Below are 459,571 nucleotides of genomic sequence, written 5' to 3'. Positions count from 1 at the left end.
GACGCATTTCATGAAGCAGTCTGCTGCCAAGACCCTCGGTGTCGCCGCGCTCGGTGCCGCCTTCGCCGCCGCCGGTGCGGGCGCCGCGAACGCCGCGCCCATCGCCCCGGACGTCGCCGGTGCGGCGCTGGGCGCCGTCCAGACCCTCCCGGCCGGGGACCTCGCCCAGGCGGCGCCGGGTGCCGGTGCCGGGCTGGCCAGCGGGCCCGAGGCGGTCACCACCGGGCTGTCCGCCGCGCAGACCGGCGTGACGTCCGGTGTGCAGCCGGCTGCCGAGCAGGCGCTGGCCGGTGGCCCGACCGGCGTGGCCGGCGGGCTGCTCGGCGGTATGCCGGTGCAGGGCCTGGCCGCCGAGGGTCTCACCCAGGGGGTGCCCACGGGTCTGCCCACCGAGGGTCTGCCCGTGAACGGTGTTCCGCTCGGCTGAGACCGCTCACTCTGAGCGCGCCGCTGGGGCGCACCCTTGGACACCGGGTGCGCCCCAGCGGCGTATCCGTGTACGCCTGTGCGTCGAGCGGTTCACCAGGCCGTGCGCGTCTTGTTCGCCTTGTCTTCCGAGGGGAGCAGGAGCCACAGGGCTATGTAGAGCAGGAACTGCGGGCCCGGGAGCAGGCAGGAGACCAGGAAGATCACGCGCATCGTCGTCGCGGAGGTGCCGAAGCGCTGGGCCAGCGCGGCGCACACTCCGCCGATCATGCGGCCGTGGGTGGGGCGGGCAAGCGCGGTCATGGTGCGACTCCTTCGCGAACGTCGGTCGAAGGCCTGCTGTGGGGCCTCCCGAGGCGGTGCCTCATCTGACATCAACGCTAGAGCGACGAAGCGGGCAAAGCGTCACTCTACGGAGCTATGCCGACCCTGGGAATCGTCGGGGTCCGACCCTGAGAGGGCTCCTCCTGGGGGACCGTCGCCCGGTGTGCGCGCTCGGACCTGCGGCGGAGCCAGGCGCGGGCGGCCGGGACCACCGTCGTGTGCGCCAGCGCCACGCCCACCGTGTTCAGCAGCAGTGAGTCGACATCGACGATCTGGCCGGGTACGCCGGTCTGCAGCAGCTCGATGCCCAGCGAGATCAGGGCGCCGGCGGCGATCGTGCGGACCAGGGAGCCGAGGGGGGAGGCGGTGAGTCTGCCGTGTGCCATCGGGATCAGGACGCCGAGTGGTGCGAGCAGTGCGAGGCCCTCGGCGATGCGGCGGGCGGCCTCCTGCCAGCCCAGCGCCAGATCCGCTCTGATCCCGGCGAACGGGCGCAGGTTGGCGGGCATCACCCAGGGGACGTCCAGGGGGCGCAGCGTGAGCCAGGCGACGAACGCGAGGTGCGCGACCAGGAGGACACCCCCCGTCGCACGGATGCGGATCGCGGCGCTGCCGCCGATGGAGCCTTGACGCTGCACGCCCCCCAAGACGCGCCCCCCGGCGGGATCGGTTCCGGGACGTGGCGCTCCGGGGTGAGGCGTCCGCCACAACGTGCCTCCGGCGGTGGGGCCGGGGGTGCCTGCGGCGGCCCGTTGCTGTCCGGTGGGGGTGCGGGTAGCGCCTGCGGGTGGGTTGTGGGTCGGGGCCGTGCCGGGGGGTGTCCGTCCTCGGTCGGGCGGTGGGCGTTGGGAGAGGTGCTGTTTCTTGACGCCCGACCCTGCGGGCGGACACCCCCGGCACGTCCCCTTGCCGCCGTACGCGGGTGCGGCGCCGTGGGGGTGCGTCATGGTTCAGCCGTCTGTGACCTCGGTCGACGGGGGCTCGTTGCTGCCGGGGCGGGTGCGGACCTCGTCCGTGCACTCGTAGCGGCGTAGGGGGTCTTCGTCGGGGCCGCCGAGGATTACCGAGCCGTCGCCCTCGGCTGCCGTCGAGTCCGAGAATGTGCAGACGATCTGGGCGAGCGCGTATGAGGTGAGGTCGTTGGGGGGTGTGCTCAGGCGCAGTGCCTCGTCGGGGTCGTCGGCGCGTGGGCTGCTCACGCTCATGGCGCCGCGGACGTCCGTGGTGTAGCCGGCCTCCTTCTCGTCGGCCGACGGCGTTGCCTCCAGTTCGTCCAGGAGGCCCTGGGCCACGAGGACGCGTCGCTCCGAGTCCGCGGTGCCTTCCGGTACGCGTACGGTCCGGTCGACGGCCACCAGCTGGGACCCGCAGAGCAGGAACACCTGGACCGGGAGTCCTCGGGTGGCCTGCGTCGACACGTCCGGTTCGGAGAGTGAGCAGTGCACGCGGGAGGGGCCGGGGCCGAAGTCGGTCGGGACCTCCGTGGACCGTATGCCGCATCCGGTCAGCAGGGCGGCGGTGAGTGTGGAGAGAGCCAGAAGGCGGCGTACGTTCCTCACGCGTCCCCCTTCTCCGTGGCGTCGGTGCCCTCGCCGTTGTTCTCGTCGCCGTCCTGTTCCGCCGGCTTCGACGTGCCCTGGGGCAGGTGCAGGGTGAACACCGCGCCGCCTTCGGGGGAGTTGGCGGCGGTGATGTCGCCGCCGTGGATGTGAGCGTTCTCCAGGGCGATGGACAGGCCGAGGCCGCTGCCCTCGGAGCGGGGGCGGGAGGCGCTGGCCTTGTAGAAGCGGTCGAAGACGTGGGGGAGGACGTCTTCGGGGATGCCGGGGCCGTGGTCGCGTACCTGGATGACGACCGAGTCGTCCGCCTCGCCGACCGAGACGCGGACCGGCGAGCCGCCGTGCTTGAGGGCGTTGCCGATGAGGTTGGCCATGATGACGTCGAGGCGGCGGGGGTCCAGGCGGGCCATGAGGCCGCGCTCGGCGTCCAGGTCCACCGCGTCCAGCCAGGCCCGGGCGTCGATGCAGGCCGTGATCTGGTCGGCGACGTCGACGTCGTCCAGGACCAGGCGGGCGGTGCCCGCGTCGAAGCGGGTGACCTCCATGAGGTTCTCGACGAGGTCGTTCAGGCGGCGTGTCTCGCTGACGACCAGGCGAACGGCGGGCTCGATCATCGGGTCCATGGAGCCGGTCTCCGCCTCCAGTTCCTCCTCCAGCACCTCCGTCACGGCGGTGATCGCGGTGAGGGGGGTGCGCAGTTCGTGCGACATGTCGGCCACGAAGCGGCGGGACGCCTCGTCGCGCCCGGCCATGTCGGCGACCCGCTTCTCCAGAGCTTCCGCGGCGTTGTTGAACGTCCGGGAGAGGTCGGCCAGTTCGTCCGTCCCCGAGACTCGGAGGCGGGTGTCCAGCCTGCCCTCGCCGAGCCGGCGGGCGGCGGCGCCCAGGCGCTGCACGGGCTTCAGTACGGTCGTGGCGGCGGCCTGCGCCAGCAGCGCGGAGCCGATCAGCGCCAGGCCCGTGGCGATGCCGAGCGACCAGGCCAGGGAGTTGAGGTCCTTGGCCTCCTGCTCCAGGGACTTGAGCATGTAGCCGGTCGGGCCGCCACCGTTCACCTTGGTGCCGGCGATCAGATACGGCTGGTCGTCCTCCACGATCCGCTGCCAGTACAGGTGGTACTGCGACTTGTTGGTGGAGTCGACCGGCTGCTTCTCGTTCACCGCCTTGCGCAGTGACGCGGGCACGTCCGCGAGCGTGAAGCCGTCCAGGCCGCCGGAGGAGCCGTACGCGGGAGTGCCGTCGGCGTCGTCGGCGACCAGCAGCACGCTGAAGCGCTGGCTGCTGTTGGCCATCTGCCCGGCGGTGTGCTGCAGTTCGTCCTGCGTCGGCGCCTCGGGCAGCAGGCCCGCGCGGTTCTGCATCTCCTGCTCGAAGTCGCGCAGCACCGCGTCCTGGGTGCGCGTGAGCACCGCCTCGCGGTTGAGCCAGTAGGCGATCCCGGAGGCCGATACGGCGGCCGTGAGCGCCACCAGGCCGAAAACGACCACCAGGCGCAGTCGCAGGCTCGTGAAACGCAGCCTCGACCACACTCCCTTGCGAGCCGCGACCCAGCCGCGGAACCCCCCTTGCGCGTTGGTCACTGAGGCGCGTCCAGGCGGTAGCCGACACCACGCACGGTACGGATCAGGGTGGGGGAGGAGGGGACGTCCTCGACCTTGGCGCGCAGGCGCTGGACGCACGCGTCGACCAGGCGTGAGTCGCCCAGGTAGTCGTGCTCCCAGACCAGGCGCAGCAGTTGCTGGCGGGACAGGGCCTGGCCCGGCCGGCGGCTCAGTTCGAGCAGCAGGCGCAGCTCGGTCGGGGTCAGCTGGAGGTCCTCGCCGTTCTTCGTCACGGTCATCGCCGCACGGTCGATGACGAGGCTGCCGTAGGTCGCCGCGTCGTTGGACTCCCGCTCCCCGCGCCGCAGCACGGCCCGGATCCGGGCGTCGAGGACGCGGCCCTGCACGGGTTTGACGACATAGTCGTCCGCGCCGGACTCCAGTCCGACCACGACGTCGATGTCGTCGCTGCGCGCGGTCAGCAGGATGATCGGCAGCTGGTCGGTGCGCCGGATGCGGCGGCACACCTCGAAGCCGTCGATGCCGGGCAGCATCACGTCCAGCACGATCAGGTCCGGCCGCTGCTCACGCAGCAGCTTCAGGCCGTCCTCACCGGTGGCAGCCGTGGCCACACGGTGTCCCTGGCGCGTCAGTGAGAGCTCCAGGGCCGTGCGGATGGCGTCGTCGTCCTCGATCAGCAACAGGGAAGGCACGGGGGTCATTCTGGCCCATGCGGGGCGGTCTTTCGACACCTGTACGAGCTGTACGGCTACGCGCACGTAGCGCGTTTGTCTGTGCCCGGACTGTCCCGCGCCTGGGGGCGACCTCTGACACAGGCCCCTGTGACAGGTCTGTGACAGTCGGCGGACACGGCCATGAAGGTGCCCGGGCAAGCTTTTCGGCACAGGCAAGACAGCAAGTCGCACGACAGCAAGACGAACGAGAACACCGGAAGTCCACGACGGGGGGCGCGAGATGAACACGCTGCACGGCACCAGCACCAGCGCAGTGGTCACGCGCCTGCACGACGTGCACGGGGGCCGGGGTTCCGAGAAGTCCGGTGCCGTGAGCGGGCGGGGGTGCGCTCGCGGCACCGGGCGTCAGCACACCGCGTACATGACGGTGGTTGACGGTTTCACGGGGGAAACGCACGGGGGAGCCGCGTACAGGGAGGACTCGGGGGAGCGTCGGAGCTCGCTGTCGGAGGCGGAGTTCACCGCCTACGTCCAGGAGCGCCGCGCCTCCCTGTACGCCACCGCCTACCACCTGACCGGTGACCGTTTCGAGGCCGAGGATCTGCTGCAGAGCGCCCTCTTCTCGACGTACAGGGCCTGGGACCGGATCAGCGACAAGGCCGCGGTCGGCGGATACCTCCGCCGCACCATGACCAACCTGCACATCAGCGCGTGGCGCCGCCGCAAGCTGAACGAATACCCGACCGAGGAGCTGCCGGAGACGCCCGGCGACACGGACGCGATGCGCGGCACCGAGCTGCGCGCGGTCCTGTGGCAGGCGCTCGCCCGGCTGCCCGAACTCCAGCGCACGATGCTGGTCCTCCGCTACTACGAGGGCCGCACCGACCCGGAGATCGCGGAGATCCTCGACATCAGTGTCGGCACGGTGAAGTCCAGCATCTGGCGGTCGCTCCGCCGGCTGCGCGAGGACGAGGTCCTCAGCTTCGGCCGTGACGAGGAGGACGCCTTCGGGGAGCTCGTCGCCTGAAGGTCTTGGGGGGCCGCTCGGGGGAGCGGTGGCAAGTGGGGGGGACCCACGGGGGCCGGGGGGCCCGCGGGGGACCAACGGGGGAAACGGGGGGTGCTCCGCCACGGGGGAAGCGGCGGAGCACAACGGCAGCGGGGCTGGAGGGCCGGGGGGTCCGTCCAGTCCCGCTTCGCTGTGCGGTCAGCGGACCTGCATGAGGATCGCTTCGGCAGCCGTGTCGCCTACAGCGATGGTGACGGCCGGGTCCATCCCCTCGACCTCGTACGCGGTGATCGTGCGCTCCGGGACGGTGTCCCCGGGGGTGTTCGGGGTGTCGTCGCACTCCGGGATCGTGGCCGTGCCCAGCTTCTCCCCGACGGTGAAGTCGACGTTCGCGACATCCAGGTAGGTGCGGCTGTCGTAGGTGACCAGGTACGCGCACGACGCCTCGGACGCGCCTCCCGACCCCGCACAGCCGACGGCCGCCGCGATGAGCAGGGACGCCATGACCAGCCGTCGGCCGGTCCGCAGAGCAGTCGTCATCGGCTTCCTTCCCACGGGGACCGTTGTTCCGCTCCTACGACGGAGAAGGCGCCGGCTTCGTTCAGGTGGCCGGAGCCGCCGCCGGGCGGCGGCCCGCGGCGGCCGAGGTGAGGCGGCCGAGGGCCTCGTCCCGGTCGCAGGCGTGGGCGCCCAGCGCGGTCTGGTGGGCGATGATCGAGCGTTCCAGGCGCATCAGGCGCCAGCCGCGGCGCAGGAGGAACGGGACCGACTTGCGGCCCTCCTTCAGATCGCGCACGAAGCGGCGGCGGAAGGTCTTCACCGGGCCGCGGCTCAGGCACAGCGCGTCGGCCAGCACACCGAGTTCCCGGCAGCGGGTCACGATCTCGGCCGCGAAGATGCCCTCCGCGATGAACAGCGGGGTACGGCCGATCTCGACGGCCTCCTCGCCGGTGCGGGCGCTGAGCGAGATGTCGTACAGCGGCACGTTCGTACGGCCCGTGCGGCACAGCTCCGTGATCGCCGCCACGGCCGTGTCGGCGTCCCACGAGCCGGGGTGGTCCCAGTCGATGTCGGAGCTCCCGGGGACCTGCGGCAGGGTCGGGTCGTCGCCCTCTTTGTAGAAGTCGTCGAGCCGCAGCACCGGAAGACCGGAGCGGGCGGCGAGAAGGGACTTGCCGGAGCCGGAGGGGCCGCAGAGCAGCACGACTCGCGTCGGTATGGGCGGATGGGAACTCACGGGACACCAGTGTGAGGCATCGCCGGGCCGCAGAACGACCCCGCGGGTCGGCTTTGCAGCGCGCGTCACATCCCAACTGCCCTTCGTGGTGGAGTGATTGCTCTACGTGACGGGCTTGGCGTGGCAGAGAGCCGCGCTTCCCCTGGACGGAGGGGAAACGCGGCTCTCCGGTCTCAGCGCCCGGCAGGCCTCAGCGGCCTCAGTACGACGAGCCGGACGCGCCCAGCGACCCCGTCGGGTGCCAGACCGTCTTGGTCTCCAGGAACGCCGTCATGCGGTCGATACCGGGAGTGGCCGCCCAGTCGACCTCGTCCACAGGCTGTGGACGCAGGACGCGCTTCAGGTTGTCCGCCGCCGCGATCTCCAGCTCCTTCGCCAGCACCTCGTCGGCGCCCGCGAGGTCGATCGCGTTGACGTCCTGGTGCGCGGCCAGCGGCGTCGCGATCTCCGCCGTACGGCCGGAGAGGACGTTGACCACGCCGCCGGGGAGGTCGGAGGTGGCCAGGACCTCGCCGAGGGAGAGGGCGGGGAGCGGGGACTTCTCGGAGGCCACCACGATCGCCGTGTTGCCGGTGGCGATCACCGGGGCGACGACCGAGACCAGGCCCAGGAAGGACGACTCCTGAGGGGCCAGGACCGCCACCACGCCCGTCGGCTCCGGGGAGGAGAGGTTGAAGAACGGGCCCGCGACCGGGTTCCCGCCGCCGACCACCTGGGCGATCTTGTCGGTCCAGCCCGCGTACCAGACCCACCGGTCGATCGCCGCGTCGACCTGCGCCGCCGCCTTCGACTTCGACAGGCCCTCGGCGTCGGCGACTTCGCGTACGAACTGCTCGCGGCGGCCCTCCAGCATCTCGGCGATGCGGTAGAGGATCTGGCCGCGGTTGTACGCCGTCGCGCCGGACCACGCCCCGAACGCCTTGCGGGCGGCGACCACCGCGTCACGGGCGTCCTTGCGGGAGGAGAGCGGCGCGTTTGCCAGCCAGTTGCCCTTCGAGTCCGTCACCTCGTACACCCGGCCGCTCTCGGAACGCGGGAACTTCCCGCCGACGTACAGCTTGTAGGTCTTGAACACGCTGAGCCGCGCTTCGGACTTCTCAGACATCGAGGTACGCCTCCAGGCCGTGGCGGCCGCCCTCGCGGCCGAAGCCCGACTCCTTGTAGCCGCCGAACGGCGAGGTCGGGTCGAACTTGTTGAACGTGTTGGACCAGACGACGCCTGCGCGGAGCTTGTTGGCCACGGCCAGGATCCGCGAACCCTTCTCCGTCCAGATGCCCGCCGACAGGCCGTACGGGGTGTTGTTGGCCTTGGCGACGGCCTCGTCCGGCGTGCGGAAGGTGAGGACCGACAGGACCGGGCCGAAGATCTCGTCGCGGGCGATCCGGTGCGCCTGGGTGACGTTCGTGAAGAGCGTCGGCGCGAACCAGTAGCCGCTCTCGGGCAGCTCGCACGCCGGGGACCAGCGCTCGGCGCCCTCCGCCTCGCCCTGCTCGACGAGCGAGGTGATGCGGGTGAGCTGCTCCTCGGAGTTGATCGCGCCGATGTCGGTGTTCTTGTCGAGGGGGTCGCCCAGGCGCAGGGTCGACAGGCGGCGTTTCAGGGCATCCAGCAGCTCGTCCTGGATCGACTCCTGGACCAGCAGGCGGCTGCCCGCGCAGCAGACCTGGCCCTGGTTGAAGAAGATCCCGTTGACGATGCCTTCGACGGCCTGGTCGATGGGGGCGTCGTCGAAGACGATGTTGGCGCCCTTGCCGCCCAGTTCCAGGGTGAGCTTCTTGCGGCTGCCGGCGACCGTGCGGGCGATCTCCTTGCCGACGGCCGTGGAGCCGGTGAAGGCGACCTTGTTGACGTCCGGGTGCGCGACGAGCGCGGCGCCCGTCCTTCCGTCGCCGGTCACGATGTTGACAACACCCTTGGGCAGGCCCGCCTGGCGGCAGATGTCCGCGAAGAAGAGGGCGCTCAACGGGGTCGTCTCGGCCGGCTTCAGTACCACCGTGTTGCCGGTTGCCAGCGCCGGAGCGATCTTCCATGCCAGCATCAACAGCGGGAAGTTCCAGGGGATGACCTGGCCCGCGACGCCGAGCGGGCGCGGGTTCGCGCCGAAGCCCGCGTGGTCGAGCTTGTCCGCCCAGCCTGCGTAGTAGAAGAAGTGCGCGGCTACGAGGGGCAGGTCGGCGTCCCTCGTCTCCTTGATGGGCTTTCCGTTGTCCAGCGTCTCCAGGACCGCCAGCTCACGGCTTCGCTCCTGGATGATCCGGGCGATACGGAACAGGTACTTCGCGCGCTCGGAGCCGGGCAGCGCCGACCACTCCTCGAAGGCCTTGCGGGCGGCCTTCACCGCGCGGTCCACGTCCGCCTCGCCGGCCTGGGCGATCTCGGAGAGGACCTCCTCGGTGGACGGCGAGACGGTCTTGAAGACCTTGCCGTCGGCCGCCTCGGTGAACTCGCCGTCGATGAACAGGCCGTAGGAGGGCGCGATGTCGACGATCGCGCGGGACTCGGGGGCCGGTGCGTATTCGAATGCCGATGCCATGGTGATCAGTCCACCGTCACGTAGTCGGGGCCGGAGTAGCGGCCGGTGGCCAGCTTCTGACGCTGCATCAGCAGGTCGTTCAGGAGCGAGGAGGCGCCGAAGCGGAACCAGTGGTTGTCCAGCCAGTCCTCGCCCGCGGTCTCGTTGACCAGGACGAGGAACTTGATGGCGTCCTTGGTCGTCCTGATGCCGCCGGCCGGCTTCACGCCGACCTGGATGCCGGTCTGGGTACGGAAGTCGCGTACCGCTTCCAGCATAAGGAGGGTGTTCGCGGGCGTGGCGTTCACGGCGACCTTGCCGGTGGACGTCTTGATGAAGTCGGCGCCCGCCAGCATGCCGAGCCAGCTCGCCCGCCGGATGTTGTCGTACGTCGACAGCTCGCCGGTCTCGAAGATGACCTTGAGGCGGGCGCTGGTCCCGCAGGCCTCCTTCACGGCGACGATCTCGTCGTACACCTTCCTGTAGTGGCCCGCGAGGAACGCCCCGCGGTCGATGACCATGTCGATCTCGTCGGCACCGGCGGCGACGGCCTCGCGCACGTCCGCCAGCTTCACGGCGAGCGGGGCGCGGCCCGCCGGGAAGGCGGTGGCGACCGAGGCGACCTTGACGGTCGAGCCGGCGACGGCCTCCTTCGCGGTGGCCACCATGTCCGGATAGACGCAGACGGCCGCGGTCGCCGGAGTCGTACGGTCGGTGGGGTCGGGGTGGACCGCCTTGGCGCCGAGCGCCCGGACCTTGCCCGGGGTATCCGCGCCTTCCAGCGTCGTCAGGTCGACCATCGAGATGGCGAGGTCGATGGCGTACGCCTTCGCGGTCGTCTTGATGGAACGGGTGCCGAGGGACGCGGCACGCCCCTCCAGGCCGACCGCGTCGACGCCGGGCAGCCCGTGGAGGAAGCGGCGCAGCATGCTGTCGGACGCGGTCACGTCCGTGAGGGCGTGAGCTGCGGTCAGTGCATTGGTGGGCATGGTCACCAGACGAGCATATCTACGCGCGTAGCGGCTGTACAGGCCGGATGCTCATCTTGTGTGGGGGGTGGTGCGTATGAGCGCTGTCCGAGGCGTCGGGCAGAATCGGCCTCATGACGACCCCGGAGCATCAGTCACCCACGCCGGACCCCGCGCCGAAGGACCGCGTCTTCCGCTCGCCCATGGGCATCGTCGGCGGTGTCGCGCTGCTGGCCATCGTGCTCTGGCTGGGCGGCGACGCGCTGGTGCGGGGCGAGGGGCGCACGCAGTGGCTGGCGCTCGCGGCGCTGATCCTGATCGTGCCGCTGGTGTCCGCGTTCACCCTGCGACCCGCCGTCTACGCCAACGAGGACCGACTGCGCATCCGCAACCCGCTCCGCGTGATCGTCCTGCCCTGGGGCCAGGTCGCCGCACTCCGGTCCGGTTACTCGAACGAGGTCGTCACCAAGTCCGGCACCAAGTTCCAGCTCTGGGCGGTCCCGGTCTCGCTGCGGGCCCGCAAGAAGGCGGCGCGGCGCTCGGCCCGTGCGGCCGCGGAGCGGAGCGCTGCCGCGCGGGGTGAGCGGGGTGGCCGCGCGGGCGGGGCGATGGGGTTCGGAGGGCTCGGGTTCGGGGCGCCGCGAGGCGATGTCGACGCGGAGGGGCCCACGCGGGCCGAGACCGACAAGGTCATCGACGACCTGCGCGAACTGCTGGAGCAGCGGGAGACGGCGGAGTCCGCGCAGGGTGAGGTGACCGTGCGGTGGGCTTATGAGGTGGCGGGGCCGGTGGTTGCGGGGGCTTTGTTGCTGGTGATTTTGCTGGTGGTGGGGTAGGGGCCGGGTGTTGCCGGTCGCCGGGCGCTCGGCGTTGCAGGTTCTTCGACCGGAGACCGGCCCTCCTCAGGGCGCGCCCGGATACACCAGTGCCATGTACGCGCCGCAGTACGCCGACCCCGTGACCGCCGCCGCGAGGGCCAGCGTGCGGTAGCGGCGGGAGGCACGGGACAGGTGCAGGGCGAGGGGGAGCAGGAGCGGGAAGGCGGGGAGGAGGAAGCGGGCGCGGGGGAAGTAGACGCCGCCGCTGCCCAGGACGATCGCCAGCAGTACGGCCGTGAAGGCCAGCAGCGGCAGGGGCTGCCGGTCCCACACCGACAGCCCGAACAACACCACCGACGCGATCAGTGTGAGCGTCACCATCACCAGGAACAGCCCGGGGCTGGGGTCGTACACCAGCAGCCGCCGCATCACACGCAGGGTCTCGCGGCCGCCGTCGAGCTCGTTGCGCCACAGCCGCTGTACGGCGAAGTAACCGTCCCAGCGGCCCAGCCGCAGGCCCACCCAGCCGACGTATCCGCACCAGCCGAGCGGCGCGATCGCGGCGGCCGCGAGGGTACGGAGACGGAAGCGGCGGCGCAGGGCGAACAGGGCCGTCACCGTGACCGCCGCCGCCACCGCGATGCCGGTCGGGCGGGTCAGGCCGGCGAGTGCCGCGAGCCAGGCCGCGGTGAGGAGGCGGCCGGTGAGCACGCCGTACAGCGACCAGGCCGCGAGCGCCGTGAACAGGGACTCGGTGTAGCCCATCCACTGGACCAGGCCGACCGGGAGCGCGGCCCACAGGACCGTGAGGAGGATGCCGACCCGGCGGCCGTGCAGCCGGTCGCCGACCGCGAAGACGCCCCACGCGGCGACGACGGAGGCGATGACGGCGATGGCGAGGCCCGTGCCGGCGCGGGTGCCCGGCGTGACGGCCGCGACCGCCTTGACCAGGACCGGGTAGAGCGGGAAGAAGGCGAGGTTGTTGGCGCTGTACGCGGTGCCGAGTTCGCGCGCGTAGCCGTGGTCGGCGATGCCGAGGTACCAGTCGGCGTCCCATTGCGTCGCCAGGATCGGCCAGACGCCGTGCCGTTGGCGGTGGGCCCAGACGGTGAGGAGCAGCAGGCCCGTGGCGCGTACGGCGAGGTAGGCGAGGAGGGCGGGGGCCGCGTGGCGCAGGGCGTGCAGCAGGGTGGGCAGCGCGCGCGGAGGTGACGGGGGCGGGGAGCCGGAGTGGGGGGCGGCGCCGAGGGCGGTGGTCGCTCGGGGTGTCGGCCGGAATGCGGTCGTGGACACGGCGGCGGCTCCAGGCAACTCGGTGGTGCGTTTCCGTTCCACCGTTGCCCGGGGGGTGGGGCGGGGCGTGGAGCCCGCGTCAACCGCCCTGCGGAAATCGCCCGAAGGGGTGCCTCCGGATGGAGGCACCCCTTCGAGGACGGCCCGAGGTTCGCGTACGGCTCAGATGCCTGCCGCCGACGACAGGTCCCGCTTGATCGTCTCCAGCAGCTCCGTCGCCCTGGCACGGGCGGCCGGGAGGTCGGCGTGGGTCGCGACCGGGACGACGACCTCCAGGTAGCACTTCAGCTTGGGCTCCGTGCCACTGGGGCGCACGATGACGCGGGCGCCCTCGAGGGTGTAGCGCAGGCCGTCGGTGGGCGGGAGCGTCTCGGTGCCCTGGGTGAGGTCCTCGGCGCGGGTGATGGCCAGGCCGGCGAGCTCGGTCGGCGGCTGCTCGCGCAGTCGGCGCATGGCGTTCGCGATGACCGACAGGTCCTGGACGCGGACCGAGAGCTGGTCGGTGGCGTGCAGGCCGTGCTCCACTGCGAGGTCGTCGAGCAGGTCGAGGAGCGTGCGGCCCTCGGCCTTGAGCACGGAGGCGAGTTCGGTGATCAGCAGGGCGGCGGTGATGCCGTCCTTGTCGCGTACGCCCTCGGGGTCGACGCAGTAGCCGAGGGCCTCCTCGTAGCCGTAGCGCAGGCCGTCGACCCGGGCGATCCACTTGAAGCCGGTGAGGGTCTCCTCGTACGCCAGCCCCGCCTTCTCGGCGATACGGCCGAGGAGGGAGGAGGAGACGATCGACTCGGCGAAGGTGCCCTGTGCTCCGCGGTTCACCAGGTTGGCGGCGAGCAGGGCGCCCACCTCGTCGCCGCGCAGCATCCGCCACGCATCCCCGTCCCTGACGGCCGCGGCGCAGCGGTCGGCGTCGGGGTCGTTGGCGATGACGAGGTCGGGGTCGGTCTCGCGGGCCTTGGCGAAGGCGAGGTCCATCGCGCCGGGCTCTTCCGGGTTGGGGAAGGCGACGGTGGGGAAGTCCGGGTCGGGGTCGGCCTGCTCGGCGACCAGGGCCGGGGGCGGGAAGCCGGCGCGTGCGAAGGCGGCGAGGAGGACGTCCTTGCCGACGCCGTGCATCGCCGTGTAGACGGTGCGGGCGGTGCGGGGGGAGTCGGGGGCGAGGACCGCGTCGGTGCGGGCGAGGTAGGCGTCGAGGACGCTGTCGTCGAGGGTCTCCCAGCCTTCGGTGGGGCGGGGGACGACGGTGAGGGACGGGACGGCGGCGATCTCCTCCGCGATGTCGATGTCCGCGGGCGGGACGATCTGGGAGCCGTCGCCGAGGTAGACCTTGTAGCCGTTGTCGCGGGGCGGGTTGTGGCTGGCGGTGACCTCGACTCCGGCGACCGCGCCCAGGTGCCTTATGGCGTAGGCCAGGACGGGGGTGGGGAGGGGGCGGGGGAGTACGGCGGCGCGCAGGCCCGCTCCCGTCATCACGGCGGCCGTGTCGCGGGCGAAGTCCTCCGACTTGTGGCGGGCGTCGTAGCCGATGACGACGAGGCCGTTCTCGTGGCCGTTCTTCTTGAGGTACGCGGCGAGGCCGGCTGCGGCGCGGATGACGACGGTGCGGTTCATGCGCATGGGGCCGGCGCCGAGCTCTCCGCGGAGGCCCGCGGTGCCGAACTGGAGCGTGCCGCTGAAGCGTGCGGCGAGCTCTTCGACGTCCGCGGCCTCGATGAGCTTGGCGAGCTCGTCGCGGGTCTCCGGGTCCGGGTCCTCGGCAAGCCATGCCTGGGCCCGGGCGATGAGATCGTCGTGCACGTCGGTCAACCTCTCGTTCGTGTCGTTCGGAGCGGGTCGGGTGGGGAGGGGTGTTTTCGCCCCCGCCGCCCCTGCCCGTCCCATCCTGAAGGGGCGCCGCCCTTTCGACCCCGCCAGGGGGCTCCGCCCCCCGGACCCCCGCTCCTCAAACGCCGGAGGGGCCGTCTTAGCGGGGTCTGGGGGCCGCAGGCCCCCAGGGACGGGACGGGTAGGGGCGGCGGGGGCGAGGGAACGCCCTACAGCCGCCCCAGCACCTGCGCCAGCAGCGACCCCATCCGCGTCGCCGAGTCGCGCCCGGCCTGCAGAACCTCCTCGTGGTTGAGGGGCTCGCCCGTCATGCCCGCCGCGAGGTTCGTCACCAGCGAGATGCCCAGCACCTCCGCGCCCGCCTCACGCGCCGCGATGGCCTCCAGCACCGTCGACATGCCCACCAGGTCCGCGCCGATCACGCGGGCCATGCGGATCTCGGCCGGAGTCTCGTAGTGCGGGCCGGGGAACTGGGCGTAGACACCCTCCTCCAGCGTGGGGTCGATCTCCTTGCACAGGGCACGCAGGCGCGGCGAGTACAGGTCCGTCAGGTCGACGAAGTTCGCGCCGACGATCGGCGACGTCGCCGTGAGGTTGATGTGGTCGCTGATCAGGACCGGCTGGCCGGGGCGCATACCCTCACGCAGGCCGCCGCAGCCGTTGGTGAGGACGAGCGTCTTGCAGCCCGCCGCCACGGCGGTGCGGACACCGTGGGCCACCGCCGCCACCCCGCGGCCCTCGTAGTAGTGGGTGCGGCCCAGGAAGACGAGGGTGCGCTTGTTGCCGATCCGGTAGGAGCGGATCTTGCCGCCGTGCCCTTCCACCGCCGGCGGGGGGAACCCGGGCAGCTCGGTGACCTGGAACTCGGCCTCGGGGGCGCCGAGGGCGCCCACGGCCGGCGCCCAGCCGGAGCCCATCACGAGGGCGACGTCGTGGGTCTCGGCGCCGGTGAGTTCGCGCAGGCGCGCGGCGGCGGCGTCGGCGGCGGCGTGGGGGTCGCCCTGGATGTCGTCCGGAAGAAGAGATGCGTTCACGCGACTGAGGGTAGCCGGTTTGGGCCTACGCGCGTAGATGACGGAGCTCACGGGATGGCGATCGTTGTCTTGTCGTTTCCAACGAAGGGCTGTGACCGGTGGGGCGGGAGGGGCCGGAGGGGGTGGGGAGGCCGGGGATGCTCAGCAGGGGCGCTTCCGCAGCTCCATCACGTAGTCGTGCGGTGCGCCCGCCGACTCCGCCGCGTCCGCGAGCTCGCCCAGGTAGCGGGCCGACGGCAGCCCGCCCTCGTAGGCGTTCAGCACGTAGACCCACGCCGGCTCCTCGCCCTCCAGCGTGTCCACCCGTACCCGGAGCCGCCGGTAGATGCCCAGGCCGACGCCCTCCCAGCGGTCCAGGGACTCCTCGTCCATCGGGGCGATGTCGTACAGCGCGACGAAGACCTGCTCCTTCGGCTCCTCGACGAGCGTCACCAGCGCGCCGTCCCAGCCCAGTTGCTCGCCCCCGAACGTCAGTCGCCACCCGTTCAGCCAGCCGGTGGCGCGCAGCGGCGAGTGCGGGGCGCGGCGGGTCATCAGCCGCGCGTCGAGATTGCCGGCGTACGCGGCGTAGAGCGACATGCACAGAGGGTACGGCAGGTGAATCGTCCTCCCCTCCCGTAACAGTGGTGTCTCGGGCGGCCCCCCAGGCAGTGGCACGGTGAGGCGTGCGGGACAATGGAGTACGTGACTCGGATCGTGATCATCGGTGGCGGACCCGGCGGATACGAGGCGGCCCTGGTGGCCGCCCAGCTCGGCGCGGAGGTGACCGTCGTCGACTGCGACGGCCTGGGCGGGGCGTCGGTGCTCACCGACTGCGTGCCCTCGAAGACCCTCATCGCCACGGCCGAGGTGATGACGACCTTCGATTCCTCGTACGAGGAGCTGGGGATCATCGTCGCCGACGACACCCCGCACATCGACACGCCCGCGCGTGTCGTGGGCGTCGACCTGGGCAAGGTCAACCGGCGTGTGAAGCGGCTCGCGCTCGCGCAGTCCCACGACATCACCGCCTCCGTCACGCGGGCCGGTGCGCGCGTGCTGCGCGGGCGCGGTCGGCTGGAGGGCATGCAGGCCCTCGACGGCTCGCGCAAGGTCGTGGTGCGGGCCGCGGACGGCACCGAGGAGACCCTCGTCGCCGATGCCGTACTCATCGCCACCGGCGGTCACCCGCGCGAGCTGCCCGACGCCCAGCCCGACGGCGAGCGCATCCTCAACTGGACCCAGGTCTACGACCTCACCGAGCTGCCCGAGGAGCTCATCGTGGTCGGGTCGGGTGTCACCGGTGCCGAGTTCGCCGGCGCCTACCAGGCGCTCGGGTCGCGGGTCACCCTCGTGTCGTCCCGGGACCGGGTGCTGCCGGGTGAGGACCCGGACGCCGCCGCCGTCCTCGAAGACGTCTTCCGGCGCCGTGGCATGAACGTCATGGCCCGCTCGCGCGCCGCCGCCGCCAAGCGCGTCGGCGACCGGGTGGAGGTCACCCTCGCCGACGGGCGTGTCATCAGCGGCAGCCACTGCCTCATGGCCGTCGGCGCCATCCCGAACTCCGAGGGCATGGGCCTGGAGGAGGCCGGCGTCAAGCTGCGCGAGTCCGGTCACATCTGGACCGACAAGGTGTCCAGGACGACCGCGCCGGGTGTGTACGCCGCCGGTGACGTGACCGGTGTCTTCGCCCTCGCGTCGGTGGCGGCGATGCAGGGACGTATCGCCATGTACCACTTCCTCGGCGACGCGGTGGCCCCGCTCAACCTGAAGACCGTCTCCTCCAACGTCTTCACCGACCCCGAGATCGCCACCGTCGGCTACACCCAGGCGGACGTGGACGCGGGCAAGATCGACGCCCGGGTCGTCAAGCTGCCGCTGCTGCGCAACCCGCGCGCCAAGATGCAGGGCATCCGGGACGGCTTCGTCAAGATCTTCTGCCGTCCGGGTACGGGCATCGTGGTCGGCGGTGTGGTCGTGGCGCCGCGCGCCTCGGAACTGATCCACCCGATCTCGATCGCGGTCGACAACAATCTGACGGTCGAACAGATCGCGAACGCCTTCACCGTGTACCCCTCCCTTTCGGGGTCGATCGCCGAGGTGGCACGGCAGCTGCACACACGGAAGTCCGGCGACGAGATCTGACGGCCGAAACCAACTCCCCGCTGGTCACGGGAAGTTGTCGAGCATGCGTACGGCATAGGCGGCGGGACTAGGCCCTATACCACTTCTCGCCCTTGCGTACGAACAACTTCTGTTATTCGCCGCAAACTGCTGAAACCAGACGGTCGTTGGGGTTACTGTCAGTTTCGTGTTCGCTGCAGAACGTCGCCAATTGATCCTCGAAATGGTGCGAGCGAACGGGGCCGTGTCGCTCCGTGAGCTCGCCCGCGTCGTCCAGACCTCCGAAGTGACCGTACGGCGGGACGTGCGCGCACTGGAGGCAGAAGGACTCCTCGACCGCCGGCATGGCGGTGCGGTATTGCCGGGCGGGTTCACGCGGGAGTCCGGCTTTCCGCAGAAATCACATCTCGCGACCGCCGAGAAGACGGCCATCGCCGACCTCGCCGCGAACTTCGTGGAGGAGGGCGAGGCGATCGTCGTCGGGGCGGGGACCACCACGCAGGAGCTGGCACGCCGGCTCGCTCGCGTCCCCGGACTGACCGTCGTCACCAACTCCCTTCTGGTGGCGCAGGCGTTGGCCCATGCCAACCGGGTCGAGGTCGTGATGACCGGCGGCACGCTGCGTGGTTCGAACTACGCCCTGGTGGGCAGTGGCGCCGAGCAGTCCCTGCAGGGGCTGCGGGTGTCGCGGGCCTTCATCTCCGGGAGCGGGCTCACCGCCGAGCGCGGGCTGTCGACGTCCAACATGCTCTCGGCGTCCGTCGACCGGGCGCTGGTGCAGGCGGCCGCGGAGGTCGTCGTCCTTGCCGACCATACGAAGCTCGGTACGGACACCATGTTCCAGACGGTGCCCACGGAGGTCATCACCCGGCTCGTCACCGATGATCCGCCGGCGCACGACGACCGCGCCCACGCCGAGTTGCAGGCCCTGGCCGACCAGGGGGTGCAGATCGCCGTGGCCGGGGCGACCGGGAACCCGGGGGGTGACGAGGTCCCGGCGCGGCGGCGTGCCCTGCCGGGGCCGAGGCGGGGTCAGGCGCCGGGTGCGCCCGGGCTGCGGTCCGCTGCGGCGGTGCTCGGGGAGCAGGGGCCGGAGAGGGAACGGGAGCGGGCCCGGGTTGCGGATTTGCGGCGGCGTTAGGTTCGCCTATTCGCCGTAGGGGTTCGTGGTGATGTGCGGGTGCGGGTTGTTTGTGGCTTGTCGCGCCCGCGCGGCGGAGCCGCATATCGATACAGCCCCGCGCCCCTTTAGGTCGGCTGCCGCTCAGTCTGCTTTCAGGCCCCGCAGCGTCAGCATCAGCAACCGGTCGGCCAACTCCGGATCTCCCGGCGTCTCCTCCGCCGCCAGTGCGATCGCGTGGGTCAGTTGCAGTAGGTCGCCGATCGCCACGTCCTCCCGGACCCTGCCCGCCTCCTGTGCGCGTGCCAGTAGTGCGCCGCCCGCTTCTCTGATCGGGCCGCTGCACCGGGCCAGGGCCGAGGTGTTGTCGTACGACACGGACATCAGGGACCTGGCCAGGCCCCGGTACTCCCCGGCGTGGGTGACCATCTCGCGCAGCCATGTCACCAGGGCCGCGCACGGCTCCGGGGCGTGCAGGAGTTCACGGGAGCGGGTCAGGAGGTCGCCGACCGCGTCCTCGAAGACCGCGCTCAGCAGGGCGTCGCGGTTGGGGAAGTGGCGGTACAGCGTGCCGATTCCGACGCCCGCGCGGCGGGCCACGTCCTCCAAGGACGCGTCCGTGCCGCGTTCGGCGAAGGCGGAGCGGGCCTCGGTGACCAGGCGCTCGTAGTTGCGGCGGGCATCGGCTCGCATGCCTGCCGGCGGCCGGGCCATGGGGGTCACCTGCCCTTCCTTCACTTGTTCCGTGGGTTCAGCATGCCATCGGCGGCCGGACACCAAGAAAGAGGCGCCCGGTGGACTGATCGCTCAGTCCGCCGGGCGCCTCGGGACGTCGTACGTCTCAGTCCTTGATCTCGCAGATGGGGGCGCCGGAGGTGAGGGAGGCGCCGACCTCGGCGGACAGGCCCTTGATGGTGCCGGACTTGTGCGCGTTCAGGGGCTGTTCCATCTTCATCGCCTCAAGGACGACGATCAGGTCGCCTTCCTTGACCTCCTGGCCCTCCTCGACGGCCACCTTGACGATGGTGCCCTGCATCGGGGAGGCGAGGGTGTCGCCGGAGGCCGCGGGGCCGGACTTCTTGGCCGCGCGGCGCTTGGGCTTGGCCCCTGCCGCGAGGCCGGTGCGGGCCAGGGTCATGCCGAGCGAGGCCGGCAGGGAGACCTCAAGGCGCTTGCCGCCGACCTCGACCACGACCGTCTCACGGCCGGCTTCCTCGTCCGCCTCGGTGTCGGCGGGAGCGGCGAAGGGCTTGATGTCGTTGACGAACTCGGTCTCGATCCAGCGGGTGTGGACCGTGAACGGCTCGCTGGAGCCGGTCAGTTCCGGCGCGAACGCCGGGTCGGTGACCACCGCGCGGTGGAACGGGATGGCGGTGGCCATGCCCTCCACCTGGAACTCGGCCAGCGCACGGGCGGCGCGCTGCAGCGCCTGCTCGCGGGTGGCGCCGGTGACGATCAGCTTGGCCAGCAGGGAGTCCCAGGCCGGGCCGATCACGGAACCGGACTCCACGCCCGCGTCCAGACGCACACCCGGACCCGACGGCGCGGTGAACGTCGTGACCGTGCCGGGGGCGGGCAGGAAGTTGCGGCCCGGGTCCTCGCCGTTGATGCGGAACTCGAAGGAATGGCCGCGCAGCGGCGGGTCGTCGTAGCCGAGTTCCTCACCGTCGGCGATGCGGAACATCTCCCGCACCAGGTCGATGCCGGCGACCTCCTCGGTGACCGGGTGCTCCACCTGCAGACGCGTGTTGACCTCCAGGAAGGAGATCGTGCCGTCCAGGCCGACGAGGAACTCCACCGTGCCGGCGCCGACGTAGCCGGCCTCCTTCAGGATCGCCTTGGAGGAGGAGTACAGCTCGGCGACCTGCTCGTCGGAGAGGAACGGCGCGGGGGCCTCCTCGACCAGCTTCTGGTGGCGGCGCTGCAGCGAGCAGTCACGCGTCGACACGACGACCACGTTGCCGTGGGAGTCGGCCAGGCACTGGGTCTCCACGTGCCGCGGCTTGTCGAGGTAGCGCTCGACGAAGCACTCACCGCGGCCGAAGGCGGCTACGGCCTCGCGGACGGCGGAGTCGTACAGCTCGGGTACCTCTTCGAGCGTGCGGGCGACCTTCAGACCGCGTCCGCCACCACCGAAGGCGGCCTTGATGGCGATCGGCAGGCCGTGCTCCTCGGCGAAGGCGACGACTTCCTCGGCCCCGCTCACGGGGTCGGGCGTGCCGGCCACGAGAGGGGCGCCGGCGCGCTGGGCGATGTGCCGGGCGGCCACCTTGTCGCCGAGGTCGCGGATGGCCTGCGGGGGCGGGCCGATCCAGATCAGACCGGCGTCCAGGACCGCCTGGGCGAAGTCGGCGTTCTCGGAGAGGAAGCCGTAGCCCGGGTGGATCGCGTCCGCCCCGGACTCACGCGCGGCCTTGAGGACCTTGTCGATGTCCAGGTAGCTGGTGGCCGGAGTGTCACCGCCCAGGGCGAACGCCTCATCCGCGACGCGGACATGCAGAGCGTCCCGGTCCGGGTCGGCATAGACGGCCACGCTCGCGATCCCGGCGTCCCGGCAGGCCCGGGCCACGCGGACAGCGATTTCGCCACGGTTGGCGATGAGCACCTTGCGCACGATTGAGGCTCCCTCCTTGAAACAAGCCGAGTTTAGGGACTGCCGACACGCCACATCGACCCGTCCCCAGTGGTGAGCTTGCCCACACGGAGCGTGATTCCAGGCTCGCTCGACCTGCGAAATCCCATGTCGCGCCTCGGTACGCAGGTCTCTCCCGGCAAACCCTAGCCCTCCGCTGTGGTCAAGGTCTCTGTCATCACGTGCTGCGGGCCACTCTGTTTCTTTGTGGAATCCCTACGAATGGCCCAATGATTCTTTGCTGTCGCCCGAACTCTTGTCCCGGGGTTTACCCGTTAGTAGCGTTCGCGATGTCTCGTACGTACTTGGGGTAACAGCGCGGCTCGGAAGTGGGTGGGGACCGGTGGTACGCAGGCCGGTGGCGTGGGTGGTGGCGCTCGTGCTCTTCGTCGAGGGGCTCGGCGTCGCGGCGCTGCAGTGGTTCCTCGGCGTGGTGGTCGACCGGCAGGACATGTCCCTGGCCGGCCTGGACCCTGACGTGATGTCGACGTCCTCGAAGGCCGGCGGCCTGGTCTTCGGCGGCTACTTCGCGCTGTGCGGGCTGGTGGCCCTGCTCGTGGCCGTGCGCGACCGCGCCCCGGCCGGCTTCGGGCGCATCCTGCTGATCAGCGCGGCCGTGGTGCACGGGCTGCTGGGCGCGTTCGCCTGGGGGCTGGTGGGCTGGACGGCGTTCCTGTTCATGGTCGTCGTACTCGGCCTGATCGTGCTGCTGCTGATGACGTACGACGCCCAGGGCATGCCCACCTCCGACGAGCCCGCCGACGCCGCTCCCGACGGGGGCAAGGGCGGCGACGGGTCCCCGGTCACCCCTCAGCCGGCGCCCACAACTCCGTGATGCCGATCCCCAGTTGGCTCAGCAGTCGCCGTACCAGCGGCAGGCTGATGCCGATCACATTGCCGTGGTCGCCGTCGATGCCGTCGATGAACGGGGCCGAGCGGCCGTCGAGGGTGAACGCCCCGGCGACGTAGAGGGGTTCGCCCGAGGCGACGTACGCGGCGATCTCCTCGTCGGTCGGCTCGCCGAAGCGGACGACCGTGGAGGCGGTCGCGGAGGTGTACCGGCCGGTGGCGGTGTCGTAGACGCAGTGGCCGGTCTGGAGGGTGCCCGCCCGGCCGCGCATCGACTTCCAGCGGGCCGTGGCCTCCTCGGCGTCGGCCGGCTTGCCCAGGGCCTCGCCGTCCAGGTCGAGGACCGAGTCGCAGCCGATCACGATCGCGCCCTTGACCTCCGGCTTCGCCGCCACGACGGAGGCCTTCGCCTCGGCCAGGGCCAGCGCCAGCTCGGCGGGGGTGGGTGCGGTGACGGCGTCCTCGTCGACGCCGCTCACGATGACCTCGGGGTCCAGACCGGCCTGGCGGAGCAGATTGAGCCGGGCGGGGGACTGGGAGGCGAGGACGAGTCGGCGGCGCGGCTGATCAGTCATGCGGTCAGCGTATCGGCGCGCCCGGCCGGGCTCACCTCAGCCCGAGCACGATCATCGTGAGCACCATGGCCAGCGCCATGAGAACGCCCAGCCGCCGCAACATCTCCTGCATGTCGCGCAGTTCCTTGGGCGGCTCGTTCTCCGGGTCGGACCACAGCATGCCTTCCATCGTCGATCGGGGGTCCGGGGCGGCGCCTGAGTACGCATACTCAACTTCCCTGCAAACAGTGCTACGGTTCTATTAGTTAAAGGGACCTCAGTTCTGTTTGGAGGATGTGCTGCCATGTTCACGACTTCCTGGACCGCGTCACCCCAGCTGCCCAGCGAGGGCTTCACCCCCAACTGGTCCCGTGAGGGCTTCTGGCGCCAGTCGCTGCGGCAGGTCGTACGGATGTCGGCGGGGGGTGGCCGGGTGCGGGTGCGGCTCTCGCACGTCTACGGCGCCTCGCCCGTGCGCGTCGCGAGCGCGAGCGTGGGGCGTACGGCCGCGGGGGCGTCCGTGGAGCCGGGGTCGCTCGTGCGGCTCACCTTCGGGGGTGCCGAGGACACCGAAATACCAGTACACGGGGAGCTGGTCAGCGATGACGTCCCGTTCGCCGTCGCCGCCGGGGAGTCGGTGACCGTCACGCTGTACTTCGACACCACCACCGGGCCCGCGACCTTCCACGCCCAGGCCTTCACGACCAGCTATCGGGGCGAGGGCGACCTGGTGGCCGACAGCGGCGGCGAGGGCTTCGACGCGGTGACCGAGTCCTGGTACTTCCTGTCGGCGGTGGAGGTCGACGCCGGGCGCGGGGACGCCGTCGCGCTCTTCGGGGACTCGATCACGGACGGGTTCGGCTCCACGCCGGGGGCGAACCGCCGCTGGTCCGATGCCCTTGCCGCGCGCACGGGGCGGCCCGTTCTCAACGCGGGCATCGGCGGGAATCTGCTGCTCAACGACTCCGCGTGGTACGGCGACGGCGGCATCCGCCGGTTGCGCCGGGATGTTCTCGACCGGCCCGGAGTGGACACGCTCGTCGTCCTGCTCGGGCTGAACGACATCGGCTTCAGCGAGACGGACGAGCAGCCGACCTACAAGCCGGCGCCGGTGGTGGAGGCGGAGGAACTCATCGCCGGGCACCGGGAGTTGATACGGCAGGGCAGGGCGGCGGGACTGAGGGTCGTCGGGGCGACGCTGCTGCCGTTCGGGGGCTCGGACCACTGGGGTGAGCACGCGGCCAAGGTGAGCCACGAGCTCAACGAGTGGATCCGCGGCTCCGGGGAGTACGACGCGGTGGTGGACGTGAACCGGGCGCTGGCCGACCCCGCGGACCCCGACCGCCTGCACCCGTCGTACGACTTCGGCGACCACCTGCACCCGAACGATGCCGGGTACGAGGTGATGGCCGAAGTCGTGTCAACGCTCCTCTAAGCGGGCCAGTACGTACGCGCCCACGTTGTCGGGCCCGGCTGCGGCACCCTCTGCGCCGCGATGCGGGACGGGTCGGACCAGGAGTCGCGCGGGGTGGGTGCGCCGGGCGGGAGGGTGCTCGCCGCCGCGGCGCGGGCGCGGACCACCGCCAGTGCGGCGGCCAGCTCCTCCGGTGTCGGGTTGCCCCGTAGGACCTTGATGTTCATGACGGCTCCCAGCAGGCCTAGAGGGGGATGTTGCCGTGCTTCTTCGGAGGCAGGGATTCCCGCTTGGTGCGCAGCTGACGCAGGCCGCGTACGACCTGCAGGCGGGTGTCGGACGGCATGATCACCGCGTCGATGTAACCGCGCTCGGCCGCGACGTAGGGGTTGAGGAGGGTGTCCTCGTACTCCTGGATCAGCCGGGCGCGCACCGCCTCCAGGTCCTCGCCGTTCGCCTCCGCTTCAGCGATGGTGCGGCGGTGCAGGATGTTGACCGCGCCCTGGGCGCCCATGACGGCGATCTGGGCGGTCGGCCAGGCGAGGTTGAGGTCGGCGCCGAGGTGCTTGGAGCCCATGACGTCGTAGGCGCCGCCGAAGGCCTTGCGGGTGATCACCGTGATGAGCGGGACCGTCGCCTCGGCGTAGGCGTAGATCAGCTTGGCGCCGCGGCGGATGATGCCGTCGTGCTCCTGGTCGACACCCGGGAGGAAGCCGGGGACGTCGACGAAGGTGATGACCGGGACGTTGAAGGCGTCGCAGGTGCGGACGAAGCGGGCGGCCTTCTCGCTGGCCTGGATGTCGAGGCAGCCGGCGAACTGCATCGGCTGGTTGGCGACGATGCCGACCGGGCGGCCCTCGACCCGGCCGAAGCCGGTGAGGATGTTCGGCGCGAACAGCGGCTGCGTCTCGAAGAACTCGGCGTCGTCCAGGACGTGCTCGATCACCGTGTGCATGTCGTACGGCTGGTTCGCGCTGTCCGGCACGATCGTGTCCAGCTCGCGGTCCTCGTCCGTGACGGAGAGGTCCGCCTCCTCCGGGAACGCCGGAGCCTCGGAGAGGTTGTTGGACGGCAGGTACGACAGCAGCTGCTTGACGTACTCGATGGCGTCCTTCTCGTCGCCGGCCATGTGGTGGGCCACGCCGGAGGCGGAGTTGTGGGTGCGGGCGCCGCCCAGCTCCTCGAAGCCGACGTCCTCGCCGGTGACGGTCTTGATGACGTCCGGGCCGGTGATGAACATGTGCGAGGTCTGGTCGACCATGATCGTGAAGTCGGTGATGGCGGGGGAGTACACCGCACCGCCCGCACACGGACCGACGACCAGGCTGATCTGCGGAATGACACCGCTCGCGTGCGTGTTGCGGCGGAAGATCTCGCCGTACGCGCCCAGCGAGGCCACACCCTCCTGGATGCGGGCGCCGCCGGAGTCGTTGATGCCGATGACCGGACAGCCGGTCTTCAGCGCGAAGTCCATGACCTTGACGATCTTCTGGCCGTAGACCTCGCCCAGCGCACCGCCGAACACGGTGAAGTCCTGCGAGAACACGGCGACGGGGCGGCCGTCGACGGTCCCGTACCCGGTGACGACGCCGTCGCCGTACGGGCGGTTCTTCTCCAGGCCGAAGTTGGTGGAGCGGTGCCGGGCGAACTCGTCGAGCTCGACGAAGGAGTCCTCGTCCAGGAGGAGCTCGATGCGCTCACGGGCGGTCAACTTGCCCTTGGCGTGCTGCTTTTCGACGGCGCGAGCGGAGCCGGCGTGCGTCGCTTCCTCGATACGGCGCTGGAGATCCGCGAGCTTGCCCGCGGTGGTGTGGATGTCGATCCCTTGGGTCTCTTGGATCTCGTGACGCTCTTCCGGCTCGGACATCGGGATGGCGCTCCCTGCCTGCTCAAAAGGGGGGACGGTTACTCATCCGTAGCGTAGTGGGGTGCCTACGAATCAGCAGTGCGGCGTTTGCCACACCTAGGGTGGCTTGCATGACGCCGCGAGATGCATCAGACGACAGCCGCTGGTCCAACCTGGAACGTCCGCCGCTCAACGTCGCCGCGCTGCGACGCGGTCTCGTGCGAGAAGGCGGGTTGTGGCGGGAGGTGGAGGTGGTGCAGCGCACCGGCTCCACCAACACCGACCTGGTGGACCTGGCCACCGAGGGCGAGGCGAGCGAGGGCAGCGTCCTGGTCGCCGAGGAGCAGACGGCCGGCAAGGGCCGCCTTGACCGGCAGTGGACGGCCCCGCCCCGCTCGGGGCTGTTCTTCTCCGTGCTGCTGAACCCCGCCGAGGTGCCGGCGGCCCGCTGGGGATGGCTGCCGCTGCTCACCGGGGTCGCCGTGGCGACGGGACTGTCGCGGGCCGCGGGCATCGACACGGCACTCAAGTGGCCGAACGACCTGCTGGTGACCGTGGGCGGTGAGGAACGCAAGGCCGGCGGGATCCTGGCGGAGCGGGCCGGAGACGAAGGGGTGGTCGTCGGCGTCGGCATCAATGTCACGCTGCGTGAGGACGAACTGCCGGTGCCGCAGGCGGGCTCGCTGGCGCTCGCCGGGGCCGTGAGCACGGACCGGGATCCGCTGCTGCGGGGCGTGTTGCGGTCGTTGGAGGAGTGGTACGGGCGTTGGCGGGCCGCTGCGGGGGACCCGGTGGTGAGTGGGCTGCAGGAGACGTATGCGGCGGGGTGCGCGACCCTGGGAAGGGTCGTGCGGGCCGAGCTGCCGGGGGAACGGACGATCACGGGGGAGGCGGTCGCCATCGACGGGGACGGGCGGCTGGTACTGGCGACGGGGGAAGGGGTGCAGGAGCCCGTGGGAGCGGGGGACATCGTGCATCTGAGGCCGGCGTAGGTGCGGGTGGGGCTGTACGCCTCTCGGGAGTGAGGTGGCCCACACCTGCCGTAAAGTGAAGGCCGGTCGATTACTGACCGCGGCAGATCGGAAGGGCAGCAGGCGTGACCGTCGACGACACGGGCTCCGGCACGGGCGCGGACGGCCGGGTGGATCCCCACGCCGCCGAACCCGGCGAGGATCCGCTCGCCCTGCGCCTCGAACAGCTCATCCTCGGCGCCGAGCGGCGCTACACCCCGTTTCAGGCGGCCCGTAGCGCCGGTGTCTCCATGGAGCTGGCGTCCCGGTTCTGGCGGGCCATGGGGTTCGCCGACATCGGGCAGGCCAAGGCGCTGACCGAGGCCGACGTACTGGCGCTCAGGCGTCTCGCCGGTCTCGTCGAGGCCGGGCTGCTCAGCGAGGCCATGGCCGTGCAGGTGGCCAGGTCCACCGGGCAGACCACGGCGCGGCTCGCCGACTGGCAGATCGACTCGTTCCTGGAGGGCCTGACCGAGCCGCCGGAGCCGGGCATGACCCGCACCGAGGTGACGTACCCCCTGGTCGAGCTGCTCCTGCCCGAGCTGGAGGAGTTCATCGTCTACGTCTGGCGCCGCCAGCTCGCCGCCGCGACCGGCCGGGTCGTGCAGGCCGCCGACGACGAGGAGATGGTCGACCGGCGCCTGTGCGTCGGCTTCGCGGACCTGGTCGGCTTCACCCGGCTGACCCGCCGTATGGAGGAGGAGGAGCTCGGCGAACTCGTCGAGGCCTTCGAGACCACGGCCGCCGACCTGGTGGCCGCACGCGGTGGCCGGCTGGTCAAGACCCTCGGCGACGAGGTCCTGTACTCCGCCGACGACGCGGCCGTCTCCGCCGAGATCGCCCTGCGGCTCATCGAGACGATGGCCAACGACGAGACGATGCCCGAGCTGCGCGTCGGCATCGCCTTCGGCACGGTGACCACCCGTATGGGCGATGTCTTCGGTACGACCGTGAACCTCGCCTCCCGGCTCACGTCCATAGCTCCACGCGACGCCGTCCTCGTCGACAGCGCGTTCGCGGAAGAACTCATCCGAACGGGCGAAGCCCCTGCGTCGGAGGCGGAGGCCGCGGAGGCCGCTGCCGCGGCGGAGAAGGAGGGGGAGGAGGCGCCGGTGTATCGGTTTGCGCTGCAGCCGATGTGGCAGCGGCCGGTGCGGGGGCTTGGTGTGGTCGAGCCTTGGCTTTTGACGCGGAGGGCCTCCGGCGGGGGCGAGTGAGCGCCGTCGGGGTGCGGTTGTTTCGTCGGGTGCGGGTTCGTTGTGGCTGGTCGCGCCCACGCGGCGGAGCCGCATATGAATACAGCCCCGCGCCCCTTGGGGGGTTGCAGTGAGCGATCTTGTCAGGTGCCGTTGGTCAGGGGATCTACGCACAGGCCGATGACCGGGACGCAGACGGTGTTGTCGTCGGGGTGATCCGGCTGTTCGGTCGGGGGATTCGTCGTCGGCTTGCCCGGTGTGGGAGTCGGGGCCGCTTCGGGTGCGTGGGTGGGCGCCGCTGGTGGGCGGCGTGTGGGCGTGAGCGGCGGGGCGTCGGTCGTCGTCGTGCCGGGGCCGGCCGGCCGGGGCGTCGCTGTGGTGTTCGTCGTCGGTACGACGATCGTGGTGGGCGTCGATTTCGTGTCCAGGGCGCCCATGACGGAGGTCGCCGACGGGCTTGCCTTCGGGGCAGGTGTCGGGACGGTGGCTGCGGCGTTGGTCGAGCGGTCCTTGTCCGTGACCGTGCCGGAGTCCGGGGTGGGCTCCGTCTCCGTTGCGCTGAGGCCGGTGACGTCGGAGTCGGGGGTCAGTCGTACGAGGCTCAGTGCGCCCGCGGCCAGGGCGAGGCCGCCGGCCGCGAGGAGAACCTTGCGGGGGCGTGGGCGGCGGTGGCGGCCGCGGGGGCCGAAGAGGCGGGTGGTGGCCTGTTCCGCCTCACTCGTCGTCCCGGTTTCTGCTGATGTCTCCGCCGTCACGCCCATCACGCCCCCTCCCAACGCACTCGCGCCCCCAATGCGCCGTGGTCTCGCGCACGTTATGCGTTGTCGTGGGCGGTGAGGCGGGAGTTGGGCGGATGTCACTCGAACGGGGTGTCGGCACTCGATTCGGGAACCGCTCGTCGGGCCTTTCCCCGGCGTGGTCCGGCTGCGATGATCGAGGCGATGCTGTTAACCCGCGTTAACCGGAGGGTGTCATGAGTGAGGAGCGGTACGGGGAGTTCGTGCTGGTGCGGCGACACGGCGACGGGGGTGCCGGGGGCGCCGGGCATGTCGCGGAGCTCGTCCTCGACCGGCCCAAGGCCATGAACGCCGTGTCGACGGAGATGGCCGGTTCGATCGCGGGGGCGTGTGCGGCGCTGGGCGCGGACAAGGGCGTACGGGTGGTGGTGCTGACCTCGACGCATGCGCGGGCGTTCTGTGTCGGGGCGGACCTGAAGGAGCGGAATTCGTTCAGTGACGCCGATCTGATGCGGCAGCGGCCCGTGACGCGGGGGGCGTACGCGGGGGTGCTGGAGTTGCCGGTGCCGACGATCGCGGCGGTGCACGGGTTCGCGCTGGGGGGTGGCTTCGAGCTGGCGTTGTCCTGCGATGTGATCGTGGCCGACCGGACGGCCGTGGTGGGGCTGCCGGAGGTGTCGGTCGGCGTGATTCCGGGGGGCGGGGGCACGCAGTTGCTGCCGCGGCGGGTCGGGGCCGCTCGGGCGGCGGAGCTGATCTTCACGGCGCGGCGGGTCGAGGCGGGTGAGGCTCGGGAGCTGGGGCTCGTGGATGTGCTGGTGGAGGAGGGGCGGGACCGGGAGGAGGCTCTGGCGATGGCGGGTCGGATCGCCGCGAACTCGCCGGTGGGGTTGCGGGCGGCCAAGCGGGCGCTGCGGGTGGGGCACGGGCTGGATCTGCGGGCCGGGCTGGAGATCGAGGACGCGGCTTGGCGGGCGACGGCGTTTTCGGGGGACCGGGCGGAGGGGGTGGCGGCGTTCAACGAGAAGCGGCGGCCTGAGTGGCCGGGGGAGTGACGGCTGCCCTTCTGGTGGAGGAGTGGGGAAGGGGAAAGGGGAGGGGAAGGGGAAGGGGGCAGGGAGGGGAAGGGGGCAGGCGGAATTCGGTGGTGAGCTCCCCGTTCGCCACGCCAACGTCCCAAATCGGCGCAAAACTACCTAGCCTGGAGGGATGGGTGAGGACAGACGGCTCGCGGCCGTAGTGGCGTTGGCGCAGGGGATGGCGGCGGCGCACACCCCGCGTGAGTCCTGGCGGGCGGCGGCGCTCGGAGCGTGTCGGGCGTTGGACGGGAGCTTTGCGGCGCTGTCGGTGTGGGAACGGGAGCTCGGGCGGTTGCGGGTGCTCGTGAATGTGGGGGACCGGGCCCGGGGGGAGGAGGAGTTCCCGAGCGACGAGGCCTATCCGGTGCATCAGTTCCCGGAGATCACCGAGTTCCTGCACGAGCGGTGGGCCGCCGGGGGTGAGCCCAACGCGTGGGTGGAGACGGCCGACGGTCCTTCCACCGGTCATCCCGGGTACTGCCATCAGCGGGTGGCGGCCCTGCGGCGGCGTGGGCGGGGGTGCTGTGTCGTGGCGCCGATCGTGCTGAACGGGCGTGCCTGGGGGGAGCTGTATGTCGCTCGTTCCGCCGGTGTGCCTGTCTTCGACCGTGCGGACGCCGACTTCGCGACCGTGCTGGCCTCCGTCGTGGCCGCCGGGATGGCGCAGATCGAGCGGCTGGAGGAGGCTCGGCGGTTGGCGTTCACCGATGCGTTGACCGGGCTTGCGAATCGGCGTGCTGTCGATGTGCGGTTGGAGGAGGCCATTGAGCGGCATCGCAGCCACGGTGTTGTCGTGAGTCTCGTCGTCTGCGATCTCAATGGGCTCAAGCGGGTCAACGACACGCGGGGGCATGCCGTGGGTGACCGGCTTCTGGAGCGGTTCGGGTCGGTGTTGTCGCTGTGTGGCGCGATGCTGCCCGGGGCTCTTGCCGCGCGGCTCGGGGGTGACGAGTTCTGTCTGCTTGCCGTCGGGTCGCCCGTCGGCGATGTGGTGAAGGCTGCCGAGGAATTGTGCCGTCGTGCCGCTGAGTTGGAGCTGGGGGAGGGGGTCGCGTGTGGGGTGGCGTCCACCGAGGACGCCATCGGGCCGGTTCGTTCTGCGCGGCGGTTGTTTCGGCTTGCTGATGCGGCTCAGTACCAGGCGAAGGCGGTTCGGGCCGGTCAGCCTGTCGTCGCGGGGCGGGAGGGGCCGGACGATCCTGTGGTGCGGCTCGCTGACGCGGAGCCGTCGGGGGAAGGGGTTGTGGAGCGGCGGCGGTTCCGTGGTCGGTTGCCGTGACGCGCCGCGGCGGGTCACGCGGGGTGTTCGCCCCCGCCGCCCCTACCCGTCCCATCCCCCAGGGGCTGCTGCCCCTTCGACCCCGCCCTCCTGGGGGCCTGCGGCCCCCAGACCCCCGCTTCGGCCCTGAACGGGCCTCGTCCTCAAACGCCGGACGGGCTGGAATGCCTGGGCCGGCGCTGAGGAGCGACAGCCGGCTGCGCAAGGCCTGGCCCCCCAGCGGGTGGGTGGGGGGCTAGGGATGGTGTGGCCTCGTCCTCGAAGGCCGGACGGGCTGGATGGTGTCAGCTGGTGCTGGGGGGGCGACGGTCGGCTTCGCAAGGTCTGGCCCTCGGCGGGTGGGTGGGGGCTTGGGGTGGTGTGGCTTCGTCCTTGAGGGTCGGGCGGGCTGGATGGTGTCAGCTGGTGCTGAGGGGCGACGGTCGGCTTCGCAAGGTCTGGCCCTCAGCGGGTGGGTGGATCTAGGGGCGGCGCGGTCTCGTCCTCGAAGGCGGGACGGGCTGGATGATGCCGGCCGGCGTTGTAAGGGGTGTACCGGGTGCCCGCTAGTGACATCTTCGTCTTCACTGCGTACGCTCCTGAATATGGATATGCACACTGTGGTGGTGGGGACGTCCGGGGTCACCGCGTCCGACGTCCTTGCCGTGGCGCGTGGTGGGGCGAGGGTCGAGTTGTCGGCGGAGGCGGTTGCGGCGCTGGCCGCGGCGCGGGAGATCGTGGACGCGTTGGCGGCCAAGCCCGATCCGGTCTACGGCGTCTCCACCGGCTTCGGGGCCCTTGCGACCCGGCACATCAGCCAGGAGCTGCGAGGGCGGCTGCAGCGCAACATCGTCCGCTCGCACGCCGCCGGGATGGGGCCGCGGGTGGAGCGGGAGGTCGTACGGGCGCTGATGTTTCTGCGGCTCAAGACCGTCTGTTCGGGGCATACGGGTGTGCGGCCCGAGGTCGCGCAGACCATGGCCGACCTTCTCAACGCCGGTATCACGCCCGTCGTCCACGAGTACGGCTCCCTCGGCTGCTCCGGTGATCTCGCTCCCCTTTCGCACTGCGCCCTCGCGCTCATGGGGGAGGGGGAAGCGGAAGGTCCGGACGGGAGCGTGCGGCCTGCCGGTGAACTTCTCGCCGCCCACGGCATCGCGCCCGTCGAACTGCGGGAGAAGGAAGGCCTCGCCCTCCTCAACGGCACCGACGGCATGCTCGGGATGCTCGTCATGGCTCTCGCCGATCTTGACCTTCTTTACAAGTCCGCCGACGTCACCGCCGCGCTGAGCCTCGAAGGGCTCCTCGGGACCGACAAGGTGCTCGCACCCGAGCTGCATGCCATTCGGCCGCATCCGGGGCAGGGCGCCTCCGCCGCCAACATGCTGGCCGTGCTGAAGGGTTCGGGGCTGACCGGGCATCACCAGGACGACGCGCCCCGCGTTCAGGACGCGTACTCGGTGCGGTGTGCTCCGCAGGTAGCCGGTGCCGGGCGGGACACCATGGCGCACGCGCGGCTCGTCGCCGAGCGGGAGTTGGCGTCGGCGGTGGACAACCCCGTCGTCCTGCCGGACGGGCGGGTCGAGTCCAACGGGAACTTCCATGGGGCGCCCGTCGCCTACGTGCTCGACTTCCTCGCCATCGCCGTCGCCGACCTCGCCTCCATCGCCGAGCGGCGTACCGACCGGCTGCTGGACAAGAACCGCAGTCACGGGCTGCCGCCGTTCCTGGCCGACGACGCGGGTGTCGACTCGGGGCTGATGATCGCCCAGTACACGCAGGCCGCCCTGGTGAGCGAGTTGAAGCGGCTGGCCGTTCCGGCGTCCGCCGACTCCATTCCCTCCTCCGCCATGCAGGAGGACCACGTCTCCATGGGCTGGTCCGCCGCCCGCAAGCTGCGTACGGCGATCGACAACCTCACCCGTGTGCTGGCGGTCGAGCTGTACGCCGCCACCCGTGCCATCGAGCTGCGGGAGGGGCTCGCCCCGGCACCGGCCTCGCAGGCGGTCATCGACGCCGTACGGGCCGCCGGTGTTCAGGGTCCGGGGCCGGACCGGTTCCTGGCGCCCGACCTCGCCGCGGCCGACGCGTTCGTGCGTGGTGGGGAGCTGGTCGTGGCGGTGGAGAAGGTGACCGGGCCGCTTCAGTAATTCCGGTAATTCCCGAAAGGGGGCCCTGTCGTACGAGCGGCAGGGCCCCGGTGCGGCAAGGGCGGGTTACTTCAGCTTCGCGGCCTGCGCGTCGATGAGGGCGGCCGGGACGTCGTACGCCTTGTCCGTCATCATCAGACCGAGGTTCATCGTGTAGTACGTGGCGATGGTGCTGCCGTGCCGCACCACCTCGACGTGCGTGGTGCCCACGTCGCCGTCCTCCATGTCGCTCACCGCGGTGAACGCCACCGACTCGTCACCGGCCCCGGACGCCTTCTCCGAGGTGATCTTGGTGAGCTTCTGGTCCGTGCCCTGCATGGTCAGGGGGAAGCCCCCGGAGCAGCTCTCCACCGCGTCCGACACGGACTTGAAGGTCTTCTCGGCGCCGTCACCGTCGTACGAGGAGAGTCCCACGACGGTCATGTCGAGGCTCAGCGCGTTGGTGAAGGAGTCCTCGAACTCGCCCTCTGTCAGGTCCTCCAGGGACTTGGAGGCGGTGTCGGTGGGCTTCTTCTTGTCCTCGGTGGCCATGACGGCCGCGTTCGAGGCCGAGTCGCCCGGCGCCAGGCCGGCCATGGCGTAGGCCAGCGGGACGCACTTCTCCTCGCTGCTCTTGATGTCGTCCTTGGACTTCGGCAACTGCTTGCCGGAGGCGTCCACCTTGTACCCGTTGACATCGCTCGCGGCGATGATCGCCTTCTTCAACTCCGCGGAGCTCAGCGCCTTCGCGTCCGAACCGCCGGAGTCACCCCCGCAACCCGTGACAAGGGCGAGCGTCAGCGCGCTCACGGCAACCGTGGCGGCTACACGCACGCCCGATGATCTCTTCATGGGCGGACTATGAAGCCCATGTCAAGGAAGCGTCAAGCGAATTCAAAATCCGAGATGTTCCCGGCGCACCGAATAGGCGACGAAGCCCGCGCCCAGACCGAGGAAGACGGTCCCGCCGACGATGTACGGCGTGGTGTCGAAGCTTCCCGTGTCGGCGAGCCGCGTTGTGTCCGCGGCGGCGTCGTCCGTGCTCTCGGAGGCGGCCCGGGCCTGCTGGGTGACCTGCGTCGACGGGGTCGCCGAAGGCTCCGTTCTCGCTGGCTCGTCCCCCGTCGCGTTGGCGGAGGGTACGAACCACAGGGCGCCCAGCAGGGCCCCCGCGGCGGTGGCGGTCAGCAGCGATCGGCGTGCGGTGGACGACGATCGGTGAGCGGCGGACACGGAATATCGATCCCCTTGTGGCGCTGGCGAATTGGCCGTGTGGGGCGATGTTAGTGAAAGTCGCGGGTCACGGGAAAGTCACGGGGGAAATCAGTCGTACGCTCCGGGCATGAGTGCACCAGAAACATCACGTTTTGTACGGCTTCGCGTGGAACTCGTCCTCGAAGTGGAGGACGAGAACGCCCTGACCAAGGCCGCGCTGCGGCGCATCGCCGGCGACGAAACCATGCCGACCGACGAACGGGCCCACGCCGAAAGCGCTGTGACGGAAGACACGGCGGAAGCCCTCGCTTATCTCGTCGACCCGTTCGACCTGGTCAGCGAGGTACCGGGGGTCGAGCTCGCGCAAGCCTCCTGGTCCAGCGAGCGCATCGGCTACGACCCGGATTCGCCGGAGTGGGACCTTGACGACGATGATGTCGACGAGGACTTCGACGATGAAGGCGTTGACGGCGACGAAGGCGCTGAAGGGGCCGGAGGGGCCGAAGGGGCCAAGAGGGTCGGCTGACGCGGCTTGGGGAAATCGTGACCCCGGGCGGCAACCGCCGTCCGGGGTTTCGTCGTCTCATGGGGCGCACTGACCGACACCGGCACCACCCGCCCCGGCGGACGTGGTGTGCCCCACACATACAAGGAATGTGGAACGGGACGAACCGGTCGTAGCGTTGAAGGTTCTTGACGGGGACTCTCGGGCGTTTTGGGGATTCGGGAACAATGGAGAAGCGTGTGATGACGAACAGTAAGCGGCGCAAGGGCCTGGCGGTCGCGTCCGCACTGCTCGGCGGTGTCCTGGTGCTCTCCGCCTGCTCCGGCGGCGACGACAACGCCTCCGGAAGCGACGGCGGCGACTCCTCGCAGGCCAAGGTCGACGAGGCGGCCGCCAAGGAGACCTCCGAGGCCCAGATCAAGATCACGCCCGAGGACGGCACCGACAACGCCTCCATCAACAAGTCCGCCGCCGTCACCGTGAGCAAGGGCACGCTCACCGAGGTGACGATGACGACCGCCGACGGCGCCGCGGTCGAGGGCGAGATATCCGCCGACAAGACCAGCTGGAAGCCCAGCGCCCAGCTGGAGCGCTCCACGACCTACAAGGTCGCGGTGACCGCGAAGGACTCCAAGGGCCTGGAGGCCCACGAGAACGCCTCCTTCACCACCGTCTCCCCGAGCAACAGCTTCCTCGGCTACTTCACGCCGGAGGACGGCTCCACCGTCGGCGTCGGCATGCCCGTGTCGATCAACTTCGACAAGTCGATCACCAACAAGGCGGCCGTCCAGAAGGGCGTCACCGTCTCCACCACCAGCGGCCAGGAAGTCGTCTGCCACTGGTTCAACGACATCCGCATGGACTGCCGGCCCGACGAGTACTGGCAGGAAGGCTCCACCGTCACCCTGAAGATGGCCCTGGACGGGGTCGAGGGTGCCGACGGTGTCTACGGCGTCCAGGAGAAGACGGTCACCTTCAAGATCGGCCGCAACCAGATCTCGTACGTCGACGCGAAGACCAAGCAGATGAAGGTCACGCAGGACGGCAAGACCATCAAGACCATCCCGATCTCCGCCGGTTCGCCGGAGAACAAGACCTACGAAGGCATCATGGTGATGTCCGAGAAGTTCAAGGAGACGCGCATGAACGGCGCGACCGTGGGCTTCACGGACGACGACGGCAAGGGCGAGTACGACATCAAGGACGTGCCGCACGCCATCCGCCTGTCCACCTCCGGCACCTTCGTGCACGGCAACTACTGGGGCGCCAAGTCCATCTTCGGCAGCGTGAACACCAGCCACGGCTGCGTGGGCCTGTCCGACACCAAGGGTGCCAACGACAAGGGCACGGCGGGCTACTGGTTCTACAACAACTCGATCGTCGGTGACGTCGTGGTCGTCCAGAACACCGGCGACAAGACCATCGCGCCGGACAACGGCCTCAACGGCTGGAACATGGACTGGGCGCAGTGGAAGGCCGGTTCGGCCGTCTGACGGCCCCGCGGGTTCCCTCGCGCGTAGCCGCCGTACAGCTCCCGCACAGCCGACCGATGCCGCCCTCAGGGGCGGCATCGGTGTTTCCGGGCGCGGTCTCAGGCGTCTCATCCGTCTCTTATTTCGGCCTTATCCAGTCATCACGCGCCGTACCTAGCTTGCGGCGCATGTTCCTCACCTACCTGAGGCGCGAGCTGCGCCGCCGCAGAAAGGCGGCCCTCGTCGTCGCCTCCGGACTCGCGCTGGGCATCGCGCTGGTCATCGTGGTCAACTCCGTGTCCTCCGGCATGAGCAAGGCCCAGGACAAGGTCCTGCAGTCCCTCTACGGCCTGGGCACGGACATGACCGTCACCAAGGCCGCCGAGCCCACCGGGAACAGCTCCGAGCGGCCGCGCTTCCAGTTCGACGCCCAGGACGACGGCTCCGACGAGGAGCAGTCCACCGACCGCGTCATGGTCCAGGGCTTCCAGACGCTGTCGAGCTCGACCGTCACCAAGGTCGGCGACCAGAGCGGTGTCTCGGACGCGGTCGGCGGGCTGAGCCTGCAGGTCATCAAGGTCAGCGGGCAGTTCACGCGGGGTCAGTTCCAGCAGGACCAGAGCAGCGGTGGCCAGCAGGGCGGCGGTCCCGGGCAGCAGGGCGGTGGCGGCGGCAGCCAGCCGCAGGGCGAAGTGCCCGGCGGTGGCGCCGACTTCGACGTCAACAACCACTCCGTCTACGGCACCGACGTCACCAAGCCGGCGCTCGGCCCGCTGACCTCGTCGAAGATCACCAGCGGCCGTACGTTCAAGACGTCGGAGACCGACGCCCAGGTCGTCGTCGCCGACACGTCGTACGCCAAGGAGAAGAAGCTCAAGGTCGGCTCCACCGTCACCGTCAAGGGCACCAAGTTCAAGGTGATCGGCATCGCCACGCCCGACAGCGGGGACGCGGCCGCCAACCTCTACATCCCGCTGAAGCAGGCGCAGACGCTCGCCGACGCGAAGAACAAGGTCACCACCATCTACGTCAAGGCGACCGACTCCCAGCAGATCGACTCCGTCAAGTCGACGATCCAGAAGAACATCTCCGGTACGACGGTGACGACCTCCGCCGACCTCGCGGACACGGTGTCCGGCTCGCTGTCCACGGCGTCCTCGCTGGCTGCCGGCGTCGGCAAGTGGCTGTCCATCGCGGTGCTGGTGGCGGCGTTCCTGGTGGCCGGGCTGCTGACCTCCTCGGCGGTGTCGCGCCGGGTGCGGGAGTTCGGCACGCTCAAGGCGCTGGGGTGGAAGTCGGGGCGGGTGACCCGGCAGGTGGTCGGCGAGGCGATCGTCAACGGGCTGCTCGGTGGTGCGCTGGGTATCGCGATCGGGCTCGCGGGGGCGTACGTCGTGACGGCGATCAGTCCGACGCTGCAGGCGCAGTTGGGCGGTGGCGGTGGCGGTGGCGGAACGGGGGGCGGCCCGGGGGGCGGTGGCTTCGGGGGCGGCGGTCCCGGACGGCAGACGGCGAGCACGACGCTCGACGTCGCGCTGACCGCGCCCGTCAGTCTTACGACGGTTGCCCTTGCGGTCGGGCTCGCGGTGACGGGCGGGTTGATCGCGGGCGCGTTCGGCGGCTGGCGCGCCTCTCGGCTCCGTCCGGCCGATGCACTGCGCCGTGTCGAGTAGCTGACGTCGGCTGCGGCTGCGGCTGGGCGGGGGTGGGTCGCGCAACCCGGCGACGACGGGGTGCCGCTCTCTTTGGGACGGGCGCCGCCCCAGCGGCACGACTGCCCGCAAGCTGGGCAGGTTGCGGCGGCTGGTGGCTGCGCAGGGGCTGCCGTGGCCGGTGGCTGGGCAGGCAATGGCGCTGGTGGCTGTGCAGGCTGTGGGCGGGCCGGTGGCGGCGCAGGTTGCGGTGCCGGTGGCTGGGCAGGTTGCGGCGGCTGGTGGCTGCGCAGGGGCTGCCGTGGCCGGTGGCTGGGCAGGCAATGGCGCTGGTGGCTATGCAGGCTGTGGGCGGGCCGGCGGCGGCGCAGGTTGCGGTGCCGGCGGCTGGGCAGGTTGCGGCGGCTGGTGGCTGGGCAGGCAATGGCGCTGGTGGCTGTGCAGGCTGTGGGCGGGCCGGTGGCGGCGCAGGTTGCGGTGCCGGTGGCTGGGCAGGTTGCGGCGGCTGGTGGCTGTGCAGGCAATGGCGCTGGTGGCTGTGCAGGCTGTGGGCGGGCCGGTGGCGGCGCAGGTTGCGGTGCCGGTGGCTGGGCAGGTTGCGGCGGCTGGTGGCTGTGCAGGCCACGGCGGCTGGCGGCTGCGCAGGCGCTGCGGCGGCTGGTGGCTATGCGGGGCTGCGGTGCCGACGGCTACGCAGGACCTGGCGGCCGGTCGCTGTGCAGGCTGCGGCGGCTCCGCGTTGCGACGAGTCGAGCAGCGGTCCATTGCAGCCGGCGGGACTGCACCCACCCAAGGGGCGCGGGGAACTGCGCGACCAGCCCCCACGCACCCGCAGCCAAGAAACGATCCGCACCACCCCCGAACCTCACCCCACCCCACCCGAACCGACCCCCCAGGAGCCACCCACCATGTACGAACTCAGAAACGTCACCAAGCGCTACACCCGAGGCAAGGAAACCGTCGACGCCCTCGACGGAGTCGACCTCACCATCGCCGACGGCGACCGGCTCGTCATCCAGGGCCCCACCGGCGGCGGCAAGTCCACCCTCCTTCAGATGCTCGGCGGCCTGGACCGGCCCACCGCAGGTGAAGTCGTCCTCGACGGCACCGACTTGGCCAAGCTCTCCGAGACCCGGCTGACAGAGATCCGCAGCGAGAACATCGGCTTCGTGTTCCAGTCCTTCAACCTCATCCCCACCCTCACCGCACAGGAGAACGTCGAGACCGCCCTCGTCCCCCTCGGCATCAAGACGAAGGAGCGGCGCGAACGGGCCGCCGAGGCACTGAAGTCGGTCGGGCTCGGAGAGCGTCTCGGGCATCTGCCGAGCGAGATGTCCGGCGGTCAGCAGCAGCGCGTCGCCATCGCCCGCGCGCTGGTCAAGGAGCCGAAGGTGCTGCTGGCCGACGAACCCACCGGCAATCTCGACGAGTCGATGCGCGACGAGATCATGGACGTACTCGAACGCATGTGGAAGGAACTCGGGTTGACCTTCACCATGGTCACCCACGACTCGGCGATCGCGAAAAAGGCCCCGCGAGTGGCGACCATCCGCAAGGGACAGATCATTGTCAAGGAGAACGCGGGGGCGTAACACGACAACTCTGTAACGGAGTTCGGGCTGGCACGTAACAGTCGGCAGGGCGTGCTTCTTACCTTCCTCTCATCTATTGAGGTGCCTGATCGCCCCTCGGCATACTGCGTATTCCGGGGGGCGAAGCGCGCATGCGCGGGATCTCCTCCGGCCGGGTGAACAGAGAATTCGCCCGGACCTTCTGCAAGGGGGAAACTTGCGCAGAAAAGTCAGAAGAACATGCGCGGCCTCTGTCGCCACGGCGGCCGCCGTCGCCCTCGCCGCGGGCATGACCAGCCCGGCGTCGGCAGAACCGGAGCAGCGCTCGTCCGGCGCCAAGGACCGCGCCGCTGCCTCGCTCACGGCCCCCCACCGCATCACCCTGATCACGGGTGACCGGGTCTCCGTCGACTCCAAGGGCCGCGTGGTCGGCCTGGAGCGGGCGAAGGGGCGCGAGCACATACCGGTACAGATACGCAAGACCGACGGGCACACGCTCGTCACCCCGGCCGACGCGGCCCAGTTGGTCGCCGCCGGCAAGCTCGACCAGCGGCTGTTCGACGTCACCGAGCTCAACAAGTCCGCGACCCGCACCTCCCAGGCCAAGGGCCTGAAGGTCATCGTCGGCTACAAGGGCGCCGCCGCCGGCACCAAGGCGGACGTCCGTGACGCGGGCAAGCTCCGCCGGACCCTGAAGTCCCTCAACGCGGACGCGGTCCAGACCCCGCACCAGGACGCGCCCGAACTGTGGGACGCGCTCACCAACGGCGACAAGGCCGCCTCCGGCATCGCGCACATCTGGCTCGACGGCGTCCGCGAGGCCAGCCTCGACAAGTCCGTGCCGCAGATCGGCGCCCCCAAGGCGTGGGAGGCCGGCTACGACGGCAAGGGCGTCAAGATCGCCGTACTGGACACCGGCGTCGACGCGACCCACCCGGACCTCAAGGACCAGGTGATCGCGGCCAAGAACTTCACGCCGTCCGCCACCGCGGAGGACAAGGTCGGCCACGGCACGCACGTCGCGTCCATCGCGGCCGGCACCGGCGCGAAGTCCGGCGGCAAGTTCAAGGGCGTCGCACCAGGCGCCGACGTCCTCAACGGCAAGGTCCTCGACGACCAGGGCTTCGGCGACGACTCCGGCATCCTCGCCGGCATGGAGTGGGCCGCCGAGCAGGGCGCCCAGGTCGTCAACATGAGCCTGGGCGGCGGCGACACCCCGGCGGTCGACCCGCTGGAGGCGGCGGTCAACAAGCTGTCCGCCGAGAAGGGCATCCTCTTCGCGATCGCGGCGGGCAACTCCGGCCCGGAGTCGGTCAATTCGCCGGGCAGCGCGGACGCCGCGCTCACCGTCGGCGCCGTCGACGACAAGGACAAGCTCGCCGAGTTCTCCAGCACCGGCCCGCGGCTCGGCGACGGCGCCGTCAAGCCGGACGTCACCGCGCCCGGCGTGGACATCACGGCGGCGTCCGCCAAGGGCAGCCTCATCGAGCAGGAGGTCGGCGAGAACCCGGCCGGCTACCTGACGATCTCCGGTACGTCGATGGCGACCCCGCATGTCGCGGGCGCCGCGGCGATCCTCAAGCAGCAGCACCCGGACTGGACGTACGCCGAGCTGAAGGGCGCGCTGACCGGTTCCACCAAGGGCGGCAAGTACACGCCGTTCGAGCAGGGTTCGGGCCGTATCCAGGTCGACAAGGCCATCAAGCAGACCGTGATCGCCGACCCGGTGTCGGTGAGCTTCGGTGTGCAGCAGTGGCCGCACACCGACGACAAGCCGGTCACCGAGGCGCTGACGTACCGCAACCTCGGTACGCAGGACGTCACCCTCACCCTGTCCGCGACCGCCACCGACCCCAAGGGCCAGGCGGCCCCCGCGGGCTTCTTCACGCTCGGTGCGACGAAGGTGACGGTCCCGGCGGGCGGCAAGGCCTCCGTCGACCTGACCGTCAACACCAAGCTGGGCGGCACGCTCGACGGCGCCTACTCCGCGTATGTGACGGCGACGGGCGGCGGGCAGAGCGTCCGTACGGCCGCCGCGGTGCAGCGTGAGATGGAGTCGTACGACGTCACCGTCAAGCACCTCGACAAGGACGGCAAGCCGGCCCCCGACTACAACACCGTCCTGCTCGGCTACTCGGGTCTGGCGACCGACCGGTCCTACCAGGTGCCGCTTGCCGAGTCCGGCACGACCAAGATGCGGCTGCCCAAGGGCACGTATCTGCTGGACGCCTGGATCGCCAAGGACTGGGTGAACCTGGAGGGCGGCCTCGACTGGGTGGTCCAGCCGAAGCTGACCGTCACCAAGAACACCTCCGTGACGATCGACGGCCGCGCGACCAGGTCCGCCGACATCACCGTGCCGGACGCGCAGGCCAAGCAGGTGCTCGCGAGCACCGGCTACTACTACGAGCCGGCGGGCATCGGCATCGCCGTCGGCCTCGGCTCCTTCGCCGACCTGCGCATGGCACACCTGGGCCCGGAGATCGCGAGCGGTCTGAGCCAGACCTGGAACGGCCAGTGGACCAAGGGTGCCGCCACCGAGTACGACGTCGCCACCACCGCCAAGGTCAAGAAGATCCAGGGCAAGAAGGTCCGCCACTTCAAGGCGGGCGAGCTCGCCAAGGTGAAGAACAACCTGGGTGCCGCGGCCCCCGGCAAGACCGGCGCACTGGTCCCCGTGGGCCTCTTCCCCGACGACGTCGCGATCGGCACGCCGGTCGAGCAGAAGCTGCCCGGCTCGCGGACGGTGTACCTGTCGACGTCCGACAAGATCCAGTGGACGTTCGACTTCGCGCAGTACGCGGGCAAGGACGCGGACGGCTTCCCGGTCAGCGACGCCTTCTACACACTGGGCGCCGCACAGACCTTCAAGGCGGGCCAGAGCTACTCGAAGACCTTCAACACGGCGGTCTTCGGCCCGCACATCAACGCGGACTACGGGCTGTTCCGTGACGGCAACGACATCTACGGGTTCCTGCCGCTGTTCGCCGACGCCAACAAGCACGCCGGCTCGTCGGACTTCACCGCGGTGACCACGAGCCTGTACCGCAACGGCACCAAGGTCGGCACCAACGACGACCCGCTGTTCGGCGGGAAGGCGTTCACGGTTCCGGCCGCGGAGGCCGAGTACAAGCTGACGACCTCGGTCAAGCGGAGCGCCAAGGTCGCGGCCGCCTCCACGCGGATCGACGCGAGCTGGACCTTCCGCTCCAAGAAGCCGTCCGGCGACCAGGCCAAGCTGCCGGCCTCCACGGTCCGCTTCAACGCCAAGACGGGCCTGGACAGCCGGGTCGACGCCGACAAGAAGGTGACGTTCCCGGTCACCGTCGTGGGCTCGGCCGCGGGCAGCAACCTCAAGTCGCTGCACGTCTACGTGTCGTACGACTACGGGCAGACCTGGAAGAAGCTCGAGGTCAAGAACGGCAAGATCACCGTGAAGAACCCGGCGAAGGGGAAGGCCATTTCCTTCCACGCCAAGATCGCCGACAAGAAGGGCAACAAGTCGACGATCTCGATCTACAACGCGTATTACGGCAAGTGATGCGGTGGCAGCCATGTGAGCCATGAGCGAACCGCCCGCCGGAAGTACAGCTTCCGGCGGGCGGTTCGTGTTTCGTTGAGGTCATGACGGCTCACACGGTGGAATACATCCGGTACCGCATTCCCGAGCAGAAATCGGCAGAGTTCCTGGCCGCCTACACCCTCGCCGCGGCCCAGCTGGCCGCGTCCCCGCACTGCGTCGACTACGAACTCGCCCGCTGCGAGGAGGACTTCGAGCACTACGTCCTGCGCATCACCTGGACCTCGACGCAGGACCACCTGGAGGGCTTTCGCGAGTCGGAGCTCTTCCCCGACTTCCTCGCCGAGATCCGCCCGTACCTCCCGTACATCGAGGAGATGCGCCACTACAAGCCGACGACGGTCCGCGGCACGGGCGCGTCCGTGCCGACGCTGTACGCCTGGGCGGGCGGCGCCGAGGCCTTCGCCCGCCTGACGTCCGTCTTCTACGACAAGGTCCGCAAGGACGACCTGCTGGCCCCGCTGTTCGCGGGCCTGGACCCGGCCCACGCGGAACATGTGGCCCTCTGGCTCGGCGAGGTCTTCGGCGGCCCGCCCGCCTACTCCGAGACCCAGGGCGGCCACGGCCACATGGTCGCGGGGCACATGGGCCGGGGGATCACCGAGCCCCAGCGCCGCCGTTGGGTCGACCTCGTCCAGGACGCGGCCGACGAGGCGGGCCTGCCGACGGACGCGGAGTTCCGTTCGGCGTTCCTGGCGTACGTGGAGTGGGGGACGAGGCTGGCGGTGCACTTCTCGGGGCCGGACGCGGTGCCGCCGGCGGAGCAGCCGGTGCCGAGGTGGAACTGGGGGGCCGCGCCGCCGTATCGGGGATGACGGCTCTGCCCGGTCACCGGGGCGACATGACCTCGTACGGGTTCCCCGCCTCGTGGGTGAAGTAGAGCCGTCGGGCGCAGAGGGGGTGGTCGACGTGGCCGTTGTTTTCGAGCAGTGGTGACGGCGGCGCCGTGCTCGGCGACGAGGGGCAGGGCAGCGGCGAGGATCATCGAGCGCCGCTGCTCGGGGGTCATGCCGGGGGCGCGGCAAGTTGCCCTGGTCGGCTGCGAACCACCGTTCCGCTCCGCCATCATGCTGGCAGTGGACCGGCATGCCGGCAGGGGGAGAGCGTGCGACACAGACGCCGGGCGAGGCTGGGTGCAGCGGCGGCCGGGGCCTTGGCCATGGTCACGGTCCTGCTGGGGCCGGTGACCAACTACGCCAGCGAGTCCGTGCCCGGCTGGGTGCGCAACCCCTGGGTCGCCTGGTCGATCTTCGCCTCGCTCGCGCTCTCGGCGGTCGCCCTGGGGCTGTTGAGCAGGTATCTCGACGGGGAGGCGGCGCCGTCCGGTCCCCTGACCCACGTGGCGGCGGCGACCACCGCCGGACTGAGCTCCCTGCGCGCGCCGCATGTCGTGCCGGCCCTCGTGCGCGGACGTGAGCCGGAACTGACGCACCTCGCACAGCTGTTACGGGCCCCGGCGGACCGGTTCGCGGTGCTCAGCGGCGTGGGCGGCATCGGCAAGACCACGGTGGCGGCGACCCTGTGCGCGGAGGCGAGGAGCGCCGGTTACACCGTCTTCTGGGTCCACTGGCGCGACCAGGCCGACCTGGCCAAGCACCTCACCCAGGTCGCGCTCGCCTGCGGTCTGCCGGTGAGCGCGCTGGAGCGGGCCAACGCCGGTCACGAGAACCTGCCGGACGTCGTGTGGCGGCAGCTGGTCGTGGCGCGCAAATGGCTGCTGGTCATCGACGACGCCGACGAGACCGCCAGGATCGGCCCGGGTACGGAGAAGGTGCGCGACTATCGCGGCTGGATCCGTCCCGAGGGCGGCGGCCTCCTGCTCGTCACGAGCCGGGACACCAGTACGGACACCTGGGGGCCGTGTGCCGAGGTCGTACGCCTCGGGCCGCTGACCGTGCGCGCGGCCGCGCAGGTTCTGCTGGACACCGCGCCCGGAGCGGGGACCCTGCGCGAGGCCGAGGCCCTGGCCGCCCGGCTCGGCGGCCTGCCGCTGGCCCTGCGCTCGACCAGCGCCTACCTCGCCAAACCCACCAGCCGCTTCCAGACGTTCATGGCCTACCGCAGCGCCCTGCTGGAGGACATGCGGTCCCTGCTGGGGTCGGCCGACCCCAACGCGGCCGACCCGGAGGTGGCACGCCGGACGGTCCGCCACACGTGGGAACTCTCACTCGACCAGCTGGGCAGCGAGGGATACACCCTGGCCCGCCCGCTGCTGCGGCTGCTGGCCCTCTTCGGCGAGGCGCCGATACCCCTGTCGCTCATCACGACGGACCTGCTGCGGACGGCCGTACGGCAACCGGTCGACCAGGGCGCCCTGGACGCCGTGCTCGCGGGCCTGAACCGGTACGGACTCCTCGGCGTGCCGGACGCCCTGGCCCCGCACAACGGCGCCCGGACGATCACCCTGGATCCGCTGGTCCGGCAGATCAACCTCATCGCGCTGGCCGAGGAGGCGGCCGATCCCGTGCGCTGGCACTCGGCCGTCGCGCAGTCCATCACGCAAGCCGTGGCCGACGTACGCGCGACCGGCAGACCCGGGTGGGCGATGGCCCGTGTCCTCGCCCCCCACGCCCCGCTCCTGCTGGGCGGTCAGGACCCTCCGCTGCCGATGCGCGACGCCCGCCGTACCGTGGAAGACCTCGGGGAGGTGCTCAAGGAGGCCGGTCTGAGCGCCGAGCGGCTCGCCCTGTGCCAGATCCAACTCACCATCGACAACCGCCTGTTGGGGCCCGAGCATCCCGACACCCTCCGCAGCCGCGACCACCTGGCCGGTGTACTGCTGGAACTCGGGGACTACCGCCAGGCCGTGGAACTCCACCGCGAGTCCCTGGCCGTCCGGGAGCGCACCCTGGGCGCCGACCACCCCGACACCCGCGCCGGCCGCGGAAACCTGGAGTCGGCCGTCGCGGCCCTGCGACAGCGTCAGCCTCCGCTGCCGTAGGGCCTGGTCAGGATCTCCAGGTGGTGGCCGTTCGGGTCTTCGAAGTAGGTGCCGCGGCCGCCGTCGTTGTGGTTGATCTCGCCGGGGCGGCGGTGGTGAGGGTCGGCCCAGTGCGTCAGTCCGGACTCGCGTATCCGGCCGAAGATCGTGTCGAAGTCGTCCTCCGACACCAGGAACGCGTAGTGCTGCGGCGTGATGCTGCCGGGCGAGTCCAGGTAGTCCAGGGTCACACCGTTGGGGATCTCGACCGGGATGAACGGACCGTACTGCGGGCTCACCTCCAGGCCCAGGAGGTCGGCGAGGAACTGGGCCGACGCCTTCTTGTCGTGCGCGGCGACGATGGTGTGGTCGAGCCGGACGGTCATCGGGGCTGCCTCCTCGTGTGCACGGTTCGGACGGGCTCCTGGTTTCACGCTAGCCAGGGCGGCCGCACGGCACATCGGTCGTAGGGCGGGGGTGCCTCTACTCCTGCGGTGCTCCGCCTCTCGTAAGCTGGCGCTGGCGGGGACCGCGCTGTCGGCGATGACGGCCGGGGCCACGACCGTCGTCCTGACCTCCAGCTTCCGCCACGCTCGACCAGTTCCGGTTCTGGCAGGTGGGCGCGCTGAGCGGACGGGACGCGGGAACGGTCGTACGGATGCTGCCGTTCCTGGTCGGCGGGGCGGTGCTGGTGCCGGCCTGCGCACGGGGGCTGGACGCGTTGGCGCTGGGGGACGAGACGGCTCGGGCGCTGGGGCATCGGGTGCGGTTGGTGCGGGGGGCCGCGGCGACCGTGCTCGCGCTCTCGACCGGTGCGGTGAGCTCGCCGGGTGCCCTGCCCGTCGTATCCGTCCTCGGCGGACTCGTCGCGGCCGCCCTCGTCTACGTGCTGGCCTGGCGGCACGGCATGCAGCCGAGCCGTTTCGTGCTCACCGGCGTCGGTATCGGTGTCGCGCTCTCCGCCGTGGTGCAGCTCTACCTCACCGACAGCGAGCTGGAAGCCGCCGAGCAGGTCAAGCTGTGGCTGACCGGGAGCCTCAACGGGCGGGGCTGGGTGCAGGCGGGGCCCCTGGCTGCCGTACTGGCCCTTTCCCTGCCCGCTCTGGTGTGGGCGAGCCGCGCGCTGCGGCCGCTCGGGCTCGATCCCGAGACCGCGGCCGGACTCGGCGTACGGGTCGACCGGACGCGGCTCGGCCTCACCGTGCTCGGCGTCGACCTCGCCGCCACGGCGACCGGCGCCGCGGGGCCGATCGGGTTCGTGGCGCTGACCGCGCCGCAGCTCGCCCGGCGCCTCACCCGTACGCCACAACTCCCGCTCCTCAACGCCGCGTTGACGGGCGCGGTCGTCCTGGTCGCCGCCGATCTGGCCGCCCGTACCCTGCTGCCCCCGCTGGAGATCCCGGTCGGCGCGCTCACCGCGCTGGTCGGCGGGCCGTATCCGCTGTGGCTGCTGGGGCGTCGTACGGCGACACGCTGAAGGCCCCGGAGCAGTGCGGCTCCGGGGCCCTCGGTCAGGGGATCGGCGTGGGCGTCAGATCGTCGCCGTGTCGATCACGAACCGGTACCGCACATCGCTGTTCAGCACCCGCTCGTACGCCTCGTTGATCTGGTCCGCGTCGATCAGCTCGATCTCGGCGCCGAGGCCGTGCTCGGCGCAGAAGTCCAGCATCTCCTGGGTCTCGGCGATGCCGCCGATCATCGAACCGGCGAGGGTCTTGTTGCCGCCGATGAGCGAGAACAGGTTCAGGGCGACGGGCTCCTCCGGGGCGCCGACGTTCACCAGGGCGCCGCCCGTCTTGATCAGGCTGAGGTAGGCGCCGAAGTCCAGCGGCGCCGACACCGTGGAGATGATCAGGTCGAAGGAGCCGGCGAGCTCCTCGAACGTCTTCGGGTCGCTGGTGGCGTAGTAGTGGTCGGCGCCCAGCTTCAGGCCGTCGTCCCTCTTGCGCAGCGACTGCGACAGGACGGTGACCTCCGCGCCGAGCGCGTGCGCGATCTTGACGCCCATGTGGCCGAGGCCGCCCAGACCGACGATCGCGACCTTCTTGCCGGGGCCGGCGCCCCAGTGCTTCAGCGGGGAGTACAGGGTGATGCCGGCGCACAGCAGCGGGGCGGCGACGTCGAGGGACAGGCCGTCGGGGATGCGGACGACGTAGTTCTCGTCGACGACGACCTTCTGCGAGTAGCCGCCGTAGTTGGGCGTGCCGTCCCGGCCGATCGCGTTGTACGTGGGGCCGATGCTCCCGTTCAGGCAGTGCTGCTCCACACCGGCCTTGCAGTTCTCGCACTCACGGCAGGAGTCGACCAGGCAGCCGACGCCCACGCGGTCGCCGACCCGGTACTTGGTGACCCCGGAGCCGACCTCGGAGACGATGCCCGCGATCTCGTGGCCGGGGACCATCGGGAAGAGGGCCTCGCCCCAGCCCTCGCGGGCCTGGTGGATGTCGGAGTGGCAGATACCGGCGAACTTGATGTCGATCAGGACGTCGAACTCGCCGACCTCGCGGCGCTCGATGGTGGTGCGCTCCAGCGGAGCCTTGGCGGCGGGTGCTGCGTATGCGGCAACGGTGGTCATGCCGGGGTTCTCCTAGAGGGGGTTCGCGCCCGGCTGCCTTCTGACGTGCTGCTTGTTCGTCCGGGCACGGCACCCAGCCTGCGGGAACGCGCCGGAGTCACCCAGCCCTCCGTTGTACGTACGTCCGCCGGTCCTACCACTGGCGGGGACAGGATCGTGTGCGTACGACCGGGAATACTTGAGGCATGGACGATAAGCCCGAATCCACGGCGGGACCCGCCGCCGGCCCCGGTACCGGCCTCGGTGCCGGCCTGGACCGGCGCGCCGAGATCAGCGAGTTTCTGCGCACCCGGCGTGCCCGGCTGAAGCCGGAGGACGTCGGGCTGCCGGACTTCGGGCGGCACCGCAGGGTGCCGGGGCTGCGGCGCGAGGAGCTGGCCCAGCTGGCCGGGGTGTCCGTGGCGTACTACACACGCCTGGAGCAGGGCAACGGGCGGAACGTCTCGGCGGAGGTCCTCGACGCGATCGCGCGAGCGCTGCGGCTGAGCGACGCCGAGCACGCGCACCTCACCCACCTCGCCAAGCCCAAGCAGCACAAGAAGAAGCAGGTCGCGCGCACGGAGCAGGTGCGGCCGGCGCTGCGGCAGCTGCTGGAGTCGATCGACGGCGTGCCCGCGTACATCTCGGGCCGGCGCTCGGACATCCTCGCCTGGAACCGGATGGCGGCGGCGGTCTTCGGCGACTGGTCGGAGCTGCCGGCGCAGGAGCGGAACTGGGCCCGGCTGGTGTTCCTGCGGCCCGAGTACCGCGACCTGTTCGTGGAGTGGGACCAGAAGGCGTACGACATGGTCAGCTACCTCCGCATGGACGCGGGCTGCCACTCGGACGACCCGCTCCTGTCCGCCCTGGTCGGCGAACTCTCTGTCAAGAGCGAGGAGTTCCGCCGGCTGTGGGCCACTCATGACGTCAAGGAGAAGAGCTACGGCGTCAAGCACCTCCGGCATCCGCTGGTGGGCGGGCTGACCCTGAACTTCGAGTCGTTCCGCCTGTCCGACGGCACGGAACAGAGCCTGATCACGTGCCACGCGGAGCCGGGGTCGCCGTCGGCGGAGGCGTTGCGCCTGCTGGCGAGCTGGGGCGCCGACGCGACGAAGGCGGGGGTGGCGGGTACGTCCGGTACGTCGGGTACGGGGACGTCGGCGCCGTCGGTGTGACGGGCGGCCGGGTCCCCGACCCCGCCCCGAAAAGCGGGCGCTCGCGGGCGGGCGACGGGGGGAGGGCGCGCGATTCACACCAGTTCGGGTTGAGGTTCCGGTTGCGGCACTGCTGCGGCCTTCGGTTCCCACAGTTTGGTGGTCCGCACGTAGCCGTAGATCACGGAAACCATGGCCAGAACAAGAAGTGGCCCGAACACCCGCGGATGCGTGGCCATTTCCACCGACAGATAGCGATACGACACCAAGAGCGCGGCGAAGACCATCACGCCGTAAGCGACCAGCTGGATTCCTGGCCGATCCCAACCGCGATCGTACGAACGCAGAGCTGCCTCGACCGTGAACACGAACACCACACCGGCAATGAGATCCACGCCGTAGTGGTAGCCGAATCCCAGCGTCGCGCCGAGCGTGGCTATCAGCCAGAACGTGCCCGCGAAACGCAGAATTCTCGGACCCTTGCGGGAATGGATGAAGATCGCCGTGGCCCAGGCGGTGTGCAGGCTGGGCATGCAATTGCGAGGGGTGATCTGGTCGTACGGCATCGCGTGCGGAGTGGTGAGCGGTGGCGGCACGTCCGGCCACAGGTTGGCCAGCGCCCAGTGACCGCCGCCGGTACCGAAGGCGCCGGTGCCGTAGGCGAAGATCGGTCCGACCACCGGGAAGATCATGTAGATGCCCGGCCCGAGGAGGCCGATCAGCAGGAACGTGCGCACCAGGTGATGGCTCGGGAAGCGGCGCTCGGCCGCCACGTTGCGCAGCTGGTACAGCGCGATGACGACCGCGGCCACCGCCAGCTGGACGTAGACGAAGTCGAGAACATGGGCGCCGACCGGACCGGTGGCCCTGACCGCCCGGCCCACCAGCCACGACGGGTCGCCCAGCGCGTGATCGGCGGTGGCCAGGTACGGGTCGAGCACTGCCGGGCGGGTCTTCGACGTGATGAGCAGCCAGGTGTCGCCCGTCTTGCGGCCGGCCACCAGCAGCAGGCCCAGCCCGACGCCCTTCAGCAGTAGGAGACGTTCCTGGCCGGTGCGGTGTGTGACGGCGATGACCGCACAGCCCAGGATCACCCACAGCGCGCCGTTGCCGAAGGGGTGCCCGTCGGTCGTCCTGATGTCGAACACCCAGCGCACCAGCACGAGGGCGAGATCGATGCCGATCGCGGCGGCCATCGCGATGAACCGTTGCCGCCAGGTGAGCACCACCATCATCAACGCCATACTGGCGTACAACAGAAACCCCGATTTAGGGGCGAATATCACCTCTCGCGCCTGGCTGGCGATCGGCCCCGGCAGGCCGTATCGGCGCGCGGTGACCTCCAGCGCGATGAGGAATCCGAGTGCCGCCGCGGCTGCGGTGGCCCACAGAATCGCCTGTGGCCGAGGCCGCGAGGCGAGAGTAATTCTGCGTCTTATTCGGGAAAATGCCCGTGGTGATATAGGTATCAATTGTTTGGTCGATTTGTTAGGTATTGGCTGAATGGATGGGTTTTCATGCCGAATGGCATGGCTTTTTGGTCATGGGTGGGCGATGGGTGTGATCGTCATAAGTTCGATCATGCTATCGGTTTACTGTCAATAGTTCGGTGCCTTGGTTCGAACATGAAGAGGTCCGTCGAAGTCGCGAGGTTCCAACGGGGAAATCCCGTGCCGTCCTCGATCGGCCCGCGATTCCGTTCGAGATGCCGCGGCTCCTCGGCCAGGTTCGGCTCCCGAGGCTCCAGGATGAGGGGACGCGAACTGGGTACCTGTGTGTTGTCTGGAGGGCCTGGGCTGTGGAACTCACCGATTGGCTGCTGGCCTCGGGCGAACGCGGCAACAGCGCCACGCGTCTGGACAGCCGCCGATCGGATCGAGCCGCGTGGTCGTACGGAAACCTGGTGCGGCCCCTCATCCACGGCGCGACGTACTTCCCGGAACTCCTCCGCGCGATCCGAGCGCAGCGCGCCGGAGACCTGCTCCTGTTCACCGACTGGCGGGGAGACCCCGACGAGCGCCTCGATGGGCCCGGCAGCGAAATCGGCACCGTCCTGTGCGAGGCGGCCGAGCGGGGTGTGATCGTCAAAGGGCTGGTCTGGCGCTCCCACCTGGACCGATTCCAGTTCAGTGAGGCCGAGAACCGCCACCTCGGTGAGGAGATCGAAGCGGCGGGCGGCGAGTGCCTGCTCGATATGAGGGTGCGCCCCGGCGGTTCGCACCACCAGAAGAGCGTCGTGCTCCGGCACTGCGACCGCCCCGAGCTCGACATCGCGTTCGTCGGCGGCATCGACCTGTGCCACAACCGCCACGACGACGCGACTCACCTTGGCGACCCGCAGTCACTGCCCATCGCCGCCGCGTACGGACCGCACCCACCGTGGCACGACATCCAGCTCGCGATACGCGGACCGGCCGTCGGTGACATCGAGGCAGGCTTCCGCGAACGCTGGGACGACCCGGCGCCGCTCAGTCGCAGCCCGCTCGTGCGCCTGCGGGAGCTCGCTCACGCCGAGGACACACATGCGGACCCACTGCCGCCGCAGTCACCCGACCCCTCGCCCTGCGGTACACACACCCTCCAGGTCCTGCGCACCTATCCCAACCGGCTGCTGCGCGGCTACGACTTCGCCCCCGACGGCGAGCGCAGTATCGCCCGCGGCTACCGCAAGGCGCTGCGCCGGGCCCGCGCACTGATCTACCTGGAGGACCAGTACCTGTGGTCGCCGCACGTGGTGGAATGCTTCGCCGAGGCGCTGATCGCCAACTCCGGCCTGCGCCTGATCGCGGTCATCCCCACCGTTCCCGAGCAGGACGGCCGACTCACACTGCCGATGAATCTGATCGGCCGGATCACAGCCCTGGACAGGCTGCGCCGCGCCGGTGGTGGGCGCGTCGCGGTGTACGGGCTGGAGAACCACGCCGGGACACCGGTGTACGTGCACGCCAAGGCGTGCGTGATCGACGACGTGTGGGCCTCGGTCGGATCCGACAACATCAACCTCCGCTCCTGGACCCACGACTCCGAACTCACCTGTGCCCTCCTCGACGAGAGCACGGACCCACGCGAGCCGCGCGACCCCGGCGGTCTCGGAGACGGCGCGCGCACCTTCGCCAGGAATCTGCGCCTGGAACTCGCGCGCGAGCACCTGGACCTGGAAGCACCCCGGACCCCGTACGCGCCCGACCCGCTCTGCGATCCCCTGAGCGCCTTCGACGCCTTCGAGGCGAGCGCTGCCGCACTGGACTCCTGGCACGACAACGGCCGCCGCGGCCCCAGGCCACCCGGGCGCCTACGCGCCTATCGCCCGCCCGGCCTTTCGCGCACGGCCAAGGCACTCTGCCCGCCTCTGCATCGCCTTCTCGTCGACCCGGACGGCCGCCCCTTCAGGCTGCGCCGCCGCAACGAGTACTGACGATCGAGCCGTCCTGGCCAGTCGCGCATCATCAGGGCGGCGTCGCGTTCCTCCTGATTCAGGCTGCCGCGGAGGCGGTGCGCGGCTGTGTCCGGTTGTGTCCGGTTGTGTCGCAGTGCTCAGCTCTCTGCGGGGGCAACGCCGATCGGGCAGGACACGCCGGTCCCGCCGATCCCGCAGTAGCCCGCCGGGTTCTTGTCCAAGTACTGCTGGTGATACCCCTCCGCCGGATAGAACGTCCGACCCTCCGCCGGAAGGATCTCCGTCGTGATCGTGCCGTAGCCGGAGCCCGTCAGGACCTTCTGGTACGACTCGCGGGAGGCCTCGGCCGTCTTCGACTGTTCCGGGGTGTGCGGGTAGATCGCGGAGCGGTACTGGGTGCCGACGTCGTTGCCCTGGCGGAAGCCCTGGGTGGGGTCGTGGGACTCCCAGAAGGTCTTCAGGAGGCGTTCGTACGAGATCACGCTCGGGTCGAAGACCACGCGTACGACCTCGGTGTGGCCGGTCAGACCCGAGCAGACCTCTTCGTAGGTGGGGTTCTCGGTGTGGCCGCCCTGATAGCCGACCAGAGTCGTCCACACGCCCGCCGGAAGCTGCCAGAACTTGCGCTCGGCGCCCCAGAAGCACCCCAGACCGAAGTCGGCGATCTCAAGACCCTCGGGGTAGGGGCCGAGCAGCGGGTTGCCGAGGACCGTGTGACGGGCGGGGACCGTGAAGGCCGGCTCGGGGCGCCCCTGCAGCGCCTGCTCGGGGGTGGGCAGGGTGGGCGTACGGCCGAACAACATGTCGGGGTCTCCTTCGTCCTCTCGCCATCTCTCCGGGGATCTCTCCCGGGCGGCACTGTCTCAACGATTTCCTGCCGCCCCGAATTCCAGCCGGACAGACTCAGGCCTGCCCAGTCAGCCGGAGGCCACGCCCTCAGCCGGCAGCCGCACGCTGTCATTCGGTGCGGTGGGGAATCTTCGAAGCGGGGAGTGAGGCTGCCGAGTGAGCGGGAAGTTCCGGCCGCGGCCCGGCTGTGTGGTGCAGGGCTACAAGTTCGCCCTCGATCCGAACACCAGGCCCGGCCGTAATACCGGCTGAGGTAGGCGGGCAGGTGGCGCAAGCCTGCCGCGCCCGACCCGAACCCGCCCGCCGCGCGCGGGTCAGCACGGCGATGTCGGGCCCGCCGCACGACCCGTGTGCGCTCAGTGCGGCAGTGTCGCCGGGCTGCCGCCGTTCGCCTCGTAGCCCGCCACCGCGAGCGCGCGGTAGACCGCGAACTCCGCGGCGGGGTCGGGGGAGAGGGTCCAGGGGAGCGCGCCCACGTGGCCGTCGACCGCTATCAGCTCGTTCATCGCCTCCGCCCAGCGTTCGCCGCGGACCAGGAAGAAGACCAGCAGATGGCGTACGTGCGCCAGCATCGGGTCGTCGGGGCGGGCCGCGTGCACCGTGTACAGCGCGCCGTGGATCGCCTTCGTCACGACCTCGCTCTGGTAGAAGCCGCTGACCAGGTTCACCTCGGGCAGATGCTCGAAGACCGCGAAGAGCGGCATGGCGGCGAGGAGGGAGCCCTGGGGGGCGCGGGCCGCGGCCGCCTCCGCGAAGTCGTACGCCAGCTTGCGCGAGCCGTGCCACTTCTCGCACCAGTAGTGCAGGGCGGCCAGGTGCGCGCCCATGTGGGCCGGGGCGCGGTCCAGGATCTTCAGCCAGAGCTGCTCGAACTCCGGCTGGGAGTAGGCGAGTCCGCGCGCGACCGACAGCTCGATGATGTACGGGATCGGGTCACCGGGGGCGAGCAGCGCCGCGTCGCCGCATGCCGACTTCGCCTCCTCCATGATGATCCGGAACTCGTCCGTGCCCGGCGTCGCCGTGCGCCACGCCTGCTGCACCAGGAACTCCGCGTGTACGGCCGCCCCGCCCGCGTCCTTGGGCTGCTCGGCCCGCCACACCCGCAGCCACTGGCCGCCCGGCGACTCGCTGACCCCGCCCGGACGCTGCTGGAGCTCCAGGGACGCGGCGCCGGCGAAGGCCTGCACCCGCTGCCAGCGGACCTCGCCCTCCGCCTCCGTGCCGGCCAGCAGCTGCGCGGCCGCGCGGTAGTCCTGGGTGCGCTGCACCAGGTCCAGGACGTCCAGCAGGTCCTGGTCGGGGCCGGGCATGCGGACGTCCAGCTCCTCCTGCCGTACGAAGCCGTAGTTCGCCGGGTCCGCGGCGTCGGGGTGGCCCGGCGGGACCTGCTCGATCATGCCCCGGCGGCGCCTCATGAACGGCACCAGCACAAAGCCGATCATGACGAGCGCGATCAGGACCCAGAGAATCTCCATGCCTCCAGCGTTCCAGACGCCACTGACAATTGGCCAACGTGTTGCCTCCGGCGGTTGGGCGGGGGTGCCTGCGGCGGCCTGTTGCTGTCGGGTGGGGGTGCGGGTAGCGCCTGCGGTTCGGTGGGTGGGTCGGGGCCGTGCCGGGGGGTGTCCGTCCTCGGTCGGGCGGTGGGCGTTGGGCTAGAGGTGCCGTGTCTTGACGCCCGACTCTGCGGGCGGACACCCCCCCGGCACGTCCCCTTGCCGCCGTACGCGGGTGCGGGCCGTCCCGCCCTGGCCGGGGGGCCGTCGCGCGCCGCAGCCGGGAGCCGTCCCGCCCCGGCCGGGGGGCCGTCGCGCGCCCCAGCCGCGGGCCGTCCCGCCCCGGCCGGGGGGCCGTCGCGCGCCTTAGCTGCGGGCCGTCCCCTCCTAGCCGCGGGCTGTTCCGTCCTAGCCGGAGGCCCGTCCCACGCCTCAGCCGGAGGCCGTCCCGGCCTGGCCGGGGGGCCGTCGCGCGCCTTAGCCGCGGGCCGTCCCCTCCTAGCCGCGGGCTGTCCCGTCCTAGCCGGAGGCCCGTCCCACGCCTCAGCCGGAGGCCGTCCCGCCCTGGCCGGGGGGCCGTCGCGCGCCTTAGCCGCGGGCCGTCCCCTCCTAGCCGCGGGTCGTTCCGTCCTAGCCGGAGGCCCGTCCCACGCCTCAGCCGGAGGCCGTCCCGCCCTGGCCGGGGGGCCGTCGCGCGCCTTAGCCGCGGGCCGTCCCCTCCTAGCCGCGGGTCGTTCCGTCCTAGCCGGAGGCCCGTCCCACGCCTCAGCCGGAGGCCGTCCCGCCCTGGCCGGAGGCCCGTCCCACGCCCCAGCCGCGGGCCGTCCCGCCCCAGCCGCGGGCCGTCCCGCCCAATCCGTGGGCAGTCGTGCCGCTGGGGCGGCTCCCGACCCACAGAGGGGCGGCGCCCCGTCAGCGCCGGGCCGCGCGACCTGCCCGCGCCCAGCCCGGACGCCGGGTGCCCCAGTAAGCGGGCTGTGCCCCTGACTCGGCCCGGCCGACGGAGTCACCCCGCGCCGGGTTTCGCGACCCACCCCCGCCCAGTCTCGACGCCGGGCACCCGGCAGTCGGTGTCGGTTTCCGGTCCTGGGTGTCTGCCCGGAAACCACGCCGTCCGGCATCCGCCCCGTTCGCGCATTACGCTCGGTGCCCATGAGTGACAGGCACATCAGTCAGCACTTCGAGACCCTGGCGATCCACGCGGGCAACACCGCCGATCCCCTGACCGGCGCCGTCGTCCCGCCGATCTACCAGGTCTCGACCTACAAGCAGGACGGCGTGGGCGGCCTGCGTGGCGGCTACGAGTACAGCCGTAGCGCCAACCCGACCAGGACGGCCCTGGAGGAGAACCTCGCCGCCTTGGAGGGCGGGCGCCGGGGGCTCGCGTTCGCTTCCGGACTGGCGGCCGAGGACTGCCTGTTGCGTACGCTGCTCAGCCCCGGCGACCACGTGGTCATCCCCAACGACGCGTACGGCGGCACGTTCCGCCTCTTCGCGAAGGTCGTCGCCCGGTGGGGCGTGGAGTGGTCGGTCGCCGACACCAGCGACCCGTCCGCCGTACGGGCCGCCATCACCCCGAAGACCAAGGTCGTGTGGGTGGAGACACCCTCCAACCCGCTGCTCGGCATCACCGACATCGCCGCCGTCGCCCAGATCGCCCGCGACGCGGGCGCGAGGCTCGTCGTCGACAACACCTTCGCCACGCCGTATCTGCAGCAGCCGCTGTCGTTGGGCGCGGATGTCGTGGTGCACTCCCTGACCAAGTACATGGGCGGCCACTCGGACGTCGTCGGGGGCGCGCTGATCGTCAGCGACTCGGACCTGGGCGACGAACTGGCCTTCCACCAGAACGCGATGGGCGCGGTCGCCGGGCCCTTCGACTCCTGGCTGGTGCTGCGGGGCACCAAGACGCTGTCGGTGCGCATGGACCGGCACAGCGAGAACGCCACCAAGATCGCCGACATGCTCAGCCGGCACGCGCGCGTGACGCGCGTTCTGTACCCGGGGCTGCCCGAGCACCCCGGTCACGAGGTCGCCGCCAAGCAGATGCGGGCGTTCGGTGGCATGGTCTCCTTCCAGGTCGCCGGCGGTGAGGAGGCGGCCGTCGAGGTCTGCAACCGGGCCAAGGTGTTCACGCTCGGCGAGTCCCTGGGCGGTGTGGAGTCCCTCATCGAGCACCCGGGACGCATGACGCACGCCTCCGCGGCCGGCTCGGCCCTGGAGGTACCGGCCGACCTCGTCCGCCTCTCCGTGGGCATCGAGAACGTCGACGATCTCCTGGAAGACCTCCAGCAGGCGCTCGGCTAGGCGGGGGCCTGCAGGAAGGGCTCACCAGCCCGTCAGCGGTGGGGTCGTCTCCGACGGCGGCTCCACCCACGGGCGGGCCATCAGCGCCCACACCACGAACGCCACCGCCGCGGCGAACAGCAGCAGCCACATCAGGCGTACTGCGGCCGTCCTGCGGCGCAGCATGCGGCCACCGCGCCGCACGGCCTCCGGGTACAGCTCCGGCGGCACCGGCGGCGGCGTGCGCTCCATGATCCGCCGTGCCGCCGCCTCACGTTCGGTGCGATTCATGGCGACGCCGCCTTCGCTTCGAGCACGGCCGGTGCCGGCTCCCGCGGCGGATGCAGCAGGGTCGCCGTCGCCCGGTCGCAGATCGCGTGGACACGCTCCCGGGGCAGGCCGAGCAGGGCCGCCGCCTGTTCCTCGGCGACACCCTCGTACAGGCGCAGGACCAGGATCAGGCGTTCCTGCGGGGAGAGCCGGGCGAGCGGGCTGTCGGGGTGCGGGCGGGAGCGGCCGAGGGCGCCCAGACCGCCGTACTCATGCCAGGCGGCTCGGGAGAAGCGGGTGGCCAGGTACTGGCGGGCGCGGTCGTACGGGTCCTCGCCGCGCAGCCGGTCCCAGCAGGCGTACGTGTGCGCGAGGGACAGCGTCAGCAGGCGCCGCGCGCGCGGGTTGTCGTCCGGCGGCTCCGCGGTGAGCAGCGTGGCGGCATGCAGCAGCCGCCCTGCCGCGCCCGCGACGAACGCCTCGAACTCCCGGGCCCGGCGGGCGTCCTGGGCCGCACGCCGTCGTCCCACCGCCCCTCCCGCCTTGAGCGCCCACCAGTTTTCATATGAGGCCAGCGGCGGCCCAGGGTCAAGAGCCGGGAACGGATCACATGAGCACGCGCGCGTACGCTTTCAAATCACCTCACGGCGCGGGATAAGTTGCCCGCCATGACTGAGCTCGGAGCTGTCGCCTGGCCACCTGCCCCGATACGGACCGAACGGCTCGTGCTCCGCGAGTCCGAGGCCCGGGACCGTGCGGCGTTCATCGAGCTGTTCGCATCGCCGGAGGTGGGCACCTACATCGGTGGCCCTCGACCGCGTGACGAGCTCCAACACGCGGTGCCTGAGGTGCCCGGGCGGCGCCCCGGCCTTTTCGTGATCGATCTCGACGGAACGATGATCGGCATGGTCACGCTCGATCGGCGCGACGCGGAGCGTCCGGGGCACGTCCGTCCGGATGCCGGGGAGGCCGAGCTCGGCTACATGTTCCTGCCGCAGGCGTGGGGACGCGGGTACGCCGCCGAGGCGTGCGCGGCGGCACTGGACTGGTTCGCCGACGCGCTTCCCGGCGAGCCGGTGGTGCTCTGCACCCGGACCGCCAACGACCGCGCGATGCGCCTCGCGGCGAAGCTGGGGTTCACCGAGGTGGAGCGGTTCGAGGAGTACGGCGCCGAGCAGTGGTTCGGCGTGTGGCCGGCAACGTAGCCCTCGTACGCTGTTCCCCGTGCCCTCCACCCGCCTCCATCGCGTTGCCGTGCTTGTGCTCGAGGGTGCGAAGCCGCTCGATGTCGGCATTCCCGCGCAGGTGTTCACGACCCGGGCGAGCATGCCGTACGAGGTGCGGGTCTGCGGTGCGGAGACCGGTCTCGTGACCGGCGGCGACGGCCTGTCGTACCACGTCGCCCACGGCCTCGACGCGCTGGCGTGGGCCGATGTCGTCTTCATCCCCGGTTACCGGTCTCCGGACCGCGACGATCCGCCGTCGGCCGTCGTCGACGCGCTGCTCGCCGCCCACGATCGGGGCGCGCGGCTCGCCGCCATCTCCACGGGCGCCTTCGCGCTCGCCGCCACGGGTCTGCTCGACGGCAAGCGCGCCACGACGCACTGGCATTACTCACAGGCGCTCAGGGCGAAGCATCCCCTCGTCCGAGTCGACGAGAACGTCCTGTTCGTCGACGAGGGCAGCGTGCTGACGTCGGCCGGCGCCGCTTCCGGCATCGACCTGTGCCTGCATGTTCTGCGCGGAGACCTCGGGGTGGCCGCGTCGAATCACGCGGCCCGGCGGCTGGTCGCGGCCCCCTACCGCAGCGGCGGTCAGGCACAGTACGTGCCGCGCAGCCTGCCCGAGCCGCTCGGCGAGCGGTTCGCCACCACCCGCGAATGGGCCCTGCACCGGCTCGGCGAGCCGCTCACCCTCGATGTGCTCGCCCGGCACGCGGCGGTCTCGCCGCGCACCTTCTCGAGGCGCTTCGTCGAGGACACCGGGTACACGCCGATGCAGTGGGTCATGCGCGCCCGCATCGACATGGCCCGTGAGCTGCTGGAGCGCTCGGAGCGGAGCGTCGAACAGATCGCCGCCGACGTCGGTCTGGGCACCGGCACGAATCTGCGGCTGCACTTCCACCGCATCCTCGGCACCACCCCGAGCGAGTACCGGCGCACGTTCGCCCAGGGCGAGTAGCCGGCCTGGCGAGATCCTTACGAACCGTGGCGCTTACGCCGCGGTCACGGGCGAAGGCTGTCCGCGAGGCTGGTGGCGAACCGAAGGGAGAGCTCTCATGACTCGTATCGCCATCAACGGATTCGGCCGCATCGGACGCAATGTGCTGCGCGCGCTGCTCGAACGCACCAGCGACCTCGAGGTCGTCGCCGTCAACGACCTCACGGAGCCCGCCACCCTCGCGCGGCTGCTCGCCTACGACTCGACGGCCGGTCGGCTCGGTCGCCCGGTGACCGTCGACGGGGACGCGCTCGTCGTCGACGGACGCCGCATCACGGTGCTCGCCGAGCGCGAACCGGCGCAGCTGCCGTGGGCCGAACTCGGCGTGGACATCGTGCTGGAGGCGACCGGCCGCTTCACCTCGGCCAAGGCCGCCCGTGCCCACCTCGACGCGGGCGCGAAGAAGGTGCTCGTCAGCGCGCCGTCGGACGGCGCCGACGTCACGCTCGCGTTCGGGGTCAACACCGCCGCGTACGACCCGGACGTGCACACGATCGTCTCGAACGCCTCCTGCACGACCAACGCGCTCGCGCCGCTGGCCGCGGTGCTGGACGAGCTCGCCGGTATCGAGCACGGCTTCATGACGACGGTGCACGCCTACACGCAGGAGCAGAACCTGCAGGACGGTCCGCACCGCGACGCCCGCCGCGCGCGTGCGGCGGGCGTCAACATCGTGCCGACCACGACGGGCGCCGCCAAGGCGATCGGCCTCGTGCTGCCGAACCTCGACGGCAAGCTGTCGGGCGACTCGATCCGCGTGCCGGTTCCGGTGGGCTCGATCGTCGAACTCAACACGACCGTCGCCCGCGACGTGACGCGCGACGACGTGCTGGCGGCGTATCGCGCCGCGGCGCAGGGGCCGCTCGCCGGCATCCTCGAGTACGCGGACGACCCGCTCGTGTCGTCCGACATCGTGGGCAATCCGGCCTCGTCCATCTTCGACTCGGCCCTCACCCGCGTCGACGGACGTCACGTCAAGGTGGTCGCCTGGTACGACAACGAGTGGGGCTTCTCGAACCGCGTGATCGACACGCTCGAACTCCTCGCCACCGCTTGATCGGATGCCGCGGCGACGCCGCGGCGTCCACGAGTGCAGGGCAGTGCGGACTCGCGGTGGTGGGTCCGCGACCGGAGTGAGCGGTGAGGTGGCCGGGCCGTCGTAGCCCGATCACGCACCCTCGGTCCGCATCGTCAGTTGCGGCCGCCCGCCGCCCCTGCGGTTGGACTTCTCAGCGCCGGCCGGCATCACTCAGCCCGTCCCGCGTTCGAGGACGAGGCCCGTTCAGGGCCGACGTGGGGGCCGGGAGCGCCCCGCCGAACTGCCCCTCAGGACGCCGTGGGCGACTCCGCGCCCGTGATCCCCTGCGCCGCCATCCGCGAGGACAGCGCGGTGTTGAAGCGAGTGAGGAGCGTGCAGAACGCCTCGCGCTCCTCCGGGGCCCAGTCGTGTGTCAGCTCGGCCATCAACTGACGCCGGGACGAGCGCACTTCCTCCAGCCGCGACTGCCCGCGCGGGGAAAGCTGGAGCACCACCGCGCGCCCGTCCTCGGGGTGCGAGGTGCGCTTGACGAGTCCGGTGTCGACGAGCGGCGCCACCTGCCGGGTGACCGTCGACGAGTCGATCCCCATGCTCGCGGCGAGCGCCTTGACGCCCATGGGGCCTTCCTTGTCGAGGCGGTTGAGCAGCAGGTATGCGGCGCGGTCCATGGAGTTGCGCACCTGCCCGACCCCACCGAGCCGGGTCTGTTCGGCACGACGGGCGAACAGCGCCACCTCGTGCTGCAGCGTGTCGAGGAGACCGCTGTCAGCGACGGTCGTCATGTCCATCGACATTTCAGGTGTTGTGGGCATGGCCGGGGGCTCACTTCATGAAGGGGGTGCTGGGTTGGGGGACAGGGTACGCGGCCCGGACGCGGGGTGTACCGGCGCTGCGCAAACACATCTCGGTGCTTGGTCACACCAGGGCGCCGCGCCTGTGAACTGCGAGACTTGAGTCATGAGCTACAGCACGGCTGACTCCTTGCCGCCCGTCACCCTCGACGACGTGCGTGGCGCCCAGAAGATGCTGACGGGCGTGGCGCGGGTGACGGCGATGGAGGGCAGCAGGCACCTGTCCCAGCTGGTGGGCGCGCCGGTGCACTTCAAGTGCGAGAACCTCCAGCGGACGGGATCGTTCAAGCTGCGCGGCGCGTATGTGCGGATCGCCGGGCTGCTGCCGGAGGAGCGGGCGGCGGGGGTCGTGGCCGCGAGCGCCGGCAACCACGCGCAGGGCGTCGCCCTGGCGTCGTCGCTGCTCGGCGTGCGCTCCACGGTGTTCATGCCGAAGGGCGCCCCGCTGCCGAAGATCAGCGCCACCCGGGACTACGGCGCCGAGGTGCGCCTGCACGGCCAGGTGGTCGACGAGACGCTGGCCGCCGCGCAGGAGTACGCGGCCGAGACGGGCGCGGTGTTCATCCACCCCTTCGACCACCCCGACATCATCGCGGGCCAGGGCACGGTCGGCCTGGAGATCCTGGAGCAGTGCCCGGAGGTGCGGACGATCGTCGTCGGCATCGGCGGCGGCGGGCTCGCGGCGGGTATCGCGACGGCGGTGAAGGTGCTGCGGCCCGACGTGCGCATCGTGGGCGTCCAGGCGGCGGGCGCGGCGGCGTACCCGCCCTCGCTCGCGGCCGGCCACCCGGTCGCGGTCGACAACCCGGCGACCATGGCCGACGGCATCAAGGTCGGACGGCCCGGTGACGTGCCGTTCCGGATCATCGGCGACCTGGTGGACGAGGTCCGCACGGTCACCGAGGACGAGCTGGCCACCGCCCTGCTGCTCTGCCTGGAGCGGGCCAAGCTGGTCGTCGAACCGGCCGGGGCCAGCCCGGTCGCGGCGCTGCTGAGCGACCCCGGCGCCTTCGAGGGCCCGGTCGTCGCGGTGCTGTCCGGCGGCAACGTCGACCCGGTGCTGCTCCAGCGCGTCCTGCGGCACGGCATGGCCGCGCAGGGCCGCTACCTGGCCGTACGGCTGCGGCTGACGGACCGGCCGGGCGCGCTCGCCACGCTTCTCGGGGTGTTGTCAGTGGTGGACGCTAACGTCCTCGATGTGAGTCACGTACGGACCGACCCACGGCTCGGGCTCACGGAGGCGGAGGTCGAGCTGCACCTGGAGACGAAGGGCACCGCGCACTGCGTCGAGGTCGGCCAGGCCCTGCGCGAGGCGGGCTACACGGTCATCGGCTGAGGTCAGGCCACTCTTCGTCACTCGTTCGAGTAAGTCCATTGAGAGACGCGATACATCGCGTTATGGTGTGTCTGTGTTGCATGGCCAGTAATCCCCAACGACGTGGAGACTCATATGCCAGGCGCCATCTATGCCGAAGGCCTGGTGAAGACCTTCGGTGACGTAAGGGCTCTGGACGGCGTCGACCTCGATGTCCCCGAGGGCACGGTCCTCGGCCTGCTCGGGCCGAACGGCGCGGGCAAGACGACGACCGTCCGTTGTCTGACCACCCTGTTGCGTCCCGACAGCGGCTCGGCGGTCGTCGCGGGCATCGACGTCCTCAAGCATCCCGACGCCGTGCGCCGCTCCATCGGCCTGTCCGGCCAGTTCGCGGCGGTCGACGAGTACCTCACCGGCCGCGAGAACCTGCAGATGGTCGGCCAGCTCTACCAGATGAAGGCGAAGGCGGCGAAGGCCCGCGCGGCCGAACTGCTGGAACAGTTCGACCTCGCCGACGCCGCCGACCGTCCCACGAAGACCTACTCCGGCGGCATGCGCCGCCGCCTCGACCTCGCGGCCGCCCTGGTGGTCTCACCGCCCGTGATGTTCATGGACGAGCCGACGACCGGACTCGACCCGCGCAACCGTCAGCTGCTGTGGGAGGTCATCAAGCGACTGGTCTCGGGCGGTACGACGTTGCTGCTGACCACCCAGTACCTCGAAGAGGCCGATCACCTCGCGCACGAGATCGCGGTGGTCGACCACGGCCATGTCATCGCCACGGGCACCTCCGACCAGCTCAAGGCCCGCACCGGCGGCGAGCGCGTCGAGGTCGTGGTGCACGAGCGCGAGGACATCCCGTCCGCCTCCGCCCTCTTGGACAAATACAGCCTGCGCGGCTTCGGCAAGGGCGACACGACGGTCGAGGAGCACACGCGCAAGATCACCACGCCCGTGACCGGAGGCGCCAAGCTTCTCGCCGAGGTCATCCGCGAGCTCGACACCCGCGGCATCGAGATCGACGACATCGGGCTGCGCCGCCCGACCCTCGACGACGTCTTCCTGTCCCTGACAGGACACCTCGCCGAGGTGAAGGACGAGGAGAACGGCAAGGAGGCCGTCAAGTGAGTGCTCTCGACGCCGTGCGGGTCGCGCCGGCCACGAACCCGGTCAGCCAGTCCGTCCGGGACTCGATGGTCGTCGCGAAGCGCAACCTGATCCGGATGTCCCGGATCCCCGAGATGATCATCTATGGGCTGATCCAGCCGATCATGTTCGTGGTCCTGTTCACCTACGTCTTCGGCGGCTCCATGCAGATCGGCGGCAGCACCAGTGCCGTCGACTACAAGAACTTCCTGATGGCGGGCATCTTCGCGCAGACCGTCACCTTCGCCACCGCCAGCTCCGGCGCGGGCATCGCCGACGACATGCACAAGGGGCTCATCGACCGCTTCCGCTCCCTGCCCATGGCCAGGGGTGCGGTGCTCACCGGGCGAACCTTCGCCGACCTCGTCCAGACCGCCCTGACCCTGGTCGTCCTGGCCGTGGTCGCCCTGCTGGTCGGCTGGCGCATCGGGTCGGACGGTGACACCAACGCCGCCAGGGTGCTGGCGGCCTTCGGGCTGCTGCTCCTGCTCGGGTACGCGTTCACCTGGATCGGCGCCCTGATCGGCATGTCCGTCCGCACCCCCGAGGCGGCCACGTCCAGCGGACTGATCTGGCTCTTCCCGGTCACCTTCATCTCGAACGCGTTCGTGGACACCAGCCATATGACCCCGTGGCTGCGTCACGTCGCCGACTGGAACCCCTTCAGCGCCACGGTCCAGGCCTGCCGCGAGCTCTTCGCCAACCCGGGGGTCTCACCCTCGGACGCCTGGCCCATGCAGCACCCGGTCTGGGCCTCGCTGATCTACTCGGTCCTGATCATCGTGGTGTTCCGCACCCTCGCGGTACGGAAGTACCGCTCGGCGACGGCGTGACGAAACACCTTGTGTGACGAAACCCCTGGTATGACGAAACCCCTGGCATGACGAAACCCCCGGCGCCACGTGGGTGCCGGGGGGCTCGTCAAGGACATGCCGGGCGGGATCGACCGCCGCGCGGTCCGGGTCAGCCGCTGTAGGGCTCGGCCTTCAGGATCGTCACCGAGGCCTTCTTGCCGTTCGGCAGCTCGTACTCCGCGTCCTCGCCGACCTTGTGGCCCATCACGCCGGAACCCAGCGGGGACTGCGGGGAGTACGTCTCGATGTCGGCGCTCGCGTACTCGCGCGAGGCGAGCAGGAAGGTGAGCGTGTCGTCCTCGTCACCGTCGAAGGCGATCGTCACGACCATGCCGGGGGCCACCGCACCGTCCGCCGAGGCCGGCGCCTCGCCGACCTTGGCGTTCTCCAGGAGCTGGGTCAGCTGGCGCACGCGGAGCTCCTGCTTGCCCTGCTCCTCCTTGGCCGCGTGGTACCCGCCGTTCTCACGCAGGTCGCCCTCCTCGCGCGCGGCCGCGATCTTGGCGGCGATCTCCGTACGCGCAGGACCAGACAGGTACTCCAGCTCGGCCTTGAGCTGGTTGTACGCCTCCTGGGTCAGCCAGGTGACGTTCTCGCTGGTCTGGGTCACAGGTGCTCCTCGTAGGTACTGGGAATACAAAGCATCGCCCTACCCAGAAGGATGTTCCTCCACGGATGGGCGAAACCACGAGCCTAACAATTCAATGCCCGAAGGGGGAGGACATAAGCCATCAGAATCACGTCAACGCAGGTCAGCGCCTATGGATTCCGGGCGAATCCGGTCGGTGTCGACCAGGGACGGTCGGTTCCGGTCGCGGTTCGGTCGTGGGGCGGTCGCGGATCCGTCGGGGTCCGTCGCGGGTCCGACCGCAGGGTCAGTCGGCGTGGCAGCCGAGCAACTCGGCCGTCGTCCCCTGGGACGTCGTACGGAGCGTGACGACCTTGTCGATCCGGGTGGCGTCGCCGTCGAAGCGGAAGTCGGCCCGGCCGACCTCGGCGCCGCTCTCCGCCTGGGAGCGCAGCGTGCAGTAGCCGGAGGCACCGGCGTCCTTGCGGACCTCCAGGTGGACCTTCACCGCGTCCTTGCCGGCGTCGAACTCGATCACCTCGGCGCTGATCTTGTTCTGGCCGACGTAGTGGTAGCCGAAGTAGCCGACCAGCGCCAGCAGGGCCACCCCGAGGGCAGCGCCGACGACCTTGAGCGTGCGGTCGGAGCGCGCGTCCGAGGAGCGGCCGTAGCGGCCCTCGGGCAGCCGCGTGCTCGCCGTGCTCATGATCGTCCTCTCGGCAGGGGCGGGACGGATCTCCCAAAAGGGGCCTGCGGGCCGTACCCCGGAATTATCCGCCCCCCGATTCGGTCACTATAGAAGCCGCCGATCGCACCGGTTCACACCGGGCGCCGACTTATGAGGATTGAGTCTTGACTGACCAGTTGCGACTGATGGCCGTCCACGCCCACCCCGACGACGAGTCGAGCAAGGGCGCGGCCACCATGGCGAAGTACGTGTCCGAGGGGGTGGACGTGCTGGTCGTGACCTGCACGGGCGGGGAGCGCGGCTCCATCCTCAATCCGAAGCTCCAGGGCGACAAGTACATCGAGGAGCACATCCACGAGGTACGCAAGAAGGAGATGGACGAGGCCCGCGAGATCCTCGGGGTCAGGCAGGAGTGGCTCGGCTTCGTCGACTCCGGCCTGCCCGAGGGCGACCCGCTGCCCCCACTCCCCGAGGGCTGCTTCGCCCTGGAGGACGTCGACAAGGCGGCCGGTGAGCTGGTGAAGCAGATCCGCTCGTTCCGTCCCCAGGTGATCACCACCTATGACGAGAACGGCGGCTACCCGCACCCCGACCACATCATGACCCACAAGATCTCGATGGTGGCGTTCGAGGGCGCGGCGGACACCGAGAAGTACCCGGAGGCGGAGTTCGGGCCCGCGTACCAGCCGCTCAAGCTCTACTACAACCAGGGCTTCAACCGCCCGCGCACCCAGGCGCTGCACGACGCGATGATCGCGCGCGGCCTGGAGTCGCCGTACGGGGACTGGCTCAAGCGCTGGGACGAGTTCCAGCGCGCCGAGCGCACCCTCACCACGCATGTCCCGTGCGCCGACTTCTACGAGATCCGCGACAAGGCCCTGATCGCGCACGCCACCCAGATCGACCCGGACGGCGGTTGGTTCCGCGTGCCGATGGAGCTCCAGAAGGAGGTCTGGCCTACGGAGGAGTACGAGCTGGCGAAGTCCCTCGTCGATACCTCCCTCCCCGAGGACGACCTCTTTGCGGGCATCCGCGACAATGCCTGACATGAGCGCAAGCGCAAGCCTGGCAATGACACAGCTCGCCACCCTCGCCAAGGAGGTCGACGAGGACAAGGTCACCCCCGGCGTCCTCGGCTTCATCGTCTTCGCGGTGATGGCGTTGGCGGTGTGGGGCCTGATGAAGTCCATGAACCGCCACATGAGCAGGGTCGACTTCAAAGAGGCCCCGGACCCGAAGGCGGACGCCGGGGAGGCCGGGAAGGCCCAGGACACCACGGCCTCCGGCACGGCGAAGCCGCGGCAGGGCTGACCGGCCTTCGCCGGTACGGTGCGTCACCCACAGGTGTGACGGACCGTACAGTCCGACTGTGAGCGGGCCCGCGCCCGACGCCGACGGTCCGCGCGTCTACGCCCCGGCCGCGACGCCCACCCCCATCACCTCCCGCGCATGGCGGCCCGGCACCATGCCGAGCCGCCAGGCCTGCCACCCCTCCTCCAGGTTCACCCCGCGCTCCAGCAGGAGCAGATACGCCTCGACGTAGTCGCCGAGCTTGCCGTCCCGCAGCGCATGCCCGTCGCGCCCCAGCTGGGCCAGCTCCTCCTGCGCCACGGCCGTCCCGACCTCGACACCCCCCGGCGCCGCGTACGGCAGCAGCGTGCAACGCAGGAAGCGGGCCCAGTCCTCGCCCCTGCGGTCGCCGTACGACACGAACAGACCGACCGCGTCGTCGCACAGGGTCAGCGCCTGCTGCGTACGGGCGTTCCCGGCGTCCACCACCGCCAGCTCCAGGCACGTCCACGCCTCGCCGTGTGCCACGCCGATGCGCTGGAAGTCGGCGCGGGCGTCGACCAGAAGCTGGCGCGCGAAACCGGAGTTGCGCAGGGAGCCCGTCTGGGCCGCCCGCTGGTCCCGTGTCACCCGCGCCGAGTGGTGCCGGGCGCACGCCAGGCCGTACACGTCCCGCATACGGGAGAACATCGTGCGCGAACGTTCCAGCTCCCGTACCGCGAGGTCCAGGTTGCCCGTCTCCTCCAGGGCCTGGCCCAGGTAGTAGACGGACCACGCCTCGCCGCGCGCGTCCTCGTTGTCGCGGTGGTGCGAGGCCGCCTGGCGCAGGCCGTCCACCGCCGCGGACGGGTCGCGGTCGCCGGCGACCAGGCGGGCGCGGGCGAGCTGGGTCATCGCCCAGGCCTCGCCGCGGGCGTCGCGGGTGCGGCCGTACAGGTCCAGGGCCGTCCGCAGCTCCGACTCCGCGCGCGGTACGTCGCCCATGCGCAGGCCCAGTTGGCCGAGCTGGAAGTGGGCCCAGGCCTCGCCGTGGATCGACTCGCCTTCGCGGTGCAGGGCGAGGGAGCCGGTCAGGAGGTCCAGGGACTCGGAGACGCGGCCGCGATCCCGTTGCACCGCCGCGAGCGCGTGCATCGTCCAGGCGCGGTCCGTCGCCAGGGCGGGGACCGACTGCAGGTCCAGGGCCTCGCGGAGCTTGGCCGCCGCCTCGGTCAGGTTGCCCTGGTGGTGGAGGGTGATGCCGAGGGAGCACAGGGCCCGGGCCGCGCCCGCGTCGTGGTGGGCCTCCATGTAGAGGTCGACCACCGAGGTCAGGGTCGTGCGGGCCTTGTCGAGTTCGCCGAGCTGGCGGGCCGCGATGCCCGTACGCCACTGCACCGAGCGCACCAGCAGGCCCTGGTCCACGGCCTGCGCCAGTTCGTTGATCTCGCCCAGCCGGTAGAGGTCGCCGCGCAGCAGGCAGTAGTCGCACAGCGCGCCCAGCAGGTTCAGGACCGCCGCCTGGTTCACGTCCTCCGCGTGCCGCAGCGCCGCCGTGATGAAGCTCGACTCGTCGTCCAGCCAGCGCAGCGCGTCGTCCAGCGAGGTGAAGCCGTGCGGGCTGAAGCGGTCCGAGCGGGTCGACATGTTGCCGTCGACCAGGCGCAGGACGGAGTCGGCGAGGTCGGCGTAGTTCACGATCAGCCGCTCCTGCGCCGCCGTACGCTCCGACGGCTCCTCCTCGTCGAGGAGGCGGGCGTGGGCGAAGGCGCGGACCAGGTCGTGCAGGCGGTAGCGGTTGCCGCGGACGTGGTCGATCAGGCCCGACTCGGACAGGGCCACCAGGTGGCGGGTCGCCTCCGCCTCGTCCGTCGCCAGCAGCGCCGCCGCCGCTGCCGCGCCCAGCGAGGCCCGGCCCGCCAGCGCGAGCCGGCGCAGCAGGCGTCTCGCCGACTCCGACTGGTCGGTGTAGCGCAGCCACAGCACCCGCTCGATCGGCTCCACCGGGCCGTACGCCCCCAGGTCCGTCGCCAGCGTGCGCGGTGAACGCGGCCCCAGCGCCGAGCCCGCGATGCGCAGCGCCAGCGGCAGCCCGCCGCACAACTCCCGTATCCGGTCGGCCGATTCGGCGTCGTAGGGACTCGACGAATCCTGCGCCGCCGCGCTCAGCAGCTCCTCCGCGCCGGCCGCGTCCAGCGACTCCACCGGCAGGTGGTGCACCCGGGCGGCGAGATCCGCGGGCAGGTCGAGGGGCTCGCGTGCGGTGACCAGGACCAGGCTGTCGCAGCGCTCGGGAACGAGGGTGCGGACCTGCTGCGGGTCCGAGGCGTCGTCCAGTACGACGGTGACCGGGAGGCCCGTGAGGTGCTGGTGGTAGAGCTCGCTCAGCCGCTTGACCTGCTGCTCCGCCGAGGACCGCTCGCGGAACAGCAGCTGCTCGCGCGGGGCGCCCAGACGGTTCAGCAGATGCAGCAGCGCGTCCCTGGTGGGCAGCGGTGGCTCCTCCGGGGTGTCGCCACGCAGGTCCACCACGCACGCGCCGCGGAACTGGTCCTTCAGGTCGTGGGCCGCGCGGACCGCCAATGCCGTACGACCACTGCCGGGCGCCCCGTGCAGGACCACGACCGTCGGCTTCGTCTCCGTACTGGCCCGCGCCGCCTGCACCCACTGCCGGATGCGGGCCATCTCCTGCCTGCGGCCCGCGAACGGGCCCGTCGGCTCGGGGAGTTGACCGAACGACTGCTCCAACAGGTTCCGCCCCCGGGCCGCCGCGCTCTTGTCCGCGCCCTTCAGCCGCGGCCCCGTCTTCTTCGGACCGGTGGACGCGCTCAGCACCCGCTGCTGGTCGAGGAAGGGACGGATGCCCCGTACCTCCAGCGCCGTCAGCCACTGCAGCCGCAGCTGTTCCGGCCCGCCGGGCTGGCCCACGGCGCCCGCGCGATGATGCGCGGCCGGCAGATGCGTGCCGGCCACCTTCACGACCGTCGCCGCCGCGCCCACGACACCGACGGTCACGCCCGCGCCCACCGCGGTGCCCGTGCCCGTGCCGAGCGCCAGGTCGGTGACGGCGGCCGCGAGCGCCGCGACGCCCGCCACCATCAGCGGCGTACCGCCGCCCTCCCGCGCGAACCGCTGCCCGAACGTCAGCCGGCCGGCCTCCGCCTCGTCCAGCGCGCGCGTATACGCCTCGTACTCCTCGGCCGCCGACTGCGCCATGGCGTCCAGCGCCCCGCGCGCCCGTGACAGCAGCACCTGCCCGTCGACCCGCCCGCCCGAGCGCCGCACTTCCTCCTCCACGGCCCGGACCAACAGCCGCTCGGCCTCCGTCCGATGGCTGTCCCGCATAGTCACGTCCCCCTCCGGCGGCAACGGCGTTCTTGGTCAAGTGTGCTGCGGATGGGGCACGGGGGCGAGAGGGCGGGCGGGGGCCGGCCGTCTGCATGTCCTGAGGCTTCGCTTGTCCGGCGCATGGAGAACGAAGATTCCTGCGTCGAGCGCGTGACCTTGAGCATGGGTTCTGGCAACAGTGCTCACCCCTGCTCAGTCTCCAGGGACGGTCCATCCTGCCGCAGCCAGGGCTGAAGGAGATCGAGTCGTACGGCTTCGAGACCGTCGAGGGAAGCGGTAGCACGTAAGACGGTCTTTCCCGAACGGTGGGCGGGGCCTTGGCGGGCCTCGTCCGCGCATGAGGCCCGCGTCCTGTTGCCCGGTGCCGCGCACCGTGAGCGAGGATGGACCCATGCCGAACCGACTGGCGCACGAGACGTCCCCGTACCTCCTTCAGCACGCTGACAACCCCGTCGACTGGTGGCCCTGGGTCGGCGAGGCCTTCGAGGAGGCGCGGAAACGGAACGTGCCCGTGCTGCTCAGCGTCGGGTACAGCAGCTGTCACTGGTGTCACGTGATGGCCCACGAGTCCTTCGAGGACCAGGAGACCGCCGACTACCTCAACGCCCACTTCGTCAGCGTCAAGGTCGACCGCGAGGAACGCCCCGACGTGGACGCCGTCTACATGGAGGCCGTCCAGGCGGCCACCGGCCAGGGCGGCTGGCCCATGACCGTCTTCCTCACGCCCGACGCCGAGCCCTTCTACTTCGGCACCTACTTCCCACCCGCCCCCCGGCACGGCATGCCGTCCTTCCGGCAGGTCCTGGAGGGCGTGCGCAGCGCCTGGGCCGACCGCAGGGACGAGGTCGCCGACGTCGCGGGGAAGATCGTGCGGGATCTCGCCGGGCGGGAGATCTCCTACGGCGGCACCGAGGCACCCGGTGAGGAGGAGCTCGCCCAGGCGCTGCTCGGGCTCACCCGGGAGTACGACCCGCAGCGGGGCGGGTTCGGGGGCGCGCCCAAGTTCCCGCCGTCCATGGTGATCGAGTTCCTGCTGCGGCACCATGCGCGGACGGGCGCCGAGGGCGCGCTGCAGATGGCCCAGGACACCTGCGAGCGGATGGCCCGCGGCGGGATCTACGACCAGCTCGGCGGCGGGTTCGCGCGGTACTCCGTCGACCGTGACTGGGTCGTGCCGCACTTCGAGAAGATGCTGTACGACAACGCCCTGCTGTGCCGCGTGTACGCCCACCTGTGGCGGGCCACAGGGTCCGAGCTCGCCCGCCGCGTAGCCCTGGAGACCGCCGACTTCATGGTGCGCGAACTGCGTACCGACGAGGGCGGGTTCGCCTCCGCGCTCGACGCGGACAGCGACGACGGGACCGGCAAGCACGTCGAGGGCGCGTACTACGTGTGGACGCCGGAGCAGCTGCGCGAGGTGCTCGGCGACGACGACGCCGAGCTCGCCGTTCACTACTTCGGCGTCACCGAGGAAGGCACCTTCGAGCACGGCTCCTCGGTGCTCCAACTCCCGCAGCAGGAGGGCGTGTTCGACGCCGAGAGGGTCGCCTCCGTCAAGGAGCGCCTGCTCGCCTCGCGGGCCGACCGCCCCGCCCCCGGCCGCGACGACAAGATCGTCGCCGCCTGGAACGGCCTCGCGATCGCCGCCCTCGCCGAGACCGGCGCGTACTTCGACCGCCCCGATCTCGTGGACGCCGCCCTCGGCGCCGCCGACCTCCTGGTACGGCTGCACCTCGACGACCACGCCCGCCTCGCCCGCACCAGCAAGGACGGCCAGGTCGGCGCCAACGCGGGCGTACTGGAGGACTACGGCGACGTCGCCGAGGGCTTCCTCGCGCTCGCCTCCGTCACCGGTGAGGGCGTCTGGCTGGACTTCGCCGGGTTCCTGCTCGACCACGTCCTGGCCCGTTTCGTCGACGAGGAGTCCGGTGCCCTCTACGACACCGCCGCCGACGCCGAGCAGCTGATCCGCCGCCCCCAGGACCCCACCGACAACGCCGCCCCCTCCGGGTGGAGCGCGGCGGCCGGCGCCCTGCTGAGCTATGCCGCGCAGACCGGTGCCGAGCCCCACCGCGTCGCCGCCGAGAAGGCGCTGGGTGTCGTCAAGGCCCTCGGCCCGCGTGTCCCCCGCTTCATCGGCTGGGGTCTCGCCGTCGCCGAGGCCGCCCTCGACGGTCCCCGCGAGGTCGCGATCGTCGGGCCGAGCCTCGACGACGAGGCCACAAGGGCCTTGCACCGTACGGCACTCATGGGCACCGCCCCCGGTGCGGTCGTGGCCGTCGGGACTCCGGAGAGTGACGAACTCCCGCTCCTCGCCGACCGTCCCCTCGTCGGCGGTGAACCGGCCGCGTATGTCTGCCGTAACTTCACCTGTGACGCCCCGACGACCGATCCTGAACGGCTGCGCACGGCACTGACGAGCTGAAGGCGAGCCGAAACGGAAGCGGAGAGCGCCGTTTCGGCTGCCCAAATTGGGCGTATGTTCGGATAGATCGCGCTTTCCACCGCACGATTCCGAAACAAGCTATTTATCGGAACAGCCCTCACGCTTCACAGTTCCCCCCTAATCTCTCCACAGTGATCGCAACGGCTGGAACTCGCCGTTCGCGACAGGGGGCATTGGGGATCTGGGGGGATCTGTTGCTGACGTCTGTCTTCATAGCCGTCGTCTCGCTGGGCTTGTTCTGGATGGCGGCTTTCACCTTGTGGTGGCAGATGCACGCGTGGCGTACGCCCGAGGTGCTCGCCTCCACCCGGTTCAGCAGACCGGACGGCGGCGAGCACGTGTCGTTCTCGCTGCTGTTGCCGGCCCGGCACGAACAGGCCGTGCTGGACCACACCATCCAGCGGCTGCTGGAGTCCACACACACCGACTTCGAGATCATCGTCATCGTCGGGCACGACGACCCGGAGACCACGGAGGTCGCCGAGCGGGCCGCCGCTCGCGACCCACGGGTCCGGGTCGTCGTCGACACCCACGAGAAGAAGAACAAGCCGAAGGCCATGAACACGGCGCTGCCGCACTGTCGCGGCGACGTCGTCGGGGTCTTCGACGCCGAGGACCAGGTCCACCCGGAGCTCCTCGCCCATGTCGACCACGCGTTCCGGACGACGAAGGCGGACGTGGTCCAGGGCGGCGTCCAGCTGATCAACTTCCACTCCAGCTGGTACAGCCTGCGCAACTGCCTGGAGTACTTCTTCTGGTTCCGGTCGCGACTGCACCTGCACGCGCAGAAGGGGTTCATCCCGCTCGGCGGCAACACCGTCTTCGTACGGACGGACGTGCTCAGGGAAGCCGACGGCTGGGACCCGAACTGCCTCGCGGAGGACTGCGACCTGGGCGTCCGGCTCTCCAGCGTCGGCAAGAAGGTCGTCGTCGCCTACGACTCCGACATGGTGACCAAGGAGGAGACGCCCGGCAGCCTGATGTCGCTGCTCAAGCAGCGCACCCGCTGGAACCAGGGCTTCCTGCAGGTCTACCGGAAGAAGGACTGGAAGCAACTGCCCACCTTCGGGCAGCGGTTGCTGGCCCGGTACACGCTCATGACGCCGTTCATGCAGGCCTTCACCGGGCTCATCATCCCGCTCAACATCGCGATCGCGGTGTTCCTCGACGTGTCCGTGACCATCGCCTTCATCACCTTCCTGCCGGCCGTCACCGCGCTCGTCACCTTCGTCTTCGAGGTCGTCGGACTGCACGACTTCGGCAAGCAGTACGGGCTGCGCGTCCGCTTCGTCCACTACCTGAAGCTCATCGTGGGCGGCCCCTTCTACCAGGTGCTCCTCGCCGGGGCCGCCGTCCGCGCCGTATGGCGCGAGCAGCGCGGCCGGAACGACTGGGAGTTGACCACCCACGTCGGCGCGCATCTCGCCACCGCCGAAGTGACCCGTGACCTCCGAGAGGACGTCCCTGCGTGACCTCCACCCTTCCCGCGGTGACCACTGCGAAGGTCCCCGCGCAGCGGCAGCCTGCGCCTGAAACGCGTCCGATCAGTCGAACGACCCCGCCGCAACGGTTGCGTTCGTCCCGGCCCGACCTCGTCCTGTGCGGCGTACTCCTCGTCGCGATCCTCCTCGTGCAGGGCTGGAACATCGCCGACTACCCCACCCTCAGCGACGACGAGGGCACCTACCTCGCCCAGGCCTGGGCGGTCCAGGAGGGCCGGGGCCTCGCCCACTACACCTACTGGTACGACCATCCGCCCCTCGGCTGGATCCAGATAGCCCTGCTGACCTGGATACCGGCCGCGCTCAACCCCGAGTCGATGACCGTCGGCACCATGCGCGCCGCGATGCTCGTCATCAGCGCGGTCAGCGCGGTCCTGGTGTACGTGCTCGGGCGGCGCCTGTCCCTGCCGCGCTGGGCGGCCGGGCTCGGCATGGTCCTGTTCGGGCTGTCACCCCTGTCGGTCGTACTCCAGCGGGAGATCTTCCTCGACAACCTCGCGGTGATGTGGACGCTCCTCGCGTTCGCTCTCGCCGCCTCCCCGAGCCGCCACCTCTGGCACCACTTCGGCGCCGGGATCGCGGCCGCGACGGCCGTGCTGACCAAGGAGACGATGCTCTTCGTCCTCCCGGCGGTCTTCGTCACCATGTGGCGGCACAGCCACCGCGACACCCGCAAGTTCGCCCTCACCGGCGCCGTCACGGCCTGCGCGTTGATCGGCCTCTCGTACCCCCTGTTCGCCCTGCTGAAGGGCGAGCTGTTCCCGGGCAGCGGGCACGTCTCACTCTGGGACGGCATCAAGTACCAGATGACCAGACCCGGTTCGGGCTTCATCCTCGACCAGGGCTCCGGCTCCTACGGCGTCCTGCAGTCCTGGCTCTACTACGACCGCGTCCTCATCTTCGGCGGCCTCGCGGGCGGCCTGCTGCTCCTGGCCACCTGGCGCTGGTCGGTCACGGCTCGGTCGCTGGCCGGACCGTCGTTCGCGGTGGTGATCCTCGCCCTGGTGGCCATGCGCCCCAGCGGCTACCTGCCCGCCATGTACGTCATCCAGGCGCTGCCCTTCCTCGCACTCGTCCTCGCCGGAGGAACGGCCTCCGTCGCCCACGCCGTCCTGCGGCGATGGCGGTCCGAGGCCGAGACGCGGTACGTCACGGGCGGGCGGTACGCCCTCGCGGCCGTGCTCGCGATCGCCGCCGGCGCCTATGTCGTACCCCGCTGGTACGACGGCGACCGCACCGCCGTCACCGCCGACGCCAACGCGCCCTACCAGGCCGCCTCGAAGTGGCTGGCGACGGAGGTGGAGGACCCCGAGGACACCCGGGTCCTCGTCGACGACGCGCTGTGGCTGGACCTGGTGCACGCCGGGTACCGGCCCGGGCTCGGCGCCATCTGGTTCTACAAGGCCGACCTCGACCCGGCCGTGACGAAGACGATGCCGCGCGGCTGGAAGGACCTCGACTACGTCGTCGCCTCGCCGACGGTACGGCGGGACGCGGTCGACCTGCCCAACGTCAAGGCGGCGATGGAGCACTCGACGGCGGTCGCCGTGTTCGGCCGCGGCGAGGACCGCATCGAGATCCGGCAGATCCAGGCAGCCTCGGGAGGCGTTCGATGAGCCAGGATTACACCGCCCCCGAGGAGCTGGGCGATCCGATCGTGGAGGCCGCCGAGGTGGCCGAGGTGGCCGAGCCGGGCGCCGTCACCATCGTCGTACCGACCTTCAACGAGTCCGCGAACGTACGGCAGTTGCTGCACCGGATCACCGAATCGGTGCCGTCCCGGCTGCCCTGCGAGGTCGTCTTCGTGGACGACTCCACCGACGACACCCCGCAGGTCATCAAGGAGGCCGCGCAGGACTGCCCGTTCCCCGTCACCGTCATCCACCGCGACGAACCCGTCGGCGGGCTCGGCGGGGCGGTCGTCGAGGGGATGAAGGCGGCCGGGTCGGACTGGATCGTCGTCATGGACGGCGACTGCCAGCATCCGCCCTCCCTGGTCCCGGAGTTGGTGGCCACCGGCGAGCGCGCGAACGCCGGGCTCGTCGTCGCCTCCCGGTACGTCAAGGGCGGCAGCCGGGCCGGGCTCGCCGGCAGCTACCGCGTGGCCGTGTCACGTGGAGCGACCTGGCTGACCAAGTCCCTCTTCCCGCGCCGGCTGCACGGCATCAGCGACCCGATGAGCGGCTTCTTCGCCATCCGCCGCAGCGACATCACCGCGGAGGCGCTGAAGCCCCTCGGCTACAAGATCCTGCTGGAGCTGGCTGTGCGGAGCCGCCCGCGCGCGGTCACCGAAGTGCCGTTCGTCTTCCAGGAGCGGTTCGCGGGCGAGTCCAAGTCCACGGCGGCGGAGGGGCGCCGCTTCCTGCGGCACCTCGCGGGGCTGCGCACGGCGGATCCGCTGGCCCGGATGGTCGTGTTCGGGCTGATCGGACTGACGGGCTTCGTGCCGAACCTGACCGCGCTGTGGGCGTTGACGCAGGCGGGGCTGCACTACCTCCCCGCGGAGATCGTCGCCAACCAGTTCGGCGTGGCCTGGAACTTCCTGCTCATCGAGAAGCTGCTGTTCCGCGACCGCCGCCGGCACCGCCACTGGGCCGACCGCACCGCACGGTTCGCGCTGCTCGCCAACGCCGACCTGGTGCTGCGCATCCCGCTGATCGCGCTGCTCGTCGGCCAGTTCGGGCTGGCCGTACTGCCGGCCACCGCGCTGGCCCTGGTCATCACGTTCGTCCTGCGCTTCGCCGGTACCGAGGCGCTGGTCTATCTGCCACGCAGGAGCCGCACAGCAAGGAGTACAGCGTGAGATCCAGCCGTATGAGATCAGGACGGAGAACGGCTCTGCTGGCCGTGATGGGCCTCACCGGGAGCCTGCTCCTCACCTCGCCCCAGCCCGCCTCCGCCGCCAACCTCATCAAGAACCCCGGGTTCGAGACCGCCGGCACCGACGACATGCCCTACTGCTGGAAGAAGTCCGGCTGGGGCGACAACGACTTCACCTTCGAGACGGTGGCCGACGCCCACTCGGGCGGCAAGGCCATGAAGGTCAGCCTGACCCGCCGCGTCGACGGCGACCGCAAGGCGCTGATCACCGAGTCCGCCGCGTGCGCGCCCGTCGTCACCGTGGGCAAGCAGTACGACCTGGGGCTCTGGTACAAGTCGACCACCCCGGACACCTCCATCACCCTGTTCCGGCACGACGTCACGGGGGGCTGGCAGTACTGGACCGACCTCAAGACGCTGGAGATGGCGGCCGGTTGGAGCGAGGCCACGGTCCGTACGCCCGAGGTCCCGGCCGGCACCGACCGGATCGCCTGGGGCGTCTCCGTCTACGGCACCGGCTCCGTCACCACCGACGACTACACGATGGACCAGGTCGCCGACCCGGTCCCGGACCCGGTGTGCACGGGCACGGCGGAGGAGTGCGCGAACGGCCGCTGGGACGTCCTGCCCACGAAGAACCCCGTGCGCTCCATGCACTCCGTCGTCCTGAACAACGGCAAGGTGCTGCTGATCGCGGGCTCCGGCAACGACCCGGAGAAGTTCGCGGCGGGCACGTTCACCAGCGCGGTCTACGACCCGCGCAACGGCACGTACAAGCAGATCCCCACGCCGAAGGACATGTTCTGCGCGGGCCACGTCCAGCTGGACGACGGGCGTGTGCTGGTGATGAGCGGCAACAAGGGCTATCCGTCGGCCGACGGCACGATCGGCTACCAGGGTTACAAGGACTCGTACCTCTTCGACCCGGTCACCGAGACGTACGCCAAGACGAACGACATGAACGACGGCCACTGGTACCCGTCGGCGACGATCCTCGGCAACGGTGACGTGATCTCGTTCGGCGGGCTGAAGGAGGACTCCACCGGCTCGGTGACCGCCGAGCGGTGGTCGGACGCGCAGCAGCGGTGGCTGCCGACGTGGCAGGTCAACCAGACCTGGTCCTTCTGGGGCCTGTACCCGTCGATGATCCTGATGCAGGACGGCCGCCTCTTCTACTCGGGCAGCCATGTCTTCGGCAACAACATCCCGGGCACCGGATCGGCGATCTACGACTACGACGCCAACACGATCACCCAGGTCCCGGGCCTGCAGAACAAGGACGAGCGCGACCAGTCGGCGAGCGTGCTGCTGCCCCCGGCCCAGGACCAGAAGGTCCTCACCATCGGCGGCGGCAACATCGACTCCAACCCGGAGGCCAACCGCCTCACCGACGTCATCGACCTCAAGCAGCCCAACCCGTCCTACGTCGCCGGCCCGCCGCTCCCGCAGGGCACCGTCGACCTCGGAGGCGGCAAGGTCCCGCAGACCGGCAACCAGGGCAAGATGTACGCCTCCGCCGTACTCCTGCCGGACGGCAAGGTCCTGGAGACGGGCGGCGCGCTGCACAACCGGGCCAACCCGGTGTACGAGTCGTCGCTCTACGACCCGGCGACCAACACCTTCGACCCGGTGGCCACGGACCCGGAGGAGCGCGGCTACCACTCCTCCGCCTTCCTGCTGCCCGACGGCCGGGTGATGACGACGGGCGACAACCCGGGCAACGGCACCTGGAACCACGACGTGTCGGTCTACACCCCGCCCTATCTCCTCAAGGGCGAGCGCCCGACGATCACTTCGGTCATCGACACCGAGTGGACGTACGGCGACACCCAGCGGATCACCGTCGACCGTCCCATCGCCAAGGCCGAGCTGATCCGCCCGGCCGCCGTCACCCACTCCTCCGACCCGAACCAGCGGTTCGTGGATCTTCCCCTGTCGGTGGACGGCGACAACGTCGACCTGAACGTGACGAGCAACCCCAACCTGGCCCCGCCCGGCTGGTACATGCTCTTCGCGGTCGACGCGAACGGCGTCCCGTCGGTCGCCAAGTGGGTGCACCTCCAGGGCCCGCAGGCCCTCACCGCCACGGATGCGTCAGCGCACGTCCACGACTTCGCCGACGACCTCAAGGGCAAGGTCACGGGCCCCGGCAAGAAGCGCACCTCGCAGAAGGTCAGCCCGACCGTCTCCGGCTGCGACCGGCACTACGGCTCCGCCAACGTCTGCGTGCCGACGGACTTCCCGCCGACCGTGAAGGCGACGACGAAGTCCCGCTGCGACTGGCTGAAGGCGAACGACTACGGCCGCCTGAAGGTCAACGGCAAGGACGACCCGCTGCGGCTGGACCGGAACAAGGACGGGATCGCCTGCGGGAAGGGTGATGTGACCCGCCGTTAACTCGGGTCGGCGTACTCGGCGAGGGCGCGTTGCACGATGGCCACCAGCTGTTCGTGATGCGCGCCCTTCCAGTACGCCCGCCCGCACCGGGTGCACTGCGCGAAGACGTCGTACGACCGCTGCGTCCCGCCCTCCAGCTGGTCGGCCACCTCTTCCTTGGTGGCCTCCTTGAGCAGTCCGTTGCAGGCGGTGCAGCGGGTCCAGGGACGCAGTTCGGGCCGGAACCGGTCCAGGACATCCTGGAGCTGTTCCTCGGGCCGGGTGCTGTAGACGAAGGCGCCGGCCCACAGCTCACGCCGGCGCAGCAGCCCCCGGTCCCGGCTCAGCATGACCCGCTGCTCGGCGGCCGAGCGGGCGGCGAGGGCCGGGTCGCCGATGTCCGTCGACTCGTACGCCGTGTCCACGCCGAGCAGGCGCAGGCGGCGGGCGAGGGTGCCGAGGTGGACGTCGAGCAGGAAGCGCAGGGGAGCGCCGGGCACCCGCTGGGGACGCTGGACGGGCCGTACGGTCACGGACTCGCCCGCCGCCGGGACGTGCGCCACGGGCACCTCGCGGCCGTCGACGACCAGGGTGCCGACCTCGGTCAGCGGGACGCCGAGGGACTCCACGACATGGCCGAGGGTCGAGACGCCGTCGGTGGTGACGGCGCCCGCGCCGGCACGCCGTCCGTTGGGGAGGAACAGGCGCAGCTCGGGGGCGAGCTCGACGTGGATCTCGGGACCGTTCACCTGGTCAGGATGTCACGGCGCTACGCGCCGGGCCGATGCTTTTCTCACCGCCTGGGCAGGTCCTTGAACGTGTCGAGGGTGCGGTCGATCACCTCGATCAGGTCGTCCTGGTAGTCGTGCTCGGCCCAGTAGATGACGGCCTCCAGGAGCGCGCCCATCAGACCCATCGCGTAGACCCGCACTTCGAGGTCGTTCTCGTCGCGCCCGGTGCGCTCCGCCAGCGCGCGGCACATCAAGCGGCCGGTGACGGACATGCTCTCCATGGCGCGCGAGCGCACGGCCGGGACGTTGACCATCAGCCCCATCCGCAGCTTCATCTCGCGTTCCGCGAACGTCGGATCGTCCGCGATCGCCATGGCCAGCGACTGCCGGATCACGTACCGCAGCGACTGAAGGACCGACTCGTCGGCCGGGCGGTCCCGCAGCAGGTCCTCCACCAGGGGGTCGTACTCGTCCGTCAGGACGATGTCCTCCTTGGTGGGGAAGTAGCGGAAGACGGTGCTCGGCGAGACCTCGGCGCGCTCCGCGATCTGCTCGACGGTCGTGGCGTCGTACCCCTGCTCCTCGATCAGCGCGTACGTGGCGTCCCTGATCGCGATGCGCGTCTTGATCTTCTTCCGCTCCCGCAGGCTCAGATGGCGCGCGGCCTCGGGGACAGGTGTACGTGCCGTGGTCATGTCGTTCATTGTCGGTCATCGGCCTCCTGGGGGACCATGGCCGGAGCCGGGGGCCCCGCCTTCTCGGCCGGTTCGGCATCGGCCTGGTCCGTGGGCCGCCCGTTCGGCAGCAGCAGTGCCGTCAGCGCCGCCGTCACCAGCGCCGCGATGCCGCAGACGACGAGGACCGCGGCCATGCCGTCCACGTACGCGGCGTCGGCGGAACGGGCGAGGGCGGGCAGGGCGAGCCGCTCGGCGACGGCGTGGGCGCCGCTCAGCGAGTCGCGCGCCGCGTCCGCGGCCGCCTCCGGCAGGCCCCCGGTGTCGATCCGGTCGCCGTAGGCGCCCGCGACCAGGCTGCCCAGCAGCGCGATACCGATGGCGCCGCCCACCTGGCGCAGCGTCATCAGCAGCCCGGAGCCGCTGCCCGCCTCCTCGGCGGGGATGCCGCCGAGCGCCGCGTCCATCGCCGGCACCATCGCCAGGCCGAAGCCCAGGCCCGCGATGGTCAGCCACAGTGCGGTGAAGCCGTAGCCGCCGCCGGGCTCGGTCCGCGAGCCGAGCAGCGCGGCGAAGCACAGCACCACCAGGCCCGTGGTGACCACCGGGCGCGGGCCCATGCGGTGGACGAGAGACGTGCTCAGCCGAGCGGACACCATGAGCCCGCCCATCATCGGCAGCAGCCTGAGCCCGGCGCCGAACGCGTCGCTGCCGCCGACCTCCTGCAGATACGTCGGCAGCAGGAACAGCAGCCCGGAGAAGACGAAGGTGCCGAGCGTCGCGGCCAGGCTGTTGAACAGGAACCCGCGGTGCGCGAGCAGCTTCAGGTCGAGCATGGGGCGTACGGCCCGCCGCTCCCGCAGGACCAGACCGGCGAGCAGCACGGCGGACACCGCGAACGAGCCGAGCACCTCGGCGCTGCCCCAGCCGCGCTCGGGCGCCTCGATGATGCCGAAGACCAGGGCGCCGAGCCCCAGCGCGCTGCACGCGGTGGAGAGGGCGTCGACCCGGGGCGAGGAGGGGTCGCGGGACTCGGGCAGCAGGAAGAAACAGGCGGTGATGCCGACCGCGGCCATCGGGATGTTGATCAGGAAGATCGAGCCCCACCAGTAGTGGTCGAGCAGCAGCCCGCCGACGAGTGGTCCGAGCGGCATCCCCGCGGCCATGGAGGCGGTGACCGCGGCGACGGCCTTGCCGCGTTCCTCCTCGCCGAACATCGACGGCAGCACGGACAGGCCGAGCGGGATCACCAGCGCGGCCCCGAGGCCCATGACGGAGCGGGCGGCGATGACCAGTCCGGGGGTGTCGACGAGGGCGCCGAACACGGAGCCGGCGAGGAAGACGACGAGCCCGGCGATCAGCATCCGGCGCCGCCCGAAGCGGTCGCCGAGCAGTCCGGCGGGGAGCATCAGCGCCGCGAACACGACGACGTACGAGTCGACGATCCACTGCAGTTCCCCGCTGCTCGCCCGAAGCTGCGCCGCCATCGTCGGCAGCGCGACGTTGAGGATCGTCAGGTCGAAACCGAGCGTGAGCATGCTCGCGACCAGGGCGCCGAGTGCCCACCAGCGGCGTACGTCTTTAGTGACAGCATCCATGAAATGAGAGTAGCTCTCAAAAGAGTGTTGCTGTCAATGTCCTGGGGAACGCGAGAGGGCGCGAGAAAGGGCCACGGCTCGGAAGCCATGGCCCTTGCTGAGCGGGAGCAGCCGCTATGCGTGCTGGTACGCCACCAGCGAGATCCCCACGTAGTGCGTGATGAACGCCGCCAGCGTGAAGGAGTGGAACACCTCGTGGAAGCCGAACCAGCGCGGTGACGGGTTCGGGCGCTTGATGCCGTAGATCACGCCGCCCGCGCTGTAGAGGACGCCGCCGACGATCACCAGGACCAGCACCGCGATGCCGCCGGTGCGCATGAAGTCCGGCAGGAAGAAGACGGCCGCCCAGCCCATCGCGATGTAGCAGGGCGTGTAGAGCCAGCGCGGGGCGCCGACCCAGAAAACCCGGAAGACGATGCCCGCCGCGGCGGCGGCCCAGATGCCCCACAACAGCCACTGGCCCTTGGCTCCCGGCAGGAGCAGCATCGTCAGTGGTGTGTAGGTGCCCGCGATGATCAGGAAGATGTTGGCGTGATCCAGTCGGCGCAGGATGCCGTCCATGCGCGGACTCCAGTTGCCCCGGTGGTACAGCGCGCTCACGCCGAACAGCAGGCAGGCGGTGAGGGCGAAGATCCCGCAGGCGAGCCGGCCTCTGGGGGAGTCCGCGAGGGCGGTGAGCACCAGGCCCGCGACGAGCACGGCCGGGAACATGCCGAGGTGCAGCCAGCCGCGCAGCTTGGGCTTGATCTCGTCCGAGAGCTGCTGGGCGTGGTGCGCGATCTGATGTGGCAGGGAGGGCGCGTCGGAGCCGCGGCCGGCGGCCGCCGTGTCCGGTTGTGCGTCGGGGACGGGCGCAGTCATGGGGGGCATCGTACCTACGGAACCGTAAGTTACGTATCAGGGCGGCGAGATGGATGCCCGGAAGTGGCCATCGTCTCATGGGGTACCCGGAATGGGCGCACCCGGGGTGAAGCCGTGGTGACGCATCGAAAACATCTGAATGAGTGGTGATGCTCACGCCGCTCACCTGTGACGCCCTCTGGACATATGGGCGGACGCGTCGGATGATCAAATGAGTGCGGTCGGCACCGGATGAGCGCGGAAGATCGGGACGGTGGATCCAGTCCAGTCCCGGTCCGCGAAGCATCCGGGTCGCGGCCCCCACGGGGCATACAAGGGCATATTCAGGACAAAATCCCTCACTTAGGAGCAACCGTGGCGCGCGACATCGCGGCTCCCCCCGTCGTCCCCACAAACCACCAGGCACTGGTCTCGTGGGTGAACGAGATCGCTGAACTGACGCAGCCGGACAGCGTGGTCTGGTGTGACGGATCCGAGGCCGAGTACGACCGTCTGTGCGAGGAGCTCGTCGCGAAGGGCACCTTCAAGAGGCTCGACCCGATCAAGCGCCCCAACTCGTACTACGCCGCCTCCGACCCGACCGACGTCGCGCGCGTCGAGGACCGGACCTTCATCTGCTCCGAGAGGGAGCAGGACGCGGGGCCGACGAACCACTGGATGGACCCCGCCGAGATGCGTGAGGTCTTCGCCGGCGAGAAGGGCGTCTTCCGCGGCTCGATGCGCGGCCGGACCATGTACGTCGTCCCGTTCTGCATGGGCCCGCTCGGCTCGAAACTCTCCGCGATCGGCGTCGAGATCACCGACTCGGCCTACGTCGCCGTCTCCATGCGCACCATGACCCGCATGGGTCAGGCCGTCCTCGACGAGCTCGGTGAGGACGGCTTCTTCGTGAAGGCCGTGCACTCCGTCGGCGCCCCGCTGGAGGAAGGCCAGGAGGACGTCCCCTGGCCCTGCAACCAGACCAAGTACATCTCCCACTTCCCGGAGAGCCGCGAGATCTGGTCCTACGGCTCCGGCTACGGCGGCAACGCCCTGCTCGGCAAGAAGTGCTACGCCCTGCGCATCGCCTCCGTCATGGCCCGCGACGAGGGCTGGCTCGCCGAGCACATGCTGATCCTCAAGCTCACCCCGCCGCAGGGCGAGTCCAAGTACGTGGCGGCGGCCTTCCCCTCCGCCTGCGGCAAGACCAACCTCGCCATGCTGGAGCCCACGATCTCCGGCTGGACGGTCGAGACGATCGGCGACGACATCGCCTGGATGCGCTTCGGCGAGGACGGCCGCCTGTACGCCATCAACCCCGAGGCCGGCTTCTTCGGCGTCGCGCCCGGCACCGGTGAGCACACCAACGCCAACGCGATGAAGACGCTCTGGGGCAACTCGGTCTTCACCAACGTGGCGCTGACGGACGACAACGACATCTGGTGGGAGGGCATGACGGAGGAGACTCCGGCCCACCTCACCGACTGGAAGGGCAACGACTGGACGCCCCGGTCCGAGACCCCGGCCGCCCACCCCAACGCCCGCTTCACCGTTCCGGCCTCCCAGTGCCCGATCATCGCGCCCGAGTGGGAGGACCCCAAGGGCGTGCCGATCTCGGCGATCCTCTTCGGTGGGCGCCGCGCCACCGCCGTACCGCTGGTGACGGAGTCCTTCGACTGGAACCACGGCGTGTTCCTCGGCGCCAACGTGGCCTCCGAGAAGACCGCCGCCGCCGAGGGCAAGGTCGGCGAGCTGCGCCGCGACCCGTTCGCGATGCTGCCCTTCTGCGGCTACAACATGGGCGACTACATGGCCCACTGGGTCGACGTGGCCAAGGGCAAGGAGCAGTCCAAGCTGCCGAAGATCTACTACGTCAACTGGTTCCGCAAGAACGACGAGGGCAAGTTCGTCTGGCCTGGCTTCGGCGAGAACAGCCGCGTCCTGAAGTGGATCGTCGAGCGCCTGGAGGGCAAGGCCGAGGGCGTCGAGACCCCGATCGGGATCCTGCCGGCCAAGGGTGCGCTGGACACCAACGGTCTCGAACTGGCCGACTCCGACCTGGAGTTCCTCCTCACGGTCGACAAGGAAGTCTGGCGCGAGGAGGCCGCGCTCGTCCCCGACCACCTCAACACCTTCGGCGACCACACGCCGAAGGAGCTGTGGGACGAGTACCACGCGCTGGTGCAGCGCCTGGGCTGAAGCCCGCCCCGAAAGACTCCGCGGCCGGCACGGATGCCCTGACCAGTGATCGTCACGGCCGGCCGCGGTGCATACCGGCGAGGTTCCGTACAACGGCGTACGGAGCCCTGGGCCTGTCGTCGCGCCCCGTCCGCCCCGACGGGAAGGCGGCGGCAGGCCTTCGCCTGTGCTCGCGCCCCCTTGAACAAGGATCTTCACGGCTGTTTCATGTTCGTCACAGGTGCCTCACTTCACTCGGTGGGCACCCAACACAGCCTGGGGGGCACAGTTGAATACAGCACGCCTTGACGGCGCACACCGTCCCAGACGTCTCGCGGCCACGCTGCTCGCCGCCGCACTCGCCGGGACCGGCCTGACCGTCGCCGCCGCACCCGCGGCCCACGCGGCGGCCTCCGACGCGGTGGCCAAGCTGCCGATCTCGTCGTACTCGGCGCTGGCGGTGGACTCCGCGCACGAACGCGTCTACGTGGCCGACAGCAACATGGGCAGCTACTCCAACAGCGGCCTCATCGTCGTCTACAACTTCCAGGGCGAGCGGATCACCACGATCAGCACCCAGCAGCACATCTCCGGACTGGCGCTGAACGCCGACGGCTCCACGCTCTACGTCGGCGGACGCGAGGTGATCTGGCGCTACGACACCAGCACCTACACCTCGAACGGCCTGTACGTCTCCACCGACACCTGCGGCCGCAGCCTCGCCTTCTCCGGCGGCACCGCGTACTACACCACGCCGTACTCCTACTACACCTCGCAGTGCGACACGACGCTGACCTACCTGGACTCCTACGTCCCCGCCACCAACACGGCGCCGCGCACCAACTGGCAGGACCACGGCAAACTCCAGCTGGAGGCCGGACCTGGTGACCGGATGCTGATGGGCCAGCCGCTCAACGCGCAGGCCGGCAACCCGTTCCTGACGGTGTACGACACCAGCGGCGGCACCCTCGTGCGGGGCGCGGCCCGCCGGTTCGCCGACGCCGACGGCAAGGGCGCCCTGAACCTGAAGGACATGGCGTTCTCCGCGGACGGCAGCAAGGTCGCCGTCGCCGACGCCGCCTACGGCACCCGGCTGCTGAACACGACCGACCTGTCCGACGCCGCCGACGGCTACCAGGCCCTGCCCGCCGGTGCCACCGCCAGCGCGGTCGCCTTCGGCGGCGACGGCAAGTACCTCGCGCGCGGCGCCTCGGCCACCGGCTCCACGCCGGACCTGCTGGTGCAGCCCGCCGACCCGGCCGACGCCACCGCCCCGCTGGAGTTCGTCTTCGAGGGCAGCCTCGACGGCGACCGGGTCGCCCCGCGCGGCCTGGAGTGGTCGGCGGACGGCTCCCGCCTGTTCGCGGTGACCACCAACGCGGCCGGCAACCAGTTCTGGCTGCACGTCATCCAGCCCCCGGCCGTCCAGTACGACGCCCGCTTCACCGGCGGCCTCACCCACAGCCCCGCCCAGGCCGTGGCAGGCGAGCCGCTGGCCGTGCGCGGCAAGCTGGAGCAGGACGGCCCGGCGCCCACCGAGCCCCTGAAGGTCAAGGCGACCCGCACCGACGCCGACGGCACCCATGACGTGGGCACCTTCACCGTCAAGGCCGACGGCACGTTCACGGTCCTCGACGAGCCCGACCTCGTCGGCGACGCCACCTACACCGTCTCCTACCTCGGCGACCTGACCCACCGCCCCGCCGGGGACGTCACCACCACGGTGTCCGTCGGCAAGGCGCCCACCTCGATCGCGCTCACCGCACCCGAGGAGGGCTCGCTGAGCACGGGCGTCGAGATCACCGGCACCTTCACCGCCCAGGGCAAGGCGCTGCCCGACCGGGCGGTCCTCAAGGTCACCCGGACCGACCGGCTCGGCACCGGCACGCTGTCGTCGGTGACGGTCGCCGCCGACGGCACGTTCACGATCAACGACCTGCCGCGCACCCGGGGCGACGCCGACTACACGGTCAGCTGGCCGGGCGACGACCTGCACGAGGCGTCGACGGCCTCGGCGACGGTCTACGTCAGGCGCTGATGCCACCCGTCCCGCCCCGGTCCTCCAGATACCGGGTGTGGGACTCCTGGCGGCGGGCCTCCACCTCGCGCAGGCCCGCCGCCAGCCGCTCGGCGTCCTTCTTCAGCAGACCGAGCTGGCGCTCCAGATGGAGTTCGGGCGACTCGGTTCCGGGCGTCATCCGCGTCCACCACCGCGTCCGTACGAAGCTGTCGACGGCCTCGGGAAGATCGCGCCGCACGATCCGGGAGAGCACATGCACGCCTTCCGGATCGTGCGCGAGCAGCTCGGCGATCCAGCCCCGGTCGAGCAAAGCGCCCAGCAGCTCGGTGAGTTCGCGCAGCCGCGTGGCCGCCGTGACCGACAGCTCGACTTCCGTCAGATAGCCGCGCAGCTTCTCGAAGTCGCCCCGCACCTCGTCGAGCTGGGCCGACGGGTCCGGGAAGTCGGGCAGCGCGGGCCGCTCCGGCGGGGCGATCAGCGCGCCCGCGCCGTACAGCCCCGCGACCACGACGGGCCAGTACGGCCCCGCCACCCCCGCGAAGGTCAGCACGAGCCCGACGACCCCGCACGTGCTTCCGGCGATGTTCTTGCGGGACTCCAGGTACGCCAACGCCCTACTGGTAGCCACGGATCTCCTCGAAGGCGCCGTCCAGCGAGCCCTCCTGGGCGTCGAAGAGGCGGCCGCCGGTCAGCTCGGCGATGTGCTCCAGTTCGGACCGGTCGGAGTCGCCGAAGAGGATGGGGAAGACGGGCGTGTCCCGCCGGTCGCGGTCGAGCCCGGCGTAGAAGGCGTCGAAGTCCGCCGCCTCGGCGCCGGTGGTGTTCTCGCCGTCCGTCATCAGCACGATCGACGTGAACGTGTCCCGGGACTGGCCGGCGCCCAGATGGTCGTACGCCTTCTCCAGCGAGGTGTAGATCGCCGTGTCGCCCTCGGCGGTGAGCGCGTCGGTGTCCTCGCGGATGGCGTCGAGCCCGGTCTTCGGGCGGGCCGGCTCCACGACATGCGTGCGCACGCTCTTCACGTCCGACCCGAAGGGCATCAGCGTGACCTCCTCGCGTTCGCGGAAGTCTCCGGTGAGATCGGCGAGCGCCCGCTTCAGCTGAGTCAGGCGGTCGCCCTCCATCGAGCCCGAGGTGTCGAGGACGTAGACGGTCCTGGACGGGCGGCGCAGCTCGTTCTCGTACGAGTCGAGCAGGCCGTCGGCGACGGAACGGCTGCCCGGGAAGGGCAGTTCGCGCCGTCGGCTGCTGTCGAGGCCGGACGCGGGCGGGACGGAGGCGACGACCGGGCGGCGATGGGTGCGCTCGGTGATCAGCCGCTGGACGTCCTCGGCGCGCAGGGCCTCGGTGAGGCGGCGGACGTCCTCGCGGGTCGCGCTGTCGGTCGAGGCGAGGGAGGAGAGCGGGTAGTCGGCGGTGACGACGCCGTCCTGGGGGCGGATCACGGTCAGGCCCGGGATGCCCTTGAGGACGGACTCGTAGTTGAGCAGGGCGTCGACGTTCCCGCGCCGCTGGTACGCCTCCGCCAGCCAGCCCGACGAACCCGATGTCAGCTTCTGCCCCTGGAAGAACTCCTTCAGCCGGGGCGTGGCCTCGGTGACGTCCGTGTCGGTGAGCGCGGACTGGGCGCCGGACAGGGCCGAGGCGACGGAGACGAGAGTGGCGAAACCGGAGTTGGAACGCGCCGGGTCGGTCATGCCGTACGTCAGTTTCCCGTCCCGGACGGCCTGCTCGATCTGCGTCCAGGTGACCGCATCCGGCTGCCAGCCGAGCCTGCCGAGGGCCGTGGACCTGACCCCGACGGCCACCGGGCTCGACATGACCGGCGTCTCGGACACGACCTTCTTCGCCGCGTCGGGACGCAGGCGCAGATAGTCGTTGGAGGACAGCCACAGGGCGTCGTACTCTCCGTCCGCCTTGCCCTTCGCCAGCAGTTCCACGGCGTCGAGGGTGCCCATGTAGGTGGGCCGCACCTTGACGCCGGTGTCATCGGCGATCCGGTCGAGCACCGGGGTCATGTCACTGAGCTCGCTGGAGGCGAGGACGCGGAGGGTGCCGGGCTGCGGGGCGTTCGGGCTCGGGTCGTCGTCGGCCTGCTGCGAGGTGCAGGCGGTCAGCAGAGCCAGCGCGGCGAGCGCGGACGCGAGGAGTCGTCTCATCCGAGCCCACCCTCCAGCGCGCCCTGCGAGCGGCTGCGCTCCAAGTAGACGCTCGCGTGCTGCAGTTCGGCGGTGAGGTTCTCCACCGTCGTCGCCATCGCCTCGGTCGCCTGGACCTTGTAGGTGTCGATGGCGTCGAGCGTGCGGTAGATCTGCTGGAAGGCGCTTCGGAGGGTCTCCGCTCCCACCGCCGGGTCGGCGGCGATGCGCTGGATCTCGCCGCCCTGCGTGGCGAGCATCTCGGCATTGCCCCGAATGAGATCCTCCGTGGTCCCGCGCAGGGCGTTGACCTGCTCGATGACCTTCTTCTGGTTGTCGAGCGCGGACGCCAGCATCACGGAGATCCGCAGCGCCGAGACGGTGGTCGTGGCCGCCCGGTCGACGCCCTTGATCAGCTCCTCGTTGTTGCGTCGTACGACATCCATGGCGAGGTAGCCCTGCGCGCACACCGCGAGCTGGGTGAGCAGGTCCTGGTGCTTCTGCCGGACGGGGAAGAGCACGTCCGCGCGCAGGGAGTCCGCCTGCTGCGGATCACTCCCCCCGACCCCCGCGATGTGCTGCTCGACGGCGGCGTCCAGGGCCTGCGTCAGAACGACGTACTCCTGGAGCTTGCCCATGGTCTCCCACAGGCGCACCCGCTCGGTCTGCAGCGCGGCGTTGTCCCGGCGCAGCTCGTCCTGTCCGCCCCGCAGGGACCCCACGATCTTGTTCAGGGTCCCCTGCGCGGAGGCGTACTTGGCGACGTGGTCGCGCAGCTTGTTGCCGCCCGGGAGCCTGGAGAGGAACTTGCGCCCCTTGGCGGCGGGCAGATCCCTCGGATCCAGGTCCTCGACCACCCGCCGCAGTTCCACGAGCGAGCCCGCGACCTGCGACTGGGCGTCCCCGCCCTGGTCCGGCAGGCTCCGGATGGTCCGCTCCAGCATCCGGTTGGACTGCGCGGCGGCGGTGCGCATCTCGCCGGCGCCGAGGGCGGTGATCTCGCCGACCTTGCCGGCGAACTCGGGGGAGCGGGCGTCGAGCGCCGCGAGCCCCTCGACGTAGGCGGAGGCCTTCTTGGCCATGTCGGTACGGACGGCGTCGTCCACGGGGACGAGCCCGCCGGCCTTCTCGCGCGGCACGGTGGCCACGGGCTCGGGCGGGGTGAGGACGAAGGTGTCGTCGTTGCTGGTCATGTGGTGCTGTCCCCCTTATCCGCGCGCCCGTCGCGCCAGCTCGTGCAGCACCTTGGAGGTGGGCACGGGCGCCTGGCGGACGCCGGTCAGCTCCTGCTTGAGGTAGGTGGTGTCCGAGGCGAACTCGGCGGCGGCGCCCTGCGGCCGGAAACCGTGCCGCGCCTCCAGCTCGCGCAACTTCGGGTCCGAGGAGAGGAGTTCGGCGACTGCCTTGCCGTCCTCGGTGAGCGGTACGACGGTGTGGTCGCTGTTGACCGTGGTGTCCGGGTAGAGGACGACCAGGTCGTCGGGCTTCTGCCCGTCCGCCAGCAGCGAGGCGACCTGCGACTCGTAGACCACGACGAGCGGATTGCCGGCACCGCTGACGAAGTCCCGGAAGGCGGCGTCGCTGCCCGCCTGCTGGGCGCCCTGCACACTGACCAGCTTGTGCAGCAGCGGTGCGGTGCGGTCCACCTCGGCGTCGGTGGCGACGACCTTGCCGCCGTTGGCGACGTAGGAGGCGGCCGCGAGGTAGAGGGCGCCGGAGTTGGAGGTCTCGGGGTCGGTGCTGGACAGGTAGAGCGTGCCCGTCAACTCCCCGTACTTCTGGGCCCCCTTGAGCTGCTGCCAGGTGCGGTCGGCGCGGGCGGCGTCCAGATAGGCGGTCATGCTCAGGGTGCCCCGGTGGGCCTCGTCCAGCGTGGCGAGGCCGTTCGCCGCGAGCACCTCGGCGGCGTTCTTGTGCGCCACGACGACGAGGGGCGAGTAGAAGGGGCGGGGGAGTGCCCCCGTCACCTTGTACTTCGCGGCGAGTTCGGCGGCCGGCGCCTGGCTCGACGGCAGCGCCAGGTCGTACCCCTTGAGGTCCAGCCCCTCCATGGCCCACGACCCGGAGGTCTCGGCCTTCACGGTGTAGCCCTTGGCGGCGAGGGCCTTCACCACGTCGGGAGCGGCGAAGAACTCCGCCTTCTCCGATCCGATCACTGCGCGCACGGTCTTCGTTGCCGTGCCCTTGTCCTCATTGCTACGGCCTGCGACGACGGCAACCACCACGCCACCGATCAGCAGCACCGCGAGGACGATCCCTGCGATACGTCTCACGCCTGGAGAGTGCTCGCGGAATCCAACGTTCCCCGCCGAAAGGAATGAACGGGAAGTGTCATCCCGGTCCCGTTACAACACGGCGGACTGCAACGCCCTGCTTTTTAGGGGCGCGGGGCTGCATCGATATGCGGCTCCGCCGCGTGGGCGCGACGAGCCACAGATACCCGTCAGCCGCGAAACAACAAACTGAGGCAACCCGGTCCGCGCGTCGCTGCGGGTGCACGCGGACCGGGGCCGTTCAGGGGGGCGTCAGCCGACGCCGGTCAGTTCCTGCGGCTCGGCCAGCGCAGCGCCGTGCGCGTCCATTCGCTCGGCGGCGAGGATCGCGGCAGCGGTATCCGCACGCGACGCGGCGACGACCAGCGCGCGGCCCGCGAGGGCGTGTGCCCGCTGGTGCAGGGCGGCGAGGTCGGTGCCGGAGGGCGCCGCTGACATGCGGGCCGGCGTCATCCCACCCCGCAACCGGCTCACCTGGGCGGCGAGCCGCTCGGCCGCCTCGTCCAGGTCGGCGGAGGGAGCCGTCGCGCGCAGCTCGTCCGTGACGGCGAGCAGTGCCGCGAGATGGCCCGCCAGCTGGATGTCCAGCTCCTCCTCGCGGGAGCGGTGCGGAAAGTCGGAGGTCGTGCCGGCCATCGTGCTGTGGACCGACTTGGTGCGGATCGGTTCGTACATGGATGGCCTCCTGTGCTGTCAGGAAACCATCCTAGCTTGGATTCCGTCTAAAGTTGAGCGAGCGTAAAAGATCTAGGGCTGGCTGTATCCGTCCAGGAACCGCCCGATCCGCCCGACCGCGTCCCGCAGATCCGTGACCGTCGGCAGGGTCACCACCCGGAAGTGATCCGACTCCGGCCAGTTGAAGCCGCTGCCCTGGACGACCATGATCTTCTCGCGGCGCAGCAGGTCCAGGACCATCCGCCGGTCGTCCTTGATCTTGAAGACCTTGGGGTCGAGGCGCGGGAAGAGATACAGCGCCCCCTTCGGCCGTACGCACGTCACCCCGGGGATCTGTGTCAGCAGCTCGTACGCGACATCCAGCTGTTCCTTCAGCCGCCCCCCGGGCAGTACCAGGTCGTTGATGGTCTGCCGCCCGCTGAGCGCGGCCACGACCCCGTGCTGACCGGGCATGTTCGCGCACAGCCGCATGTTCGCGAGGATGGTGAGGCCCTCGATGTAGGAGTCGGCGTGGGCGCGGGGGCCCGAGATCGACATCCATCCCACCCGGTACCCGGCGACCCGGTAGGCCTTCGACATGCCGTTGAACGTGAGGGTGAGCAGGTCGGGGGCGACGGCGGCGGTCGGGGTGTGCGTGGCGCCGTCGTACAGGATCTTGTCGTAGATCTCGTCGGAGCAGACGAGGAGGTTGTGCCGGCGGGCGATGTCCGTCAGCCCCCGCAGCATGGCCTCGTCGTACACGGCCCCCGTCGGGTTGTTGGGGTTGATGATGACGATGGCCTTGGTGCGGTCGGTGACCTTGCGCTCGATGTCGGCGAGGTCGGGCATCCAGTCGGACTGCTCGTCGCACCGGTAGTGGACGGCGGTGCCGCCGGACAGGGACACGGCGGCGGTCCACAGGGGGTAGTCGGGCGCGGGCACGAGCACCTCGTCCCCGTCGTCGAGCAGCCCCTGCATCGCCATGACGATGAGCTCGGAGACGCCGTTGCCGATGAAGACGTGCTCGACGTCGGTCTCGATGCCGAGGGTCTGGTTGTGCATGACGACGGCCCGGCGCGCCGCGAGCAGCCCCTTCGCGTCGCCGTACCCATGTGCCGTCGAGACGTTCCGGAGGATGTCCTCCAGGATCTCGGGCGGGCACTCGAAGCCGAACGCGGCCGGGTTTCCGGTGTTCAGCTTGAGGATCCGATGCCCCGCCGACTCGAGCCGCATCGCCTCCTCGAGCACCGGGCCCCGGATCTCGTAACAGACGTTGGCGAGCTTGGTCGACTGGATCACCTGCATGTCAAGGAGCTTACGGCCCGGTAAAGCCCCCTGGGCCGTGTTTTCCGACACGTGAGACGCGCGGGTTTGGGCTGTTATCACCGGTAGCTGTTCCACGGCTCGCTCCCCTCCCTACAATGCGCGGTCATGTCCAGGCCACCCGAGCGCGAAAACGAGCCACCCCAGGCGCCGCCGAACGTGTACCTCCCGCAGCCGACGGCATCCCCCGCGTACGAGCGGTACACGGACCCGGCGGCCGCGCACGGCTGGCAGAACGCGTACGACGCGACGGCACAGCTGCCTCGGGTGAGTGATGCCGGGACGGCCGAGGGGCCGGGCCACGGCTCCGGCGAGAGTGCGAGCGCGGGTGCCGGTGCCGGCGCGGGTGAGCGGCACGGGCGTCGGGCGGGCGGCGCGGGCCAGGGTGTGCGCCGCAAGGGGCGGACCTGGGGCGCGCGGCGCGCGGTCGTCGTGGTCGGCGCGGCGGGGGTGGTGTCGGCGGCTGCGCTGATCGCCGGGTTCTCGCTGTCCGGCTCGGCGCCGGAGGGCGGCTCGCGGGGCAAGCAGGACCGTACGAGCCCGACGGTGGACGACTCGGCGGACCCGACCGACCCCACGGACGGCGACCCGGCCACGCCCGGCTCGTCCGACGGCGGCGGGTCGTCGCACACGCAGGTCCCGGACGCCTCGCCGAGCGCCTCCGCGTCCACCGCCGAGGGCGACAAGGCCGGCAGCCCCTCGCCGACCCCCTCCACCACGAGCGCGGCCCCCACGACCCCGACCGCCACGGCGAGCACGGCGAGCACGGCGAGCACGACGGCACCGGGCGGCGGGCGTGCGAGCAACCCGGGGCGGGGGCTGGGGAACACGAAGGGTCCCAAGTAGGGCGCGCCGCACTCGGGACCGGGTGGGGAACCCTGGCGGTGGCCTGCGCGCGGGCGCCGGAAGGGCGACGTCCCATGGAGGCCTCCCAGCGCGCGTGAGCCCCGGGTGTGCCGGGTGTGGCGATGTCATCGCTCTCTCGTGAACGTCCTGCGCCGCTCTCCCAACGCCCCTGGCACGCCGTGATAGGGAAAGCCCTACGGCTTGAACTCACCGGTAAGTAACTCCTTGTTCACACCCCCCTCGTGCGTGACAATGCGCATGACAAAAGTGCGGGTGACCGGAGGTTTTCCGGCCACTCTCTTCGTATGAGGGGACCCCCACATGAGAAAACCGCTCGGCGCCGCCCTCCTCGCCCTGGCGATAGCCGGGGCCGGCGCCGCACCCGCGGTCGCGGCTCCCGTGGACTCTGCCGCTTCCTTCGGCAAGAGCGTTGACACGGGCTCGGTCACGTCGGTGGTCAATGACACCGTCGCCTCCACCGCGGACACCCTCGACCAGGTCCTGAACGGCCCCAAGGCTCAGGCCGTCAACTTCGCGGGCACCGTCGCGCTCAGCAACTGCTCCGGCTCCGTCGTCCGCTTCTCGGACTCGGAGGACAACGACCCGGCGCTGGTGATGACCAACGGCCACTGTCTGGAGACCGGCATGCCCGGGCCCGGCCAGGTCGTGGTCGACCGGGCCTCCAGCCGTACCTTCAGTCTGCTCAACTCCTCGGGCAGCCGGGTCGCCACCCTGCGGGCCAGCAAGATCGCCTACGGGACGATGACCGACACGGACGTCGCCTTCTACCAACTCACCACCACGTACGGGCAGATCAAGAGCTCGTACAGCATCAACGCGCTCACCGTGGCCGACACCCACCCGGTCGCCGGTACCGCCATCACCGTCGCCTCCGGCTACTGGAAGCGGCTGTACAACTGCAACATCGACGGGTTCGCGTACCGCCTCAAGGAAGGCGACTGGACCTTCAAGGACTCGGTCCGCTACACCTCCGCCTGCAACACCATCGGCGGCACGTCCGGCTCGCCCGTCATCGACCAGGCCACCAACCAGGTCGTCGCCGTCAACAACACCGGCAACGAGGACGGCGAGCGCTGCACGGTCAACAACCCGTGCGAGGTCGACGAGAGCGGCAACGTCACCGTCCGCCAGGGCATCAACTACGCCCAGCAGATCTACACGATCCCCGCCTGCTTCGGCGTCGACAACAAGCTTGACCTGAGTGCGAGCGGGTGCGTGCTGCCCAAGCCGTAGCCCCACATCGTGCGGCGGGCGGACCTCAGGTCACCGAGGTGGATCACTGGTGGATCACTTTGGTGTCCTGCGGACCGCCCGCCCCGCGAGTACGTCCGTCCTGCGGCCGTCCTCGATCACGAAACGGCCGTCGACGAGGACGTACGGAATACCCGTCGGCAGCCTCCGCGGCTCCTCGAACGTCGAACCCGCCGCCACCGTCCCCGGGTCGAACAGCACCAGGTCCGCCCGGTAGCCCTCGCGGACCAGCCCCCGGTCCGGCAGCCGCAGCCGCGCGGCCGGGCGCGAGGTCAGATGGGCCACGCACTCCTCCAGGGACAGGATCCCCAACTCCCGTACGTACCGCCCGAGATAGTGCGGGAACGTGCCGTACGCCCGCGGATGCGGCTTCGTGCCGCGCAGGATGCCGTCCGAGCCGCCCGTGTGCACGCGGTGCCGCATGATCGTCCGTACGTTCTCCTCGTGGCCCACGTGCTGGAGGATCGTCGAGCCCAGCCGGTCCGCCAGGAGCAGCCGGCGAGCGGTCACCCAGGGGGCCTCGCCGCGAGCGACCGCCGACTGGTGGACCGTACGGCCGACGAAGTCCCCGAGCGCCGGGTCGCTCACGCCCGAGATCTCGATCGTGTCCCACTCGATCGGCACGCCGTGGCAGCCGTCCGCGCCGACGACCTCCATGTGGTGGCGGATGCGCTCGGCCGTCGCGTCGTCCGACAGCCGGTCCAGGATCGCCTCGGGACCGCCCTCGCTCGCCCAACTCGGCAGCATGGCGACCAGGGTGGTGCAGCCGGGGGTGTAGGGGTAGGTGTCGAGGGTGATGTCGGCCCCGGACTCCAGCGCCTTGTCCAGGAGGGAGAGCAGCTCCGGCGCCCGGCCCTTGTTCACGCCGAAGTTCATCGTGGCGTGGGCCAGGTGGAGTGAGCAGCCCGCCTCCCTCGTCAGGGCCACCATCTCCTCGTACGCCTCCAGGGCCCCGGCCCCGTACGAGCGGTGGTGCGGGCAGTAGTAGCCGCCGTACGACGCCACCACCCGGCACAGCTCCGTCAGCTCGGCGTCCTTGGCGTACATGCCGGGCGTGTACGTCAGCCCGGACGACATGCCGACCGCGCCCTGCTCCATGCCCTCCGCGACCAACTGCCGCATCCGGTCCAGCTCGTCCGGCGTCGCCTCCCGGTCCTCCCAGCCGACGGCCAGCGCGCGGACCGTGCCCTGGGGGATGAGGTATGCCGCGTTCACGGCGATGCCCCGGCCTTCGAAACCGGCGTCGAGGCGGTCCAGGTACTCGCCGACCGTCCGCCAGTCGAAGTCGATGTCGTCGCCGGAGCCGTTCCAGCCGGTGATCGCGCGGCGGACCTCGGCGAGGGTGCGGTCGTCGACGGGGGCGTACGACAGGCCGTCCTGGCCGATGACTTCGAGAGTGACCCCCTGTGCGGCCTTGGCGCTGTGGTCGGGGTCCCGGAGCAGCGCCAGGTCGCTGTGGGCGTGCATGTCGATGAAGCCGGGGGAGAGGACGAGGCCCTCCGCGTCCAGTTCCCGGCGTGCCTTGGGCCGTTGGCAGCCGGCCGCGGCCGCCTCCTTGACGATCGAGACGATCCGGCCGCCGTCCACGACCACATCGGCGCGGTAGGACGGACCGCCGCTGCCGTCCACGACCTCCGCGTCCCGAATGACGAGCTCTTCCACGACCGCCACCCCCTAGAAGAACGTGCGGATGTAGTCGACGACCGTCCCGTCCGCCTGCGCGACCGGGATCAGCTGCCACTTGTCGAAGGACGTGCACGGGTGCGACAGCCCCATGCCGAGCCAGTCCCCGACCTCCAGGTCCGCCTCCTCGGTCGTCCGCAGCCACGCGTGCTGGTCGGACAGGCCGGTCACCGAGATGCCGGTGGCCGGGCGCTCGGCGCCGTCCCGGCGGACCACCTGCGCGAACGGCAGGTGGAGGTCGTACGCCGCGTCCCGCTTGCCCGCGTTGACGAAGGCCTGGTCGGGGGTGGGACGGGAGACCACCTGGGCCCAGAGGCGGAAGGCGGGTTCGAGGGCGCCCTCGGCCGGGACCCGGTTGAACGGGGTCAGCTTGCGGTAGTGGCCGTCGTCGTGCGAGACGTACGCGCCCGAGCGCAGCAACTTCAGTACGGGGAGGGAGAGTTCGGGGATCTCGGCGAACACGTCCGCCACCGCGTCGAACCACGCGCTGCCGCCCGCGCTGACGACGATCTCGTCCAGCCCCGCGAACCGCCCCGCCTTGTCGAACTCGACGGCGAGGGCGACGAGCCGACGCAGCCACGCCCGCACCCGCTCCGGATCCGCCTGTGGGACCTCGCCCTCGTACCCCGCGACGCCGACCAGCCGCAGCGTCGACACGGCCGCCACCGCGTCCGCGACCGCCGCGCACTCGGCTTCCGTACGCGCGCCGGTACGGGCGCCGTCACCGGCCGCCAGCTCGACGACGACATGCAGCGGGCGGGTGGACCCGGCGTCGCGCAACGCGGCGTCCATCTGCTCCACGCCGCGCACGGAGTCGACGTAACAGATGAGGCGGAAGGCGGGGTCGGCCGCCAGCTCGCCGGCGATCCAGCGCAGGGCGGCCGGGTCCACCAGCTCGTTCGCGAGGAAGATCCGCTCGGTGCCGTACGCCCGCGCCACCCGTACCTGGTGCGGCACCGCGAGCGTGATGCCCCACGCCCCGTGCTCGATCTGCCGCTGGAACAGCTGGGGGGCCATGGAGGTCTTGCCGTGCGGGGCGAAGGCGAGGCCGTGGCGGGCGGCGTACGTCTCCATGAGGTCGAGGTTGTGCTCCAGGCGCTCGGCGGAGAGCGCGAGGACGGGGGTGGCGAAGCCGCCGGTGAAGAGGTTGCGGCGCTGGGCGGCCAGCTCGGCCACGGTCAGGCCGTCGGCGTCCGGGGGAGGCCCTTGAAGCGGTGATCGACGCGTTCCTCTGCGAGGCGGGCGAGGGAATCTGCGGTGCTGGTGGTGATCACAAAGGCCTCCCAAGTGGCATGTTGCGCGATATGCATTTCTTGCTGCGAACAGTGCAGCGCTCTGTCTAGTATCTGAGATCGGAGGTACGTACGCCGTCACTCGCTCCCCGGCCTCAGGGTCGAGAGTGACCAGCCCGAGTCGTCACGATGCCTTCAGGCTCAGAAGGATCAGAGGGGGGTGCATTACTTCGATGACTACGTTGCCCGTAGGTGAGCAGACCCACCCCGGCGTGCTTCCTCAGCGCCGGGCTCTGGAATCCGTGGGAGCAGACAACCCTGGGAGCAGGGACGAAACGGCTCACGGACTCCCGGCCGCGCGACGGCCGGACACTGGCGGGGGACATGGGCGAGGGGAGATCCGCTCCGGCAGCACCCGCCGGGGCGGGCGTCACGCCCGAACCGTGGCCACGGTCACGGAGAGGGCAGAGACCGGGAGCGGTAACGCTTCCTCCGCGGGCTGCGATCCGCGAGTTTTCGTTCTCGATGCGAACGGCAGGCCGTTGATGCCGTGTCATCCGGCCTGGGCAAGGGAACTGCTGTCCAAGAAGCGCGCTGTCGTGGTCAGGCGCGTGCCGTTCGTGATCCGTTTGAAGGACCGTGTTCGTGCGGATTCCGTGGTTCAGGGAGTGCAGGTGCGCATCGATCCCGGCAGTCGGTGTACCGGGATCGCGGTCACGGACGAGAAGCCGGAGGGAGGTCAGAGCCGAGAAGTAAGCACCGTACGCCGTGGCCTGGTGGCCTTCGAGCTTCAGCACCGGGGCAACCAGATCAGGGACAGGCTCGAACGACGCTCCCGCTACCGGCGCCGCAGGCGTGGTGCACGGTTGCGCTACCGCGCGCGCAGGTTTGACAACCGCGTCCGCCCAAAGGGCTGGTTGGCTCCGTCTCTGCGGCACCGGGTGGATACCACCGTGGCTCAGGCCGAACGACTCGTGCGCTGGGCGCCCGTCACCGAGATCCATGTGGAGCGGGTGGCGTTCGACGTCCACGCCCTCAGCGTCGGCAGGGATCTGTCCGGGGTGGAGTACCAGCGCGGCACCCTGCTGGGCACGGAGGTCCGCGAGTACCTTCTGGCGAAGTGGCGGCGTTCCTGTGCCTATTGCGGTGCGACTGGCGTGCCTCTGAACATCGACCACATCGTGCCCAAGGCCCGGGGAGGGTCGGATCGCGTCAGTAATCTGGTGCTCGCCTGCGTCCCCTGCAATCAGGACAAAGCCGCTCGCCCCGTGGAGGAGTTCCTCGCGCGGAGGCCGGAGCGGCTCCGGAAGATCCGTACGCAGGTGAAGGCCCCACTGCGCGATGCGGCGGTCATGAATGCCGTGCGGTGGCGACTCGCCGACGCACTGGATGGAGTCGGCCTGCCCGTGCGGCACAGCTCTGGCGGTCGTACAAAGTGGAACCGCACCGCGATGGGGCTGGCCAAGAGCCACACCCTTGATGCCCTGGCCATTGGTGACCTCTTCCATGAGGAGGGTGACATGATCGTCCGTCACCCGGCCAGAGTGACCGTGATCAGTGCGACCGGGCGGGGATCCTACGCGCGGACACGCACCGACCGTCATGGATTCCCGCGTCTGCGTCTGACACGTACCAAGGTTCACCACGGCTACCAGACAGGCGACCTTGTACGCGCAACGGTTCCCAGGGGGAAGCGGGCTGGCACGTACACCGGCCGGGTCGCGGTGCGGGCCAGCGGAAGCTTCAACATCACCACTGCCGTCGGTACCGTTCAGGGCATTCATCACAGTCACTTCCGCATGCTCCAGCGAGCAGACGGTTATGCGTACACCACGAAGAGGGAGGAAGGCGCTTCCCGCTCCGAGCCGAAGGCACGGGCGCGCGCCTCAGATCACCCATGAGTCAGAGCGTCGACCGCGCGTTGTCTATTCTGCCGCTGCTCGCACAAGGGCCCGCCAATCTGGGAGAGGTCGCCGGTCACCTCAGCGTCCATAAGACGACGGCTCTACGCCTTCTGCGCACCCTGCATCAGCACGGCATGGTCTACCGCCAGTCCGACCAGCGCTACCGCCTCGGCGCCCGCCTGATCGCCCTCGCCCAGGAGGCGATGGAGAACCTCGACATCCGCGAGATCGCCCATCCCCACCTCGTACGGCTGAACGAGCATTGCGGGCACACCGTGCACCTCGCTGTGTACGAGGAGGACGAGGTGCTGTACATCGACAAGGTGGAGAGCCGGTACCCGGTGCGGATGTACTCGCGGATCGGGAAGCCCGTCGCCATCACCGTCGCCGCTGCGGCCAAGCTGCTGCTCGCCGACCTGCCTGAGGCTGAGCGCCGTATCCTCGCCGAGAGGCTCGACTACCCCATGTACACGGCCCGTTCCACCCCCAACGCCCCGGCCTTCCTGCGGGAGTTGGACAAGGTGCGCGAACAGGGCTGGGCCACCGACCTCGGTGGCCACGAGGAGTCCATCAACTGTGTCGCCGCGCCGATCCGCGGCGCCGACGGCCGGGTCGTCGCCGCGATGTCGGTCTCCGCGCCCAACGTCGTCGTCACCGCCGACGAACTCCTCACCCTGCTCCCGCTGGTGCGCCGTACGGCGGACGACATCAGCGGCGAGTACTCCGGCAGGACCTCAGCGAAAGGCACCGCATGACCGAGAAGATCGCGCTCACCCCGAAGACCCACACCGCCCCGCCCGCGAAGTTCTCGCACGGCGTGAAGAAGGGGAACATCCTCCAGGTCGCGGGCCAGGTCGGCTTCCTCCCCGCGGTCGAGGGCCAGTCCCCGACGCCCGCCGGCCCCACCCTGCGCGAGCAGACCCTCCAGACCCTCGCCAACGTCAAGGCGATCCTGGAGGAGGGCGGCGCCTCCTGGGACGACGTCATGATGATCCGCGTCTATCTGACGGACGTCGCCCACTTCGCCGAGATGAACGAGGTCTACGACCAGTACTTCCGGGAGCAGGGTCTTACGCAGGCTCCTCCTGCTCGGACGACGGTGTACGTCAGTCTCCCGAAGCGCCTGCTGATCGAGATTGACGCCCTGGCAGTACTCGGCTGATTGATCGACTCTCGAACCCGTGACCTTTTCGCGTTGGTTCCGTTGATCAGACCAGCGGAACCAGCAGAGGAGGGGGCGTGGGTGAGAAGGCGATGCGCCATCGGGGTTGCCGTGCGCGTCTCGCTCTGACGCCTGCTCAAGAGGAACGCCTCGATCGGCAGGCCCATGCCGCGAGAGCGGAACGGCAACGCCGACTTCAACGCGAGTCGCAATATTGATCGGGCAGGTCTCGCACTTGCCTCGGCTGCCGGGAGGGCAGTCGTCAGGCAGACCTGAGTGCTGTCGAACTACCCGGAGCGATCCAGGGGAGAATCTCTCGCTCTTCATGTGGGAGAGAGCTCCCAAACGCCTACTTCGAGGTTCGATCTTCGCCTCGCACGTCAACGACGGCGCCCGCGCGCGGAGCGCGCTGATGGATGCAGTTGGATCGTCGCCAAGTACTTCGGCATCAGTGAGCGGGACACGTTGAAGACGTGGACCGTGCTGGAGAGTGTGCTGTCGGTGGCCGGGTTCGTGGTGGCGGCGGTGTTGAGCGTGTTCGTGTAACGAGGTTTTCGTATAACGATGCGGGGGCTGGTTGTGCGGGACACAGGGTCGTCGACCATACTGCTCCGCTGTGGAGCAGCGCATAGGTTCAGGCAGCCAGCCCCTGGAAGGCGCCGGGTTCGACCCGGCCTTCATCCCCGGGCTCACCTCGCCCGTGTCCGCCGAGCCGGAGGACGTGAAGGACGAGGACGTGGCCGAGGAGTCCGCCCCGGAGGAGAGAGATTCCGAGAGGGCGGCCTCCGGGAAGACGGACTTCAGGAAGCCGGACTCCGGGGATGCGGATCTCGAAGGCGCCGACGAGGCCGCCGACGAGGCGGACGGCGAAGCCGGTGAAGAGGCCCCCGCCGACGGCCCCGTCTTCGAGGCCGCCGACCGCCGGGCCCGTATCGTCGCCGACCACAAGGGCGTCCGGCTGTCCCTGGACGACCAGGAGTGCGAGTTCCGTTGGGACGAGATCGGCGCGATCGAGACGGAGGCCCCGCGCTTCGGGAAGCGTTTCACCGTCACGGTGCACACTCCTGACCGCCGCTGGTACCCGATCGAGATCGAGGCGACGGCCAGGAGCCGCTTCAAGGAGTGGGACGAGCAGTTGGACGCGGTTCTTGATGCCTACTTCGAGGACAGTGAGTCCTAGGCGGACGACGGGAACTTGACGACAGGGCCTAGCCGCAGTACTGGGCTTCCTTGCCGATCGACCGGTACATGCAGTCCGCGTTCTCCAGCAGCTGCAACACCGCATCCCGGTTCCGGGACGTCTCCCGCTCGATCACCTCGTCGGGCGGGTAGAAGCCCCCACCCGCACTGGACGACGGGTACATCTCGAAGGTGTACCCGAAGATCTTCTGGCTGCCCCACAGCCAGTCGTCGATCGACCCGTCGGTGATGTACAGGTCACTGGACTGCTCCGCCGTGTAGCCGTTGCTCGCGGCCATCTTCTGCCCGACCGTGGCGAACGCGTTGCGGTCGTCGGCGGTCATGCCGGTCGTCGTGTCGGAGTAGGTGTACCCGAAGGGCCACAACACCAGCTCGCTGTAGGTGTGGAAGTCGACCCCGGCCTTGATCTGCTGGACCCCGCCGACCACGCGGCTGCGCACGAAGTCGGCGACCACCTTGACCTCCGGCGCCGACTCGGCGGACGCGCCCCGGTACGTGTCCGAGGACGGCGATCCCGACGAACCGCCGCAGCAGCCCCACCGGTAGTTCCAGTTCCGGTTGAGGTCGGTCCCGACGTACGACGAACCGGGGTTGGGCTGCCGGTTCTTGCGCCACGACCGGTACGAGCCGGTGGCGATGTCGTACTCGCCGCCGTCCGGGTTGAGGTCGGGCACGATCCAGATCTCGCGGTTGTTCACCATGCTGGTGACCCGGGAGTCGGTGCCGTAGTCGGAGGTCAGCTCGCGCAGCAGATAGAGCGCCATCTCGACGGTGAGGTGCTCACGGGCGTGCTGGTGGTGGGTGAAGAGGACCTCCGGCTCGGACTCGTCGGTCCCCACGTTGTCGCTGATCTTGATGGCGACGATGTTCCGGCCCTGGTACGACGTGCCGATCACGCGCCGGCTCGCGATGGAGGAGTTGGCCGAGACGAGCGAGTTGATCTCGCTCGTCATCTCCGCGTAGTTGTGATAGCGCGAGTCGCCGGACGGGAAGTCGTAGAGGCGGACGTCGTCCTCGCCGGAGGAGCGGTCGGGGACCGCGCCGAGCGGGGCGACGTCGTAACCGAGGTCGCGCAGCTTCTTGATCTGGTCCGCGCGGCCGGAGACCACGACACCGTGACCGTGGACCTCGTCCACGGTCACACCCGTCCGCTGAAGTGCGGTGCGGTCCTTGGCGGTCGAGTGCATGTGCACCTCGTACTGCCGGGCGTCATCGGTCGACGAGGCCGCCTTGGTGGCGCTGTCGGCGTTCGCGGACACGTTGGCGGACAGGGGCGCCGCGAGGGCGAGGGCGAGCAGCGTGGCGAGCGCGGCGGTCCGTCTGCCGCTGCGGCCGCCTGAGCCGCGTGTGCGAAGTCGCATGAATTCTCCTTGTGGGAGTGGGGGGTGGGGTTCACTGCGACGTACTGCGTGATGGGGGTTCCCCCGCTCGAGCGAAGCCGAGAGCGGGGGAGGGTGTGGCGCTCATCGTGGGCCGGTGGCATGGACAGGTCAAGAGTGCCACGGTGATTGATGGCGTGAACCATTCGAAAATCAGCCGCGCAGTGTACGCGCGCGCACCGCGCACGGGGCGTTCCCGGGCGAAGTCCCCCCGGGGGTGTGAGCCGGGCGTGCGGGTGGGCGTGGGGGCGGGGGAGGGTGAGGATCCGCGCAAGGGGGGAGCGGTGGGAGCGGCGGCAATGGCGGGGACCGGCGCACCCTCCGGCTCCCTTGCTCCTCGGCTCCCTTCGACACCACCCCGGAAGAACGGCTGATCATGGGCGGATCAGCGCCACGACGGGATCACCAACTGCCGGTCGAGACGACCAGCTTCGTCGACCGGCGCGACGAACTCGCCGCCGGGCGCGAGCTGTTGGCCAGGGCCCGGCTGGTCACGCTGACCGGCCCCGGCGGCGTCGGCAAGACCCGCCTCGCCACACGCATCGCGGCCGGCGTCCGGCGCGCCTTCCCGGACGGGGTACGCATCGTGCACCTCTCCGGCCTCCATGACCCCGCGCTCGTCCCGCTCGCCGCCGCCGACGCGCTCGACCTGCACGACCACACCGCGCAGCCGCCGCTTCAGGCGCTGGTGGAGCGGGCCCGGGACCGTCGGCTGCTCCTGCTCGTCGACAACTGCGAACACCTGCTGCCGGCCTGCGCCGAACTCGCCGCGGCCCTGCTGCACGGCACCCCCGGCGTACGGATCCTCGCCACCAGCCGGCACCGCCTGGGCCTCACCGAGGAACACCTCCTGGAGGTACGGCCCCTGCCGGTCCCCGACCCGGACGGCGACCTCTCCGGCCCCGAGGGCTGTCCGGCCCTGGCCCTCTTCGCCGACCGAGCCGCCGCGGTGGTCCCCGGCTTCCGCCTGACCGCCGCGAACCGGGCGGCCGTCGCCCGCCTGTGCCGCCGCCTGGACGGCCTCCCCCTGGCCATCGAACTCGCCGCCGTCCGTATGCGCGTGCTCGACGTCGACCAGCTCCTCGACCGCCTCGACGACCGCTACCGCCTCCTCACCGGCGGCAGCCCCGCCGCCCTGCCACGCCACCGGACCCTGCGCGCGGCGGTCGACTGGAGCCACGAACTGTGCACCGAGCGCGAGCAGTTGGTGTGGGCGCGACTGTCGGTGCTGGCGGGTAGCTTCGACCTGGAGACGGCGGAGGCGGTGTGCGGGGACGGGGAAGGTGTGCCGCCCAGCGCCGGTCCGGGCATCTCAGCCCGTCCGGCGTCTGAGGACGAGGCCGCGCCGTCCCTAGCCCCCACCCACCCCCCGGGGGCTTCACCTCGCAACGCTGGCCCGCGTCATCCAGCCCGTCCGGCGCTCGAGGACGAGGCCCGTCCAGGGCCGACGGGGGGCCAAGCGGCGGAGCCCCCTGGCGGGGTCGAAGGGGCGGAGCCCCTTGAGGATGGGACGGGTAGGGGCGGCGGGGGCGAGAAACTCACGGCCACCACCCCCCACATCCACCCCTACGGCGTCCTCGACGCCGTCACCGGCCTCGTCGACAAGTCCGTACTGTCCCGGGAGTCCGGCCCCGACGGCATCCGCTACCGCCTCCTCGACACCCTCCGCCACTACGGCCTGGACCGCCTGCGCCGCCTGCCCGGCGAGGAGCCCGCGGCCCGCCGCCGCCAGCGCGACTGGATGCTGCGGCGCGCCACGGCCTGCGAGAGCGCCTGGTTCGGCCCGGGCCAGCGCGAGATCGTCGCCCGCCTGCGCGCCGACCAGGACAACCTCCGCACCGCACTCGACTTCAGCCTCGCCACCCCCGGCGAACGCCTCGCCGGACTGCGCCTGGCCGGCACCCTGTGGTTCTACTGGCACGCCTGCGGCGCCCCCCGCGAGGGCCGCTACTGGCTCGACCGCGCCCTGGCCGCCAACCCGGAGCCGACCCGGGAACGGGCCCGCGGCCTGTGGATCGCCGGACTCCTCGCCGCCGCCACCCATGACCTCACCGCGGGACTCGCCCGCGCCCGGGAATCCCGCACCCTGGCCCATGACCTCGACGACGAGGCCGAGGCCGCCCACGCCGAGTACGTCATCGGCGTCATCACCCTCTTCATGGACGACCTGCCGACCGCGCTGAAGCACTTCGAGGCCAGCGTCGCCCGCGGCCCCGTCCCCGGCCAGCACCTCAGCCTGCACGGCCTCGACCAGGTCGAACTCGCCTGCGCCCTGGGCTTCCTGGGCGAGGCCGAGCGCGCCGTCGAGGTCTGCGAGCGGGCCCGCCGGATGTGCGAACGGCACGGCGAGGAGTGGGTGCACTCGTACGTCCTGCGGATGCTCGCCCTCGCCCACACGGTGCAGCGCGACTGGCGCCGGGCCGAACACCACGCCCGGCACGCCCTGCGCCTCAAACTCGCCGTCCACGACGTCACTGGCATCGCCCTCACCCTCGACCTCCTGGCCCACATCGCCACCCAGGCGGGCGCCCCCGAGCGTGCGGCCGTCCTGCTCGGCGCCGCCGACCGCATCTGGGCCGGCATCGACCGCGGCCGCTGGGGATCGGCGGCCCTGAACTCGACCCGCCGCGACAGCGAGACCCGGGCCGGCGAGGCCCTGGGCCGGCCCGCCTTCCAGCGGGCGTACGAACGCGGCGCCGCACTCGACCTGGCGGAAGCCGTCGAGTACGCCGTCCATGACCGCGGTCAGCCCCGACGGCCCGCAGCCGCACGGAAAACGAACGTCCGACCCCGTGCCCACCACCCCGCTACCGGCGTCCGCCTCACGCACCCCGCTACCGGCGTCCGCCTCACCCGCCGCGAGACCGAGGTCGCCGAACTCGTCGCCCAGGGACTCGCCAACCAGCAGATCGCCGACCGCCTGGTCATCGCCCGCCGCACCGCCGAAGGCCATGTCGAACGCATCCTCGGCAAGCTCGGCTTCAGCAACCGCAGCCAGATCGCGGCCTGGATGGCGGCGCAACGCTGAGACTCCCAACCATCGGAACCAACGCACCCCAGAGGGAGCCCGGACCGTGACCACTCGACCCGCCCCGGACCAGCCCGGATTCGACCACCGCATGACCGTCTTCGAGTCCGACGACGAGTTCCTCGCCGCCGCCCTGCCCTTCCTCACCGAAGCCCTCGCCGCCCCCGGCGAACCCCCGCCCGTGGCCATCGCCGCCCCCGGCAACCTGGACCTCCTGCGCGACGCCCTCGGCACCGACGCCAAGAGCGTCGGCCTCGTCCCGCACACCGAGTGGTACACCGGCTCCGCCGCCAACGCGGTCGCCCAGGGCGCCGGTCACCTCGCCGCGCACGCCGGCCCGGGCGGCCGTATGCATCTGCTCATGGAACCCGTCTGGGGCGGCCGGGCGGGCCGTTCACCGCGCGAGACCGCCGAGTGGATCCGCTACGAGGCCCTCGCCAACCTTCTCTTCGCCCCGCTCGCGACGACGGCCCTGTGCGCCTACGACGCCCGCGTCGCGGGCTCCGCGATCGTCGCCGCCGCCCGCCGCGCCCACCCCGGCACCGGGGTGTACGAGGACCCCGTACGGCTCGCCGCCGAACTGGACGCCGTACCGCTGCCACCGCCCGCCGTCGACGCCGAGCGCCTGACCGGCCCGGCCCTCACCGGCGACGCCGTACGCGGCTGGGCGAGCGCGCGAGGGCTGTCCGCCGCGGACGTGGAGTTGTTCGCCACGGCCGTCACCGAGGCGGCCGCCGCCCTCGGCCCGGTCGACGGCGCCGTGCTGTGGGGGGAGGCTCCGGCCTGCGTCTGTGAACTGCGTACCGCGCGCCGCGTCGACGACCCGTTGGCGGGCTTCGTACCGCCGCCGAGCGCGGAACTGGAACCGGGGCAGGGGCTGTGGTTCGCCCGGCAGGTGTGCGCGTACGTCGACGTCCGGGACGACCGGGACGGGGCGAGCGTACGGCTGCAGTACGGGTAGCGGAGTCCCGGTGCAGGGATCGATGCCGGGGATGGCGCAGGGATCGGCGCAGGGATCGGCGCAGGTATCGGCGCAGGTATGGAATCAGGTATTCCTCCCCGTGCGCCGTACCCCCGTGCGCGCCACCCTGTACCCATGCTGTACCTCGACGGGGCGCGCTTCCCGGATCCTGGTCCTCAGTACGGTTCGTATCCCCAACCGCCCATGGGGGCCGGCCATCTGAGCGTCGACTACGACCCCCGTCCCTCCGCGGTCCGCGAGGCCCGCGCGGAGGTCCGCCGCCAGTTGGAGGGATGGGGGCTCGCGGACCTGGACGACCTGGTGGACGTGGCCGAGCTGCTGGTGAGCGAGCTGGCCACCAACGCCCTGCTGCACTCCGCGAGCCGCTTCGGGCTCACCCTGTTCGCCGCGCACGGGATCCTGCGCTGCGAGGTCCGGGACGGCGGCCGGCGCGTACCGATGGTGCTGGAAGCCGGCGCCTCGGAGAGCGGCCGGGGGATGTTCCTGGTGGACGCGCTCGCCCGGCGCTGGGGCTGCCATCAGGACGGGTCGGGCAAGACGGTGTGGTTCGAGCTCGCGACGTGTGGGGCCGACGGCTGTGGTCGGCGACAGCCGTAGCGCCCGCCCGAACACCCATGAGCACATCGGGTGGAGATCGCGCACGCCCTCTTGTCCGACCGGCTCCTTTGAGCTTTCTTGACCACCATGGCGGAAACCACGGGAAACACAGAGTCGTCCCAGGCCGGTGAGGCGGACTCCCGGCCCCGTAAGTCCAGTTGGCGGTACATCGGCCCCGGCATCGTCGTCGCCGCGACCGGCGTCGGCGCCGGCGACCTCGTCGCCACCCTCATCGCGGGCAGCAACTTCGGCTACACCCTCCTCTGGGCGGCGATCATCGGCTGCCTGGTCAAGATCTCGCTGGCCGAGGCGGCGGGCCGCTGGCACCTGTCCACCGGCCGCACCCTCTTCGACGGCTGGGCGAGCCTCGGCCGCTGGACCACCTGGTTCTTCGCCGTCTACACCGTGATCTGGGGCTTCGTCTACGGCGCGGCGGCGATGTCGTCGAGCGCGCTGCCGCTCCAGGCGCTGTTCCCGGACGTGATGGACCTGGAGTGGTGGGCCATCGCCTGCGGCCTGGTCGGCCTGGTCTTCGTCTGGTTCAACAAGTACGCCGTCTTCGAGAAGGTCATGACGGTCCTGGTGGGCGTCATGTTCGTGGTCACGGTGTACCTGGCGATCCGCGTCACGCCCAACCTCGGGGACGCCTTCGCGGGCCTGCTGCCCGTCCTGCCCGACGAGAAGGACTCGATCCTCAACACCCTCGGCCTGATCGGCGGCGTCGGCGGCACCATCACCCTTGCCGCGTACGGCTATTGGGTCAACGCCAAGGGCTGGACGAACACCGGCTGGATGAAGGTCATGCGGCTCGACAACCGCGTCGCGTACGCCACGACCGGCATCTTCGTCGTCGCGATGCTCTTCGTCGGCGCCGAGCTGCTGCACTCCGCGAACATCGCCATCGCCGGCGGCGACAAGGGCCTGATCCAGCTCGGCGACATCCTGGAGGACGAATACGGCACGGCGACGGCCAAGTTCTTCCTGATCGGCTTCTTCGCCACCTCCTTCACCTCCCTCATCGGCGTCTGGCACGGTGTGAGCCTGATGTTCGCGGACTTCGTGACCCGCTACCGGGGGCGGGAGGAGCTGAAGGGCGAGAAGGTCGCCTCGGGAGAGCGGGAGCGCTCCTGGCCCTTCCGCGCCTACCTGCTCTGGCTGACCTTCCCGCCCATGGTCCTGCTCTTCCAGGGCCAGCCCTTCCGCCTGATCATCATCTACGGCGTCCTGGGCGCGGCCTTCCTGCCCTTCCTCGCCGGCACCCTGATCTGGCTCCTCAACTCCTCCCGCACCCCGAGCCAGTGGCGCAACGGCCCGCTGAGCAACGCCATGCTGGCGATCGCCGGCCTGCTGTTCCTGGTGCTGTGCGTGAAGCAGATCTGGGACCAGCCGTGGTCGGAGTTCTTCTGACGGCCTAGCGGTACTGGTCCCACTGCGGGCTGAGGGCGATCTCCCGGAGCTGCTTCATGGTCAGGGCGGGGGTCTCGCGGGACGGGGCGTCGTGCTGGGTGCCGGAGTTGAAGGCACTGATGACGACCCGGAAGCCGTCCGTACCCGCGCGGAGGGTGTCGACGGTCCACATCACGGCGCCGTCGACGCCCTTGTCGCCGCCGCTCTGCCGAGAGGCGACCTTCGTGCCGTCGGGCAGCGTCTCGGCGTCGTCGCCGAAGAGCTGGTCGACGGTCTCCTTGTCCCCCATGCCGTGCTGGACGTCGATCTGGACGTAGCTCCTGCCCTTGCCGTCGTCGAGGACGAGGTACGTGTAGTCGTTGCCCTTCTCGACGACCTCGACGCCCTTGGGGAGGAGCGGGACGAGCGTGGCCAGGACCGAGTCCACGCTCGGTTCGACGGCGGTGCTCGGCGCGGCCGACGGCTTCGGCCTCTTGGGGTCCTCGGGAATGGAGTCGACGTACCCGCGCCACACCTGGGCCGTCACCAGCTCCTTCAACTGAGTGGTGGACAGGGGTGGTTCGCTTCTGCTGATCGGCGCGTCCTTCTCGGCGGCGGCGTTCCACTCGCTGACCGAGACGTGCTGTCCCGTCGGGGTGATCAGGTCGGCCGACCACCACTTGGTGTCGACGCGCCGGTCGGGATACTCGTACCCCTGGAACAGCTTGAGCAGGGAGCCGTCGGGCAGCCGGGTGGAGACGCAACTGTCGTGCGGGATCAGCGCCTTGTCCGGGCAGTCGGCCGTCTGTTGGGCCTGCTCGCTGCCCGGCTCGACCCGGTCCAGGCTGACGCCGATGGCCCCGGGGCCCTTGCCGTCGTCGTACACGAGGCGTGCGTACGGCGACCGCAGTGGCGCCTCGGCACCCCGTGACTCCTGTTCGCTGACCTTGCCGTCGGGGAGCAGTTCTTCGAGCGTCTCGATGAGTTCGCGGCCCGTCACGGGAGCGACCGACGGCGTCGGTGTGCCGGACGGCTGCTCGGCCACGCTGGAACTGGACGGCAGCGGGGCAGGCGAACCGCCCCAGGGCACCAGCAGCGCCCCGCCCACCGCGACCGCCGCGATCCCGGCCGCGCCGCCCACCACCGCGGCCCGCCGCCGCAGCCGCAGCCGCCGCCCCCGCGCCCGTCCGGCGGCGACCAGCGCGGTCCGGTCGGCGTCGAAGCGCTCACCGGCGTCGTGCAGGGCGTGACTGAGCCGCCCCTCGAAGCGGTCCTCGTCGTGTTCCACAGGCATGGCAAAACCACCGTTTCTCGGGAGTGGGTCGGGGAGGTCGTAGGAGGAACCGGGAGGTCGTGGGGGAGGGCGCGTGGGTCAGGAAGCCGCGTACTCGCCGAGGTCCTCGCCCAGCAGCTCGCGCAGCCGTCCGAGCGCCCGGGTGCACCGTGTCCGCACCGCGGCGGAACTGGCGTTCAGCGCGTCGGCGGTCTCCTCGACGGACCGGTCCTCCCAGTACCGCAGGACGACCACGGCCCGGTCCTTGGCGGGCAGCCGGGCGAGTGCCTGGAGCAGGGTCAGCCGCAGCGACACATCCCCGTGTCCGCCGTCGGCCGCCGCCCGGTCGGGAATCGCGTCCGTGGCCCGCTCGGTGCTGCTGCGTCGCCGCTGATGGGTGAGGAAGGCGCGGGTGAGGACGGTCTGCGCGTACCCGGCGGGGTTGTCCACCCCGGAGACCCGGCCCCAGCGGACGTAGATCCGGCCGAGGGCCTCCTGGACGAGGTCCTCGGCGAGGTGGGTGTCCCCGGCGGTCAGCAGACAGGCCGACCGGTACAGATGCCCGGCCCTGGCCGCCGCGAACTCCGCGTACTCGTCCGCGCGGGCCTGTCTCATGCGTTCCCCCTGTTGCTGTGCGCCGGCTGCCGATGAGGTCCTCACCTCACTGATGCGGCGGGGCTGGGAGAATGTTTCACCGCAGCACGAATCAGTTCCAGCGAGTACCCAGCGAGTACGAGGACCGAGGACCCCACGGATGATCGAGCAGCCACCCCCACCCGGCCCCGGCTTCGGCCCGCCCCCACCGCAGTTCGCGCCCGCACAGCCCCCGTACGCACCTGGCCAGCCTTCCTGTGCGCCCGCACAGCCTCCCTTCTCCCCGGTCCCGCCCCAACCGTCGGCTCCGGCCGGCCCGGAGTTCCTGGCGATCGACAAGCGCAACGCGGTCGTGATCGACGCGTCCGGCGTCGCCTTCGAGATGGCCGGTCTCACGATCGAGTTCTACTGGCCCGAGGTCCGCAGCGTCCACTACAAGGCGAGCCCCGACGGCAAGGCCCTGATGGTCGCCGTGATCCACGTGGACGGCAGGTTCTACGAGTGCGTGGTGGAGGCCAAGCCCCGGACGCGGCTGCAGGAGTGGTTCCCGCAGCTGGCCTGGGTGCTCGGCCACTACCGGCCCACGGGGTGAGGGCTCCTACGGCAGCCCGTGCACATGCGGTCCGACGGCGCTGGACCAGGCGTTGCCCGCCGTCGCGTCCCAGTTCGTCGACCAGGTCATCGCGCCCCGCAGGTCGGGATAGGTCCGCGAGGGCTTGAACGAGCCGCAGTTCGTGCCTTTCGTCAGGCAGTCCAGGGCGTTGTTCACGATCGACGGTGACACGTACCCGCTGCCCGCGCCCCGCGTGGAGGCCGGCAGCCCCAGCCCCACCTGGGACGGGGCCAGGCCGCCCTCCAGCTGGATGCAGGCCAGGGCGGTCAGGAAGTCCACCGAGCCCTGGCTGTGGACCTTGCCGTCGCAGCCCAGCATCGAACCGCTGTTGTAGTACTGCATGTTGACGACCGTGAGGATGTCCTTGATGTTCAGCGCGGTCTGGAAGTACGAGTTCGACGTCGACTGCATGTCGAGGGTCTGCGGCGCCATCGTGATGATCAGCGACGAGCCCGCCTTCGCCGAGAGCGAGCGCAGCGCCTGTGTCATGTAGGTCGCGTTGAGGCCGTTCTCCAGGTCGATGTCGACGCCGTCGAAGCTGTACGTCTGCATCAGGGAGTACACCGAGTTCGCGAAGTTCGCCGCCGACGCCGCGTCGTTCACCGCCACCGTGCCGCGCTCGCCGCCGACCGAGACGATGACCTTCTTCCCGGCGGCCTGCTTCGCCCTGATGTCCGCCTTGAACTGGTCGACCGTGTAGCCGCCAAGCCCGGCCGAGTCCAGGTTGAAGGTCACCGCGCCCGGCGTCGAGGTCGCGTCCGCGAAGGCGACGGCGATGACGTCGTACTGGGACTGGACGTCGGCGAGCTTCTGGACCGTCGCCCCGTTGTCGAAGTTCTGCCAGTAGCCGGTCACCGCGTGCTTGGGGAGAGCGGGGCCGGGGCCGGTCGGCGTGTTCGTCGTCGCCGTCACCGCCGCCGACTTCGGCGACTCACCGGTCGCGTTGGCCGCCGTGACCTGGAAGGAGTACGACGTCGAGGCCGCGAGCCCGGTCACGGTCGCCGAGGTGCCGGTCACCGCGGTCACCTTCGTGCCGTTGCGGTGGACGTGGTAGCCGGTCGCGCCCGGGACGGTGTTCCAGGCCAGGGAGACCGACGAGGAGGTCGTACGCGACACGGTGAGGCCGCTCGGGGCTCCCGGGATCGTGGGGGAGGGGTCGGTGCCGCCGCCTCCGGCGGGGCCGTACACCGACACGTCGTCCGCGTGGTAGGCCGCCTGTCCGTACCAGCCGTGCGTGTACACCGTCACCGAGGTCGTCGAGGCGCCGGTGGTGAAGGTGGTCGACAGCTGCTTCCAGGTCGTCGTGTCCGGCGTCCAGGTCGAGACGTCGGTCGTGCCGGTGCCCGTCACGCCCAGGTAGGTGTAGCCGCCCTGTGCCCACGCGCTCAGCGTGTACGTCGAGTTGGGCTGCACCGCCACTGCCTGGGTGCAGCGGGCGTTGTCCTGCCCGGCCGGTGTGGCCTTCAGCGCGGTCGAGCCGCCGTGCACCGGTGCGGAGACGGTCGTGCCGCTGTTCGCGGAACAGGTCCAGTCGCTCAGGCCGGACTCGAAGCCGGCGTTCTTGGCGTTGTTGACGTCCGCGGCCGAGGCGTGGCCCGCGGGGAGGAAGGTGAGGGCGAGGGCGGCGGTGACCGCGGCCACCCGGAATCTGCTGCGTATGGACATGACAAGAGGCATGCTGACAACTTGGTCCAGACCAATTCACGCGTCAAGGGATTCCGATGGTGGAGAATTCGTGTGCGTAACCTGCCCCGTTTTGGCGTGACTTGTGCGAGAGGAGTTCCTTCCCGGCTCAGAGAAGCTGTTCTCCGGCCACAGAGCCGTGGATACAGTGCTCAGATAGTCACGCAATGAAGTCACCGGGGAGCTGCGCGTGCCAACTGCCATTGCCGTGACCAGCGCCGACATGGCGCTGCCGGCGCAGGACGAGCGAACCGTGCCCGCCGTCGTGCTCGGAGACCTCGGCCGGGAGCCGCTGGAACTGTCGTTGGCGGATCTGCAGACCCTGATCGAGCAGCACGGTCATGTGGTCGTCGTCTGCTCACAGGCCGCCCCGCGTGAGGTGGTGCAGCGGCTGCGCACCGTGCGGTCCCTGTTGGAGAGCGACCGTATCGCCCTGTTCCGTCCGGAACTGCCCCCGCTCGGACTCGCCGTCCTGGCCCGCCAGTTGCGGCAGCTGGCCTCCTGCGACCTCAGCCCCGGCGTCCTCGCCTCGGCCGGCCGGCTGCTCACCCACTACATCCACGCCGGGGCCCTCCTCGGCTCCGTCGCCAAGCTGGACCGCATCCCCGTCGACCTCAAGTCGCACGCCAAGTCCTGGGTGCCCGGCAGCCAGTTCGGCGTGCTCGCCCACCCGACCCCGCAACTGGTCCGGATCGCCCCCGGAGCCACCCTCGGCGGCCCGGAGTTCCGCACGTCGATGCTGGTCGCCCAGGGGCAGCTCCAGTCCGACTGGGTCACCTCCAACCTGGTCAAGGTCTGGAACGCGCAGGGCCTGCGCGAGGCGGCGCTGCCCGCCGAGTCGGCCACCTGGTGGGGGACGCCCAAGCTGATCGAGTTCTGCGCGTATCTGCCCGACCTGCCGGTGCTTTACCAACTGGTCACCTCGGTACGGCAGAACTCCTGTCACTGGTGCGGCATCGACGTCATCGGCGACCGCTGCGTCTTCTGCTCCGCCGTCCCGCCCGCCCACGAGCAACCGGTCCGCGCCGGCTGACCGGCCCGGCCCCGCAAGGCCGCCCCGACCCCACCCGACCGCTCCCGACCGATTCCCCCAATGAGGTTGTCCGGTTCATGAACTCCCGTCAGCGCCGTGGCGTGATACTCCTGCTCCTGTCGATCGTGTGCGCCCTCGGCGCCTTCGCCGGCGTCCTGTCCGTCATCAACGACGTGAAGTCCAAGGTCGGTCCCGAGGTCACCGCCTACCGGGTCAAGGCGAGCGTCGCCCCGTACACGCAGCTCAGCGCCGGCCAGTTCGAGAAGATCGAGATGCCCGAGCGGTGGCTGTCGGAGAACGCGGTCACCAACCTCCGCGAGATCCAGGGCAAGATCGCCGTCACGACCCTGCAGAAGGGCTCCCTGCTCCAGAGCGACATGATCGTCGACCAGCCCGCCCTGAAGTCGGGTGAGCAGGAGGTCGCCATCATGATCGACGCGGCGACCGGCGTGGCCGGCAAGATCACCCCGGGCGCCACGGTCAACGTCTACGCCACCTTCGAGGGGCAGCGCGACGGCGACCCCGACCAGTCCAAGCTCATCGTGGAGAACGCCAGGGTCATCAACGTGGGCGAGCAGACCGCGCTCAAGCCCGACGCCGACGACCGCGACCGCGAGCCCACCGACGCCGTCCCGATCACCTTCGCGCTCCAGACCATCGACATCCAGCGCATCACCTACGCCGAGTCGTTCGCCGACGAGGTCCGGCTCGCCCTGGTGGCACCCGGTACGGGCTCCGACGTCGACGCGACGGACCGCACCTACGAACTCGCCAAGGACAAGTGAGAGGCCCCCATGCCCACGAGGATCCTCCCGGCCGTCGGCGACGCGGACGCGGTCCGGTCCCTCACGACGCTGCTCAGCCAGCTCCCCGACGCCGAGCCGGTGGCCCCGGTGGCCGACTCCACCCAGCTCGTCGACACCCTCGCCCGCCTGGCCGCCGAGTCCATCGACGAGCTGCCCGAGGTCGTCGTCGTCCACGAACGCATCGGACCCGTCCCGGCCCTGGAACTCATCCGCGACGTCGCCCTGCGCTTCCCGGCGGTGGGCGTCATCCTCGTGACCTCCGACGCGAGCCCCGGCCTCTTCCAGGCCGCCATGGACTACGGGGCGCGGGGTCTGGTCGCCCTGCCCCTGCACTACGAGGAGCTGGCCAGCCGCGTCAACGCGGTGGCCCAGTGGTCGGTGGGCGTACGGCGGCATCTGGGCGCCGGCGGCGATGTGTTCAGCGGCGTCGGCGGCACGGTCGTGACGGTGAGCGGCGCGAAGGGCGGGGTCGGGACCACCCTCACCGCCGTCCAACTGGCCCTCGCCGCCCAGACGTCCGGCCGTAGCACCGCCCTGCTCGACATGGACCTGCAGACCGGCGACATCGCCGCCTACCTGGACATCCAGTTCCGCCGCTCGGTCGTCGACCTGGCCACCATCAACGACATCACGCCGCGCGTGCTGGCGGACGCGGTGTTCCGGCACGACACCGGCGTCGCCCTGCTCCTCGCCCCCGGCGACGGCGAACGCGGCGAGGAGGTCACCGACCGCGCCGCCCGCCACATCGTCGGCGCCCTGCGCTCCCGCTACGAGGTCGTCGTCATCGACTGCGGCGCCCAGCTGACCGGCGCGAGCGCGGCCGCCGTGGAGATGGCCGACACGGCGCTCCTCGTCACCACCCCGGACGTGGTCGCGGTGCGCGGCGCCAAGCGCACGGTACGGATGTGGGACCGCCTGCAGATCCGCAAGGCGGAGGAGACCACGACCGTCGTCAACCGCTACTCGCGCGGTACGGAGATCCAGCCCGCCCTGATCCAGCGGATCACCGGCACGGCCATCGCGAGCACCGTGATCCCCGCCAACTTCAAGGAACTCCAGGGCGCGGTCGACGCCGGCCGGGTGCACGAGCTGGACAGCAAGGGCTCGGTCAAGCAGGCCCTGTGGGCGCTCGCGGGCGAGCTGGGGCTGGTCAAGGGCACCGAGGGCGCCGCCCAGCAGCGCCGCAACGGCCGGGCGCGGGGCGGGGACCGGGCGGCACTGACGTTCCGGCGGCGCAAGGAGCTCGGGCGGTGAGGCGGCGGCTGAGAGCCTGTGCGCAGGCCCTCAGGGACGACCGGGGCCAGGTGACCGTCGAGTTCCTCGGCATGACCCCGCTGATCATCCTGACGCTGGTGCTGCTGTGGCAGTTCGTGCTGCTGGGATACACGTTCACGCTCGCGGGGAACGCCGCGGACGAGGCGGCACGGGCGGCGACGGCGTCCGAGGGGCAGGCGGGCTGCGAGGAGGCGGGGCTGCAGCATCTGCCGGGCGCGTGGCAGGGCGGCGCGAGCGTGCAGTGCGGTGCGGGCGGCGGTTACGTCACGGCCGATGTGCACCTGGAGGTGCCCGTCCTCTTCCCCGGCTCGATCGGCTTCCCGTTCACCGTCGAGGGCCACGCGGGGGCCGTGCAGGAGGAGAAGGACTGAGATGTCGTACGACGCCGAAGTCCGCGGAGCCGGCAGAGGCCGCAAGGCCCGTGACCGCGGCCAGGTGGCCATCGAGTACCTCGGGTTCATCCCGATCCTGATCCTCGTCGCCATGGCCGGCGTACAGATCGGCCTGATCGCCTACACCGCCCAGCAGGCGGGCACGGCGGCCCGGGCCGGGGCGCGCGCCGCCTCGCTGGAGCCCGGTACCGCCCAGGAGGGGTGCCAGAACGCGGTCAGCGACTGGTTGTCCGTCACCTGTGAACCCGCGGAAGGCGGCGACGAGGTCACCGTCACCGCCACCGTCCAGATCCCGTCGATCGTCCCCGGCTGGGACTTCGGCGACGCCCGGAAGACCGCAACCATGCCGCTCGACTTCGACCCGACCACCGACTGACGCAGGAACGAGGAGCACCGACTATGAGCCTGCGCGCACGTATCAACACCCCCGAGGAGAACACCGGCCGGGGCGAGGACGGCCACCTGGTCGCCTCCTACCGGGCCAAGCTCCTGGAGGAGATCGACCTCGCGGAGATGAGCTCGCTGGCCGCGGCCGAGCGCAGGGCCCGCCTGGAACGAGTCCTCGGCCACATCATCAGCCGTGAGGGCCCGGTGCTGTCGACGGTCGAGCGCTCGCAGCTGATCCGCAGGGTCGTCGACGAGGCACTCGGCCTCGGCATCCTCGAACCACTCCTGGAGGACGCGTCGATCACCGAGATCATGGTGAACGGCCCGGACGCGATCTTCGTCGAACGCGCGGGCCGGGTCGAGCAGTTGCCGCTCCGCTTCCCGTCCCACGACCAGCTGATGCAGACGATCGAGCGCATCGTCTCGACGGTGAACCGGCGGGTGGACGAGTCGAACCCGATGGTGGACGCCCGTCTGCCGTCCGGCGAGCGAGTGAACGTCATCATCCCGCCCCTGTCGCTCACGGGCGCGACCCTGACGATCCGCCGCTTCCCCCGCTCCTTCACCCTGCACGAGATGACCGGCCTCGGCTCGCTCGACGAGCCCATGGTGTATCTGCTGGCCGGGCTGGTGCAGGCGAAGTTCAACATCATCGTCTCGGGCGCGACGGGCACGGGAAAGACCACGCTGCTCAACGCGTTGTCCGGGCTGATCCCCGAGCGCGAGCGCATCATCACCATCGAGGACTCCGCCGAACTCCAGCTCCAGCAGTCCCATGTGATCCGCCTGGAGTCCAGGCCCCCCAACGTCGAGGGCAAGGGCCAGGTGACGATCCGCGACCTGGTCCGCAACTCCCTCCGTATGCGCCCCGACCGCATCGTCGTCGGTGAGGTCCGCGGCGGCGAGTCCCTGGACATGCTCCAGGCGATGTCGACCGGCCACGACGGCTCCCTCGCCACCGTGCACGCCAACAGCACCGAGGACGCCCTGATGCGCCTGAAGACCCTCGCGTCCATGGCCGACGTGACGGTCCCCTTCGAGGCGCTGCACGACCAGATCAACAGCGCGGTGGACGTGATCATCCAGCTGACCCGTTTCCCGGACGGCGCCCGCAGGATCACCGAGATCGCGATCCTGGACAGCCATGGCGCGGAGCCGTACCGCGTGGTGACGGCGGCCCGCTTCCACGCCCAGCCCATGACGCCGGACGGCCGCGTCCACGGCGCCTTCGCGTACCACCCCCTCCCGCGCCGCACCGCGGACCGCCTCTACATGGCGAGCCAGCCGATACCCCAGGCCTTCGGCGTCGCCCAGTCACCGCTCGAGCTCGCCACCCGAGAAGCCAGGTAGGACCCCCCATGGACCTGCAGACCCGCATCACCCTCACGACCGGCGTCGCCCTGCTGACCTGCGCCCTGGCCGTGGTGGGCGTCCACGCGTACGCCGCCGGCCGGGCCCAGCGTCAGGCCCTGGTCGACCGCCTGACGGCCACCGGCCAGATCGCCGGAGCCGGCGGCCGCCGACGCCGCTTCACGGACCTGGACCGCCGTCTGCGCCGTACGAAACCGGGAAAGCGGCTGGAACTCCGCCTGGCGGCGACCGGCCTGGACGTGACCCCCGGCGAGTTCTTCGTCTACATGCTGGCGACGGTCGCGGGTCTGTGGCTGGTCGGCCAGGCGACCCTGGCGCCGTTCTTCGGCCCGATCGCGGGCCTGCTGGGCGTGTGGGCGGCGGTGCAGTTCCTCAACTGGCAACGCCAGAAGCGCATCGAGAGGTTCATCAACCAACTCCCGGAAATGGCCCGCATCCTGGCGAACGCCGCTCACGCGGGACTCGCCCTGCGTACGGCCATCGGCCTGGCCGCGGAGGAGCTGGAGGCCCCGGCGGGCGAGGAACTGGCCAAGGTCTCCAACCAGCTGGCGCTGGGCGCCTCCATGGACGACGCCCTGGGCGAGCTGGCGGAACGCCTGCCGTCCCGCGAGCTGGTCGTCCTGGTCACGACGCTGGTGCTGTCGAACCGGGCCGGCGGCCAGGTGGTCAGCGCACTGCGCAACCTCACGGAGACGCTGGAGGAGCGCAAGGAGACGCGACGCGAGGTCCGTACCCAGCTGTCCCAGGTGAGCATGACGTCGTACGCGGTCCCGGCCCTGGGCGTGGGCTCGCTGTTCCTGATGAACGGCGTGCAGGACGGCGCCCTGGACCGTATGACGGGTTCGCCGTTCGGCCAGGCGGCGGTGCTGATCGCGTTCGGGCTGTACGCGGTCGGCTTCATCCTGATCCGCCGCCTGTCGCGGATCGACGTCTGAGCCGCGGCAAGGGAGGCGAACGAGACAATGGGACTCGGACAACTGGGACTTCTCCTGGCGCTGGTGATGGCCCTGAGCGTGGGGGGGATCTTCGCCGGCATCCGCATGTACCGCGCGGAGGCGAAACTCCCCGCCGACCTGGCGCTGGCCCTGGAGATCGGCGCGACCCGCACCGGCGCCGTGGACTCGCTCGTCGACCGCATGGGCATGCGCTACGCCCCCGCCGTACTGCGCCTGATGGGCCCGAAGCTGGTGGCCAAGTACCGCCGCAAGATCGACCTCGCCGGCAACCCCGGCGGCCTGACCATCGACCGCTATGCGGCCAGGCGTGCGGTGTACGGCTTCCTGGGCGCGGTCGGCTTCCTGGTCTTCCTGCTCAGGGGCCAGGTGTTGGTGGCGTTGTTGTTGCTGGCCTTCGGCGCCTTCTGGACGGAGGTCGGCATCTGGTCGGCGATCCGGATCAGGAAGGACGAGATCGAGCGCACCCTGCCGGACTTCCTGGACGTACTGGCGGTCGTGGTGAGCGCGGGACTGGGCTTCCGCCAGGCACTGGACCGGGTCGCCTCGAAGTACGAGGGTCCCTGGGCCGACGAACTCCGCATCACCCTGCGCCAGATGGACCTCGGCATGAGCCGCCGTCAGGCCTTCGCGGAGCTGAGGCGGCGCAACGACTCGGAACAAGTGGCGATGTTCGTGACGGCGCTCCAGCAGGGGGAGGAACTGGGCGCGCCGATCGTCGACACGCTGGTCGCACTGGCGAAGGACATGCGCCGCACGGATGCGCAGAACGCCCGACGGAAGGCGGCGCGGGCGGTGCCCAAGGCCACGATGATGATCACGACCTTCATGGTTCCGGCGACGATGATCCTGCTGGGGGCGGGGCTGTTGCTGGGGTCGGGGACGGACTTCGGCTCGTTGACGGGGGAGTAGGGGGCGGGTGAGGTCTGTGTCGATGACGAGGGCGCTGTGGGTGCCGACGACTTGGGCGAAGGCGGCTGCATGAACGAGCAGGAGCCGCCCCCCGCTGCCACGCCTGTCCGGCTCGTGGTCGCTGCCGAGAAACCTGCCGTCCGAGTGGGCCTGGCGGCCCTCCTCACCACTCAGGCGGACGCAACAGTGGTGGCAGAGGCGACGAACGGCCACGAGGCCCACGAGGCGGCAGCCCGCCACCGCCCCGACATGATCCTCCTGGACGTCCGCCTACCGGGCATGGACGACATCACGGCGCTTCCCCAACTCGTCCGCATCGCGCCGGTGATGATGCTGACGTACAGCGGAGAGTCGGAGTCCGAGTCGGAGTCCGAGTCGGAGTCGGAGTCGGTCCGGGAGGCGCTGCGCCGAGGGGCCGTCGGCCACCTGGTCCACGGTGAGTTCACGGCGGACGAACTGGTGGACGCCGTACGGGACATCAGGGAGGGCACGCAACGGAGCGACAGGATGCCGCGTCTGCCACGTCCCACTCCCACGGCAACTGGATCACTAGCGCAAGCAAACGCCCAACTGCCAACTACCGCAAGCAATTCCCCGGAACGCCTTTCGCGAATGCAACCAGATGTGGGACAGTCGTCGTCGGACCGGTCGCGGTTCCGGCTGAGCAGGAGGGAGACGGAGATCATGGGCCTCATCGCATCGGGCATGAACAACCAGCAGATCGCCGCCACCTGCTTCATCAGCGAGAAGACGGTCAAGAACCACATCAACCGCATCTTCGCCAAACTCCATAGCACCAGCCGTGCGGATGCCACCGCCAAGTGGCTGGGCAAGGGCCCGGGTTCACCCCCAGGACGGAGCTGACGGCGATGACACAGCGATGGTTTTCGGCCTGGGTCCGGAATCGGCCCCAGGTGCCCTCTGGTGTTTCGGGTATTTCCGCTTACTTTTCTCGCAAGACTTCTCTCAAGACTTGCGAGCTCAGCGCTCAGCGATCGCTGAACACCAGAGGGGAACACCATGAGCAACTGGATCAACACCACCGTCGAGCACCTGCGCTCCCGTGCCGCTCGCGACGACAGGGGGCAGACGGCGGTGGAGTATCTGGGGATCATCGCGGTGGTCGTGGCGATTGTGCTGGCCATTGTGGGTACGGACATCGGCCAGACGATCTTCGACGCGATCACGGACAAGATCACCGAAGTGACCGGCGGTTGATGCGGCCATCCAGGTACGGCGGCGACGCAGGGCAGGCTTTCCCCATCTACATCATGGTGGTGGCGGGCCTGCTCTTTCTCGCGTTCGCGTACCTTGCGGTCGGCCAGGCCGCGGCGAACCGGAACGGCGCCCAGACCGCGGCGGACGCGGCGGCTCTGGCGGCGGCGCAGGAAACCCGAGACCAACTCGCGGGCATGTGGGTGGAGGACGTACTCGATCCGACGAAGTGGCAGGACATCTTCGACGGGATCGGGGTGGGGTCCGACGGCTGCTGGCGGGCGTACGAGCTGGCGGCGCAGAACGATGCGGATGTCAGGGGCTGTGATCCGGTGGAGCCCCTCGGCTACACGGTCGCCGTCGAATCCACGAAGCCCGTCGGCGACTCGATCGTCCCCGGCACGGAGGACATGAAGTCGCAGGCCTCCGCCACCGCCGTGATCGAGCCCCGCTGCACGTTCGAACTCCCTGGCGAGGACGCCGGGGGCGAGGCCGAGCCGGGCGACGGAAACGACGTACTGCCGCTCCCGCAACTCACGTGCGAGGACAGGAACTGGGATCCGGACCCGGAGGATCCGACCACCCTTCCGGACCCCGAGGACCTCTTCGACGTCCATCTGGCCGACTCAGCAGCGATCGACGAGTGACTAAGGAAGCAGAGGCATGAGCATGCGGTTCACGGCGAAGGCCCACAGGGGGATGGTCGCGCTGACCGTTGCGGCTGGACTGGCCCTCGGCGTGGGCGGCTGCGGCAGCGGCGGGGACGACGGCAAGAAGCCGAAGACGTCGGCGCCCGCCACCACGGGGCGTGGATCCAACCCGAGTGCTCAGGAGGGACAGACGGACGAGCTCTTGGCGGAGTTGAAGGGTTCGGACGGACTGCTCCTGCAGATCACCTCGGCCCAGCGGGACTCCGGTGGCTTCATCACCGTGAACGGCAACCTGAAGAACGACGGGGACAAGAGCACGTCGGTCCCCTCTGCGTTGAGCGGAAACGAGACCGAGATCACCAGAAACGGCCGGTCCCTCGGCGGCGCCACGCTCGTCGACTCGAAGAGCAAGAAGCGGTACTACGTCCTACGGGACACGGACGGCCGTCCGCTGACGACCACGGGCTTCTCGAGCCTCAAGGCCGGCGAGAGCCTGTCCGTGTTCATGCAGTTCCCCTCTCCGCCCACCGACACGAGCGAAGTCACCTTCCAGCTGCCGACCTTCGCCGCCGCCACCATCCAGATCTCCGGGTGAGGCAAACATGACCCGCACCCCGCGCCTCACCCTGACCCTCACCGCGGCCACGGTCATGGTCGCCGCGAACCTGCTCGGCGCCACAACGGCCGACGCGGCCGACGACCCCAGCGTCCCGCCCGGCACGGAGGCGACCGCCACCGCGCCCGTTGAAGTGGACGCCAACGACCCCGACCTCAAACTCCCCGAAGGCGCGACGCTGGCCCAGGCCAAGGTCCTGGACATCAAACAGGTGGTCGAAGACCAGGCCGGCGAGGAACGCCGCGAAGACACCAACGCGGACGTGAAGTTCGCCCTCCAGGCCGAGGTCCTCTTCCCCAAGGACAGCGCCAAGCTCACCGGCGAGGCAAAGGCCCGTATCTCGGAGATCGCCGAGGAGATCAAGACCCAGAACGCCACCCGCATCCGCGTCTTCGGCTTCACCGACAACCTGGGCTCGTCCGCCCACGGCGACGTCCTGTCCAGGAAGCGCGCGAACGCCGTACAGGGGATCCTGGAAGCGGAGCTGAACGACTCGACGGTGACGTACGAAGTACGGGGGTACGGCGAGCAGTACCCGATCTCTTCGAATGCGACGGAGGCGGGGCGCAAGAAGAACCGGCGGGTGGAGGTGTCGTTTCCGCGCTCGGAGAACTGACCGCGACGAGAAGCACGAGGCGTATACGTCACGTATACTTGCGCTATGCCTGACGTCATGATCCGCGTGCCCGCCGAAGTCCGTGACCAGCTCGCCGCCGTGGCGGAGGCCCGTGGGACCAGTCTTCGTGCCCTCATGCAGGAAATAGCGGCTCAGACCCTGACCCCCGAGCAGATCAAGGAACGGGCCGAGCGCACCCGGGCCCTTCTCGCCGAGCGGTTCGGGCATTACGTGACGGACGAGGAATCCGCGGAGATGCGGCGCCAGATGCGGGAGGCCACGGCCGCACACCGGGCCGCTCTCGGGGATGCCGAGTCGCCCCGTTGAACCAGATCGAGCACTACGTTCTCGACAGTCACACCCTGCTGGTGATGGGGGGCAACAAGCAGGTCTCCGGCCTCATCCACGCCGCGGCGTCCAGCGAGGATGTGCGCCTGTGGGTGCCAGTCCTGTCCCTCGTGGAGGCTGAGCGTGAGCGTGCGGGGATCGTGGCTCACGCGGGGGTACTGCTGGACGTGCTGCGCGTCATCGACGACGACTACGCGATGGCCGTGACCGTCGCCGCATTGTTCCGCACCGGTGTTGCCACCGGTGTCGCCGCCGCCGTACATGTGGCGCGACCGAACCCGATGCTTCCCGACGGAGCACTGGTGGCCACTGTCTCACCGGAGGCCTACGACGGACTGGGGGTCGGGGTCATGGACCTGAACCACTGACAAGCCCGACCCGGTCGCGGGCAGGAGCGGCCTCGCTCCTGCCCGAGCCCTGCATCCCACGCCGCGCGTCTACGGCGCGGCCCGGAGACCACCGACCGATAGCCGCCGGTCCGGCGCGCGTGCATGCAAGCCGCGTCTGCGCTGCCGACCGGGGACGACGCAGCCAACTGCCGACCGTCCTCAGCAACAACTCCGACGACGACTCCGGCGGCGGTGGCGGCATGTCCGCCGTCGCCGGCCTCCCGCACGTCGGCGGGGCCGCCTCCCGCCTGGACCCCGAGCGGGTACGCCGCACGGTCGCCGAGGTGTACGGCATCCTGACGCGCCGTGAGGAGTTCTTCCGCAGCGCCGGCATCGATTCCATAGCCACCTTCCGCAAGATGCGGGCACGCGGCGACATCTCGGTCGCGGACCAGCCGTGGGGTGACGTCTTCCTGGCCATCGACGGCTGGGGGAACTTCCGCACCGAGTACGAAGGCTTGGAAGCGGCTGTTCTCGACATCGCCGCGAGAGGCCTCGGCTACGGCATCCACCTCATCCTCACCGCGTCCCGCGCCATGGAAGTCCGCGCCAACCTCAAGGACCTGCTGATGAACCGCCTCGAGCTGCGGCTCGGCGACCCCATGGACTCCGAGCTGGACCGCAAGGCGGCCGAAAACGTGCCGGCGGGCGTGCCCGGCCGGGGGCTCACTCCGGAAGCGCTGCACTTCATGGCAGCGGTTCCCCGCATCGACGGTGCCAAGTCCGACGAAGAACTCTCCGAGGCGACGGCTGCCATGGGCCGGGACGTGGCCCGCCACTGGACGGCGCCCAAGGCGCCGGCAGTCCGTCTCCTGCCGCTCCGACTGCCCCTCGGGGAGCTGCCCGCAGCCGCTGCGGAGCCGGACCGCGGGGTCGCCTTCGCGCTCGACGAGAACAACCTGGAACCCGTCTTCGCCAACTTCGAACAGGACCCCTTCTTCCTCGTCTTCGGCGAAAGCGAGTCCGGCAAGTCCAACCTTCTGCGGCTCCTCATCAAGCAGCTGACCGATCTGCACGACGGGAACTCCTGCAAGCTCTTCGTCATCGACAACCGCCGCTCGCTGCTGGACGCGGCCCCCGCATCCCACCTGGCCGAGTACGTGCCCATGTCCAACGCCATGGACCACCACGTGGAGGCCCTGGCCGACCTCATGCGGCGCCGTACGCCTTCACCCGACGTGACCGCCGAGCAGTTGCGGGAACGCAGCTGGTGGAGCGGTCCGACGGTGTACGTGATCGTCGACGACTACGACCTGGTGTCGACCTCCGGCGGCAACCCCCTCGCCCCCCTCACGGAACTCCTCCCGTTCGCCCGCGACGTCGGCATCCGCTTCATCGTCGCCCGGAACACCGCGGGCGCCGGCCGGTCCTCGTACGAACCCTTCATGCAGCGCATCAAGGAGCTGGGCGCACAGGGCGTCGTACTGTCCGGTGACCCGAACGAGGGCGACATCCTCGGCAACGTACGTCCGCGTTCGATGCCGACGGGCCGGGGCGTCTTCGTCTCGCGGAGGCGGGGGAGCCTGTTGGTGCAGACGGGCCTCATGGAAGGGGAAGGCCGGCGCTGACGACCGACACCCGCACCCCCACCCCCAGCCCCCACCCCGCCATGGCCCCGGCCTCCGCCTCCAGCACATGCCGCGAACGAAGCCGGGGCAGGCCCAAGCGCCCCGGCCGCATGGTGCCCACGGCGATGACGTTCAGCTTGCGGTCGAGATGGGCGACGTCGATGGGGATCCGCATACGGAAGGTGTGCACGCCACTGGCGGGCGTCAGCAGCATCGCCCCGTCGACGGAATCACGCCCCAGGAGCCCCTTCGAACGGGCCCGGTACGACGACGCGAACTCCAGGGGGACCGAGACGTCGCCCCGCTCCCCGTGCACGACCAGCGTCCCCCGCCCGTCCCGCCACCGTCGTCCCATGCTCGGACACCTCCTGGGGGCCGTTTCAAACTCTGTTGTCCGCCGAGTGCCGGCCGGGTAGGAAAGACCCCATGACCGGACTCGGCGCAATCTTCCGCCCCCAACTCGCCCCTGAGCGACTCCGATCCGTCGCTCGCCTCGCCGACGAGACGGGCCTCGACGAACTCTGGCTCTGGGAGGACTGTTTCCGGGAGGGAGGGATCTCCACGGCCGCCGCCGCACTCGCGTGGACCGAGCGCGTGCGGGTCGGCATCGGACTCCTCCCCGTCCCGTTGCGGAACGTCGCCATCACCGCCATGGAGGCCGCCTCCCTCCACCGTATGTTCCCGGGCCGTCCGATCCTCGCCGTCGGGCACGGGGTGCAGGACTGGATGGGGCAGGTCGGGGCCCGGGTCGAGTCGCCGGTGACCCTGCTGCGGGAGCACCTCGATGTGCTGCGGGCCCTGTTGCGCGGAGAGCGGGTGACCGTCGAGGGCCGGTACGTGAACCTCGACGACGTCGCCCTCGACTGGCCGCCCGCCGAGCCGGTGCCCGTCATCGCCGGGGTCACCGGGCCCCGCTCGCTGCGGCTCGCCGGTGAGTCGGCCGACGGGACGTTGCTCACCGCCTCGACTTCACCGGAGGGCGTACGGCGGGCGCGCCAACTCATCGACGAGGGGAGGGAGTCGGCGGGACGTACCGATGGCGCGTCGCACCAGGTCGTCGTCTACCTCCTGACCGCCACCGGGCCCGACGGGCCCGCCCGGCTCAAGGCCGAACTCGAAGCCGAAGGGCTCGGCTCCGTGCCCGACCTCGGTGTCGCCGGGGACGCCGGCGCCGTCGCGAAGGCCGTGCAGCGGCTCGCTGATGCCGGTGCGGACACCGTGGTGCTGCAGCCGACGGGGGACGAGCCCGACCCGGAGGGGTTCGTGCGGTTCGTGGCCGAGGAAGTGCGGCCCTTGGTGCCGTAGAGCGTTCGGACCGTTCGTCGGCCCAGGGGCGTTGTCAGTGGCTCCTGCCACACTCCTGGACATGCGCGAAGAACTGAGCGACGACGACTACGCGGACGTACGGCTCCGGGACGTGCGGGACGCCGACCTCGAGGCCTTCCTCGCCTACGAGCACGACCCGGAAGCCGTCCGGCGGTCGAGATTCACCCCTCGGCCGCGCGACGCCTTCCTGAAGCACTGGAGGAAGAGCGTCCTCGGGGACAAGACCTGCCTGGTGCAGACGGTCACGGTGGGGGACGACGTGGCCGGAAGCGTCGTCTCCTGGTGGGACGGCGACCGCCGCTTCCTCGGCTACTGGCTGGGGCGGCCGTACTGGGGGCGGGGCATCGGCACCAAGGCGCTCGCCCTCTTCCTCGGAATCGAGCGGACCCGTCCGCTGTACGCCGACCCCTTCCACGGCAACACCGCCTCCGTACGACTCCTCGAACGACACGGCTTCCAGCGCGCGGGCACCCTCCACCACGGCGACGACGAACACGTGCTTCTCGTTCTGTCCGCCCTGGAAAAATGAGCGGTGGCCACGGACGACCCCCTGACACGATCACCGTATGAAGGAGCCGCACCCGCAGCACACCCGTACCTTCGAAGACCTCGTCGCCGAAGGCGCCGCCGTGCCCACCGAAGGCTGGGACTTCTCGTGGTTCGAGGGGCGGGCCACCGAGGCACGGCCGTCTTGGGGGTACGCCTCGTCCCTGGCCGAGCGGCTCTCCCTCTCCACCGCCGCTCTCGACATCCAGACGGGGGGAGGGGAGGTACTCGACTTCGCGCTCCGTCGCGCCCCCAAGGCACCCGCCCTCACCGTCGCCACCGAGGGCTGGCCGCCGAACATCGCCAAGGCCACCGCCCTCCTCCGCCCGCACGGCGTCGCCGTAGTCGCCTCACCCGAGGACGCCCCTCCGCCCTTCGCCGACGGCGCTTTCGACCTAGGCCCTGTCGTCAAATTCCCGCCTGCCGCGCGACGCCATGCACGCTCCCCCAGAGGGGGCACCCCCACTCGCCGCACCGCGCGAAAGCCCAAGTAGCTCCGCTACGAGGGCTTCCACGCGGCACGCCGAGAGCACGCACCTGACGCCGCGCGGCCCGCCCTTCGGGCGGACGACGGGAATTTGACGACAGGGCCTAGTCAGCAGCCGGCACCCGGTCAGTCCGCACTGGGCCGAGATCGCCTGCGTCCTCGAGCCCGGCGGCACGTACTTCGCCCAACACGTCGGCCCCCGCAGCGCCTTCGAGCTGGTCGAGTACTTCCTCGGCCCCCTCCCACAGGAGCAGAGCGCCGCCCGCCACCCGGACCGCGAGCGCGCCGACGCCGAGGCAGCCGGTCTGGAGATCGTCGACGTGCGGGCCGAGCGGCTGCGCATGGAGTTCCACGACATCGCGGCCGTCGTCCATTTCCTGCGCAAGGTGGTGTGGATGGTCCCCGGCTTCACCGTCGAGGCGTACCGACCCCGACTGCGCGCCCTGCACGAGCAGATCCAGGCCGACGGCCCCTTCGTCGCGCACAGCACCCGCCACCTCTTCGAGGCACGCAAGCCGTCCGCCTGAGCGCGCTCGCCGCGTCCCTCACGCATGCGGGCCGACCCTGCCGCGCCGTCAGGCCTCGTCCGGTCGGCTCCACCGTCACCTTCGTACGACGTGCCCTGGCGCCGCTCGTCATGCAAACCGTGTATCCGTGCGCAAAGACCTGCCGCCCCCTGCACATCAAAGGAAGCCCCACCTTTTCCACATTGTTATAGCGGCCGACTCGCTTTCCCTCCGGCCCTCACGTAGGTTCAGACCAAGGTAATTCGCGTAAGCAAAGTCGCGCGGCGGCACCGCGCGGCGGAGGGGGCTGCGCGGTGCCGTGCACCCGTACGCACCCCAGATGGACGCGCATCGCATCGAACCCGCGTCCGTCACGCGGAATCGCGTGCGTCGTCAAGTGAGCGTTCGCGGTCGGGGTCACCCAGGGGAGGGAAGCGCGGACAAGTCGCCGAGCGCGGCCCAAGAGGCGGCAAACCCTCCGGATCCGTCCGCATCCCACGCGTTTCCCCTGGGAATCGGCTTCGATCCCGTCGCGAATCCGCCACGAAAAGGCCCCGTCATGGCCACCGGGCCGTCGCCGAGTGACTTCGGAGAGTGATTGTGGCACGCCGATGCGCGCAGCATCCCTCACGAAGGGTTATGGTGGAAACCCCCCCTCGGGCCGGTCCGTCTCCCCCCACGGACCGGCCCGTTTTTCTTGCCCGGATCCGGGGTGCGTGCGGGCGCCGGGCGCTGCCCCCACCCCAAACCCAGACACCTCCCAGGCGCCCGCCCCCACCCACCGCCCCATAAACCCGGCCCAAGCCCCGCAGGGGTAGGCTTCGCCTCCGGGGACCGCCATAGGGACAGGAACCACCCTCGCCTGCGCCGCGCGCAGCGCCACGCGCCTGTCCGACCCGTACGGAGGGGCTGACAATCACGTGAACCTGCGCGACAAGCTGCGCGGCCTGCTGGTCAGGCTGTACGCACGCCGGGTGGAGGGTCACCTGGACCACGCTCAGGTGCCCAAGCACATCGGCGTCATCATGGACGGCAACCGGCGCTGGGCGAAGGCCGCGGGCTCCTCCACTGTGCACGGTCACCGGGCGGGTGCCGAGAAGATCGAGGAGTTCCTCGGCTGGTGCTCCGAGACGGACGTCGAGGTCGTCACCCTCTGGCTGCTGTCGACCGACAACTTCGACCGGCCGCAGGACGAGCTCGTCCCGCTCCTCGGCATCATCGAGGACGTCGTGCGCACCCTCGCCGCCGACGGCCGCTGGCGGGTGCACCACGTCGGCACGCCCGACCTGCTGCCGTCCGGGATGCAGACCACCCTCAAGGAGGCCGAGGAGGCCACCGCGCACGTCGACGGGATACTGGTCAACGTCGCCATCGGCTACGGCGGCCGCCAGGAGATCGCCGACGCCGTGCGGTCGATGATCGTCGACGCCCAGGACAAGGGCACCTCGATGGAGGACCTCGCCGAGTCCGTCAGCGTCGACCTGATCGGCCGCCACCTCTACACCGGCGACCAGCCCGACCCGGACCTCGTGATCCGTACCAGCGGCGAGCAGCGGCTGTCCGGATTCATGCTGTGGCAGACGGCCCACTCCGAGTACTACTTCTGCGAGGTCTTCTGGCCGGCCTTCCGCAAGGTCGACTTCCTGCGCGCCCTGCGCGACTACGCGGCCCGGCACCGGCGTTACGGCGGCTGATCCCCCTGCGGCGCTCTCACCGCCGTATCCGGACGCGACGAAAGTCACCCTCTCCGGGACAGAAGTAACAAGGAGTTCACCAGCGCGCCGTCATATGCGCTGGCATGGCACCGCATGTTCGAGGGCATAAGCCAAGCAGGTCGACGCCCGAACCACGGGTGTCGTATCTCAGCGGGCGGCGCCGGAGCCGTCCGCCCGGGAGGCCCTTTGCACCAGCCCTACCGTGCGGTCACGGCACGGGAGAAGCAGTGGAGGGCCGGTTTTCGGCCCATGCCAGGCGTGCAGGGCGGCCGACGACCGGTCCAGCTCCACTCCGTCGCTCCCCGACCTCATCCGAGGGGGTACGTCCTTCCGTGGTGACCAGCACAAAGCGCCACAAGCCAGACCGGCGCACTTACGTTCTCGACACCAGCGTCCTGCTGGCCGACCCGAACGCCCTGAACCGCTTCGACGAGCACGAGGTCGTGCTCCCCATCGTCGTGGTGACGGAACTGGAGGCCAAGCGGCACCATCCCGAACTGGGTTACTTCGCCCGGCAGGCACTGCGCCTGCTCGACGAGTTCCGGGTGAAGTACGGCCGTCTCGACGCCCCCATCCCGACCGGGGACCTCGGCGGGACCATCCGTGTCGAGCTCAACCACTCGGACCCCAGCGTTCTGCCGACCGGCTACCGTCTGGGGGACAACGACTCCCGCATCCTCGCGGTCGCCCGCAATCTGCAGGCCGAGGGGTTCGACGTCACCGTCGTGTCGAAGGACCTGCCGCTCAGGATCAAGGCCTCGTCCGTCGGTCTCCTCGCCGAGGAGTATCGCGCCGAGCTCGCCATCACGGACTCCTCCGGCTGGACCGGAATGTCCGAACTGACCCTGTCCGGCGAGCAGGTGGACGTCCTCTTCGAGGAAGGTCACATCTACGTCCCCGAAGCCGCCGCCATGCCGGTGCACACCGGGCTGACGATCCACTCCGAGCGCGGCAAGGCGCTGGGCCGGATCACGCCCGAGGGCAACGTCCGTCTGGTGCGCGGCGATCGGGAGGCCTTCGGTATCAAGGGCCGTAGTGCCGAGCAGCGGATCGCGCTCGACCTGCTGCTCGACCCGGACGTCGGGATCGTGTCCATGGGCGGGCGGGCCGGCACCGGCAAGTCGGCGCTGGCGCTGTGCGCGGGCCTCGAAGCGGTGCTGGAGCGCCGTCAGCACCAGAAGGTGATGGTCTTCCGGCCGCTGTACGCGGTGGGCGGGCAGGAGCTCGGCTATCTGCCCGGCAGCGAGGCCGAGAAGATGAGCCCCTGGGCGCAGGCGGTCTTCGACACGCTGTCCGCGGTCACCAGCCGCGAGGTCATCGAGGAGATCACCGCGCGCGGCATGCTGGAGGTGCTGCCCCTCACCCACATCCGCGGACGCTCGCTGCACGACGCGTTCGTGATCGTGGACGAGGCACAGTCGCTGGAAAGGAATGTCCTGCTGACTGTTCTGTCCCGAATTGGCGCCAATTCGCGGGTGGTTCTCACCCATGACGTGGCCCAGCGGGACAATCTGAGGGTCGGGCGCTACGACGGTGTCGTCGCCGTCGTGGAGAAGCTGAAGGGGCATCCACTTTTCGCCCACGTCACGCTGACGCGGTCCGAGAGGTCCCAGATTGCCGCCCTTGTGACCGAAATGCTGGAGGACGGGCAGATCTGACCCAAGTGCTCAACTTGCGGTAGCTACTCGTTGGTTGGCGCCGTTCGGAAAGGCAGTGAGCCTATCCGGGCGGCGCCTCGGCGTGTGCGGCTTTCCGAAAAACCCCTGGGGCAAACGAGGTGTGAGCTTTCACACTCAACACAGAATTGCCTTGCGGCGTCTGGTTACGGCAGAGTCTCACTCCTGTCAGGCCCCGCATACGACACACCTGTACCCCCAGCGGTACGGCACCACAGCAACACCACCACCAACTCCATACTGCCGTCGTATGCCGCCCGAGTTACCACGCGGCGCTCTCCTACACGGGAGTTGCCCACCGGGTCCGTGCCTCCCGTGACCCCGCAGTTGGGAGGCCAGCGCAAGGGGCACGATTGCGTCCGCCAGGGTCACCGAAGCGGGCGATGCTGGAAGGAAACCGTGTGAGTCCGATTTCGGTCAGGGGATTCGCAGTGGCCTCGGCCACCGCGGTCACCGCTGTCGGAAGCGTCGTCGGTGTTGCCTCGGGCAGCACCGCGCAGAACAACGACGCCGAGGCGACGGCTGCCGATTCGACGCTCCTCGCGGACATACCCGCGGGCCAGCAGGCCCAGGTGCAGAGCGAGTCCCTGACGGCGCAGGCCAACGTACAGGCCATCGCCGCGGACGTGAGCGCCAAGAAGGACGCTGAGGAGTCGGCCCGCAAGGCCGCCGCCCAGACCGCGATCGAGAAGAAGGAAGCCGCCGAGAAGGCGGCGCAGGAAGCCAAGGAGCGCGAAGAGGCCGAGGCGAAGGCCTCCCAGTCCTCCTCCGCGGACTTCCCCATCCAGGGCTCGTACAGCATCGCGGAGATCCAGGCGATGGCGCGCCAGATGGTGCCGAGCGACCAGTTCCAGTGCTTCAGCAACATCGTGGACCACGAGTCCAGCTGGAACTACCAGGCGGTCAACGCCTCCTCGGGTGCTTACGGCCTCTTCCAGGCGCTGCCCGGTTCCAAGATGTCGTCCGTCGGCTCGGACTGGCAGACGAACCCGGCCACCCAGATCAAGTGGGGCCTGAACTACATGAACGAGCGCTACGACAGTCCCTGCGGCGCTTGGTCGTTCTGGCAGGCCAACCGCTGGTACTAGGCGCTCCGCTGAGGGGGCCGCGATAGGCCGTCATTTGGCTGCGGCGCCGTCGTGGCTGGTCGCGCCCGCGCGGCGGAGCCGCATATTCGATGCAGCCCCGCGCCCCTTAGGGCGTGGTTCAACCCTGCGAAGCCTCTCACCGTCTTTGTGGTGAGGGGCTTTCGCTGTTCTCCGGTGACGCATGTACGGTCGGACGGACGACTCCAGGGGGGAGTGGTGGGGAGAGACGGGGAAGAGGGCGGATCATGTCGCGAGTGCCAGGGTGGCTCGGTCGGCTCAGCGCCGGACTGACCGAGATGAGCGAACGGTTGGACGAGCGCCGCGCCGCGGTGGAACGGGAGAGCGACGAGCTCCAGCCGGTGCGGAGGTCCGCCGTCGAGGCCGCGCCTGAGCCCTCCGCCGACGACACCCTCTCGCCGCCCGCCGACCACGTTCCCCGGCCCCCCGACTACGCGCCCTCGGCTCCGCCGCCCCGCCCCGACCCCGCACAGGTCGTGCCGTGGGGCGTCCGGGTCGCGGCGGAGGCCGGCTGGCGGCTGCTGGTGCTGGCCGGCACAGTTTGGGTGCTGATGCGGGTCATCAGCGCCGTACAACTCGTCGTGCTGGCCTTCGTCATCGCGCTGCTCCTCACCGCGCTGATGCAGCCCTCGGTGGCGTGGCTGAGGCGGCGCGGTGTGCCACGCGGGCTCGCCACCGCCCTGACCGCGGTCCTCGGGTTCGTCGTCATCGGGCTGATGGGCTGGTTCGTGACCTGGCAGGTCATGGAGAACATCGACAACCTCTCCGACCAGATCCAGGACGGCATCGACGAGCTGCGCAACTGGCTGCTCAACAGCCCCTTCCACGTCACCGACAAGCAGATCAACGAGATCGCCGAGAACCTCAGGGAGGCGATCGGCGCCAACACCGACGAGATCACCTCCGCCGGTCTGGAAGGCGTCACGGTCGTCGTCGAGGCCCTCACCGGCATTCTGCTGGCCGCCTTCTCGACCCTCTTCCTGCTCTACGACGGCAAGCGCATCTGGGAGTGGACGCTGAAGCTGGTGCCCGCCGCGGCCCGGCCGGGCGTCGCCGGCGCCGGCCCGCGCGCGTGGGAGACGCTCACGGCGTATGTACGCGGCACGGTCCTCGTCGCCCTGATCGACGCCGTCTTCATCGGCATCGGCATCTACTTCCTCGATGTGCCGATGGCCGTCCCGCTGGCCGTCTTCATCTTCTTGTTCTCCTTCATCCCGCTCGTCGGCGCGGTGGCCTCCGGCGCGTTGGCGGTGGTGGTGGCCCTGGTGACGCAGGGCGTGTTCACCGCGGTCATGACGCTCGCCGTCGTCCTCGCCGTGCAGCAGATCGAGGGCCACGTCCTGCAGCCGTTCATCCTCGGGCGCGCGGTCCGCGTCCACCCGCTGGCGGTGGTGCTGTCGGTGGCGGCCGGCGGCATGGTGGCGGGGATCGGCGGGGCGGTGGTGGCCGTACCGCTGGTGGCGGTTTCGAACACGATCGTGGGGTATCTGCGGGCGTATTCGCAGGAGACGGTGCCTCGACAGCCGCGTCCGACGCTTGCGGACAAGGCCGTTCCGGCGGAAGCGGGGTCCGGGCGCGCGGCCTCCGGGGACGCCCAGGACAGCGCGGAGGGCCCCGCCCACCAGCAGTGAGCGAGGCCCTCGACGTGGTTCGGCCTACTCTTCGGCCAACCCTTCGGCCAACCCTTCGGCCTACTCGGAGAGCACGGCCTCGGCATCCAGCGTGACACCGACCGCCTGAACGACGGACGCGATCTTGAACGCCTCCTGGACCGTCTCGCGGTCCACGCCCGCCTTGCGCAGTACCTGCTCGTGCGAGTCGAGGCACAGGCCGCAGCCGTTGATGGCGGACACCGCGAAGGACCACAGCTCGAAGTCGACCTTGTCGACACCGGGGTTGCCGATGACGTTCATACGGAGCCCGGCGCGCAGGCTGCCGTACTCGTGGTCGGACAGCAGGTGCCGGGTCCGGTAGAAGACGTTGTTCATCGCCATCACCGCGGCCGCGGACTTCGCCGCGTTGTACGCCTCCGGCGTGAGGTTCGCCTTCGCCTCCGGCGCCAGCTCGCGCAGCACGATCGGGGAGCGCGAGGCGATCGCGGTGGCGAGGACCGTGCCCCACAGCTGCTGCGCCGGGAGGTCGGAGTTGCCGATGACCGAGCCCAGGTTGAGCTTCAGGTCCTTGGCGTAGTCCGGTATGCGGGACTTCAGGGAGTCGAGGGACATGTCACTCACTCTCCGGCAAGCAGCTTGACCGGGTCCAGGGTGTCCTCGCCCTTGGTCCAGTTGCACGGGCACAGCTCGTCCGTCTGCAGGGCGTCCAGGACCCGCAGGACCTCCTTGGGGTTACGGCCGACGGAGCCGGCGGTCACCATGGAGAACTGGATCTCGTTGTTCTGGTCGACGATGAAGACGGCGCGCTTGGCGAAGCCGTCCTCGCCCTCGATGCCGAGGTCGCGCATCAGCTCGTGCCTGGAGTCGGCCATCATCGGGAACGGCAGGTCGCGCAGGTCGTCGTGGTCCTTGCGCCAGGCGTGGTGGACGAACTCCGAGTCACCGGAGAAGCCGAGGACCTGCGCGTCGCGGTCGGCGAACTCCTCGTTCAGCTTGCCGAAGGCCGCGATCTCGGTCGGGCAGACGAAGGTGAAGTCCTTCGGCCAGGCGAAGACCACCAACCAACCCTTCTTTTCCCGGTTGAGCTTAAGCCATTCGGCGTCGATCCGCTCGAACTCCTTGCCCTTCTCCAGGGAGACGCATGCCATGAGGTCGAAGTCAGGGAACTGGTCACCGACAGTAAGCACGTACAGGCCCTTCAGGTGTTGCTTGGGTTGGACAGGTGTAACCCTGTCAGATGCTCCTGTCGTAGGTGAAATCGATCAATCAGGTCAAAGTGATCAGTGATGCCGATCAGTTCGGCATGCCGAACGGGCGCCTGGCTGCTCACGGCGGGGCACACGGCAGACATGACGAGAGCCCCTGCCAGAGGTATGGCAGAGGCTCTCGCGAATCAGTCCACGGGTTGGCCTGAAGGGCCTTCGATGGCGCTGCGGATGGTGGTCAGAAGGCGCCGAGCTCTCGGGCCTTGACGCCCGCCACGAAGGACGAGAACGCATCGGTGGGGAAGCTCAGAACCGGGCCGCTTGAGTTCTTGGAGTCACGGACGGGTACCACGCCGCGTGAGGCGACGAGGTTTCCGGCGACCTCCACGCAAGCGCCGCCGTTGTCGCTGTACGAGGACTTGAACCAACGAGGGGATTCGGTCGTCACGGGGTGCCCTTTCGCAACTGGTTGATCATGGCCACAGATGCCGCCTGCGAGCAGGCTTCGGCCTGTAGTTGATGGTAGGCCGCCAACAAGGGCAGTACGAACGAGCTTTCCCGCTCAAGATGGCCTCGGTGCGCGGACTCGGCGTACGACATGAGGGAGCGGTCTGGCATCGTCAGGATGTAGAGCGGCAGATTGAACGTCCGACGCGCCCCCATGTCGTACGGGGCGACCTGAAGCACGGTGTTCGGCAGCTCGGCGAACTCGGCCAGACGCTCCAACTGAGCGTCCATGACGGCGGGCTCGCCGATGGGCCGGCGGATACAGCTTTCATCCAGCATCACGAAAACCAGAGGTGAAGACGGGCGGACGAGTGCGGCTTGCCGTTCGGCGACGAGCGTCACCCGCTCGTGCGCCTGCTCGGCGGTGATCGCTCCTCGCTTGACGGCGCTGTCTGCAAGCACCTCTGCGTACTCCGGTGTCTGGAGAAGCCCAGGGATGATCCCGATCTCAAACAGCCGGATTTCCGCTGCTCGGCCCTCGTGCCCGACGTACTCGGGGAAGCCCTCCAGCAAGGAGCCCTGACGAAGTTCACGGAACTGGCGCTCGAACGTGTCTGCACCCTCGATGCCGAAGGCGTGGTCTGCACTACGCGAGAAACGAAGGGTTGGAGACTTCCGCCCAGTTTCAACCGCTGAAATATGCACACTGGAATATTCCATGCGTTCGGCAAGGTCATCTTGGGTCCAGCCGCGCGCTTCTCGCAGACTGCGTAAACGCGCCCCGTAAGCCGCTTGAGGCGAGGCATCAGGGTTCAACTCCTTGCGATTCAAGGGTTGTTACACCAACCTTTCGTTCCTTTCCGGCAAGTTGAAGTGTTCCCAGGTGTGGGCCACGCTGAACCTGCTTGGTAGTGGCGGCACTACGGAGAGGAGCGGTCGTGTCCGATCAGGGAACGGCTCCGCCTTGGGCTGACGACAGGCCGGAGCTGGCAGCGCTCGTAGTAGCCGGCGGTTTCTGGCGGCTCCGCATGGAGCCCGCCGAAACGTGGCTCAACCAGTGGGCGCCGTATCCCGTTGGTGTCCGTAGGGGGCCGTACGCCGTGCCGACGCGCGCCAACTTGAAAGCGACGCTCGCTGGGCTGGAGAGGTTGCTCCCTGTGATCCGAAGCGAAGAGACGACGTCCGCTCCGGCCGTCCCGATGCCTGATCTTGAATCCGTTGCCGTTGCCGTTGGCGGGTGCGTGACCTGCAAGGCGGCGCACAGCGGCCGCACATCCGCGCACGCACGTGGCGCTGACCGAACGGCGCGGGAGTTCAACCGGATCATCGGGCAGCACCCGCACCGACGTACAGGCGAGGGGGTGAAGGAGTGAACGCCGAATTTCCGGAAGGAACAGACCTCGCGCCCGCTTCGCCTGTCGCTTTTCCGTCGTGCCAGTGCGGCTACCCCGAGTGCCCCGAGACCCATGACAGCGTTGCCGACACCCCGCCGAAGTACAGCGGCCCCGACGATCGATCGTTCAGCCCGACCATGCGGCGCCTTCGTCCCCTCGTGGAGAAGGAGAACCGGCGTGCGCTCTGATCTGACAGCAGGGCTCGGCACGAGCGGCAAACCACAGCCAGCGGGCTACCGCGCAGAGGTACGCGCGGAAGGGCCGGTGTACGGCACTGGGGAGAGTGTGCAGTACGTCTTAGGCACGTTTCAGAGCTTTTCCCCTGTGCTGGTGATCCGGTGGCTTCGCGGCGAGGCACTGCGCATGGCTGACCGGCTCGACCCCGATCCGGGACGCTCGCCGTGGTTTCCCACCCCGGCCGAATGCGAAGCGGCACCCGTTCACGACTGCCCCACGGAACTGCGGCGGTGGGCCAACGATCTCAACGAGGAACGCGAAGCACGCGAGCACATCAAGGGCGGGCACCCGCTCTTCGTGACGGCCACTGATCCGGACTGCACATACACCCTGTCCGTCTGGCCGGTGCGGATGTCTGCGGAGCCTGACCGGTGGCCGGGCGAATCACTTACACACCGGATCGGCGGACTGTCACACCCCCTGTACGTAGTCGCCGAAAACCCATGGAGGTAAGGGCATGAAGCGCGGTATGCGGCTACTGCCGACCGCCGCTATGCGTCAGTGCACGGCCACGGCCGAAGTGGCCTTCACCGAACTGTTGATAGCGATACTCGCTGGACAGAAGCGGGTCACTGGCGAGGACTGTGAGGACGCCCCCGCCACGGCCCGATGCGAACTCGGACTCTGGCACGAGGGTGAACACGCCGACTACGTATGGGACTGGCGAGAGCACAAGCCGCACGAAGGACTGTGGGCGCGCTGGACACCGGACGGAACGATGCGGTTTGAGTCGCTGAGGCACTGCGAGATCTCTGACGGATCGGACGACGAAGAAGCGTGCATGCTCTACCGGCATCACCCCCGCGAACACTCGTGGGCCCTGCGTGACCCCAAGACAGATGCCCTGCGCCGCAGGGTCCTAGCCGAAGGTGCCGGAGTGATCGAGCGGCTCAGCAGCAAGCCCAATTAGCCCCCGCCCTGACCGGATGAGCCTTTCCTCCTGCACTTCGGTCAGGGCGGGCACCACGTCTCTGTCGCTCTCCTTCATTGAGTGATCCTCAAGCGGGGGGAACAGCGAATGTGCGACAGAGCGCCCGTGAGACAGCCCAATCGCGAAAATCAACGGCCGCGTGGGCTGACATCCGGTCCGACCCCGGACACGGGCACCACCCCCTTGTAGCTGAGTCAGGAAGAGCCCCCTCTCTCTCCTGGCACGAGGGTGAACACGCACACGACGTACCCCTAGAGGGGGGGCGAGGCACGTTAGCGCACGATCCGACGCGAAGGAGTGCAGCCGTGACAGCCATCATGGAGAGCCCCACGAACGCCCCGGTCCTGGGTATCAGGTCGCTTGAGCTGGAGATCACCGGTAAGTGCCAGCTCACCTGTACGCACTGTCTGTCAGAGTCCAGCCCGCAGGCCACGCACGGCTCCATGACCCCGGCGGACTGGCGCGCGGTCATCACGGACGCTGCCGCGCTCGGCATCCGAACCATTCAGCTCATCGGCGGGGAGCCGACTGTTCACCCGTACTGGCGGGAGTTCACGGAACTCGGACTCTCGCTCGGACTGCACGTGGAGGTGTACTCCAACCTGTTCTATGTGGCGCCGGACTGGTGGGAGGTGTTCGAGCGGGACGGCGTGACGCTGGGCACCAGTTACTACAGCAACGATCCCGAAGAGCACGACAAGATCACCGGTCGGCGAGGGAGCTACGCCCGTACCCGGTGCAACATCCGGGAAGCGGTCATGCGTGGGATCACGGTTCGAGCCGGGATCGTAGATGTCCTGCCGGGGCAGCACGTCACCGAGGCTCGCTCAGAGCTGGAATCCATGGGCGTGAAGCACATCAACACGGATCGAGTGCGCGCGGTCGGACGGGCACAACTTCCCGGAGTCGCCCCGGCGCTGGACGAGATGTGCGGGCGGTGCACTCGTGGCCGCGCGGCGATCCTGCCGAACGGAGACCTCGCCGGCTGTGTGCTGTCGCGCGACTTCCCGGCGGGCAACGTGCGGGAAACTCGGCTCGCCGACCTGCTCAGGGGCCCGAAGTGGGCGGAACTCGCAGCGCGCATCCCCGCCCCGCGCGCTGCCTGCGGCCCAGACGACTCGAACGACTGCGATCCCGCGAACACGACAGCGTGTGACCCCGCGTACTGACCACTGAAAGGCTCGGCAGCATGGAATGGAACCAGCAAGCGGAACGGCTCGCGCACCGGGTGACGGACCCTGACTCCCGATGGCTGGCTCCCGTGGCCCGTGTTCCTCGTCACGAGCTGGTTCCCCGTTGGTGGGAGGTGGACGACTCGGGCGGGTGGGTGCTGCGGGACGGGCCGAGCGACACGCACGCGTGGACCGAAGCTGCTTACGCCGACCGTTCCCTGATCACCAGGGTCGGCACGCTCCATGCCGACCTCGCGAAGCCCGGTGACCAGCCTTCGGGAATGCCCACCTCGTCGGCCACGCTGCCGAGTCTGGTCGTGCGCATGCTCCGGCATGTCCGGCTCTGGGACGGACTGCCTCTCCTGGACTTGGGCACGGGGGCCGGTGGACTCACGGCGTACGCGTCGCACCGCATCGGGGACCGGTGCGTGACGAGTCTGGACGTGGACTCGTACCTGACGAGCGCGGCGGGGGAACGGCTCGCGTCCATGGGCTACCACCCGAAGTTCGTCACAGCGGACGCCACCGAGCATGTGCCCGGCACGTACGAGCGCATCGTGTGCACCGTGGCGCTTCCGCCTGGTCCTGGATTGCGGGCTGTTCTCGCGGCCCTGGTGCCTGGGGGACGCATCGCAACCACCCTTGCGCGAACCTCCCTGATCGTCACCGGGTGGAAGCACGCGAACGGGGACGTGATCGGGCAGGTGGAACGGGACATGGCGGGCTTCATGCTCACCCGGTCCGGTGACGACTACCCGCCCGCCCTTGCACAGCTGTTCTCCCTCGCCCGCGAGGCTGAGGGAGAACAGAGGAGCACCGGGCGCTACCCCGTGGTGGACGTGGCCAACGCATGGGAACTGCGATCCATGCTGGAAGTCACCACACCGGGCGTCGAACTCGGCTACGAGACAACCGGCCGAACTCGAACCGCCTACCTGGTGCACCCGGACGGTTCATGGGCTCGCGCCTCCGCCGAGTGGACAGACCCGCCGGAAGTGCACCAGGGCGGCCCGCAACGACTGTGGGAAGCACTTGAGCGCATCCGCAACAGGCTCAACGCGGAAGGAGCGTTGCCGCTGCTCGGCTCGCAAGTCCGGATCACGCCCGATGGCGTCTGCCACCTGTCACGCGGACGATGGCAGGCATCCATGGGCGCCCTGTAAAGCCCGGCACACAGGAGTCTCTCCACCATCCGTGTGCCAGACGGCGACGCGTTCCCCGAACGTCGCCACACCGCCCCGCCCGTGCGCTTCCCCCTGTGGCGTGCGGGCGGGGCTTCTTTGTTTTCTGCCATCACTTGCTCGACCTCTCCAAACTCATCCGGATAAGTGGTTGACCGGCCTGAGGTGAGTGCCCGATGCTGGCAACTCATCCGGATGAGTGGATGGGCTTCGCGTAGTGCGAAACCGGACCGCTCATGCTGTTTCGAGCGAAAGGGAAGTTGATCATGGGTGGCAAGGTTCTGCGGTCGCTGGTTGTGTCTGGAGCGCTGGTGGCTGGTGTCGGCCTGGTGGGCGCCTCGGTGGCGTCGGCGGCGGTTCCGTCGGGTCCGTCCGGGCCGGCGGTGAGTGCGTCGGCTCCGTCGTCGGTCCACGGTGCGGTGGCCGAGTCCGTCAACTACGCGGTGACGCGTACGGCGACCGTGGATGGGCTCCGGGTGCGTATGGGGCCGGGTACGGATTCACTGATACTGGGTCAGATCTATGCGGGCGAGCAGGTGCAGGTCATCACGTCCACGCGCGTCAGTGGCGGGCAGCAGTGGGACTTGATCATGTTGCAGAGTGATTCGGCGGGTGGGCTGCCGGGCGGCTACGTCGGTTGGGTAACGGACGCGTACTTGTACTAACCCGATTTAGGAAAGGTGACCTTGCGGCCCCTTCTCGGCTTCGGCGGAGAGGGGGCCGTCGCTTGTCCTATGTCGTTGGCATGTGATCGCAGCGTAAGTGCAAAGTGAGGGGGGCGTGTTGATGCGAGCGGTTTCCCGAGTTGACAGACCGTACCCGTGCGTATGCGGGAGGGCTCGAAGTAGACTGCGTGTCCTGTTTTCGATTTGCACAAGCGTTCGGCATGGCGGGGAAGGCCGGTCGTATCTGACCAAGACGGCTGGGGCTGGGGTGAGTTGAGCAATGACAGAGGACGCGTCGCCGGACAGTGGGGGGTACGGCGGCCTCGATGACGCCTTGTTCGTTGCGGGAGTTGACTACGTGTCACCGTGGCGGCAGGCGAAAGAAGTTGCCGAGGAGTTGAACGCGGCCCTGGCGGAGCTGGGTGTAGACGTGCGGCTGGTTCGGGCGGTGGCGCATGTGGGCGCGCATGGTGAACCGGTGGTGTGGCTCCGCCCGGAGGGAGCGCGGCTGGTCGCTCGGCGGTTGCGTGGGGCATCGGCCGGACCAGCGGGCAGGGTGGTCAAGTTTCAGCGGATGGAGGATGAGAGGGAGGGGGAGTTACGGCATGGGGCGGCGTGACGACTGGCGGACGGCGGCGGGCTCGCGTGTGTGGATCGAGACTGACAGGCGCGGGGAGTTCATCCGGTGTGAGGGGTGTCCGCGTCCGATCCTGATCACGGGTATAGGCCCGGCGAGGTTTGCAGCTCAGCGGCATGCGGATACCTGCCGGAGGTAGGGACCCAGCCTCCCTGGGCGCGCGTTGGCCGGCACGCTGCGGGAGGTCGGGACCGGTACCACTCGACGGGGGAAAGCTGCTGGTTACGTGCGTGGTGACCTCACGCGCGCACGGACATGGACCACGACGAAAGCCGCATTCGCGCGTGAGGTTGCCACGCTGGGCGGGGTCCAGGGGCGCGCTATAGCGTCCCTGGTACCACCGGCCCTAGGGAGTGACCTCCCTTGGCTCTGCGGTGGGCATGTGAGTGGATTCCTGAGGTCAGCAAGGGCTTTTCCTGCGCGGGGTGATGAACCGAACTGAAGTGCTTCAACTCGCCCTGTCTGCAAGGCCGTTAGCATGCTTCAATCTGCTGTCATGGTGACCATCGCAAGCGAAGTGAGTCAAACGATCATGACGCTGGTCGGGATCGCGGTGACGTTGGGCGTTGGCCTTCTTACGGTCTGGGCGACATTGAGGGCGCAAAAAAATCCCAAGCTGAGACTTGGCTATCGGTTGCAGTCAAGTGCCGAACTCTTGGCTAACCACGGGAGTAGTGGACTCTCCGTGACCCACAATGGCGTGATTCTCACTTCGCCTCACGTTGCAGCCGTTCAGGTTATTAATCAAGGCCGTCAGGATATTGAAAGTGGAATGTTCAGCGGCAGTATAGAATTTGAATTGGGAGAGCCTATCTTGGCACTGCTCAGTTCCGAGAGTTCGCCGAGCACCACGCAGGTGCCGGCGGCCACTGTGTCCGGTAGTAAGCTACTCCTACCTCCTTCTCATCTGCGGAAACAGCAGGAGGTCACCTACACTCTGCTGCTTGACGGTCCTGTTACGGGCCTAACTGCTACGGAATCGCTAATTAATGTCGACGTGAAGAATGCCGGTTCTGGGGACAACCTAGGGGTCAAGGGGTGGGTGCTTGTCGCCCTTGTGTCTCTAGTGGCATTTTTCTTCATCGGTTCGGTGTCGGCCATGATGCTTCCCAACGATTACGTGGCATGGCTTCAGGAGCTAGATAACAAGTTTGGTGGCTGACCTCATGGCAAGCCTGAGGCCAACTTGCAGTAGTCCGAGGAGGATTGACGCCCTGAGTGAGTGTCGGGCGGCGCCGGAACGGTCGGCATGCTCCTTCTAGCGACTCGGCAACGCAACGAAGCCACTGCGACGAATCCGCGGTGGCTTCTCTGCTTGGTATAGGGCGGCGGTGCTGTCGGGCGGCTGGTCGTCCGGACGGGACCGGCCGGAGGCCGCATGCCCGGGCGAGGCGGCCAGAGCCGCCCGGCGCGCCGAAGGCGCGCCCTTGAACAAGTAAAGAGAAGTTAGTCCGATGCGGGTGGCCGGCAGCGGCACGCTTGGCGGGTCCTTCGGCGGCGTGACGGGATAGGTGAGCTGACGGGTGAACGGCGGGGCCTTCAGCTCCTCAGATGCGGCTTCTCGCCGCGACGGCGGTCAGGCGGTAGGTGATCGAGGCCGTCAGCGGCGATGTCACTGCGGGAAGCGGGCGTTCACATCACCTCTCAGCCCCTGAGCGTTCGCTGACACGCGCCTTATTTCAGAGTGAGGTTAGAGACCCACGGGTCCCACTGCTGGAAGTTTGTACCGTCGGCGTTGAACGTCTTGAAGCCTTCGATCCCCAGCTTTTCTCCGGACTCGGAGGATTGCAGGATGTCGCAGAGGTCGGCCACCGTGGAAACCCGTTGATCCTTTACCTTGGTCACCACATCACCGGCCACAACCGCTTCCGCAGCCGGCGAATTTGTGCGAACAGAAGACACGAATAGGCCTTGGGCGTTCGCCTTCAGGAGAACCTCCTGCGTTTTCGCTATTTCGTTCGCGTAATCCGGATTCGATTCGGGTAGGTCTGGATCGTTGAGATCCATTATTTTCCATCCCGGATCGTTCTTCTTTTCGCCTTTTGCAAGCGCATCGAGCATTGGATGTGCATGGTGTTCGCTGATTGCATAGAACTGGTTTTGGATATCTCCTGAGGAGTACAGGGTGTTGATGCCTACCACTTTTCCTTCCGAGTCGAGCAGCGGCCCTCCCGAGTTACCTGGATTTACGGTAGCTGAATGCTGGACCAGGGAAGGGAAACGAGGGGAGGAGGGAAACGGCGTGGCTGCCACGTCTGGCGACTGGACTTCACCTGACGCATGAACGACATCCTGCGTCTCACTCTCAGCAATCGAACTAGGGTAACCGAGTGTGACCAGGGTATCGCCCGCTTCGAGCTTAGTGCTGTCGCCGAACTCCAACTCCTTCAGGTCCGGTTGCCGCGTGGCCAATTTGAGGACAGCGATGTCCTCACAAGGGTCACTGCCGACAAGCCGTACGGGAACGGGCTTCTGGTCCTGAATCACCACCTTCAAAGATGCTTGACCCTGTATTACATGGGCATTGGTGACGATCAGTCCTTCTTCAGCGTCATAGATGAAGCCAGTTCCGGAACCCAGGTTTCCGAGTACATGCACAGTCGCTGGCGCGGCTCGCTTGTAGATGTCGTTGGGATCGTCAGCCCTCGCAATTGCTGTCCCACTCAAGGCGATCGCAATCGCCGAGCCACCAGCAACAGCCGCTCTCACACCTGCAACCATGAGGGGCGCCCTTCAGGACTCCGGGCGATCCGCCCGACCGCCGGACCCAGCCCGGAAATGATCACTGTTCTCTTCAGTCTACGCTCACCGTTCTGCACCGTCCTGTGCGGGGAGTGGGGTTGGGTGTACGAACGTTGACTTCGGCTTTAGGTTGGTTGTTGAACAAATGAATGGTCAACTTTTAGGGAGGTGAAGTGGGAAGTTGAGAGATCCGGTTGAGTGCATCCTTCCCCAGCGAAGCTGCAGCGGTAAACGAGGCGATCTGAAAGATCGAGATGCAAAGGCACCGCTCGTGGCGCAACATGGCAAGAAAGGCTGCCTTCTATGCTCCGTTAAAGGAGGGGTGATCATTGCAGTACTAGTCGCGGGCTACCAGAAATAATCCTGCATAGTATATGTGCCGCCCTCTTGGGGTTTGCTCTGATCGCCGTCAGTGGCGGGGCCGCATACGGGCAGCCCTTGAAATTCCTGGCAGGCTGATCGGCATTTGGGTCGCTGTAGACAAGACGTCCCAGCTAGAATTCGCAGCAGACGGGACCTACCTATTTATTCAAGCCGGAGAACGCAGCTGGTCCGAACAAGGGACCTTTGCGGTCGAAGAGCATGGAATCGTAATTTCGCAAGACCAGTCACAGAGTCCACCAAGCCCTTACGTTGAGACATGGAGTGTTGAAACCCTCGACTCGGGAACAGATGAGCTCGTCACCAAAGGCGAAGGTGGCTCCTATACGTTTCGTGAGATGAAAATCTGGGAGTGCGCCGTTCCCAGCGAAAAACAGCCAGGCGCTTGAATTGAGTCACGCCCGGCCGGCACACCTCAACCTGGAGCCGCTGCCCCGACGCGGGTCAGCGGCTGGTGCGCTTGGCGGCGGTCTTCGTCGGCGTCAGGGAGAAAGTGAGCTGACAGGTGGCGGCGGGGGCCTTGAGTTCCTCGCACAGCAGGGGGCGGTCCTGGTCGGCGTCGGCGGTCACGCGGTAGGTGATCAGCAGGGGGCTGGCGTCGCTGAGTCCGAGTGCGGTGCGCTCGTCCGGGTAGGGGGTGCGGGCGGTGACGTGCTCGGTGAACGACAGGCTGAGGCCGGCGTCGGCAAGCTGTCGGTACAGGTCGGCTACTTCGGCGTTGGGCTGCTCGGCGAGGGTGGGCACGTCGGCTGCGGTTGCAAGCGGGATCAGGACACGGTGGGCCATGCGGGCGCCGGTTGCCGGGTCGTACAGCATGCGGTCGACGTTGATGGCGTCCTGGTCCTGCTGGTCCAACAGGGCTGCCGGGGGGCCGTCCAGCGCGCTCCTGCTGACGGCGGGCGCCTCGGTCTGCGTCGTCTCCGGCAGGTGCCAACTCCCCTTCGTCGTACGTTGGATGGACCGTTCAACGCGGGTGGCGGGGAGGGCTCCGCCGACGGCAAGGACGATGCTGCCCTTGCCCTGCTGGGACTCGACCAGTCCCATGCGGCGCAGCTCGGCGACGGCGGAGCGCGCGGTGTGCTTGCCGACCCCGTACATCTCCACCATCTGAGTTTCGGACGGCAGGAGTTCGCCGGGCTGGTAGCGGCCTCGGCGGATGTCGTCGGCCATGCGCTGGGCCACCTGCATGTACATGGCTGGTGCGCGTTCGATGTGCTCTCGGGCTGCCATGGCTGCTGTCCTTCTCAGGTCGGCGGTGAGTAGTTCAACGGATGCTCGACGTTCGTGGGGTGGGTCGTCGTGCCGCGTTGCTTGTCAGTGGGTCCTGGTATAGGCGTGCGTGCACTCATGAGGATAAGTGGTTGAGCGTCTGACGTACACCCAAACCCACTCATCCGGATAAGTGTTTGACCTGAATCGGGTGCCGGGTGATGATGATCGCCTCAACTCATCCGGATGAGTGGCCGGATGGGTGTGTTGTGAGATGAGGTGAACTCCGTTGGAAAACAAGCCGATCGACGTGTCCCGGCTGGGCACGATCCGGTGTGAGATCGCGCCGGAGCCGCGTACGACGCAGGAAGGTGATCAGCGTCGGGACCGTGACGGTAACCCGTTGTGGATCACGGGCCTGGCCGTGCGGCAGCCGGAAGGGCGCAGGGTCGATGCAATCGACGTGACGACGGTTGGGCAGCCGCAGGGCCTCACGGAGGGTGCTGAGGTCAGGGTCGCGAACCTGTGGGCGCGTGACTGGGCGTTGGAGGGCCGCACGGGTACGACGTACCGGGCCGACTCGATCACGCCCGTTGCGGGCTCCGGTGGTGGCTCCGCTGCTGCGGCTGCTGGTCCGCGCGGGAAGTCCTCGGGCGGTGATTCCTGATGGACCGTTATTTCTGGAACGTCGGCGGCCCCAAGGGTGACGGCCTGGCCTGCGTGGTGTGCGGCGCGAGCTTCATTGACGCGCGAGTCACGTCTGTCCCGGTGGGCCGCAATCCTGCTGACGAGTCAGAGGTGTTCGCCTGCAAGGAACCGTGCGCGGTGGTGCTTGCCGAGGACGCCGAACGGATGGCCCAGGAGATGCGGGCGGCCGCCGGTCTGGACGACGCGGACGTGCCCGACGGCCACGACGATCCCGTGTTCTGCGTAGACGGTCACTTCGGCTCGCTCCTGCGGGACTTGCGGACGCTCGCCGGTACCGAGGCGCTGCTCACCACGTCCGACGACATCACGACCATCCGGTTCCTCCTCTCCCTGACGGCCCGTCACGCGGAGACGGCGATGATGCGCGCCCGGCTGGTGCTGGCCCGCACCAAGGCGCCGGACACCAAGGAGGGGGACGAGTGATGCCCGCCTCCCTGGTGGTGTGGATCCTGACCGCGCTCCTCATCGTGGGCGTGCTCACCCAGAGGTGGTGGGAACCGCGTCTGGAGGCGCGGGGTGTCCCGGTGCGGCGGTGGCCGTGGCGCTGGTGGCTGCTCGGCTACCCGGGAACCGCGCTGCGGATCGTGGCGACCTGGCGGAGGCTGGCCTACCTCAACGGCCTGTCGGTGAGCATGGCGCCGGACCGTCGGGTGATCGGCCGTGACCTCGTGGTGCAGGGACAGGCACTCAAGCCGAAGCCCCCTCGACTGTCCTGGCCGGTGCCCACGGCAACCGGGCTGACGCTGCGGGTGCTGCTGCATCCAGGGCAGACTCCGGCGCCGTTCTACGCGGCGGCCCGCGCCATGGAACACACCTGGCGCGTGCACAGTGTGCGGGTCACCTCCCCGCGCCGGGGACAGGTGGTCATCGACGTCACGGCCAGGGATCCGCTGGCCGAGGACGCCCCTTCCACCCGTGTGCCGGCTCACGCACTGCTGGCCGCTGACGTGGGCGTTTTCGAGGACGGCGCCCCATGGCTGATCGACCTGCGGCGTGTCCCTCACTGGCTGGTCACCGGGGCCACGCAGTCGGGCAAGTCGTCTTTGCTGGCGGCGCTGGTCCTCGCGCTGGCGCCTCAGCGGGTCGCCCTGGTCGGCATCGACTGCAAAGGCGGCTTGGAGCTCGGCCTGTTCGGCGGGCGGCTCTCCGCGCTGGCCGTCGACCGGACACAGGCGCTCGGCGTGCTGTCCGGTGTGGTCGACGAGATCCAGGCACGGATGAGGTGGTGCCGCTCCTGGGAAAAACGGTCGGTCTGGGAACTGCCCGAGGAACAGCGGCCGGTGCCCCTGGTCGTGATCGTCGATGAACTGGCAGAGCTGTACCTGACCGACGGCTCCCGCGAATCGCGGGACGAGGCAGAGCAGTGCGGAACCCTGCTGCTGCGCATCGCCCAACTCGGCGCGGCGCTCGGCGTCCACTTGGTCATCGCCGGACAGCGGGTCGGCTCCGACCTCGGCCCCCGCGTGACCGCGCTGCGCGCCCAGCTCGGCGGACGCGTCGCCCACCGCGCGCATGACGCCGGGTCGGCCGAGATGACCTTGGGCGACATCAACCCGGACGCCGTGATCACCGCGCAGAACATCACCGAGGACGAACAAGGCGTCGCGGTCGTCGCCATGGGCGGCCGGTGGATGCGCGCCCGCTCCCGCCTGGTCAGCACCGCCGACGCGGCCGAGATCGGACAGATCGATCCGCCACAGGATCCGTTCCTGACCCAACCCGACCCCGTCACCTTCGAGAAAGGAGGAATTACGGCATGACACAGACACATATCTGGGTCATCGACTCATTCCTGTTCCTGTACGTCGTCCTGACGTCGCGGTCACGGGAAATCAGGGCCTATCAGGCAACGCTGATCGCACTGTTCGGATTCCTCCTCGCCGGTACGCCTTTCTCCTATCCGGTGTGGGCGATCGTCCAGGCCATCGGAAGCCTCTTTTTCGGCTGACCCCGGAAAAAGGAACCAAGAGGCGGCAAGAAGCCGCCTTGAAACCCTCCCAGAGGAGAAAATGAAATGCAGATCCGTCAGAACCTCGTCCGTGTTTCCGCTGCTGCTGCGACCACGGCTGTGATCGTGGGCGGCAATGTGCTCACCGCCCCGACCGCTTCGGCGGCATCGCTGCCCAAGTCGTGCACCTGGGAATGGGCTTGGCCGCAGAAGATGGAAGCTACCAGTGCTGTAAACCTGCGGAGCGGCCCCGGAGCTAAGTACGCCTCCCTCGGAATCCTGTACAAGGGCACTCGATTTACCGAGTACTGCGACAAGGATCACGAATGGAGCTACGGCAAGGTCACAAGCGGGCCGAACAACGGAAAAAAGGGCTGGGTCAAGTCTGATTACGTTGGCTGGAACTAAAAGAGACCGTCCGTATGGTCCCATTCGCCTCCTTTTCGGCTGACACCGGAAAAGGAAACCGTGAGGCGGCAAAAGGCTCCCTCGAAACTCTCTCAGAGGAGAAAACGCAATGCAGATCCGTCACACTCTCGTTCGTGCTCTCGCTGCAAGCGCGCTCGGCCTGGCCGTCACGGCAGGCGGTCTCACGGCGACCGCTTCGGCCGTCTCGCTGCCCGCAGGGTGCATAGCGCATTACGCCCAGACCATGAAGACCGATGCAGCCGTAAACCTCCGCAAGAAGCCCACGAGGTCGTCTACATCCCTAGGAATTCTCCAGAAGGGAACCAAGTTCAGGACGTATTGCTCGAAGGATTTCCTCTGGTATTACGGAAAAGTCGGCAGCGGAGCCAACAAGGGTAAGTACGGCTGGGTAGTCGCCGACTATCTCATCCCGTAGTAAGCCGATAGCTCCAATGGGCCGATTCCGGCCGAGTTCGGAGTTCACCGACACTCTTTTCTCGCATTCATAGCTGATGCGAGCCATAGCAGGAGTTGACCCATGACCACCGCGCCTACACCTCGTGAAAGGGGGCCACCCGTGTACCCGATATCGGATGAGGCGCGGCGCTCAGTCCTCAATGAGGCTGAGCGTCTGCGCCTTCTTTCTGCCACCGAACGCGACCTGATCCGGGTCGTCCACGAACCCGGATTCTCGCGCTGGCTCGAACAGATCAAATCCATCGGCGGCTGCGCCCACCCGATCTACTTCGCCGGACACACCACCACCCGCGACGCGGTCACCGGCGAGGTACTGCGGCACTACGACACCAGCGACGAACCCGGCGGCCGGATGCCGGTGCGCTGCCGCAACCGCCGAGAAACACGCTGCGAACCGTGCTCCTACCTGCACGCGGGCGACACCTTCCACCTGGTCCGCTCCGGCCTCCTGGGCGGCAAAGGCGTCACCGACAACGTGCAGCGCCACCCCCGCCTCTTCGTCACCCTCACCGCCCCCTCATTCGGCGCCGTACACCGCGCGAGCGGCCCTGACGGGGCCCTATGCCGCCCCCGACGAGACGGCGGAGTCTGCGAACACGGGCGGCCTCTCGACTGCGGCCACAAGCACGCCGACACCGACTCCCTGGTGGGTCAGCCACTCTGCCCGGACTGCTACGACTACGCCGGACACGCCCTGTGGCACGCGTCCGCCGGCGCCCTGTGGAACCGCTACTGCCGCACGCTTCGGCGGCATCTGGCGACTGCCGCAGGAATCACACAAACCCGCCTGCGCGAACACCTCACGGTGTCCTTCGCCAAAGTCGCCGAATACCAAAAGCGCGGGGCCGTGCACTTCCACGCGGTGATCCGACTCGACGGGCCCGACGGTCCTTCCTCGCCCCCTCCATTGTGGGGCACGACCGAACTCCTTGAAGGCGCCGTACGGTCGGCCGCTGAACACATAGAGGTGCACACGCCCTATTCCCCGGCCACAGGTGAGCGGGTCATCAAGTGGGGAAAACAGATCGATGTCCACCCGATCCGCAGCGATGCATTCACCGAATCCTCGGCCGTGACTGACAACTCCGTTGCGGCCTACGTCGCCAAATACGTCTCAAAGAGCGTTGGCGACGCGGGTGGCATCGACTACCGCATACAAGACTTCGACAGCATCCGCCTCGCCCCCGTGAATGCCCACCTACGGGCGCTTATGGCGGCCTGCTGGCGCCTGGGCGGCCTGCCCGAGCTGGACGCACTGAACCTCCGGGCCTGGGCTCACACTCTCGGCTACCGGGGCCACGTCCTCACCAAATCCCGCCAATACTCCACTACTTACGGGGCGCTGCGCGCCGTGCGGGCTGACTATCAAGGCGGTGGCCGGCTTGCCCTGGAAGACCGAGAGACCGTCACCGACTCCGCATGGCGTTACGTCGGCTCCGGGCACTCCCCGGCGGAAGCGGACTTCGCATGCGGCATAGCCGAAGACATAGCCAGCCTCCGCGAAATCAGAAGAGACATGATCGCCGAGGGGTGGAAATATGCCGCGTGAGGAATGCGCAGGATGCTCACATTCCTGTTGTGGGGAAATGAGAAATGCTGAGATTTTCCAGAGGCTCCGACGCACGGAAGAGAGTTGGGATGCCAGTAATTTCGATTGGGGGAGGAGGCATTGACGAAGGAAGAATGGTTGGCCCGCGAACTCGCTAAGATGCCGAAGCGGGGTGAGGCTTGGCGCGCGCGTGTGATGAAGATGTGGGGTCTGAAGAAGGTCAACAAATGATGAGAGCCCTCCCTTTTCTGGGAGGGCTCTCATCGTTTTAGGCGTCGGCCTTCTCTTCCTCCGGTTCCTCGTGCCATACGATCTCGATGAACTCTGGATCGAACCGTTTGCCCCGGCCTATGGGATGGATGATCACGGATCGGATGCTCTGAGTAAGCCGGGCGCGCTTCTCCTCCATTGCCAGATCTGTCCAGTCCGATAGGGCATCCGCGGAAAGTAGCCTTTTGCGCTTCTTCTGAAGCGCCAGCTTTCCGCGCTTCCCCAAGAGTTCGTCTCGTTCGCGCTCAAGCTCCTCAATCGCATCCAAAGACTCACCCATTGAAATCCGCTTCTCGCTGCGCCGCCTCTTCACGTCGGACATTTCCGCCGCGATCTCCGAAAGTCGATCATCGTGCACTTTCTCGTCGATCTCCTCGGCAGCCTGTTCAATGGCATCTCCGAGCCCTTGGCGAGTCCCCAGCAGGAACGCACTTTCAACAAGGTCATCGCAAGGTGGCCCGCAGCGGGTGACACCCCCGCATCCGCCCTGGCTGACGAGGCACGCGTACCGGAAGCCCCACTTTTCGTATGACGAGGTACCGGGCTCGTAGGGGTTGGACCACATCGGGCTGAGGCACTTGCCACACCGTGCGATGCCTGACAGGAAGTACTTGACGGCTGTGTCGTGGGGCTCTCCCTTGTTGCCGTCGCGTCGATTGTCCTTGCGCCGCTTGATCTCGTTGACGCAGGCCCAATATTCATCAGGAGTACAGGCCGGCTCCCAGTCACCCAGGACCGGGTTGCCCTCAGCGTCGCGGACGATGCAGTCGGGAAGCCACAGGCGCCCCGCGTTGCGCCGTTCGTCCTGGGGGGCGTACATGCGAAAGCCGGCGTTGCGAGGGTTCGTGAGGATCGCTTCCGCAGCCGCGTGGCCGATCTCCCGCTTGCCCTCGCGAGATCGCTTTGTCTTCCTGGGTACGTGCCCGAACTGAACGAGTCGCCTTCGGAAGGTCCCGACTTTGAGGCCGCCAGGGACGGCCCTGATCGCTGCCAGTAGAAACGGGTGCTCTGTCTCGTGGAGCGTCTTCCTGTCCTCGCCCCATCCAAAGGGACGAGGCGCCCCATGCATGGCGCCCTTGTTGGCAACCCGTCGGTTGGTTCGCTTCGTGCGGCGCTTGATGTTGCCAATCTCCATGTTGCCTACGGTGGCCTGCATGACGAACATGCCTCGGCCCTCGACGGTGGAGAGGTCAACGCTTCCCTCGACGGATCGCCCGATGTAGTCGGGGTTCATCTCGAAGATGCGGCAGACCCGCGCCGCGTCGTAGACGAGACGAGCCAACCGGTTGGAGTGAAGGAAGAGGACGCCACGGATCACCCCGGCTTCAAGGTCGCGCAGCAGGGCCTCAAAGTCGTCACGAACGATGAACGGATCCGATGCCGGCGTGTCGTTGTCGCAGTAGTCGCGCACAATGACGGCGCCCCGGCGCGTCAACTCGGGGTCATGCTCAGCAAGGAAGCGGATCGCTTCCTCCTGCTCCTTGACCTGCTCCTGAACCTCCCGCCAGTCAGATTCCAGGCCCTTGAGGGCCTTGTCGATCGAGACGCGGCGGTACATGCCAAGTGGTATGCACGTATCGGAGACGGTGTGTTGCAGCACTTCCACGTGGTGATCCCTTGTCTGCCTGCTGCGTGCTGACGCAGTTGTCCATGCTGGTCAGCGGCCTGCAAGCAGCCTCCCTGAAGACAAGATCACACAGAGGTTCCATCACCTCAAAGTGTTTTTTGCTTGCCTTCGGTCAGGCGAAGACGATCTTCCACTTGCCCTCGTAGGTCTTGTGGTTGATCGTCTCGAACTCCTTGCCCTTCTCCAGCGAGACGCAGGCGGTCAGTTCGAACTCGGGGAACTTGTCACCGACAGTGAGCACGCGCTCTCCTTGCAGCGAAAGAGACACCTGTTCGGTACAGGTGTCTCCCTTGGGTTGGACCTTACCGATCCTGGCACAGGCCGCATTGATACGGGAAATAGCTACACTCGGTCAGGTTGATAGGAGGTGCCTATCTATGATCGTGAGGCGGGATGACCGTGGGTAAGAGCATGCCCCTGGGCAAGAAGCGGCAGCCCAGCCTCGCCCAGCTGCGGGCCTTCGCCGCCGTCGCCGAGCATCTCCACTTCCGGGACGCCGCCGCCGCGATCGGGATGAGTCAGCCCGCGCTCTCGGGCGCCGTGTCCGCGCTGGAGGAGACGCTCGGGGTCACGCTGCTGGAGCGCACGACCCGCAAGGTGCTGCTCTCGCCGGCCGGCGAGCGGCTGGCCGTACGGGCGAAGGCGGTGCTGGTGGAGGTCGGGGCGCTGATGGAGGAGGCCGAGGCGGTCCGGGCGCCGTTCACCGGGGCCCTCCGCCTCGGAGTCATCCCCACCGTCGCGCCGTACCTGCTGCCGACCGTCCTGCGCCTCGTCCACGACCGGTATCCGCACCTCGACCTCCAGGTGCACGAGGAGCAGACGGCCAGCCTCGTCGAGGGGCTCACGACCGGCCGCCTGGACCTGCTGCTCCTCGCCGTGCCGCTCGGTGTGCCCGGCGTCGCCGAACTCCCGCTCTTCGACGAGGACTTCGTGCTCGTCACCCCGCTCGACCACTGGCTCGGCGGCCGCGAGGGCATCCCGCGCGAGGCCCTCAAGGAGCTGAACCTGCTGCTCCTTGACGAAGGGCACTGCCTGCGCGACCAGGCCCTCGACATCTGCCGGGAGGCGGGCCGCGAGGACGCGCCGGTCACCACCACGGCCGCCGGGCTGTCCACGCTCGTGCAACTCGTCGCGGGCGGCCTGGGCTGCACGCTGCTGCCGCGCACCGCCCTCAAGCTGGAGACGACCCGCAGCAGCCAACTCCTCACCGGCTACTTCGCCAACCCGGCACCCACCCGCCGCGTCGCCCTCGCCATGCGGACGGGAGCGGCGCGCGCAGCGGAGTACGAGGAACTGGCCTCCGCCCTGCGCGAGGCGCTGCGTCCGCTGCCGGTGCGGGTGGTGGACGGGGAGGGGTGATCCCTGTGTGGCCTTCGCGGTGTCGGTGAGGGCGGGGGGTGGCGGTGGTCGGCTTGGTGTGCGGGCGGGGTGGGGCGTAGGCCGTCTCGCCGGCTTGTGCCTGGTCCGGGCCTCGGCTGTGTCTGGCGACCGGGGGCGATCGGGCCGGTGGGCCCAATGGCGGGAGAGGGTTGGATGCCGTGCGTGTGCGCGGTCCTGTGCCCGCTGCCGGTGCGGGTGGTGGACGGGGAGGGGTGATCCCTGTGTGGCCTTCGCGGTGTCGGTGAGGGCAGGGGTGGCGGTGGTCGGCTTGGGGAGGGCGGCCCTGGATGCTGTGCGTGGGTGCGGAGTCCTGGGGCCGTTGCCCGTTCGGGTGGTGGACGCGGAGGGGTGAGCTACGCGTGCCTCAGGCGTCCCGACCGGTGGGGTCCGGACGCCTGAGGCCGGGGTGGGGCGGCAGCCGTGGACGGTGTGCCTACTCCGTACGCAAGCCGTCCGGGCGCATCAGTCGCAGCAGCGGCGGCAGGCTCAGCAGTGTCACCGTGAGGACGATGCCGGCGCCGACGCCCAGCATCGACACCACGCTCGTCCAGTCCACGATGACCGGCGTGGCCGTCATCCGCAGCAGGACCGCGCCCAGTGTCAGCCCCACCACCGAGGACAGCAGCAGGCCCAGGGCGATCGGGATCGCCGTCTGCCACAGCACCGACAGGCTCAGGGTGCGGCGCCGGGTGCCGAAGGCGACCAGGGACGACAGCAGCTTCTTGCGGTCGCGCAGCTGCTCCAGCTGGGAGACCAGCAGGCTCGCGCCGATCAGCGCCAGGACACAGACGGCGCCCACGAACAGGCCGGTGCGGATGGTGCGGTAGCGGTCGGCCGTCTGCGTGGAGGACCAGGTCATGGGGTAGGACAGCGGGTCCGCGGCCGTCGCCGTGTTCCGCACCCGGTCGTACGCGACCGGCACCGAGCGGTCGAGCTTGAGGTACACCTGCCCCCGCAGCGCCGGCGTGGCCGCCGCGGGCAGCGCCTTCGGGGTGACGAGGAAGCCACCTCGCTGCATACCCATGAAGTCCTCCTGCGTGCGGGCCGGCTTCAGGCCCTTAGGCACGGCCCAGGCGATCTCCTGCCGCGGCGGCCCGCCCTCGTACGACGGGTCCAGATACAACGTCCGGCCCGGCTGCTTCGCCAGCTTCGGGGTGTCCTCGTCGTACTCGGAGTTCGACACGTAGAAGATGTCGCCGTCCCGGCAGGAGGGAAGCTCGGCCGCCTGGCGCAGTGACGTGCAGTCGCCGACGGTCATCTCGATACCCATGTCCGGGTCCTTGCGCCGTTCGCCCAGGTAGCCCTCGGCGAGCGCGTAGACCTGCTGGACGCCCTTGGTGTCCCGGAACTGCTCGACGGCCGGGCCGAGTCGGGCGTTATGGGACATGGACACCTGCATCTGCGCCCGCTGGGTGTCGTACCGGGACTGCTTCGTGTAGTCGCTCTCCACCCCGGCGAACAGCATCTGCAGCGCGATCGCCCCGGCGACCGCCACCGCGACGCCGTTGACCATGCGGGCCGCCGTGCCGCTGCTCAACTGGAGCCTGCGGACGGCGAGTTGCCAGGCGACGCCGCCCGGGCCGAGCCGGGCGACGACCGCCTCGACGACCCACGGCAGCAGGGTGGTCACGCCGATGAGCAGCAGGAGTACGCCGCCGATGACCAGGTATTCGTTGAAGGCGCCGTTGTCGCGGCCCTGGCCGATCATCGGCCACAGCATCGCGAGGCCGCCCAGCGGCAGCAGCAGCCGCCACCACAGCCGGCGTCGCGAGGGCTTGGCCGTACGCACCACACCGAGCGGCTCGATCACCACGCCGCGCATCGCGAACAGCGTGACCAGCACCGCCGCCGCCGGGACCGCGAGGCCGACCAGCAGCGCCAGCGCGGGGGAGGGGTTGAGGTAGCTCGGGAACACGCTGACGTCGAACACCTCGACCGAGCCCGCGATCTGGCGGCCGATCAGGAAGAAGCCCGCACCGAAGACCAGTCCCAGCACCGCCCCCGCCAGCGCCTCGCCGGCCGCGATGCGCCGGGTCATCCGGCTGTCGGAGCCGACCAGCCGCAGCGCCGCGAGGCGGCGGTCGCGCCGCTCACCGCCGAAGCGCACGGCCGCGGCGATGAAGACGGCGACCGGCATCAGCAGCACCACGAAGACGACGATGACCAGCAGGATCAGCACGGGGTCGGTCCGCGTCTCGGTCGGGCTCGTGTCCCCGAACCGCTCGATACGGGCGACCCGGGCGCCGTCGATGTACGGCGCGAGGCCGTCGCCGCCCCGGAAGAAGGCGAGTTCGTGCGAGCCGATCAGCCCGCTCTCCCCGATGGTCCCGACGATCCGCTCGGGCAGCCGCTCGCGCAGCAGCTTGGCGTCGTCCGACTCCAGCAGCTTCTTCAGCGCGGGGGAGACGACCATCTCGCCCACCGCGGGGAACTTCTCCAGCCCCGGCGGCAACGGTGCCCGGGCTCCCTCGGGCTCCAGCGCCCGGCCGCGGATGTCCTTCTCCCGGAAGTCCGTGTCGACGTCCGCGACGATCAGGGTGCGGTCCGACTTCTTCAGATCCGTGTAGCTGTAGTCGATGTCGGCACGGGCGCTCTCCCGCTCGTGCCGGACCGCCAGCATGTTCGGGACCGCCGTCGTCAGCAGCAGCAGCGCCACCCCGAGCCCGACCCCGACGGCCGTCAGCAGTGCCCGGACCCACCCCTCGCGTCCGCCGGCGAAGGCGAACCGGACCCCCATGCCCAGATCCCGGGCCCTCCCCCAAACTCTCGACTTCGCTCGAGCCCGGGGATGCCCCCATCCCACGCTCATACGACCCGCTCCATGTCCCGCGACTTGCCGTCCCGTACGACGATCTCGCGGTCGGAGTAGGCGGCGACCCGCGCCTCGTGCGTGACGAGGACGACGGCGGCGTTGGTCGACCGGGCGGCGTCCGTCAGCAGCTCCATCACGCGCTCGCCGTTGAGGGAGTCGAGCGCGCCGGTCGGCTCGTCGGCGAACACCACGCGCGGGTTGGTGACCAGGGCGCGGGCCACGGCGACGCGCTGCCCCTGACCGCCGGAGACCTCACCGGGCCGCTTCTTGCGCAGGTCGTCGACCTCCAGCCGCTCCATCCAGGTCAGGGCGGCCTTCTCGGCCTCCTTGCGGGAGGTGCCGTTGAGGCGCAGCGGAAGGGCGACGTTCTCCACGCAGGTGAGCTCCGGCACGAGCTGACCGAACTGGAACACGAACCCGAACTCCGAGCGCCGGAGCGCACTGCGCTGGGCGTCGCTCATGGTGGCCAGCTCGCGGTCGGCGTAGGTGATGGACCCCGAGTCGGGCGGCACGATCCCGGCGAGACAGTGCAGCAGCGTCGACTTGCCGGAGCCGGACGGCCCCATCACGGCGACGACCTCGCCGGGGTGGATGGAGAACTCGGCCCCGTCGAGCGCCATGGTCGGGCCGTAGGCCTTGCGCAGCTCCTGGGCCGCGAGCAGGGAACCGGGAGGCGGTGTCACTTGACCACCACCTCGGCCAGCTTGTCGAGGCGCGCGGCGGTGAGTTCCAGCCAGCGCAGGTCGGCCTCGAGGTGGAAGAGGGCGTGGTCGCAGATGAGCTGATCGGCGAGATTCCCCTTCCGCTTCCGGTCGGTGAGGATCCGCATCATGCGCAGGTGCTCGGCGCGCTGCGTGTCGAGGATGTCGGCCGCGTCGCGCCGGGTGAGCAGGGCGAGGACGACCTTGGTGTAGAGGGTCGACTGAAGGTACGGCTCCGGCTTCTCGGGCGTCGCGAGCCACTGCTGGACGTCGGTGATCCCGGCGTCGGTGATGGCGTACCGCTTGCGCTCGGGCCCGCCGCCGGGCTCGATCCCGTCGACCTCGACGAGCCCGTTCTTCAGCAGCCGGGACATCGTCGAGTAGACCTGGCCGTAGTGCAGCGGCCGGTCGTGACCGAACTTCTCGTCGAAAGCCCGCTTCAGGTCGTAGCCGTGGCGGGGGCCCGATTCCAGGAGGCCCAGAAGGGTGTGACCGATGGACATGGCCATGACTCTACACGGGGTGTATACGCCGCATGTATACGTCGAGTGTGTAGATCATGGCGGTGGGTACGGCGGTGGTACGACGGCCCAGGTGGGGGCCGATTGTCACGGTTCTGCTACTGGGACTCGGGTGGCTTCACGGGAGGACGGCCACGGCGGGCGATCGGCTTGGCCTCGCCCGGCAGTCGACCCGCCTCCGCGAGAGCGCGTCGCAGCAGGAACTCGATCTGCGCATTGGCGGACCAGTTCGTCCCCAGCCCACCCCGCCCGGTGCGCGGGACCGGGAGCAGGGAACCGTCACTGTTGAAGTGCTCTCCCGACTGAGGCTGGGAGATTCCTGCCTACCTTGCGGTGGCGGGCTTGACGCCTCGTGGGCGCCTGACGACTGCCCTTCCGGCAGCCGGGATGAGCGCGTGGCCCATCCGGTACAGGTGCAAGATGTTCCGGGCGGCGTTGTGGTCGGCGTTGCCCGACCAGCCGCAGTCCTGGTTCTTGCACACGAACGTGGACTGGTCCTGTCGGCTGCCCGGCGTGATGAAGCCGCACGCGGAGCAGCGCAGGGAGGTGTTCGGGGCGGGGACCTTGTGCAGGGTGCCACCGTGGCGGGCGGTCTTGTACGTCAGCATCGTCACGGTGCGGCCCCAGGCCTCCTGACTGATGGAGCGGTTCAGGCCGGACTTTTGCGCGACGTTCTTCCCCGGGTTGTCGATGGTGCCCCTGGCGGACTTGACCATGTTCGGGATGTCCAGGTCTTCCACCACGATCACGCCGTAGGCGCGGGCGAGTTCGGTGGTGGTCTGGTGCTGCCAGTCAGTGGCGCGGCGCGTGGCTGTTGCGCGTAGCCGCTTGATCTGGTCGTAGGTGTTCTGAAGTCGGCGAGCGGTCTTCTCGCCGCGTTTGTGGAAGCTCTTGCGGTGCGCGGCTTGCTGCTCCAGGCGCAGCAGCTTGGCCTTCTCGTCGGGGTTCAGCCACTTCTCCCGATCGGCTGTGCCGTTCGGGAGCCGGGGCGGTCGGCCGTGGTCCTGGTGGTTGCCGTCGGACAGGGCGAGCGGGACGTTGACTCCGGTGTCGATGCCGACCTCGGACCCGGTGTGTGGCTCGGGCGCGCTCTGGAGGGTCTGGATGCGGAAGGCGATGTGCCAGCCGAGGGCGTCCTTGACCAGCCGGGCTCCAGTGATCCGGTTGTCCGCGTTTGCGTTCTTGCGCACGGGCAGGTCGCGACTCCAGCGGAAGCGTATGCGGCCGACCTTGGGGATGTTGACCATGCCCCAGCGGCGGTGCACCCGCTTGACGTGCAGGTCGCGCCCTTGGGGGATGTCCACGGACATCATCGTGCGGAAGCGGGCCTTGAAGTTCGGTGCGTCGGCCCTTCCTTCCCAGCAGTTCTTCCATGCTCGGTGGTAGGTCTTCAGGACCACCTGTGCGGCCTGGGCGGGAAGCACGGCGAGCCAGTCGATATCCCGGCGGGCCTGCCGGATCGCCTCGTCCGCGGCCCTGAGGGAGCGGCGGCACTTCGGCGTCATCATCCATAAGTCGTGCAGGAGATTCCACGTCGCCCGTGCGGCGTGGGCCTGGGAGTCGATGAGCCGGACCTGTGCAGGGGTCAGCGCCAGCCGGGCACGATGCCCGAACTGTCGAATCTCCTGCGCACGTTCCGTTGTCACGCGATCACCGTAGCATTTGGTTCATGACACCGCGCTGGAATCCAAACCCCGACGTACGCGCAGGCCGCCATGTCATCCACAACCTTCATGTCCACTTGGTCTTCGTCACCAGATACCGGCGCGAGGCCATGACAGGCGAGATGCTGACGCGCTGCGAAGAGATCATGCGGGAGGTCTGCGAGGACTTCGAAGCCGAGGTGGAGCAGTTCGACGGAGAGGACGACCACGTACACCTGCTCGTGCACTACCCGCCCAAGGTCCAGCTCTCCAAGCTGGTCAACTCCCTCAAGGGCGTCTCCGCCCGGCTCCTGCGCAAGGAATACGACGCCCACGTCCGCAGGTACCTGTGGGATGGCCACTTCTGGTCGGGCTCGTACTTCGCCGGATCATGTGGCGGGGCGCCGCTCACCGCCGTACGCCAGTACATCGAGAACCAGCAGCGCCCCGTGTGACGCCCGTCGTGGGCACGGGCTTGTGCACGAGCCACGTGATGCACATTCCCGCCCGAGCAACCCTGTGCACCCCTCAGTAGTCGGTTCTGATGGAACAGGTGCTGATTGTCACGTCCGCAAAGACCGGATCGGCTGCTCTTTGTCACATCTTCCGGTGTTAGCTTTCTGAGCTGACCTGAGCGGCGAACCTGTGTGGTAGATGCGCACACAAGAGCGAAGCGGAGCGGAGCTGACCCATGGGACGAGCGGAAGAGAGACGAGCGCGGCAGCGCGGCGGCCGCCGCGCGGCGCCCCGGCGTTCGTCCGGGACGCCCTCGCACTCGGGGGCGGGCGACTCGCCCACCGTCATAGGCGCCCCGTCGGCGGCGGTCGGCGGCCGGGCAGCGGCCCGCCGGGCGGCCAAGTCCGGGGGCAAGGGCGGTGACGGCAAGGGCCGAATGCGCCGGCTGTTCACCTGGAAGAAGATCCTCGGCACGTTCCTCGGAGTCTGCCTGCTCGGCATCGGCGCCTTCATCGCGCTGTACATGATGATCGAGATTCCCCAGGGCAACGACGATGCCAAGCTGCAGAGCAACATCTACAAGTACAGCGACGGTTCGGTCCTGGCCCGCACCGGTGATCTCAACCGTGAGATCGTGCCCCTGTCCGAGGTGCCCAAGCCGGTGCAGCGGACATTCGTCGCCGCCGAGAACAAGACCTTCTACAACGACTCCGGCGTCGACCTCAAGGGCACGGCCCGCGGTCTGCTCAACACGCTCAACGGCAAGGGCGCCCAGGGTGGTTCGACGATCACCCAGCAGTACGTCAAGAACTACTACCTGACGCAGGAGCAGACCGTCTCCCGCAAGCTCAGGGAGCTGGTCATCTCGCTGAAGCTGGACCGCGAGAAGTCCAAGGACTACATCCTCGCCGGCTACATCAACACCAGCTACTACGGCCGGGGCGCCTATGGCATCCAGGCCGCCGCGCAGGCCTACTACCGCACCGATGCCAGGCGCCTCACCGTCGAGCAGGGCGCCTACCTCGCGGCGCTCCTGCAGGCGCCGAACCAGTACGACTGGGCCATCGCAAGTGACGACGGCAAGCGCCTGGCCAAGGCGCGCTGGAACTATGTGCTGGACAACATGGTCGAGCAGGGCTGGCTGGACAAGGCCAAGCGCGACGCGATGACGTTCCGAGTGCCCAAGCCGGCCAAGGAGGACCCCGGGATGGGGGGCCAGACCGGCTATCTGGTGAAGGCCGCCGACAGTGCGTTGGAGAAGCGACTGGTCGAGACAGGCACCGCCGAGGACGCCAAGCAGGCCGAGGCGATGGTCGACCAGGGCGGCTGGACCGTCACGCTGAACATAGACAAGAAGAAGCAGGCGGCGCTGGTGAAGGCCACCCGGACTCAGCTGACCGACAAGCTGGACCCCAAGAAGCGCAAGGTCGACGCGGACGTCCAGGCCGGCGCCGTCTCGGTGAACCCGAAGACCGGCGCGGTCGTCGCGATGTACGGCGGCGAGGACTATCTGAAGCACTACCTCAACAACGCGACGCGCAGGGACTACCAGCCCGCTTCGACGTTCAAACCGGTGATCCTCGCCGCGGCCCTGGAGGGGAAGGCCGAGACCCAGGAGGGCAGGCCGATCACCGCGGACACCGTGTACGACGGCACGAGCAAGCGCCAGGTCGTCTCGAACGGCGAGAAGGTCGGGTTCGCCCCTGAGAACGAGGACGACGAGGACTACGGCGACATCACCGTCCAGACGGCGATGAACAAGTCCGTCAACTCCGTCTTCGCGCAGATGGGCGTCGACGTCGGTATGCCCGAGGTGATGAAGCTCGCCGGTGAGCTCGGCATGGACATCGAAGGCCAGCAGGCGGTGCCCGCGCAGACCCTCGGCACCATGGGCGCGAGCCCCCTGGAGATGGCAGGCGTCTACGCGACCCTCGACAACCACGGCAAGAAGGTCACCCCGGCCCTCGTCAAGAGCGTCGAGCACGACGCCCTCAAGGTCACGCTCCCGGCCCCGATCGGCGACCAGGTCGTCAGCCGCGAGACCGCCGACACGGTGACCTCGGTACTGACCGGCGTGGTCGACGACGGTACGGCCCGCAAGGCCGTGGCGCAGAACCCCAAGCATGACGGCCAGGACGTCGCCGGCAAGACGGGTACGTCCGACGACAACAAGTCGGCCTGGTTCACCGGTTACACACCCGACCTGGTCACCTCGGTGGGGCTGTTCGGCGAGGACGACAAGGCTCCGCACCCTCAGGTCAAGATGTACGGCGCCGGCGGCAACGACCGCGTCAACGGTGGTGGCTTCCCGGCGGAGATCTGGTCCGCCTACATGTTCGGCGTGACGAAGACGGACGCCGAGTTCGACCTCGACACCGACCAGGGCGCGGCCGTCCAGCCGACCTGGACGCCGACACCGACGCCGGAGCCGACGACCGAGGAGCCGACGGAGACGCCGACGACCGAGGAGCCGACACCGACACCGACGCCGACGACCGAGGAGCCGACGGAGACGCCGACGACCGAGGAGCCGACGGAGACGCCGACGACGGAGGAACCGACGACACCCCCGACGGGCGAGCCGACGGACGACATCACCGTGGCCCCGGTGAGACCCGGCGGCGACGACTCGTGACAACAGGAAGGCGCCCGGCACCGTACCGGGCGCCTTCCCCGTTGCGTCGACGGCCGGGCAGGCCGTTCGACGTCAGGCGGTGGTGACCCGCCAGATGCCGCAGGCCCAGATCTCGCTGTCCGCGACGCTGCCCTTCCAGTGGCCGCGGCAGGCGGCGACGGCCACCTCGGTGCCTTCGGCGATATCGAGGTCGAGGTGGCGCGTGGTGCCGGCGCCCCCGCTGTTGAACCACCACTGGTCCTTCGAGCCGTACTGTATGTGCGCGACGACCGACTCGCCGTTCGCGACGCTGTCCTCGATGTACAGGTGCTCGCCGTACGGCTTGAAGGTGGACCCGCCCCCCCGCCGTGCCGCTGCTGTCCTGCTGCGTCCAGGCAGTGACGTTGGATCCGTCCGCGTAGGCGGATGTGTTCGTCAAAGCGATTCCCACAGCCGCGACAGCGATGGCGGCGGATTTACCGAGTGTGCGCTTCATTCAGGCGTCCCGTCCTTGAATTTCAGTCATTGAATCCGAGCGAACTCGAACTCGCCTGCGCAGTATAGGCATTGATCTCAGAGCGCAGCCGGAAGCGACTCCTGAGACCGCCTCAGGGTTGTGCTCGAATTCCATTCCATTGAGATCACGGTTGAGTGAAGACTGGGTCCGCTCGGTCCGTGGAGATGTAGATCTCGTCTCATATCGGACTTGACCGCCTCGCGTCGGCGGTCGAAGATCACAATAATTGTGACCAGTGGACGCTAATTCCCGCGCATTTCCAGAAGTTGACCCCAGAGGAAGACGGAGTTTCATGGCTGACGAGATGGTGCTTCGCGCCCAGAGGTTCGTCAACACCACTTACAACAATGGCGCGACGCTCGGCATATCCAAGCTGGAGGAGAACGGCCAGACGGGCTGGCCCGTGATGTACGCCCTGACCCGGGCTCTCCAGTACGAAATGGGCATCACCGCCCTGTCGAACTCCTTCGGGCCGACCACCCTGGCGACGATCGGTGAGAAGTACGGCAAGTTGGATGAGACGACCATCCCCTCGGCGAACTTCTGCCGGATCATCCAGTCAGCGCTGTACTGCAAGGGCTACGACGGCGGCGAGATCGACGGCACCTACAACGATCGCGTCAAGGACTCTGTTGTGAAGCTGCACCAGAACATGGGTGTGGCCGACATCTACCCGGGCAGCTCCTTGTGGCCGAAAGTGGTCAAGGGCCTGTTCAACATGGACGCGTACGTCACCGTCCTCAACGGGTCGGACGCCATCCGTTCCATACAGCAGTGGCTGAACGGCCGGTACATCCTGCGCAAGGACTATTACGTCATCCCTTGCGACGGCCACCACTCCCGCGACGTGGCCAAGTCGATGCTGCTGGCGATCCAGTACGAGCTGGGCATGGCCGACGGTGTGGCGAACGGCGTGTTCGGGCCCGGCACACAGTCCGGCCTGAGGAGCCACACCGTGTCGCTGGGCACCACCGGTGTCTGGGCGCAGCTGTTCACCGCGGCCATGATCCTGAACAAGCGGAACGTTCCCTTCGGGAGCTTCACCTCCACGGTTCAGTCGGGCGTGGAGACCTTCCAGTCCTTCAGCAAGCTCCCGGTGACTGGCGCCGGCGACTTCCAGACCTGGGCCTCGCTGCTGGTCTCCTACGGTGACCAGTCCCGCAAGGGCACGGCCTGCGATGGCGTCACGATGATCACGCCCGCGCGGGCGCAGGCGCTGAAGGACGCCGGCTACAAGTACATCGGCCGCTACCTCTTCAACCCCTCCTCCACGGACCTGCCGGAGAAGCAGATCCAGCCCGGCGAGCTGGCCACCATCAAGGAGTACGGGCTCAGCTGCTTCCCGATCTTCCAGACATGGAGCCGGTCCGCCGACTACTTCAGCCCCAGCCAGGGCGCCGCCGACGCGTTCCGCGCGATCGAGTGGGCCAAGTACCACGGCTTCAGGCCCGGCACCATCATCTACTTCGCCGTCGACTACGACGCCATGGACGGCGAGGTCACGCAATACGTCATCCCACATTTCCGCGGGGTGATGCGGACGATCGGCGAGAACTCCAGCTACGGCGTGGGCGTCTACGGTCCCCGCAACGTCTGCCAGCGCGTCGCGGACGCCGGGTACGCCGCGGCGAGCTTCGTGTCCGACATGTCCAGCGGTTTCTCCGGCAACCTCGGCTACCCGCTGCCGACCAACTGGGCGTTCGACCAGATCTCCACCATCGAGGTCGGCTCCGGAGCCGGGCTGATCGAGATCGACAACAACATCGTCTCCGGCCGCGACTTCGGCCAGAGTGACTTCGACGCCGGCGCCGACCTCGGCGGACTGGACACGAGACTGGACGAGGCCGCGTACCGGAGCCTGATGCTCCAGGACGTGAAGGCCTACCTGGAGTCGATCGGCGTCCCCGAGACCGGCGGCGACGGCTGGACCGACAAGGACTGGGCCAGCCTGGGGGGCATCTCCAACACGGAGGCGTTCAACACGGTGGTGGACGCGGACTGGCTCTTCACCTCACTGGCCCGAACGCTGCGGATGCGCAAGGCTCTCATCCAGGCCCCGGTCCTGTGGGAACTGCGTAAGCTCAACCCTCTCGACTTCGCCTCCGACGCAGCGGTCAAGGCAGGTGAGCTGGACGACTGCAGCACCGGGTGGGGACAGATCTTCGCCGCGACCGCCATCAAGGCGCGCAACTACTGCATCGGCGAAGGCATCATCAACGGTGAGGGACTGGACTACAACTCCAAGACCGACCTCCGGAAGGTCTGGGACCAGCTCCACGACGACGAGGTATACAACGTCCGCACCGTCGCCTACGTGCTGCTCTGGAACTCGGAGCTGCTCGGTATCGACCGGCCGGACCTGAGCGGCAACGTCCACGTCACGGAGGCGGTGCTCGGACAGTACAACGGTACCGGTCCGGATGCCGAGCAGTACGGACGAGAACTGATGGGCCTGTACAACGTCCTGGAGCAGTACAACGCGTTGTCGCGCGCCCAGTAAGACCGGCGAACGAAAGAAGGCTGGACAGATGACCAGACGGTGGCAGATGGCCCTGGGCGCGAATGTGCTTCTCGGAATCCCGGGTGTGATACCCATCTGGCTGCTGTGGTTCCTCGCGGCGAACTGGCTGAGCGGCCCCGAGCCGACGGACAACGACCCCATGGTGCTCTGGCTGCCGATCGCCGCCATCATCGTCGGCCCTTACGCAATGCTCTGGTGGTCGGTCAACCGGTCCATAAGGCGCCGGAGTGTCCTCACACCGCGCACCTACTGGCCGCTCAGTGCCCTGGCCACCTTCCTGCCGAGCATGGCGCTCATCATCTACTCATCGTGAGAAGGGAACAAGACGTGCACACCGAGAGGCGCGGCAGCGTGAACGGCATATCGAGACGAGCCTTGGTCAAGAGCACCGGGCTGATCACCGCCGCGGTCGCCGCGGGGGCCTTCGCACCCGGCACAGCCGCGGCCGGTACCCGGAGCGGTACGACGGCCCGGCCCGCGGACGTGCCGAAGAAGGCGCCCACTTCGGCGAACGGCTGGCCCCTGGAGAAGGAGGCCAACCACGTCTCAACAGTGTGGACACGGTCCGTCCCCGGCACGGGCCTTGAGCTCGACGTCCGGATCGGCGACGTGGAGGCGATCCTGCTCCACGTCATCCGGCGCTTCCACTACGAGGTCGAGCAGCTCACCCGGATCGACCTCGCGGGATGGCGTCGTATCGGCGGTCTGAACAAGAATCGGCCGGAGTCCAACCTTGCCTCCGGCACGGCGGTCCAGATCCGTCCGGGCGCGAGTGCGAGCGGTGGGCTCTTTCCGCTTCAGCTGCTGACGCTGCGCGACATCCTCGCCGACTGCGAGGGCGTGGTCCGCTGGGGCGGCGACGACAGTCCGGTGGACGAGTCGCTCTTCTACATCGACCTCGGCCCGGCGGACAGGCGGGTGCGCGAACTTGCCGACAAGTTCCGCGCGGCGGAGGCCACCCCCGGCCAGGGCGCCGGCGTCGACGTGGATGTCCTCGACAAGTCCCGGCGCAGCCGCGCGAACCACCTTGCCCAGCAGCAGCGGGTGAGCTGAAGGCAGAGCGAAGCGGTGGGCCGTACCGCCGGTCGGCGGCGGTACGGCCCACTGTGATTCGCTCAGCCCCGGTTCAGTTCGAACCACACCACCTTGCCAGTACTCAACCGCGTGGCCCCCCACCGACGGGCCAGCCGGTTCACCAGGTACAGCCCACGCCCGCCCTCGTCCGTGGCCCGGGCCTGGCGCAGGCGCGGCAACTGCGGTACGTCGTCCCCGACCTCGCACCGCAGCACATCGGTCCGCAGCAACCGCAATGTCACCGGCCGCGTGGCATACCGCACCGCGTTGGTCACGACCTCGCTGACCAGCAGCTCGACCGAGTCGGTGAGCTCCTCGAGGCCCCAGCGGGCCAGCGCACGCCGGGCCAGCCGTCGGGCACGACCCGGCGCCGCGTCCTCCGGCTCCAGGAACCAGTACGCCACGTCGCTCGGCGCGATCCCGTCGAAGCGGGCGGCGAGCAGCGCGATGTCGTCGTCCCGGTCGCCCGGGCCGAGCATGTCGAGGACCTCGTCGCAGAGCGCTTCGAGGGGCGGCGGGTGGTCGGGTCCGGTGAGCTGCGCGGTGGCGGCGAGCTTCTCGCGCAGCTGCTCTATGCCGGTCCACACGTCACGCAGGCGCGACTCGACGAGACCGTCGGTGTACAGCAACAGCGTCGCTCCGGCCGGTGCGTCCAGCTCCACGGCCTCGAAGTCGACGCCGCCGACGCCGATCGGCGCCCCTGCCGGTACGCGCAGCACTTCCGCACGGCCGCCCAGGTGCAGCAGGACCGGCGGCGGATGACCGGCGTTGGCGATGGTGATGCGGTGCGAGACCGGGTCGTAGACCGCGTACAGGCAGGTCGCCATGCGGTCGGTGCCCAGGCGCTGGGCCTGCTCGTCGAGGTGGTGCAGGACCTCCTGCGGGGGCAGGTCGAGGCCGGCGAGGGTCTGGGCCGTGGTCCGCAGCTGGCCCATGATCGCGGCCGACGTCATGGAGTGGCCCATGACGTCACCGACGACCAGCGCCACGCGGCTGCCCGGCAGCGGGATCGCGTCGTACCAGTCGCCGCCCACCCGGGCCGTCTCGGCGGCCGGGAGGTAGCGGGAGGCGAGCCGCACGCCCGTCGGACGCGGCAGGGTCTCCGGCAGCATCGTCCGCTGCAACTCGTCGGCGATGTACGCCTCCCGGCCGTACAGCACCGCCTTGTCGATGCCGAGCGCGCTGTGCGTGGCGAGCTGGGCGGCGACGAGGAGGTCGTCGGGCTCGAAGGCGATGCGGTCCGGGCGGCGCAGGAAGACCGCGGCGCCGATGACACGGCGGCGGCCGCGCAGCGGGGCGAGGATCGCACGCTGACCGTCGGGGATGATCAACTCGCCGTCCTCGCCGAGGAGTTCGGGCAGGGCGGCGCGGGCGGCGGGCGCGTCGGCGAAGACGGGACGTACGCCGCGCAGCACCTCGGCGAGCGCACCGCCGGGCCGCACCTCGCAGAGTTCGGCGGTGACGGCCGACAGCTCGGACAGTTCGTTCGGCTCCGGCTGCTGCGCCCCCGGGGACAGGAAGCCGCCCTCGGTGTCCCGCTCCTCCGGGATCCGGTCGGTACGGCGCAGCCGCAGCACGACGGGCCCCGTGGGCCGTTCGTCGCCGACCGGCAGCGGGTCGCGCAGATAGACGAGGATCGCGTCGGAGAAGGTCGGCACGGTCGCCCGGCACAGCCCCATCACGATCTCGTCCAGGTCGATGCCGCGGGCGATCCGCCGGGTGGCGGCGCCCACGAAGCGCAGCCGGTCTCCGTCCCGCCGCATCGGCGTGGGCCGCCCCGGCGGCAGTCCCTGCCCGGAGCGCCGCTCGGCGGAATCCTGCGGCTGCTCGGCGCCGGGCTGGGGCGGTATGGCCTCCGGAACGGGCCGCGGCCGGTGTGTGTCGGGCTCGGCGGCGACGGAGGGCTGCGAGTGCTCGGGGCCGTTGCCGGCGATGTCTGGGGGCTCCTTGCTCGGGCCGGACGGTGCGGTGCTGCCCGGCGTGGAGGGGGTCTCTCCGGTGCGCGCCTGCGCGGGTAAGGCGGTCCCCGCGCGGGAGTCGCCGCCAGGGGAGTGCGGCGGCGTGGAGTGCGCCGTGGACGGTGTCGAGGTACGCACGAGCGCCCCGCGGGGCTCCGCGGGGTCCACGCCCGTCTCGGGGCGTTCGAAGGAGGTCGGCTGCTCCGTCACGCCTTTCGAATCCATCCGTCCGGGGCTGCGCGCCATGCGCGCAGTTCGGCCCGCCGAAACTCCGATACCCGGAATACGTGCCCCAGGAACGGAATTGCCGCGTGACCAGAGGCAGTTCCTGTGCCGTCGGGGCAGCGTCTGCCCGTCCCGACGTTGCCCTGGTAACCCTCGCTCACGTCCTGCCGCCCCTCGGTGACGATCGGTCAAGCCCGGCGCGCACTCCGGTAGTTGTCGCTGCGCGCCCTTGCGGAGGACGATCCTACGTTTGTTGCCCGGGGGCGCATCAAGGGTCTCATGAGGACATGTGCGCGGGTGTGCGATCCCAGTCCTCAGGCAAAGAAGGTACAGCCCAGGCGGGATCGGGGCGCCAGTGCTGCCAGCCGTCCGCGAACGGCGACCCCCAGGCGCGGATCACCTCCACCGCCTCGCGCCCCGCCTCCCGCACCTGCGCGGCGAGCCGGTCGTCCATCAGCCCGTCCCGCTGGGCCTGCGCGAACTCGTCCTCGTCCCGCCAGTGCCAACTGCGGTCCGGGTGCACGGAGATGTCGAGAAAGTGGTCCTCGGAGTCCACCCCGCCCGCCCAACGGGCCATCGGCTCCTCAAGGTTCACGTACCAGTTCTTGAACTGCCACCCGGGTTCCCAGAACAGCCACACCGACCACGGCTCCCGGGGCCGCGCGAGCTTCAGCACCCCGGTCCCGAACCACCGGTCGCGCTGGACGGAACGCGGCTTGGTGTACCGCGTCTCCAGCGGTTCCATGTGCACGGAGGTCCCGTCGGCCAGCACGGGTTTGACGCACTCCGTCCCCGGGGCCAGCCATACGGCGAGGATCTCGGCGTCGTCCCGTACGACGGTGACGGGACGCGCGATGTGGAAGCGACGGCCGGCGTTCTCCCGGTACCGCCACAGGATGTGTGTGCCGGGCGCCCAGAAGCCCGTCGATCCGCCCGCTTCCACTTCCGTCGTCACCGCTCCACCGTCCGCCATGCACAGATATTAGGTGCCACAGGCATACGACGCTGCGGCACGCGTCACGGTTCACGCCGCGGTGATCATTGGTTACGGCCGTGTCATCCGCAGGACATCGAGGGCCTCGTCGAGTTGCTCGACGGTGAGGTCGCCGCGCTCCACGTACCCGCTGTCCAGGACGACTTGACGGATCGTCCTCCGCTCCGCGAGCGCCTTCTTGGCGACCTTGGCGGCTTCCTCGTACCCGATGTACTTGTTGAGCGGCGTGACCACGGAGGGTGACGACTCGGCGTACTCCAGGGCCCGTTCGCGGTGGGCGACGATGCCGTCGACGGTGCGGTCGGCCAGCAGCCGGGAGGCGTTCGCGAGCAGCCGGATCGACTCCAGGACGTTCTTCGCGATGACGGGCAGCATCACGTTCAGCTCGAAGTTGCCGGCGGCTCCGGCGGTGGCCACGGTGGCGTCGTTGCCGACGACTTGAGCGGCGACCATGAGCACGGCCTCGGGGATGACCGGGTTGACCTTGCCGGGCATGATCGACGACCCCGGCTGGAGGTCGGGGAGGCTGATCTCCGCGAGCCCGGTGCGCGGTCCGGACGACATCCACCGCAGGTCGTTGGCGATCTTCGTCAGCCCGACCGCGATGGTCCGCAGTTGCCCGCTGGTCTCCACGATCCCGTCCCGGGCGCCCTGCGCCTCGAAGTGGTCGCGGGCCTCGGTGAGGGGCAGCCCGGTGGTGCGGGCGACCTCCTCGATGACGGCGGCGGAGAACCCGGGCGGGGTGTTGATGCCAGTCCCCACGGCCGTACCGCCGAGGGGAAGTTCGGCGAGGCGGGGCAGGGAGGCGTGGAGCCGCTCGACGCCGTACCGCACTTGGGCCGCGTAACCGCCGAACTCCTGACCCAGCGTCACGGGCGTGGCGTCCATGAGATGGGTCCGCCCCGACTTCACGACGTCGGCGAATTCCTCGGCCTTGCGCTCCAGGGACCCGGCGAGGTGCTCGAGGGCCGGGACGAGGTCGCGGGTGACGGCGGCGGTGGCGGCGATGTGGATGGAGGACGGGAAGACGTCGTTGGAGGACTGCGAGGCGTTGACGTGGTCGTTCGGATGTACGTCCCGCCCGAGCCGCTCGGTTGCGAGGCTGGCGATGACCTCGTTGGTGTTCATGTTGGACGAGGTGCCGGACCCGGTCTGGAACACGTCGATGGGGAAATGCTCGTCCCACCGCCCCTCGGCGACCTCGTGAGCGGCTTCCTGGATGGCCTCGGCGATGTCCTTGTCGAGCACCCCGAGCCGCGCGTTCACCTTTGCGGCGGCCCCCTTGATCCGGGCGAGGGCCTCGATGTGGGCGCGCTCGATGCGCTGGCCGGAGATGGGGAAGTTCTCGACGGCCCGCTGGGTCTGGGCCCGCCACTTGGCGTCCGCGGGGACGCGGACCTCGCCCATGGAGTCGTGCTCGATTCGATACTGCTGGTCGCCGTCGTCGGCCTTGGTCGTCATCGTTGTCGTACCTCCGGGAGTGAGAGCGCATGGGTTTGGGGGTGTATTCCCCACCCGGGATCGTCAGGCGCGGTCTCGTCACTCCTCGTGGGCCCCGCCCTCACCCGTCGTCCACGGGTGAGGGCGGTCCGTACGAACGCGGGCGTCAGACCAGCCCCGGCCCCCGCACCGGAATCGACGTGAACGTCGGCGCCGGCGCCGGGTCCTGGAAGAAGTCGTTGCCCTTGTCGTCGACGACGATGAACGCGGGGAAGTCCTCGACCTCGATCTTCCAGACGGCCTCCATGCCGAGCTCCTCGTACTCGACGACCTCGACCTTCTTGATGCAGTCCTGGGCGAGGCGGGCGGCCGGGCCGCCGATGGAGCCCAGGTAGAAGCCGCCGTGGGTGCCGCACGCGTCCGTGACCTGCTTGCTCCGGTTGCCCTTCGCCAGCATCACCTTGGAGCCGCCCGCCGCCTGGAACTGCTCGACGTAGGAGTCCATACGGCCGGCCGTGGTCGGCCCGAAGGAGCCGGACGCGTAACCCTCGGGCGTCTTCGCCGGACCCGCGTAGTACACCGGGTGGTCCTTCAGGTACTGCGGCATCTCCTCGCCCGCGTCAAGGCGTTCCTTGATCTTGGCGTGCGCGATGTCACGGGCCACGACCAGCGGGCCGGTGAGCGAAAGCCGGGTCTTCACCGGGTACTTGGTGAGCTCCGCGAGGATCGAGTCCATCGGCTGGTTGAGGTCGATCTTGACGACGTCCCCGTCCCCCGCGGCGGAGCCGCTATGGGATTCAGCAAGGTGCTCGTCCGTCGTCTCCGGCAGGAACCGCGCCGGGTCCGTCTCCAACTGCTCCAGGAAGACGCCCTCGGCCGTGATCTTCGCGACGGCCTGACGGTCGGCGGAGCAGGACACGGCGATGGCGACGGGGCACGAAGCGCCGTGCCTGGGAAGCCGCACCACCCGCACGTCGTGGCAGAAGTACTTGCCGCCGAACTGCGCCCCGATCCCGATCTTCTGCGTCAGCTCGAAGACCTTCTCCTCCAGCTCCTTGTCCCGGAAGCCGTGCCCGAGCGGCGAGCCCTCGGCCGGGATCTCGTCCAGGTAGTGCGCGGAGGCGTACTTGGCGGTCTTCAGCGCGTACTCGGCGGACGTACCGCCCACCACGATCGCCAGGTGGTACGGCGGACAGGCGGCCGTACCCAGCGAACGGATCTTCTCCTCCAGGAACTTCATCATGGAGGCCTCGTTCAGGACGGCCTTCGTCTCCTGGTAGAGGAAGGACTTGTTGGCCGAGCCGCCGCCCTTCGCCATGAACAGGAACTTGTAGGCGCCGCCGTCGGTGGCGTACAGCTCGATCTGCGCGGGGAGGTTGGAGCCGGTGTTCTTCTCCTCCCACATGGTGAGCGGAGCCATCTGCGAGTAGCGCAGGTTGAGGTTCAGATACGCGTCGTAGATGCCGCGGGAGAGGGCCTCCTCGTCGCCGCCCTCCGTAAGCACGTTCTGGCCGCGCTTGCCCATCACGATCGCCGTACCGGTGTCCTGGCACATGGGGAGCACGCCGGCGGCCGCGATGTTCGCGTTCTTCAGCAGGTCCAGGGCGACGAACTTGTCGTTGCTGGACGCCTCCGGGTCGTCGATGATGCGCCGCAGCTGAGCCAGGTGCGCGGGCCGCAGATAGTGCTGGATGTCGTGGATGGCCTCCTCGGCCAGCTTGCGCAGCGCCTCGGGCTCGACCTTGAGGAACGTCCGCCCGTCGGCCTCGAAGGTGGAGACACCCTCGGAGGTCACCAGCCGGTACGGGGTGGTGTCCTCTCCCATGGGGAGCAGATCGGTGTACGCGAACTCAGGCATCTCAGCCCATTCCTCACTCGACAGACGACAGCCGCCTCCATTGGCGGCCTCATCAGCGTAGAACCTGTCCGAGGCCGGGAGCTTGTGAGGTAAGGCTCAGTTCGGCATCCCCTTCGTCATCCGCAGGGGTATCGCGATCTATCGTGTTTCGGTACGCTGCTTGTCGTGGACCTTCAGAAGCGCCCTGCGCCCACCGTCTCCGATGTCACCGAGCTCCGCGCCTCCGACGCCGATCGCGACCGGATCGCCGACATCCTGCGCGACGCCCTGGCCGAGGGCCGCCTCACCGCCGATGAGCACGCCGAGCGCGTCGAGGGCGTGCTGGCGGCGAAGACGGTCGGTGAACTGGATGTCTTCATACGGGACCTGCCCGCAGCCCACGTGCGCCGCGCGCCGTATGTGCCCGCCCCCGCCCGCCCCGCCCCCGGCGCGATCCCCGCCGACCCCGACGAGAACGTGGTGGCGGTCTTCAGCAGCGCCGTCCGCAGGGGCCGTTGGCGCGCGGGCCGCCGTATCCATGCGTACGCGATCTTCGGCAGCGTGGAGATAGACCTCAGTGAGGCGCTCTTCGAGTACCAGCAGGTCGTCATCCGCGCGATATCGGTCTTCGGCAGCGTGGAGGTCCGCGTGCCGGAGAACGTCTCGCTGCGCGGCACGGGCGGCGGTGTCCTCGGCAACTTCGAGGTGGACACGCTCGACGCGGAGGATCCCCAGGCGCCGGTCGTCCATGTCGACGGCTGGGCGGTACTCGGCCACATCGAGGGCCGGCCGAAGCGGGGGAAGCTCGTCGCGGACATTCTCGACCGCGTGCAGCGCAAGGTCGACAAGGGTTTGCGCAAGCATCTGGATCGTTGACGATCGCGAATCAGTCCGTCTCCGTCCCGGCTCCACGGCCGTTCCCGTCGCCCTGCGGCGGCGCGCACGACCCCCCGAAATCCAGCGGTTCGGAACTGGCTGCATAGGCGCGCGCACAGCGGGTAGACCTTGCTGCATCGTCTCTCGCTCGCGAAGCCGTCGTCAGGAGTAGACCGTGCTGCAACCGCCGCATTCGTCCCTGCAGGTAGCTGCCGTTCCGGCCCAGCGGGTGCCAGTGCGAGACAGGGACCAAGACGCCCCGTGGCATACAGAGGCCGTGTGCCGCCGCGACGAGGCCGGCCTGTTCTTCGCCCCTTCGAAGGAGCCCACCGCGGCCCGCCTCTCCCGCGAGGAGGCCGCCAAGCGAGTCTGCGCCCGCTGTCCGGTCATGGTCGAGTGCCGCGAACACGCCCTTCTGCAGCCCGAACCGTACGGCGTCTGGGGCGGTCTCACCGCAGCGGAACGCCGAGTGGTCCTGGCGAGGCGCCGCCGCCGCGAGATGGAGTTGAAGAAGGCGACGAGGACGGCGGACCGTATAGCGCAGGCAGGCTGAGAAGCAACAAAGGGCGCCCCCTCCGCACAGGGGGCGCCTTTTTGACCAAGGGGAGTGGGCCAACCCAAGGGGCGCGGGGAACTGCGCGATCAACCACACACAACCGGTAGCCGCCGACGATCCGCAGTCCCGAGCTCTCAGGCGCTACTCACTACTTCGCGCGGTCGAAGTCAATCGCGCTGTAAGCCCGCAGCTTGCTCAACCGGTGCTCGGAGTCGATCCTGCGCACCGTCCCCGACTTCGACCGCATCACGATCGAGTCGGTGGTCGCGGTCTCCGACCGGTACCGCACACCCCGCAGCAACTCACCGTCGGTGATCCCGGTCGCGACGAAGAACACGTTGTCCCCGGCGACCAGGTCATCGGTCATCAGCACCCGGTCCAGGTCGTGCCCGGCGTCGATCGCCCGCTGCCGCTCCTCGTCGTCCTTCGGCCACAGCTTGCCCTGGATGGTTCCACCGAGGCACTTCACGGCACAGGCCGAGATGATCCCCTCCGGCGTACCGCCGATGCCGAGCAGCATGTCGACGCCGGTGCCCTCACGCAGTGCGTAGATGGACCCGGCGACATCGCCGTCGGAGATCAGCTTGATGCGCGCACCGGCGTCCCGGATCTCCTTGATGATGCCCTCGTGGCGAGGCCGGTCGAGGATGACGACGGTGACGTCCTCCGGCGTGGACCGCTTCGCCTTGGCGACCCGGCGGATGTTCACTTCCACGGGCGCGTTGATGTCGACGAAGTCGGCGGCCTCGGGCCCGGTGACCAGCTTGTCCATGTAGAAGACGGCGGACGGGTCGAACATGGACCCCCGGTCGGCCGCGGCGAGCACGGAGATCGCGTTGGGCATGCCCTTCGCGGTCAGCGTGGTCCCGTCGATCGGGTCGACGGCGATGTCGACCTCGGCCCCGGTTCCGTCGCCGACCCGCTCTCCGTTGAAGAGCATCGGTGCTTCGTCCTTCTCGCCCTCACCGATGACGACGACGCCGTTCATCGACACGGTGTGGACGAGGGTCCGCATGGCGCGCACCGCGGCACCGTCGGCGCCGTTCTTGTCGCCGCGCCCGACCCAGCGGCCCGCGGCCATCGCCGCCGCTTCGGTCACGCGGACCAGTTCCAGGGCGAGGTTGCGGTCGGGGGCTTCGCTGGGTACTTCGAGTTCGGACGGCAGATGATGATGATTCTCGGTCATCGGAGCGCACCTTTCTGATACGACGACGGCCGGATGAGGGTGACCGCCCTGACTCTATCCTCGGGCGCGCAGTATGAGCAGGGGGCCCCACGGATGAGCAGCCGGGGCACCTGCGACGATAGGGGGCGTGGCAGGTTCGAACGGCAAGCAGAAGTCGGTCCGCAACATGGTCCTCTCCCTGGGAGTGACCGTGCTCGCGGCGGGAGTCATCTATCTCTTCGTTCCCCATGAGGACGGCGCTCCCGACCTCCCGCGGGTCGACTACCGCGTCGAGCTGCTCACGGCCCGCCGCGCGGCGTCCTACCCCGTGGTCGCGCCGCAGGGCCTGCCCGAGTCCTGGAAGGCGACCTCCGTCCGCTTCAAGGGCGACGACTTCGACGCGTGGCACCTCGGCTTCCACATCCCCGGAGGGGAGTACGTGCAGGTCGAGCAGTCGGCCGAGAAGCCGGCGACCTTCCTGGAGGAGGCCACCCAGGGCGGGCAGGCGACCAAGGTCACCGAGGAGATCGGCGACCGGACGTGGACGCGGTACACGGGCGGCCGGTACGACGCCCTCGTGCACCAGGAGAAGGGCGCGACGACCGTGGTGGCGGGGACGGCGTCGTTCGAGCAGCTGACGCGGATGGCGAAGGCGCTGCAGGCGCACTGACCGTCCGCGCACGACTCGGCTGACGACGAAAGGCCCCCTGGCGACACCGCCGGGGGCCTTTCGTGTGCGCGGGCTCGGTGCCCGCCGGGTGCTCGGGTCGGTCAGACCGTCGTGATGACCTGGTCGTACTCCAGACGGGGGGAGCGCGGGTACCAGGCGTCGGGGCCCGGCTTGCCGATGTTGACGACCATCAGCGGGGTGTGGTCGTCGTCCAGGAACTCCTTGCGGACGCCCTCGAAGTCGAAGCCGGTCATGGGGCCGGCGGCCAGGCCGGCGGCGCGGACGCCGACGATGAAGTACGCGGTCTGGAGGGCGGCGTTCATGCCGGCGGCGTTCTCACGGGCCGCGCGCTCGCTGAAGAAGAGGTCCTTCGCCTGCGGGAAGGCCGGGAAGAGGTGCGGCAGCTCCTCGTGGAACTCGTTGTCCGCGGACAGGATCGCGACCAGCGGGGCGGCGGCGGTCTTGGCCTGGTTGCCCTCGGCCATGTGCTGCACCAGGCGCTCACGGGCCTCGGCGGAGCGGACCAGGGTGATGCGCAGCGGCGTCTGGTTGAAGGCGGTCGGGCCGTACTTGACCAGGTCGTAGATCGCCTGGACCTGCTCCTCGGTCACCGGCTCGTCGGTGAAGGAGTTGGCGGTGCGGGCCTCGCGGAACAGCAGGTCCTGGGCGGCGGAGTCAAGAACGAGAGACATGCGTGAACCTTCTCGGGATGTGCGTGGTGCGCGTAAACGGACCGGGGACCGGTTGTCGGGGTCGACGGTACGCGAGACAAGTTCAAGCTTCAACCAAAGGCGGGGTGTGGTGATCCGCTTCACATCACCGCGATGACGTCACGAGTCGTCCTGGCCGTCTTCCCGCTCGGCCTCGGCCTCCTCGGCGAGTGCCGCGTCCAGCCGCGCCCGCGCCCCCTCCAACCAGCGCCGGCACACCTTGGCCAGCTCCTCGCCCCGCTCCCAGAGCGCGAGGGACTCCTCCAACGTCGTACCGCCCGCCTCCAGGCGCCGTACGACCTCGATCAGCTCGTCCCGGGCCTGCTCGTACCCGAGGGCCTCTTCCACCTTGCTGGTCATTCGCCCACCCTATGCATCGGCCTGTGCGTCGACGCGTGCGTCGACGCGTGCGTCGACCCGTACGGAGAACTCTCCCTCGGCGACCCGCGCCCGCAGCGCCTCGTCCGCCGTCACCTCGCCCGGGTCCCGCACCACATGCCCGTCGGCCTTCTGCAGCACCGCGTACCCGCGCTTCAGGGTCGCCGCGGGGGAGAGGGCCACCACGCGCGCGTGCGTGTGGGTCAGCTCCGACTCGGCGCGGTCGAGGAGGTGGCCGAGGCAGCGGCGGCTCCGGTCCAGGAGCGAGGCCACGTGATCGGCGCGTTCGTCGATCATCCGGTGCGGATCCTCTATCGAGGGCCGCGCGAGGGCATGCGCGAGCCCGCGCTTCTCCCGCTCGACGAACGCCTCGACACACCGCCGGGCCCGGTCGCGCAGCATCCGCATCCGCTCGTACTCCTCACCCACGTCCGGTACGACCTTCTTGGCCGCGTCGGTGGGGGTGGAGGCCCGCAGGTCGGCGACGTGGTCGAGGAGGGGGTTGTCGGGCTCGTGCCCGATGGCGGACACGACCGGCGTACGGCATGAGGCGACGGCCCGGACCAGCTGCTCGTCGGAGAAGGGCAGCAGATCCTCGACGCTCCCGCCGCCCCGGGCGACGATGATCACATCCACGTCGTCGATCTCGTCGAGCTCCTTCACCGCCTGCACGACCTGCGGTACGGCGTGCACGCCCTGCACGGGGACGTTGCGCACCTCGAAGCGGACGGCGGGCCAGCGGTGGCGGGCGTTCTCCAGCACGTCCCGCTCCGCGGCGGAGGCCCGCCCGCAGACCAGGCCGATCAGCTGGGGGAGAAAGGGCAGCGGCTTCTTCCGCTCCGGTGCGAAGAGCCCTTCCGCGGCGAGGGCCTTCTTCAGCATCTCCAGCCGGGCGAGGAGCTCGCCGACGCCGACGGGCTTTATCTCGGTGGCGCGCAGGGAGAGCTGGCCGCGCGGGGCGTACCACTCGGGCTTGGCCAGTACGACGACCCTGGCGCCCTCGCTCACCACGTCGGCGACGTCGTCGAACACCTGCCGGTAGCACGTCACGCTGACGGAGATGTCGTACGACGGATCCCGCAACGTCAGAAACACGACGCCGGCGCCGGGGCGCCGCGACAACTGCGTGATCTGCCCCTCGACCCACACCGCCCCGAGCCGGTCGATCCACCCCCCGATGAGCCGCGACACCTCACCGACGGGCAGGGGCGATTCGGGAGACGTGTTCACAGCCATGCGCCGAGCGTAACGGCCGCCGCTGACAACGTGGCCCAGCCGAACGGGGGCCTGGCGGGGCTGCGGCCGGCCTCGCGGGGTTTCGCCCCCGCCGCCCCTACCCGTCCCATCCCCAGGGGCTGCCGCCCCTTCGACCCCGCCTCTGGGGGCCTGCGGCCCCCAGACCCCCGCTTCGGCCCTGAACGGGCCTCGTCCTCAAACGCCGGACGGGTAATTCCAGCCACTCCGGCGTTTGAGGAGCGGGGGTCCAGGGGGCGGAGCCCCCTGGCCGGGGTCGAAGGGGCGGAGCCCCTTCAGGATGGGACGGGTAGGGGCGGCGGGGGCGAAAAACCCCTCACAGCCCACCGTCAGTCTCCCCACCAACCCGTCACCCACACGACCTTCGACCCCCCGACCGCACCCTTACGATGGGACGCATGACTGCTTCGCCTGGCCGCCGTGTCCTGCTCGCCGCCCCCCGTGGCTACTGCGCGGGTGTGGACCGCGCCGTGATCGCCGTCGAGAAAGCCCTGGAGCAGTACGGCGCTCCGGTGTACGTCCGGCACGAGATCGTCCACAACAAGTACGTCGTCCAGACCCTGGAGAAGAAGGGCGCGATCTTCGTCGAGCGGACGGAGGAGGTCCCGCCGGGCAACATCGTCATGTTCTCGGCACACGGCGTGGCCCCCGTCGTCCACGAGGAGGCCGCGCGCGGCAAGCTGGCCACCATCGACGCGACGTGCCCGCTGGTCACCAAGGTCCACAAGGAAGCCGTCCGCTTCGCCAAGGAGGACTACGACATCCTCCTGATCGGGCACGAGGGTCACGAAGAGGTCATCGGTACGTCCGGCGAGGCCCCCGACCACATCCAGCTCGTCGACGGCCCGGCGGATGTCGCCAAGGTCGAGGTCCGTGACCCGTCGAAGATCGTGTGGCTGTCGCAGACCACCCTCTCCGTCGACGAGACGATGGAGACCGTGGACGCGCTGAAGGAGAAGTTCCCGCAGCTGATCTCCCCGCCCAGCGACGACATCTGCTACGCCACGCAGAACCGCCAGCTCGCGGTGAAGCAGATGGGCGCCGAGGCCGAGCTGGTCATCGTGGTCGGCTCCCGCAACTCCTCCAACTCCAAGCGGCTGGTCGAGGTCGCCAAGCTGGCGGGCTCCCGCGAGGCCTACCTCGTGGACTTCGCGAGCGAGATCGACGAGGCCTGGCTGGAGGGCGTCACGACGGTGGGCGTCACCTCCGGCGCCTCCGTCCCGGAGGTGCTGGTCGAGGAGGTCCTGGAGTGGCTCGCCCAGCGCGGCTACGGCGACGTCGAGCTCGTCAAGGCGGCCGAGGAGTCCATCACCTTCTCCCTGCCGAAGGAGCTGCGCCGCGATCTGCGCGAGGAGGCGGCGGCGCTGGTCGCCGAGCGCACGGGGGCCGGCGAGGGCTCCGCGGACGCGAGGGAGTGACCGTCAGTCCGCCGTCGTAACGTAGGGCCATGCAGATCTTCGGCTTGGACATCGGCGGATCCGGGATCAAGGGCGCCCCGGTGGACCTCGACAGGGGCGATCTCGCTCAGGAGCGCTTCAAGGTGCTCACTCCGCACCCGGCCACACCCGACGGGGTGGCCGACGGTGTGAAGCAGGTCGTCGAGCACTACGGCTGGACGGGGCCGGTCGGGCTGACCTTCCCCGGCGTGGTCACCGACGGATCCACGATCCGTACGGCGGCGAACGTCGACAGAGGCTGGATCGACACGGACGCGCGCGCGTTGTTCAGCGAGCGTCTCGGCGGCCTGCCGGTGACGGTGGTCAACGACGCGGACGCGGCCGGCGTGGCCGAGATGCACTTCGGCGCGGGCCGCGACCGCCGGGGCACCGTGATCCTGCTCACCTTCGGCACCGGCATCGGCAGCGCGCTGTTCGTCGACGGCGCCTTGGTCCCCAACACCGAGCTGGGCCATCTCGAACTCCACGGCCACGACGCCGAGAAGCGCGCCTCCAGCAAGGCCAGGGAGGACGAGGACCTGTCGTGGGAGCACTGGGCCGAGCGCGTCCAGAAGTACCTGGCCCATGTCGAGATGCTGTTCTCCCCGGAACTGTTCATCATCGGCGGCGGGGTGAGCCGGAAGTCCCACAAGTTCCTGCCCCACATCGAGGGCATCAAGGCGGAGATCGTCCCGGCGCGGCTGCAGAACAACGCGGGGATCGTGGGGGCGGCGATGCGGGCGGCGGAGAAGGACAGCTGAAGGACGTCTGCAGGACGTCCAGGGACGTCCGAAGGACAAGCTGGTCGAGGACAAGCTGGTCGACGCTCACCCCGACCGGCGGCGGGCCGCCGCCCTGCGCACCATCAGGCGGACCCTTCGTACGGTCACGATGAGAGCGGTGACCAGCGTCCCCCCGTACAGCCACCCGGCCTCAGTGGCGAGGGCGGTCACGATCCCCATCAGGTGACCGCCGATCCCCCCGCCCTGGTCGGCCACCGGAACCAGCCCCACCGCGAAGGCGATCGGCACGACCACCGGCGCGGTCATCAGGTCGCCCCTGCGCACCCAGACCGCCGTCAGCACGCACACCGGCAGGAACAGCACGCTGTACACCGTGAGCGACGACCCGAACAGCAGCGCGTCGAGGTAGCCGAGCAGGAGCATCACGGCACCGCAGAACAGGCCGCCGCCCAGACCGGTGAGCCGGGGGTTGGGAAACCGGCGCGCGGTCTGCGGCGCGGGGGACGGCCCGGGTCGCCGTACCGCCGCTGCCGCCGGGGCCGTACCCGGGCGGCGCTGGGAGACGGGCCGGGTCGACCGGGCCGGCTGGGCGGATCCGGTGGCGCGGGACGGCCGGGCGGGGCGGGAGGAGCTCGCCGCCGGGGCGGAGCCGGACGACCGGGGCGGCCAGACGGACCGATCCGAACCGCTCACACCCCTCACCCGGCCCGCACCGCCCGCACCGCGCTCACCCCGCGCGAACCCGCCCGCGCCCCGCCTCGTACGACCTTCGCCCCGCTCCACACCGACCCCGTCCGGCGCGCACCCGCGCTCACCCCGCGCGAACCCGCCCGCGCCCCGCCCCGCACCACCCCCGCCCCGCGCCGCCTGCGGCGGCAACGGCGGCGGCGTACCGCGTCGCGAGTCATACCCGGCAGGTCGCGCCCTGTCTGGCTCCACTGCACCAACCTAGGTCGGTTTATGTGGTGAATCGGCCCTCAGACACGCCCGGGGGCGGACCTTGGCCACCTGTTCGATGCGCCGACCCTCGGCCGCCGGGGCCCGGTCCGGTACGCCGTAGACTGGTGGATCGGCCCGTGCGTCTGCATCATCTGCATCGAAGATCGAAGAAGGACCGGGCCCCAGCCCAGCCCAGCCCTGAAGTCCTCTCACGTACGGGAAGTCGCAACGTGTCGCTCACGATCGGAATCGTCGGTCTGCCGAATGTCGGCAAGTCGACCCTGTTCAACGCCCTGACCAAGAACGACGTGCTCGCGGCCAACTACCCGTTCGCCACGATCGAGCCGAACGTCGGCGTGGTCGGTGTCCCCGACGCGCGGCTCACCAAGCTGGCCGAGATCTTCTCCTCCCAGCGGATCCTCCCCGCGACCGTCGACTTCGTCGACATCGCCGGCATCGTGCGCGGCGCCTCCGAGGGTGAGGGCCTGGGCAACAAGTTCCTCGCGAACATCCGTGAGTCCGACGCGATCTGCCAGGTCATCCGCGCCTTCAAGGACGAGAACGTCGTCCACGTCGACGGCAAGGTCTCACCCAAGGACGACATCGAGACGATCAACACCGAGCTGATCCTCGCCGACCTCCAGACCATCGAGAAGGTCCTGCCCCGGCTCCAGAAGGAGTCGCGGATCAAGAAGGACATCGCGCCGAAGGTGAAGGCCGTCGAGGAGGCCAAGGAGATCCTGGAGAAGGGCGACACGCTCTTCGCGCACGGCATCGTCCAGGGCACCGAGCGCAACGAGCTCCTGCACGACCTGCACCTGCTCACCACCAAGCCCTTCCTCTACGTCTTCAACGTCGACGAGGACGAGCTGGTCGACGAGGACTTCAAGAACGAGCAGCGCGCCCTGGTGGCCCCCGCCGAGGCGATCTTCCTCAACGCCAAGCTGGAGGCGGACCTCGCCGAGCTCGACGAGGAGGACGCGATGGAGCTGCTGGAGTCGGTGGGCGCCGAGGAGCCCGGCCTCGCGACCCTCGCCCGCGTCGGCTTCAACACCCTCGGCCTGCAGACCTACCTGACGGCCGGCCCCAAGGAATCCCGCGCCTGGACCATCAAGAAGGGCGCCACCGCTCCCGAGGCCGCAGGCGTCATCCACACCGACTTCCAGAAGGGCTTCATCAAGGCCGAGGTCATCTCCTTCGCCGACCTGGTGGAGACCGGCTCGGTGACCGAGGCCCGTGCCAAGGGGAAGGCGCGGATGGAGGGTAAGGACTACGTGATGCAGGACGGGGACGTGGTGGAGTTCCGCTTCAACGTGTAGCGGGTGACATATCACCACGTCGTTGATCTGGCAAACATGCAGGTCAGAGGGGGTCCGACTCTTCGGGGTCGGGCCCCTTGATTTTTACGGTGCTGGATAGGTGCTGGATTTTCTGACCTCTCGTCACCTGTCATCACCCCTCCTATCCGTACCGTGCTGGATTCGTGCTGGGTGTCTTTGCGGCACGCTGGCACGTAGTGGGACTGCGTACCTGCTCGGCGGTCCACTGACGTGGTCGGCGGATTGTCAGTGCTGACTTCTAGGATCGTCTCGACAGCTGAACCGGCGAGCAGGCACAGCAGTGGAGGGGCGAAATGGGGTCATCTCAGGGCTCTGGGCGCGTCACAGCGCCCGAACCGACGATTGCGCCGATCTCGACGCTCGCGCACCGCGTGCTGTCCGGAGAGATCGTTCTGCCGAAGTACCAGCGGGCGTTCGTCTGGGAGCCAGAACAGGTGCTCTATCTGCTGGACTCGGTCCGCCGGAACTATCCCATCGGCAGTTTGCTGATGTGGCGTACGTCCGACCGGAGGCTGGCCAGCGGTCACGAGATTGCTGGGCTGACCGCCGTTCCGCAGGTGTCCGGGGCTCCGGTGCAGTACGTCATCGATGGACAGCAGCGGCTGGCGAGTCTCGTGGGTGCGATGCACGGCGAGGGGGCACGGTGGAGGATCGGATTCGACCTGGCCCGTGAGGAATTCCTGTATCTCACGGAGGAGACCCCGGCCGGTGCGCACGTCATTCCCGTTCGCGACCTGGACTCGGCGGGCTCGATGATGGCGTGGGTGTTGAGGGATAAACCGACGGACGAGCACGTGCGGCGCGCTCAGGCGCTGAGCGATCAGTTTCGCGGGTACCAGGTACCGGTCGTGACCATGCTCGAGGTCACCGAGGAGGACTCGGCCCGCATCTTCGAGCGGATCAACAGCACGGGCACGAGGATGGACATCGTCGACCTTGTGCGCGCCGGGACCTGGTCGAGCGACTTCGACCTCAAGGAGGAGATCGAACAGCTGCTGCAGGTCCTCGACCGGAAGCGGTACGGCCGAGTCGACACCAAGACGATGCTCCGCACGATTTCCGCAGCCGCCGGCTTGGGGTTCTCCACGAAGTCCATCCAGGACCTGCGGCGTCTCGACCGCGCGGAGTTGCAGGACGCGGTGAGCGAGGCCGGCAAAGCGGCCGCTCGAGCGGTCGACTTCCTCTTCACCCAGATCCGGACCCCCCGCGCCGAGGCTCTGCCGTACTACAACCAGTTCGCGGTCCTGGTGGAGCTGTTCCGGCAGCTCCCCAAACCGTCCGCCGATCAGTACGCGGCGATCGGCCGGTGGTTCTGGCTGACGGCGAGTAGCGAGTACTTCAAGGGCTGGCGCGAGTCACAGATGACGGCCGACCTCGACGCGGTGAGCGCTTTCGCCAACGGCCAGGCGACGGAGATCGAGACGGGGGCGGCTCTGCCGCGCGACGTGCTCTGGCAGCGGACGCAGTTCTCCCGCGCCAACGCGCCAACCAAGCTGCACGTCTTGCTGATGTCGTACGAGAAGCCCGTGGACCTCAACACCGGCCAGGCCATCGACACCGACAAGGCGCTGGCCGGGCAGAACGACAAGCAATTCCACCACTTCTTCCCGCGCGCCTTTCTGAAGCGACGCGGAGTGAGCGCGGCTCGGGCGAACGTGTGCGGAAACCTGATCATGTTGAGCGCGATCACCAACAACAACGTCTCCGACTCTCCGCCCTCCGTGTATCTCAAGGACTTGATCGACTGGCACGGCGAGGACACTCTGAGAGCTCGGCTGCGGACCTGTCTCGTCGAGGAGGACGCCTACCAGGCTGCTCTGCGAGATGACTACGAGGGCTTCCTGAAGGCTCGCTCGCGGACCCTGCACGCGCGTCTGATCGACCTGATCGGATCGGCTGCCGAGGGCGGCGATGGCTCAAGGCCGGACGTCACGTCGATGGGCGCCGAGGAGTCCGAGGAGCCCGACCCCGTACCTGACGACGCGGAGCCGTTCGACCGCGACTCGGTCGACTGAGCCGGGCCTGATCGGCATGCGCATGAGGGAGGTCCCGGCGCAGGATCGGCCACGAGAACGGCTGCTCGACCGGGGTGCGGAGGCCCTGTCCGACCGGGAGCTTCTCGCACTGCTGCTGGGGGCGGGCCTGGCCGGCCAGGACGCCGTGGAACTGGCGGGTCGGTTGATCGCCCGGCACGGCGGGCTGTACGCACTGTCGCGAGTCCCTGCCGATGAGCTCGCCGCCAGCCTGCCGGGTGTAGGCCCGGCGAAGGCGGCGCGGGTCGCGGCGGCGTTCCAGTTGGGACGGCGGGCGGCGGTGCAGCAGGCTCCCGGCCTGCGGCGGGTTTCCGGCTCCGCCGACCTGGCGGCCGCCGCGAGCCCTCTCCTCCGTGGCTTGCGCCACGAACGCGCGGTTCTGGTGACCTGCGACGGGGCTGGCGTGGTCCTCCGCACCTCCGTCCTCACTGACGGCGCGTCCGACCGCACCCTGGTCCCGGTCCGCGACACGCTCGCTCGCGTTCTTGCCCTCGGCGGCACGGCGTTCGGTGTCGCCCATAACCACCCCACCGGCCGCCTGACGCCGAGCGACGCCGACCGCCTGACGACATCCCGCCTTGCGGCGGGGGCGGAGGCGGTCGGTCTGCGCTTCCTCGACCACGTGGTGGTCACGGATTCGGGATGGCGGCGGGTCCCGCCCGACTGACCCGCCTACAGGCGCCCGGAGAAGGCGGCGTCGAGCAGGCCCTTACGCAGCACCTCCAGGTCGACGACTTGCCGGGCGCCGGCCTCGGCGACGCGGCGGGCCAGCGTGAGGCGTTCAGCGATGCGGCGCTGTTCCGGCAGCGGAGGGAGCGGGACCTCCGTGGAGAGCAGGGTGGCCGGGGTGGTGCGCTTGCGTCGCACCATCGAGCCACGAGGCGTCAGCCTGGACCACAGTTCCGGCCACGCGAGGAGGTGGCCGATGTACGCGGGGTGCGCGGTCTCGGTGTTCAGGCTGAAAACCGGGTACTCGGGCGAGACGTAAGTGCCCGAGAAACTCTCGTCGACGACGGCTAGCGCGCCTTCCCATGCGTTCAGCTTGCTCATCACGATTTGGCCCTTACGCAGGCGCGCGAATCGCGGATACGCGGTCTCGGAGCCCTGAATGACGGGACGCTTGATGAGCCCCTTGCCGAAGCTGTAGATACCGGTGACGGCGTACTTCTCGTCTGACGAAACGTCGACAAAGTCCTGGTCGACGCGCAGAGCGGAGCCGAGGGTCGCAACCTGGTCCACAGACCTGAGCAGCGAATCCGCGTGCTGTTGCACTAGCGCGTCCGACTCCTTCTTCAGCTGCGCCACTCGGGTAATACTGCCCATCGCCGCGTCCAGCTTGTCGGCGATGCGGCGCTGTTCATTCAGGTGCGGCAGAGGTACTTGGAGCGCTAGCAAACGCTCTGCACTGACCCGCTCTCGACGGGCGCCGATTCCCTTAGACTCGCCTTTCAGCATATCCCAGAAGGCTGGCCAGCCAAACAAGTGCTTCACGTAACGACTTTCCCCAACTCCCTCCCTCAAAGAGAAGGTAGGGAACTCTGGGGAAGCGAAGTATCCGTCGAATTCGTCCGGCACTAGCGCGATCGCCCCCTCGAACGCCTTTAGGCGGCTCATGACGAACTGTCCACCGGCCATTCGGTGAAGCACCTTGTAGCTGGTCTGCCCACCTGTAATTTGCTCGCGCGCGAACACCCCATTTCCGAATCCACGAACCCCAGCGATGCGATAGACCTCTTCTGAGGTCACGACGTGAGCATCGATATTTACGCGAAGGATGTCACTTAGCGGACGAACGTCAGGCGCTTTCATCGCTCTCCGCCCAGCCCTTCGCGCAACTCCGTCAGCAACCGGAGGATCTCCTCTTCCGTCTTCACCAGCTCGTCCACCAGCTCCTCCGGCGTTCGGTGGGCCAACTCATCCCCGATGTGCGGGTTGGGGCGATCGAGGTTGTAGCCGTCCGCGATGATCTCCGCCGCCGGGACCGACCACGCGCGCTCCCCCGCCTCGCGGCCCTCGCGCGTCTTGCCGCCCCACCAGGCCACGCAGTCGTCGTACTCCTCCAGCTGCTGCGGCTTCGTCTTGGTGTAGCCGCGGCGGCCCTCCGGGAGGGGGATCTCGTAGAACCAGACGTCCCGCGTGGGGCCGGTCTTCTCGAAGAAGAGGATGTTGGACGGGATCTGCGTATAGGGAGCGAAAACCCCCTGGGGAAGGCGAACGACGGTGTGCAGGTTGCACTCCTTCATCAGCTTCTTCTTGATCTTCGCGCCGATCGAGTTCTCGCCGGAGGCGAAGAGCGAGCCGTTCGGCAGGACGATCGCACAGCGGCCGCCCAGCTTCAGCTGGTCCAAGATCGAGTACAGGAAGAGCCAGGCCGTCTCCTGCGTCTGGAAGGCGGACGGGAAGGCCGTGACGACCGACGACTCCTCCTCCCCGCCGAACGGCGGGTTGGTGAGGACCACGTCCACCTTGTCCGCCGCCTGCGCGTTCCGCATAGTGAGGAGTGCGTTCTCGCGCCGGAGGCGGGGGGCGTGAACGCCGTGGAGGAGCAGGTTCATCGAGGCCAGCAGATACGGCAGCGGTTTCTTCTCGATGCCCTTGAGGTTCGCGTGGAGCTCGCGCTGCTGCGTCTCGGTCTTGACCCTCCCCTCCAGTTCCTCGTACGCCTGCACCAGGAATCCGCCGGTCCCACAGGCCGGGTCGAGGATCGTCTCGCCGAGTTCGAGGAACGACTGCCGCACCATGAAGCGGTTGACGGGGCGCGGTGTGTAGAACTCGCCGGAGTCGCCGGCCGCGTCGCGCATCTCCCGCAGGATCGACTCGTAGACGAACGCCATGGTGTGGATGTCGTCGTGCGAGATGAAGTGAATCTTGTTGACGATGTTCACGAGGTCACGCAGCAGCGTTCCCGACTGCATGCGGTTGACGACGTCCTTGAAGATCAGCGAGATGACGTTGCGCGGGTCCTCCGCCCCCCGGTCGGCCTCCCTGCCCAGGCCCGCCAGGTAGGGGATCAGCTCGTCGTTAACGAAGGCCTTCAGCTCGTTGCCGCTGAGGTCCTCGTCCGTCGCCCAGTCCGTCCAACGGTATGGCTTCTCGATCGCCCGGCGGTATCCGCCCGGGTCCAGCGCCTCGCCCTCCTCCTCGACGCGCTCCTCGAATGCTTTGAGGAACAGGAGCCAGGACAGCTGCGGCAACCGGTCCAGGTCGCCGTTCATGCCGGCGTCCTTGCGCATGGTGTCGCGCGCGGACTTGATCAGGGACGCCAGGCGAGCCTGAGTGGTGACGGGTGCCTTTTCCGCCGCTTTCCTTCTGGTCGCTGCCATGTCAGTTCAGTTGGTCCTTCTGCTCGTTCCGTCCCGGAAATGCGGTGTCTCCGTCGCCCGTCCCTGCGTCCTCAGCAAGCGTCCGGGCCCACAGCTCGCGGACCAAGGCCATCGCGGCGTCGAGGGTCGGTGGAATGCTGGTCGCCAACTCCCTGGCGATCTCCGGATAGTCGTCCCGCCACCGCGGCGGCGGGTCAGGAAGCACGAGGGGAACCTCGTGCGTGGCCCGTACCGCGAACACGTGTCGCACGGCCTTCAACAGGTCCATGTCGCCGGAGAGCCCGCTCTCGATCAGGAGCACGAGGTCCACCAGGTCCTTGACCCGGGTATTGGGCCGATCGCCGTAGTCGCGGGTGAGCGCGTGGAGTTTCTCCGCGAAGTGTTGACGCCGGTCGACCGCCTCGATCGCACGCGCTGGCGCACCGGCGAACTCCAGCGTGTTGGGGAGGGGCAGGCGCTCGGTGAGTGTGATCTCCTCGCCACGGTCGACCACGTCCACCCTGACACCGGCGAAGACCTTCCCCGCCAGGTGCGCCTCGACGGAGAAGCGCCACCCACCCCGCCCGGCGACGTCCGCCTTCAGGGCCACCGGCGCCGCGACACGGAACCGGAATCCGTCGGCGTCGAGGTCGCGGTCCAGAGCCTCGATGAGCAGGTCGCGGACCGCATCCCCGTCAAGACCTCCGCCGACCGGATCAGGCCGTACGGCCAGGTCGAGGTCCTTGGTGGTGCGCGCGCGCCCGGTGAAGCGGAACTCCATGACGGCACCGCCCTTCAGTACCCAGCCGCCGGCGCGGTCCTCGGCCAGCCGCGCCGCGAGGCGGTCGAAGACGACCAGCCGCCGTCGTCGAGCCAGGTCCGCACCGGTCTCGGCGGCCTCCTGCTTGAGTCGCGCCTCCAGCGCCCTCCTCAGGTCCGCCGCATTCCGGTACCGCCCGGTCACGACAGAGCTCCGAGCGCGCGCTCGATTCCCAGCTCGGACCGTGGTCCGCAAAGCTGGGCTGCGTGCAGCAGCTTCCGACGGGTGATCATTCCGCGCTCCAGGGCCTCGGACACCGCGGATTCGAGCACGTCCTGGTCCTCCCCGTCGGCAGCACTCTCCGCCAGCGCCCTCAGCGGCGTCGTCACCCGGTATCCGGCACGCCCCTCACTGTCTCCGTCGGCGAGATCGGCATGGTGCAGGATCACCGCGTCCGTGGTCTGTCGGAAGGCGCGCGGCACGGTGAGATGGATGCGGGAGGGGTTGGCCACCCCCAGATCATGGGCCGCCAGAGCGCTGGCATGTGAGATCACCGCGCGCCCCCTGCTCCACAGCGACCAGCGGACGAACTGCTCGTCGCCTTCGCTCGGCAGGTCCGCGAACTCACGGAAGCGGTAGATGGCCCGGTCGACCGCAAGCCAGTTGCCGTGCTGCGCGTGGTAGCGCTGGGCCTGGTACGAGTACCCCGCCTTCCGGGCCTGTGCGGCGGTGAAATACCCCCGCTGTCCGGCGGCGATCCGCCAGAGCGTGGCGCGGGTGTCCGTACGATCTCTGAGCACCTCCCCAGCGTAACAGCACTGAAAACACAAAGACGCCTTTACTTCAATGTAACGTGCCAACATCGAAGTAAAGTCAGCTTATACTTTTACGCCTCGGTGCAGGTCAGACCGCGGTGAGTAGCCGGGCCGCCAGATCGTCGATGGCCTGATGTGCCTTGCCTGGCTCTCCGAACCGGCTGGTCAGCTCCGCCACCCGCCCCATTTCGGTGAACGGCGGCACCCTGAGCGTCTCCACCTTCAGTTGCGGCGACCCCGACTCCTCGAACTTCAGGAGCATCGCTTCGAGCACCTCCCTGGCCCGGGGCTCGAAGGAGGCCAGGAACTCCGCGTGCTCCCGGCGGAACCACGTCAGCCGTTCGTCCCGGCTCACGACGGCGAGCCCCTCCCAGGCCACGGACACCAGCAGGTCCACGGGGTCCACCTCGCGCATGCCCAACTCCTCGGGCAGACGCTCCACATCGATCTGTGCCGACTTCAGCGCCTCCATCAGAACGGCACGGCTCTTCGCCTGCGCCCACTGAGTGCGCAACTGGGCCGGGTCGAGATCGAGTTCCAGCACCCGGTCGTGCACCCACTGTTGCACGGTGACCAGTTGGAGTCGTTTTCCGTCGTCCTTGAGGATGTACCGCAGCTCACCCACCTTGTAGACGTCGACATCCTTGACCGTGAACCGGTTCCTGGAGCGGGAAAGAATCCTGTCGATCTCCTCGTCGTCGGTGATGTCGCCGTCCTGCGCTCCTGCCACGGAGTCGCCATCAGCGTCAAAAACACCGCCGTCCTGCTGGGTGTACTCCGCCTGCGGCTCAGCGGCGGACTCGGCGTCCATATCCGGCCCGGACTCAGGCGCAGGGGTCAGATCCTCCGAGTCCACCACCTCACCCTGATCGTCGGTCCAGTCCCGGACCACCTTGAGCGGCGGCCCGTCGAAGGCCGGATCGTCGAAGAGCCGCGACGCCTCGACGAAGTCGATGATGTCGAACGACTCCTTGCCGATCTCTGGGCAGAGTCGAGTGCCCCTGCCGATGACCTGCTTGAACTCCGGCATGGAGGCCATGCGCCGGAACAGCACCACATTCCGCACCGGTGGTATGTCCACTCCCGTCGACAGCAGCTTCGACGTCACCGCGATGACTGGCTCGTTGCTGTCTGCCTTGCGGAACTCCTCCAGCGCTTCGCCACCGTGCGAACCGTCGTCTCCGACGATGCGCCGCACGAAGTCCGGGAGCGCGGCCACCTCCTCGGGGGCGCCGTTGAACAACGCGGTCCGCATACGGGCCGCGTGGTCGTTGTTCTCGCAGAAGACGAGGGTCTTGCCGAGCCGCCCCTCCTCGGCCGTGGCGCGCAGATGGTCAAGGAGGTACCGCGCCGCCAACTCGGTCCGCTCGAGGATCACCATGACCCGTTCGTAGTCCTTGGGGCCGTAGAGATCGTCAGGGATCTCCCGGCCGTAGATGTCCTTCTCACCCGGCTGCGGCCGGTAACCCTCCACGTCCACGTTCAGCCGGACCCTGCGCAGTCGGTACGGCGAGAGGAATCCGTCCTCGATGCCGTCCTTGAGCGAGTACGTGAAGACGGGGTTGCCGAAGTACTCGTACGTGTCGGTCTTCCGCCTGTCATCGGCGACCGGCGTGGCGGTCAGGCCGATCTGTACGGCCGGCGAGAAGTGCTGAAGGATCCTCCGCCAGCGACCGTCACTGGCGGCGCTCCCTCGGTGGCACTCGTCCACGATGACGACGTCGAAGTAGTCCTTCGGGTACTGCCGGTACAGCTCCTCTCCCGGCGCACCCTGCTCCAGGGTCTGGTACAGGGCGAAGTAGACCTTCCGTCCGCGCTTGGCCTGACCTCCCGTGATCTTGTGGACGTCGTCCTTCCCGAACACTTCCTGAAAGTAGCGGTCCTTGGGATCATCGACGAGCATGTTGCGGTCCGCGAGGTACAGCACACGTGGCTTCCGGCCGCCGAAAGCCTCGGGGGCGTTCATCAGCCGAGCCACCAGTTGGAGTGCGAGCATGGTCTTGCCCGTGCCCGTCGCCAGGACGAGTAGGATGCGCCGCTCGTCGCGGGCCAGAGCGGCCAAGGCCCTTGTCACGGCCACCCGCTGGTAGTAGCGCGGCCGCTGGGAGGTGCTGTCGGAGTTGCGCAGCGTGTAGTCGTACGGGGTCGAGAGAAGTCGCTCGCCGAGCGGCGTGTCACTCACACCCTGGTCCTGAAGGAACCGCCCCCAGAGCTCCTGCGGGGAGGGGAACTCCTGGATGTCCCGGATCACCGGCCGCTTCGGGTCGCTGAAGTCGATCTCCACGATCTCACGGCCGTTGGTGGCGTAGGCGAATCTCAGCCCCAACTTGCGCGCGTACCGCCGCGCCTGCTCGACCCCGTTCTCCGCGCTGAGCCGGTATCGCTTGGCCTCCACCACGGCGATCGGCACGTCCGCGACGTACTCGAGGACGTAGTCGGCGACCAGCGGCCTTCCCTTGCGGTGACGCCTCTTGGTCGGCACGAGTTGTCCGTTGTTGATCCCGTACTGGGACCTGATCTGCTGAGTGGCCCACCCGGAGGCCGCGAGTGCCGGGAGGACGAACCGCTTGCACGTCTCGTCCTCGGTCATCTGATACGAACCGAAGGTCATGGGACCAGATTTACTGCATGTCTCTGACAGTTGGGCCGGGAGAGCGGAATCAGTCACCGCTCCGGCCGGTTTTTCCTTTGGAACCCAGTTCGGCAGTATCACGGGAGCCCGTGACCGGGCTGACCGGCGGTGGTCATCCGCGCTCGCCGTCTGCGACGCGGACGACCTCCACGTCAGTCCGGGTGTGGCCATGTGACCGTCAGTTCACCGACGAATCTCTCCTCAGCGCGAGCTGACGATCCCTCTGCAGGCCGGTGCGAGCCTTGGTATCAGCGACGCGCTTGCTTCCCACGTCGCTGCCTACGTGATGACTTCATCCGTGTCCGTTGGCAGATCAGTGCGAAGGCCAACCGCGAGGACTGCAAGAAGAGGCTCGTCCCGCTCGAACACCGGCAAGAGGGTGCGTGCCGTGAGGTGTCGGTAGCGCCCTTCAAAGTCGACGAACGTCATGAGCATGGGGTGATGTGACGGTCGACCCCTCTTGAGTTCGAGGACAACGCCGATCGCCCGTGGGTGGTCGAGGTTCTACGCGCCGAGAGAGCGCGGGAAGGGGGTCATGCCTACGGCTATGACCTACTCCTATAACTTCCGAAAGGCGCAGATCGCGGTCGGCATCGCCAAGCCCGACGGCACCGCGAAGGCCCCCCGTGCTCGTTGCGGCACTTCTTCGCTTCTTCTGCGTTGGCAAACGGTGTCCTGATCCACGAGGTCTCTCGTTGGCTCGGCCACAAGCCGATCAAGGCGACCGTGGACATCTACAGCCACCTGATCCCCGAGGCGTGGGATCGTTGCGCCCGATCGTGGCAGACTCGGAGTGACTTCGTCCGCAGCGTGACGGACTGGATGTGCTGGGATAAGTTTCGACGGTGCTGGATCGGTGCTGGATGCCCGCGCATTTCCGCAGGTCAAAGCCTTATCGTGGAGTTCCGCTTCAACGTCTAGGCGCGATTCCACCACCTCGCTTCCTTCAAAGGCAGAGGTCAGGACGGGTCCGACGTATCCCGGTCGGGCCCCTTGCGCCGGTCACCCCTGGACGTACGACCCGAGTGCGTGCTCGGGCTGACGGCTGAGAAGGTCATCGACGGTGTCCCGGGTACGTGCCAGGAAGGACCGTCCGCCGAGGAGTACGACCTCGGCGGGGTAGCCGTGGCTGAGGAAGAAGACGGGTGAGGCGGTCGGGCCGTACGCTCCCGATCTGTGCACTCCGAGCAGGTCTCCGCGGTGCAACGGCGGAAGCTGGGCGTTCTTGGCGACCGTGTCGTTCGGTGTGCACAGCGGTCCGGTGACGTTCCAGGGACCGGGTGTCTCCGAGTCGCTTTCGCCGGCCAGCAGTTCGATGGGGAAGTTCCGTTTCACGAACGAGCCGATACCGACCGCGGCCATGTGATGGTGCGTGCCGCCGTCCGTCACGGCGAATCGCTCCCCCATGGACTCCTTCGTGTAGCGAACCCGCATGAGGTAGGTGCCGAAGCGAGCCGTCAGATACCGGCCGGACTCCATGATCATCCTGGTGTCGGGGTGTGTTGATGCGAACGTGTCGAGCAGGGGATTGAGTTGCTTCGCCAGCTCGGTCACATCGAGGTCGTGCTCACCGTCGAAGTAGGCCACCCCCATGCCCCCGCCGATGTCCACGACCTCCAGGGGAACGCCGGTGGCCGCGGCCACCCGGTCGGCCAGATCGAGGACGTAGGCGGTGTTCTTCACGATGATCTCTTCGTCCAGGATGCGCGTACCCATGTACACCTGGATTCCGGCGATATGGGCGTGCTGATACCTGGAGCCGAGGTCGTGCGCGGCCGACAGCGCGGCCTCGTCGATGCCGAACTGGCGGGGGCGGCCCCCCATGGTGAGTCGCGAACCGGTCACCGAGTACGCGGGATTGATGCGCAGGAGCACCCGCTGGCGTACTCCGCGTTCGCGCGCGCACCGCTCGATGAGGTCCAGTTCGCCGAAGGACTCACAGACGATGCCGTATATGCGGGCGTCGACGGCCGCGGCGATTTCCTCGGTGCTCTTGCCGGGGCCGAGGAACAGGATGTCCCGGGGCGAGGTGCCGACGGCCAACGCTGTCCGCAGCTCGGCCAGGGAGGACACCTCGGCACCGGCTCCGGCAGCGCGCAGCAGCTCGTACACGCTTCGATTGGGGTTCGCCTTCAGGGAGTAGAAGATCTCCAGTCCCGGATGCAGGGCGGCCCGCAGCTCCCGGAAGTTCTCGACCAGGCCGTCACCGTCGTAGACGTAGGCAGGAGTCCCGTACTGGTCGGCTATGCCGGACCAGTTGACGTTCCTGTCGTTCCTGTCGTTCTCCGTGTTCATCACTGATTCACCATTTCGAGGAGTGCCTGCTCGGCGGCGCTCCGTAGTTCCTCGGCGTCGGCGGGGGTGTCCGCGACGCAGATGGCATAGAGCCGCCCGGCGGACCTCTTTCCCGGGGTGACAGCCGCGTTCAGGGTCGCGTAGTTGTTGATCAGTACGCCGGTTCCTCCGGGGCTCCGGTACAGCAGTGTGCCGAGAGCCCGGCTGACCTCGCTGAACGCATACGTGCGGGTCGGGCGCAGATGGATGACCGTGGCCAGCGCATGTTGCGCGGGGCCGAACAGCGTCTCGGCGACGCGGTTCTGATAGGTCGCCATGTTGAAGCGGGCATTGATCTCGAGGCACGGGTAGAGCGTGCCGTCGGTGCCGAGCATGGCGTCCACCCCGACCAGACCGTAGTAGCCCTCGTCGGCAAGCCGCTTTCCGATGACCGCGGAGGCCGAGCGGAGGTCTTCCACCTCGTCAGGCCGCAGGTCCGGTGGGAAGCGGTGGCCGCGGTGGACGCCGTCTTGCGTCAGCGCCGTCTTGACCGTCTCGAACCGGGTCGCGCCGTCGCGGTCCACGGTGAACTGGTAGTTGAGATCCGACCGCTTGTCGATCCACTCCTCCACGACCAGCGAGACCGGAGCCTGCCTCCCCCGGCGAGCCAGCATCCGCAGCAGTTGGTCCGCGCGGCGACGGCCGTCCAGCACGACCATGCCTCGGCCCGACACTCCGAGGGACTCCTTGACCACCACCCGTGACCCTTCGCCGAGATGGGCGGCGATCGCCTCTTCCAGTTCCTCGTACGTGCGGCACACCGCGCCCGGCACCCTGGTCAAGCCGGTGTCGTCCACCAGCTCACGGCTGAAGATCTTGCCGTTGACGTGCCTGCACACCGCTGCCGACGGCCCGGACAGCGGGAGTCCGGTGACTTCGGAGAGCCGCTCTTCGTCGGGCGAGATGCCGAGCGGTGCCAGAAACGTGTGACCGTCATCGAGACCGCGCAGATGTTCCAGCAGCCGCGGGGAGGCCAGGGCGTCCTGGGTGACGGAGCGGTTCGGCACGTTGTTCTCGACGGTCAGCCGCTGCCCCCGCGCGGCGTCGAGCGACTGGAGGTAGGCCAGATACTCCTCGTCCACGGGCGCTTTGAGTACGACCATGTCGTTCACGTCGGCGTGGAGGACTCCGACTTCCTCCATCCGGTTGACGGTGGCACCGGAGAAACTGAACCCCGACCCCGGAAGTCCGGGCTCGCTCTGCCCCCAGACGCGTTCGACCTCGAAGTTGTTGAGGTAGACGAATCGCGCTTCGGGGTCGCCCGTCAACGCCCGCTTGAGCCTTCGGGTGAACGTCATGCTGTCCTTCCTCGTAGAAACGCGCGCCGCCGGGCTGCTCAGACGTCGAGGTCGCGGCAGATCGCCTGCAGGGCTTCCGCTGTGGTCGCACTGCGCAGTGTCGGCACCGGCAGCTCTCCGGTCGTTGCCGTGACAGCCGCCCTTGGCCCGACCCACGCCGTCCGGCAGCCGGCGCGGTTGCCCGCCTCGACGTCAGTGGCGAAGTCGCCGATCATCCACGACCGGGAGAGGTCCAGGCGCAGCTCCGCCGCGGCACGGAGCAGCAGCCCGGGCTCCGGTTTGCGGCAGGAGCAGCTCCGCGCCAGCCCGGTCACCACGCCGTCGACGTGGTGCGGGCAGGTGTAGATCGCGTCCAGCTCCACGTCGACGGCCGTGAGCTCCGTCCGCAGGTGGCGGTGCATCGCCGCCAGGTCCAGGCCGGTGAACATGCCGCGGGCGAGCCCGGACTGGTTGGTGACGACCACCAGAGCCGCACCGTGGTGTTCCCTCAGGGCCCGCAGCCAAGGACCGATTCCCGGCTGCAGGACGAGATCCGACGGCCGGCTCGGATAGTGCCGTGGTTCTGTGAGTGTTCCGTCGCGATCGAGGAAGACCGCCGGCTTGCGCGCACGCGGTGTGCGGCTCCCGCGGTCGGCCCGCACCATGCGGACGGAGGTCATGAGCACTCCACTTCCGGTCGGTGACCGCCTTCCGGTCGGAAACGATCACGTGGTGCCAAAAGAAGTAGCCCGGGTCCTGCCGCCGCCACAACCGGGCCAGTCGGGTATGACAACACGTCCGGCGCCATGTCCGCGCCGATGACGCCTCCGGCGCCGTCCCCGCCCGCCTAGGTTCGACCGCATATGGCACGTCTGGGCAGGGGGACGCCCGGTTCACCGGAGGAACGGGTTCATGGAGATCGTGGGAAGAGGATCGGTCGCCACCGCCTTGCGGACGATCTCACACCGTCATTCCGGGGTCGTCGCGCTGGCGGCCGGGGTGTCCCGGATCAGCGCTGAGTACGCGCAGCATGAACTGGCGAGAGAGGCCGCCGTGGTGATCGGCCAGGCGCGCCGCTGCGCGTCCCGGGGAGAGAAGCTGCTCTATTTCTCCACGGCTTCCGCGGCGTTGTACGGCACCCGGGGCTGCTCGGGCAGGGAAAGCTGCGGACACACTCCCCGCACCGCGTACGGCCGGCACAAGCTCGCCATGGAGAACCTGGTGAAGCAGTCGGGCTGTTCCTGGCTGATCCTGCGTCTCACCCATCTCGTCGGCCCACGGCAGCGGCCCCACCAGCTGGTCCCGGCCCTGGTGGCGCAGGCCCTCGACGGCCGGGTGCGGATCTTCCGTCGGGCGAGCCGCGACCTGCTCGACGTCGACGACTTCGTCGCGATGACGGACATGGTGTTGGGCACCGGGATCGAGAGGGAAACGATCAATCTGGCATCCGGCCGGTCCACGGAAGTGGACGCGATCGTCGACCACGTCACCGCGCTGACCGCGACGAATCCGGTGCGTCAGTACGTCGAGGAAACAAGCAGGCACTCGGTCTCGATCGAAAAGCTGCGGTCCCTGTCACCCCGGAGCGGGATGTGGACGTTACTACAAGACCGTTCTGGACAAAGCCGTTTCCGAACTGCTCCGTGCCCCTCTGAGCGGCGCGGCCGGGGCGTGAGGCCCGACCCGGTTCGAAGGACCGGGTCGGCACCCGCTCCTCAGCGCTGTTCCATGGCCTGCCGTTCCTCGGCGCCTTCGGTGCCGCCCGTGCTCGCCGCCACTTGGCGGGTCAGCGTCCTCATCCCGGCCAGGACGGCCACCAGCGCCAGGACGGCGGCACCGCAGGGAATCCAGTAACCCGTCTCGGCGCCCTGCCACTCGACGACACGACCGGCCACGGCCGACCCCAGGGCGTTACCGCCCAGCAAGCCCGTCACGGCCAGCGCCATGCCCTCGTTGATCTGCGCCGCCGGCACCAGCTGCTGGACCAATGTCATGCCCGTGATCATCGTGGGTGCCGTCGCCATGCCGGCGACGAACATCAGTATCGCGAGCGACGGCAGTCCGTCGGCCAGCAGCAGCGGCAGCATCAGTGCCGCCATCGCGGCCACTCCGATCAGGAACTGCGTGGTCTGCCGGACCGTGACGGTGAGCGCGCCGAAGGCGAGCCCGGCGACGGCCGAGCCGAGGGCCAGCAGGGCGAGCGCCCACCCCGACGACGAGGCGTGGCCGAGAGCCTCGGTGTACGCGACCGTGACGAGTTCGGCGGACCCGAAGATCGCTCCGGTGAGGAGGAAGGTGAGGATCATGATCTGAAGCCCTCGGTTGCGCAGCGGCGAGGACGCCTGACCGGCGTCCGGCTCGTGGACCGGCGGCTCCGTCCTGCGCTGCGCGGTGAGCAGCAGTGTGCCGCCCAGAGTCAGGGCGCTCGCCCCCAGGACTCCCGCTTCGGGAAAGAGCGTCGTGCACAGGGCGACGGACAGGATCGGGCCGGCGATGAAACCCACCTCGTCGAGGACCTGTTCCAGCGCGTTCGCCGTGTGCATGGCGTCGGGTTCGTCCTTGAGGGCTTCCGCCCAGCGCGCCCGGACCATACCTCCCACGTTGGGCGCGGTCGCCGACAGGACAGCGGTGGCGAAGAGCGTCCAGTCCGGAGCTCCGTACCGCACACAGGCCACCTGCAGCACGGAGAAGACCACCGAGAACACGGTGGCCGGAACGGCCACGCGACTTTGTCCATGACGGTCGATCAGACGGCTGATCCTCGGCACGACCAGCACGGCGGCGAGGAGACTGGTCCCTGCGACCAGTCCGGCGAGCGCGTACGAGTCGCGCACGGTCGCGATCATCACCACGGTGCTGATGCCGTACATGGACAGCGGCAACCGGGCCAGGAAGCCGGCTGCGGTGAAGGAGAAACTCCCCTTGCGGGAGAACAAGTTGCGGTATGGGGACAAGAGGGACAACGGAAACGACTCTCCAGGGTTATGAGGGCCGGGAAACGGCCCGGGGATGGCGGAGGATCTGCCGGAGCAGGGCTCAGAGGGTGTGCAGGACGGCTCCGCGTGTGTCGAAGGCGAACGGCTGCTCCCGCATGCCGTGCGCGGTCAGGACTTCGCGCACCGGATGCTGTCGGTCGAGGGGAACGTGCAGGAGCAGAAACCCGCCCCCGCCCGCCCCGAGCAGCTTGCCCCCCGTGGCACCGACGGCGAGGGCGTCCTCGTAAGCACGGTCGACCCGTGGCAGGGACACACGGGCGCCGAGGCCGCGTTTGAGTTCCCAGTGGCGTCCGAGAAGACGCCCCACCTCGGTCAACCGCCCCTGTACAAGGGCGTCTTTGAGGGGAGCGGTGAGCTCCTTGATCTCGTGCAACCGGTGCGTGGTGTCCCTGTCGCCCCTCTCCGTGCCACCGGCCTGGTCGCTGAGGATCTCGCCGGCGTCGCGGCTGGTCCCGGTGTGGAAGAGCAGAAGCTCTTCGCCGAGTCGGTGCTTGAACCCGGCCGGCACCGCGACGTCCTCCACTTCCACGGTGCCGTCCCGGTGGAAGTGCAGCAGCCGGAATCCGCCCAGGGCCGAGAGATAGTGGTCCTGTCGGCCCACGGGCCGTCCAAGGCCGTCGATCTCGATGTCGCTGGCCGCCCTCGCGAGCGAGCACGCGTCCAGCGGTTTTGTGGACAGCCCGGCGACCAGGGAGACGCAGAACGCGGCCGAGCTGCCCATGCCGGTGGCTCCCGGCACGTCCCCCGTGGAGAAGAGATCCAGGGGAGTACCGTCCCAGTGGCGGAGCATCGCCTCCCGGGCGAAGGGATTGGCCAGCTCCTGAGCCGACTCCGCGTGGCCGCAGGAGTCCAGGCACACCCGGATCCCGGTCGATCTGCGGGCCCGCCTGCCCATGACCGTGACCCGCAGATCCGTGCCGGCCCCGAGTACCGTCCCCCCGAAGCGGAGGGCGTAGCCGGGCAGGTCGGTGCCTCCGCCGGCGAGCGATATGCGCAGGGGGGCGCTGCTCACCCACATGCCCGTGTCCGCGCTCATGCCGTCACCGGTGCCCGCCTGAGCGCCTCAGCCGCTCGCTCGGGGTCCGTCTCGCTCACGAAGGCTCCCGCTCCCAGCTCACCGGCGGCCATCCGTTTGACCGACCCGGAGTCCCAGTGGTCGGAGAACACCTGTGCCCGCAGATGGGCCAGCTCACGGTCGTGGCGGGCCGGTGCCTGAACCCACACCGCCATGTACGGCAACGGCCGGTCGGCCACCGTCTCGAAGCGTCGCAGCACGGAGCGGTAGATGTCGCAGAGGTCGTCGCGTTCTTCCTCCTGGAGCGCGGAGAGGTCCGGTACGTGCCGTCGTGCGTAGAGGTGCACCTCGAACGGCCACCGGGCCGCGAACGGCACGAACGCCGTCCATCGGGCAGAGCGCGCCACGACGCGGCTTCCCTCGTGTTCCTCGGCTTCCAGGACCCTGCAGAACACACAGCCCTCTCCGCGCGCACGCTCCTGCCGCGCCGTCTCCTGCATGCGCCGGAACCGGTCGGGAACCCACGGGTAGGCGTATATCTGCCCGTGGGGATGGTCCAGACTGGCCCCGACCTGCGCGCCCCTGTTCTCGAAGCACACGACCTGCTCCACCCCGTCGACCCGGTTGAGCTCCCGCGTGCGGTCCGCCCACGCGTCCACCACGGTGCGGACCCGGGACAGCGGCAGCCGGGCCAGTGGGGTGGCGTGGTCACTGCTGTACGAGATCACCTCGCAGCGTCCCGGTGCCGGGGCACTGGCGAGCAGCCCGGAGCCGTCCGCCGGCCCGGTCGGGTGCGGGCCGCCGAGAGCGGGGAAACGGTTGTCGAAAACCGCCACGTCGTAAGCGCCTCCCGGTACTTCCGCCGCCTCGGGGGGCGCGTCGGTGCACAGGGGGCAGTGCGGACCGGCGGCCGACCGTCCGCGTCGGTGCGGCGCCATCAGAATCCACTCGCGCGTCGTCGGATCGCGACGCAGTGACGAGGAGGGGACCGGCGTCGGCACGGGCGCGTGGCGTACGTCCGCTCGGGTACGCCCCGGCTGCTCGTCGTAGTAGTGGATGTGCCGTCCGTCCGTCAGCGTCGCGCTGGTGCGGTGCACGGGGGTCAACGGACTCTTCCCGCGGTGAGGGCGGGCTCGGTGGGGCGCGCCGTGACGAAGTCGCGCATGTGCCGGGTCAGAATGTGCGCGATCATCATGTGGATGTCCTCCTGCTCCTCGATCGAGCCGACGCGGGCCTTCACGTAGCGGTCGCTCAGGGCGACGGCCTTGTCGGCGACCGGGCCGAGCAGTCCCACGGTCCGGACACCGAGTTCACGGGCGAGCCGCAGTGCCTCCAGCACATTGGGGGAGTTGCCGCTGGTGGTGATGCCGACGAGGACATCGCCCTCTTCCGCCAGTCCCGAGAGCTGACCGCTGAAGACCGACTCGTATCCGACGTCGTTGGCCCACGCGGTGATCGCCGGCACGTGGTCGACGAGTGAGTACACGCGCATCGGCGCGGCACCGGGCCGCCGGGTGTTCTTCGCCAGATCGACCGCGAAGTGCGATGCCGTGGCCGCGCTCCCGCCGTTCCCGCAGGTGAAGACGGTCCGTCCGGAGAGGTACACCTCCTCCAACAGCTCTGCCACGCCGAGGAGTTCGGTGAGAGAGAGCTCATCGACCGCCCGCCGTATGCCCGTCAGGTAGCCGTACATGTGGGCGGTGCGCTGATGGGTGCTGTCCATGTTCGTCGTCCGTCCGCGGAGAGAAGGGTGCCGGTGATGGGGTGCGTGGTGCGGTGCAGCCGGTCAGCCACCCGCCACCACGCGTTCGTAGAGTCGCGCGGTCTGCCGGGCCGTACGCTCCCAGGACCAGTCGTGGGACATCGCCCGCCGCCGGGTCCGGGCCACCTCGCCGGGGTGTTCGGCCAGCCACCTCACCGCGTGGTCCACGGTGTGCCCGACCGCGTCCGAGGTGAGCGCCGCGAAGTGGAACCCTGTGCCCTTCGTCGGGTCGTCCCGCAGGTCGGTCACTGTGTCCCGTAGGCCGCCGACCGTGCTGACCAGCGGGATGGTGCCGTAGGCCATGGCGATCAACTGGTTGAGGCCACACGGCTCGACGCGCGACGGCATGAGCGTGAAGTCGGCGCCCGCGTAGACCAGGGAGGCGTGCTCCTGGTCGAAGCGCGGGGTGTGGTGGACGGCCCGCGGAGCGTGATGCTGGAGGTCCGCGAGAACCTTGAGGTACTCGGCGTCGCCTGTTCCGACGACGGCCAACTGCGCGCGCCCGCTGGTGAGGAGCGGGCCGAGGGCGGCGCATACGAGATCGATGCCCTTGTCGGGGACGAGCCGGGCGCAGACCGCGAACAAGGGGATGTGCGGATCGGCGTCCAGGCCCGTACGGCATTGCAGCAGACGCTTGTTGGCCTGCTTGCCCTCCGCCACCTCACGGCCGTCGTACGCAACAGCGAGAGAGCCGGGGGAAGCCGGGTCCCAGACCCTGCGGTCCACGCCGGCCACGATGCCTTCCATGCGCAGCGGCTCCAGCGCGTCACCGAGCGCCGTGCCCGCGAACGCCTCGGCGAGCTCGCGGGCGTAGCCGGGGCTCCCCGTCGTGGCCGCGTCCGCTGCCAGCAGGCCGGCCAGCAACAGGCTCGGACTGCCCTGCGCCTTGTCGAGGAGCCGTGCGGCGAACTCCTCCGGCAGGCCCAGCCGCGCCACCTGCCGCGGGGACACATCGCCCCGGTACTCGCCGTTGTGCACGTTCATCAGCAGAGCGGGCCGTCCTCGCCCGCCCCGCAGATGGCGCAGGTGCGCCAGAGCCGGTCCGGACTGCCAGTCGTTGCCGTGGACCAGATCGTAGGACCGCCCGGATCCGCGTACCCACTGTGCTGCCGCTCTTCCGTAGAAGGCGGCCCGTGCGGCGGCGTCCGGGAACTCCACGTACCGGTCGTCGCGGTAGATGCCTTCCCGGTCGTACCAGCGGTCGGACCGCAGCAGGAAGACCTCGCAGGAACCGTCGTGGCCGACCAGCCGCTCCACCGTTGCCGCGTCGCCGGCCGTCACGGCGGGGAGTCGGGCGACCGTCTCCGTGCGCAGGCCCTGCTCGTCGACGAGCCGCGGATAATAGGGGATCAGCAGAGTGTGGTCCAGGCCGTGGTGGCGGTGCAGGAGTTCCGGCAGCGCCCGCGCGGCCTGGCCGAGACCGCCCTCCACGAAATACGGTGCCAGCTCCTGGCACAGATAGAGGCATCTCACGGTGCGACCTCCCGGTGCTCGGCGAACGACATCCACAGCCCGAAGAGGTGCAGGTCCGGGTTGTACGGCAGTTCCAGCCAGGTGCAGCGGGGCGTGCCCGTGCACCCGACGGTCACCTGCCACAGCCGGGGCACGGCACCGGGAACCGCCTCGCCACCGGAGTCGAGGAAGAACTCCCCCTCGGCGCAGCAGCTTTCGCCGACAGCGGGGTGCCGAGCCAGGACGTCGCTGAACCCGATGACGAGGTCCGTTCCCTCGCCGCCGGGGCCCTGTCGCAGCCGGACCACCTCCTGGACGGAGCCGCCGGATCCGGCACCCACGGCGTGCAGCGCCGTCACGACGCCGGTGTGCGGCAGCCGGATCAGCTGTCCCTCACAGGCCACGTTGTCGGGAGCGCCCTGGCCGTGGTCCTCCGCCAGTCCGAGCGCCGGCGCCAGGTCGTGCAGCATCTTCGCCGGAAGGAAGCGGCCGAAGCCGTCGAATCCCTCACCGCCGGGCTTCTCCGCGGTCGCGCAGCCGACGTTGTTGCGGTGCGGTGCGAGATCGATGGCCACGGCACCGACGGGCACGGTCACGCCTCTCATACGGCGACTCCCACCGCCGACGTCAACTGTGCCGCGACGGCGTGGAGATCGTCGTACGCGCTGTCGAGCCGGACGCCGATCTGGCGGCGGAACTCGCGGGCCCGCGCCGTCGTCCGGGGCATCACCCCGAGACGCATCAGGAGGTTGCGCACCACGAGGATGTCCCGGCAGGCCCGGTCCGCTCCCGCGGCCGGCTCGGGCCCGACCGGCAGCGCCGCGTCGTCCGCCAGCAGCCCGAGGTAGCGGGAGAACCAGCGGAGCACGTGGTGGTACCACCACAGGCCGAGAACGAGCCCCTGACCGATTCCCCAGCTCAGCTCGTTGCCCTCCGCACCCCTGGGACGCTCGGCCACCAGTTCCACGTAGTCGTCCAGCCGGCTCCGCAGGCCGTCCACCAGTTCGGCGCCCCCGAGGTACCCGTCACGCCCCCGGGTCAACTCCTGGGCGGCCACGGCCAGTTCCTGCGCGAGCTGCCCCGGGGCCCATGTCCCCGGCTGCTCCGGCCCCTCGCGCCGCACCTCCATCCAGGACTGTCCCGCGTCCTCCCGGCACATCGCCGCCTCCAGGTCCGCCACCGGCAGCCGGTCGTCGAGGTAGACGGCCTGCCCCGGATCCAGGACGTGCACGGTCCCGTCCACCGGGTCCAGCTCGCTGATGACGATGGCGTGCAGGGCGTGGCTGCGGCCGTATCCCGGCCAGAAGTGCTTGAGGTGGTAGGCATCGGCCGCGATGGCGACGGTGCGGCCCTCGGCCACGGCGTCGAGCGCCGCCCGCCATTCCGTGGTGTCGCGCACACGGTGGTCGAGCAGCCGGTGACCTCGCCGCTCGGCCATCGCCGAGAACTGCACGAACGGTTCGCCGAAGACCGGCCGTCCTTCGGCGTCCCGGACGGCCCCGGTCGAGGCGCTGTTGCCCAGCACCCGGACAGGGTCGGCCTGTGGGTTCACCGAGCGCAGCAGGGCAGCCACCGCCGCGTGGTAGCAACTCGAATCGACAAGCGGGGACACGTGGCTCACCTGTTCCTCTCCACAGCACACAGGGACGGGTGGGGACCGGACGGATCCGGGCGCTCCCACCAGGAGCGGTTCTCGCGGTACCACGACACCGTCTCGGCCAGGCCCTCCGCGAAGGAGCGCCGCGGCGCGTACCCCAGCTCGCACCGGATCTTGGACCAGTCGACGCTGTACCGGGCGTCGTGGCCCTTGCGGTCGGCCACGTGTTCCACGCTGCTCCAGTCGGCGCCGCACAGATCCAGCAGCCGCTGCGTGAGCTTCCTGTTGGACAGTTCGGTGCCGCCGCCGACGTTGTAGACCTCGCCCGGCCTTCCGCGTTCCAGGACGAGGCGGACGGCACGGCAGTGGTCTTCGACGTGCAACCAGTCCCGCACGTGGTGGCCGTCGCCGTAGAGAGGAACCTTGTGTCCGTCGAGGAGACGGGTGACGAAGCGGGGGATCAGCTTCTCCGGGAACTGGTGGGGCCCGTAGTTGTTGGAGCAGCGGGTGATCCGTACGTCCAGGCCGTGTGTCCGGTGGTACGACAGCGCCAGGAGGTCCGCGCCCGCCTTCGACGCCGCGTAGGGGGAGCTGGGCGCGAGGGGCTGCTCCTCCGTCCAGGAGCCGGACGGGATCGTCCCGTACACCTCGTCGGTCGACACGTGCACGAAGGTGCGCGGTCCGTGCCTGACGGCCGCCTGCAGCAAGGTGTGCAGCCCGAGAACGTTGGTGGCGACGAAGGCGTGCCCCGCGGCGATCGAGCGGTCGACGTGTGACTCGGCGGCGAAGTGCACGACGGCGTCGTGGCCGGCCATGAGCTTGTCGACCAGGCCGGCGTCGAGGATGTCTCCCTGGACGAACACAAGCCGTGGATCACCGGCCAACGGTGCGAGGTTGGCGCGATTGCCCGCGTAGGTCAGGGCGTCCAGAACGGTCACCGTGGTCGGCGGCGCGTCCGTGCCTTCGCCCGAGGCGCACAGGGAACGGACGAACTGCGAGCCGATGAAACCGGCTCCTCCCGTGACGAGGATCTTCATGATGTGCCCTCAAAGCCTTCCTGAGGTGGGTCCTTTCGAGGACGGGCACGGTCAGCCGGCGAGCAGGATGCTGCTGTGATCGCCGAGCACCAGCCGCTGTGGACGGGGCCCCGGCCCCGGGCCCGACACGCATGCGTGCCGCCCGAGCAGCGAGCCCTCGACCGGGCCGGCGCCGTCGATGCGTACGCCGTCCAGGAGGATGGACGAGCGCACGGCGCTCCCCGTGATCCGACAACCGTCGGCCACCGAGGTGAAGGGGCCGATGACCGAGTCGCGCACGTGGACGTCCGCACCGATGACGGCGGGGCCCACGACGCGTGACCGGACGATCGACGCGCCCTTCGCGATGCGCACCCGCCCGATGACCTCGCTGTCCTCGTCCACATCGCCGTGCACCGACCTCTCGACGTCCTCCAGTACGGCGTTGTTGGCTTCCAGCAGGTCGTCGACCTTGCCGGTGTCCTTCCAGTAGCCGGTCACCAGCGACCCGCGGACCGTCCTCCCGGAGTCGATCAGCCGCTGCACGGCATCGGTGATCTCCAGCTCGCCGCGTGCCGATACCTCGATGGCCGCCACCGCTTCGTGCACGGCGGGGGTGAAGAGGTAGACGCCCACGACCGCCAGGTCACTGCTGGGCGCCGCCGGCTTCTCCTCCATGCGCGCAACCGTCCCGTTCCCCGCCAGCTCGGCGATGCCGAACCGCGTGGGGTCCGCGACCTTGGCCAGCAGGATCCACGCGTCGGCGGGGCGCAGCGGCGAGCCCGTTCCCCGCCGGACCTGCCGCTCGGCGCGGTACTGCGCCATGAGGTCCGCGATGCCGCTCGACAAGTAGTTGTCCCCGAGGTACATCAGAAAGTCGTCTTCGCCGAGCCAGCCGCGCGCCACCCGCACCGCGTGGGCCAGTCCCAACGGCTCCTCCTGGACCAGGTAGGTGACCCGGGCGCCGAACCGTGATCCGTCACCGATGACGTCCCTCAGCTCACGAGCCGCTCCACCGACCACCACGCCGATCTCGCGGATCCCGGCCGCGACGATCGCCTCGATGCCGTACAGGATCACTGACTTGTTGGCCAGCGGGATCAGCTGCTTGGCCATGGTGTGGGTGAGCGGACGCAGCCGGCTTCCGGTGCCGCCCGCCAGCACGAGTGCCTTCACCGGGAGCCCCCGGTCGAAGCAGCGGGTGCGAGGGCGGCGGCCAGCTCACGGGCCAGGGGCGCGGTGCTCAGCCGGTCGAGTGTGACGGGTCGGCCGTGCGTATCCGAGACCGGCAGTTGCCAGTTCGGGTACGAGCCCGACGTACCGGGGAGGTTCGGGCTCCGCACGTCTCCGACGACGTCCGGCAACCAGGCCGCCAGCAGGACGGACGGCGTGCGCGCCAGGTAGCGGTGCAGGGAGACCAGACGGGCGATGGCGCCGTCCGCGTCCTCGGTGGCACAGCCCGCTCGGGCGACCTCGTCCAGCCAGGTCCGGCGCAGCAGGTCGGCGGCCTGCTGTTCCTCGGCGAGAGGCCCGGACAGCAGGCCGTGCCGGTGGCGCAGCTCCACGTGGTCCCCGCTGAGCCAGGAGGCCGAGCTGGGCAGGTCGTGCGTGGTGAGGGTGGCGAGGCACTGTCGACGCCAGCGGTGTGCGGGCACGATCGCGCCGTGCGGGTCCTCCTCACCGGAGGCCGTGCTCTCACGCGTCAACCAGAGGACCGACGTTCCCAGCACGCCACGTGCGGCGAGTGCGTCACGCACGCCGGACTCGACGGTGCCGAGGTCCTCGCCGATCACGTACACACCCGCCCGGAGGGCCTCCAGAGCCAGCACCCCCAGCATCGCTTCGGGGTCGTAGCGGACGTACGTCCCTTCCCCGACGGCCGAGCCCTCGGGGATCCACCACAGCCGGAAGAGCCCCATGACGTGGTCGAGGCGTACCGCGCCCGCGTGCCGGAAGACTCGGCGGAGCAGCCCGGCGTAGGCCGCATAGCCGGTCCGGGCCAGTGCGTCCGGTCGCCAGGGCGGCAGTCGCCAGTTCTGGCCCTGGGCACTGAACGCGTCCGGCGGAGCGCCCGCGGTGACCCCCGTCGCGAGGCAGTCCTGCAGGGCCCAGGCTTCCGCACCCCCCGGGTGCACCCCTACGGCGAGGTCGTGCACCACGCCCACCGACATCCCGGCCTCTTCCGCGGCCGCCTGGGCGTCCGCCAGCTGACCGTCCACGAGCCAGGCGAGCCAGCGGTGGAACTCCACCTCCCGGGCCAGCCTCTCCCGCTCTGCCCGGACGGCGAGCGACGAGGGGTGGCGCAGCGGACCGGGCCAGGTGCGCCAGTCGGGCCCGTACACCTCGGCCAGTGCGCGCGCGGTCGCGAAGTCCGTCAGCTCCTGGCCCTCCCGGGCGACGTACTCGCGGTAGGAGCGCAGGTGTTCGGAGGTCGGCGGCACCCGATGCAGGAGCTGCAGGGCCGCACGCTTGAGCTGCCACACGACGTCACGGTCGATCAGATCGGCCCCGGACAGCACGCGTTCCCGCACGCGATCGGCTCGTTCGGCCAGTCCGTCCACCGTGGCCTTGTCCTCGCCCGTCAGAGCCGTGTACTCCGGCACGGTGTCGACCCTCAGGTGCACCGGGTCCGCGAAATACCTGCTGGACGGCCAGTAGGGGGAGTGGTCCGAGGACGCGGCCGGGAGCATCGCGTGCAGCGGATTGACCAGGACGAAGTCCGCTCCGAGTGCGCTGCCCGACCAGCGGGCCAGGCTCTTCAGATCGCCCAGGTCTCCCATTCCCCAGGAGCGGTCGGAGAGGACCGAGTACAGCTGCGTGGCGAAGCCCCACCCGCGTCGCTCCGGCGTCGGGATGCTGTCCGGGACCACGATCAGCGGCGTGCTCACCCACCCGTCGGCCGAGGTCGCCCGAAGGGTGTGGTAGCCGAGAGGGAGGTCGCCGGGCAGCGTCCTGGCGCCCGGTTCCCCCGGCTCACCGGCCGGGACTTCGCGGATGCCCCCGTTCTCCAGGTCCACGACGACCCGGCTGTCCGTCCCCACCTCCAGCCGCGCCGGACGGCCGGCGCGAGCGACGACACAAGGGGGCAGCAGGTGTGACGCCTGCTCCCGTCGATGCCGCTCGAGTGACTGCCGGATCCCCTCGGGAGTCGAGGCATCGACTCCCAGGGCGGCCAGCACCCGCGTGAGAGTGGTTCGGGACACGGGCTTGTCCGTACCGTCCGCGGCGCGGTACCAGGTGTCCACACCCTTGGCGCGGGCAAGGTCGACCAGTGCGTCCCGTACGGGCTCCGGTCGGTCGGGTTCTGTCACGGAAGTCTTCTCCTATCGGTCCGATGAGGCAGCGGAGCGCTGAGCGGCTCGCAGGCGCCGGACGGCGCATGGAGGGGGCTCAGTGCTCCGGAACCGGGTGGACCTCGTCCCAGACGAAGCGGCCGTGGGCAACGTGATCAGCAGCACCATGGGGCAGTCGCGGAGCGGGCCTGGAACGCTGCCGCGGAAGGCATCGCCGTCCCGGTTCAGCGGCTGTCCGAAGCCGTCCGCCGGGCTGTCGGCTCCCGGTGTGAACAGCTCGACCCGCTCGGCATGCGGAAAGTGGTAAGCGACCTCGGCACGGCCGCCCCTCTCCCGCACGCGCAGCCTGCGCCCGACCGGGTGTGCTTCCCACGTGCGCCCCGGCATGTCCAGCAGCGCCTCGCACACCTGGAATCGCGCGGCACGGTACGCCGTACGGAAGGCCGCCTCCGCGATGTCAGGACGACCGGTGCAGGCGCGCACACACTCCCGCGGTCTGCCCTGCGCGGCGGCGCTCGAGGCGATCAGCTCGCGGTGCGCCGCCCATGTCTCCTCGTCCAGTCCGTCGTACCAGCCCCGGCGGATCAGGGTCTCGGGATCGTCGGGGACGACGGCACCGGCCAGTACGCGCCGGAACCGCTCCTCGCGGAGCCGGGTGGCGGCGTCCCAGGTGAGTTGCCGGGCGGTCCGGCCCGCGCGGTCGGACAGCCGTGTGCAGGTGTCGGCGTCATGACGGAAGAGGTGGGCAGCCTCTCGAATCCGCTCGGCCAGGCGGTCCCGCAGGAGGTCGTCGTCCGGACGGAACGAGCGAGCCACGGCGAAACCGGTGGCTTCGGCCTGCTCCGCCCAGTCGAAGGCGTGCCCGAAGTGGCGGGTGCCGGACTGCAGGGTGGCGATCGGTACCGCCCCGCACGCCATGGCCTCGCCCTGAGCGATCAGGAAGGTGTCCATTTCGAACTTCGACGGAAAGACGCAGAAGTCGGCCGCCGAGGCGTAATCGAAGAGCGTGGCCTCATCGACCATCTCCCAGTCCGCGCGCAACCGGTTCTTGTGCTTCTCCGTCACTTCGCGAAGGCAGGGCGGCAGCTCTTGCTGGGACATCGTGCCGGGCAGAGCGCACCGGATCAGGAAGTTGGCTTCCAGGCCCTCGTCCAACACCCGACCGACCGCTTGGAAAAGCTCCAACTGTCCTTTGTGGTGGGGTGCGTAACGCGCGCTGTGGTAAAAGGTCGGCAACGACGGATCGAGTCCGAGGCCCGCCAGAAAGTCCCGGCGGTGCCCCTTCGCCACCTCCCGCCGCAACCAGCTGTCGGAGACGGCACAGCCTCCGACGAACGCCTTACCCGCGTTGCGCCGCAGCACCTCAGAAACCGTCAGTCGCCTGAAACGCTCCTCGAACGGGGTGTCCGCGAACGTCGCGCAGTAGTCGTTCTGTCCCTGCGTCAGGAAGTCGACAGCCGAGGCGAATTCGAGGACGAGGGAGTGGTAGTTGACATAGCCGGGCCGTCCGGCCGGATCCAGCAGTGTCGACGGAAGGTACCGGCGGAGGACCTCGTGCAGCGCTCCCGGCTCCTCGGGCGGATCCGCGTAGACGTCGAGGTCGGCTTCCGCTCCCAGGAGCGCCAGCAGCTCCTCCACCTGCGGCCGGTGGACCTTGTGGTTGATCGGCACGTTCGTGGCCACAGTGCTCACGACGGGAATCCCCGGCGCGGAGCGAAGCGCGACCGGCAGCAGGTAATGCTGATGCGGCTCGTACGCCTGGACCAGCTCGGCGGCCCCCAGGACCTGCCGAATGAACCTGACTCCCGCGACCTGGAACACGAGTTCCTTGAAGAACGAGAGGTCATGCCCCTCCGCCTCGGCGTCCGGGACGAACGTCTCGTGAAGCTTGTCGAGGTAGGTGTTGGACAGGAAGTAGAGGTCCACTCCCTGATGCCTCATGTGCAGTGCTCCGGTACGCAGCGGCACGTCGACGCGAGAAGGGAGGCCACGCCAGACCGCGGGATCCAGGACGAAGGGCATCCGGAACTCGTCCGCGAAGGCGGTGGCCCGGGCGCCGTATCGCTCGCGCAGGTACCGGCCGTGGCCGTGCGCCGGCGTGACGATCGAGACGGTGTGTCCGCGTTCCGCGAGTTTGGTCGCGGAATTCCACACCAGGGCAGCGGTGCCGCTCCGCATCAGTCGCGGGTCGAAGGCCCCGCACTCGAAGGCGAAGGTCACCACATGCATCGTTACGCAGCCTTACTTGTCCTGGTACTTCCGGGGCCTGGGGCCAAAAGGAGAAGCGGCCGGCGGCCCTCACATTCTGGGGGGCGTCGGCACGGATGTAGACCTCCCCTTTGGGCTATGCCTGTCCAGTGCACCGATAGCGCGACCATCGAGTCTTGTCGCCCGCTCCGGACTCGGAAATCCTCACTCCTCGGCGCCGCCTGAGAGGCGGAGCCGAGGAGACTTCGAATTCCGGCCGCAGCGGTCGTTGGAGAGGAACGGGCACGATGACGGGCAGGAGCACAGAACACCGGGACATCACCGCAGAGGTGATCGGAACGGTGGCTGGCATGGTGCAGCGCGATCCAGCGGAGTTGTCGCCGGAGACGAGGTTCTTCGACGATCTGTACTTCGACTCGACGAACGTTCTCGAACTTCTGATGCAACTGGAGACGGAACTCGGGGTGGAGTTCGACCCGGAGACGCTGGAACCTTCCGATTTCGAGAAGGTGGGCAGTCTCGTCGACTACGTGCGCCGAGCGCTCGAGGGCGCATAGTGCGGGAATACTCCCGATCCCCGTCGCCACGGGAGGCGGTGAAGGCCCCGGAACTCTGGAAGCGGGGGCATGACGAGGCCGCCTCGAACGGCCTGGTCGTCGCGCTGACGGTGCTTCACGGCGTGCTGGGCCCGGACACCGTGGCCGCCGGCGTCCGCGGCCATGTGATCGCGCCCGTGGAGTTGGCGCGTACCGCCCGTCGGGTCTGGACCGGCGAACGGTACGCGGACCTGACGTCGAGCCGCTCCCCCGAGGCCGGACCCGTCCTGCTGGCCGGGTCCGGCCTGACGACGCTGCGCTGGGAGCCGCCGCGGTCGGCCGAGCACTCGGACGCGGCCGGGCCCCGTGACTGGGACGGATGGTGGGGCACGGCACTGGCCTGGGTCCGGCTGGGGCACTCCCGGCAGCTGTTCGGCCTGGCCGCGGCCCACCTCGGACAGCGAACCTTCTCGGGCTCCCCGTTGTTGCAGCAGCAGATGGTCAAAGGCACCGTGGCCGACGCCGCCGTCGAGCACCTGGAGATCGAGAGCGCCCTCGTCGCGGCCGGCTCGGCCGCCCTGTCCGGCACGGGTCTGCGGCACTGGCACGACCGGCTGACCGCGGTCGATCGCATGCTGCTCCGGCTGCTGGGCGCCCGTGGGTACATGGCGACCGGCCCCGGGCGCGCGGCCTACGCGTCGGAGCTGCTGTGCGATGTGTACGTCGGGCCGTGCGGCGGCTACGCCGCCGTGGGAGGTGAGCGGTGAAGGAAACGCGAGAACGTCTCGCCCTGCTCCGGGGACAGGTGCGGGAGTGGACCGCCGACATCCTGCCGTACGCGGCCGAACTGGAACGGGATCCCGACACGGTGCTGCGCATGGTGGACCTGCCGCTGCTGGCCGGAGCCGCCACTTTGCAGATACCCGCCGAGTACGCCCCCTCCTGCCTGGTCATCGGGCGGGAGCGTTTCGACCTGAGGACCGCGCTGGAGCGAGTGGTCTTCTTCGAGGAAGGAGCGCGTGCCGACGCCGGACTTCTGCTCTCCGTACCCGGACCGGACATGGCCGGTTCCCTGGTCGACGCCCTGGGCGACCGTCCGCAGAAGGACTGGTTCTACGGCCGGCTGCTGGAACGGCCGACCTGGACCTGCTTCGCGATGACGGAATCCGAACGGGGATCGGACGCGACCTCCATGGCGACCTCCCTCACCCCTTCCTCCGATGAGGACTGTCTGGTCCTCAGTGGCGGCAAGCGGTTCGTCGGCAACGCCGTCCGGGCCGGCATCGCCGTGGTCTTCGCCCGCATGTCACCGGGGCCGCTCGGTATCCGGGCCGTGCTCGTGGACACCGCGACACCCGGGTTCTCGGCCGAGCCCATCCCGACCGTGGGCCTGCGCGGCATCCAGCTCGGCGCGATCACACTGGACGCGGTGCGGGTTCCGGGGGAACACCTGCTGGGGCGGCATCTTCCGGCCATCCGACAGGGCATGTGGGGCTGGCTGCGCACCTTCAACTTGTGGCGGACGGTCATCGCCGCCATGGGCGTCGGTGTCGCCGCCGCGGCCCACGCATATGTGGTTGAGGAACGACGGACACCGCCACGGCATGTCCAGGAGCAGCTCGACGCCATGGACCAGCGGATCCTGAGCGTTCGTCAGCTCACCTACCGCGCGGCCCGGGCAGTCGACGCCGATCCCTCGGACGGCGCGCTCGCCTGCGCGGCCAAGCTCGCGGCGGCGCGGCTGGCGGACCGGACGGCGCAGGAGGCGCTGAGTCTCCTGGGCGCCGGCGCACGGCTCGATCATCCTCGGCTGGACAAGATGGCCAGGGACGCGCAGGGGCTGGAGTTCATGGAGGGCACGTCGAACCTGCAGCGCCTGTCCGTCTTCAACGATGTGATGCGAGGCGGTGGTCGGCCGCACGGCATCGCGGCGGCGTCGGGTGAACGGCCCGTCGGGACATGACCGCTCAGCCGCACGGGCCGGACCGGACGAGTGCGCCGGCGCGCCACGAAGTGCACGTCTGGCACTTCTCGCTCGACGTCCCGGTCGACGGGTTCGTCGACGCGCTGAGCCCCGAGGAGGAGGCCCGCCGCAGTCGCCTGGCCTGCGACCTGCACCGGAATCGGTTCGCCGTCGCCCATGGAGTGAAACGCGGGGTCCTGGGTCTGTGTCTGTCCATGCCACCGCGTCAGGTCCCCATCGTGACGGGCCGTTGGGGCAAACCGCGGGTCGCCGGCGACGAGGTGACCTTCAGCCTCAGCCACTCGGAGGGTGCCGCGCTGCTCGCCGTCTCCCGCCACCGGGACGTCGGCGTCGACATCGAGCGCCCCCGGCCGGGGCTGGATCCTCGGGAGTTCGCCGCCCGCTATTTCCGCCCCGAGGAGAGCCGGCAGGTGGCATCGGCTCCGCCCGCACGCCGGTGGGCCTCCTTCCTCGCGCTGTGGACGCGGAAGGAAGCCTGTGTCAAAGCAGTCGGGGCACGTCTCGGCCAGGCACTGTCACTGCCGGTCGGCCTGGGCGCGTGTCACGTCAGCGCGCCTGCAGACCCGACGGCGGTGCATTGGCGCGTCGACGACATCCCGGTGCGGCCCGGCTACGTCGGCGCCGTCGCGCTGGTCGGGTCCGCTCCGTTCCGGGTGGTTGCCCACACATGGGATCCGGGTCACCGACAACGGGGCGCGGCGGTCACAGAAGCCCGGACTTCATTCCGGTGACCACTGCCGAGGTCCTGTTCGAGGCGCCCAGCTTGAGAAGGATGGAGCCGACCAGTCGCTTCGCTCCGTGCACGGATATGCCAAGGCTTCGAGCGATCTGCTTGTTGCTCAGGCCCTTGGCGAGCAGCACGAACGCCTGGTTTTCGCGAGAAGTCAGCGGAATGACGCCGGGTGCGGAAGCCGTGCCGCGACTGCCGGTCAGCAGGCGTTTGGCGAGCGAGGACGGAATCGGCATCTCGCCCACGGTCACCCGCTTCAGCGCGTCGTCGAGAGTTTGCACCGACAGTTCCTTCAGAGAGAGGAAACCGTCCACCGGCAGCGAGGAGAGATCCCCGTTCCACCGTTCGTACAGATCGTCTCCCAGTACCAGGGTCGAGGGCAGGCCGGAGACATCCGTACAGCTTTCCAGCATGCTCCACTGCTCAGCGGCGACGATCAGCACATCGGCAGGCCTGATTCGCTCCGGCAGGACCTCGGCATCGAGCGGGATCACCCGCACTCTGCCGACCGCCGGAAGTCTGCTCAACAAAGCCTCGAGCCCCGCGCACGTGACTTCGCTCGCCACCAGAACGGCAATGTCAAGAGCCGCATCGAGCCCTTCGTCGAGCCCTTCTCGTGCAACGGCTTCCGCCTCAACGGCAACCATGCCTTCCCCCTGTCCGTCAACGACGCTGTCTTCGACCAGTCCATGAGTCAAGCATCGAAAAGATCTGGATGCAAGAACTTGCGGAAACTTGCAGCGGCCCTTGTGATGCGGTCGACATTCTTACGTATAGCTATGGAAAACGGACGCCCGAGTGGCATGAGGCGTCACCTGAAGAACGGAAGAAAGGCAGGCGAAAAAGTGCTTGACAAGCGCGCGCACTCAGGGCGTCCCGTCTCGTTGGCCGATTGGTTCCGGATCGGCTTGGCAGCCAATCCGGACGGCCTTGCCATACGCGACGGCAGGAGTGAATTCTCGTACCGCGCCGTCGATCGACTGGCGTCGTCCCTCGCGGCGGAGATCCGCGTTACGGCACCGGAGGCGGAGCGCGTCGGAATCCTGATGGGACGGGGCGCGCATGCCTACATCGCGGTCCTGGCGGTCAGCTGTGCCGGTGCCACGGCCGTTCCCTTGAATCCGGAATATCCTCCGGCGCGTACGCGGATCATGATGGAATCCGCGAATGTCGGAGCGATTGTCGCGGACGGGGCGAGCCTGGAACAGTTCCGTAGCCGCGGGGTCGCACTTGAAGAATCGGTCAAGGTGATCCGCGCAGAAGCAGAAAACGGGCAGTCTCCGGTGATCGACGCCGTAGTCGAAAAATATGTCGAAAAATATCCGGACGCGCCCGCACGAGAGTATGCGTATGTGGTGTTCACGTCCGGCACCACGGGGAAACCGAAGGGCGTAGCGGTTTCGAGCCGGGGCCTTTCGCATTACCTCGAATCCGTGCACGCGCTCTACGGCTTCTCGAGCAGCGATGTCTTCTCCCAGGTCGCCGATCTGACCTTCGATCTCTCCATGCTCGATCTGTTCTCCGCGTGGGGCGCCGGTGCGACCGTGGTCACGACCAGGCCCCGGGACTTCCTCAGGCTCCCGCGGTTCATCACCGACCACGGCATCTCGGTCTGGCTCTCCGCGCCCAGCATCGTGGCGTTGCTGCGCCGGAACGGCGCCCTGGAGCCGGGCTCCCTGCCGACCTTGCGGTGGACGTTCTTCTGCGGGGAGCCGCTGCTGCGCCAGGACGCGGCGGACTGGCAGACCGCTGCGTCGCATTCCGCGATAGAGAACCTGTACGGCCTGACGGAAACGCCCATCACCTGCTTCTCCCATCGCTGGGACCGCGACACCTCGGCACGTCTCGCGGTCAACGACGCCCTTCCGATCGGCTCACCGCGACACGGCTACGAGGTGGGCGTCATCGCTTCCCCCGGTACGGGGCAGAGCCACTGTCCGGATCTGGGCGAAGGGGAAATCGAAGGCGAGCTGTGCATCACCGGCCCCCACCTCTTCCCCGGCTTCCTGGACCCCGGGGACGACCGGGACCGCTTTCTCTCCGTCGGGGGTCGCCGCTGGTACCGGACGGGTGATCTCGTACGCCGGCTCCCCGGCCGGGAGTTCGCTTTCATCGGCCGCAGGGACCACCAGGTCAAAATCCGCGGCAGGCGGGTCGAGTTGGCCGAGGTCGACGGCGCGCTGCGCAGCTGTGAGGGCGTCAGCGAAGCCGTGACAATACTGGCCGACGAGCAACTGGTGGCCTTCTACGTGGGCGAGCCGAAAAGCGCCGGAGCCATGCTCCGTGAGCTGGCCGAGATTCTTCCGCCATACGCCCTGCCGCGCCGGATCATCCGCCTGCCAGAGTTCCCGCTGACCCACAACCGCAAGATCGACCGGCGAGCCCTGGTCCTGCTCGCCGGTACGCCGTCGGCGTCTCCCGCGCCTGACACGGGGCGCTCAGCCGCCGGGGAGCGGGCTCGGTAGGAGACGGGGCGCGCGCCGCTCCGTCCGTGCCCGTCCCTTGGCGGCGCTTCTGCGGCGGCGGCGTGCCTCGACCGATGCCGCGGTCACCTACCGCAACGGGCATGCGGACACCGCGGCGACGGATCGACCATCTCAAGGACCTGGCGCAGCACCAGCTGATCCACAGATGGACCCCGGAGCGCTGAGCCGACGCCTCCTTCTGGCCAACTCGCCCTGCGGGCGCCGTCTTTGGGATGGGGTTCGTCTGGCACGAGCGCCAGCTCGAAATTGAGCCACTGCCGGCACGAAGCGCTGGAGTGGCAATTCCTCAACCCGGATGGCGCCTGGCATTCACGGTGCTAACGTGAGTGTTACTAACATTGACGTTAGTTACGTGCTGGAGGTTGGCGGGCGTGGTGGACTTCGTGGGCCGTCGGCAGGAGCTGGCGACCTTGGAGCGAGAGCTGCAGAAGGTGGCGGCAGGGGTTGGCGGGGAGCGGCCCGGTTGGTGTGTGATGTTGCGTGGGCGGCGCCGGGTGGGCAAGTCGCGACTGGTCGAGCGGTTTGCGGAGCGCTCCGGAGCCCCGTTCTTGTTCTACGCGGCGACCGGTGCGTCCCCCGGGGATGATCTGGCGCGTCTGGCCCGGGATGCCCAGGCATCGACGCTGCCGTTGGCGGGGCTGGTGGCCGCCGCGCGGCCGGAGAGCTGGGATGCCGCGTTCGATGTGCTGGCCGCGGCGCTGCCCGCCGACCGGACGAGCGTGCTGGTCATCGACGAGGTGCCGTACCTGATGGATGTCGATGGCGCCTTCGAGGGGATGCTGCAACGGGCCTGGGATCGGGTGCTGGAGACCAAGCCGGTGCTGCTGGTCCTCATCGGCTCCGACCTGTCGATGATGGAGGCTCTGAACAGCTACGGGCGCCCCTTTCATCAGCGTGGCCGGGAGATGGTGCTAGGACCGCTGAACCCCGCCGAGGTGGGGAGGATGCTCGGGCTGGAACCGGCGGAGGCCTTCGACGCCGCGCTGGTCACCGGGGGACTGCCGCTGATCTGCGCGGAGTGGCCGCACGGCGCGGGGTTGTGGGACTTCCTCGGCGAGGCCCTGAATGACCCGGTCTCGGCCCTGCTGGTGTCGGCCGAGCGCTCGTTGGCTGCCGAGTTCCCCCGCAGGCTCAGGCGCGTACGGTGCTGGCGGCTCTTGGCAGTGGTGAGCGGACTTTCACCAACATCGCCCGTGCGGCCGGCGGGATCGGGGCCACGCCGCTGCAGCGAGCCCTGGAGCTGCTCGCGAACAAGCGGATCGTCGCCGCGGAGCTGCCCGTGTCGCTGCGTCCGTCGAAGGATCGTCGCTACCGGGTGACAGATCCCTACCTGCGGTTCTGGCTGCACCTGCTGGGCCCGTCCATGGAGGAGATCGAGCGCGGGCGGGGCGATCTGACCTTGGCGCGGATTCGGGACAGTTGGACCAGTTGGCGCGGTCGGGCGATCGAACCGCTCATCCGCGAGGCGCTCGCCCGGATACTGCCCGACGACCTGCTCCCGGCGGCCCCCGCCTTGGGCGGCTACTGGACCCGCACCAACGACGTCGAGATCGACATCGTCGGGGCGGACCGCGCCCCCGTCGCCAAGGAGCTGCTCTTCGTCGGCTCCATCAAGTGGCAGGAGCGGTCGCCCTTCGACCGGCATGACCTGGCAGCTCTCCATCGACACCGGGCCGCCCTCACCGGCGAACCGGTTCCAGTCGTGGCGGTCTCGCGCAGCGGCGTCGACTGTCCGGGGCTCGATGCCGCCTACGGCCCCGGCGATTTGTTGACCGCTTGGCCGCTGTGAGCGGGTGACCCAACACCTCGTCGCTGATCTGGCAAACATGCAGGTCAACGGGGTCGGATCAGAGAGTCGCGGGCGGGTCGCTCACGGTGACGAAGTGATAGCCGTCGGCCGTCAGGGTGCGCAGGATCTGGGGGGACGGGGGCGGCCGAGGGGGGGTGCCCCTATGGGTTTCGTCAAGCTGATGGGGCGGGTTGGGGGTCGTAGAAGGTGCCGTCGCGGAGCATCGCGAAGAGCACGTCGGCTCGTCGTCTCGCGAGGCAGAGGAGGGCTTGGGTGTGGTGTTTTCCCTGGCTGATCTTCTTGTCGTAGTAGGTCCGGGAGGCCGGGTCGGCCAGAGCCGCGAACGCGGACAGGAAGAAGGCCCGTTTGAGCTGCTTGTTTCCGCGGCGGGATGGTTGTTCGCCGCGGATCGAGGAGCCAGAACTGCGGGTTGTGGGGGCGAGGCCGGCGTAGGCGGCGAGGTGGGCGGCGGTCGGGAACGAACGGCCGTCGCCGACGTCGATGAGGATGCGGGCTCCGGTCCTGACGCCGATCCCCGGCATGGACGTCAGGACCTTGGAAAGAGGGTGGTTCTCCAGCAGTTCCTTCGATCCGGGTGGCCAAGAGTTTCCGCTGGTCAAGCACCGCTCGGAGCGAGTTGGCGAGGCTGGGGACGATCAGAGCGGCCGCGTCGGTGCCCGGGACGACGACGGTCTGTTCGTCCAGTGCGGTGAAGATGTCCTCGACGAGCCGCTCGGCCATCCGCGGTGCCTTCGGGCGTATCAACGCAATGAGCCGTCGGCGTCCGGCTTTGCGGATCTGGGCCGGGGAGCCGAACTGGTCGAGGAGCTTGAGCACGGCCGGGTGTTGGACGCGTGGGCCCAGGATCCGTTCCAGCGACGGGTGGATCTGGGTGAGCAGGCCCCGCAGGCGGTTGCTGATGCGGGTTGCTTCGCCGGCCAGGTCGTCGTCGAAGCCGACGATCATCTCCAGCTCGGCGATGGTCTCGTCCTGGAGGTCGACCGAGCGGAGCGTGTGAGGCATGACGCGGGCCGCGTCTGCGATGACGAACGCGTCGCGGGCATCTGTCTTGGCCTCGCCGGGATAGAGGTCGGCGATCCGCCGCATCGTCAGGCCGGGCAGATAGGCGACCGGGCAGCCCATGTCCCGGGCCACCGCCAGCGGCAGAGCCCCGATCGAGGCCGGCTGGTCGACCACCACGAGCACGGTCCCGTGCTTGGCCTGCAGTTTGCCGAACACTTCGCGGAGCTTCGGCTCGCTGTTGGGCAGCCGCTTGTCGAAGGCCTTCTTCCCGGCCGGGGTGACGGCGGTGGCGTGGTGTTCGCCCTTGCCGACGTCCAGGCCGAGGAAAGCGCCGATGTCACTGACGTCGATCACGTGCGTCCTTCGGTCGTCCTCGCCCGGCCGTCCCACGGCACCGATCGCCACATCCACATTACGAAGAGCCTCCCGACCTGCGAAGAAGCCGGTGGTCATGCCCCTAATCAGCGGTCTGTCGATGCCTCCGGAGCCGGTGACACCACCCCCCAAGACATGCGATCGACAGGGGGAGAAAGTCATGCCAACTCCGAAGGCCGGGCGCCCCATTGCGGGGCTACCAAAAAGGTAATGGGGGGGGAGGTCTGCATCAGGATCACATCGTCGCGCTTCACCTTGCTGATGACGGCCTGGGCGACCCCTGGGGCGTCGGGGTGTTTCCGGTCCTCGGTGTCCAGGGTCCACAGCACTGGGAAGAGGGTCCTGGACGCGCTTGCCGAAGGCGGAAGGCCCTCTCCAGCTCGACGGTGTCGCCGTCCAGGGTGAGCAGCCGGGCGGCGGCGAGGCGTTCCAGGACGTCCTGGGCGCCGGGTTCCAGCTCCGCCCGGGACGCCGGGTGACGGCGGCGCCGTCTCCGGGTGCGATCGGCCGCAGCAGGATGCGCCGGGCGGTGCGGGCCTGCTCCGGAGTGAGGTCGCCGTAGACCTGCTCGGCGGTCGTGTCGATCGCGCCGCGTACGCCGCCCGTCTCCGCGATCGGCAGGGCGCCCGGCCGGTCGTCCGGACATGGCACCGACGCGGACGTGCCCGGGCATGGGGACGGCCCCGCGACCGCAGGGGGGCGCGGGGCGCGGGACCGTCCGGGAGGGCCGGCGGCGGGGGGAGCCGTCGGCCGGGACCGACTCTTCCGCAGGAAGGGATTGATCAGTAGACCCTCACCTGCACTGAACAATCCGTCAGGCCGTGATCCACTTCTGGTTGGCGCCGCCCGTGCGGCTCCAGATGATGACGAGTTCGCCGCGCCCGACCCCCTCTGCACTCCCGTGCCGGACCCGTTCCGGCCTCTTCGGCGCTCAGCCGGGGAAGACGTGGTCGTGGGTGACATGGCGGGAGCGCAGGAGCAGTTCGTCGTTCTCGCCTCGGACCAGGACGTCGTGGACGACGCAGCTCGGGCCGAACTCGGGCTCCTTGACGTCGGCGTGGACGGTGAGGACCAGGCAGTAGCTCGTCGCTGTGATCGAGCCGTCGGGGGCCTGGTCCACGGCCACGTGGTTGAACCAGTGCCGGCGCTGGATCTTGCGGGCGTCGAACTTCTGGTGGAAGTCCTCCAGGACGGCGATGATCCCGGCACGGGTGTGGGCTGCGGGCAGGGCCGGGGAGTGCTTGAACTCGCCGTCCTCGGTGAAGGTCGCGGCGTAGCCGGCGAAGTCGGCTCGGTGGCCGGCACGCTGGCCGCGCTCGACCGGCTGGCGGAGCTGGAGCCCGAGGTGGTCGTCGGCGGGCACGGCCCGGTGGCGGGACCCGAGGTGCTCGACGCCAACCGGGACTATCTGCGCTGGGTCCAGCACCTCGCCGCCGAGGCGGCCGACAGCGGGCTGACACCGCTGCAGGCCGCGCGCGAGGCGGACCTCGGCGCCTTCGCCGGCCTGCTGGACGCGGAGCGTCTCGTCGCCAACCTGCACCGGGCTCACGAGGAGCTGCTCGGCAGGCCCGGACGCGACGCCATGGAGATCTTCGCGGAGCTGGTCGCCTACAAGGGTGGGCGGCTGCCCACCTGCCTCGCCTAAGGAGTCGAAGATGGCCGCCGACCAGGGAATGCTCCGGGACGCCATGGCCCGGGTGCCCGCCGGGGTGGCGCTCGTCACCGCCCACGACCGCGGGGGAGTCCCGCACGGTTTCACCGCCAGCTCGTTCGTGTCCGTCTCGATGGAGCCGCCGCTCGCGCTGGTCTGCCTGGCCCGTACGGCCAACTCCTTCCCCGTGTTCGACAGTTGCGGCGAGTTCGCGGTGAGCGTGCTGCGCGACGACCACACCGAGCTGGCCATGCGCTTCGCGCGCAAGTCCGCGGACAAGTTCGCGGGCGGGGAGTTCATCCGCACCGCACGGGGCGGGACCGTGCTCGACGGGGCGCTCGCGGTCGTCGAGTGCACCGTGCACGAGCGCTACCCCGCGGGCGACCAATCATCCTGCTCGGCGAGGTACAGGCCGTGCACGTCGAGGAGAAGGGGGCGCCGGCGGTGTACGTGGACCGAGGGTTCGCCGCCCTGTGCTCGGGGACGGGGGCCTGCGTGGCCGCCGCCGAGCGGGGCGCGCCTGCGCACGCCGGCTGAGGAGACGTGCCGAGGAGACGTAAGGAGGAACCATGTCCGTGACCGACGAGGTGACCGGTGAGCCGGCCGGCGAGGTGACCGGTGAGCACCTGGCCGGACTCGCTCGGATCCGGGCGCGGGCCGAGGCCGGCCCGGGGGAGCAGGCGACCCGGGCGCAGCACGCCAGAGGGAAGCTGACGCCCCGGGAGCGGATCGCGCTGCTGCTGGACCCCGGCTCCTTCCAGGAGGTGGAGCAGCTGCGCCGGCACCGGGCGAGCGGCTTCGGGCTGGAGCACAAGCGGCCGTACACGGACGGTGTGATCACCGGCTGGGGCACGGTCGACGGCCGGACCGTCTTCGTCTACGCGCATGACTTCAGGATCTTCGGCGGCTCGCTCGGCGAGGCGCACGCCGCGAAGATCCACAAGATCATGGACATGGCGCTCTCGGCGGGCGCTCCGCTCGTGAGCCTCAACGACGGGGCCGGCGCGCGGATCCAGGAGGGCGTCTCCGCGCTGGCCGGCTACGGCGGGATCTTCCGCCGCGACACCCGTGCCTCGGGGGTGATCCCGCAGATCTCGGTGATGCTCGGCCCGTGCGCGGGCGGCGCGGCGTACTCGCCGGCGCTGACGGACTTCGTGTTCATGGTGCGCGAGACCGCGCAGATGTTCATCACCGGTCCCGACGTGGTCAGCGCCGTCACCGGCGCGCAGCTCACCCAGAACGCGGTGGGCGGCGCGGACGTGCACGCCACGACGTCCGGGGTGGCGCACTTCGTGTACGAGGACGAGGAGACCTGTCTGGCGGAAGTGCGCTACCTGCTCTCCCTGCTGCCCTCCAACAACCGGCAGAACCCGCCCGTCCACCCCTCGGACGACCCGCCGAACCGGCTCACCTCCACGCTCTACGACCTCGTGCCGCAGGACGGCAACCAGCCGTACGACATGCACAAGGTGATCGAGGAACTCGTCGACGACGGCGACTGGCTGGAGGTCCACGAGCGCTGGGCCCGGAACATCGTCTGCGGCCTCGCCCGGCTGGACGGCCGGGTGGTGGGCATCGTCGCCAACCAGCCGCAGACGCTGGCCGGCGTACTGGACATCGCGGCCTCGGAGAAGGCCGGCCGCTTCGTGACGATGTGCGACGCCTGCAGCATCCCGATCGTGACCCTGCTCGACGTGCCGGGCTTCCTGCCCGGGGCGGACCAGGAGCACGGCGGCATCATCCGCCACGGCGCGAAACTCCTCTACGCCTACTGCAACGCCACCGTCCCCAGGGTCTCGATCGTCCTGCGCAAGGCCTACGGCGGCGCGTACATCGTGCTGGACTCCCAGTCCATCGGCGCCGATCTGACCTTCGCCTGGCCGACCAACGAGATCGCCGTGATGGGCGCGGAAGGCGCGGCGGGCGTCATCTTCCGGCGCGACATGGCCGCGGCCGACGACCCCGACGCCAAGCGCGCCGAGATGGTCAAGCAGTACAAGTCCGAGCTGATGCACCCGTACTACGCGGCCGAGCGGGGCCTGGTCGACGACGTCATCGACCCGGCGGAAACCCGCGAGATCCTGATCCGCTCGCTCGCGATGCTCCGTACGAAGCACGCCGACCTGCCGTCGCGCAAGCACGGCAACCCGCCGCAGTGAGCGCGACGGCCGGCGCGCTCGGCGCCGAACTCCGCGTCGAGAGGGGCCGGGCGAGCGCCGAGGAGATAGCGGCCCTCACCGCGGTCCTCCTCGCCCGGGCCGCCACCCGGCCCGACTCCGCCGCGGCGCACTGCCCCGACAGCCCAGCGGGCTGGCGCCGCCCGGAACGCACACCGGGCTTCCGCGCACCGCACAGCTGGCAGGAGTCCGGTTGACGGCGATCCGAGCGCCCGAGGCGCCCCTAGTACTTGTAGTCGCATGGCCGGGACGTCGGGGGCTTCGGGGTGCATTCCACGATCCCGGATTCGGAGACATCGAAGACCTGCTTCTGCTTCTCCGCGATGCCGCGCACGGCGAAGCCCTCGCCGTTGTTCGTGATGTCCCGGGTGTGTGTTCCGTCGGAGTCGACGTAGGTGACCTCGAAGGCCTTCCAGGTGCAGTCGTGCGTGCCGGACGTGACCTGGATCCGCAGTCCTGCGGGTGCGGCGCCGTTGCCGAGGTCGATCGTCCTGTGCTTGAAGAACGGTTCCCCGTAGTGCTCGTCCTCCGCGTCGGCGATGAGCAGCGTGTCGGGTCGTGCGGTGTCGAAGAGCACTCCGGCGTAGGTGGCGACGCGCTCGTCCGGGTGGATGATCACGGTGGTGGCCTTGGCGGGGACACACTCAAGTCCCTTCATCCGCATGCCGTTGATGATGAGGGTGGCTCTCCTGTCGCTGAAAATGTCCACCATCCATGCCTGGGCGTATCCCCGGGTCCCGACTCCCATGCTCTCGTGCCAGACGTCGGTGAAGAAGACACCTCGTCCGTGGTGGGCGGCCCGGTAGGGGGCAATATCCTTCCGCGGCCCGATGAGCGGCTTTTTCTCCTCGGCGGAGAAGGGCTTGTCGAAGAGCGTCGCCTCAGGGTTGTCCATGTCCGCCCGGGTGCTCGCCGTGAACGCGGGCCCCTGCCGGTCCACCTTGTCGTCGGCCTCGCTGGCGACCTCCGCGTCGTGCTCCGACAAAAGCCACTCGGTGCCCTTCGCCGTCAGGAACAGCACGAGCGAGCTCACGACCACCCAGCACAGCCTGATGAGGATCTTCCGGTTCCGTCTGCGCGGATCCGCGTCCGCCGCCTCCGGAACGACGCCGGCGACCACGTCGTCCATCAGCGGCGAGGTGTCCGAGGACCTGGGCGAGGGGGAAGGCGGAGTCTCGCTGTCTGCCATGGCGGTGGCCTCGCTGGCGTAAGTGAGGTGTACAACGGGAAGTTGATGCTACGTCATGGGGCTCGCCGGCCTCGGCACCGCTCGGCACGCCTCCGCATGCGCCCGCACCAGCGGCCGCCCCGCGTCCTCCTTGCGGCCACGCCGCGCTCGATGCCGAGGAGACCCCGCTGCGGCTGCCGTTGGGCGACGACGGGGTCACGGCCGTACTCGGTCACCTGGACCAGGTGCGGGAGGACGTCGCCGCCTGGGAGAAGCGCACGCGCGCGACCGCCTTCGGCGACTGAGCGGATCACCCGGCGGCGATGAACGCCCTCCAGGCGGCGAGGCCGGCCTGGAGGGCGTCGCCGTCTTCTGTCTGCAGGGCCCTTGTGCAATTCCTGTGGAGGCCTCAATCTTTCGGCTGACACACGGCAACAGCACAGGAAATTGACATGCTCCTGTCCGCTTCGTGTCGCCCCCACAAGCGCACCACCACTCGAGGAGGACCCCTCAGATGGCAGTGATGCGTAACTCCCGAAGAGACACCCGGCGAAGACTGGCCGCCCTCAGTGCCGCGGCCACCGCGGTCCTCACCGCGAGCCTGGTCTCCGCTCTCCCCGCCGCGGCCGCACCCGAGGGCCGCATCCAGTACGCGGGCGCGGTCAACGCCGTGGCCGACAGCTACCTCGTGAACCTCAAGGCGGACCACGCCCGTTCGGGCTCCGAGGCCGGACGCGCCCTGGTCGAGAAGTACGGCGCCGACATCGAGCGGACGTACCGGAAGGCCCTCAACGGCTACGCCATCGAGGCATCCGAGGCCGAGGCCAAGGCACTCGCCGCCGACCCGGCCGTCGCCTCCGTCGTCCAGAACCGCACCTTCAGCATCGACGCGACCCAGACCAACCCGCCCTCCTGGGGCCTGGACCGCGCAGACCAGCGCAACCTCCCCCTGAACAGCTCGTATACATACCCTGACTCGGCCGGCCAGGGCGTGACCGCGTACGTCATCGACACCGGCGTCCGCATCACCCACAGCGACTTCGGCGGCCGTGCCTCCTACGGCTACGACGCCATCGACAACGACAACACCGCCCAGGACGGCAACGGCCACGGCACGCACGTGGCGGGCACCGTCGCCGGATCGTCGTACGGCGTCGCCAAGAAGGCGAAGATCGTCGGCGTCCGCGTACTGAACAACTCCGGCTCCGGTACGACCGCCCAGGTCGTCGCCGGTATCGACTGGGTCGCCCGGAACGCGGTCAAGCCGGCCGTCGCCAACATGTCCCTCGGCGGCGGCGCCGACACCGCCCTCGACACGGCCGTACGCAACGCCATCGCCTCCGGCGTCACCTTCGCCGTCGCGGCCGGCAACGAGTCGACCAACGCCTCCACCAGGTCGCCCGCACGCGTCACCGAGGCCATCACGGTAGGCGCCACCACCAGCACGGACGCCAAGGCGAGCTACTCCAACTACGGCTCGGTCCTGGACCTCTTCGCGCCGGGCTCGTCCATCACGTCGACCTGGAACACCGGCGACTCGGCGACCAACACCATCTCCGGTACGTCGATGGCGACCCCGCACGTAGCGGGCGCGGCCGCGCTCCACCTCGCCGCCAACCCCTCGGCCACCCCGTCCCAGGTCTCCTCGGCCCTGACGTCCGCCGCCACGACCGGCGTAGTCACCAGCCCCGGCACGGGCTCCCCCAACCGACTCCTCTACGTGGGCGGCGGCACCACGACCCCTCCGGGCCCACGTTTCGAGAACACCGCTGACTACACGATCAGCGACAACTCCACGGTCGAGTCCCCGGTGACGGTCTCCGGCGTCTCCGGCAACGCGCCCTCGGCCCTCGCGGTCGAGGTCCACATCGTCCACACGTACATCGGCGACCTCCAGGTCCAGCTGATCGCCCCCGACGGCACGGCGTACACACTCAAGTCGTACGGCACGGGCGGCAGTTCGGACAACATCAACACCACGTACTCGGTGAACGCCTCCTCGGAGGCCGCCAACGGCACGTGGAAACTGCGCGTGAGCGACAACGCGAACGTCGACACCGGACGGATCGACGCCTGGGCGCTCCAGTTCTAGCCCTGAACCACTGATCCCCCTCGTCCTCGCGGAACGGCCCCGGGCCGACCGCGAGGACGAGCCGTTATAAGGCCATCCGGCGTCGAAGGGGCGGCGTCCCCCCACGGGCCCGCAGCCGCCCGCGGCGGGAAGGGGACGTGCCGGGGGGTGTCCGCCCGCAGAGTCCGGTGTCAAGAAACGGCACCTCTAGCGCAAGGCCCACCACCGGACCGAGGACGGACACCCCCCGGCACGGCCCCGACTCACCCCCCACCCGCAGGCGCTACGCGAACCCCCACCAAGGCCGCACAGGCCGCCGCAGGCATCCACGCGCACCCCCACCGGCCGACCAGCCCGTCGACCGCCCGGATCGCCGTACGATTCGCCCAGTCGTACGCCAGTTCCCCCGGCCCCGCCGCCTGAACCAGGAGCACGGTACCCGTGTCCATACCTCCGCCCTCCGGCCCCCAGCAGCCACAGGGCCCGTACGCGCAGGGCCAGTACCCCCCGCCGCCGTACCCCCACGGCGCACCCGGCGCCCCGGGACCGAACGCGTACCCGTACCACCCCTACGCCCCCTACGGCCGTCCCACGCCCGTCAACGGCGTCGCCATCGGCGCCCTGGTCCTCGGCATCCTCTGCTTCGTGCCGGCCGTGGGACTGGTGCTGGGCCTGATCGCGCTGGCGCAGATCAAGAAGACGGGCGAGCGCGGCAAGGGCATGGCGATAGCCGGTTCCGTACTGTCCTCCATCGGCCTCGCGCTGTGGGCGCTGACGCTGTCGACAGTCTCGGCCTCCGACTTCTGGGAGGGCTTCACGGACGCCGCGAAGGGCGAGGGCACCGCCTACGCGCTCGCCAAGGGCGACTGCTTCGACACGCCGACCGGCAGCCTGGAGGGCGAGGCCTACGACATCGACGAGGTGCCCTGCGCCCGCGAGCACGACGGCGAGGTGTTCGCCGTCGTCACGCTGCCGGGCGGCTCCTTCCCGGGCGACGACGAGGTCGAGCGGACCGCCGACGACAAGTGTTACGCGCTCCAGGACAGTTACGCCATGGACACCTGGGCCGTACCGGACGACGCGGACGTCTACTACCTCGTCCCGTCCCGGCAGAGCTGGCGCGTCGGCGACCGCGAGATCACCTGCCTGTTCGGCAGCACGCGGGAGAACGGCAAGCTGACCGGCTCGCTGCGCGGCGACTCGACGACCCTCGACGCGGACCAGATCGCCTTCCTCTCCGCGACCAACGCCATCGACACGACGCTGTACGAGGAGCCCGAGGAATACCCCGAGGACGACCTGGCGGCGAACCGGGCCTGGGCGAAGGACGTCCATGCGGAACTCGGCGAACAGATCGAGGCGTTGCGCGGGCGCACCTGGCCGGCCGGTGCGAAGCGGCCGGTCGCCGAGCTGATCGAGGAGATGGAGGACGCCCGCAAGGACTGGGCGCGAGCGGCCGCGGCCACCGACGCCGACACGTACTACACGCACTACGACAGCGGGTACGAGTACGTCGACGGACCCACGACCGTCACGGCGCGCAAAGCTCTGGGTCTGGACACCACCGTGCCGACGTACGAGGACGACTACGACAGCGTGGACGAGAGCGGGAGTGCGCCCGGCGTGGAGGTGTGAGCGCGGCTATAGCGGGGAGAAAGTGCCTGCGTAAAGCCCTCCACGGACACAAGTCATCACATCGAGTGATTCTCTGGCCTTTGCTTGCATGGGACAACCCACGGTTGCCACGCTGTTGCTGTCTGTACAGCCTGATGGGAGCGGCCAGTGACTTTCGGTGAGCAGCCGGCGTACCTGCGCGTCGCGGGTGATCTCCGCAAGAAGATCGTCGACGGTTCGCTGCCACCGCACACCCGCCTCCCCTCCCAGGCCAGGATCCGCGAGGAGTACGGCGTCTCGGACACCGTCGCGCTGGAGGCGCGCAAGGTGCTGATGGCCGAGGGGCTGGTCGAGGGCCGCTCCGGCTCCGGGACGTACGTCCGTGAGCGGCCCGTGCCGCGCCGGATCTCCCGCTCCGGCTTCCGCCCGCCGAGCGGTGCCACCCCCTTCCGCCAGGAGCAGGCCGACGGCGAGACGCGCGGCACCTGGGAGTCCAGCAGCGAGCAGGCCGAGGCGAGCGGCGCCATCGCCGAGCGGCTCGGCATCCGGCCCGGCGACCGCGTCATGTGCACGAGGTACGTCTTCCGGGACGCGGGCGAGCCGATGATGCTCTCCACGTCCTGGGAGCCTCTCGCCGTCACCGGCCGTACGCCCGTGATGCTGCCCGAGGAGGGCCCGCTCGGCGGCATGGGCGTCGTCGAGCGCATGGCGGCCATCGACGTCGTCGTGGACAACGTCACGGAGGAGGTGGGCGCACGCCCCGGCCTGGCGGAGGAACTGCTGGCGCTGGGCGGCGTCCCCGGCCATGTGGTGCTGGTCGTCCAGCGCACGTACTACGCGTCCGGCCGCCCCGTGGAGACGGCGGACGTGGTGATCCCGGCGGACCGCTACCGGGTCGCGTACCACCTCCCGGTGAAGTAGCGCACTCGGTGATGGAGTAGCGCACGCGTTGGTGAAGTAGCGCACACCTCTACGGCAGTTGTCGTCGCCTGAGCTCCAACTCCCGCCTCTCCCGCGGCCGTTGGAAACTGGCGGTTTTCGCAGGTCGCGACAGGCGTGTTCGATATGCCCGTGACCGGATGCATCGACGCCTGCGCGCGGCGCATTCGATGCCGCGCGCCCCCGGCGACTTGGCTGGTTGCGTACCTCTTTGTGAAAAGCCGTATTCGCTGCGTAAAGGTTAGGCGTAGGCTCGGGCATATGCGGATTGCGGTTTCCTTAGCGGGCGGGGCACGGCACAGGCCGCGAGCGGGACTCGGGCGGTCGTGGGCGGGAAGGAGCAGTGGGGCGCGATGAACGACAGCACGATCACTCTTCCCTGGCTCGTCGTTCGACAGGACGACAACGGCAATCGCTATCGCGTGGGCCGGTACGCGACACGGGCCGAGGCCCAGAAGATCGCGGACAGCCTCGATAGCCGTGGGCACAAGCAGCTGTACTGGGTCGAGCGGCTCGCGCAGAACGGGGACAGCGCCGACCGCTGAGATGTCACCGCTCCCGTAGGCTCCGGCGCATGACGGAACGGATCGTGGTCGGCGCCGCACTGTTGGAGGGGGGCCGCCTGCTCGCGGCCCGGCGCAGCGCGCCCGAGGAGCTGGCCGGGCGCTGGGAGCTGCCCGGCGGGAAGGTCGAACCCGGCGAGACGCCCGAGGCGGCGCTCGTGCGGGAGCTGCGTGAGGAACTCGGCGTGGACGCCGAGGTGGTCGAGCGGGTGCCGGGGCAGTGGCCCCTGAGGTCGCCGTACGTCCTACAGGTGTGGGTGGCCCGCCTCCTCCCCGGCGGTGACGAGCCCAAGCCCCTCCAGGACCACGACGCGCTGCGCTGGCTGGCGCCCGGAGAACTCTGGGACGTGGACTGGCTGGACCAGGACGTGCCGGCGGTCCGGGAGGTGGCCGGCCGGCTGGGGGTGTGGGGCGTCTGAACCCGGAAGTGAAGCCCGGCTGAGTCCGGATGCGTGGGTCGCCTCAGTCGGGAGACGAAGGCCGCCCGAGTCCGGATATGGGCCTGCCTGGGCCGGGCGGGGGTAGTCGAGTCACCGGATCCCACGCGCGGTACTGCCCGTCGAATATCGGGTATGTGCCCATTAACCCCATGAAACCGGACATGGGGAATCCGCTGGCCCGGGAAGTGATCGGCGTGATCGACTCCGAAGGCGGCTGCGCCGAGTGGACCTTTCCCGCGGAGGCAGGTGCCGTGCGTGCCGCTCGTGCCGCCGTTCGCGGCCGGCTGCGCGACTGGGGCCTGGACAGCCTCGCCGACATCACGGCGCTCCTGGTCAGTGAGCTGGTGACCAACTCCCTGCGGCACGCGACGGGCCCCATCGGCGTACGCCTGGTACGCCCCGTCGGTCTCGGCGGCGTCCTCCTGGTCGAGGTCTCCGACCCGCTCCCCGACCCACCCCTCGAACGCGTCGCCGCCCCCGAGGACGAGAGCGGCCGCGGACTCCAACTCGTGGCGCACTCCTCGCGCCGTTGGGGAACCCGACCGGGGCGGAACACGGGCAAGACGGTGTGGTTCGAGCTCGCGGTGCCGTCGGTGCCGGAGTGACCCGCTGGTCTCTCCACAACCCGTCAGTAGGCGTCCAGGGCGGTGTACGTACGCCCTCGCCCTGTCGAACGAATGGTTCAGGCCAGTGGCAGTTGGCGTGCCTCGTGATTCGACTGCGTGTCCGCTGGTTAGAAGACTGGAAGTGTTTCCACGGCCGGGACCGAAAACCATCGGGACCGTGCTGTGATCGTGAACACCGTGTTGTGCGGAGCCGTAGTGCTGGATACTGCGGGCAGCCGCTGTCGGTGACCGGTGCCGGGCGCGGTGAGCTGGAGGGGACGGTTCGCGTGAGCGAGATACCAGCGAAGGCCACGGAGTCCGAGGACCCGTCGGACGGCGCGAGGGGGAAGGCCGCGAGGGAGCGGGCTTACGACACACAGGCCTCGCAGTACACACAGGCCTCCCGGGACGCACGGGCCTCGCAGGACACACGGGCAGCCCGCGACACACACTCCTCCGACGAGTTCCGCCCCGGCGACGCCGTCTGGCAGAGCAGTCCGCCCGGCTCGATCTACGACTACATCAAGGTCGCGTCCTTCTCCATCGGCCCCCACGGCCTGGTCGACCAGTGGAGCCTGCGCGCCGAGCAGCTCTTCGGCATCCCGGCCGAACGCGCCGTCGGCATGGACCCCATAGAGGCGTTCATCGACCCGGACCTGCGCGAGCAGGGCCAGCGCAAGATGGCCGAGATCCTCGACGGACGGGAGTGGACCGGCGTGGTCCCCTTCCGGCTGCCGGACGACGCCTACGGCGGGCGCGGCAAGGATGGTCTCGCCGAGGTGTACGTCATGCCGACGCGGACCGAGGACGGCGAGAGGGCCGCCGTGTGCATCGTCGTCGATGTGCGCACCCTGCGCCGGATGGAGACCGACCTCGCCGCCTCGCAGTCGATATTCGGTCAATCTCCGTTCGGCTTCATCCTGATCGACCCCGAACTGAAGGTCCGCCGCGTCAACCACCGGTTCGCCTCCCTCTTCGGCGGCACACCCGACGACCACCGCGGCCACGACGTCCACGACTATCTGCCCCGCCCCGAGGCCGACCGGGTCGCGGCCACCCTGCGCCGCGTCCTGGAGAGCGGCAACTCCATCACGGACATGCACGTCACCGGCTTTCTGCCCGGCTCCGACGAACGCCGCCACTGGTCCGTCAACCTCTACCGTGTGCACAGCGGCAGCGGCCGGCCCATCGGCATCGCCTGGCTCGGACTCGACATCACCGCCCGTCGCGCCGCCGCCCGCGAGGCCGCCGCCGCGCGGCGCAATCTCGCCCTGCTGAACGACGCCGGTGCCCGCATCGGCAACTCCCTCGATCTGGAGACCACGGCCCGCGAACTCCTCGACGTCGTCGTCCCCGGCTTCTGCGACCTGGCCACGGTCGACCTCTACCAGGGCCTGCTGGCCGGCGACGAGACCCCGCCCGGCCTCGCCGACGGCAGCGCGGAACTACGCCGCGTCGCCTTCGCCAGCGCCGTCTCCGACGCGCCCTTCGTCGGCGGCGGCGCCGCGGTCGCGGTCGGCGCCGTCCACCACTACCCCTTCAACTCGCCCTGCGCGGACGCCCTGCGCACCGCCCGGCCGCAGTACGTGCCGGGCGAGGAGGGCGGCCTCGTGCAGTCCACGCTCGCGGTGCCGATGGTCGCCCACGACACGGTCGTAGGACTGGCGCAGTTCGCCCGTACGAAGGGCAGCGAGCCGTTCGGCGACCGGGACCGCGAGCTGGCGGTGGAGCTGGCGGCGCGGGCGGCGGTGTGCATCGACAACGCCCGCCTGTACCGGCGCGAGCACGAGCGGGCGCTGATACTGCAACGGTCCCTGCTGCCGCCGGGGGACCCGGTGGCGTCCGGGCTGGACATCGCGTGCCGTTACCTGCCGGGCAACTCCTCCTCCGACCGGCCCAGCGAGGTGGGCGGCGACTGGTTCGACGTCATCGAACTCCCCGGTCACCGCACGGCGTTGGTCGTCGGTGACGTCATGGGCCGAGGGCTGCGCGCGGCCGTGGCGATGGGCGAACTCCGTTCGGCCGTCCGAACGCTGGCGTTGCTGGACCTCGAACCGGCCGAGGTCCTCTCGGCGTTGGACGAGATCGCCCGCGGCCTGGGCGCCCCCGGCGGCGTCCAGCAGGCCACCCGCGCGGCCCGCCGCCCCCGCGAGGCGGACCTGTCCGAGGTGTACCTCGCGACCTGCGTGTACGCGGTCTACGACTCCGTCACGCGCCGCTGCACCTTCGCGAACGCCGGTCACCTGCCGCCGGTCCTCGTCGAACCCGGCGAGGCGGCGCTGATGCTGGACGTGCCGCCGGGGATGCCGCTGGGTGTGGGCGGCGAACCCTTCGAGGAGGTGGAGGTCGAGCTGCCGGAGGGTGCGCTGCTGGCGCTCTACACGGACGGACTGGTGGAGTCCCGCGACCACCCCCTGGACGAGGGCCTGCAAGCCTTCGTCGGCGCCCTCACCGATCCCACCAGCCCCCTGGAGGACGTCTGCGACCACGTCCTCAACACGCTCGACAGCCACCACGGCGAGGACGACATCGCGCTGCTGATGGCGCGCGTCCAGGGCCTGCCCGCCGAGTCGGTCGGTGACTGGACCCTTCCGCGCGAGCCCCGCAGCGTGGGCCGCGCCCGTGAGTACGCCCGGGGCCAGCTGCTGTCCTGGGACCTGGAGCCGCTGGTCGACACCACGGAGCTCCTGGTCAGCGAACTGGTCACCAACGCCCTCCGCTACGGCGAGGGTGAGATCAGGCTGAGGCTGCTGTTGGACCGCACGCTGGTGTGCGAGGTCTGGGACTCCGGTCTGGTCCAACCGCGCCGCCGACGGGCCCGTGACACGGACGAGGGTGGCCGCGGTCTGCAGCTGGTCGGGCTTCTCAGCGCGGCGTGGGGCTCCCGCCGGACGCCGCGCGGCAAGACGGTGTGGTTCGAACTGCCGTTGCCGGATGGGGGGAACGGGTTGGCGGATCCGGCGGAGGCGTTGCTGAGCCTGTTCTGAGTGCGCTTGGCGGGGGCGATCCCTGAGTTTTTCGCCCCCGCCGCCCCTACCCGTCCCATCCCCCAGGGGCGCTGCCCCTTCGACCCCGCCCCTCCTGGGGGCCTGCGGCCCCCAGACCCCCGCTTCGGCCCTGAACGGGCCTCGTCCTCAAACGCCGGACGGGCTGGGATTGCCTGGGCCGGCGTCGAGAGGTCGAGCCCCCAGCCGGGTGGGTGGGGGCTGGGGGCGGTGTGGCCTCGTTCTCGAACGCCGGACGGGGTGAAATGCCTGGCCGGTGCCAGGAAGTGACCGTCAGCGCCGCGAGGCAGAGCCCTCGGCCGGGTGGGTGGGGGCTGGGGGCGGTGTGGCCTCGTTCTCGAACGCCGCGACGGGCTGAAATGCGCAGACCGGCGCAGGGATTGCTGCGCGTCACGCCGAGGCGCGTGGTCGGACGGTGGGGCGGCGTTGCTGAGCCTGTTCTCGGTGGGCTCACGCGCTGGGCGGGCCTCCCCGGCGGTCCCATGTGCGGGGGCCGCCGAAGCTTGCCGGTGGGCCGTCGTTCGGCTCGTCGGGGGGCAGGATGCCGCCGAGGACGGCTCCGGTGAGGCCGGCGGCGGTCGTGGCGGGGCCGGCGATCGGGTGGCCGTATACGCGTATGTCCTGTTCGGCCAGCTCGCGGGCCTGCTGGGCCAGAGTGTCGGCGGTGAGGAGGTCGGACAGCTCCTGACGGGGCCCTCGCCTTCCCGGTGCGGACGCCGGACGGGCGAGACGCCGCCGCGCCTCCGCCAGACGGGTGCGCGCCTCGCTGCCCACCGCCGCCCGATGCGTCGCGACGACATCGTCCGCAGCGGCGACGGCACTGCTGGCGCAGAGCAGCGCGGCGGCCGTAATCACCCCGGCCCGCCCCGTGGCGATGGGCCCGACGCCCCGCACGATCCGTCGCAGTAGGTCGAGGGGGTCGTACGGCCCGGAGGTGAGCTCCTCGCGTACGACGGCCAGGGCGACGTCGGCATGGGTGACACGGGCGCGCAGCTCGCCGGGAGGGACGTCCACGTCCGCGGCTCCGAGCCCCGCCAGTGACTCCCGCGCCCCGGCGATCTCCGCCTCCCCGCCGGTCAGCGCGGCCGGAACCATCGCCGCGGCCGTCGCGAGCTCCCCGGTGAGCCGTTCGATGCCGTCGATGAAGACGGCGGCCTGGGCGATGGCACCCTCGGCGGCACGCAACTGCCCCGCGGCCCGCTCGGTGTCGCCCAAGTCGGCGCGCTGGCGGGCCTGGTTGAGACGCGTCGTGGCGAACACCAGGCGGTCCTTGGCCTGCTCGGCATGGCCCGCGACGGTGGCGGTGGCACCGGGGGCGTAGCGCGCGCCGAGCTCGCCGAGGGCGGCGCCGGCACCCCCGGTACGCCCGGCCAGTTCCCGGAACCGGGCCTCGGCGACGACCAGGGCATGGCCCAGCCCCCCGCCCAAGCCCTCCTCCAACCCCCGCACCTGGTCGAACGCGGCGGCCTGCGCATCCAGCAACCGCCCCGCCTCCTCGGCCCGCCCGACGATCCCCGCGAGCACATGCCGCCGAGCGCCGTCCTCCCCCGCAACCCCGTCCTCGTACTGCCACCGCATCCGGAACGCGGCCGCCAGCTCGCCTTCCGCGTCCCGCAGAGCCCGCGCGAAGGGCTCGATGTCCCCCACCTCGTCCCGCTCCTCGACGAACCCCAGCTCCTCCCGGCTGACCCGCACCGAGTCGTCGGCCGCGACCAGCAAGGCCCGTGCCCGCGCGTCGAGTTCGGCGACGTCCGGCTCCGCGACCCGCCCCGGCGCCCCACCGGGAGTCGTACGCCCCCGCGCCCGCCGCCTGCGCCGGAAGAACCCGTACGCCGCGACCCCCACCACCACGATCGCGGCCAGCAGCGGCAGCACGAGTTCGGCGGCGGACGTCTCCCCGACCTCCCCCTGAGCCACCGCACCGGCCACGGGCCGCTCCGCCCCGCCCGCGACCGGACCCTCGCCCCTGAGGATCAGCCCGGGCCACACCAGCCACGCCACCCCGACCAGCCCACGCACCAGCGCATGCGCCACCCGCACGGATATTCGCGAGGTGCCACGCCGAGGCCGGCCCCGGATCAAGGATGAGGTCACATTTCGGAGCGTATGAGCAGGAATGCGGCCGCGCGACCGGGGACGTCGGGGGTGGGGGCGGGGCCGGTCATGCGGCTGGTGGGACGATGACCGCCATGCACATCTACTTGGTGGTGGGGGCCGCGGTGTCCCTGGGCCTGCTCGGCGTGCTCGGCATTGTGGCCATCACGACCGGCTGGGTCGTGCCCTTCGGCCGCCCCCGGGTGCTGCGGCCGAAGCTGTGGGGGTACGGCTCGCTGGTGAGCGCGGTCGGCGGGGCCGTGTTCGTCTTCCTGGGGCCGCTCGCCCGGGAGTACGGCCCCCTGCCCTGGGCCGGCTGGTTCGCCCTCATGGGGGGCCTGGGCCTGCAGATGCTGGCCCAGCGCCCCGGCCGTGGTGCTACGAAGACCGCCTCCTGATCTTCGATCCCAGCCACACCAACGGGTCGTACTTGCGGTCGACGACCCGTTCCTTCAAGGGGATCAGCGCATTGTCGGTGATCTTGATGCCCTCGGGGCAGACCTCCGTGCAGCACTTGGTGATGTTGCAGTAGCCGAGCCCGTGTTCGTCCTGGGCCGTGCGCTTGCGGTCCAGGCCCGTCTCCGCGGCCGCGTCCAACGGGTGCATGTCCAGTTCCGCGACCCGCATCAGGAAGCGCGGGCCCGCGAACGCCGGCTTGTTCTCCTCGTGGTCACGGACGACATGGCAGGTGTCCTGGCACAGGAAGCACTCGATGCACTTGCGGAACTCCTGGGAGCGGTCCACGTCCTCCTGCATCATGCGGTACTCGCCGGGCGCCAGGCCCTCCGGCGGCACGAAGGACGGAACCTCGCGCGCCTTGGCGTAGTTGAAGTTCACGTTCGTCACGAGATCCCGCACCACCGGGAACGCCCGCAGCGGCGTCACCGTGATCGTCTCCTCCCGGGTGAACACCGACATCCGCGTCATGCACAACAGCCGCGGCCGCCCGTTGATCTCGGCGGAGCACGAACCGCACTTGCCCGCCTTGCAGTTCCAGCGGACGGCCAGGTCGGGCGCCTGGGTGGCCTGGAGGCGGTGGATGATGTCCAGGACCACCTCGCCGTCGTTCACCTCGACCTCGAAGTCCTCCAGGCCGCCGCCCTGCACATCGCCCCGCCACACCTTGAAGCGGGCCTCATAGCTGCTCACTGGTAGAGCTCCTCTTCGGCGAGGTACTTGACCAGCTCCTCCTTGTCGAAGAGAGCGAGCAGGTCGGGGCGGACGGGGTCGGTGGTCTCGCGCAGCAGGGCGATCTGGCCGCGTTCCGGGTCCGTGGCCGCCAACCCGCCCGTCGGGTCGGTGAGCCGGCACAGCAGGTTGATGTTGCGCCACTTGCGGTCCATCGTCGGGTGGTCCTCGCGGGTGTGCCCGCCGCGCGACTCCGTGCGCTCCAGCGCCGCCCGGGCGACGCACTCGCTGACCAGCAGCATGTTGCGCAGGTCCAGCGCGAGGTGCCAGCCCGGGTTGAACTGGCGGTGGCCCTCGACGCCGGCCCGCCGGGCGCGGACGCGCAGCTCCGCCAGCTTCTCCAGGGCCTGCTCCATCTCACCCTCGCGGCGGATGATGCCGACGAGGTCGTTCATGGTCTGCTGGAGTTCCTGGTGGAGGGTGTACGGGTTCTCCGGCGGACGCCCGTCGTCCGCGCCCCCGGCCGGACCCTCGGCCGAGAAGGGGCGCAGCGCCTCCGCGGCCGCCGCGTCGATCTGCAGGTCGCTGACCTCGGGGCGTTCGAAGGCCCGCGCGGCCGCGTACTCGGCGGCGTGCCAGCCGGCCCGGCGGCCGAAGACCAGGAGGTCGGAGAGCGAGTTGCCGCCCAGCCGGTTCGAGCCGTGCATGCCGCCCGCGACCTCACCGGCCGCGTACAGGCCGGGCACCCCGCGCGCCGCCGCCGTGTCCGACTCGACCGCGATGCCGCCCATGACGTAGTGGCAGGTCGGCCCGACCTCCATCGCCTCCGCCGTGATGTCCACGTCCGCCAGCTCCTTGAACTGGTGGTACATGGAGGGGAGGCGGCGCTTGATGACCTCGGCCGGCATCCGGGTCGACACGTCCAGGAACACGCCGCCGTGCGGGGAGCCCCGGCCCGCCTTCACCTCGGCGTTGATCGCCCGGGCGACCTCGTCACGAGGGAGCAGCTCCGGGGGCCGCCGGTTGTTGTCCGGGTCCTCGTACCAGCGGTCGCCCTCCTCCTCCGACTCGGCGTACTTCTCCTTGAAGACGTCGGGGATGTAGTCGAACATGAACCGCTTGCCCTCGGAGTTGCGCAGCACCCCTCCGTCGCCGCGCACCGACTCCGTGACCAGGATCCCCTTCACCGACGGCGGCCAGACCATGCCCGTCGGATGGAACTGCACGAACTCCATGTTGAGCAGGGGCGCGCCCGCCAGCAGTGCCAGCGCATGCCCGTCGCCGGTGTACTCCCAGGAGTTCGACGTCACCTTGAAGGACTTGCCGATCCCGCCCGTAGCGATCACCACGGCGGGGGCTTCGAGGACGAAGAAACGGCCGGTCTCGCGGTCGTAGGCGAAGACCCCGGAGACCCGGCTGCCGCCCGCGGCGGAGCCGCTGTCAGGCACGGTGAGGATCCTCGTGACCGTGCACTCCTGGTAGACCTTCAGCCGGGACTCGTAGTCCCCGGTCTCCTTCTTGTCCTGCTGCTGGAGCGAGACGATCTTCTGCTGGAGCGTGCGGATCAGCTCCAGGCCGGTGCGGTCGCCGACGTGCGCCAGGCGCGGGTACTCGTGGCCGCCGAAGTTGCGCTGGGAGATACGGCCGTCCTTCGTACGGTCGAAGAGCGCCCCCCAGGTCTCCAGCTCCCACACCCGCTCCGGAGCCTCCTGCGCGTGCAGCTCGGCCATCCGCCACTGGTTGAGGAACTTGCCGCCGCGCATGGTGTCGCGGAAGTGGACCTGCCAGTTGTCGTGCTCGTTGGCATTGGCCATGGCCGCCGCGATGCCGCCCTCGGCCATCACCGTGTGCGCCTTGCCGAACAGCGACTTGCAGATCACGGCCGTACGGGCGCCTCGCTCACGTGCCTCGATGGCGGCGCGGAGGCCGGCGCCCCCGGCGCCGACCACGACGACGTCCCACTCCTGCCGTTCGACCACGGACATCAGTTCAGTCCCCACCAAATCTAGAAGAAGCGCGGATCGTCGAAGACCCCGGACGCGACGAGATAGACGTAGAAGTCGGCGAGCGCCACGCTCACCAGCGACGTCCAGGCGAGCAGCATGTGGCGGGCGTTGAGTTTCCCGATCCACTGCCACATCCGGTAGCGCACCGGGTGTTGGGAGAAGTGCTTGAGTTTGCCGCCGACGATGTGCCGGCACGAGTGGCAGGAGAGGGTGTACGCCCAGATCAGCACGATGTTGACGAGGAAGACGAGGGTGCCGAGGCCCATGTGGCCCCACTCGTAGTTCTCGTCGCGGAAGGCGAGCACCGTGTCGTACGTCAGGATCCCGGCGACCGGGATCGCGGCGTAGAAGAAGTACCGGTGGATGTTCTGCAGGACCAGCGGGAACCGGGTCTCACCGGAGTACTTCTTGTGCGGCTCGGCGACCGCGCAGGCCGGGGGCGAGGCCCAGAAGCCGCGGTAGTAGGCCTTGCGGTAGTAGTAGCAGGTCAGGCGGAAGCCGAGCGGGAAGATCAGGATGATGATCGCGGGGGAGATGCCCCACCAGCTCCCGAACAGCTCCCAGTTCGGCCCGGCGCGCATGGGCTCGCAGTTCTCCGCCAGACAGGGCGAGTAGAACGGGGAGACGTACGGCGCCGCGTAGTAGTCCGCGTTGGCGAAGGCCCGCCAGGTCGAGTACACGATGAACGCCAGCAGACCGGCCGCGGTGGCGGCCGGGGCCAGCCACCAGCGGTCGGTCCGCAGGTGCGGGGCGGCGATCGCGGCGCGCGTACCGGTGTGTACGCCGCCGCTGTTCAGATGGGGTTCCGTACCAGTGGCCAATGCATGACTCCGGTCGGGTGTGGGTTCTCGGGGGATCTCAGGGAGCGCGGCGGTCCCGGGCGCCGAGACCCTCGTCATCCGTGTCGATCCACAGAGAGTCGTCGTACGGCGTGTCGGGGATGGTGACGAGCTCCGGCTTGCGCTGTGTGCTGGGGGTCGTGGCAGCGTCCCGCAGCAGCGCGACGCTCTCGCGCAGATGGTTGGCGTCGGTGCGGACGCGGCGCATCTCCAGGCCGGCGGTGCCGAGCTGCTTCTCCAGTCGGCCCACGGACCGGGCCAGGTCGTCGAGGCAGCGCTGGACAGTTGTCAGGTCGTCTTGCACGGACATGACGTGACCTCACTTCCGTGGGCCCTTGGGCCCTGGGTGGCAACGTTCATGCGCCTGCGAGTGTCGCGCGTCACACCTGTCGCTGTGAAGGGATGTGCAGCGATTGGCGGATTGCACGCCTCCGTCGCGCGCCCGCATGCGCTCTGTGTACGCCGGGGGAGCTGCAGGAGTGCGCGGGCGCGTTGCTCCACCCGTGTGGGAGCGAGTTGCTCCACACGGGTGGCCTTGCGCGCCCCCGCCGCCGTGTCGACTCCGCCTGGCGAACCCTTTCCTCTTCAGTGGGGCCCATAGATCTGATCAACTCCAAAATACCGCCAAACGTGATCAGAACGCACTTATTGTCACCGGCGGGAGTCGCTCCCCGGAGGTACCAGAGATGTCCTACGACGGCGTCGGACCCAGGCCTGGTCGCAGCGCGGTCATGCGCTCGGTCGCCTTCCTCGCGGCGGGCGTGCTCGCGGTGCCCGCGCTCGCCGGTTGCAGCGACCCGGACCCCGCCGGAAAGCCGCTGGCCGGGCAGGACATCGCGCCGGCCGCCCGGTCCCTGATCGCCGACGGCGGCACACTGCGGTGGGCCGTGGACGCCGTACCGGAGACGCTGAACACCTTCCAGTCGGACGCCGACGCGACCACGACCCGGATCGCACAGGCCACCCTGCCGTCGATGTTCCGGCTCGACGAGGCCGGGCGCCCGGAGCGCAACCCGGACTACCTCGAATCCGCCAAGATCATCGAGACCGAGCCCAAGCAGGTCGTCCTGTACAAGCTCAACCAGCAGGCCGTCTGGAGCGACGGCCGCGAGATCGGCGCCGCCGACTTCGCCGCCCAGTGGCGGGCCCTGTCCGGAAAGGACAGCGCCTACTGGACCGCCCGCAACGCCGGTTACGACCGCATCGAGCGGATCGAGCGCGGCGACAACGACCTGGAGGTGCGGGTCACCTTCGGGCGGCCGTACGCCGACTGGCGGTCGCTGTTCTCGCCGCTGTACCCGAAGGAGGTCATGGGCACGCCGGACTCGTTCAACGACGGGGCGCGGCGCAAGCTCAAGGTCAGCGCCGGGCCGTTCGCCGTGAAGAAGATCGACCGCAAGGACGACGAGGTCCGGCTCACCCGGAACCCCCGCTGGTGGGGGGAGCCGGCCAAGCTGAACGAGATCGTGCTGCGGGCCGTGCCGCGCGACGAGCGGGCCGCCCAGCTGGCCGCCGGACAGCTCGACCTGGCCGAGATCGACCCCACCGCGGCCCGGCGCATCGCGCTCGCCTCGCCTCCCCGGGGCGCGACCGCCAGTGCCACCGGTACGGCGCTGATGGGGCCGGAGCGGGGGCGGGGCAGCGGGACGACCACGAAGGAGCACCGGACGCAGGCGGCGTTCCAGGGCTTCGAGGTGCGCAAGTCCCTGGAACCGGCGTACACCCAGCTCGCCCTCAACGGCGCCGACGGTCCGCTCGCCGACGAGCGGGTGCGGCGGGCGGTGGCGCGCGCGCTCGACCGCAAGGAACTGGCGAAGCTGGTCCTCGCCCCGCTCGGCCTGCCGACCGAACCGGTCGGCAGCCACCTCGCGCTCTCCGGCCAGGCCGCGTACGCCGACAACAGCGGCGCGATCGGGGACCAGGACACGGCGGAGGCGCAGGCGCTGCTGGCGGACGCGGGGTGGGTGCAGGGCGGGCCGATCAAGGAGGAGAAGGGGAAGAAGGGGGAGGAGGCGGCTGGGGCGGAGGGGGAGAAGGCCGGGGAGGGGGAGAAGGGGGAGAAGGGCGAGAAGGCAGGGGACGGGGAGAAGGCGGAGAAGGCCGGCAAGAGCGAGAAGAGCGAGAAGAGCGAGAAGAGCGAGAAGAGCGAGAAGGCCGACGGGGGCGAGAAGGCCGACAAGAAGTCGGAGTCGAAGGCGAAGTCGGACTCTGAGTCGGACTCGGAGGGCGGGGACGACGGGACGTACATCGTCGGGGAGGACAACAAGGCGGACGGTGGCGAGGGGAAGCACCTCGCCCAGGACGGCAAGCAGTACGGCAGCAAGCAGGTGCAGCAGGGCGGGGCGCCCGGCGCGTACGCTCCGCAGGGCACCGCCGCTCCGGCGGGCGCGGCAGTGCGGCCGCTGGCGAAGAACGGCAAGCCGCTGACGCTGCGCTTCGTGGTGCCGGCGGGGGAGGGCTCTCAGACGCTGCGGACGGTGGCGGACCGGATCGGCATCATGCTGGAGCGGGTCGGTATCCGGACCGAGATCACCAAGGTCGCGGACGAGAGCTACTTCAAGGACCACATCGCGTCCGGTCAGTACGACCTCGCCCTGTACTCGTGGCCTGCCTCCGCCTACCCCGCGACCGATGCCCGGCCCATTTACGCCAAGCCGGTTCCGGCGGCCGACGGTTCCCTGAACGTCGAGCAGAACTACACGCGGGTCGGCACCGATCAGGTCGACCAGCTCTTCGACCAGGCGATCGCCACGCTCGACGAGTCCGAGTCGCGGTCCCTGATCCGCAAGGCGGACTCGCGCATCTGGGCCGCGGCCGGCTCGATTCCGCTGTACCAGCGGCCGCAGCTGACAGCGGCCAGGAAGAACGTCGTCAACGCGGGTGCCTTCGGCTTCCGGACACCGGTGTACGAGGACATGGGCTTCCTGAAGAAGGGCGCCCGGCCGTCGGCCTCGGCTACGGCCCGCTGAGTTTCCTCGCCCCCGCCGCCCCTACCCGTCCCGTCCCCTGGGGGCTGCCGCCCCCAGACCCCCGCTTCGGCCCTGAACGGGCCTCGTCCTCAAACGCCGGACGGGCTGACGTACTCAGCCCGTCCGGCGTTTGAGGAGCGAGGGTCCAGGGGGCAGAACCCCTGGGAACGGGGTCGAAGGGGCGGAGCCCCTGGAGGACGGGACGGGTAGGGGCGGCGGGGGCGCGGCAAAAGCCTGTCCCACCTGGGGCGACATATCCCGGCGAGCCCCAGTGGGAGCGGACACGTACCATGGGGTGAGGCCGTGGCGTGTCAAGCCCGGCAGGGCCCGCGTCACACAGACAGACGCGCAGGCCATCCTCACACTCCGGGAGAACGCCGCAATATGGCCACGCGCCACGACATCCGCAATGTCGCCATCGTCGCTCACGTCGACCACGGCAAGACCACCATCGTCGACGGCATGCTGAAGCAGGCCGGCGCCTTCGCCGCCCACCAGCTCGAAGGCGTCGACGACCGAATGATGGACTCGAACGACCTGGAGCGTGAGAAGGGCATCACGATCCTGGCCAAGAACACGGCGGTGAAGTACCACCCGAAGGACGGGGGGACGTCATCACCATCAACATCATCGACACCCCCGGCCACGCCGACTTCGGTGGTGAGGTGGAGCGCGGTCTGTCGATGGTGGATGGCGTCGTGCTGCTCGTCGACGCCTCCGAGGGGCCGCTGCCGCAGACCCGGTTCGTGCTGCGCAAGGCGCTGCAGGCCCGGCTGCCGATCATCCTCTGCATCAACAAGACCGACCGTCCGGACGCCCGTATCGACGAGGTGGTCAACGAGACCTACGACCTCTTCCTCGACCTGGACGCCGACGAGGAGCAGATCGAGTTCCCGATCGTCTACGCGTGCGGCCGTGACGGCATCGCGTCGCTGACCAAGCCGCAGGACGGGACCGTACCGAGCGACTCGACCAGCCTCGAGCCGTTCTTCTCGACGATCCTGGAGCACATCCCGGCCCCGACGTACGACGACGCCGCCCCGCTCCAGGCGCACGTCACCAACCTCGACGCCGACAACTTCCTCGGCCGTATCGCGCTGCTGCGCGTGCACCAGGGCGAGCTGAAGAAGGGGCAGACCGTCGCCTGGATGAAGCGCGACGGGTCCGTCACCAACGTGCGCATCTCCGAGCTGATGATGACCGAGGCGCTGACGCGCAAGCCGGCGGAGAAGGCCGGTCCCGGTGACATCTGCGCCGTCGCCGGTATCCCCGACATCATGATCGGCGAGACCCTGGCCGACCCGGAGAACCCGGTCCCGCTGCCGCTCATCACCGTCGACGAGCCCGCGATCTCCATGGTCATCGGCACCAACACCTCCCCGCTGGTCGGCCGTGGCGGCACCGGCAAGGGCGCCGACGCCAAGGCGGCCGTCAAGGACCGCAAGGTCACCGCCCGCCAGGTCAAGGACCGCCTCGACCGCGAGCTGATCGGTAACGTCAGCCTCCGCGTCCTGGACACCGAGCGCCCCGACGCCTGGGAGGTGCAGGGCCGCGGTGAGCTGGCGCTGGCCATCCTGGTCGAGCAGATGCGCCGCGAGGGCTTCGAGCTGACCATCGGCAAGCCGCAGGTCGTCACGAAGGACGTGGACGGCAAGGTCTACGAGCCCGTCGAGCGCATGACCATCGACGTGCCCGAGGAGCACATGGGCGCGGTCACGCAGCTGATGGGCGTGCGCAAGGGCCGTATGGACAACATGTCCAACCACGGGTCCGGGTGGGTGCGCATGGAGTTCGTGGTGCCGTCGCGCGGTCTCATCGGCTTCCGGACCGAGTTCCTGACCCAGACCCGTGGTACGGGCATCGGGCACTCCATCCACGAGGGCCACGAGCCCTGGTTCGGCACCCTGCAGACCCGCAACAACGGCTCGCTGGTCGCCGACCGCTCCGGCGCCGTCACCGCGTTCGCGATGACGAACCTCCAGGAGCGCGGCGTGCTGTTCGTCGAGCCCGGCACCGAGGTGTACGAGGGCATGATCGTCGGCGAGAACTCACGCGCCGACGACATGGACGTCAACATCACCAAGGAGAAGAAGCTCACCAACATGCGGTCGTCCACGGCCGATGTGGCCGAGTCGATCGTCCCGCCGCGCAAGCTGTCGCTGGAGCAGTCCCTGGAGTTCTGCCGCGACGACGAGTGCGTCGAGGTCACCCCGGAGGCGGTCCGTATCCGCAAGGTCAACCTGGACGCCCGCGAGCGCGCCCGCGCCGCGAGCCGCGCCAAGCACGGCTGATCATCGGGCAGTTGAGCCCGGGCTCCCCGACGAGGGGAACCCGGGCTTTTTCATGAGCCGTTTCCGGGGAACTGGAAGGGTTACGCGTCAGCTGTGACGGAATCGAGATTCACAGACGGTGGTCGGTCGTTGGCTCATGGCAGATAGTTAGCGGCAACTCTCGGGTTGCCGGCACCAGGGGGGCGTCTGAACTGTGACCAGTCCAGCAGAGACGGAGCACTTAGTCGGCCGGTCGCCCGGCCGGCTGATGTGGATCCGCTTCAAGCGCGACCGCACGGGCGTGATCTCGGCCTACGTCGTCCTGTTCTTCTTCCTGATCGGGCTGCTCGCCCCGGTGATCTCCAAGCTGTACGGCAAAGACCCGTACACGGTCTACGCCGACGAGCGCCCCGAGCTCTTCGACAGTGCGGGCGTCCCCGTGCAGCCCAACGGCGGCATCAGCGGCGAGTTCTGGTTCGGCCTCGAACCCGGCAACGGCTACGACGTCTTCACCAAACTCCTCTACGGCATCCGCACCTCGCTGATGATCTCCGTCGCCGTCACGCTCGCGACGGTCCTCACCGGGATCGTCCTCGGCGTCACGGCCGGCTACCTCGGCGGCAAGGCCGACTACTGGATCAGCCGGGTCATCGACTTCCTCCTCGCCTTCCCGGCCCAGCTGTTCTTCATCGCCAGCATGCCGGTGGTCGTCTCCCTGTTCGTCAGCCCGCGCGACGAGACCCCGGTCTATGTCCGGGTCGTCGCCCTCATCCTCGTGCAGTGGTTCCTCGGCTGGATGAGCCTGGGGCGGGTCCTCAGAGGCACCACACTCGCCCTGCGGGAGCGGGAGTTCATCGAGGCGGCCAAGGTCAGCGGCGCCCCGCCGGGGCGGATCATCCGCAAGGAGATCCTGCCGAACGTGGTGACGCCGATCCTCGTGCAGGGCACCTACATGCTCCCCAACTTCGTGACCGCCGAGGCCGGTCTGTCCTTCCTCGGCGTGGGCATCGTCGAACCGACGCCGGACTGGGGGCAGATGTTCGCCAAGGCGTCCACCGAGCTCGTGATGCAGAACGACATCACGTACATGTTCTTCCCCGGCATCTCGATGATCGTCTTCATCGTGGCGTTCAACCTGCTCGGGGACTCCGTCAGGGACGCCTTCGATCCCAAGACGGCGCGCTGACCGCGCTGACCAGCTGACCGGCTGACCTGCAAGGTCTGGGTTCCTTCGCACTGGTGACGACAGATGGGTGGAAACCGAGTGATGAGTAGGAGCGGACGCCACGTACACGCCGTGGTCTCAGTGCTCGCGGCCGCGGCACTCGTGCTGACCGGGTGCAGCTCGGGCGGCAGCAAGAGCGGCGGCAACGACAAGGAGCAGCAGGAGAACGCCGAACGGCAGAAGGCGTTGATCGAGTTCGGTGACGCCGCGGCCTCCAAGGGCCCCGCCCCCGAGGTCCCGGGCGCCAAGCCCGGCGGCACCATCTCGGTGCCCGCCCGCGACAGTTACGCCCACCTCGACCCGGCCCAGATCTACGTGTTCAACGAGATGCAGGTCGCCCTGCTGCTGCACCGAGGGCTGACCGGCTACAAGGCGACCAGCGACGACGGCAGCAAGCACGAGGTCGTCGGCGACCTCGCCACCGACTCCGGCACCACCACGGACGGCGGCAAGACCTGGAAGTACACACTCAAGGACGGCATCAAGTTCGAGGACGGCTCTGCGATCACCTCCGCGGACATCCGGCACTCCGTCGAGCGGCTCTTCGCCCCCTTCATCAACCAGGGCCCGCCGTACCTCCAGCAGTGGCTGGCCGACACGCCGGGCTCCGACTACCGCAAGCTGCTGCCGGACGGCCCGTTCAAGGGCAAGCACCTGCCGGACAGCATTCTGGAGACGCCGGACGCGAAAACCGTTGTCTTCAAGTTCAAGAAGCCGCACCCCGACCTGCCGTACGCGCTGGCGATGGCGGGCTACGCGGTCGTCTCCCAGAAGGGCGACACCAAGGAGAGGTACGACAAGGACCCGGTGGTGTCCGGGCCGTACAAGATCCAGTCCTTCAAGTCCGGCAAGTCGATGGTGCTGGTGAAGAACATCGACTGGGACCCGGCGACCGACCCGATCCGCCACCAGTACGTCGACCGGTTCAACATCACCTTCAACCAGCAGTACGAGGACTCCACCAAGGCGCTCCTCGCCGACAGCGGCACCGACCAGACCTCCGTCAGCTGGCAGAACTCGGTCGACGCGGGCAACCTGTCGAAGGTCCTGAGCGACCCGGAGATGAAGTCCCGCACGGTCGTCGGCTACCAGCCCTACGTGGGCCAGATGAACATCAACCTCAGCCACAAGGAGATGCAGGACAAGAAGGTCCGCGAGGCCATCGCCTACGCCCTGCCGGTCTCGCCGTTCCAGCGGGCCTACGGCGGCAGCGCGGCGATGGAGATCCCGGGCGGCATCATCAGCCCGACCGTCAGCGGCTACGACCCCTCCTTCGACCCCTGGGGCAAGAAGAAGAACCCCGCCGGTGACCCCGCCAAGGCCAAGAAGATCCTCCAGGAGGCCGGCAAGGTCGGCATGAAGCTGACCTTCGGCTACATCAACTCCCAGGAGGGCCAGGCGTACTCCACCGCCATGGCGGCGGGCCTGGAGAAGGCCGGGTTCGACGTCCAGCGCCAGGAGATCCCGGCCGAGTCGTACTACGACCAGGTCAGCAAGCTCAACAACAACTTCGACATCTTCAACACCAACTGGGGCGCCGACTGGCCGTCCGCCTCGACCGTCATCCCGCCCTGCTTCGACGGCCGGGGGATCGCCGACGGCGCGCAGAACTACTCGCAGATCAACGATCCCAAGGTCAACAGCGAGATCGACCGCATCAGCACCATCACCGACCCGGCCAAGGCCGCGGCCGAGTGGGACAAGCTCGGCAAGTACCTCGTGAAGGACGTCATCAACGTCGTCCCGACCGGGTACTTCAAGCAGACCCAGATCGCCGGATCCAAGATCGGCGGCCTCGTCTACGACGACGTCGTCGGCGGCGTCGACCCGCGCCGCCTGTACGTCAAGTAACCCCGCCCGCCCGGCATCCGGCGCGCCCGAGACGGTGCGCGCCGGATGCCCTCCGGCCCGCTGAGAGCTGCCTCTGCCATGCTGCGCTTCCTCGTCCGCCGGTCCCTCGGCGCCGTCGTCATCCTCTTCCTGCTGAGCATCGTCGCGTTCCTGCTGTTCTTCGGGATGCCGCGCGACCCGGCGCTCCTGATGTGCGGCAAGACGTGCACCCCGGCCAACCTCGAGAACCTGCACCATGTGCTCGGCCTCGACAAGCCGATCCCCGAGCAGTACTGGATCTTCCTGCACAACCTCGTCATGGGCAGCGACGACTTCGCCCAAGGGCCGTGCCCCGCCCCCTGTTTCGGGTACTCGTACCACTCCAACGAACAGGTCTGGGGCACCCTGATGGACCGCCTGCCCACCACCGTCTCGCTCACCCTCGGCGGGGCCGTCTGCTTCCTGGTCATCGGTCTGGGCACCGGCCTGATCGCCGCCTGGAAGCGGGGCACCCTCGTCGACAAGACCTTCACGGCCGGCGCCATGGTGATCAGCTCGATGCAGATCTACTTCCTCGGCCCGCTGGCCCTGGCGATCCTCGTCTACCAGACCCGGATTCTCGACAAGCCCGCCTACAACGACTTCACCGCCGACCCGGTGGCCTGGTTCACCGGCCTGCTCCTGCCCTGGGTGGTGCTCTCCACGATCTTCGCCTCGCAGTACACCCGTATGGCGCGCTCGTCGATGATCGAGCAACTCCAGGAGGAGCATGTCCGCACGGCCCGCGCGAAGGGCATGTCCCGCCGGTACGTCTTCCTCCGCTACGCCTGGCGCGGCTCGCTGATCCCCATCGTCACCATTTTCGGCATCGACCTCGGATCGCTGCTCGGCGGTGCCATCATCACGGAGTACACCTTCGGACTTCCGGGGCTCGGCCGGCTGGCGGTGGAGTCGGTGTTCTTCAGCGATCTGCCGCTGCTGCTGGGCGTGATGCTGTTCTCCGCCACCATGATCCTGCTCTGCAACATCGTCGTCGACGCCGCGTACGCCTTCATCGACCCGCGCGTGCGGCTGGCCTAGTCCGCGCCGGGGAACCTTTTCCAGAGGACCTGCCCGAGGAGCACTGACGTGACCACTGTGACCAAGGAGGCCGGCGCCCCCGTCCCGGCGGACGCGGACGCGTTCCTGTCGGTGCGGGACCTGCACGTCAGCTTCCGGACCGAGGACGGCGTCGTACGGGCCGTGGAGGGGCTCTCCTTCGACCTGGAGCGCGGCAGGACGCTGGGCATCGTGGGCGAGTCGGGCTCGGGGAAGTCGGTGACGAACCTGACGATCCTCGGGCTGCACAACCCGATGTTCACCACCGTCGAGGGCGAGATCCTCCTGGAGGGCCAGGAGTTGACCACCGCCCGCGAGTCCGAGCTGGAGAAGCTGCGCGGCAACAAGGTCGCCATGATCTTCCAGGACCCGCTCACCGCGCTGTCGCCGTACTACACGGTGGGCCGGCAGATCGCCGAGCCGTACAGGAAGCACATGCGCGCCTCGAAGAAGGCCGCCTGGGAGCGGGCGGTGGAGATGCTGGGGAAGGTCGGCATCCCCAACCCGGGGCAACGGGCGAAGGACTACCCGCACCAGTTCTCCGGCGGTATGCGCCAGCGCGCGATGATCGCCATGGCGCTGGTCTGCGACCCCGACCTGCTGATCGCCGACGAGCCGACCACGGCCCTGGACGTGACGGTCCAGGCCCAGATCCTGGACCTGCTCAAGGACCTGCAGCAGGAGTTCGGCTCGGCGATCATCTTCATCACGCACGACCTCGGTGTCATCGCCGACATGGCCGACGACATCCTGGTGATGTACGCGGGCGGCGCGGTGGAGCGCGGCTCGGTGCGCGAGGTGCTGAGGGCGCCGCAACACCCGTACACCTGGGGCCTGTTGAACTCGATGCCCCGCCTGGACTCGGACCCGAGCGCCCCGCTGGCCCCCATCCCCGGCTCCCCGCCGTCGCTGCTCCACCCGCCCTCCGGCTGCCGTTTCCACCCCCGCTGCACCTTCCAGGACCGTGTCGGCGGGGCCCGCTGTGTCACCGAGGTCCCGTTGCTCGGCCCGGACCGCTCCTCGGCCTGCCACCTGACGGCGGATCAGAAGCGGACCATCTTCGAAGAAGAGATCAAGCCCCGACTGCGCTAGCACCCCGATCGGCCCCGTCTGAGGAGGATCACGGCTATGACAGAGGACCTCGTCCTCCCCGCCCCCCGCGAAGTCGCCGACGACGAACCCGGCGAACCACTGCTGGTGGTGGAGAAGCTCGTCAAGCACTTCCCGGTCAAGGGCGGCTTCCCGATCCGGCGGACCGTCGGCCAGGTGCAGGCGGTGGACGGCATCGACCTGACCGTGCACGTCGGCGAGAGCTTCGGCCTGGTGGGGGAGTCGGGCTGCGGCAAGTCGACGACCGGACGGCTGATCACCAAGCTCCTGGAGCCGACGGGCGGCCGGATCTCGTACCGGGGCAAGGACATCACGCATGCCACGCGCAGGCAGCTGGCGCCGGTCCGCTCCGAGATCCAGATGATCTTCCAGGACCCCTATTCCTCGCTGAACCCGCGCCAGACGGTCGGAAAGATCATCTCGGGTCCGATGGAGATCAACGGGGTCGAGCCGGAGGGCGGAAGGGAGAAACGGGTCAGAGAGCTGCTGGACATCGTGGGCCTCAACCCGGAGCACTACAACCGCTTCCCGCACGAGTTCTCCGGCGGCCAGCGTCAACGTATCGGCGTGGCACGGGCGTTGGCGCTGGACCCGAAGCTGATCGTGGCGGACGAGCCGGTGTCGGCCCTCGACGTGTCGATCCAGGCGCAGGTGGTGAACCTGCTCCAGAAGGTCCAGCAGGAGCTGGGCATCGCGTTCCTGTTCATCGCCCACGACCTGGCGGTGGTCCGCCACTTCTCGCAACGCGTGGCGGTGATGTACCTCGGCAAGGTGATCGAGGTCGGCGACCGCGACTCCATCTACACCCGCCCCCGGCACCCCTACACCCACGCCCTGCTGTCCGCCGTGCCCGAGGTGAACGTGGCCGGCGAGGACGGCGAGGAGGCGCCCCAGCGGGAGCGGATCCGCCTGGCCGGTGACGTGCCGTCGCCCATCTCCCCGCCCTCCGGCTGCCGTTTCCGCACCCGCTGCTGGAAGGCACAGGACAAGTGCGCGGCCGAGGAGCCCCCGCTGATCCAGATCTCCGGCAACCACGCGGGCCACTTGACGGCCTGCCACTTCCCGGAGGAGCCGACGATCGAGGGGCGGGAGCAGGACATCGTGCTGGATCCGGCGCTGGCGGCGCTGGAGGGGGACGCGGAGAGCTAGGCGGCCAGGGCCGCCACGGTGATGATCTCGGGGCTGGTGGGAGTGAGTGGTCCCCGGCCCCAGGCGCCGCACCGCTCGACGATGGTGAAGCCGGCCTCGTGGAGGGAAGCGTCCAAGGCGTCGGGGGCGAGAAAGCGGAGGGTGGTGCGGCTGACGACGGGTGCCTGCCAAGCGTCGCAGTCGAACGTCTCGACGAAGGTCACTCTGTCCCCGACGACGGGCTCCCGAACCTCGTGCCACACCCGTACGACACGCCCGTCCTCGTCCGTGGCCTCCCGTACCCGATCCGGCGTCCACGTCTCCCAGGCCCGTACGACCGGGTTCCGCGTCTCGAACACGAACCGCCCTCCTGGCCGGAGGGCTCGGCGCACAGCCGACAGTGCGGTGCGCAACTCGTCGTCCTCGACGAGCACTTGGAAGGCATGCCCGGTCATCACGACGAGGTCGAACTCCTCACCCCAGGAACATGCGCGAAGATCCCCGAGCAGCCATTCCACGTCGGCGTCGTGCCGCCGGGCCTGGACGAGCATGGCGGCGGCCGGATCGAGCCCCACGAGCCGCCCGCGGTGGCCGTCCGCACTGGCCCGCCGCAGCAACCGCCCCGTACCGCAACCGACATCGAGCACCGACTCGGAGGACATCACGAGCCCGAGGTAGAAGTCGTCACCCGGCCCCCACGGGTTGAGGGCGTCGTACAACGCGGCGAGCGAGAGATCCGCGAACGACCGATCGACCATTCGGTGCAGTGTGCCACAACTGCCCTTCGCCGACGGCCATTTCACGACCCTTCGCAGGCGGCCCGCCCCCGCAGCACCTTTCAGCGCACGACCCGCCCCCGCAGCACAATGCGCCACGGATGCCGCAGCACCCCCGGCTCCCGGCGCGGATCCGCGTCGTACACGGTGACGTCGGCGAGCCCGCCCTCGACCAGCCCCGGCAGCCCCAGGAAGTCCCGCGCTGCCCAACTCGCCGCGCCCACCGCCACGTCGGCGGGCAGGCCGGCGGCGATGAGGTGCTCGACCTCGGTGGCGACGTTGCCGAAGGGGGCGGAGTCGGTGCCGGCGAGGACGGGGACACCGGCGTCGTGGGTCTCACGGACCCGGCGGATCATGATGCGGTGGCCTTCGTGCCATAGGCGGCCGCGGGGGTTGTCCTTGATGCGGGGTGCGCTGCGGGCGAAGGCGGTGAGGGTGGGGACGTAGACGGTCCCGTGGGCGGCCATGAGCTCCACGCACTCCTGTGGCATCCCCATGCCGTGCTCGATCGAGTCGATCCCGGCACGAGCGGCGTTGAGCACTCCCTGCGCCGATTGACAGTGCGCGGCGACCCGCCCCCCGGCCGCGTGCACCGCGTCGGTCACGGCGCGCAGGATGTCGTACGGCACCGGATCCGCCTCGAAGTCCCAGTCGCCCATGAGCTTGCACCACCCGTCGTGGGCCTTGGCCTCGGCGACGGCGGCGGCCACGAGGTCATCGGTGACGGTGTGGAAGTCGGCACTTCTCGACAGGCCCGCCCACGCCAGCCACCGCCCGGCCGTGATCATGCGCGGCGCGTTCGGCGCCTCGCGCATCCCGTCCGGGATCTCGCCGAGCAGCCCCGGGAACCGCAACGCCGTTGTCCCGGCGTCCCGGTGCGCGGCGATCTGCGCGGCGAAGGCGTCGGGGTCGAAGACGGGTTCCCCCTCGGACGGGGACCCGGGATGCGTGTGCACGTCGACCAGTCCCGGAAGCAGGTAGCCGCCGTCGGCCACCGTCTCCGCCTCGACCGAGGGGCGGGTGAAGGTGATGCGGTCACCGAGGATCCAGAGGTCGCGGGTGGTGCCGTGGGGGAGGAGGGTGCCGCGCAGGTGGAGGGCCATGATCAGGCAGTCTTGTCGCCTGGGCCGCGCAACGGCAAGCCCCCACTCATACCCGCCCGCCTGGGGCGAACGCAGCCCGCCGGCTCCCGGGAGTCACGAATGGGTACGAGTGCGTACCCGTACTATCGATGCCTGAGTGGAAGGAGCCCCGTCATGCCTGACGCCAACATCCGCATCCCCGCCGAGGCCCGTGACCGGCTTGCCGAGATAGCAGCCGGTGAGGGTCTGTCGCTGCGTGCTTACCTCGCCAGGCTCGCAGACTCGCTGCTCACTCCCGCGGAGCGTGCCGAGAAGGCCGAGCGCGCTCGTGCGGTGCTGCGTGAATGGAACGGCTACGACCCCAGCGACGGTGAACAGGCCGGCCTGGATGCCGAACTCGATCGCCGTCTGGCCGAGGCGGCCGCCCGGTGACCGAGGCTCTCCATGTGATCCTCGACGACACGGCCATGATCGCCGCCGGGGCCGGCAACGTCCTGGCCTCCCGGCTGATCCACCGTGCACACGCCACGCAGGGGTGGTTCCTGTACGCGCCGACGTGTGCGTTGGTCGAGGCCGACCGGACCCGGCGCGGTACGGCTGAGCACATCGTCGCGCTGCCCGGCGTCATCGTCCTCGACCTGGACCTGCCCGCCGCCCTTGCCGTCGCCCGCGATACCGGCTGGGCGCCCGCCCATATCGAGCATGCCGCTCAGCTGACTCCTGAGCGGCCGGACGGAGCTGTTGTCGCTACGGCCGTGCCAGGGAGGTGGAAAGGGCGGCTGGTGCGCGTCCTGGACCTCAACCCGTGAGCATCGAAATCCAGGCCACCCGTCACCCAGGCCGGCCAGCAGGTCCATGACCTGGACGGGTTGCGGACCGCACACGATGTCTCCGGTGAGCACGACCAGGTCCGCGGCCACGACCTCGGGCTCCGCGAGCACGGGCTTCGGTATCGCGGCGCGCAGCAGGACGAACCGGCACGGTCTGCATCCGAGAGAGCATCACCCCCGGCACCGTTCCCACCGCAGCACCGTCCGCCTCGCGGGGCTGATCGACAAGGCCAAGAAGGATCTGCCGTCCGGGAGTTGATCCGGCTTTGGCGAGGCCAGGGCATGATGTCCACGCGGACGGTTCACCTCTCCGACTCGCGGTCCGCCTTGCCGTAGCGGCGGAACTCCCGGGTGTCCACAGTCCAAGGGCCGCAGGGAACATGGTCGCCGAAGATGTACGGGTCCTTGCGCTGGTAGCGGTCTTTGCACGGGTCCGAGTGCACCTCGATGGTGCCCGTACGGGGGTCGACGATCAGGTAGTGCGCGATGCCCATGGCGGGGTACTCGGTGAGTTTCTCGCCGTAGTCGTTGTTGGGGTTCGACGGAGAGACGATCTCGATGACCGCCAGCACCTGTGTGGCGTCGACTGCGAGGCCCTCTTCGTCGAGTACCTCCTCGGGAATCACCACGGCGTCCGGGCGCCGCATACGGCCGATCGCCGGGTGCTCGATCTCGGGGCCGTTCTCACAGATGTAGCCGGGGTGGGTGTCGGGAAGCTGTGCGTTGAGCTGATTGCGGATACGCCGGACCGTGCCCTCATGACGTTTCGAGGGGCTCATCATTGCGAGGAACGGGCCGGAGGGCCCGATCTCGACGTTCCAGGCCCCCTCAAGGTGCTCGGCGTACGCCGTGAGCTCCTCGGCGATCGCGCGCATTTTCCCGTAGTCCATGTCTCCGAGAGTAGCGGGCATGTCCCGTGCGAGGTGGAGGATGGATCGTCTGGTCAGCGGCTTCCGCCGGATGCTGGACAGCTGACGAGCACGCAGGTGGGGATGGTGCGAACTCCGTCCTGGCCGGGTGAGTGAGAGGTGCGGGGGCCCTCCCTCCCCTGGAACCGGACGTTCAGGGCTCGGGTCAATGGGCCGGTGAAGGTCCGTTCCGTGAGCGGTGGCCGCCGTCTCGGCCCTTGGCGAGGAGGGGAGCCGGAACGAGTACTCAGAGGCAGTCGAATGGTGGGATGATCCGCGTGATCGCAATGAGGCGCAACCGGGGTACCGGCAGGGCATGGAACCAGCCATCGGACAGCAGCGGGATGCGTGCACGCCCCCCGGCACGCCACGCCGGGGTCCCTCGCCGATGCCCGTCACAGCGACGCCCACCTCTGCGAGGGCGACCAGTTCCGCCGCCAGGCGCCCAACCTCGTCGACGATGTGCTGTGGGAACCCGGCAGCGACCTGCTTGGCCTCGGGTCGTACTCCCGGCGCGCCAGGTCTCTTCGTCCCCCATTCCGTCACACGCCCTCTGCCCGCTCGACCTCAGCCTCAGCGCACGCGAGGAACGGGACACTCCCACCCATGGACGTGTCTGTACCGCCCGATGGGCACCTCGCCAAGTACTCTCTGGGGCTGGTTCGGAGACTCCTCTATCCCCTCTGAAGAAGGCGAGCATGACCGGGCTGCGGCGGCAGAAGTCGACCTACAGCGAAGGTGGCGCCGACACCTGCGGCGAGGTCGCCCTCGATGACACCGCCACCGTGCACCACGCGAGAGCGACACCCCCGGCATCGCCCTCATGGTCCGCTACATCCGCCTTCGCGACGCTGCTCGACGGGATCAAGGGTGGGGCGATGGCCGGCCGTTGATCCCATGACCGCTGTCACCGCTGCCTGGGCTTGCTCGTACAGAAGCTCCTTGGGGAGTCCGACTTTCGGGGCGGGGACTACGACACATTCGGGTCAGCGGCCGGATTCCCTGCCTGCCTCTGTTCACTCCTGCCGAGCGAGCCGAGCGCGCTCGTGCGGTGCAGCGGGAACAGAACAGCGGCGACGCCACCGAGGGCGAATGGGTCGACCCGGACGCGGAACTCGATCGCCGGCTGGCCGAGGCGGCCGCCCGTAACCGACGCTTTCCATGTCATCCTCGACGACCCGCCGCCGAATCAGGCAATATCTTGGTTTCAGCTTGATCGACCGCGCGCACCACGCTGTGCATTGCGAAGCGAAGTGATACACATCACACCCCTTGGCTGTCTGTCCAGTTAGTTCATTAGCTCCCGCTTGTGATTCGACTCGAAGGGGGCAAAGGGGACTACGCCTTCCGTTGGGTGCTGTGGGGGATTTGAGCTTTACTTGAGGGGGGAATGTTAATGAGTTCCCCAAAATAGTGGATCGCCTTAGTGGTGATCGTTAGTGTTCTTTGCGGGAAGACCGCACTGGGTGGTCTCTTTTCACGAGAAACGGGGAGTACGGGGAATCATGACCAAGTCCCGCAAGGCCGCCTCGACCGTAGCGGCATTCGCGACACTGGCCAGCTCGTTGATTGCGCTGACCGCGGCAGCAACTCCGGCTTCGGCGGCCTGCCAGCCGCCCGGCGGTGCCTCGCACAAGTATGTGATCGGTTCCGTCTCGAAGGCCAAGCTCGCGACCAACCTCCGCAGTGACGATGTCCAGGGCCCTGGGACCGCGACCTACAATCAAACGTCGACAGCTACGACCACGGTCAAGGCGGCTGCTGAGGCCAAGGCGGACATCGGCAAGTGGATCGCCAAGGCTTCAGCCAAGGCGAATGTCTCACTCACCAAGACCTGGTCCAAGAAGACTGGGTGGTCGTACTCGCTGCAGATAGCCAGCGGTAAGACGCAGCACATCCGAATGGGGCACTGGGCGCGAAAGTACCCGGTGACCAAGTACACCTGGACGCCTGCCAAGTGTAAGTATGCCGACAAGGCCTGGACGCACACCGTGATCACTCCGGTGAAGTCCGACTCCAACGTGTGGTACCGGGAAAATCCTTCTTAATTTATGGTGCGGCGACAGGGAAGGCATCTGTTGTTAGTGCCTTTCTCGTCGTGTGCAGCGATTAGCCGAATTAGCCGCCAGTCAGAGCTGGCGGCTAATTCGTCGTTCGCGAGATTTCTTTGTGCGTGACCAGAAACCAGGCGCTCATGGGTCTGGGAATTGCCTGTGGAGATCCGCTCTCCAGCAGCCGGAGGCGGTGATGGAGGGACGAGGAGGGCCCGCACACCCTTCGTGGATGTACGGGCCCTCGGCCTCAGGACCGGACATTCATGGGCTCTGGGCAATGGGCCGGTGAAAGTCCGTTCCGTGAGCGGCGGCTGACGGAACGGGTGGTGTCAGGCCGCCGCCTCGGGATCCTTGGCGAGCCGGTGGGCCGGAACGGTGTCCGCAGTCTCGGGGTAGTGGCACGCCGTCAGATGCCCGGGCTTGTTGCCCTCGACCTGGACCAGCGGCGGGGCCTCGGTCGCGCACTTCTCCGTCGCCTTCCAGCAGCGGGTGCGGAAGCGGCAGCCGGAGGGCGGGTTGATGGGCGAGGGGACGTCGCCCTGGAGGCGGATACGCTCGCGGGCCGGGGCGTCGTCCGCGGTCGCCTCGGGCACGGCGGACAGCAGCGCCCGGGTGTAGGGGTGGCGCGGGTTGCCGTACAGGTCGTCACGGTCGGCGATCTCGACGATCTTGCCGAGGTACATGACCGCCACGCGCTGCGAGAAGTGCCGTACGACGGCGAGGTCGTGGGCGATGAAGACGAAGGCGATGCCCAGCTCCTGCTGGACCTTCTGGAGCAGGTTCACGACCTGCGCCTGGATGGAGACGTCGAGGGCCGAGACCGGCTCGTCCGCCACGATCAGCTTCGGGTCCAGCGCCAACGCCCGTGCCACGCCGATGCGCTGGCGCTGGCCGCCGGAGAACTCGTGCGGGAAGCGGTTGTAGTGCTCGGGGTTGAGGCCGACGATCTCCAGCAGTTCACGGACGCGCTTCTCGCGGCCGCCGGCCGGGTTGATGTTGTTGATCTCCATCGGGCCGACGATGATCTTGCCGACCGTCTGGCGCGGGTTCAGGGACGCGTAGGGGTCCTGGAAGATCATCTGGATCTCGGAGCGGACCGGCGCCAGCTGCTTGCGGCTCGCGTGCGTGATGTCCTGGCCGCGGTACGAGATCTTGCCGCCGGTCGGCTCCAGGAGCCGGGTGATCAGCCGGCCGGTCGTCGACTTGCCGCAGCCGGACTCGCCGACCAGACCGAGGGCTTCGCCCTCGGCCACCTGGAAGTCGAGCCCGTCCACGGCCCTGACGGCACCGACCGTGCGTTTGATCGGGAAGCCGCCCTTGATCGGGAAGTGCTTGGTCAGACCGCTGACGTCCAGGAGCGGTTGCGCGTTGCTCATGATGGTGAAGTCCCGTCTCGTGTACGTCAGTCAGTGCCGGGATCCGGCGAAGTCGGCGAAGAGGTCGGCGCGCTGTTCCAGCGGGAGGTGGCAGGCGGAACCCCGGCCGTCCACCACGTCCAGCACCGGCCGCTCCGTGGAGCACAGCCCGCCCGCGACCTTCTCGGTGAAGGTGCACCGCGGGTGGAAACGGCAGCCGGAGGGCGGGTTGAGCAGCGAGGGCGGCGAACCCGGGATCGGTGCCAGCGGCACGTCGACCGGGCCGTCGAGGCTCGGCATGGAACTCATCAGGCCCAGCGTGTAGGGGTGCTGCGGGGTGCGCAGCACCTCCTGCTTGGTGCCCCGCTCCACGCAGCGGCCGCCGTACATCACCAGCACGTCGTCCGCGATGTCGGCGATGACACCGAGGTCGTGCGTGATGAAGATGATCGCCGTGCCGAACTCCTGCTGGAGCTCCTTGAGCAGATCCAGGATCTGCGCCTGGACCGTCACGTCGAGCGCGGTGGTCGGCTCGTCCGCGATGAGCAGCTCGGGGTCGCAGACCAGCGCCATCGCGATCATCGCGCGCTGGCGCATACCGCCGGAGAACTGGTGCGGATAGTCGTCCACCCGGACGTCCGGCTGAGGGATCCCGACCCGCCGCAGCATCTCGATCGCCCGCGCCCGGGCCTCCTTCTTGGAGACACCGGTGTGCTTGCGGTACGTCTCGCCGATCTGGGTGCCGATGGTGTGGTACGGCGACAGCGAGGCCAGTGCGTCCTGGAAGATCATGGACATCTTGTTGCCGCGCAGCCGCTCGAGTTCCTTCTCGGAGGCGGCGAGCAGCTCCTTGCCGTCCAGCAGGATCTCACCGTCGATCGAGGTGCGGTGGGGGTCGTGCAGGCCCAGGATCGTCAGGTTGGTGACGGACTTGCCGGATCCCGACTCACCCACGATGCCGAGTGTCTGGCCCTTGGCGAGATCGAAGGAGAGCCCGTCGACGGCCTTGACGATGCCGTCCTCGGTGGAGAAGTGGACCTGAAGGTCCCTGACGGAGAGGAAGGGCTGCTGATCGGTGCTCGTCACGGGGACGCTCCTGGGGGGTGATGCGAGGTGTCGGGAGTGGGGGCGGAGGTCAGGCGAGCCGGATCCGCGGGTCGATGAGGGCGTAGACGGCATCGACGACGATGTTGAAGAAGACGATCGCGCCGGCCGCGAGAAGGGTCACACCCAGCAGCATCGGAAGGTCGCTCTGGTCCACGGACTTCACCGCGAGCCGGCCGATGCCCTGGAGGCTGAAGGTCGACTCGGTGATGATCGCGCCACCGATGAGCACACCCAGGTCGATGCCGAACACCGTGACGATGGGGCCCATGGCGCCGCGCCAGGCGAACCGGAAGAACACGTTCGACCGGGACAGACCCTTGGCCCGGGCTGTGCGGACGTAGTCCTCACTCAGTTGCTCGACCAGCTGGGAGCGTGTCATACGGGTGTAGTTGGCGGTGAAGATGATCGCCAGGACCAGCCAGGGCAGCAGCAGTCCGGAGAACCAGGCGGCCGGGTTCTCGGTGAGCGGCGTGTACTGCGGCTGGTCGAGCCACCCCAGCTGTGCGACGAAGAAGAACATCGCGATGTAGCCGACGAAGTAGATCTGGAGCGAGGAGCCGAGCAGCGACACCGAGCTGGCGAACTTGTCCAGGAACCGGCCCTGCTTGAGCGCCGCGAGCATGCCCGCGCCGATGCCGAGGATCAGGAAGACCACGGCCGCGCCGAAGGCCAGCGACAGGGTCGTCGGCAGCCGGTCCATGATCGTGTCGAAGACGGGCTCGCGGTTGGCGAAGGAGTAACCGAGGCAGGGGGCGTTGCAGTAGTCGTAGCCGGGGTAGTCGCGCCCGGCGAAGATGCCGACGAGCCACAGCCAGTACTGGACCGGGATGGGCTTGTCGATGCCCAGGTTCTTCCGGATCTGCTCGAGGGCCTCAGGCGTGCAGTTCTTGCCGCAGGACATCATGGCGGGGTCACGCGGCACGGCGTAGAAGAGCCAGAACGTGATGGCGCTGATGATCAACAGGATGACCAGTGCGCCGGTGACTCGGCGGACAAGGAAGCGGAACATGAGGCGTGACTTTCCGGACGGGGCGCCGTCGCCGGGAGGGAAGTAGAGGGGGTGGGCCGCAGGGGGCGGCCATGCGAATGGCCGCCCCCAGGGGGTCGTGCGCGCTTACTTCTTGGCGTAGAGCTTGCTGAGCGCGACGCAGGTGTTGCCGGCGTCCCAGATGACGTTGCCGACCTTGGAGCCGTACAGGTAGTTGCGGATCTTGTGGTAGTCCGGGACGACCGCGGCCAGCTCCAGGATCATCTTGTCGACGTTGCCCCAGGCCTTGTTGGCCTCCTCCACGTCCGCGATCTTGGCAGCCGCGTCGATGGCCTTGTTGACGCTCGCGTCGTCGAGCTGGGCGTAGTTGCTCCGGCCGTCGCCGATGTTCTTGCCGCTCCAGCAGGGGTAGAACTGCGAGTAACCGTTCGGCCAGTCCGGGCTCCAGCCGGCGCCCATCAGGTCGAAGCCGTTGTCGAGCTTGCCGATCTGCGTGTAGAACGTCGACTTGTCGACCTGCTTGGTGACGACGGTGAAGCCCGCCTCCTCCAGCGCGTTCTTGACGGCGACGGCGACCTTCACCTGAGTGTCCGACTGCTGGAAGGCGATGACCAGCTTGTAGCCGAGCTTGCCGGCTTCCTTCAGCAGGGCCTTGGCCTTCGCGGGGTCGCCGTTCGGCTTCTTGGTCACGCCGTACAGGTCGAACTTGGTGTAGCCGGGGGTCACCGGGGCGAGGATCGTGGTGGCGACCTCGCTGGTGGCGGCGCCGCCATTGATGGTCTGGACCTGCTGGTGCGGCCAGGCGTGGTTGATGGCCTGGCGGACCTTGAGGTCCTTGACGCGGGTCATGTTGATCGGCCAGTAGTAGGTGGCCGTGTCGACCGCGGTGAGGACGCGCTTCTTCAGCTCGGGGCTGGTGAGGACCTGGGCGACGCGCTCGGGCGCGACCTCGTTGAAGATCGGCACCGCGTACTGGTCGTTGCCCTTGTCCGCGATCCAGCGGTCGGTGGACGCCACCAGCTCGTAGCCCATCTGGAAGACGTACTTGTCCGGGTAGGCGTTGCGGATCGAGTCCGTCTTCGGGTCCCAGTGCTCGTTGCGCACGTAGGTCATCGACTTGCCGATGCTGCGGTCGGCGATCTTGTACGGACCGCAGGAGAACGGGCGCTTGTCGTACTTCTCCTTGGTGTCGTGCTTCTTCGGCACCAGGGAGTAACCACGCATCGCGAGCGTGTAGTTGAAGTCGACGCGGGGCTCGTTGAGACGGAAGGTGATGGTCTTGCCGTCGATCTCGATGGAGTCGAGGCTCTTGCCGTCGTAGGGGCCCTTGTACTTGTCGCCGCCGACCGTGAACTGCTGGACGTAGCGGGGACCCTCGGTGATGAACTCGGCGAAGAGGCGCTCGAAGGTGTGGCGGACGTCGTCCATGGAGAGGTCGGCGCCGTCCTCCCACTTGATGCCGTCCTTGATGGTGAAGGACCAGGTCTTGCCGCCGTCCTTCATCGTGCCGGCGTCGGTCGCGGCGTCGCCGACCAGGGTGGCGTTGCCCTTGTCGTCCAGCTTGTAGCCGGTCAGGCCGCGCATGATCGGCACGGTGATGGCGCCCTCGGTCGAGACGTAGATCTGCGCCGGGTCCATGTGGTCCATGTCGAACTGCTGGAGCGAGTAGATCGTCCCGCCCTTGACCGCGCCCTTGACCTCGGGAGCCGGACCGGTCGAGTCGGCCTTGGTGCCGACCGGGATCTCGGTCGTCTTGGAGCCGCTGACCTTGGGGGCGTCGTTCTGCCCGGAGCCCTCGCTGCCGCTGCTGCAGGCGCTCAGCACCGAGGTCGACGCCGCGGCGACACCGGTGGCGATGAGGAAGTTTCTACGCGAGAAGGACATGGCTTCCTGCCTTGGAAAGTGAGAGTGATGAGAGAATCCGGCACCCCGGCGCCTTCGCCGTGGTCCTGAAATGAGCCGGAGCTAGCGCTTGGACTTCGGGTCGAGTGCGTCACGCACCGAGTCGCCGAGCAGGTTGAACGCGAGCACGAAGATCACCATGGACAGGCCCGGGAAGAGCATGAAGGTGATGTCCTCGGTGTAGAACATTGCGCCCCGCTGGATCATGACGCCCCAGTCCGGGGTCGGGTCGATCATGCCGACCCCGAGGAAGGCGAGACCCGCCTCTGCCGTCACGAATGCCGGGAGCATCAGCGTGGACTGGATGATGATCGGAGTCCACAGGTTTGGCAGCAGTTCCTTGAAGACGATGCGTCGCGGTGACGCACCCGTGACCTTGGCCGCCTCGACGAACTCCCGTTCGCGCAGGCCGAGTACCTGGCCGCGCAGCAGTCGGGCGATGGACGCCCAGCCGAAGGCCGAGAGGACGATGATCAGGCCGGTGGCCCGCAGCCAGGTCGGGATGTCCTCGTCGGGGGCGATGAAGAGCCCGTACACGACCGGCATGAAGGCGATGAAGAAGAGGGTGGACGGGAACGACAGAAGGATGTCGATGACCCGGCCCACGAGGTAGTCCGTCTTGCCGCCGAGATAGCCCGCGGTGACGCCGATGACCACACCGAGGAACACGGTGAGCAAAGTGGCCGCGACGGCGATGCCCAGCGACGTGCGGATGGCGTAGAGCAGGAAGGTGAAGACGTCACGGCCGAGCTGGGGCTCGATGCCGAACCAGAACTCCGAGCTGATGCCCCCGTTCGGACCCGCCGGGTAGGAGAAGGCGTTCAGCAGCTCCGGCCGCTGGCTCGCGTAGGTGGTGTACGGATCCTTGCCGTACAGCTTCGCGATGAGCGGAGCGGCGAGCGCGATCACGAAGAAGAAGATCACGATGTACGCCGATATGACGCCCGTGCGGTCCCGCTTGAAGCGGGTCCACGCCAGTCGTCCAGGCGAGCGGCTCTCGTTGCCCTTATGGGTGGAGGGCGAAGGCGACTTTTCGATGCTCTCGTCGGTCGTCTCAAGCGGGGCAGCCGCTGATGGAGTTGGGGGGGTCATGGTGCTCCTGGCCCAAGGGAGGGTCTGATGACTCCGCAGGGCACGCTCCCCTACGGGCTACGCCGGACTTTTTCAACGCAATTCATTCAAGGTCAATAAATTCTCGGGCGACTTGGTTGTCTCTTTACGTTTTTTACCCTGCCTTTACCATTCCGTAGCTACGCGGGTAGCGCAACGTAATCGAGTCGTGCCTTGACTCGGGCTAACTGGACTAATCGGGCAATGAGTTCGTTATGCGGACGGTCGGGTGCCGAAATGCGTACATCGGGGGGTCGAAATCCAACGGTTCTGCATCGGTACGTGAAGATCCATTGCGCGCTACACGGAAGATCCATCGCCCCGTGAGGGAGAAGTCCGTTTCGTTACGTGCGCGGATGCGTGCATCCGGATGGCGTGTTGCTCCATTGGCCGGATCCCGTGTGCGGTATGTGCCTTTTAGCTCGATATTGGCCCGTAATGGATCAGGACCAGAGGAGGCACCCCATGCGTGGAGCCACGAACGCCGGATGGGCCGCGTGCGCGGTGGCGGTCGCGCTCGCGGCGACGGCCTGCGGAGGCGGAGGTGACAGCGGCGGTGACGGCGGCGCGGTGCTCAGCTCCTCGTGGACCGATCCGCAGAACCCCCTGGAGCCGGCCAACACCAACGAGGTGCAGGGCGGCAAGGTGCTCTCCATGATCTTCCGCGGGCTGAAGCAGTACGACCCGAAGACCGGCGAGGCCGAGGACATGCTCGCCGAGCGGATCGAGACCTCCGACTCGCGGAACTACACCGTCACCGTCAAGGACGGCTGGACCTTCAGCAACGGCGAGAAGGTCACCGCCAAGTCCTTCGTGGACGCCTGGAACTACGGGGCGAGCCTGCGGAACAACCAGAAGAACGCCTACTTCTTCAGCTACATCGAGGGCTACGACAAGGTCCACCCGGCCAAGGGCGAGCAGACCGCCGAGACGATGTCCGGGCTGAAGGTCACGGGCGAGCGGACCTTCACGGTCAGGCTCCGCCAGAAGTTCTCCAGCTTCCCCGACACCCTCGGCTACAACGCCTTCGTCCCGCTGCCCCGGGCGTTCTACGAGGACCACGCCGGCTGGCTGGCCAAGCCGGTCGGCAACGGCCCGTATGCCGTGGAGTCGTACACGAAGGGTTCCGAGATGCGTCTGACGAAGTGGGACGCCTACCCGGGGGAGGACGCGGCGCGCAACGGTGGCGTCACCCTCAAGGTGTACACGGACAACAACACGGCCTACACCGACCTGATGGCCGGCAACCTCGACCTCGTCGACGACGTACCGGCCCAGCAGCTGAAGAACGTCGCGAACGACCTCGGCGACCGCTACCTCAACACCCCCGCCGGCATCATCCAGACGCTCGCCTTCCCCTTCTACGACAAGAACTGGAACAAGGCCGGCTCGGTCAAGGTCCGCAAGGGCCTGTCCCGGGCGATCAACCGCGAGCAGATCACCGACACCATCTTCCAGAAGACCCGCACCCCCGCCACCGACTGGACCTCACCCGTCCTCGGCGCGGACGGCGGCTACAAGGAGGGGCTGTGCGGTGAGTGGTGCGAGTACGACGCCGCCGCGGCCAAGAAGCTGATCGAGGAGGGCGGCGGGCTGCCCGGCGGCCAGGTGAAGATCACGTACAACGCGGACACCGGCTCCCACAAGCTGTGGGTGGACGCCGTCTGCAACTCCATCAACAACGCCCTGGACAACGACCGGGCCTGCGTCGGCAATCCGATCGGTACCTTCGCCGACTTCCGCAGCAAGTCCACGACCCAGAAGCTCTCCGGCCCCTTCCGGGCGGGCTGGCAGATGGACTACCCCCTCACCCAGAACTTCCTCCAGCCGCTCTACTACACCAACGCCTCCTCCAACGACGGCAAGTGGTCGAGCGAGGAGTTCGACAGGCTCGTCGACCGGGCGAACGCCGAGACCGACCCCGCGAAGGCCGTGGAGATGTTCCAGAAGGCCGAGGAGGTCGTCCGGGACAACATGGCCGCCATCCCGCTCTGGTACCAGAACGGCAGTGCCGGGTGGTCCGAGCGGCTGTCGAACGTGGCCCTCAACCCGTTCAGCGTCCCCGTCTACGACCAGATCAAGGTCGGCTGAACCCGTCATGGGGCGGTACGTCGTCCGGCGCCTGGTGCAGATGGTCCCGGTGTTCATCGGGTCGACCCTGCTGATCTTCCTCATGGTGAACGTGATGGGCGACCCCGTCGCGGGCCTGTGCGGCGACCGGCAGTGCGACGCGGCGACGGCGGCTCAGCTGAAGAAGGAGTTCGGCCTCGACCAGCCCGTGTGGCAGCAGTACCTGACCTACATGGGGAACGTCTTCACCGGAGACTTCGGTACGGCCTTCAACGGTCAGGAAGTCACCGAGCTGATGTCGACGGCCTTCCCGGTCACCATCCGGCTCACGATCGTGGCGATCCTCTTCGAGGTCGTCATCGGGATCACGCTGGGCGTGGTCACCGGCCTGCGCCGCGGACGCCCCATCGACACCGGGGTCCTCCTGTTCACCCTCGTCGTCATCTCCGTCCCCACCTTCGTCACCGGCCTGCTGCTCCAGCTGATGCTGGGCGTGGAACGCGACTGGATCCGTCCCTCCGTCTCGACGGAGGCCCCCTTCGACGAGCTGATCGTCCCCGGCCTCGTCCTCGCCTCGGTCTCCCTCGCGTACATCACCCGCCTGACCCGCACCTCCATCGCGGAGAACCGTCGCTCCGACTACGTCCGTACGGCCATCGCCAAGGGCCTGCCGAGGCACCGAGTCGTCACTCGCCACCTGCTGCGCAACTCCCTCATCCCCGTCGTCACCTTCATCGGCGCCGACATCGGGTTCCTCATGGGCGGCGCGATCGTCACCGAGCGGATCTTCAACATCCACGGCGTCGGCTATCAGCTCTACCAGGGCATCCTGCGCCAGAACACCCAGACGGTCGTCGGCTTCGTGACGGTCCTCGTCCTCGTCTTCCTCCTGTGCAACCTGGTCGTCGATCTCCTGTACGCCGTACTCGACCCGAGGATCCGCTATGCCTGACCGGCCGTTCCAGTTCGAGGGCGCGATCGCCGGCAGCGGCGCGGGCGGCGCGCCGGATCTGACAGCGAGCGCGGCGGAGGCGGCGGCGGGGGCTCCGGGCGGCCCCGGGGACAAGGGCCGGGACGGACTCGTACCCGACCCTTGGGCCGCCTCCGCCGGACGACCCCGCAGCCTCTGGTCCGACGCCTGGCGCGACCTGCGCCGCAACCCCGTCTTCCTCGTCTCGGCCCTGATCATCCTCTTCCTGCTCTTCATCTCCTTCTGGCCCTCGGCGATCGCCTCCGGCAGCCCCCTCAAGTGCGACCTCGCCAAGGCCCAGCAGGGTTCCGCGCCCGGCCATCCCTTCGGCTACGACGGCCAGGGCTGCGACGTCTACACGCGCACGGTCCACGGCGCCCGTACGTCCGTCACGGTCGGCGTCTGCGCCACGCTCGGGGTCGCGGTCCTCGGCTCGGTGCTGGGCGCGCTCGCCGGCTTCTTCGGCGGCCTGTGGGACTCGGTCCTCTCCCGCGTCACCGACGTCTTCTTCGCCATCCCGGTCATCCTCGGCGGCCTGGTCCTGCTGTCGGTGGTCACCAGCAACTCCGTCTGGCCGGTCATCGGCTTCATCGTGCTGCTCGGCTGGCCGCAGATCTCCCGTATCGCGCGCGGCGCGGTCATCACCGCCAAACAGAACGACTACGTGCAGGCCGCCCGCGCCCTGGGCGCCTCCAACTCCCGCCTCCTGCTACGCCACATCGCGCCCAACGCCATCGCCCCCGTGATCGTGGTCGCCACCATCGCACTCGGCACGTACATCGCCCTGGAGGCGACCCTGTCCTACCTCGGCGTAGGCCTGAAGCCCCCGAGCGTCTCCTGGGGCATCGACATCTCCGCGGCCTCCCCCTACATCCGCAACGCCCCCCACGCCCTCCTGTGGCCCTCCGGCGCCCTGGCGATCACGGTGCTGGCCTTCATCATGCTGGGCGATGCGGTGCGCGACGCCCTCGATCCGAAGCTGAGGTGACGGGGGCGATGTGGTGCGGGGTCCGCGGTACGGACAAGCGGAGGAGACGGTGGTGTCACGCCCCGGCGTCCCCTGCTGCGGCCGTCGGACGCGCCGACGAGCACGGTTCCGGCTCGCGTGGTGCACGGCGGCGCGGCGCCCGACGGCCCACGTGCCGCCGGTCGGCACGCCCGGCCGGCCCATGCGGCTCCGCCGCTCAGGGCGGCCCTTGCCCGCCGGTCCGGCAACCGTCCGCCGGTCCTGCCTCTGGCTGCCGACCGGTATCCGGCCGCCGGTCCTGCCTCTGGCTCTCGACCGGGCACTCGGCTGTCGACCGGTATCCGGCTGTCGACCGGTATCCGGCTGCCGACCGGTATCCGGCTGCCGACCGGTATCCGGCCGCCGGTCCGGTATCCGGCGGTGGGTTCGGTATCCGTCCGTCGGTCCTGCGTCCGGCTGCCAGTCATGCATCCGGCTGTCGACCGGCGTCTGGCCGCCGGTCCGGCACTGGGCCGTCGACCGGCATCCGGCCGTCGCCGGTATCTGTCCGCCGGTCCGGCATCTGGCTGTGGTCCGGCACTGGGCCGCCGGTCCGGCACTCGGCTGTCGACCGGTACCGGCCGTCGGCCGCCATCCGGCTCTCGGCCCGGCATCCGCCCGTCACCTGGCCCCCGGCCGTCGACCGGCCCGGTCGCGCAGGGCGGTGGTCGGAGCGGGCGCCCCGGGCGTTCGGCCGTGTCCGTCGGCCGCAGGCCATGGGGGCCGGCCGGCCCCCGGTCCCGGTGTCCGCATCACTCGGCGGGACGCCATCCGTGCGACGCCCTCGATGCGAAGGTGAGGTGAGCCGGCGTCATGTTGCTCGAAGTGCGTGATCTGCGGGTGGAGTTCAGGACCCGGGACGGGGTCGCCCAAGCCGTCAACGGCGTCGACTACGGCGTGGACGCGGGGGAGACGCTCGCCGTGCTCGGGGAGTCCGGGTCCGGGAAGTCGGTGACCGCGCAGGCGGTGATGGGGATCCTGGACATGCCGCCCGGGAGGATCACCGGTGGCGAGATCCTCTTCCAGGGGCGGGACCTGCTCAAGCTGAAGGAAGAGGAGCGGCGCAGGGTCCGCGGGGCCGAGATGGCGATGATCTTCCAGGACGCCCTGTCGTCCCTGAACCCCGTACAGACCGTCGGGGACCAGCTCGGCGAGATGTTCGTCGTCCACCGGGGCATGTCGAAGAAGGACGCCCGGGCGAAGGCCGTCGAGCTGATGGACCGGGTGCGGATCCCGGCCGCGAGGGAGCGCGTGCGGCAGTACCCGCACCAGTTCTCCGGCGGTATGCGCCAGCGCATCATGATCGCGATGGCCCTCGCCCTCGAACCCGCGCTGATCATCGCCGACGAGCCCACCACCGCCCTCGACGTCACCGTCCAGGCCCAGGTCATGGAGCTGCTCGCCGAGTTGCAGCGCGAGTACCGCATGGGGCTCATCCTCATCACCCACGACCTCGGCGTGGTCGCCGACGTCGCCGACAGGATCGCGGTGATGTACGCGGGCCGGATCGTCGAGACCGCGCCGGTCCACGCCCTCTACAAGGCGCCCGCCCACCCGTACACCCGAGGCCTGCTGGACTCCATCCCGCGCCTGGACCAGAAGGGCCAGGAGCTCTACGCCATCAAGGGCCTGCCCCCCAACCTCATGAACATCCCCCCGGGCTGCGCCTTCCACCCCCGCTGCCCCCTGGCCCAGGACCTGTGCCGCACGGACGTACCCCCGCTGTACGAGGTCACCGAGTCGGACACGGCCCGGGGCAGCGCCTGCCACTTCTGGAGGGAGTGCCTGCATGGCTAGTTCCTCGTCGGCCGAGCCGATTCTGCAGGTCAGCGGGCTCGTCAAGCACTACCCGCTCACCCAGGGCATCCTGTTCAAGAAGCAGGTCGGCGCGGTCAAGGCCGTCGACGGCGTCGACTTCACGCTCCACGCCGGGGAAACCCTCGGCATCGTCGGCGAGTCCGGCTGCGGCAAGTCCACGGTCGCCAAGATGCTGGTCAACCTGGAGCGCCCGACGGCCGGTTCGATCAAGTACAAGGGCGAGGACATCACCCGGCTGTCCGGCCGCGCCCTGAAGGCCGTACGCCGCAACATCCAGATGGTGTTCCAGGACCCGTACACCTCACTCAACCCCCGTATGACGGTGGGCGACATCATCGGCGAGCCGTACGACATCCACCCCGAGGTGGCCCCGAAGGGCGACCGCCGCCGCAAGGTGCGGGAGCTGCTGGACGTGGTCGGCCTCAACCCCGAGTACATCAACCGCTATCCGCACCAGTTCTCCGGCGGCCAGCGCCAACGCATCGGCATCGCACGGGGGCTGGCGCTGCGCCCGGAGGTCATCGTCGCCGACGAACCGGTCTCCGCACTGGACGTCTCGGTCCAGGCCCAGGTCATCAACCTGATGGACCGGCTGCAGAACGAGTTCGACCTCTCCTACGTCTTCATCGCCCACGACCTGTCGATCGTCCGTCACATCTCCGACCGGGTGGGGGTGATGTACCTCGGCCGGATCGTGGAGATCGGCAAGGACGCCGAGATCTACGACCACCCCACGCACCCCTACACCCAGGCGCTGCTCTCCGCGGTCCCCGTCCCCGACCCCGACGCCCGTGACCGCCGCGAGCGCATCATCCTCGCGGGCGACGTCCCGTCCCCGACGAACGTCCCCTCCGGCTGCCGCTTCCGCACCCGCTGCTGGAAGGCGCGGGAGCGGTGCGCCCTGGAGGCACCGCCGCTCGCGGTGCCGTCGCGTTTCGGCGAGGCGAGCGGGCCCGAGGCGCATGCCTCGGCCTGTCACTTCGCGGAGGCTGTGTCGATCAGGCGCTCCGCGCCGGGGCAAGTCGTTCCGCCGGAGGCGGTGCCATAGCCGTACAAACACACGCGAACTGCGTTAACACGCAGGCAACTCAGCCGACCCGATCCCGATATACGGACGCGTCAGGCTGAACAGCGTACGGCCGTGCGGGTGCCGTAAACGAGCCGGGGTGCGCCATGTCACCCCGGCTCGTTGCCGTTCCACCCTCACGACCGGAACCCCATGCGCAAGCTGCTCACCGCCTCCGGGCTCACCACAGCCGGGCTCGACACCTCCGCGCTCGCGGCATCCTGGTCTTCCTCGCCCGGCCGAGAGGTCAGTTCAGCCCCAGCGACCGCTTCAGGAAGTCGAGCTGGAGCAGCAGCAGGTTCTCCGCGACCTCCTCCTGCGGAGTCATGTGGGTCACGCCGGACAGCGGCAGCACCTCGTGCGGGCGGCCCGCGGCGAGCAGGGCCGAGGACAGGCGCAGTGAGTGGGCGACCACCACGTTGTCGTCCGCCAGCCCGTGGACGATCATCATCGGGCGGGCCGGCTCGGCCGGGTCCACCAGGCCGGTGTCGTCGATCAGCGAGTTGCGCCGGTAGACCTCCGGCTGCTCCTCGGGGTGCCCGACGTAACGCTCCTGGTAGTGGGTGTCGTACAGCCGCAGATCGGTGACCGGGGCGCCGACCACCGCCGCGTGGAAGACGTCCGGGCGGCGCAGCACCGCGAGCCCCGCCAGATAGCCGCCGAAGGACCAGCCGCGGATGGCCACCCGGGTCAGGTCGAGCGGGAACCGCTCGGCGAGCCCCTGGAGCGCGTCGACCTGGTCCTGCACCACGACCGCCGCGATGTCGTCCTTGATCGCCTTCTCCCACGCGGGCGAGCGCCCCGGCGTACCGCGCCCGTCCGCGACGACCACCGCGAACCCCTGGTCGGCGAACCACTGCGAGGTCAGATACGCGTTGTGCGCGGCGACCACCCTGGAGGCGTGCGGTCCCCCGTACGGATCCAGCAAAACCGGGAGCGGGGTGTCACCGGCGTAGTCCCGAGGCATAAGCACGGCGCACGGGATGCGGCGTGCGCCCCCTTCGGTGAGGGTGATGCGCGGGGTCAAACCGGGATCTTCGGCATGCGACCGGACCGCCGCCGTCTGCTTCCCCTCGCGCAGCACCTGGACCCGGGACCCGGGCCGGTCGAGAGTGTGCGACACCAGCACGGTCACGCCCCCGGCACGCACCGCCGAGTGCACGCCGGGCTCCTGCGACACGCGCTCCACGCCGAGCTCGTTCACCCGGTACACGTGCACTTCACCGATCTCGGCGTCAGCCGCGGCCGCACCCGCCGACGCCGAGACCAGGACGTCGTCGTCGGAGACGTCCAGCACCGCGCGGACGTGCAACTGCGGGCCCGTCAGCGGGCGTTCGCCCACCGTGAGCACCCGGGCGCCGCCCTCGTCGGCGATGCGCACCAGCTGCCCGGAGGGGCTCCAGCAGGGCACGCCAGGGAAAAGATCCAGCCATTGTGGATCTTCGTCGGCGTGCACCATCCGCGTCGCCCCCGTCGCCGGGTCCACGGCCAGGAACAGCTGGCTGCGCTGGTCCCGCGCCTGGACGAGCAGCAGCGGCGCACCCGCCGCTGACCAGTGCACTCGTGCCAGATAGGGGTACCGCGCCCGGTCCCACGCCACCTCCGTGCGCGCCCCGTCCAGACCGATCACGAACAGCCGTACGTCCGCGTTCTCGGTCCCCGCCGCCGGATACGCGACCTGCTGCGGCGCGCGCTCCGGACGTGCGGGATCGGAGATCCACCACCGCCGCACCGGCGTGTCGTCCACGCGCGCCACGAGCAGCCGGTCCGACTCCGGACCCCACCAAAAGCCCCGGTAGCGTGCCATCTCCTCGGCGGCGATGAACTCGGCGAGCCCATAGGTGACCCCCTCCGACTCCGGCTCGGCGAGCGCACGATCGCCTTCACCCTCGGCGCCCACCACCCGCAGCGCGCCCTGCGCGACGTACGCGATGTGCCGTCCGTCGGGGGAGGGCCGCGGGTCGATCACCGGCCCGGGGACCCGGAGTTCGCGTGCCGTGCCGACCCGTAGCTCCGCTGTGAAAAGCCGCCCTGACAAGGCAAAAGACGCCAACTCCACGGCGCTGTCGGTGGCGTGGCCGACGACGCCGGCGCCGGCCTCGCGGCTGCGCTCGCGGCGCGCCCGCTCCTCGGGCGAGAGGTCTTCCGAGGCGCCGCCCAGCAGGGCGCGCGGGTCGGCCGCCACGCGCTCCTTGCCGTCCACGGTGTCGAGCACCCACAGCGAACTCGCCGGATCCGTGCCGGAGGTGGAGCGCAGGAACACGACACGGGAACCGTCGGGCGCCACCGCGAACGCGCGCGGCGCGCCGAAGGTGAACCGCTGGGTGCTGGCATGCCGGCGGGGGAAGGACACAGGCTCGGTCGTCATGCCCCGACCATATTGGCCAGTGCGCCCCCTTGTGCGGCTGTGCGCCGATCGATGCGCACGTACGGATAGTTATGATCACTAGCGCATAGTGGGTATGAACCTGCTGGCTGCTGCATGGATTTATCTGCCCCCATAGTCCGACCCCCCGCCCCTGGGATTCTTGGAGGTGAGCCGCCGTGGCACTCTCGATTTCGGCGGTGGTGCTGCTGGCGATCATCGTCTTCCTGCTGATCAAGAAATCAGGGTTGAAGGCGGGCCATGCGGTCGTCTGCATGCTGCTCGGGTTCTACCTGGCGTCCTCGACCGTCGCGCCCACCATCAGTGAGCTGACGACGAACATCGCGGGCATGATCGGCAGCATCAAGTTCTGAGCCGCGCTTTCCGACAGCGCCGTGCGGCGCTGTCAGTGGTGCCTCGTAGGGTGGGGTCCATGACGGAACTGCCCGACCGGCGTCTCCTCCTGGTGCACGCGCACCCGGACGACGAGTCGATCAACAACGGCGCGACCATGGCCAAGTACGCGGCCGAGGGTGCCCGCGTGACCCTGGTCACCTGCACCCTCGGCGAGCACGGCGAGGTCATTCCCCCCGAGCTCCAGCACCTGACCGGTGCCGATCTGGGCGAACACCGTCTGGGCGAGCTCACCGCCGCGATGCGCGAGCTCGGCGTCGAGGACTTCCGTCTCCTCGGCGGAAAGGGCCGCTTCGAGGACTCGGGGATGATGGGCATCGCCGACAACGACGACCCGGCCGGCCTCTGGCAGGCGGACGTCGACGACGCGGCCCGGGCTCTCGTCGAGGTGATCCTGGAGGTGCGCCCGCAGGTCCTCGTCACCTATGACCCGGATGGCGGCTACGGCCACCCGGACCACATCCAGGCCCACCGCATCGCCATGCGCGCGGCCGAGCTGGCCGCCGATGCCGGGTGGGAGATCCCCAAGATCTACTGGAACCGCGTCCCGCGCACGGTCGCCGAGGAGGCCTTCGCCCGGCTTCAGGCGGATCTGCCCGGGTTGCCGTTCGGCAAGGCCGCCACCGTGGACGACGTGCCGGGCGTCGTCGACGACGAGCGGATCACCACCGTGATCGACGGCACCGCCTACGCCGCCGCCAAGGCCGCCGCGATGCGGGCGCACGCCACGCAGATCGACGTGGCCGAGCTGTACTTCGCGCTCTCCAACGAACTCGCACAACCCCTCTTCACCACCGAGTACTACGAGTTGGTGCGAGGGGAGCGAAGCGAGATGGGGGTCCCCCCGGCCGAAGGCTGGGGGAGAGGGGCGGAGACGGAGACCGATCTGTTCGCCGGTGTCACCGTCGGGGAGGCGTCATGAGCTCGATGCTCGCCCAGCCGCTGAAGCGGCCCTCCGGCCTGCGGGCTGTCGCCTACGTCGGGCTGTTCGTGCTCGGCGCGGTGGTCGGCGTGGTCGGGGCGCTGGTGCAGCCCGCATGGTTCCCGGGCGGCCTGCTGCTCGCGCTCGCCGGTGAGGCCGGGCTCTGTCTGGGCGGTGGCCTGGCGGCGGGCAGTCGCGCCGGGGCCGTCGCACCCGCCGGCGGCTGGATGGTCGCCGTCATCCTGCTCACCGCCAGCCGCCCGGAGGGCGACTTCGTGTTCGGCACGAGCGCCGCCTCCTACCTCTTCCTGCTCGGCGGCATGGCCGTGGCTGTGATCTGCGCCACCCTCGCACCGGCGCGGCAACCGAGCGACGACCGCGTCCGACTTGGCAAGTGACGTACTACTTCTCCATGCCGCACTCGTGCGAGTCCCGTGTGGGTTTCCCAGGCGGTCGTGGGATACGGGCCGGAAGTGGCCAGTATGGTGGTGCGCGCCGCCGAGCCGTCCGAAGCAATGAGGTCGAACAGGCGGTGGAGCCAACCGGGAGAACCTGCCTTGAGTCGTGAAACTGACACTCCGTCCTCCGGGCCCAACGGGCGCGGCGGAGCCGCATACCCCTCGGGCACGCCGCCGTACGGGACCCCCATGGCTTCCGACAGCGGTACGGGCGCGGGCCGTTCGGCCGCGCAGCCGGAGGAACGCAAGACCGAGACCACGCTGACGACCCGGATCCGGATCAACATCCCGGGGTCGCGGCCCATTCCGCCGGTCGTCGTGCGCAAGCCCGTCGCCGAAGCCGAGGGCGCCGGGGACAGGGCGGAGACCGAGACGCCGGCACCGTCCGCCGCCACGTCCATGTCCACGGGCACCGTCGAGCCCCCGGCCGACCCCGCCGCGCAGCCGGGGGAGAAGACGAGCGACTGGTTCGCGCCGCGCAAGTCCGGCGCGCCCAAGGGCGGTCAGGGCGGCCCGCCCTCCAACGGGGCAGGTCTGCCCGGCGGTTCGGGCCCCGGTGCCCCCGGCGGTGCGCGGACGGGTGACGGTTCCGGGCGGCCCGGTGGTGTCGTCGGCGCGATGAGCGTCCCCGGCGGTACGAACGGCGCCGGTCTCCCCGGTGCGACCGGCGGCCCGGTGGCTCCCGGGCACGGCGGAGGCACCGGTTCCTTCGACGTCACCGAGGCACTGTCGGCGGGCCCGCTGGGCAACGGCAATGGTTCCCGCCCCGGCGGCGAGGCGCGCCGCGACGACCTGCCGTACTTCTCAGAGAACGGCGACGGCGGCCCGAACGGTCAGAACGGCTATGGCACCCAGGGCGGCCCGAACGGCCCCCATGGTTACGGCGCCCAGGGCGGCCCGAGCGGTTTCGACGGTTCCGCCGACTTCGGCGGCCTCAACGACTTCAATGGCTCGAACGATTTCAACGGCCCGAACGACTTCAACGGCCCGAACGACTTCGGCGGCCCGAAAGGCCGTGGCGGCCAGGGCGGCCCGCAGGGCCCCGCAGGTCCGACGACCGGTCCGGTCACCGGCGACGGCCCGCCCGTGCCCCCGGTCGCGGGCGGTGGACAGGGCGGCCGCGGTGGGCCCGGCGGTCCGGGTGGCCCGGGTGGCCCGGCTGGTCCGGGTGTGCCCGGCATCTCCAACGGCCCGGGTGGCTCCGGTGTGCCCGGCATCTCCAACGGTCCGAGTCGGCCCGGCGGACCCGCCGGCCCCGGCGTTCCCGGCAGCGGCCCGGGGGGCCCCGCCGGCCCGGGCGGCGCCCCCCACACCCCGGGCCGTGGCCCCGGCGGCGGCCTGAGCGACGACACCGCGATCCTCACCCCGCAGAAGCCGGCCCCCGAACCCGGCAACCCGCACTACGGCGGTGTCGCCGACAACGTCTCCGGTCACACCGTCACCAGCGGCATCCCCGTCGTACCCTCCGGCGCCCAGAGCGGTCCCTTCGGCCCGGGCGCCACCGACGGACCGGCGCCGCACACGCCTCCGAAGCTGCCCGAGCCGGGCTCGACGAACGCGTCGACGTCCCGCGCGCCCAAGAAGAAGGGCCGCAACAAGCTGCCCCTGCTCGTCGGCGGAGTGATCGTCCTCGCCGGTGGCGTCTACGGCGCCGGCCTGCTGATGAACCACTCCGACGTGCCCAAGGGCACCACCGTGCTCGGCGTCGACATCGGCGGCGGCACTCGCGACGACGCGGTCAAGAAGCTCAACGACGCCTTCGACGAGCGGGTCAACAAGCCGCTGAAGCTGTCGGTCGGCGGCAAGACCGTCACCCTCGAACCGGACAAGGCCGGGCTGCAGTTCGACATGCAGCAGACGGTCAGTACGGCCGCGACCAGCGACTACAACCCGGTCTCGGTCATCGGCTCCCTGTTCGGCAACCACCGGACCGTGGACCCGGTCATGCCGATCGACGAGGAGAAGCTGCACGCCGCCCTGGAGGACGTCTCCGGCGGCTCCGGCTCGGTGACCGAGGGCACGGTCTCCTTCAAGACCGGCAAGGCGGTCGCCGTGTACGGCAAGGCCGGCAAGGGCATCGACGTCGCCAAGTCGACCACGGCGGTCGAGGAGGCGTACCGCACCCAGGTGGAGACGGGCACCTCCTCCCCGGTGCAGGTCGCGACGACCACCCAGCAGCCGACGGTGACCAACGCCGAGGTCGACCGGTTCATGAAGGAGTTCGCCGAGCCGGCGATGGCCACCAAGGTCACGGTCCAGACGGACGCCGCGCACAGCATCCCGTTCGGCTCCCTGTCCCTGCCGAAGATCCTCGGCGTCGAGGCCGTCGACGGCAAGCTCGTGGACACGTACGACCTCAAGGCGCTCAAGGAGGCGTACGGCGCCACCTTCGACGGCGTGCAGATCAACGGCGCGAGCGGCAAGCGTGACGTCCTGCCGCAGGACGTCGCCTCCGCCCTGCGCAAGGCCCTGCGCGGCAAGACAGCGGCGGAGCGCACCGTCACCATCGACACCAACCCGAGCTAGCGGTACCGCTCGGACCAGGGGGCACCCGGCACACGCCGCCGGGTGCCCCCTGGTCGTCGTATGACATCTGTCATCCGGCAGTCAGGATCACCGACACTGCCGGGTGAAGGGGCCCGCGGGCCACTCTGGATCACATGACGACGACAGTGGTCGCATTCGAACAGGTGAGCAAGAGCTACGGGAAGGTCCGTGCCGTCGACGGGCTGACACTCGCGCTGTACCCGGGGGAGACGGTGGCCCTGCGGGGGCCCAACGGCGCCGGCAAGTCGACCACGCTCGACCTGCTGCTCGGGCTCAAGCAGCCCGACAGTGGCACGGTCCGCGTCTTCGACACCAGCCCGCGCGAGGCCATCGTCGCCGGGCGGGAGGGCGCCATGCTGCAGAGCGGCGGGCTGATGGACGAGGTGACCGTCGCCGCCTGCCGTTCGCCCTCGCCCGCTGGACCATCCCGGCCGTGTCCGCCCTGCTGACCGGGGTCGCCCTCGCGGTCCCCGGCGGCGCGTCGTTCCTGGCCGGACTGCTCTTCCCGGCCCTTCTCGGCGGCTTCTCCATGACCGGCGTACGCGAGCTCATCCGCACGACCATAGAGCTGCGCGAGGCCCGCGCCACGGTCGCCCAACTCGCCGCCAACGAGGAACGCCTGCGCCTCGCCCGCGACCTGCACGACCTGCTGGGCCACTCCCTCTCGCTGATCACGCTGAAGAGCGAACTCGCGGGCCGTATGCTCCCGGCCCACCCCGACAAGGCGGCCCAGCAGGTCGCCGACATCGAGCGGGTCAGCCGCCAGGCCTGGTCGACGTACGGGAGGCCGTGTCGGGCTACCGCCGCCCCCGCCTGTCCGCCGAACTGGCAGGCGCGAAGGTCGCGTTGACACCGGCCGGGATCATCGCGGAACTGCCCGACGAACCGGACCCCACCGACATCCCCGAGACCAGCAAGACGGCCCTGGCCTGGGCACTGCGCGAGGCCGTCACCAACGTCGTACGCCACAGCGGTGCCCGGCGCTGCACGGTGGAACTCCTGCGCCGCCAGACCCTCGACGGCCCCGTCCTGGAACTCTCCGTCGAGGACAACGGCTCGGGCGACCAGGGCAACGGCCCCGGCAACGGCCTGGCGGGCCTGGCGGAACGCCTGGCGAAGGCGGGCGGCACCCTGGGGGCGGGCGGGACCCGGCACGGCTTCCGCCTGATCGCCCGCGTCCCGGCCGCCCGGGCCGCCTCGGCCGACGCGGCCCCGGCGGACGTAGGATCCCCGTCACGAGCCGGACGATCAAGGTTCTCCTGGCCGAGGACCAGTCGATGGTCCGCGAGGCCCTGGCCGCCCTGCTCGGCCTGGAGGACGACATCGAGGTCGTCGTCCAGGTGGCCCGCGGCGACGAGGTCCTGGCGGCGGCCCGCGCGCACGACGTGGACGTGGCCCTCCTCGACATAGAGATGCCCGGCGCGACCGGCATCGAGGCGGCGGCCCTCGTGCACGCGGAGCTGCCGGCCCTGAAGCTGGTCATCCTCACCACCTTCGGCCGCCCCGGCTACCTCCGCAGCGCGATGGAGTCGGGCGCCGACGCCTTCCTGGTCAAGGACGCACCGGCGGCCCAACTGGCCCAGGCGGTACGGAAGGTACTCGCGGGCGAGCGCGTCATCGACCCCACGCTCGCGGCAGCGGCCCTGGCGGAGGGCGCCAACCCTTTGACGGACCGCGAGCGAGAGGTACTGCGAGCAGCGGAGGACGGCTCCACGAACGCCGAACTCGCGGCGGCCCTGCACCTGTCACAGGGCACGGTCCGCAACTACCTGTCGACAGCGATCCAGAAACTGGCGGCACGGAACAGGGCGGAGGCGGTACGGCTCGCACGAGAAAAGGGCTGGCTGTAGCCCCCCAAGGGGCGCGGGGAACTGCCCGAGCAACCACGACGCGCCCGCACCCGCGCAATCACCGAACCTCCCACGGCGATTGGGCCACCCGTCAGTTCAACATCGCCCGAGCAGCCCGAGCCTGCCCCCGCACCCGTTCCGCCGCCCCCTCATCCACCACACTGATCAACTCCGCGTATGCCTCCAACTCCGCCGCCCCCTCGACGAAGTCCCCCCGCTGCACCAGCAACTGCGCCCGCTCGAACCGCAACCGAGCCGGATGCGACGGCAGCAACAGCGACAACTCCACCGCCCACAAGCCCACATCCGTCCGCTCGGGCCGGGTGGCCGCCCAGGCGCGGATGTTGTTCAGGATCCGCAGCACCACATCCAAGGGATCGGCCGGCGTCAACATCGACGGCTGGAGCGGCGCCCCCGTGGCCCCCGCCACCAGCATCTGCGCATCGCTCCCGGTCAGCACCCGCCCCCCGTCGAACGGGTCGGCGAGCACCTGCTCCTCAGTCGGCCCGAACCCCACCACGAAATGTCCCGGCAGAGCGACCCCGTACACAGGCGCCCCCGCCCGCCGCGCCACCTCCATCCACACCACCGACAGCAGGATCGGCAGCCCCCTGCGCCGCACCAGCACCTGATGCAGCAACGACGATTCCAGCCGCTGATAGTCCGCGGCGGAGCCGCGAAACCCGTACCGCTCCCCGAGCAGCTCCCGCAGAGCGACCGCCCACGACCGCGGCCCTCCGGGCCGGAACGGCAGCCGCCCCGCCAGCCCGTCCAGCTCCACCTGCGCCGCGTCCATGCCCGCCTCGTCCAGCGCCCCGTCCGCCTCGGCCCCCACCAGCAGACACAGCGTGGACAGGTCGGGCCGCTCGGACCGCGCCTCTTCGGCGAACCGCCGCCGCAGCTCGGCGGAACGTTCGGGCGGTGGGGGGTAGGGGGGACGCATAGCTGGCTCGTGCCCTTTCACGGCGATCGGTACTACCGTCAGCAGCCGGTGGTTCGCGGCTCACCGCCGCAGGCACCTGGCTCGCGATAGTGGTGGTACGCGTGATGCGCGGCGAACCCCATCCGGGCGTACATCTCCCGCGCCCCCGCGTTCTCCGTCTCGACCTGCAGCCACGCCGCCGACGCCCCTTCGTCGAGGGCACGCCGGGCCAGCGCGGCCATCACCCGGGTCGCCAGCCCCTGCCGCCGCAGCGCCGGATCGACCTCCACGGCGGCGAACCCGGCCCACCGCCCGTCCACGACACACCGCCCGATGGCGGCAGGCGCACCGCCGCCCGCACCGGGAACCGTCGCGAACCACACCGACGGCCCGCTCCTCAGCACCTCCAGAGCCACCTCGCTCACCCCCTTGCGCTGATACCGGGCAAGCCAAGCCTCGTCCGCCTCCCGGGACAGCACCACCCCGGCCACCTCGGCCGGGGTGGCTCGGTCGGCGACCGGCGCCAACGCCCCGATCCACATCTCGGCGGACACCTCCCGCACCCACCCCAGCCGCTCCAGCTCCGCGCACAGCGGCTCCTGCGTGCCCTCAGGGCCGGCCCGGCGGATCATGCCGGCGTCGCGGGGCCTGGCACGCACATCTGCGGCACCGGCCTGATCCGCCGGACAGGCCCTCGCCCCGGTCGCGGTCTGGACGTACGCGGGGAGCCCGCGGTCGCCGTACCAGCGCCGTACGACATCGAGCGCCGCCTGGAGCGGCATCCCGGGGTCGCCGAGCGGCAGCACCGAGTTGGCCCGCCGGGTGAAGCCGGACGCGGCCCGCAGCTCCCACTCGCCGAGCCGCTCGCTCTCCACCGGCCGCCACGCGCGCGTGGCGACCTGCGCCAGCTCCTCGTACGAGGCGGCAGGCCCGCGGCGCCGGGCGGGAGCGGCGGGCACCACCTTGCCCGCGACCAGCGACGCTTCCGGGATGCGGACGGTCTCGCCACTCTTCCGTGTGATCAGCAGCACACCGTCGTCCCATGATGCGAGAACACCCACCGTGTCGGTGAACTTCTCACCCGGAGGCGCAGGATCGTTCAGGCGGCGTACGGAGACTCGTTTACCCACGTCAGCAGCGGTGACACGGACCTCAAGGCGCCCCGTCGCAGAGATTTCCACAGGTCAGTTCACCCCTCCTGTTCGGATCATGCCCAAGAACGGAGATACTAGGGGCGGGCATCGACGACGCCGCGCTCCCGCGCGCCAGGCGGCGGAGCCTGAGGAGGCCCGCCAGCGCCCTATCGAGGAGGAACGACAGCGTGACCTACGTCATCGCGCAGCCTTGTGTCGACGTCAAGGACAAGGCGTGCATCGAGGAGTGCCCGGTCGACTGCATCTACGAGGGCCAGCGGTCCTTGTACATCCACCCGGACGAATGCGTCGACTGTGGTGCCTGTGAGCCGGTATGCCCGGTCGAGGCGATCTTCTACGAGGACGACACTCCGGAGGAGTGGAAGGACTACTACAAGGCGAACGTCGAGTTCTTCGACGAGCTCGGCTCCCCCGGCGGCGCCAGCAAGCTGGGCCTGATCGAACGGGACCACCCCTTCATCGCCGCGCTGCCGCCGCAGGCCGAGTAATCCCCACCGGCGACCCGCACAGCGTGCCGCCTCGGTCCTGTACGGCCTGATCACCATGATCGCCGTACGGGACCGAGGCGTTGCCGTATCCGCCATGAGCAGTGAGCAGTGGCATGGCAGTACCAGCGGCCGTACCAGAAAGTGAGCCAGATCCCGTGTCCGCAGTCTCCGACCGCCTTCCGACCTTCCCCTGGGACAAGCTGGAGCCGTACAAGAAGACGGCCGCCGCGCACCCGGACGGCATCGTCGACCTCTCCGTCGGCACGCCGGTCGACCCCGTGCCCGAGCTGATCCAGAAGGCCCTGATCGACGCGGCGGACTCCCCGGGCTATCCGACGGTCTGGGGCACCCCGGCACTGCGTGACGCGATCACGGGCTGGGTGGAGCGCCGCCTGGGCGCCCGCGAGGTCACCCACCGCCACGTGCTTCCCATCGTCGGCTCCAAGGAACTGGTCGCCTGGCTCCCCACCCAGCTGGGCCTCGGCCCCGGCGACAAGGTGGCCTACCCGCGGCTGGCGTACCCGACGTACGAGGTGGGCGCCCGTCTGGCCCGCGCGGACTACGAGGTGTACGACACGGAGACATTTGCGGCTACCGCCGCGGGGACGGAGCTGGACCCCGAGGGTCTGAAGCTGCTCTGGCTGAACTCGCCGTCGAACCCCACCGGCCAGGTGCTGTCCAAGGCGGAGCTCACCCGGATCGTGGCGTGGGCCCGCGAGCACGGCATCCTGCTCTTCTCCGACAAGTGCTACCTGGAGCTGGGCTGGGAGGCCGACCCGGTCTCGGTCCTGCACCCGGACGTGAACGGCGGCTCGTACGAGGGCATTGTCGCCGTCCACAGCCTCTCCAAGCGCTCGAACCTGGCCGGCTACCGCGCCGCGTTCCTGGCGGGCGACCCCGCGGTCCTGGCCCCCCTCCTGGAGATCCGCAAGCACGGCGGCATGATGACGTCGGCGCCGACCCAGGCGGCGGTGATCGCGGCCCTGGGCGACGACGAACACGTCCGCGTCCAGCGCGACCGCTACGCGGCCCGCCGCGAGGCCCTCCGCGGGGCCTTGGAAGCACACGGCTTCCGCATCGAGCACAGCGAGGCCAGCCTCTACCTCTGGGCCACACGGGACGAGTCCTGCTGGACCACGGTCTCCCACCTGGCCGACCTCGGCATCCTGGTGGCCCCGGGCGACTTCTACGGCGAGGCGGGCGCCCGGCACGTACGCGTGGCGTTCACGGCGACGGACGAGCGGGTGGGCGAAGCGGTGCGCCGCTTGGCGTAAACCGCAGGGGCACCGCTGGCACCGCTGGACCGCCGCTGTGGGCAGTCGTTCCGCAGGGCGGAACGGGTGGGCACAGCCTGCAGCGCCGGGCACCGCGCAAACACGCCCCGGCCCCTGCCCACGTAGTGCACACAAAAACCGACGGGGCCCAGGGAACTCCCTGGACCCCGTCGACGGCTCAAGCCAGGCGCAGCCGAACGCGCAGCCGAACGGCGGCGAACCGTCAGCTGAGGGGAAGCGCCTGCACCGGCAGCGAGCCGGTCGACGGCACGCCGCTCGTCGTGGCCACACCGGCCGTGTCGCCGAGGACGCTTCCGACCGACCCGGCCACACCACCCGCGGTCTCCTGAGCCGCGGGCGTCGCCTTCTTCGCAACCTTGCCGCCGACCTTGGCCGCGGTCGGCACCGCCTTCTTCGCGGCCTTGCCGCCGGTCTTGGTCACCTTGTCGCCGGCCTTCGTCGCGGTCGGCAGCGCGCCGTCGACCGCGGTGTCGACGGCGCCACCCGCGAGCCCGGTGGCGTTCGTGGCCGCGCCGTCGACGACGCTGGCGCCGTCCAGGGCGGTCAGCCCGCCGACCTTCGAGGCGTCGGGCAGTTCGGGGGCCGCGCTGGCGGAGCCGGCCGCACCGACCCCGGCAGCCGCTCCGGCAGCGACGAGCAGCGCGGCACGAGCGATCCGGCGGGTCAGGGGGAGGGACATGATGCTCCTTCGACGGGTATGTCGGATCAGGACGATGAAATGTCCGACCGCGCCCGGCAGTTGACCGACTCACTACGGCCGACTGCCGGTGGACCGACTGGCTGTTGATCTCCGGGCTCGGACGCAGTGACTACCGCTCGAAGCCCGCGAAGGTTGCGGCGCCCCAATGTAAAGAGTTGGCAATGCGTCGCATTATCGCCTGCGGATAAAAACGGGCAAACGGAGCCGCGCCCGAATCCCTGCCGAATCCTTACAGCCCTTTGTTCTCAAGGCTTTTGACGGATACGAGGGTGACCGCGCGAAAACCTGCCCACACCGCCGCCGAACGACACCTCGGGTAACCCGCACGGGTGATGCTCCGAACTGCCGCACGGGTGCCGCGCGAGGACTGCTGGGCAGGCTGCTGACCACCTACCGGGCCATCTACCGAGCGGTCACGATCCGGACCGAGCCCAGCCCGCTGTCCGCCCCCGAGGCGCCCTCGGTGGCAGTCGCGCGCCACTGACTGTCGGTGTTCCCGGCGGTCCACTCCCGCCCGGCATACGACACCTGCTTGATGCGCAGGTCGGAGGCGTTGGCCACGGCCCAGTGGGCCAGCTGCCACCCACGCTCACGGACGCTGCGCCCGGCGCCGGAACCGGAGCCTCCGGTCACCGGCAGCAGGACGGTCTGCCCGTCGCGCTCGATCACGGTAGGAGTGGGCGTGGGCGTGGCCTTCCGGGCGCCCACCTCGGCGGCCGACTGAAGCGTGTCCTGCCCGAAGTCCCGTAGGAGCGCGGCCCGTACAGCGTCCGGACCCGAGGTCCGTGTGGCGCCGGGGCGCCCCTCGCAGGTCAGCGTCGCGGCCGAACGCCCGGTGAGTGCGGCGGCGAGCAGCGTCGCGTCCGGCTCGTGCTTGGCGTACGCCTTCGGAAAGCCGCTGCGCTGCACGCGCTGCGCGGCGACGGTGAGCGGCAACTCCGTATAGCCGCGGACCTTGATCAGGTGCTCGTAGAAGATGTCCGCCGAGTAGATCGGGTCAAGGATCTCCTGCTCCGTGCCCCAGCCCTGCGAGGGCCGCTGCTGGAACAGGCCCAGGGAGTCACGGTCGCCGTGACTGATGTTGCGCAGTCCCGACTCCTGCAGGGCGGTGGCGAGCGCGATCGTCACGGCCCGCTCGGGCAGGCCGCGGTTGGTGCCGACGGCGGCGATCGTCGCCGCGTTCACCGCCTGCTCCGGCGTGAACTCGTACCTCCCCCCGCCGGCCTTGCCCGAGACGACCTCGCAGCCCGGCTCGCCCGTGCCTCCGGTGACGTACCGCACCGCGAGATATCCCGCGACGGCGAGCAGGACCACGAAGGCCGCCCCGCGACGCAGGAGGCGGCCACGACGTTTGGAAGAGGGGGACGACGCTGGCACGCCCTACAAGGTAGCCGAGGTTACTGGGGGGTATGGGTCGAGTGGGGAAAGTGGGCCGACGACCGGGCGCGTTAGGGTCGGCACCATGGCCGACACCTCCCTTGACCTCACGCTGGACGCCGCGCGGCTCACCGCGCAGCTCGTCGACTTCCCCTCCGTCAGCGGCACCGAGCAACCCCTCGCTGACGCCATCGAGGCCGCCCTGCGCGCCCTGCCGCATCTGTCGGTCGAGCGGTACGGCAACAACGTCGTGGCGCGTACGAACCTGGGGCGGCCCGAGCGCGTGATCCTCGCCGGTCACATCGACACGGTGCCGATCGCGGACAACGTCCCGTCGAGGCTGGACGAGGACGGCGTCCTGTGGGGCTGCGGCACCTGCGACATGAAGTCGGGCGTGGCGGTCCAGCTCCGCATCGCGGCCACCGTGCCCGCGCCGAACCGCGACCTGACCTTCGTCTTCTACGACAACGAAGAGGTGACCGCGGACCTCAACGGCCTCAAGCACGTCGCGGAGAACCGTCCGGAGTGGCTGGAGGGCGACTTCGCGGTCCTCCTCGAGCCGTCGGACGGCGAGGTGGAGGGCGGCTGCCAGGGCACGCTCAGGGTCCTGCTCAAGACCAAGGGCGAGCGCGCCCACTCCGCGCGCAGCTGGATGGGCTCGAACGCGATCCACGCGGCGGCGCCGATCCTCGCGCGCCTGGCCTCGTACGAACCGCGCTACCCGGTGATCGACGGCCTGGAGTACCGCGAGGGCCTGAACGCGGTCGGCATCAAGGGCGGTGTGGCCGGCAACGTCATCCCGGACGAGTGCGTGGTGACCGTCAACTTCCGCTATGCGCCGGACCGTACGGAGGAGGAGGCCATCGCGCACGTCCACGAGGTCTTCGCCGACTGCGGGGTCGAGGAGTTCGTGGTGGACGACCACAGCGGCGGCGCGCTGCCGGGGCTGTCCCACCCGGCGGCGGCGGCGTTCATGGAGGCGGTCGGAGGAACTGCTCGCCCCAAGTACGGCTGGACGGACGTCTCCCGCTTCTCGTCCCTGGGCATCCCGGCGGTCAACTACGGCCCCGGCAACCCGCACTTGGCGCACAAGCGTGACGAACGCGTCGAGACGGCGAAGATCCTGGCGGGGGAGGAGCGGCTGAGGGCGTGGCTCACGGCGTAGCGGTGCGGCCAGAGGGTTGCCGGGACGGCGCTTCATGGCAGTCATGCTCACGTCCCCCGTCCGTAACCCGCGTGGATCTACGCTGAGGTGGAACGACCTGCAACACCCGCAGGCCCCGCAGCGGAGGGAGCGCACATGGCTACCGGCAACCCCGAGGGGAAGAAGCAGCCACCGTCGGAGCAGCGTCTGGGCCCGGTCATCCGAAGGCGGAGCCAGGTGAAGGCGAGTACGACCGACCAGCGACTGCTGGACGCGGGCGGGCCCTCCGACTGGGTCCACACGGACCCCTGGCGAGTCCTGCGCATCCAGTCGGAGTTCATCGAGGGCTTCGGCACCCTCGCCGAACTCCCGTCGGCCATCAGCGTCTTCGGCTCGGCCCGCACACCGGTCGACTCTCCCGAGTACGACGCCGGAGTCCGCCTCGGCCGAGGCCTGGTCGAGGCGGGCTTCGCGGTGATCACGGGCGGCGGCCCCGGCGCCATGGAGGCGGCGAACAAGGGCGCGTGCGAGGCGGGCGGCATCTCGGTCGGCCTCGGCATCGAGCTTCCCTTCGAGCAGGGGCTCAACCCCTACGTCGACATCGGCCTGAACTTCCGGTACTTCTTCGTCCGCAAGATGATGTTCGTCAAGTACGCCCAGGGCTTCGTGGTCCTCCCCGGCGGCCTCGGCACCCTCGACGAACTCTTCGAGGCCCTCACCCTGGTCCAGACCCAGAAGGTCACCCGCTTCCCGATCGTCCTCTTCGGCAGCGAGTACTGGGGCGGCCTCGTCGACTGGCTGAAGAACACACTGATCGCCCAGGGCAAGGCCTCGGAGAAGGACCTGCTCCTGTTCCACGTCACGGACGACGTGGAGGAGGCGGTGGCACTGGTGTCGAAGGAGGCGGGGCGCTAGCGCTGGGCTTGAGCGGGAGGGGTGGGCGGGTGCTGGAAGGGGCGGTCTGTTGGGCCGCCGCCCTCGCACCCTCGGCCAGGGATTCCCCCTGACACGGGCCCGTGCATCTCGCCCCGTCCGGCGTTCGAGAACGAGGCCACACCAACCCTGGCCCCCACTCACCCGCCGGGGGGCACCTCTCAACGCCGGTCCGGGCATTCCAGCCCGTCCGGCGTTTGAGGACGAGGCCCGTTCAGGGCCGAAGCGGGGGTCTGGGGGCCGCAGGCCCCCAGGGACCGGGGTCGAAGGGGCAGCGCCCCTTAAGGATGGGACGGGTAGGGGCGGCGGGGGCGAGGAAGGGCGTTCACGCCAGCCCCCGCCGCGCCACCGCCGGCGCCCGGCGCCCCGCGATCGACGCGACCATGTCCAGCACCTGCCGCGTCTCCGCCACCTCATGCACCCGATACACCTGCGCCCCCAACCACGCAGACACAGCAGTCGTGGCCAGCGTCCCCACCACCCGCTCCTTCACCGGCCGGTCCAGCGTCTCCCCGACGAAGTCCTTGTTCGACAGGGACACCAACACCGGCCACCCCGTCGCGACCATCTCCCCCAACCGCCGAGTCGCCTCAAGACTGTGCCGCGTGTTCTTCCCGAAGTCGTGCCCGGGATCGATCAGGATCGACTCCCGCGGCACCCCCAGCGCCAACGCCCGTTCGGCCAGCCCCACCGTCACCCGAAGAATGTCGGCCATGACGTCGTCGTACGTCACCCGATGCGGCCGAGTCCGAGGCTCGGTACCTCCGGCATGCGTACACACCAGCCCCACCCCGTACCGCGCGGCAACCTCCGCCAGCCCCGGATCCACCCCACCCCACGCGTCGTTCAGCAGATCCGCCCCCGCCTCGCACACCGCCGCCCCGACCGAGGCCCGCCAGGTGTCCACGCTGATCACGACATCCGGGAAACGCCGCCGCACCTCGGCCACGAACCCGACCGTCCGCCGCGCCTCCTCCTCGGCGGTCACCTCTTCCCCCGGCCCGGCCTTGACCCCACCGATGTCGATGATCGCCGCCCCCTCGGCCACGGCCTGCTCCACGCGCGCGAGGGCGGGCTCGTCGCGGAACGTGGCCCCTTGGTCGTAGAAGGAGTCCGGGGTCCGGTTCACGATCGCCATGATCACCGGCTCGTGCGTGTCGAACTCACGCCTGCCCAGCCTGAGCATCCCCTGTGACCTCTCCTAGTACGTCCTGGCAAGTCGCCGGCCTTCGGCCGCCTGCGACCCTAACTGTCAGAGTCGCATGGCACGATCGGACACTGACACACTCGACCGCTCGCATTCACCGACCGTGGGGGCCACAGCGATGGTTATGTTCTTGTTCCTGGTCGTCGCGCTCGCCGTCGTGGTCGCCGCGGTGACACTCGCCGTGGTGGGCGGCGGCGAGGGCGGCGGCCCTTTGCCGGAGGCCGCGCCCGAGCGCCTGCAGGACCTGCTGCCGCTGGACCGCCCGATCAACCGCGTGGACATCGAGACCCTCCGCTTTCCGCTCGCCGCCCGCGGCTACCGCATGTCCGACGTCGACGACGCCCTCAGCCGCCTCGGCGCCGAGCTCGCCGAGCGCGACGCCCGTATCGCCGACCTGGAGTCCGCGCTGGCGGGCGCGCAGGCGTCGGCCGGCCATGTGTCGATGGAGAAGCACGCCCAGGACGACCAGCGATGAGCGGCGGTACGGCCCTCGCCGGCCCGGACGGCGCCCTGCGCTGCCCCTGGGCGCTGTCCACCGCGGACTACGTGACGTACCACGACGAGGAATGGGGCCGCCCGGTCCACGGCGACGACGCGCTCTACGAACGCCTCAGCCTGGAGGCCTTCCAGTCGGGCCTGTCCTGGATCACGATCCTGCGCCGCCGCGAGGGCTTCCGTACCGCCTTCGCGGGCTTCGAGATCGCCAAGGTCGCGACCTTCACCGACTCCGACAGGGACCGCCTCCTCACCGACGAGGGCATCATCCGCAACCGAGCCAAGATCGACGCGACCCTCGCCAACGCACGCGTGCTCGCCGACTGGACCCCGGGCGACCTGGACGCCCTGATCTGGTCCCACGCACCGGACCCGGCCACCCGCCCGGTCCCGAAGACCTTGGCGGACGTCCCCGCGGTCACTCCGGAGTCGACAGCCCTGTCCAAGGCCTTGAAGAAGCGCGGCCTGCGCTTCGTGGGCCCGACGACGGCATACGCCCTGATGCAAGCGTGCGGCCTGGTCGACGACCACTTGGAAACCTGCGTCGCGAGAAGCGCCCTTTAGGGGCGCGGGGCTGTATCGATATGCGGCTCCGCCGCGTGGGCGCGACCAGCCACATCGGACCCGCACCCCCGCCGGCGCTGTCGCCCCGAGCTCATCGGCCCAAATACTTTGGCTTCTCCTTGTTCACAAACGCCTGCACAGCGATCGCATGGTCCTCCGACGACCCGGCACGCGTCTGCAGCTCGTCCTCCTTGTCCAAGGTCTCCTCCAAGGAGTGCGACAGCCCGTACGCCATTGCCTCCTTGATCGCCCCATACGCCACCGTCGGCCCCTCGGCGAGTGCCCGCGCCACCTTCGCGGCCTCTTCGTGCAGCTCACCGGCAGGCACAACCCGGTTCGCGATGCCCAGCTCGTACGCCTCCTGCGCCTTGATGCTCCGCGGGAAGAGCAGCAGGTCAGCCGCCCGCCCGGGCCCCACGACCCGAGGCAGCGTCCACGAGATGCCGGAGTCGGCGGTCAGCGCGACCCCGGCGAAGGACGTATTGAACGCAGCCGTGTCCGCCACGACCCGATAGTCCGCGGCCAACGCGAAACCGAAGCCCGCCCCCGCCGCAACCCCGTTCACCCCGGCCACCACCGGCTTCGCCATGGACGTAAGCGCGGTCACGACCGGGTTGTAATGCTCCCGCACCGTGCTCATCGTCTGCCGCGACCCGGTCTCCCGGTCCGAGACCAGCAGCCCGATGTGCTCCTTGAGGTCCTGACCCACGCAGAACGCCCGCTCCCCGGCCGCGGTCAGCAGCACGGCCCGTACGGCGTCGTCGCCCGCCGCAGCCTGGACCGCCTCCCGCAGGGCGACCTTGGTCTCGATGTTCAGCGCGTTCATCGCCTCGGGGCGGTTCAGCGTGATCGTCGCGAGCCCGTCGCTCACCTCGTAGAGCACGGTGTCGGCCATGGCGTATCCCCTCCGGTGTCGCGGCATCGGCGTACTCGTCGGTACGCACTTGTCTGAAGGACAGCATGGCGGAGATCACCGACAACGGCTCGGACCGGACGTGTGACCTGCGTCAAAGAATTCGTGTCCGGTTCTGTTCGGCCGAAGCGCGTGCGGTGGCGCAGTATCGCAGTCACATCGCCGAATTGAGTGGTTTTGCTCGCGCGCGTTTCCCAAGCGATGCCGACTGATGTTGGTCATCGGGTCCTGAGATGCGGGATAATGGCTTGGAAGCAATGTGTTCGATGCCGGTGTCGCGTGTCTCACTTCAGACACGCGTGCCCTCCATGGGGCCGTCGGCTTTGACTATGAGCTGGTTTCAGGAAGGGGAACGAGCATGGCGGCCATGAAGCCGCGGACGGGCGATGGCCCGCTCGAGGTGACCAAGGAGGGGCGGGGCATCGTCATGCGCGTTCCGCTCGAAGGCGGCGGTCGGCTCGTCGTCGAGCTGACCCCTGACGAGGCCGACGCGCTCGGCGACGCCCTCAAGAAGGTCGTCGGCTGACGCGGCAGCGACCCTTACCTTTCGGCGACCCCGGCATCGCACATGGTGCCGGGGTCGCTGCTTCTTTCAGCACGTCGCTTCTTCAGTACGTCGCTTCTTCAGCGCGTCGCTTGTTCCGTACATCCATGACGTACGGTCGGCCGCACGGTCACCGCTTGACCGCGCACAGCAGCCCGTCCCCGACCGGCAGCAGCGACGGCACCAGCTCCTGGCTCTCCCGCACCGCGCGCAGCAGCTCCCGGATACGTATGACTTCCGTGGGCTGTGGGCCCGAGTCCACCGTGCGGCCGTTGGCGAAGACGCCCTCGAAGACGACGAGGCCACCCGGACGCAGAAGGCGCAACGATTCAGCGAGATAGTCGAGGAACTCCAGCCGGTCGCCGTCACAGAAGACGAGGTCGTAACCGGCGTCCGCGAGGCGGGGCAGGACGTCCAGGGCGCGGCCCGGGATGAAGCGGGCGCGGTTGCTGGCGAAGCCGGAGGCGCGGAAGGCCTGGCGGGCGAACTGCTGGTGTTCGGGTTCGGGGTCCACCGTGGTCAGGACGCCGTCGGGGCGCATACCGTGCAGGAGGTGGATGCCGGAGACGCCGGTGCCGGTACCGATCTCCGCCACCGCCTTCGCGTCCACCGAAGCGGCCAGCAACCGCAGCGCGGCACCCGTGCCCGGCGACACCGAGCGCAGCCCCGCCTCACGGGCCCGGTCCCGGGCCCAGCGCAGGACGTCGTCCTCGGCGACGTAGGCGTCGGCGAACGCCCAGCTCGTCTGCCGGTTGCCGGTAATGACCCTCTCCTGTCCCCGTGGTTGCCTGGGCGTGACTGTATCCGTTGCCGACGGGAACCCGCAGATGGGACCGGGCGTTTAGAGGGGTGGGAAGACGAGCGGGGGGACACAGTTGGATCACGATGCCGAACAGGGCCGCGAGCAAGTGCTGACGCAGGCACACCAGCCGTGTCAGCCCAGATCAATTTCTCGTAAAACCGCTTATCCGGAGCTAACGGGCGAGGTGGCTATGGTAGGGGCTCCACTGGACACCACCAGAGCCGACAGGGGAGGTGCGGCTGCGCCTGTGGATCGGGGAGGAGTGCTGCGGCGCTTCCTCGGATCGGCAGGCAGGCCGAAATCCGTGAACGACACCGCTGACCACAGCCACGCCGGCGACTACGCCCAGACCGCGACCTTCTCCACCGACGCGGACGGGCAGGCGTGGACTCCGCCCACGTGGGAGGAGATCGTCAGCACGCACAGCGGCCGCGTCTACCGTCTGGCCTACCGCCTGACGGGCAACCAGCACGACGCCGAGGACCTCACGCAGGAGGTCTTCGTCCGCGTCTTCCGCTCCCTGTCGACGTACACGCCCGGCACCTTCGAGGGCTGGCTGCACCGCATCACCACGAACCTCTTCCTGGACATGGTCCGCCGCAAGCAGCGCATCCGTTTCGACGCGCTGGGCGAGGACGCGGCCGAGCGGCTGCCCAGCAAGGAGCCCACGCCCCAGCAGGTCTTCAACGACGCCCACTTCGACGCGGACGTCCAGCAGGCCCTCGACACCCTCGCGCCGGAGTTCCGCGCCGCGGTCGTCCTGTGTGACATCGAAGGGCTGTCGTACGAGGAGATCGCCGCGACCCTGGGCGTCAAGCTCGGCACCGTCCGGTCCCGTATCCACCGTGGCCGCTCCCAGCTGCGCAAGGCCCTTGCCCACCGTTCGCCGGAGGCGCGCGCCGAGCGTCGCTCCTTCGTGCCGCGGGTGGCCGCACTGGGGGGAGGGGGCGCGACCGCGTGAGTGGCTCTCGACCCAACCCCGCAGAACGGCTCCTGGCCGAGCAACACCTGGGAGACCGACTCTCCGCCCTCGTCGACGGAGAGCTCGGTCATGAGACGCGCGAGCGCGTCCTGGCCCACCTGGCGACCTGCGCCAGGTGCAAGGCCGAGGTCGACGCCCAGCGCCGACTGAAGAACGTCTTCGCGGAGGCGGCCCCGCCGCCTCCCTCCGAGAGTTTCCTGGCCCGCCTTCAGGGCCTCCCCGGGGGAGGTGACCTGGACGGCGGTGGCTCGCCGCTGGGCGGGGGAGGATTCGGCGGACTGTCCGGGCGGCCGGGCGCCACCGGAGTGTTCGGAGTGAAGCGGGGCGACCGCTTCGAGTTCGGATACGTCCCGTCGCGTCCGCACGGCCCGGCGCTCCCCGCCTCGGAGCGGGGCTTCCGCACCCATCCCGTGGGCCGTCCTGACGCCGATCGCTCCGGGTCCTCCCGGATGCGGTTCGCGTTCGTCGCGGCGGGCGCGGTGTCGCTGGCCGCGATCGCCCTGGGGGGTGTCACGTCGAGCGTGCCGATCGACACGGAGGCGCGTGGCGGCTCGGGCGGCAGCAATGTGACACCGGCCCGGACGCAGGGCACCGGCGCGGCGACGACACCCGAGAACCAGCGCCGCCGTGGCGTCGGCCCGCTGCTCGCCCAAGGTCAGGGCGAGCGGACGCTCGACACCCCGGTCGCCCCGACCGAGGGATCGGCCCCCCTCCTGCCCGGGATGCCGGCCCAGCCCGCCGACCAGGACATGCACACCCTGACGGCACCCGTGGTGGTGGGCGCGGCCGCCATGTCCCCGCTGATACGCCCGCTCAGCGAGACCCCGCCGCTCGCCCTGACCGCGTGGTCCACGACCCCCGAGATCACGGCGAGCCCCGACCTGCTCGCCGTGCCCGTCCCCGACGCGACGTCATCCCCCTCCACCTTCCCCGCCACCGGCCGCTGACCCGGCCTCTGCGCAGCGGCCCACGAACCTGGTTGAATCCAGGGTGGGCCGCGCGCCGTGCCTGTGGGCCGGGCGCGGAGTCGATGAACCGCGGCTGCCGTTGACGCCGCGTGACGGATGGGGGAGGTAACACGAAGTCGCCGGTTTCTGAGGGGACTTGAGCGCGACAGCGCAGAGTTGAGTAGGCATTCGGGCGCCGGGATGTTCCCGGTGGCGGCCTGCCGAGGAACCAGGTCGGCAGGCCGGCAGACCTCAGTCGTCTCCGCGGACTGCGGGATGACGGTCGACCGTTTCTCTTGGCACGCGGCAAAGAGCGAAGCGTCCTACTCGGGCAACGGTCAGCAGCGAGCAGGAAGCAGAGCATGAACGAGGGGAAGCCCGCGAAGGCGAAGTGGTGGAACCGGCCCCGGCCACAGGGCCCTTCGGCCCCGGCGGAGGACGCGGAGCCGACGCCGGACGAGATGAGCGGGACGCTGCCGGGAACATCGAACGCCACCGAGCACACGGCACCTGCCGGCACCGGTGATCCCGGCCATGGCGGCGACACGAACGCCGACGGCGACTTCGAACTGGCCCTGCCCGCCGCCCGCACATCCGACGCCGCGGCTTCGACTGAGGGCGACTTCGAGCTTCCTCGCCCTGCCTTGAACGGCGGTGGTGGTGTGGCTTCGGCGGAGGGTGACTTCGAGCTTGGCCAGCCTGCTGTGAACGGCAGCGGTGGCGACGTGACCTCCGCTGACGGTGACTTCGAGCTGGCGCGGCCGGGTGGGGTGGCCGCGTCGGTACCGTCCGCGGGTGACGCTGCCGTGGTCGCGGGGGGTGCCGGTGACGCCAGTGCTGCAGCCGCGGGGGCTGCCGATGACGCCGGTGCCGCAGCGGTGAGGGCTGCCGCCGACGCAAGTACTGGGGGCGCGGAGTCCGCCGGTCGTGCGGTCACTGTCCCTGCGGTGTCCCCCGAGGGTGCGGTCACTGTCCCTGCGGTGTCCCCCGAGGGTGCGATCACCGTCCCCGCGGTGCCCGCCGACGGCGCCGCCGCTGTCGCAGGGCCCGTCGACGAACGCCCCAAGCCCCTCCACGCCCCCGACCCCTACAGCACCCCGCCCTACGGCGAGCCCGGACCCTGGGCGCCCGCTCCGCCGGTACAGCACCCGGCCACCACGCCGGCGCACGGGACGGCCGTACCGATGCCGGCACCACCGACGCACAGCCTTCCGGCACCCGTGCCCGGTCTTCCGGCCCCGACGCAGCCCACGCAGGCCGCAGCGCACAGCACGCCCGTGCCGTCGGCAGCCGCGGCCCCGGCAGCCGGCGTACCCGCTCCGGTACCGAATCCGGCCCCGGGTGCTCCTGCCCCGGCGCCGACACATGGCATTCCCGCGCAGGCGGCGCCCCCGGCGCCCGGCGTGCCCACCCAAGCAGCGTCCCTTGGAACCGGCGTGCCCACGCCTCCGGCCCCTGGCCCCGGCGCCTCCGCCCCGGTGGCCCCGACGGCCGCCATCCCCGCCCGGGCAACCTCGGCCCCCGCCCAGGCAACCCCCGACCCCGCCTACGCCGACGCCCCACCCCCCACCAACCCCTGGCAGAACTACGACCCCTGGGCCCACCCGACCCACCCCGCCCAATCCACCCCTCCCACCCACCCCAGTCATCCCACCCAGCCCCTCCACCCCTCCGCCCCCCTCCAACAGACCGGCGCCGCCGTCGCCACCGAGGGGCAGCGGCGTAAGCGGGCGAAGAAGGTGGTCCTCGTCGGGGCCCTGATGATCGCGCTCGTGTCCGGTGGTGTCGGCGGTGCCGTGGGGGCGTATCTCGAGCGCAACGGTGGCGTCGGGGACGTGGAGCTGCCGCAGGCCGGGGACGAGCCGACCGGGCGGGCGCCGGACAGCGTCGCCGGGATCGCCGCGCGCGCCCTGCCCAGCGTCGTGACGCTGCATGTGAGCGGGGGCGATGAGCAGGGCACCGGTACCGGGTTCGTGCTCGACGACCGTGGTCACATCCTCACCAACAACCACGTCGTCGAACCCGCGGGGGACGCCGGCGAGATATCGGTGACCTTCCACAGCGGGGACACCGCCAAGGCCACCGTCGTCGGACGCGACAGCGGCTATGACCTCGCCGTCGTCAAGGTCACCGGTGTCAGCGGCCTGAAGCCCTTGCCGCTCGGCAACTCCGACAACGTCCAGGTCGGCGACCCCGTCGTCGCCATCGGCGCCCCGTTCGACCTGGCCGGCACCGTCACCTCCGGCATCATCAGCGCCAAGGAACGGCCCATCACGGCCGGCGGCGAGAGCGGCGACGGGAGCGATGTGTCGTACGTCGACGCTCTGCAGACCGACGCGCCCATCAACCCCGGCAACTCCGGTGGCCCTCTCCTCGACGCCCGCGCCCGCGTCATCGGCATCAACTCCGCCATCCGCTCCGCCGACACCGGCTCCGACCTGGACAGCGGCCAGTCCGGCTCGATCGGCCTCGGCTTCGCCATACCGGTCAACCAGGCCAAGCGCGTCGCCGAGGAGCTGATCAACACCGGCAGGGCGACCCACCCGGTCATCGGCGTCACCCTCGACATGGACTACAGCGGCGACGGCGCCCGCGTCGGCACGAAGGGCGGTGACGGCGGCTCCGCGGTCTCCGAGGGCGGCCCCGGTGACAGGGCCGGCATCAAGTCGGGCGACGTCATCACCGAGGTCGACGGCCAGCGCGTCCACTCCGGCGAGGAACTCATCGTCAAGACCCGCGCCCACCGCCCCGGCGACCGGCTCGAACTGACCCTGGAGCGCAGCGGCAAGGAGATCAGGATCTCGCTGACACTCGGCTCGTCGGGCGGGGACTGAGACTCAGATAAACCTCACAGCGCGGCCCGTATGACCACCCCGAACGGGCCCTGACAAGGCAAACAACCCGGAAAACCGCACGTTCATCGCATTCGGAGGCCTCGGGACAGTACCGGTCGTAGCGGATCGCCGGGTACCTTGGATCCGGCCCGGACCACGGAAGACCCGCCAAGACCGCCGAGGGCCGAGGACCGAGGACATCGCAAGGAGCTTCAGGTGTTCAATGACATAGGACCGCTCGAGCTGGTGACGCTCATCGTCCTCGCCGTGCTCGTCTTCGGTCCGGACAAGCTCCCGAAGCTCATCCAGGACGCCACGCGGACGATCCGCAAGATCCGCGAGTTCTCGGAGAGCGCCAAGCAGGACATCCGTGAGGAGCTGGGCCCGGAGTTCAAGGACTTCGAGTTCGAGGACCTCAACCCCAAGACGTTCATCCGCAAGCAGCTGGACAACGACGAACTGGGGCTGAAGGAGATCCGCAACGGCTTCGACCTGAAGAAGGAGATGGCCGAGGTCACCGACGCGGTGCACAGCCGTGACTCGGAGTCGTCCGGGTCCTCCTCGTCGTCATCGTCGTCGTCCTCCACCTCGGGTTCCTCCGGCGGCAGCATCGACATGACGAAGAAGCCCGAGAACCCCCGCGACGAGCGCCCGCCCTACGACGCGGACGCGACCTGAGCCGTACGAAAGCCGTACGAACACAGGGGCGGAACACCACTCATACGTGACGCTTCTCATACCCTGCGCGGGTCGCACACGGCCTGAACGCGCTCCCTGCGCGCCTCGCGCGCCGGGCGCTTTCCATACTGCTCGGAGTGGTGTGGTTATGCTGCCGAGTTGTTGTGCGGACCGGACGAGTACGCCCGAAGGGGGGCGGGCCGGTTGGTCCGGCGAGAGCTAGGAGGCGTCCGGGCAATGGAGACGACGAGTCAGACGACGAGTCGGGCAGTCGCGCAGACGCCGGCCGCGGAGAGCGGACAGCAGGTCCCCTCCGCCCGGCGCACGGTCGACGGCTACCTGTTGGCGCCCTTCCCGTGGTACGGCCTGGACGAGGCCTTCACGGGGCCGCGCTGGCTGATGCAGGTCGGCATGTCGGCCGACGGGGCCGTGGAACACGGGTCGATCGGGCACGGCGACGAGCCCTCCGTACGGAACGAGGCGACGGAGGACAAGGACAGGTTCGCGGTGGTGGTGACCGTCGCGGCGAATCCGTCCCGCAGGAGCGCCGACGGTACGGGCCTGCTGGAGGCCACGACGGTGTCCTCGGCGGCGTGGCTCGCGGGGGTGGGGCTGCTGTCGTTCACCTGGCCCGGGCAGATGGACCACTCGCTGCGCGACGACTGGCTGGAGCAGCAGACGGAGACCGCGTGGGCGCTGGCCGACGATCTTGACGGGTCGGAGTGGTCGACGCTCTCCCTGCCGGTGGACGGCGTGCCCACGCCCTTCCACTACCGGGAGTCCGAGTTCGGCTGGGTGCTGGCCGGCTCGACTCAGGAGGGGGTGCACGTGGGGGCGTACGGGAGAGGCCTGAGCGCGTACGGGCTGGGCTTCGCGATGATCAAGGACATCTCCGCGTACGCCTAGGTGTCGTCCCGCACAAGGACAGAGTTACGACGATGGGGCGCCGCCCGGTGGGACGGCGCCCCATCGTCGTAGGGGAAGTCGTACGGGAATCAGAACTTGTTGCGCGGTGTGATCCCCAGCGACATGCCCGACAGGCCCCGCTGCCGTCCGCCCAGCTTCCCCGCGATCGCCCGCAGGGCTGAGCCCGCCGGGGAGTCCGGGTCCGTCAGGACCACCGGCTTGCCCTCGTCGCCGCCCTCGCGGAGGCGGACGTCGATGGGGATGCTGCCGAGGACCGGGACGTTCGTACCCGTCGTGCGCGTGAGGCCGTCGGCGACGACCTGGCCGCCGCCCGTGCCGAAGACGTCGACCATCTCGTCGCAGTGCGGGCAGGGCAGGCCGGACATGTTCTCGACCACGCCGACGATCTTCTGGTGGGTCTGGACGGCGATGGAGCCCGCCCGCTCGGCCACTTCCGCGGCCGCCTGCTGCGGGGTCGTGACGACCAGGATCTCGGCGTTCGGGACCAGCTGGGCCACGGAGATCGCGATGTCGCCCGTGCCCGGCGGGAGGTCCAGGAGCAGCACGTCCAAGTCGCCCCAGTACACGTCCGCCAGGAACTGCTGCAGCGCCCTGTGCAGCATCGGGCCGCGCCAGACGACCGGGGCGTTGCCCGGCGTGAACATGCCGATGGAGATGACCTTCACGCCGTTCGCGGACGGCGGCATGATCATGTTCTCGACCTGGGTCGGACGCCCGTCGGCGCCCAGCATGCGCGGCACGCTGTGGCCGTAGATGTCGGCGTCGACGACGCCCACCTTCAGGCCGTCGGCCGCCATCGCCGCCGCCAGGTTCACCGTCACCGACGACTTGCCGACGCCGCCCTTGCCGGAGGCGACCGCGTACACGCGGGTCAGCGAGCCCGGCTTGGCGAAGGGGACCTCGCGCTCGGCGGTGCCGCCGCGCAGGGCGTTCGCCAGCTCCTTGCGCTGCTCGTCGCTCATCACGTCGAGCGTGACGTCGACGCGGGTGACGCCCTCGACCCCGGAGACCGCGTCCGTCACACGCTGCGTGATCGTCTCGCGCATCGGGCAGCCGGAGACCGTCAGGTACACGGTGACCGCGACCGCTCCGTCCGCGCCGATCTGCACCGACTTGACCATCCCGAGCTCCGTGATGGGTCGGTTGATCTCCGGGTCGTTCACCGTCGCCAGTGCTTCGCGCACCGCGTCTTCCGTAGCCATAAGGACGATGGTACGGCGCGGCGGCCATGCCCCGGAAAGCCCGTCAGCGGTCGTCTACGTCACGTCCCGGCGACCGATCTGCCGGGAATACCCCGTGCTCGCGGTGACCGTTGCCCCGATCCTCCAGCTCTTTCATCACGTCCTGCAGCTCCGAGCGCATCCAGTCGCGGGTGGCCACCTCGCCGAGTCCGATCCTGAGCGCGGCGATCTCCCTGGTCAGGTACTCGGTGTCGGCGATCGACCGCTCGTTCTGCTTGCGGTCCTGTTCGAGGTTGACCCGGTCGCGGTCGTCCTGCCGGTTCTGCGCGAGCAGGATCAGCGGGGCGGCGTAGGAGGCCTGCAGGGACAGGACCAGGGTCAGGAAGATGAACGGGTATTCGTCCCAGCGCAGGTCGCTCGGTGCGGCGATGTTCCACAGCACCCACACGACGATCACGACCGTCATCCAGACGAGGAACCGCCCGGTGCCGATGAAGCGGGCGATGCGCTCCGAGAACCGTCCGAAGGCATCCGGGTCCCACTCGGGCAGGATGCGGCGGCGTGGCGGGCGGGGTTGGTCGAGGCGCGGGCGGGGCGCCCGGGTGGTCGCGGTGGCGCCCGATGCCACGCGCTCGCGTGTGCCCTCCCGCTCAGGAGCCATGGGCCGCCACCTCCTCGCCCGTGTCCTCGTCCAGGTGGAACTCCGTCTCCCGCCAGTCCTCGGGCAGCATGTGGTCCAGCACGTCGTCCACGGTCACCGCGCCCAGCAGCGACCCGGACTCGTCGACGACGGGCGCCGCGACCATGTCGTACGTCGCGAAGAAGCCGGCCACGACCGGCAGCGCGGCGTCCGGTGCCAGGGCCTCCAGGGCCTCGTCGACGAGCGAGCTGACCAGGGTGTACGGCGGGTCGCGCAGCAGGCGCTGGAAGTGGACCGTGCCGAGGTACTTGCCGGTGGGTGTCTCGTCGGGCGGGCGGCAGACGTAGACCTGTGCGGCGAGGGCGGGGGACAGGTCGGGGTTGCGGACGCGGGCGAGAGCGTCGGCGACGGTGGCGTCGGGGCGCAGGATGATCGGCTCCGTCGTCATCAGACCGCCGGCCGTGTGCTCCTCGTACGCCATCAGGCGGCGCATGTCGGCCGCGTCGGCGGGCTGCATCAGGCTCAGCAGCCGCTCCTGGTCGTCCTCCGGGAGCTCGCCGAGCAGGTCGGCCGCGTCGTCCGGGTCCATGGCCTCCAGGACGTCCGCGGCGCGCTCCTCCTTCAGCTTGCCGAGGATCTCGATCTGGTCGTCCTCGGGGAGCTCTTCGAGGACGTCGGCGAGACGGTCGTCGTCGAGGGCGGCGGCGACCTCGGCGCGGCGCTTGGGGGAGAGGTGGTGCAGGACGTTGGCGAGGTCGGCCGGGCGCAGCTGCTCGAAGGTGGCGAGGAGGCTCTCGGCGCCCTGTCCCTTCTCCTCCGCGGAGAAGCCGGTCACGGCGGACCACTCGACGGTCAGCGACTCGCCCTTGGCGCGCCGGAAGGTGCCGCTCTTGCCGGCCTTCCGTACGAACACCTTGTCGATCTCCCACTCCCGGCGGGCCGGCAGCTGGTGCACCGACAGATCGAGGACGGTGACCTCCTCGCCGGTCTCGACGAGGGTGACGCGCCGGTCGAGCAGCTCGCCGAAGACGAGGCGCTCGGTGGGGCGCTGCTCGAAGCGGCGGACGTTGAGCACGCCGGTGGTGATGACCTGGCCGGACTCGATGCTGGTGACGCGGGTCATGGGCAGGAAGATACGGCGCCGGGTGGAGAGTTCGACGACGAGGCCGAGCAGCCGCGGGGGGCGCCGGCCGACGCGCAGCATGACGACCAGATCGCGGACGCGGCCCACCTGGTCGCCGTTCGGGTCGAAGGCGGCGACGCCGGCGAGGTGCGAGACGAAGATCCGGGGGGCGCCGGCTGCCATGGCTGCGGCTCCTTTGTGTGCGGGGTGTGCCGTGTTGCTGTCGCTGTTCGTTCGCTGTTTCGCGTGCTGTGCCGGTTTTCCGAATTGCCCGCTCGGGTGGGCTTCAGGCTAGCCCGTCCGGATCCGATACGCCCTGGTGAGCGGTCCGGACGGACTGGCTCCGCCGGGGACCTGACCGCCCGGTACGCTGCCGTACGCCGCTCGGGTCCCATGACAGAAAGGCAGCCCCACCTGTGACTGCGATTCCCCAGGGTCGTACTCGCCGGGCCGCGCTGGTGAGCGCCGTGTGCGCCCTGGTCGTGTCGGGAACGGCACTGACGGGATGCAGCGAGGACCCCGACGAGGGCGCCAACGGGGTCGGTAAGCTGCCCGCCGCCGAGATCCAGCGCAAGACCCGCGCGGCCGCCGACGCCACCGACGCGGTGCGCCTCTCCGGGAACGTGGTGACCAGTGGGCGCACTTACGAACTCGACATGCGGCTGAAGTCCGACGGAGCGACGGGCTCGGTCACCGTGCGGGGGGCGACGTTCCAGCTGCTGCGGATCGGTGAGCAGCTGTATCTGAAGGCCGACGCCGGTTTCTGGAGCGATGCGGGCGCGCAGGGCGGCGCGGACAAGACGGACACCGCTGCCGCGGACAAGCTGAACGGCAAGTTCGTGAAGGTGCCGCAGGGCGACCCCTCGTACAAGAAGTTCAGCGGCTTCACCGACAAGGACGTCCTCCTCGACGGCCTGCTGACCCTCCACGGCACGCTGGCGACGGACGGCCACCACGAGCAGGCCGGCACCCGCACCATCCGCATCACCGGCGACTCGGGCTCCGGCGGCACCCTCGACGTCTCCCTGGAGGGCACCCCGTACCCCCTGCGCCTGACCCGGGCCGGCGGCGCGGGCACCTTGACCTTCTCGTCCTGGGGCAAGGACTTCACCCTGGAGAAGCCCGCGAAGGACGAGACGGTGGACTACGGCAGGCAGCTGCCGACGTCGTGACCGCCTACCGGCGCCGCTTCTTCTTCAGCAGCAGCCGAGGAAGGCCCGCGGGGATCGGCTGACGCGTCGTCGCCGGGGACGGCAACGGCGCCTCGGCCAGGGAGCCGTCCGGCAGCGGGGCGGTGGTGCCCGTCGGCTCCAGGCGCAGCACCCGGCACTCGCGGGCCCAGCGGGCCGGCATGGCCTCGCCGTCGGGAGCGTTGAGCCGCTTGCCCTTCAGCTCGCCGACCGTCGCCTCCCACTCCTCGGAGCCCGACACCAGCTCGACGACCTTCGCGCTCCAGGAGACCAGCCGGCCGCCCTTGTCCTTGCTGCGGACCGTCACCTCGGCCTCCGCCCCGTCGGCCAGCCCCGGCAGTGGCTGCTCGCCCGGCCCGTCGCCCACGACACACGCCGCACCCTCGTGCCACACGTGCCACAGCGCCCGGGCGGGGACACCGGGGCCCTTGACCCAGATGAGGCCGGACTTCTTCGTGGCCTCCTCGACGAGGGCCTGGTCGAGCAGCTCGCTTGTCATGGCCCAAGACTATCCAGCGGTCCCCGGCCCGGTCAGAGCCATCCGTTCCGCTTCAGCGTGCGGTGGATGCCCAGACAGATGGCCACCGTGATGCTCATGATCACCGGGTAGCCGTACTTCCAGTGCAGCTCGGGCATGTGCTTGAAGTTCATCCCGTACACACCGCACACCATCGTCGGTACGGCGATGATCGCGGCCCACGAGGTGATCTTCCGCATGTCCTCGTTCTGCGCCACGGACGCCTGCGCGAGGTTGGCCTGGAGGATGGAGTTGAGGAGTTCGTCGAAGCCGATGACCTGCTCCTGCACCCGGGCGAGGTGGTCGGCGACGTCCCGGAAGTACTTCTGGATGTCCGGGTCGATCAGCCGCATCGGCCGCTCGCTCAGCAGCTGCATGGGCCGCAGCAGGGGCGACACCGCACGCTTGAACTCCAGCACCTCACGCTTGAGTTGGTAGATCCGCCCCGCGTCCGTACCGCGCGGTGTCCCCTTGCGGCCCGGCGAGAACACCTCCGTCTCCACCTCGTCGATGTCGTCCTGCACCGCGTCGGCGACGGCGACGTACCCGTCGACGACATGGTCGGCGATCGCGTGCAGCACGGCCGACGGCCCCTTGGCGAGCAGCTCGGGGTCGTCCTGCAGCCGGTGCCGCAGCGCCCGCAGCGAGCCCTGGCCGCCGTGCCGGACGGTGATGAAGAAGTCCCGCCCGGTGAAGCACATGACCTCGCCGGTCTCGACGATCTCGCTGTTGGCGGTGAGTTCGTCGTGCTCGACGTAGTGGATGGTCTTGAAGACGGTGAACAGGGAGTCGTCGTACCGCTCCAGCTTCGGGCGCTGGTGGGCCTGCACCGCGTCCTCCACGGCCAGTGGGTGCAGCCCGAACTCGCCGGCGATACCGGAGAATTCGGCCTCGGTCGGCTCGTGCAGGCCGATCCACACGAAGCCCCCGTCACGCCGCACCTGACGCATCGCCTCGTGCGGGGTCAGCGGCTTCGGGCTCTCCACGCGGGCGCCGTTGCGGTAGACGGCGCAGTCGACGACGGCGGAGGGCGTCGCCGGGTCGCGGGTGGTGTCGTACGCGCCGGTGTCCTTGCGCAGGGAGATACGGGACGGGCGGACCACGGCACGCAGGTCGCGGATCATCGACATGGGCAGGCTCCTTCGCAACGGGCAACGAAGCGCGGAGGGCCGCCGGACGGGTGGAACTGCCCGGAATGGGGACGTCCTGACCTCAGGATGTTTGGCACGTCCACAAAGCGGGGAGCACCGCACCGTCGCGGTGGCGGGCTTCGTTGCTGATTCAGATCAGACAGATCAGGCAAAGCGAAACGAAGTGCTCTTCCGTGTGAGGACGCGAGCGTGAAAGGGCGGCGGTCAGCCGGAGCGGAACAGCCGAATCAGCTACATCAGCGGCGGGAAGAGCGAGTGGTACTGCACGGTCGACTTCGATCCATGACAGCCCCACCTCCTCCGGCCGGTCCCTCGTGAGGGACGTTCCATACCCCGTTCGGGGTTCCCCGTAGGGGAGTCAAACTTGGCGTCGGGACTCGATCGCGACGCTTCTGCGTGCTGCCCCGAACACCGGGCAAGAGTATCAGCCGACTGAAGTGTCAAGGCGCTGCTTTGCCCGGTACTGACGAGTTCTATGCTCGCCGCATGGCTGATGTTCTTCCTCTGGTCGAGGCCCGGTTGCGCACCGCGCTGGGCGAACCGGACGCGCGCGCGGCGGTCACCTTCCTCGGTACGGACCGCATCGAGGTGCTCCGTTTCCAGGAGGGCGACATCGTCCGCTACGCCACGCTCGGCATGGCCGCGCAGCCCATGAGCGACCCCACCGCGGTGCTCGCCGACCCGGTCAAGGGCCCGCGCGCCGAGCTGATCCTCTCCGTCCGTTCCGGCCAAGCCGACACCGACAAGGTGCTCCGCCCGCTCGCCGTGCTCGCCGCGTCCCCGCAGGTGGAGGGCGTGATCGTGGCCCCCGGCGCTTCCCTGGACGTCGGCGAGCCGCTGTGGCCCGGCGCCCCGTTCACCTCGGTCCTGGTCGCCGAGCCGGGCGGCCTGGTGGAGGACCTGGAACTCGACGAGCCCGCCGACCCCGTGTGCTTCCTGCCGCTGCTCCCCATGACCCCGAACGAGGCCGCCTGGAAGCGCGTGCACGGCGCCCAGGCCCTCCAGGAGCGCTGGCTGACGAACGGGACGGACCTTCGCGACCCCGTCCGCACGTCCGTCCCGCTGGAGTGACCGTGGCGTGAGGAACCTCACCAACCGGTGGCTGAAAAGCGTCAGTTGGCGAACACGGTGACGCTGTCCTCGACCGCGTGCTTGGTCTCCAGTTCCTCGGCATCGTGCGCGAGCGCCCCGCGCCGTACGACGACCACGAGCGCGCCCGCGACCGCCGTGACCGCCGCCACCACGAACGGGACGTGGATGCTGCCGGTCCACTCCTCGATCCGCGGTGCGAAGAAGGGCGCGGCCGCCGCCGCGAACCAGCGCACGAAGTTGTAGCCCGCGCTCGCCACGGGGCGAGGCGCGTGGGAGACGCCGAGTGCCAGCTCCGTATAGACGGTGTTGTTCACGCCGATGAACGCGCCGGACAGGACCGTGCAGACGACGGCGGTGGTGTGGCCGCCGTAGCCGAGGACCAGTACGTCCACGGCGAGCAGCACCAGCGAGCCGCCGAGCACCTTCAGCGAACCGAACCGCTCCTGCAGGCGCGGCGCCACGACCACCGAGAACACGGCGAGCAGCACACCCCACGCGAAGAACACCGCACCCGACCGGTACGGGCTCATGTCCAGTACGAACGGTGTGAAGGCCAGCACGGTGAAGAACGTGTAGTTGTAGAAGAACGCCGAGACCGCCGCGGACGCGAGGCCGCCGTGACCGAGCGCCTTGAGCGGGTCCAGCAGCGAGGTCTTGCGGGCCGGCTTCGGCTGCTCCTTCAGGAACACCGCGATGCACAGGAAGCCGACAGCCATCAGGAAGGCCGTACCGAAGAACGGGTAGCGCCAGCTGGCGTCCCCGAGCAGCGCGCCCAGCAGGGGCCCGCACGCCATGCCGAGGCCGAGGGCGGACTCGTACAGCCGGATCGCCGCCGCGCTGCCGCCGGCCGCCGCGCCGACTATTACGGCGAGGGCCGTGGAGACGAAGAGCGCGTTGCCGAGCCCCCAGCCCGCCCGGAACCCGACCAGTTCGCCGACCGATCCGGACGTGCCCGCGAGCCCGGCGAAGACGACCACGAACGCGAGGCCGAGCAGCAGGGTCTTGCGGCCGCCGATCCGGCTGGAGACGAAGCCGGTGACCAGCATCGCCACGGCGGTGATGAGGAAGTACGAGGTGAAGAGCAGGGAGACCTGTCCGGCCGTGGCGTTCAGGCCGCTCGCGATGGACGGCAGGATCGGGTCGACCAGTCCGATGCCCATGAAGGCGACGACGGACGCACCGGCGGTCGCCCACACGGCCTTCGGCTGACGCAGAAAGATAGATGGCATGTACATATATTAAGTTAGACATGCTAACGATGCAAAGGCGGATCCGCCTCCTTCGTGAACCGGTTCCGTCCGGACGGGTGATCGTCCTTGACGTGACGCACGAGGGGTAGGACCGTGGGGCCCTATGAGGGGCGAACCCAGTTGCCCGAAGTGTGGTGGCCGGGTCAGGGCTCCCGGACTCTTCGCCGACACCTGGCAGTGCGATGTGCACGGCACCGTGCATCCGGTGCAGCCCGTGATCCCGCCCAGCGTCGAGGCCCTCGGAGTTGTGGTGCACCGCACGCAGGTGCCGGTGTGGATGCCGTGGCCGCTGCCGATCGGCTGGCTGTTCACGGGTGTCGCCAGTGCGGGCGACGACCGCAGTGGCGGCCGCGCGACCGCCGTGGCCTGCTCCGGACCCGGCCCGCTCGGCGGCATGGGCGAGCTGATCCTGGTCGCCGAGGAACTCGGCGTCGGCCTCGGCGCGCGCTACGCGGGCATGGACGGACCGGACCCGGGGCCGCACATGAACGTCGAGAAGCCGCCCCAGGCCAAGGTTCTGGCCGCCGGCCGCCCGACGCCGCTGTGGCATGTCTCCGGCACCCCCGAGGACCGCGCCGTCTTCGCGGGGGAGGCGCTCGGGATGTGGCTGTGGGCGGTCGTGTGGCCCGAGCAGTCCGGGTTGTTGATGTACGACGAGCTGGTGCTGACGGACCTGCGGGACGCGGGGGCCGAGGTGGAGCTGGTGCCCTGTGGGGCGTTGTCGCCGCGCTTGCTTGAACCGTAGCGCCTACGGGGGTGGGGTGCCCCTGTCGAGGGGCGGGTGCGGGTCGTCTGTGGCTGGTCGCGCCCCCGCGGGCGGAGCCGCATATCGATACAGCCCCGCGCCCCTAGGGGTGCCTGTGTAAGGGGCGTATTGCTGTGCGGGTGTGACCGGGGTCGTTGAAAATCTGGTTATCCTTGAGCGGCCCCTTCCGTCCCGTTGCCGTCTGGAGTTCGCGTCGTGCGTATCGATCTGCACACCCACTCCACCGCCTCCGACGGCACGGACACCCCAGCCGAGCTCGTGCGCAATGCCGCGGCGGCCGGACTGGACGTCGTGGCACTCACCGATCACGACACCACCCGCGGGTACGCCGAGGCGATCGCCGCGCTGCCGCCGGGGCTCAGCCTCGTCACCGGCGCCGAGCTGTCCTGCCGTATCGACGGCATCAGCATGCACATGCTGGCCTACCTCTTCGACCCCGAGGAGCCGGCGCTGCTCGCCGAGCGGGAGCTGGTGCGCGACGACCGGGTGCCCCGGGCCCAGGGCATGGTCGCCAAGCTCAACGAGCTGGGCGTTCCCGTCACCTGGGAGCAGGTGCTGCGGATCGCCGGTGACGGCTCGGTCGGCCGGCCGCATGTCGCCACCGCGCTGGTCGAGCTCGGGGTCGTACCGACCGTGGGGGACGCCTTCACGCAGGACTGGCTGGCCGACGGCGGGCGGGCCTTCGTGGAGAAGCACGAGACCGACCCGTTCGAGGCGATCCGGCTGATCAAGGACGCGGGGGGCGTCGCCGTCTTCGCGCATCCGGCGGCGAGCAAGCGGGGGCGTACGGTGCCGGAGTCCGCGATCGCCGATATGGCCGCGGCCGGGCTCGACGGCATCGAGGTCGACCACATGGACCACGATCCCGACACGCGCGCGCGGCTGCGCGGGCTCGCGAAGGAGCTCGGGCTGCTGACGACCGGGTCCAGCGACTACCACGGCAGCCGCAAGACGTGTGTGCTCGGCGAGTACACGACGGATCCCGAGGTGTACGGCGAGATCACGCGACGGGCGACCGGGGCGTTTCCCGTCCCGGGGGCCGGCGGGGTCTAGGTCGGCCGCCTTCACGTTCGTTTCGAGGCACCCGGCGCTGTCGGCTGTGCCCACCCGTTCCGCCCTGCGGAACGTTTGCCCACAGCGGTAGCGGCACAGCGGCCGTAGCCCAGCTCAGCCCAGTCCTGCCCACCGCTCGTTTCCTCCACTTCGCAAGGCCCATCACCCATGTTCGACCTCGCCGTCTTCGGCTCCCTGTTCCTGACCCTCTTCGTCATCATGGATCCCCCCGGGATCACCCCGATCTTCCTCGCGCTCACCGCCGGTCGGCCGGCCAAGGTGCAGAAGCGGATGGCCTTCCAGGCCGTCTGTGTGGCGGGCGGTGTGATCACGGTGTTCGGGCTCCTCGGCCACCAGATCCTCAACTACCTGCACGTCTCCGTCCCCGCGCTGATGATCGCGGGCGGGCTGCTGCTCCTGCTGATCGCGCTCGACCTGCTCACCGGCAAGACCGACGAGCCCAAGCAGACCAAGGACGTCAACGTCGCCCTCGTCCCGCTGGGCATGCCGCTGCTGGCCGGGCCGGGTGCGATCGTGTCGGTCATCCTCGCCGTGCAGAAGGCCGACGGCGTCGGCATGCGGGTGTCGGTGTGGACGGCGATCCTCGCCATCCATGTCGTGCTGTGGCTCGTGATGCGGTACTCGCTGCTGATCATCCGGGTCATCAAGGACGGCGGCGTGGTCCTGGTGACGCGGCTCGCGGGCATGATGCTGTCGGCGATCGCCGTGCAGCAGATCATCAACGGCGTCACGCAGGTGATCCAGGGCGCCTGAGCCCGACGTATGCGCGAAGCCCCCGTACGGCCTGAGTGCCGTACGGGGGCTTCGAAGCTTCTGCGGTGATCCGCGTCTGTTATGAGGCCGTGGTCTCGGCCGGTCGGATCCAAAGCCGCTGACCGATTGCCGCGGCCTGCTGAACGATCCGGTTGACGGAGGCGGCGTCTACGACGGTGCTGTCCACGGGCGTGCCGTCGACCTCGTCGAGTCGCATGATTTCGAAGCGCATGGCTTCTCCCTTCGTCTGGTCATCCTCCTGAGGAGAACTACTGGGTTCACACTTGGTTACACACGTATGCAACGGCTTGCGTGTTACAAACATTCCCTACGCTAAGGAAATTTTTCGAACGGCTAACTACTGACCGGTAAGTGGCTGGTGAGAGATCGCCGGGGGACTGACCGGGACCGGTTGTGTTCGCAGCGTGACCGCCAGGACAATGGAGGCGATGAACGACGACCTCGCGGCACTCGCCGCCCGCATCGACCACACCAACGAGCTGCTGCAACGCATGCTCGCCGAGGTGGCGAAGACGCCCTCGACCCATGCGATCTTCGTCGACGCGGGCTATCTCTACGCCGCCGCGGGACGGCTCGTCGCCGGCACGGAGGACCGTCGCGCCTTCGACGTGGACGCCGAAGGACTGATCGAGGCGCTCATCGACCGGGCACGCACGATCTTCGCGGACAGCAGGCTGCTGCGGGTCTACTGGTACGACGGTGCGCGGCGCCGTATCCACACGGCGGAGCAGCAGTCCATCGCCGAGCTCCCCGATGTGAAGGTGCGGCTGGGGAACCTCAACGCCAACAACCAGCAAAAGGGCGTCGACTCACTGATCAGGACCGACCTGGAGTCCCTGGCCAGACACCGCGCCGTCAGCGACGCGGCACTCCTCGGCGGGGACGAGGACCTGGTGTCGGCGGTCGAGGCGGCGCAGGGGTACGGGGCGCGGGTGCACCTGTGGGGCATCGAGGCGCCGGAAGGCCGCAACCAGGCCGAGCCCCTGCTCTGGGAGGTCGACAGCCAGCGCACCCTCGACCTCGACTTCTTCAAGCCGTACGTCTCTCGGCGCACGGCCGCCGCGTACGAGGTGGCGGGGGCCCGGCCGACGCGGGAGGACGTCCGGTTCGTCGGCGCGCAGATCGCCGCGAAGTGGCTCGCGGCGCGCGGGCGGGAGTCGCTCGTGGAACTACTGCCCGGGCATCCCTATCTGCCCGGGTCCGTCGACCAGGACCTGCTGGTGGAGGCGGAGGGGCTGCTGCAGTACTCGCTGCGCGGGCAGGCGGATCTGCGGCGGGCGCTGCGGGACGGGTTCTGGGAGCACCTGCAGGCGCAGTATTAGGCCTCTGTCGGGCGTGCGCCGGCGCCGTCGACGCTGTTCCAGAAGTCGGCCACGGCCTCGGCGGTGCGCAGGGGCTGGTCGGCGTTGGGGGAGTGCTCGGCGCCGGGGATGATCGTCCGGCGGGCGTTCAGCCGTGCGGCCATGTCGTCCAGGACCGGGACCGGCCACGTGTCGTCGCTGGCACCCGACAGGACGTGGAACGGGAGCGGTACGGCGGCCAGTTCGTCGACGCGGTCCGGTTCCGTGCACAACTGACGTCCCGTCGCGAGGAGTTGCGCGGGCTTCGTGCCGAGCCAACGGCGGCGCAGCAACTCCTGGCCACCGATGCCGCGCGCCGGCCCGCCGACCTCCTCGGGCGGCCCCATGGCGCGGATCGCCTCCCAGGTCTCGGCCATGGTCATCACCGCGAGCGCGTCCCGCAACAGCTTCACGCGCTGCTGCTGGGAGTCGGAGATCTGGGCGGGGCCCGACGCCATGAGGGTGAGTGAGCGGAACGGAGAGTGGTCGAGGAGGACGGCCGCGCGGGCGATCTGGCCGCCGAGGGAGTGGCCGAAGAGGTGGAGGGGGGTGTCGAGGGTGCCTCCCAGGGCTGCCGCCTGGGCGAGGACGTCCCGGGCCAACTCGCCCTGTGCGTACGCGGATTCGTCCTGCTCGGGCCCGTCCGACTCGTGCTGTCCGCGACCGTCGACGGCGACCGTACGGTAGCCGCGCGCCGCGAGCGGCTCGTGCATCAGCGTGAAGTCCTCCTTGCTGCCGGTGAATCCGGGGAGCAGCAGGGCCACACCTCGGGACTCGACGCCAGGGGCAGCGGGGGAGTCGACGACGGCGAAGGTCCCGCGGGAGGTGTCGAGGGGGTAGGCGCGGGCGTTCGGGGGCGGCGTGAAGGCGGGTTGGGTGGTCACGGGGGGAGGGTAGCCGGTGCGCCGCCGGAGCCCTACCTGGTGGTGGCTGGGTCCTGCGCAAGGCGGCCCGGGTACGCCGACGGCCCGGCCCCGCGTGAGGCGGGACCGGGCCGTCGTGCGGGAGATCAGCTCTCCGCGGGCTCCGTGGCGGCCGTGGCCTTACGGGTACGGCGCACCTTGGGCTTCGCCTCGGCCGTGGCGTCGGCCGCCTCCACGGTCGCCGCGGCCTTGCGGGTACGGCGACGGGGCGCGGGCGCCTCCGTGGCCGTCGGCTCCTGCGTGGCCTGGGCCGGGATGTCGGCGGCCAGGGTGGCGGACGCCGCGGTCTTGCGGGTGCGGCGTGCCTTGGGCTTGGCCTCGGTGGCCTCGGCCGTGTCGACGGCCGTCTCGGCGGCAGCGGCCGTCGCCTTGCGGGTGCGCCGCGGCTTGGCCTCGGCGGCCTCCGGCTCCGCGACGGTCGCGGCGGCCTTGCGCGTACGGCGCGGCTTCGCCTCCGTGCCCTCGGCCGTGTCCACGGCGGCTTCGGCCGTGGCCGTGGCCTTGCGGGTGCGGCGAGCCTTGGGCTTGGCCTCCGCGGCCTCGGCCGTGTCGACGGCAGCCTCTGCGGCCGTGGCCGTGGCCTTGCGGGTGCGCTTGGGCTTCGCCTCGGCGGCCTCCGGCTCCCCGGCAGGCTGCGCCGGGATGTCGGCGGCCAGGGTGGCGGACGCCGCGGTCTTGCGGGTGCGGCGCGTCTTGGGCTTGGCCTCGGTGGCCTCGGCCGTGTCGACGGCCGTCTCGGCGGCGGTCGTTGCCTTACGGGTCGTCCGGCGGCGCGGCTTGGACTCCGCCGCCTCCGGGGTCTCCTGTGCGGCCTCGGTGGTGTCCTCGGCCGTGTCGACGGCCGTTTCGGCGGCGGTCGTTGCCTTGCGGGTGCGGCGGCGGGGCTTGGTGGCGGGAGCCTCCTCGGGCTCCGAGACCTGCTCAGCCGCAGGAGCCGTAGCGGGCTCGGACGCCTGCACGGCCTCCGTGACCTTCGCGGGCTCCGAGACCGTCGTGGCCTCCGCCTCCGGCGTCGTCGCCGCCTCGGCCGAAGTCGCCTTCGGCTCCGCCGACTTGCGCGTCCGGCGGCGGCGCGGCTTCGCCGCGGCCTCCTCGGAGGCGTCCAGGGACGGGCCCTCCGCCGTCGCGACGGCCGCCTCAGCGGCCTCCGCGGGCTCGGGCGCCGAGGAAGGGGCCGTCACGGCAGCGGCCGGCTCCGAGGACGCCCCGCCGCGGGTGCGGCGACGGCGGCGCGGGGTGCGAGGCGCGGTCACGGACTCCGCCGCGGTGGCCTCGACGGTCTCGTCCGCCGTCGCGGGACCGGCGGCCGGTGCCGGCGTCTCGTCCAGCGATGCTCCGCCGCGCGTACGGCGGCGGCGACGCGGCGTGCGCGCCGAGCGCTCGCGGTCCGACGAGGGCGAGGACGCGGACGAGCGGGACTCGTCCCGGCCGCCCCGGCCACCGCGACCGCGTCCACCGCGTCCGCCGGTCTCGCCGAGGTCCTCCAGCTCCTCCGCCGCCAGCCCGGCGCGCTTACGCTCCGCGCGGGGCAGGACGCCCTTGGTGCCCGCGGGGATGTTCAGTTCCTCGAAGAGGTGCGGGGACGTGGAGTACGTCTCCGGCGGGTCGTTGAAGTTGAGCTCCAGCGCCTTGTTGATCAGCTGCCAGCGCGGGATGTCGTCCCAGTCGACGAGGGTGATCGCGATGCCCTTGGCGCCCGCGCGGCCGGTGCGGCCGATGCGGTGCAGGTACGTCTTCTCCTCTTCCGGCGACTGGTAGTTGATGACGTGCGTCACGCCCTCGACGTCGATGCCGCGCGCGGCGACGTCGGTGCAGACGAGGACGTCCACCTTGCCGTTGCGGAAAGCGCGCAGGGCCTGCTCGCGGGCGCCCTGGCCGAGGTCGCCGTGGACCGCGCCGGCGGCGAAACCGCGCTGCTGGAGCTGGTCGGCGAGGTCGGCCGCGGTGCGCTTCGTACGGCAGAAGACCATGGCCAGTCCCCGGCCGTCGGCCTGCAGTATGCGCGCGACCATCTCCGGCTTGTCCATGTTGTGCGCGCGGTAGACGAACTGCGCGGTGTTCGCGACCGTCGCGCCCTCGTCGTCCGGCGCGGTGGCGCGGATGTGGGTGGGCTGCGACATGTAGCGGCGCGCGAGGCCGATGACCGCGCCCGGCATGGTCGCCGAGAACAGCATGGTCTGGCGGCGGGCCGGCAGCATGTTGATGATCTTCTCGACGTCGGGCAGGAAGCCCAGGTCGAGCATCTCGTCGGCCTCGTCGAGGACGAGCGCCTTGATGTGCTTGAGGTCGAGCTTCTTCTGGCCCGCGAGGTCCAGCAGTCGGCCCGGGGTGCCGACGATGACGTCGACGCCCTTCTTGAGGGCCTCGACCTGGGGCTCGTAGGCCCGGCCGCCGTAGATGGCGAGGACGCGTACGTTGCGCACCTTGCCCGCGGTCAGCAGGTCGTTGGTGACCTGCGTGCACAGCTCGCGCGTGGGGACGACGACGAGCGCCTGCGGGGCGTCGGTGAGGGCCTCGGGCTTGGCGCGCCCGGCCTCCACGTCGGCGGGGACGGTGACGCGCTCCAGGAGCGGGAGACCGAAGCCCAGCGTCTTGCCGGTACCGGTCTTGGCCTGGCCGATGACGTCCGTGCCGGAGAGGGCGACGGGGAGGGTCATCTCCTGGATGGGGAAGGGGGTGACGATGCCGACGGCCTCAAGGGCCTCGGCGGTCTCGGGAAGGATTCCGAGCTCTCGGAAAGTCGTAGTCAGGGTGCTGCCTCTTCTGTGTACGCGGTGCGAGGCGAGCGCGGGGGTTCTTGACGGACCGTGCCGGGGGACGTCGGCTGCCATACGGTCGGGCCGTAAGGCACGGGACCACTGCCGACGCTCTAGCGCTCGTACCGCTGAGGGTGTCCCCCTCCGGGCTCCGTACGCAGAGTGCCGTACGGCCGTGGAGGGCTGTCGGGTCGGAGCCGATCGGGCCACCGACCGGGCATCCTCATAACGTGCGGCCCGTCGAGATACGTCTGAGTACTCAGCGGGCGCATTACCACCATACCCCGGAAACGCGCACATGCGATGGCCGAATTGGTCACGTAGTCGGCGTCACAGTCATTGACCAGGGACTTCCCCGACGCGGTGAGCGGGCTATTGTGCGCTTCATGACGACGCCTGACAACACCCCTGACGCCCCCGACACCGCTGACTCCACCGTCGAACACACCGGGGTCGCCGCCCAGGACTGGGCGCAGGCCTCCGCCGATCCGCAGTACCGGGCCGCTGTCGTGGATCTGCTGGGCGCGCTGGCGTACGGGGAGCTGGCGGCGTTCGAGCGGCTGGCGGAGGACGCCAAGCTGGCGCCGACGCTGGCGGACAAGGCGGAGCTGGCGAAGATGGCGTCGGCGGAGTTCCACCACTACGAGAAGCTGCGGGACCGGCTGACCGAGATCGGGGCCGAGCCGACGGAGTCCATGGAGCCGTTCGTCGCGGCGCTGGACGGGTTCCACAAGCAGACGGCGCCTTCTGACTGGCTGGAAGGGCTTGTCAAGGCGTACGTCGGTGACTCGATCGCCAGTGACTTCTACCGGGAGGTCGCGGCTCGGCTCGACTCGGACACGCGGGGGCTGGTGCTGGCCGTGCTCGACGACACCGGGCATGCGTCGTTCGCCGTGGAGAAGGTGCGGGCCGCTATCGATGCGGATCCTCGTGTGGGTGGGCGGCTTGCGTTGTGGGCTCGGCGGTTGATGGGGGAGGCGTTGTCGCAGTCGCAGCGGGTGGTGGCCGACCGGGACGCGTTGTCGACGATGCTCGTGGGTGGGGTCGCGGACGGGTTCGATCTCGCGGAGGTCGGGCGGATGTTCTCGCGGATCACTGAGGCGCACACCAAGCGGATGGCTGCGCTGGGGTTGGCCGCGTAGGTTTTTCGCCCCCGCCGCCCCTACCCGTCCCATCCCCAGGGGCGCTGCCCTTCGACCCCGCCAGGGGGCTCCGCCCCCTGGACCCCCGTCGGCCTGAACGGCCTCGTCCTCAAACGCCGGACGGGCTGAAATGCCTGGGCCGGCGTTGAGAGGTGAAGCCCCCTGTGGGTGGTTGGGGCCCGGGGGGCGGTGAGGAGGCGAGCGCCCTGCGGGTGAGGGGCGTCAGGGATTTGGCGGCCGGTCCTCTGGGTTTACGCGGTCGCCGAGTGGCGGTGGAGTCTTCCCGCGGGGCGTACCAGCAGGGAGAGGGAGGCGGTGGAGACCGCGGCCGCGCCGATGAGGATCAGGAAGAGGTTGCCGAAGTCCAGCGCGGTGTGCGTGATGAAGGCGCCGAAGAGGGCGCCGGCGACACCCGTCGGCAGGACCAGGGAACGGGCCGGGAGACGGTGCGGCAGGCGGTGGGCGGCAGCCCATGCCAGGGCCAGGCCGAGGATCGCGGAGCTGAGCGCTTCCAAGAGCATGTGTTGGGGTCCCTCCCACATGGCCGGCCTGCTCGAAACGGTCGTAGCCCGTCATACCCCTGACCTGCGGAATGCAATCCTCCCCTGTGGTTGGTCTGTGCTCCATCCGTGGAGAAACTCGTCCGTGGAGAAACTCGTCCGTGGAGAAATCTCATGTGTGGGGAACGGGAGGGGCCCGGCGAGCGTAGTCGTCGGGCCCCTCCCGTCACGCCTGTCCGGCGGCGCCTTCCTACAGCGCGCCGAAGCCCACCTTGCGCGGGGCCGGCTCACCGAGCTCCACGTACGCGAGGCGGTCGGCCGGGACCAGGACCTTGCGGCCGTGCTCGTCCACGAGGGTCAGCAGCTGTGACTTCCCGGCCAGTGCCTCGGACACGGCCCGCTCGACCTCCTCGGCACTCTGACCGCTCTCCAGAACGATCTCGCGGGGCGCGTGCTGCACGCCGATCTTGACCTCCACGGCTATGTCCCTCCGACGGTCAGTGAAGTGCGCGATCTTCCGCGCCGTACCCAGCACACATTAGCCCGGTGAGGGGACGTACACCCTCCGCCCGAGAACGCCAGGAGCGAACAGCGGACGGGAACAAACGCCCCGCACACGCGCGTGCGTGTCAGTGGTGCTCCGTGCCGTGCAGCGGGAAGCCCGCGATGCCGCGCCACGCAAGGGACGTCAGCAGCTGCACCGCCTGGTCGCGCGGAACGCTGCGGTCGCTGTGCAGCCAGGAGCGGGCCACGACCTGGGCGAGGCCGCCGAGGCCGGAGGCGAGCAGCATCGACTCCGCGCGCGAGAGGCCGGTGTCCTCGGCGATGACGTCGCAGATCGCCTCGGCGCACTCGTTGGTGACCTTGTCGACGCGCTGGCGCACGGCCGGTTCGTTCGTCAGGTCCGACTCGAAGACCAGACGGAAGGCGCCGCCGTCGTCCTCGACGTACGCGAAGTACGCGTCCATCGTCGCCCGCACGCGCTGCTTGTTGTCGGTCGTCGACGCCAGCGCGTTCCGTACGGCCTGGATCAGGGACTCGCAGTGCTGGTCCAGCAGGGCGAGGTACAGGTCGAGCTTGCCCGGGAAGTGCTGGTAGAGCACCGGCTTGCTGACGCCGGCACGCTCGGCGATGTCGTCCATCGCGGCAGCGTGGTAGCCCTGCGCGACGAAGACCTCCTGGGCGGCGCCCAAGAGCTGGTTCCGTCGGGCACGGCGCGGCAGGCGAGTGCCCCGCGGGCGTGCCGCCTCTGTCTGCTCGATGGCTGTCACGCCGCCTCCCAATGTCGTCCACATGCGGTGTGCGCCGCGCCGCCATCGTACTTTTCGGTAACCCTGCTGTGCGCGGTGCGAGCGCAGAATTTCACGGACCGGACGGTGACGAAAGTCGTGCAGAAGGTTTGAAACCGGTCCGGAACGGGCAACAAATAGCCTCATTCCTGCTCAGTGGCGCTCTCTTCCGCGCTTTTTCGCGTCCGGTCGCACCTTCGCCGACCGCACCTTCGTTCACCGATAGTCGTCCTCGTCGATGGAGACGACGCGCGCCTGTTCGGCCAGATCGGCCTCGCTGGCCCGGTCCTGGTCCTCGCCGGTCACCGGATCGTCGCGGTCGGGCCGGACCTCGGCGTGCTGCTCGGCCGCGTCGGCCGCGGGGGCCTCGACGTCGAACTCCTGGGCTTCCTCGGTGTCGTCGTTCACGAATGTCTCGGGATCGGTGGGATCGACGGTCATGGCGGGCTCCCTTCCTTGAACGTCCCCGTGGGGCACAACGTCCCTGGGTAGCAGGGGTCCATATGCGGGTGCCCTGCGTATGAGCCTAGGAGACACAAGTTCCGGACGCTATGCGATCCGCGGGGGACCTGCGGGCGATGCGGGTGGGTTTTGCGGGCGGGTTTCAGGCCTGGCGGGCAGGGCCGTACGACTGCCGTGTGCGGGTGCCACGTACGTGTGCCATGTACGTGTCGACTTGTGACGGCGAACACATGAACCAGGGCGTGATCGTCTCGTAACATTGCCGCATGTCTTCGACCGAACTCCCGTCCGCGCCGGCGACTGCCAATGTGCTGCCCAAGGTGGCGACCGTCAGGGTCGCGGAGGGGGAGAGGCTTCGATCGGTCGGGCTGCCGGGGATCACGCTGACGGTGCGTTCGAGACCACCCGCGCGCGAGGGGCTGCCGCCCGCGCTGTACGTCCACGGACTCGGCGGTTCCTCGCAGAACTGGTCGGCGCTGATGGAGCAGCTCGAAGGCGAGGTCGACGGCGAGGCCGTCGACCTGCCGGGCTTCGGCGACTCTCCCCCACCGGATGACGGCGACTACTCGATCACCGCGCACGCACGCGCGGTGATTCGTTATCTCGACGCCTCCGGCCGCGGCCCCGTACACCTCTTCGGCAACTCGCTCGGCGGCGCGGTCACCACGCGCGTCGCAGCGGTACGTCCCGACCTGGTCCGTACGCTCACTCTCGTGTCACCTGCACTGCCGGAAATCCGCGTCCAGCGCACGGCCGCGCCCACGGCACTGCTCGCGGTGCCCGGAGTGACCGCGCTCTTCACCCGGCTCACCAGGGGCTGGACGGCGGAGCAGCGGGTCCGCGGCGTGATGCAACTCTGTTACGGCGCCCCCGAGCGGGTGACTCCGGAGGGATTCCGCAACGCCGTCGAGGAGATGGAACGGCGGCTGCAACTGCCGTACTTCTGGGACGCGATGACCCGCTCCGCGCGCGGGCTCGTCAACGCCTACACGCTGGGCGGCCAGCACGCGCTGTGGCGCCAGGCCGAACGGGTGCTGGCGCCGACGCTGCTCATCTACGGCGGCCGCGACCAGCTCGTGGGCTACCGCATGCGTCGGCGGGCAGCGCGCGCCTTCCGCGACTCCCGCCTGCTGAGCCTGCCGGAGGCCGGGCACGTGGCGATGATGGAGTACCCGGAGGTGGTCGCCCGGGCGGTCCGTGAACTCCTCGTGGAGACGGCGGGGACGGCGGGGACGGCGGAGACGGCGTGGACGGCGGAGACGGCGGGGACCCTGGATGCGGGGAAGACGGGTGTGTCGGCCGCCGACGGGCGCACAAGGCGCGGTGAGGGTGCGGCCGGGGCCGTCGGCCGGGGCGCGGATGACGCCGGCGACAGGGCCGCCGCCGCGGGCGAGGACGAGGCCGTGACCGAGAACGCGGGGAGCTGAGGCGCGACGTGGGACGCCACAGCCGCCGCGGGTCTGCCGCCAAACGCGACACCGCGGACACCGCGGACACAACTGCACGACAGGGCTCTCGGGGAGCACAGCCGGAGACGGGCGCGGCCCAGCGGGGTCCGTCCGCGCCGGGTGCGGGATCGGGCAGGGTCCCGACGGCGAGGCAGGGTGCGGCTCCGGGCGCGGGGCAGGGCGGTTGGGTGCAGGCCGGTGGTCCTGGTGGTCCTGGCGGTGCCGGTGGTCCTGGCGGTCCGGGTGGTCCCGGTGGTGCCGGTGGTCCTGGCGGTCGCAGGGTGCCCGGTCCGCCGCCCGCTCGGCAGGGGATGCCGACGGGTGGGGCGCCGGCGTATGGAGGGCGGGCGTTCCCGGACGGCACGCCCGCGCATGGCTTTCCGAGGTTGCCCGACGGCACGCCCGCGCATGGTGTCCAGAGGCTGCCCGACGGCACCCCCGCGCATGGCTTCCCCCGGCTCCCCGACGGCACCCCCGCCCGCGGCGTTCCTCGGCTGCCGGACGGCACTCCCGCCCAGGGCGTCCCCCGCTTCGCGGGCGGCACCCCGGCCCACGGCACCCCCCAGGCCCGCGGCGGCCACCCCGAGCAGCGTGAACCGGGTGGGGGCTGGGGTGAGTTGAGGGGGCGCACCGGGGTTGCGTACGGGGTTTCCCCGGCGGTCGGCGCTCCTCCGGCGACCGGCGTTCCCCTTCCGCGACCCCGGCGGGCATCGCCGTCCGAGGGGCCCCGGCAGGACTACCTCGACGCCTTCGACGGGGACGTCGACGTCTTCGCGCCCCGTACGTCCGACGCCGCGCACCCCGCCGACCCGTACGCCTCGGTCACCGACTGGGACACCGAGGCCGGGTCCCGTGTCGGCGTCGCGAACGACGCCGACCTCGACGATGACGCCCCGCCGACCGGCGAGCCCGTGCCGGCGAAGGGCGCCAAGGGCCGGGCCTTCACCGGCATCGCGGCCGCCGCCGTCGTCACCGTGCTGGCCGTGGTCGTCGCCGGGCAGGTCGCGAAGGGGCGGGAGGGCAGCGACGTACAGTCGCAGTCCGCCGCCGATCAGGCGCGGGACGCCCGTGACTCGGCCTCGCGCAGCGACGGGCGGCCGACGCCGTCCGGGTCGCCGAGCGTGGCACCGCTGACGTACGAGCAGAAGATCGGCAAGAGGTACGCGCTCAGCGCCACGCTCAAGGGCTCGGGGAAGTTCGACGCGGTCCCGGGGATCGACAAGGCGCCCGGCACGGGGCAGAAGTTCACCTACCGCGTGGATGTGGAGCAGGGACTCGGGCTCGACGGCGAGCTCTTCGCGCAGGCGGTGCAGAAGACGCTCAACGACGACCGCAGCTGGTCCCACAACGGCGCCCGCACCTTCGAGCGCATCTACTCCGGCAAGCCCGACTTCGTGATCACGCTGGCCAGCCCCGGTACGACGGCCGACTGGTGCGCCAAGTCCGGTCTGGACACCACCGTCGACAATGTGTCGTGCGACTCCGCCGCCACCGAGCGCGTGATGATCAATGCGTACAGATGGGCGCAGGGGTCGGAGACATACGGTGATCGGATCCACGCGTACCGACAGATGCTGATCAACCACGAGGTCGGCCACCGGCTCGGCTACAGCCACGTCACCTGTGACAAGGACGGTGACCTCGCGCCGGTCATGCAGCAGCAGACCAAGTTCCTCGACCACGACGGGATCCACTGCCGGGCCAACCCCTGGGCGTATCCCGCGAGTTGACGAGTGACTCACGAGTCACATTGGCATGTGCAGCGAGTTCATACATATATCTGCGCATGTCGACCCGTCACGCCTCCTCTTGCGCCGCCATCGAGCTGGCGCTCATCGGTGTGACCGCACTGTGCGTGGCCGACGTCCACTGTCCCTGACGCCCGCCCCTCGCGTTCGCGTGGCGATCCGGCGCGGGGGCAGATGTCTGCCCATTTCCGTCTCACTTCTCGTCAAACTGTCTCGCTATTCGAGATTCATCATTTCGAGAGGTCGTCTCCGATGCGCCAACCGTCCGTCATGGCGGTCGTCGTCGCGCTGCTCGTCCTGGTCGCGCTCGCCGCGCGGAGGCGTGCCGATCGGGTCGTTCGGGGGAGTGAGCGCCGATGACTGGCTCGGCGTCGAACCGCAGGCCGGCCGGGACCTGTTCGCGCGGCTGGTCCACGGCACGCGCGTGTCGCTCGGGGTCGCGCTGGCGGCGACGGTCGTGCAGCTCGTACTGGGCGTCGTCATCGGCGTCGCGGCCGGGCTCGGCAACCGCTGGGTGGACCTCGTCCTGACCCGGATCGCCGACATCTTCGTGGCCATGCCGCTGATGGTCGTCGCGCTCGCGCTGCTCGCCATCGTGCCCACGAGCTTCCCGCGCCCCGTCCTGGTGGCGCTGGTCGTCGGGCTGGTCTGCGGCTGGGGCACGCTCGCCAAGATGGTGTGCGCGCAGACGCTCACCCTCAAGGAGCTCGACTACGTCGCCGCCGACCGGCTCAGCGGGTGGGGCATGTTCCGGATCGCCCGCCGGGAGCTGCTTCCCGGACTCGCCGCGCCCGTCATCACCTTCGCCGCGATTCTTGTACCGACGAACATCACCGTCGAGGCGGCGCTGTCCTTCCGCGCCGGGTGAACGTAGAACCGCCGACGCCGTCCTGGGGCGGTGACGACCTGCGTCGTCTTCCACGTCACCGTTCCTAAGCGGTGAGCGGAAGTGAGCCCGCGCACTGGCACGCCCCGAACGGTCTTGGGCGCGCTGGTCGTCCGCTTTCGCATCCCGGGCGGCGACACGGATCGCGTCCGTGGTCAATGGTCGCCCTGCTCGGCGAGTTGCAGCGCGAACTCGGCCTCGCGCTCGTCTTCGTCGCGCACGACCTCACCGTCGTACGCCAGGTCAGCGACCGGGTCGCGGTGATGCGGCGCGGGCGGATCGTCGAGGAAGGCCCCGCCGACGAGGTGTACGACAACCCGCAGGACCCATGCGCCAAGCAACTCCTGGCCGCCGTACCGGCACTCGATCCGCTGATCGCGGCCCAGCGGCGGGCCGCGCGACGGGAGTTGGCCATGGTGTGACGATCCGTAGGCGTTTGATCTCTTAGCGCGACGGAACGCGACCTGCACGGGAAAGTTACGACCGTTCACCCCTTTTGGTGGCGCGATGGACAACCGTCCATCGGGCCACCGGCTTGTCCGCATACGTTCGTCCCGCTGTGAGCCGCCGGAGGAACGGTGGCTCCCCTTAGGGAGATCGGGGGTGTACTCGTGCGCATCGCACTGATCGCGGAGGGCGGCTATCCGTATGTGGACGGTGACGCCAGGCTCTGGTGCGACCGGCTCGTGCGCGGGCTCGGACAGCACGAGTTCGACATCTACGCGCTCAGCCGCAGCGAGCGCCAGGAGGACGAGGGCTGGGTCCCGCTGCCACCGCAGGTCAGCCGCGTGCGTACGGCGCCGCTGTGGGCGGGCGAGGATGACTATGGGAGGGGCGGCCCGAAGGGACCCGTTGGAAGGGCGGTGGCGGGCGACGGGTGGGCGTATGGGCGCCGTGCGCGCCGGCGGTTCGCCGAGTGCTACGGCGAGTTGGTGGCCGTGCTCTGCGCAGGGGGGACCGGGGGCCCTTCCGGAGCCTCCGAGGACACGTCGGCCACTGAGGCGGACCGTTTCGGCAACGCGCTGTACGGGCTCGCCGAACTCGCCCGTGACGAGGGCGGACTGGTGGGAGCGCTCCGCTCCGAGTCCGCCGTACGCGCCCTTGAGCGCGCCTGCAGGGCGCGGGGCGCCCTGCGCCCGGCGCGTGAGGCGCGCGTACCCGATCTGCTGGCCTTCGCCGCGCAGCTGGAACGCGCCCTGCGCCCCCTCTCGCTCGACTGGTACGAGGACGACGACCTGGGCTCGGCCGACCTGTGTCACGCCGCCTCCGGCGGCTCGGCGGCCCTGACCGGCCTGCTCGCCCAGCACTTCTGCGGCGTACCGCTGCTGCTGACCGAGTACGGGGTACGGCTCCGCACGCACTACCTGGCCGCCACCGAGTCCTCGCCCGCCGTACGGTCGCTGCTCGCCGCCTTCCACGGCAGGCTCGCCGCCGAGACCTACGCCCGGGCCGCCCTCGTCACACCCGGCAACGCCCACGCCCGCCGCTGGCAGGAGCGCTGCGGCGCCGACCGCGCGAAGCTGCGCACCGTCTACCCCGGCATGGACGCCTCCCGCTTCGCCGAAGTCGGCGAGGCCCAGGAGTGCGCGGACCCGGACACGCTGGTCTGGGTCGGCCGTGTCGAACCCGCCAAGGACCTGGTGTCGTTGCTGCACGCCTTCGCCGAGGTCCGCAAGGAGGAACCGAAGACGCGGCTGCGGATCGTCGGCTCCCCCGCGGGCCCCGAGGGCGACGCCTACCTCGGCCACTGCAGGGCGCTCGCCGCGCAGCTCTTCCCCGACGAGGCCGAGGGCCCGCACACCGTCGGCGACAACCCGGTCTCCTTCGAGGAGATCGGCGGCCCCGAGATCCCCACGCTCGCCGACGCGTACGCCGCGGGCGCCGTGGTCGTCCTGTCCAGCGTCGTCGAGGGCTTCCCCATCAGTCTGGTCGAGGCCATGTTCTGCGGCCGCGTGACGGTGTCCACGGACGTAGGCGCGGTGGTGGAGGTCATCGGCGGCACCGGTCTCGTCGTACCACCGCGTAACCCCCGGGCGCTCGCGGAGGCCTGTGTGGCGCTGTTGCGCGACCCCGAGCGCCGTGAGCGCCTGGGCGCGGCGGCACGCGCGCGGGCGCTCGAACTGTTCACCGTCGAGCAGAACGTCGCGGCATTTCACGGCATTTACCTGGAGATCGTCTCGCGTACGCCGGTCCGCCGCGTCGTCCTCGACGAGGCCGGCGCCCCCCTGCCCTTCGCCGTCCCCGCCGAGGCCCATGTCCCCGGCCGCTGGACCGAGCGATCCGCACGCCTGGTGGCCCGCGGCGGCCCCGGCCGCCCGACGGGAGCCCCCGTACGCGCCACCGCGTTGCCCGCGACGGAGGCGGCGCGATGAGCGGCCTGGGAGGCCTGGACCGTCCCGGGGCCCCGACCAGCCCCGGGGCCTGGGACGAGCGGTCGGGGGAGTGGCTCGTGGCGGAGACGGACGTACGCGAGAGCGGAGCCGACGCGCCACCCACCGTCGGCCAGGAACCAACCGCCACCCGTCCCACCGGCCCCCGGCCGACTCCCACCCGCCGCACCGGCGCCGACCCCGTGAAGGCGCTGATGCACCGTCACCGCGACCTCTGCGAACGCGCGGTGGACCCCCTGGAGATCGCCGCCGGCCTGGAAGCCCACGGCATCACCGACCGCACCGCGGCACGCTTCCTGCACCGGGACGTCTTCTCCCTCGCGGAGGAGATGTACGCCCGAGTGGCCCGCGACGGCGAAACGCCCCCCAGCTCCCCGCCCTTCCCCGCCCCCCGCGCACGAGCCGACTGGATTCTCCTCACCCTCCTCCCCGGAGCCCTCTGCGCGGCGGCCGTGACCGCCCTGCACCTCACCCACGGGCAGTCCCGCCTGATCGCGGCCGCCGCGGGAGCCCTCGCCGTGACCCTCGCCCTGCGCGCCGCACTGGCCCGAGGCCCCCTCGCCGCCGCACAGGCCACACACCCGGCGGCCACCCGCACCTGCTGGCTCCTCGCCTACGCCCTCCTCGGCGACGGCCTTCTCCAGGCAGCCGCCACCGGAGGCCCCGACGCCCTCCCCAGCGGCACCACCGGGGGTCCTTGGCCCCTCACCACCGCCCCCCTCCTGGCCCTCACCCTCTCCTGCGCCCCCGCGGCATGGTGCGCCCACCTCCTTGCCGTACGAGCCCGCCGCAAGCTGTCGGCCAGCCGAGCCCTGGAGGACTTCGCCACCTCCGTGAAGCCCCTGCTCCTGGGCACGTTCGCCCTCTACCTCGGCGCCCTGACAGCCCTACTGACCGTTACCGCCACGGTCCTGGACGAGCCCGCCGCCTACCCCCAGACCCTCACCCTGGGCGCTTTCCTGTTCCTCTCCCGTCTCCTCACCACCCACGGTTTCACCCACGCCCCCGCACTGGTCCTCACCGCCACAGTCACAGCCGAGGCCACGGCCCTGGCCGCCCTCTTCACAGCCCGCCTCCCCGGCTGCGCCTGGCTGGCAACCCCAGTCCAGTCCCTGATCGACACATGGGGCCCGGCCGCCATCCCCACCATCGCCTGCGGCACGGGCGCCCTGACCCTCCTGCTCCACGCGACCCGCACCCTCACGAGGGCGTCGGCGCACGCACGGGCGGACGACCCATGCTGACGCGACAGGCATCAGCGACGTGCCGCACCCGCGTACGGCGGGTAGGGGGCACCCTCCCGCGCGGCCCCGACCCACGACGAAACCGTGGGAGCTACGCGAACCGCCACTCAGCCGCACGGGCTGCCGAAGGCATACACGCCCAGAAACCCGCTGAACCCCTTCTGTCTGAAAGCCCCTCTCTGAAAGCCCCTCTGCCTGAAGTCCTTGTCCGTGAAGGAGACCCCCAAATGATCACCTCCCGACCCGACCACGCCTCGGCCCCGGGAGCCGCCCGATGAGAGTTCTGCTGATCGGAGCCAACGGCTACCTCGGCCGCTTCGTAGCCGACCGCCTCCTCGCCGACCCCGCCGTCCAACTCACCGCACTGGGCCGAGGCGACGACGCCGACGTGCGTTTCGACCTCGCGTCCGGCAGCCCCGGCGCCCTCACCCGCTTCCTCGACGCGGTCCACCCCGGCGTCGTCATCAACTGCGCCGGCGCCACCCGAGGCGGCGCCCGCGAACTCACCCGCCACAACACCGTCGCCGTCGCCACCGTCTGCGAGGCCCTGCGCCGCAGCGGCTGCGGCGCCCGCCTCGTCCAGATCGGCTGCGGCGCCGAGTACGGCCCGAGCCAGCCCGGCTCCTCCACGGCCGAGGACGCCGTCCCCCGCCCCGGAGGGCCGTACGGCGTCAGCAAACTCGCCGCCACCGAACTGGTCCTGGGCTCCGGCCTGGACGCCGTGGTTCTCCGCGTCTTCTCACCCGCGGGCCCCGGCACCCCGGCCGGCTCCCCCCTCGGCCGCCTGGCCGAGGCCATGCGCCGCGCCATGCAGTCCGGCGACGGCGAGCTCAAACTCACCGGCCTCGGCGCGCAGCGCGACTTCGTCGACGTCCGCGACGTGGCCCGCGCCGTCCACGCCGCCTCGCTGTCCGCAGCGCAGGGCGTCATCAACATCGGCTCGGGACGGGCCGTCCGCCTCCGGGACGCCGCCGCCGTCCTCGCCCGCGTGGCCGGATACGGCGGCGCCCTCCACGAACTCGACGGCCCGCCCGGCCTGTTGCGGTCGTCCATCGGCCACCCCCGCGCCGACTCGGACCACATGACCCACACGGCCCATGCGACGCAGGCGGGCCACGGCGCCCCGGCCGCGTACCCGTACCCGGACGGCTGCGGCAGCTGGCAGCAGGCCGACGTGCGCACCGCACGCGACCGGCTCGGCTGGCGCCCCCGGATCAACCTCGAAGAGTCCCTGGGTGACATCTGGATGGAGGCGGCATGCCGTATCTGACCGGCACACCACCGACTGTCACGAGCACACACCTCCGCACCGGCCTCGGCATCCCCGGCTACGCACATCCCCTCCTCGCCCCCACCGAGTGGGGCGAACTCACCCGCCCCGGCACCCCCGTGCACTGGGTGGTCCTGAACGTCGCGGACGGCCCCGGCACCCGCCCCGACCCGCACTGCCTCGAGACCGCCGGAAGACTCCACAACGCGGGAGTCCGCATCCTGGGCCACCTCGACACCGCTCACCTGGGCACGGTCCACCCGGAAGCGGCGCACTTCGACACGGCCGATGGCGCCCGCGCCTTCGGCGAGGTGATCTCCGAGGCGCGCCGCTACCTCGACTGGTACCGGGTCGACGGCTTCTTCCTGGACCGCTGTCCGACCGAACGCGCCGCCCTGTCCCAGATCCGCCGCACGATCACCACACTCCGCGCGTTGCGTGACAAGGCCCACATCGTCCTCGGCCACGGCACCCACCCCCACCCGGGCTACGCGGAGTGCGCCGACCAGTTGGTCACCTTCCGGGGCTCGTGGAGCGACTACCGCTGGTCGCAGGTGGCGGAGTGGACCGCCGACTACCCGCCCGACCGCTTCTGCCACTTCGTGCACGGGGTGCCCCGCCCCCACCTGGACGAGGCACTGCGCATCGCCCGCTGGCAGGGCGCGGCGACCATCTACTTCACCGACCGCACGGACCGCACCGACCGCGGCGGCCGCACCGACGCCTGGGGGACCATGCCCGGCTACTGGGACGAAATCGTCTCGCGGATCGGAACAGGTGTCTCGGAATGAAAAAGCCCATGGCACTGTTACGGAGAGAACAACCGTAGTGATCGACCGACCAACGGAGTCCCCGTGTCGCTGCCACCCCTGGTCGAGCCCGCATCCGAGCTCACCGTAGACGAGGTCCGCAGGTACTCCCGCCACCTGATCATCCCCGACGTGGGGATGGACGGGCAGAAGCGGCTGAAGAACGCCAAGGTGCTGTGTGTGGGCGCCGGCGGCCTGGGCTCGCCGGCGCTGATGTACCTGGCCGCCGCGGGCGTCGGCACGCTCGGAATCGTGGAGTTCGACGAGGTCGACGAGTCGAACCTGCAGCGCCAGATCATCCACAGCCAGGCCGACATCGGCCGCTCCAAGGCCGAGTCCGCCCGCGACTCCGTCCTCGGCATCAACCCGTACGTGAACGTGATCCTTCACGAGGAGCGGCTCGAGGCCGACAACGTGATGGACATCTTCAGCCAGTACGACCTGATCGTCGACGGCACGGACAACTTCGCGACCCGCTACCTGGTCAACGACGCCTGCGTGCTGCTGAACAAGCCGTACGTGTGGGGCTCGATCTACCGCTTCGACGGCCAGGCCTCGGTCTTCTGGTCCGAGCACGGCCCCTGCTACCGCTGCCTCTACCCGGAGCCCCCGCCGCCGGGCATGGTCCCCTCCTGCGCCGAGGGCGGCGTGCTGGGCGTGCTCTGCGCGTCCATCGGCTCCATCCAGGTCAACGAGGCCATCAAGCTCCTCGCGGGCATCGGCGAGCCGCTGGTCGGCCGACTCATGATCTACGACGCCCTGGAGATGCAGTACCGCCAGGTCAAGGTCCGCAAGGACCCGAACTGCGCGGTCTGCGGCGAGAACCCGACCGTCACCGAGCTCATCGACTACGAGGCCTTCTGCGGCGTCGTCTCCGAGGAGGCCCAGGAGGCTGCCGCCGGCTCGACGATCACTCCCAAGCAGCTCAAGGAGTGGATCGACGACGGCGAGAACATCGAGATCATCGACGTCCGCGAGATCAACGAGTACGAGATCGTCTCGATCCCCGGCGCCACGCTGATCCCGAAGAACGAGTTCCTCATGGGCACCGCTCTGGAGAACCTCCCGCAGGACAAGAAGATCGTCTTGCACTGCAAGACGGGTGTCCGCAGTGCGGAAGTCCTCGCGGTCCTGAAGTCCGCGGGCTTCGCCGACGCCGTGCACGTCGGTGGCGGCGTGATCGGCTGGGTCAACCAGATCGAGCCGCACAAGCCGGTCTACTGAGCGGACTCCCTCGCCCGCAGGGCGGGCCTCGCTCGGACGGCGGGGGCTTGGGGCACCACGGGTGCTCGAAGCCCCCGCCGCCGTCATGAGCAGACCTTGCCGTCCTTCGGTACCGTCCCCTGCAGCAGATAGGCGTTCACCGTGGAGTCGACGCAGTCGCTCCCCTTCCCGTACGAGGCGTGACCCTCGCCCTTCCAGGTGAGCATCACGCCGACGCCCTTGCCCAGTTCGTCCGCCATTTTCCGGGTGCCCTCGTAGGGCGTCGCCGGGTCGCCGGTGTTGCCGACCAGCAGGATCGGTGCCGCACCCGGCGCACTCACCTCCGGGGTGTCGTGCTGTCCGGCCACCGGCCAGTCGTGGCACCAGCCGGCCGTGTCCCAGCCGAGCATGGGACCGAACACGGGCGAGACCTTCTCGAACCGCGGCAACAGCTTCCTCGTCTCCTCGAGGGTCGGCCGCTGCCTGGTGTCCAGGCACGATATGACCCGTTGTGAGTGGGTCCCCGTGCCGTAGTGCCCCGAGGCGCTGCGTTCGTTGTAGTCGTCGGCGAGCGCCAGGAGTTCCGAGCCGTCTCCCTCCTCGGCCGCCTCCAGGGCGCTGGTCAGGGTCGGCCAGCTCGCCTCGCTGTACAGCGGCCTGATGATGCCGGTGAGGGCGAGTGCCTCGGTGAGTTTCCGCCCGGACGACGTCGGCAGTGGGCTCGCGTCGATTCGCTTCAGCAGGTCCACGATCTTCCGCGAGCCCTCTTCGGCGCCCTGGCCGGTGGAGTCGAGGTAGTTGTTCAGCGCGCGCTGGAAGCCCCTGGCCTGGTTCTCGGTGTGTCCCTCCCCGTCGGCGCTCGGGTCGACGACCGCGTCCAGGATCAGCCGCCCCACGTTCTTGGGGAACAAGTGGGCGTAGACGCCGCCGAGTTCGGTGCCGTAGGAGATGCCGAAGTAGTGCATCTGCGTGTCGCCCAGGACCTGGCGCATCAGGTCCATGTCGCGGGCGGTGTCGGTGGTCGACACATGCGCGATCAGCGCCCCCTCGGACTTCTGGCAGCCCTGGCCGAAGTCGGCGGCGTCCCGCAGATACGCCGTCTCCTCGGCCGGGGTGTCCGGCGTGATGTCCATGGACTCGGAGGCCTGGATCTCCTTGTCGGTGCGGCAGCGCACGCCTTCGCTGGCGCCGACCCCGCGCGGGTCCCAGCTCACCAGGTCGTACCGCTTGCCGAGCTCGGACGTGGCGGAGGCGTACCACGGCAGCGTGGACAACCCCGAGCTGCCGGGGCCGCCGAAGTTGAACAGGAGAGAACCGATGCGGTCGTCGCCACTGGCCCTGGCGCGGATCAGCGCGAGGTCGATCGTCCTGCCGTCCGGTTTCTTCCAGTCCAGCGGCGCCTCGAGCGTCGCGCACTGCCACTCGTCGCCGGGCGCGGGGGAGTCCCCGGTGGCCTTGCAGCGTCCCCAGTCGAGCTTCTGCGAGGTCAGCGAGGACGGCAGTGGAGTCGCCGAGCCGGCGGACGCGGCCGAGGAACTCGTCCCGCTCGCCTTCCCACCGGCCCCGCCGCCGTCGGACGAGCCGCCGCTGCAGGCCGTCACCAGCAGCGCGGCGGTGGCCGTCAGGGCCGTCCACCGTACGAATCGCGCCATGTCACTTCCCCCCTCGCGGGCCGTCCGCACCGTGCCGCGGATGGCGGTCAGGCCATAGTAGGCGGATCCCGAAAGGGCTGTAGCGGCCTGTGGATAACTCTCTGACCTGCTGATTTGTTGCTTCGCCGCTCGGCTTCATGAGCAGCTTCAGGAGCAGACGGTGCCCCCCGCCGGCACCTTCCCGTCCAGCAGATAACCGTCCACCGCGTCCTGCACGCACTTGTTCTTGCTGTTGTACGCCCCGTGTCCCTGGCCCTTGTACGTCAGCTCGACGCCCACCCCCTTGCCCAGTGCCTGGACCATCCTCCGCGCGCCCTCGTACGGCGTGGCCGGGTCGCCCGTGTTGCCCACCACGAGGATCGGCGCCGAGCCGGGCGCGCTGACCTCGGGATGGTCGGTGGCCCCGGCCACGGCCCAGTCGGTGCAGCTGAGCATGGACCAGGCCAGGGAGTCGCCGAACAGGTTCGAGGCGGCCCGGAACTCGGGCAGCCTCCGCTCCACGTCCTCGGCTGTGTAACGGGGCTTGTCATCGGCGCAGTTGATCGCCACGTTGGCCGGGATGATGTTGCTGTACTCGCCGTTCTCGCGGCGTCCGTTGCTCGAGTCGGCCAGCAGCATCAGGGCGCTGCCGTCACCGTCGTACGCCTGCACCAGGCCCTGGGTGAGGTACTCCCAGAAGTTCTTCGAATACAGAGCCTGCATGATGCCGGAGGTCGCGGTGCTCTGGGTCAGCTCGCGGGGGAAGATGCCCTGGATCGGTTTGCTGTCGAGGTCCTTCAGCAGCTTGGCGATGCGGTCCTTGACGTCCTGGGGGCTGTCGCCGATCGGGCAGTCCGTCTTTGACGCGCAGTCCTCGGCGAAGTTGTCCAGCGCGAGCTGAAATCCCTTGGCCTGCGCGAGCGCGTTCTGCTCGGGGTTCTGCGTCGGGTCGACGACCGCGTCGAAGACGGCGCGTCCCACGTTCTTGGGGAACAGGTGGGCGTAGACGCCGCCGAGTTCGGTGCCGTACGAGATGCCGAAGTAGTGCAGCTTGTCGTCGCCGAGGACCTGTCGCATCAGGTCCAGGTCACGAGCCGCGTCGGTGGTGATCACATACGGCAGCATCCCCTTGGAGTTCTTCTCGCACGCCGCGTTGAACTCCTTGGCGCTGTCCAGCCGTTCGGTCCGCTCGGCGACGTCGTCCGGCGTGGCGTCCTGCTGGAAGTAGGCGTCGAGCTGCTGGTCGTTCTCGCACCGTACGGGCTCGCTGCGGCCGACCCCGCGCGGGTCGAAGCTCACCAGGTCGTAGCGGGTGCGCAGTTTCTCGTATCCCTCGGCGAAGGAGGGCAGGCTGGTGACGCCCGAGCCGCCGGGACCGCCGAAGTTGAAGATCAGCGAGCCGATGCGGCGGTTCTCGTCGCCGCTGGCCTTCACCCGGATCAGCGCGATGCCGATCGTGTCGCCCCTGGGCTCGTCCCAGTCGCGCGGTGCCTTCATCGTGGCGCACTGCCATGCGCCGCCGTCCGGCAGAGGTGACGGGCTGCCCCTGCCGCCCTGCGCCTGGGAGGGGGCCGGACAGTCCTTCCAGCTCAGCTCCTGGACCGTCAGATCCTCGTCCCCGGAGTCGTCGTCGCTGCAACCCGCCAGCAGGGCGGGCACCAGCAGGGCCGTGGCGGTCAGGGCGGCTGCACGCATCCGGGGAGGGTTCGGCATGGTCCCATCCTGCGGTCGTACGAGGTGGGACGCTCGGGGCGCGAGCCGTACGAGGGATCGCGCTACAGCGCGCCCTTGCGTGTCAGGTGGTTGAAGGCCAGCCAGCCCGGCAGTACCGGCAGCCACAGCGTCAGCATCCGGAACAGCAGCACCGCAGGCGCGGCGACCTCGCTCTCCAGACCTACGGCGATCAGACCGACCGTCAAGGTCACGTCCACGGCGCCCACGCCGCCCGGGGTCGGGGCCGCCGAGCCGAGCGCGTTGCCCGCGAGGAAGACGACGGCCACGCTGGCGATGCTGAGCGAGGTCCCCTCGCTGCCGAACGCCCGGATCGACGCGTCCAGGCACATCACGAAGCAGGCGGTCAGCAGCAGCATGCCGCCGATGCCGGTGACCAGCTTCTGCGGCCGCTGGAGCACGTCGAGCATGCGCGGCACGACACCCGCGAACAGCGACCTCACGCGCGTGACGACGAATTTCCGCAGGAACGGCACCGAGGTCACCACGAGCACCAGCACCGCCACCGTCAGCAGACCCGCGATGACGGTCCGGGACGGCGACAGCGAGGGCGTCTTCTCGATGCCGGTCAGATAGCCGAAGGACAGCAGCATCAGGATGTGGCAGCCGAGCCCGAACAGCTGTGATGCGCCGACGCTCGCCACCGCGAGCCCCGGTCGCACTCCCGCGCGCTGCAGGAAGCGCGTGTTGAGCGCGACGCCGCCGACCGCCGCCGGGGCGACGATCTTCACGAACGACCCGGCGACCTGGGCCGTCACGGTCCGCCGGAACGGCACCCGCTCGGGCACGAAGCCCAGCAGCGCCATGGCCGCCGCGAAGTAGCTGCACGCCGAGAACAGCACGGCCGCGGCCACCCAGCCCCACTGGGCGTTGGCGATGAGCGGGCCGAACTCGATGTGGGTGAGCTGCGTCAGCAGGAAGTACGCGGCGATCGCACCGGCGATGAAACTGATCAGTGTGCGCGGCCGCACTCGCTCCAGGCGGGCCGGCTCGACCGGCGCCTGCGGCCTGATCAGCAGTACCTCGTGGCGGATCTGCGTGAGCAGGTCCTCCTCGCGCGCCTCGTCCAGGGCCTCGTCGATGGCCCGCTTCTCGGCCCGCGTCTGCGCCCGTACGGTCTTCTTGTCCGGCTTGTCCGGTACGGCCCCGGGGTCGCCCGTGGCTTCCTCGCTGCGGGCGTGCTTGGCGAGCCGGGACGCCTCCAGCACCGCCTCGCGCTCGCGCTCGGCCCTCTCCCGGGCCAGTCTGCGCAGCGTCGCGCGCGTGGAGCGGCTCAGCGCGATGGGCTGCAGCATCGGCAGACAGTCGGCCACGGCGTCGGGGCCGAGCACGCTCACCGCCGACGCCACCGCACGCTCGGCGCCCACCCGGAGGCCGAGCGTCACCAGCAGCTGGGAGATGTCCATGCGCAGCAGCAGACTGTTGGCCGCGATCTCGCCGATGCGCAGGTCGCTGATGATCACCTTGCCGGAACGATCCACCAGAATCGCGTCACCCACCAGCCGACGGTGCGCGATACGCCGGGACTGCAGCGCCTTGACCTGGAGCCAGGTGCCGCGCAGCAGCTCGTCGGTGATCTCCTCGTCCGGCAGCGAGTCCAGGGTGTGCCCGCCGGTGTGCTCGTAGACGAGCATCACGGCGTCCGGGCCGAGCTCGGAGGTTGCGATGAGCTTGGGCGCGTTGGCACCGGCCGCGATGGCCGCGTAGGCGAGCAGCGCCTCCTGCTCCAGGGCCTGGCGCAGCGACTGGAGGCTGCTTCGGGTGGCGAAGCCGCGCAGCGTCAGATTGCGCCACGCGCGATAGAAGAACCCCTGCGCCTGCTGCTCCCGGTCGACCACCGTCACATCGAGCGGCGGACCGTCCTCGAGGGTGACGAAGTAGCGCCGGCCGCGATCGCCGGTCTCCTGTGTGTCGGAGATCTCCTCGCGGGCCGCGCTCACCGGGCGGAAGCCGACGTGCCTGAGACCCGCCATCAGCGTCCGTCCGGTGGGACGGACGTTGGGCGAGCCGACCGCGTACAGCGTGCCGTAGGCGACGGTCCAGCCGATCAGCAGCGTCAGGAGGATCGAGAACGGCGTGGTGTAGCCGGTGACCAGCATGGAGAAGGCGTACAGGACCAGGACCGCCCAGAGGACCGCGCGCCAGCGAGGTCTGCGGGACATGCCCACGGCCGTCATGTACGCGATGACCGGCGCGAGATAGCCGTGCACCGGGTCGGTGAGGGAGCCGAGGTCGCCGGGCGACGGCTGGGTGAGCGCGTCCCGGATGGACTCCGGGGCGGCCCGCGCCACCCACAGGTCGGTGGCGAGTGTCACCCCGTGCGCGAGGACGGCCGCGAGGACGCCGTCGGCGATGCGCAGCCCGTCCCGCTTGATCAGCCGCTCGATCGCGAAGGCGACGGGCACCAGGAGGATCGCGATGCTGGACACCAGTCCGGCCATCTTGCTGAACAGGTCGGGCGCCTGCCCGGTGCCCTTGTTGATGTCCTGTTCGAGACCCGAGGTGGTGCCGTGTGCGAACGCGGCGATCGCGAGCAGCAGGGCGATGCCCAGCGCGCCCACGAGGAGTCGCATCAGGTCGGACGGACGGTGCACGCGCGCGGGGAGCAGCGGTTCGTCGCCCTCCACCTCGTCGACGTGCGCCTCTTCGAGGTCGTACGGGGCCTTCCCCTCGATGGCCTTGCGGCCGGCGTCGCTCGTGTCGGCGCCCTTGCTGACCTCGTCCTTCTTGCCGCCGTCGCTCTCGCCGAGGTCCTTCTTGCCGACGTTCGCGGTGTCCGGGCGCGACGAAGCGTCAGAGGTGCTCTCCGCGCCCTCCGGGTGTGCACCCTGTTGCTTCATCGTCTCTTCTTGATCTCGTATCACCAGTCACCGCCCGCACGATGGTGGCATGCCCCACCGACACACGGGGGCATCAGGGTGCAAATGCGGGGGCGCACAGTCTGCCCGAAGCGCCGCCGCGGAGCGAGGCATACGCACAGTGGCGAGCACGTCACATTGTCGGTGGGGTGGGGCAGGATGGGCCGGATGAGCGAGGAGAGCCTTCCGGACGACGCCTGCCTGGAGTACGACGACGCCCACCCGGAGTCCGAGGACGCGCTGCCCGAGTACGCCGAGCGGGTCCTTGAGGTCGCCGAGCTGATCCCGCCGGGCCGCGTCATGACGTACGGGGACGTCGCGGAGTGGCTGGAGGAGGGCGGGCCCCGGCAGGTCGGCCGGGTGATGGCCCTCTACGGGGGAGCCGTCCCGTGGTGGCGGGTGGTCCGCGCGGACGGGGTCCTGCTGCCGGGCCACGAGCTGAGAGCGCTGGAGCACTACCGCGCCGAGGGCACGCCGCTGAAGGAGGCGAGCAGGGCCGCGGAGGGCCACCTGCCGCGCCTCGACATGAGGCGGGCGCGCTGGGACGGCGGCGAACGCGCACAGGGTCACACCTGACAGCTTCCGCCATCGGACGGCCCGCTGTGTGACCTGTGATCCGAACGGGGGAAGGGGGGCACGTGCGTGGCATGGCGTACGTTCGTGAGTCGAGGGACGCACGTGCCAGAAGTGAACCGAGGGATGAATCGGAAGCCCTGCTTCCGTACCGCCCGTCGGCGTAGCGTCGGCTGCGCGTGTCCCCCTCACCCCGCCGCCACCGCCCGCCACGCGCGAGGGGCGGCCCACCCGCCACCCGACCACCACCCCTGAACGACGGCGCTCCTTGCCGCCAACGACAACTTGCACACCCACCAGGACCGGCGAACCACGTGAGCTCCTCTTCCTCCACCAAGCGCCTGTCGCACCCCCAGGTGCGACAGGGGGCCCGTGGCGCTTACCGGCTGGTGCGTACCCCTCCGGTCCAGGTGGCTCCCCCTCGTCTGGACGCCGCACAGCGCGCCGTGGTTGACCACGCGACCGGCCCGATGCTCGTCCTCGCAGGTCCGGGCACCGGGAAGACCACCACCCTCGTCGAGTCCGTGGCGGCGCGCATCGCCCGTGGCGGGGACCCCGAGCGCATCCTGGTGCTGACGTTCAGCCGCAAGGCCGCCGTCGAACTGCGCGACCGTATGGCGCTGCGTATAGGGGCGGCACGCGCGCCTCAGGCGACCACGTTCCACTCGTTCTGCTACGCCCTGGTCCGCGCCCACCAGGACAGCGACCTGTTCGTGGAGCCCCTGCGGCTGCTGTCCGGCCCCGAGCAGGACGTGACCGTACGGGAACTGCTCGCGGGCCAGCCGGACCTGGAGCGGCTCGGCCTGGCCAACGTGCGCTGGCCGGACGAGCTGCGCGCCTGCCTGACCACCCGGGGCTTCGCCGACGAGGTCCGCGCGGTCCTCGCCCGCAGCCGCGAACTGGGCCTCGGCCCCGACGCCCTGGACGCCTTCGCCCGCCGTATCGGGCGACCCGACTGGCGTGCCGCGGCGTCCTTCCTCGCCGAGTACCTCGACGTGCTCGACCTGCAGGGCGTCCTCGACTACGCCGAGCTGGTCCATCGCGCGGTGCTCCTCGCCCGCCGCCCCGAGGCCGCCGAGCGGCTCGCCGCGCAGTACGACGCCGTGTACGTCGACGAGTACCAGGACACCGACCCTGCCCAGGTACGGCTGCTGCACGCCCTGGCGGGCGGTGGCCGCACCCTGGTCGCCTTCGGGGACCCCGACCAGTCGATCTACGCGTTCCGGGGCGCCGACGTGAACGGCATCCTGGAGTTCCCGCACGCCTTCCCGCGCGCGGACGGCCGCCCCGCACCCGTCGAGGTCCTGCGCACCTCCCGCCGCTCCGGCGCCGCCCTGCTGACCGCGACCCGGCTGCTGACCCAGCGCATGCCGCTCACCCGGCTCCCGGCGGAGAAGGTACGCGCCCACCGAGAGCTCGCCCCCGTCCGCGAGGGCGGCGGCCGCGTCGAGGTCTTCACGTACCCGACCCCCGGCACCGAGCTGGACAACATCGCCGACATCCTGCGCAGGGCGCACCTGGAGGACGGCGTGCCCTGGAGCGAGATGGCCGTCCTGGTGCGCGCCGGGTCGCGCACGATCCCGATGGTGCGCCGGGCGCTCACCGCCGCCGGGGTGCCCTTGGACATCGACGGCGACGACCTGCCCCTGCGGCACGAGCCGGCGGTGGCGCCGCTGCTGACGGCGTTGCGGGCGGTGGCCACGGCGGAGGCGCAGCCCGCGCGGGGCGATGGTGACGTACGTACCGAGGCTGCGGCCGAAGCCGAGGACGACGCCGTGACCGACCGGCTCGACCCCGGTGCCTCCTGGCTCGACACCGAGACCGCGCTCACCCTGCTCGCCTCCCCTCTCGCCGGCATGGACGCCGCCGACCTGCGCCGCCTCGGGCGTGCCCTGCGCGACGAGGAGCGGGCCGCGGGCAACCCCCTGCCGCCGCCCTCGGACGAACTGCTCGCCCGGGCGCTGGCCGAGCCGGAGCGGCTGGCGGTGCACGACCCCACGTACGCACGTGGCGCCCAGCGCCTCGGCGCGCTGCTCGGCAAGGCCCGTGCGCGCCTCGCGGGCGGCGGTACGGCCGAGGAGGCGCTGTGGGACCTGTGGGAGGGCACACCGTGGCCCACGCGCCTGGAGCGGGCCGCCCGCCGCGGCGGCGCGGCCGGACGCAACGCCGACCGTGACCTCGACGCCGTGTGCGCACTGTTCGCGACCGCGGCCCGCGCGGAGGAGCGCACCGGCGGCCGGGGCACCCTGAACTTCCTCGAGGAGATCGAGGCCGAGGACATCGCCGCCGACACGCTCACGCGGCGTGCCGTACGCCCCGACGCCGTGCGCCTGATGACCGCGCACCGCTCCAAGGGGCTGGAGTGGCGCCTGGTCGTCGTCGCGGGCGTCCAGGAGGGCCTGTGGCCGGACCTGCGCCGCCGCGGCTCCCTCCTGGAAGCCGACCGCATCGGCCGCGACGGGCTCGCCGAACCGCTCACCCCGGGGGCGCTGCTGGCGGAGGAGCGCCGCCTGTTCTACGTCGCCGCCACGCGCGCGCGTGAACGCCTTGTCGTCACGGCGGTGAAGGCCCCGGCCGACGACGGGGACCAGCCCTCCCGTTTCCTGACCGAACTCGGCGTAGAGCCGAAAGACGTGACGGGTCGCCCGCGCCGCCCGCTGGCCGTCGCCGCGCTCGTCGCCGAACTCCGGGCGACGACGGTCGACCCGCGCGCGTCGGACACCCTCAGGGAGGCCGCCGCCCGCAGACTGGCCCGGCTCGCCGCGCTCGCCGACGAGGAGGGCCGCCCGCTGGTCCCGTCCGCGCACCCCTACCGCTGGTGGGGCATGTTCGAGCCGACCGAGTCCAAGGTGCCGCTGCGCAACCGCGACCAGCCCGTCGTGCTCTCCGGAAGCGCCCTCGACCAGCTCGCCAACACCTGCGCCCTGCAGTGGTTCCTGGGCCGCGAGGTGAAGGCCGACGCACCCGCGACCGCCGCCCAGGGCTTCGGCAACGTGGTGCACGTCCTCGCCGACGAGGTCGCCTCCGGACACACCCCGGCCGACCTCGCCGTCCTCATGGAGCGCCTCGACTCCGTGTGGAACGCGCTGGCCTTCGACGCGCCGTGGAAGTCGGCGCAGGAGAAGGACAACGCGCGCGTGGCACTCGAACGCTTCCTGAAGTGGCACGTGATGGACCGCGCGGGGCGGACACCGGTGGCGAGCGAGCACGACTTCGACGTCACCCTCGCGGCGGGCGACGTCGAGGTCCGCATCCGCGGCCAGATGGACCGCGTCGAGACCGACGGCGAAGGACGGGCCTACGTAGTCGACTTCAAGACCGGCAAACAGGCACCCAGCGCCGCCGAGGTGGCCCGCCACCCGCAGCTCGCCGTCTACCAGCTCGCCGTCCGCGAGGGCGCCGTCGACGAGGCCTTCGACGGCGTACGCCCCGAGCCGGGCGGCGCCGAACTCGTCCAGCTGCGCCAGGGCGCCGCCAAGCGGGACGGCGGCGAAACGCTGCCCAAGGTGCAGGGGCAGGAGCCCCTGGACGGCCCTGAGGGGGAGTGGGTCGGCGACCTGCTGGCCACGGCGGCGGGCAAGGTCCTCGACGAGCGGTTCACGCCCAGCGCGGGCCAGCACTGCACACACTGCGCGTTCCGGGCGTCGTGCAGTGCGCGGCCCGAGGGGCGGCACGTGGTCGAGTGACAGTTGGTGCGGCAGTCGGCGTGACGGATCGCACCACACGTGCTGACCTGCGCTTCTCCCGGCCCGAAGGCCGATCCGGCATCCACTGTCAGTGCCCGCGGCTAGCCTCTCCGATGTGTCCGCCCGTATCACCGATCCCGATCAGCTCAAGGAGCTCCTCGGCATCCCGTTCACCCCGGAGCAGACGGCGTGCATCATCGCGCCGCCGGCTCCGCAGGTGATCGTTGCCGGAGCCGGATCGGGCAAGACGACGGTGATGGCGGCGCGTGTGGTGTGGCTGGTCGGGACCGGCCAGGTCGCGCCCGAGCAGGTCCTCGGCCTGACCTTCACCAACAAGGCGGCCGGTGAACTCGCCGAGCGCGTCCGCAAGGCGCTCGTCAAGGCCGGCGTCACCGACCCCGACGTCATCGACCCGGACAACCCGCCGGGCGAGCCGGTGATCTCGACGTACCACGCCTTCGCCGGTCGCCTGCTGACCGACCACGGCCTGCGCATCGGCCTCGAACCGACCTCCCGCCTGCTCGCCGACGCCACCCGCTACCAGCTCGCCGCACGCGTGCTGCGCGAGTCCCCGGGCCCGTACCCGGCCCTCACCCGCTCCTTCGCCGACCTGGTCAGCGACCTTCTCACCCTGGACGCCGAGCTCGCCGAGCACCTCGTCCGGCCCGAGGCCCTGCGCGCGTACGACGCCGAGCTGCTGCTCACCCTGCAGGGCGCCAAGCTCTCCAACGCCGACCTGCGCAAGGTCCCCGAGACGGCCGCCGCGCGCCGCGAACTGGCCGAGCTGGTGGTCCGCTACCGCGCCGCCAAGCGGGAGCGCGATCTGCTCGACTTCGGTGACCAGATCGCTCTGTCGGCGCAGCTCGCCCGGATCCCGGAGGTGGGCCGCAGCCTGCGCGATGAGTTCCGGGTGGTCCTGCTGGACGAGTACCAGGACACCTCCGTGGCTCAACGCGTCCTGCTGGCGGGTCTGTTCGGGGGCGGTACCGGCCATCCGGTGACCGCCGTCGGCGACCCCTGCCAGGCGATCTACGGCTGGCGCGGCGCCTCCGTCGCCAACCTCGACGACTTTCCCGAGCACTTCGCCCACGCCGACGGCCGCCCCGCCACCCGCCAGGCGCTCAGCGAGAACCGCCGCAGCGGCGGCCGCCTCCTCGACCTCGCCAACGGTCTCGCGGAGCCCCTGCGCGCCATGCACGCGGGCGTGGAGGCCCTCCGGCCGGCCCCCGGAGCCGAGCGCGACGGCACCGTCCGCTGCGCGCTGCTGCCCACCCACGACGAGGAGATGGACTGGCTCGCCGACTCCATCGCCCATCTCGTGAACACGGGGAAGGCGCCCGGCGAGATCGCCGTCCTGTGCCGCACGGCGACCGACTTCGCCGAGATCCAGGGCGCGCTCGTCGCCCGGGACGTCCCCGTCGAGGTCGTCGGCCTGTCCGGGCTGCTCCACCTGCCCGAGGTCGCCGACCTGGTCGCCGTCTGCGAGGTCCTCCAGGACCCCGGCGCCAACGCCTCCCTGGTCCGCCTCCTCACCGGCCCGCGCTGGCGCATCGGGCCGCGCGACCTCGCCCTCCTGGGGCGCCGCGCACGGCTGCTGGTGTCCCACGCGCGCGTGGACGGCGACGACGACCCGGACCGCCGGCTCGCCGAGGCCGTCGAGGGGGTCGACCCCGCCGAGGTGATCTCGCTCGCGGACGCCCTCGACACGTTCCTGGAGACGCCGCTGGGCGGCGACGGGGACGCCGACGGTCTGCCCTTCTCGCCGGACGCGCGCGTGCGGTTCGCCCGCCTGGCCACCGAACTGCGCGACCTGCGCCGCTCCCTGTCCGACCCGCTGATGGACGTCCTGCACCGCGTCCTCGCCGTCACCGGCCTGGAGGTGGAGCTTTCGGCCTCCCCACACGCGCTGGCCGCCCGCCGCCGCGAGACCCTGTCCAACTTCCTCGACATCGCCGCCTCGTTCGCGGCCGGCGACAACGAGGCGACCCTGCTCGCCTTCCTCGCCTTCCTGCGCACAGCCGCCCAGTACGAGAAGGGCCTCGACAACGCCCTCCCCGGCGGCGAGAACACCGTCAAGGTGCTCACCGCGCACAAGTCCAAGGGCCTGGAATGGGACGTCGTCGCCGTCCCCGGCCTGGTCACCGGCACCTTCCCCAGCACCAAGGGGCGTGAGAAGTGGACCGCCCAGGGCAAGGTGCTGCCGCACGAACTGCGCGGTGACGCCGACACGCTCCCCGACGTCGCCTCCTGGGACGCCCGAGGCCTGAAGGCCTTCCAGGAGGCCATGAAGGACCACCAGCACACCGAGGAACTCCGCCTCGGCTACGTCACCTTCACCCGCCCCCGCTCCCTCCTCCTCGGCTCCGGCCACTGGTGGGGACCGAGCCAGAAGAAGCCCCGCGGCCCGTCCGACTTCCTGCAGGCCCTGTACGACCACTGCGCGGCCGGTTACGGCGAGATCGAGGCGTGGGCCGACGAGCCCGCCGAGGACGAGGCGAACCCCGCCCTGCACCGGCAGACCGCCGACCAGGTGTGGCCCCTGCCCCTCGACGAGGCCGCCCTGGCGCGACGCCGCGCGGCCGCCGAGACGGTCCTGGCCCACCTGGAGAACCTCACCTCCCACGAGGACGGCCACCCCGCCGCGACACACGACCCGGACACGTACGACGATCCGGACTGGCCTCCGCCACCGGACGACGAAGCGCTCCACGAGGAGTATGAGGAGTACGGGGAGGAGGATCCCTTCGCCGGAGAGGACCCGGCCGACTGGGACTCCTGGACCGGGGACCGCCCCTCGGTCCCGCATCAGGCGACGTCTCCGGACCCCGCCCCACTCCCGGCTCGCCCTCACCCCACGGAACCGGAACGCCTCACCCCGGAGGAAATCCGCGCCATCGCTTCCTGGGACCGCGACCTCGACGCCCTCACCGGGGAGCTCCTGCGCGCCCGCGCGAGCGTCACCGACGTACCCCTGCCGGCGTCGCTGACCGCGTCCCAGCTGCTGAGACTGGCCGCCGACCCGGACGGATTCGCGCAGGAACTCGCGCGCCCCATGCCGCGCCCCCCACAACCCGCCGCACGCCGAGGCACCCGATTCCACGCCTGGGTCGAGGCCCGCTTCGAAGAGCTGACCCTGCCCATGCTGGAGCCGGAGGACCTGCCCGGCAGCGAGGCGGAGATCGCCGACGAGCGCGACCTGGAGGCCCTCAAGGACGCCTTCGAACGCACCGAGTACGCGCACCGCACGCCGTACCGGGTCGAGGCCCCGTTCCAGCTCGCGATCGCCGGCCGCGTCGTACGGGGCCGTATCGACGCCGTCTACAAGGCCGGCGACGGTGACGCGGCGACGTACGAGATCGTCGACTGGAAGACCAACCGCACCCGCACCGCCGACCCGCTCCAGCTCGCCCTGTACCGGCTCGCCTGGGCCGAGCAGCAGGGCGTGCCTCTGGAGTCGGTCAACGCCGCGTTTCTCTACGTCCGCAGTGGTGAGGTCGTCCGCCCGGACGACCTGCCCGGCCGGGCCGCGCTGGAGCGGCTGCTGACCGAGGAGCCGGCCGCGGCGGCGGACTGTGAGGAACCGCCCACCGAGGATGTCGGTGCGGGCCGATAGGCTCGTGACCATGAGCCATCCCGTTGACAGTGACGTCAGCGCCGTCCGCACGTACATCGAGCAGCACAGCGCCGCCTTCCTCGACGACCTCGCCGAGTGGCTGCGCATCCCGTCTGTGTCGGCCCAGCCCGACCACGCGCCCGACGTACGCCGCAGCGCCGACTGGCTCGCCGCCAAGCTCAAGGAGACCGGCTTCCCGACCGCCGAGGTCTGGCCGACCCCGGGCGCGCCCGCCGTCTTCGCCGAGTGGCCCTCCGACGACCCCGAGGCACCCACGGTCCTCGTCTACGGCCACCATGATGTGCAGCCCGCCGCCCGCGAGGACGGCTGGGACAGCGAGCCCTTCGAGCCCCTCGTCCGCCAAGGGCGCCTCTACGCGCGCGGGGCGGCCGACGACAAGGGGCAGGTGTTCTTCCACACACTCGGCGTCCGCGCCCACCTGGCCACCACCGGCCGCACCACCCCGGCCGTGAACCTGAAGCTGCTGATCGAGGGCGAGGAGGAGTCCGGCTCTCCGCACTTCCGCACCCTCGTCGAGGAGCGCGCCGAGCGGCTCGCGGCCGACGCCGTGATCGTGTCCGACACCGGCATGTGGTCCGAGGACACCCCCACCGTGTGCACCGGCATGCGTGGCCTCGCCGAGTGCGAGATCCGGCTGTACGGCCCCGACCAGGACATTCACTCCGGCTCCTTCGGCGGCGCCGTCCCCAACCCGGCCACCGCGGCCGCCCACCTGGTCGCCGCCCTGCACGACGAGCACGCGCGCGTGGCGATCCCCGGCTTCTACGACGGCATCGTCGAACTGACCGACCGCGAGCGCGAGCTCTTCGCCGAGCTGCCCTTCGACGAGCAGCAGTGGCTGCGCACCGCCAAGTCCTACGCCACCCACGGCGAGGCCGGCCACACCACCCTGGAGCGCATCTGGGCCCGCCCCACCGCCGAGGTCAACGGCATCGGCGGCGGCTACCAGGGCCCCGGCAGCAAGACGATCATCCCGTCCTCCGCGATGGTGAAGCTCTCCTTCCGCCTGGTCGCGGGGCAGGACCCCGACCACATCGAGAAGGCCGTCCGCGCCTGGGCCGACGCTCAGGCACCCGCCGGGATCCGCTGCGAGATCACGTTCAGCGGGGCCACGCGCCCGTGCCTGACGCCGCTGGACCACCCGGCCTTGCAGTCCGTCGTACGCGCCATGGGACGCGCCTTCGAGGGACCCGTCCGCTTCACGCGCGAAGGCGGCTCGGGCCCCGCCGCCGACCTCCAGGACGTCCTCGGCGCACCCGTGCTCTTCCTGGGCATCTCCGTCCCCTCCGACGGCTGGCACGCCCCGAACGAGAAGGTCGAGCTCGACCTGCTCCTCAAGGGCGTCGAGACCACCGCATACCTGTGGGGCGACCTCGCCGCGAACTGGCGCCATGCGCCCTGAGCGTCCCCGGCCGTCCGGAGCGGCACCGCGCGCGGGGCACACTGAGAACGCCGCCCCGCACCGCCGAGCTCTGCCGCACCCGGTCGCCTCCCGTCGTACGTCCCGCCGATCCGCCCGCCGAAGTACACCGTTCCACTGGGGGAGTTGGAAGCACCCGTGACCACCTGGACCGACCACACCGCCGACCGCCCCATCTCGCTCACCGCACCGAGCGGCATCGATCGCGCCGCCCACCACCGGCTCGACGAGGCCTGGCTCGCGGCGGCGTGGAGCCACCCCACGACCCGCTGCTTCGTGGTCTCCGGCGGACAGGTCCTGATCGACGAGACGGCGGACGGGCGAACCGAACTCGTCATGACCCCCTCGTTCGAGGCCCCCCTCACCGAAGCACACCGCTACTTCCTCGGCATCGACGAGGACGGCGTCAGCTACTTCGCCCTCCAGAAGGACGCGCTGCCCGGCCGTATCGACCAGTCCGCGCGCCCGGCCGGCCTGCGTGAGGCGGGCCTGCTGCTGTCGCCGCGCGACGCGGGCCTGATGGTGCACGCCGTCGGCCTGGAGAACTGGCAGCGCACCCACCGCTTCTGCTCCCGCTGCGGTGAGCGGACCGTGATCGCCGCGGCCGGCCACATCCGCCGCTGCCCCGCCTGTGGCGCCGAGCACTACCCGCGCACCGATCCCGCCGTGATCATGGCGGTCACCGACGAGGACGACCGCATCCTTCTCGGCCGCCAGGTGCACTGGCCCGAGGGCCGCTTCTCGACACTCGCCGGGTTCGTCGAGCCCGGCGAGTCCATCGAGCAGGCGGTGCGCCGCGAGGTCTTCGAGGAGGCCGGCGTCACCGTCGGCCAGGTCGAGTACGTCGCCAGCCAGCCCTGGCCATTCCCGTCCAGCCTCATGCTGGGCTTCATGGCCCGCGCCACCTCCACCGAGGTCAATGTCGACGGGGACGAGATCCACGAGGCCCGCTGGTTCTCCCGCGAGGAACTGCGCGCCGCCTTTGACTCGGGCGAGGTCATGCCGCCGTACGGCATCTCGATCGCGGCCCGCCTGATCGAGCTCTGGTACGGCAAGCCACTGCCTACGCGCAGCGTCTGAGCGCAAAAGGAGAGGGTGGCCACCCGACTAGGGCGGCCACCCTCTCCGTTTTGCGTCGATCACACGCCGATCTTCTGCTTCACCTGAGCCAGCGACGGGTTCGTCAGCGTCGACCCGTCCCCGAAGAGCACGGTCGGGACCGTCTGATTTCCGCCATTCGCCTTCTCGACGAACGCCGCGGACTCGGGGTCCTGCTCGATGTTGATCTCGGTGTACGCGATGCCCTCGCGCTCCAGCTGCTTCTTCAGCCGCTGGCAGTAGCCGCACCACGTGGTGCTGTACATCGTCACAGTGCCCTGCATGTCTCGCGCGCTCCTTGGGTGGCTCGGGGGAACAGGTCGTCCAGAGTGGGAACGTACGCGACCGGGGCGCCATTCCCGCCCGGGGTATGCCCGGCCACGTGACGCCTGCCGCATTAATACGACTATCAGTGCCCGCCTGTGGACAACCGGCACAGCCGTCTCCGGCGACCTGGCAGCATGGCCGTGTGACAGCAGCAACGCACTCCACCCTCTTCCCGCAGGTACCGGACTCGGCCGACGCGGTGCTCGAAGGGCTCGACCCCGAGCAGCGCGAGGTGGCCACCGCCCTGCACGGTCCGGTGTGCGTGCTGGCGGGCGCCGGCACGGGCAAGACCCGGGCGATCACCCACCGCATCGCCTACGGGGTGCGTTCCGGCATCCTCCAGCCCTCCAGCGTGCTCGCCGTCACCTTCACCAACCGCGCTGCGGGAGAGATGCGCGGCCGGCTGCGCCAGCTCGGCGCCGCCGGGGTCCAGGCCCGTACGTTCCACTCGGCTGCCCTGCGGCAGCTCCAGTACTTCTGGCCGAAAGCAGTCGGCGGCTCCCTGCCCCGGCTCGTCGACCGCAAGATCCAGCTCGTCGCCGACGCGGCCGCCGCCTGCCGTATCCGCCTCGACCGGAACGAGCTGCGGGACGTCACCGCCGAGATCGAGTGGTCGAAGGTCACCCAGACCGTCCCCACCGACTATCCCCCCGCCGCCGCGAAGGCGGGCCGCGAAGCCCCCCGCGACCCGGCCGAGATCGCCCAGATCTACAACGTCTACGAGGACCTCAAGCGGGACCGCGCGTTCATCGACTTCGAGGACGTCCTGCTGCTCACCGTCGGCATCCTCCAGGACCGCCACGACATCGCCGACCAGGTCCGTTCCCAGTACCAGCACTTCGTGGTCGACGAGTACCAGGACGTCAGCCCGCTCCAGCAGCGTCTGCTGGAGCTGTGGCTCGGCGACCGCGACAACCTGTGCGTGGTCGGTGACGCCAGCCAGACGATCTACTCGTTCACAGGAGCAACTCCGGACCATCTGCTCGACTTCCGCACCCGCCACCCCGGCGCCACCGTCGTCAAGCTGGTCCGCGACTACCGGTCCACCCCCCAAGTGGTCCACCTCGCCAACGGCCTGCTCGCCCAGGCGCGGGGCCGCGCCGCCGACCACCGTCTGGAGCTGATCTCCCAGCGCGACCCGGGCCCCGAGCCCGTCTACACCGAGTACACGGACGAGCCGGCCGAGGCCGAGGGCGCCGCCCGCCGCATCCGGGAACTCATGGACTCCGGCATCCCGGCCGGCGAGATCGCCATCCTGTTCCGCACGAACGCTCAGTCCGAGACCTACGAGCAGGCCCTCGCCGACGCGGGCGTCCCCTACCAGCTGCGGGGTGCCGAGCGGTTCTTCGACCGTCCCGAGGTGCGCAAGGCGGGCATCGCCCTGCGCGGCGCGGCCCGCTTCGGCGGCAACGACTCGCTCCTCGACGACGCCGTCGACCTGCCCTCGCAGGTGCGGGCGGTGCTGTCGGGCGAGGGCTGGACGACCCAGCCCCCGGCCGGCTCCGGCGCCGTCAGGGAGCGCTGGGAGTCCCTGGCCGCCCTGGTGAACCTCGCCCAGGACTTCGCCGCGGCCAAACCCGGCGCCACCCTCGCCGACCTCGTCGCCGAGCTCGACGAACGGGCGAACGCCCAGCACCCCCCGACCGTCCAGGGCGTGACCCTCGCCTCCCTGCACTCGGCCAAGGGCCTGGAGTGGGACGTCGTCTTCCTGGTCGGTGTGGCCGAAGGCATGATGCCGATCACCTACGCAAAGACCGACGAACAGGTCGAGGAGGAGCGCCGCCTCCTCTACGTCGGCGTCACCCGCGCCCGCCAGCACCTCCATGTCTCCTGGGCCCTCAGCCGGGCGCCCGGCAGCAGGCCCAACCGCCGCCCCAGCCGCTTCCTCGACGGACTGCGCCCCGGCTCGACCGCCACCGCTGGACGCACGGCCGTCGGCGGCGGCTCCGGAGGCGTCGAGCGCGGCTTCACGAGCAGACCGGATGCCGCCCCGAGACGGACCCAGCGCAGCCCGGCCCGCTGCCGCGTGTGCGGGCGCACGCTCACCGACGCCGGTGAGATGAAGCTGATGCGCTGCGAGGACTGCCCCTCAGACATGGACGAGGGCCTCTACGAACGGCTCCGCGAGTGGCGCGCGGTCCAGGCCCGGCTCAGCGGGCAGCCGGACTTCTGCGTCTTCACGGACAGGACCCTGATGGCCATCGCTGAAGCGGAGCCGACCAGTCCGGTTGAGCTGTCGCGAATCTCCGGTGTCCTCAAGCGCAAGCTCGAGCGCTACGGAGCCGATGTTCTGGCCATCTGTGCAGGCCAGGAGCTTGCGGAGGGCTCCGGCGGGGAATGACGCGAACTCGTCGAAAAAATAGTTTGCGCATGCCCCAGCAATCCCCATAGGTTCTTAGCCACGGGAACGGAGGCCTTCTCGGAGGCCCCAATTCCGTGTTCTACTTGCATACCCGTCGGACTGGTTCACCCCAGTCCCCTTAGACGCCGAGAGGAGGCGAGTCCAGTGATCAGCATCAACACCAGCTCCATCAGCATCGTGAAAATGACCGATCGCTCGGTCGTCGCTTCCCTGTGCATGCTCGGCGCCTCCAACCAGGGCACCGGTCTGTCCGGCATTCGTGCCGCGCGTCCGGCGTCCGCCCTGTCTCTCGCGGGTCTCCCTGTCCGCGAGGGCAATGAGCGACCGACCAAGGCACTGGAAGCGGCAGTAGTGGCACAGGCCAAGGCCTATGCCTTTACGGCGACCGGTGCCGGATTCCGGAAGCAGACGACGCAGCACCACCAGATGTGGGCCTTCCGTGGGCCAGAACCCTGGAGTGATCCAGCCTGATTGCCGATCAGGCCGGCGCCTTCAGGGCCGCGGAACCCCATCCGGGATCCGCGGCCCTTCTGTTTGTCCTCCAACGGGGATGACGGAGCGAAGGGGCCTCGGGACAAGAAAAGACCCGGTACCAGCCGCCACCCGGTCCAACAGGGCCGGAACGACCAGACGAGGAAGACGAACCGTGCAACTCGAAGCGCACGCCCCGTCCGTACCGCCTTCAGACGTGATCCCCAAGCCCGGCCTCACGGAGGACTCCACCTTGACCCCGCTCACTGCGCTCACCGCGCTCGACGACGCCATCGAGAACCTCGGCGTGCCCGTCCCCTGCCGCTCCTACGACCCGGAGGTCTTCTTCGCCGAGTCGCCGGCGGACGTCGAGTACGCCAAGTCCCTCTGCCGCACCTGCCCGCTGATGGAGGCCTGCCTCGCCGGCGCCAAGGAGCGGCGTGAGCCCTGGGGCGTCTGGGGTGGCGAGCTGTTCGTCCAGGGTGTCGTCGTCGCCCGGAAGCGGCCGCGTGGCCGCCCGCGCAAGAACCCGGTCACGGCATGAACACCGCAGGAACGATCGACCGCCCCCTCACGCACGACCCCCAGAAGCAGGCCCCGATGAAGCCGTCCACCCACGAACTCGCACGCTCCGCGCCCGAAGACTTCACCACGAGTGGCGCGAACGACTCGCGTCAGAACAGGAACCGAGAGATGCAACTCATCCAAGAAGCCCTGGCACGTGCGCATATGCACGAGCGACAGCAGGCGGCCGAGCAGGAACGCCGGGCCGTGCGCCTGGCGACCGCTCGCCGCATGCAGCGCCGGGCCGAGCGCGCCTCGAAGCGTGCCCGGCGTGCGCTCGCCATGGCAGTCATGCAGTAACCGACCGAACCGCCAAGCGGTGATGGCCTCCCGAACCGGGAGGCAGTGGCTCCTCGCGGGGGCCGGTCCGAGCGAACGGACCGGCCCCCGCGGTGCGTTGTGCCCGCCCATCGGTCAGTGCCGGCGTTATCGTCGGCGAGTGACGAGTCTTCCCGGAGGCAGTGACAACGGCGGTTCCGCCACGGAGCCCTCGCCCCTCGTGTGCGCCCGCTGCGGCACCCAGGCCAAGGCCCCGCAGCCCACCTGGACCTGCTCCGTGGAGAACGGCATCCGCCACTACATCTGCGACACCTGCTCCCGGGAGAACCTCAGGGCGATCGAGGGGCGACTGGACTCGGCCTGGTGGTAGGGCCGCCGCTCACGCCTCCGCCGCCGACTGCTCCTCGTCGGTCAGATCCTCCGGCGCGAACCCCGGCAGCCACTCCTCCAGTTCCTGGCGCAGCCGTACCGTCGCGCCCAGCTGGCACAGCACTCCGATTGTGCTCAATGTCACCCGGTGGATGAGGAGGTACGCCGGGGGCAGATTGAGCCGTTTGCCCAGTTGGTAGGCGGGGGAGCGGGGGTCGGCCACGCGGGCGGCCTGACTGCGCATCCAGCCGCGGGTGAAGGTGAACTCGTCGACCTGTGCCGGTTCGATGATCGGCAGGAGGTAGTCGAGGACGGCGTCGGGGTCCAGGTCTATTGATTCCTTGACGAAGCCCTCGGTGCAGAGAAGTTCGTAGACGGCCTCCGCCTCGCCGTCCAGGGTCATGCGCAGGGAGTCGCCGATGGGGGTCGGCAGCCCGCCGGGGAGACGGTCGACCGTGCCGAAGTCCAGCACACCGAGCCGCCAGTCGTCCTCACCGTCCGGGCCGCCCGGCAGGAGGCGGAAGTTGCCGGGGTGCGGGTCGGCGTGCAGGAGGCCCGTGCGGGCCGGGCCGGAGAAGAGGAAGCGGGCCAGGAGCTGGCCGGCGCGGTCGCGCTGCTCCTGGGTGCCGTCGGAGATCACCTCCGAGAGCGGGACGCCGTCGATCCACTCCGTGATCAGGACCTGCTCGTTCTGGTGGACGACCGCCGGCACGACGACGTCCGGATCGTCGGCGAACTCCTCCGCGTGTGCCTGCTGGGCCTGCGCCTCCAGGCCGTAGTCCAGTTCCTCGGAGACGCGGTCCTTGAGTTCCGCGATCAGCGGCTTGATGTCCATGCCGGGAATCAGCGGGCCCAACAGCCGGGCGAACCGGCTCAGTTGGTTCAGGTCGGACAGCAGTGCCTCGCCGGCTCCCGGGTACTGCACCTTGACCGCCACCTCACGGCCGTCGTGCCACACCCCCCGGTGCACCTGGCCGATCGAGGCCGCCGCGGCGGGCTTGTCCTCGAACTCCAGAAACAGCTCGTGCCAGTCCTCGCCGAGCCGCTCCGCCAGCACCGTGTGCACGGTGCGCGTCGGCATCGGCGGCGCTGCCTCCTGCAGCTTCGTGAGCGCCGCGCGGTAGGGGCCGGCGATCTCCTCGGGCAGGGCCGACTCGAAGACGGACAGGGCCTGGCCGAACTTCATCGCGCCGCCCTTGAGCTCGCCGAGCACCTTGAACAGCTGCTCGGCGGTGCGCTGCTGCAGCTCCCGCCCGACGATCTCCGCGGACTCGCCGACGATCCGCTTGCCGAGTCCCCAGGTCGCTCGCCCGGCGAAGCCGAGCGGGAGCGCGGCGAGCTTGGCGGTACGGGTGACCGCCTTGCGGGGAAGATCAGACATGCGCCCTCCAGGTCCCAGCCAGCCGCTCCGCGTCTGCCTTACGGCGTAACTCCGTCGACGGCCGTTGCTCTGCCATTGTCTCGTGCGAACCCTCGTCCTCGGAGGGGTGTTCTCCCTCACCTTTCTCCCTGGCGCCGCACGGGCATGCGGGATGTGCCCACACCGGCCGGGCGTGCCAGCTCAGACCGGGCAGGGACACCTCCCAGCGTGCACCCGCGCTCGACGGGATCCGGCCGTCCAGGAAGGCCAGGGCGTGCGCGGCCGCCAGCCCGGCGACCGTGGTGGCCAGCGCCAGATCGCAGGGCCGCACCTCGCGCGTCCTTCCCGAGCCCGAGCGCCATTGCGCGACCAGGCGGGGCCAGGCCGGGTCCCGGTCGGTGCGCCCCTCGTTGAGACAGCCTGCGCAGCCGGTCTCGCCGGGCAGGACGAGGGGGCCGACGATGCCGGTTCCCTCCACGACGCCGACGTACAGATGGGGCGTACCGGAGGCGATGAGGGGTTCGGCGGCGGACGGCGAGGGCGCGTGCACGGCGACGTCGTCCCGTGGAGCGATGATCACCAGGGAGTGGCCCGCGCTGTCCTCCCCGGGAGGTGCCTTGGGGCCGCGGCGTGGTGGGCGGTCGGGTGCGCAGTGGCGTGCGGCCCGTCGCGCGGCTTCGTCCCTGCGGTCGCCGACCGCCTCCGCGGGCAGCCCGCCCGGTGCCACGTCCCACGGCTCGACACGGCCGACGTCGCGCACGTCGACGTCGCCGACCCCCGCGCCCGACAGCAGTGAGGCCACCACCGCGCCCACCCGGCCGGCCCCCCTCACCTGCACACGCAGTGAGCGGCGGGCGGCCAGGCGGTCGATCGCCTCGCCCGGCTCGGACGTGGTCAGGGACAGGGAGGCCAGATCGGGGCGCAGCCGGTCCAGGACCTCCTTCTTGCGGCGCAGGGTTTGGGCGGCCGGGCCGCCTCCCTTCGTGTCGTCGAGCAGCCCGGCCCGCGCCAGTCGCCGTACCAGTCCCTCGACGTGACCGTCCGGCAGATCCATACGGCGGCCCTCTTCGCGCAGCAGCTCCACTCCGCGGGTGCCGTTGAGCAGGTCGAGGAATCCGCCCGTCGCCGTGTCCATCGGGCCCAGCGTCAGCGCGTGCGCCGGAGTCATCCCGAACTGCACGGTATTGAGATCCCGCCAGCCTCGCCTGAGCGCGGGCTTCACTGCTGGAGCCAGCGGAAGCGTCGCATCTGCCGAACCTGCCGAATCTGTCGAAACCGTCGCTTGCATGAACAGGCCCCCGTAGCCGTAGCGGAACGTCCCCGTGTACCGGTGGAGCTCGGTCGAAGCTCCGCCGGTGACTGCCAGCATGCCCCGACGCGGCGCCCCGTGCCGAAAGTTGTCCACAGGCGGTGGATATTCGTAGTACAAATCAAACGCATGGTGGGGGATCGGCATCGAACCGTCCCGGAGTCGGGACTTCCCCCATGTGCAGCGGGTAACGTCGGGGCGTGTCCGCCGACCCACTGCACCGCGCCGGAACGCCACAGCGCAGTACGACGAGCCCGCCGACGAGCGGCTCAGGGGCGAGCGCGATCGAGGTCCGCAGGAGCGCCCGGCGCCGCCGGACGGTCTCGGCGTACCGCGAGGGCGATCGCACCGTCGTGCTCATCCCCGCCCGGATGTCCGAGGCCGAGGAACAGCGCTGGGTGAACGTCATGCTCGACAAGCTGGCCGCGCAGGAGAGCAAGCAGGTCCTCGGCGACGCCGAACTGGCCGAGCGCGCCGAACAGCTGTCGGCCCAGTACTTCGACGGCCGTGCCCGGCCCAGCTCGGTGCGCTGGGTCACCAATCAGAACACACGCTGGGGCTCGTGCACCCCGGCCGAGGGCAGCATCCGTCTTTCGCATCGTCTGCAGGGCATGCCCGAGTACGTCGTCGACTACGTCCTCCTCCACGAGCTCGCGCATCTGCTGGTACCCGGACACGGGCCCCGCTTCTGGCGGCTGCTGGAGGGGTATCCCCGCACCGAGCGGGCGAAGGGCTACCTGGAAGGGGTGGTTGCCGCCGAGCGCCTGCCCCATGTGCCCGGCGCGCGCGGCGAGTGACCGCTACCTGAGGCATCCCCCCTGGAGCACCCTCCCGGAGGCAGCGCCCGGAGGCAGCCCCGAAGGCAGTGCTTCCGGTACGGCTGGGCGGGGGTTGTGTACCGGGTCTGTACCGGCTTCGTCCGATGTCGGAGTTAGCCGTTAGCCTGGCGCGACGCACTCACATTCGGGATGGGGGACGGTCGTTACGCATGGCCAGGGAATTCCAACGCGGCCACAAGGCCAAGATCAGTGACCTCACCGCGGGCACGGATCTGTACGTAGGTGTACAGATCACTGCCCCAGGGCTGAGCTTCGACATCAGCTGCTTCGGTCTCGACGCCGACGAACGGCTCTCGGACGACCGCTACTTCATCTTCTTCAACCAGCCGAAGTCCCCCGAAGAGTCCATCCAGCTCCTCGGCGCCCAGGCCGGCGACACGGAATCCTTCCGGGTCACGCTTGACAAGATCCCCCCGCAGATCCAGAAGCTGTCCTTCACGGCGACGATCGACGGCGCCGGACAGATGTCACAGATCGCCCCCGGATACATCCGGATCGTCGCCGGCGGCGAGGAAGTGGCCCGCTACTCCTTCAACGGCTCGGAGTTCTCCACCGAACGCGCCGTGATGCTGGGCGACTTCTACCTCAAGGACGTCTGGCGGTTCGCGGCCGTCGGGCAGGGCTTCGACGGTGGTCTCGACGCGCTGCTGAGGAACTTCGGCGGCGAGGTCGCCGAGGAGGAGACGCCCGCCGCCCCGCAGCAGCCGCAGCAGCCTCAGGCGGGTGCGACCCCCGGCTTCGCCCCGCCCGCCCAGGGCACCGCCCCGCCAGCGTTCGGCGCCCCGGCGGCCGCGGCCCCGGCTCCCGCGCCCGCCCCGGCTCCCGCGCCCGCCCCGGCTCCCGCGCCCGCCCCGGCTCCCGCGCCCGCCCCGGCTCCCGCGCCCGCCCCGGCTCCCGCGCCCGCCCCGGCTCCGCAGCCCGCCGCCCAGGGCTTCGCGCCCCCTCCCGGGTCCACCCCGCCGCCTCCGGCCCCGGCGCCCGCCCCGTCGGTGCACGCCCAGCCGACCATCGTCGCGCCCATGACGCCGCCCGGCGGCACCCCGCCGCCCCCCGCCCCGGCGCCCGCGCCCTACGGCCAGCCGGGTCAGCAGCAGCCGTACGGCCAGCCCGGGCAGCAGGCCCCGTACGGCCAGGCCCCCGCTCCGACCGCCCCGCCGCCCCCCGGCTACGCCCAGCCCCAGGCCCCGCAGGCACCGACCCCGCCGCCCGGTTACGGCCAGCCGACCCCGCCTCCGGGCTACGGCCAGCAGCCCCCCTACGGCCAGGCCCCGGGCCAGCAGGCGCCGTATGGAGCCCCGCAGGGCGCACCTCAAGGTGCTCCTCAAGGCGCACCGCAGGGCCCCGGCGTGGCCGCGGCGCTCCAGCAGTTCAAGGAGACGCCCACCGGCCAGCGCTGGACGCAGCAGAACAAGAAGCTGGTCCGGGTCGACCTCGGCATCGGCGGCCACCCCGTGCTCGCCCGGCAGGGCAGCATGGTGCTCTACCAGGGCAAGGTCGACTTCAGCTACAAGGGCGCCGGGTTCGCCGGCCGGATCGTGGGCAACGCGACCGGCCAGGAGATGCAGCTGATGCGCTGTACCGGCCAGGGCCAGGTGTTCCTCGCCGAGAACTCCACGATGCTGCACCCCATCGAGCTCCAGGGCGACGGCATCTGCGTCTCCGCGGAGAACGTCCTCGCCTTCGACGAGAGCCTCCAGTACGAGATCCGCCGCATCGAGGGACACGGCATCCCCGGTGGCGCGCTGTTCACGATGCAGTTCACGGGCACCGGCACGATCGTCGTGAAGACGCACGGCACGCCCGTGGTCCTTCCGGTCACGCCCACGACGTTCGCCGACTGCAACGCCGTCGTCGCCTGGTCGGCCGCCTCCCAGGTGGTCGTCTCCAGCCAGGTGCGCATGCGCCGCAACGCCTACCCCGGCGACACCGGAGAGAGCGTCAACCTCCAGTTCCGCGGCGCGCCCGGCAACTTCATCGTCGTCCAGCCGTACGAGATCTGAGGGAGAGCCCGTCATGAACCAGCCGCTCGCGGGCTACGCCCCCGCACCCGTCACCGCCCGCATGGAGAACCACGGCAACCACATGCTGAAGGTCGCCATGCAGACCGGAAACGACCTCTTCGCGCGCGTGGGGTCGATGGTCGCCTACGAAGGCTTCGTCCAGTACGAGCCCAACCCGCCGGCCGTGCGCCAGATCGCCAAGGACTGGATGACCGGCGAGGGCGCGCCCCTGATGAAGTGCACCGGCGACGGACTGCTCTACCTCGCCGACTACGGCGCCAACGTCGTCGTCATCAACCTCAACGGCGACGGCATCTCCGTCAACGCCACCAACCTGCTCGCCTTCGACGCCCACCTCACGTGGGGGGTCGAGCGGGTGAAGGGCCTGGCTAAGTTCGCCGGGCAGGGCCTGTGGAACACCAAGATCTCCGGGCAGGGCTGGGTCGCGCTGACCTCCCGGGGCAAGCCGATCGTCGTCGACTGCGGCGGCGGCGAGGACGAGACGTACGTCGACCCGGACGCCCTCGTCGCCTGGTCGCCGAACCTCAAGGTGAAGGGCAAGCGCAGCTTCAAGGCGCAGTCGCTCATCGGCCGGGGCAGCGGCGAGGCCTACCAGATGGCCTTCTCCGGCCAGGGCATCGTCGTCGTCCAGCCCAGCGAGGACAGCACCGACCGTCTCCGGGTCCGAGGCTGAGGGGGAGCCAGAAAGCCATGCAGAGTCCGCTTTTCGCCTACAACGAGCAGCAGACCCAGGAGCGCTGGAGCCTGCAGAACAAGCAGATGCTCCGCGTCGCCCTGGAGGGCCACGACGACATCCTCGCCCGCAAGGGCACGATGGTCGCCTACCAGGGCCTGGTCGAGTTCGACGCCGAATTCCAGAGCAACGAGCAGGGACGCGCGCGTGCCCGTACCGGCGAGGGCCTCGACCTCATGCGCTGCCACGGGCAGGGCACGGTCTACCTCGCCAACCTCAAGCAGCACGTCCACGTGGTGGAGGTGGAGCAGGACGGCCTGACCGTCGACAGCAGCTATGTGCTGGCGATGGACTCCTCGCTGCACCACGAGGTCATCGCCGTCGACAGCCTCTACGGCATCTCCGGCTCCGGGAAGTACCAGCTCAACATCAGCGGGCGCGGCAAGGTCGCCCTGATGACCTCGGGCATGCCGCTGATGCTGCAGGTGACGCCCGACAAGTACGTCAACTGCGACGCCGACGCGATCGTCGCCTGGTCGACGAGCCTGCGCGTCCAGATGCAGGCCCAGACGCACTCCTCCGGGGTGTGGCGGCGCCGCGGCAACACCGGTGAGGGCTGGGAGCTCAGCTTCATGGGCAGCGGTTACGCGATCGTCCAGCCCAGCGAGCTGCTGCCGCCGCAGAACGCCCAGATCGGCTCGGGCCTCGCCGCCCAGTACGGCATGGGGCAGCAGGGGGGCCGGGGGCAGAACCAGGGCAACGTCTGGAGCTGAGCCGACGTGACGACCGGTAAGGGGTGACCGCAAGGGCGGTCACCCCTTACGCGTTCACAGCCTGGCGCGCGTCGCCTCCAGCAGGCGTACGACCGACTCGTCGGCCACCCCCGGCACCTCGTCGTAGGCGAACCAGCGCACGTCCAGCGACTCCTCGCTGATCGCATGCTCGGCGTCCTGCGGCGCCAGGACCGCGTACTGCACGTCGAAGTGCCAGTGGCAGGGCGCCGGGATCGGATGCCGGTCCAGGCGCACCGGGCCGCCCGGCAGCAGCGACAGGCCGGTGATGCCGGACTCCTCCGTGGCCTCTCGCAGGGCCGCGGCCGTCAGAGAGGCATCCTGCGCCTCGCAGTGGCCGCCCATCTGCAGCCACATGCGCAGCTTCTTGTGAAGGGTCAGCAGCACGCGCCCGCGCGACGGGTCGATCACCAAGGCGCTCGCCGTGATGTGCCCGGCCTCGCAGGACTTCCACATGCCGTCCGGATGGGCGGCGAGATGATCCAGGTAGGCCTGGCGCAGTTCGGCCTGGTCCTCATACCCCTTCAGTACGAGGACCGCGTCGTCGTACAGGCTCACTCGGTGCCGTCGCCCTTGTCGTCGTCCTTGGACTTGTCGTCCTTCTTCAGGTCCGGCTTCCCGGTGGAGCCGCTCGCCGCCTCCCCGAGCATCTTGTCCAGCTCGGAGAAGTCGATCTGCTCACGGTGCACGAAGCCGTCCGGGTCGTCCAGGTCGGTGGCCGTCGGCAGCATGTCCGGGTGGGCCCACAGGGCGTCCCGGCCGTCGACACCGCGCGCGTCGGTGAGCGAGGCCCACAGACGGGAGGCGTCGCGCAGACGCCGCGGGCGCAGCTCCAGGCCGATCAACGTGGCGAACGTCTGCTCCGCCGGGCCGCCCGAGGCGCGGCGGCGGCGCAGCGTCTCGCGCAGTGCGTCCGCGGACGACAGTCGGGGCTTGGCGGCGGCGTGCACCACCGCGTCCACCCAGCCCTCGACGAGCGCCAGAGCCGTCTCCAGACGGGCCAGGGCCGCCTTCTGCTCCGGCGTGTCCTCCGGCTGGAACATGCCCTGCTGCAGGGCGTCCTGCAGCTGCTCGGGGTTCTGCGGGTCGAACTGGCCGACCACGTCCTCCAGCTTGGCCGTGTCGACCTTGATCCCGCGCGCGTAGCCGTCGACCGCGCCGAACAGGTGCGAGCGCAGCCACGGCACGTGCGCGAACAGGCGCTGGTGGGCCGCCTCGCGCAGGGCGAGATACAGCCGCACCTCCTCCTTCGGCACGCCCAGGTCCTTGCCGAATGTCTCGATGTTCACCGGCAGCAGCGCGGCCTTGCCGGCCGGGCCGAGCGGCAGGCCGATGTCGGTGGAGCCGACGACTTCGCCCGCGAGCACACCGACGGCCTGCCCGATCTGCGTGCCGAACATGGCGCCGCCCATCGAGCGCATCATGCCGATCAGCGGGCCGGCCATGGCCTGCATCTCCTCCGGCAGGACGTCGCCCATGGCGGTGCCGACGCGCTCGGCGACCGGGTCGACGAGCTCCTTCCAGGCGGGCAGGGTCGCCTCGACCCACTCCGCGCGGGACCACGCCACCGCGGAGCCCGCGCCGGACGGCAGGGACGTCGCGTCGTCGAGCCACAGGTCGGCCAGGCGGACGGCCTCCTCGACGGCGGTGCGCTCGGCGGGGCCGATGCTCGCGTCCTTGGTGCCGTCCGCGGTGCCCTGGGAGACCGTCTGGCGGGCGATCTGCTTGGCCATGTCCCAGTTCACCGGGCCGCCCTCATAGGAGAGCATCTGCCCCAGCTGCTGGAACGCGGCGCCCAGGTCGGAGGGGTTCAGCGAACCGAACATGGCAGCGAACGGATTGTCCGCGCCAGGGCCACCAAAGCCCCCGGCACCCGGCAGCCCGCCGAAACCGAACGGGTTGGCCGGGCCCTGACCACCACCGCTCTGCTGGTCCTTCTTCTTGCCCTCGTCGCCGTCGTCCGGCTCCTCCGGCGGAAGGCCGAATCCGAATGGGGTGTCACTCACGGGATTCCTCGGCTGGTAAGGCCACCGGTTTCCACCGGCGGCGCGGCTGCCCGATAACACCACCCAGCGTAGACACCGCGAGCCGATCGGGCCTCGGTGCTTCGCCGACTCTTGGCCTGCGGCAGGATGGATGCCACCTGGTACGTACGCGTCACTCGCGTTCGTACTGAAGACAACCGCTGGAGACGCCCGGTGAGTTCCCCTGATCCGCAGGTTCGCGCAGCGCGAAACCAGTCAACCCCTCCCGCGCGCGGTGTGCGCGGGCCCGTCGTCGCGGTGACCGGTGCCGCGTCCGGTGTCGGCGCGCTGCTCACCGAGCGGCTGGTCGCGTCGGACGAGGTCAAGCAGGTCATCGCCATCGACGAGCGGCGCGGTGAGTGCGCGGCGGCACAGTGGCACATCCTGGATGTGCGGGATCCGGCCATCGCGGACAAGCTGCGGGGCGCCGACGTGGTCGTTCACCTGGCGCTCGATCTGGATCTGGAGACGGATCCCGCCGCCCGGACGGCGTACAACGTTCGGGGGACGCAGACCGTGCTGACGGCCGCGGCGGCGGCCGGGATCCACCGGGTGGTGCTGTGCACCTCCGCGATGGTCTACGGGGCGCTGCCGGACAACGAGCTTCCGTTGGCCGAGGACGCGGAGCTGCGGGCGACGGCGGAGGCCACCGGGGTCGCGGATCTGCTGGAGATCGAGCGCCTCGCGCGCAGGGCCCCTCGGGCCCACCCCGGACTCAATGTCACCGTTGTCCGGCCCGCGGTCCTCGTGGGCGGCACGGACACCGCGCTGACCAGGTACTTCGAGTCGCCTCGGCTGCTTGTCGTCGCCGGCTCACGGCCTGCCTGGCAGTTCTGTCATGTCGAGGATCTGTGCAGCGCCCTGGAGTACGCCGTCCTGGAGAAGGTCGAGGGGGAACTCGCCGTCGGATGTGACGGCTGGCTGGAGCAGGAGGAGGTCGAGGAGCTCAGCGGGATCCGGCGGATGGAGCTGCCGTCCGCGGTCGCGCTGGGTGCGGCGGCCCGACTGCACCGGATCGGTCTGACGCCCTCTCCGGCCGGGGACCTGGCGTACACGATGTATCCCTGGGTGGTCAGCGGGAGCCGGCTCCACGACGCGGGGTGGCGGCCGCAGTGGACCAACGAGGAAGTGCTCGCGGAGCTGCTGGAGGAGGTCTCCGGTCGGCACACGGTCGCCGGGCGGCGGCTCGGGCGCAAGGACGCGACGGCGGCCGGCGCCGCCGGTGCGACGGTGGCCCTGCTGGGCGCGGCGGCCGTGGTGCGGCGGGCACGGAAGGCCCGGCGGCGGATCTGACCGGGCGAGGGCCCACCGACACCCGGCAATGTGCGGGCGACGGGCGCACTCCCCGGCGTGCAAGGGCCTGCTCGACGGGATGCACGCGGCCCCCTCATCGGGATGCACGCGGGGCCCCTTCATCGGGATGCACGCGGCCCCCCTCATGTAGGAGGCTCCAAACCCGCACGCGCGTGTGCCGGGCGATAACGCTATTTCACGCCCACGCGGACGTGGGGCACGATGGGGGCATGGCACCTACCAACGATCACCCTGGTGAGCAGGGCGCTCAGGATCCCGTCAAGCTCATCGCCATCCGCGAGACGGCCCTCTCCGTGGACGAGGTTTTCCGGGCCGTCGGCGATGACGCCACTGGGGGGACCGCGTTGTTCGTGGGGACTGTGCGGAACCACGACGGCGGTGCCGATGTCGACGAGCTCGGGTACTCGTGCCATCCCAGTGCCGAGGCCGAGATGCGGCGGATCGCCGAGAAGGTCGTCGCCGAGTATCCGGTGCGGGCCCTCGCGGCCGTACACCGCGTCGGAGAGCTCAAGGTCGGGGATCTGGCCGTTGTCGTCGCCGTCTCCTGTCCCCATCGCGGCGAGGCCTTCGAGGCCTGCCGGAAGCTGATCGACGATCTCAAGCACGAGGTGCCCATCTGGAAGCACCAGAGGTTCTCCGACGGCACCGAGGAGTGGGTCGGCGCCTGCTGAACCGGTTCCGCCCACCCCGTCCGTACCACTCCGGTTGCGTAACCGCACCCCTGGCGTGAGCGTTGTCAGTGCCAGTGGTTAATCTGCTGATCAGTCAGTTTGCGGTCACTCATTGGGGATGGGAGGACGGCATGGCGGCGCTCGCCTGGTTGCTGATTCCGCTTGTGGCTGCGATCGGCGCCGGTCTGTGGGGCAGTTGGGCCAACCGGACCCGGAGGGCACGGAGCGACGGGCCGGAACTCGACGGATACGCCCGGTTCCGCGCGGCCATGGAGAAGCCCTCCTCCCGTACATGATCGCAGGGGGGCTGGATCGTGGCCTGACGGGGCACTGTCCGATGGCCCTGACGGGGCGCTGACAGGTGTGTCACGTACTGTCTTGGCATGCCACGCCGCACCGCGACGATGCTCGCCTCCACCCTGATGCTGATCGCGCTTCTGTGCGCGGGAGTCTTCATCCCCGTGCCGTATGCGGAGATGTCGCCGGGGCCGACGGTGAACACCCTTGGGGAGCACGACGGCGAGCCGGTGCTGCAGATCTCCGGGCGCAAGACGTACGCGACGACCGGGCATCTCAACATGACCACCGTCCGGGTCACCAGCGCCGACTACAGGATGAACCTCGTGGAGGCCGTCTACGGCTGGCTCGCGCACGACAACAAGGTCGTGCCGCACGACACCCTCTACCCGGACGGCAAGACCGAGGAGGAGTCCTCCCAGGAGAACGCCGAGGAGTTCAGCCAGTCCCAGGAGAGCGCCAAGGTCGCCGCCCTGAAGGAGCTGGACATCCCGGTGCAGAGCTGGGTGATCGTCTCGACCGTCGTCAAGGGAACCCCGGCCGAGGGCAAGCTGCACGCCGGTGACGTGATCAAGGCCGTCGACGGTACGACCGTGAAGGAACCGGCGGACGTCGCCAAGCTGGTGACCAAGCACAAGCCGGGTCAGGACGTCGTCTTCACCGTCGTGCCGGCCAAGGAGCAGGCCGCCGCGGAGAAGGAGCGCAGGACGCCCACGAAGTCCGAGAAGGTCACGATCAGGACCGCCGAGTCCGATGACAGCGCCGGCAAGCGCGCGATCGTCGGGATCTCCGCAGGGACCGACCACACCTTCCCGTTCACCATCGACATCAAGCTCGCCGACGTCGGCGGCCCCAGCGCGGGCCTCATGTTCGCCCTCGGGCTCTACGACAGGCTCACCCCGGGCAGCCTCACCGGCGGCAAGTTCGTCGCCGGCACCGGCACCATCGACGACGACGGCAAGGTCGGGCCCATCGGCGGCATCGAGATGAAGACCGTCGGCGCCCGCGACAAGGGCGCCCAGTACTTCCTCACGCCTGCCGACAACTGCGCGACCGCCGCCAGGGACGTCCCCGACGGGCTCACCCTCGTCAAGGTCGGCACCATCGGCGACGCCCTCGACGCCCTGAAGGACATCCGCTCCGGCGACACCGCCGACCTGCCGAAGTGCACGACCAAGGACTGAGAAACAGGCTTCGGTACGGCAGTGGGGCGCCCCTTCACCTCAAGGGGCGCCCCACTGCCGTTCAAGTCCTCGCCGTCGTACCGGAAGACCTCAGTCCGCGAAGGTCGCCGCCAACGCCTCCGCCAGACCCGGGACCAGGTCCGGGCCGGTGAGGACCTCTGTCGGGGTGTCCTTCTCGCGCAGGCGCAGGGCCGACTCGCGGGCGCCGTCGCGCAGGACCGCGACCGTCATGCGGACCTCCTGACGGTCGGGGTGGTCCGCCACCCACTTTGTGAGCTTGGCCTCGCTCAGGCCCTGCGGGACCTGGGCCTCGGCGGACGGCGGCAGCATCAGGCGCTCCACGGTGAGCGCGCAGCCGACCACCGCGTCGGGCCAGGCGATGGTGCCGAGGAACTCATCGAGCGCCTTGCCCGTTTCAATTTCGTCCTGCTCGATCGGGGTCAGGCCGGAGGACTCCTGCTCGTCCCCCAGGCCGAGCTGGGCGGCGAGGCCGGGTTCCTGGGTCCGCAGCCGTGCGGTGTCTACGAGGGCGAAGAGGCGTGCGGGCTGGTCCCAGCCGAGGCCGGAGGCGTACTCGTCGATCTCGAGAACGGCCCGGGTGAGCGGGCTCGCCGCCATGGGAGTGTTGGACATGGTCACAATCCTGCCTCGTTCCCGGCCGGAATCGGGAACTGAGTAAACGGTGAGTAAGTTGCATAGGTGTGGGCCCACGATTACGGGGGGCCACGGCGGGTCCACGAAGACGCGGGCCTGACGGACCAACAGCGAACCTCGGGGTGCGAACCTTGGCTTTCCAGATGCCGGACCGCGGCGGAGGCCCGACCGGGCCACGGATCAGAGTGGGCCGCCCGTCCCGGCGTGTCCGGACGCTGCTCATGACACTGGGCGTCCTCGCCGTCCTCGGCATGGCCTTCACCATGTTCGCGGGCTTCTGGACGGACTGGCTCTGGTACCGGTCGGTGAATTACTCGTCGGTGTTCACGACCACGCTCTGGACGAAGATCGGACTCTTCTTCGTCTTCGGTCTGTTGATGGCCCTCGCGGTCGGCTTCAACATCTGGCTGGCGCACCGGCTGCGCCCGCCGCTGAGCGCCATGTCGATGGAGCAGCAGAGCCTCGACCGCTACCGCATGGGCATCGCCCCGTACAAGAAGTGGCTACTGCTCGCGATCACCGCCCTGGTCGGACTGATCGCCGGTGCCTCCGCCTCCAGCCAGTGGCGGACCTGGCTGATGTGGGTCAACGGCGTGCCCTTCGGTGAGAAGGACCCGCAGTTCCACCTCGACGTCGGCTTCTACGCCTTCGACCTGCCCTGGTACCGGTTCCTGCTCGGCTTCGGCTTCGCCGCCGCGATCCTCTCCGTGATCGCCGCCGCGCTCACCCACTACCTGTACGGCGGGCTGCGCATCACCAGCCCGGGCGCGCGCGCCACGGCCGCGGCCACCGGCCATCTGTCGGTCCTCATCGGCATCTTCGTCGCCCTGAAGGCGGTCGCGTACTGGCTCGACCGGTACGGACTCGCCGTGAAGTCCAGCGACTTCAAGGCGACCGACAACTGGACGGGCCTCAGGTACGTCGACGCCAACGCCTATCTGCCGGCCAAGACGATCCTGTTCTGCATCGCCGTCATCTGCGCGCTGCTGTTCTTCGCCACCCTGTGGCGGCGCACCTGGCAGCTGCCCGTCATCGGCTTCGGCCTGATGGTGCTCTCGGCGATCCTCATCGGCGGTCTGTACCCCGCGATCGTCCAGAAGTTCCAGGTCCAGCCCAACGAGCAGGCCAAGGAAGCGCCGTACGTCGAGAAGAACCTCAAGGCGACGCGCGACGCGTACGGCATCGACGGCGCGCAGGTCACCGAGTATCCGGGCACGAGCACGACCGAGGACAAGACCAAGCTGCGCGACGACGTGGACGCCGCGGCGAGCATCCGGATCCTGGACCCGAACATCGTCTCGCCGACGTTCCAGCAGCTCCAGCAGATCAGGAACTACTACGCGTTCCCGACCAACCTGGATGTCGACCGGTACACCAAGGACGGCAAGGACCAGGACACCGTCATCGGTCTGCGTGAGATCAACCTCAACGGCATTCCGAAGCGGAACTGGATCAACGACCACTTCCGCTACACCCACGGCTACGGCGTGGTCGCCGCCGAGGGCACCAATGCCGACTCCCAGGGCCGACCGGACTTCACCGAGTCCGACCTGCCGTCCAAGGGCGACCTCGGGACGTACGAGCAGCGGGTCTACTACGGCGAGAAGACCAGCATGTACTCGATCGTCGGCGGTCCCCAGAAGGAGATCGACTACTCCGACGACAGCGGTGAGAAGACCTACAGCTACAAGGCCGACAGCGGGGTCAGTCTCTCCAACCCCGTCAACCGGGCCGCGTACGCGGTGGCGTTCGGCGAGCCGCAGATCCTGTACTCCGGTGCGATCGGCGACGGTTCGCGCATCCTGTACAACCGCACGCCCAAGGAGCGCGTCGAGGCGGTGGCGCCGTGGCTGACCATCGACGGCGACGCCTACCCGGCCGTGGTGAACCACCGCATCCAGTGGATCGTCGACGCCTACACGACGACCAACGGATACCCGTACTCCTCGCGTACGACCCTCGGTGACACGACAGCCGACTCGCTGACCGCGAGCAACAACCAGCGGGCGGTCGTAGCCCAGCAGAACCAGGTCAACTACATCCGCAACTCGGTGAAGGCGACCGTCGACGCCTACACGGGCGAGGTCAAGCTCTACCAGTGGGACACCCAGGACCCGGTCCTGAAGACCTGGATGAAGGCCTTCCCGGGCACGGTGGAGTCCAAGAGCAAGATCTCCAAGGATCTGATGGCCCATCTGCGCTACCCGCAGGACCTGTTCAAGGTCCAGCGCGAGCTGCTCACCCGCTACCACGTGAAGGACGCCACGACGTTCCTCAGCGGCAGCGAGGTCTGGCAGGTGCCGGTCGACCCGACCAACAAGTCGGGCAGCGCGGTGCCGCCGTACTACCTGAGCATGAAGATGCCCGACCAGGCGGCGCAGGCGTTCTCGCTGACGACGACGTTCACGCCGAACGGACGGGACAACCTCAGCGCCTTCATGGCCGTCGACGCGGAGGCGGGCACCAGTGACTACGGCAAGATCAGAGTTCTGAAACTGCCGACCAACACCACGGTCAACGGACCCAGCCAGGTCCAGAGCCAGTTCAACTCCGAACAGAACATCGCCGAGACCATCAGGCTGCTGAGAGGCGGCGATTCGGAGGTCGAGTACGGCAACCTGCTGGCGGTCCCGCTCGACGGCGGACTGCTCTATGTCGAGCCGGTCTACGTACGTGGTGGCGGACTCAAGTACCCGCTGCTGCGAAAGGTGTTGGTGTCCTACGGCGGCACCACCGCCTTCGAGGACACGCTCGACGAGGCCCTCAACAAGGTCTTCGGAGCGGAGGGCCCGACCACCGAGCCACCGGACGAGGGCGACGAGGACGGCGGCGGTACGACACCACCACCGACATCCACCAACCCGACGGTCCAAGACGCGCTCAACGACGCCCAGAAGGCCTTCGAAGCCGGCCAGGAAGCCCTGAAGAACGGCGACTGGGAGGCGTACGGCAAGGCGCAGGAGGACCTCGAGGACGCGCTGCGGCGGGCCGAGGACGCCCAGGCCGAGGCGGACAAGACCGGCGGCGGTGGCAGCGGCGGCGACAGTGGCAGCAGCCCGAGCCCCAGTTCCAGTCCGAGTCCTGCCAGCAGTCCCACCAGCTCGTAGGGACGGCGGCTGATCGAATAGCCCACCCCGCGCCGTGATACGGTTGCAGAACAACGGCGCGGGGTGGAGCAGCTCGGTAGCTCGCTGGGCTCATAACCCAGAGGTCGCAGGTTCAAATCCTGTCCCCGCTACTGAAGTCGACGAACATTTCGTACGACAGCGAAGGCCCGGATCCTCCAAAGGATCCGGGCCTTTGTGATGTGCGAACGCATGTGCAGGGGGCCGAGGCGGTCGCGCCGCCATGGGGAGTTGGGAGAACTGTGTTTGACTTGTCTCTCTGTGGGCATGTCGACAAAACGCTGAAGTGACCTCACTGGCTGCGGTATACGAGGTGTACCCAGGTTGCAGGTGGTGCGACGATGGACGTTATGGGGGACAAGGCAACTCTGTTGGAGACAGGGCGGTTTGTGCAGCCTGCCGACTTTGTGCAGCCGACGGGCGATTTCGCGCAGCCGACGGACAGGGCCTCGCTGCCGGTGGGTGACCTCGCGCAGCCGGAGGGCGACTTCGCCTTCGACCGGACGACCGACCGGGACGAGGCCGCGGAGGCCGCCGAGGAGGCCCGGCAGCGGCTTGCCGCCGAGGCCGGTGACGCCGAGGCGACGAGCGTGCTCGGGGCCATGCTGCTGCGCCGTGGTGATCTCGACGGAGCCGAGCCCTATCTGCGGGCCGCCACCGCCGCCGGGGACCGGGCCGCCGCCAACAACCTGGGAGTCCTTCTTCATCAGCGCGGGTACGCCGACGAGGCCGCCGGATGGTGGCGGATCGCGGCCGTAGCGGGGTCGGCCGCGGCCGCGCACGCGCTGGGACGCCATCACCGCGAGCGGGGCGACGAGCCCGCCGCCGAGTACTGGCTGCGACAGTCCGCCGAGCAGGGACACGCGCTGGGCGCGTACGCGCTCGCCGATCTGCTGGAGCACCGCGGCGACGACGGGGCCGAGCAGTGGATGCGGGCCGCGGCCGAGCGGGGGCACCGGGAGGCGGCGTACCGGCTGGCGCGTGCGCTCGACCGGCAGGCGGGGCGTACGGGCGAGGACGGGGCCGACAACGGTGTCGCGCCGAGCGAGCCTCTGCTCGTCGAGGCCGAGCAGTGGTACCGGCAGGCCGCCGCGCGCGGGCACCGGCGGGCCGCGCTGCACCTCGGGGCGATTCTCGAGAAGCGCGGGGAGCTCAAGGAGGCCGGGCGCTGGTACCTGACCTCCGCCAAGGACGGGGAGGCGCGCGCCGCCTGCGCGCTCGGCTTCCTGCTGCGGGACGCCGGGGACACCGAGAGCGCCGCCGTGTGGTGGCTGCGGGCCGCGCAGGACGGCGACGGCAACGCGGCCAACGCGCTGGGCGCGCTGCACGCCGAGCGCGGCCAGCCGCAGACCGCCGAGCGGTGGTACCGGGCCGCGATGGACGCCGGCGATGTGAACGGTGCGTACAACCTCGGGCTGCTCTGCGCCGATCAGGGGCGTACCGCGCAGGCCGAGCAGTGGTACCGGCGGGCGGCGTACGCCGGGCACCGCGAGGCGGCGAACGCGCTGGCCATCCTGCTGCTGCAGGGCGGGGACACGACGGGTGCCGAGCCGTGGTTCTCCAAGGCCGCGGAGGCCGGGAGCGTGGACGCCGCGTTCAACCTGGGGATCCTGTACGCCGGGCGCGGCGAGGAGCGGGCCGCGCTGCGGTGGTACGAGCGTGCCGCGGCCGCCGGGCACACGGAGGCGGCGCTGCAGGTCGGCATCGCGCGGCTGCGGGACGGGGACGAGTTCGCCGCGGAGCGGCATCTGCGGTGCGCGGCCGGGGGCGGCAGTGCGGAGGCCGCGTACCGGCTGGCGACCGTGCTGGACGCTCGGCGGCCGCCGGAGCCCGAGCATGAGCTCGGGGAGCCGGCGTACGAGAAGACCGAGTGCGAGGAGTGGTACGAGCGGGCGGCTTCCCAGGGGCATCGGCGGGCGCAGGTGCGGGTGGGGATGCTTGCCGCGGCTCGGGGGGACGTGGTGGAGGCGGCTCGGTGGTACCGGGAGGCCGCCGAGGCCGGGTCGCGGAACGGGGCGTTCAATCTGGGGCTGCTGCTCGCCCGGGAGGGGAGTGAGCCGGAGGCCGCGATGTGGTGGACTCGGGCGGCTGACGCCGGGCATGGGCGGTCGGCGTTGCGGCTGGCTCTGGTCTACGCGCGTCGCGGGGAGCTGGCGGAGGGGCAGCGGTGGGCTGATCGGGCGGTGAGTTTGGGGCCGCGAGAGGTTGCGCAGCGGGCTGCGCGGTTGCGGGATGCTCTGCGGGAGGAGCTGTCGGCGTGACGGTGCGCTGTGGTTGCCGCCGGGGTTTTCGCCCCCGCCGCCCCTACCCGTCCCATCCTCCAGGGGCTGCCGCCCCTTCGACCCCGCCCTCATGGGGGACTGCGGCCCCCAGACCCCCGCTTCGGCCCTGAACGGGCCTCGTCCTCAAACGCCGGACGGGCTGAAAGATGCCGGCCGGCGCTGAAAGCGATGGTCGGTGCCGCGAGGTCTGGCGCCCGGCGGACGGGCCGGGTGATGCGGGTCGGCGCTGAGAAGCGACGACGGTCGGTGTCGCAAGGCCTCGCTGTACTGCCCCCCAGCGGGCTGCGACCGGTGTCAGAGAGTGGCTGGTGACAAGCGATTTGCCTCTGTCCGCATGGTTGACGTAATGTTGCATTCATCGACGCGGGGTGGAGCAGCTCGGTAGCTCGCTGGGCTCATAACCCAGAGGTCGCAGGTTCAAATCCTGTCCCCGCTACTGAAGGCCCAGGGCCGGGATCCCAACGGATCCCGGCCCTAGGTGTGTTCAGGGTGTGTGGCCCACCGCCTCCTCGTACAGCGTGCGGTTCACCGTCCGTGACTCCGGGAGCGGGCTTCCCTCCGACACGCCCTGGGCCTCGTAGGCCGATTGCAGGCGCGTCGTCGTGCCGGAGCGGATTTCCCAGTCCATGCGCAGGGGTGGGGTGGATTCGAGGATGGACTCCTCCGACTTCAGGAGGTTGGCGAGGTATGTGACGAAGGTCGCATCCTGCTTGTAGTCGGCCGCGAAGTACGTGTTCACCGTGCGGATGTAGGCCCTGAGCAGGGCCACGCCCGCGTCCATGTCGTCCTGCAGCAGTGCGCGGCCGTAGAGCATGCCGCCCAGCGGTTCGCCCGGTGGCTGGCCGCCCAGGAAGGCGTACCCCTGTTTGCCGTCCACCTTGCGCCAGACCGGATCCAGGAGCCACGCGGAGTCGACGCCGCCGTTCTGCAGGGCCGTGAGGACGTCGGCCGAGCCCAGTTGCTGGTACTGGATTTCGGCCAGGCCGCCGCCGTGCTGCTCCAGCGCCTTTTCCATGGGGTACGCGATGACCGAGCCCTTGCCGATCATCGTGCCCAGCTTGCGGCCCGCCATGGCGACGTGGCTCGCGCTCTCGCCCTCCTTCAGGCGTACCCACAGGCCGCTCTTCGAGTGGGGGGGTGAGAAGTTGCCCGCGACCCACTTGATGTCGAAGCCGCCCCTGACGCCGTTCATGACCGCCGCCTCTGGGGCCGCCCACAGGGCGTCGATGTCCCCCTTGGCCAGCAGGGGCAGCGCGTCCGGGGTCGGGAGGACCTTCAGGTCGACGTCCAGGCCCTCGTTCTTGAACTCACCCTTGTCGAGGGCGACTTGCAGGGGTGCCACGTACTCGGCGCTCAGCGTTCCCGTCGCGATCGTCAGCTCGCGGGGCTCGGACAGGGGCTGTGGGGGAGGGGCTCCGGGGCGGCAGCGGGCCGGAGTTCGGCTCGGGGAGAGGTCCTTCGGGTCCGTCCAGGCCTTCGTGCCGCAGCCCTCGACCGGGCGGACGGTGCGCTGTTCCCCGGCTGCCTTCGACGAGGGGTCCGACTCGTACGGCGATGAGCAGGCTGTCGACGCCAGCAGGGCTGCTCCCGCGGCGAGGGCGACGCCGTAAGCGTGCTTCCGCCTTCTCATGACTGGCCCCTTCCTCTGTCCCTCGGTGCCGAGGGGGTGAGCAGGCGTCCGGCGAAGCGGATCAGTTCGGAGAAGATCACCCCGAGGACCGCGACACAGACGATGCCGACGAACATCACGTCGTTCTGGAACAGCGCGCGCGAGTCGAAGATCAGATGGCCCAGGCCGTTCGTCGCGGCGATCTGCTCCGACGCGACGATGACCAGGACCGCCACGCCCGCCGCGATGCGCGCGCCCACCAGGACCGAGGGCAGGGAGGCGGGGAGCAGGACGTGGCGGAACATCTGCCACCGTGAGGCGCCGAAGACCCGGCCCGCGTCACGGTGGCCGGAGGGGATGGACATGACCGCGGACATCGTCGAGATCCAGACGAAGAAGAACACCGTCGCCGCGACCAAGGCCACCTGTGGGCCCTCGCCCAGGCCGAACATGTTCAGGAAGATCGGCAGCAAGGCCAGTTTCGGTACGACGTACAGCGCGTCCAGAAGCGGTTCCAGGGCCGCTCGCACCAGGGAGAGGGATCCCATCAGGAGGCCCAGGGCGTAGCCCGCAGCCGTGCCCGCCGCGTATCCCGCCAGGACGCGCTTCAGCGTCGCCCACACGTCCGGCCACAGATCGCCGGCCGCGGCCCGGTTCCAGCCGTCGGCGAGGATCGTGGACGGGGCCGGGTAGACGCGGGCGTCGATCCAGGCCTGGGGAGGCGGCCAGTTGCCACAGGAGGATCAGGGAGAGGGGCGCGGCCGGCGCCAGCGACAGCTCCAGGGCGCGCCTGTGGCGGTGGGCGCGGGCGGGGTGGGTGGAGTTCCTGCGGGCCCGGGCGGCGGACCAGGACCGACTCCGCGGGTGGCTTCGTGAGTGTCGTCATGCCGGTGCCGCCTCCTTCCGCAGCAGGTCCCACAGTTCGCTCTTCAGCGCCGTGAACTCGGGTGCGGCGCGGATGTCACCGGTGCGCGGGCGTGGGAAGGGCGGGCGGTGCTCGGCGATGACCCGGCCCGGGCGGGCGGACATCACCAGCACGCGGTCGCCGAGGACGATGGCCTCCTCCAGGCTGTGGGTGATGAAGAGCGTGTCGTCCTCAGTGACTGGGTGATGTCCAGGAGTTCGTCCTGGAGGATCGTGCGGAGCTGGGCGTCGAGCGCCGCGAACGGCTCGTCCATCAGGAGGAGTTCGGGCCGCACGGCCAGTGCCCGGGCGATCGCCACGCGCTGGCGCATGCCGCCGGAGAGGGTGGCCGGGTAGACGTCCGCGAACTCCGACAGGCCCATGCGGGCCAGTCAGTCGTCGGCGCGGGCGTTCGCCTCGCGGCGGGGAACGCGTTGGATGTCCAGCCCGAAGCGGACGTTGGCGCGGACGGTCTTCCAGTCGTAGATGCCGTAGTCCTGGAAGATCATGGCCGCCGGACGCGCGCTCGATGTGCGGATCTCCAGCGTGCCCGTGCTCGGGCGCAGCATGCCCGCGGCGATGCGCAGCAGCGTGGACTTGCCGCAGCCGGACGGGCCGACGACACACACGAACTCGCCGGGGGCGACGGTCAGATCGAGGGGGCCGAGGGCGTCGACCGTGTGGGGGTTCGGCCGAAGGTGCGGGTCAGGTCGGTGGCTTTGAGTTTCGGATCACTCGCTTCGCGGTCTTGATACGGCTCTCCCACGGGGGCTCCTCGCGGAGTGCGGTACGGACTGGTGGGTGCCGTCGACGATATGACGGACCGTCAGACCGTCAGATACGGGAAGGTCGCCCGCAGGGGGCGTATCCGCATGGGTCGTTTCTGAAGGGGGCGTGTCCGCAGGGGCCGTATCCGAAGGACGTGCGCAGCGCGAAGCCCCGGCGCCTCATCGGTGCCGGGGCTTGAAGGAGTGGCGGGGCTACGCCTTCGCGCAGTTGGGGCAGAGGCCGCGGTACGTGACCTCGACGTCCGAGACCGTGAAGCCGAAGCGCTCGGAGTCGGGGAGGTCGGCCATCGGGTTGCCCGTCGGGTGGACGTCCCGGATCGAGCCGCACTGGGCGCAGACCAGGTGGTGGTGGGGCCGGTGGGCGTTCGGGTCGTACCGCTTCGCGCGCTTGTCGGTGGAGACCTCGAGCACCTCGCCGAGGGAGACCAGCTCGCCCAGCGTGTTGTAGACCGTGGCCCGGGAGATCTCGGGCAGCTTGGCGACAGCCCGCGCGTGCACCTCGTCGGCCGTCAGGTGGACGTGATCGCCGGCGAGGACCTCGGCCACGACGCGCCGCTGCGCGGTCATCCGCCATCCGCGTCCGCGCAGCCGTTCCAGAAGGTCACTCATGGAGACACCTTAACAGCAGCAGGCCTAGGTTCCGAATGGGTGTGATTTTGGAGCTCCTTTCAATTTGGACAAAGTCCAGTATGGGATCGAGGCTGGCTTTGACCAAGGGACAGGATCGGTCGGGCTGCTCGGACAGGCGCGGGAGGCGCACGTGAGCCAGAGACCGCTCACGACGGAGGCCGGTGCTCCGGTCGCCGACAACCAGAACAGCGAGACGGCGGCATCGGCGGCCCGGTCCTGGTCCAGGACCAAAGATGCTCCAGGGCCGCCTCTTCGCGTACGGCGACGCCCACCCCTACCGCGTCGGCATCAACGCCGACCACCTGCCGGTGAACCGTCCGCACGCCACCGAGGCGCGCACCAACTCCCGTGACGGCTTCCTCTACGACGGCCGGCACGGCGGCGCGAAGAGCTACGAGCCGAACAGCTTCGGCGGCCCGGCCCGGCCCGGACCGGCCGTCCGCTGTGGCGGCCGTTCGCCGGCTTCACGGCCGGCACGGGCAACCACGAGGCCCCCGTCCACGCGGAGGACGACGACTTCGTCCAGGCGGGCAACCTCTACCGCCTGATGTCGGAAGACGAGAAGACGAGAAGGAGCGCCTGATCACCAACCTGGCGGGGGCCATCGCACCGGTCTCGCGCGAGGACGTCGTCGAGCGTGCGATCGACAACTTCCGTCGCGTGGACGACGACTTCGGCAAGCGGCTGGAAGCCGCGGTCCAGGCTTTGCGCGGCTGACAACCAGCACTGGATCGCTTGCCGTGGCGGACGGGCCGGGTTCCGCGGGGAGCCCGGCCCGTTTCGCGTGCCGTTTCCCTGGTGGCCGTTCCTAGGCCGGAACGTGCTGCCGTACGGGTGCCCAGCAGCGGATGATGTCGCGGACCGAGACGATGCCGACGGGCTCGTCGTGGTCCAGGACGATCAGATGGCGGAAGCCGCCGTGCGCCATGGCGCGGGCCGCCTCCTCCAGGGTCCACGACGGGGCGGCGAACACGACGTCGTTGGTGGTGTGGTCGTGGGTGCGTTCGCTGTCCGGGTTCTGTCCGAGGCCGACGGAGTTGAGGATGTCGCGTTCGGTGAGGATGCCGATGCCGCCGGCGTCGGGGTCGTGGACCACGGCCGCGCCGATCCGACGGGCGGACATCAGCGCGGCTGCCTGGCGAAGGGTGTGGGTGGGGCCGATGGTGAGGACCACGGTGCTCATGGCGTCACGTACGAGCATGGATGGAGCCACCTCCTGGAGTGCCCCCGCCGCCTCGGTCACGGCTTTGTTCACGGTTTCACAAATTCACAAGCGGGGGACTCTCAGGGTTGCAGGTAAAGCGCGGGTCAACAAGGGGGCGCGTGCGGCTGGTACGGGGCGCGACGGGCGCGTCAGTAGCGCTGGTTGAGATACCCGAGGAACTCGTCGTGCAGGAGGCCGTTCGAGGCGGCCGCGTTGCCGCTGTGCGGGCCCGGGCGGCCGTCGAGGCCGGTGAAGGTGCCACCGGCTTCGGTGACGATGATCGCGGTCGCGGCCATGTCCCACAGTGACAGCTCCGGCTCGGCGCAGAGGTCCACCGAGCCCTCGGCGACCATCATGTAGGGCCAGAAGTCGCCGTACGCGCGCGTGCGCCACACCTCACGGGTCAGGTCGAGGAAGCCGCCCAGCCGGCCCTGGTCCTCCCACCCGCTGAGCGAGGAGTACGCGAACGAGGCGTCCGACAGCTTCGAGAGGCGGGAGACCTGCAGGCGGGTGGCGGAGGAGAGGCTGCGGCCGCTGAAGGCGCCGTGGCCCTTGGCGCCCCACCAGCGGCGGCCGAGCGCGGGGGCGGAAACGACGCCCACGACCGGCTGGTAGCCGCCCTCGCCGGCCTCCATCAGGGCGATGAGGGTGGCCCAGACCGGGACGCCGCGTACGTAGTTCTTGGTGCCGTCGATCGGGTCGATCACCCAGCGGCGGGGGCCGGTGCCCTCGACGCCGTACTCCTCACCGAGGATCGCGTCTCTCGGCCGGGCCCGCTGCAGCTGCCCGCGGATGAGTTCCTCGGCGGCCTTGTCGGCCTCGCTCACCGGCGTCATGTCCGGCTTTGTCTCGACTTTGAGGTCGAGCGCCTTGAAGCGGTCCATGGTGGCGGCGTCGGCGGCGTCCGCGAGGACGTGGGCGAGGCGGAGATCGTCGAGGTAGTCCGGCATGGAACGAACCGTATCTGTCGTGGTCGGGGTGGGGCTACCGGGTGACTGCGTCGGCTGGGCCGAGTCGCAGGCGCCGTTCACTTTGCGAGTTGCCCGGCGTGAGGGCTGGGCGGGGGTGGGTCGCGCGGCCCGGCGCTGACGGGGTGCCGCTGCGCCCACCCGTGCCGCCCCAGCGGCACGACTGCCCGCAGCTACGCAGGCTGCCGCGGCGGTGCGGAGGCTGGCGGCAGCTGCGTAGGGTGCTGCGGCGGTGCGGAGGCTGGCGGCAGCTGCGTAGGGTGCTGCGGCGGTGCGGAGATTGCCCGCAGCTACGTAGGCTGCTGCCGGCGGCGCGGAGATTGCCCGCAGCTACGTAAACTGCTGTCGGCGGTGCGGAGGCTGCCCGCAGCTACGAGGCTCTGCGGTGGCGCGGAGGCTGCCCGCAGCCACGCAAGCTGCTCCGGCCGCCCGGCGACTGCGTGCAGCCCCACGGGCCCGCAGCCGCCCGCGGCGGGAAGGGGACGTGCCGGGGGGTGTCCGCCCGCAGAGTCCGGTGTCAAGAGACGGCACCTCTAGCGCAAGGCCCACCACCGGACCGAGGACGAACACCCCCCGGCACGGCCCCGACCCACAACGCACCCGCAGGCGCCACGCGCACCCCCACCGGACAGCAACGGGCCGCCGCAGGCACCCCGGCTCAACCGCCGGAGGCCAGCGCACCCCAGGCGAATGGCGCCCCCGCGTGCCCTCGCGACCCCTTGACAGTGCCTCTGTGCGCGTCAAATCTGGGCGCAGAGCCGCTCGTCCAGGGAGGCGATGATGCCTGCAGCGCGGGAGTCCCTGCTGGACGCCGCTTACACGGCGCTGGCGCGCCGGCCGTGGTCTGCCGTGCGGATGGTGGACGTGGCCGCGGCGGCCGGAGTGTCCCGGCAGACGTTGTACAACGAGTTCGGCAGCAAGGAAGGTCTCGCCCGCGCGCTCGTGAGGCGGGAGGCCGACGCGTACCTGGCCGGCATCGACCGCGCCCTCGCCACGCAGAGCGACGCCCGCGAGCGCCTCACCGCCACCGCGGAGTGGACCGCCACCCTCGCCCGCGAAAACGCCCTGGTCCGCGCCATGCTCACCGGCTGCTGGAGCGAGCGCCTGCCCTCACCGACCCTCTCGGCCGTCCCGTCCTCCTCCGCCGTACCGGCACAGCGACGGGCGGACGGCCCCCTGCCCTCCCCGGGCGACTTCGTGGCCCTCGTCCGCGACCGGGCCGTGTCGGTCCTGTCCGGGCCCGGCGCCGACAAGTCCGACACCCCCGACCTCGCCCGCTCCTGCGAACTCGTCGTCAGGCTGGCCCTGTCCTGCGTCGCCGCCCCACCCGGCGAAGGCGGCGTGGCCGACCTCGTACGCAGCGCGCTGTACCGGCAGTTGACCGGCTGACCTCCGGAGGAAACCGGCCTCAGTGCGTCGAGCCCGACAACTGCAACCCGATGACCCCCACGATCACCAAACTGATCGACACGATCTTCAACGTCGACACGAGATCCCCGAGGAAGATCATCCCGTAGATCGCCGTACCCGCCGCTCCGATCCCCGTCCACACCGCATACGCCGGCCCCACGTCCAGCTTCTTCAGCGACAGCGTCAGCAGTCCGAAACTGCCGAGGGCGAAGATGCAGAAGGCGACGGTCGGCCAGAGCCGGGTGAAGCCGTGCGACAGCTTCAGACAGACGGCGAAGCCGGTTTCGAGCAGCCCCGCCACGATGACCAGCAGCCACGCCATGTGCTGTCCTCCCGTATCCCCGCGTTCTGTGACCGCTTCGTCGGCTTCGTCAGGCTTTGGTCAGGCTTGCTTCCAGCTCGGTGCGATTATGCCCTTACCAGCCCTACAGGGAGGCAAACAACGCGGAGGTCAGCCGCCTTCCGCAGCGGCCCCTCCGCAGCCGCCCTTCCACAACGGCCCTTCCTCAGTCCCCCTCCGTGGGCTCCCGCGAAGCCAGCAGCCGCCGCAGCGAGTACAGCCGCGCCTGATCGACGTGCCCCTGCGCCACCCAGTCGTCCAGCGCGCAGTCCGGTTCGTCATGACTGCACGCACGCGGGCAGCCTTCGGTTCCCGGTTCCAGGTCCGGGAAGGCGTGGATCACCCGGGACGGGTCGACATGAGCCAGACCGAAGGAGCGGACCCCGGGGGTGTCGATCACCCAACTGTCCGCCACGGGCCCCGCCAGCGGCAGCGCCAGCGCCGACGTCGTCGTGTGCCGCCCCCGACCCGTCACCGCGTTGACATGACCGGTCGAACGCCGCCGTTCCTCCGGCACCAGCGCGTTCACCAGCGTCGTCTTGCCCACACCCGAGTGACCGACGAACGCCGTCACCCTGCCGTCGAGTTGCTCCCGCACCCGGTCCGCCGCGCTGCCGTTCTCCAGCTCCTCACGGCTGGTGACCACATACGGGATGTCCAACGCCCCGTAGAGCTCCAGGAGTGTGTCCGGCGGTGCCAGGTCCGACTTCGTCATCACCAGCAGCGGTTCCAGACCGCCGTCGAACGCCGCCACCAGACAGCGGTCGATCAGCCGAGGCCGCGGCTCGGGGTCGGCGAGGGCGGTGACGATGGCGAGCTGGTCGGCGTTGGCCACCACGACGCGCTCGTAGGGGTCGTCGTCATCGGCCGTCCGCCGGAGCACCGACGTCCGCTTCTCGATCCGCACGATCCGCGCGAGCGTGTCCTTCTTGCCGGACAGATCGCCGACCAGAGCGACCCGGTCACCGACCACCGCCGCCTTGCGGCCGAGCTCGCGGGCCTTCATCGCCATCACGACCCGGTCCTCGACGAGGCAGGTCAGACGGCCCCGGTCGACGGTGAGGACCATGCCCTCGGCGGCGTCCTCGTGCTTGGGCCGGATGCTCGTCCGGGGTCGGGTGTTCCGACGGCCCGGGCGGCTGCGGATGTCGTCCTCGTCGGTGTTCTTGCCGTAGCGGCGCATGGCAGTGAGTCCCTACGCCCCGAGCATCCCGGTCCACAGTTCCGGGAAGTCCGGCAGGGTCTTCGCCGTCGTCGCCACGTTCTCGATCCGTACGCCCTCGACCGCGAGGCCGATGATCGCGCCGGCCGTCGCCATGCGGTGGTCCTCGTAGGTGTGGAAGACGCCGCCGTGCAGTCGGCGCGGGCGGATGTGCAGGCCGTCGGCGGTCTCCGTCACGTCACCGCCGAGTTCGTTGATCTCCTTGGTGAGCGCGGCCAGGCGGTCCGTCTCGTGCAGACGCAGGTGGGCGACCCCGCGCAGGGTCGAAGGGGAGTCGGCCAGGGCGGCCACCGCCGCGATGCCCGGGGTGAGTTCGCCGACCTCGCTGAGGTCCACGTCGATGCCGTGGATCGCGCCCGAACCGGTGAACACGAGCCCGTACTCGGTGAGTTCGCAGGAACCGCCCATCTCGGTGAAGATCTCCCGCAGCCGGTCACCGGGCTGGGTGGTACGGGCCGGCCAGTCCGGGACGAGCACCTTGCCACCGGTCACCAGCGCCGCGGCCAGGAACGGCTGGGCGTTGGACAGATCCGGCTCGATGGTCAGGTCGCGGCCGAGCAGGGCGCCCGGCGTGACCCGCCAGACGTTCGGCTCGCCGCCCGACTCAGGGGTGTCCACCTGGGCGCCGACCGCGCGCAGCATGTCGACGGTCATGCGGATGTGCGGCATGGAGGGGAGGGAGGAACCGATGTGACGGACCTCGACCCCCTGGTTGAAGCGCGGGCCGGAGAGCAGCAGGGCCGACACGAACTGGGACGACGACGAGGCGTCGATCTCCACCGGGCCACCCTCCAGCGCACCGCCGCCGTGCACCGTCAGCGGCAGCGCGCCCCGGCCGTCGTCGTCGATCCGGGTGCCGAGGACGCGCAGGGCGTCGATCACGCTGTGCAGGGGACGCTCGTACGACCTCGGGTCGCCGTCGAAGCGGATGGGGCCGTCGGCGAGCGCGGCGACCGGCGGCAGGAAGCGCATCACCGTGCCGGCGTTGCCGACGTCGACCGTGACCGGGCCGCGCAGACCCGCGGGGAGCACACGCCACGCCTCGCCGGTGCCCTCGGGCCCCACGCCCTCCTCGATGCCGACGCCCATCGCGCGCAGGGCGCCGGCCATCAGCAGGGTGTCGCGGGAGCGGAGGGGGCGACGCAGCCAACCCGGTTCCGAGGCGAGGGCTGCCAGGACGAGGGCGCGGTTGGTGACCGACTTGGACCCGGGCACGTGGACCGTCGCGTCGACGGCTCCGCTCGCGTGCGGGGCGGGCCAGAGGGCGGTGGGTGCGTCGTTCGGGGCCATGGCCCCACTTTATAAGCAGGGGGTTGTGCAGGTCGTTGTTCGGGTGCGGCGCCGTGGGGGCTGATCGCGCCCACGCGGCGGAGCCGCACATCGATACAGCCCCGCGCCCCTGTGACTCGCCCCTCCGGGCTTGTCACACCTCCAAGAGCCACCGCCCTCCGCCTATCAGAGAGCACAACGACACAGCGTGGAACAAGAACAGCCACAAGCCCGCCGGTACATGCGTCAAGCGCGACAACTGATCCGCATCCGAGTCCCCCGCCCCACCCCGCGCCCTCTTCGCCTGCAGCTCGAACGCCGGTCGCACGCCCCCCACCAGCAGGAACCACACCACCACATACGCGAACGCCGCCTGCACCTGCGGACCCGTCAACCAGCTGACCAGCACGAACGTGCCACCTGTCACGAACACCGTCAGTGCCCCGTACGCGTTGCGGATCATCACCAGCATCGCCACCAGCAGGGCCGTCGCCAGCCACAGCAACAGCGTGATCCGCCCGCTCGCCAGCAGCGCCGCGCCGCCGAGGCCCAGCAGCGGAGGAGCCGTGTAGCCCGAGGCTGCCGTGAGGATCATGCCGAGGCCGTGCGGCTTGCCGCGGCTGACGGTGAGGCCGCTGGTGTCGGAGTGCAGGCGTATGCCGGTCAGGGTCCGGCCGGTCAGCAGCGCGACCAGGCCGTGGCCGCCCTCGTGGGCGATGGTGATCGCGTTGCGCGCGACGCGCCACAGGACGTGCGGGACGACGACGGCGAGCGCGGCGACCAGGGTGGCGATCACCACCCACAGATCCGGGTCGGGCTGAGTACCGGAGACCTCGTTCCAGAGGGAGGCGAGCGAGGCGGATGCGGTGCTGTCCATGTAAGGCGATGGCTCCCTGTGGGCGGATGGAATCTGGCAGTGTGGCACGTATGTGCGGACGGTATGCAGCTAGTCGTGGACCCGAGGATCTCGCAGGAATCTTTGAGATCGAGAAGTGGGAGCCCGAGGAGACCCTGGAGCCGGACTACAACGTGGCACCCACCAAAGAGGTCCACGTCATCCTCGACCGTCCCTTGAAGGACGCCGCCGCTGCGTCCACCAGTTCCTCCGTCACGGGCCGTCCGGTTCGGCAGCTGCGGAAGCTCAAGTGGGGGCTGGTGCCCAGCTGGTCCAAGACCCCCGAGAGCGCCTTCAAGATGATCAACGCGCGCGCGGAGACGGTGCACGAGAAGCCGTCGTACCGCCGGGCCTTCAGCTCCCGGCGCTGCATCATCCCCGCCGACGGCTACTACGAGTGGGTCACCGGCGCGCAGGAGCGGGAGCTGGAGGTCGAGGGGAAGCGGAAACGGCCGCGCAAGCAGCCGTACTTCGTGCTGCCCGCCGACGGGTCGGTGTTCGCGATGGCGGGGCTGTACGAGTTCTGGCGGGATCGGACGCTGCCGGACGAGCATCCGCAGGCCTGGTGGGTGACCTGCTCGGTCATCACGACGGAGGCGGAGACGACCCCGCTGGCGGTGACGCCGCCCGAGGGCCCGACCTCGCTGGCCGAGATCCACCCCCGCATGCCGCTGATGCTGACACCGGACCGCTGGGACGCCTGGCTCGACCCGTCCCGCACCGACCCCGAGGAGCTGCGGACGCTGCTCGCCCCGCCGCCCGCCGGACGGATGCGTGCCTACCCGGTCTCCACGCTGGTCAGCAACGTCCGCAACAACGGCCCGGAGCTGCTGAAGGAGCTGGACGGTCCCGAAGAGGGCACACTCTTCTGACCCGACCGAGATCACCGGCATGGACGCGGGAGACGCCGGGGACGCGGGGAACGCGGAGATGCGCCGAGCGCCTCAGGGACCGGCCGGGTTTCAGGGACCGGCCGAGCACCTCAGGGACCGGCCCAGGGCCCGTGCCGACGAGGCGTGGCGACACCGAGCGGTGCCGCCACGCCAACTCACCCGGACCGCCCCCGCGCGGACCGCGCGGACCGCCCGGACCAGGGCCGATCAGACGACCCCGGCCGGCGTCAGGGCCTCCCGTACCGTCGCCCGTGCCAGTGCGGCCGTGGGGTCCACCACCGGTAGGCCGGCGTTGCGATCGCCGAGAAGGAGGGGCAGTTCGGTGCAGCCCGCCACCAGCAGGCCCGCCCCTCGGGCCGCCAGCTCCTCGGCCGCCCGCTCGATCAGGGAGACCGGGGCCGGGCCGAGATCGCCCGCCTTGATCCGGCGGATGGCGCCCGTGACGGCCTCGCCCTGGGAGAGCTCGCCCGGCACCACGACCCGCAGCCCCGCCGCCTCCAGGGCCCGCTGACAGAGCCCGGCGCGGACCGTGCCGGTCGTGGCCAGGAGCCCGACCGCCGCCACGTCCGGGTGGTGGTGGCGGATCTCGGCAACCGTCTCCGCGATCATGTCGAGCATCGGGGCCCGCACAGTGGTCCGTACCTCGTCGAGGAACGCGTGCGCGGTGTTGCACGGCGTCGCGATGACCCGTGCCCCCATGGCCTCGAGCCGGTGGGCGCCGCGCACGAGCCACGGCGTCGGGTCGGGGCCGCGCCCGATCAGCGCCGCCGAGCGGTCCGGGACCGTGGGGTCGGCCCAGACCACGATCGGCAGATGGTCCTGGTCGATGTCGGCGGGGGTCGCGTCGATGACCTTCCGGTAGAAGTCGACCGTGGCCAACGGGCCCATTCCGCCCAGGATTCCGATGGACATCTCACGTCCCCCATTGGTCGAGTGCGAGCTTGCCGACCAGCACGGTCACGACGACGAGCAGCACGGCCCGTACGAAACCGCTGCCGCGCTTGAGTGCCATGCGGGCTCCCACCGAGGCGCCCGCGAGGTTGAACAGCGCCATGAAGGGAGCGAGCGCCCACAGCACTGTTCCCTGGTACGTGAACATCGCGAGCGCGCCCAGGTTGGTCCCGACGTTGACGACCTTCGCGGTCGCCGATGCCATGACCATGTCCATCGACAGGACCGCGACCAGGCCGATCACCAGGAAAGTCCCGGTGCCGGGGCCGAGCAGGCCGTCGTAGAAGCCGATACCCGCCCCGACGACCGCGACGGCGGCCAGAACCCGCTGCCGGGTCACGGCGCCGCCCGGCCGCTGCCCGAACTGCGGCTTCAGGACGACGAAGGCGGCGACCGCGAGCAGCACCATGATCACAGGGCGCAGAACCTCGCTGTTCACGCCGGCCGCGAAGAACGCCCCGGCCACCGCCGCCAGGGCCGCGACAGAGCCGAGCCCGGCCGCGAGCCGCACGTCGATCGCGGCTCGGCGGGCGTACGTCACCGCCGCCGCCGACGTGCCGACGACGCCGACGGCCTTGTTGGTGCCGAGGGCGTACGCCGGGGCCAGGTGCGGGAAGGCGATCAGCAGGGCGGGTACCTGGAGGAGCCCGCCGCCGACCACCGCGTCCACCCAGCCCGCGAGCGCGGCGGTGACACAGAGCAGCACCGCCGCGGTGAGGGTCAGGTCATGCACGGGCGTAGCTGTCCTTGCTGAGTACGCGGCCCCCGGCCCGCACCAGGACGTCGGCGGGCAGCTCGCCGGGGTACGGGTAGAACCGGCGCAGCCAGCGGTCGTCGCCGTCGTAGCGCGGCGTGAAGTCGCTGCGGCCGTGCACGACGATCCGGTTGTCGACCAGGAGCAGTTCGCCCCGGTCGGCCCGCACCGCGCGGTGCACGGTGTGCATGGCACGGTTGAGGCGTTCCAGGGCCGCCTGCGCCTCGGGGTCCGTGCCCGAAGGTGTTGTGCATGTTGAACCGGACCCTCGTCCCGGGGGCGCCGGCCGGGCCGTCCGTGAGCACCGGGTGCGGCTCGGTCACCGGCCGTTCGTCCTCGGCGAGACCCCGGGTGAAGGAGAGCGGGAAGCGGCTGCGGTAGCGGTCGGTGCGCGGCAGCTCACGGTCGCCGGCCGAGAGCAGCGGCTCGGCCTCGCGGACTGAGGCGACCATGGTGGCCGCCCGCCGGTCGTGGTCGGGGCGCAGGCACAGCAGGCCCAAGTGCGAGGGCCGCACCGGGTGGTGGACGTTCTCGGTGTGGAAGTCGAAGAGCGTGGAGCCGGAGTTCAGGGGTTTCGCCGCGTCGGTGGGGACCGGGTACACGTCGTGCACGAGCGCCCCGGACTTCTCGTCCTCGTAGCCGATCAACCCGCCCAGCGGGTGCGCCCCCAGGGCCACGAGCAGGCTGGAGGGGTGCGTCTCGCCGAGGACGTTGGAACCGTACGTCGCCGGAGTCAGCGGGATGTCGCCGACGGGCAGTCCGCGCACCACGAGCAGACCTTGGTCCGGCGGCGTGTCACGGAAGGACTCGATGCCCTCGCGCAGCCGGGCCGGCAGGCGCTCGGCGAGCACGGCGAACGCCTCGGTCCGGAGAGCCTGTTCCAGGGGGCCCGTCAGCCGCGCCGCGACGTGGAGCAGCCCTTCGAGGCGGGCGGTGTCGCCCGGGTCGAGGGTGAGTGTGGCGAGGTCTGCACGGGGTTCCGCATGAGTCGTGCTCCAGCGCAGTCGTCCTGGTCAATGGATCCCCCTCGTCGACGCCGCCCCGGTCGCGAAGGAAGGGCGCCCTCCCTCCCGCCGGGGGAGTGACAGCCTCGTCACACAGTCGGACACCCTGCGTCGGAGAAGGCACACTCTTCTGATGTGACTGATGTGACGACCGAGATCGTTGGCACGGACGCGGGGGACGCCCGCATCACCTGGCACCCGGCGAAGCAGCCCCGGCTCGTGCTGGCGGTGAGCCACGGTGCCGGCGGTGGCATCGAGGCCAGGGACCTGCGGGCGCTGGCCGAGGTCCTGCCCGGGCACGGAGTGACCGTCGCCCTCGTGGAGCAGCCCTGGCGCGTGGCCGGCAAGAAGGTGGCACCCGCCCCGAAGACCCTCGACGTCGGCTGGCGCGGCATCTGGCCCGCGCTCGCCCAGCCCGGTCTGCCCGTGATCTCCGGAGGGCGCAGCGCCGGGGCCCGGGTCGCCTGCCGTACGGCCGTCGAACTCGGCGCCCACGCCGTACTCGCCCTCGGCTTCCCCCTCCACCCGCCGGGCAAGCCCGAGAAGTCCCGCGCCGACGAGCTGCTCGGGGCCGGGGTGCCCACCCTCGTCGTCCAGGGCGGGAACGATCCGTTCGGGAAGCCGGAGGAGTTCCCGGACGGCGACTTCGAGCTGGTCGAGGTGCCGTACGGCGATCACGGGTTCGCCGTACCCAAGCGGGCGCCCCTCGATCAGGACGAGGCCGTGGCGGTCATCACGGACGCGGTGGTCAAGTGGGTCGGGTCACTCGGGTAAAGGTTGGGGAATGTCGGGGCCCCGGCCTCTGTTGTGGCGGACAGCGGTGCTGAACGAGCAGCGCAGACGTCGTAGGAGAGGAAGTCCGCCGCATGGGTTCGACCTTCTGCCCGAGCCGTGGCAGCCGTGCTGACCTGGACTGGACAGTGCTGCACGCGGCCAGGACCGCTCCTATTCGAGCGGCGGCAGGTACCGCAGGTCGTCTATCCTCCGATTCAGGCGGGTCCGGCTTCGGCCCTGCCCGGAATCTTGAGGAGGTGGGTCCGGTTCCCGGTACCGACGCAGGGACCGACAACGGCCAGGCGGAGCAGCCCGAGGGCCTGGGCACGAGCGTGGGCACGTCCACGGAGACGACCGCCGAGCGCAGCGCGCGCTTCGAGCGGGACGCGCTCGAATTCCTCGACCAGATGTACTCGGCCGCGCTGCGCATGACGCGCAACCCGGCCGACGCCGAGGACCTGGTGCAGGAGACGTACGCCAAGGCGTACGCGTCCTTCCACCAGTTCCGCGAGGGCACCAACCTGAAGGCGTGGCTGTACCGGATCCTCACCAACACCTTCATCAACTCCTACCGCAAGAAGCAGCGTGAGCCGCAGCGTTCGGCGGCGGAGGAGATCGAGGACTGGCAGCTCGCCCGCGCCGAGTCGCACATGTCGACGGGTCTGCGCTCCGCGGAGTCGCAGGCGCTCGACCACCTGCCCGACTCGGACGTGAAGGAAGCGCTCCAGGCGATCCCCGAGGAATTCCGCATCGCCGTGTACCTCGCCGACGTCGAGGGCTTTGCGTACAAGGAGATCGCGGACATCATGGGGACACCCATCGGTACGGTGATGTCCCGGCTGCACCGGGGCCGCCGTCAACTGCGCGGCATGCTCGAGGACTACGCCCGTGAGCGCGGCCTGGTCCCGGCGGGCGCCGGAGAGTCGAACGAAGTGAAAGGTTCGGGCTCATGAGCTGCGGAGAGCCGCACGAGACGGACTGCAGTGAGGTACTCGATCATCTCTACGAGTTCCTCGACAGTGAGATGCCGGACGTGGACCGCGACAAGTTCAAGCAGCACTTCAAGGAGTGCTCGCCGTGCCTGGAGAAGTACGGCCTGGAAGAGGCCGTGAAGAAGCTGGTCAAGCGGTGCTGCGGCCATGACGACGTGCCGACCGACCTGCGCGCCAAGGTCCTGGGGCGGCTCGACCTGATCCGCTCCGGGCAGGCGGTGCCCGACCACGACGTGACCGCGACGCCGCAGGAGTCCTGACCCCCCGTCGTACTCCCCGTCCCGGGAACGGGCTGCCGTCACTCGAACGTGCTAATCGGCGCGTGACAAGCCCGCAGCCGCCCCTCTCACCGACCTAGGCTCCGCGTTGAGCTGAGCAGGTCATGGTTGGGGAGGCGTCGAAGATGGAGGCGATACCGGCACGGGCGCGGGTGTACGTCGCCTGTGTGGCGCTGTGCGCCCTCGCCTGCCTCGTGCCGTTGCTCGCGGCCCACACGCCCTGGCGGGCGGCCGTCCTGCTCGCCGCGCTGTATGCCGCCGGTGAGCGGATCGCCGCCCGATGGCGGTTCGCGGGCACCTTCTATCCCGTGCTGCTCGCCGGGGCCTTTCTGCTGCCGCCGTCCGCCGCCGCGCTGGTCGCGGTGCCGGGTGCCCTGCTGTCGCCGGCCGGGCAACGGCCGCTGTGGACCCGCCGGATCTGGCGGGCCGCCCAGCTCGCCGTCGCCGTCTGGGCGGCGGCCCGGGTGCACGGTGCACTGGACGGGCGCGATGCCGTCGCGACGGGTGAATTCCCGTGTGCGCTGCTGTCGGCCGGGGGCGCGGTACTGACGTTCTGTCTGGTGCTGACCGCGCTGGACGGCGGGATTCTCACGGTGGCCGAGGGCGTGCCGGTGCCGCGCGCCTGGCGGGGGCTGTTCCCGCGCTCGCTCGCGCCCATCGCCGTACACGGTCTGGCCGGGCTCATGATGGCCGTGCTGTGGCGCAGTCCGTACGGCTCCGTCGCCGCGCTGCTCGTGCTGCTGCCGATGTGTGTGTCGTGGTGGGTGTTCGCCCAGTACCACCGGGAACGCGCGGCTCACCAGGCGACCATCCGGGCGCTGGTCCAGGCCGTCGACATCAAGGACGGCTACACCCGCGGCCACAGCGAGCGGGTCGGGCAGGCCTCGATGATGATCGCGCGTGAGCTGGGCCTGGCCGACGAACGCGTCGAGGTGCTGCGGTTCGCCGGGATCCTGCACGACGTGGGGAAGCTGGGCGTGCCCACGCGGCTGCTGCGGAAGAACGGGCCGCTCACGCCCGAGGAGCGGCGGGTGATCGAGCTGCACCCCGAGTACGGGCACGAGATGGTCCGGGGGATCTCCTTCCTCGGCGAGGCCCGGGCCGCCGTACTCCATCACCATGAGCGGCTGGACGGGAGCGGGTACCCCTACGGGCTGAGGGGGAGCCAGATCCCGGAGTCCGCGCGGGTGGTGGCGGTCGCGGACGCGTTCGACGCGATGACGTCGACCCGGACCTATTCGAGGGCCCGGCCCGTGTCCGTCGCCCTGGGGGAACTGGAGAAGTGCGCGGGCTCGCAGTTCGACCCCCGGATGGTCACGGCCCTCGCCAGAGCCGTGGACCAGTACGGATGGCATCCTGCCGTGACCGCCGACGAAGCCTGTACGCCCCCTGCGCGCCCCCCGGTCGCCGGTGTCCCGGGAGCGCACCGGTGAGCGCCCCCTGTACCGCCGGGAAACCGCCCCTCCTCCTCACCCTCGTCCACACCTCCGCGGCCCTCCTCGCCGCGGCCTCCCTCGTCGGCACCCTCGGGCACGGACTGGAGGAACGCGGCACCGCCCTCGCCTTCGGCGTCCTCGTCACCGTCGGCGAGCTCACCCGGTGGACCGGAGCGGAGGGCCGGGAGGCCGCCCCGCTCGGCGCCGCCGCGGCGCTGTCGTACGCCCTGCTGGGGGAGGACGGCGGCCACCCCACCCACCACGGGGTCCTGCAGGTCGGTGCCGTCGTCCTCGCCGCCTCGCTCCTCGGCAGCGTGCCGCACCTCGCGAGCGGGCGCCCCGTGCTCGACCACCTCGCCCGGCGCGTGCTCACCGTCGGCTTCGCCGCCGTCTGCTTCCAACCCCTGTACAACCAGGGCACGTTCCAAGGCTGGGGCCCCGGCTACGCCCTGCTCCTGCTCGCGATCCTGGTCCTGACCGCCCTGTGCGACGCCGTGCTCGCCGCCGCGCTGGCGCACTCCCGCACCCGGTGGCCGTTCGGGCCGCTGCTGCGGGACGAGCTGCGGGCGACGCTCGGGATCGGGTCGGCCGTCTGCGCGACGGGCGCGGTGATGGCACTCGCGGTCGCCGTGGTCGGGCTGTGGGCGCTGCCCGTCTTCTCGCTCCCCCTCCTGCTCACCCAGATGTCGCTGCGACGCTACGCCGCCGTGCGGACCACCTACCGGCAGACCATCGCCTCCCTCGCCCGGGCCACCGAGATCGCCGGGTACACGCCGGCCGGACACGCCCGGCGGGTGGCCGCGCTCAGCCGGGAGGTCGGGCGGGACCTGGGCCTGTCCGAGGCCGAGCTCACCGTGCTGGAGTACGCGGCGCTCATGCACGACATCGGCCAGCTGAGCCTGGTCGACCCGGTGCCGGCCGGGGCCACCGCCGGACTGCCCGTCGAGGAACAGCGGCGGATCGCGCTGCTCGGCGGGGCCGTCGTACGGCAGACGGGGGTGCCCGCGCAGGTGGCGACGGTCGTGGAACGGCTCGCCGACCCCTGCCCGGAGCAGCCGGTCGCCGCGCGGATCGTGCGGGCCGTGAACGCCTACGAGGAGAAGGCGCGGGACGCCGGTCCCGGCGGGCCGCTGAAGGCGCTGGAGGAACTGCGCCTTGCCACCGCCGGGGAGTACGCGCCGGAGGTGGTGGGGTCGCTCGCACGGGTGCTGGCCAGAGACTGTCTGACATGGCCTGTGGCTGGGTAACCCATGGGTAATGAGCGCCCTTCCAGCCGTACGTGGTTGGATGCGAATGAGAGGGTGTCCGGGGGCGAGCACTAGCCAGCCCACTCCACGGAACTGGCAGGCGGGAATCGTGAGGATCTTCGGCAAGGGACGGCACCGGCCCTCCGCCTCCTGGCGGCAGGCCACCGACCGTGCGTTCACGTTGATCGGTGACGGTCGGTACGACGACGCGGGCGCGTTGCTGACACGCGCCGCCGATCTGGAGCCCTGGCTTTCCGAGTCCTGGTTCAACCTCGCCCTGCTGCACAAGTTCCGCCACGACTGGGAGCAGGCCCGCGCCGCCGGGCTGCGTGCCGTGGCGCTGCTCGACCGGGAGACCGGGGCGCCCGACTGGTGGAACGTCGGCATCGCGGCCACCGCCCTGCAGGACTGGCCGCTGGCCCGGCGGGCCTGGCAGGCGTACGGGCTGCGGGTGCCCGGCGGTGCCACCGACTCCGGTGAGCCGGTCGGGATGGACCTGGGCAGCGCGGCCGTACGGCTGTCCCCCGAGGGGGAGGCCGAGGTCGTGTGGGGGCGGCGGCTGGACCCCGCCCGCATCGAGGTGCTGTCGATCCCGCTGCCGTCCTCCGGGCGGCGCTGGGGCGAGGTCGTGCTGCACGACGGCGTGCCCCACGGCGAGCGCACCACGTCCGCCGGGCACGCCTACCCCGTCTTCGACGAGATCGAACTGTGGGCGCCCTCGCCGGTGCCGACCTGGGTGGTCCTCCTGGAGGCGGCCACCGAGGCCGACCGGGACGCCCTGGAGCAGCTCGCGGCCGACGCCGGGTTCGCCGCGGAGGACTGGTCGTCGTCGGTGCGGCTGCTGTGCCGGATGTGCTCGGAGTCGCGGATGCCGTCGGACGAGGGCGACGGGGACCACCTGGACCCGCACGACCACAGCGAACCGGGCCATCCCGGGCCGCTGGGGCACCGCACCGACGGGCAATTGTGGGTGCCGGAGCGGGAGTGTGGCGTCGCGGCGCCCGCGGCGTTGGTACGGGGACTGCTGGACGGATGGGTCGCGGACAGCCCGGATTCGCGGGACTGGCGGGATCTCGAAGAGGTCTGCTGAGCATTCGCCGTACCCTGTATCAGCGTCACACCCCCTCTTCGACTCTTTTGTTTGTGCAGGAAGGCTTACGTCTGTCATGGCCCAGCAGGACACCGATCAGCAGCACGCGGGCGTGCTCCCCGTCGACGACGAGGGCTTCGTCATCGACACGGAGGACTGCGAGGAGCGCGAGCAGGCGTACCGCGAGCGTGGCACCTCGCGGCCCATCACGGTCGTCGGGAACCCGGTGCTCCACAAGGAGTGCAAGGACGTCACCGAGTTCGACGACGAGCTGCTGAAGCTGGTCGACGACATGTTCGCCTCGCAGCGCACCGCCGAGGGCGTGGGCCTGGCCGCCAACCAGATCGGCGTCGACCTGAAGGTCTTCGTCTACGACTGCATGGACGACCAGGGCAAGCAGCACGTCGGCGTCGTCTGCAACCCCGAGCTCGTCGAGCTGCCCGCCGACCGGCGCCGCCTGGACGACAGCAACGAGGGCTGCCTGTCCGTGCCGACGGCGTACGCGCCGCTGGCCCGCCCGGACTACGCCGAGGTGACCGGGCAGGACGAGAAGGGCAACCCGATCAAGGTGCGCGGCACCGGGTACTTCGCCCGGTGCCTGCAGCACGAGACCGACCACCTGTACGGCTACCTCTACATCGACCGTCTCTCCAAGCGGGAGCGCAAGGACGCGCTGAGGCAGATGGCCGAGGGCGAGCCCCGCTATCCCGTGGTCGCGAACGACTGAGGTCCCCGGAACGTCCTGCGGTAGGCGTTCGGGGTCGTCCCCAGCGCCCGTACGAATTGATGGCGCAGCGCGGCCGCCGTGCCGAAGCCCGTCCGGCCGGCGATCGCGTCCACCGTCTCGTCCGTCGCCTCCAGCAACTCCTGCGCCAGCAGCACCCGTTGGCGCAGGATCCAGCGGTAGGGAGTCGTACCGGTCTCCTGCTGGAAGCGGCGGGCGAAGGTGCGCGGCGACATGTGCGCACGCTCGGCGAGCTGCTCGACGGTGACCTCCTCGTCGAGGTGCCGCTCCATCCACGCCAGCACCTCGCCGACGGTGTCGCACTCGGAGCGGGGCAGCGGGCGCTCGATGTACTGGGCCTGCCCGCCGTCCCGGTGCGGCGGCACCAGCATGCGCCGGGCGATCCTGTTGGCGACCTCGGGGCCCTGCTCCTTGCGCACGATGTGCAGGCAGGCGTCGATGCCGGCCGCGGTGCCGGCGGAGGTGATCACCGGGTCGGCGTCGACGTACAGCACGTCGGGCTCGACGACCGCCCGCGGAAAACGCCGGGCGAGTGTCTCGGCGTGCCGCCAGTGCGCGGCACAGCGCCGCCCGTCGAGCAGTCCGGCCGCGCCCAGCACGAAGACGCCGGAGCAGACGCTGAGCACCCGGGCGCCTCGGTCGACGGCCCGGCGCAGGGCGTCGAGCAGCTCGGGCGGATAGTCACGGGTGACGTTCTCGTCCGAGGCCGGCACGGCGATCAGGTCTGCCTCCTCCAGGCGATCGAGGCCGTACGGGGTCGAGACCGTGAAGCCGGGGACGTGGGTGCTCAGCGCCGACCCCTCGGCCGAGACCACGGCGAAGTCGTACACCGGCAGGCCCTCGTCGCTCCGGTCGAGCCCGAACACCTCGCAGACGACGCCGAGTTCGAAGGGGTGCGCGCCGTCGACGAGGACGCAGGCGACGTTCTTCAACATGCGGCCAGTGTGCCTCGCCGGTGGCAGTAAATCGAGGGTCTACGGCAGTCCTGCCACTGTTCGTAAGGAGCGTCCGGCGCGACAGTGGTGTCATGACTACGGAACAGACAGAAGGACTGCTCGCAATGGTCACCGTTCTCGGCATGTTCGTCCTGCTGGTCCTCCCGTCGCTGATCGGGATCGTGCGCGACCGGCGCATCGACCGTCAGATCAGGGAGGCGGAGGAACGCCGGGCCCGGCAGCAGGGCTTCGCGCCGGCGGCGTAACCTCTCCTGCACCACCAGGGGAGGATCATGAGACACAGATTGTGGGCCGTGGCAGGCGGGGCGGCAGCCCTGACCCTGCTCACGGCCACCGGCGCCCATGCCGAGGGCGAGGGCGACATCCGGGTCACCACGACGGTCGTCAACAACGGCAAGAACGTCATCGTCGGGACGTCGAAGGTCGTCGAGTACCCGATCGCCATCACCATCAAGGACGACTCGGGGGTGAAGGGGCTCGGCCGCGTCAGCACCTTCAACACGTCCAGTGCCAACGGGGGCGGCTTCGCCGAGTGGACCGGCGCGACGTGCGTGAAGAAGACGTCGACCACATCGGTGTGCACGGCCACGATGAGGATCACTCCGACCTGGATCCCCCACTACAGCGACGCCGACAGCAACAAGACCGCCGGGGAATGGCAGGTCAACGCCACGGTCAACGCGAACGACGGTGACTACTGGATCTCCGACCGCATCGCCCTCTACAAGGTCAAGCGCGCCTCCAGACTCACGACGGACGCGACCCCGGAGCCGGTCGCCAAGGGCACCACGCTCACCGTCAACGGCAAGCTGACGCGCGCGAACTGGGAGAACCTCGAGTACCACGGGTACACGCAACAGGCGGTCAAGCTCCAGTTCCGGCCCGCCGGCGGCGCCCACTACAGCACGGTCAAGACCGTGCAGACGGGCACGCACGGCAAGCTCAGCACCAAGGTGACCGTCACCTCGGCGGGCAGCTGGCGCTGGTACTTCCCCGGCACGACGACGACCGCGCGGGTCGTGTCGGCCGGGGACGCCGTCACGCTGAAGTAAGGCTGAGAAGTACGGCTCAGAAGTCCTCGTCCAGGTCGACCGTGCCCTCCACGGCGACCTGGTACGCCGACGGACGCCGCTCGAAGAAGTTGGTGAGCTCCTGAACGCCCTGCAGCTCCATGAAGGAGAAGGGGTTCTCGGAGCCGTACACCGGGGCGAAGCCGAGGCGAGTCAGACGCTGGTCGGCGACACACTCCAGGTACTGCCGCATCGAGTCGGTGTTCATGCCCGGGAGGCCTTCACCGCACAGGTCGCGCCCGAACTGGAGCTCGGCCTCGACAGCCTCCCTCAGCATGTCGGTGACCTGCTGCTGGAGTTCGTCGTCGAAGAGCTCCGGCTCCTCCTTGCGGACGGTGTCGACGATGTCGAAGGCGAAGGACATGTGCATCGTCTCGTCGCGGAACACCCAGTTGGTGCCGGTGGCCAGGCCGTGCAGCAGGCCGCGGCTGCGGAACCAGTAGACGTAGGCGAAGGCGCCGTAGAAGAACAGGCCCTCGATGCACGCGGCGAAGCAGATCAGGTTGAGCAGGAAGCGGCGCCGGTCGGCCTTGGTCTCCAGGCGGTCCAGCTTCTCCACTGAGTCCATCCACTTGAAGCAGAACTCGGCCTTCTCGCGGATGGAGGGGATGTTCTCCACGGCCGCGAAGGCGGCGGTGCGGTCCTCCGGGTCGGGCAGGTAGGTGTCCAGCAGCGTCAGATAGAACTGGACGTGGACGGCCTCCTCGAAGAGCTGACGGCTCAAGTAGAGCCGCGCCTCGGGGGAGTTGATGTGCTTGTAGAGCGTCAGCACCAGGTTGTTCGCGACGATCGAGTCACCCGTCGCGAAGAAGGCCACCAGACGGCCGATGAGGTGGTGCTCGGCGGGGGTGAGCTTGGCGAGGTCCGCGACGTCCGAGTGGAGGTCGACCTCCTCCACCGTCCAGGTGTTCTTGATGGCGTCCCGGTAGCGCTCGTAGAAGTCCGGGTAGCGCATCGGGCGCAGCGTCAGCTCGAAGCCGGGGTCGAGCAGGTTCTGGTGGGACATTACTGGCAGGCCTCGCAGGACTCGGGGTTTTCCAGGGAGCAGGCGACGGCGTCGGGCTCGGCGACCTGCTGGACGGGGATGGTCTTCTCGGGCTGGGCGGCCTGAGCCTGTGCGGCGCGGGCGATGCGGGTCGCCGGGCGCGAGCGCAGGTAGTACGTCGTCTTCAGGCCCTGCTTCCAGGCGTAGGCGTACATCGAGGAGAGCTTGCCGATGGTCGGCGTCTCCAGGAAGAGGTTCAGGGACTGGGACTGGTCGAGGAACGGGGTGCGGGCGGCGGCCATGTCGATGAGCCCGCGCTGCGGGATCTCCCACGCCGTGCGGTACAGGGCCCGTACGTCCGCCGGGATCCAGGCGAAGTCCTGCACCGAGCCGTTCGACTCGCGCAGCGCCTCACGGGTGCGGGCGTCCCAGACGCCCAGCTCCTTGAGGTCGTTGACCAGGTAGGAGTTGACCTGGAGGAACTCGCCGGACAGCGTCTCGCGCTTGAACAGGTTGGAGACCTGCGGCTCGATGCACTCGTAGACGCCGGCGATGGACGCGATGGTGGCGGTGGGTGCGATGGCGAGGAGGAGGGAGTTGCGCAGACCGGTGGCGGCCATACGGTCCCGCAGCGCGGCCCAGCGCTCCGGCCACGTCAGCTCGACGCCGTAGTGGTCGGGGTGCAGGACCCCCTTGGCCGTACGGGTCTTCTCCCAGGCCGGCAGCGGGCCGCTGCGCTCGGCGAGGTCGGCGGAGGCCTCGTACGCGGCGAGCATGATGCGCTCGGCGATCCGCGTGGACAGCTGGTTCGCCTCGGCCGAGTCGAAGGGCAGCCGCAGCCTGAAGAAGACGTCCTGGAGCCCCATCGCGCCCAGCCCGACCGGGCGCCACTTGGCGTTCGATCGCCCCGCCTGCTCGGTCGGGTAGAAGTTGATGTCGACGACGCGGTCGAGGAAGGTGACGGCGGTACGGACGGTGGCGTCGAGCCGCTCCCAGTCGATGTCGCCGGTCGTCGTGTCGACGAACGCGCCGAGGTTGACCGACCCCAGGTTGCAGACCGCCGTCTCCCCGTCGTCCGTGACCTCCAGGATCTCCGTGCAGAGGTTGGAGGAGTGGACGACATGGCCCGGCAGGGCGGTCTGGTTGGCGGTGCGGTTGGCGGCGTCCTTGAAGGTCATCCAGCCGTTGCCGGTCTGCGCGAGGGTGCGCATCATGCGGCCGTACAGGTCACGGGCCGGGATGGTCTTCTTCGCGAGGCCCGCCTCCTCGGCCTCGCGGTAGGCGGCGTCGAACTCCTCGCCCCACAGGTCGACCAGCTCGGGCACGTCGGCGGGGGAGAACAGGGACCACAGGCCGTCGGCGTTCACGCGGCGCATGAACTCGTCCGGGACCCAGTGCGCGAGGTTGAGGTTGTGCGTACGGCGGGCGTCCTCACCGGTGTTGTCGCGCAGCTCCAGGAACTCCTCGATGTCGGAGTGCCAGGTCTCCAGGTAGACCGCGGCGGCACCCTTGCGCCGGCCGCCCTGGTTCACGGCGGCGACCGAGGCGTCGAGCGTCTTCAGGAACGGGACGATGCCGTTGGAGTGCCCGTTGGTGCCGCGGATCAGCGAACCGCGGCTGCGGATACGGGAGTACGACAGACCGATGCCGCCGGCGTGCTTGGAGAGGCGGGCGACCTGGTGGTAGCGGTCGTAGATGGAGTCCAGCTCGTCCTTCGGGGAGTCGAGGAGATAGCAGGACGACATCTGGGGGTGGCGGGTGCCGGAGTTGAAGAGCGTGGGGGAGGAGGGGAGGTAGTCGAGGCGGCTCATGAGCCCGTAGAGCGCGGCGACTTCGTCTACGGACCTCATCGTGTCGTCCTCGGCGAGACCGGCGGCGACGCGCAGCATGAAGTGCTGGGGCGTCTCGATGACCTTGCGGGTGAGGGGATGCCGGAGCAGGTACCGGCTGTGCAGGGTGCGCAGGCCGAAGTAGCCGAAGCGGTCGTCGGCACCGGTGTCGATCAGGTCGTCGAGGCGGGCGGCGTGCAGGCGCACGAACTCGGCGGTCCGGTCGGCGATGAGCCCCTCGCGATGCCCGACGGCCACCGACTCGGTGAAGGACGTGACGCCCTGCGAGGCGGCCTCGGCGGCGATGGAGATGGTCAGCAGCCGGGCGGCCAGTCTGCTGTAGGCGGGGTCCTCGGAGATGAGACCGGCCGCCGCCTCGGTGGCCAGCTCGCGCAGCTCCGCTTCGTCCGCGACGGCGGACCGGCCGCGCAACGCGGCGGCGGCGACCCGGCCGGGGTCGGCGTCGGGGAGGTCGGCGGTCAGCTCGGTCAGGGTCCGCAACAAGGCGGTTCCCGGAGCGTCCTCGTCCGTCGGGACGGTCGGGACGGCTGAGGCCGGTTCTGCTGGCGCGATGGTCACGTGGGGGCTCTCCCTCGCTCGGCACGGGGGCCTTGCGGGAGGGCAGCCGGCAGCACACGAGCGCACGCGGCGTCGCGTCCACCGGCCCATTCCACGAGGCCCGGACGTCAGAACGCACCGGCCGGTTGGCCGGGCGCACTGTCGGCAGGTCCTCGGACTGACTCTCGTACGACGGCATGCGGGCATACGTGTACGAGTACACCGTTGCGGGACAGTTCCGGATTCGCACCGGATTCCCCTGCGGCGACAGCGAGCATGAGCATACATCTTGTGTCGGGCTGTCGTGTCACCCCCAGATGTTGTGTCGGGGTGGTTTCAGAGCGTCAACTCGTAGGTGAGGAGAGTGATGTCGGCGAGGGCCGGGATCGGGTTCCAGTCCCGCGCGGGCGTGCGGACGAAGCCCAGGCGCTCGTAGATGCGGTGGGCGCTGTGCATGGTGCGCTGGGTCGACAGGACGATGCGTACGCAGCCCTCCGTGGCCCGTGCGCGGTCGACGCAGGCGCGTACGAGGGCCTCGCCGGCGCCCCGGCCGCGTGCCTCCCGCGAGACCGCCAGCATGCGGATCTCGGCCTCGCCGGAGCGCGCTATGTCGGCCATCGGCCCGCCGCTCGGTACGAAGGTCACGCCGCCCAGCAGCCGGCCCTTCTCGACCGCCACCAGCACCTCGGCGGCGGCCGCCCGCTTGGCCACGTCCTTCAGTTCACCGAGGTATTCGTCGCTCTCCCCGAAGTCCAGGAGGCCGTCCTGGAGGTAGGCCTGGGCGGTGATCTCGCCCAGGGCTTCGTACTCAGCGGGGTCCGCCTGCCGGATCACGATGTCCATGCAGGTGAGTGTGCCGGACGGGTACGACAACGGGCCGCCGGATTTCTCCGACGGCCCGTCGATGCCAGGTACTCAGTGGGACGTGCCCGCGGTCGCAGGCGGCAGTTCCACCTTCACGCCCGGGTCGCCCGCGTCCGCCGTGTAGTCCTCCGGGCTGGTCTCGTCGATGCCCTCCGGGGCCTTCGCCGCCTTCAGGACGAAGGTGAGGACGACCGTCACCACCACGTTCAGCACGAACGCCGTCAGGCCGATGTAGCCGATCTCCCCGATGCCGGGGATCTCCTTCGCCGAGCCGCCGAAGTGCTTCTGCGTCGGCGAGGCGACGCCGTACGCGGCGACCGTGCCGTAGATCATGCCGACCGCCCAGCCGGCCAGCAGGGCCCAGCGGTGGAACCAGCGGGTGAACAGGCCGCCGACCAGGGCCGGGAAGGTCTGCAGGATCCAGATGCCGCCCAGGAGCTGGAAGTTGATCGCGACCGTCTTGTCCATCGTCAGGACGAAGACCAGTGCACCAACCTTCACCAGCAGGGACACCAGCTTGGAGACCTTGGTCTCCTGCGCGGGAGTGGCGTCCGGCTTGATGAAGTCCTTGTAGATGTTGCGGGTGAAGAGGTTCGCGGCCGCGATGGACATGATGGCCGCGGGGACGAGGGCGCCGATGCCGATCGCCGCGAAGGCCACGCCCGCGAACCAGGACGGGAACATGTCCTCGAAGAGCTGCGGGATCGCCAGCTGGGGGTTGGTGACCGAGACTCCGGCCGCGATCGCCATGAAGCCCAGCAGGGCCAGCAGGCCGAGCATGAGGGAGTACAGCGGCAGGATCGTGGTGTTGCGGCGGATCACCTCACGGCTCCTGGAGGAGAGCGTCGCGGTGATCGAGTGCGGGTACATGAACAGCGCGAGCGCGGAGCCCAACGCCAGCGTGGCGTACGTCCACTGGCCCGCCTCCGGCGGGATCAGACCGCCGGCCTTGGCTGCCGTGTACTTCTCGCTCGCCGCGCCGAAGATCTCGTCGAACCCGCCCAGCTTGATCGGGATGTAGATGATCGCCACCGCGATGACGACGTAGATCAGCGTGTCCTTCACGAACGCGATCAGCGCCGGGGCGCGCAGACCCGAGGAGTAGGTGTACGCCGCCAGCACACCGAAGGCGATGAGGAGGGGGAGGTCCTTCACGAACCAGTTGGTGTTCTCGCCGCCGCCCACGCCCATCACGTCCAGCACCGCCTGGATGCCGACCAGCTGGAGCGCGATGTACGGCATGGTCGCCAGCAGGCCGGTGACGGCCACGGCCAGCGACAGGCTCTTCGAGCCGAAGCGGCCGCGCACGAAGTCCGAGGTCGTGACGTATCCGTGCTTGTGCGAGACCGACCAGAGGCGGGGCAGGAAGGTGAAGATCAGCGGGTACACCAGGATCGTGTACGGCACCGCGAAGAAGCCCGCCGCGCCGGCCGCGTAGATCGCCGCCGGGACCGCCACGAAGGTGTACGCCGTGTACAGGTCGCCGCCGAGCAGGAACCAGGTCACCCAGGTGCCGAACGACCGGCCGCCCAGGCCCCATTCGTCGAGGCTGTGCTCGTTCTCGGCCTTGCGCCAGCGCGAGGCCAGGAAGCCCATGACCGTGACGGCCAGGAAGAAGATGATGAAGACGGCGAGTGCGACGCCGTTCACGCCGTCGTTCACTCGGCACCCCCACGGCGTGCACGCTGGTCACGCTGCCACAGCTTGTACGCGATCATCGTCAGTGCGGTGGAGATCAGCACCCACAGCATCTGGTACCAGTAGAAGAACGGGATGCCGGCGAAGGCCGGGTCCACCTTCGCGTACGAGCCGACCCACAGCATCGCCACGAACGGCGCGATCAGGCAGAGGGCGATGACCACGCGCACGGGTGTCACCACCGGTGGTCTCACTTCTGGCGCATCAGACATACGACGGCTCCGTCCCCTCACTGATCACCTGTGCAATGCGCAGGAAATCTAGGCGACGGTTCCGCTTTATGGAACCCCCGTCCGTATAACGGATAGCACTCAACTGATAGCGCTTGCCGCTCAGCAGCAGCGGAAGCCCTGCCGGGGGTCCTGCTCCTGACGGTCGGTGCGCATGCGCTCGAACGTCCGCCGTGAGGGCGCGTCCGCCTGCGGGTGGTCCCGGCGGATGTGCGCGACATAGCGGTCGTACGCCGACTCGTCGGTCAGCTCCCGCACATACCAGCGCACGCCCCTAAGTGCCCGCCGCAGTGCCGACGTCATGGCGTGCCTCCTCCTTCTCCTCCCGGGTCGGGAACAGCCCGGCCGGGGCGACGATCTTCGACTCGACGTACGGCGCCTCGCTCAGCGTGGACAGCGCCGGGCGCCGGACGTGCCGGACGCAGACGCGGGCCGCGTCGACGATGACGACGACGATCAGCAGGGCGAGGACCGCCGAGAGGACGCCGTCCACCGTGGAGTTGGTGACCACGGTGTGCATGTCGTCCATGGTCTTGGCGGGCGGCAGGACCTCACCGCGGTCGATGGCGTCCTGGAACACCTGACGCTGCTTGAAGAAGCCGACCTTCGGGTCGCTGGAGAAGACCTTCTGCCAGCTGGCGGTGAGGGTCACCGTGGCGTCCCAGGCGAGCGGGATCCCGGTGATCCAGGCCCACTTGAGGCGTCCCGACTTCACCAGCAGGGTCGTGCAGACGGCGAGGGCGACCGCGGCCAGCAGCTGGTTCGAGATGCCGAAGATCGGGAACAGCTGGTTGATGCCGCCGAGGGGCTCATGGACGCCCACCCACAGGAAGTACCCCCACAGGCCGCACACCACCGCGCTGGTGATGACCAGGCCGGGCTTCCAACTGACGTTCCTGAAGGGCCGGTAGACGTTGCCCAGCGTGTCCTGGAGCATGAACCGGCCCACTCGGGTGCCCGCGTCCAGCGCGGTCAGGATGAACAGCGCCTCGAACATGATCGCGAAGTGATACCAGAAGGCGCGCAGACCGTCACCAGTGACCTGGGAGAAGATCTCCGAGACGCCGATGGCGAGGGTGGGCGCGCCGCCGGTGCGGGACAGCAGGGACGCCTCCTCGACGTTCTCCGCCGCCCGCGCCAGCGCCTCGGGGGAGATCTGGTAGCCCCAACTCCCCACGACCTGCGAGGCGTTCTGCACGGTGTCCCCGATGACCCCGGCGGGCGCGTTCATCGCGAAGTACAGGCCCGGGTCGATGATGCTCGCCGCGACCAGCGCCATCACGGCGACCGACGACTCCATCAGCATGGAGCCGTAGCCGATCATCCGGACCTGCGTCTCCTTCTGGATCATCTTCGGCGTCGTACCGGAGGAGATCAGCGAGTGGAAGCCGGACAGGGCGCCGCAGGCGATGGTGATGAAGACGAAGGGGAACAGGGACCCCGCGAAGACCGGGCCGTCGCCGCGCGAGGCGAAGTCCGTCACCGCGTCCATCTTCAGCGTCGGCAGCGCGATGACCACGCCGAGGGCGAGCAGGACGATCGTGCCGATCTTCATGAAGGTGGAGAGGTAGTCGCGCGGCGCCAGCAGCATCCACACCGGCAGGCGAGGCGATGAAGCCGTACGCCACCAGCCAGACGACCAGCGTCGAGGGCGCGAGGGTGAAGGTGTCGGCCCACGACGACTCGGCGACCCAGCGGCCGGCGACCAGGGCGAACAGCAGCAGCGCGACGCCGATGACGGAGACCTCGGTGACCCGGCCGGGGCGCAGCACCCGCAGGTAGAAGCCCATCAGCACGACGATCGGGATCGTCATCGCGATGGAGAAGGTGCCCCAGGGGGACTGCGCGAGGGCGTTGACGATCACCAGCGCCAGCACGCCGAGCAGGATGATCATGATGGTGAAGGCGGCGAGCAGCGCCGCCGCGCCGCCGAACGGGCCGATCTCCTCGCGCGCCATCTGCCCCAGCGAGCGTCCGTCCCGGCGGGTGGAGAAGAACAGCACCACCATGTCCTGGACCGCGCCCGCGAAGATGACGCCGGCGATGATCCAGACCGTCCCCGGGAGATAGCCCATCTGCGCGGCCAGGACCGGCCCGACGAGGGGTCCGGCGCCGGCGATCGCCGCGAAGTGGTGGCCGAGCAGGACGCGGCGGTCGGTGGGGTGGAAGTCGATGCCGTTGTCGAGGCGTTCGGCCGGGGTGGCCCTGGTCCTGTCGACCTTGAGGACCTTGTACGCGATGAACTTCGCGTAGAAGCGGTAGGCGATGGCGTACGAGCCGAGGGCGGCCGCGACCATCCAGGCGGCCGAGACGTCCTCGCCCCGGGAGAGCGCGAGCACGGACCAGCCCGCCGCACCGACGAGCGCGACGAGGGTCCAGATGACGATGGATCGGACGTTCGCGGTACGCGCCGGGGAGTCCTCCCGTCCATGCGGCGACGGGAGGAACGTAGAGCAGCGGCGGCAGTTGCGCTACACCGCGTGCAGTACGCGAAGGGCCCTAATCCTGGGGCCGCTTGAGGCGCGCCACGCTGCATTACCCCGGGGGATAACCCCCGGACCCCCAGCAGGCCCGCGCGCACCGGCGACTCATTCCGCAGGCCGCTTCAGCCTCGCCACGAACTTGTAGCGATCCCCCCGGTACACCGACCGCACCCACTCCACCGGCTGCCCGTCCCGGTCCTGCGAGTGCCGGGACAGCATCAGCATCGGCAGGCCCACGTCGGTGCCGAGCAGGCCGGCCTCGCGCGGGGTGGCCAGCGAGGTCTCGATGGTCTCCTCGGCCTCGGCGAGATGGACGTCGTAGACCTCGGCGAGGGCGGTGTAGAGGGACGTGTACTTGGCCAGGGACCGGCGCAGGGCGGGGAAGCGCTTGGCGCTCAGGTGGGTCGTCTCGATGGCCATCGGCTCGCCGTTCGCCATGCGCAGCCGCTCGATGCGCAGCACCCGTCCGCCGGCCGTGATGTCGAGGAGCTCGGCGAGCCGGTCGTCGGCGGTGATGTAGCCGATGTCCAGCAGCTGCGAGGTCGGCTCCAGGCCCTGGGCGCGCATGTCCTCGGTGTACGAGGTGAGTTGCAGGGCCTGCGAGACCTTCGGCTTGGCGACGAACGTGCCCTTGCCCTGGATGCGCTCCAGGCGCCCCTCGACGACCAGTTCCTGGAGGGCCTGGCGCACGGTCGTGCGGGAGGTGTCGAACTCGGCGGCCAGCGTGCGCTCGGGCGGGACCGGGGTGCCGGGAGACTGTGTCTCCGTCATGTCGAGCAGGTGCTTCTTCAGGCGGTAGTACTTGGGCACGCGCGCGGTACGAACGCCTGCCCCACCCTCGTTCTCCGCACTGCTGACGTCGGTACTCATGGCCTGCCTTCCCGGCTCCGGATGCGGGTCACCTCGTGATCCCTTCTGTATACCGTCGCCGCCTCTTTTGGTCTAGTCCACAACGCCTAAGTGGTCTAGCGGACGAGAGTACTCCGGGGTCGCTGTTTTTCGCTGCCTTCTTACTTAAAGGTTCCTTCATATGTAGGTCCCATAACGGCTGGTCAGGGGCCATTCGGCCACCCTTGACACGCTTCCTGGTCTGGTCCAAGCTCCCCCCTACTGGTCTACACCATTGGTCCAGGTCCCGGCCCATGGGCGGGAGGTGTGGGCATCCCTGAGGAGGGTGGCGTGAAGCGCAAGCTGATATCCGCGATCGGTGTCGCGGGCATGATGATCTCGCTGGCGGCGTGCGGGGGCGACAACGGCGACGGTGGGGACAAGGCCGGGGCGGACGGCTACGCGGGCCAGACGCTCACGGTGTGGATGATGGACGGCTCCACGCCGGACCAGTGGCAGAAGGACGTCGCCACGGCCTTCGAGAAGCAGACCAAGGCCAAGGTCAAGTTCGAGGTTCAGCAGTGGAACGGCATCCAGCAGAAGCTGACCACCGCCCTGTCCGAGGAGAACCCGCCGGACGTCTTCGAGGTCGGCAACACCCAGACCCCGGCCTACGCCAAGACCGGCGGCCTCGCCGACCTCGCCGACCTCAAGTCGGAGATCGGCGCCGACTGGACCGAGTCCCTCAACGAGTCCTCCATCTACGACGGCAAGCAGTACGCCGCCCCGTGGTTCTTCGCCAACCGCGTCGTCCTCTACAACAAGAAGATCTGGGCCGAGGCCGGCCTCAAGGACACCCCCAGGACCCGCGACGAGTTCTACGCCGACCTCAAGCAGATCGGCGAGAAGACCGACGCCGAGCCCCTCTACCTGCCCGGCCAGAACTGGTACCACTTCGTCGGCCTGACCATCGGTGAGGGCGCCGAGCTGGTCAAGAAGGACGGCGACAAGTACGTCTCCAACCTCGCCGATCCGAAGATCGCCGCCGCCATGGAGACGTACAAGAAGTTCCAGGCCCTGTCCAAGGCGCCCAAGGACAAGGACGAGGCCACCCCGCAGCAGGGCGAGGTCTTCGGCAAGGGCAATGTCGGCGCCTTCATCGGCATGGGCTGGGAGGCCGGCATCGCCATCAAGGCCAACCCGAAGATCGAGAAGGAGATCGGCTACTTCACCCTTCCCGGTGCCACGGCCGACAAGCCCGAGGGCGTCTTCCTCGGCGGCTCCAACCTCGCCGTCGCCGCGGGCAGCCAGAAGCAGGAGCTCGCCAAGGAGTTCCTGAAGATCGCTCTGTCCGACAAGTACGAGGGTGAGCTGGCCAAGCTCAACGGCGTCATCCCCAACAAGGAGTCGCTGCAGACCAGCCTCAAGGGCAACGTCGTCGCCGAGGCAGCCGCGCCGGCCGCCGCGGGCGGTGGCACCACGCCGCTGATCCCCGAGTGGGCCGCCGTGGAGAACGCGCCCAACCCGATCAAGACGTACATGACCGCCGTGCTGAACGGTAAGTCGCCCGCCGAGGCCGCGAAGCAGGTCGAGGACGAGTTCAACAAGCGTCTGTCGCAGCAGCAGTAGGAGCAGCCGCAGGACAAGGCGCCGGTGTTCGCGCCGGGGCGGGGATGCGCATGCCGCCCCCGCCCCGGCGACCGCACGCGGGTCTACGTACGTAGGTCGAGAAGAGAGATCGCGAGCATGACCGTGCAGACCGAACGGCCGCCCTCCGGCCCGGTGGACGTAGCCAAAAGGGATGGGAGCGGCCCCGCCGGACCAGGACCCCGAGCCGCGTCCCGCCTCGGCGCGCTCACCCCGTACCTCCTGTTGCTGCCGGCCTGCGTGGCCACCGTGCTGCTGCTCGGCTGGCCGCTGCTGAAGGACGTCCTGCTGTCGTTCCAGAACCTCAACATGGCGCAGCTGATCCAGCACGTCACCGAGTGGAACGGCATCGACAACTACAAGGAGGTCCTCACCGGCGAGGACTTCTGGCGCGTCACCCTGCGCTCGATCCTGTTCACGGCGGTCAACGTCGCCCTGATCATGGTCCTGGGTGCCCTGGTCGGCCTGCTGCTGGCCCGCCTCGGGCAGCGGATGCGGGTCACCCTGATGATCGGGCTGGTGCTGGCCTGGGCGATGCCCGTGGTCGCCGCGACCACCGTCTACCAGTGGCTGTTCGCCCAGCGCTTCGGTGTCGTCAACTGGGTCCTGGACAAGCTCGGTTGGCACTCCATGGCCGACTACAGCTGGACCAGCAGCCAGATGTCGACCTTCTTCGTGGTCACGGTCCTCATCGTCTGGCAATCGATCCCGTTCGTCGCGATCAACCTCTACGCGGCCACGACCACCATCCCGGGCGAGCTCTACGAGGCCGCGGCGCTCGACGGCGCGGGCGGCTGGAAGAGCTTCACCACGGTCACCCTGCCCTTCCTGCGCCCCTTCCTCTACGCCACGACGTTCCTGGAGGTCATCTGGGTCTTCAAGGCGTTCGTGCAGGTCTTCACCATCAACGGCGGCGGCCCCGACCGGCTCACCGAGATCCTGCCCGTCTACGCCTACATCGAGGGCGTCGGCAACCAGCACTACGGCATGGGCGCGGCGATCGCCGTCCTGACCATCCTGATCCTGCTCGGCCTCACCGCCTACTACCTGCGGATCGTGCTCAAGCAAGAGGAGGACGAGCTGTGAAGCGCTCGCTCTTCGGCCGCCTGTGGCCCAACGTCACGGCCGTCGTCCTGTTCATCGGCTTCGTCTTCCCCGTGTACTGGATGTTCTCCACGGCCTTCAAGCCGACCGGCGACATCATCTCGGAGGACCCGGTCTGGTTCCCGACCGACATCACCTTCGAGCACTTCGAGCGGGCGACCGGCGTCGACCACTTCTGGACGTACGTCACCAACTCGCTGATCGTCACCCTGTGCGCGGTCGTCCTCGCCCTGGTCGTCGCGCTGGCCGGCTCCTTCGCCCTGGCCCGGTTGCGGTTCAAGGGACGGCGCGGCTTCGTCATCGGCTTCATGCTGGCCCAGATGGCGCCCTGGGAGGTCATGATCATCGCGATGTACATGATCGTGCGGGACGCGTCGATGCTGAACAGCCTCGTGCCGCTGACGGCCTTCTACATGATGATGATCCTGCCCTTCACCATCCTGACCCTGCGCGGCTTCGTCGCCGCGGTGCCCCGGGACCTGGAGGAGGCCGCGATGGTCGACGGCTGCACCCGCGCCCAGGCGTTCCGCAAGGTCATCCTGCCGCTGCTGGCCCCGGGCCTGATGTCCACGTCCCTGTTCGGCTTCATCACCGCATGGAATGAATTCCCCCTGGTCCTGGTGCTGAACAAGGAGACCGAGGCGCAGACCCTGCCACTGTGGCTGTCCAGCTTCCAGACCGCCTTCGGCAATGACTGGGGCGCGACGATGGCGGCGTCCTCCCTCTTCGCCATCCCGATCCTGATCCTCTTCGTCTTCCTGCAGCGCAGGGCTGTCAGCGGCCTGACGGCCGGCGCCGTGAAGGGATAACGCCACCCGATGACGACATTCGCCAGCGGTACCGACACGTTGACGCGCGACGCGCTGACGGTCCTCCAGCCCGGCTTCACCGGCACCACCGCCCCCGACTGGCTGCTGCGCCGCCTCGGCGAGGGCCTCGCCTCCGTCGGCCTGTTCGGCCGCAACATCGCCTCGCCCGAGCAACTGGCAGCCCTGACGGCCCAGTTGCGGGCCGAGCGGGACGACGTGCTGGTCGCGATCGACGAGGAGGGGGGTGATGTGACGAGGCTGGAGGTGAGGTGCGGCTCCAGCTTCCCCGGCAACCACGCCCTGGGCGCGGTGGACGACGTCGAGCTGACGAGGCAGGTGGCGTCCGAACTGGGCCGCCGCCTGGCCGCCTGCGGGGTGAACCTCAACTGGGCCCCCTCGGCGGACGTGAACTCCAACCCCGCGAACCCGGTGATCGGCGTACGCTCCTTCGGCGCCGACACCGCCCTGGTCGCCCGCCACACCGCGGCCTACGTCACCGGCCTCCAGTCGGCAGGCGTGGCGGCCTGCACGAAACACTTCCCGGGCCACGGCGACACGGCGGTCGACTCCCACCACGCGCTCCCGCGCATCGACGCGGCCCTGGACGTGCTGACGGACCGCGAACTCTCCCCGTTCCGCGCGGCGATCGCCGCCGGCACGAGGGCGATGATGAGCGCGCACATCCTGGTCCCGGCCCTGGACCCCGGCCACCCGGCGACCCTCTCCCGCCCGGTCCTGACCGACCTCCTGCGCGGCGAACTCGGCTACACCGGCCTGATCGTCACCGACGGCATGGAGATGCAGGCCATCGCCGCCACCTACGGCATCGAACGCGGCAGCGTCCTCGCCATCGCGGCCGGCGCGGACGCGATCTGCGTGGGCGGCGGCCTGGCGGACGACGAGACGGTACGCCGCCTGCGGGACGCCCTGACCGCCGCGGTCCGCTCGGGCGAACTCCCCGAGGAACGCCTGGCGGAGGCCGCGGAACGGGTCCGCGAACTGGCCCGCTGGACGGCGACCGCGACACCGGTGACCGACGCCGAGGGGCGCACGGACGTGGGCCTCGTCGCAGCCCGCCGCGCCCTGCAGGCGACCGGCGCCGCGGACTTCACCCCGCTCACCGAAGCGCCCTACGTCGTCGCCCTCACCCCGGTGGCGAACATCGCCGTGGGCGACGAGACGCCCTGGGGCGTGGCGGCGGAACTGGCCAGACTGCTCCCGGGCACACAGACGGGCAGCTTCGTGGGGGAGGACGCGGGGCGCGACGCACTGGAGGCGGCGGGGGACCGGCGGATCGTGGCGGTGGTCCGCGACGAACACCGGCATCCTTGGATGCAGCGTGCCCTGGACACCCTGCTGACGGCTCGCCCGGACACGATCGTGGTCGAAATGGGCGTCCCCCAGGCGCCACCCCGAGGCGCCCTGCACCTCGCAACCCACGGCGCGGCTCGCGTGTGCGGGCGGGCGGCGGCGGAGGTCATCGCGGGGGAGTAGCGGTTACGACGAGGAAGGCGCCGGTCCCCTTTCAAAGGACCGGCGCCTTCAGTGTCCCCAGGGGCGCGGGGCTGTATCGATATGCGGCTCCGCCGCGTGGGCTCGACCAGCCACTTGCGGCCCGCAGTCCGCAGAAAACCGAACCCGGCAGACGAAACGCGCGTCTCAAATCCCCTGCCAGTCCGGCTTGTTGGCATACGTGTGCCGGAAATACTCGGCAAGCTTCAACTTCGATGCGGCCCCCTCGTCCACAACAACCGTCGCATGCGGATGCAACTGCAACGCCGAGGCCGGACACACCGCAGCCACCGGCCCCTCCACAGTCGCCGCAACCGCATCCGCTTTGCCCTCACCCGTCGCCAGCAACACCAGGTGCCGCGCCTCAAGAATGGTGCCGATGCCCTGCGTGATCACGTGATGCGGCACCTGCTCGATGTCCCCGTCGAAGAACCGCGCGTTGTCGACCCGCGTCTGCTCCGTCAGCGTCTTGATCCGCGTCCGCGACGCCAGCGACGAACACGGCTCATTGAACCCGATGTGCCCGTCCGTCCCGATCCCGAGCAACTGCAGATCGACGCCCCCTGCCTCGGACAGTGCCGCGTCATACGCCTCGCACGCCCCCTGCACGTCCTCGGCCGTACCGTCGGGCCCCATGAACGCGTCCATCCCGATTCCGAGCGGCTCCAGCACCTCGCGCCGCAGTACGGACCGATACGACTCCGGATGGTCGGCGGGCAGCCCCACATACTCGTCCAGCTGCGCGATCCGCGCCCGTGAGACGTCCACGGCACCGGAGCGCACCTCGGCCGCGAGCGCCGCGTAGATGGGCAGCGGCGTCGACCCGGTGGCCACACCGAGCACGGCGTCGGGCTTGCGTCGGAGCAACTGCGCCATGGCCTCGGCTATCAGCTCGCCACCCGCCTTGGCGTCCGGAACGATGACAACTTCCACGCTGGGCCTGCCGTTCTGAAGGGGGCATGTGGTTTAGACCAATCTAACAGAGCGGGGCCCCCAGGCCCAGGTCAACGAAACATTCGCTATCGATCGCTACAAAAATAACCGTAGATCACCCCGCCGGCATTTGTCTAGCGTCCGCTATAAAATGCACCCCATGGTGAGCAACAAGGAGAGCGAGACGACCGGGGCGAAGCCCCGCCCGGCGCCCAGACCCCGCGGACGCCCCCGCTCCTTCGACCGCGAGACCGCCCTGGAGAAGGCGATCCTCGCGTTCTGGGAGCACGGCTACGAGGCGACCTCCGTCTCCGACCTCACACGCGTCATGGACATCGGCGCCCCCAGCCTGTACGCGGCCTTCGGTGACAAGCAGTCGCTGTTCGAAGAGGTCGTCCGCGCGTACGACGTGCGGTACGGCTCCTTCGCCGATCGCGCCCTCGCCGAGGAGCCCACCGCCCGTGCGGCCGTCGCGCGGATGCTGCGCGAGGCCGCCGCGGAGTACACCGATCCGGCCCATCCGCACGGCTGCCTCGTCGCCCACGCGGCCACCAACTGCTCCACGCCCGAGGTGGAGGAGTCGCTACGGAGCCGGCGCAACGCCACCATCGCGGCCATCCGGAGCCGTACAGAAGCGGACGTCGCCACAGGCGCCCTCCCGCCCGGCACCGACGCCGCCGCCCTCGCCCGGCATACCGGTGCGATGATCCAGGGCATGTCGCAACAGGCACGCGACGGGGCGAGCCGGGAGGAACTGGAGGCGCTCGCGGAAATTGCCATGGCCAACTGGCCCCGCACATGAACCCGCACGGGTTAGGCTGCGTGGTGGACGCCAGGGCGTCCCACTGGTTCTCCGACTGGCTCGGAGCCCGCGAAGAAGCGTCAACAACAAACAGGCTCCAACGCATGGACACACCGAAGTGGTCTAGTCCACAATGCGAAGGAGTGCGTAGGAGAAGAACGCACCGACTTCCGCCTTCCCCGCACAGGAAGGCGGACCGAGGAACCGGAGCTCTCTGCCCTGACTGCCCCGGCTCCTCATCCTTCGGCCGACCGGGACCGCACACCCCACGGCCGTTGTTGCTCCGGGCTGCGGTGCCGGGAGGGTTGAGGGTCCCTCCCAGGCGCCGCGGCCCGCGGGTGTTTTCGGCCCCTGCGGGCCCCTGAAGTGGCTGGTTTCGAGTCATGTCCGTACCGCCAGGTACGCTCGGCCACGTGCCCTCCATGAACGAACTCGTACGCCAGCACACGGCCCTCGACGACTCCGACCTCGAGTGGCTCCACCTGCTGGTCTCGGAGTGGCAGCTGCTCTCCGACCTCTCCTTCGCCGACCTCGTCCTGTGGGTCCCCACCAGCGACGGCACCCGCTATGTGTCCGTCGCCCAGATGCGGCCCAACACCGGCCCGACCTCGTACCAGGACGACATGGTCGGCCACCTCGTCCCGCGCGGCCGCCGCCCGATGCTGGACGCCGCGCTCGACGAGGGCCGGATCGTGCGGGAGGGCGACCCCGAGTGGCGCGAGGAGGTGCCGGTCCGCGTCGAGTCGATTCCCGTACGACGGGACGGGCGCGTCCTCGGTGTCATCGCGCGCAACACCAACCTGCTGACCGTGCGCACTCCGAGCCGCCTGGAGCTGACCTACCTCCAGAGCGCCTCGGATCTGGCTCAGATGATCGCGGCCGGCGCGTTCCCGTTCGCCAACCAGCAGGTCGACATGGACGCCTCGCCGCGCGTCGGCGACGGCCTGATCCGCCTCGACGCCGACGGCCTCGTCCAGTACGCCTCCCCGAACGCGCTGTCCGCCTACCACCGCCTCGGCCTCGCCGCCGACCTCGTAGGCCACCACCTGGGCATGACCACCGCCGAACTCGCCCCGACCCACGGGCCGGTGGACGAGGCGCTCGCCAAGGTCGCCAGCGGCTGGGCGCCCCGCGAGTTCGAGATCGAGTCGGGCGACGGAGTCATCCAGTTCCGGGCGATCCCCCTCAAGCCCAAGGGCACCCGCATCGGTTCGCTGGTCCTGCTCCGGGACGTCACCGAACTGCGCCGCCGCGAACGCGAGTTGATCACCAAGGACGCGACCATCCGGGAGATCCACCACCGCGTCAAGAACAACCTCCAGACCGTGGCCGCCCTGCTCCGCCTCCAGGCCCGGCGCATCGAGTCCGACCGCGGCCGCGAAGCCCTCGAAGAGGCGGTACGACGGGTCGGCTCGATCGCGATCGTGCACGAGACGCTCTCCCAGAACCTCGACGAGCGCGTGGAGTTCGACGAGATCGCCGACCGGGTGCTGGCGATGGTCGCCGAGATCTCGCCCGGCAAGGTCACCGGCCGGCGCACCGGCCGCTTCGGCATCCTGGACGCCGAGGTCGCCACGCCGCTGTCGATGGTCCTGACCGAGATCCTGCAGAACGCCCTGGAGCACGGCTTCCGCGAGGGCGACACCGGCACGGTCGAGGTCTCGGCGGTCCGCGGCGGTACGACCAAGCAGGCCCGCCTCCTGGTCACGGTCCAGGACGACGGCGTGGGTCTGCCCGAGGGCTTCGACCCGCACACCGCGGGCAACCTCGGCCTGCAGATCGTACGGACGCTGGTGGAGGGCGAGTTGGGCGGCACGTTCGACATGGTGCCGGCGCCGGAGCGGGGGACCCGGGTGATCCTCGACCTCCCGGTGCGAGCGCACAAGTAGGCGCCGACAGAGGTTGTGTGCAGTGCACCACGGCGGCAGGGTGGTGTACTGCACACGGTCCCCCACACGTCAACGGCCGGATGTTCGCCGGCCTTTGGACAGCAAAGAGCCCCAGCCCGTTCAGGGGGCTGGGGCTCAACATGCTCGTTGCCAGCATTTGCTGCGCATCGGGGGTACTGCGCGCTGCGGCTCGGGGGCGGGAGATGCGTACTCGCTGTACGCGCCGCCAAGCTCAGGCTGTTTGCGGGGCGGGTGTTGTCAGGCGGAGGCCTGACGGGCCCGGTTGCGGGCGGCGCGGCGCTTCATGGCGCGGCGCTCGTCCTCGCTGAGACCACCCCAGACGCCGGAGTCCTGGCCGGACTCGAGCGCCCACTGCAGACACTGATCCATAACGGGGCAGCGACGGCAGACGGCCTTGGCTTCCTCGATCTGCAGCAGCGCAGGACCGGTGTTGCCGATGGGGAAGAAGAGCTCGGGGTCTTCCTCGCGGCAAACGGCGTTGTGACGCCAGTCCATGGCTGCTACCTCTCCTTGTGTATTACGTGCAAGTTGCTTGTGAATGTGAACGCTTTCACGAATCCCTCAACAAGTGAAGGGCCGACCGCCAGGTTCCCTGGCGAGGTCCTGTGATTGAAGAGGGGTTCCGGTGATCTGTGGAGCCGGTGTTGCGGGCTGTCCCGATCGCCACGTAGAGACTCGCAAACCTCAGCGACGGATACAACCCCTTCCGGAAAGTTTTTTTTGATTCCTCGGTGTCGACTAGGTCACAGCCGTACTTCCATGGGGTGGATCCTGGCCTAAACGTTCGAGTGAAAGGACTTTAGCCCGTTCCGCTCACACAATCACACGCAGTGCACGGCGTACGCCTGTGAACGTCACGCTCGTACGCAGCCCCAGATGGTCGCCGTCCATCTGAAGGGGCAAGGGGACCTTCGAATGCAAGGTGAAGCGGTCCAGGTCGTGGAGTGAGACGGCGTGCTTTCCATGGGGTCCGCGTTCGGGGGACGAAGTGAGCAACTGGGTGCCATACCGGGCAACCGCGGCTGTCGTCATACGGCTGAGACCGAGTACGTCGAGGCCTTTATCGAACGAGGCCTTAGGTGACGCGTACATCGGGTGATTGCCCAGGAAGGTCCACGGAGAGGTGTTCGAGACTATGGAAAGGACAAGATCGGTCACCGGCTCGGCGTCCGCCCGCTCCAGCGTGATCGTCCCGTGCCGGCGGTGCGCCTCGCCGAAGAACTGGCGCAGGGCCTGTCGGACGTAGAGCGCGTGTGTGGACTTCCTGCCGCGCTCGCGCTGCTGCTCGACCCGTCCGACCACGCCGGCGTCGAAACCGAGGCCCGCGTTGAAGGTGAACCACCGTCCCGGCACGGCCTCGTCCTCGGTGCCGGGCGTACCCGAGGCCAGGCCCAGGCCGACCGTGCGCTCGCTGCCCTCGCGCAGGGCGTCCAGCAGGGCACCGGTCGCCTCCACGGCGTCATTGGGCAGACCGAGTGCGCGGGCGAAGACGTTGGTGGAGCCGCCGGGGACCACGGCGAGGCGGGGGAGGTGTTTCGGGTCTGGGCCGTTGTGCAACAGTCCGTTGACGACCTCGTTCACCGTGCCGTCGCCGCCGAGGGCGACCACCAGGTCGACGTCGTCGCTGTCCGCCGCCTGCCGGCCCAGGTCGCGCGCGTGGCCGCGGTACTCGGTGGTGACCGCCTCGAGCTTCATCTCGCTGGCGAGCGCATGGATCAGGACATCGCGCGTACGTGCGCTTGTGGTGGTTGCTGCCGGATTGACCACGAGAAGTGCACGCATGAGTTGCAGCGTACCTACTGGGGGGTACCGGGCACAGGGCGAGGTAGGGATCAAGTAAGACATCGCGCGTGAGTCTCAACACGGGGGGACTCCGTCGGTTGGGCCGCGTTTGCTGATGCCGTCCGCTGCGAGGGTGAGCGGCGTCGGCGCTGGCCCTGCTGGGGGCTGCCGCCCCCAGACCCCCGCTTCGGCCCTGAACGGGCCTCGTCCTCAAACGCCGGACGGGCTGAAATGCCTGGACCGGCGTTGAGGGGTGAAGCCCCCTACGGGTGGGTGGGGGCCAGGGATGGTGCGGCCCCGCTCCTCAAGCGCCGGAGGGGCTGAATCCAGCCCCTCCGGCGCTTGAGGAGCGGGGGTCCAGAGGGCGGAGCCCCTTCAGGATGGGACGGGTAGGGGCGGCGGGGGCGATGTGGCGGAGGGCTACCCTTCAGGGGTGACCAAGGAGCAGACCCCCACCACCCCGGAAACCACCGGTCCGCGCCCGCGGCGGCTGACGTATGCGGCGGTACTCACCGCACTCGAAGGGCTGGCGCTCGCCGTCGGGGGTGTCTGGGTGCTCGTCCTTGGTCTTGCCGGTGATCCGGACGACCGGCAGCAGGCCGTCACCCTCGGCGTGACACTGATCGTGCTCGCGCTGCTGCCGCTGCTCGCCGCGCGGGGCCTGTTCGCTCAGCGCAGCTGGAGTCGAGGGCCGTCCGTCATCACGCAGATCCTGGCCCTGCCGGTGGCCTACAGCCTGCTCCAGGCCGACAGCATCGCGATTCCGGCGGGCATCGCGATCGCGGCGGCCGCGATCGCCACGCTCGTGCTCCTGATCAACCAGGAGACGACCCAGGCCCTCGGAATCCGGGGGCCCGGCAGCACACCGGATCAGGAGTAGTACTCAGGCCTGACCGTCACTCCTCGGCCTGACCGTCACTCCTCCACCAGCAGCTTCTCCCGCAGCTGCGCCAGCGTGCGCGCCAGCAGTCGGGACACGTGCATCTGGGAGATCCCGACCTCCTGCGCGATCTGCGACTGGGTCATGTTGCCGAAGAACCGCAGCAACAGGATCCGCTTCTCGCGCGGCGGGAGGTCTTCGAGCAGCGGCTTGAGCGACTCCCGGTACTCGACGCCCTCCAGCGCCTCGTCCTCCGCGCCCAGCGTGTCCGCGACCGCGGGGGACTCGTCGTCCGTGTCGGGGACGTCCAGGGACAGCGTGGAGTACGCGTTGGCGGACTCCAGGCCCTCCAGGACCTCCTCCTCCGAGATCGCGAGCTTCTCGGCGAGTTCATGGACGGTGGGGGAGCGGCCGTGTTGCTGGGACAGCTCGGCCGTGGCCGTCGTCAGGGAGAGGCGCAGCTCCTGCAGGCGCCGCGGCACCCGCACCGCCCAGCCCTTGTCGCGGAAGTGCCGCTTGATCTCGCCGACGACCGTCGGGGTCGCGTAGGTCGAGAACTCGACGCCGCGCTCCGGGTCGAAGCGGTCGACCGACTTGATCAGGCCGATGGTGGCGACCTGGGTGAGGTCGTCCAGCGGCTCACCGCGGTTGCGGAAGCGGCGCGCGAGGTGCTCGACGAGCGGCAGGTGCATACGGACCAGCCGATTGCGCAGCTCCGCGTACTCGGCGCTGCCGTCCTGCAGCTTGCGCAGCTCGACGAACATGGCGCGCGCCCCGCTGCGGTCCTGAGGGTCGTGCTGCGTGGCCTGCACGCTGTGCGTGGCCTGCACGCTGTGCGTGGCCTGCACGCTGTGCGCGCCCGTCGCCTCGTCCTCGGCGTTTCGCTCGTGCTCGCTCATCGTCCCGCCCGTTGCCCTCTCCCGAGCCCTCGCCTCCACACGGACAGGGGAGACCCCGCTCCCTCCGCCCGGAGGCGCGCCCTGCACGGCGCCTTCGTCATCCCGACCGTCGTCCAGGAAGCCGGCCTCCGCGGAGTCGTCCTCCGGGTGTGGCCGGGCCTGCTCGGGGATGCCGTCGATGCCGCCCACCACGCGTCGGGAACCGCTCGGACCGCTCGGGCCCACCCCCAGGCTCTCTGCTCCGTCCGAGCAGGGGGGAGTGCCGTCCGACAGCTCTCGTGTGCCGCGCTCTTCGTCCCGCACCGGCCCGTCCCCGTTCCTCACGCCGGCCCGGGTCCCGCGCCGCGCTGTTTGTAGAGGCTGATCGAAACGGTTTTGTCCTCGTCCACGGCGGAGGAGACCTTGCCCGCGAGGGCGGACAGCACGGTCCAGGCGAAGGTGTCCCTGGAGGGAGCGTGGCCGTCCGTGGTCGGGGCCGAGACGGTGACCTCGAGCGAGTCGTCGACGAGCCGGAACACACAGCTGAGCACCGAGCCGGGCACGGCCTGCTGAAGCAGGATCGCGCACGCCTCGTCCACCGCGATGCGCAGGTCCTCGATCTCGTCGAGGGTGAAGTCCAAACGGGCCGCGAGGCCGGCCGTGGCCGTACGCAGCACCGACAGGTAGGCACCCGCGGCCGGCAGCCGGACTTCCACGAAGTCCTGGGTCGCGGGCTCGCCTGCGATCTGGGACACCCTCACCTCCAAGGTGGTACAAGCTTCTCGGGGCCGAGGGTCGCCCCCCGGGGTAACGCGATGTGTGGTTCAGCGGTGACGCTATCGCGCTCTGAACTTTCCTGTCCCCAGGACCCCAACCCCGTGCCGTCACTCACAGTAAACCTGTGGATACGCTCCGTGTCTAGGGGTCTGCGGCTCCAATTGGGAAGAGCGCGCGCCGGGTTGACGTACCCAGACGTCAGACGGTCGAACCGTCCGGATCCAGGGTCACACGAGTACGTGGTCGGCGAAGCACCAACGCCATTCCTCGCCCGGCTCGAAGGTCCGCATCACCGGGTGACCGGACTTCTTGTGGTGTTCTGTCGCATGCCTCCCCGGCGAGGAGTCGCAGCAGCCGACATGCCCGCAGCTGAGACAGAGCCGCAGTTGTACGGGGTGCGTGCCGTCCGCCAGACACTCCGGGCACGTCTCGTTCAGCGCCACGGGTTCCGGGTGCGGCAGCGCGTCGGCGTGCGTGCACTGTTTCATGATTGCCAGGTTACGACGGTCGCGAGGATGGCCGCGCGGAAAAACGAGGGCGGGCGTACGGCGATGATCAAGTGCGGTCCACGACCGATGATCGAGGGCGGGGGCCGCCGTGCCGCGGTGCACGCGCGCGTGGGCACCGTGACGGACGAGGGCGGGCGAGAAGCATGGACGTGATGCCGCTGCTGTTGCTGGTGGCCGGCAGTGCCGCGGTGGCCGCTGCCGCCCGGCGGTCCCCCGTGCCGGCGCCGCTGCTGCTCGTCGCCGCGGGCCTCGCGGTGTCGTACGTCCCGGGGGTGCCCGACTACACCCTCGACCCGCACATCGTCCTGCCCCTGGTGCTGCCCCCGCTGCTGCACACCGCGGCGACGGACAGTTCGTATCTCGATCTGCGGGCCCAGATGCGGCCCGTGATGCTGCTGTCGGTGGGCTACGTGCTCTTCGCGACCTTCACCGTCGGCTGGGCCGCGTATCTCGTCGTGCCGGATCTGCCGCTGACCGCGGCGCTGGTGCTGGGCGCGGTGGTGGCGCCGCCGGACGCGGTCGCGGCGACGGCGGTCGCGCGCCGGGTGGGGCTGCCGTCCCGGATCACCACGATCCTGCAGGGCGAGTCCCTGGTGAACGACGCCACCGCGATCACCGCCTACCGTGTGGCGCTCGCGGCCGCCGTCGGGGAGGGCGCCACCTGGGCCGGCGGCATCGGCGAGTTCCTGCTCGCGGCGCTCGGCGGCATCGGGATGGGACTGGTGCTGATGGTGCCGCTCCACTGGCTGCGCACGCATGTGAAGGAAGCGCTGCTGAAGAACACGCTCTCGCTGCTCATCCCGTTCGTCGCGTACGCGGCCGCCGAGCAGGTGCACGCCTCCGGGGTGCTGGCCGTCGTGGTCGTCGCGCTGTACCTGGGGCACCGCGCGTGGGAGGTCGACTTCGCCACCCGGCTCCAGGAGGAGGCGGTGTGGAAGATGGTCGCGTTCGTGCTGGAGTCGGCGGTGTTCGCGCTCATCGGACTGCAACTGCCGGTGGTCCTCAAGGGCCTCGGGGAGTACGAGGGCGGGCGCGCCGCCTGGTACGCGGTCGCCGTCTTCGTCGTGGTCGTCGTCTCGCGGTTCGTGTGGGTGTATCCGGCGACCTTCCTGCCGCGCCTGCTGTCGGCCCGGATCCGGGAGCGTGAGGACAACCCGACCTGGAAGGGGCCGTTCATCATCTCCTGGGCCGGGATGCGTGGCGTGGTCTCGCTGGCCATCGCCTTCTCGATCCCGCTCACGGTGCACGGGGGCGAGGCCTTCCCCGAGCGCAACCTCATCCTCTTCCTGACCTTCACGACGGTCATCGGCACGCTGGTCGTCCAGGGCGTGACGCTGCCGCCCTTGATCCGCCTGCTGAGACTCCCCGGCCGGGACGCACAGGCCGAGACCCTCGCCGAGGCGAACGCCCAGGCGCAGGCCTCCCGCGTCGCCGAGCTCCGCCTGGAGGAACTCCTCTCCGACGAACGCAATGCCCTCCCGGGCCCGCTGGCCGACCGCCTGCGTGCCGTCCTGGAACGGCGCCGCAACTCCGTCTGGGAACGGCTGGGCCAGGCCAACCCGGTCACCGGCGAGTCCGTCGACGACACCTACCGGCGCCTGTCCCGTGAGGTGATCGGCGCCGAGCGCACGGTGTTCGTGAAGCTGCGGGACGGTCGCCATATCGACGACGAGATGCTGCGGACGCTGCTGCGCAGACTGGACCTGGAGGAGGCGGCGGCCTATCGGGAGGCGGGGTGAGCGGCCGGGCGGCGGCGTGCGCGTCTCCCTACCGCGTGCGCCTCTGACGGTGGATCATTGGCGGGGCACGATCGGTACTGGGTGACTCGGGGGAGGGCTCGATGACCGGCACCTCACGGCGGTTCTTCATCAGTTACGCGGGGGCGGACCGGTTGTGGGCCGAGTGGGTGGCGTGGCATCTCGAGCAGGATGGTCACCTTGTCGAACTCGACGTGTGGGACTGGCGGACCGGGGACGACTTCGTCCGGCGGATGGACGAGGGGCTGGAGAAGGCGGACACCGTCGTGGCTCTGTTCTCCAAGTCGTACTTCGAGGACGGGCGTTGGACCCAGGAGGAGCGGTCCGCGCTCGTCGCCCGCCGGGACCGGGTCCTTCCGCTCGCGGTGGAGCCCCTGACCAACCACGACGTCGATCCCATGTTCGCCGCGAAGGTGCGCACCAACCTGCACGGGCTGGACGAGGCCGCCGCCGTCGAGGCATTGCGGGCCGCGGTGAGCGGGGAGGGGCGGCCGACCGAGCGCCCGGCGTTTCCGGGCCGGAAACGGCCGTAGCCGGCCCCACGTTCGGCTCTCACCCCGCGAACGGAGCCCCGGTGATCACCGCGGCAACCGCGGCCCCCGTCTCGAAGGCTCCCTCCTCCACCAACGCGACAAGCCCATACAGCAACTTGGCGACATAGAGACGCTCGACGCGCACTCCATGCCGTTCCTCGAAATCCTCGGCGAAGTCGTCGAGTTCGGGCGACGTCCGGGCGTACCCGCCGAAATGGAACCGCTCGTCCAGCCGCCAGTCACCGCGCGGACCGCCGAACGCCTCGGCCTGCAGGCCCCGTATGTCGTCGCCGAGGAAGCCGCCCCTGAGGACAGGGATGCCGAGGGCCCGCTGACCGGGGCCGAGCCCCGCGGCGAGGCCGGCCAGCGTGCCGCCCGTGCCGCACGCGATCGCGACGGCGTCGGCCTGCCCGCGCAGCTCCTCGCCGAGCGCCCGGCACCCTCGTACGGCAAGGGCGTTGCTGCCGCCTTCCGGGACGACGGACGCCCCCTCCGCGCCCGCCGCGCCCAGGATGGCCGCCTGCGTCTTCGGGTCGGTCTTGCGGCGGTACGTCGATCTGTCGACGAAATGCAGCCGCATACCGTCGGCCACGCATCGCGTCAGTGACGGATTGAGGGGCTGGTCGGCCAGTTCCTGGCCGCGCACCACGCCGACCGTGGGCACGCCGAGGAGCCGGCCGGCCGCGGCGGTGGCGCGCAGGTGGTTGGAGTAGGCGCCGCCGAAGGTGACGATCGGGCGGCCGGCCGCGGCCGTCAGGTTCGGCGCGAGCTTGCGCCATTTGTTGCCGATCAGCTCCGGGTGGATCAGGTCGTCGCGCTTGAGGAGCAGCCGGACGCCACGACGCGTGAACCGCTCGTCGGCCGCCTCCTGCAAGGGGGAGGGGAGCCGGGGGCGGAGTGCGGTGAGGTCGGGGCCGGTCACCTGGCCATTGTCGCCCGGACCCCGGCGGTACGGCTGCCCCTGCCCAGGCTGCTCCCGCGCCCCGTCCTACTTCAGCCGCTCCCGGATCCGCTCCCGCATCCACGCCATCGTGAACCCGCGCGGATCCACCTTCCCCGGCTGCCACTCCAGATGGCCGATCACCGACCGTTCCGTCCATCCGTGATGGCGGCAGACGGCTGCCGAGACCCGTTCGATCGCCTCCAGCTGGGGCTCCGGCCACGGATCCTGTCCGTCACCCAGGTTCTCGCACTCGAAGCCGTAGAAGTGGCGGTTGCCGTCGGTGTTGGCCTCGTTGTCGGCAGGCAGGGCCTCTTCCGCGATGACCGCCCGCAGTACGTCGTCGTCGCCGAGCCCGGCGTGGTTGGCGCGGCCGTAGCCGACGAGGTGGACCCTGCCGTCCTTGGTGATGACGCCGTGGCACAGCGGCCCCGGCAGCCCTTCGTAGCCGTTGCGGCAGAGCTCCACCGTGTGTGCGCTGCCTTTGGTCACCGTGTGGTGGATCATCACGCCGTGGACGGGGCCCCAAGGGCCCACGTGGTTGCGGTTGTGGTGCTCCCAGTCGCCGACCTCGACGACCGTCGCGCCCTCCGCCCTGAGTCTCTCCAGGAATCTGCTCGCGGACATGGGTGAGGCCATGACCGCCTCCTTCGTGCCGTGCGTCGGCCGCCGTGCGCGGCCGGCTCGTATCGGTGACTTACCGAAAACGGGCAGACGGGATCCTTGAATCGCACGGTGTGCGAGTCATTTCGGACATCGCCGCGGCTTGGACGGGGCGGGCGCCCTGGTTTCACGAGTGGACAAGAGCCCTCTATTTGCCCAGTGAACCGTTGATCCATTCCCGCTCTTTCGTGTAATAGCACCGGCGCACCCCGTGATGGAAGGCTCGGTCGTGCAGATCGCGATGCGTGGCGCCAGATCGGCGCCGGTGCATGACCGGGAGGGCAATTCCTTATGTCGGTAGGCGAAGAGGTCCGCACGGAGCAGGACAAGCCGCAGCAGAGTCTCGGCACAGCGGCGGCGCGGAACCTGGCCACCACCACCAAGTCCGCGCCCCAGATGCAGGAGATCAGCTCCCGCTGGCTGCTGCGCATGCTGCCATGGGTGAATGTGCAGGGCGGCACGTACCGGGTGAACCGGCGTCTGACCTACGCCGTCGGAGACGGTCGTATCACGTTCGTGAAGACCGGCGACCGGGTCGAGGTCATCCCCGCCGAGCTGACCGAACTGCCCGCCCTGCGGTCGTACGAGGACGAAGAGGTGCTCGCCGAGCTCGCCCAGCGCTGCCAGCAGCGGGAGTTCGCGGCGGGGAACGTGATCGCCTCGTTCGGCAGCCAGACCGACGAGGTGTACCTGCTGGCGCACGGCAGGGTGGAGAAGATCGGCACGGGTCCGTACGGGGAGGACGAGTCCCTGGGAGTCCTCGCCGACGGGGCCTACCTCGGTGAGCAGGCGCTGCTCGACTCGGACGCGATCTGGGAGTACACGGCCCGCGCGGTCACCGCGTGCACGGTGCTTGTCCTGTCCCGCCAGGATGTCGAGCAGATCGCCGAGCGCGCCGACTCCCTGCGCGAGCACCTCGAAGAGCTGCGGGCGATCCCCGAACAGCGCACCAACAAGTACGGCGAGAAGGAGATCGACCTCGCCGCCGGCCACAGCGGTGAGCCCGACATCCCGCACACCTTCGTCGACTACGAGGCCAGGCCCCGTGAGTACGAACTGAGCGTCGCCCAGACCGTGCTGCGCATCCACACACGCGTGGCCGACCTCTACAACCAGCCGATGAACCAGACCGAGCAGCAGCTCCGGCTGACCGTGGAGGCCCTGAAGGAGCGCCAGGAGCACGAGCTCATCAACAACCGCGAGTTCGGGCTGCTCAACAACTGCGAGTACGACCAGCGGCTCCAGCCGCACGACGGCGTGCCCAGCCCCGACGACATGGACGAGCTGCTCTGCCGGCGGCGTGGCACCAAACTGTTCCTCGCCCACCCGCGCGCGATCTCCGCGTTCGGGCGTGAGCTGAACAAGCGCGGGCTGGTCCCCGAGACCATCGAGATGGCCGGCAACCGCATCCCCACCTGGCGCGGGGTGCCGATCTTCCCGTGCAACAAGATCCCGGTCACCGAGGCCCGTACGACCTCGATCATCGCCATGCGTACCGGCGAGGCGGAGCAGGGTGTCATCGGGCTCCAGCAGGCCGGCATCCCGGACGAGATCGAGCCGAGCCTGTCCTGCCGCTTCATGGGCATCAACGAACAGGCCATCATCAAGTACCTGGTGACGGCCTACTACTCGGCCGCGGTCCTGGTGCCGGACGCCCTCGGTGTGCTGGAGAACGTCGAGATCGGGCGCTGGCGGTGACCTGCCCCGCCCGGACCCTGTCCGCCCGAAGTCCCGCCGCCCGCAGGCCGGGTCCGAGGCGATGCCATGGGTGAGTTCATGACGGAGGCCGAGCCGCGCCCTGCCGGGGCGCGGCCGTCCACCGAGACGCTCGAAAGGCGAAGGCCGATCACGACCGACATGGACGGCGGGGCGGGTCCGCTCGACGGGCCCGAGGCGGCGGTGATCCTGGAGCACGTCCGGGCGTCGGTCGACCCCGAACTGCGTGCCGCGATCGAGTCGTTGCCGCCCTCCATGCGCCGGATCGCGCGCTACCACTTCGGCTGGGAGCACCCGGACGGCACCCCGGCGGCGGACAACGCGGGCAAGGCGATCCGTCCCGCCCTCGTGCTCACCGCGGCCGCCGCGCTCGGCGGTCCGGGGGCGCGGACGGCGGCCGTACGGGCCGCTGTGGCGGTGGAACTGGTGCACAACTTCACGCTGTTGCACGACGACGTGATGGACCGGGACACCACCCGTCGGCACCGGCCCACCGCATGGGCGGTGTTCGGCGACGCCGACGCGATCCTCGCCGGGGACGCCCTCCAGGCGCTGGCCCTGCGGCTGCTCGCCGAGGACCCGCACCCGGCGTCCACGGCCGCCGCCGCCCGCCTCGCGTCCTGCGTCGTCGAGCTGTGCGCCGGTCAGCACGCGGACACGGCGATGGAGAAGCGGGGCCCCGGTGACGTCGGCCTCGACGAGGTGCTCGGCATGGCCGAGGCCAAGACCGGCGCGCTGCTGGGGTGCGCCTGCGCCATCGGCGCGCTGTACGCGGGCGCGGCGGACGAGGACGTGGCGGCGCTGGACGCGTTCGGCCGTGAGGCCGGGCTCGCCTTCCAGCTCATCGACGACGTGATCGGCATATGGGGCGACCCGAGCCACACCGGCAAACCGGCCGGCGCGGACCTCGCCGCCCGCAAGAAGTCCCTGCCGGTCGTCGCCGCGCTGACCTCCGGCGGTCCGGCGGCGGCGGAACTGGCCGCGCTGTACGAGCTGCCGTACGACAAGGAGGACTTGCAGGCGACCGCCCTCGCCGTCGAGCGGGCGGGTGGCCGTGACTGGGCGCAGGCCCAGGCCGCCGACCGGATGGCCCGTGCCATGCAGGAACTGGCCCGCGCGGTCCCCGACCCGGAGCAGGCGGGCGGACTGCTGGCCCTCGCGGAGTACGTGACGCGGCGCAGCAACTGAGGGCCGCGGCAGCCGAAGCCCGCCTCGCCCGGCCGCGGCAGCCGACGGTCGTCGAGACCCCGGAGCCCTCGGGGCCGTACGGTTCCTGACCCCGTACGGCCGCCGGGCGGCTCCGGACCGGCGGGTCCCGCACATCCCCACGGTGTGCGGGGCCCGTCCCTGTGCGCCGGCCGGCGTGTCGGCCCCAGCACCGGACAGATCTCGACAAAGTCGTTCCGCGGACGGCACGCCCGCTCCGATCGCCCTACGATCAAGGCCGGTTGACGTGAAGGGGGCGGATGGACATGGGGGTGCGGATCCGGACGGCGGGCGCGGAGGACCGGGAGCTGGTGGTCCGGCTGCTGGACGCGGCCTTCCAGGACGATCCGGTCAGCGGCTGGGTGTTCCCGGGCGAGGAGCACCGCCGTAGCGCCCACCCCGAGCTCATGGCCGCGTTCACCGACATCGTGTTCTCCGTCGGCCGTATCGACATCACCGAGGACGGCACCGCGTGCGCGTTGTGGATGTCGGTGCCGGCCGACGAGCAGGACCATGACGACGAAGGGCCCGCGCGGCTGCGCGAGGCCGTGGACCCGGAGAACGAGCGCGTCGAGCTGATCGGCCGCCTGACAGCCGGTATCCATCCCTCCGGCCGTGCGCACGAATACCTGTGGATGATCGCCGTGGCACCCGAGCACCAGGGCGAGGGCCTGGGCACCGCGCTCATGAACTCGGTCCTCGACCGCTGCGACCGGGACGGCCTGCCCGCCTATCTGGAGGCGAGCAGCGACCGGAGCCGGAAGCTGTACGAGCGCCTCGGCTTCGGACCCGAGGGCCGTCCCCTCGACCTCCCGGACGGCCCCCGGATGTGGCCGATGTGGCGCGAGCCGCGCGGCTGAGCCGACCCCCGCAGCCCTGCTCTACCCCTCCGGTACGACCGTCTCCACGATCCGCTCCACCAGCCCGTCCGGCACGCTCACCCCGGGCAGGACGCCGTCCAGCACGTCCGGCAGCGTCAGGTGCTCCAGGAGCAGCCCGAGCATCGCGAGGTAGAGCACGGTGACGATCTCGTCGCCGCCGGGCAGCCCGGCGGCGCGGTGGAACTCCATGCCCTCCTCCAGGTCGCCGCGCACCGACTTGGTGAAGGAGGAGCGCAGTCCGGGGCGCCGGTTGGCCTCCAGGCGCATCTCCAGCAGGGCCAGGTAGCCCGTTCGGTCGCGGGTGGCGCGGGCCATCAGGTCGTGCATGAAGGCGGCGACCAGGGAGCGGTCCTTCGGCCGGGTCATCAGACCGGCGATCAGCTCCTGGTCGGGCGCCAGCCGGACGTGCAGCCGGGTGTCGATCTGGCGGAGCAGGTCGTCGCGCCCGGTGAAGTAGTTGGAGGCGGTGCCGACCGGCACCCCTGCCTCGGCGTCCACCGCGCGGAACGTCAGCCCGCGCGCCCCCTCGCGCGCCAGCACCTCGACGCCCGCGTCGACGAGCGCGGCCCGGCGCTCCGGATTGCCCGCCATGCGGAAGCCCCTCTCCCACTTACGTCCGTCTCCGGAAATACCCTTGCAACCACTACAAGCGAAGTACTACAACTGAAGCACTACAACCGAAGTGGTTGACCAGCCTACGAAAAGAGACCGGCTTGCGAAAGCTCACGTACTACATCGCCTGTTCGATCGACGGGTTCATCGGAGACCCGGGCGGCGACGGGTCGGACATGGTTCGCTTCGCCGACGAGGAGTTCTTCGGGTTCGTGAAGAGCGAGTATCCGGAGACCCTGCCGACCCACGTCCGCCGGGCCCTCGGCATCGACGACCTGGACAACAAGAGGTTCGACACGATCATCCAGGGCCGGGGCAGCTACGACGTGGCCCTGCAGGAGGGCATCACCAGCCCCTACGCCCACCTGCGCGAGTACGTCGCCTCGCGCACCCTGACCAAGTCACCCGACCCGAACGTCGAGATCATCGGCGACGACCTGGTCGCCAACGTGCGCGAACTCAAGGCCGAGGACAGCGAGTTCGGCATCTACCTGTGCGGAGGCTCGCAGATCGCGGGTGAACTGCTCGACGAGATCGACGAGCTCGTCATCAAGACCTACCCCGTCGTGTACGGCACGGGCATGCCGATGTTCGGCTCGGACTTCGCCGGCACGGACTTCACCCTCGACGGGGCGCGGACGTTCGGCAACGGCGCCGTGGTCCGTACGTACAGCAGGAAGCGCTGAGCGGTCCCCCGCCCTACCCTGGGGACATGGGCAGCGAAGAGCACGTCTGTCCCGAATGCGGACAGCCCGTCGATACGGTCGTCCGGCGCCACAAGACGCTGGGCGTCTGGGTCCCCACATGGGTGCCCGTCCCGTGCCGGAACCCCGAGTGCGGCGCGTGCGCCGAGGACGACGCGGAGCGCGAGGAAAAGTACGCGCAGAAGCATGAGCCGAAGCACGAGCCGAAGCGCGAACAACAGGCCGAGCAGCCTGCGACACCCACCGCGAAAAATTCCTGAACCCCTTGTCGAGAATCCCGGCCCGGCTCCGACGTCCCCTGTGAGAGCCGCCCGCCAAGGGCGGCCCGAGCCGACGGAAACCGAAGGAGCGGACCGATGAAGTACCTGGTCATGGTGCAGGGCACACAGGCGGACTACGAGGCGATGCAGGGCAAGGCGTCCGAGCACTCCGTGGCCTGGAGCCAGGAGGAGATCCAGGCGATGTACGCCTACATGCAGGCCATCAACGACGACCTCGCCGAGACCGGCGAGATGATCGACGGACAGGGACTGGCCGAGCCCGCGAAGGTCCGGCACGTCACCCTGGGCGACGACGGCAAGGCAGTGATCACCGACGGGCCGTACAGCGAGACCAAGGAGCTGCTGGCCGGCTACTGGGTGCTGGACTGCGCGAGCCTGGAGCGGGTCACCGAGATCGCCGAGCGCATCACCCGCTGCCCCCAGCCGGCCGGGGCGCCCGTGTACCCGGTGGTGATCCGGCCCATCCTGGACGGCGCCGGGGACGTCTGCTGAGCCGTACATGAGCGCCACACCCGAGACCGAGGACCTGCTGCGCCGCTGCACGCCGCAGGTCCTCGGCGCGCTGGTGCGGCGGTACGGCCACTTCGACACCGCCGAGGAGGCCGTACAGGAGGCCCTGCTCGCGGCGGCCGAGCAGTGGCCGCGGGCCGGCGTCCCCGACAATCCGCGCGGTTGGCTGATCAAGGTCGCCGCACGCCGGCTGACCGACGCCCTGCGCGCGGAGCAGGCGCGCCGAGCCCGGGAGGAGAAGGCCGCGGCGCTGACGCCACGGGATGCCTTCACGGCGCCGACGCCGGGGACGGACCGTGCTCCCCGCGAGGACGACACCCTCACCCTGCTCTTCCTGTGCTGCCACCCCGACCTGACCCCGCCCGCCCAGATCGCCCTCACCCTGCGTGCCGTCGGCGGTCTGACCACGGCGGAGATCGCCCGCGCCCATCTCGTCCCCGAGGCGACCATGGCTCAGCGCATCAGCCGGGCCAAGCAGAAGGTTCGCGGCGTGCGGTTCGGGCACCCCGACAACTGGGAGGACCGGCTGCCCGCGGTCCTGCAGACCCTGTACCTGATCTTCAACGAGGGCTATACGGCGACCTCGGGCACGAGCCTGACGCGGCGGGACCTCGCCGGGGAGGCGATCCGGCTGACCCGCGAGGTCCACCGGCTCCTCCCCGACCACGGCGAGGCGGCCGGCCTGCTGGCCCTGATGCTGCTCACCGACGCCCGCCGCGACGCGCGCACCGGCCCGCACGGCGAGCTCGTCCCCCTCGACGAACAGGACCGCGACCGCTGGGACAAGGCCGCGATCGAGGAGGGCGTCGCCCTGGTCACCCGCGCCCTCTCCCGGGGCCGCGCCGGCCCGTACCAGCTGCGCGCCGCCATCGCCGCCGTCCACGACGAGGCACCCTCCGCGCAGGCGACGGACTGGCAGGAGATCCTCGGCCTCTACGACGTCCTCGTACGCCTCGTCCCCGGACCCGTCGAGCGGCTCAACCGGGCGGTGGCCGTCGCCATGGTCCGGGGCCCGCGTGCGGGTCTGGCCGAACTGGCCGTTCTGGACGACGAGTTGGGTGCAGGGCACCGCCTGGACGCGGTCCGCGGGCACCTTCTGGAGCGGGCGGGCGCCCACGGCGAGGCCCGCGCCGCCTACGAGGCCGCGGCCGCCAAGACCCTGAGCCTGCCGGAGCAGCGCTATCTGCAAGCGCGGGCGGCACGGTTGAGGTCGTAGCGTGTGCCCATGCCCGAACAGACGTACATCCTCCACATCACCGAACGTTCCCTGTGGGACGCGGCGCGCGAGCACGGCACGTACGAGATCTCGACACGCGGCCGCACGCTCCAGGAGGAGGGCTTCATCCACTGCTCGACCCGCACCCAGCTCCCGACCGTGGCGGCCTTCCTGTACGGCTCCTACGACGGCCCCGACGAGTTGGTGGTGCTGGTCGTGGACCCCGCGCGGCTCGATGTGCCGCTGAGGTACGAGGCGCCGGAGCCCGGGGGCGAGGAGTTCCCGCATGTGTACGGGCCCATTCGGGTGGACGCGGTGGTGAATGTGGAGCGGTGGGGGTGACCGTGGGAGAGCGGCGGCGCAGGGTGTGGCGGTGGGTCGTCGGGGTGTGGATGGCGCTCGTGGCCGTCGGCGGTGGGTTGACCCTGTTCATTCAGGACTCGGTCGAGGCCCGGGCGCCGTACGTCGGGGAGGGGCGGAGCCCGATGCCGACGTCGACGGCGGACGGCGGCGACTGCCCCCGCCCCACGCCCGAACCGGGCGGGACTGTGGCCTACGCCTGCGTGTTCAAGGTCCGATAGGCAGCCCGCCGGTCTCCGGATCCCGCCTCGTCAGGCAGTACACGCCGCCCGCCGGGTCGCGCATCACCGTCCAGCGGGCGCCCTGGGCGACGAACGTCGCGCCCAGTTCCTCGTGCCGGGCGCGGGTCGCCGCGACGTCCGCGCAGGCGAGGTCCAGGTGGGCGGAGGCGAGCCGCTCCTCTCCGGTCCGCTCCTCGCCGAGCCGCTGGAGCAGGATACGGACGGGCAGCCCGGCCGGAGGCCTGAGCACATGGAACTCGGGGCGGGAGCCGGGCGCCGACGCCCAGTCCGCCAACAGGCCGCTCCAGAAGGCGACTTCGGCGTCGTACAGCGACGGCGGTACGTCCAGGCAGACCTGGTCGAGCCGGCTGCCGCGGACCACGGGCGGCCGTACCGACTCCCCGTGCCAGGGCACGGCACAGAACAACTGCCCGGCGGGCGAGCGCAGCACGGCCCAGCCCTCGTGCTCGGCGACGCAGCCCGCACCCTGCCGAAGTGACGCCTCCACGAATTCCGGTACGTCGTCCACGGCGAAGTCGAGATGCGCCCCACCGGCGCCCGAGTCGACCCCCTGGGCCTTCACGCAGGGGTCGGTCCCACCGCCCGGCAGCAGGGTCACGAACTCTCCCTGCTCGCCGCGGAATTCGGACAGCCGCGTGTCCGTCACGGCGGTCCAGAAGGCGTGGGCCCGGGCGAAGGACGCGGCGGGGCGGTCGACGAAGGCGTACGTCCAGCGGATGCGCATGGAGCGATCGTAGATCCGCCGATGCGGTCGCGGGCCTGCCGCAGCCGTAGCGACGCCCTGAACGCCCTCGACGCCCTGGAGCTTTCACCACGCCGGCTTTGCAGGACCCTTACCAATCGCGCGTCGGCTCCTGGGACACGCTTTGCCATGGGTTCTCCGCGAATTGGTCCGCGCTTGTTTGCATTGGGGAATGGACCACATCACGTTCCTGGTGGCGGTCGTCATCGTGACGGCCCTCGCCTTCGACTTCACCAACGGATTCCACGACACGGCGAACGCGATGGCCACCTCCATCGCCACGGGGGCGCTCAAACCGAAGACGGCGGTACTCATCAGCGGCGTCCTGAACGTCGTCGGTGCCTTTCTGTCCACCGAGGTCGCCAAGACGATCTCCGGCGGCATCGTGGACGACACACTCGTCACCCCGGGCATGATCTTCGCGGGCCTGGTGGGGGCGATCCTGTGGAATCTGCTCACCTGGCTGGTCGGGCTGCCGTCCAGCTCGTCGCACGCGCTGTTCGGCGGGCTGATCGGGGCCGTCTGGGTGGGCGCGGGGTCGCATGGCGTGCACTTTGACAAGGTTGTCGAGAAGGTGCTGATCCCGGCGGTGGCCTCGCCGCTGGTGGCGGGGGTCGCGGCGCTGCTGGCCACGTACCTGGCGTACAGGCTCACCTCTCGCGCCCGCAAGCAGACGGTCACCAAGGGCTTCCGCCTCGGCCAGATCGCCTCGGCCTCGCTGGTCTCCCTCGCCCACGGCACCAACGACGCGCAGAAGACGATGGGAGTCATCACGCTGACCCTGATCTCGGCGGGGGCGCTCGGCGCCGACGCGGGTCCGCCCCTGTGGGTGATCGCCTCGGCCGGCCTGGCCATCGGTCTCGGCACCTACCTCGGCGGCTGGCGGATCATCCGCACGATGGGCAAGGGCCTGACGGAGATTCAGTCCCCGCAGGGCTTCGCCGCCGAGACCGCATCCACGACGGTGATCCTGACCTCGGCCCACCTGGGCTTCGCACTGTCCACCACGCAGGTCGCCTCCGGAAGCATCCTCGGCGCCGGGCTGGGCCGCCGTCTGGCGGAGGTGCGTTGGGGTGTGGCCGGGCGCATGGTCGTGGCCTGGCTGGTCACGCTGCCCGCCGCCGCGCTGGTCGGCGGCGTCTCGGCGAGCGTGGTCAAGCACGGCGGCGACATCGGTACGGCCGTGGTCGCGCTGGTCGGCGCGGCGGTGGCCGGCGGCATCGTGCTCGCCTCCCGCCGCAACCCGGTGTCCGCGCACAACGTCAACGACACCCACGAGGTCACGCTCCGCACCGCGGAGCCGACGAAGGTCGGCACAGCCGCTTGAGACGCGGTCGCTTGAGACGCGGCCGTATGAGAAGCGGCCGTATGAGACAAGGCCGTATGAGACAAGGGGAGTTCACATCATGAACCTCGACTGGACCGCGCTCGGCCAGGTCGCCGCGGTGAGCCTCGCCGTGACGGTGGCCGTGGTCACCGTCTTCGCCCTCGGCGTGCTGGGCCTGGCTCGCCACGAAGGGGCCCGCGAGGAGGGCGGCGGCACGTCCACCCTCGCCGCCGCCCAGGCCGGGCTGTGCTTTGTCGCCTGCGCGGCGGTGGTGGCGTACGGGATCTATCTGATCGTGCCGCAGTTCCACTGAAGTCTCACTGACGGGGGCGGCGGACGGCTGACGGGGCTCGGCCGGAGGAGCGGCGGCCGGGCCCCTAGGCCCTGTCGTCAAATTCCCGCCTGCCGCGCGACGCCATGCACGCTCCCCAGAGGGGGCACCCCCCACTCGCCGCACCTGACGCCGCGCGGCCCGCCCTTCGGGCGGACGGCGGGAATTTGACGACAGGGCCTAGCCAGCGGTGTCCGCTGTTCCGAGCGTTCCGAGCCGTTCGTACGCCGTCACACGCCGCCCGCGGACCTGCACGTCCGCCACCACCGTGAAGTGCTCCCTCAGCACGGCGGTCTTCGTCCTGTCCCGCTCCGCCGACACCGGCCGTGCCACCCCGGGCACGTCGGTGACCAGGAGTATGCGCCGCTGGGCCAACATCGCGCTCCGTATCCGGGCCGGCCCCGCCTCCTCGCCCTTCAGCGTCCCCGACGCCACGGGGCTTTCCGCCAGCGCGACGTCCCGCAGTCCGGCGAAGTCGGCGGGGCGGACGAGGGAGGTGTCGCGCCGGGCCGCCGGTATGAAGACCACCGCGTCCCCGGCCTGCTTCAGCCGCCGCACGTCCGCCGCCACGGCCAGGACGTCGTCCACCCTGCTGGCCGGAGACCGCTTGGCCAGCGACTGCGGCAACAGCCCCACGACCGCCACGGTGACCACCACCGGGACCAGCCACGTCGACGCTCTCGGGAACCGCGGCCCGGCCGCCCGTACGGCCGTGCCCAGCGCCGTGCCGATCAGCAGGGCCAGGCCCAGCATGCTGAACAGGACGTAGCGGTCCAGGAACAGCGGCCGGACCAGGGAGAGCCCGAGCAGGCCGAGCTGCGGCACCGCGAGCAGCGGCAGCCCGACGGCGGCCACGGACAGCCGGCCCTCGCGCGGCCGGTCCAGCAGGGCACCGAGAGCGCCGATCGCCAGCAGGATCGCGGGGCCGATCATCATGTGCCAGGTCAGCGGCGGGATCCAGGAGACCTGGGCGGACTGGCGCCGGCTGAACAGGATCAACGGCAGCACAGCCAGCAGGGCGACCGTCGCGGCCACCGCCCACCGCAGCCATGTCCGCCGCCCGGCCCGGGTCCAGAGCAGGGTCGCCAGGTGCGCGGGCAGGATCAGCAGCGACAGCCAGTTCAGCAGCCCGCACACCGCCACCGTGCCCCCGTACGCAGCCCAGTGCACCGCTCGGCCGCGCCCCTGAAGGACGGTCATCAGCAAGAGGGTGGAGATCCCGGCCCCGGCCGCGACGAGCGCGTACGGGCGGCCCTCCTGGAGATAGAACTGGACGGCCGGGAGCAGCCCGAACGCCAGCCCTCCCGCCAGGCCCGCCCAGGCCCCGGCCAGCCGTTGGCCGATGACCGCCACGCAGGCCGCCGCCACCGCCGTGGCCAGTACGGAGGGCAGCCGCAGAGTCGTGGTGCCGGGCCCGAAGCACTCGAAGAGCGCGTGCATCAGCAGGTAGTAGAGCCCGTGCACGGCATCGACCTGCCCCAGCATGTGCCAGATGTCGCCGACGGACCGCCGGGCCACCTGCCAGGTCGCGGCCTCGTCCCGCCACACGCTGTGCTGCCGGGACAGCCCCCACAGCCCGAGGGCGAGGGTCCACAGCAGGGGTATCGGCCAGAGGGGCGGGCGGCGGCGCAGGGGTTTCTCCCGGGGGATCGACATTCCGTACGGCGGGGGAGAGACCGCCGGGTGATGTGGTCCCCACTCGCCCGCTCGTCGCACAGCACGCCGCACCCCGCCTCGGCCGCGCGGGCGGAGACGGGGGTGGATCGGAACTTTGCTCGCTTCCCCCGTGAACCCAGCAAAAGTTACGGGACGGGGATGATCCGCGGCCACCGTCCGGCGCGTGAACACAATCACCGCGCATGCAGGCAACCTTGAGCCTGCCGAGCGGTCGATTTACTCCGGTTCGCTAGCGATTGCCGGTTCGGCGCCGCGGGTTAGAGCGGCCACCGCTGAAGGGGACGGTCGGCAATGAGTCAGTGCATGAACGAGATCGTGCTGATGTCAGATCCGAAGATCGCGGCGATCCCGGTGGCCGACCGCGGCGAACCACTCGTTGACGTCCGGCTCCACGAACCCCTCGCCGTGGACTCCCGCAAGGCCGATGGAACAGGGGCGTTCGCGCACCTGCGAGAAGGGGTTCTGATACGTCTTCTCGACGCTCAGAAGCTGCTCCCGGACGGGATCCGTCTGCTGTTCGTCGAGGGATACCGGCCGCCCGCACTGCAGCGCCGCTACTTCGAGCGGTACGCCGACAACCTGCGAGCCGACAACCCGGACTGGTCCCCGACCCGGGTTCGCCGGGCCGCGAGCCGGTACGTGTCGCCGCCGGAGATCGCACCGCACAGCGCCGGCGCCGCGGTGGACCTCACTCTCGTCTGCGCCGACGGCCGGGAACTCGACATGGGAACCCCGGTCAACGCCAACCCGGAAGAGAGCGACGGCGCCTGCTACACCCATGCCGAGAACATCGGCTCCGCAGCCCGGGCCAACCGGCGGCTACTCAGTGACGCCCTGACCGCTGCGGGCCTGGTGAACTACCCCACCGAGTGGTGGCACTGGTCGTACGGCGACCGCTACTGGGCCCTTTCCAGCGGAGCCGACAGCGCGATGTACGGGCCGCGGGAACTGGATTGAGCTGCGGGGGGAACGTGTGCTGCGCGACGTGGCCGGGGGCAAACAAAACCGCACCCGGACCGTTATGGACGCCGTGTTCGGCGGCCTGAGGGCCGGGTGCGGTCAAGTGGGCCAGGTGATCGGAGATCAGGCCTTCTTGGTCTCCTAGCAATGGGGCGGGTCGGTGACCTGCGGGGATTCTTCGTATGGGGCGCTGACCTGGCCTTTTCTTGATGGCTAGCGATGGGGCGCGACGGTCCTGATCGGGTGTCCTGCGGACTGTGTGCGGACTGGCTGCCGACTCGGGGTGGCCCCCTTGAGTCAGATGACACGGTCGGCAGGGTGCAGTCGCGGGTCAGCCTTCCATCGTGTCCTTAAATCTCGTCCCGTAGCCGCTCTTGCTCATCTGCGCTGAGTGAGCCGCCCTCGATCACATGGACGGCCCACGGCGTATCGCACCAACCCTCATGGTTCGGATCTGGGCAGATGGCGTCGACGAAGCGGTCAACGAGAGCGTCCTTCTGTTCTGCTGTCGCTTGTAGGGCGATGACCACTTTCCAGAGCTCAGGCGCGTCACTCATTTCTGATTCCCTGCGATGGGGCTTTCTCTCGGCGGTTTGCCCCGACCACGACCTTCAGCGGCTCCCCTGCCATCGTTGGACGAGGGCCTGTGCCTTCTGGTCGAACTCTCCGTCGAAGAGAGACATCGGGGCGCGCAGCATCGTGCGTCGTCCATCTGCGGTGTACACGGCGACGCGACTTACACCGCAGGTGCGTTGCACTTCCAGTCGAAGAATGTCTCTCCATGGGACCTGCCGACGTCGGTCCCCCAGGACAACAAGGGCGTCTGCGGTGAGGCTCACGCCATGGCGCCGGTAGAGGAAAGCGACGACCGCGCTGGCCACGATCGCCGCCAACACGCACTGCCCCAGTTCACTGAGATCCATCGGCTGAGCTGTGAAGGCGAGACCTCCGTACAAGAGCGCCGTGCCGGCCAGGAGTCCGAGGAGGACGGGGAGGACCAGCTGGAGAGTCCCGAGTTTGAACGAGACAGCTCCGTTCATCGGTCGCTGGTCGGGAGAAGGTTCTGAGGGATGCAATGTGCTCACCGATTCGAGGAGGGAATTCCTGTGATCGAACGTTGCGGTGTCGGTGGCGCTGTCCTGGCGCCACCGACACCCGTTCGGTCAGCGATGGGTGATCGCGGACCGAGTTACCTCTTGCGGCAGTACTTGTTCTTCTTGCTCACGTTGCCGGGTGCTGCCCAACCGTGCACACCCCAACCGACGGTGGCTCCGAAGGTCCAGGTGAAGCACCCGCCTCGCGCCACTGCCTGATTGACGTTGTGCACCGCCCACCACGTGTACGCCCAGGCAAGGGCGACGCAGGCGCCGGCGGCGACGGGGTGAGTGAGCTTGGAGCACATGTATGCCTCGGCTATGGCGACACCTGCCCCACCCATGATGCCGATGTCCTCCTTGAGGACCTGGGTGTGGAACCTCGTCACGTAGAACTTGCACTTGAACGTGTAGCCAGACCAGCCCCAGCTGGTACCACACTTGCGCACCCACTTCGCCTGGCCGGAGAGATCGTACTGATTCACCGGGTCCTGGTCGACGTAGTCGTAGGCAGTTGCCGAGCCGCCGTAGACAGGATCGGTCTGCAGGAAGCGGCCCAGGGTCGGGTCGTACACGCGTACGCCCATCAAGACATCGCCGCTCACCGTCTCGCTGGACCGCTGGCTGGCACCGAGCCAGCTGTAGCGAGCAGCCGTCTGACCAGAGCGTGGATTGCCGAACTCGTCGTTGTCGAGTGCGACCGGCGCCTTAGAGGTGTCCAGGGGGAGGAGCAGAGCTACGTCCCCGTGGATGGTGTTGAGGTACAAGACGGTGTCACCGGTCTTGCTGGTGGTAGCGGCCAGAGTGCCGGTAGCGGAAGTGACGTTGCGGGTCACTGCCCCAGTGCCGGTGTCTTCGACGATCCACCGGGGCTTGTCGCCGTCGTCGCCGTAATGGTTGACCTTGGCCGCGGTCTGGGTCCAGCTGCTTCCGCTGCCGGTCTCGACCGTCCAGGAACGCAGACGCTGGGCTGCGTCGAGCTGCCAAGTCTGCCGCTGGGTCCCTGTCGTCTGCCGGTAGATGAGGTCGTTGACGTAGTAGCCGAAGGTGCTTCCCGGCTGTGCCGTCGTGCGACCGAGAGCGTCGTACGTGTAGCCGGAGTCGACGAGACGATCGGCGCTGTCGTAGGTGTGGCTCTGCGCGGTGCCTCCCGTGGTCGGGCAGTCGGTGCCGGCGGTGCCGACTGCCGTCGTGAGCGTCTTACGGTTACTGCGCACGTCGTACGCGTAGTCACGGCGGGTGCAGATCGTGTCAGCCGTGTCCTCGACCGTACTGAGCCGACCGACGGCGTCGTAGCGGTAGGTCTGGTCCGACCAGCCTGCGTGTCGGGTGACTTGACCGTGGACCGACTCGGCCACAGCGTCTGAATAGATCAGGGTGGAGTCGCTGTCGCGGGTGTACGTCCGCTCGATGATCGCGCCCGTGGCGTCCTTGCTCTGGTTGAGTGTGTAGCCGCCGGGTAGCTTCTCGCTGCTGACAGCGCCGTCGGCGTCGTAGGTGGTCTGGAAAGACCCCGCCACTGAGTCAGTGACCTTGGTGGCGAGCCCGCGGGGGTCGACGGTCTGGTCGTACGTGTAGGTGACGGTGGACGGCACGCTGTCCGCGACCTTGACCGGCCGGTCGAGCAGGTCGTACTCCACGGTGGTGGTGCCGCCGTCGGCGTCGGTGTACGAGATCTGTCGGCCCAGCTTGTCGAACTTCCGGGTGATCGTACCGCCGGTGGAGGACACCGTCTTGACGGGCTTGCCTGTCGTGGTGTCGTACTCAGCGGTGGCATCCGGCAGAGCCTGGCCGAGTCCGCCGCTCACCGTGACCTTGCTCTGCCGTCCGGCAGCGTCGTAGGTCGTCGTGGTGGTGCGGGTGACGCCGTTCGCCGTGGTGGTCACCTTGGCGGGGTTGCCCCACCAGTCGTACTCGGTCGTGGTCGTGGGGAGCCCAGTGGGGTTAGAGCCACCACCGGTGATCGCGCCGCCTGGGCTGGTCTGGCAGGGAAGGTCGGCCCACTCGGGGCGCCCTGTGCAGGTGCCGGAACCGGTCGCCGACCAGTAGGTGGTCACCTGGGTGCCGGCGTCAGTGCCGGTGGCACCAGGCTGTAGCTGTTTGATCACCCGTCCTTGGTTGTCGTATTCCTTACTGGTGGTGATGGCCAGCCCGGTCGGATCCTCAATGGTCTTGGTGGCTAGCCCCTTGGCCCAGTCGTAGACGGTCTGTACGGAGCGCGTCTCGCCCTGCACCGACGGGTGTTCGCGGACCTGGACGCCGGTGGTGGACTTGGTGACCTGGTCCTTGATCACGGCGCTTCCGTCGGTCGGTCGACCTGTGTCGTATTCGTTCACCGTCCAACTGCGTGCGGTCACCGGAGTACCGGCTGCCGCGAGCGTGGTGGTGCCCGACTTCAGGTCCGCCGTGAGATCGACGCGGTGCAGCGGCCCCAGCTCCTCCAGCTCTCTGAGGCCCTTGTCGTCGAATACCCAGCGAGTCGAGAGGAGTTCGGCTCGCTCGTTGCTGGGGAGACCTGCGATACCCAGATCGGCCTGAGCGGCCCGGTTGGCAGCCGTGAGGCCCAGGGCGACAGCGCGGTTGGACGCGGTCAGTTCACGGACCGTGTTTCCGAACCGGTCGCTTTCGGTCGTGGTGATGTGACCGCCAGGAGCGGTGTTGTTGCTTTCCTCTCCCGAGACGTTCAGGTAGTGCACGCCAGCACGCCGGTAGTCACCAGAAGCAAGACCGCCTCCCGAGTGTGCGGCCGGGACCGAGTCGGGCGGAAAGACTGCGGTGGCGTCGGTCGGGGCGTCCACTTGTCCCCAGGCGCGCACATCCGCAGCGCCCATCTGATATGGCGCCGACGCGCCGGTCAGGGGCACGTCATAGACCACGGACGTGGTCGCTGTGCCCTGCTGCACGTCCGTCGTGCCTTGCTGCAGCCCGCTGCGCGAGGCTGTGAGCAGCATGCCCTCCGCCGCAGCGGCGGAGCTGCCGGCCTTTCCGTAGGTGAAGGTCCATGGGAGCTCACCAGGCGGGGTCAGCTTGGTGATCCGACCGGCGCTGTCGTAGTTGTACTGAGTTTTGAGTGACAGGGAGATCTGCGGGTGCCACGCCTCGCGAAGCCGTCCTTGGTCGTCGTACAGGTACATCTGGACCGACTTGGAGGTGGCGTTCGCCGCACCGGGAGCGGTGGACCACAGACGAATCTCCTTGACCTGGCCCGCGACGTCACCGAGTGAGCTGCTCGTGGCCGTGGTCGTCGTGGCGTAAACGAACTCCAGGAAACGGCAGCCCTTGGTGGCCTGCGCAGTCTTGCAGGTGCTGACGGTGACCGCCGACGTGGGAGCGAAGACCCGCTTCGGACGGGCCAATTGCTTGCCGTTCACGGTGACCGTCTCGGACTCCACGCTGGTGGCGGAGTCAGCCTGCCCGTCGTTACGGGTGCTGCTGACCTGCCAGGTGCTGGCGCCAGCGGGCTTGGCGAAGTCGGTGACCGTGCCCCCGGTGTCGGTCAGGGTGAAGGTGCCGCTGACACTGCCCGTCAGGCTCAGGGACTCGGAGCCAGGCTCTGCTATCCAGCCGGTTTTAGCGGCGTTCGAGGTGAAGTGGATCGCGTCACCGTCCGCGAGAACCACATCGACAGCTGTGTCGGAGACCTTACGGATGTGGCTGTACTCGGAGTCGGTCGCCTCGGCGACAGTGCCGGAGACCCATTCCTTGCCGAAGATCGGAGCCTGCCCGTCCTGGCGCGCGGCCGAGTCCGGCACCCGAGACGATGCGGTGCGAGAGACCGACAGACCGAGCGCGGAGACGTCGGTTGCCGAGATCGAGTAGTCACCCGTCAGCAGGTTCAGGGTGCCGGGACCGATCTGGTCATCGGCCGCTCCTTCGGCGTTGCGGTCGATGACCACGGTCAGCGCCTGTGTGCTCCCGGATGCGTTGTTGGGACCGGTGAAGTCGGCCTTGATCTGGACTGTGCCATCAGGATCGACGGTGTCGGTGGCGTTCCACACCAGCGGAGAGTTCGTGCCATTGGCAGCCAGAGGTACCGGCCAAGCAGCAAGTGCATTGCCATCAGAGGTGACGTCGCCGACAGGGATCTTCACCCAGTTGTCCGCCTCGGAGCGGCGCCAGGAGAAGGAGACACTGTCGTATTTCGAGGCATCCGCCTCGGCGACCAGAGGCAGTCGGCGGGCAGTGCGCTCGCCGTCATCGGGCTGGGCGAAACCACCCGGACCGGCGTGGAATTCGTACTCGATTGCCTCTGACTTGTTGTCCGCCTTGTCCACGCTACGCACCTGCAAGGCGTGCGTGCCGTCCTTCGGCGGCGTGATGCTTATGGCCTTGTCGGCGCTGGACCCGCCGGTTGCGACCTTGGTCCAGGTGACGCCGTCCAGCGACCACTCCAGCCAGTTGTGGTCGGATGCGGGCGGAGTGACGGTGAATGTGCCAGCCTGACCCGCGCCCTTGACCCAGGCGCTCGAGGGATAGTCCGTTGAGACGATCTTAGTGGGTGAGGAGGGTTTGGTGGTGTCGACGGTGAAGGTCTTCCAGGCCGACCAGCCGGTGTTGTAGTGCGTGCCGTCGTACGGTGACGTACGGAACTTGTACGTCTTGGCGTTGGCCAGCATCCCCGAAGGCACCGTGACCGAAGCGACCTTGCCGGAGGCCACGTACGGGGATACCAGCACTTCGCCGACCTGGGTGTTGGTGGCGTTGTCGTAGATCTGGAAGGTGCCGTTGACCTTGTCACCGTCGGCGTCGACGAAGGTGTCCCGCAGCGTGGGCGTGGTGGTGTTCACCACGTAGGCGCCGCTGTAGGAGAAGTACGGCGGGCCGGCTTCTTGCTTGGTGCCGGTGCGCGGCCGGTAGTTGTAGTTGACGACCAGCTTGGGCGGGTTGGAGGCGGCGTTGGCGGAGTTGACCCGCTTCCACTGGGCGACCACGGTCTCGCTAGAGGCGCGCAGGCCCATGTGGCCGCGGGTGGCCTTGGCCGACGCCCACTCCTGCACCAGCGTGGTCACGTCGGCGTTGATCCAGCCGTCCGGCTGCGTGGTGCACGCGGCGTTGCCGGTGGTCTCGGTGGAGGTGGCCTTCTTCGCCGTCCACGACGGCTGTGCCGTCCAGCGCGACGATGTCGAGGCCGCGCCGGTCGACCCCACCTCCCACGGGTAGACCTTGCAGTCGGTGTTGTTTCCCGAGTGGAAGTTCCACAGCGACAGCTTGGCGTCTAGGACGAGGGCGTCCTGGATCGGTGTGGTGTTCCAGGAGATGAAGGAGCGCGCCGTTCGCGGGGTGCCGTCGGAGTTGGTCGTTCCGGGGTTGCCCAGGTCCAGTTCGGTGTCGGTGGACCAGTCGACGGTCTCGCCCTGCTGGACGTAGGTGTCGAAGACGTTGGACAGCGACGAGGTGGACGGGTCGACGGTGACCGGATACTGGGTGTCCGGGTCGGTGAGGAACTTCGCGTCCGGTGTGACCACCAGGTCGACAGTGGAGCCCTTTTGAACGACTTTCAGGCCGACCTTGGCTCGCTTGGTGTGCTCACCGGACCGTTTGTCGACGGTGGCGTCCCACATCACCGGCGCGGGCATCACGGCCCGCTTCTTGTTCTTCTTGTCGGTGAACAGGATGCTTCCGTCGGCGAGCTGCTTCGCCTTCAGGCCCTTGGCCTTGAGCGGCAGCGTGTAGGAGTAGTCGCCCGAGGCAGGGCGCTGCTTGATCTCGACGAACTGCTCGAAGCCGGTGCGTGTGGCCTCGACGACCACGTCCGCGCCGGGAACGGCGTTGACGTACTCCGCCCGCGTACCGTCGAGCTTCGGCTGCGGCAGGCCGCCTTTCCACTGGAGGGTGATCTGCTGGGCACCTTCGCCGAGCGTGACCAGATCGGTGGCCTTGGCCTCGCGAGCGGCCTTCAAGGACTTCGCCGGCGTGCCAGTCCTGCCTGCGAGCCTCAGTCCCTCCGGGTGCGCGACCGGCTCCACACCTGAGCCGGATTCACGCAACTCCACGTCGACGTCGACCCACTTGCCGTCCCGCTCAAAACGGACCGGGCCGGCCGCGAATTCCGTTGTGAGGCTGCCGTCCTTGTTCGCCCAGGTCGTCGACGTTTCGGTGCGCTCCGAAAGAGCTTCAACCCGTTTGCCGGACAGCCTTGCCGCGACACGGGCAGAAGGTATGTCGGCTGCCTGGGTCGCTGCCGTCTTCTTTGGCGCGTCCGCGGTCCGAGGAGGCGAGACCGCCCCAGAACTCGTCGCGTCGAGCAGGGTGATGGCCATGGCCAAGGCGACGCCGCCCGCTGTCCAGCGAGCGTTTCCCCCGAGCCAAGGCCGCCCGCGCCGCCGTGGCGCGGGTCTGTGAACCGTCATGAATCTTCGACCTCTCGCATTTTCACCGGCATCACCCACGTGACGCCAATGTGAAGATATGCGTCAGGTAAAGATCGGAAATGATGACGAGATCGCAGAAGATGGACAGGGTGATAACTGCCCGATGTGGTGATCTGCGTCACTCTGGAGCGTCAACTGACCTGGAGGCCACCGCTGTTCACTTCGATGATGCTTGGAGTTCGGCCATTGGGTGGCTGGAAATTCCGACAGTGCGCACTTTCCAGTTCGCTTTGGGTGTAGGTGGATACGCGCAATGCAGCGGTCTGATAAGGGGCGTTTGGCTCCGCGGTTGGATGCTGGCACAGGCGGAGGAATGCCCACGCTCCATCGGTGTGCCTTCGCATGCGGAGAACGTCGTCACGGAGAGATACGCACGATCTCAATGGCGCGGGCGTCGAGGGCTTCCTTCTCGGGTGCGTAGATGGCACGGATGTTGGTGAGCTGCTGTTCGCGAGTGACGGTGAGATTGACGCTGGCCGGTCCCTCGCCCTCGAGCAGGGTCTCGAAGTCAGGGAACTCGGTGACCTTCTTGACTATGACCTCAGAAGCTGTTGTCTTTCCGGACTTGAGGACTGCGTTTCCGCTGGTCGGGCATAGGGTCGGCGATCCCGTGGGAGTTGTGGCATGTCGTGCTGTCGCTGCCCGGGAGGTCGTGGATGCCGTCGGTGGTTGGGCTGTTGGAACAGCGTGAGCTGGGTGCTCACCGTCGTGTGGACGAGCTGCGGGAGGAAGCCGACCGTGTCCAGGCCGAGTTGGCCGTGGCCGAGCAGGAATGGAAGGAGTGGGCCATCGCCTGCTCGCGGGTCGGCGAGGTGCTGGCCCCCGTGGACGAGAGCGGGCAGGACCCCGCCCGGGCCGAGGGGACCGCGCCGGCCGCCGAGGAGCAGATCGGAAGGACGCCGCAGGTGCCGGAGGCAGCGAAGACGAAGTCGCAGGTTCCGATGTGGCGTGAGGGGCTGGCCTGGTCGGTGCTGTCGGTGGACTACCAGCGCATCCTTAGTGCGCTCGCGGACCGGGCCCGGCTCCATCAAGGGCCGCTGACCTGCCAGGAGATGGCCGCAGGGTTCGGTATGGACGTGGTGCCGACGCGGGTGGAGGCGCTGCGGTCGAAGGCGAAGCGCCTGGTCGCGCGCGGCTGGCTGGCCGAGCAGCAGCCAGGCCGGTTCACGCTGGCTGCGGGCGTGGCCGGGCCAGGCGGCGGGTCATGAGCAGGGTCATCGACCAGTAGACCATCGCCTCGGCGCTGGTGGTGCGACGCTCGTAGTCGCGTGCCAGGCGGCGGGTGCGCATCAGGTGGGCGAAGAGGCGCTCGACGATCCACCGCTTGGGCAACACCACGAAGCCGCGCATGTCGTCGCTGCGTTTGACAATCGCCAGGACCAGGGCGAGCGCGGCCAGGCAGTACCCGACGAGGCTGCCGGTGTAGCCGCCGTCGGCCCAGACCAGCTCCAACTGGTGGTGCGTGTCGGTGACTTGCTGCAACAGCACCTGGGCGGCGGTGCGGTCGCCGACGTCCGCGGCGGTGACCATCACGCCCAGCAGCAGGCCGAGGGTATCGACCACGACGTGCCGCTTGCGCCCGTTGATCAGCTTGCCGCCGTCGAAGCCGCGGCTGTCCGACCCGACGACGGCGTCTGCCTTGACCGACTGCGAGTCGATCACGCCGGCCGACGGCTCCGCATCCCGCCCCAGCCTCTCGCGGATCCTCGCGCGCAACCGGTCGTGGAACTCCTTGACCAGGCCGTGGTCACGCCAGCGGCGAAAGAACGCATATACCCGGTCCCACGGCGGGAAGTCGGCGGGCATCGCCCGCCACTTGATGCCATTGTCGACCAGGTAGCGGATCGCATCGAGTATCGCCCGATGGCAGTACGCCTCCGGCTGCCCTCCCCAGCCGCGCATCCAGCCAGGCACCGGCAGCAACGGCCGTACCGCGGCCCACTCCGCGTCCGTCATGTCCGTCGGATAACGCGACTGCCGAAACCCGTTGTCGGCGGCGTTTCCGAACCGGTGAGCCAGACAGTCACACTCCAGCGTGACTGAACTGGACTGCGCGCCCATCGACACGGAACACTGCGGCACCAGGGCCTCCTGATGTTGCTCGGTGATTCGACACCAACGAGCTGTTCAGGAGGCCCTGCTCGTATGCGCCGAACACCTCGCGACCACCCAATCGAGACTCCCGTTCGACGGACACCGCTCAAGATCGGAACGACAACAGCTACTCACAGGTCTCGTCGGTGCCCTCGATGCGGAAGCAGATGACGTTGCCGGCGGCGAGGTCGGCGAGGCGCGGATATTTCACCCGCACCTCGGTGGTCTTGATGCCCGCGGCGATGAGGTCGAGCTACTGGCGGTAGAGGTTGAGCTCTCGTACGCGGGCGGTGCTGTCGGTCATTGGGCGGGAACGCTCCTGGTGGCTGATGCGGTCATCATGCGGCCGATCTTGGTTGCCGAGTACGAGTGGTGGAGGGCCCACCCAAGCAACCGGTCGGGCCGCAGTTGGCCTATTGCCAGCCGTCGAGGGATACCTCCGGGCCTCCCGCGAGATACCGGTGGAGAGCGCTTGAGGTGGTGTCCACGAACTCCTCGGGGATGGCGGTGGCGTTGACCCAGCAGACCTGGTCGTGCTTACGCGGTTCGCGGTTTTCGGGTTCGCCCGTCCATTCGTGGGCGGCGAAGACGACGGTGAGGAAGCCGTTGGGGGCTTCGACGCCCCAGGCGCCGTGGATGATGTGGGCGACCTTGAGCGACTCGGGCTTTACCGTCAGGCCGGTCTCCTCGTACAGCTCTCGCACGGCGGTTTCGGTGATGGGTTCGCCGGGTTCGCTCTTGCCGACGGGGAGGTCCCACATGCCCTGGGCGAACTTGGCGTTCTGGCTGCGCTGGAGGAGGACGACGCGGTTGGTGGCCTTGTCGTGGACGATGACGGCGGCGACCAGGAGGGTCATGGATTCGAGGGCGGGCTGTAGGGCTTTGGACTGGTCGTCGGTTGTCCGCTGAGCCACGGCTTACGTCCCTTCGTCGGCCGGATGGTGGCAGCTTAGGCCAGTGCTTCGCGTGCGCGGCGGGCGAGTTCGGCGGCTCCGGGCACTTTGCGACGCTGGTAGACGGACAGGGTGGAGCGGAGCGAGGTGATGGCCTTGCGGGTGCGGTCGGAGGTCATGCCCTCCATGAGGGTCAGGGCCTGGGCCCAGGCGGCGACGGCTTCGTCGGCGCGGGCCTGGGCGGCGAGGCTGTCGCCGAGGTCGGCGTAGGTGAGGGCGTGGACGCGCTTGTACTTCTCGGGGTCCCAGCGCACCAAGGCGTCGCGGTGCTGTTGCTCGGTGCCGACGTGGTCGGCGAGGTCGGTCAGAGTGCGGGCGGTGTGGCTGGCGACGGTGCCGGCGGCCGGGCCGCTGACGCGGGAGTAGCTGGGCTGGGGGCCGTCGTCGCGCAGAAGGGCGTCTTCGGCGGCGAGCAGGGCGCGGGCTGCTGCTGGCTTCGCGCCGACAGCGGCGTAGGCGCGGGCGTGGGTGATGTGCAGCAGCGCCTCGGTCTGGCCGTCGACGTAGCCCAGACCGCGGGTGAGGGCTCCTTCGACGAGGTCGACGCAGTGGTGGGGCTGTTTGAGGCTCAGTGCCTGGTGGGCGAGGGCGCGCATCATCCAGGCGGCGTGGCCGCGCGGGTCGGCTTCGCAGGCGAGTTGGTAGCCGACCTGGTAGTAGCGCTGGGCGGCGCCTTCCTGGCCGAGGTCGTGGTGCTTCCACCCAGCGAGGTAGGCGAGTTCGGCGACGGCACCGAAGGCCGCTTGCCGTAGGGCTTCGTTCGGGAAGCGTCCGCGGAGCATGGGGGCGGCGGTGTCGGCGAGGTAAGCGGTGACGGTTGTCAGGCCATGGCCGCCGCCGAGGCGTTCGTCAGCCGCACTGAAGGCTGCGGTGATCTGCCGAACGACCTCCACGTCCTCGATCCCGACCAGCGAGCTGCCGGTGCGAGCCCGCAACATGCGGGCGGTGGCCTCGTGGTCGTAGAGGAGCGGCATGGCCACGCCAGCCGTGGTGAAGGCAGCCACGGCCAGGAAACGGCGGCGCTCGACGTCGGCACGGCCCAGATCGGTGGCGGCCAGAACCGGATCGGGCTCTTCCAACGCCGCAGTTTCGGGTGCTCGCAGGCCGATCTCGGCCGAGGTGATGGTGCGGCCTGCTCGGCGGGACAGCGCCTCAGCGAGATACTGGCCGGTCCGCCCGGTCGGCTGGCGTGTGCCGTTCGCCCAGTGGGAGACGGCCGACTTGTTGGTCTGGAGAGTCTCGCCGTTCTCGGCCGCGATACGCCGGATGTCCTTCGCCAGAGCCTCGTAGGTGCAGCCGATCGCCTCGATGACGTCACGCAGGCGGGAGTTGGGACCTCTCGGCGCTGCTGCCACGATCGCCTCCGCTCAGGAGCTGTAAACCGCGTATACCGCTTCAACTGCCTCTCACCGTACCCACTGTGCGTGACGGAGGGTTCACTAATCATCAGCCGCCCGGCCCCGGTCCGACACCGCGACCAGGCTCCCCCCTTCGGCCGGGCGGCCCCCGAAATTCCGTACACCTACACCGGGTTCGGGCATTCCTGTGCCCGAACCCGGCCGATCAGAGACGGAGACACGGTGACCACCATCAACACCACGGCCATCACGGTCGTACTGCCCGAGGCGTTCGACGAGCGTTGGAGCCGCCTGCCCGGCATCCAGGTCGACGGCCAGCGCATCACCATCGACCCGGCCGAGTACTTCTTCCGCTTCGAGTCGAACACGTGGCTCGTCGCCGACTGGGAGCTGGTCAAGTCCCAGCTGCTGGAGGTGCAGGAGACCACCGAGAGCGCCGTCGAGCAGCTCGCGCTGGACTTCATCAAGGCTCACGCCGAGTCCACCTCGGACGCCGCCCGCGTGCTGTCCACCGCCTCCGCGGTGTACGCGTACCTGTTCCGCGACGAGCACCTCGTCGGCCTCGGCCTGCCGCAGATCACGGCTGAGCACCTGCGGATGCTGCGCGAGGCGGCCACGCTGATGGCGCTGACAAGGTCGAGCTGGACGGGCACATCTCCAACGTCGGCCCGTGCTGGTTCTTCCCGGCCGCCACCTCCGTCGTCTTCGACCTGAGCGACGAGATGGGCGGCATGCTCGACGAGGTCTACCACGGCGGTTGGTTCAACGAGCATCGCCGCATCGAGTCCATCAAGGCCCACGCCGCCCTTGGTGGCCGACTTGTGCACGGTTGCCAGTCCGTGCCGGACCAGACCGGTGGCGTCGTCGCGCCCTACGGTGCGTCGATGGCCGCCTTCCGTGACGACCTCGCGGCCTTCAAGGCCGGATGGATCGATCAGGTCTACGCCCACCGCGTGAGCCCTGCCGCGTAACACCGCACACCAGGCTCCGGGGCGGGCCGGCGCCTGTCGCCCGCCTCGGACGCCCTCAACCTCCTTGGAGCCCTCACATGACCGCGAACCCCAGCGCCGATCTCCTCGACAACCTGCTCACCATGGCCGGCCGCACCACCGCGGTGCGCGAGGAGGTGCGCGTGTGGTGCATGTCCGGTGTCGAGCGCCTGACCTTCCCCGACGCCACCACCGCGATCTTCAAGTACGCGAAGCGGCCGTTCGACAGCGAGGATCAAGCTCTCCGTCTGGCGCGCACGCTCGGCGTTCCCGTCCCGCAGCTCCACGCCTCCGCCGTCCTGGACGGCTGGCTCGGCATGCTCATGGAGGACCTCGACCCCGTCGTCCGCGACGCGGACGACCTAGACGGCACCGCCGCGGCCGTGGTCCTGCACGGCACCCGTACGGCTCCGGCCCTGCCCGTCCTCGACCAGGCCCGCCTGCGCACGCTGCCGGACCGGGCCCTGGAGCACCTCGCCGGACTCCGCAAGGCCGACCGGTGGCAAGAGGCAGACGACGTCGAGGACGCGCTCGATCGGATCGCCCAGGCCGCCGAGACCCGCTCGGCCGGTGCCACAGTGGCTCCATTCGGCTGGGTGCACTCCGAGTTCCACCCCACCAGCCTCCACATCAGCAGCCACGGCTGGCGGCTGCTGGACTTCGCCCGCGCCTTCACCGGCCCCGGCCTGCTCGACCTCGCCAGCTGGCACGGCACCCTCGACACCCCCGACCCCGTACGCCTGCGGGTCTTCCTGGAGCAATACGTCACCGCCGGCGGCACCCCCGACGCCCTCACCCGGCGCGGCGGGCTCACCGCCGAGAACTGGGCCCTGGGCTGGCATCGCATGTGGGCCGTCGAGTGGTTCATGGAGCAGTCGATCCGCTGGATCAACGACCCGGCCACCGACCCCGCCTACATCAAGGCCGTACGCCGCCACCTCACCGACGTCCTCCACCTCCTGGAGGTCTAGGTGCTCGCCCACGCTTCCCCCTGGTACGTCCACGCCCTACAACGCACCGCAGGTACGGAGAGATCCGTATCGGCGCGGACGTCCGTCCCCGCGCTGACCTGCGTGGGGACGGACGCGACGGCGTGCGACGAGCCCAGGGGAAGGTGGGTTAGCGGGCGCGCTTGGGGCCCGCGATGCCGCCGGGCGGGCCGACGGGCAGGGTTCCCCTCGGGGCAGCGGGTGACTGGCCCTTGGCTGGAGGTGCCGGTGTGACCTCTTGTGTGGGCGCGGTGGCCGGTTGAGCGGGGTCGGGGCAGTAGCGGGCCCAGGCGTCGAGGAACCGGTTGCGCATGTACGCCTTGGCCTGCCTGCCCTCCTCGAAGCGGTAGTTGGCCGGGCTGATGTTGAAGTCCCGCAGCAGATTGGCCAGGTGGTAGGCGTTCAGGCCCTTGGTGCCGTACTCCGCCCACGGCGCTTCGGCATCCACGGTGAGCTCCTGGACCAGGTCATGGGTGCGCAGGGCCTCGGGGTTGTCCCGCTCGGCGAAGACGCGGCGGATGTCCCGCAGCAGACGCGTCTTCAGGCTGGTCTGCTCGTCCTGGGCGACCTCGTTGCGGGTCATCGCCACACAGGCCGCCCGAGCACTCGCGGGCCAGTGACCGCCGGCCATGTCGGCGACGATGACCAGCGGCTCCCAGGTATCCGCGGCCCGGTCCTCGACCGGCATCTGTGGCACCAGTCGGGCAGCGGTGGCCTGCAGTGGGGTCAGCCACGCGGCCAGCTTGTCGCGCAGCGCGTTCAGCTCCGGTACCGCGTAGCGCGAGCGGAACGGGGTGACCTTCTCGCCGGGCTTGCGCTTTTGCAGAGCACGACCGCTCGGTCCGTGATCGTGTCGGGCAGGTCGCCGATCGCGGCCAGCGCGGCCATGGCGAAGGTCGGATACGGGGTCGGCTTGTGTTCCGGTCCGGAGATGCGCCAGGCGGGCCGGTTGCGCTGGTGTCCGGCGTTCAGCAGGCCGCGCAGCTCCTCGTTGTCGCCCGCCTTGCTGAAGATGGCGTCGGCCTCGTCCACCAGGAGCGTGCGCGGGTTCTTGCCGATGACCCGGAAGAGCACCGCCGTGGACATGTTCACCGTCATGATCGGCTGGTGGACGGTCTCGTGGAGCACGTCCAGGACGCGGGACTTGCCGCACCCCTTGGTCGGCCCGAGCACCGCCAGGCGGGGAGCGTGCTGCAGCGCGGGCTGGATGTGGGTGGCCGCCACCCACAACGTGACCGCGATCAACGCCTCCTGGCTGGGCAGCACCGCGTACTTGGCGATCGCCGACCGCAACTCGTCCAGCAGCGCGGCACCGTCAGCAGCCGACTCGATGCCGGTGCCTTCGTGGTTTCCGGTGCCCGACCCGCCATCGGGGACCGCGATCACGTGCTGCATGGCCCCCTCGATGGGACCGTCGGTCCCCAGCGGCCGGCGGGGACCGCGATCACGGTCCCCATTGCGGTCCCCTGGTGCAACTTCCACGCTTTGGGGACCGGTCCCCGTTTTCGCGCCGCCGGCCTGTAGGTTTCCGCCGGATGTGGATACGGGGACCGGGGCTTGCGGGGACCGAGCACCGGGTATGTCGCGGGGACGGTCCCCGACAGCGGGGTCAGCGGGAGGCTGGGGACCGTGTGTTTGTGCATCGGCCGAGTGCTCGGCGGTCCCCAATGTGGGGGACCGTGTGTGCGCCTGGTCTCCGCGGTGCCAGGGGATGCCCCGGCCGGGGACCGCAGCCGTTGGCCAGACGGTATTGGCGGATGTGTACGTGGTGGTGGGGGACGTAGAGTCCTCCGTAGACGTTCCTCTCCGGTGAGAGGCAGGACGGGGAAGGTCCCGCCCCTCACCAGCTCGTTCGTTCAGGGATGGGCAGTCGGCAGGGGAGTCTCCGGCCCTCGGCGTTGGCTCGCCGAGGGCCGTTGCTGTGTCCGGGGCTTCCGGCAGCTCAGGAAGCCAGGCCCCACTCGTCTCGGCCGTCGGCCAGCGTCCGCTCGTATCGCAGCAGCTCGGCCTCGGGGTACAGCACCCGCTTGCGGATCTTGATGCCGCGTGGGCCTTTGTCGATCTGGCGCCAGTAGCGGACGGTGCTCTCGGCCGTGCGGTAGCGCTCGGCGACCTCGGCGGTGGTCAGGTATCGCATGCGTTCCAATTCGACTAGGCGGCAATCCGATCTGCATAAAGTGTGCTCGACGATCGCCGGTTAGCCAAATCGCATAGCATGTGTTTCAATATGGATAGGGATGGTCATGCTGGAGGTGTGATGACAGGCGACAAGGGCGACGGCGGTGAACTGCCGCTGCTCTACAGCGAGGGCAACATCGCTGCGCGGGTGGCGCTGGAGCGCGAGGTCAGGGGGTGGAGCACGACCGAGCTGGCGGACCGGGTGTCCAAGGCCGGCGTCAAGATGAACCAGACCGCGGTCTGGCGCATCGAGAACGGCACGCCACGTCGGCGCATCAACGTCGACGAAGCCCTCGCCTTCGCCCGCGTCTTCGAACTGCCCCTAGAAGAGCTGATGTCCCCGCCGCTGGAAGGGCTGGACCTCGACAGCAGACGCCTCGTCCAGGAAGCCGTCGAGGCGTACTACGAGACACGCGACGCCGAGGACCGCCTGCACCACGCCGTCGTCGGCATCGCCGAGCACATCCAGACCCACCCCGACAGCTCACGAGCCATCCACGAGCAGTGCCTTCGCCTCATGGGCGAGGAGCGCGACGCCCGCACCCTCACCGAGTACATCGAGGGCGGCGGCTACTACCGATAACCAACCTAAGGGAGAAGCCACTTGGCCAACATCCAAAAGCGCCCCAACGGCAAATGGCGAGCCCGCTACCGCGACCTCGACGGCAAGGAGCACGCCCGCCACTTCGACCGCAAGCTCGACGCCCAACGCTGGCTCGACGAGGTCACGGCCAGCATCGTCACGGGCCAGTACGTCGATCCCCGCGCCGGACGGATCACGTTCGAGAAGTACGCGAAGAAGTGGGAGGAGTCGCTCATCGCCAGCGAGGCGGGCGAGCGGATCACCGACAACGCGCTCCGGCTCCACCTCGTCCCGGCGCTCGGCTCCCGCGCGATGGCTGCGATACGCCGCAACGACCTCCAGGTGCTCTTCAAGAGCCTGTCCGAGCTGCTCGGCCCCGGCAGTGTGCGGAACGTCTACGACGTCCTCGTACGCCTCATGACGGCGGCCGTGGAGGACAAGGTCATCGCGTCCAGCCCGTGCCGCCGGGTCACGCTCCCGCCCATGCCGGACGAGGAGGTCACCCCGCCCACGGTCGTGCAGGTCGAGGCCATGGCCCGCGTGATGCCGCCGTACATCCGCGCGGCGATCGTTACGCTCGCCGGATCAGGGTTGCGAATAGGCGAGTTGCTCGGCCTCAAGGTGTCGGACGTCGACTTCAAGGCCGGCACTATTCGCGTCGAGCGCCAGCGCCTTCAGTCCGGGAAGATCGGGCCGCCGAAGACCGCAAAGTCCCGGCGGACTGTCCCGGTCGGTGAGGTCGTCACTGACGCGCTTCTCACGCACCTCGCCGCACGCCCCTCCAAGGAGTGGCTGTTCACGATGGAGGAGGGTGAACCGCTCAACTACCGCCGCTGGAAGACCGAATGGAACTGCGCTCGTAAGGAGCTGCAGAAGGCGGAGAGTGAGGCGGCCGAACGCGAGGGCCGCAAGCCCGTCGAGCTGCCACACACGGTGACCCACGACCTGCGCCACTTCTACGCCTCCGCCCTCATCGCAGGCGGAGCGAGCGTCCAGCAGGTCCAGCTCGTCCTCGGCCACGCGTCCGCCGTCATCACGCTGCGGATCTACGCGCACCTGTGGCCGGGCGAAGAAGACCGCACCCGGACCGTCATGGACGCCGTTCTCGGCGGCCTGCGGACCGGGTGCGGACTGGATGACCGAGCGACCAAGGAAATCGCAGGTCAAACGGCATGATCGAAGATCAAGCCTTCTTGGTCTCCCAGAAGATCTTGTCGATCTGGGCGATGTAGTCCAGCGCCTTCTGCCCGGTGGCCGGGTCGGTGGAGGCCTTGGCGGCCGAGAGGGCCTTCAGGGCATCGTTGACCAGCTGGTGCAGCTCCGGGTACTTCTCGAAGTGCGGGGGCTTGAAGTAGTCGCTCCAGAGCACCGAGACGTGGTGCTTGGCGAGCTCGGCGCGCTGCTCCTTGATGACGGTGGCACGCGCCTGGAAGTGCGGGTCGTCGTTGGCGGCCATCTTTTCCTGGACGGCCTTCACCGACTCCGCCTCGATGCGGGCCTGGGCCGGGTCGTACACACCGCAGGGCAGGTCGCAGTGTGCGCTGACCTTGACCTTGGGGGCAAACAGGCGGGAAAGCATGGAGCGTTCCTTCCTCGTGATCGTCTTCTCAGGTGGGACATTACTCCCTGCAAGACGGGTTTTCGCGAGTGCCCCCATGGGCTTAGGACAAAAGTCCAGGGTCAGACTGAGACTGGTGGAGGACAGTACCGGGGAGGTGCCGGGGATGCCGGAGTTGTCGCAGGACGCCGAGCGCGGGCGGGACGCTCAGCCCTTCGGGTGGGCCGAGGTGACGGGGCCGTCCATGGTGCCGACGCTGTACCACGGAGACCTGCTCGTGGTGTGGCACCGGGGCCGGATCAGGCCCGGGGACGTGGTGGTGCTGCGGCATCCGTTCCAGCAGGACCTGCTCGTCGTCAAGCGGGCCGCGGAGCGGCGTGAAGGTGGGTGGTGGGTGCTCGGGGACAATGCCTACGCCGGTGGGGACAGCACCGACTACGGAGTCGTGCCGGACGAGCTGATTCTGGGCAAGGTCCGCTTCCGGTACCGGCCGCGCAAGCCCGATCAGCGCTCGCCGTTCGCGCGGGCGCGCTGGGCGGTGTCGGCCGTGCGGCCCGTGTTCGCCGACCGGTCGGCCTCCAAGCGCTTGCGGGCGCGGTAGGCGGCCACATTGGCGCGGGTCGCGCAGCGGTCCGAGCAGTAGCGCCGGGAGCGGTTGGTGGACGTGTCGAGGTAGGCGTTGCGGCACGGGGCCGCCTCGCACAGGCCCAGGCGGTCCACGCCGTACTCGGTGAGGTGGAAGGCCAGTCCCATCGCCGCGATGGCCGCGTAGCCGGCGGTCGCGTTCGACGGGTGGTCCGCCAGGTGCATGTGCCACAGGGGGCGGCCGTCGTCGTCCCGGAAGTCGTGGCCGGAGATCTGCGGGCTCACCGGGAACTCCAGGAGGAGGGAGTTCAGCAGGTTCACGGCCAGCGCTTCGTCGCCCTTGTCCGCCGCCTCGAAGACCGCCCTCAGCCGTGCGCGGACCGAGCGGAAGCGGGTGACGTCGGCGTCGGTGGCACGGCGGCCCGCCTCCTGGCTGACGCCGAACAGGTCGCGGACGGCCTCGACCGAGGTCAGCGAGTCCTTGCCCCGGGCCGGGTCCTCGCTGTTGACGAGTCGTACGGCGTAATCCGAGTAATAGGCCAGTTCCACTTGTAGTCCTTACGGAGGCGTTCTATCGTCGTGGTGCGGTCGAGGTAACAGCTGATCGTGCTTCCAGGGTATTACGTGACGTGTGCGATGGAGGGGCTCGATGACGGACACGGACATCACCACCACGGCCGGAGCCGACTGGGCCGCCTGGCAGGAGAGCTGGGACCGGCAGCAGGAGTGGTACATGCCCGACCGCGAGGAACGGTTCAGGATCATGCTCGACATGGTCGAGGCCCTCGTCGGCCCCGCCCCGCGCGTGCTCGACCTCGCGTGCGGCACGGGAAGTATCACGGCCCGGCTGCTCGCCCGGTTCCCGGACGCCGTCAGCACCGGCGTCGACCTCGACCCGGCACTCCTCGCTATCGCCGAGGGCACCTTCGCGGACGACGAGCGGGTCTCGTTCGTGACGGCCGACCTCAAGACGCCGGACTGGCCGGCGCGGCTGCCGTACGACTCGTACGACGCCGTCCTGACCGCCACGGCCCTGCACTGGCTGCACCGTGAACCCCTCGCGGCCCTCTACGGTCAGGTCGCGGAGCTCGTCCGCGACGGCGGTGTCTTCCTGAACGCGGACCACATGATCGACGACTCGACGCCCCGGATCAACGCGGCGGAGCGCGCCCTGCGCCACGCCCGCATGGATCAGGCCAAGCGGGACGGCGCCCTCGACTGGTCCGAGTGGTGGCAGCTCGCGGCCAAGGACCCGGTACTGGCCGGGCCCACGGCCCAGCGCTTCGAGATCTACGGCGAGCACGCCGAGGGCGAGATGCCGTCCCCCGAGTGGCACGCGCGCGTACTGCGCGAGAAGGGGTTCGGGGAGGCGCGGCCGGTGTGGTGCTCGCCCTCGGACACGCTGCTGCTGGCGCTGAAGCAGGGCGGGCCGCGGGCGCCGCTTCGAGGCTTTCGGACGGACACCGAAGAGGCTTTCGGGCGGACGTCGAAGGGGGATGTCCCGTAAATCCGGCACGGATGTGAACAGCGGCGCGGAAACGCGAAAGGGGCGGGTACGGAATCCGTACCGCCCCTTTCGTCGAGAAGCTTCGCCGGTCCTCGCAGGCCGTGTCTTTTCTCGGCGCCGTTCGCATCGTGGCACTCGCCGCCGCGCCCGTGGTCCGTCGATCACACCGACGGCGAGCAATGCCCCCATGGATGAGGTTCTTCTGAGGTGGCGCGTGGGCTCCGAGCCGGAATGGCCACGGAGCCCACGCCGGGATCGCATCCCTCGAGAATCAGAGCACCTTGGACAGGAACGCCTGCGTCCGCTCGTGCTGCGGGTTCGTCAGGACCTCACGCGGGCTGCCCGACTCGACGACCACGCCGCCGTCCATGAAGACCAGGCTGTCGCCGACCTCGCGGGCGAAGCCCATCTCGTGGGTGACGACGACCATCGTCATGCCCGACTCCGCGAGGTCGCGCATGACGTCGAGGACGTCGCCGACCAGCTCCGGGTCGAGTGCCGAGGTCGGCTCGTCGAAGAGCATCAGCTTGGGGTCCATGGCGAGCGCCCGGGCGATGGCCACGCGCTGCTGCTGGCCGCCGGAGAGCTGGGAGGGGTAGTTCCCGGCCTTGTCGGCGAGGCCGACGCGCTCCAGCAACTGCCCCGCGCGCTCCCTGGCCTGGGCCCTGCTCACGCCCTTGACCTGGACCGGAGCCTCGGTGACGTTCTCCAGGGCCGTCATGTGCGGGAACAGGTTGAAGCGCTGGAAGACCATGCCGATGTCCCGGCGCTTCAGCGCGACCTCGCTGTCCTTGAGCTCGTAGAGCTTGTCGCCCTTCTGGCGGTAGCCGACCAGCTCGCCGTCGACGTACAGCCGCCCGGAGTTGATCTTCTCCAGGTGGTTGATGCACCGCAGGAAGGTCGACTTGCCGGAGCCGGAGGGGCCGATGAGGCAGAACACCTCGCCGGACTTCACCTCCAGGTCGATGCCCTTGAGCACCTCGACGGGGCCGTACGACTTGTGGACGCCTTCGGCCTTGACCATGGGGACGGTCGAGTGCGTGCCGGGGGCGGCCGTCTTGCTGAGCTTCTCGGTCATGCCGAGACCCCCTGCCGGTTGGAGAAGGAGAGCAGGTTCGCCTTGACCTTCTGCCACGGTGTCGGCGGCAGCTGGCGCATGGCGCCGCGGGCGTAGTACCGCTCGAGGTAGTACTGGCCGACGCTGAAGATCGACGTCAGCAGCAGATACCAGGCGGCGGCGAGGAACAGCATCTCGGCGGGGGCGCCGGAGGTCTGGCCGATGTCCTGGGCGACTCGGAGCAGTTCGGAGTACTGGACGACGGACACCAGCGAGGTCGTCTTCAGCATGTTGATGACCTCGTTGCCCGTCGGGGGCACGATCACGCGCATCGCCTGCGGGATGACGATCCGGCGCAGCGTCTTGGAGTGGCTCATGCCCAGCGCGTGCGCGGCCTCGGTCTGGCCCTCGTCGACCGCCAGCAGACCGGCGCGGCAGATCTCCGCCATGTACGCGGCCTCGTTGAGACCCAGGCCGAGCAGCGCCGTCAGGAACGGGGTCATGAAGTCCGACCACTCGTCCTTGTAGAACGGACCGAGGTTGATGTACTCGAAGACCAGGCCCAGGTTGAACCAGACGATGAGCTGGACCAGGACCGGGGTCCCGCGGAAGAACCAGATGTAGAACCACGCGATGGACGAGGTCACGGGGTTCTTCGACAGGCGCATCACCGCGAGCATGATGCCGCCGACGATGCCGATCAGCATGGACAGGACGGTCAGCAGGAGCGTCTTGCCCACACCGCTGAGGATGCGGTCGTTGAAGAAGTAGTCCGGGATCGCACCCCAGTTGATCTTGCCCTGGGAGAACGCGTACACGATGCCGCCCAGCAGGGCGAGCGCGACGGCGGCGGAGACGTACCGCCCGTAGTGGCGGACCGGGACGGCCTTGATCGCCTCCGCGCCGGCCGGCGGAGTGTCCGCCGGCCCGTCCGTCTTGTCGATGTCAACAGTCACAGGTGTTGCCTTTCAGTGCCCGCTGCTCGGCGCGGTCACTTGCCGCCGTTGATGGTGGCTTCCTTCACCGCGCCGTCCTCGACGCCCCACTTCTTGATGACCTTGTCGTACTCGCCGTTCGCGATGATCGCGTCCAGGGCGGCCTTCAGGGCGTCACGCAGCTGCGTGTTGTTCTTGGCGACCGCGATGCCGTAAGGAGCGGCCTCGACCTGCTCGCCGACGATCTGGAAGTCGTTGCCGCCGCCGGAGGTCTTCACGGCGTACGCGGCCACGGGGAAGTCGGAGGAGCCGGCGTCCGCGCCGCCCGCGCGCAGGCGGGTCTGGGCCTGCTGGTCGTTGTCGAAGGCCTCGATGGAGATCGTCTTACCACCGGTGCACTTCTTGGCCTCGGCCTTCGCCAGGTCCTCGGAGACCGAGCCGCGCTGCAGCACGATCTTCTTGCCGCACAGGTCCGACCAGGTCTTGATGTCGGTGTTCTTGCCCTTCTGGGTGTAGATCGAGACACCGGCGGTGAAGTAGTCCACGAAGTCGACGCCTTCACCGACCTTCTTGCCCGTGTCGGAGTCGATGCCCTCCTGGCGGTTCTTCGTGTCGGTCATCGCGGACATGGCGATGTCGTAGCGCTTGGAGCGCAGACCCGTGATCAGGCTGTCGAAGATGCCGTTCTCGAACTCGAACTTCACGCCCAGCTGCTTGCCCATGGCGTCGGCGAGGTCGGGGTCGATGCCGACCGTCTTGCCGGAGCTGTCCTTGAACTCGACCGGCGCGTACGCGATGTCCGAGCCGACCTTGATGACGCCCTTGTCGCGGATTTCCTTGGGCAGCTTGTCGGCGAGCGGGGCGGCCGCCGTGGCGGCGCCGGTGCCCTCCGAGCCGTTGTCCTTGGTCTGGTCACCGCAGCCGGTGAGAATCAGTGCGCCTGCGACCGCGATCGAGCCGACCGCGGCCAGCCGGGAGCGTGCGGCGGTCGTACGACGGGTGGAGCGTGCGGTCATGGTGGGTTCCTCCGGCGGATGGGTGGAGTTGCCGATGGGGCGTACAGCTGCCGATGGGTTCGGCACTGCGATGGTCGACGAGAACACACGTCTTCGAGTGTCGCGACCTCGTGTGATTACGGCATCTTGCCATTCGGTCTGAGCCATTCAGGACGCCCGCCATGTCAAAATCGGATAACGGGTGACCCTCGAACCGCCTCAGGTCGGTACATCCTGACCGCACCTTCTACGGAGATCTGCCCTCCCGACCGGAAGATCTTCGGCGCATCTCAGGATATGGGTCAGTGTGGTGCGTAGTTTGCGGGAGTTCGTGGCCTTTGGGGCCTGCGGTGCCGATTGTTCGCTTATTTCGCCATGAAGCGCACCGCTGTCGTTGCCGGGCCGTGTTCGA

At 69.8% G+C, this 459,571-nt stretch carries 400 protein-coding genes, 2 tRNA genes, 27 pseudogenes and 1 riboswitch; of the genes and pseudogenes, 239 read left to right on the top strand and 190 right to left on the bottom strand.

The annotated features are described in order from the left end of the window. Positions 1-10: 10 nt before the first annotated feature. On the top strand, positions 11-427 hold the full coding sequence (locus QQM39_RS15700; protein WP_301997328.1) for an ATP-binding protein: 417 nt from the start codon (positions 11-13) through the stop codon (positions 425-427). A 92-nt stretch (positions 428-519) separates the two neighbouring features. On the opposite strand, the gene QQM39_RS15695 is transcribed toward QQM39_RS15700, so the two are convergent. From QQM39_RS15695 to afsQ1, 5 genes are all read right to left on the bottom strand, one after another. Next, positions 520-729 (bottom strand): PspC domain-containing protein, encoded by a 210-nt coding sequence (locus QQM39_RS15695; protein WP_301997327.1) that lies wholly within the window; start codon positions 727-729, stop codon positions 520-522. Positions 730-836: 107 nt separating this feature from the next. After that, a complete protein-coding gene (locus tag QQM39_RS15690) occupies positions 837-1,388 on the bottom strand; it encodes a VanZ family protein (protein WP_301997326.1) in 552 nt (183 codons plus the stop codon). Positions 1,389-1,700: 312 nt separating this feature from the next. Beyond that, positions 1,701-2,309 carry a hypothetical protein gene (locus tag QQM39_RS15685; RefSeq protein ID WP_301997325.1) on the bottom strand — a complete coding sequence of 203 codons (609 nt, stop codon included), beginning with the start codon at positions 2,307-2,309 and terminating at the stop codon, positions 1,701-1,703. Beyond that, a complete protein-coding gene (locus QQM39_RS15680; RefSeq protein ID WP_301997324.1) occupies positions 2,306-3,889 on the bottom strand; it encodes a HAMP domain-containing sensor histidine kinase in 1,584 nt (527 codons plus the stop codon). The genes QQM39_RS15685 and QQM39_RS15680 overlap by 4 nt, the downstream gene beginning before the upstream one ends. After that, a complete protein-coding gene (gene afsQ1, locus QQM39_RS15675; protein ID WP_031477770.1) occupies positions 3,886-4,563 on the bottom strand; it encodes a two-component system response regulator AfsQ1 in 678 nt (225 codons plus the stop codon). The genes QQM39_RS15680 and afsQ1 overlap by 4 nt, the downstream gene beginning before the upstream one ends. A gap of 262 nt (positions 4,564-4,825) precedes the next feature. Between afsQ1 and QQM39_RS15670 the strand changes: the two genes are divergently transcribed. Further along, positions 4,826-5,572 carry a SigE family RNA polymerase sigma factor gene (locus QQM39_RS15670; RefSeq protein ID WP_301997323.1) on the top strand — a complete coding sequence of 249 codons (747 nt, stop codon included), beginning with the start codon at positions 4,826-4,828 and terminating at the stop codon, positions 5,570-5,572. A gap of 180 nt (positions 5,573-5,752) precedes the next feature. On the opposite strand, the gene QQM39_RS15665 is transcribed toward QQM39_RS15670, so the two are convergent. The 5 genes from QQM39_RS15665 to deoC form a co-directional block, all read right to left on the bottom strand. Then, positions 5,753-6,094 carry a DUF6281 family protein gene (locus tag QQM39_RS15665; RefSeq protein ID WP_301997322.1) on the bottom strand — a complete coding sequence of 114 codons (342 nt, stop codon included), beginning with the start codon at positions 6,092-6,094 and terminating at the stop codon, positions 5,753-5,755. Between the two features lie 61 nt (positions 6,095-6,155). Next, positions 6,156-6,860, bottom strand: a complete 705-nt coding sequence (locus QQM39_RS15660) for a uridine kinase (protein ID WP_301997321.1) — start codon at positions 6,858-6,860, stop codon at positions 6,156-6,158. A gap of 130 nt (positions 6,861-6,990) precedes the next feature. Continuing rightward, positions 6,991-7,896 (bottom strand): aldehyde dehydrogenase, encoded by a 906-nt coding sequence (locus QQM39_RS15655; RefSeq protein WP_301997320.1) that lies wholly within the window; start codon positions 7,894-7,896, stop codon positions 6,991-6,993. Beyond that, entirely contained in the window at positions 7,889-9,325 is a 1,437-nt protein-coding gene (locus QQM39_RS15650) for an aldehyde dehydrogenase family protein (protein WP_301997319.1), read from the bottom strand. Before QQM39_RS15650 ends, QQM39_RS15655 begins: the two co-directional genes overlap by 8 nt. Positions 9,326-9,330: 5 nt before the next feature. After that, positions 9,331-10,293, bottom strand: a complete 963-nt coding sequence (gene deoC / locus QQM39_RS15645) for a deoxyribose-phosphate aldolase (RefSeq protein ID WP_302003596.1) — start codon at positions 10,291-10,293, stop codon at positions 9,331-9,333. 113 nt (positions 10,294-10,406) lie between these two features. Here deoC and QQM39_RS15640 point away from each other — a divergent pair, with 113 nt between their 5' ends. Further along, positions 10,407-11,108, top strand: coding sequence for a PH domain-containing protein (locus QQM39_RS15640; RefSeq protein ID WP_301997318.1), 702 nt, complete (start codon positions 10,407-10,409; stop codon positions 11,106-11,108). A 66-nt stretch (positions 11,109-11,174) separates the two neighbouring features. Here the strand turns inward: QQM39_RS15640 and QQM39_RS15635 are convergent, their stop codons facing one another. From QQM39_RS15635 to QQM39_RS15620, 4 genes are all read right to left on the bottom strand, one after another. Continuing rightward, complete coding sequence (locus QQM39_RS15635; RefSeq protein WP_367669691.1) at positions 11,175-12,287, bottom strand: hypothetical protein; 1,113 nt, start codon at positions 12,285-12,287, stop codon at positions 11,175-11,177. Between the two features lie 258 nt (positions 12,288-12,545). After that, the gene (locus QQM39_RS15630) at positions 12,546-14,177 is read right to left on the bottom strand and encodes a phospho-sugar mutase (RefSeq protein WP_301997317.1); all 1,632 of its coding nucleotides are present in this window, start codon (positions 14,175-14,177) and stop codon (positions 12,546-12,548) included. Between the two features lie 236 nt (positions 14,178-14,413). Next, positions 14,414-15,238 carry a purine-nucleoside phosphorylase gene (locus tag QQM39_RS15625; protein ID WP_301997316.1) on the bottom strand — a complete coding sequence of 275 codons (825 nt, stop codon included), beginning with the start codon at positions 15,236-15,238 and terminating at the stop codon, positions 14,414-14,416. A 141-nt stretch (positions 15,239-15,379) separates the two neighbouring features. Then, on the bottom strand, positions 15,380-15,817 hold the full coding sequence (locus QQM39_RS15620; protein ID WP_301997315.1) for a gamma-glutamylcyclotransferase: 438 nt from the start codon (positions 15,815-15,817) through the stop codon (positions 15,380-15,382). A 96-nt stretch (positions 15,818-15,913) separates the two neighbouring features. On the opposite strand from QQM39_RS15620, the gene QQM39_RS15615 reads away from it, so the two are divergent. After that, entirely contained in the window at positions 15,914-17,362 is a 1,449-nt protein-coding gene (locus QQM39_RS15615) for an NAD(P)H-quinone dehydrogenase (protein ID WP_301997314.1), read from the top strand. A gap of 166 nt (positions 17,363-17,528) precedes the next feature. Beyond that, the gene (locus tag QQM39_RS15610; RefSeq protein ID WP_301997313.1) at positions 17,529-18,482 is read left to right on the top strand and encodes a DeoR/GlpR family DNA-binding transcription regulator; all 954 of its coding nucleotides are present in this window, start codon (positions 17,529-17,531) and stop codon (positions 18,480-18,482) included. Positions 18,483-18,605: 123 nt separating this feature from the next. Here the strand turns inward: QQM39_RS15610 and QQM39_RS15605 are convergent, their stop codons facing one another. Continuing rightward, positions 18,606-19,175, bottom strand: a complete 570-nt coding sequence (locus tag QQM39_RS15605) for a TetR/AcrR family transcriptional regulator (protein ID WP_302003594.1) — start codon at positions 19,173-19,175, stop codon at positions 18,606-18,608. Between the two features lie 127 nt (positions 19,176-19,302). After that, the gene (locus tag QQM39_RS15600) at positions 19,303-21,075 is read right to left on the bottom strand and encodes a biotin carboxylase N-terminal domain-containing protein (RefSeq protein ID WP_301997312.1); all 1,773 of its coding nucleotides are present in this window, start codon (positions 21,073-21,075) and stop codon (positions 19,303-19,305) included. A gap of 361 nt (positions 21,076-21,436) precedes the next feature. Here QQM39_RS15600 and QQM39_RS15595 point away from each other — a divergent pair, with 361 nt between their 5' ends. Continuing rightward, a complete protein-coding gene (locus QQM39_RS15595) occupies positions 21,437-21,928 on the top strand; it encodes a hypothetical protein (protein WP_301997311.1) in 492 nt (163 codons plus the stop codon). Here the strand turns inward: QQM39_RS15595 and QQM39_RS15590 are convergent. Next, entirely contained in the window at positions 21,897-22,517 is a 621-nt protein-coding gene (locus QQM39_RS15590) for a nucleoside triphosphate pyrophosphatase (RefSeq protein WP_128433358.1), read from the bottom strand. The genes QQM39_RS15595 and QQM39_RS15590 overlap by 32 nt on opposite strands. A 31-nt stretch (positions 22,518-22,548) precedes the next feature. Then, complete coding sequence (mmpB, locus tag QQM39_RS15585; RefSeq protein WP_093747104.1) at positions 22,549-22,677, bottom strand: morphogenic membrane protein MmpB; 129 nt, start codon at positions 22,675-22,677, stop codon at positions 22,549-22,551. Positions 22,678-22,800: 123 nt separating this feature from the next. On the opposite strand from mmpB, the gene QQM39_RS15580 reads away from it, so the two are divergent. Then, positions 22,801-23,931 carry an SGNH/GDSL hydrolase family protein gene (locus tag QQM39_RS15580; RefSeq protein ID WP_301997310.1) on the top strand — a complete coding sequence of 377 codons (1,131 nt, stop codon included), beginning with the start codon at positions 22,801-22,803 and terminating at the stop codon, positions 23,929-23,931. Here QQM39_RS15580 and QQM39_RS15575 read toward each other — a convergent pair. Together QQM39_RS15575 and QQM39_RS15570 are read right to left on the bottom strand one after the other, a co-directional pair. Continuing rightward, the gene (locus QQM39_RS15575) at positions 23,928-24,137 is read right to left on the bottom strand and encodes an acyl-CoA carboxylase epsilon subunit (protein WP_301997309.1); all 210 of its coding nucleotides are present in this window, start codon (positions 24,135-24,137) and stop codon (positions 23,928-23,930) included. The genes QQM39_RS15580 and QQM39_RS15575 overlap by 4 nt on opposite strands. A gap of 17 nt (positions 24,138-24,154) precedes the next feature. After that, positions 24,155-25,777: an acyl-CoA carboxylase subunit beta gene (locus QQM39_RS15570; protein ID WP_301997308.1), complete on the bottom strand. Its 1,623-nt coding sequence runs from the start codon at positions 25,775-25,777 to the stop codon at positions 24,155-24,157. 110 nt (positions 25,778-25,887) lie between these two features. Between QQM39_RS15570 and QQM39_RS15565 the strand changes: the two genes are divergently transcribed. Both QQM39_RS15565 and QQM39_RS15560 read left to right on the top strand, forming a co-directional pair. After that, positions 25,888-26,748: a biotin--[acetyl-CoA-carboxylase] ligase gene (locus tag QQM39_RS15565; protein ID WP_301997307.1), complete on the top strand. Its 861-nt coding sequence runs from the start codon at positions 25,888-25,890 to the stop codon at positions 26,746-26,748. Between the two features lie 104 nt (positions 26,749-26,852). Beyond that, entirely contained in the window at positions 26,853-27,983 is a 1,131-nt protein-coding gene (locus QQM39_RS15560; RefSeq protein ID WP_301997306.1) for an adenylate/guanylate cyclase domain-containing protein, read from the top strand. A gap of 122 nt (positions 27,984-28,105) precedes the next feature. Here the strand turns inward: QQM39_RS15560 and QQM39_RS15555 are convergent, their stop codons facing one another. After that, positions 28,106-28,723, bottom strand: a complete 618-nt coding sequence (locus QQM39_RS15555) for a hypothetical protein (protein WP_302003593.1) — start codon at positions 28,721-28,723, stop codon at positions 28,106-28,108. A 212-nt stretch (positions 28,724-28,935) separates the two neighbouring features. Here QQM39_RS15555 and QQM39_RS15550 point away from each other — a divergent pair, with 212 nt between their 5' ends. From QQM39_RS15550 to hutH, 3 genes are all read left to right on the top strand, one after another. Beyond that, a complete protein-coding gene (locus tag QQM39_RS15550; RefSeq protein WP_301997305.1) occupies positions 28,936-29,754 on the top strand; it encodes an enoyl-CoA hydratase/isomerase family protein in 819 nt (272 codons plus the stop codon). Between the two features lie 154 nt (positions 29,755-29,908). Continuing rightward, on the top strand, positions 29,909-31,057 hold the full coding sequence (locus QQM39_RS15545) for a sensor domain-containing diguanylate cyclase (RefSeq protein WP_301997304.1): 1,149 nt from the start codon (positions 29,909-29,911) through the stop codon (positions 31,055-31,057). Positions 31,058-31,641: 584 nt separating this feature from the next. Beyond that, entirely contained in the window at positions 31,642-33,186 is a 1,545-nt protein-coding gene (hutH, locus tag QQM39_RS15540) for a histidine ammonia-lyase (protein WP_301997303.1), read from the top strand. Between the two features lie 66 nt (positions 33,187-33,252). Here hutH and QQM39_RS15535 read toward each other — a convergent pair whose 3' ends face one another. Next, complete coding sequence (locus QQM39_RS15535) at positions 33,253-34,017, bottom strand: hypothetical protein (RefSeq protein WP_301997302.1); 765 nt, start codon at positions 34,015-34,017, stop codon at positions 33,253-33,255. A gap of 42 nt (positions 34,018-34,059) precedes the next feature. Beyond that, complete coding sequence (locus QQM39_RS15530; protein WP_301997301.1) at positions 34,060-34,398, bottom strand: hypothetical protein; 339 nt, start codon at positions 34,396-34,398, stop codon at positions 34,060-34,062. Positions 34,399-34,507: 109 nt separating this feature from the next. On the opposite strand from QQM39_RS15530, the gene QQM39_RS15525 reads away from it, so the two are divergent. From QQM39_RS15525 to QQM39_RS15500, 6 genes are all read left to right on the top strand, one after another. Beyond that, positions 34,508-34,906: a hypothetical protein gene (locus QQM39_RS15525; RefSeq protein ID WP_301997300.1), complete on the top strand. Its 399-nt coding sequence runs from the start codon at positions 34,508-34,510 to the stop codon at positions 34,904-34,906. A 221-nt stretch (positions 34,907-35,127) separates the two neighbouring features. Beyond that, entirely contained in the window at positions 35,128-36,378 is a 1,251-nt protein-coding gene (locus QQM39_RS15520) for an Ig-like domain-containing protein (protein WP_301997299.1), read from the top strand. Between the two features lie 167 nt (positions 36,379-36,545). Then, positions 36,546-38,030, top strand: coding sequence for an ABC transporter permease (locus QQM39_RS15515; protein WP_301997298.1), 1,485 nt, complete (start codon positions 36,546-36,548; stop codon positions 38,028-38,030). Between the two features lie 887 nt (positions 38,031-38,917). After that, a complete protein-coding gene (locus QQM39_RS15510; protein ID WP_301997297.1) occupies positions 38,918-39,601 on the top strand; it encodes an ABC transporter ATP-binding protein in 684 nt (227 codons plus the stop codon). A gap of 196 nt (positions 39,602-39,797) precedes the next feature. Next, positions 39,798-43,121, top strand: a complete 3,324-nt coding sequence (locus tag QQM39_RS15505) for a S8 family serine peptidase (RefSeq protein ID WP_301997296.1) — start codon at positions 39,798-39,800, stop codon at positions 43,119-43,121. A gap of 83 nt (positions 43,122-43,204) precedes the next feature. After that, on the top strand, positions 43,205-43,975 hold the full coding sequence (locus tag QQM39_RS15500) for a group II truncated hemoglobin (protein WP_301997295.1): 771 nt from the start codon (positions 43,205-43,207) through the stop codon (positions 43,973-43,975). Between the two features lie 107 nt (positions 43,976-44,082). Here the strand turns inward: QQM39_RS15500 and QQM39_RS15495 are convergent. Further along, positions 44,083-44,169, bottom strand: a pseudogene (locus tag QQM39_RS15495) (TetR family transcriptional regulator); the annotation flags it as partial. A 96-nt stretch (positions 44,170-44,265) separates the two neighbouring features. Here QQM39_RS15495 and QQM39_RS15490 point away from each other — a divergent pair. Continuing rightward, entirely contained in the window at positions 44,266-46,101 is a 1,836-nt protein-coding gene (locus tag QQM39_RS15490) for a tetratricopeptide repeat protein (RefSeq protein WP_301997294.1), read from the top strand. On the opposite strand, the gene QQM39_RS15485 is transcribed toward QQM39_RS15490, so the two are convergent. Beyond that, the gene (locus QQM39_RS15485; protein WP_301997293.1) at positions 46,083-46,466 is read right to left on the bottom strand and encodes a VOC family protein; all 384 of its coding nucleotides are present in this window, start codon (positions 46,464-46,466) and stop codon (positions 46,083-46,085) included. The genes QQM39_RS15490 and QQM39_RS15485 overlap by 19 nt on opposite strands. A 215-nt stretch (positions 46,467-46,681) precedes the next feature. Between QQM39_RS15485 and QQM39_RS15480 the strand changes: the two are divergent. Then, positions 46,682-47,557: pseudogene (locus QQM39_RS15480) on the top strand (FecCD family ABC transporter permease); the annotation flags it as partial. Positions 47,558-47,611: 54 nt separating this feature from the next. On the opposite strand, the gene QQM39_RS15475 reads toward QQM39_RS15480, so the two are convergent. Further along, positions 47,612-48,655: an NAD(P)-dependent alcohol dehydrogenase gene (locus QQM39_RS15475; RefSeq protein WP_301997292.1), complete on the bottom strand. Its 1,044-nt coding sequence runs from the start codon at positions 48,653-48,655 to the stop codon at positions 47,612-47,614. A 185-nt stretch (positions 48,656-48,840) separates the two neighbouring features. Between QQM39_RS15475 and QQM39_RS15470 the strand changes: the two genes are divergently transcribed. Beyond that, on the top strand, positions 48,841-49,809 hold the full coding sequence (locus QQM39_RS15470; RefSeq protein WP_301997291.1) for a helix-turn-helix domain-containing protein: 969 nt from the start codon (positions 48,841-48,843) through the stop codon (positions 49,807-49,809). Between the two features lie 74 nt (positions 49,810-49,883). Here the strand turns inward: QQM39_RS15470 and QQM39_RS15465 are convergent, their stop codons facing one another. Beyond that, positions 49,884-51,182 carry a phosphatase PAP2 family protein gene (locus tag QQM39_RS15465; RefSeq protein ID WP_302003592.1) on the bottom strand — a complete coding sequence of 433 codons (1,299 nt, stop codon included), beginning with the start codon at positions 51,180-51,182 and terminating at the stop codon, positions 49,884-49,886. 404 nt (positions 51,183-51,586) lie between these two features. On the opposite strand from QQM39_RS15465, the gene QQM39_RS15460 reads away from it, so the two are divergent. After that, positions 51,587-53,203, top strand: a complete 1,617-nt coding sequence (locus QQM39_RS15460) for a phospholipase D-like domain-containing protein (protein WP_301997290.1) — start codon at positions 51,587-51,589, stop codon at positions 53,201-53,203. 119 nt (positions 53,204-53,322) lie between these two features. Here QQM39_RS15460 and msrA read toward each other — a convergent pair whose 3' ends face one another. Both msrA and QQM39_RS15450 read right to left on the bottom strand, forming a co-directional pair. Next, positions 53,323-53,988 (bottom strand): peptide-methionine (S)-S-oxide reductase MsrA, encoded by a 666-nt coding sequence (msrA, locus tag QQM39_RS15455; RefSeq protein WP_301997289.1) that lies wholly within the window; start codon positions 53,986-53,988, stop codon positions 53,323-53,325. 402 nt (positions 53,989-54,390) lie between these two features. Beyond that, positions 54,391-55,509: a hypothetical protein gene (locus QQM39_RS15450; protein ID WP_301997288.1), complete on the bottom strand. Its 1,119-nt coding sequence runs from the start codon at positions 55,507-55,509 to the stop codon at positions 54,391-54,393. A gap of 1,173 nt (positions 55,510-56,682) precedes the next feature. Between QQM39_RS15450 and QQM39_RS15445 the strand changes: the two genes are divergently transcribed. Further along, entirely contained in the window at positions 56,683-57,837 is a 1,155-nt protein-coding gene (locus QQM39_RS15445) for a cystathionine gamma-synthase (RefSeq protein ID WP_301997287.1), read from the top strand. Positions 57,838-57,858: 21 nt separating this feature from the next. Here QQM39_RS15445 and QQM39_RS15440 read toward each other — a convergent pair whose 3' ends face one another. Beyond that, positions 57,859-58,107, bottom strand: coding sequence for a hypothetical protein (locus QQM39_RS15440; protein ID WP_301997286.1), 249 nt, complete (start codon positions 58,105-58,107; stop codon positions 57,859-57,861). Further along, positions 58,104-58,616 (bottom strand): sigma factor-like helix-turn-helix DNA-binding protein, encoded by a 513-nt coding sequence (locus tag QQM39_RS15435; protein WP_301997285.1) that lies wholly within the window; start codon positions 58,614-58,616, stop codon positions 58,104-58,106. The genes QQM39_RS15440 and QQM39_RS15435 overlap by 4 nt, the downstream gene beginning before the upstream one ends. A gap of 138 nt (positions 58,617-58,754) precedes the next feature. Between QQM39_RS15435 and QQM39_RS15430 the strand changes: the two genes are divergently transcribed. The 3 genes from QQM39_RS15430 to gap all read left to right on the top strand — a co-directional run bounded on the left by QQM39_RS15430 (position 58,755) and on the right by gap (position 61,363). Beyond that, entirely contained in the window at positions 58,755-59,291 is a 537-nt protein-coding gene (locus QQM39_RS15430; protein ID WP_301997284.1) for a GNAT family N-acetyltransferase, read from the top strand. Between the two features lie 19 nt (positions 59,292-59,310). After that, on the top strand, positions 59,311-60,267 hold the full coding sequence (locus tag QQM39_RS15425; RefSeq protein WP_301997283.1) for a GlxA family transcriptional regulator: 957 nt from the start codon (positions 59,311-59,313) through the stop codon (positions 60,265-60,267). 97 nt (positions 60,268-60,364) lie between these two features. Then, positions 60,365-61,363 carry a type I glyceraldehyde-3-phosphate dehydrogenase gene (gene gap, locus QQM39_RS15420; RefSeq protein ID WP_301997282.1) on the top strand — a complete coding sequence of 333 codons (999 nt, stop codon included), beginning with the start codon at positions 60,365-60,367 and terminating at the stop codon, positions 61,361-61,363. 269 nt (positions 61,364-61,632) lie between these two features. Here gap and QQM39_RS15415 read toward each other — a convergent pair whose 3' ends face one another. After that, positions 61,633-62,139: a MarR family winged helix-turn-helix transcriptional regulator gene (locus QQM39_RS15415; protein ID WP_302003591.1), complete on the bottom strand. Its 507-nt coding sequence runs from the start codon at positions 62,137-62,139 to the stop codon at positions 61,633-61,635. Positions 62,140-62,302: 163 nt separating this feature from the next. On the opposite strand from QQM39_RS15415, the gene ilvA reads away from it, so the two are divergent. From ilvA to QQM39_RS15400, 3 genes are all read left to right on the top strand, one after another. Next, positions 62,303-63,532, top strand: a complete 1,230-nt coding sequence (gene ilvA / locus QQM39_RS15410) for a threonine ammonia-lyase (RefSeq protein WP_301997281.1) — start codon at positions 62,303-62,305, stop codon at positions 63,530-63,532. Positions 63,533-63,646: 114 nt separating this feature from the next. Then, positions 63,647-64,639 carry an ATP-binding cassette domain-containing protein gene (locus QQM39_RS15405; protein WP_301997280.1) on the top strand — a complete coding sequence of 331 codons (993 nt, stop codon included), beginning with the start codon at positions 63,647-63,649 and terminating at the stop codon, positions 64,637-64,639. Next, a complete protein-coding gene (locus tag QQM39_RS15400; protein ID WP_301997279.1) occupies positions 64,636-65,490 on the top strand; it encodes an ABC transporter permease in 855 nt (284 codons plus the stop codon). The genes QQM39_RS15405 and QQM39_RS15400 overlap by 4 nt, the downstream gene beginning before the upstream one ends. A 130-nt stretch (positions 65,491-65,620) precedes the next feature. Here the strand turns inward: QQM39_RS15400 and greA are convergent, their stop codons facing one another. Together greA and QQM39_RS15390 are read right to left on the bottom strand one after the other, a co-directional pair. Beyond that, the gene (gene greA, locus QQM39_RS15395; protein ID WP_301997278.1) at positions 65,621-66,121 is read right to left on the bottom strand and encodes a transcription elongation factor GreA; all 501 of its coding nucleotides are present in this window, start codon (positions 66,119-66,121) and stop codon (positions 65,621-65,623) included. A 265-nt stretch (positions 66,122-66,386) separates the two neighbouring features. Further along, positions 66,387-66,785 carry a DUF4307 domain-containing protein gene (locus QQM39_RS15390; RefSeq protein WP_301997277.1) on the bottom strand — a complete coding sequence of 133 codons (399 nt, stop codon included), beginning with the start codon at positions 66,783-66,785 and terminating at the stop codon, positions 66,387-66,389. Positions 66,786-66,931: 146 nt separating this feature from the next. On the opposite strand from QQM39_RS15390, the gene mca reads away from it, so the two are divergent. Both mca and QQM39_RS15380 read left to right on the top strand, forming a co-directional pair. Next, positions 66,932-67,813: a mycothiol conjugate amidase Mca gene (gene mca, locus QQM39_RS15385; RefSeq protein ID WP_301997276.1), complete on the top strand. Its 882-nt coding sequence runs from the start codon at positions 66,932-66,934 to the stop codon at positions 67,811-67,813. Continuing rightward, a complete protein-coding gene (locus tag QQM39_RS15380; protein ID WP_301997275.1) occupies positions 67,806-68,078 on the top strand; it encodes a hypothetical protein in 273 nt (90 codons plus the stop codon). Before mca ends, QQM39_RS15380 begins: the two co-directional genes overlap by 8 nt. A gap of 96 nt (positions 68,079-68,174) precedes the next feature. On the opposite strand, the gene QQM39_RS15375 is transcribed toward QQM39_RS15380, so the two are convergent. Then, complete coding sequence (locus tag QQM39_RS15375) at positions 68,175-71,381, bottom strand: tetratricopeptide repeat protein (protein ID WP_301997274.1); 3,207 nt, start codon at positions 71,379-71,381, stop codon at positions 68,175-68,177. Between the two features lie 394 nt (positions 71,382-71,775). On the opposite strand from QQM39_RS15375, the gene QQM39_RS15370 reads away from it, so the two are divergent. From QQM39_RS15370 to QQM39_RS15350, 5 genes are all read left to right on the top strand, one after another. Further along, positions 71,776-73,809 carry a thioredoxin domain-containing protein gene (locus QQM39_RS15370; RefSeq protein ID WP_301997273.1) on the top strand — a complete coding sequence of 678 codons (2,034 nt, stop codon included), beginning with the start codon at positions 71,776-71,778 and terminating at the stop codon, positions 73,807-73,809. 215 nt (positions 73,810-74,024) lie between these two features. Next, positions 74,025-75,302, top strand: coding sequence for a glycosyltransferase (locus QQM39_RS15365; RefSeq protein WP_301997272.1), 1,278 nt, complete (start codon positions 74,025-74,027; stop codon positions 75,300-75,302). After that, on the top strand, positions 75,299-76,948 hold the full coding sequence (locus tag QQM39_RS15360) for a glycosyltransferase family 39 protein (RefSeq protein ID WP_301997271.1): 1,650 nt from the start codon (positions 75,299-75,301) through the stop codon (positions 76,946-76,948). Before QQM39_RS15365 ends, QQM39_RS15360 begins: the two co-directional genes overlap by 4 nt. After that, positions 76,945-78,135 (top strand): glycosyltransferase family 2 protein, encoded by a 1,191-nt coding sequence (locus QQM39_RS15355; RefSeq protein ID WP_301997270.1) that lies wholly within the window; start codon positions 76,945-76,947, stop codon positions 78,133-78,135. Before QQM39_RS15360 ends, QQM39_RS15355 begins: the two co-directional genes overlap by 4 nt. An 11-nt stretch (positions 78,136-78,146) precedes the next feature. After that, complete coding sequence (locus tag QQM39_RS15350) at positions 78,147-80,549, top strand: galactose oxidase early set domain-containing protein (RefSeq protein ID WP_302003590.1); 2,403 nt, start codon at positions 78,147-78,149, stop codon at positions 80,547-80,549. Here QQM39_RS15350 and QQM39_RS15345 read toward each other — a convergent pair. From QQM39_RS15345 to QQM39_RS15330, 4 genes are all read right to left on the bottom strand, one after another. Beyond that, positions 80,546-81,277, bottom strand: coding sequence for a Mut7-C RNAse domain-containing protein (locus QQM39_RS15345; protein WP_301997269.1), 732 nt, complete (start codon positions 81,275-81,277; stop codon positions 80,546-80,548). The two genes, QQM39_RS15350 and QQM39_RS15345, sit on opposite strands and share 4 nt — an antisense overlap. Before the next feature lie 44 nt (positions 81,278-81,321). Continuing rightward, on the bottom strand, positions 81,322-81,954 hold the full coding sequence (locus QQM39_RS15340) for a TetR/AcrR family transcriptional regulator (protein WP_301997268.1): 633 nt from the start codon (positions 81,952-81,954) through the stop codon (positions 81,322-81,324). A gap of 5 nt (positions 81,955-81,959) precedes the next feature. Continuing rightward, positions 81,960-83,531 carry a DHA2 family efflux MFS transporter permease subunit gene (locus tag QQM39_RS15335; protein WP_301997267.1) on the bottom strand — a complete coding sequence of 524 codons (1,572 nt, stop codon included), beginning with the start codon at positions 83,529-83,531 and terminating at the stop codon, positions 81,960-81,962. A gap of 114 nt (positions 83,532-83,645) precedes the next feature. After that, positions 83,646-84,392, bottom strand: coding sequence for a hemolysin III family protein (locus QQM39_RS15330; protein WP_301997266.1), 747 nt, complete (start codon positions 84,390-84,392; stop codon positions 83,646-83,648). Between the two features lie 354 nt (positions 84,393-84,746). On the opposite strand from QQM39_RS15330, the gene QQM39_RS15325 reads away from it, so the two are divergent. Both QQM39_RS15325 and QQM39_RS15320 read left to right on the top strand, forming a co-directional pair. Then, a complete protein-coding gene (locus QQM39_RS15325; RefSeq protein WP_301997265.1) occupies positions 84,747-86,570 on the top strand; it encodes a phosphoenolpyruvate carboxykinase (GTP) in 1,824 nt (607 codons plus the stop codon). Positions 86,571-86,838: 268 nt separating this feature from the next. Next, positions 86,839-88,587 (top strand): Ig-like domain repeat protein, encoded by a 1,749-nt coding sequence (locus QQM39_RS15320; RefSeq protein WP_301997264.1) that lies wholly within the window; start codon positions 86,839-86,841, stop codon positions 88,585-88,587. Here QQM39_RS15320 and QQM39_RS15315 read toward each other — a convergent pair. The 6 genes from QQM39_RS15315 to QQM39_RS15290 form a co-directional block, all read right to left on the bottom strand. Then, on the bottom strand, positions 88,577-89,197 hold the full coding sequence (locus QQM39_RS15315; RefSeq protein ID WP_301997263.1) for a hypothetical protein: 621 nt from the start codon (positions 89,195-89,197) through the stop codon (positions 88,577-88,579). The genes QQM39_RS15320 and QQM39_RS15315 overlap by 11 nt on opposite strands. After that, positions 89,184-90,728: a substrate-binding and VWA domain-containing protein gene (locus QQM39_RS15310; RefSeq protein WP_301997262.1), complete on the bottom strand. Its 1,545-nt coding sequence runs from the start codon at positions 90,726-90,728 to the stop codon at positions 89,184-89,186. Before QQM39_RS15310 ends, QQM39_RS15315 begins: the two co-directional genes overlap by 14 nt. Beyond that, entirely contained in the window at positions 90,725-91,900 is a 1,176-nt protein-coding gene (locus QQM39_RS15305; protein ID WP_301997261.1) for a toxic anion resistance protein, read from the bottom strand. The genes QQM39_RS15310 and QQM39_RS15305 overlap by 4 nt, the downstream gene beginning before the upstream one ends. Positions 91,901-91,915: 15 nt before the next feature. Then, entirely contained in the window at positions 91,916-92,980 is a 1,065-nt protein-coding gene (locus tag QQM39_RS15300; RefSeq protein ID WP_301997260.1) for a substrate-binding domain-containing protein, read from the bottom strand. A 252-nt stretch (positions 92,981-93,232) separates the two neighbouring features. Continuing rightward, on the bottom strand, positions 93,233-93,655 hold the full coding sequence (locus QQM39_RS15295; RefSeq protein WP_301997259.1) for a hypothetical protein: 423 nt from the start codon (positions 93,653-93,655) through the stop codon (positions 93,233-93,235). Between the two features lie 72 nt (positions 93,656-93,727). Beyond that, a complete protein-coding gene (locus QQM39_RS15290; RefSeq protein WP_301997258.1) occupies positions 93,728-94,939 on the bottom strand; it encodes a pyridoxal phosphate-dependent aminotransferase in 1,212 nt (403 codons plus the stop codon). A 126-nt stretch (positions 94,940-95,065) separates the two neighbouring features. Between QQM39_RS15290 and QQM39_RS15285 the strand changes: the two genes are divergently transcribed. Both QQM39_RS15285 and QQM39_RS15280 read left to right on the top strand, forming a co-directional pair. After that, positions 95,066-95,803, top strand: coding sequence for a hypothetical protein (locus tag QQM39_RS15285; RefSeq protein ID WP_301997257.1), 738 nt, complete (start codon positions 95,066-95,068; stop codon positions 95,801-95,803). 321 nt (positions 95,804-96,124) lie between these two features. Beyond that, positions 96,125-97,057, top strand: a complete 933-nt coding sequence (locus QQM39_RS15280) for a serine protease (protein ID WP_301997256.1) — start codon at positions 96,125-96,127, stop codon at positions 97,055-97,057. Positions 97,058-97,111: 54 nt separating this feature from the next. Here the strand turns inward: QQM39_RS15280 and QQM39_RS15275 are convergent, their stop codons facing one another. Both QQM39_RS15275 and QQM39_RS15270 read right to left on the bottom strand, forming a co-directional pair. Further along, positions 97,112-98,737 carry an amidohydrolase family protein gene (locus tag QQM39_RS15275; RefSeq protein ID WP_301997255.1) on the bottom strand — a complete coding sequence of 542 codons (1,626 nt, stop codon included), beginning with the start codon at positions 98,735-98,737 and terminating at the stop codon, positions 97,112-97,114. 12 nt (positions 98,738-98,749) lie between these two features. Continuing rightward, positions 98,750-100,068: pseudogene (locus QQM39_RS15270) on the bottom strand (amino acid deaminase). A 365-nt stretch (positions 100,069-100,433) separates the two neighbouring features. Here QQM39_RS15270 and iscB point away from each other — a divergent pair. From iscB to QQM39_RS15245, 5 genes and pseudogenes are all read left to right on the top strand, one after another. After that, a complete protein-coding gene (gene iscB / locus QQM39_RS15265) occupies positions 100,434-101,891 on the top strand; it encodes an RNA-guided endonuclease IscB (RefSeq protein ID WP_301997254.1) in 1,458 nt (485 codons plus the stop codon). Continuing rightward, positions 101,888-102,649, top strand: coding sequence for an IclR family transcriptional regulator (locus QQM39_RS15260; protein ID WP_301997253.1), 762 nt, complete (start codon positions 101,888-101,890; stop codon positions 102,647-102,649). The genes iscB and QQM39_RS15260 overlap by 4 nt, the downstream gene beginning before the upstream one ends. After that, on the top strand, positions 102,646-103,056 hold the full coding sequence (locus QQM39_RS15255; RefSeq protein WP_301997252.1) for a RidA family protein: 411 nt from the start codon (positions 102,646-102,648) through the stop codon (positions 103,054-103,056). Before QQM39_RS15260 ends, QQM39_RS15255 begins: the two co-directional genes overlap by 4 nt. 358 nt (positions 103,057-103,414) lie before the next feature. Next, positions 103,415-103,602 (top strand): annotated as a pseudogene (locus QQM39_RS15250) (hypothetical protein); the annotation flags it as partial. A gap of 70 nt (positions 103,603-103,672) precedes the next feature. Continuing rightward, the gene (locus QQM39_RS15245; protein ID WP_301997251.1) at positions 103,673-104,236 is read left to right on the top strand and encodes a hypothetical protein; all 564 of its coding nucleotides are present in this window, start codon (positions 103,673-103,675) and stop codon (positions 104,234-104,236) included. A gap of 28 nt (positions 104,237-104,264) precedes the next feature. Here QQM39_RS15245 and QQM39_RS15240 read toward each other — a convergent pair whose 3' ends face one another. Beyond that, a complete protein-coding gene (locus QQM39_RS15240; protein ID WP_301997250.1) occupies positions 104,265-105,617 on the bottom strand; it encodes a M14 family metallopeptidase in 1,353 nt (450 codons plus the stop codon). Positions 105,618-106,011: 394 nt separating this feature from the next. On the opposite strand from QQM39_RS15240, the gene QQM39_RS15235 reads away from it, so the two are divergent. The 4 genes from QQM39_RS15235 to QQM39_RS15220 all read left to right on the top strand — a co-directional run bounded on the left by QQM39_RS15235 (position 106,012) and on the right by QQM39_RS15220 (position 111,649). After that, positions 106,012-108,663: a LuxR C-terminal-related transcriptional regulator gene (locus tag QQM39_RS15235; protein WP_301997249.1), complete on the top strand. Its 2,652-nt coding sequence runs from the start codon at positions 106,012-106,014 to the stop codon at positions 108,661-108,663. Between the two features lie 46 nt (positions 108,664-108,709). Beyond that, the gene (locus QQM39_RS15230) at positions 108,710-109,624 is read left to right on the top strand and encodes an MEDS domain-containing protein (RefSeq protein ID WP_301997248.1); all 915 of its coding nucleotides are present in this window, start codon (positions 108,710-108,712) and stop codon (positions 109,622-109,624) included. A gap of 204 nt (positions 109,625-109,828) precedes the next feature. Then, positions 109,829-110,242, top strand: coding sequence for an ATP-binding protein (locus QQM39_RS15225; protein WP_302003589.1), 414 nt, complete (start codon positions 109,829-109,831; stop codon positions 110,240-110,242). 87 nt (positions 110,243-110,329) lie between these two features. Next, on the top strand, positions 110,330-111,649 hold the full coding sequence (locus QQM39_RS15220; protein ID WP_301997247.1) for an Nramp family divalent metal transporter: 1,320 nt from the start codon (positions 110,330-110,332) through the stop codon (positions 111,647-111,649). A gap of 4 nt (positions 111,650-111,653) precedes the next feature. Here the strand turns inward: QQM39_RS15220 and QQM39_RS15215 are convergent, their stop codons facing one another. Beyond that, entirely contained in the window at positions 111,654-112,922 is a 1,269-nt protein-coding gene (locus tag QQM39_RS15215) for a hypothetical protein (protein WP_301997246.1), read from the bottom strand. A gap of 78 nt (positions 112,923-113,000) precedes the next feature. Next, positions 113,001-113,516 carry a SigE family RNA polymerase sigma factor gene (locus tag QQM39_RS15210; protein ID WP_301997245.1) on the bottom strand — a complete coding sequence of 172 codons (516 nt, stop codon included), beginning with the start codon at positions 113,514-113,516 and terminating at the stop codon, positions 113,001-113,003. Between the two features lie 139 nt (positions 113,517-113,655). Between QQM39_RS15210 and QQM39_RS15205 the strand changes: the two genes are divergently transcribed. After that, complete coding sequence (locus tag QQM39_RS15205; protein WP_301997244.1) at positions 113,656-114,087, top strand: hypothetical protein; 432 nt, start codon at positions 113,656-113,658, stop codon at positions 114,085-114,087. 6 nt (positions 114,088-114,093) lie between these two features. Here QQM39_RS15205 and QQM39_RS15200 read toward each other — a convergent pair whose 3' ends face one another. Beyond that, positions 114,094-115,773 carry a chitinase gene (locus QQM39_RS15200; protein ID WP_301997243.1) on the bottom strand — a complete coding sequence of 560 codons (1,680 nt, stop codon included), beginning with the start codon at positions 115,771-115,773 and terminating at the stop codon, positions 114,094-114,096. Between the two features lie 241 nt (positions 115,774-116,014). On the opposite strand from QQM39_RS15200, the gene QQM39_RS15195 reads away from it, so the two are divergent. The 16 genes and pseudogenes from QQM39_RS15195 to eccCb all read left to right on the top strand — a co-directional run. After that, entirely contained in the window at positions 116,015-116,824 is an 810-nt protein-coding gene (locus QQM39_RS15195; RefSeq protein WP_302003588.1) for a hypothetical protein, read from the top strand. Positions 116,825-116,901: 77 nt separating this feature from the next. Next, the gene (cpaB, locus tag QQM39_RS15190; protein WP_301997242.1) at positions 116,902-117,609 is read left to right on the top strand and encodes a Flp pilus assembly protein CpaB; all 708 of its coding nucleotides are present in this window, start codon (positions 116,902-116,904) and stop codon (positions 117,607-117,609) included. Positions 117,610-117,618: 9 nt separating this feature from the next. Continuing rightward, positions 117,619-118,884 (top strand): AAA family ATPase, encoded by a 1,266-nt coding sequence (locus tag QQM39_RS15185; RefSeq protein WP_301997241.1) that lies wholly within the window; start codon positions 117,619-117,621, stop codon positions 118,882-118,884. A 71-nt stretch (positions 118,885-118,955) separates the two neighbouring features. After that, positions 118,956-119,276 (top strand): pilus assembly protein, encoded by a 321-nt coding sequence (locus tag QQM39_RS15180; RefSeq protein WP_302003587.1) that lies wholly within the window; start codon positions 118,956-118,958, stop codon positions 119,274-119,276. Position 119,277: 1 nt separating this feature from the next. Then, positions 119,278-119,673: a TadE/TadG family type IV pilus assembly protein gene (locus QQM39_RS15175; RefSeq protein ID WP_301997240.1), complete on the top strand. Its 396-nt coding sequence runs from the start codon at positions 119,278-119,280 to the stop codon at positions 119,671-119,673. Positions 119,674-119,696: 23 nt separating this feature from the next. Then, positions 119,697-121,034, top strand: coding sequence for a CpaF family protein (locus QQM39_RS15170; protein ID WP_301997239.1), 1,338 nt, complete (start codon positions 119,697-119,699; stop codon positions 121,032-121,034). Between the two features lie 8 nt (positions 121,035-121,042). After that, complete coding sequence (locus tag QQM39_RS15165) at positions 121,043-121,990, top strand: type II secretion system F family protein (protein ID WP_301997238.1); 948 nt, start codon at positions 121,043-121,045, stop codon at positions 121,988-121,990. 27 nt (positions 121,991-122,017) lie between these two features. Further along, positions 122,018-122,920 (top strand): DUF5936 domain-containing protein, encoded by a 903-nt coding sequence (locus QQM39_RS15160; RefSeq protein ID WP_301997237.1) that lies wholly within the window; start codon positions 122,018-122,020, stop codon positions 122,918-122,920. Positions 122,921-122,989: 69 nt separating this feature from the next. Beyond that, the gene (locus tag QQM39_RS15155; protein ID WP_301997236.1) at positions 122,990-123,784 is read left to right on the top strand and encodes a response regulator transcription factor; all 795 of its coding nucleotides are present in this window, start codon (positions 122,990-122,992) and stop codon (positions 123,782-123,784) included. Between the two features lie 156 nt (positions 123,785-123,940). Then, positions 123,941-124,138 (top strand): hypothetical protein, encoded by a 198-nt coding sequence (locus QQM39_RS15150; RefSeq protein ID WP_301997235.1) that lies wholly within the window; start codon positions 123,941-123,943, stop codon positions 124,136-124,138. Next, the gene (locus tag QQM39_RS15145) at positions 124,138-124,782 is read left to right on the top strand and encodes a pilus assembly protein TadG-related protein (RefSeq protein ID WP_301997234.1); all 645 of its coding nucleotides are present in this window, start codon (positions 124,138-124,140) and stop codon (positions 124,780-124,782) included. Before QQM39_RS15150 ends, QQM39_RS15145 begins: the two co-directional genes overlap by 1 nt. 16 nt (positions 124,783-124,798) lie before the next feature. Then, positions 124,799-125,380: a hypothetical protein gene (locus tag QQM39_RS15140; protein ID WP_301997233.1), complete on the top strand. Its 582-nt coding sequence runs from the start codon at positions 124,799-124,801 to the stop codon at positions 125,378-125,380. 7 nt (positions 125,381-125,387) lie between these two features. After that, entirely contained in the window at positions 125,388-126,017 is a 630-nt protein-coding gene (locus QQM39_RS15135) for an OmpA family protein (RefSeq protein WP_301997231.1), read from the top strand. A gap of 45 nt (positions 126,018-126,062) precedes the next feature. Then, complete coding sequence (locus QQM39_RS15130; protein WP_301997230.1) at positions 126,063-126,344, top strand: Arc family DNA-binding protein; 282 nt, start codon at positions 126,063-126,065, stop codon at positions 126,342-126,344. After that, positions 126,341-126,733 carry a hypothetical protein gene (locus tag QQM39_RS15125; protein WP_301997229.1) on the top strand — a complete coding sequence of 131 codons (393 nt, stop codon included), beginning with the start codon at positions 126,341-126,343 and terminating at the stop codon, positions 126,731-126,733. The genes QQM39_RS15130 and QQM39_RS15125 overlap by 4 nt, the downstream gene beginning before the upstream one ends. 209 nt (positions 126,734-126,942) lie before the next feature. Beyond that, positions 126,943-128,322, top strand: a pseudogene (gene eccCb, locus QQM39_RS15120) (type VII secretion protein EccCb); the annotation flags it as partial. Here eccCb and QQM39_RS15115 read toward each other — a convergent pair. Further along, positions 128,297-128,677: a DUF192 domain-containing protein gene (locus tag QQM39_RS15115; RefSeq protein WP_301997228.1), complete on the bottom strand. Its 381-nt coding sequence runs from the start codon at positions 128,675-128,677 to the stop codon at positions 128,297-128,299. The pseudogene eccCb and the gene QQM39_RS15115 overlap by 26 nt on opposite strands. A 71-nt stretch (positions 128,678-128,748) precedes the next feature. Between QQM39_RS15115 and QQM39_RS15110 the strand changes: the two genes are divergently transcribed. The 8 genes and pseudogenes from QQM39_RS15110 to QQM39_RS15075 all read left to right on the top strand — a co-directional run bounded on the left by QQM39_RS15110 (position 128,749) and on the right by QQM39_RS15075 (position 137,315). Further along, positions 128,749-129,627: an LLM class flavin-dependent oxidoreductase gene (locus QQM39_RS15110; RefSeq protein WP_301997227.1), complete on the top strand. Its 879-nt coding sequence runs from the start codon at positions 128,749-128,751 to the stop codon at positions 129,625-129,627. A 61-nt stretch (positions 129,628-129,688) separates the two neighbouring features. Next, positions 129,689-130,177: a GNAT family N-acetyltransferase gene (locus tag QQM39_RS15105; protein WP_301997226.1), complete on the top strand. Its 489-nt coding sequence runs from the start codon at positions 129,689-129,691 to the stop codon at positions 130,175-130,177. A 37-nt stretch (positions 130,178-130,214) separates the two neighbouring features. Continuing rightward, positions 130,215-130,592: pseudogene (locus QQM39_RS15100) on the top strand (SAM-dependent methyltransferase); the annotation flags it as partial. 193 nt (positions 130,593-130,785) lie between these two features. Next, a pseudogene (locus tag QQM39_RS15095) lies at positions 130,786-131,208 on the top strand (SAM-dependent methyltransferase); the annotation flags it as partial. A gap of 899 nt (positions 131,209-132,107) precedes the next feature. After that, on the top strand, positions 132,108-132,881 hold the full coding sequence (locus tag QQM39_RS15090; protein ID WP_301997225.1) for an isoprenyl transferase: 774 nt from the start codon (positions 132,108-132,110) through the stop codon (positions 132,879-132,881). Between the two features lie 353 nt (positions 132,882-133,234). After that, on the top strand, positions 133,235-134,560 hold the full coding sequence (locus tag QQM39_RS15085) for a PhoH family protein (RefSeq protein WP_301997224.1): 1,326 nt from the start codon (positions 133,235-133,237) through the stop codon (positions 134,558-134,560). A 419-nt stretch (positions 134,561-134,979) separates the two neighbouring features. After that, positions 134,980-135,666 carry a transglycosylase SLT domain-containing protein gene (locus QQM39_RS15080; protein ID WP_301997223.1) on the top strand — a complete coding sequence of 229 codons (687 nt, stop codon included), beginning with the start codon at positions 134,980-134,982 and terminating at the stop codon, positions 135,664-135,666. Between the two features lie 245 nt (positions 135,667-135,911). Continuing rightward, a complete protein-coding gene (locus QQM39_RS15075) occupies positions 135,912-137,315 on the top strand; it encodes an AI-2E family transporter (protein ID WP_301997222.1) in 1,404 nt (467 codons plus the stop codon). A 60-nt stretch (positions 137,316-137,375) separates the two neighbouring features. Here the strand turns inward: QQM39_RS15075 and QQM39_RS15070 are convergent, their stop codons facing one another. The 4 genes from QQM39_RS15070 to QQM39_RS15055 form a co-directional block, all read right to left on the bottom strand. After that, positions 137,376-137,909, bottom strand: a complete 534-nt coding sequence (locus QQM39_RS15070; RefSeq protein WP_301997221.1) for an alkyl hydroperoxide reductase — start codon at positions 137,907-137,909, stop codon at positions 137,376-137,378. A gap of 5 nt (positions 137,910-137,914) precedes the next feature. After that, complete coding sequence (locus QQM39_RS15065; RefSeq protein ID WP_301997220.1) at positions 137,915-138,484, bottom strand: peroxiredoxin; 570 nt, start codon at positions 138,482-138,484, stop codon at positions 137,915-137,917. A 256-nt stretch (positions 138,485-138,740) separates the two neighbouring features. Next, positions 138,741-138,950, bottom strand: coding sequence for a DUF397 domain-containing protein (locus QQM39_RS15060; RefSeq protein ID WP_301997219.1), 210 nt, complete (start codon positions 138,948-138,950; stop codon positions 138,741-138,743). Continuing rightward, on the bottom strand, positions 138,947-139,780 hold the full coding sequence (locus QQM39_RS15055) for a Scr1 family TA system antitoxin-like transcriptional regulator (protein WP_301997218.1): 834 nt from the start codon (positions 139,778-139,780) through the stop codon (positions 138,947-138,949). Before QQM39_RS15055 ends, QQM39_RS15060 begins: the two co-directional genes overlap by 4 nt. Positions 139,781-139,887: 107 nt before the next feature. Between QQM39_RS15055 and QQM39_RS15050 the strand changes: the two genes are divergently transcribed. From QQM39_RS15050 to QQM39_RS15020, 7 genes are all read left to right on the top strand, one after another. Next, a complete protein-coding gene (locus tag QQM39_RS15050) occupies positions 139,888-140,322 on the top strand; it encodes a hypothetical protein (RefSeq protein WP_301997217.1) in 435 nt (144 codons plus the stop codon). A gap of 198 nt (positions 140,323-140,520) precedes the next feature. After that, positions 140,521-141,033, top strand: coding sequence for a hypothetical protein (locus QQM39_RS15045; protein ID WP_301997216.1), 513 nt, complete (start codon positions 140,521-140,523; stop codon positions 141,031-141,033). 4 nt (positions 141,034-141,037) lie between these two features. Then, positions 141,038-141,490 carry a hypothetical protein gene (locus QQM39_RS15040; RefSeq protein ID WP_301997215.1) on the top strand — a complete coding sequence of 151 codons (453 nt, stop codon included), beginning with the start codon at positions 141,038-141,040 and terminating at the stop codon, positions 141,488-141,490. A 326-nt stretch (positions 141,491-141,816) separates the two neighbouring features. Continuing rightward, positions 141,817-142,680 carry a radical SAM protein gene (locus QQM39_RS15035; protein WP_301997214.1) on the top strand — a complete coding sequence of 288 codons (864 nt, stop codon included), beginning with the start codon at positions 141,817-141,819 and terminating at the stop codon, positions 142,678-142,680. A 20-nt stretch (positions 142,681-142,700) separates the two neighbouring features. Next, complete coding sequence (locus QQM39_RS15030) at positions 142,701-143,846, top strand: methyltransferase domain-containing protein (protein ID WP_301997213.1); 1,146 nt, start codon at positions 142,701-142,703, stop codon at positions 143,844-143,846. A gap of 284 nt (positions 143,847-144,130) precedes the next feature. Beyond that, positions 144,131-144,529: an SH3 domain-containing protein gene (locus tag QQM39_RS15025; protein ID WP_301997212.1), complete on the top strand. Its 399-nt coding sequence runs from the start codon at positions 144,131-144,133 to the stop codon at positions 144,527-144,529. Between the two features lie 1,133 nt (positions 144,530-145,662). Continuing rightward, positions 145,663-146,328, top strand: a complete 666-nt coding sequence (locus QQM39_RS15020; protein WP_301997211.1) for a hypothetical protein — start codon at positions 145,663-145,665, stop codon at positions 146,326-146,328. A gap of 512 nt (positions 146,329-146,840) precedes the next feature. On the opposite strand, the gene QQM39_RS15015 is transcribed toward QQM39_RS15020, so the two are convergent. Together QQM39_RS15015 and QQM39_RS15010 are read right to left on the bottom strand one after the other, a co-directional pair. Then, positions 146,841-147,887, bottom strand: a complete 1,047-nt coding sequence (locus QQM39_RS15015; protein WP_301997210.1) for a S1C family serine protease — start codon at positions 147,885-147,887, stop codon at positions 146,841-146,843. An 846-nt stretch (positions 147,888-148,733) separates the two neighbouring features. Further along, entirely contained in the window at positions 148,734-149,519 is a 786-nt protein-coding gene (locus tag QQM39_RS15010; RefSeq protein ID WP_301997209.1) for a GntR family transcriptional regulator, read from the bottom strand. A gap of 268 nt (positions 149,520-149,787) precedes the next feature. Between QQM39_RS15010 and QQM39_RS15005 the strand changes: the two genes are divergently transcribed. From QQM39_RS15005 to QQM39_RS14975, 7 genes are all read left to right on the top strand, one after another. Next, entirely contained in the window at positions 149,788-150,165 is a 378-nt protein-coding gene (locus tag QQM39_RS15005) for a hypothetical protein (protein ID WP_301997208.1), read from the top strand. Next, positions 150,165-150,629 (top strand): hypothetical protein, encoded by a 465-nt coding sequence (locus QQM39_RS15000; protein ID WP_301997207.1) that lies wholly within the window; start codon positions 150,165-150,167, stop codon positions 150,627-150,629. Before QQM39_RS15005 ends, QQM39_RS15000 begins: the two co-directional genes overlap by 1 nt. Next, positions 150,629-151,966, top strand: a complete 1,338-nt coding sequence (locus tag QQM39_RS14995; RefSeq protein WP_301997206.1) for an FtsK/SpoIIIE domain-containing protein — start codon at positions 150,629-150,631, stop codon at positions 151,964-151,966. Before QQM39_RS15000 ends, QQM39_RS14995 begins: the two co-directional genes overlap by 1 nt. After that, the gene (locus QQM39_RS14990) at positions 151,963-152,154 is read left to right on the top strand and encodes a hypothetical protein (RefSeq protein WP_301997205.1); all 192 of its coding nucleotides are present in this window, start codon (positions 151,963-151,965) and stop codon (positions 152,152-152,154) included. Before QQM39_RS14995 ends, QQM39_RS14990 begins: the two co-directional genes overlap by 4 nt. Before the next feature lie 66 nt (positions 152,155-152,220). Then, positions 152,221-152,562 (top strand): SH3 domain-containing protein, encoded by a 342-nt coding sequence (locus QQM39_RS14985; RefSeq protein WP_301997204.1) that lies wholly within the window; start codon positions 152,221-152,223, stop codon positions 152,560-152,562. Positions 152,563-152,671: 109 nt separating this feature from the next. Beyond that, a complete protein-coding gene (locus QQM39_RS14980; RefSeq protein WP_301997203.1) occupies positions 152,672-152,998 on the top strand; it encodes an SH3 domain-containing protein in 327 nt (108 codons plus the stop codon). Positions 152,999-153,139: 141 nt separating this feature from the next. Beyond that, the gene (locus QQM39_RS14975; RefSeq protein WP_301997202.1) at positions 153,140-154,588 is read left to right on the top strand and encodes a replication initiator; all 1,449 of its coding nucleotides are present in this window, start codon (positions 153,140-153,142) and stop codon (positions 154,586-154,588) included. 268 nt (positions 154,589-154,856) lie between these two features. Here the strand turns inward: QQM39_RS14975 and QQM39_RS14970 are convergent, their stop codons facing one another. Then, complete coding sequence (locus QQM39_RS14970; RefSeq protein ID WP_301997200.1) at positions 154,857-156,464, bottom strand: recombinase family protein; 1,608 nt, start codon at positions 156,462-156,464, stop codon at positions 154,857-154,859. Between the two features lie 133 nt (positions 156,465-156,597). Further along, a complete protein-coding gene (locus tag QQM39_RS14965) occupies positions 156,598-156,726 on the bottom strand; it encodes a hypothetical protein (protein WP_279617157.1) in 129 nt (42 codons plus the stop codon). 152 nt (positions 156,727-156,878) lie between these two features. Between QQM39_RS14965 and QQM39_RS14960 the strand changes: the two genes are divergently transcribed. Next, complete coding sequence (locus tag QQM39_RS14960) at positions 156,879-157,844, top strand: LysR substrate-binding domain-containing protein (protein WP_301997199.1); 966 nt, start codon at positions 156,879-156,881, stop codon at positions 157,842-157,844. Positions 157,845-158,298: 454 nt separating this feature from the next. On the opposite strand, the gene QQM39_RS14955 is transcribed toward QQM39_RS14960, so the two are convergent. The 4 genes from QQM39_RS14955 to QQM39_RS14940 all read right to left on the bottom strand — a co-directional run bounded on the left by QQM39_RS14955 (position 158,299) and on the right by QQM39_RS14940 (position 163,464). Then, a complete protein-coding gene (locus QQM39_RS14955; RefSeq protein WP_301997198.1) occupies positions 158,299-160,602 on the bottom strand; it encodes an ABC transporter permease in 2,304 nt (767 codons plus the stop codon). Positions 160,603-160,670: 68 nt separating this feature from the next. Further along, positions 160,671-161,360 (bottom strand): ABC transporter ATP-binding protein, encoded by a 690-nt coding sequence (locus QQM39_RS14950; RefSeq protein WP_301997197.1) that lies wholly within the window; start codon positions 161,358-161,360, stop codon positions 160,671-160,673. Continuing rightward, complete coding sequence (locus QQM39_RS14945) at positions 161,357-161,881, bottom strand: PadR family transcriptional regulator (protein ID WP_301997196.1); 525 nt, start codon at positions 161,879-161,881, stop codon at positions 161,357-161,359. The genes QQM39_RS14950 and QQM39_RS14945 overlap by 4 nt, the downstream gene beginning before the upstream one ends. A gap of 341 nt (positions 161,882-162,222) precedes the next feature. Continuing rightward, entirely contained in the window at positions 162,223-163,464 is a 1,242-nt protein-coding gene (locus QQM39_RS14940; protein WP_302003586.1) for a transposase, read from the bottom strand. Between the two features lie 104 nt (positions 163,465-163,568). Here QQM39_RS14940 and tnpA point away from each other — a divergent pair, with 104 nt between their 5' ends. The 5 genes from tnpA to QQM39_RS14915 all read left to right on the top strand — a co-directional run bounded on the left by tnpA (position 163,569) and on the right by QQM39_RS14915 (position 170,703). Next, positions 163,569-163,997: an IS200/IS605 family transposase gene (gene tnpA, locus QQM39_RS14935; protein WP_301997195.1), complete on the top strand. Its 429-nt coding sequence runs from the start codon at positions 163,569-163,571 to the stop codon at positions 163,995-163,997. Positions 163,998-164,233: 236 nt separating this feature from the next. Then, positions 164,234-166,633, top strand: a complete 2,400-nt coding sequence (locus QQM39_RS14930) for a transglycosylase domain-containing protein (RefSeq protein WP_301997193.1) — start codon at positions 164,234-164,236, stop codon at positions 166,631-166,633. A 788-nt stretch (positions 166,634-167,421) separates the two neighbouring features. Continuing rightward, positions 167,422-169,629, top strand: a complete 2,208-nt coding sequence (locus QQM39_RS14925) for a glycoside hydrolase domain-containing protein (protein ID WP_301997192.1) — start codon at positions 167,422-167,424, stop codon at positions 169,627-169,629. 28 nt (positions 169,630-169,657) lie between these two features. Then, positions 169,658-169,963: a hypothetical protein gene (locus tag QQM39_RS14920; protein ID WP_301997191.1), complete on the top strand. Its 306-nt coding sequence runs from the start codon at positions 169,658-169,660 to the stop codon at positions 169,961-169,963. Positions 169,964-169,977: 14 nt separating this feature from the next. Further along, positions 169,978-170,703, top strand: coding sequence for a hypothetical protein (locus tag QQM39_RS14915; RefSeq protein WP_301997189.1), 726 nt, complete (start codon positions 169,978-169,980; stop codon positions 170,701-170,703). A 62-nt stretch (positions 170,704-170,765) separates the two neighbouring features. On the opposite strand, the gene QQM39_RS14910 is transcribed toward QQM39_RS14915, so the two are convergent. From QQM39_RS14910 to QQM39_RS14895, 4 genes are all read right to left on the bottom strand, one after another. Next, a complete protein-coding gene (locus QQM39_RS14910) occupies positions 170,766-172,907 on the bottom strand; it encodes a SpoIIE family protein phosphatase (RefSeq protein ID WP_301997188.1) in 2,142 nt (713 codons plus the stop codon). Between the two features lie 277 nt (positions 172,908-173,184). Next, complete coding sequence (locus tag QQM39_RS14905) at positions 173,185-173,880, bottom strand: DUF402 domain-containing protein (protein ID WP_301997187.1); 696 nt, start codon at positions 173,878-173,880, stop codon at positions 173,185-173,187. A 72-nt stretch (positions 173,881-173,952) separates the two neighbouring features. Continuing rightward, entirely contained in the window at positions 173,953-175,362 is a 1,410-nt protein-coding gene (locus tag QQM39_RS14900) for an aspartate ammonia-lyase (protein WP_301997186.1), read from the bottom strand. 145 nt (positions 175,363-175,507) lie between these two features. Then, positions 175,508-177,199 carry a fumarate hydratase gene (locus tag QQM39_RS14895; RefSeq protein WP_301997185.1) on the bottom strand — a complete coding sequence of 564 codons (1,692 nt, stop codon included), beginning with the start codon at positions 177,197-177,199 and terminating at the stop codon, positions 175,508-175,510. 165 nt (positions 177,200-177,364) lie between these two features. Here QQM39_RS14895 and QQM39_RS14890 point away from each other — a divergent pair, with 165 nt between their 5' ends. Together QQM39_RS14890 and QQM39_RS14885 are read left to right on the top strand one after the other, a co-directional pair. Beyond that, on the top strand, positions 177,365-178,054 hold the full coding sequence (locus QQM39_RS14890) for a DUF1707 domain-containing protein (protein ID WP_301997184.1): 690 nt from the start codon (positions 177,365-177,367) through the stop codon (positions 178,052-178,054). A gap of 175 nt (positions 178,055-178,229) precedes the next feature. Continuing rightward, positions 178,230-178,607 (top strand): WhiB family transcriptional regulator, encoded by a 378-nt coding sequence (locus QQM39_RS14885; RefSeq protein WP_301997183.1) that lies wholly within the window; start codon positions 178,230-178,232, stop codon positions 178,605-178,607. A gap of 151 nt (positions 178,608-178,758) precedes the next feature. Here the strand turns inward: QQM39_RS14885 and glpX are convergent, their stop codons facing one another. Beyond that, on the bottom strand, positions 178,759-179,796 hold the full coding sequence (gene glpX / locus QQM39_RS14880) for a class II fructose-bisphosphatase (protein WP_301997182.1): 1,038 nt from the start codon (positions 179,794-179,796) through the stop codon (positions 178,759-178,761). A 127-nt stretch (positions 179,797-179,923) separates the two neighbouring features. On the opposite strand from glpX, the gene QQM39_RS14875 reads away from it, so the two are divergent. Then, positions 179,924-180,445 (top strand): DUF4245 domain-containing protein, encoded by a 522-nt coding sequence (locus tag QQM39_RS14875; RefSeq protein ID WP_301997181.1) that lies wholly within the window; start codon positions 179,924-179,926, stop codon positions 180,443-180,445. Positions 180,446-180,546: 101 nt separating this feature from the next. Here the strand turns inward: QQM39_RS14875 and QQM39_RS14870 are convergent, their stop codons facing one another. The 3 genes from QQM39_RS14870 to xseA all read right to left on the bottom strand — a co-directional run bounded on the left by QQM39_RS14870 (position 180,547) and on the right by xseA (position 182,769). Continuing rightward, complete coding sequence (locus tag QQM39_RS14870) at positions 180,547-181,137, bottom strand: malonic semialdehyde reductase (protein ID WP_301997180.1); 591 nt, start codon at positions 181,135-181,137, stop codon at positions 180,547-180,549. Between the two features lie 138 nt (positions 181,138-181,275). Further along, positions 181,276-181,515: an exodeoxyribonuclease VII small subunit gene (locus QQM39_RS14865; protein WP_301997179.1), complete on the bottom strand. Its 240-nt coding sequence runs from the start codon at positions 181,513-181,515 to the stop codon at positions 181,276-181,278. Between the two features lie 9 nt (positions 181,516-181,524). Next, positions 181,525-182,769, bottom strand: a complete 1,245-nt coding sequence (gene xseA, locus QQM39_RS14860) for an exodeoxyribonuclease VII large subunit (protein WP_301997178.1) — start codon at positions 182,767-182,769, stop codon at positions 181,525-181,527. A 416-nt stretch (positions 182,770-183,185) separates the two neighbouring features. Here xseA and QQM39_RS14855 point away from each other — a divergent pair, with 416 nt between their 5' ends. Then, a complete protein-coding gene (locus QQM39_RS14855) occupies positions 183,186-184,205 on the top strand; it encodes a 4-hydroxy-3-methylbut-2-enyl diphosphate reductase (RefSeq protein WP_301997177.1) in 1,020 nt (339 codons plus the stop codon). Between the two features lie 29 nt (positions 184,206-184,234). Beyond that, positions 184,235-184,984 carry a polyphosphate--glucose phosphotransferase gene (gene ppgK / locus QQM39_RS14850; RefSeq protein WP_301997176.1) on the top strand — a complete coding sequence of 250 codons (750 nt, stop codon included), beginning with the start codon at positions 184,235-184,237 and terminating at the stop codon, positions 184,982-184,984. A 66-nt stretch (positions 184,985-185,050) separates the two neighbouring features. Here the strand turns inward: ppgK and QQM39_RS14845 are convergent, their stop codons facing one another. Beyond that, complete coding sequence (locus QQM39_RS14845; RefSeq protein ID WP_301997175.1) at positions 185,051-185,659, bottom strand: DUF6542 domain-containing protein; 609 nt, start codon at positions 185,657-185,659, stop codon at positions 185,051-185,053. A gap of 5 nt (positions 185,660-185,664) precedes the next feature. Then, positions 185,665-185,874, bottom strand: coding sequence for a hypothetical protein (locus QQM39_RS14840; RefSeq protein ID WP_301997174.1), 210 nt, complete (start codon positions 185,872-185,874; stop codon positions 185,665-185,667). Positions 185,875-186,135: 261 nt separating this feature from the next. Here QQM39_RS14840 and ychF point away from each other — a divergent pair, with 261 nt between their 5' ends. From ychF to QQM39_RS14825, 3 genes are all read left to right on the top strand, one after another. Beyond that, entirely contained in the window at positions 186,136-187,224 is a 1,089-nt protein-coding gene (gene ychF / locus QQM39_RS14835) for a redox-regulated ATPase YchF (RefSeq protein WP_301997173.1), read from the top strand. Positions 187,225-187,616: 392 nt separating this feature from the next. Beyond that, positions 187,617-189,260: a DUF262 domain-containing protein gene (locus QQM39_RS14830; RefSeq protein ID WP_301997172.1), complete on the top strand. Its 1,644-nt coding sequence runs from the start codon at positions 187,617-187,619 to the stop codon at positions 189,258-189,260. A 22-nt stretch (positions 189,261-189,282) separates the two neighbouring features. After that, on the top strand, positions 189,283-189,945 hold the full coding sequence (locus tag QQM39_RS14825) for a RadC family protein (RefSeq protein WP_301997171.1): 663 nt from the start codon (positions 189,283-189,285) through the stop codon (positions 189,943-189,945). 5 nt (positions 189,946-189,950) lie between these two features. Here the strand turns inward: QQM39_RS14825 and QQM39_RS14820 are convergent, their stop codons facing one another. From QQM39_RS14820 to QQM39_RS14785, 8 genes are all read right to left on the bottom strand, one after another. After that, complete coding sequence (locus QQM39_RS14820; protein ID WP_301997170.1) at positions 189,951-191,024, bottom strand: restriction endonuclease subunit S; 1,074 nt, start codon at positions 191,022-191,024, stop codon at positions 189,951-189,953. Between the two features lie 59 nt (positions 191,025-191,083). Next, positions 191,084-192,601, bottom strand: a complete 1,518-nt coding sequence (locus tag QQM39_RS14815; RefSeq protein WP_301997169.1) for a class I SAM-dependent DNA methyltransferase — start codon at positions 192,599-192,601, stop codon at positions 191,084-191,086. 1 nt (position 192,602) lies between these two features. Then, positions 192,603-193,544 (bottom strand): nucleotidyl transferase AbiEii/AbiGii toxin family protein, encoded by a 942-nt coding sequence (locus QQM39_RS14810; protein WP_301997168.1) that lies wholly within the window; start codon positions 193,542-193,544, stop codon positions 192,603-192,605. Next, positions 193,541-194,140, bottom strand: a complete 600-nt coding sequence (locus QQM39_RS14805) for a hypothetical protein (protein ID WP_301997167.1) — start codon at positions 194,138-194,140, stop codon at positions 193,541-193,543. Before QQM39_RS14805 ends, QQM39_RS14810 begins: the two co-directional genes overlap by 4 nt. A 103-nt stretch (positions 194,141-194,243) precedes the next feature. Beyond that, positions 194,244-196,766 (bottom strand): EcoAI/FtnUII family type I restriction enzme subunit R, encoded by a 2,523-nt coding sequence (gene hsdR / locus QQM39_RS14800; protein ID WP_301997166.1) that lies wholly within the window; start codon positions 196,764-196,766, stop codon positions 194,244-194,246. 1,023 nt (positions 196,767-197,789) lie between these two features. Then, positions 197,790-199,082 carry a type III PLP-dependent enzyme gene (locus tag QQM39_RS14795; RefSeq protein WP_301997165.1) on the bottom strand — a complete coding sequence of 431 codons (1,293 nt, stop codon included), beginning with the start codon at positions 199,080-199,082 and terminating at the stop codon, positions 197,790-197,792. Continuing rightward, positions 199,082-200,419 carry an ATP-grasp domain-containing protein gene (locus QQM39_RS14790; protein ID WP_301997164.1) on the bottom strand — a complete coding sequence of 446 codons (1,338 nt, stop codon included), beginning with the start codon at positions 200,417-200,419 and terminating at the stop codon, positions 199,082-199,084. Before QQM39_RS14790 ends, QQM39_RS14795 begins: the two co-directional genes overlap by 1 nt. Before the next feature lie 38 nt (positions 200,420-200,457). After that, positions 200,458-201,078, bottom strand: a complete 621-nt coding sequence (locus QQM39_RS14785) for an HAD family hydrolase (RefSeq protein WP_301997163.1) — start codon at positions 201,076-201,078, stop codon at positions 200,458-200,460. Positions 201,079-201,310: 232 nt separating this feature from the next. On the opposite strand from QQM39_RS14785, the pseudogene QQM39_RS14780 reads away from it, so the two are divergent. Next, positions 201,311-201,919: pseudogene (locus tag QQM39_RS14780) on the top strand (NAD-dependent epimerase/dehydratase family protein); the annotation flags it as partial. A gap of 194 nt (positions 201,920-202,113) precedes the next feature. Here QQM39_RS14780 and QQM39_RS14775 read toward each other — a convergent pair. From QQM39_RS14775 to QQM39_RS14725, 11 genes are all read right to left on the bottom strand, one after another. Next, the gene (locus QQM39_RS14775) at positions 202,114-203,352 is read right to left on the bottom strand and encodes an MFS transporter (protein ID WP_301997162.1); all 1,239 of its coding nucleotides are present in this window, start codon (positions 203,350-203,352) and stop codon (positions 202,114-202,116) included. Between the two features lie 82 nt (positions 203,353-203,434). Next, positions 203,435-204,430: a hypothetical protein gene (locus QQM39_RS14770; protein ID WP_301997161.1), complete on the bottom strand. Its 996-nt coding sequence runs from the start codon at positions 204,428-204,430 to the stop codon at positions 203,435-203,437. Continuing rightward, the gene (galT, locus tag QQM39_RS14765; RefSeq protein WP_301997160.1) at positions 204,427-205,506 is read right to left on the bottom strand and encodes a galactose-1-phosphate uridylyltransferase; all 1,080 of its coding nucleotides are present in this window, start codon (positions 205,504-205,506) and stop codon (positions 204,427-204,429) included. The genes QQM39_RS14770 and galT overlap by 4 nt, the downstream gene beginning before the upstream one ends. A 5-nt stretch (positions 205,507-205,511) precedes the next feature. Further along, the gene (locus tag QQM39_RS14760) at positions 205,512-206,132 is read right to left on the bottom strand and encodes an SIS domain-containing protein (protein ID WP_301997159.1); all 621 of its coding nucleotides are present in this window, start codon (positions 206,130-206,132) and stop codon (positions 205,512-205,514) included. A gap of 63 nt (positions 206,133-206,195) precedes the next feature. Continuing rightward, positions 206,196-207,644: a glycogen synthase gene (locus tag QQM39_RS14755; RefSeq protein ID WP_301997158.1), complete on the bottom strand. Its 1,449-nt coding sequence runs from the start codon at positions 207,642-207,644 to the stop codon at positions 206,196-206,198. Continuing rightward, positions 207,641-208,228: a hypothetical protein gene (locus QQM39_RS14750; protein ID WP_301997157.1), complete on the bottom strand. Its 588-nt coding sequence runs from the start codon at positions 208,226-208,228 to the stop codon at positions 207,641-207,643. Before QQM39_RS14750 ends, QQM39_RS14755 begins: the two co-directional genes overlap by 4 nt. Beyond that, positions 208,225-209,235 (bottom strand): hypothetical protein, encoded by a 1,011-nt coding sequence (locus QQM39_RS14745; protein ID WP_301997156.1) that lies wholly within the window; start codon positions 209,233-209,235, stop codon positions 208,225-208,227. Before QQM39_RS14745 ends, QQM39_RS14750 begins: the two co-directional genes overlap by 4 nt. A gap of 5 nt (positions 209,236-209,240) precedes the next feature. Next, a complete protein-coding gene (gene rfbB, locus QQM39_RS14740) occupies positions 209,241-210,257 on the bottom strand; it encodes a dTDP-glucose 4,6-dehydratase (RefSeq protein WP_301997155.1) in 1,017 nt (338 codons plus the stop codon). Positions 210,258-210,308: 51 nt separating this feature from the next. Beyond that, positions 210,309-211,412, bottom strand: a complete 1,104-nt coding sequence (locus QQM39_RS14735) for a glucose-1-phosphate thymidylyltransferase (protein ID WP_301997154.1) — start codon at positions 211,410-211,412, stop codon at positions 210,309-210,311. Next, on the bottom strand, positions 211,409-213,547 hold the full coding sequence (gene malQ / locus QQM39_RS14730) for a 4-alpha-glucanotransferase (protein ID WP_301997153.1): 2,139 nt from the start codon (positions 213,545-213,547) through the stop codon (positions 211,409-211,411). Before malQ ends, QQM39_RS14735 begins: the two co-directional genes overlap by 4 nt. Before the next feature lie 12 nt (positions 213,548-213,559). Further along, a complete protein-coding gene (locus QQM39_RS14725) occupies positions 213,560-215,749 on the bottom strand; it encodes a glycosyltransferase (protein ID WP_301997152.1) in 2,190 nt (729 codons plus the stop codon). A gap of 275 nt (positions 215,750-216,024) precedes the next feature. Between QQM39_RS14725 and QQM39_RS14720 the strand changes: the two genes are divergently transcribed. From QQM39_RS14720 to QQM39_RS14705, 4 genes are read left to right on the top strand one after another with little or no spacing between them, the layout of a single operon-like run. Beyond that, positions 216,025-216,294 (top strand): acyl carrier protein, encoded by a 270-nt coding sequence (locus QQM39_RS14720; protein ID WP_301997151.1) that lies wholly within the window; start codon positions 216,025-216,027, stop codon positions 216,292-216,294. 38 nt (positions 216,295-216,332) lie between these two features. Next, a complete protein-coding gene (locus QQM39_RS14715; RefSeq protein WP_301997150.1) occupies positions 216,333-217,040 on the top strand; it encodes a hypothetical protein in 708 nt (235 codons plus the stop codon). Next, positions 217,037-218,236 carry an acyl-CoA dehydrogenase family protein gene (locus tag QQM39_RS14710; RefSeq protein WP_301997148.1) on the top strand — a complete coding sequence of 400 codons (1,200 nt, stop codon included), beginning with the start codon at positions 217,037-217,039 and terminating at the stop codon, positions 218,234-218,236. Before QQM39_RS14715 ends, QQM39_RS14710 begins: the two co-directional genes overlap by 4 nt. Continuing rightward, entirely contained in the window at positions 218,233-218,988 is a 756-nt protein-coding gene (locus QQM39_RS14705; protein WP_301997147.1) for a 4'-phosphopantetheinyl transferase superfamily protein, read from the top strand. The genes QQM39_RS14710 and QQM39_RS14705 overlap by 4 nt, the downstream gene beginning before the upstream one ends. Here QQM39_RS14705 and QQM39_RS14700 read toward each other — a convergent pair. Then, complete coding sequence (locus QQM39_RS14700; protein ID WP_301997146.1) at positions 218,960-219,685, bottom strand: LuxR C-terminal-related transcriptional regulator; 726 nt, start codon at positions 219,683-219,685, stop codon at positions 218,960-218,962. The two genes, QQM39_RS14705 and QQM39_RS14700, sit on opposite strands and share 29 nt — an antisense overlap. Before the next feature lie 105 nt (positions 219,686-219,790). Between QQM39_RS14700 and QQM39_RS14695 the strand changes: the two genes are divergently transcribed. Both QQM39_RS14695 and QQM39_RS14690 read left to right on the top strand, forming a co-directional pair. Continuing rightward, the gene (locus tag QQM39_RS14695) at positions 219,791-221,452 is read left to right on the top strand and encodes an AMP-binding protein (protein WP_301997145.1); all 1,662 of its coding nucleotides are present in this window, start codon (positions 219,791-219,793) and stop codon (positions 221,450-221,452) included. Between the two features lie 392 nt (positions 221,453-221,844). Next, positions 221,845-223,262 (top strand): annotated as a pseudogene (locus QQM39_RS14690) (ATP-binding protein). Positions 223,263-223,435: 173 nt separating this feature from the next. Here the strand turns inward: QQM39_RS14690 and QQM39_RS14685 are convergent. The 3 genes and pseudogenes from QQM39_RS14685 to QQM39_RS14670 form a co-directional block, all read right to left on the bottom strand. Next, a pseudogene (locus tag QQM39_RS14685) lies at positions 223,436-224,639 on the bottom strand (IS110 family transposase). 543 nt (positions 224,640-225,182) lie between these two features. Next, positions 225,183-225,623 (bottom strand): annotated as a pseudogene (locus QQM39_RS46185) (hypothetical protein); the annotation flags it as partial. Beyond that, complete coding sequence (locus QQM39_RS14670; RefSeq protein ID WP_301997142.1) at positions 225,592-226,023, bottom strand: nuclear transport factor 2 family protein; 432 nt, start codon at positions 226,021-226,023, stop codon at positions 225,592-225,594. The pseudogene QQM39_RS46185 and the gene QQM39_RS14670, both read right to left, overlap by 32 nt. Between QQM39_RS14670 and QQM39_RS14665 the strand changes: the two genes are divergently transcribed. From QQM39_RS14665 to QQM39_RS14650, 4 genes and pseudogenes are all read left to right on the top strand, one after another. Beyond that, a complete protein-coding gene (locus QQM39_RS14665; protein WP_301997141.1) occupies positions 226,006-226,305 on the top strand; it encodes a hypothetical protein in 300 nt (99 codons plus the stop codon). The genes QQM39_RS14670 and QQM39_RS14665 overlap by 18 nt on opposite strands. Before the next feature lie 10 nt (positions 226,306-226,315). Beyond that, positions 226,316-226,848: pseudogene (locus tag QQM39_RS14660) on the top strand (flavin reductase family protein). A 32-nt stretch (positions 226,849-226,880) separates the two neighbouring features. Continuing rightward, positions 226,881-228,470, top strand: coding sequence for an acyl-CoA carboxylase subunit beta (locus QQM39_RS14655; RefSeq protein ID WP_301997140.1), 1,590 nt, complete (start codon positions 226,881-226,883; stop codon positions 228,468-228,470). Further along, positions 228,467-228,685, top strand: coding sequence for an acyl-CoA carboxylase subunit epsilon (locus QQM39_RS14650; RefSeq protein WP_301997139.1), 219 nt, complete (start codon positions 228,467-228,469; stop codon positions 228,683-228,685). The genes QQM39_RS14655 and QQM39_RS14650 overlap by 4 nt, the downstream gene beginning before the upstream one ends. Positions 228,686-228,711: 26 nt before the next feature. On the opposite strand, the gene QQM39_RS14645 is transcribed toward QQM39_RS14650, so the two are convergent. After that, positions 228,712-229,677 (bottom strand): hypothetical protein, encoded by a 966-nt coding sequence (locus QQM39_RS14645; protein ID WP_301997138.1) that lies wholly within the window; start codon positions 229,675-229,677, stop codon positions 228,712-228,714. Between the two features lie 140 nt (positions 229,678-229,817). On the opposite strand from QQM39_RS14645, the pseudogene QQM39_RS14640 reads away from it, so the two are divergent. From QQM39_RS14640 to QQM39_RS14605, 8 genes and pseudogenes are all read left to right on the top strand, one after another. Next, a pseudogene (locus QQM39_RS14640) lies at positions 229,818-229,961 on the top strand (Short-chain oxidoreductase); the annotation flags it as partial. A gap of 209 nt (positions 229,962-230,170) precedes the next feature. Further along, on the top strand, positions 230,171-231,748 hold the full coding sequence (locus tag QQM39_RS14635; RefSeq protein ID WP_301997137.1) for a S8 family peptidase: 1,578 nt from the start codon (positions 230,171-230,173) through the stop codon (positions 231,746-231,748). Between the two features lie 420 nt (positions 231,749-232,168). Beyond that, a complete protein-coding gene (locus QQM39_RS14630; protein WP_301997136.1) occupies positions 232,169-233,362 on the top strand; it encodes a DUF4190 domain-containing protein in 1,194 nt (397 codons plus the stop codon). A 147-nt stretch (positions 233,363-233,509) separates the two neighbouring features. Next, positions 233,510-234,262, top strand: a complete 753-nt coding sequence (locus tag QQM39_RS14625; protein WP_301997135.1) for a GntR family transcriptional regulator — start codon at positions 233,510-233,512, stop codon at positions 234,260-234,262. Between the two features lie 371 nt (positions 234,263-234,633). Next, positions 234,634-234,825: an SPOR domain-containing protein gene (locus tag QQM39_RS14620; protein WP_301997134.1), complete on the top strand. Its 192-nt coding sequence runs from the start codon at positions 234,634-234,636 to the stop codon at positions 234,823-234,825. A gap of 29 nt (positions 234,826-234,854) precedes the next feature. Then, complete coding sequence (locus tag QQM39_RS14615) at positions 234,855-235,262, top strand: (deoxy)nucleoside triphosphate pyrophosphohydrolase (RefSeq protein WP_301997133.1); 408 nt, start codon at positions 234,855-234,857, stop codon at positions 235,260-235,262. 170 nt (positions 235,263-235,432) lie between these two features. Beyond that, the gene (locus tag QQM39_RS14610; RefSeq protein WP_301997132.1) at positions 235,433-235,888 is read left to right on the top strand and encodes an ATP-binding protein; all 456 of its coding nucleotides are present in this window, start codon (positions 235,433-235,435) and stop codon (positions 235,886-235,888) included. 287 nt (positions 235,889-236,175) lie between these two features. Further along, positions 236,176-238,875 (top strand): SpoIIE family protein phosphatase, encoded by a 2,700-nt coding sequence (locus QQM39_RS14605; RefSeq protein WP_301997131.1) that lies wholly within the window; start codon positions 236,176-236,178, stop codon positions 238,873-238,875. Positions 238,876-239,343: 468 nt separating this feature from the next. On the opposite strand, the gene QQM39_RS14600 is transcribed toward QQM39_RS14605, so the two are convergent. Next, positions 239,344-240,987, bottom strand: coding sequence for a hypothetical protein (locus tag QQM39_RS14600; protein WP_301997130.1), 1,644 nt, complete (start codon positions 240,985-240,987; stop codon positions 239,344-239,346). A 95-nt stretch (positions 240,988-241,082) separates the two neighbouring features. Here QQM39_RS14600 and QQM39_RS14595 point away from each other — a divergent pair, with 95 nt between their 5' ends. Further along, positions 241,083-241,385, top strand: a complete 303-nt coding sequence (locus QQM39_RS14595; protein WP_301997129.1) for a hypothetical protein — start codon at positions 241,083-241,085, stop codon at positions 241,383-241,385. Here QQM39_RS14595 and QQM39_RS14590 read toward each other — a convergent pair. The 4 genes from QQM39_RS14590 to QQM39_RS14575 are packed head-to-tail and all read right to left on the bottom strand — an operon-like array spanning position 241,366 to position 245,270. Then, the gene (locus tag QQM39_RS14590; protein WP_301997128.1) at positions 241,366-242,136 is read right to left on the bottom strand and encodes a succinate dehydrogenase/fumarate reductase iron-sulfur subunit; all 771 of its coding nucleotides are present in this window, start codon (positions 242,134-242,136) and stop codon (positions 241,366-241,368) included. The two genes, QQM39_RS14595 and QQM39_RS14590, sit on opposite strands and share 20 nt — an antisense overlap. Beyond that, complete coding sequence (locus QQM39_RS14585) at positions 242,133-244,100, bottom strand: fumarate reductase/succinate dehydrogenase flavoprotein subunit (protein WP_301997127.1); 1,968 nt, start codon at positions 244,098-244,100, stop codon at positions 242,133-242,135. The genes QQM39_RS14590 and QQM39_RS14585 overlap by 4 nt, the downstream gene beginning before the upstream one ends. 20 nt (positions 244,101-244,120) lie before the next feature. Further along, positions 244,121-244,942, bottom strand: a complete 822-nt coding sequence (locus tag QQM39_RS14580) for a hypothetical protein (RefSeq protein ID WP_301997126.1) — start codon at positions 244,940-244,942, stop codon at positions 244,121-244,123. 37 nt (positions 244,943-244,979) lie between these two features. After that, complete coding sequence (locus tag QQM39_RS14575) at positions 244,980-245,270, bottom strand: hypothetical protein (RefSeq protein WP_301997125.1); 291 nt, start codon at positions 245,268-245,270, stop codon at positions 244,980-244,982. Positions 245,271-245,646: 376 nt separating this feature from the next. On the opposite strand from QQM39_RS14575, the gene QQM39_RS14570 reads away from it, so the two are divergent. The 7 genes and pseudogenes from QQM39_RS14570 to QQM39_RS14540 all read left to right on the top strand — a co-directional run bounded on the left by QQM39_RS14570 (position 245,647) and on the right by QQM39_RS14540 (position 256,611). Further along, a complete protein-coding gene (locus QQM39_RS14570) occupies positions 245,647-247,929 on the top strand; it encodes an ABC transporter family substrate-binding protein (RefSeq protein ID WP_301997124.1) in 2,283 nt (760 codons plus the stop codon). Positions 247,930-248,313: 384 nt separating this feature from the next. Continuing rightward, positions 248,314-250,220, top strand: a pseudogene (gene typA / locus QQM39_RS14565) (translational GTPase TypA). 247 nt (positions 250,221-250,467) lie between these two features. Next, positions 250,468-251,385 carry an ABC transporter permease gene (locus tag QQM39_RS14560; RefSeq protein WP_302003585.1) on the top strand — a complete coding sequence of 306 codons (918 nt, stop codon included), beginning with the start codon at positions 250,468-250,470 and terminating at the stop codon, positions 251,383-251,385. A gap of 81 nt (positions 251,386-251,466) precedes the next feature. Then, positions 251,467-253,275, top strand: a complete 1,809-nt coding sequence (locus tag QQM39_RS14555; protein ID WP_301997123.1) for an ABC transporter substrate-binding protein — start codon at positions 251,467-251,469, stop codon at positions 253,273-253,275. A gap of 78 nt (positions 253,276-253,353) precedes the next feature. After that, a complete protein-coding gene (locus QQM39_RS14550; RefSeq protein WP_301997122.1) occupies positions 253,354-254,334 on the top strand; it encodes an ABC transporter permease in 981 nt (326 codons plus the stop codon). Positions 254,335-254,382: 48 nt separating this feature from the next. After that, on the top strand, positions 254,383-255,444 hold the full coding sequence (locus tag QQM39_RS14545; RefSeq protein ID WP_301997121.1) for an ABC transporter ATP-binding protein: 1,062 nt from the start codon (positions 254,383-254,385) through the stop codon (positions 255,442-255,444). A gap of 36 nt (positions 255,445-255,480) precedes the next feature. Beyond that, positions 255,481-256,611, top strand: coding sequence for an ABC transporter ATP-binding protein (locus QQM39_RS14540; RefSeq protein ID WP_301997120.1), 1,131 nt, complete (start codon positions 255,481-255,483; stop codon positions 256,609-256,611). On the opposite strand, the gene QQM39_RS14535 is transcribed toward QQM39_RS14540, so the two are convergent. Continuing rightward, entirely contained in the window at positions 256,608-257,348 is a 741-nt protein-coding gene (locus QQM39_RS14535) for a trans-aconitate 2-methyltransferase (RefSeq protein WP_301997119.1), read from the bottom strand. The genes QQM39_RS14540 and QQM39_RS14535 overlap by 4 nt on opposite strands. An 80-nt stretch (positions 257,349-257,428) precedes the next feature. Then, on the bottom strand, positions 257,429-258,469 hold the full coding sequence (locus QQM39_RS14530) for an amidohydrolase family protein (RefSeq protein WP_301997118.1): 1,041 nt from the start codon (positions 258,467-258,469) through the stop codon (positions 257,429-257,431). 153 nt (positions 258,470-258,622) lie between these two features. Between QQM39_RS14530 and QQM39_RS14525 the strand changes: the two genes are divergently transcribed. After that, on the top strand, positions 258,623-258,880 hold the full coding sequence (locus tag QQM39_RS14525; protein ID WP_301997117.1) for a hypothetical protein: 258 nt from the start codon (positions 258,623-258,625) through the stop codon (positions 258,878-258,880). Then, a complete protein-coding gene (locus QQM39_RS14520) occupies positions 258,877-259,257 on the top strand; it encodes a hypothetical protein (protein ID WP_301997116.1) in 381 nt (126 codons plus the stop codon). Before QQM39_RS14525 ends, QQM39_RS14520 begins: the two co-directional genes overlap by 4 nt. Before the next feature lie 21 nt (positions 259,258-259,278). On the opposite strand, the pseudogene QQM39_RS14515 reads toward QQM39_RS14520, so the two are convergent. Further along, positions 259,279-259,401 (bottom strand): annotated as a pseudogene (locus QQM39_RS14515) (metallophosphoesterase); the annotation flags it as partial. Here QQM39_RS14515 and QQM39_RS14510 point away from each other — a divergent pair. Then, entirely contained in the window at positions 259,343-259,537 is a 195-nt protein-coding gene (locus tag QQM39_RS14510) for a hypothetical protein (RefSeq protein WP_301997115.1), read from the top strand. The pseudogene QQM39_RS14515 and the gene QQM39_RS14510 sit on opposite strands and share 59 nt — an antisense overlap. A gap of 43 nt (positions 259,538-259,580) precedes the next feature. Here QQM39_RS14510 and QQM39_RS14505 read toward each other — a convergent pair whose 3' ends face one another. Then, positions 259,581-260,168, bottom strand: coding sequence for a Uma2 family endonuclease (locus QQM39_RS14505; protein WP_301997114.1), 588 nt, complete (start codon positions 260,166-260,168; stop codon positions 259,581-259,583). A 716-nt stretch (positions 260,169-260,884) separates the two neighbouring features. Between QQM39_RS14505 and QQM39_RS14500 the strand changes: the two genes are divergently transcribed. Together QQM39_RS14500 and QQM39_RS14495 are read left to right on the top strand one after the other, a co-directional pair. Continuing rightward, complete coding sequence (locus QQM39_RS14500) at positions 260,885-261,079, top strand: DUF397 domain-containing protein (RefSeq protein ID WP_301997113.1); 195 nt, start codon at positions 260,885-260,887, stop codon at positions 261,077-261,079. Between the two features lie 612 nt (positions 261,080-261,691). Beyond that, the gene (locus QQM39_RS14495; RefSeq protein WP_301997112.1) at positions 261,692-262,234 is read left to right on the top strand and encodes a hypothetical protein; all 543 of its coding nucleotides are present in this window, start codon (positions 261,692-261,694) and stop codon (positions 262,232-262,234) included. Positions 262,235-262,569: 335 nt separating this feature from the next. On the opposite strand, the gene QQM39_RS14490 is transcribed toward QQM39_RS14495, so the two are convergent. From QQM39_RS14490 to QQM39_RS14470, 5 genes are all read right to left on the bottom strand, one after another. Further along, positions 262,570-263,616, bottom strand: a complete 1,047-nt coding sequence (locus QQM39_RS14490) for an ABC transporter ATP-binding protein (RefSeq protein ID WP_301997111.1) — start codon at positions 263,614-263,616, stop codon at positions 262,570-262,572. A gap of 30 nt (positions 263,617-263,646) precedes the next feature. Further along, the gene (locus QQM39_RS14485; protein WP_301997109.1) at positions 263,647-264,681 is read right to left on the bottom strand and encodes an ABC transporter ATP-binding protein; all 1,035 of its coding nucleotides are present in this window, start codon (positions 264,679-264,681) and stop codon (positions 263,647-263,649) included. Between the two features lie 49 nt (positions 264,682-264,730). Beyond that, a complete protein-coding gene (locus QQM39_RS14480) occupies positions 264,731-265,711 on the bottom strand; it encodes an ABC transporter permease (protein WP_301997108.1) in 981 nt (326 codons plus the stop codon). 105 nt (positions 265,712-265,816) lie between these two features. Then, the gene (locus QQM39_RS14475; RefSeq protein WP_301997107.1) at positions 265,817-267,574 is read right to left on the bottom strand and encodes an ABC transporter substrate-binding protein; all 1,758 of its coding nucleotides are present in this window, start codon (positions 267,572-267,574) and stop codon (positions 265,817-265,819) included. Positions 267,575-267,655: 81 nt separating this feature from the next. Next, entirely contained in the window at positions 267,656-268,684 is a 1,029-nt protein-coding gene (locus QQM39_RS14470) for an ABC transporter permease (RefSeq protein ID WP_301997106.1), read from the bottom strand. A gap of 483 nt (positions 268,685-269,167) precedes the next feature. On the opposite strand from QQM39_RS14470, the gene QQM39_RS14465 reads away from it, so the two are divergent. The 5 genes from QQM39_RS14465 (at position 269,168) to QQM39_RS14445 (ending at position 275,614) form a co-directional block, all read left to right on the top strand. Then, positions 269,168-270,793, top strand: coding sequence for an ABC transporter substrate-binding protein (locus QQM39_RS14465; RefSeq protein ID WP_301997105.1), 1,626 nt, complete (start codon positions 269,168-269,170; stop codon positions 270,791-270,793). 7 nt (positions 270,794-270,800) lie between these two features. Then, positions 270,801-271,724 carry an ABC transporter permease gene (locus tag QQM39_RS14460; RefSeq protein WP_301997104.1) on the top strand — a complete coding sequence of 308 codons (924 nt, stop codon included), beginning with the start codon at positions 270,801-270,803 and terminating at the stop codon, positions 271,722-271,724. Further along, entirely contained in the window at positions 271,717-272,730 is a 1,014-nt protein-coding gene (locus QQM39_RS14455; RefSeq protein WP_301997103.1) for an ABC transporter permease, read from the top strand. The genes QQM39_RS14460 and QQM39_RS14455 overlap by 8 nt, the downstream gene beginning before the upstream one ends. Positions 272,731-273,561: 831 nt before the next feature. Continuing rightward, positions 273,562-274,545, top strand: a complete 984-nt coding sequence (locus tag QQM39_RS14450) for an ABC transporter ATP-binding protein (RefSeq protein WP_301997102.1) — start codon at positions 273,562-273,564, stop codon at positions 274,543-274,545. Then, positions 274,538-275,614 (top strand): ABC transporter ATP-binding protein, encoded by a 1,077-nt coding sequence (locus QQM39_RS14445; RefSeq protein ID WP_301997101.1) that lies wholly within the window; start codon positions 274,538-274,540, stop codon positions 275,612-275,614. The genes QQM39_RS14450 and QQM39_RS14445 overlap by 8 nt, the downstream gene beginning before the upstream one ends. Before the next feature lie 265 nt (positions 275,615-275,879). On the opposite strand, the gene QQM39_RS14440 is transcribed toward QQM39_RS14445, so the two are convergent. Beyond that, positions 275,880-278,000, bottom strand: coding sequence for a S9 family peptidase (locus QQM39_RS14440; RefSeq protein WP_301997100.1), 2,121 nt, complete (start codon positions 277,998-278,000; stop codon positions 275,880-275,882). Between the two features lie 176 nt (positions 278,001-278,176). Here QQM39_RS14440 and QQM39_RS14435 point away from each other — a divergent pair, with 176 nt between their 5' ends. From QQM39_RS14435 to QQM39_RS14410, 6 genes and pseudogenes are all read left to right on the top strand, one after another. Then, entirely contained in the window at positions 278,177-278,371 is a 195-nt protein-coding gene (locus tag QQM39_RS14435; RefSeq protein WP_019755516.1) for a hypothetical protein, read from the top strand. Positions 278,372-278,430: 59 nt separating this feature from the next. Beyond that, positions 278,431-279,333: an N-acetyl-1-D-myo-inositol-2-amino-2-deoxy-alpha-D-glucopyranoside deacetylase gene (mshB, locus tag QQM39_RS14430; RefSeq protein ID WP_301997099.1), complete on the top strand. Its 903-nt coding sequence runs from the start codon at positions 278,431-278,433 to the stop codon at positions 279,331-279,333. After that, entirely contained in the window at positions 279,330-279,731 is a 402-nt protein-coding gene (locus QQM39_RS14425; protein WP_301997098.1) for a DUF6113 family protein, read from the top strand. Before mshB ends, QQM39_RS14425 begins: the two co-directional genes overlap by 4 nt. Before the next feature lie 159 nt (positions 279,732-279,890). After that, positions 279,891-282,317 carry a hypothetical protein gene (locus QQM39_RS14420; protein ID WP_301997097.1) on the top strand — a complete coding sequence of 809 codons (2,427 nt, stop codon included), beginning with the start codon at positions 279,891-279,893 and terminating at the stop codon, positions 282,315-282,317. A gap of 134 nt (positions 282,318-282,451) precedes the next feature. Further along, positions 282,452-283,523, top strand: a pseudogene (locus tag QQM39_RS14415) (histidine kinase); the annotation flags it as partial. A 92-nt stretch (positions 283,524-283,615) separates the two neighbouring features. Beyond that, positions 283,616-284,188: a DNA-binding response regulator gene (locus QQM39_RS14410; RefSeq protein ID WP_301997096.1), complete on the top strand. Its 573-nt coding sequence runs from the start codon at positions 283,616-283,618 to the stop codon at positions 284,186-284,188. A 91-nt stretch (positions 284,189-284,279) separates the two neighbouring features. On the opposite strand, the gene QQM39_RS14405 is transcribed toward QQM39_RS14410, so the two are convergent. Then, positions 284,280-285,131, bottom strand: a complete 852-nt coding sequence (locus tag QQM39_RS14405; RefSeq protein WP_301997095.1) for a transglutaminase-like domain-containing protein — start codon at positions 285,129-285,131, stop codon at positions 284,280-284,282. Positions 285,132-285,169: 38 nt separating this feature from the next. Then, complete coding sequence (locus QQM39_RS14400) at positions 285,170-286,291, bottom strand: GNAT family N-acetyltransferase (protein WP_301997094.1); 1,122 nt, start codon at positions 286,289-286,291, stop codon at positions 285,170-285,172. Positions 286,292-286,431: 140 nt separating this feature from the next. Between QQM39_RS14400 and fdxA the strand changes: the two genes are divergently transcribed. Together fdxA and QQM39_RS14390 are read left to right on the top strand one after the other, a co-directional pair. Further along, on the top strand, positions 286,432-286,752 hold the full coding sequence (gene fdxA, locus QQM39_RS14395) for a ferredoxin (RefSeq protein WP_030929316.1): 321 nt from the start codon (positions 286,432-286,434) through the stop codon (positions 286,750-286,752). A 155-nt stretch (positions 286,753-286,907) separates the two neighbouring features. Beyond that, positions 286,908-288,026, top strand: a complete 1,119-nt coding sequence (locus QQM39_RS14390; protein WP_301997093.1) for a bifunctional succinyldiaminopimelate transaminase/glutamate-prephenate aminotransferase — start codon at positions 286,908-286,910, stop codon at positions 288,024-288,026. A gap of 223 nt (positions 288,027-288,249) precedes the next feature. Here the strand turns inward: QQM39_RS14390 and QQM39_RS14385 are convergent, their stop codons facing one another. Beyond that, positions 288,250-288,726 carry an ATP-binding protein gene (locus QQM39_RS14385; RefSeq protein WP_301997092.1) on the bottom strand — a complete coding sequence of 159 codons (477 nt, stop codon included), beginning with the start codon at positions 288,724-288,726 and terminating at the stop codon, positions 288,250-288,252. Between the two features lie 423 nt (positions 288,727-289,149). Continuing rightward, a complete protein-coding gene (locus QQM39_RS14380) occupies positions 289,150-290,124 on the bottom strand; it encodes a heavy metal transporter (RefSeq protein ID WP_301997091.1) in 975 nt (324 codons plus the stop codon). An 85-nt stretch (positions 290,125-290,209) separates the two neighbouring features. Between QQM39_RS14380 and dapE the strand changes: the two genes are divergently transcribed. Next, entirely contained in the window at positions 290,210-291,289 is a 1,080-nt protein-coding gene (gene dapE / locus QQM39_RS14375; protein WP_301997090.1) for a succinyl-diaminopimelate desuccinylase, read from the top strand. Between the two features lie 135 nt (positions 291,290-291,424). Beyond that, the gene (locus QQM39_RS14370; protein ID WP_301997089.1) at positions 291,425-292,183 is read left to right on the top strand and encodes a TIGR00730 family Rossman fold protein; all 759 of its coding nucleotides are present in this window, start codon (positions 291,425-291,427) and stop codon (positions 292,181-292,183) included. Positions 292,184-292,526: 343 nt separating this feature from the next. On the opposite strand, the gene folP is transcribed toward QQM39_RS14370, so the two are convergent. Next, a complete protein-coding gene (gene folP, locus QQM39_RS14365; protein ID WP_301997088.1) occupies positions 292,527-293,387 on the bottom strand; it encodes a dihydropteroate synthase in 861 nt (286 codons plus the stop codon). Positions 293,388-293,532: 145 nt separating this feature from the next. On the opposite strand from folP, the gene QQM39_RS14360 reads away from it, so the two are divergent. After that, complete coding sequence (locus tag QQM39_RS14360) at positions 293,533-293,883, top strand: DivIVA domain-containing protein (RefSeq protein ID WP_302003584.1); 351 nt, start codon at positions 293,533-293,535, stop codon at positions 293,881-293,883. Continuing rightward, complete coding sequence (locus QQM39_RS14355; protein ID WP_301997087.1) at positions 293,880-294,467, top strand: DNA-3-methyladenine glycosylase I; 588 nt, start codon at positions 293,880-293,882, stop codon at positions 294,465-294,467. The genes QQM39_RS14360 and QQM39_RS14355 overlap by 4 nt, the downstream gene beginning before the upstream one ends. 91 nt (positions 294,468-294,558) lie before the next feature. Here QQM39_RS14355 and QQM39_RS14350 read toward each other — a convergent pair whose 3' ends face one another. Next, entirely contained in the window at positions 294,559-295,362 is an 804-nt protein-coding gene (locus QQM39_RS14350) for an enoyl-CoA hydratase/isomerase family protein (protein WP_301997086.1), read from the bottom strand. A gap of 65 nt (positions 295,363-295,427) precedes the next feature. On the opposite strand from QQM39_RS14350, the gene QQM39_RS14345 reads away from it, so the two are divergent. Then, complete coding sequence (locus QQM39_RS14345) at positions 295,428-295,592, top strand: hypothetical protein (RefSeq protein WP_301997085.1); 165 nt, start codon at positions 295,428-295,430, stop codon at positions 295,590-295,592. Positions 295,593-295,738: 146 nt separating this feature from the next. Beyond that, positions 295,739-295,906, top strand: a complete 168-nt coding sequence (locus QQM39_RS14340) for a DUF3117 domain-containing protein (protein WP_003966491.1) — start codon at positions 295,739-295,741, stop codon at positions 295,904-295,906. Positions 295,907-296,054: 148 nt separating this feature from the next. On the opposite strand, the gene QQM39_RS14335 is transcribed toward QQM39_RS14340, so the two are convergent. Further along, complete coding sequence (locus tag QQM39_RS14335; RefSeq protein WP_367669690.1) at positions 296,055-296,753, bottom strand: O-methyltransferase; 699 nt, start codon at positions 296,751-296,753, stop codon at positions 296,055-296,057. A gap of 235 nt (positions 296,754-296,988) precedes the next feature. On the opposite strand from QQM39_RS14335, the gene sigE reads away from it, so the two are divergent. The 5 genes from sigE (at position 296,989) to QQM39_RS14310 (ending at position 303,073) form a co-directional block, all read left to right on the top strand. Continuing rightward, entirely contained in the window at positions 296,989-297,687 is a 699-nt protein-coding gene (gene sigE / locus QQM39_RS14330; protein ID WP_037642843.1) for an RNA polymerase sigma factor SigE, read from the top strand. Next, on the top strand, positions 297,684-298,655 hold the full coding sequence (locus QQM39_RS14325; protein ID WP_301997084.1) for an anti-sigma factor: 972 nt from the start codon (positions 297,684-297,686) through the stop codon (positions 298,653-298,655). The genes sigE and QQM39_RS14325 overlap by 4 nt, the downstream gene beginning before the upstream one ends. 1,013 nt (positions 298,656-299,668) lie before the next feature. Further along, on the top strand, positions 299,669-301,489 hold the full coding sequence (locus tag QQM39_RS14320) for a S1C family serine protease (protein WP_302003583.1): 1,821 nt from the start codon (positions 299,669-299,671) through the stop codon (positions 301,487-301,489). Positions 301,490-301,705: 216 nt separating this feature from the next. Continuing rightward, on the top strand, positions 301,706-302,167 hold the full coding sequence (locus tag QQM39_RS14315; RefSeq protein ID WP_301997083.1) for a sec-independent translocase: 462 nt from the start codon (positions 301,706-301,708) through the stop codon (positions 302,165-302,167). A 237-nt stretch (positions 302,168-302,404) separates the two neighbouring features. Next, positions 302,405-303,073, top strand: a complete 669-nt coding sequence (locus QQM39_RS14310; protein WP_301997082.1) for a hypothetical protein — start codon at positions 302,405-302,407, stop codon at positions 303,071-303,073. A gap of 89 nt (positions 303,074-303,162) precedes the next feature. On the opposite strand, the gene QQM39_RS14305 is transcribed toward QQM39_RS14310, so the two are convergent. Genes QQM39_RS14305 through QQM39_RS14295 form a run of 3 tightly spaced genes read right to left on the bottom strand, consistent with a single transcriptional unit; the run spans position 303,163 to position 306,221 of the window. Further along, positions 303,163-304,296: an Mrp/NBP35 family ATP-binding protein gene (locus QQM39_RS14305; RefSeq protein ID WP_301997081.1), complete on the bottom strand. Its 1,134-nt coding sequence runs from the start codon at positions 304,294-304,296 to the stop codon at positions 303,163-303,165. Between the two features lie 43 nt (positions 304,297-304,339). Then, the gene (locus QQM39_RS14300) at positions 304,340-304,936 is read right to left on the bottom strand and encodes a DUF1003 domain-containing protein (protein WP_301997080.1); all 597 of its coding nucleotides are present in this window, start codon (positions 304,934-304,936) and stop codon (positions 304,340-304,342) included. Beyond that, on the bottom strand, positions 304,926-306,221 hold the full coding sequence (locus QQM39_RS14295; RefSeq protein ID WP_301997079.1) for a CBS domain-containing protein: 1,296 nt from the start codon (positions 306,219-306,221) through the stop codon (positions 304,926-304,928). Before QQM39_RS14295 ends, QQM39_RS14300 begins: the two co-directional genes overlap by 11 nt. Before the next feature lie 233 nt (positions 306,222-306,454). Here QQM39_RS14295 and QQM39_RS14290 point away from each other — a divergent pair, with 233 nt between their 5' ends. Beyond that, complete coding sequence (locus QQM39_RS14290) at positions 306,455-307,210, top strand: hypothetical protein (protein ID WP_301997078.1); 756 nt, start codon at positions 306,455-306,457, stop codon at positions 307,208-307,210. A gap of 4 nt (positions 307,211-307,214) precedes the next feature. Here the strand turns inward: QQM39_RS14290 and QQM39_RS14285 are convergent, their stop codons facing one another. Further along, positions 307,215-307,727 (bottom strand): hypothetical protein, encoded by a 513-nt coding sequence (locus QQM39_RS14285; RefSeq protein ID WP_301997077.1) that lies wholly within the window; start codon positions 307,725-307,727, stop codon positions 307,215-307,217. Between the two features lie 32 nt (positions 307,728-307,759). After that, complete coding sequence (locus QQM39_RS14280) at positions 307,760-308,875, bottom strand: magnesium and cobalt transport protein CorA (RefSeq protein WP_301997076.1); 1,116 nt, start codon at positions 308,873-308,875, stop codon at positions 307,760-307,762. Between the two features lie 507 nt (positions 308,876-309,382). On the opposite strand from QQM39_RS14280, the gene QQM39_RS14275 reads away from it, so the two are divergent. Then, complete coding sequence (locus QQM39_RS14275) at positions 309,383-309,967, top strand: suppressor of fused domain protein (protein WP_301997075.1); 585 nt, start codon at positions 309,383-309,385, stop codon at positions 309,965-309,967. A gap of 41 nt (positions 309,968-310,008) precedes the next feature. Here QQM39_RS14275 and QQM39_RS14270 read toward each other — a convergent pair whose 3' ends face one another. After that, on the bottom strand, positions 310,009-311,223 hold the full coding sequence (locus QQM39_RS14270; protein ID WP_301997074.1) for an MFS transporter: 1,215 nt from the start codon (positions 311,221-311,223) through the stop codon (positions 310,009-310,011). A 118-nt stretch (positions 311,224-311,341) separates the two neighbouring features. On the opposite strand from QQM39_RS14270, the gene QQM39_RS14265 reads away from it, so the two are divergent. The 3 genes from QQM39_RS14265 to QQM39_RS14255 all read left to right on the top strand — a co-directional run bounded on the left by QQM39_RS14265 (position 311,342) and on the right by QQM39_RS14255 (position 313,831). Further along, on the top strand, positions 311,342-311,983 hold the full coding sequence (locus QQM39_RS14265) for a DUF6758 family protein (RefSeq protein ID WP_301997073.1): 642 nt from the start codon (positions 311,342-311,344) through the stop codon (positions 311,981-311,983). Positions 311,984-312,199: 216 nt separating this feature from the next. Beyond that, positions 312,200-313,057 carry a PHP domain-containing protein gene (locus tag QQM39_RS14260; protein WP_301997072.1) on the top strand — a complete coding sequence of 286 codons (858 nt, stop codon included), beginning with the start codon at positions 312,200-312,202 and terminating at the stop codon, positions 313,055-313,057. A 168-nt stretch (positions 313,058-313,225) separates the two neighbouring features. Continuing rightward, positions 313,226-313,831 carry a MarC family protein gene (locus QQM39_RS14255; RefSeq protein ID WP_301997071.1) on the top strand — a complete coding sequence of 202 codons (606 nt, stop codon included), beginning with the start codon at positions 313,226-313,228 and terminating at the stop codon, positions 313,829-313,831. A gap of 79 nt (positions 313,832-313,910) precedes the next feature. Here the strand turns inward: QQM39_RS14255 and QQM39_RS14250 are convergent, their stop codons facing one another. Beyond that, positions 313,911-314,063 (bottom strand): hypothetical protein, encoded by a 153-nt coding sequence (locus tag QQM39_RS14250; protein ID WP_093906763.1) that lies wholly within the window; start codon positions 314,061-314,063, stop codon positions 313,911-313,913. A 217-nt stretch (positions 314,064-314,280) separates the two neighbouring features. Here QQM39_RS14250 and QQM39_RS14245 point away from each other — a divergent pair, with 217 nt between their 5' ends. Beyond that, entirely contained in the window at positions 314,281-315,174 is an 894-nt protein-coding gene (locus QQM39_RS14245; RefSeq protein ID WP_301997070.1) for an NYN domain-containing protein, read from the top strand. Here the strand turns inward: QQM39_RS14245 and QQM39_RS14240 are convergent. Together QQM39_RS14240 and QQM39_RS14235 are read right to left on the bottom strand one after the other, a co-directional pair. Next, positions 315,171-316,076: an alpha/beta fold hydrolase gene (locus QQM39_RS14240; RefSeq protein ID WP_301997069.1), complete on the bottom strand. Its 906-nt coding sequence runs from the start codon at positions 316,074-316,076 to the stop codon at positions 315,171-315,173. The genes QQM39_RS14245 and QQM39_RS14240 overlap by 4 nt on opposite strands. A gap of 125 nt (positions 316,077-316,201) precedes the next feature. Then, a complete protein-coding gene (locus QQM39_RS14235) occupies positions 316,202-318,946 on the bottom strand; it encodes a DEAD/DEAH box helicase (RefSeq protein WP_301997068.1) in 2,745 nt (914 codons plus the stop codon). Between the two features lie 311 nt (positions 318,947-319,257). Here QQM39_RS14235 and QQM39_RS14230 point away from each other — a divergent pair, with 311 nt between their 5' ends. Further along, positions 319,258-320,013 carry a ferritin-like fold-containing protein gene (locus tag QQM39_RS14230; protein ID WP_301997067.1) on the top strand — a complete coding sequence of 252 codons (756 nt, stop codon included), beginning with the start codon at positions 319,258-319,260 and terminating at the stop codon, positions 320,011-320,013. Between the two features lie 251 nt (positions 320,014-320,264). Here the strand turns inward: QQM39_RS14230 and QQM39_RS14225 are convergent, their stop codons facing one another. The 4 genes from QQM39_RS14225 to QQM39_RS14210 all read right to left on the bottom strand — a co-directional run bounded on the left by QQM39_RS14225 (position 320,265) and on the right by QQM39_RS14210 (position 322,243). Next, the gene (locus QQM39_RS14225; protein WP_301997066.1) at positions 320,265-320,534 is read right to left on the bottom strand and encodes a hypothetical protein; all 270 of its coding nucleotides are present in this window, start codon (positions 320,532-320,534) and stop codon (positions 320,265-320,267) included. 229 nt (positions 320,535-320,763) lie between these two features. Then, entirely contained in the window at positions 320,764-320,991 is a 228-nt protein-coding gene (locus QQM39_RS14220) for a DUF3107 domain-containing protein (RefSeq protein ID WP_062711803.1), read from the bottom strand. 151 nt (positions 320,992-321,142) lie between these two features. Beyond that, positions 321,143-321,784 carry a TetR/AcrR family transcriptional regulator gene (locus QQM39_RS14215; RefSeq protein WP_301997065.1) on the bottom strand — a complete coding sequence of 214 codons (642 nt, stop codon included), beginning with the start codon at positions 321,782-321,784 and terminating at the stop codon, positions 321,143-321,145. Between the two features lie 234 nt (positions 321,785-322,018). Further along, positions 322,019-322,243, bottom strand: a complete 225-nt coding sequence (locus tag QQM39_RS14210) for a hypothetical protein (protein WP_301997064.1) — start codon at positions 322,241-322,243, stop codon at positions 322,019-322,021. Between the two features lie 287 nt (positions 322,244-322,530). Here QQM39_RS14210 and QQM39_RS14205 point away from each other — a divergent pair, with 287 nt between their 5' ends. The 10 genes and pseudogenes from QQM39_RS14205 (at position 322,531) to moeZ (ending at position 333,283) form a co-directional block, all read left to right on the top strand. Next, on the top strand, positions 322,531-323,691 hold the full coding sequence (locus QQM39_RS14205; RefSeq protein WP_301997063.1) for an alpha/beta fold hydrolase: 1,161 nt from the start codon (positions 322,531-322,533) through the stop codon (positions 323,689-323,691). 8 nt (positions 323,692-323,699) lie between these two features. After that, positions 323,700-325,442 carry a DUF3152 domain-containing protein gene (locus tag QQM39_RS14200; RefSeq protein WP_301997062.1) on the top strand — a complete coding sequence of 581 codons (1,743 nt, stop codon included), beginning with the start codon at positions 323,700-323,702 and terminating at the stop codon, positions 325,440-325,442. Positions 325,443-325,498: 56 nt separating this feature from the next. Continuing rightward, the gene (locus QQM39_RS46180) at positions 325,499-325,591 is read left to right on the top strand and encodes an Ms4533A family Cys-rich leader peptide (RefSeq protein ID WP_367668922.1); all 93 of its coding nucleotides are present in this window, start codon (positions 325,499-325,501) and stop codon (positions 325,589-325,591) included. Positions 325,592-325,712: 121 nt separating this feature from the next. Then, positions 325,713-326,357: pseudogene (locus tag QQM39_RS14195) on the top strand (ABC transporter permease); the annotation flags it as partial. Positions 326,358-326,504: 147 nt separating this feature from the next. After that, a pseudogene (locus QQM39_RS14190) lies at positions 326,505-326,768 on the top strand (ABC transporter ATP-binding protein); the annotation flags it as partial. Between the two features lie 189 nt (positions 326,769-326,957). Next, entirely contained in the window at positions 326,958-328,718 is a 1,761-nt protein-coding gene (locus QQM39_RS14185) for a DUF3492 domain-containing protein (RefSeq protein WP_301997061.1), read from the top strand. Then, positions 328,715-329,980: a hypothetical protein gene (locus QQM39_RS14180; protein WP_301997060.1), complete on the top strand. Its 1,266-nt coding sequence runs from the start codon at positions 328,715-328,717 to the stop codon at positions 329,978-329,980. The genes QQM39_RS14185 and QQM39_RS14180 overlap by 4 nt, the downstream gene beginning before the upstream one ends. A 274-nt stretch (positions 329,981-330,254) precedes the next feature. Further along, positions 330,255-331,250, top strand: coding sequence for an NAD(P)-dependent oxidoreductase (locus tag QQM39_RS14175; RefSeq protein ID WP_301997059.1), 996 nt, complete (start codon positions 330,255-330,257; stop codon positions 331,248-331,250). After that, positions 331,238-332,041: a spherulation-specific family 4 protein gene (locus tag QQM39_RS14170; RefSeq protein ID WP_301997058.1), complete on the top strand. Its 804-nt coding sequence runs from the start codon at positions 331,238-331,240 to the stop codon at positions 332,039-332,041. Before QQM39_RS14175 ends, QQM39_RS14170 begins: the two co-directional genes overlap by 13 nt. A 63-nt stretch (positions 332,042-332,104) precedes the next feature. Further along, a complete protein-coding gene (gene moeZ, locus QQM39_RS14165; protein ID WP_301997057.1) occupies positions 332,105-333,283 on the top strand; it encodes an adenylyltransferase/sulfurtransferase MoeZ in 1,179 nt (392 codons plus the stop codon). An 83-nt stretch (positions 333,284-333,366) separates the two neighbouring features. Here the strand turns inward: moeZ and QQM39_RS14160 are convergent, their stop codons facing one another. The 3 genes from QQM39_RS14160 to QQM39_RS14150 form a co-directional block, all read right to left on the bottom strand. Continuing rightward, a complete protein-coding gene (locus QQM39_RS14160; RefSeq protein WP_301997056.1) occupies positions 333,367-334,914 on the bottom strand; it encodes an alpha/beta hydrolase in 1,548 nt (515 codons plus the stop codon). A 147-nt stretch (positions 334,915-335,061) separates the two neighbouring features. Beyond that, a complete protein-coding gene (locus tag QQM39_RS14155) occupies positions 335,062-336,606 on the bottom strand; it encodes an alpha/beta hydrolase (protein WP_301997055.1) in 1,545 nt (514 codons plus the stop codon). A 62-nt stretch (positions 336,607-336,668) separates the two neighbouring features. Further along, complete coding sequence (locus QQM39_RS14150) at positions 336,669-339,464, bottom strand: lysylphosphatidylglycerol synthase transmembrane domain-containing protein (protein WP_301997054.1); 2,796 nt, start codon at positions 339,462-339,464, stop codon at positions 336,669-336,671. 186 nt (positions 339,465-339,650) lie between these two features. On the opposite strand from QQM39_RS14150, the gene QQM39_RS14145 reads away from it, so the two are divergent. The 5 genes from QQM39_RS14145 to nudC all read left to right on the top strand — a co-directional run bounded on the left by QQM39_RS14145 (position 339,651) and on the right by nudC (position 349,875). After that, positions 339,651-340,058, top strand: coding sequence for an MGMT family protein (locus tag QQM39_RS14145; RefSeq protein WP_301997053.1), 408 nt, complete (start codon positions 339,651-339,653; stop codon positions 340,056-340,058). 311 nt (positions 340,059-340,369) lie between these two features. Further along, on the top strand, positions 340,370-343,741 hold the full coding sequence (locus QQM39_RS14140; protein ID WP_301997052.1) for an ATP-dependent DNA helicase: 3,372 nt from the start codon (positions 340,370-340,372) through the stop codon (positions 343,739-343,741). A 115-nt stretch (positions 343,742-343,856) separates the two neighbouring features. Next, positions 343,857-347,354, top strand: a complete 3,498-nt coding sequence (locus tag QQM39_RS14135; RefSeq protein ID WP_301997051.1) for an ATP-dependent DNA helicase — start codon at positions 343,857-343,859, stop codon at positions 347,352-347,354. A gap of 10 nt (positions 347,355-347,364) precedes the next feature. Beyond that, positions 347,365-348,777 carry a dipeptidase gene (locus QQM39_RS14130; protein WP_301997050.1) on the top strand — a complete coding sequence of 471 codons (1,413 nt, stop codon included), beginning with the start codon at positions 347,365-347,367 and terminating at the stop codon, positions 348,775-348,777. A 156-nt stretch (positions 348,778-348,933) separates the two neighbouring features. After that, on the top strand, positions 348,934-349,875 hold the full coding sequence (gene nudC, locus QQM39_RS14125) for an NAD(+) diphosphatase (RefSeq protein WP_301997049.1): 942 nt from the start codon (positions 348,934-348,936) through the stop codon (positions 349,873-349,875). Positions 349,876-349,934: 59 nt separating this feature from the next. Here nudC and QQM39_RS14120 read toward each other — a convergent pair whose 3' ends face one another. Then, complete coding sequence (locus QQM39_RS14120) at positions 349,935-350,177, bottom strand: mycoredoxin (protein ID WP_190069482.1); 243 nt, start codon at positions 350,175-350,177, stop codon at positions 349,935-349,937. 86 nt (positions 350,178-350,263) lie between these two features. On the opposite strand from QQM39_RS14120, the gene QQM39_RS14115 reads away from it, so the two are divergent. From QQM39_RS14115 to QQM39_RS14095, 5 genes are all read left to right on the top strand, one after another. Next, positions 350,264-352,561, top strand: a complete 2,298-nt coding sequence (locus QQM39_RS14115) for an ATP-dependent DNA helicase UvrD2 (RefSeq protein WP_301997048.1) — start codon at positions 350,264-350,266, stop codon at positions 352,559-352,561. A 165-nt stretch (positions 352,562-352,726) separates the two neighbouring features. Further along, on the top strand, positions 352,727-353,053 hold the full coding sequence (locus QQM39_RS14110; protein WP_301997047.1) for a hypothetical protein: 327 nt from the start codon (positions 352,727-352,729) through the stop codon (positions 353,051-353,053). A gap of 175 nt (positions 353,054-353,228) precedes the next feature. Next, on the top strand, positions 353,229-353,597 hold the full coding sequence (locus tag QQM39_RS14105; protein ID WP_031479359.1) for a WhiB family transcriptional regulator: 369 nt from the start codon (positions 353,229-353,231) through the stop codon (positions 353,595-353,597). After that, positions 353,594-353,917 carry a hypothetical protein gene (locus tag QQM39_RS14100; protein ID WP_301997046.1) on the top strand — a complete coding sequence of 108 codons (324 nt, stop codon included), beginning with the start codon at positions 353,594-353,596 and terminating at the stop codon, positions 353,915-353,917. Before QQM39_RS14105 ends, QQM39_RS14100 begins: the two co-directional genes overlap by 4 nt. 139 nt (positions 353,918-354,056) lie before the next feature. Beyond that, positions 354,057-354,266, top strand: coding sequence for a hypothetical protein (locus QQM39_RS14095; protein ID WP_301997045.1), 210 nt, complete (start codon positions 354,057-354,059; stop codon positions 354,264-354,266). A gap of 9 nt (positions 354,267-354,275) precedes the next feature. On the opposite strand, the gene QQM39_RS14090 is transcribed toward QQM39_RS14095, so the two are convergent. Together QQM39_RS14090 and QQM39_RS14085 are read right to left on the bottom strand one after the other, a co-directional pair. Then, positions 354,276-355,646: an AarF/ABC1/UbiB kinase family protein gene (locus QQM39_RS14090; RefSeq protein ID WP_301997044.1), complete on the bottom strand. Its 1,371-nt coding sequence runs from the start codon at positions 355,644-355,646 to the stop codon at positions 354,276-354,278. Further along, complete coding sequence (locus tag QQM39_RS14085; RefSeq protein WP_302003582.1) at positions 355,639-356,859, bottom strand: TOMM precursor leader peptide-binding protein; 1,221 nt, start codon at positions 356,857-356,859, stop codon at positions 355,639-355,641. Before QQM39_RS14085 ends, QQM39_RS14090 begins: the two co-directional genes overlap by 8 nt. Positions 356,860-357,134: 275 nt before the next feature. On the opposite strand from QQM39_RS14085, the gene QQM39_RS14080 reads away from it, so the two are divergent. From QQM39_RS14080 to QQM39_RS14065, 4 genes are all read left to right on the top strand, one after another. Continuing rightward, positions 357,135-357,731: a M48 family metallopeptidase gene (locus tag QQM39_RS14080; RefSeq protein WP_128434526.1), complete on the top strand. Its 597-nt coding sequence runs from the start codon at positions 357,135-357,137 to the stop codon at positions 357,729-357,731. Between the two features lie 191 nt (positions 357,732-357,922). Continuing rightward, a complete protein-coding gene (locus tag QQM39_RS14075; RefSeq protein ID WP_301997043.1) occupies positions 357,923-359,773 on the top strand; it encodes a TerD family protein in 1,851 nt (616 codons plus the stop codon). A gap of 13 nt (positions 359,774-359,786) precedes the next feature. Next, positions 359,787-360,467 carry an AIM24 family protein gene (locus QQM39_RS14070; protein WP_048582125.1) on the top strand — a complete coding sequence of 227 codons (681 nt, stop codon included), beginning with the start codon at positions 359,787-359,789 and terminating at the stop codon, positions 360,465-360,467. Between the two features lie 17 nt (positions 360,468-360,484). Beyond that, positions 360,485-361,240 (top strand): AIM24 family protein, encoded by a 756-nt coding sequence (locus QQM39_RS14065; protein WP_301997042.1) that lies wholly within the window; start codon positions 360,485-360,487, stop codon positions 361,238-361,240. A 54-nt stretch (positions 361,241-361,294) separates the two neighbouring features. Here QQM39_RS14065 and QQM39_RS14060 read toward each other — a convergent pair whose 3' ends face one another. Together QQM39_RS14060 and QQM39_RS14055 are read right to left on the bottom strand one after the other, a co-directional pair. Further along, a complete protein-coding gene (locus QQM39_RS14060; RefSeq protein ID WP_301997041.1) occupies positions 361,295-361,816 on the bottom strand; it encodes an NUDIX hydrolase in 522 nt (173 codons plus the stop codon). Further along, the gene (locus QQM39_RS14055; RefSeq protein ID WP_301997040.1) at positions 361,813-363,264 is read right to left on the bottom strand and encodes a zinc-dependent metalloprotease; all 1,452 of its coding nucleotides are present in this window, start codon (positions 363,262-363,264) and stop codon (positions 361,813-361,815) included. Before QQM39_RS14055 ends, QQM39_RS14060 begins: the two co-directional genes overlap by 4 nt. 192 nt (positions 363,265-363,456) lie before the next feature. On the opposite strand from QQM39_RS14055, the gene QQM39_RS14050 reads away from it, so the two are divergent. The 3 genes from QQM39_RS14050 (at position 363,457) to QQM39_RS14040 (ending at position 366,748) form a co-directional block, all read left to right on the top strand. Then, positions 363,457-364,575 carry an SDR family oxidoreductase gene (locus QQM39_RS14050; RefSeq protein ID WP_301997039.1) on the top strand — a complete coding sequence of 373 codons (1,119 nt, stop codon included), beginning with the start codon at positions 363,457-363,459 and terminating at the stop codon, positions 364,573-364,575. A gap of 230 nt (positions 364,576-364,805) precedes the next feature. Beyond that, a complete protein-coding gene (locus QQM39_RS14045) occupies positions 364,806-365,267 on the top strand; it encodes a molybdenum cofactor biosynthesis protein MoaE (RefSeq protein ID WP_301997038.1) in 462 nt (153 codons plus the stop codon). 383 nt (positions 365,268-365,650) lie between these two features. Continuing rightward, positions 365,651-366,748 (top strand): PDZ domain-containing protein, encoded by a 1,098-nt coding sequence (locus QQM39_RS14040; protein ID WP_301997037.1) that lies wholly within the window; start codon positions 365,651-365,653, stop codon positions 366,746-366,748. A gap of 90 nt (positions 366,749-366,838) precedes the next feature. On the opposite strand, the gene QQM39_RS14035 is transcribed toward QQM39_RS14040, so the two are convergent. Then, positions 366,839-367,381, bottom strand: coding sequence for a PPA1309 family protein (locus tag QQM39_RS14035; protein ID WP_301997036.1), 543 nt, complete (start codon positions 367,379-367,381; stop codon positions 366,839-366,841). A 164-nt stretch (positions 367,382-367,545) separates the two neighbouring features. Between QQM39_RS14035 and QQM39_RS14030 the strand changes: the two genes are divergently transcribed. The 4 genes from QQM39_RS14030 to QQM39_RS14015 all read left to right on the top strand — a co-directional run bounded on the left by QQM39_RS14030 (position 367,546) and on the right by QQM39_RS14015 (position 373,245). Beyond that, entirely contained in the window at positions 367,546-370,509 is a 2,964-nt protein-coding gene (locus QQM39_RS14030; RefSeq protein ID WP_302003581.1) for a UPF0182 family protein, read from the top strand. Positions 370,510-370,566: 57 nt separating this feature from the next. Beyond that, positions 370,567-370,640: transfer RNA gene (locus QQM39_RS14025), tRNA-Met, on the top strand. Between the two features lie 228 nt (positions 370,641-370,868). After that, entirely contained in the window at positions 370,869-372,788 is a 1,920-nt protein-coding gene (locus tag QQM39_RS14020; protein WP_301997035.1) for a tetratricopeptide repeat protein, read from the top strand. Positions 372,789-373,171: 383 nt separating this feature from the next. After that, positions 373,172-373,245 (top strand) — tRNA-Met (locus QQM39_RS14015). A gap of 48 nt (positions 373,246-373,293) precedes the next feature. Here QQM39_RS14015 and QQM39_RS14010 read toward each other — a convergent pair. From QQM39_RS14010 to QQM39_RS13995, 4 genes and pseudogenes are all read right to left on the bottom strand, one after another. Then, positions 373,294-374,439 carry an ABC transporter substrate-binding protein gene (locus QQM39_RS14010; RefSeq protein ID WP_301997034.1) on the bottom strand — a complete coding sequence of 382 codons (1,146 nt, stop codon included), beginning with the start codon at positions 374,437-374,439 and terminating at the stop codon, positions 373,294-373,296. Then, a pseudogene (locus QQM39_RS14005) lies at positions 374,436-375,304 on the bottom strand (ABC transporter permease). The gene QQM39_RS14010 and the pseudogene QQM39_RS14005 overlap by 4 nt, the downstream one beginning before the upstream one ends. Next, positions 375,301-376,087 (bottom strand): annotated as a pseudogene (locus tag QQM39_RS14000) (ABC transporter ATP-binding protein). Before QQM39_RS14000 ends, QQM39_RS14005 begins: the two co-directional pseudogenes overlap by 4 nt. A gap of 214 nt (positions 376,088-376,301) precedes the next feature. Then, positions 376,302-376,718 (bottom strand): Fur family transcriptional regulator, encoded by a 417-nt coding sequence (locus QQM39_RS13995; RefSeq protein WP_301997033.1) that lies wholly within the window; start codon positions 376,716-376,718, stop codon positions 376,302-376,304. A gap of 230 nt (positions 376,719-376,948) precedes the next feature. On the opposite strand from QQM39_RS13995, the pseudogene QQM39_RS13990 reads away from it, so the two are divergent. Continuing rightward, positions 376,949-377,456 (top strand): annotated as a pseudogene (locus QQM39_RS13990) (catalase-related domain-containing protein); the annotation flags it as partial. A gap of 91 nt (positions 377,457-377,547) precedes the next feature. Here QQM39_RS13990 and QQM39_RS13985 read toward each other — a convergent pair. Together QQM39_RS13985 and hisN are read right to left on the bottom strand one after the other, a co-directional pair. Further along, entirely contained in the window at positions 377,548-377,940 is a 393-nt protein-coding gene (locus QQM39_RS13985; RefSeq protein ID WP_301997032.1) for a cyclic nucleotide-binding/CBS domain-containing protein, read from the bottom strand. A gap of 152 nt (positions 377,941-378,092) precedes the next feature. Further along, positions 378,093-378,893: a histidinol-phosphatase gene (gene hisN / locus QQM39_RS13980; RefSeq protein ID WP_301997031.1), complete on the bottom strand. Its 801-nt coding sequence runs from the start codon at positions 378,891-378,893 to the stop codon at positions 378,093-378,095. A 795-nt stretch (positions 378,894-379,688) separates the two neighbouring features. On the opposite strand from hisN, the gene QQM39_RS13975 reads away from it, so the two are divergent. Continuing rightward, positions 379,689-380,300, top strand: a complete 612-nt coding sequence (locus QQM39_RS13975) for a TetR/AcrR family transcriptional regulator (protein WP_301997030.1) — start codon at positions 379,689-379,691, stop codon at positions 380,298-380,300. Positions 380,301-380,319: 19 nt separating this feature from the next. Here QQM39_RS13975 and QQM39_RS13970 read toward each other — a convergent pair whose 3' ends face one another. The 4 genes from QQM39_RS13970 to QQM39_RS13955 form a co-directional block, all read right to left on the bottom strand. Further along, positions 380,320-380,643, bottom strand: coding sequence for a multidrug efflux SMR transporter (locus tag QQM39_RS13970; RefSeq protein WP_301997029.1), 324 nt, complete (start codon positions 380,641-380,643; stop codon positions 380,320-380,322). Positions 380,644-380,827: 184 nt separating this feature from the next. Further along, complete coding sequence (rsgA, locus tag QQM39_RS13965; RefSeq protein ID WP_301997028.1) at positions 380,828-381,844, bottom strand: ribosome small subunit-dependent GTPase A; 1,017 nt, start codon at positions 381,842-381,844, stop codon at positions 380,828-380,830. Positions 381,845-381,856: 12 nt separating this feature from the next. After that, entirely contained in the window at positions 381,857-383,173 is a 1,317-nt protein-coding gene (gene aroA, locus QQM39_RS13960) for a 3-phosphoshikimate 1-carboxyvinyltransferase (protein WP_301997027.1), read from the bottom strand. Positions 383,174-383,306: 133 nt separating this feature from the next. Beyond that, positions 383,307-384,029, bottom strand: a complete 723-nt coding sequence (locus QQM39_RS13955; protein ID WP_301997026.1) for a M50 family metallopeptidase — start codon at positions 384,027-384,029, stop codon at positions 383,307-383,309. Positions 384,030-384,079: 50 nt separating this feature from the next. Here QQM39_RS13955 and QQM39_RS13950 point away from each other — a divergent pair, with 50 nt between their 5' ends. Beyond that, positions 384,080-384,919: an SOS response-associated peptidase gene (locus QQM39_RS13950; protein WP_301997025.1), complete on the top strand. Its 840-nt coding sequence runs from the start codon at positions 384,080-384,082 to the stop codon at positions 384,917-384,919. Between the two features lie 228 nt (positions 384,920-385,147). Here QQM39_RS13950 and QQM39_RS13945 read toward each other — a convergent pair whose 3' ends face one another. From QQM39_RS13945 to QQM39_RS13935, 3 genes and pseudogenes are all read right to left on the bottom strand, one after another. Further along, positions 385,148-385,852, bottom strand: coding sequence for an aspartate/glutamate racemase family protein (locus QQM39_RS13945; protein WP_301997024.1), 705 nt, complete (start codon positions 385,850-385,852; stop codon positions 385,148-385,150). Position 385,853: 1 nt separating this feature from the next. Further along, the gene (locus tag QQM39_RS13940) at positions 385,854-386,624 is read right to left on the bottom strand and encodes a TSUP family transporter (RefSeq protein WP_301997023.1); all 771 of its coding nucleotides are present in this window, start codon (positions 386,622-386,624) and stop codon (positions 385,854-385,856) included. Then, positions 386,617-386,868: pseudogene (locus tag QQM39_RS13935) on the bottom strand (TauD/TfdA family dioxygenase); the annotation flags it as partial. The gene QQM39_RS13940 and the pseudogene QQM39_RS13935, both read right to left, overlap by 8 nt. 25 nt (positions 386,869-386,893) lie before the next feature. Here QQM39_RS13935 and QQM39_RS13930 point away from each other — a divergent pair. From QQM39_RS13930 to def, 9 genes are all read left to right on the top strand, one after another. After that, on the top strand, positions 386,894-387,088 hold the full coding sequence (locus QQM39_RS13930) for a hypothetical protein (RefSeq protein ID WP_301997022.1): 195 nt from the start codon (positions 386,894-386,896) through the stop codon (positions 387,086-387,088). A 7-nt stretch (positions 387,089-387,095) separates the two neighbouring features. After that, complete coding sequence (locus tag QQM39_RS13925; RefSeq protein WP_301997021.1) at positions 387,096-387,284, top strand: hypothetical protein; 189 nt, start codon at positions 387,096-387,098, stop codon at positions 387,282-387,284. 509 nt (positions 387,285-387,793) lie between these two features. After that, positions 387,794-388,423 carry an alpha/beta family hydrolase gene (locus QQM39_RS13920; protein WP_302003579.1) on the top strand — a complete coding sequence of 210 codons (630 nt, stop codon included), beginning with the start codon at positions 387,794-387,796 and terminating at the stop codon, positions 388,421-388,423. A 257-nt stretch (positions 388,424-388,680) separates the two neighbouring features. Next, positions 388,681-389,376: a sigma-70 family RNA polymerase sigma factor gene (locus QQM39_RS13915; RefSeq protein WP_301997020.1), complete on the top strand. Its 696-nt coding sequence runs from the start codon at positions 388,681-388,683 to the stop codon at positions 389,374-389,376. Next, entirely contained in the window at positions 389,373-389,675 is a 303-nt protein-coding gene (gene rsrA / locus QQM39_RS13910; RefSeq protein WP_301997018.1) for a mycothiol system anti-sigma-R factor, read from the top strand. The genes QQM39_RS13915 and rsrA overlap by 4 nt, the downstream gene beginning before the upstream one ends. Before the next feature lie 143 nt (positions 389,676-389,818). Beyond that, entirely contained in the window at positions 389,819-391,126 is a 1,308-nt protein-coding gene (locus QQM39_RS13905) for an HD-GYP domain-containing protein (protein WP_301997017.1), read from the top strand. Then, a complete protein-coding gene (locus QQM39_RS13900) occupies positions 391,123-392,376 on the top strand; it encodes an HD-GYP domain-containing protein (RefSeq protein ID WP_301997016.1) in 1,254 nt (417 codons plus the stop codon). Before QQM39_RS13905 ends, QQM39_RS13900 begins: the two co-directional genes overlap by 4 nt. A gap of 109 nt (positions 392,377-392,485) precedes the next feature. Continuing rightward, complete coding sequence (locus QQM39_RS13895; RefSeq protein ID WP_301997015.1) at positions 392,486-393,466, top strand: hypothetical protein; 981 nt, start codon at positions 392,486-392,488, stop codon at positions 393,464-393,466. A 76-nt stretch (positions 393,467-393,542) separates the two neighbouring features. Beyond that, on the top strand, positions 393,543-394,193 hold the full coding sequence (gene def / locus QQM39_RS13890; RefSeq protein ID WP_301997014.1) for a peptide deformylase: 651 nt from the start codon (positions 393,543-393,545) through the stop codon (positions 394,191-394,193). On the opposite strand, the gene QQM39_RS13885 is transcribed toward def, so the two are convergent. After that, positions 394,169-395,146, bottom strand: a complete 978-nt coding sequence (locus QQM39_RS13885) for a helix-turn-helix domain-containing protein (RefSeq protein WP_301997013.1) — start codon at positions 395,144-395,146, stop codon at positions 394,169-394,171. The genes def and QQM39_RS13885 overlap by 25 nt on opposite strands. 92 nt (positions 395,147-395,238) lie before the next feature. On the opposite strand from QQM39_RS13885, the gene QQM39_RS13880 reads away from it, so the two are divergent. Together QQM39_RS13880 and QQM39_RS13875 are read left to right on the top strand one after the other, a co-directional pair. Beyond that, positions 395,239-395,412, top strand: a complete 174-nt coding sequence (locus QQM39_RS13880; protein WP_301997012.1) for a hypothetical protein — start codon at positions 395,239-395,241, stop codon at positions 395,410-395,412. A 27-nt stretch (positions 395,413-395,439) separates the two neighbouring features. After that, a complete protein-coding gene (locus QQM39_RS13875; protein ID WP_301997011.1) occupies positions 395,440-396,219 on the top strand; it encodes a hypothetical protein in 780 nt (259 codons plus the stop codon). A gap of 16 nt (positions 396,220-396,235) precedes the next feature. Here QQM39_RS13875 and QQM39_RS13870 read toward each other — a convergent pair whose 3' ends face one another. The 8 genes and pseudogenes from QQM39_RS13870 to QQM39_RS13835 all read right to left on the bottom strand — a co-directional run bounded on the left by QQM39_RS13870 (position 396,236) and on the right by QQM39_RS13835 (position 405,754). Further along, entirely contained in the window at positions 396,236-397,243 is a 1,008-nt protein-coding gene (locus tag QQM39_RS13870; protein ID WP_301997010.1) for a ribonucleotide-diphosphate reductase subunit beta, read from the bottom strand. Continuing rightward, positions 397,243-399,630, bottom strand: coding sequence for a ribonucleoside-diphosphate reductase subunit alpha (locus QQM39_RS13865; RefSeq protein WP_301997009.1), 2,388 nt, complete (start codon positions 399,628-399,630; stop codon positions 397,243-397,245). The genes QQM39_RS13870 and QQM39_RS13865 overlap by 1 nt, the downstream gene beginning before the upstream one ends. Before the next feature lie 147 nt (positions 399,631-399,777). Continuing rightward, a riboswitch (cobalamin riboswitch) is annotated at positions 399,778-399,868 on the bottom strand. Positions 399,869-399,945: 77 nt separating this feature from the next. After that, positions 399,946-400,452, bottom strand: coding sequence for a GNAT family N-acetyltransferase (locus QQM39_RS13860; protein WP_301997008.1), 507 nt, complete (start codon positions 400,450-400,452; stop codon positions 399,946-399,948). A 72-nt stretch (positions 400,453-400,524) separates the two neighbouring features. Next, on the bottom strand, positions 400,525-402,135 hold the full coding sequence (gene mctP, locus QQM39_RS13855) for a monocarboxylate uptake permease MctP (protein ID WP_301997007.1): 1,611 nt from the start codon (positions 402,133-402,135) through the stop codon (positions 400,525-400,527). Next, positions 402,132-402,383 (bottom strand): DUF3311 domain-containing protein, encoded by a 252-nt coding sequence (locus tag QQM39_RS13850; protein ID WP_301997006.1) that lies wholly within the window; start codon positions 402,381-402,383, stop codon positions 402,132-402,134. The genes mctP and QQM39_RS13850 overlap by 4 nt, the downstream gene beginning before the upstream one ends. Before the next feature lie 120 nt (positions 402,384-402,503). Beyond that, positions 402,504-402,704, bottom strand: coding sequence for a YbdD/YjiX family protein (locus QQM39_RS13845; RefSeq protein ID WP_301997004.1), 201 nt, complete (start codon positions 402,702-402,704; stop codon positions 402,504-402,506). Further along, positions 402,676-404,788, bottom strand: a pseudogene (locus tag QQM39_RS13840) (carbon starvation CstA family protein). The gene QQM39_RS13845 and the pseudogene QQM39_RS13840 overlap by 29 nt, the downstream one beginning before the upstream one ends. A 201-nt stretch (positions 404,789-404,989) precedes the next feature. Next, complete coding sequence (locus tag QQM39_RS13835) at positions 404,990-405,754, bottom strand: GntR family transcriptional regulator (protein ID WP_301997003.1); 765 nt, start codon at positions 405,752-405,754, stop codon at positions 404,990-404,992. A 309-nt stretch (positions 405,755-406,063) separates the two neighbouring features. On the opposite strand from QQM39_RS13835, the gene QQM39_RS13830 reads away from it, so the two are divergent. The 4 genes from QQM39_RS13830 to QQM39_RS13815 all read left to right on the top strand — a co-directional run bounded on the left by QQM39_RS13830 (position 406,064) and on the right by QQM39_RS13815 (position 410,766). Further along, entirely contained in the window at positions 406,064-407,341 is a 1,278-nt protein-coding gene (locus QQM39_RS13830; protein ID WP_301997002.1) for an extracellular solute-binding protein, read from the top strand. Positions 407,342-407,458: 117 nt separating this feature from the next. After that, positions 407,459-408,445: a carbohydrate ABC transporter permease gene (locus tag QQM39_RS13825; RefSeq protein WP_301997001.1), complete on the top strand. Its 987-nt coding sequence runs from the start codon at positions 407,459-407,461 to the stop codon at positions 408,443-408,445. Then, positions 408,442-409,272 (top strand): carbohydrate ABC transporter permease, encoded by an 831-nt coding sequence (locus QQM39_RS13820; RefSeq protein ID WP_301997000.1) that lies wholly within the window; start codon positions 408,442-408,444, stop codon positions 409,270-409,272. The genes QQM39_RS13825 and QQM39_RS13820 overlap by 4 nt, the downstream gene beginning before the upstream one ends. Before the next feature lie 9 nt (positions 409,273-409,281). Beyond that, positions 409,282-410,766, top strand: a complete 1,485-nt coding sequence (locus tag QQM39_RS13815; RefSeq protein ID WP_301996999.1) for a glycoside hydrolase family 3 protein — start codon at positions 409,282-409,284, stop codon at positions 410,764-410,766. Between the two features lie 165 nt (positions 410,767-410,931). Here QQM39_RS13815 and nagB read toward each other — a convergent pair whose 3' ends face one another. Further along, positions 410,932-411,717 (bottom strand): glucosamine-6-phosphate deaminase, encoded by a 786-nt coding sequence (gene nagB, locus QQM39_RS13810; RefSeq protein ID WP_301996998.1) that lies wholly within the window; start codon positions 411,715-411,717, stop codon positions 410,932-410,934. 160 nt (positions 411,718-411,877) lie between these two features. Between nagB and QQM39_RS13805 the strand changes: the two genes are divergently transcribed. Together QQM39_RS13805 and QQM39_RS13800 are read left to right on the top strand one after the other, a co-directional pair. Further along, positions 411,878-412,519 (top strand): TetR/AcrR family transcriptional regulator, encoded by a 642-nt coding sequence (locus QQM39_RS13805; RefSeq protein WP_301996997.1) that lies wholly within the window; start codon positions 411,878-411,880, stop codon positions 412,517-412,519. Between the two features lie 422 nt (positions 412,520-412,941). Then, positions 412,942-414,408, top strand: coding sequence for a sensor histidine kinase (locus tag QQM39_RS13800; protein ID WP_302003578.1), 1,467 nt, complete (start codon positions 412,942-412,944; stop codon positions 414,406-414,408). Between the two features lie 258 nt (positions 414,409-414,666). Here the strand turns inward: QQM39_RS13800 and QQM39_RS13795 are convergent, their stop codons facing one another. After that, on the bottom strand, positions 414,667-414,924 hold the full coding sequence (locus tag QQM39_RS13795; protein WP_006142322.1) for a WhiB family transcriptional regulator: 258 nt from the start codon (positions 414,922-414,924) through the stop codon (positions 414,667-414,669). 318 nt (positions 414,925-415,242) lie between these two features. After that, positions 415,243-416,211, bottom strand: a complete 969-nt coding sequence (locus QQM39_RS13790; protein WP_301996996.1) for a diacylglycerol kinase family protein — start codon at positions 416,209-416,211, stop codon at positions 415,243-415,245. A gap of 433 nt (positions 416,212-416,644) precedes the next feature. On the opposite strand from QQM39_RS13790, the gene QQM39_RS13785 reads away from it, so the two are divergent. After that, a complete protein-coding gene (locus QQM39_RS13785; protein WP_301996995.1) occupies positions 416,645-417,091 on the top strand; it encodes a hypothetical protein in 447 nt (148 codons plus the stop codon). Between the two features lie 35 nt (positions 417,092-417,126). Here QQM39_RS13785 and QQM39_RS13780 read toward each other — a convergent pair whose 3' ends face one another. The 3 genes from QQM39_RS13780 to QQM39_RS13770 form a co-directional block, all read right to left on the bottom strand. Beyond that, complete coding sequence (locus tag QQM39_RS13780; protein ID WP_301996994.1) at positions 417,127-418,293, bottom strand: RNA polymerase sigma factor SigF; 1,167 nt, start codon at positions 418,291-418,293, stop codon at positions 417,127-417,129. Positions 418,294-418,310: 17 nt separating this feature from the next. Beyond that, the gene (locus QQM39_RS13775; protein ID WP_004925829.1) at positions 418,311-418,724 is read right to left on the bottom strand and encodes an anti-sigma regulatory factor; all 414 of its coding nucleotides are present in this window, start codon (positions 418,722-418,724) and stop codon (positions 418,311-418,313) included. A 249-nt stretch (positions 418,725-418,973) separates the two neighbouring features. After that, positions 418,974-419,234 (bottom strand): UBP-type zinc finger domain-containing protein, encoded by a 261-nt coding sequence (locus tag QQM39_RS13770; RefSeq protein WP_301996993.1) that lies wholly within the window; start codon positions 419,232-419,234, stop codon positions 418,974-418,976. A gap of 27 nt (positions 419,235-419,261) precedes the next feature. On the opposite strand from QQM39_RS13770, the gene QQM39_RS13765 reads away from it, so the two are divergent. From QQM39_RS13765 to QQM39_RS13755, 3 genes are all read left to right on the top strand, one after another. After that, positions 419,262-419,408 (top strand): hypothetical protein, encoded by a 147-nt coding sequence (locus QQM39_RS13765; RefSeq protein WP_301996992.1) that lies wholly within the window; start codon positions 419,262-419,264, stop codon positions 419,406-419,408. Further along, positions 419,399-420,994: a Na+/H+ antiporter gene (locus tag QQM39_RS13760; RefSeq protein WP_301996991.1), complete on the top strand. Its 1,596-nt coding sequence runs from the start codon at positions 419,399-419,401 to the stop codon at positions 420,992-420,994. The genes QQM39_RS13765 and QQM39_RS13760 overlap by 10 nt, the downstream gene beginning before the upstream one ends. 101 nt (positions 420,995-421,095) lie before the next feature. Continuing rightward, positions 421,096-421,545 carry a toll/interleukin-1 receptor domain-containing protein gene (locus QQM39_RS13755; protein WP_301996990.1) on the top strand — a complete coding sequence of 150 codons (450 nt, stop codon included), beginning with the start codon at positions 421,096-421,098 and terminating at the stop codon, positions 421,543-421,545. 19 nt (positions 421,546-421,564) lie between these two features. Here the strand turns inward: QQM39_RS13755 and QQM39_RS13750 are convergent, their stop codons facing one another. After that, a complete protein-coding gene (locus QQM39_RS13750) occupies positions 421,565-422,467 on the bottom strand; it encodes a 1-aminocyclopropane-1-carboxylate deaminase/D-cysteine desulfhydrase (protein WP_301996989.1) in 903 nt (300 codons plus the stop codon). A 66-nt stretch (positions 422,468-422,533) separates the two neighbouring features. Then, positions 422,534-423,124 (bottom strand): N-acetylmuramoyl-L-alanine amidase, encoded by a 591-nt coding sequence (locus QQM39_RS13745; RefSeq protein WP_301996987.1) that lies wholly within the window; start codon positions 423,122-423,124, stop codon positions 422,534-422,536. 315 nt (positions 423,125-423,439) lie between these two features. Here QQM39_RS13745 and QQM39_RS13740 point away from each other — a divergent pair, with 315 nt between their 5' ends. The 3 genes from QQM39_RS13740 (at position 423,440) to QQM39_RS13730 (ending at position 426,930) form a co-directional block, all read left to right on the top strand. After that, a complete protein-coding gene (locus QQM39_RS13740) occupies positions 423,440-424,846 on the top strand; it encodes a family 2B encapsulin nanocompartment shell protein (RefSeq protein ID WP_301996986.1) in 1,407 nt (468 codons plus the stop codon). A gap of 66 nt (positions 424,847-424,912) precedes the next feature. Then, entirely contained in the window at positions 424,913-426,052 is a 1,140-nt protein-coding gene (locus tag QQM39_RS13735; RefSeq protein WP_301996985.1) for a family 2 encapsulin nanocompartment cargo protein polyprenyl transferase, read from the top strand. A gap of 284 nt (positions 426,053-426,336) precedes the next feature. Beyond that, positions 426,337-426,930 (top strand): GNAT family N-acetyltransferase, encoded by a 594-nt coding sequence (locus QQM39_RS13730; protein WP_301996984.1) that lies wholly within the window; start codon positions 426,337-426,339, stop codon positions 426,928-426,930. Positions 426,931-426,951: 21 nt separating this feature from the next. Here QQM39_RS13730 and QQM39_RS13725 read toward each other — a convergent pair whose 3' ends face one another. Continuing rightward, entirely contained in the window at positions 426,952-427,542 is a 591-nt protein-coding gene (locus QQM39_RS13725) for a TetR/AcrR family transcriptional regulator (protein WP_301996983.1), read from the bottom strand. A 122-nt stretch (positions 427,543-427,664) separates the two neighbouring features. Between QQM39_RS13725 and QQM39_RS13720 the strand changes: the two genes are divergently transcribed. The 6 genes from QQM39_RS13720 (at position 427,665) to QQM39_RS13695 (ending at position 430,855) form a co-directional block, all read left to right on the top strand. Then, entirely contained in the window at positions 427,665-428,249 is a 585-nt protein-coding gene (locus QQM39_RS13720) for a dihydrofolate reductase family protein (RefSeq protein ID WP_301996982.1), read from the top strand. Between the two features lie 26 nt (positions 428,250-428,275). Further along, positions 428,276-428,527, top strand: coding sequence for a hypothetical protein (locus tag QQM39_RS13715; RefSeq protein ID WP_301996981.1), 252 nt, complete (start codon positions 428,276-428,278; stop codon positions 428,525-428,527). A 96-nt stretch (positions 428,528-428,623) separates the two neighbouring features. Then, the gene (locus tag QQM39_RS13710; RefSeq protein WP_301996980.1) at positions 428,624-429,040 is read left to right on the top strand and encodes a YciI family protein; all 417 of its coding nucleotides are present in this window, start codon (positions 428,624-428,626) and stop codon (positions 429,038-429,040) included. Between the two features lie 7 nt (positions 429,041-429,047). Next, positions 429,048-430,274 (top strand): RNA polymerase sigma factor, encoded by a 1,227-nt coding sequence (locus QQM39_RS13705; protein ID WP_301996979.1) that lies wholly within the window; start codon positions 429,048-429,050, stop codon positions 430,272-430,274. 9 nt (positions 430,275-430,283) lie between these two features. Continuing rightward, entirely contained in the window at positions 430,284-430,616 is a 333-nt protein-coding gene (locus QQM39_RS13700) for a DUF952 domain-containing protein (RefSeq protein WP_301996978.1), read from the top strand. Further along, positions 430,613-430,855 carry a hypothetical protein gene (locus tag QQM39_RS13695; protein ID WP_301996977.1) on the top strand — a complete coding sequence of 81 codons (243 nt, stop codon included), beginning with the start codon at positions 430,613-430,615 and terminating at the stop codon, positions 430,853-430,855. The genes QQM39_RS13700 and QQM39_RS13695 overlap by 4 nt, the downstream gene beginning before the upstream one ends. Here QQM39_RS13695 and QQM39_RS13690 read toward each other — a convergent pair. Continuing rightward, entirely contained in the window at positions 430,842-431,600 is a 759-nt protein-coding gene (locus QQM39_RS13690; protein WP_301996976.1) for a VOC family protein, read from the bottom strand. The genes QQM39_RS13695 and QQM39_RS13690 overlap by 14 nt on opposite strands. 190 nt (positions 431,601-431,790) lie before the next feature. Here QQM39_RS13690 and QQM39_RS13685 point away from each other — a divergent pair, with 190 nt between their 5' ends. After that, on the top strand, positions 431,791-432,945 hold the full coding sequence (locus tag QQM39_RS13685) for an inorganic phosphate transporter (protein WP_301996975.1): 1,155 nt from the start codon (positions 431,791-431,793) through the stop codon (positions 432,943-432,945). 79 nt (positions 432,946-433,024) lie between these two features. Next, on the top strand, positions 433,025-433,258 hold the full coding sequence (locus tag QQM39_RS13680; protein WP_301996974.1) for a hypothetical protein: 234 nt from the start codon (positions 433,025-433,027) through the stop codon (positions 433,256-433,258). A gap of 198 nt (positions 433,259-433,456) precedes the next feature. On the opposite strand, the gene QQM39_RS13675 is transcribed toward QQM39_RS13680, so the two are convergent. Beyond that, on the bottom strand, positions 433,457-434,932 hold the full coding sequence (locus QQM39_RS13675; RefSeq protein WP_301996972.1) for a glycosyltransferase family 39 protein: 1,476 nt from the start codon (positions 434,930-434,932) through the stop codon (positions 433,457-433,459). A 324-nt stretch (positions 434,933-435,256) separates the two neighbouring features. Between QQM39_RS13675 and QQM39_RS13670 the strand changes: the two genes are divergently transcribed. After that, complete coding sequence (locus tag QQM39_RS13670) at positions 435,257-435,910, top strand: M15 family metallopeptidase (protein WP_301996971.1); 654 nt, start codon at positions 435,257-435,259, stop codon at positions 435,908-435,910. 353 nt (positions 435,911-436,263) lie between these two features. Here QQM39_RS13670 and QQM39_RS13665 read toward each other — a convergent pair whose 3' ends face one another. From QQM39_RS13665 to QQM39_RS13650, 4 genes and pseudogenes are all read right to left on the bottom strand, one after another. Then, on the bottom strand, positions 436,264-436,470 hold the full coding sequence (locus QQM39_RS13665) for a hypothetical protein (protein WP_301996970.1): 207 nt from the start codon (positions 436,468-436,470) through the stop codon (positions 436,264-436,266). Between the two features lie 54 nt (positions 436,471-436,524). Then, the gene (locus tag QQM39_RS13660) at positions 436,525-436,953 is read right to left on the bottom strand and encodes a hypothetical protein (protein WP_301996969.1); all 429 of its coding nucleotides are present in this window, start codon (positions 436,951-436,953) and stop codon (positions 436,525-436,527) included. Between the two features lie 149 nt (positions 436,954-437,102). Then, on the bottom strand, positions 437,103-443,267 hold the full coding sequence (locus tag QQM39_RS13655) for a DNRLRE domain-containing protein (protein ID WP_301996968.1): 6,165 nt from the start codon (positions 443,265-443,267) through the stop codon (positions 437,103-437,105). A gap of 468 nt (positions 443,268-443,735) precedes the next feature. Then, positions 443,736-443,921: pseudogene (locus QQM39_RS13650) on the bottom strand (RNA-binding protein); the annotation flags it as partial. A gap of 113 nt (positions 443,922-444,034) precedes the next feature. Here QQM39_RS13650 and QQM39_RS13645 point away from each other — a divergent pair. Then, positions 444,035-444,586, top strand: coding sequence for a hypothetical protein (locus QQM39_RS13645; RefSeq protein WP_301994551.1), 552 nt, complete (start codon positions 444,035-444,037; stop codon positions 444,584-444,586). On the opposite strand, the gene QQM39_RS13640 is transcribed toward QQM39_RS13645, so the two are convergent. The 4 genes and pseudogenes from QQM39_RS13640 to QQM39_RS13625 all read right to left on the bottom strand — a co-directional run bounded on the left by QQM39_RS13640 (position 444,543) and on the right by QQM39_RS13625 (position 447,780). After that, positions 444,543-445,334: an IS5 family transposase gene (locus tag QQM39_RS13640; protein WP_301996967.1), complete on the bottom strand. Its 792-nt coding sequence runs from the start codon at positions 445,332-445,334 to the stop codon at positions 444,543-444,545. The genes QQM39_RS13645 and QQM39_RS13640 overlap by 44 nt on opposite strands. A gap of 268 nt (positions 445,335-445,602) precedes the next feature. Next, positions 445,603-445,776: pseudogene (locus QQM39_RS13635) on the bottom strand (RNA-binding protein); the annotation flags it as partial. Between the two features lie 109 nt (positions 445,777-445,885). Then, on the bottom strand, positions 445,886-446,386 hold the full coding sequence (locus QQM39_RS13630) for an NUDIX domain-containing protein (protein ID WP_301996966.1): 501 nt from the start codon (positions 446,384-446,386) through the stop codon (positions 445,886-445,888). Positions 446,387-446,421: 35 nt separating this feature from the next. Continuing rightward, the gene (locus QQM39_RS13625; RefSeq protein ID WP_301996965.1) at positions 446,422-447,780 is read right to left on the bottom strand and encodes a tetratricopeptide repeat protein; all 1,359 of its coding nucleotides are present in this window, start codon (positions 447,778-447,780) and stop codon (positions 446,422-446,424) included. Positions 447,781-448,005: 225 nt separating this feature from the next. On the opposite strand from QQM39_RS13625, the pseudogene QQM39_RS13620 reads away from it, so the two are divergent. Further along, positions 448,006-448,754 (top strand): annotated as a pseudogene (locus QQM39_RS13620) (hypothetical protein). Between the two features lie 77 nt (positions 448,755-448,831). Next, on the top strand, positions 448,832-449,743 hold the full coding sequence (locus tag QQM39_RS13615) for a phosphotransferase family protein (protein WP_301996964.1): 912 nt from the start codon (positions 448,832-448,834) through the stop codon (positions 449,741-449,743). Between the two features lie 148 nt (positions 449,744-449,891). On the opposite strand, the pseudogene QQM39_RS13610 reads toward QQM39_RS13615, so the two are convergent. Both QQM39_RS13610 and QQM39_RS13605 read right to left on the bottom strand, forming a co-directional pair. Next, positions 449,892-451,156 (bottom strand): annotated as a pseudogene (locus QQM39_RS13610) (DUF3631 domain-containing protein). 547 nt (positions 451,157-451,703) lie between these two features. Next, entirely contained in the window at positions 451,704-451,898 is a 195-nt protein-coding gene (locus QQM39_RS13605; RefSeq protein ID WP_301996963.1) for an AlpA family transcriptional regulator, read from the bottom strand. Between the two features lie 120 nt (positions 451,899-452,018). Between QQM39_RS13605 and QQM39_RS13600 the strand changes: the two genes are divergently transcribed. After that, positions 452,019-452,522: a helix-turn-helix transcriptional regulator gene (locus tag QQM39_RS13600; RefSeq protein WP_301996962.1), complete on the top strand. Its 504-nt coding sequence runs from the start codon at positions 452,019-452,021 to the stop codon at positions 452,520-452,522. 21 nt (positions 452,523-452,543) lie between these two features. Then, positions 452,544-453,698, top strand: coding sequence for a site-specific integrase (locus QQM39_RS13595; RefSeq protein ID WP_301996961.1), 1,155 nt, complete (start codon positions 452,544-452,546; stop codon positions 453,696-453,698). Between the two features lie 7 nt (positions 453,699-453,705). On the opposite strand, the gene sodN is transcribed toward QQM39_RS13595, so the two are convergent. Further along, positions 453,706-454,101, bottom strand: coding sequence for a superoxide dismutase, Ni (gene sodN, locus QQM39_RS13590; RefSeq protein ID WP_020123534.1), 396 nt, complete (start codon positions 454,099-454,101; stop codon positions 453,706-453,708). Positions 454,102-454,246: 145 nt separating this feature from the next. Between sodN and sodX the strand changes: the two genes are divergently transcribed. Beyond that, entirely contained in the window at positions 454,247-454,681 is a 435-nt protein-coding gene (sodX, locus tag QQM39_RS13585; protein WP_302003576.1) for a nickel-type superoxide dismutase maturation protease, read from the top strand. Here sodX and QQM39_RS13580 read toward each other — a convergent pair. Beyond that, positions 454,585-455,214: a CGNR zinc finger domain-containing protein gene (locus QQM39_RS13580; protein WP_301996960.1), complete on the bottom strand. Its 630-nt coding sequence runs from the start codon at positions 455,212-455,214 to the stop codon at positions 454,585-454,587. The two genes, sodX and QQM39_RS13580, sit on opposite strands and share 97 nt — an antisense overlap. Positions 455,215-455,314: 100 nt before the next feature. Here QQM39_RS13580 and QQM39_RS13575 point away from each other — a divergent pair, with 100 nt between their 5' ends. Next, complete coding sequence (locus tag QQM39_RS13575; RefSeq protein WP_301996959.1) at positions 455,315-456,172, top strand: trans-aconitate 2-methyltransferase; 858 nt, start codon at positions 455,315-455,317, stop codon at positions 456,170-456,172. Positions 456,173-456,443: 271 nt separating this feature from the next. Here QQM39_RS13575 and QQM39_RS13570 read toward each other — a convergent pair whose 3' ends face one another. Genes QQM39_RS13570 through QQM39_RS13560 form a run of 3 tightly spaced genes read right to left on the bottom strand, consistent with a single transcriptional unit; the run spans position 456,444 to position 459,180 of the window. Then, on the bottom strand, positions 456,444-457,250 hold the full coding sequence (locus QQM39_RS13570) for an amino acid ABC transporter ATP-binding protein (RefSeq protein ID WP_301996958.1): 807 nt from the start codon (positions 457,248-457,250) through the stop codon (positions 456,444-456,446). After that, positions 457,247-458,185: an amino acid ABC transporter permease gene (locus tag QQM39_RS13565; protein ID WP_301996957.1), complete on the bottom strand. Its 939-nt coding sequence runs from the start codon at positions 458,183-458,185 to the stop codon at positions 457,247-457,249. Before QQM39_RS13565 ends, QQM39_RS13570 begins: the two co-directional genes overlap by 4 nt. A 35-nt stretch (positions 458,186-458,220) precedes the next feature. Next, complete coding sequence (locus QQM39_RS13560) at positions 458,221-459,180, bottom strand: ABC transporter substrate-binding protein (protein WP_301996956.1); 960 nt, start codon at positions 459,178-459,180, stop codon at positions 458,221-458,223. Positions 459,181-459,571: the final 391 nt, after the last annotated feature.

This window comes from Streptomyces sp. DT2A-34, from assembly GCF_030499515.1.
GTDB lineage: Bacteria > Actinomycetota > Actinomycetes > Streptomycetales > Streptomycetaceae > Streptomyces.
This window is presented reverse-complemented; position numbering and strand designations above follow the sequence as displayed.

Bases quoted from the DNA above. Each gene is read 5' to 3' on its own strand.
- QQM39_RS15700 (WP_301997328.1), top strand. From the start codon at position 11: ATGAAGCAGTCTGCTGCCAAGACCCTCGGTGTCGCCGCGCTCGGTGCC.
- QQM39_RS15695 (WP_301997327.1), bottom strand. From the start codon at position 729: ATGACCGCGCTTGCCCGCCCCACCCACGGCCGCATGATCGGCGGAGTG.
- QQM39_RS15670 (WP_301997323.1), top strand. From the start codon at position 4,826: ATGAACACGCTGCACGGCACCAGCACCAGCGCAGTGGTCACGCGCCTG.
- QQM39_RS15665 (WP_301997322.1), bottom strand. From the start codon at position 6,094: ATGACGACTGCTCTGCGGACCGGCCGACGGCTGGTCATGGCGTCCCTG.
- QQM39_RS15655 (WP_301997320.1), bottom strand. From the start codon at position 7,896: ATGTCTGAGAAGTCCGAAGCGCGGCTCAGCGTGTTCAAGACCTACAAG.
- QQM39_RS15650 (WP_301997319.1), bottom strand. From the start codon at position 9,325: ATGGCATCGGCATTCGAATACGCACCGGCCCCCGAGTCCCGCGCGATC.
- deoC (WP_302003596.1), bottom strand. From the start codon at position 10,293: ATGCCCACCAATGCACTGACCGCAGCTCACGCCCTCACGGACGTGACC.
- QQM39_RS15640 (WP_301997318.1), top strand. From the start codon at position 10,407: ATGACGACCCCGGAGCATCAGTCACCCACGCCGGACCCCGCGCCGAAG.
- QQM39_RS15620 (WP_301997315.1), bottom strand. From the start codon at position 15,817: ATGTCGCTCTACGCCGCGTACGCCGGCAATCTCGACGCGCGGCTGATG.
- QQM39_RS15615 (WP_301997314.1), top strand. From the start codon at position 15,914: ATGGAGTACGTGACTCGGATCGTGATCATCGGTGGCGGACCCGGCGGA.
- QQM39_RS15605 (WP_302003594.1), bottom strand. From the start codon at position 19,175: ATGGCCCGGCCGCCGGCAGGCATGCGAGCCGATGCCCGCCGCAACTAC.
- QQM39_RS15590 (WP_128433358.1), bottom strand. From the start codon at position 22,517: ATGACTGATCAGCCGCGCCGCCGACTCGTCCTCGCCTCCCAGTCCCCC.
- mmpB (WP_093747104.1), bottom strand. From the start codon at position 22,677: ATGCTGTGGTCCGACCCGGAGAACGAGCCGCCCAAGGAACTGCGCGAC.
- QQM39_RS15580 (WP_301997310.1), top strand. From the start codon at position 22,801: ATGTTCACGACTTCCTGGACCGCGTCACCCCAGCTGCCCAGCGAGGGC.
- QQM39_RS15575 (WP_301997309.1), bottom strand. From the start codon at position 24,137: ATGAACATCAAGGTCCTACGGGGCAACCCGACACCGGAGGAGCTGGCC.
- QQM39_RS15570 (WP_301997308.1), bottom strand. From the start codon at position 25,777: ATGTCCGAGCCGGAAGAGCGTCACGAGATCCAAGAGACCCAAGGGATC.
- QQM39_RS15565 (WP_301997307.1), top strand. From the start codon at position 25,888: ATGACGCCGCGAGATGCATCAGACGACAGCCGCTGGTCCAACCTGGAA.
- QQM39_RS15555 (WP_302003593.1), bottom strand. From the start codon at position 28,723: ATGGGCGTGACGGCGGAGACATCAGCAGAAACCGGGACGACGAGTGAG.
- QQM39_RS15550 (WP_301997305.1), top strand. From the start codon at position 28,936: ATGAGTGAGGAGCGGTACGGGGAGTTCGTGCTGGTGCGGCGACACGGC.
- QQM39_RS15545 (WP_301997304.1), top strand. From the start codon at position 29,909: ATGGGTGAGGACAGACGGCTCGCGGCCGTAGTGGCGTTGGCGCAGGGG.
- hutH (WP_301997303.1), top strand. From the start codon at position 31,642: ATGGATATGCACACTGTGGTGGTGGGGACGTCCGGGGTCACCGCGTCC.
- QQM39_RS15535 (WP_301997302.1), bottom strand. From the start codon at position 34,017: ATGAAGAGATCATCGGGCGTGCGTGTAGCCGCCACGGTTGCCGTGAGC.
- QQM39_RS15525 (WP_301997300.1), top strand. From the start codon at position 34,508: ATGAGTGCACCAGAAACATCACGTTTTGTACGGCTTCGCGTGGAACTC.
- QQM39_RS15520 (WP_301997299.1), top strand. From the start codon at position 35,128: ATGACGAACAGTAAGCGGCGCAAGGGCCTGGCGGTCGCGTCCGCACTG.
- QQM39_RS15515 (WP_301997298.1), top strand. From the start codon at position 36,546: ATGTTCCTCACCTACCTGAGGCGCGAGCTGCGCCGCCGCAGAAAGGCG.
- QQM39_RS15510 (WP_301997297.1), top strand. From the start codon at position 38,918: ATGTACGAACTCAGAAACGTCACCAAGCGCTACACCCGAGGCAAGGAA.
- QQM39_RS15500 (WP_301997295.1), top strand. From the start codon at position 43,205: ATGACGGCTCACACGGTGGAATACATCCGGTACCGCATTCCCGAGCAG.
- QQM39_RS15485 (WP_301997293.1), bottom strand. From the start codon at position 46,466: ATGACCGTCCGGCTCGACCACACCATCGTCGCCGCGCACGACAAGAAG.
- QQM39_RS15475 (WP_301997292.1), bottom strand. From the start codon at position 48,655: ATGACCACCGTTGCCGCATACGCAGCACCCGCCGCCAAGGCTCCGCTG.
- QQM39_RS15470 (WP_301997291.1), top strand. From the start codon at position 48,841: ATGGACGATAAGCCCGAATCCACGGCGGGACCCGCCGCCGGCCCCGGT.
- msrA (WP_301997289.1), bottom strand. From the start codon at position 53,988: ATGTTGTTCGGCCGTACGCCCACCCTGCCCACCCCCGAGCAGGCGCTG.
- QQM39_RS15450 (WP_301997288.1), bottom strand. From the start codon at position 55,509: ATGGAGATTCTCTGGGTCCTGATCGCGCTCGTCATGATCGGCTTTGTG.
- QQM39_RS15445 (WP_301997287.1), top strand. From the start codon at position 56,683: ATGAGTGACAGGCACATCAGTCAGCACTTCGAGACCCTGGCGATCCAC.
- QQM39_RS15440 (WP_301997286.1), bottom strand. From the start codon at position 58,107: ATGAATCGCACCGAACGTGAGGCGGCGGCACGGCGGATCATGGAGCGC.
- QQM39_RS15430 (WP_301997284.1), top strand. From the start codon at position 58,755: ATGACTGAGCTCGGAGCTGTCGCCTGGCCACCTGCCCCGATACGGACC.
- gap (WP_301997282.1), top strand. From the start codon at position 60,365: ATGACTCGTATCGCCATCAACGGATTCGGCCGCATCGGACGCAATGTG.
- QQM39_RS15415 (WP_302003591.1), bottom strand. From the start codon at position 62,139: ATGTCGATGGACATGACGACCGTCGCTGACAGCGGTCTCCTCGACACG.
- ilvA (WP_301997281.1), top strand. From the start codon at position 62,303: ATGAGCTACAGCACGGCTGACTCCTTGCCGCCCGTCACCCTCGACGAC.
- QQM39_RS15405 (WP_301997280.1), top strand. From the start codon at position 63,647: ATGCCAGGCGCCATCTATGCCGAAGGCCTGGTGAAGACCTTCGGTGAC.
- QQM39_RS15390 (WP_301997277.1), bottom strand. From the start codon at position 66,785: ATGAGCACGGCGAGCACGCGGCTGCCCGAGGGCCGCTACGGCCGCTCC.
- QQM39_RS15380 (WP_301997275.1), top strand. From the start codon at position 67,806: ATGCCTGACATGAGCGCAAGCGCAAGCCTGGCAATGACACAGCTCGCC.
- QQM39_RS15375 (WP_301997274.1), bottom strand. From the start codon at position 71,381: ATGCGGGACAGCCATCGGACGGAGGCCGAGCGGCTGTTGGTCCGGGCC.
- QQM39_RS15370 (WP_301997273.1), top strand. From the start codon at position 71,776: ATGCCGAACCGACTGGCGCACGAGACGTCCCCGTACCTCCTTCAGCAC.
- QQM39_RS15355 (WP_301997270.1), top strand. From the start codon at position 76,945: ATGAGCCAGGATTACACCGCCCCCGAGGAGCTGGGCGATCCGATCGTG.
- QQM39_RS15350 (WP_302003590.1), top strand. From the start codon at position 78,147: ATGAGATCAGGACGGAGAACGGCTCTGCTGGCCGTGATGGGCCTCACC.
- QQM39_RS15340 (WP_301997268.1), bottom strand. From the start codon at position 81,954: ATGACCACGGCACGTACACCTGTCCCCGAGGCCGCGCGCCATCTGAGC.
- QQM39_RS15335 (WP_301997267.1), bottom strand. From the start codon at position 83,531: ATGGATGCTGTCACTAAAGACGTACGCCGCTGGTGGGCACTCGGCGCC.
- QQM39_RS15330 (WP_301997266.1), bottom strand. From the start codon at position 84,392: ATGACTGCGCCCGTCCCCGACGCACAACCGGACACGGCGGCCGCCGGC.
- QQM39_RS15310 (WP_301997262.1), bottom strand. From the start codon at position 90,728: ATGAGACGACTCCTCGCGTCCGCGCTCGCCGCGCTGGCTCTGCTGACC.
- QQM39_RS15305 (WP_301997261.1), bottom strand. From the start codon at position 91,900: ATGACCAGCAACGACGACACCTTCGTCCTCACCCCGCCCGAGCCCGTG.
- QQM39_RS15295 (WP_301997259.1), bottom strand. From the start codon at position 93,655: ATGTACGAACCGATCCGCACCAAGTCGGTCCACAGCACGATGGCCGGC.
- QQM39_RS15290 (WP_301997258.1), bottom strand. From the start codon at position 94,939: ATGCAGGTGATCCAGTCGACCAAGCTCGCCAACGTCTGTTACGAGATC.
- QQM39_RS15285 (WP_301997257.1), top strand. From the start codon at position 95,066: ATGTCCAGGCCACCCGAGCGCGAAAACGAGCCACCCCAGGCGCCGCCG.
- QQM39_RS15280 (WP_301997256.1), top strand. From the start codon at position 96,125: ATGAGAAAACCGCTCGGCGCCGCCCTCCTCGCCCTGGCGATAGCCGGG.
- QQM39_RS15260 (WP_301997253.1), top strand. From the start codon at position 101,888: ATGAGTCAGAGCGTCGACCGCGCGTTGTCTATTCTGCCGCTGCTCGCA.
- QQM39_RS15255 (WP_301997252.1), top strand. From the start codon at position 102,646: ATGACCGAGAAGATCGCGCTCACCCCGAAGACCCACACCGCCCCGCCC.
- QQM39_RS15240 (WP_301997250.1), bottom strand. From the start codon at position 105,617: ATGCGACTTCGCACACGCGGCTCAGGCGGCCGCAGCGGCAGACGGACC.
- QQM39_RS15235 (WP_301997249.1), top strand. From the start codon at position 106,012: ATGGGCGGATCAGCGCCACGACGGGATCACCAACTGCCGGTCGAGACG.
- QQM39_RS15225 (WP_302003589.1), top strand. From the start codon at position 109,829: ATGGGGGCCGGCCATCTGAGCGTCGACTACGACCCCCGTCCCTCCGCG.
- QQM39_RS15220 (WP_301997247.1), top strand. From the start codon at position 110,330: ATGGCGGAAACCACGGGAAACACAGAGTCGTCCCAGGCCGGTGAGGCG.
- QQM39_RS15215 (WP_301997246.1), bottom strand. From the start codon at position 112,922: ATGCCTGTGGAACACGACGAGGACCGCTTCGAGGGGCGGCTCAGTCAC.
- QQM39_RS15210 (WP_301997245.1), bottom strand. From the start codon at position 113,516: ATGAGACAGGCCCGCGCGGACGAGTACGCGGAGTTCGCGGCGGCCAGG.
- QQM39_RS15205 (WP_301997244.1), top strand. From the start codon at position 113,656: ATGATCGAGCAGCCACCCCCACCCGGCCCCGGCTTCGGCCCGCCCCCA.
- QQM39_RS15200 (WP_301997243.1), bottom strand. From the start codon at position 115,773: ATGTCCATACGCAGCAGATTCCGGGTGGCCGCGGTCACCGCCGCCCTC.
- QQM39_RS15195 (WP_302003588.1), top strand. From the start codon at position 116,015: ATGGCGCTGCCGGCGCAGGACGAGCGAACCGTGCCCGCCGTCGTGCTC.
- cpaB (WP_301997242.1), top strand. From the start codon at position 116,902: ATGAACTCCCGTCAGCGCCGTGGCGTGATACTCCTGCTCCTGTCGATC.
- QQM39_RS15185 (WP_301997241.1), top strand. From the start codon at position 117,619: ATGCCCACGAGGATCCTCCCGGCCGTCGGCGACGCGGACGCGGTCCGG.
- QQM39_RS15180 (WP_302003587.1), top strand. From the start codon at position 118,956: ATGACCCCGCTGATCATCCTGACGCTGGTGCTGCTGTGGCAGTTCGTG.
- QQM39_RS15175 (WP_301997240.1), top strand. From the start codon at position 119,278: ATGTCGTACGACGCCGAAGTCCGCGGAGCCGGCAGAGGCCGCAAGGCC.
- QQM39_RS15170 (WP_301997239.1), top strand. From the start codon at position 119,697: ATGAGCCTGCGCGCACGTATCAACACCCCCGAGGAGAACACCGGCCGG.
- QQM39_RS15165 (WP_301997238.1), top strand. From the start codon at position 121,043: ATGGACCTGCAGACCCGCATCACCCTCACGACCGGCGTCGCCCTGCTG.
- QQM39_RS15160 (WP_301997237.1), top strand. From the start codon at position 122,018: ATGGGACTCGGACAACTGGGACTTCTCCTGGCGCTGGTGATGGCCCTG.
- QQM39_RS15155 (WP_301997236.1), top strand. From the start codon at position 122,990: ATGAACGAGCAGGAGCCGCCCCCCGCTGCCACGCCTGTCCGGCTCGTG.
- QQM39_RS15150 (WP_301997235.1), top strand. From the start codon at position 123,941: ATGAGCAACTGGATCAACACCACCGTCGAGCACCTGCGCTCCCGTGCC.
- QQM39_RS15145 (WP_301997234.1), top strand. From the start codon at position 124,138: ATGCGGCCATCCAGGTACGGCGGCGACGCAGGGCAGGCTTTCCCCATC.
- QQM39_RS15140 (WP_301997233.1), top strand. From the start codon at position 124,799: ATGAGCATGCGGTTCACGGCGAAGGCCCACAGGGGGATGGTCGCGCTG.
- QQM39_RS15135 (WP_301997231.1), top strand. From the start codon at position 125,388: ATGACCCGCACCCCGCGCCTCACCCTGACCCTCACCGCGGCCACGGTC.
- QQM39_RS15130 (WP_301997230.1), top strand. From the start codon at position 126,063: ATGCCTGACGTCATGATCCGCGTGCCCGCCGAAGTCCGTGACCAGCTC.
- QQM39_RS15115 (WP_301997228.1), bottom strand. From the start codon at position 128,677: ATGGGACGACGGTGGCGGGACGGGCGGGGGACGCTGGTCGTGCACGGG.
- QQM39_RS15110 (WP_301997227.1), top strand. From the start codon at position 128,749: ATGACCGGACTCGGCGCAATCTTCCGCCCCCAACTCGCCCCTGAGCGA.
- QQM39_RS15105 (WP_301997226.1), top strand. From the start codon at position 129,689: ATGCGCGAAGAACTGAGCGACGACGACTACGCGGACGTACGGCTCCGG.
- QQM39_RS15075 (WP_301997222.1), top strand. From the start codon at position 135,912: ATGTCGCGAGTGCCAGGGTGGCTCGGTCGGCTCAGCGCCGGACTGACC.
- QQM39_RS15070 (WP_301997221.1), bottom strand. From the start codon at position 137,909: ATGTCCCTCGACTCCCTGAAGTCCCGCATACCGGACTACGCCAAGGAC.
- QQM39_RS15040 (WP_301997215.1), top strand. From the start codon at position 141,038: ATGAAGCGCGGTATGCGGCTACTGCCGACCGCCGCTATGCGTCAGTGC.
- QQM39_RS15030 (WP_301997213.1), top strand. From the start codon at position 142,701: ATGGAATGGAACCAGCAAGCGGAACGGCTCGCGCACCGGGTGACGGAC.
- QQM39_RS15025 (WP_301997212.1), top strand. From the start codon at position 144,131: ATGGGTGGCAAGGTTCTGCGGTCGCTGGTTGTGTCTGGAGCGCTGGTG.
- QQM39_RS15020 (WP_301997211.1), top strand. From the start codon at position 145,663: ATGGTGACCATCGCAAGCGAAGTGAGTCAAACGATCATGACGCTGGTC.
- QQM39_RS15015 (WP_301997210.1), bottom strand. From the start codon at position 147,887: ATGGTTGCAGGTGTGAGAGCGGCTGTTGCTGGTGGCTCGGCGATTGCG.
- QQM39_RS15010 (WP_301997209.1), bottom strand. From the start codon at position 149,519: ATGGCAGCCCGAGAGCACATCGAACGCGCACCAGCCATGTACATGCAG.
- QQM39_RS15000 (WP_301997207.1), top strand. From the start codon at position 150,165: ATGGACCGTTATTTCTGGAACGTCGGCGGCCCCAAGGGTGACGGCCTG.
- QQM39_RS14995 (WP_301997206.1), top strand. From the start codon at position 150,629: ATGCCCGCCTCCCTGGTGGTGTGGATCCTGACCGCGCTCCTCATCGTG.
- QQM39_RS14990 (WP_301997205.1), top strand. From the start codon at position 151,963: ATGACACAGACACATATCTGGGTCATCGACTCATTCCTGTTCCTGTAC.
- QQM39_RS14985 (WP_301997204.1), top strand. From the start codon at position 152,221: ATGCAGATCCGTCAGAACCTCGTCCGTGTTTCCGCTGCTGCTGCGACC.
- QQM39_RS14980 (WP_301997203.1), top strand. From the start codon at position 152,672: ATGCAGATCCGTCACACTCTCGTTCGTGCTCTCGCTGCAAGCGCGCTC.
- QQM39_RS14960 (WP_301997199.1), top strand. From the start codon at position 156,879: ATGACCGTGGGTAAGAGCATGCCCCTGGGCAAGAAGCGGCAGCCCAGC.
- QQM39_RS14955 (WP_301997198.1), bottom strand. From the start codon at position 160,602: ATGGGGGTCCGGTTCGCCTTCGCCGGCGGACGCGAGGGGTGGGTCCGG.
- QQM39_RS14945 (WP_301997196.1), bottom strand. From the start codon at position 161,881: ATGTCCATCGGTCACACCCTTCTGGGCCTCCTGGAATCGGGCCCCCGC.
- tnpA (WP_301997195.1), top strand. From the start codon at position 163,569: ATGACACCGCGCTGGAATCCAAACCCCGACGTACGCGCAGGCCGCCAT.
- QQM39_RS14930 (WP_301997193.1), top strand. From the start codon at position 164,234: ATGGGACGAGCGGAAGAGAGACGAGCGCGGCAGCGCGGCGGCCGCCGC.
- QQM39_RS14925 (WP_301997192.1), top strand. From the start codon at position 167,422: ATGGCTGACGAGATGGTGCTTCGCGCCCAGAGGTTCGTCAACACCACT.
- QQM39_RS14920 (WP_301997191.1), top strand. From the start codon at position 169,658: ATGACCAGACGGTGGCAGATGGCCCTGGGCGCGAATGTGCTTCTCGGA.
- QQM39_RS14910 (WP_301997188.1), bottom strand. From the start codon at position 172,907: ATGGATTCGAAAGGCGTGACGGAGCAGCCGACCTCCTTCGAACGCCCC.
- QQM39_RS14905 (WP_301997187.1), bottom strand. From the start codon at position 173,880: ATGGCGGACGGTGGAGCGGTGACGACGGAAGTGGAAGCGGGCGGATCG.
- QQM39_RS14900 (WP_301997186.1), bottom strand. From the start codon at position 175,362: ATGACGACCAAGGCCGACGACGGCGACCAGCAGTATCGAATCGAGCAC.
- QQM39_RS14895 (WP_301997185.1), bottom strand. From the start codon at position 177,199: ATGCCTGAGTTCGCGTACACCGATCTGCTCCCCATGGGAGAGGACACC.
- glpX (WP_301997182.1), bottom strand. From the start codon at position 179,796: ATGACCGAGAATCATCATCATCTGCCGTCCGAACTCGAAGTACCCAGC.
- QQM39_RS14870 (WP_301997180.1), bottom strand. From the start codon at position 181,137: ATGTCTCTCGTTCTTGACTCCGCCGCCCAGGACCTGCTGTTCCGCGAG.
- QQM39_RS14865 (WP_301997179.1), bottom strand. From the start codon at position 181,515: ATGACCAGCAAGGTGGAAGAGGCCCTCGGGTACGAGCAGGCCCGGGAC.
- xseA (WP_301997178.1), bottom strand. From the start codon at position 182,769: ATGGCTGTGAACACGTCTCCCGAATCGCCCCTGCCCGTCGGTGAGGTG.
- QQM39_RS14855 (WP_301997177.1), top strand. From the start codon at position 183,186: ATGACTGCTTCGCCTGGCCGCCGTGTCCTGCTCGCCGCCCCCCGTGGC.
- ppgK (WP_301997176.1), top strand. From the start codon at position 184,235: ATGCAGATCTTCGGCTTGGACATCGGCGGATCCGGGATCAAGGGCGCC.
- QQM39_RS14840 (WP_301997174.1), bottom strand. From the start codon at position 185,874: ATGACTCGCGACGCGGTACGCCGCCGCCGTTGCCGCCGCAGGCGGCGC.
- QQM39_RS14825 (WP_301997171.1), top strand. From the start codon at position 189,283: ATGAGGGAGGTCCCGGCGCAGGATCGGCCACGAGAACGGCTGCTCGAC.
- QQM39_RS14815 (WP_301997169.1), bottom strand. From the start codon at position 192,601: ATGGCAGCGACCAGAAGGAAAGCGGCGGAAAAGGCACCCGTCACCACT.
- hsdR (WP_301997166.1), bottom strand. From the start codon at position 196,766: ATGACCTTCGGTTCGTATCAGATGACCGAGGACGAGACGTGCAAGCGG.
- QQM39_RS14795 (WP_301997165.1), bottom strand. From the start codon at position 199,082: ATGAACACGGAGAACGACAGGAACGACAGGAACGTCAACTGGTCCGGC.
- QQM39_RS14790 (WP_301997164.1), bottom strand. From the start codon at position 200,419: ATGACGTTCACCCGAAGGCTCAAGCGGGCGTTGACGGGCGACCCCGAA.
- QQM39_RS14785 (WP_301997163.1), bottom strand. From the start codon at position 201,078: ATGACCTCCGTCCGCATGGTGCGGGCCGACCGCGGGAGCCGCACACCG.
- QQM39_RS14770 (WP_301997161.1), bottom strand. From the start codon at position 204,430: ATGAGCGCGGACACGGGCATGTGGGTGAGCAGCGCCCCCCTGCGCATA.
- QQM39_RS14760 (WP_301997159.1), bottom strand. From the start codon at position 206,132: ATGGACAGCACCCATCAGCGCACCGCCCACATGTACGGCTACCTGACG.
- QQM39_RS14750 (WP_301997157.1), bottom strand. From the start codon at position 208,228: ATGAGAGGCGTGACCGTGCCCGTCGGTGCCGTGGCCATCGATCTCGCA.
- rfbB (WP_301997155.1), bottom strand. From the start codon at position 210,257: ATGAAGATCCTCGTCACGGGAGGAGCCGGTTTCATCGGCTCGCAGTTC.
- QQM39_RS14720 (WP_301997151.1), top strand. From the start codon at position 216,025: ATGACGGGCAGGAGCACAGAACACCGGGACATCACCGCAGAGGTGATC.
- QQM39_RS14705 (WP_301997147.1), top strand. From the start codon at position 218,233: ATGACCGCTCAGCCGCACGGGCCGGACCGGACGAGTGCGCCGGCGCGC.
- QQM39_RS14695 (WP_301997145.1), top strand. From the start codon at position 219,791: ATGAGGCGTCACCTGAAGAACGGAAGAAAGGCAGGCGAAAAAGTGCTT.
- QQM39_RS14655 (WP_301997140.1), top strand. From the start codon at position 226,881: ATGTCCGTGACCGACGAGGTGACCGGTGAGCCGGCCGGCGAGGTGACC.
- QQM39_RS14645 (WP_301997138.1), bottom strand. From the start codon at position 229,677: ATGGCAGACAGCGAGACTCCGCCTTCCCCCTCGCCCAGGTCCTCGGAC.
- QQM39_RS14635 (WP_301997137.1), top strand. From the start codon at position 230,171: ATGGCAGTGATGCGTAACTCCCGAAGAGACACCCGGCGAAGACTGGCC.
- QQM39_RS14620 (WP_301997134.1), top strand. From the start codon at position 234,634: ATGAACGACAGCACGATCACTCTTCCCTGGCTCGTCGTTCGACAGGAC.
- QQM39_RS14615 (WP_301997133.1), top strand. From the start codon at position 234,855: ATGACGGAACGGATCGTGGTCGGCGCCGCACTGTTGGAGGGGGGCCGC.
- QQM39_RS14610 (WP_301997132.1), top strand. From the start codon at position 235,433: ATGAAACCGGACATGGGGAATCCGCTGGCCCGGGAAGTGATCGGCGTG.
- QQM39_RS14595 (WP_301997129.1), top strand. From the start codon at position 241,083: ATGCACATCTACTTGGTGGTGGGGGCCGCGGTGTCCCTGGGCCTGCTC.
- QQM39_RS14585 (WP_301997127.1), bottom strand. From the start codon at position 244,100: ATGTCCGTGGTCGAACGGCAGGAGTGGGACGTCGTCGTGGTCGGCGCC.
- QQM39_RS14575 (WP_301997125.1), bottom strand. From the start codon at position 245,270: ATGTCCGTGCAAGACGACCTGACAACTGTCCAGCGCTGCCTCGACGAC.
- QQM39_RS14570 (WP_301997124.1), top strand. From the start codon at position 245,647: ATGTCCTACGACGGCGTCGGACCCAGGCCTGGTCGCAGCGCGGTCATG.
- QQM39_RS14560 (WP_302003585.1), top strand. From the start codon at position 250,468: ATGTGGATCCGCTTCAAGCGCGACCGCACGGGCGTGATCTCGGCCTAC.
- QQM39_RS14555 (WP_301997123.1), top strand. From the start codon at position 251,467: ATGAGTAGGAGCGGACGCCACGTACACGCCGTGGTCTCAGTGCTCGCG.
- QQM39_RS14550 (WP_301997122.1), top strand. From the start codon at position 253,354: ATGCTGCGCTTCCTCGTCCGCCGGTCCCTCGGCGCCGTCGTCATCCTC.
- QQM39_RS14540 (WP_301997120.1), top strand. From the start codon at position 255,481: ATGACAGAGGACCTCGTCCTCCCCGCCCCCCGCGAAGTCGCCGACGAC.
- QQM39_RS14535 (WP_301997119.1), bottom strand. From the start codon at position 257,348: ATGGTCGATCGGTCGTTCGCGGATCTCTCGCTCGCCGCGTTGTACGAC.
- QQM39_RS14530 (WP_301997118.1), bottom strand. From the start codon at position 258,469: ATGGCCCTCCACCTGCGCGGCACCCTCCTCCCCCACGGCACCACCCGC.
- QQM39_RS14525 (WP_301997117.1), top strand. From the start codon at position 258,623: ATGCCTGACGCCAACATCCGCATCCCCGCCGAGGCCCGTGACCGGCTT.
- QQM39_RS14505 (WP_301997114.1), bottom strand. From the start codon at position 260,168: ATGGACTACGGGAAAATGCGCGCGATCGCCGAGGAGCTCACGGCGTAC.
- QQM39_RS14500 (WP_301997113.1), top strand. From the start codon at position 260,885: ATGACCGGGCTGCGGCGGCAGAAGTCGACCTACAGCGAAGGTGGCGCC.
- QQM39_RS14495 (WP_301997112.1), top strand. From the start codon at position 261,692: ATGACCAAGTCCCGCAAGGCCGCCTCGACCGTAGCGGCATTCGCGACA.
- QQM39_RS14490 (WP_301997111.1), bottom strand. From the start codon at position 263,616: ATGAGCAACGCGCAACCGCTCCTGGACGTCAGCGGTCTGACCAAGCAC.
- QQM39_RS14480 (WP_301997108.1), bottom strand. From the start codon at position 265,711: ATGTTCCGCTTCCTTGTCCGCCGAGTCACCGGCGCACTGGTCATCCTG.
- QQM39_RS14475 (WP_301997107.1), bottom strand. From the start codon at position 267,574: ATGTCCTTCTCGCGTAGAAACTTCCTCATCGCCACCGGTGTCGCCGCG.
- QQM39_RS14470 (WP_301997106.1), bottom strand. From the start codon at position 268,684: ATGACCCCCCCAACTCCATCAGCGGCTGCCCCGCTTGAGACGACCGAC.
- QQM39_RS14465 (WP_301997105.1), top strand. From the start codon at position 269,168: ATGCGTGGAGCCACGAACGCCGGATGGGCCGCGTGCGCGGTGGCGGTC.
- QQM39_RS14460 (WP_301997104.1), top strand. From the start codon at position 270,801: ATGGGGCGGTACGTCGTCCGGCGCCTGGTGCAGATGGTCCCGGTGTTC.
- QQM39_RS14455 (WP_301997103.1), top strand. From the start codon at position 271,717: ATGCCTGACCGGCCGTTCCAGTTCGAGGGCGCGATCGCCGGCAGCGGC.
- QQM39_RS14450 (WP_301997102.1), top strand. From the start codon at position 273,562: ATGTTGCTCGAAGTGCGTGATCTGCGGGTGGAGTTCAGGACCCGGGAC.
- QQM39_RS14445 (WP_301997101.1), top strand. From the start codon at position 274,538: ATGGCTAGTTCCTCGTCGGCCGAGCCGATTCTGCAGGTCAGCGGGCTC.
- QQM39_RS14440 (WP_301997100.1), bottom strand. From the start codon at position 278,000: ATGACGACCGAGCCTGTGTCCTTCCCCCGCCGGCATGCCAGCACCCAG.
- mshB (WP_301997099.1), top strand. From the start codon at position 278,431: ATGACGGAACTGCCCGACCGGCGTCTCCTCCTGGTGCACGCGCACCCG.
- QQM39_RS14425 (WP_301997098.1), top strand. From the start codon at position 279,330: ATGAGCTCGATGCTCGCCCAGCCGCTGAAGCGGCCCTCCGGCCTGCGG.
- QQM39_RS14410 (WP_301997096.1), top strand. From the start codon at position 283,616: ATGGTCCGCGAGGCCCTGGCCGCCCTGCTCGGCCTGGAGGACGACATC.
- QQM39_RS14405 (WP_301997095.1), bottom strand. From the start codon at position 285,131: ATGCGTCCCCCCTACCCCCCACCGCCCGAACGTTCCGCCGAGCTGCGG.
- QQM39_RS14385 (WP_301997092.1), bottom strand. From the start codon at position 288,726: ATGTCCCTCCCCCTGACCCGCCGGATCGCTCGTGCCGCGCTGCTCGTC.
- dapE (WP_301997090.1), top strand. From the start codon at position 290,210: ATGGCCGACACCTCCCTTGACCTCACGCTGGACGCCGCGCGGCTCACC.
- QQM39_RS14370 (WP_301997089.1), top strand. From the start codon at position 291,425: ATGGCTACCGGCAACCCCGAGGGGAAGAAGCAGCCACCGTCGGAGCAG.
- folP (WP_301997088.1), bottom strand. From the start codon at position 293,387: ATGCTCAGGCTGGGCAGGCGTGAGTTCGACACGCACGAGCCGGTGATC.
- QQM39_RS14360 (WP_302003584.1), top strand. From the start codon at position 293,533: ATGTTCTTGTTCCTGGTCGTCGCGCTCGCCGTCGTGGTCGCCGCGGTG.
- QQM39_RS14355 (WP_301997087.1), top strand. From the start codon at position 293,880: ATGAGCGGCGGTACGGCCCTCGCCGGCCCGGACGGCGCCCTGCGCTGC.
- QQM39_RS14350 (WP_301997086.1), bottom strand. From the start codon at position 295,362: ATGGCCGACACCGTGCTCTACGAGGTGAGCGACGGGCTCGCGACGATC.
- QQM39_RS14345 (WP_301997085.1), top strand. From the start codon at position 295,428: ATGGCGGAGATCACCGACAACGGCTCGGACCGGACGTGTGACCTGCGT.
- QQM39_RS14340 (WP_003966491.1), top strand. From the start codon at position 295,739: ATGGCGGCCATGAAGCCGCGGACGGGCGATGGCCCGCTCGAGGTGACC.
- QQM39_RS14310 (WP_301997082.1), top strand. From the start codon at position 302,405: ATGGAGACGACGAGTCAGACGACGAGTCGGGCAGTCGCGCAGACGCCG.
- QQM39_RS14305 (WP_301997081.1), bottom strand. From the start codon at position 304,296: ATGGCTACGGAAGACGCGGTGCGCGAAGCACTGGCGACGGTGAACGAC.
- QQM39_RS14300 (WP_301997080.1), bottom strand. From the start codon at position 304,936: ATGGCTCCTGAGCGGGAGGGCACACGCGAGCGCGTGGCATCGGGCGCC.
- QQM39_RS14295 (WP_301997079.1), bottom strand. From the start codon at position 306,221: ATGGCAGCCGGCGCCCCCCGGATCTTCGTCTCGCACCTCGCCGGCGTC.
- QQM39_RS14285 (WP_301997077.1), bottom strand. From the start codon at position 307,727: ATGACAAGCGAGCTGCTCGACCAGGCCCTCGTCGAGGAGGCCACGAAG.
- QQM39_RS14280 (WP_301997076.1), bottom strand. From the start codon at position 308,875: ATGTCGATGATCCGCGACCTGCGTGCCGTGGTCCGCCCGTCCCGTATC.
- QQM39_RS14275 (WP_301997075.1), top strand. From the start codon at position 309,383: ATGGCTGATGTTCTTCCTCTGGTCGAGGCCCGGTTGCGCACCGCGCTG.
- QQM39_RS14270 (WP_301997074.1), bottom strand. From the start codon at position 311,223: ATGTACATGCCATCTATCTTTCTGCGTCAGCCGAAGGCCGTGTGGGCG.
- QQM39_RS14265 (WP_301997073.1), top strand. From the start codon at position 311,342: ATGAGGGGCGAACCCAGTTGCCCGAAGTGTGGTGGCCGGGTCAGGGCT.
- QQM39_RS14255 (WP_301997071.1), top strand. From the start codon at position 313,226: ATGTTCGACCTCGCCGTCTTCGGCTCCCTGTTCCTGACCCTCTTCGTC.
- QQM39_RS14250 (WP_093906763.1), bottom strand. From the start codon at position 314,063: ATGCGCTTCGAAATCATGCGACTCGACGAGGTCGACGGCACGCCCGTG.
- QQM39_RS14245 (WP_301997070.1), top strand. From the start codon at position 314,281: ATGAACGACGACCTCGCGGCACTCGCCGCCCGCATCGACCACACCAAC.
- QQM39_RS14235 (WP_301997068.1), bottom strand. From the start codon at position 318,946: ATGGCAGCCGACGTCCCCCGGCACGGTCCGTCAAGAACCCCCGCGCTC.
- QQM39_RS14230 (WP_301997067.1), top strand. From the start codon at position 319,258: ATGACGACGCCTGACAACACCCCTGACGCCCCCGACACCGCTGACTCC.
- QQM39_RS14225 (WP_301997066.1), bottom strand. From the start codon at position 320,534: ATGCTCTTGGAAGCGCTCAGCTCCGCGATCCTCGGCCTGGCCCTGGCA.
- QQM39_RS14210 (WP_301997064.1), bottom strand. From the start codon at position 322,243: ATGACCGTCGATCCCACCGATCCCGAGACATTCGTGAACGACGACACC.
- QQM39_RS14205 (WP_301997063.1), top strand. From the start codon at position 322,531: ATGTCTTCGACCGAACTCCCGTCCGCGCCGGCGACTGCCAATGTGCTG.
- QQM39_RS46180 (WP_367668922.1), top strand. From the start codon at position 325,499: ATGTCGACCCGTCACGCCTCCTCTTGCGCCGCCATCGAGCTGGCGCTC.
- QQM39_RS14180 (WP_301997060.1), top strand. From the start codon at position 328,715: ATGAGCGGCCTGGGAGGCCTGGACCGTCCCGGGGCCCCGACCAGCCCC.
- QQM39_RS14175 (WP_301997059.1), top strand. From the start codon at position 330,255: ATGAGAGTTCTGCTGATCGGAGCCAACGGCTACCTCGGCCGCTTCGTA.
- QQM39_RS14170 (WP_301997058.1), top strand. From the start codon at position 331,238: ATGCCGTATCTGACCGGCACACCACCGACTGTCACGAGCACACACCTC.
- QQM39_RS14160 (WP_301997056.1), bottom strand. From the start codon at position 334,914: ATGGCGCGATTCGTACGGTGGACGGCCCTGACGGCCACCGCCGCGCTG.
- QQM39_RS14155 (WP_301997055.1), bottom strand. From the start codon at position 336,606: ATGCCGAACCCTCCCCGGATGCGTGCAGCCGCCCTGACCGCCACGGCC.
- QQM39_RS14150 (WP_301997054.1), bottom strand. From the start codon at position 339,464: ATGAAGCAACAGGGTGCACACCCGGAGGGCGCGGAGAGCACCTCTGAC.
- QQM39_RS14145 (WP_301997053.1), top strand. From the start codon at position 339,651: ATGAGCGAGGAGAGCCTTCCGGACGACGCCTGCCTGGAGTACGACGAC.
- QQM39_RS14130 (WP_301997050.1), top strand. From the start codon at position 347,365: ATGAGCCATCCCGTTGACAGTGACGTCAGCGCCGTCCGCACGTACATC.
- QQM39_RS14120 (WP_190069482.1), bottom strand. From the start codon at position 350,177: ATGCAGGGCACTGTGACGATGTACAGCACCACGTGGTGCGGCTACTGC.
- QQM39_RS14115 (WP_301997048.1), top strand. From the start codon at position 350,264: ATGCCCGGCCACGTGACGCCTGCCGCATTAATACGACTATCAGTGCCC.
- QQM39_RS14100 (WP_301997046.1), top strand. From the start codon at position 353,594: ATGAACACCGCAGGAACGATCGACCGCCCCCTCACGCACGACCCCCAG.
- QQM39_RS14090 (WP_301997044.1), bottom strand. From the start codon at position 355,646: ATGTCTGATCTTCCCCGCAAGGCGGTCACCCGTACCGCCAAGCTCGCC.
- QQM39_RS14075 (WP_301997043.1), top strand. From the start codon at position 357,923: ATGGCCAGGGAATTCCAACGCGGCCACAAGGCCAAGATCAGTGACCTC.
- QQM39_RS14070 (WP_048582125.1), top strand. From the start codon at position 359,787: ATGAACCAGCCGCTCGCGGGCTACGCCCCCGCACCCGTCACCGCCCGC.
- QQM39_RS14065 (WP_301997042.1), top strand. From the start codon at position 360,485: ATGCAGAGTCCGCTTTTCGCCTACAACGAGCAGCAGACCCAGGAGCGC.
- QQM39_RS14045 (WP_301997038.1), top strand. From the start codon at position 364,806: ATGGCACCTACCAACGATCACCCTGGTGAGCAGGGCGCTCAGGATCCC.
- QQM39_RS14040 (WP_301997037.1), top strand. From the start codon at position 365,651: ATGCCACGCCGCACCGCGACGATGCTCGCCTCCACCCTGATGCTGATC.
- QQM39_RS14035 (WP_301997036.1), bottom strand. From the start codon at position 367,381: ATGTCCAACACTCCCATGGCGGCGAGCCCGCTCACCCGGGCCGTTCTC.
- QQM39_RS14030 (WP_302003581.1), top strand. From the start codon at position 367,546: ATGCCGGACCGCGGCGGAGGCCCGACCGGGCCACGGATCAGAGTGGGC.
- QQM39_RS14020 (WP_301997035.1), top strand. From the start codon at position 370,869: ATGGACGTTATGGGGGACAAGGCAACTCTGTTGGAGACAGGGCGGTTT.
- QQM39_RS14010 (WP_301997034.1), bottom strand. From the start codon at position 374,439: ATGAGAAGGCGGAAGCACGCTTACGGCGTCGCCCTCGCCGCGGGAGCA.
- QQM39_RS13995 (WP_301997033.1), bottom strand. From the start codon at position 376,718: ATGAGTGACCTTCTGGAACGGCTGCGCGGACGCGGATGGCGGATGACC.
- QQM39_RS13985 (WP_301997032.1), bottom strand. From the start codon at position 377,940: ATGCTCGTACGTGACGCCATGAGCACCGTGGTCCTCACCATCGGCCCC.
- hisN (WP_301997031.1), bottom strand. From the start codon at position 378,893: ATGCCGGACTACCTCGACGATCTCCGCCTCGCCCACGTCCTCGCGGAC.
- QQM39_RS13975 (WP_301997030.1), top strand. From the start codon at position 379,689: ATGATGCCTGCAGCGCGGGAGTCCCTGCTGGACGCCGCTTACACGGCG.
- QQM39_RS13970 (WP_301997029.1), bottom strand. From the start codon at position 380,643: ATGGCGTGGCTGCTGGTCATCGTGGCGGGGCTGCTCGAAACCGGCTTC.
- rsgA (WP_301997028.1), bottom strand. From the start codon at position 381,844: ATGCGCCGCTACGGCAAGAACACCGACGAGGACGACATCCGCAGCCGC.
- aroA (WP_301997027.1), bottom strand. From the start codon at position 383,173: ATGGCCCCGAACGACGCACCCACCGCCCTCTGGCCCGCCCCGCACGCG.
- QQM39_RS13955 (WP_301997026.1), bottom strand. From the start codon at position 384,029: ATGGACAGCACCGCATCCGCCTCGCTCGCCTCCCTCTGGAACGAGGTC.
- QQM39_RS13950 (WP_301997025.1), top strand. From the start codon at position 384,080: ATGTGCGGACGGTATGCAGCTAGTCGTGGACCCGAGGATCTCGCAGGA.
- QQM39_RS13945 (WP_301997024.1), bottom strand. From the start codon at position 385,852: ATGTCCATCGGAATCCTGGGCGGAATGGGCCCGTTGGCCACGGTCGAC.
- QQM39_RS13925 (WP_301997021.1), top strand. From the start codon at position 387,096: ATGGTGGCCGCCCGCCGGTCGTGGTCGGGGCGCAGGCACAGCAGGCCC.
- rsrA (WP_301997018.1), top strand. From the start codon at position 389,373: ATGAGCTGCGGAGAGCCGCACGAGACGGACTGCAGTGAGGTACTCGAT.
- QQM39_RS13905 (WP_301997017.1), top strand. From the start codon at position 389,819: ATGGAGGCGATACCGGCACGGGCGCGGGTGTACGTCGCCTGTGTGGCG.
- def (WP_301997014.1), top strand. From the start codon at position 393,543: ATGGCCCAGCAGGACACCGATCAGCAGCACGCGGGCGTGCTCCCCGTC.
- QQM39_RS13885 (WP_301997013.1), bottom strand. From the start codon at position 395,146: ATGTTGAAGAACGTCGCCTGCGTCCTCGTCGACGGCGCGCACCCCTTC.
- QQM39_RS13880 (WP_301997012.1), top strand. From the start codon at position 395,239: ATGACTACGGAACAGACAGAAGGACTGCTCGCAATGGTCACCGTTCTC.
- QQM39_RS13875 (WP_301997011.1), top strand. From the start codon at position 395,440: ATGAGACACAGATTGTGGGCCGTGGCAGGCGGGGCGGCAGCCCTGACC.
- QQM39_RS13870 (WP_301997010.1), bottom strand. From the start codon at position 397,243: ATGTCCCACCAGAACCTGCTCGACCCCGGCTTCGAGCTGACGCTGCGC.
- QQM39_RS13860 (WP_301997008.1), bottom strand. From the start codon at position 400,452: ATGGACATCGTGATCCGGCAGGCGGACCCCGCTGAGTACGAAGCCCTG.
- QQM39_RS13850 (WP_301997006.1), bottom strand. From the start codon at position 402,383: ATGTCTGATGCGCCAGAAGTGAGACCACCGGTGGTGACACCCGTGCGC.
- QQM39_RS13845 (WP_301997004.1), bottom strand. From the start codon at position 402,704: ATGACGTCGGCACTGCGGCGGGCACTTAGGGGCGTGCGCTGGTATGTG.
- QQM39_RS13835 (WP_301997003.1), bottom strand. From the start codon at position 405,754: ATGAGTACCGACGTCAGCAGTGCGGAGAACGAGGGTGGGGCAGGCGTT.
- QQM39_RS13825 (WP_301997001.1), top strand. From the start codon at position 407,459: ATGACCGTGCAGACCGAACGGCCGCCCTCCGGCCCGGTGGACGTAGCC.
- QQM39_RS13815 (WP_301996999.1), top strand. From the start codon at position 409,282: ATGACGACATTCGCCAGCGGTACCGACACGTTGACGCGCGACGCGCTG.
- QQM39_RS13805 (WP_301996997.1), top strand. From the start codon at position 411,878: ATGGTGAGCAACAAGGAGAGCGAGACGACCGGGGCGAAGCCCCGCCCG.
- QQM39_RS13800 (WP_302003578.1), top strand. From the start codon at position 412,942: ATGAACGAACTCGTACGCCAGCACACGGCCCTCGACGACTCCGACCTC.
- QQM39_RS13795 (WP_006142322.1), bottom strand. From the start codon at position 414,924: ATGGACTGGCGTCACAACGCCGTTTGCCGCGAGGAAGACCCCGAGCTC.
- QQM39_RS13790 (WP_301996996.1), bottom strand. From the start codon at position 416,211: ATGCGTGCACTTCTCGTGGTCAATCCGGCAGCAACCACCACAAGCGCA.
- QQM39_RS13770 (WP_301996993.1), bottom strand. From the start codon at position 419,234: ATGAAACAGTGCACGCACGCCGACGCGCTGCCGCACCCGGAACCCGTG.
- QQM39_RS13765 (WP_301996992.1), top strand. From the start codon at position 419,262: ATGGCCGCGCGGAAAAACGAGGGCGGGCGTACGGCGATGATCAAGTGC.
- QQM39_RS13760 (WP_301996991.1), top strand. From the start codon at position 419,399: ATGGACGTGATGCCGCTGCTGTTGCTGGTGGCCGGCAGTGCCGCGGTG.
- QQM39_RS13755 (WP_301996990.1), top strand. From the start codon at position 421,096: ATGACCGGCACCTCACGGCGGTTCTTCATCAGTTACGCGGGGGCGGAC.
- QQM39_RS13745 (WP_301996987.1), bottom strand. From the start codon at position 423,124: ATGGCCTCACCCATGTCCGCGAGCAGATTCCTGGAGAGACTCAGGGCG.
- QQM39_RS13740 (WP_301996986.1), top strand. From the start codon at position 423,440: ATGTCGGTAGGCGAAGAGGTCCGCACGGAGCAGGACAAGCCGCAGCAG.
- QQM39_RS13735 (WP_301996985.1), top strand. From the start codon at position 424,913: ATGGGTGAGTTCATGACGGAGGCCGAGCCGCGCCCTGCCGGGGCGCGG.
- QQM39_RS13730 (WP_301996984.1), top strand. From the start codon at position 426,337: ATGGGGGTGCGGATCCGGACGGCGGGCGCGGAGGACCGGGAGCTGGTG.
- QQM39_RS13725 (WP_301996983.1), bottom strand. From the start codon at position 427,542: ATGGCGGGCAATCCGGAGCGCCGGGCCGCGCTCGTCGACGCGGGCGTC.
- QQM39_RS13715 (WP_301996981.1), top strand. From the start codon at position 428,276: ATGGGCAGCGAAGAGCACGTCTGTCCCGAATGCGGACAGCCCGTCGAT.
- QQM39_RS13710 (WP_301996980.1), top strand. From the start codon at position 428,624: ATGAAGTACCTGGTCATGGTGCAGGGCACACAGGCGGACTACGAGGCG.
- QQM39_RS13705 (WP_301996979.1), top strand. From the start codon at position 429,048: ATGAGCGCCACACCCGAGACCGAGGACCTGCTGCGCCGCTGCACGCCG.
- QQM39_RS13700 (WP_301996978.1), top strand. From the start codon at position 430,284: ATGCCCGAACAGACGTACATCCTCCACATCACCGAACGTTCCCTGTGG.
- QQM39_RS13690 (WP_301996976.1), bottom strand. From the start codon at position 431,600: ATGCGCATCCGCTGGACGTACGCCTTCGTCGACCGCCCCGCCGCGTCC.
- QQM39_RS13685 (WP_301996975.1), top strand. From the start codon at position 431,791: ATGGACCACATCACGTTCCTGGTGGCGGTCGTCATCGTGACGGCCCTC.
- QQM39_RS13680 (WP_301996974.1), top strand. From the start codon at position 433,025: ATGAACCTCGACTGGACCGCGCTCGGCCAGGTCGCCGCGGTGAGCCTC.
- QQM39_RS13675 (WP_301996972.1), bottom strand. From the start codon at position 434,932: ATGTCGATCCCCCGGGAGAAACCCCTGCGCCGCCGCCCGCCCCTCTGG.
- QQM39_RS13670 (WP_301996971.1), top strand. From the start codon at position 435,257: ATGAACGAGATCGTGCTGATGTCAGATCCGAAGATCGCGGCGATCCCG.
- QQM39_RS13665 (WP_301996970.1), bottom strand. From the start codon at position 436,470: ATGAGTGACGCGCCTGAGCTCTGGAAAGTGGTCATCGCCCTACAAGCG.
- QQM39_RS13660 (WP_301996969.1), bottom strand. From the start codon at position 436,953: ATGAACGGAGCTGTCTCGTTCAAACTCGGGACTCTCCAGCTGGTCCTC.
- QQM39_RS13655 (WP_301996968.1), bottom strand. From the start codon at position 443,267: ATGGCCATCACCCTGCTCGACGCGACGAGTTCTGGGGCGGTCTCGCCT.
- QQM39_RS13645 (WP_301994551.1), top strand. From the start codon at position 444,035: ATGCCGTCGGTGGTTGGGCTGTTGGAACAGCGTGAGCTGGGTGCTCAC.
- QQM39_RS13640 (WP_301996967.1), bottom strand. From the start codon at position 445,334: ATGACGGACGCGGAGTGGGCCGCGGTACGGCCGTTGCTGCCGGTGCCT.
- QQM39_RS13615 (WP_301996964.1), top strand. From the start codon at position 448,832: ATGACCGCGAACCCCAGCGCCGATCTCCTCGACAACCTGCTCACCATG.
- QQM39_RS13605 (WP_301996963.1), bottom strand. From the start codon at position 451,898: ATGCGATACCTGACCACCGCCGAGGTCGCCGAGCGCTACCGCACGGCC.
- QQM39_RS13600 (WP_301996962.1), top strand. From the start codon at position 452,019: ATGACAGGCGACAAGGGCGACGGCGGTGAACTGCCGCTGCTCTACAGC.
- sodN (WP_020123534.1), bottom strand. From the start codon at position 454,101: ATGCTTTCCCGCCTGTTTGCCCCCAAGGTCAAGGTCAGCGCACACTGC.
- sodX (WP_302003576.1), top strand. From the start codon at position 454,247: ATGCCGGAGTTGTCGCAGGACGCCGAGCGCGGGCGGGACGCTCAGCCC.
- QQM39_RS13575 (WP_301996959.1), top strand. From the start codon at position 455,315: ATGACGGACACGGACATCACCACCACGGCCGGAGCCGACTGGGCCGCC.
- QQM39_RS13570 (WP_301996958.1), bottom strand. From the start codon at position 457,250: ATGACCGAGAAGCTCAGCAAGACGGCCGCCCCCGGCACGCACTCGACC.
- QQM39_RS13560 (WP_301996956.1), bottom strand. From the start codon at position 459,180: ATGACCGCACGCTCCACCCGTCGTACGACCGCCGCACGCTCCCGGCTG.